The organism is Pseudomonas sp. SCA2728.1_7, assembly GCF_018138145.1.
Taxonomy (GTDB): domain Bacteria; phylum Pseudomonadota; class Gammaproteobacteria; order Pseudomonadales; family Pseudomonadaceae; genus Aquipseudomonas; species Aquipseudomonas koreensis_A.
This window is the reverse complement of record NZ_CP073104.1, coordinates 4,318,889-4,774,601: the sequence shown is the minus strand read 5'-3', so window position 1 is coordinate 4,774,601 and position 455,713 is coordinate 4,318,889. Positions and strand designations below refer to the sequence as shown.

At 59.7% G+C, this 455,713-nt stretch carries 418 protein-coding genes, 1 tRNA gene, 1 other RNA gene, 6 pseudogenes and 1 riboswitch (2 of these 427 cut by a window edge); of the genes and pseudogenes, 207 read left to right on the top strand and 219 right to left on the bottom strand.

The features are described from left to right. Nucleotides 1–757 carry the 5' portion of a tRNA (adenosine(37)-N6)-threonylcarbamoyltransferase complex transferase subunit TsaD gene (gene tsaD / locus KBP52_RS21275; RefSeq protein WP_007910097.1) on the bottom strand. 269 nt of this gene lie to the left of the window's left edge, so only the first 757 of its 1,026 coding nucleotides appear in the window; it begins with the start codon at nt 755–757; its stop codon lies beyond the left edge, outside the window. Between the two features lie 199 nt (nt 758–956). On the opposite strand from tsaD, the gene rpsU reads away from it, so the two are divergent. The 18 genes from rpsU (at nt 957) to KBP52_RS21185 (ending at nt 22,953) form a co-directional block, all read left to right on the top strand. Next, complete coding sequence (rpsU, locus tag KBP52_RS21270) at nt 957–1,172, top strand: 30S ribosomal protein S21 (protein ID WP_002551877.1); 216 nt, start codon at nt 957–959, stop codon at nt 1,170–1,172. Between the two features lie 486 nt (nt 1,173–1,658). Continuing rightward, nucleotides 1,659–3,623, top strand: a complete 1,965-nt coding sequence (gene dnaG, locus KBP52_RS21265) for a DNA primase (protein ID WP_077574774.1) — start codon at nt 1,659–1,661, stop codon at nt 3,621–3,623. A 67-nt stretch (nt 3,624–3,690) separates the two neighbouring features. After that, entirely contained in the window at nt 3,691–5,535 is a 1,845-nt protein-coding gene (gene rpoD, locus KBP52_RS21260; RefSeq protein ID WP_077574775.1) for an RNA polymerase sigma factor RpoD, read from the top strand. A 126-nt stretch (nt 5,536–5,661) separates the two neighbouring features. Next, nucleotides 5,662–9,408 carry an EAL domain-containing protein gene (locus tag KBP52_RS21255; protein ID WP_137217365.1) on the top strand — a complete coding sequence of 1,249 codons (3,747 nt, stop codon included), beginning with the start codon at nt 5,662–5,664 and terminating at the stop codon, nt 9,406–9,408. Nucleotides 9,409–9,423: 15 nt separating this feature from the next. After that, a tRNA-Ile gene (locus KBP52_RS21250) sits at nt 9,424–9,500 on the top strand. Nucleotides 9,501–9,867: 367 nt separating this feature from the next. Continuing rightward, nucleotides 9,868–10,176: a DUF3077 domain-containing protein gene (locus KBP52_RS21245; protein WP_212620916.1), complete on the top strand. Its 309-nt coding sequence runs from the start codon at nt 9,868–9,870 to the stop codon at nt 10,174–10,176. Between the two features lie 156 nt (nt 10,177–10,332). After that, on the top strand, nt 10,333–11,076 hold the full coding sequence (locus tag KBP52_RS21240; protein WP_212620915.1) for a HipA family kinase: 744 nt from the start codon (nt 10,333–10,335) through the stop codon (nt 11,074–11,076). Beyond that, nucleotides 11,073–11,882 carry a DUF3037 domain-containing protein gene (locus KBP52_RS21235; RefSeq protein ID WP_212620914.1) on the top strand — a complete coding sequence of 270 codons (810 nt, stop codon included), beginning with the start codon at nt 11,073–11,075 and terminating at the stop codon, nt 11,880–11,882. Before KBP52_RS21240 ends, KBP52_RS21235 begins: the two co-directional genes overlap by 4 nt. A gap of 145 nt (nt 11,883–12,027) precedes the next feature. After that, complete coding sequence (locus tag KBP52_RS21230; RefSeq protein WP_095122592.1) at nt 12,028–12,489, top strand: Lrp/AsnC family transcriptional regulator; 462 nt, start codon at nt 12,028–12,030, stop codon at nt 12,487–12,489. Nucleotides 12,490–12,712: 223 nt separating this feature from the next. After that, nucleotides 12,713–14,395 carry an NAD(P)/FAD-dependent oxidoreductase gene (locus tag KBP52_RS21225; RefSeq protein WP_212620913.1) on the top strand — a complete coding sequence of 561 codons (1,683 nt, stop codon included), beginning with the start codon at nt 12,713–12,715 and terminating at the stop codon, nt 14,393–14,395. Between the two features lie 12 nt (nt 14,396–14,407). Next, nucleotides 14,408–15,202: a carbon-nitrogen hydrolase family protein gene (locus KBP52_RS21220; protein ID WP_212620912.1), complete on the top strand. Its 795-nt coding sequence runs from the start codon at nt 14,408–14,410 to the stop codon at nt 15,200–15,202. A gap of 38 nt (nt 15,203–15,240) precedes the next feature. Beyond that, entirely contained in the window at nt 15,241–17,640 is a 2,400-nt protein-coding gene (pqqF, locus tag KBP52_RS21215) for a pyrroloquinoline quinone biosynthesis protein PqqF (protein ID WP_212620911.1), read from the top strand. Nucleotides 17,641–17,811: 171 nt separating this feature from the next. Beyond that, complete coding sequence (gene pqqA, locus KBP52_RS21210; RefSeq protein ID WP_003422658.1) at nt 17,812–17,886, top strand: pyrroloquinoline quinone precursor peptide PqqA; 75 nt, start codon at nt 17,812–17,814, stop codon at nt 17,884–17,886. A gap of 81 nt (nt 17,887–17,967) precedes the next feature. Then, a complete protein-coding gene (pqqB, locus tag KBP52_RS21205) occupies nt 17,968–18,879 on the top strand; it encodes a pyrroloquinoline quinone biosynthesis protein PqqB (RefSeq protein WP_077574781.1) in 912 nt (303 codons plus the stop codon). A 140-nt stretch (nt 18,880–19,019) separates the two neighbouring features. Continuing rightward, nucleotides 19,020–19,772, top strand: coding sequence for a pyrroloquinoline-quinone synthase PqqC (pqqC, locus tag KBP52_RS21200; RefSeq protein WP_077574782.1), 753 nt, complete (start codon nt 19,020–19,022; stop codon nt 19,770–19,772). Beyond that, nucleotides 19,769–20,044, top strand: coding sequence for a pyrroloquinoline quinone biosynthesis peptide chaperone PqqD (gene pqqD / locus KBP52_RS21195; RefSeq protein WP_007910068.1), 276 nt, complete (start codon nt 19,769–19,771; stop codon nt 20,042–20,044). Before pqqC ends, pqqD begins: the two co-directional genes overlap by 4 nt. After that, entirely contained in the window at nt 20,016–21,176 is a 1,161-nt protein-coding gene (gene pqqE / locus KBP52_RS21190; RefSeq protein WP_077574783.1) for a pyrroloquinoline quinone biosynthesis protein PqqE, read from the top strand. The genes pqqD and pqqE overlap by 29 nt, the downstream gene beginning before the upstream one ends. Continuing rightward, complete coding sequence (locus KBP52_RS21185) at nt 21,142–22,953, top strand: S9 family peptidase (protein ID WP_212620910.1); 1,812 nt, start codon at nt 21,142–21,144, stop codon at nt 22,951–22,953. Before pqqE ends, KBP52_RS21185 begins: the two co-directional genes overlap by 35 nt. Nucleotides 22,954–23,086: 133 nt before the next feature. Here KBP52_RS21185 and KBP52_RS21180 read toward each other — a convergent pair whose 3' ends face one another. The 4 genes from KBP52_RS21180 to KBP52_RS21165 all read right to left on the bottom strand — a co-directional run bounded on the left by KBP52_RS21180 (nt 23,087) and on the right by KBP52_RS21165 (nt 25,560). Further along, nucleotides 23,087–23,245: a YqaE/Pmp3 family membrane protein gene (locus tag KBP52_RS21180; protein ID WP_003228885.1), complete on the bottom strand. Its 159-nt coding sequence runs from the start codon at nt 23,243–23,245 to the stop codon at nt 23,087–23,089. A 109-nt stretch (nt 23,246–23,354) separates the two neighbouring features. Beyond that, a complete protein-coding gene (locus KBP52_RS21175) occupies nt 23,355–23,675 on the bottom strand; it encodes a DNA-binding transcriptional regulator (protein WP_077574785.1) in 321 nt (106 codons plus the stop codon). After that, nucleotides 23,668–24,024, bottom strand: a complete 357-nt coding sequence (locus KBP52_RS21170) for a type II toxin-antitoxin system RelE/ParE family toxin (protein ID WP_077574786.1) — start codon at nt 24,022–24,024, stop codon at nt 23,668–23,670. The genes KBP52_RS21175 and KBP52_RS21170 overlap by 8 nt, the downstream gene beginning before the upstream one ends. A gap of 252 nt (nt 24,025–24,276) precedes the next feature. After that, the gene (locus KBP52_RS21165; RefSeq protein WP_212620909.1) at nt 24,277–25,560 is read right to left on the bottom strand and encodes an aminotransferase class III-fold pyridoxal phosphate-dependent enzyme; all 1,284 of its coding nucleotides are present in this window, start codon (nt 25,558–25,560) and stop codon (nt 24,277–24,279) included. A gap of 169 nt (nt 25,561–25,729) precedes the next feature. On the opposite strand from KBP52_RS21165, the gene KBP52_RS21160 reads away from it, so the two are divergent. Beyond that, the gene (locus tag KBP52_RS21160) at nt 25,730–26,644 is read left to right on the top strand and encodes a LysR family transcriptional regulator (protein ID WP_077574788.1); all 915 of its coding nucleotides are present in this window, start codon (nt 25,730–25,732) and stop codon (nt 26,642–26,644) included. A 227-nt stretch (nt 26,645–26,871) separates the two neighbouring features. Here the strand turns inward: KBP52_RS21160 and KBP52_RS21155 are convergent, their stop codons facing one another. The 11 genes from KBP52_RS21155 to bioB form a co-directional block, all read right to left on the bottom strand. Continuing rightward, nucleotides 26,872–28,650 (bottom strand): acyl-CoA dehydrogenase C-terminal domain-containing protein, encoded by a 1,779-nt coding sequence (locus KBP52_RS21155; protein WP_212620908.1) that lies wholly within the window; start codon nt 28,648–28,650, stop codon nt 26,872–26,874. A gap of 212 nt (nt 28,651–28,862) precedes the next feature. After that, complete coding sequence (locus KBP52_RS21150) at nt 28,863–30,659, bottom strand: acyl-CoA dehydrogenase C-terminal domain-containing protein (protein ID WP_212620907.1); 1,797 nt, start codon at nt 30,657–30,659, stop codon at nt 28,863–28,865. 90 nt (nt 30,660–30,749) lie between these two features. Then, on the bottom strand, nt 30,750–32,039 hold the full coding sequence (locus tag KBP52_RS21145; protein WP_077574791.1) for a GGDEF domain-containing protein: 1,290 nt from the start codon (nt 32,037–32,039) through the stop codon (nt 30,750–30,752). A 198-nt stretch (nt 32,040–32,237) separates the two neighbouring features. Further along, the gene (locus KBP52_RS21140; RefSeq protein ID WP_077574792.1) at nt 32,238–34,340 is read right to left on the bottom strand and encodes a cytochrome c peroxidase; all 2,103 of its coding nucleotides are present in this window, start codon (nt 34,338–34,340) and stop codon (nt 32,238–32,240) included. Between the two features lie 274 nt (nt 34,341–34,614). Then, nucleotides 34,615–36,420, bottom strand: coding sequence for a phenylacyl-CoA dehydrogenase (locus KBP52_RS21135; protein ID WP_123594026.1), 1,806 nt, complete (start codon nt 36,418–36,420; stop codon nt 34,615–34,617). A 275-nt stretch (nt 36,421–36,695) separates the two neighbouring features. Next, a complete protein-coding gene (locus tag KBP52_RS21130; RefSeq protein ID WP_016983171.1) occupies nt 36,696–36,992 on the bottom strand; it encodes a hypothetical protein in 297 nt (98 codons plus the stop codon). A gap of 107 nt (nt 36,993–37,099) precedes the next feature. Next, entirely contained in the window at nt 37,100–37,780 is a 681-nt protein-coding gene (gene bioD, locus KBP52_RS21125; protein ID WP_108225152.1) for a dethiobiotin synthase, read from the bottom strand. Beyond that, a complete protein-coding gene (gene bioC / locus KBP52_RS21120) occupies nt 37,777–38,586 on the bottom strand; it encodes a malonyl-ACP O-methyltransferase BioC (protein ID WP_212620906.1) in 810 nt (269 codons plus the stop codon). Before bioC ends, bioD begins: the two co-directional genes overlap by 4 nt. After that, on the bottom strand, nt 38,579–39,310 hold the full coding sequence (locus KBP52_RS21115) for an alpha/beta fold hydrolase (protein WP_212620905.1): 732 nt from the start codon (nt 39,308–39,310) through the stop codon (nt 38,579–38,581). Before KBP52_RS21115 ends, bioC begins: the two co-directional genes overlap by 8 nt. Further along, complete coding sequence (gene bioF, locus KBP52_RS21110) at nt 39,303–40,481, bottom strand: 8-amino-7-oxononanoate synthase (protein WP_212620904.1); 1,179 nt, start codon at nt 40,479–40,481, stop codon at nt 39,303–39,305. Before bioF ends, KBP52_RS21115 begins: the two co-directional genes overlap by 8 nt. A 162-nt stretch (nt 40,482–40,643) precedes the next feature. Next, a complete protein-coding gene (bioB, locus tag KBP52_RS21105; protein ID WP_212620903.1) occupies nt 40,644–41,699 on the bottom strand; it encodes a biotin synthase BioB in 1,056 nt (351 codons plus the stop codon). 91 nt (nt 41,700–41,790) lie between these two features. Here bioB and KBP52_RS21100 point away from each other — a divergent pair, with 91 nt between their 5' ends. From KBP52_RS21100 to rarD, 5 genes are all read left to right on the top strand, one after another. Continuing rightward, entirely contained in the window at nt 41,791–42,525 is a 735-nt protein-coding gene (locus tag KBP52_RS21100) for a ComF family protein (protein WP_212620902.1), read from the top strand. Between the two features lie 185 nt (nt 42,526–42,710). Then, nucleotides 42,711–43,475 carry a TOBE domain-containing protein gene (locus tag KBP52_RS21095; RefSeq protein WP_212620901.1) on the top strand — a complete coding sequence of 255 codons (765 nt, stop codon included), beginning with the start codon at nt 42,711–42,713 and terminating at the stop codon, nt 43,473–43,475. A gap of 70 nt (nt 43,476–43,545) precedes the next feature. After that, entirely contained in the window at nt 43,546–45,447 is a 1,902-nt protein-coding gene (locus tag KBP52_RS21090; protein ID WP_093429938.1) for a PhoX family phosphatase, read from the top strand. Nucleotides 45,448–45,612: 165 nt separating this feature from the next. Continuing rightward, nucleotides 45,613–46,587: a serine/threonine protein kinase gene (locus tag KBP52_RS21085; protein WP_093429937.1), complete on the top strand. Its 975-nt coding sequence runs from the start codon at nt 45,613–45,615 to the stop codon at nt 46,585–46,587. A 206-nt stretch (nt 46,588–46,793) separates the two neighbouring features. Further along, entirely contained in the window at nt 46,794–47,681 is an 888-nt protein-coding gene (gene rarD, locus KBP52_RS21080; protein ID WP_150651671.1) for an EamA family transporter RarD, read from the top strand. Nucleotides 47,682–47,904: 223 nt separating this feature from the next. Here the strand turns inward: rarD and KBP52_RS21075 are convergent, their stop codons facing one another. Further along, complete coding sequence (locus KBP52_RS21075) at nt 47,905–48,423, bottom strand: glycine cleavage system protein R (protein ID WP_212620900.1); 519 nt, start codon at nt 48,421–48,423, stop codon at nt 47,905–47,907. 504 nt (nt 48,424–48,927) lie between these two features. On the opposite strand from KBP52_RS21075, the gene KBP52_RS21070 reads away from it, so the two are divergent. Beyond that, nucleotides 48,928–51,105 carry a malate synthase G gene (locus KBP52_RS21070; protein ID WP_212620899.1) on the top strand — a complete coding sequence of 726 codons (2,178 nt, stop codon included), beginning with the start codon at nt 48,928–48,930 and terminating at the stop codon, nt 51,103–51,105. 342 nt (nt 51,106–51,447) lie between these two features. Here the strand turns inward: KBP52_RS21070 and KBP52_RS21065 are convergent, their stop codons facing one another. Beyond that, nucleotides 51,448–51,894 carry a response regulator gene (locus tag KBP52_RS21065; RefSeq protein ID WP_212620898.1) on the bottom strand — a complete coding sequence of 149 codons (447 nt, stop codon included), beginning with the start codon at nt 51,892–51,894 and terminating at the stop codon, nt 51,448–51,450. A 258-nt stretch (nt 51,895–52,152) separates the two neighbouring features. On the opposite strand from KBP52_RS21065, the gene KBP52_RS21060 reads away from it, so the two are divergent. From KBP52_RS21060 to KBP52_RS21025, 8 genes are all read left to right on the top strand, one after another. After that, nucleotides 52,153–54,087, top strand: a complete 1,935-nt coding sequence (locus KBP52_RS21060; RefSeq protein WP_349251744.1) for a putative nucleotidyltransferase substrate binding domain-containing protein — start codon at nt 52,153–52,155, stop codon at nt 54,085–54,087. Beyond that, the gene (locus KBP52_RS21055; RefSeq protein ID WP_212620896.1) at nt 54,084–54,791 is read left to right on the top strand and encodes a 3'-5' exonuclease; all 708 of its coding nucleotides are present in this window, start codon (nt 54,084–54,086) and stop codon (nt 54,789–54,791) included. Before KBP52_RS21060 ends, KBP52_RS21055 begins: the two co-directional genes overlap by 4 nt. Before the next feature lie 336 nt (nt 54,792–55,127). After that, nucleotides 55,128–55,604, top strand: a complete 477-nt coding sequence (locus KBP52_RS21050) for an RNA polymerase sigma factor (protein WP_249122202.1) — start codon at nt 55,128–55,130, stop codon at nt 55,602–55,604. Then, on the top strand, nt 55,601–56,575 hold the full coding sequence (locus tag KBP52_RS21045; RefSeq protein WP_212620894.1) for a FecR family protein: 975 nt from the start codon (nt 55,601–55,603) through the stop codon (nt 56,573–56,575). Before KBP52_RS21050 ends, KBP52_RS21045 begins: the two co-directional genes overlap by 4 nt. Nucleotides 56,576–56,783: 208 nt before the next feature. Beyond that, nucleotides 56,784–59,210, top strand: coding sequence for a TonB-dependent siderophore receptor (locus KBP52_RS21040; protein WP_212620893.1), 2,427 nt, complete (start codon nt 56,784–56,786; stop codon nt 59,208–59,210). A 74-nt stretch (nt 59,211–59,284) separates the two neighbouring features. Beyond that, nucleotides 59,285–60,415 (top strand): PepSY domain-containing protein, encoded by a 1,131-nt coding sequence (locus KBP52_RS21035; protein ID WP_212620892.1) that lies wholly within the window; start codon nt 59,285–59,287, stop codon nt 60,413–60,415. Then, nucleotides 60,412–60,591, top strand: coding sequence for a hypothetical protein (locus KBP52_RS21030; RefSeq protein WP_212620891.1), 180 nt, complete (start codon nt 60,412–60,414; stop codon nt 60,589–60,591). The genes KBP52_RS21035 and KBP52_RS21030 overlap by 4 nt, the downstream gene beginning before the upstream one ends. Before the next feature lie 176 nt (nt 60,592–60,767). Beyond that, the gene (locus KBP52_RS21025; protein ID WP_212620890.1) at nt 60,768–61,397 is read left to right on the top strand and encodes a glutathione S-transferase; all 630 of its coding nucleotides are present in this window, start codon (nt 60,768–60,770) and stop codon (nt 61,395–61,397) included. 199 nt (nt 61,398–61,596) lie between these two features. On the opposite strand, the gene creD is transcribed toward KBP52_RS21025, so the two are convergent. The 4 genes from creD to KBP52_RS21005 all read right to left on the bottom strand — a co-directional run bounded on the left by creD (nt 61,597) and on the right by KBP52_RS21005 (nt 65,827). Further along, nucleotides 61,597–62,967: a cell envelope integrity protein CreD gene (gene creD / locus KBP52_RS21020; protein WP_212620889.1), complete on the bottom strand. Its 1,371-nt coding sequence runs from the start codon at nt 62,965–62,967 to the stop codon at nt 61,597–61,599. A gap of 184 nt (nt 62,968–63,151) precedes the next feature. After that, nucleotides 63,152–64,570: a two-component system sensor histidine kinase CreC gene (gene creC, locus KBP52_RS21015; protein ID WP_116028346.1), complete on the bottom strand. Its 1,419-nt coding sequence runs from the start codon at nt 64,568–64,570 to the stop codon at nt 63,152–63,154. Further along, entirely contained in the window at nt 64,570–65,250 is a 681-nt protein-coding gene (creB, locus tag KBP52_RS21010; protein WP_116028347.1) for a two-component system response regulator CreB, read from the bottom strand. The genes creC and creB overlap by 1 nt, the downstream gene beginning before the upstream one ends. Before the next feature lie 73 nt (nt 65,251–65,323). After that, a complete protein-coding gene (locus KBP52_RS21005; RefSeq protein ID WP_007909997.1) occupies nt 65,324–65,827 on the bottom strand; it encodes an ATP-dependent zinc protease in 504 nt (167 codons plus the stop codon). A 306-nt stretch (nt 65,828–66,133) separates the two neighbouring features. Between KBP52_RS21005 and KBP52_RS21000 the strand changes: the two genes are divergently transcribed. Continuing rightward, on the top strand, nt 66,134–67,021 hold the full coding sequence (locus tag KBP52_RS21000) for an acyltransferase (protein ID WP_212620888.1): 888 nt from the start codon (nt 66,134–66,136) through the stop codon (nt 67,019–67,021). A 1-nt stretch (nt 67,022) separates the two neighbouring features. On the opposite strand, the gene KBP52_RS20995 is transcribed toward KBP52_RS21000, so the two are convergent. After that, the gene (locus KBP52_RS20995; protein WP_077574816.1) at nt 67,023–67,580 is read right to left on the bottom strand and encodes a DUF2780 domain-containing protein; all 558 of its coding nucleotides are present in this window, start codon (nt 67,578–67,580) and stop codon (nt 67,023–67,025) included. 150 nt (nt 67,581–67,730) lie between these two features. Between KBP52_RS20995 and KBP52_RS20990 the strand changes: the two genes are divergently transcribed. The 3 genes from KBP52_RS20990 (at nt 67,731) to KBP52_RS20980 (ending at nt 69,500) form a co-directional block, all read left to right on the top strand. Then, complete coding sequence (locus tag KBP52_RS20990) at nt 67,731–68,366, top strand: sigma-70 family RNA polymerase sigma factor (RefSeq protein WP_212620887.1); 636 nt, start codon at nt 67,731–67,733, stop codon at nt 68,364–68,366. Continuing rightward, complete coding sequence (locus KBP52_RS20985) at nt 68,363–69,037, top strand: anti-sigma factor (protein ID WP_212620886.1); 675 nt, start codon at nt 68,363–68,365, stop codon at nt 69,035–69,037. The genes KBP52_RS20990 and KBP52_RS20985 overlap by 4 nt, the downstream gene beginning before the upstream one ends. Nucleotides 69,038–69,185: 148 nt before the next feature. Further along, the gene (locus tag KBP52_RS20980) at nt 69,186–69,500 is read left to right on the top strand and encodes a hypothetical protein (protein ID WP_077574819.1); all 315 of its coding nucleotides are present in this window, start codon (nt 69,186–69,188) and stop codon (nt 69,498–69,500) included. A 57-nt stretch (nt 69,501–69,557) separates the two neighbouring features. Here the strand turns inward: KBP52_RS20980 and fdhA are convergent, their stop codons facing one another. From fdhA to KBP52_RS20940, 8 genes are all read right to left on the bottom strand, one after another. Beyond that, complete coding sequence (gene fdhA, locus KBP52_RS20975) at nt 69,558–70,757, bottom strand: formaldehyde dehydrogenase, glutathione-independent (RefSeq protein ID WP_034155015.1); 1,200 nt, start codon at nt 70,755–70,757, stop codon at nt 69,558–69,560. A 176-nt stretch (nt 70,758–70,933) separates the two neighbouring features. Further along, nucleotides 70,934–71,791: a formyltetrahydrofolate deformylase gene (gene purU, locus KBP52_RS20970; RefSeq protein ID WP_212620885.1), complete on the bottom strand. Its 858-nt coding sequence runs from the start codon at nt 71,789–71,791 to the stop codon at nt 70,934–70,936. Between the two features lie 249 nt (nt 71,792–72,040). Next, entirely contained in the window at nt 72,041–72,673 is a 633-nt protein-coding gene (soxG, locus tag KBP52_RS20965; protein ID WP_034155013.1) for a sarcosine oxidase subunit gamma family protein, read from the bottom strand. 160 nt (nt 72,674–72,833) lie between these two features. Continuing rightward, nucleotides 72,834–75,851 (bottom strand): sarcosine oxidase subunit alpha, encoded by a 3,018-nt coding sequence (locus tag KBP52_RS20960; RefSeq protein ID WP_212620884.1) that lies wholly within the window; start codon nt 75,849–75,851, stop codon nt 72,834–72,836. Beyond that, entirely contained in the window at nt 75,848–76,177 is a 330-nt protein-coding gene (locus KBP52_RS20955; RefSeq protein ID WP_016986286.1) for a sarcosine oxidase subunit delta, read from the bottom strand. Before KBP52_RS20955 ends, KBP52_RS20960 begins: the two co-directional genes overlap by 4 nt. Nucleotides 76,178–76,191: 14 nt before the next feature. Next, nucleotides 76,192–77,442, bottom strand: coding sequence for a sarcosine oxidase subunit beta (locus tag KBP52_RS20950; protein WP_034155011.1), 1,251 nt, complete (start codon nt 77,440–77,442; stop codon nt 76,192–76,194). A 20-nt stretch (nt 77,443–77,462) separates the two neighbouring features. Further along, nucleotides 77,463–78,716, bottom strand: a complete 1,254-nt coding sequence (locus KBP52_RS20945; protein ID WP_007913117.1) for a serine hydroxymethyltransferase — start codon at nt 78,714–78,716, stop codon at nt 77,463–77,465. A gap of 273 nt (nt 78,717–78,989) precedes the next feature. Beyond that, on the bottom strand, nt 78,990–79,700 hold the full coding sequence (locus KBP52_RS20940) for a TraX family protein (protein WP_212620883.1): 711 nt from the start codon (nt 79,698–79,700) through the stop codon (nt 78,990–78,992). Nucleotides 79,701–79,826: 126 nt separating this feature from the next. Between KBP52_RS20940 and KBP52_RS20935 the strand changes: the two genes are divergently transcribed. Together KBP52_RS20935 and KBP52_RS20930 are read left to right on the top strand one after the other, a co-directional pair. Continuing rightward, nucleotides 79,827–80,867, top strand: coding sequence for a low specificity L-threonine aldolase (locus tag KBP52_RS20935; RefSeq protein ID WP_064119210.1), 1,041 nt, complete (start codon nt 79,827–79,829; stop codon nt 80,865–80,867). A gap of 217 nt (nt 80,868–81,084) precedes the next feature. Beyond that, complete coding sequence (locus KBP52_RS20930; protein WP_116028354.1) at nt 81,085–81,909, top strand: NAD(P)-dependent oxidoreductase; 825 nt, start codon at nt 81,085–81,087, stop codon at nt 81,907–81,909. 211 nt (nt 81,910–82,120) lie between these two features. On the opposite strand, the gene gbcB is transcribed toward KBP52_RS20930, so the two are convergent. Continuing rightward, nucleotides 82,121–83,221 carry a glycine-betaine demethylase subunit GbcB gene (gene gbcB, locus KBP52_RS20925; RefSeq protein WP_007911227.1) on the bottom strand — a complete coding sequence of 367 codons (1,101 nt, stop codon included), beginning with the start codon at nt 83,219–83,221 and terminating at the stop codon, nt 82,121–82,123. Between the two features lie 297 nt (nt 83,222–83,518). Here gbcB and gbcA point away from each other — a divergent pair, with 297 nt between their 5' ends. After that, complete coding sequence (gene gbcA, locus KBP52_RS20920) at nt 83,519–84,814, top strand: glycine-betaine demethylase subunit GbcA (RefSeq protein ID WP_064388154.1); 1,296 nt, start codon at nt 83,519–83,521, stop codon at nt 84,812–84,814. A gap of 962 nt (nt 84,815–85,776) precedes the next feature. Here gbcA and KBP52_RS20915 read toward each other — a convergent pair. From KBP52_RS20915 to KBP52_RS20890, 6 genes are all read right to left on the bottom strand, one after another. Beyond that, complete coding sequence (locus KBP52_RS20915; protein WP_077574827.1) at nt 85,777–86,547, bottom strand: electron transfer flavoprotein subunit beta; 771 nt, start codon at nt 86,545–86,547, stop codon at nt 85,777–85,779. 9 nt (nt 86,548–86,556) lie between these two features. Continuing rightward, entirely contained in the window at nt 86,557–87,777 is a 1,221-nt protein-coding gene (locus tag KBP52_RS20910; RefSeq protein ID WP_212620882.1) for an electron transfer flavoprotein subunit alpha/FixB family protein, read from the bottom strand. Beyond that, nucleotides 87,777–89,726: a dimethylglycine demethylation protein DgcB gene (gene dgcB / locus KBP52_RS20905; RefSeq protein ID WP_123594003.1), complete on the bottom strand. Its 1,950-nt coding sequence runs from the start codon at nt 89,724–89,726 to the stop codon at nt 87,777–87,779. The genes KBP52_RS20910 and dgcB overlap by 1 nt, the downstream gene beginning before the upstream one ends. 170 nt (nt 89,727–89,896) lie before the next feature. Next, nucleotides 89,897–91,957, bottom strand: coding sequence for a dimethylglycine demethylation protein DgcA (dgcA, locus tag KBP52_RS20900; RefSeq protein ID WP_212620881.1), 2,061 nt, complete (start codon nt 91,955–91,957; stop codon nt 89,897–89,899). A 15-nt stretch (nt 91,958–91,972) separates the two neighbouring features. Further along, nucleotides 91,973–92,503, bottom strand: a complete 531-nt coding sequence (locus tag KBP52_RS20895; protein ID WP_005792152.1) for a DUF5943 domain-containing protein — start codon at nt 92,501–92,503, stop codon at nt 91,973–91,975. A 107-nt stretch (nt 92,504–92,610) separates the two neighbouring features. Further along, nucleotides 92,611–93,588 (bottom strand): dipeptidase, encoded by a 978-nt coding sequence (locus tag KBP52_RS20890; protein ID WP_160059705.1) that lies wholly within the window; start codon nt 93,586–93,588, stop codon nt 92,611–92,613. Between the two features lie 234 nt (nt 93,589–93,822). Between KBP52_RS20890 and KBP52_RS20885 the strand changes: the two genes are divergently transcribed. After that, nucleotides 93,823–94,224: a lysozyme inhibitor LprI family protein gene (locus tag KBP52_RS20885; protein WP_212620880.1), complete on the top strand. Its 402-nt coding sequence runs from the start codon at nt 93,823–93,825 to the stop codon at nt 94,222–94,224. A 47-nt stretch (nt 94,225–94,271) separates the two neighbouring features. Continuing rightward, the gene (locus KBP52_RS20880; protein ID WP_116028358.1) at nt 94,272–94,688 is read left to right on the top strand and encodes a DUF3010 family protein; all 417 of its coding nucleotides are present in this window, start codon (nt 94,272–94,274) and stop codon (nt 94,686–94,688) included. Nucleotides 94,689–94,809: 121 nt separating this feature from the next. On the opposite strand, the gene KBP52_RS20875 is transcribed toward KBP52_RS20880, so the two are convergent. Continuing rightward, complete coding sequence (locus KBP52_RS20875; RefSeq protein WP_123454170.1) at nt 94,810–95,754, bottom strand: GlxA family transcriptional regulator; 945 nt, start codon at nt 95,752–95,754, stop codon at nt 94,810–94,812. A gap of 192 nt (nt 95,755–95,946) precedes the next feature. Between KBP52_RS20875 and KBP52_RS20870 the strand changes: the two genes are divergently transcribed. From KBP52_RS20870 to KBP52_RS20845, 6 genes and pseudogenes are all read left to right on the top strand, one after another. Further along, complete coding sequence (locus tag KBP52_RS20870; RefSeq protein WP_212620879.1) at nt 95,947–96,891, top strand: choline ABC transporter substrate-binding protein; 945 nt, start codon at nt 95,947–95,949, stop codon at nt 96,889–96,891. A gap of 109 nt (nt 96,892–97,000) precedes the next feature. After that, entirely contained in the window at nt 97,001–97,888 is an 888-nt protein-coding gene (locus KBP52_RS20865; protein ID WP_212620878.1) for a 3-keto-5-aminohexanoate cleavage protein, read from the top strand. A 141-nt stretch (nt 97,889–98,029) separates the two neighbouring features. Then, a complete protein-coding gene (locus KBP52_RS20860; RefSeq protein WP_077574834.1) occupies nt 98,030–98,995 on the top strand; it encodes an L-carnitine dehydrogenase in 966 nt (321 codons plus the stop codon). A gap of 340 nt (nt 98,996–99,335) precedes the next feature. Beyond that, nucleotides 99,336–99,812, top strand: a complete 477-nt coding sequence (locus KBP52_RS20855) for a thioesterase family protein (protein WP_212620877.1) — start codon at nt 99,336–99,338, stop codon at nt 99,810–99,812. A gap of 101 nt (nt 99,813–99,913) precedes the next feature. Continuing rightward, nucleotides 99,914–100,054 (top strand): annotated as a pseudogene (locus tag KBP52_RS20850) (TauD/TfdA family dioxygenase); the annotation flags it as partial. 402 nt (nt 100,055–100,456) lie between these two features. Continuing rightward, a complete protein-coding gene (locus tag KBP52_RS20845) occupies nt 100,457–100,720 on the top strand; it encodes a hypothetical protein (protein WP_016983943.1) in 264 nt (87 codons plus the stop codon). A gap of 88 nt (nt 100,721–100,808) precedes the next feature. On the opposite strand, the gene KBP52_RS20840 is transcribed toward KBP52_RS20845, so the two are convergent. Next, nucleotides 100,809–101,912 (bottom strand): GlxA family transcriptional regulator, encoded by a 1,104-nt coding sequence (locus KBP52_RS20840; RefSeq protein WP_007949927.1) that lies wholly within the window; start codon nt 101,910–101,912, stop codon nt 100,809–100,811. Between the two features lie 514 nt (nt 101,913–102,426). Further along, entirely contained in the window at nt 102,427–103,803 is a 1,377-nt protein-coding gene (locus KBP52_RS20835; RefSeq protein ID WP_123593997.1) for an L-serine ammonia-lyase, read from the bottom strand. Nucleotides 103,804–104,240: 437 nt separating this feature from the next. Between KBP52_RS20835 and KBP52_RS20830 the strand changes: the two genes are divergently transcribed. The 3 genes from KBP52_RS20830 (at nt 104,241) to choV (ending at nt 107,272) form a co-directional block, all read left to right on the top strand. Continuing rightward, nucleotides 104,241–105,185 carry a choline ABC transporter substrate-binding protein gene (locus tag KBP52_RS20830; RefSeq protein WP_038363126.1) on the top strand — a complete coding sequence of 315 codons (945 nt, stop codon included), beginning with the start codon at nt 104,241–104,243 and terminating at the stop codon, nt 105,183–105,185. A 66-nt stretch (nt 105,186–105,251) separates the two neighbouring features. Further along, nucleotides 105,252–106,097 (top strand): choline ABC transporter permease subunit, encoded by an 846-nt coding sequence (choW, locus tag KBP52_RS20825; RefSeq protein ID WP_016983941.1) that lies wholly within the window; start codon nt 105,252–105,254, stop codon nt 106,095–106,097. Then, nucleotides 106,094–107,272, top strand: a complete 1,179-nt coding sequence (choV, locus tag KBP52_RS20820; protein ID WP_034153601.1) for a choline ABC transporter ATP-binding protein — start codon at nt 106,094–106,096, stop codon at nt 107,270–107,272. Before choW ends, choV begins: the two co-directional genes overlap by 4 nt. A gap of 518 nt (nt 107,273–107,790) precedes the next feature. Here choV and betT read toward each other — a convergent pair. Then, the gene (betT, locus tag KBP52_RS20815; RefSeq protein WP_038363124.1) at nt 107,791–109,788 is read right to left on the bottom strand and encodes a choline BCCT transporter BetT; all 1,998 of its coding nucleotides are present in this window, start codon (nt 109,786–109,788) and stop codon (nt 107,791–107,793) included. A gap of 429 nt (nt 109,789–110,217) precedes the next feature. Between betT and betI the strand changes: the two genes are divergently transcribed. The 9 genes from betI (at nt 110,218) to yccS (ending at nt 124,079) form a co-directional block, all read left to right on the top strand. Continuing rightward, complete coding sequence (gene betI, locus KBP52_RS20810) at nt 110,218–110,811, top strand: transcriptional regulator BetI (protein ID WP_116028363.1); 594 nt, start codon at nt 110,218–110,220, stop codon at nt 110,809–110,811. 88 nt (nt 110,812–110,899) lie between these two features. Then, nucleotides 110,900–112,372 (top strand): betaine-aldehyde dehydrogenase, encoded by a 1,473-nt coding sequence (gene betB / locus KBP52_RS20805; RefSeq protein ID WP_077574839.1) that lies wholly within the window; start codon nt 110,900–110,902, stop codon nt 112,370–112,372. Between the two features lie 153 nt (nt 112,373–112,525). After that, the gene (gene betA, locus KBP52_RS20800; RefSeq protein WP_116028364.1) at nt 112,526–114,229 is read left to right on the top strand and encodes a choline dehydrogenase; all 1,704 of its coding nucleotides are present in this window, start codon (nt 112,526–112,528) and stop codon (nt 114,227–114,229) included. Nucleotides 114,230–114,511: 282 nt separating this feature from the next. Further along, the gene (locus tag KBP52_RS20795) at nt 114,512–115,954 is read left to right on the top strand and encodes a TldD/PmbA family protein (RefSeq protein WP_212620876.1); all 1,443 of its coding nucleotides are present in this window, start codon (nt 114,512–114,514) and stop codon (nt 115,952–115,954) included. Further along, nucleotides 115,954–117,291, top strand: coding sequence for a TldD/PmbA family protein (locus KBP52_RS20790; RefSeq protein ID WP_212620875.1), 1,338 nt, complete (start codon nt 115,954–115,956; stop codon nt 117,289–117,291). The genes KBP52_RS20795 and KBP52_RS20790 overlap by 1 nt, the downstream gene beginning before the upstream one ends. 150 nt (nt 117,292–117,441) lie before the next feature. Then, nucleotides 117,442–118,869: a multidrug transporter subunit MdtD gene (gene mdtD, locus KBP52_RS20785; RefSeq protein ID WP_212620874.1), complete on the top strand. Its 1,428-nt coding sequence runs from the start codon at nt 117,442–117,444 to the stop codon at nt 118,867–118,869. A gap of 80 nt (nt 118,870–118,949) precedes the next feature. Then, on the top strand, nt 118,950–120,335 hold the full coding sequence (gene dbpA, locus KBP52_RS20780; RefSeq protein WP_212620873.1) for an ATP-dependent RNA helicase DbpA: 1,386 nt from the start codon (nt 118,950–118,952) through the stop codon (nt 120,333–120,335). Nucleotides 120,336–120,477: 142 nt separating this feature from the next. Next, nucleotides 120,478–121,656: an NAD(P)/FAD-dependent oxidoreductase gene (locus tag KBP52_RS20775; RefSeq protein ID WP_212620872.1), complete on the top strand. Its 1,179-nt coding sequence runs from the start codon at nt 120,478–120,480 to the stop codon at nt 121,654–121,656. Nucleotides 121,657–121,886: 230 nt separating this feature from the next. Beyond that, the gene (gene yccS, locus KBP52_RS20770; protein ID WP_095121439.1) at nt 121,887–124,079 is read left to right on the top strand and encodes a YccS family putative transporter; all 2,193 of its coding nucleotides are present in this window, start codon (nt 121,887–121,889) and stop codon (nt 124,077–124,079) included. A 114-nt stretch (nt 124,080–124,193) separates the two neighbouring features. Here yccS and KBP52_RS20765 read toward each other — a convergent pair whose 3' ends face one another. Further along, complete coding sequence (locus tag KBP52_RS20765) at nt 124,194–124,931, bottom strand: transporter substrate-binding domain-containing protein (protein WP_116028367.1); 738 nt, start codon at nt 124,929–124,931, stop codon at nt 124,194–124,196. A gap of 255 nt (nt 124,932–125,186) precedes the next feature. On the opposite strand from KBP52_RS20765, the gene KBP52_RS20760 reads away from it, so the two are divergent. Then, on the top strand, nt 125,187–125,639 hold the full coding sequence (locus tag KBP52_RS20760; RefSeq protein WP_034153611.1) for a GNAT family N-acetyltransferase: 453 nt from the start codon (nt 125,187–125,189) through the stop codon (nt 125,637–125,639). 184 nt (nt 125,640–125,823) lie between these two features. On the opposite strand, the gene KBP52_RS20755 is transcribed toward KBP52_RS20760, so the two are convergent. From KBP52_RS20755 to KBP52_RS20745, 3 genes are read right to left on the bottom strand one after another with little or no spacing between them, the layout of a single operon-like run. Then, nucleotides 125,824–126,120, bottom strand: a complete 297-nt coding sequence (locus tag KBP52_RS20755; protein WP_007913779.1) for a winged helix-turn-helix domain-containing protein — start codon at nt 126,118–126,120, stop codon at nt 125,824–125,826. Nucleotides 126,121–126,144: 24 nt separating this feature from the next. Next, entirely contained in the window at nt 126,145–126,639 is a 495-nt protein-coding gene (locus tag KBP52_RS20750) for a M48 family metallopeptidase (protein WP_034153713.1), read from the bottom strand. 44 nt (nt 126,640–126,683) lie between these two features. Next, a complete protein-coding gene (locus KBP52_RS20745; protein WP_212620871.1) occupies nt 126,684–128,807 on the bottom strand; it encodes an EAL domain-containing protein in 2,124 nt (707 codons plus the stop codon). Nucleotides 128,808–129,128: 321 nt separating this feature from the next. On the opposite strand from KBP52_RS20745, the gene KBP52_RS20740 reads away from it, so the two are divergent. The 4 genes and pseudogenes from KBP52_RS20740 to KBP52_RS20725 all read left to right on the top strand — a co-directional run. Continuing rightward, nucleotides 129,129–129,797, top strand: a complete 669-nt coding sequence (locus KBP52_RS20740; protein WP_093429873.1) for a polysaccharide lyase family 7 protein — start codon at nt 129,129–129,131, stop codon at nt 129,795–129,797. A gap of 447 nt (nt 129,798–130,244) precedes the next feature. Beyond that, a complete protein-coding gene (locus KBP52_RS20735; protein ID WP_212620870.1) occupies nt 130,245–130,607 on the top strand; it encodes a DUF6124 family protein in 363 nt (120 codons plus the stop codon). 101 nt (nt 130,608–130,708) lie between these two features. Beyond that, nucleotides 130,709–130,960: a helix-turn-helix domain-containing protein gene (locus tag KBP52_RS20730; protein WP_007913766.1), complete on the top strand. Its 252-nt coding sequence runs from the start codon at nt 130,709–130,711 to the stop codon at nt 130,958–130,960. Then, nucleotides 130,957–131,136, top strand: a pseudogene (locus tag KBP52_RS20725) (HipA N-terminal domain-containing protein); the annotation flags it as partial. The gene KBP52_RS20730 and the pseudogene KBP52_RS20725, both read left to right, overlap by 4 nt. A gap of 42 nt (nt 131,137–131,178) precedes the next feature. Here the strand turns inward: KBP52_RS20725 and KBP52_RS20720 are convergent. The 8 genes from KBP52_RS20720 to tkt all read right to left on the bottom strand — a co-directional run bounded on the left by KBP52_RS20720 (nt 131,179) and on the right by tkt (nt 139,209). Beyond that, complete coding sequence (locus KBP52_RS20720; RefSeq protein ID WP_212620869.1) at nt 131,179–132,453, bottom strand: type II toxin-antitoxin system HipA family toxin; 1,275 nt, start codon at nt 132,451–132,453, stop codon at nt 131,179–131,181. After that, nucleotides 132,446–132,736, bottom strand: a complete 291-nt coding sequence (locus tag KBP52_RS20715; RefSeq protein WP_249122201.1) for a helix-turn-helix domain-containing protein — start codon at nt 132,734–132,736, stop codon at nt 132,446–132,448. Before KBP52_RS20715 ends, KBP52_RS20720 begins: the two co-directional genes overlap by 8 nt. Before the next feature lie 120 nt (nt 132,737–132,856). Then, a complete protein-coding gene (fba, locus tag KBP52_RS20710; RefSeq protein ID WP_008081027.1) occupies nt 132,857–133,921 on the bottom strand; it encodes a class II fructose-bisphosphate aldolase in 1,065 nt (354 codons plus the stop codon). Between the two features lie 263 nt (nt 133,922–134,184). After that, the gene (locus KBP52_RS20705) at nt 134,185–134,517 is read right to left on the bottom strand and encodes an MliC family protein (RefSeq protein WP_008081029.1); all 333 of its coding nucleotides are present in this window, start codon (nt 134,515–134,517) and stop codon (nt 134,185–134,187) included. A 57-nt stretch (nt 134,518–134,574) separates the two neighbouring features. Continuing rightward, nucleotides 134,575–134,796, bottom strand: a complete 222-nt coding sequence (locus KBP52_RS20700) for a hypothetical protein (RefSeq protein ID WP_007913756.1) — start codon at nt 134,794–134,796, stop codon at nt 134,575–134,577. Between the two features lie 34 nt (nt 134,797–134,830). Next, nucleotides 134,831–135,994, bottom strand: coding sequence for a phosphoglycerate kinase (locus tag KBP52_RS20695; protein WP_007913753.1), 1,164 nt, complete (start codon nt 135,992–135,994; stop codon nt 134,831–134,833). 12 nt (nt 135,995–136,006) lie between these two features. Next, the gene (epd, locus tag KBP52_RS20690; RefSeq protein ID WP_212620868.1) at nt 136,007–137,059 is read right to left on the bottom strand and encodes an erythrose-4-phosphate dehydrogenase; all 1,053 of its coding nucleotides are present in this window, start codon (nt 137,057–137,059) and stop codon (nt 136,007–136,009) included. Nucleotides 137,060–137,211: 152 nt separating this feature from the next. After that, the gene (gene tkt, locus KBP52_RS20685; protein ID WP_212620867.1) at nt 137,212–139,209 is read right to left on the bottom strand and encodes a transketolase; all 1,998 of its coding nucleotides are present in this window, start codon (nt 139,207–139,209) and stop codon (nt 137,212–137,214) included. 270 nt (nt 139,210–139,479) lie between these two features. On the opposite strand from tkt, the gene KBP52_RS20680 reads away from it, so the two are divergent. The 4 genes from KBP52_RS20680 (at nt 139,480) to KBP52_RS20665 (ending at nt 144,115) form a co-directional block, all read left to right on the top strand. Beyond that, nucleotides 139,480–140,475 (top strand): metalloregulator ArsR/SmtB family transcription factor, encoded by a 996-nt coding sequence (locus KBP52_RS20680; RefSeq protein ID WP_077574856.1) that lies wholly within the window; start codon nt 139,480–139,482, stop codon nt 140,473–140,475. A gap of 18 nt (nt 140,476–140,493) precedes the next feature. Further along, nucleotides 140,494–141,684, top strand: a complete 1,191-nt coding sequence (gene metK, locus KBP52_RS20675; RefSeq protein ID WP_016987231.1) for a methionine adenosyltransferase — start codon at nt 140,494–140,496, stop codon at nt 141,682–141,684. Nucleotides 141,685–141,945: 261 nt separating this feature from the next. Beyond that, nucleotides 141,946–143,622 carry an NAD-dependent DNA ligase LigB gene (gene ligB / locus KBP52_RS20670; RefSeq protein ID WP_212620866.1) on the top strand — a complete coding sequence of 559 codons (1,677 nt, stop codon included), beginning with the start codon at nt 141,946–141,948 and terminating at the stop codon, nt 143,620–143,622. A gap of 97 nt (nt 143,623–143,719) precedes the next feature. Beyond that, nucleotides 143,720–144,115: a DUF1090 domain-containing protein gene (locus KBP52_RS20665; protein ID WP_212620865.1), complete on the top strand. Its 396-nt coding sequence runs from the start codon at nt 143,720–143,722 to the stop codon at nt 144,113–144,115. 78 nt (nt 144,116–144,193) lie between these two features. On the opposite strand, the gene KBP52_RS20660 is transcribed toward KBP52_RS20665, so the two are convergent. Continuing rightward, nucleotides 144,194–144,643, bottom strand: a complete 450-nt coding sequence (locus KBP52_RS20660; RefSeq protein ID WP_212620864.1) for a cytochrome c — start codon at nt 144,641–144,643, stop codon at nt 144,194–144,196. Between the two features lie 128 nt (nt 144,644–144,771). Between KBP52_RS20660 and KBP52_RS20655 the strand changes: the two genes are divergently transcribed. After that, nucleotides 144,772–145,950, top strand: coding sequence for an MltA domain-containing protein (locus KBP52_RS20655; protein ID WP_212620863.1), 1,179 nt, complete (start codon nt 144,772–144,774; stop codon nt 145,948–145,950). Between the two features lie 126 nt (nt 145,951–146,076). On the opposite strand, the gene KBP52_RS20650 is transcribed toward KBP52_RS20655, so the two are convergent. Beyond that, entirely contained in the window at nt 146,077–146,460 is a 384-nt protein-coding gene (locus KBP52_RS20650) for an MAPEG family protein (RefSeq protein WP_077574861.1), read from the bottom strand. 39 nt (nt 146,461–146,499) lie between these two features. Beyond that, entirely contained in the window at nt 146,500–147,333 is an 834-nt protein-coding gene (locus KBP52_RS20645; RefSeq protein ID WP_212620862.1) for an EamA family transporter, read from the bottom strand. A 315-nt stretch (nt 147,334–147,648) separates the two neighbouring features. On the opposite strand from KBP52_RS20645, the gene KBP52_RS20640 reads away from it, so the two are divergent. Together KBP52_RS20640 and KBP52_RS20635 are read left to right on the top strand one after the other, a co-directional pair. Further along, nucleotides 147,649–148,818, top strand: coding sequence for an MFS transporter (locus KBP52_RS20640; RefSeq protein ID WP_077574863.1), 1,170 nt, complete (start codon nt 147,649–147,651; stop codon nt 148,816–148,818). Nucleotides 148,819–149,126: 308 nt separating this feature from the next. Next, entirely contained in the window at nt 149,127–150,392 is a 1,266-nt protein-coding gene (locus KBP52_RS20635; RefSeq protein ID WP_077574864.1) for a sodium:proton antiporter, read from the top strand. Here KBP52_RS20635 and KBP52_RS20630 read toward each other — a convergent pair whose 3' ends face one another. Both KBP52_RS20630 and KBP52_RS20625 read right to left on the bottom strand, forming a co-directional pair. After that, on the bottom strand, nt 150,393–151,280 hold the full coding sequence (locus tag KBP52_RS20630; RefSeq protein WP_212620861.1) for a formate/nitrite transporter family protein: 888 nt from the start codon (nt 151,278–151,280) through the stop codon (nt 150,393–150,395). A gap of 174 nt (nt 151,281–151,454) precedes the next feature. Next, nucleotides 151,455–151,862: a hotdog domain-containing protein gene (locus KBP52_RS20625; RefSeq protein ID WP_016984776.1), complete on the bottom strand. Its 408-nt coding sequence runs from the start codon at nt 151,860–151,862 to the stop codon at nt 151,455–151,457. 198 nt (nt 151,863–152,060) lie between these two features. Beyond that, a riboswitch (S-adenosyl-L-homocysteine riboswitch) is annotated at nt 152,061–152,160 on the top strand. A gap of 23 nt (nt 152,161–152,183) precedes the next feature. On the opposite strand from KBP52_RS20625, the gene ahcY reads away from it, so the two are divergent. From ahcY to KBP52_RS20605, 4 genes are all read left to right on the top strand, one after another. Further along, nucleotides 152,184–153,593, top strand: a complete 1,410-nt coding sequence (ahcY, locus tag KBP52_RS20620; protein ID WP_064388105.1) for an adenosylhomocysteinase — start codon at nt 152,184–152,186, stop codon at nt 153,591–153,593. Between the two features lie 156 nt (nt 153,594–153,749). Continuing rightward, complete coding sequence (gene metF / locus KBP52_RS20615) at nt 153,750–154,595, top strand: methylenetetrahydrofolate reductase [NAD(P)H] (RefSeq protein WP_007913720.1); 846 nt, start codon at nt 153,750–153,752, stop codon at nt 154,593–154,595. A gap of 170 nt (nt 154,596–154,765) precedes the next feature. Next, a complete protein-coding gene (locus tag KBP52_RS20610; RefSeq protein ID WP_116028383.1) occupies nt 154,766–155,578 on the top strand; it encodes a transporter substrate-binding domain-containing protein in 813 nt (270 codons plus the stop codon). A gap of 222 nt (nt 155,579–155,800) precedes the next feature. Beyond that, complete coding sequence (locus tag KBP52_RS20605) at nt 155,801–157,687, top strand: DEAD/DEAH box helicase (RefSeq protein WP_034153634.1); 1,887 nt, start codon at nt 155,801–155,803, stop codon at nt 157,685–157,687. Nucleotides 157,688–157,945: 258 nt separating this feature from the next. Here KBP52_RS20605 and KBP52_RS20600 read toward each other — a convergent pair whose 3' ends face one another. Then, entirely contained in the window at nt 157,946–158,524 is a 579-nt protein-coding gene (locus tag KBP52_RS20600) for a YceI family protein (protein ID WP_038358767.1), read from the bottom strand. A gap of 31 nt (nt 158,525–158,555) precedes the next feature. Next, nucleotides 158,556–159,107, bottom strand: coding sequence for a cytochrome b (locus tag KBP52_RS20595; protein WP_077574882.1), 552 nt, complete (start codon nt 159,105–159,107; stop codon nt 158,556–158,558). A gap of 322 nt (nt 159,108–159,429) precedes the next feature. On the opposite strand from KBP52_RS20595, the gene KBP52_RS20590 reads away from it, so the two are divergent. Beyond that, nucleotides 159,430–159,927, top strand: a complete 498-nt coding sequence (locus KBP52_RS20590; RefSeq protein WP_212620860.1) for a hypothetical protein — start codon at nt 159,430–159,432, stop codon at nt 159,925–159,927. A 373-nt stretch (nt 159,928–160,300) separates the two neighbouring features. Here the strand turns inward: KBP52_RS20590 and KBP52_RS20585 are convergent, their stop codons facing one another. Continuing rightward, nucleotides 160,301–162,064, bottom strand: coding sequence for a flavin monoamine oxidase family protein (locus tag KBP52_RS20585; protein WP_212620859.1), 1,764 nt, complete (start codon nt 162,062–162,064; stop codon nt 160,301–160,303). 223 nt (nt 162,065–162,287) lie between these two features. Here KBP52_RS20585 and KBP52_RS20580 point away from each other — a divergent pair, with 223 nt between their 5' ends. Both KBP52_RS20580 and KBP52_RS20575 read left to right on the top strand, forming a co-directional pair. Beyond that, complete coding sequence (locus KBP52_RS20580; RefSeq protein WP_212620858.1) at nt 162,288–163,694, top strand: adenosylmethionine--8-amino-7-oxononanoate transaminase; 1,407 nt, start codon at nt 162,288–162,290, stop codon at nt 163,692–163,694. A gap of 152 nt (nt 163,695–163,846) precedes the next feature. Further along, the gene (locus tag KBP52_RS20575; protein WP_212620857.1) at nt 163,847–164,566 is read left to right on the top strand and encodes a 16S rRNA (uracil(1498)-N(3))-methyltransferase; all 720 of its coding nucleotides are present in this window, start codon (nt 163,847–163,849) and stop codon (nt 164,564–164,566) included. Nucleotides 164,567–164,697: 131 nt separating this feature from the next. Here the strand turns inward: KBP52_RS20575 and KBP52_RS20570 are convergent, their stop codons facing one another. After that, on the bottom strand, nt 164,698–165,315 hold the full coding sequence (locus KBP52_RS20570; RefSeq protein ID WP_212620856.1) for a hemolysin III family protein: 618 nt from the start codon (nt 165,313–165,315) through the stop codon (nt 164,698–164,700). Between the two features lie 187 nt (nt 165,316–165,502). Between KBP52_RS20570 and KBP52_RS20565 the strand changes: the two genes are divergently transcribed. Further along, on the top strand, nt 165,503–166,423 hold the full coding sequence (locus tag KBP52_RS20565) for a LysR substrate-binding domain-containing protein (protein WP_116028388.1): 921 nt from the start codon (nt 165,503–165,505) through the stop codon (nt 166,421–166,423). 309 nt (nt 166,424–166,732) lie between these two features. On the opposite strand, the gene madM is transcribed toward KBP52_RS20565, so the two are convergent. The 16 genes from madM to pilG all read right to left on the bottom strand — a co-directional run bounded on the left by madM (nt 166,733) and on the right by pilG (nt 185,117). After that, the gene (madM, locus tag KBP52_RS20560) at nt 166,733–167,497 is read right to left on the bottom strand and encodes a malonate transporter subunit MadM (RefSeq protein WP_077574887.1); all 765 of its coding nucleotides are present in this window, start codon (nt 167,495–167,497) and stop codon (nt 166,733–166,735) included. 1 nt (nt 167,498) lies between these two features. Continuing rightward, nucleotides 167,499–167,915 carry a malonate transporter subunit MadL gene (madL, locus tag KBP52_RS20555; protein WP_038358777.1) on the bottom strand — a complete coding sequence of 139 codons (417 nt, stop codon included), beginning with the start codon at nt 167,913–167,915 and terminating at the stop codon, nt 167,499–167,501. 65 nt (nt 167,916–167,980) lie between these two features. Continuing rightward, nucleotides 167,981–168,901: a malonate decarboxylase subunit epsilon gene (gene mdcH, locus KBP52_RS20550; RefSeq protein ID WP_212620855.1), complete on the bottom strand. Its 921-nt coding sequence runs from the start codon at nt 168,899–168,901 to the stop codon at nt 167,981–167,983. Further along, nucleotides 168,898–169,518 carry a malonate decarboxylase holo-ACP synthase gene (locus KBP52_RS20545; protein ID WP_212620854.1) on the bottom strand — a complete coding sequence of 207 codons (621 nt, stop codon included), beginning with the start codon at nt 169,516–169,518 and terminating at the stop codon, nt 168,898–168,900. Before KBP52_RS20545 ends, mdcH begins: the two co-directional genes overlap by 4 nt. Further along, nucleotides 169,512–170,297, bottom strand: a complete 786-nt coding sequence (mdcE, locus tag KBP52_RS20540) for a biotin-independent malonate decarboxylase subunit gamma (protein WP_212620853.1) — start codon at nt 170,295–170,297, stop codon at nt 169,512–169,514. The genes KBP52_RS20545 and mdcE overlap by 7 nt, the downstream gene beginning before the upstream one ends. Beyond that, nucleotides 170,294–171,145, bottom strand: coding sequence for a biotin-independent malonate decarboxylase subunit beta (locus tag KBP52_RS20535; RefSeq protein WP_212620852.1), 852 nt, complete (start codon nt 171,143–171,145; stop codon nt 170,294–170,296). The genes mdcE and KBP52_RS20535 overlap by 4 nt, the downstream gene beginning before the upstream one ends. Beyond that, the gene (locus KBP52_RS20530; RefSeq protein ID WP_212620851.1) at nt 171,138–171,437 is read right to left on the bottom strand and encodes a malonate decarboxylase subunit delta; all 300 of its coding nucleotides are present in this window, start codon (nt 171,435–171,437) and stop codon (nt 171,138–171,140) included. Before KBP52_RS20530 ends, KBP52_RS20535 begins: the two co-directional genes overlap by 8 nt. Next, on the bottom strand, nt 171,437–172,309 hold the full coding sequence (locus KBP52_RS20525; protein WP_212620850.1) for a triphosphoribosyl-dephospho-CoA synthase: 873 nt from the start codon (nt 172,307–172,309) through the stop codon (nt 171,437–171,439). Before KBP52_RS20525 ends, KBP52_RS20530 begins: the two co-directional genes overlap by 1 nt. Continuing rightward, a complete protein-coding gene (gene mdcA, locus KBP52_RS20520; protein WP_093429846.1) occupies nt 172,309–173,979 on the bottom strand; it encodes a malonate decarboxylase subunit alpha in 1,671 nt (556 codons plus the stop codon). The genes KBP52_RS20525 and mdcA overlap by 1 nt, the downstream gene beginning before the upstream one ends. Nucleotides 173,980–174,300: 321 nt before the next feature. Next, nucleotides 174,301–174,666, bottom strand: a complete 366-nt coding sequence (locus tag KBP52_RS20515; protein WP_077574893.1) for a DUF6124 family protein — start codon at nt 174,664–174,666, stop codon at nt 174,301–174,303. Between the two features lie 505 nt (nt 174,667–175,171). Beyond that, nucleotides 175,172–175,642, bottom strand: coding sequence for a chemotaxis protein CheW (locus tag KBP52_RS20510; protein WP_116028395.1), 471 nt, complete (start codon nt 175,640–175,642; stop codon nt 175,172–175,174). Continuing rightward, complete coding sequence (locus KBP52_RS20505) at nt 175,635–181,532, bottom strand: Hpt domain-containing protein (RefSeq protein ID WP_212620849.1); 5,898 nt, start codon at nt 181,530–181,532, stop codon at nt 175,635–175,637. The genes KBP52_RS20510 and KBP52_RS20505 overlap by 8 nt, the downstream gene beginning before the upstream one ends. An 11-nt stretch (nt 181,533–181,543) precedes the next feature. Further along, complete coding sequence (locus KBP52_RS20500) at nt 181,544–183,592, bottom strand: methyl-accepting chemotaxis protein (protein ID WP_093429842.1); 2,049 nt, start codon at nt 183,590–183,592, stop codon at nt 181,544–181,546. A 144-nt stretch (nt 183,593–183,736) separates the two neighbouring features. Then, nucleotides 183,737–184,276: a chemotaxis protein CheW gene (locus tag KBP52_RS20495; RefSeq protein ID WP_007913675.1), complete on the bottom strand. Its 540-nt coding sequence runs from the start codon at nt 184,274–184,276 to the stop codon at nt 183,737–183,739. A gap of 10 nt (nt 184,277–184,286) precedes the next feature. Beyond that, a complete protein-coding gene (gene pilH / locus KBP52_RS20490; RefSeq protein WP_007913674.1) occupies nt 184,287–184,652 on the bottom strand; it encodes a twitching motility response regulator PilH in 366 nt (121 codons plus the stop codon). Between the two features lie 60 nt (nt 184,653–184,712). After that, nucleotides 184,713–185,117: a twitching motility response regulator PilG gene (pilG, locus tag KBP52_RS20485; protein ID WP_116028398.1), complete on the bottom strand. Its 405-nt coding sequence runs from the start codon at nt 185,115–185,117 to the stop codon at nt 184,713–184,715. A gap of 225 nt (nt 185,118–185,342) precedes the next feature. Between pilG and gshB the strand changes: the two genes are divergently transcribed. From gshB to KBP52_RS20450, 7 genes are all read left to right on the top strand, one after another. Next, nucleotides 185,343–186,314 (top strand): glutathione synthase, encoded by a 972-nt coding sequence (gene gshB / locus KBP52_RS20480; protein WP_212620848.1) that lies wholly within the window; start codon nt 185,343–185,345, stop codon nt 186,312–186,314. Between the two features lie 107 nt (nt 186,315–186,421). Then, a complete protein-coding gene (locus tag KBP52_RS20475) occupies nt 186,422–187,321 on the top strand; it encodes an energy transducer TonB (RefSeq protein ID WP_038358807.1) in 900 nt (299 codons plus the stop codon). A gap of 171 nt (nt 187,322–187,492) precedes the next feature. Then, on the top strand, nt 187,493–188,065 hold the full coding sequence (locus tag KBP52_RS20470) for a YqgE/AlgH family protein (protein ID WP_016985971.1): 573 nt from the start codon (nt 187,493–187,495) through the stop codon (nt 188,063–188,065). Continuing rightward, nucleotides 188,065–188,502: a Holliday junction resolvase RuvX gene (gene ruvX, locus KBP52_RS20465; RefSeq protein WP_008077844.1), complete on the top strand. Its 438-nt coding sequence runs from the start codon at nt 188,065–188,067 to the stop codon at nt 188,500–188,502. The genes KBP52_RS20470 and ruvX overlap by 1 nt, the downstream gene beginning before the upstream one ends. Nucleotides 188,503–188,582: 80 nt before the next feature. Next, complete coding sequence (gene pyrR, locus KBP52_RS20460) at nt 188,583–189,089, top strand: bifunctional pyr operon transcriptional regulator/uracil phosphoribosyltransferase PyrR (RefSeq protein ID WP_064116261.1); 507 nt, start codon at nt 188,583–188,585, stop codon at nt 189,087–189,089. Between the two features lie 27 nt (nt 189,090–189,116). Next, entirely contained in the window at nt 189,117–190,121 is a 1,005-nt protein-coding gene (locus KBP52_RS20455) for an aspartate carbamoyltransferase catalytic subunit (protein WP_007913665.1), read from the top strand. Then, complete coding sequence (locus tag KBP52_RS20450) at nt 190,118–191,389, top strand: dihydroorotase (protein ID WP_116028402.1); 1,272 nt, start codon at nt 190,118–190,120, stop codon at nt 191,387–191,389. The genes KBP52_RS20455 and KBP52_RS20450 overlap by 4 nt, the downstream gene beginning before the upstream one ends. A 93-nt stretch (nt 191,390–191,482) precedes the next feature. Here KBP52_RS20450 and KBP52_RS20445 read toward each other — a convergent pair whose 3' ends face one another. Next, complete coding sequence (locus KBP52_RS20445) at nt 191,483–191,914, bottom strand: TM2 domain-containing protein (RefSeq protein ID WP_038358817.1); 432 nt, start codon at nt 191,912–191,914, stop codon at nt 191,483–191,485. A gap of 248 nt (nt 191,915–192,162) precedes the next feature. Between KBP52_RS20445 and KBP52_RS20440 the strand changes: the two genes are divergently transcribed. Next, nucleotides 192,163–192,780 carry a C40 family peptidase gene (locus KBP52_RS20440; protein WP_016985978.1) on the top strand — a complete coding sequence of 206 codons (618 nt, stop codon included), beginning with the start codon at nt 192,163–192,165 and terminating at the stop codon, nt 192,778–192,780. A gap of 132 nt (nt 192,781–192,912) precedes the next feature. Here the strand turns inward: KBP52_RS20440 and KBP52_RS20435 are convergent, their stop codons facing one another. Next, nucleotides 192,913–193,947: a type IV pilus twitching motility protein PilT gene (locus KBP52_RS20435; protein WP_007913646.1), complete on the bottom strand. Its 1,035-nt coding sequence runs from the start codon at nt 193,945–193,947 to the stop codon at nt 192,913–192,915. A 56-nt stretch (nt 193,948–194,003) separates the two neighbouring features. Here KBP52_RS20435 and KBP52_RS20430 point away from each other — a divergent pair, with 56 nt between their 5' ends. The 11 genes from KBP52_RS20430 (at nt 194,004) to KBP52_RS20380 (ending at nt 202,032) form a co-directional block, all read left to right on the top strand. Further along, nucleotides 194,004–194,690, top strand: a complete 687-nt coding sequence (locus KBP52_RS20430; RefSeq protein WP_212620847.1) for a YggS family pyridoxal phosphate-dependent enzyme — start codon at nt 194,004–194,006, stop codon at nt 194,688–194,690. 23 nt (nt 194,691–194,713) lie between these two features. Beyond that, the gene (proC, locus tag KBP52_RS20425) at nt 194,714–195,532 is read left to right on the top strand and encodes a pyrroline-5-carboxylate reductase (RefSeq protein ID WP_116028404.1); all 819 of its coding nucleotides are present in this window, start codon (nt 194,714–194,716) and stop codon (nt 195,530–195,532) included. Between the two features lie 10 nt (nt 195,533–195,542). After that, nucleotides 195,543–196,133: a YggT family protein gene (locus KBP52_RS20420; RefSeq protein WP_127930110.1), complete on the top strand. Its 591-nt coding sequence runs from the start codon at nt 195,543–195,545 to the stop codon at nt 196,131–196,133. Next, the gene (locus KBP52_RS20415; RefSeq protein ID WP_007913642.1) at nt 196,130–196,426 is read left to right on the top strand and encodes a DUF167 domain-containing protein; all 297 of its coding nucleotides are present in this window, start codon (nt 196,130–196,132) and stop codon (nt 196,424–196,426) included. Before KBP52_RS20420 ends, KBP52_RS20415 begins: the two co-directional genes overlap by 4 nt. Nucleotides 196,427–196,962: 536 nt before the next feature. Beyond that, nucleotides 196,963–198,102, top strand: a complete 1,140-nt coding sequence (locus KBP52_RS20410; RefSeq protein ID WP_212620846.1) for a homoserine O-acetyltransferase — start codon at nt 196,963–196,965, stop codon at nt 198,100–198,102. A 7-nt stretch (nt 198,103–198,109) separates the two neighbouring features. Continuing rightward, nucleotides 198,110–198,730, top strand: a complete 621-nt coding sequence (gene metW, locus KBP52_RS20405; protein WP_007913638.1) for a methionine biosynthesis protein MetW — start codon at nt 198,110–198,112, stop codon at nt 198,728–198,730. A 26-nt stretch (nt 198,731–198,756) separates the two neighbouring features. After that, the gene (locus tag KBP52_RS20400; protein ID WP_123593597.1) at nt 198,757–199,191 is read left to right on the top strand and encodes a DUF4426 domain-containing protein; all 435 of its coding nucleotides are present in this window, start codon (nt 198,757–198,759) and stop codon (nt 199,189–199,191) included. Next, nucleotides 199,188–199,784 carry an RdgB/HAM1 family non-canonical purine NTP pyrophosphatase gene (rdgB, locus tag KBP52_RS20395; protein WP_077574903.1) on the top strand — a complete coding sequence of 199 codons (597 nt, stop codon included), beginning with the start codon at nt 199,188–199,190 and terminating at the stop codon, nt 199,782–199,784. The genes KBP52_RS20400 and rdgB overlap by 4 nt, the downstream gene beginning before the upstream one ends. After that, entirely contained in the window at nt 199,781–200,986 is a 1,206-nt protein-coding gene (hemW, locus tag KBP52_RS20390) for a radical SAM family heme chaperone HemW (protein ID WP_249122200.1), read from the top strand. Before rdgB ends, hemW begins: the two co-directional genes overlap by 4 nt. Before the next feature lie 35 nt (nt 200,987–201,021). Continuing rightward, nucleotides 201,022–201,345 carry a DUF3392 domain-containing protein gene (locus KBP52_RS20385; protein ID WP_034153666.1) on the top strand — a complete coding sequence of 108 codons (324 nt, stop codon included), beginning with the start codon at nt 201,022–201,024 and terminating at the stop codon, nt 201,343–201,345. 138 nt (nt 201,346–201,483) lie between these two features. Next, nucleotides 201,484–202,032 carry an RNA 2'-phosphotransferase gene (locus KBP52_RS20380; RefSeq protein WP_123593594.1) on the top strand — a complete coding sequence of 183 codons (549 nt, stop codon included), beginning with the start codon at nt 201,484–201,486 and terminating at the stop codon, nt 202,030–202,032. Between the two features lie 131 nt (nt 202,033–202,163). On the opposite strand, the gene trmB is transcribed toward KBP52_RS20380, so the two are convergent. The 4 genes from trmB to KBP52_RS20360 all read right to left on the bottom strand — a co-directional run bounded on the left by trmB (nt 202,164) and on the right by KBP52_RS20360 (nt 204,406). Next, nucleotides 202,164–202,889 (bottom strand): tRNA (guanosine(46)-N7)-methyltransferase TrmB, encoded by a 726-nt coding sequence (gene trmB / locus KBP52_RS20375; protein WP_212620845.1) that lies wholly within the window; start codon nt 202,887–202,889, stop codon nt 202,164–202,166. Between the two features lie 9 nt (nt 202,890–202,898). Then, nucleotides 202,899–203,693: a thiazole synthase gene (locus KBP52_RS20370; RefSeq protein WP_212620844.1), complete on the bottom strand. Its 795-nt coding sequence runs from the start codon at nt 203,691–203,693 to the stop codon at nt 202,899–202,901. A gap of 60 nt (nt 203,694–203,753) precedes the next feature. Beyond that, complete coding sequence (gene thiS / locus KBP52_RS20365; RefSeq protein WP_122604433.1) at nt 203,754–203,954, bottom strand: sulfur carrier protein ThiS; 201 nt, start codon at nt 203,952–203,954, stop codon at nt 203,754–203,756. Nucleotides 203,955–204,025: 71 nt separating this feature from the next. After that, nucleotides 204,026–204,406 carry a DUF423 domain-containing protein gene (locus KBP52_RS20360; protein ID WP_077574908.1) on the bottom strand — a complete coding sequence of 127 codons (381 nt, stop codon included), beginning with the start codon at nt 204,404–204,406 and terminating at the stop codon, nt 204,026–204,028. Between the two features lie 74 nt (nt 204,407–204,480). Here KBP52_RS20360 and mtgA point away from each other — a divergent pair, with 74 nt between their 5' ends. Continuing rightward, nucleotides 204,481–205,203 (top strand): monofunctional biosynthetic peptidoglycan transglycosylase, encoded by a 723-nt coding sequence (gene mtgA / locus KBP52_RS20355; RefSeq protein WP_007913618.1) that lies wholly within the window; start codon nt 204,481–204,483, stop codon nt 205,201–205,203. Nucleotides 205,204–205,385: 182 nt separating this feature from the next. Here the strand turns inward: mtgA and rpoH are convergent, their stop codons facing one another. The 4 genes from rpoH to ftsY form a co-directional block, all read right to left on the bottom strand. Then, nucleotides 205,386–206,240: an RNA polymerase sigma factor RpoH gene (rpoH, locus tag KBP52_RS20350; protein ID WP_007913617.1), complete on the bottom strand. Its 855-nt coding sequence runs from the start codon at nt 206,238–206,240 to the stop codon at nt 205,386–205,388. 115 nt (nt 206,241–206,355) lie between these two features. Further along, complete coding sequence (gene ftsX / locus KBP52_RS20345; RefSeq protein ID WP_077574909.1) at nt 206,356–207,381, bottom strand: permease-like cell division protein FtsX; 1,026 nt, start codon at nt 207,379–207,381, stop codon at nt 206,356–206,358. Next, complete coding sequence (gene ftsE, locus KBP52_RS20340) at nt 207,378–208,049, bottom strand: cell division ATP-binding protein FtsE (protein WP_008065082.1); 672 nt, start codon at nt 208,047–208,049, stop codon at nt 207,378–207,380. Before ftsE ends, ftsX begins: the two co-directional genes overlap by 4 nt. After that, a complete protein-coding gene (gene ftsY, locus KBP52_RS20335; RefSeq protein ID WP_212620843.1) occupies nt 208,046–209,596 on the bottom strand; it encodes a signal recognition particle-docking protein FtsY in 1,551 nt (516 codons plus the stop codon). The genes ftsE and ftsY overlap by 4 nt, the downstream gene beginning before the upstream one ends. On the opposite strand from ftsY, the gene KBP52_RS20330 reads away from it, so the two are divergent. The 6 genes from KBP52_RS20330 (at nt 209,595) to KBP52_RS20305 (ending at nt 215,298) form a co-directional block, all read left to right on the top strand. Further along, nucleotides 209,595–209,789 carry a hypothetical protein gene (locus KBP52_RS20330; protein WP_025112092.1) on the top strand — a complete coding sequence of 65 codons (195 nt, stop codon included), beginning with the start codon at nt 209,595–209,597 and terminating at the stop codon, nt 209,787–209,789. The genes ftsY and KBP52_RS20330 overlap by 2 nt on opposite strands. 152 nt (nt 209,790–209,941) lie before the next feature. Next, nucleotides 209,942–211,297, top strand: coding sequence for a pitrilysin family protein (locus KBP52_RS20325; protein ID WP_123593592.1), 1,356 nt, complete (start codon nt 209,942–209,944; stop codon nt 211,295–211,297). Next, nucleotides 211,290–212,777 carry a pitrilysin family protein gene (locus KBP52_RS20320; protein WP_212620842.1) on the top strand — a complete coding sequence of 496 codons (1,488 nt, stop codon included), beginning with the start codon at nt 211,290–211,292 and terminating at the stop codon, nt 212,775–212,777. The genes KBP52_RS20325 and KBP52_RS20320 overlap by 8 nt, the downstream gene beginning before the upstream one ends. Beyond that, complete coding sequence (gene rsmD / locus KBP52_RS20315) at nt 212,777–213,391, top strand: 16S rRNA (guanine(966)-N(2))-methyltransferase RsmD (RefSeq protein WP_116028413.1); 615 nt, start codon at nt 212,777–212,779, stop codon at nt 213,389–213,391. The genes KBP52_RS20320 and rsmD overlap by 1 nt, the downstream gene beginning before the upstream one ends. A 63-nt stretch (nt 213,392–213,454) precedes the next feature. After that, nucleotides 213,455–214,450: a hydrolase gene (locus KBP52_RS20310; protein ID WP_212620841.1), complete on the top strand. Its 996-nt coding sequence runs from the start codon at nt 213,455–213,457 to the stop codon at nt 214,448–214,450. Then, a complete protein-coding gene (locus KBP52_RS20305; protein ID WP_212620840.1) occupies nt 214,447–215,298 on the top strand; it encodes an AraC family transcriptional regulator in 852 nt (283 codons plus the stop codon). The genes KBP52_RS20310 and KBP52_RS20305 overlap by 4 nt, the downstream gene beginning before the upstream one ends. A gap of 98 nt (nt 215,299–215,396) precedes the next feature. On the opposite strand, the gene KBP52_RS20300 is transcribed toward KBP52_RS20305, so the two are convergent. Further along, nucleotides 215,397–216,251, bottom strand: coding sequence for a sulfurtransferase (locus KBP52_RS20300; RefSeq protein ID WP_212620839.1), 855 nt, complete (start codon nt 216,249–216,251; stop codon nt 215,397–215,399). A gap of 32 nt (nt 216,252–216,283) precedes the next feature. After that, complete coding sequence (locus tag KBP52_RS20295; protein WP_007913599.1) at nt 216,284–216,955, bottom strand: TetR/AcrR family transcriptional regulator; 672 nt, start codon at nt 216,953–216,955, stop codon at nt 216,284–216,286. Nucleotides 216,956–217,083: 128 nt separating this feature from the next. Between KBP52_RS20295 and KBP52_RS20290 the strand changes: the two genes are divergently transcribed. From KBP52_RS20290 to KBP52_RS20270, 5 genes are all read left to right on the top strand, one after another. Continuing rightward, complete coding sequence (locus KBP52_RS20290) at nt 217,084–218,532, top strand: coniferyl aldehyde dehydrogenase (protein ID WP_259698366.1); 1,449 nt, start codon at nt 217,084–217,086, stop codon at nt 218,530–218,532. A 29-nt stretch (nt 218,533–218,561) separates the two neighbouring features. Further along, the gene (locus KBP52_RS20285) at nt 218,562–219,107 is read left to right on the top strand and encodes a twin-arginine translocation pathway signal protein (RefSeq protein ID WP_212620838.1); all 546 of its coding nucleotides are present in this window, start codon (nt 218,562–218,564) and stop codon (nt 219,105–219,107) included. A 119-nt stretch (nt 219,108–219,226) separates the two neighbouring features. Next, nucleotides 219,227–220,822: a GMC family oxidoreductase gene (locus KBP52_RS20280; RefSeq protein WP_212620837.1), complete on the top strand. Its 1,596-nt coding sequence runs from the start codon at nt 219,227–219,229 to the stop codon at nt 220,820–220,822. 115 nt (nt 220,823–220,937) lie between these two features. Further along, nucleotides 220,938–221,417: a pantetheine-phosphate adenylyltransferase gene (gene coaD / locus KBP52_RS20275; protein WP_003229157.1), complete on the top strand. Its 480-nt coding sequence runs from the start codon at nt 220,938–220,940 to the stop codon at nt 221,415–221,417. A 141-nt stretch (nt 221,418–221,558) separates the two neighbouring features. Further along, entirely contained in the window at nt 221,559–221,810 is a 252-nt protein-coding gene (locus KBP52_RS20270) for a YfhL family 4Fe-4S dicluster ferredoxin (RefSeq protein WP_003195146.1), read from the top strand. Nucleotides 221,811–221,934: 124 nt separating this feature from the next. On the opposite strand, the gene KBP52_RS20265 is transcribed toward KBP52_RS20270, so the two are convergent. The 3 genes from KBP52_RS20265 to KBP52_RS20255 form a co-directional block, all read right to left on the bottom strand. Further along, the gene (locus KBP52_RS20265; protein WP_123593586.1) at nt 221,935–222,258 is read right to left on the bottom strand and encodes a multidrug transporter; all 324 of its coding nucleotides are present in this window, start codon (nt 222,256–222,258) and stop codon (nt 221,935–221,937) included. 69 nt (nt 222,259–222,327) lie between these two features. Beyond that, nucleotides 222,328–223,140, bottom strand: coding sequence for a bifunctional DNA-formamidopyrimidine glycosylase/DNA-(apurinic or apyrimidinic site) lyase (gene mutM, locus KBP52_RS20260; RefSeq protein ID WP_007913582.1), 813 nt, complete (start codon nt 223,138–223,140; stop codon nt 222,328–222,330). A 12-nt stretch (nt 223,141–223,152) separates the two neighbouring features. Then, nucleotides 223,153–223,965: an HDOD domain-containing protein gene (locus KBP52_RS20255; protein ID WP_177412531.1), complete on the bottom strand. Its 813-nt coding sequence runs from the start codon at nt 223,963–223,965 to the stop codon at nt 223,153–223,155. Between the two features lie 228 nt (nt 223,966–224,193). Between KBP52_RS20255 and KBP52_RS20250 the strand changes: the two genes are divergently transcribed. From KBP52_RS20250 to ilvD, 6 genes and pseudogenes are all read left to right on the top strand, one after another. Further along, a complete protein-coding gene (locus tag KBP52_RS20250) occupies nt 224,194–224,733 on the top strand; it encodes a type 1 glutamine amidotransferase domain-containing protein (RefSeq protein ID WP_212620836.1) in 540 nt (179 codons plus the stop codon). A 173-nt stretch (nt 224,734–224,906) separates the two neighbouring features. Beyond that, a complete protein-coding gene (locus tag KBP52_RS20245) occupies nt 224,907–226,103 on the top strand; it encodes a class I SAM-dependent rRNA methyltransferase (protein ID WP_212620835.1) in 1,197 nt (398 codons plus the stop codon). 437 nt (nt 226,104–226,540) lie between these two features. Beyond that, nucleotides 226,541–227,613, top strand: a pseudogene (locus KBP52_RS20240) (SagB family peptide dehydrogenase). Continuing rightward, complete coding sequence (locus tag KBP52_RS20235) at nt 227,610–228,587, top strand: diiron oxygenase (protein WP_077574925.1); 978 nt, start codon at nt 227,610–227,612, stop codon at nt 228,585–228,587. The pseudogene KBP52_RS20240 and the gene KBP52_RS20235 overlap by 4 nt, the downstream one beginning before the upstream one ends. Beyond that, nucleotides 228,580–229,812, top strand: a complete 1,233-nt coding sequence (locus KBP52_RS20230) for a multidrug effflux MFS transporter (protein WP_212620834.1) — start codon at nt 228,580–228,582, stop codon at nt 229,810–229,812. Before KBP52_RS20235 ends, KBP52_RS20230 begins: the two co-directional genes overlap by 8 nt. 268 nt (nt 229,813–230,080) lie before the next feature. Further along, entirely contained in the window at nt 230,081–231,922 is a 1,842-nt protein-coding gene (gene ilvD, locus KBP52_RS20225) for a dihydroxy-acid dehydratase (RefSeq protein WP_077574927.1), read from the top strand. Between the two features lie 169 nt (nt 231,923–232,091). Here ilvD and KBP52_RS20220 read toward each other — a convergent pair whose 3' ends face one another. Beyond that, nucleotides 232,092–233,150 carry a haloacid dehalogenase-like hydrolase gene (locus KBP52_RS20220; RefSeq protein ID WP_212620833.1) on the bottom strand — a complete coding sequence of 353 codons (1,059 nt, stop codon included), beginning with the start codon at nt 233,148–233,150 and terminating at the stop codon, nt 232,092–232,094. A 241-nt stretch (nt 233,151–233,391) separates the two neighbouring features. Here KBP52_RS20220 and KBP52_RS20215 point away from each other — a divergent pair, with 241 nt between their 5' ends. Then, on the top strand, nt 233,392–234,783 hold the full coding sequence (locus KBP52_RS20215) for an L-cystine transporter (protein WP_116028425.1): 1,392 nt from the start codon (nt 233,392–233,394) through the stop codon (nt 234,781–234,783). A 90-nt stretch (nt 234,784–234,873) separates the two neighbouring features. On the opposite strand, the gene KBP52_RS20210 is transcribed toward KBP52_RS20215, so the two are convergent. Then, nucleotides 234,874–235,386, bottom strand: coding sequence for a dihydrofolate reductase (locus KBP52_RS20210; protein WP_077575035.1), 513 nt, complete (start codon nt 235,384–235,386; stop codon nt 234,874–234,876). Nucleotides 235,387–235,471: 85 nt separating this feature from the next. On the opposite strand from KBP52_RS20210, the gene KBP52_RS20205 reads away from it, so the two are divergent. Both KBP52_RS20205 and KBP52_RS20200 read left to right on the top strand, forming a co-directional pair. Next, nucleotides 235,472–236,851, top strand: a complete 1,380-nt coding sequence (locus KBP52_RS20205; protein ID WP_212620832.1) for a DUF2868 domain-containing protein — start codon at nt 235,472–235,474, stop codon at nt 236,849–236,851. Next, the gene (locus tag KBP52_RS20200; protein WP_212620831.1) at nt 236,844–238,229 is read left to right on the top strand and encodes a GTPase/DUF3482 domain-containing protein; all 1,386 of its coding nucleotides are present in this window, start codon (nt 236,844–236,846) and stop codon (nt 238,227–238,229) included. Before KBP52_RS20205 ends, KBP52_RS20200 begins: the two co-directional genes overlap by 8 nt. A 187-nt stretch (nt 238,230–238,416) precedes the next feature. On the opposite strand, the gene KBP52_RS20195 is transcribed toward KBP52_RS20200, so the two are convergent. The 7 genes from KBP52_RS20195 to KBP52_RS20165 form a co-directional block, all read right to left on the bottom strand. Then, nucleotides 238,417–238,977 (bottom strand): phosphonate degradation HD-domain oxygenase, encoded by a 561-nt coding sequence (locus KBP52_RS20195; protein ID WP_212620830.1) that lies wholly within the window; start codon nt 238,975–238,977, stop codon nt 238,417–238,419. Further along, on the bottom strand, nt 238,977–240,110 hold the full coding sequence (locus tag KBP52_RS20190; protein WP_212620829.1) for a TIGR03364 family FAD-dependent oxidoreductase: 1,134 nt from the start codon (nt 240,108–240,110) through the stop codon (nt 238,977–238,979). Before KBP52_RS20190 ends, KBP52_RS20195 begins: the two co-directional genes overlap by 1 nt. Before the next feature lie 118 nt (nt 240,111–240,228). Continuing rightward, the gene (locus tag KBP52_RS20185) at nt 240,229–241,254 is read right to left on the bottom strand and encodes a putative 2-aminoethylphosphonate ABC transporter substrate-binding protein (RefSeq protein ID WP_034153698.1); all 1,026 of its coding nucleotides are present in this window, start codon (nt 241,252–241,254) and stop codon (nt 240,229–240,231) included. Between the two features lie 36 nt (nt 241,255–241,290). Beyond that, on the bottom strand, nt 241,291–243,015 hold the full coding sequence (locus tag KBP52_RS20180) for a putative 2-aminoethylphosphonate ABC transporter permease subunit (RefSeq protein WP_212620828.1): 1,725 nt from the start codon (nt 243,013–243,015) through the stop codon (nt 241,291–241,293). Continuing rightward, nucleotides 243,015–244,091, bottom strand: a complete 1,077-nt coding sequence (locus KBP52_RS20175; RefSeq protein WP_212620827.1) for a putative 2-aminoethylphosphonate ABC transporter ATP-binding protein — start codon at nt 244,089–244,091, stop codon at nt 243,015–243,017. The genes KBP52_RS20180 and KBP52_RS20175 overlap by 1 nt, the downstream gene beginning before the upstream one ends. Nucleotides 244,092–244,325: 234 nt before the next feature. Next, entirely contained in the window at nt 244,326–245,189 is an 864-nt protein-coding gene (locus tag KBP52_RS20170; RefSeq protein ID WP_077574935.1) for a LysR family transcriptional regulator, read from the bottom strand. Between the two features lie 13 nt (nt 245,190–245,202). Then, nucleotides 245,203–247,512, bottom strand: coding sequence for a heavy metal translocating P-type ATPase (locus KBP52_RS20165; protein ID WP_212620826.1), 2,310 nt, complete (start codon nt 247,510–247,512; stop codon nt 245,203–245,205). Between the two features lie 84 nt (nt 247,513–247,596). Between KBP52_RS20165 and cadR the strand changes: the two genes are divergently transcribed. Further along, nucleotides 247,597–248,046, top strand: a complete 450-nt coding sequence (cadR, locus tag KBP52_RS20160) for a Cd(II)/Pb(II)-responsive transcriptional regulator (protein ID WP_212620825.1) — start codon at nt 247,597–247,599, stop codon at nt 248,044–248,046. 125 nt (nt 248,047–248,171) lie between these two features. Here cadR and KBP52_RS20155 read toward each other — a convergent pair whose 3' ends face one another. The 3 genes from KBP52_RS20155 to KBP52_RS20145 form a co-directional block, all read right to left on the bottom strand. Then, nucleotides 248,172–249,143: a thymidylate synthase gene (locus tag KBP52_RS20155; protein ID WP_008088441.1), complete on the bottom strand. Its 972-nt coding sequence runs from the start codon at nt 249,141–249,143 to the stop codon at nt 248,172–248,174. A gap of 50 nt (nt 249,144–249,193) precedes the next feature. Continuing rightward, nucleotides 249,194–250,009 (bottom strand): prolipoprotein diacylglyceryl transferase, encoded by an 816-nt coding sequence (gene lgt, locus KBP52_RS20150; protein WP_007913003.1) that lies wholly within the window; start codon nt 250,007–250,009, stop codon nt 249,194–249,196. Nucleotides 250,010–250,088: 79 nt separating this feature from the next. Continuing rightward, nucleotides 250,089–250,871 (bottom strand): sulfite exporter TauE/SafE family protein, encoded by a 783-nt coding sequence (locus KBP52_RS20145; protein ID WP_077574938.1) that lies wholly within the window; start codon nt 250,869–250,871, stop codon nt 250,089–250,091. A 132-nt stretch (nt 250,872–251,003) separates the two neighbouring features. Here KBP52_RS20145 and KBP52_RS20140 point away from each other — a divergent pair, with 132 nt between their 5' ends. Next, complete coding sequence (locus KBP52_RS20140) at nt 251,004–251,750, top strand: NRDE family protein (protein ID WP_212620824.1); 747 nt, start codon at nt 251,004–251,006, stop codon at nt 251,748–251,750. A 271-nt stretch (nt 251,751–252,021) separates the two neighbouring features. Here the strand turns inward: KBP52_RS20140 and ptsP are convergent, their stop codons facing one another. After that, nucleotides 252,022–254,301 (bottom strand): phosphoenolpyruvate--protein phosphotransferase, encoded by a 2,280-nt coding sequence (ptsP, locus tag KBP52_RS20135; RefSeq protein WP_150706342.1) that lies wholly within the window; start codon nt 254,299–254,301, stop codon nt 252,022–252,024. Between the two features lie 22 nt (nt 254,302–254,323). Then, nucleotides 254,324–254,803: an RNA pyrophosphohydrolase gene (locus tag KBP52_RS20130; RefSeq protein WP_003229203.1), complete on the bottom strand. Its 480-nt coding sequence runs from the start codon at nt 254,801–254,803 to the stop codon at nt 254,324–254,326. Between the two features lie 143 nt (nt 254,804–254,946). On the opposite strand from KBP52_RS20130, the gene KBP52_RS20125 reads away from it, so the two are divergent. After that, a complete protein-coding gene (locus KBP52_RS20125; protein ID WP_123593572.1) occupies nt 254,947–255,603 on the top strand; it encodes an HAD family hydrolase in 657 nt (218 codons plus the stop codon). A 105-nt stretch (nt 255,604–255,708) separates the two neighbouring features. On the opposite strand, the gene KBP52_RS20120 is transcribed toward KBP52_RS20125, so the two are convergent. Next, complete coding sequence (locus tag KBP52_RS20120; protein WP_116028437.1) at nt 255,709–256,122, bottom strand: DUF2269 family protein; 414 nt, start codon at nt 256,120–256,122, stop codon at nt 255,709–255,711. Nucleotides 256,123–256,162: 40 nt separating this feature from the next. Next, nucleotides 256,163–257,677: a threonine ammonia-lyase, biosynthetic gene (gene ilvA / locus KBP52_RS20115; RefSeq protein ID WP_116028438.1), complete on the bottom strand. Its 1,515-nt coding sequence runs from the start codon at nt 257,675–257,677 to the stop codon at nt 256,163–256,165. 147 nt (nt 257,678–257,824) lie between these two features. Between ilvA and rpiA the strand changes: the two genes are divergently transcribed. After that, complete coding sequence (gene rpiA / locus KBP52_RS20110) at nt 257,825–258,499, top strand: ribose-5-phosphate isomerase RpiA (protein ID WP_007913886.1); 675 nt, start codon at nt 257,825–257,827, stop codon at nt 258,497–258,499. A gap of 148 nt (nt 258,500–258,647) precedes the next feature. Here rpiA and KBP52_RS20105 read toward each other — a convergent pair whose 3' ends face one another. The 4 genes from KBP52_RS20105 to KBP52_RS20090 all read right to left on the bottom strand — a co-directional run bounded on the left by KBP52_RS20105 (nt 258,648) and on the right by KBP52_RS20090 (nt 263,044). Beyond that, nucleotides 258,648–259,565, bottom strand: coding sequence for an SdiA-regulated domain-containing protein (locus KBP52_RS20105; RefSeq protein WP_212620823.1), 918 nt, complete (start codon nt 259,563–259,565; stop codon nt 258,648–258,650). 198 nt (nt 259,566–259,763) lie between these two features. After that, a complete protein-coding gene (locus KBP52_RS20100; RefSeq protein WP_212620822.1) occupies nt 259,764–260,684 on the bottom strand; it encodes an SdiA-regulated domain-containing protein in 921 nt (306 codons plus the stop codon). 258 nt (nt 260,685–260,942) lie between these two features. Further along, nucleotides 260,943–261,608, bottom strand: a complete 666-nt coding sequence (locus KBP52_RS20095; protein ID WP_212620821.1) for a fumarylacetoacetate hydrolase family protein — start codon at nt 261,606–261,608, stop codon at nt 260,943–260,945. Between the two features lie 41 nt (nt 261,609–261,649). Beyond that, entirely contained in the window at nt 261,650–263,044 is a 1,395-nt protein-coding gene (locus tag KBP52_RS20090; RefSeq protein WP_110718062.1) for an FAD-binding oxidoreductase, read from the bottom strand. A 204-nt stretch (nt 263,045–263,248) separates the two neighbouring features. Here KBP52_RS20090 and serA point away from each other — a divergent pair, with 204 nt between their 5' ends. Further along, nucleotides 263,249–264,478, top strand: coding sequence for a phosphoglycerate dehydrogenase (gene serA / locus KBP52_RS20085; protein ID WP_008085296.1), 1,230 nt, complete (start codon nt 263,249–263,251; stop codon nt 264,476–264,478). 62 nt (nt 264,479–264,540) lie between these two features. Here serA and KBP52_RS20080 read toward each other — a convergent pair whose 3' ends face one another. Continuing rightward, entirely contained in the window at nt 264,541–264,966 is a 426-nt protein-coding gene (locus KBP52_RS20080; protein ID WP_034151953.1) for a DUF4399 domain-containing protein, read from the bottom strand. 135 nt (nt 264,967–265,101) lie between these two features. Here KBP52_RS20080 and KBP52_RS20075 point away from each other — a divergent pair, with 135 nt between their 5' ends. Further along, nucleotides 265,102–265,665, top strand: a complete 564-nt coding sequence (locus KBP52_RS20075) for a transporter substrate-binding domain-containing protein (RefSeq protein ID WP_123593568.1) — start codon at nt 265,102–265,104, stop codon at nt 265,663–265,665. A 318-nt stretch (nt 265,666–265,983) separates the two neighbouring features. Here KBP52_RS20075 and KBP52_RS20070 read toward each other — a convergent pair whose 3' ends face one another. Beyond that, nucleotides 265,984–266,469, bottom strand: coding sequence for a DUF523 domain-containing protein (locus KBP52_RS20070; RefSeq protein ID WP_212620820.1), 486 nt, complete (start codon nt 266,467–266,469; stop codon nt 265,984–265,986). 1 nt (nt 266,470) lies between these two features. Continuing rightward, nucleotides 266,471–267,103 (bottom strand): 2OG-Fe(II) oxygenase, encoded by a 633-nt coding sequence (locus KBP52_RS20065; RefSeq protein WP_077574950.1) that lies wholly within the window; start codon nt 267,101–267,103, stop codon nt 266,471–266,473. A 108-nt stretch (nt 267,104–267,211) separates the two neighbouring features. Between KBP52_RS20065 and KBP52_RS20060 the strand changes: the two genes are divergently transcribed. Next, nucleotides 267,212–267,943: a DUF2059 domain-containing protein gene (locus KBP52_RS20060; RefSeq protein WP_077574951.1), complete on the top strand. Its 732-nt coding sequence runs from the start codon at nt 267,212–267,214 to the stop codon at nt 267,941–267,943. Nucleotides 267,944–268,047: 104 nt separating this feature from the next. Here KBP52_RS20060 and KBP52_RS20055 read toward each other — a convergent pair whose 3' ends face one another. Further along, nucleotides 268,048–268,995, bottom strand: a complete 948-nt coding sequence (locus KBP52_RS20055) for an alpha/beta hydrolase (protein ID WP_123593565.1) — start codon at nt 268,993–268,995, stop codon at nt 268,048–268,050. 99 nt (nt 268,996–269,094) lie between these two features. Between KBP52_RS20055 and KBP52_RS20050 the strand changes: the two genes are divergently transcribed. Both KBP52_RS20050 and KBP52_RS20045 read left to right on the top strand, forming a co-directional pair. Further along, nucleotides 269,095–269,673: a DUF6436 domain-containing protein gene (locus tag KBP52_RS20050; RefSeq protein WP_077574953.1), complete on the top strand. Its 579-nt coding sequence runs from the start codon at nt 269,095–269,097 to the stop codon at nt 269,671–269,673. Nucleotides 269,674–269,775: 102 nt separating this feature from the next. Then, on the top strand, nt 269,776–272,184 hold the full coding sequence (locus KBP52_RS20045) for a penicillin acylase family protein (protein ID WP_212620819.1): 2,409 nt from the start codon (nt 269,776–269,778) through the stop codon (nt 272,182–272,184). Nucleotides 272,185–272,364: 180 nt separating this feature from the next. Here the strand turns inward: KBP52_RS20045 and KBP52_RS20040 are convergent, their stop codons facing one another. After that, nucleotides 272,365–273,330, bottom strand: a complete 966-nt coding sequence (locus KBP52_RS20040) for an AraC family transcriptional regulator (RefSeq protein ID WP_212620818.1) — start codon at nt 273,328–273,330, stop codon at nt 272,365–272,367. 238 nt (nt 273,331–273,568) lie between these two features. On the opposite strand from KBP52_RS20040, the gene KBP52_RS20035 reads away from it, so the two are divergent. Beyond that, nucleotides 273,569–274,210 (top strand): HD domain-containing protein, encoded by a 642-nt coding sequence (locus KBP52_RS20035; RefSeq protein WP_212620817.1) that lies wholly within the window; start codon nt 273,569–273,571, stop codon nt 274,208–274,210. 140 nt (nt 274,211–274,350) lie between these two features. Here the strand turns inward: KBP52_RS20035 and KBP52_RS20030 are convergent, their stop codons facing one another. The 8 genes from KBP52_RS20030 to KBP52_RS19995 all read right to left on the bottom strand — a co-directional run bounded on the left by KBP52_RS20030 (nt 274,351) and on the right by KBP52_RS19995 (nt 283,166). Beyond that, nucleotides 274,351–275,241 carry an ABC transporter permease subunit gene (locus KBP52_RS20030; RefSeq protein WP_007913861.1) on the bottom strand — a complete coding sequence of 297 codons (891 nt, stop codon included), beginning with the start codon at nt 275,239–275,241 and terminating at the stop codon, nt 274,351–274,353. After that, nucleotides 275,238–276,119 carry an ABC transporter permease subunit gene (locus tag KBP52_RS20025; RefSeq protein ID WP_177412532.1) on the bottom strand — a complete coding sequence of 294 codons (882 nt, stop codon included), beginning with the start codon at nt 276,117–276,119 and terminating at the stop codon, nt 275,238–275,240. The genes KBP52_RS20030 and KBP52_RS20025 overlap by 4 nt, the downstream gene beginning before the upstream one ends. Nucleotides 276,120–276,154: 35 nt before the next feature. Further along, a complete protein-coding gene (potA, locus tag KBP52_RS20020) occupies nt 276,155–277,297 on the bottom strand; it encodes a polyamine ABC transporter ATP-binding protein (protein WP_007913856.1) in 1,143 nt (380 codons plus the stop codon). A 66-nt stretch (nt 277,298–277,363) separates the two neighbouring features. Beyond that, a complete protein-coding gene (locus KBP52_RS20015) occupies nt 277,364–278,461 on the bottom strand; it encodes a polyamine ABC transporter substrate-binding protein (RefSeq protein ID WP_212620816.1) in 1,098 nt (365 codons plus the stop codon). A gap of 188 nt (nt 278,462–278,649) precedes the next feature. Continuing rightward, nucleotides 278,650–279,762, bottom strand: coding sequence for a polyamine ABC transporter substrate-binding protein (locus tag KBP52_RS20010; protein ID WP_077574958.1), 1,113 nt, complete (start codon nt 279,760–279,762; stop codon nt 278,650–278,652). A gap of 172 nt (nt 279,763–279,934) precedes the next feature. Beyond that, nucleotides 279,935–281,299 (bottom strand): aspartate aminotransferase family protein, encoded by a 1,365-nt coding sequence (locus tag KBP52_RS20005; RefSeq protein ID WP_077574959.1) that lies wholly within the window; start codon nt 281,297–281,299, stop codon nt 279,935–279,937. A 57-nt stretch (nt 281,300–281,356) separates the two neighbouring features. Then, the gene (locus KBP52_RS20000; protein WP_034151968.1) at nt 281,357–282,715 is read right to left on the bottom strand and encodes a glutamine synthetase family protein; all 1,359 of its coding nucleotides are present in this window, start codon (nt 282,713–282,715) and stop codon (nt 281,357–281,359) included. 94 nt (nt 282,716–282,809) lie between these two features. Then, the gene (locus KBP52_RS19995) at nt 282,810–283,166 is read right to left on the bottom strand and encodes a glutamine amidotransferase (RefSeq protein ID WP_212620815.1); all 357 of its coding nucleotides are present in this window, start codon (nt 283,164–283,166) and stop codon (nt 282,810–282,812) included. Nucleotides 283,167–283,444: 278 nt separating this feature from the next. Here KBP52_RS19995 and KBP52_RS19990 point away from each other — a divergent pair, with 278 nt between their 5' ends. Both KBP52_RS19990 and KBP52_RS19985 read left to right on the top strand, forming a co-directional pair. Further along, the gene (locus KBP52_RS19990; protein WP_007913842.1) at nt 283,445–284,821 is read left to right on the top strand and encodes a glutamine synthetase family protein; all 1,377 of its coding nucleotides are present in this window, start codon (nt 283,445–283,447) and stop codon (nt 284,819–284,821) included. Nucleotides 284,822–285,095: 274 nt separating this feature from the next. After that, nucleotides 285,096–285,734, top strand: coding sequence for a TetR/AcrR family transcriptional regulator (locus tag KBP52_RS19985; protein ID WP_212620814.1), 639 nt, complete (start codon nt 285,096–285,098; stop codon nt 285,732–285,734). A gap of 153 nt (nt 285,735–285,887) precedes the next feature. Here KBP52_RS19985 and KBP52_RS19980 read toward each other — a convergent pair whose 3' ends face one another. The 8 genes from KBP52_RS19980 to KBP52_RS19945 form a co-directional block, all read right to left on the bottom strand. Next, on the bottom strand, nt 285,888–286,103 hold the full coding sequence (locus KBP52_RS19980) for a TOBE domain-containing protein (RefSeq protein WP_003229256.1): 216 nt from the start codon (nt 286,101–286,103) through the stop codon (nt 285,888–285,890). Between the two features lie 106 nt (nt 286,104–286,209). Beyond that, a complete protein-coding gene (gene ssuB / locus KBP52_RS19975; protein WP_007913838.1) occupies nt 286,210–287,016 on the bottom strand; it encodes an aliphatic sulfonates ABC transporter ATP-binding protein in 807 nt (268 codons plus the stop codon). Then, the gene (gene ssuC / locus KBP52_RS19970; RefSeq protein ID WP_003229260.1) at nt 287,013–287,795 is read right to left on the bottom strand and encodes an aliphatic sulfonate ABC transporter permease SsuC; all 783 of its coding nucleotides are present in this window, start codon (nt 287,793–287,795) and stop codon (nt 287,013–287,015) included. Before ssuC ends, ssuB begins: the two co-directional genes overlap by 4 nt. Nucleotides 287,796–287,803: 8 nt before the next feature. Then, nucleotides 287,804–288,952 carry an FMNH2-dependent alkanesulfonate monooxygenase gene (gene ssuD, locus KBP52_RS19965; protein WP_018928626.1) on the bottom strand — a complete coding sequence of 383 codons (1,149 nt, stop codon included), beginning with the start codon at nt 288,950–288,952 and terminating at the stop codon, nt 287,804–287,806. A gap of 25 nt (nt 288,953–288,977) precedes the next feature. Continuing rightward, entirely contained in the window at nt 288,978–289,943 is a 966-nt protein-coding gene (locus KBP52_RS19960; protein WP_137218529.1) for a sulfonate ABC transporter substrate-binding protein, read from the bottom strand. 89 nt (nt 289,944–290,032) lie between these two features. Next, complete coding sequence (ssuE, locus tag KBP52_RS19955; RefSeq protein ID WP_034151973.1) at nt 290,033–290,626, bottom strand: NADPH-dependent FMN reductase; 594 nt, start codon at nt 290,624–290,626, stop codon at nt 290,033–290,035. Between the two features lie 308 nt (nt 290,627–290,934). Further along, nucleotides 290,935–291,573: a peroxiredoxin gene (locus KBP52_RS19950; protein ID WP_122604481.1), complete on the bottom strand. Its 639-nt coding sequence runs from the start codon at nt 291,571–291,573 to the stop codon at nt 290,935–290,937. A 296-nt stretch (nt 291,574–291,869) separates the two neighbouring features. Beyond that, entirely contained in the window at nt 291,870–293,234 is a 1,365-nt protein-coding gene (locus tag KBP52_RS19945) for an OprD family porin (RefSeq protein ID WP_095049405.1), read from the bottom strand. 367 nt (nt 293,235–293,601) lie between these two features. Between KBP52_RS19945 and tauA the strand changes: the two genes are divergently transcribed. After that, the gene (gene tauA / locus KBP52_RS19940) at nt 293,602–294,588 is read left to right on the top strand and encodes a taurine ABC transporter substrate-binding protein (protein ID WP_212623150.1); all 987 of its coding nucleotides are present in this window, start codon (nt 293,602–293,604) and stop codon (nt 294,586–294,588) included. Between the two features lie 84 nt (nt 294,589–294,672). Here tauA and argA read toward each other — a convergent pair whose 3' ends face one another. Next, a complete protein-coding gene (gene argA, locus KBP52_RS19935; protein ID WP_034151976.1) occupies nt 294,673–295,971 on the bottom strand; it encodes an amino-acid N-acetyltransferase in 1,299 nt (432 codons plus the stop codon). 264 nt (nt 295,972–296,235) lie between these two features. Then, entirely contained in the window at nt 296,236–297,390 is a 1,155-nt protein-coding gene (gene argE, locus KBP52_RS19930) for an acetylornithine deacetylase (RefSeq protein WP_038359003.1), read from the bottom strand. Between the two features lie 155 nt (nt 297,391–297,545). Between argE and KBP52_RS19925 the strand changes: the two genes are divergently transcribed. Continuing rightward, a complete protein-coding gene (locus KBP52_RS19925) occupies nt 297,546–298,916 on the top strand; it encodes a CYTH domain-containing protein (protein WP_212620813.1) in 1,371 nt (456 codons plus the stop codon). 89 nt (nt 298,917–299,005) lie between these two features. Here KBP52_RS19925 and KBP52_RS19920 read toward each other — a convergent pair whose 3' ends face one another. Next, a complete protein-coding gene (locus KBP52_RS19920; RefSeq protein ID WP_027610503.1) occupies nt 299,006–299,470 on the bottom strand; it encodes an Lrp/AsnC family transcriptional regulator in 465 nt (154 codons plus the stop codon). Nucleotides 299,471–299,596: 126 nt separating this feature from the next. Between KBP52_RS19920 and KBP52_RS19915 the strand changes: the two genes are divergently transcribed. From KBP52_RS19915 to KBP52_RS19895, 5 genes are all read left to right on the top strand, one after another. Continuing rightward, nucleotides 299,597–299,935 (top strand): hypothetical protein, encoded by a 339-nt coding sequence (locus KBP52_RS19915; RefSeq protein ID WP_212620812.1) that lies wholly within the window; start codon nt 299,597–299,599, stop codon nt 299,933–299,935. A gap of 92 nt (nt 299,936–300,027) precedes the next feature. Beyond that, the gene (locus KBP52_RS19910) at nt 300,028–301,812 is read left to right on the top strand and encodes a GspE/PulE family protein (protein WP_212620811.1); all 1,785 of its coding nucleotides are present in this window, start codon (nt 300,028–300,030) and stop codon (nt 301,810–301,812) included. Nucleotides 301,813–301,892: 80 nt separating this feature from the next. Then, the gene (locus tag KBP52_RS19905) at nt 301,893–302,813 is read left to right on the top strand and encodes an SPFH domain-containing protein (protein ID WP_016983812.1); all 921 of its coding nucleotides are present in this window, start codon (nt 301,893–301,895) and stop codon (nt 302,811–302,813) included. 3 nt (nt 302,814–302,816) lie between these two features. Beyond that, a complete protein-coding gene (locus KBP52_RS19900; protein ID WP_077574968.1) occupies nt 302,817–303,260 on the top strand; it encodes an NfeD family protein in 444 nt (147 codons plus the stop codon). Between the two features lie 67 nt (nt 303,261–303,327). Next, nucleotides 303,328–303,648, top strand: a complete 321-nt coding sequence (locus tag KBP52_RS19895; RefSeq protein WP_212623149.1) for a DUF2388 domain-containing protein — start codon at nt 303,328–303,330, stop codon at nt 303,646–303,648. Nucleotides 303,649–303,824: 176 nt separating this feature from the next. On the opposite strand, the gene gcvP is transcribed toward KBP52_RS19895, so the two are convergent. From gcvP to KBP52_RS19845, 10 genes are all read right to left on the bottom strand, one after another. Beyond that, a complete protein-coding gene (gene gcvP, locus KBP52_RS19890) occupies nt 303,825–306,698 on the bottom strand; it encodes an aminomethyl-transferring glycine dehydrogenase (RefSeq protein WP_212620810.1) in 2,874 nt (957 codons plus the stop codon). A 250-nt stretch (nt 306,699–306,948) separates the two neighbouring features. Continuing rightward, entirely contained in the window at nt 306,949–307,332 is a 384-nt protein-coding gene (gene gcvH, locus KBP52_RS19885; RefSeq protein ID WP_122596654.1) for a glycine cleavage system protein GcvH, read from the bottom strand. A 49-nt stretch (nt 307,333–307,381) separates the two neighbouring features. Further along, entirely contained in the window at nt 307,382–308,464 is a 1,083-nt protein-coding gene (gcvT, locus tag KBP52_RS19880; RefSeq protein ID WP_077574971.1) for a glycine cleavage system aminomethyltransferase GcvT, read from the bottom strand. Between the two features lie 156 nt (nt 308,465–308,620). Beyond that, nucleotides 308,621–310,237: an iron ABC transporter permease gene (locus tag KBP52_RS19875; protein WP_212620809.1), complete on the bottom strand. Its 1,617-nt coding sequence runs from the start codon at nt 310,235–310,237 to the stop codon at nt 308,621–308,623. 362 nt (nt 310,238–310,599) lie between these two features. Then, nucleotides 310,600–311,604 carry an extracellular solute-binding protein gene (locus tag KBP52_RS19870; RefSeq protein ID WP_077574973.1) on the bottom strand — a complete coding sequence of 335 codons (1,005 nt, stop codon included), beginning with the start codon at nt 311,602–311,604 and terminating at the stop codon, nt 310,600–310,602. A 221-nt stretch (nt 311,605–311,825) separates the two neighbouring features. After that, a complete protein-coding gene (locus tag KBP52_RS19865; RefSeq protein WP_212623148.1) occupies nt 311,826–313,043 on the bottom strand; it encodes a 2-octaprenyl-3-methyl-6-methoxy-1,4-benzoquinol hydroxylase in 1,218 nt (405 codons plus the stop codon). 9 nt (nt 313,044–313,052) lie between these two features. Beyond that, entirely contained in the window at nt 313,053–313,538 is a 486-nt protein-coding gene (locus KBP52_RS19860) for a DUF4442 domain-containing protein (protein WP_123593551.1), read from the bottom strand. Further along, nucleotides 313,531–314,718: a 2-octaprenyl-6-methoxyphenyl hydroxylase gene (ubiH, locus tag KBP52_RS19855; RefSeq protein WP_077574976.1), complete on the bottom strand. Its 1,188-nt coding sequence runs from the start codon at nt 314,716–314,718 to the stop codon at nt 313,531–313,533. The genes KBP52_RS19860 and ubiH overlap by 8 nt, the downstream gene beginning before the upstream one ends. Then, nucleotides 314,715–316,049: a Xaa-Pro aminopeptidase gene (gene pepP / locus KBP52_RS19850; protein WP_116028461.1), complete on the bottom strand. Its 1,335-nt coding sequence runs from the start codon at nt 316,047–316,049 to the stop codon at nt 314,715–314,717. The genes ubiH and pepP overlap by 4 nt, the downstream gene beginning before the upstream one ends. Before the next feature lie 27 nt (nt 316,050–316,076). After that, on the bottom strand, nt 316,077–316,637 hold the full coding sequence (locus KBP52_RS19845) for a YecA family protein (protein ID WP_212620808.1): 561 nt from the start codon (nt 316,635–316,637) through the stop codon (nt 316,077–316,079). Nucleotides 316,638–316,767: 130 nt separating this feature from the next. On the opposite strand from KBP52_RS19845, the gene KBP52_RS19840 reads away from it, so the two are divergent. The 4 genes and pseudogenes from KBP52_RS19840 to KBP52_RS19825 all read left to right on the top strand — a co-directional run. Next, complete coding sequence (locus tag KBP52_RS19840) at nt 316,768–316,977, top strand: TIGR02449 family protein (protein ID WP_007911197.1); 210 nt, start codon at nt 316,768–316,770, stop codon at nt 316,975–316,977. Beyond that, nucleotides 316,974–317,291: a cell division protein ZapA gene (locus KBP52_RS19835; protein WP_034151990.1), complete on the top strand. Its 318-nt coding sequence runs from the start codon at nt 316,974–316,976 to the stop codon at nt 317,289–317,291. Before KBP52_RS19840 ends, KBP52_RS19835 begins: the two co-directional genes overlap by 4 nt. Before the next feature lie 30 nt (nt 317,292–317,321). Then, nucleotides 317,322–317,500, top strand: a non-coding RNA gene (gene ssrS / locus KBP52_RS19830) — 6S RNA. Between the two features lie 79 nt (nt 317,501–317,579). Next, a pseudogene (locus tag KBP52_RS19825) lies at nt 317,580–318,182 on the top strand (5-formyltetrahydrofolate cyclo-ligase); the annotation flags it as partial. Between the two features lie 39 nt (nt 318,183–318,221). Here the strand turns inward: KBP52_RS19825 and KBP52_RS19820 are convergent. After that, nucleotides 318,222–318,377 (bottom strand): hypothetical protein, encoded by a 156-nt coding sequence (locus KBP52_RS19820; RefSeq protein WP_007911192.1) that lies wholly within the window; start codon nt 318,375–318,377, stop codon nt 318,222–318,224. A gap of 198 nt (nt 318,378–318,575) precedes the next feature. Here KBP52_RS19820 and KBP52_RS19815 point away from each other — a divergent pair, with 198 nt between their 5' ends. After that, nucleotides 318,576–319,028, top strand: coding sequence for an EVE domain-containing protein (locus tag KBP52_RS19815; protein WP_123593548.1), 453 nt, complete (start codon nt 318,576–318,578; stop codon nt 319,026–319,028). A 115-nt stretch (nt 319,029–319,143) separates the two neighbouring features. Here KBP52_RS19815 and KBP52_RS19810 read toward each other — a convergent pair whose 3' ends face one another. Next, entirely contained in the window at nt 319,144–319,551 is a 408-nt protein-coding gene (locus KBP52_RS19810) for a flagellar basal body-associated protein FliL (protein WP_116028465.1), read from the bottom strand. A 150-nt stretch (nt 319,552–319,701) separates the two neighbouring features. Here KBP52_RS19810 and KBP52_RS19805 point away from each other — a divergent pair, with 150 nt between their 5' ends. Next, complete coding sequence (locus tag KBP52_RS19805; protein ID WP_212620807.1) at nt 319,702–320,679, top strand: NADPH:quinone oxidoreductase family protein; 978 nt, start codon at nt 319,702–319,704, stop codon at nt 320,677–320,679. Between the two features lie 54 nt (nt 320,680–320,733). On the opposite strand, the gene KBP52_RS19800 is transcribed toward KBP52_RS19805, so the two are convergent. Next, nucleotides 320,734–321,348 carry an energy transducer TonB gene (locus KBP52_RS19800; protein ID WP_116028467.1) on the bottom strand — a complete coding sequence of 205 codons (615 nt, stop codon included), beginning with the start codon at nt 321,346–321,348 and terminating at the stop codon, nt 320,734–320,736. A 188-nt stretch (nt 321,349–321,536) separates the two neighbouring features. Beyond that, entirely contained in the window at nt 321,537–322,154 is a 618-nt protein-coding gene (locus KBP52_RS19795) for a flagellar basal body-associated protein FliL (protein WP_212620806.1), read from the bottom strand. 224 nt (nt 322,155–322,378) lie between these two features. Between KBP52_RS19795 and glpT the strand changes: the two genes are divergently transcribed. Then, nucleotides 322,379–323,728 (top strand): glycerol-3-phosphate transporter, encoded by a 1,350-nt coding sequence (glpT, locus tag KBP52_RS19790; RefSeq protein ID WP_007911178.1) that lies wholly within the window; start codon nt 322,379–322,381, stop codon nt 323,726–323,728. Here glpT and KBP52_RS19785 read toward each other — a convergent pair. From KBP52_RS19785 to KBP52_RS19760, 6 genes are all read right to left on the bottom strand, one after another. Next, the gene (locus tag KBP52_RS19785) at nt 323,704–324,372 is read right to left on the bottom strand and encodes a gamma-glutamylcyclotransferase (RefSeq protein WP_077574984.1); all 669 of its coding nucleotides are present in this window, start codon (nt 324,370–324,372) and stop codon (nt 323,704–323,706) included. The genes glpT and KBP52_RS19785 overlap by 25 nt on opposite strands. A gap of 196 nt (nt 324,373–324,568) precedes the next feature. Next, nucleotides 324,569–325,537: a CDP-6-deoxy-delta-3,4-glucoseen reductase gene (locus KBP52_RS19780; protein WP_034151997.1), complete on the bottom strand. Its 969-nt coding sequence runs from the start codon at nt 325,535–325,537 to the stop codon at nt 324,569–324,571. Further along, entirely contained in the window at nt 325,537–327,003 is a 1,467-nt protein-coding gene (ubiD, locus tag KBP52_RS19775; RefSeq protein ID WP_034151998.1) for a 4-hydroxy-3-polyprenylbenzoate decarboxylase, read from the bottom strand. Before ubiD ends, KBP52_RS19780 begins: the two co-directional genes overlap by 1 nt. A gap of 237 nt (nt 327,004–327,240) precedes the next feature. Further along, a complete protein-coding gene (gene rho, locus KBP52_RS19770) occupies nt 327,241–328,500 on the bottom strand; it encodes a transcription termination factor Rho (RefSeq protein WP_077574986.1) in 1,260 nt (419 codons plus the stop codon). A gap of 250 nt (nt 328,501–328,750) precedes the next feature. Then, nucleotides 328,751–329,080: a thioredoxin TrxA gene (trxA, locus tag KBP52_RS19765; RefSeq protein WP_003206727.1), complete on the bottom strand. Its 330-nt coding sequence runs from the start codon at nt 329,078–329,080 to the stop codon at nt 328,751–328,753. Nucleotides 329,081–329,200: 120 nt separating this feature from the next. Next, nucleotides 329,201–329,908 (bottom strand): FadR/GntR family transcriptional regulator, encoded by a 708-nt coding sequence (locus KBP52_RS19760; RefSeq protein ID WP_212620805.1) that lies wholly within the window; start codon nt 329,906–329,908, stop codon nt 329,201–329,203. A 256-nt stretch (nt 329,909–330,164) separates the two neighbouring features. Between KBP52_RS19760 and KBP52_RS19755 the strand changes: the two genes are divergently transcribed. The 5 genes from KBP52_RS19755 to ppx all read left to right on the top strand — a co-directional run bounded on the left by KBP52_RS19755 (nt 330,165) and on the right by ppx (nt 334,721). Continuing rightward, complete coding sequence (locus tag KBP52_RS19755) at nt 330,165–330,950, top strand: transporter substrate-binding domain-containing protein (RefSeq protein ID WP_077574988.1); 786 nt, start codon at nt 330,165–330,167, stop codon at nt 330,948–330,950. A 21-nt stretch (nt 330,951–330,971) separates the two neighbouring features. Further along, nucleotides 330,972–331,640, top strand: coding sequence for an amino acid ABC transporter permease (locus tag KBP52_RS19750; RefSeq protein WP_077574989.1), 669 nt, complete (start codon nt 330,972–330,974; stop codon nt 331,638–331,640). Continuing rightward, nucleotides 331,637–332,287, top strand: a complete 651-nt coding sequence (locus tag KBP52_RS19745; protein ID WP_077574990.1) for an amino acid ABC transporter permease — start codon at nt 331,637–331,639, stop codon at nt 332,285–332,287. The genes KBP52_RS19750 and KBP52_RS19745 overlap by 4 nt, the downstream gene beginning before the upstream one ends. Then, complete coding sequence (locus KBP52_RS19740) at nt 332,274–333,011, top strand: amino acid ABC transporter ATP-binding protein (RefSeq protein ID WP_007911148.1); 738 nt, start codon at nt 332,274–332,276, stop codon at nt 333,009–333,011. The genes KBP52_RS19745 and KBP52_RS19740 overlap by 14 nt, the downstream gene beginning before the upstream one ends. Before the next feature lie 207 nt (nt 333,012–333,218). Next, nucleotides 333,219–334,721: an exopolyphosphatase gene (gene ppx, locus KBP52_RS19735; protein WP_008081406.1), complete on the top strand. Its 1,503-nt coding sequence runs from the start codon at nt 333,219–333,221 to the stop codon at nt 334,719–334,721. Nucleotides 334,722–335,008: 287 nt separating this feature from the next. Here the strand turns inward: ppx and ppk1 are convergent, their stop codons facing one another. Next, nucleotides 335,009–337,234 carry a polyphosphate kinase 1 gene (gene ppk1 / locus KBP52_RS19730; RefSeq protein WP_038359078.1) on the bottom strand — a complete coding sequence of 742 codons (2,226 nt, stop codon included), beginning with the start codon at nt 337,232–337,234 and terminating at the stop codon, nt 335,009–335,011. Between the two features lie 18 nt (nt 337,235–337,252). Continuing rightward, nucleotides 337,253–338,266, bottom strand: coding sequence for a porphobilinogen synthase (hemB, locus tag KBP52_RS19725; RefSeq protein ID WP_077574993.1), 1,014 nt, complete (start codon nt 338,264–338,266; stop codon nt 337,253–337,255). 207 nt (nt 338,267–338,473) lie between these two features. On the opposite strand from hemB, the gene KBP52_RS19720 reads away from it, so the two are divergent. Together KBP52_RS19720 and elbB are read left to right on the top strand one after the other, a co-directional pair. Next, complete coding sequence (locus KBP52_RS19720; protein ID WP_116028473.1) at nt 338,474–339,124, top strand: DedA family protein; 651 nt, start codon at nt 338,474–338,476, stop codon at nt 339,122–339,124. 278 nt (nt 339,125–339,402) lie between these two features. Further along, a complete protein-coding gene (elbB, locus tag KBP52_RS19715; RefSeq protein ID WP_212620804.1) occupies nt 339,403–340,071 on the top strand; it encodes an isoprenoid biosynthesis glyoxalase ElbB in 669 nt (222 codons plus the stop codon). A gap of 117 nt (nt 340,072–340,188) precedes the next feature. Here the strand turns inward: elbB and KBP52_RS19710 are convergent, their stop codons facing one another. Together KBP52_RS19710 and KBP52_RS19705 are read right to left on the bottom strand one after the other, a co-directional pair. Beyond that, nucleotides 340,189–340,644 (bottom strand): YaiI/YqxD family protein, encoded by a 456-nt coding sequence (locus KBP52_RS19710; RefSeq protein WP_007911138.1) that lies wholly within the window; start codon nt 340,642–340,644, stop codon nt 340,189–340,191. 121 nt (nt 340,645–340,765) lie between these two features. Then, nucleotides 340,766–342,661 (bottom strand): FTR1 family protein, encoded by a 1,896-nt coding sequence (locus tag KBP52_RS19705; protein ID WP_212620803.1) that lies wholly within the window; start codon nt 342,659–342,661, stop codon nt 340,766–340,768. 251 nt (nt 342,662–342,912) lie between these two features. Between KBP52_RS19705 and KBP52_RS19700 the strand changes: the two genes are divergently transcribed. The 5 genes from KBP52_RS19700 (at nt 342,913) to KBP52_RS19680 (ending at nt 347,679) form a co-directional block, all read left to right on the top strand. Continuing rightward, nucleotides 342,913–344,316, top strand: a complete 1,404-nt coding sequence (locus KBP52_RS19700; RefSeq protein WP_077575037.1) for a hypothetical protein — start codon at nt 342,913–342,915, stop codon at nt 344,314–344,316. 207 nt (nt 344,317–344,523) lie between these two features. Then, complete coding sequence (locus KBP52_RS19695) at nt 344,524–345,918, top strand: hypothetical protein (protein ID WP_212620802.1); 1,395 nt, start codon at nt 344,524–344,526, stop codon at nt 345,916–345,918. 15 nt (nt 345,919–345,933) lie between these two features. Continuing rightward, complete coding sequence (locus KBP52_RS19690; RefSeq protein WP_007911131.1) at nt 345,934–346,308, top strand: YcfL family protein; 375 nt, start codon at nt 345,934–345,936, stop codon at nt 346,306–346,308. 36 nt (nt 346,309–346,344) lie between these two features. Further along, the gene (lpoB, locus tag KBP52_RS19685) at nt 346,345–346,932 is read left to right on the top strand and encodes a penicillin-binding protein activator LpoB (RefSeq protein ID WP_016772610.1); all 588 of its coding nucleotides are present in this window, start codon (nt 346,345–346,347) and stop codon (nt 346,930–346,932) included. A 3-nt stretch (nt 346,933–346,935) separates the two neighbouring features. Further along, complete coding sequence (locus KBP52_RS19680; RefSeq protein WP_116028479.1) at nt 346,936–347,679, top strand: penicillin-binding protein activator LpoB; 744 nt, start codon at nt 346,936–346,938, stop codon at nt 347,677–347,679. 94 nt (nt 347,680–347,773) lie between these two features. Here KBP52_RS19680 and KBP52_RS19675 read toward each other — a convergent pair. The 4 genes from KBP52_RS19675 to abc-f form a co-directional block, all read right to left on the bottom strand. Then, nucleotides 347,774–348,996 (bottom strand): IS3 family transposase gene (locus KBP52_RS19675; RefSeq protein WP_212620801.1). Its coding sequence is split into 2 segments (ribosomal slippage): nt 347,774–348,645 and nt 348,645–348,996, totalling 1,224 coding nucleotides; the frame shifts between segments, so codons are not numbered across the junction. A gap of 106 nt (nt 348,997–349,102) precedes the next feature. Beyond that, entirely contained in the window at nt 349,103–349,735 is a 633-nt protein-coding gene (locus KBP52_RS19670) for a LysE family transporter (protein ID WP_137218505.1), read from the bottom strand. A gap of 195 nt (nt 349,736–349,930) precedes the next feature. Continuing rightward, nucleotides 349,931–350,512 carry a mechanosensitive ion channel family protein gene (locus KBP52_RS19665; protein ID WP_064116380.1) on the bottom strand — a complete coding sequence of 194 codons (582 nt, stop codon included), beginning with the start codon at nt 350,510–350,512 and terminating at the stop codon, nt 349,931–349,933. Further along, nucleotides 350,512–352,422, bottom strand: a complete 1,911-nt coding sequence (gene abc-f, locus KBP52_RS19660; protein WP_077574999.1) for a ribosomal protection-like ABC-F family protein — start codon at nt 352,420–352,422, stop codon at nt 350,512–350,514. The genes KBP52_RS19665 and abc-f overlap by 1 nt, the downstream gene beginning before the upstream one ends. A 50-nt stretch (nt 352,423–352,472) precedes the next feature. Here abc-f and KBP52_RS19655 point away from each other — a divergent pair, with 50 nt between their 5' ends. Continuing rightward, nucleotides 352,473–352,934, top strand: a complete 462-nt coding sequence (locus KBP52_RS19655) for a TIGR02444 family protein (protein ID WP_212620800.1) — start codon at nt 352,473–352,475, stop codon at nt 352,932–352,934. Here the strand turns inward: KBP52_RS19655 and KBP52_RS19650 are convergent. After that, nucleotides 352,931–354,196 (bottom strand): AlgP family protein, encoded by a 1,266-nt coding sequence (locus KBP52_RS19650; RefSeq protein ID WP_212620799.1) that lies wholly within the window; start codon nt 354,194–354,196, stop codon nt 352,931–352,933. The two genes, KBP52_RS19655 and KBP52_RS19650, sit on opposite strands and share 4 nt — an antisense overlap. Nucleotides 354,197–354,388: 192 nt before the next feature. Between KBP52_RS19650 and KBP52_RS19645 the strand changes: the two genes are divergently transcribed. Beyond that, nucleotides 354,389–355,054, top strand: coding sequence for an FKBP-type peptidyl-prolyl cis-trans isomerase (locus KBP52_RS19645; RefSeq protein ID WP_077575002.1), 666 nt, complete (start codon nt 354,389–354,391; stop codon nt 355,052–355,054). 58 nt (nt 355,055–355,112) lie between these two features. Here KBP52_RS19645 and KBP52_RS19640 read toward each other — a convergent pair whose 3' ends face one another. From KBP52_RS19640 to KBP52_RS19610, 7 genes are all read right to left on the bottom strand, one after another. Beyond that, nucleotides 355,113–355,571 (bottom strand): Rsd/AlgQ family anti-sigma factor, encoded by a 459-nt coding sequence (locus KBP52_RS19640; protein WP_038359126.1) that lies wholly within the window; start codon nt 355,569–355,571, stop codon nt 355,113–355,115. A 183-nt stretch (nt 355,572–355,754) separates the two neighbouring features. After that, entirely contained in the window at nt 355,755–356,306 is a 552-nt protein-coding gene (locus tag KBP52_RS19635) for a disulfide bond formation protein B (protein ID WP_077575003.1), read from the bottom strand. Between the two features lie 218 nt (nt 356,307–356,524). Then, on the bottom strand, nt 356,525–357,763 hold the full coding sequence (locus KBP52_RS19630; RefSeq protein WP_212620798.1) for a heme biosynthesis protein HemY: 1,239 nt from the start codon (nt 357,761–357,763) through the stop codon (nt 356,525–356,527). Next, nucleotides 357,760–358,902, bottom strand: coding sequence for a uroporphyrinogen-III C-methyltransferase (locus KBP52_RS19625; RefSeq protein ID WP_212620797.1), 1,143 nt, complete (start codon nt 358,900–358,902; stop codon nt 357,760–357,762). The genes KBP52_RS19630 and KBP52_RS19625 overlap by 4 nt, the downstream gene beginning before the upstream one ends. A gap of 16 nt (nt 358,903–358,918) precedes the next feature. Continuing rightward, nucleotides 358,919–359,680 carry a uroporphyrinogen-III synthase gene (locus KBP52_RS19620; protein ID WP_212620796.1) on the bottom strand — a complete coding sequence of 254 codons (762 nt, stop codon included), beginning with the start codon at nt 359,678–359,680 and terminating at the stop codon, nt 358,919–358,921. Beyond that, entirely contained in the window at nt 359,677–360,618 is a 942-nt protein-coding gene (hemC, locus tag KBP52_RS19615) for a hydroxymethylbilane synthase (protein WP_212620795.1), read from the bottom strand. The genes KBP52_RS19620 and hemC overlap by 4 nt, the downstream gene beginning before the upstream one ends. A 138-nt stretch (nt 360,619–360,756) precedes the next feature. Continuing rightward, entirely contained in the window at nt 360,757–361,503 is a 747-nt protein-coding gene (locus tag KBP52_RS19610; protein WP_077575008.1) for a LytTR family DNA-binding domain-containing protein, read from the bottom strand. Nucleotides 361,504–361,974: 471 nt separating this feature from the next. Here KBP52_RS19610 and argH point away from each other — a divergent pair, with 471 nt between their 5' ends. Next, nucleotides 361,975–363,369, top strand: a complete 1,395-nt coding sequence (argH, locus tag KBP52_RS19600) for an argininosuccinate lyase (protein WP_077575009.1) — start codon at nt 361,975–361,977, stop codon at nt 363,367–363,369. Nucleotides 363,370–363,476: 107 nt separating this feature from the next. Here argH and KBP52_RS19595 read toward each other — a convergent pair whose 3' ends face one another. Beyond that, the gene (locus KBP52_RS19595) at nt 363,477–364,136 is read right to left on the bottom strand and encodes a glutathione S-transferase (RefSeq protein ID WP_212620794.1); all 660 of its coding nucleotides are present in this window, start codon (nt 364,134–364,136) and stop codon (nt 363,477–363,479) included. A 123-nt stretch (nt 364,137–364,259) separates the two neighbouring features. Here KBP52_RS19595 and KBP52_RS19590 point away from each other — a divergent pair, with 123 nt between their 5' ends. From KBP52_RS19590 to KBP52_RS19580, 3 genes are all read left to right on the top strand, one after another. Continuing rightward, entirely contained in the window at nt 364,260–364,544 is a 285-nt protein-coding gene (locus KBP52_RS19590; protein WP_122596690.1) for a hypothetical protein, read from the top strand. A 254-nt stretch (nt 364,545–364,798) separates the two neighbouring features. Beyond that, complete coding sequence (locus KBP52_RS19585; protein ID WP_008084565.1) at nt 364,799–365,044, top strand: TIGR02647 family protein; 246 nt, start codon at nt 364,799–364,801, stop codon at nt 365,042–365,044. Nucleotides 365,045–365,227: 183 nt separating this feature from the next. Continuing rightward, nucleotides 365,228–368,071, top strand: a complete 2,844-nt coding sequence (locus KBP52_RS19580) for a class I adenylate cyclase (protein ID WP_212620793.1) — start codon at nt 365,228–365,230, stop codon at nt 368,069–368,071. Nucleotides 368,072–368,077: 6 nt separating this feature from the next. Here the strand turns inward: KBP52_RS19580 and rnk are convergent, their stop codons facing one another. The 3 genes from rnk to cyaY all read right to left on the bottom strand — a co-directional run bounded on the left by rnk (nt 368,078) and on the right by cyaY (nt 369,203). Then, nucleotides 368,078–368,497: a nucleoside diphosphate kinase regulator gene (rnk, locus tag KBP52_RS19575; protein ID WP_016985881.1), complete on the bottom strand. Its 420-nt coding sequence runs from the start codon at nt 368,495–368,497 to the stop codon at nt 368,078–368,080. Nucleotides 368,498–368,644: 147 nt separating this feature from the next. Then, entirely contained in the window at nt 368,645–368,866 is a 222-nt protein-coding gene (locus KBP52_RS19570; protein ID WP_137218495.1) for a DUF1289 domain-containing protein, read from the bottom strand. A 4-nt stretch (nt 368,867–368,870) separates the two neighbouring features. Next, complete coding sequence (gene cyaY, locus KBP52_RS19565; protein ID WP_077575013.1) at nt 368,871–369,203, bottom strand: iron donor protein CyaY; 333 nt, start codon at nt 369,201–369,203, stop codon at nt 368,871–368,873. 315 nt (nt 369,204–369,518) lie between these two features. Here cyaY and KBP52_RS19560 point away from each other — a divergent pair, with 315 nt between their 5' ends. From KBP52_RS19560 to KBP52_RS19535, 6 genes are read left to right on the top strand one after another with little or no spacing between them, the layout of a single operon-like run. Then, a complete protein-coding gene (locus KBP52_RS19560) occupies nt 369,519–369,692 on the top strand; it encodes a lipoprotein (RefSeq protein WP_042561715.1) in 174 nt (57 codons plus the stop codon). Between the two features lie 9 nt (nt 369,693–369,701). Then, entirely contained in the window at nt 369,702–370,949 is a 1,248-nt protein-coding gene (gene lysA / locus KBP52_RS19555; RefSeq protein WP_212620792.1) for a diaminopimelate decarboxylase, read from the top strand. A gap of 3 nt (nt 370,950–370,952) precedes the next feature. Then, a complete protein-coding gene (gene dapF / locus KBP52_RS19550; RefSeq protein ID WP_064389522.1) occupies nt 370,953–371,783 on the top strand; it encodes a diaminopimelate epimerase in 831 nt (276 codons plus the stop codon). A gap of 13 nt (nt 371,784–371,796) precedes the next feature. Then, nucleotides 371,797–372,522, top strand: coding sequence for a DUF484 family protein (locus KBP52_RS19545; protein WP_212620791.1), 726 nt, complete (start codon nt 371,797–371,799; stop codon nt 372,520–372,522). 2 nt (nt 372,523–372,524) lie between these two features. Continuing rightward, nucleotides 372,525–373,424, top strand: coding sequence for a tyrosine recombinase XerC (xerC, locus tag KBP52_RS19540; RefSeq protein WP_116028490.1), 900 nt, complete (start codon nt 372,525–372,527; stop codon nt 373,422–373,424). Continuing rightward, entirely contained in the window at nt 373,421–374,128 is a 708-nt protein-coding gene (locus KBP52_RS19535) for an HAD-IA family hydrolase (protein WP_212620790.1), read from the top strand. Before xerC ends, KBP52_RS19535 begins: the two co-directional genes overlap by 4 nt. A gap of 182 nt (nt 374,129–374,310) precedes the next feature. Here KBP52_RS19535 and sutA read toward each other — a convergent pair whose 3' ends face one another. The 4 genes from sutA to glnK form a co-directional block, all read right to left on the bottom strand. Further along, nucleotides 374,311–374,637 (bottom strand): transcriptional regulator SutA, encoded by a 327-nt coding sequence (sutA, locus tag KBP52_RS19530; protein ID WP_007920420.1) that lies wholly within the window; start codon nt 374,635–374,637, stop codon nt 374,311–374,313. Between the two features lie 102 nt (nt 374,638–374,739). Next, nucleotides 374,740–375,165, bottom strand: a complete 426-nt coding sequence (locus KBP52_RS19525) for a secondary thiamine-phosphate synthase enzyme YjbQ (protein WP_077575016.1) — start codon at nt 375,163–375,165, stop codon at nt 374,740–374,742. Nucleotides 375,166–375,379: 214 nt separating this feature from the next. Then, on the bottom strand, nt 375,380–376,717 hold the full coding sequence (locus KBP52_RS19520) for an ammonium transporter (protein WP_116028493.1): 1,338 nt from the start codon (nt 376,715–376,717) through the stop codon (nt 375,380–375,382). Nucleotides 376,718–376,755: 38 nt separating this feature from the next. Then, entirely contained in the window at nt 376,756–377,094 is a 339-nt protein-coding gene (gene glnK, locus KBP52_RS19515; protein WP_002555808.1) for a P-II family nitrogen regulator, read from the bottom strand. Between the two features lie 414 nt (nt 377,095–377,508). Between glnK and KBP52_RS19510 the strand changes: the two genes are divergently transcribed. From KBP52_RS19510 to KBP52_RS19465, 10 genes are all read left to right on the top strand, one after another. Continuing rightward, the gene (locus KBP52_RS19510) at nt 377,509–377,769 is read left to right on the top strand and encodes an accessory factor UbiK family protein (RefSeq protein WP_007920416.1); all 261 of its coding nucleotides are present in this window, start codon (nt 377,509–377,511) and stop codon (nt 377,767–377,769) included. A 359-nt stretch (nt 377,770–378,128) separates the two neighbouring features. Beyond that, nucleotides 378,129–378,647 carry a Bro-N domain-containing protein gene (locus tag KBP52_RS19505; protein WP_116028494.1) on the top strand — a complete coding sequence of 173 codons (519 nt, stop codon included), beginning with the start codon at nt 378,129–378,131 and terminating at the stop codon, nt 378,645–378,647. A 196-nt stretch (nt 378,648–378,843) separates the two neighbouring features. Further along, a complete protein-coding gene (locus KBP52_RS19500) occupies nt 378,844–379,389 on the top strand; it encodes an N-acetyltransferase (protein WP_311196406.1) in 546 nt (181 codons plus the stop codon). A gap of 595 nt (nt 379,390–379,984) precedes the next feature. Continuing rightward, nucleotides 379,985–381,478: a YifB family Mg chelatase-like AAA ATPase gene (locus KBP52_RS19495; RefSeq protein WP_077575019.1), complete on the top strand. Its 1,494-nt coding sequence runs from the start codon at nt 379,985–379,987 to the stop codon at nt 381,476–381,478. 358 nt (nt 381,479–381,836) lie between these two features. Continuing rightward, the gene (locus KBP52_RS19490) at nt 381,837–383,009 is read left to right on the top strand and encodes a hypothetical protein (RefSeq protein WP_212620789.1); all 1,173 of its coding nucleotides are present in this window, start codon (nt 381,837–381,839) and stop codon (nt 383,007–383,009) included. A 73-nt stretch (nt 383,010–383,082) separates the two neighbouring features. After that, complete coding sequence (locus KBP52_RS19485; protein WP_116028501.1) at nt 383,083–383,625, top strand: adenylyl-sulfate kinase; 543 nt, start codon at nt 383,083–383,085, stop codon at nt 383,623–383,625. Nucleotides 383,626–383,627: 2 nt separating this feature from the next. Next, nucleotides 383,628–384,377 carry a methyltransferase domain-containing protein gene (locus KBP52_RS19480; RefSeq protein ID WP_077575022.1) on the top strand — a complete coding sequence of 250 codons (750 nt, stop codon included), beginning with the start codon at nt 383,628–383,630 and terminating at the stop codon, nt 384,375–384,377. A 6-nt stretch (nt 384,378–384,383) separates the two neighbouring features. After that, nucleotides 384,384–386,699 (top strand): PEP-utilizing enzyme, encoded by a 2,316-nt coding sequence (locus tag KBP52_RS19475; RefSeq protein WP_212620788.1) that lies wholly within the window; start codon nt 384,384–384,386, stop codon nt 386,697–386,699. Further along, complete coding sequence (locus KBP52_RS19470; RefSeq protein WP_077575024.1) at nt 386,696–387,316, top strand: gamma-glutamyl-gamma-aminobutyrate hydrolase family protein; 621 nt, start codon at nt 386,696–386,698, stop codon at nt 387,314–387,316. Before KBP52_RS19475 ends, KBP52_RS19470 begins: the two co-directional genes overlap by 4 nt. Before the next feature lie 7 nt (nt 387,317–387,323). After that, nucleotides 387,324–388,037, top strand: a complete 714-nt coding sequence (locus KBP52_RS19465; protein WP_116028504.1) for a phosphocholine cytidylyltransferase family protein — start codon at nt 387,324–387,326, stop codon at nt 388,035–388,037. A 12-nt stretch (nt 388,038–388,049) separates the two neighbouring features. Here KBP52_RS19465 and KBP52_RS19460 read toward each other — a convergent pair whose 3' ends face one another. Both KBP52_RS19460 and KBP52_RS19455 read right to left on the bottom strand, forming a co-directional pair. After that, complete coding sequence (locus KBP52_RS19460) at nt 388,050–390,026, bottom strand: methyl-accepting chemotaxis protein (RefSeq protein WP_077575026.1); 1,977 nt, start codon at nt 390,024–390,026, stop codon at nt 388,050–388,052. A gap of 182 nt (nt 390,027–390,208) precedes the next feature. Then, nucleotides 390,209–391,129: a LysR substrate-binding domain-containing protein gene (locus KBP52_RS19455; protein ID WP_077575027.1), complete on the bottom strand. Its 921-nt coding sequence runs from the start codon at nt 391,127–391,129 to the stop codon at nt 390,209–390,211. Between the two features lie 158 nt (nt 391,130–391,287). Here KBP52_RS19455 and KBP52_RS19450 point away from each other — a divergent pair, with 158 nt between their 5' ends. Continuing rightward, nucleotides 391,288–392,685: a NorM family multidrug efflux MATE transporter gene (locus KBP52_RS19450; RefSeq protein ID WP_077575038.1), complete on the top strand. Its 1,398-nt coding sequence runs from the start codon at nt 391,288–391,290 to the stop codon at nt 392,683–392,685. A gap of 107 nt (nt 392,686–392,792) precedes the next feature. Here the strand turns inward: KBP52_RS19450 and KBP52_RS19445 are convergent, their stop codons facing one another. Further along, complete coding sequence (locus KBP52_RS19445; RefSeq protein WP_077575028.1) at nt 392,793–394,466, bottom strand: bifunctional diguanylate cyclase/phosphodiesterase; 1,674 nt, start codon at nt 394,464–394,466, stop codon at nt 392,793–392,795. A gap of 262 nt (nt 394,467–394,728) precedes the next feature. Between KBP52_RS19445 and rep the strand changes: the two genes are divergently transcribed. Together rep and KBP52_RS19435 are read left to right on the top strand one after the other, a co-directional pair. Continuing rightward, complete coding sequence (gene rep, locus KBP52_RS19440; RefSeq protein ID WP_053124992.1) at nt 394,729–396,738, top strand: DNA helicase Rep; 2,010 nt, start codon at nt 394,729–394,731, stop codon at nt 396,736–396,738. Between the two features lie 59 nt (nt 396,739–396,797). Beyond that, nucleotides 396,798–397,370: a xanthine phosphoribosyltransferase gene (locus KBP52_RS19435; RefSeq protein WP_064116416.1), complete on the top strand. Its 573-nt coding sequence runs from the start codon at nt 396,798–396,800 to the stop codon at nt 397,368–397,370. Nucleotides 397,371–397,498: 128 nt separating this feature from the next. Here the strand turns inward: KBP52_RS19435 and KBP52_RS19430 are convergent, their stop codons facing one another. The 6 genes from KBP52_RS19430 to dadA all read right to left on the bottom strand — a co-directional run bounded on the left by KBP52_RS19430 (nt 397,499) and on the right by dadA (nt 403,950). Then, nucleotides 397,499–399,421 carry an acetyl-CoA hydrolase/transferase family protein gene (locus tag KBP52_RS19430; protein WP_212620787.1) on the bottom strand — a complete coding sequence of 641 codons (1,923 nt, stop codon included), beginning with the start codon at nt 399,419–399,421 and terminating at the stop codon, nt 397,499–397,501. Nucleotides 399,422–399,917: 496 nt separating this feature from the next. Further along, on the bottom strand, nt 399,918–400,334 hold the full coding sequence (locus KBP52_RS19425) for a c-type cytochrome (protein ID WP_034152043.1): 417 nt from the start codon (nt 400,332–400,334) through the stop codon (nt 399,918–399,920). Nucleotides 400,335–400,515: 181 nt separating this feature from the next. Further along, the gene (locus KBP52_RS19420; RefSeq protein ID WP_008086779.1) at nt 400,516–401,064 is read right to left on the bottom strand and encodes a cupin domain-containing protein; all 549 of its coding nucleotides are present in this window, start codon (nt 401,062–401,064) and stop codon (nt 400,516–400,518) included. Between the two features lie 88 nt (nt 401,065–401,152). Further along, nucleotides 401,153–402,226 (bottom strand): alanine racemase, encoded by a 1,074-nt coding sequence (alr, locus tag KBP52_RS19415; RefSeq protein ID WP_123593531.1) that lies wholly within the window; start codon nt 402,224–402,226, stop codon nt 401,153–401,155. A gap of 94 nt (nt 402,227–402,320) precedes the next feature. Next, nucleotides 402,321–402,674: a RidA family protein gene (locus tag KBP52_RS19410; protein ID WP_123593530.1), complete on the bottom strand. Its 354-nt coding sequence runs from the start codon at nt 402,672–402,674 to the stop codon at nt 402,321–402,323. Next, nucleotides 402,646–403,950, bottom strand: coding sequence for a D-amino acid dehydrogenase (gene dadA / locus KBP52_RS19405; protein WP_034152046.1), 1,305 nt, complete (start codon nt 403,948–403,950; stop codon nt 402,646–402,648). The genes KBP52_RS19410 and dadA overlap by 29 nt, the downstream gene beginning before the upstream one ends. A 156-nt stretch (nt 403,951–404,106) precedes the next feature. Here dadA and KBP52_RS19400 point away from each other — a divergent pair, with 156 nt between their 5' ends. After that, nucleotides 404,107–404,595 (top strand): Lrp/AsnC ligand binding domain-containing protein, encoded by a 489-nt coding sequence (locus tag KBP52_RS19400; protein WP_003177284.1) that lies wholly within the window; start codon nt 404,107–404,109, stop codon nt 404,593–404,595. Between the two features lie 118 nt (nt 404,596–404,713). Here the strand turns inward: KBP52_RS19400 and KBP52_RS19395 are convergent, their stop codons facing one another. Beyond that, nucleotides 404,714–405,067, bottom strand: a complete 354-nt coding sequence (locus KBP52_RS19395) for a YkgJ family cysteine cluster protein (protein WP_038359217.1) — start codon at nt 405,065–405,067, stop codon at nt 404,714–404,716. 148 nt (nt 405,068–405,215) lie between these two features. Here KBP52_RS19395 and KBP52_RS19390 point away from each other — a divergent pair, with 148 nt between their 5' ends. Further along, nucleotides 405,216–406,526 (top strand): FAD-binding oxidoreductase, encoded by a 1,311-nt coding sequence (locus tag KBP52_RS19390; RefSeq protein ID WP_212620786.1) that lies wholly within the window; start codon nt 405,216–405,218, stop codon nt 406,524–406,526. A 116-nt stretch (nt 406,527–406,642) separates the two neighbouring features. Here the strand turns inward: KBP52_RS19390 and KBP52_RS19385 are convergent, their stop codons facing one another. Then, nucleotides 406,643–406,888, bottom strand: a complete 246-nt coding sequence (locus tag KBP52_RS19385) for a DUF1127 domain-containing protein (RefSeq protein ID WP_077575039.1) — start codon at nt 406,886–406,888, stop codon at nt 406,643–406,645. A gap of 179 nt (nt 406,889–407,067) precedes the next feature. Here KBP52_RS19385 and KBP52_RS19380 point away from each other — a divergent pair, with 179 nt between their 5' ends. Both KBP52_RS19380 and KBP52_RS19375 read left to right on the top strand, forming a co-directional pair. After that, nucleotides 407,068–408,489: a PLP-dependent aminotransferase family protein gene (locus KBP52_RS19380; protein ID WP_123593528.1), complete on the top strand. Its 1,422-nt coding sequence runs from the start codon at nt 407,068–407,070 to the stop codon at nt 408,487–408,489. Between the two features lie 60 nt (nt 408,490–408,549). Continuing rightward, nucleotides 408,550–410,118 (top strand): phospholipase D family protein, encoded by a 1,569-nt coding sequence (locus KBP52_RS19375; protein WP_212620785.1) that lies wholly within the window; start codon nt 408,550–408,552, stop codon nt 410,116–410,118. Between the two features lie 87 nt (nt 410,119–410,205). Here KBP52_RS19375 and KBP52_RS19370 read toward each other — a convergent pair whose 3' ends face one another. Next, on the bottom strand, nt 410,206–411,351 hold the full coding sequence (locus tag KBP52_RS19370; RefSeq protein WP_212620784.1) for an MFS transporter: 1,146 nt from the start codon (nt 411,349–411,351) through the stop codon (nt 410,206–410,208). Nucleotides 411,352–411,543: 192 nt separating this feature from the next. Then, nucleotides 411,544–413,037: an aldehyde dehydrogenase gene (locus KBP52_RS19365; RefSeq protein ID WP_212620783.1), complete on the bottom strand. Its 1,494-nt coding sequence runs from the start codon at nt 413,035–413,037 to the stop codon at nt 411,544–411,546. Nucleotides 413,038–413,276: 239 nt separating this feature from the next. On the opposite strand from KBP52_RS19365, the gene KBP52_RS19360 reads away from it, so the two are divergent. Then, on the top strand, nt 413,277–413,639 hold the full coding sequence (locus tag KBP52_RS19360) for a cupin domain-containing protein (protein WP_025112716.1): 363 nt from the start codon (nt 413,277–413,279) through the stop codon (nt 413,637–413,639). 180 nt (nt 413,640–413,819) lie between these two features. Here KBP52_RS19360 and rpmG read toward each other — a convergent pair whose 3' ends face one another. After that, nucleotides 413,820–413,975, bottom strand: a complete 156-nt coding sequence (gene rpmG, locus KBP52_RS19355; RefSeq protein WP_003177274.1) for a 50S ribosomal protein L33 — start codon at nt 413,973–413,975, stop codon at nt 413,820–413,822. A gap of 11 nt (nt 413,976–413,986) precedes the next feature. Next, nucleotides 413,987–414,220 (bottom strand): 50S ribosomal protein L28, encoded by a 234-nt coding sequence (rpmB, locus tag KBP52_RS19350; protein WP_007920377.1) that lies wholly within the window; start codon nt 414,218–414,220, stop codon nt 413,987–413,989. Nucleotides 414,221–414,668: 448 nt separating this feature from the next. Here rpmB and KBP52_RS19345 point away from each other — a divergent pair, with 448 nt between their 5' ends. After that, nucleotides 414,669–416,255 carry an ABC transporter substrate-binding protein gene (locus KBP52_RS19345; protein ID WP_212620782.1) on the top strand — a complete coding sequence of 529 codons (1,587 nt, stop codon included), beginning with the start codon at nt 414,669–414,671 and terminating at the stop codon, nt 416,253–416,255. A 134-nt stretch (nt 416,256–416,389) separates the two neighbouring features. On the opposite strand, the gene radC is transcribed toward KBP52_RS19345, so the two are convergent. Then, complete coding sequence (gene radC / locus KBP52_RS19340) at nt 416,390–417,064, bottom strand: DNA repair protein RadC (protein ID WP_077575044.1); 675 nt, start codon at nt 417,062–417,064, stop codon at nt 416,390–416,392. A 133-nt stretch (nt 417,065–417,197) separates the two neighbouring features. On the opposite strand from radC, the gene coaBC reads away from it, so the two are divergent. From coaBC to argB, 4 genes and pseudogenes are all read left to right on the top strand, one after another. After that, nucleotides 417,198–418,406 carry a bifunctional phosphopantothenoylcysteine decarboxylase/phosphopantothenate--cysteine ligase CoaBC gene (coaBC, locus tag KBP52_RS19335; protein ID WP_007920365.1) on the top strand — a complete coding sequence of 403 codons (1,209 nt, stop codon included), beginning with the start codon at nt 417,198–417,200 and terminating at the stop codon, nt 418,404–418,406. 5 nt (nt 418,407–418,411) lie between these two features. Continuing rightward, nucleotides 418,412–418,867, top strand: coding sequence for a dUTP diphosphatase (gene dut / locus KBP52_RS19330; RefSeq protein WP_007920363.1), 456 nt, complete (start codon nt 418,412–418,414; stop codon nt 418,865–418,867). A 297-nt stretch (nt 418,868–419,164) separates the two neighbouring features. After that, nucleotides 419,165–420,568, top strand: a pseudogene (locus KBP52_RS19325) (phosphomannomutase/phosphoglucomutase); the annotation flags it as partial. Nucleotides 420,569–420,585: 17 nt separating this feature from the next. Next, nucleotides 420,586–421,491 (top strand): acetylglutamate kinase, encoded by a 906-nt coding sequence (gene argB, locus KBP52_RS19320; protein ID WP_003229488.1) that lies wholly within the window; start codon nt 420,586–420,588, stop codon nt 421,489–421,491. Nucleotides 421,492–421,659: 168 nt separating this feature from the next. Here the strand turns inward: argB and pyrE are convergent, their stop codons facing one another. Then, on the bottom strand, nt 421,660–422,304 hold the full coding sequence (gene pyrE, locus KBP52_RS19315; RefSeq protein WP_008078597.1) for an orotate phosphoribosyltransferase: 645 nt from the start codon (nt 422,302–422,304) through the stop codon (nt 421,660–421,662). 82 nt (nt 422,305–422,386) lie between these two features. On the opposite strand from pyrE, the gene KBP52_RS19310 reads away from it, so the two are divergent. Further along, nucleotides 422,387–423,166, top strand: a complete 780-nt coding sequence (locus KBP52_RS19310; RefSeq protein ID WP_007920349.1) for an exodeoxyribonuclease III — start codon at nt 422,387–422,389, stop codon at nt 423,164–423,166. A 79-nt stretch (nt 423,167–423,245) separates the two neighbouring features. On the opposite strand, the gene gltS is transcribed toward KBP52_RS19310, so the two are convergent. The 3 genes from gltS to rph form a co-directional block, all read right to left on the bottom strand. Further along, on the bottom strand, nt 423,246–424,454 hold the full coding sequence (gene gltS / locus KBP52_RS19305; protein ID WP_212620780.1) for a sodium/glutamate symporter: 1,209 nt from the start codon (nt 424,452–424,454) through the stop codon (nt 423,246–423,248). 364 nt (nt 424,455–424,818) lie between these two features. Next, a complete protein-coding gene (locus KBP52_RS19300; RefSeq protein WP_007920344.1) occupies nt 424,819–425,187 on the bottom strand; it encodes a DUF4870 domain-containing protein in 369 nt (122 codons plus the stop codon). Between the two features lie 28 nt (nt 425,188–425,215). After that, nucleotides 425,216–425,938 carry a ribonuclease PH gene (rph, locus tag KBP52_RS19295; RefSeq protein ID WP_016985814.1) on the bottom strand — a complete coding sequence of 241 codons (723 nt, stop codon included), beginning with the start codon at nt 425,936–425,938 and terminating at the stop codon, nt 425,216–425,218. Between the two features lie 269 nt (nt 425,939–426,207). Here rph and KBP52_RS19290 point away from each other — a divergent pair, with 269 nt between their 5' ends. The 6 genes from KBP52_RS19290 to KBP52_RS19265 all read left to right on the top strand — a co-directional run bounded on the left by KBP52_RS19290 (nt 426,208) and on the right by KBP52_RS19265 (nt 431,514). Further along, nucleotides 426,208–427,071, top strand: coding sequence for a YicC/YloC family endoribonuclease (locus KBP52_RS19290; RefSeq protein WP_077575046.1), 864 nt, complete (start codon nt 426,208–426,210; stop codon nt 427,069–427,071). A 12-nt stretch (nt 427,072–427,083) separates the two neighbouring features. Continuing rightward, nucleotides 427,084–427,704 carry a guanylate kinase gene (gene gmk / locus KBP52_RS19285; protein WP_008078609.1) on the top strand — a complete coding sequence of 207 codons (621 nt, stop codon included), beginning with the start codon at nt 427,084–427,086 and terminating at the stop codon, nt 427,702–427,704. Between the two features lie 168 nt (nt 427,705–427,872). Then, a complete protein-coding gene (rpoZ, locus tag KBP52_RS19280; protein WP_016985812.1) occupies nt 427,873–428,136 on the top strand; it encodes a DNA-directed RNA polymerase subunit omega in 264 nt (87 codons plus the stop codon). Nucleotides 428,137–428,193: 57 nt separating this feature from the next. Next, entirely contained in the window at nt 428,194–430,299 is a 2,106-nt protein-coding gene (gene spoT / locus KBP52_RS19275) for a bifunctional GTP diphosphokinase/guanosine-3',5'-bis pyrophosphate 3'-pyrophosphohydrolase (protein ID WP_007920338.1), read from the top strand. 24 nt (nt 430,300–430,323) lie between these two features. Then, the gene (locus KBP52_RS19270; protein ID WP_003229509.1) at nt 430,324–430,704 is read left to right on the top strand and encodes a RidA family protein; all 381 of its coding nucleotides are present in this window, start codon (nt 430,324–430,326) and stop codon (nt 430,702–430,704) included. Nucleotides 430,705–430,773: 69 nt separating this feature from the next. Further along, entirely contained in the window at nt 430,774–431,514 is a 741-nt protein-coding gene (locus KBP52_RS19265) for a hypothetical protein (protein WP_123593522.1), read from the top strand. Nucleotides 431,515–431,653: 139 nt separating this feature from the next. On the opposite strand, the gene KBP52_RS19260 is transcribed toward KBP52_RS19265, so the two are convergent. Then, complete coding sequence (locus KBP52_RS19260) at nt 431,654–432,511, bottom strand: SDR family oxidoreductase (protein WP_077575048.1); 858 nt, start codon at nt 432,509–432,511, stop codon at nt 431,654–431,656. Nucleotides 432,512–432,699: 188 nt separating this feature from the next. Here KBP52_RS19260 and exbB point away from each other — a divergent pair, with 188 nt between their 5' ends. The 6 genes from exbB (at nt 432,700) to KBP52_RS19230 (ending at nt 439,602) form a co-directional block, all read left to right on the top strand. Then, nucleotides 432,700–433,653 carry a tonB-system energizer ExbB gene (exbB, locus tag KBP52_RS19255; protein WP_077575049.1) on the top strand — a complete coding sequence of 318 codons (954 nt, stop codon included), beginning with the start codon at nt 432,700–432,702 and terminating at the stop codon, nt 433,651–433,653. A gap of 6 nt (nt 433,654–433,659) precedes the next feature. Then, nucleotides 433,660–434,088 (top strand): TonB system transport protein ExbD, encoded by a 429-nt coding sequence (exbD, locus tag KBP52_RS19250; protein ID WP_053125060.1) that lies wholly within the window; start codon nt 433,660–433,662, stop codon nt 434,086–434,088. Further along, nucleotides 434,085–434,831 carry an energy transducer TonB gene (locus KBP52_RS19245; protein ID WP_077575050.1) on the top strand — a complete coding sequence of 249 codons (747 nt, stop codon included), beginning with the start codon at nt 434,085–434,087 and terminating at the stop codon, nt 434,829–434,831. Before exbD ends, KBP52_RS19245 begins: the two co-directional genes overlap by 4 nt. Nucleotides 434,832–435,107: 276 nt before the next feature. After that, nucleotides 435,108–436,037, top strand: coding sequence for a hydrogen peroxide-inducible genes activator (locus tag KBP52_RS19240; protein ID WP_007920331.1), 930 nt, complete (start codon nt 435,108–435,110; stop codon nt 436,035–436,037). Nucleotides 436,038–436,046: 9 nt separating this feature from the next. Then, a complete protein-coding gene (recG, locus tag KBP52_RS19235; RefSeq protein ID WP_095049320.1) occupies nt 436,047–438,122 on the top strand; it encodes an ATP-dependent DNA helicase RecG in 2,076 nt (691 codons plus the stop codon). Nucleotides 438,123–438,201: 79 nt separating this feature from the next. Beyond that, nucleotides 438,202–439,602 (top strand): aminoacyl-tRNA deacylase and HDOD domain-containing protein, encoded by a 1,401-nt coding sequence (locus tag KBP52_RS19230; protein WP_016985804.1) that lies wholly within the window; start codon nt 438,202–438,204, stop codon nt 439,600–439,602. Nucleotides 439,603–439,692: 90 nt separating this feature from the next. Here the strand turns inward: KBP52_RS19230 and KBP52_RS19225 are convergent, their stop codons facing one another. Further along, nucleotides 439,693–440,076 carry a helicase gene (locus KBP52_RS19225; protein WP_016985803.1) on the bottom strand — a complete coding sequence of 128 codons (384 nt, stop codon included), beginning with the start codon at nt 440,074–440,076 and terminating at the stop codon, nt 439,693–439,695. Between the two features lie 584 nt (nt 440,077–440,660). Here KBP52_RS19225 and KBP52_RS19220 point away from each other — a divergent pair. Continuing rightward, nucleotides 440,661–441,032, top strand: a complete 372-nt coding sequence (locus tag KBP52_RS19220) for a DUF6124 family protein (RefSeq protein ID WP_016985802.1) — start codon at nt 440,661–440,663, stop codon at nt 441,030–441,032. Nucleotides 441,033–441,145: 113 nt separating this feature from the next. On the opposite strand, the gene KBP52_RS19215 is transcribed toward KBP52_RS19220, so the two are convergent. The 15 genes and pseudogenes from KBP52_RS19215 to KBP52_RS19145 all read right to left on the bottom strand — a co-directional run. Beyond that, nucleotides 441,146–441,307, bottom strand: a complete 162-nt coding sequence (locus KBP52_RS19215) for a hypothetical protein (protein WP_186620174.1) — start codon at nt 441,305–441,307, stop codon at nt 441,146–441,148. A 280-nt stretch (nt 441,308–441,587) separates the two neighbouring features. After that, nucleotides 441,588–442,028, bottom strand: a complete 441-nt coding sequence (locus KBP52_RS19210) for a hypothetical protein (protein WP_163004676.1) — start codon at nt 442,026–442,028, stop codon at nt 441,588–441,590. 43 nt (nt 442,029–442,071) lie between these two features. After that, nucleotides 442,072–442,776 (bottom strand): lysozyme inhibitor LprI family protein, encoded by a 705-nt coding sequence (locus tag KBP52_RS19205; RefSeq protein WP_212623147.1) that lies wholly within the window; start codon nt 442,774–442,776, stop codon nt 442,072–442,074. A gap of 56 nt (nt 442,777–442,832) precedes the next feature. Beyond that, the gene (locus KBP52_RS19200) at nt 442,833–443,696 is read right to left on the bottom strand and encodes a tetratricopeptide repeat protein (protein WP_212620779.1); all 864 of its coding nucleotides are present in this window, start codon (nt 443,694–443,696) and stop codon (nt 442,833–442,835) included. A gap of 4 nt (nt 443,697–443,700) precedes the next feature. Continuing rightward, a complete protein-coding gene (locus KBP52_RS19195) occupies nt 443,701–444,156 on the bottom strand; it encodes a hypothetical protein (RefSeq protein ID WP_191636995.1) in 456 nt (151 codons plus the stop codon). An 88-nt stretch (nt 444,157–444,244) separates the two neighbouring features. Further along, complete coding sequence (locus KBP52_RS19190; protein ID WP_249122198.1) at nt 444,245–444,949, bottom strand: hypothetical protein; 705 nt, start codon at nt 444,947–444,949, stop codon at nt 444,245–444,247. A gap of 20 nt (nt 444,950–444,969) precedes the next feature. Further along, nucleotides 444,970–447,420 (bottom strand): alpha/beta fold hydrolase, encoded by a 2,451-nt coding sequence (locus KBP52_RS19185; protein ID WP_212620777.1) that lies wholly within the window; start codon nt 447,418–447,420, stop codon nt 444,970–444,972. A 9-nt stretch (nt 447,421–447,429) separates the two neighbouring features. Beyond that, entirely contained in the window at nt 447,430–448,824 is a 1,395-nt protein-coding gene (locus KBP52_RS19180) for a TIGR01777 family oxidoreductase (RefSeq protein ID WP_212620776.1), read from the bottom strand. Between the two features lie 138 nt (nt 448,825–448,962). Then, the gene (locus KBP52_RS19175; protein WP_212620775.1) at nt 448,963–450,327 is read right to left on the bottom strand and encodes a lysozyme inhibitor LprI family protein; all 1,365 of its coding nucleotides are present in this window, start codon (nt 450,325–450,327) and stop codon (nt 448,963–448,965) included. 20 nt (nt 450,328–450,347) lie between these two features. After that, on the bottom strand, nt 450,348–450,809 hold the full coding sequence (locus KBP52_RS19170) for a hypothetical protein (protein WP_212620774.1): 462 nt from the start codon (nt 450,807–450,809) through the stop codon (nt 450,348–450,350). A 37-nt stretch (nt 450,810–450,846) separates the two neighbouring features. After that, entirely contained in the window at nt 450,847–451,776 is a 930-nt protein-coding gene (locus KBP52_RS19165; protein ID WP_212620773.1) for a hypothetical protein, read from the bottom strand. 307 nt (nt 451,777–452,083) lie between these two features. Beyond that, nucleotides 452,084–452,860 carry a hypothetical protein gene (locus tag KBP52_RS19160; RefSeq protein ID WP_212620772.1) on the bottom strand — a complete coding sequence of 259 codons (777 nt, stop codon included), beginning with the start codon at nt 452,858–452,860 and terminating at the stop codon, nt 452,084–452,086. Between the two features lie 14 nt (nt 452,861–452,874). Next, nucleotides 452,875–453,381, bottom strand: coding sequence for a hypothetical protein (locus KBP52_RS19155; RefSeq protein WP_249122197.1), 507 nt, complete (start codon nt 453,379–453,381; stop codon nt 452,875–452,877). A gap of 2 nt (nt 453,382–453,383) precedes the next feature. Beyond that, nucleotides 453,384–455,141, bottom strand: coding sequence for a peptidoglycan-binding protein (locus KBP52_RS19150; protein ID WP_212620771.1), 1,758 nt, complete (start codon nt 455,139–455,141; stop codon nt 453,384–453,386). Nucleotides 455,142–455,599: 458 nt separating this feature from the next. Continuing rightward, nucleotides 455,600–455,713, bottom strand: a pseudogene (locus tag KBP52_RS19145) (type VI secretion system tip protein VgrG) (its annotated part continues 1,887 nt past the right edge of the window); the annotation flags it as partial.

Below are 455,713 nucleotides of genomic sequence, written 5' to 3'. Positions count from 1 at the left end.
TGGTCAAAGTCTCCACCACGGCCTGCTGGAACGCCAGCGCGATGTCGCAACGGGCTTGCTCGTTGTCGTCCCCGGCGCTGACGCACTGCTGCCAGGCGTTGAGCGCAGAGGTTTTCAGACCACTGAAGCTGAATTGCAGACCCGGGCGATCGCACATCGGACGCGGGAAGGTAAAACGTCCTGCGACGCCCTTCTCGGCCAGTTTGGCGATTTCCGGGCCACCCGGGTAATTGAGGCCCATCATCTTCGCGGTCTTGTCGAAGGCTTCGCCGGCGGCGTCGTCGAGCGTCTCGCCGAGCAGGCTGTATTGGCCGATGCCATCCACCTGAACCAGCTGCGTATGGCCGCCGGACACCAACAAAGCGACGAACGGGAATTCCGGTGGTTTCGGCTCCAGCATCGGCGCCAGCAAATGCCCCTCCATGTGATGCACGCCGAGCGCCGGAATGCCCCAGGCAAACGCCAGCGCCTGAGCGCAGGAAGCACCGACCAGCAGCGCGCCAACCAGCCCAGGACCCGCGGTATAGGCGATCGCATCGATCTCGGTCGGTACGCAGTCGGCCTCGGCCAACACCTGACGAATCAAGGGCAGCATGCGTTTGACGTGGTCACGCGAGGCCAGCTCCGGCACCACACCGCCATAAGCGCGGTGCAGGTCGATCTGGCTGAACAGCGCGTCGGCCAGCAGGCCCCGTTCACTGTCATATAATGCGACGCCGGTTTCGTCGCAGGAGGTTTCTAATCCCAGTACTAGCATGGGTTTGCGCCTTGTTTAGGCTGAATTCGAAGGCGCGCATAATAGTCGCCGCGTGATGCCCCGACCAGCGGTTTTCGATCAGAGGCTTTGCATTCCGAGCGATGAGGGGTTAACATCCGCAACCCTTAAAAACCGACGTCTTCAAGTGCTCTTTTGCCGCGAGGATGTTGACCCCGGTAATGAATGAAGGTAGCTCTGGATGCCAGCCGTCAAAGTTAAAGAGAACGAACCCTTCGACGTAGCTCTGCGTCGTTTCAAGCGCTCCTGCGAAAAAGCCGGTGTACTGGCTGAAGTTCGTAGCCGCGAATTTTACGAGAAGCCAACTTCTGAGCGTAAGCGCAAAGCAGCAGCCGCTGTTAAGCGTCACGCCAAGAAAGTTCAGCGCGAACAGCGCCGCGCCGTTCGTCTGTACTAATACACAGACGTTCGTTGCAAGCTTCTTTGCCTAAGCCCGGCTCTCAGCCGGGCTAATGGCATTTGCGTAAAACGCTTGATGCTTCAACGTCGAAGCCGCAGACGCGACCAAGACGAATCTGCTTTACACGTCAGACCTGGCTCTTTTGCCAGCGGTGCACGTCTTTTCTGACGAGCCTTTCAAGGCTACTGACGAGCACACCCACTGATTCCTCTTACGACGATCAGCCCAAGGCACCTGCATGCGTGCCCGCTTTATTGAGCTATCCGAGGTCCTTAACCGGCCGTCAGCGGATTCAGCGCAACACTTTCAAATAGTCGAAGACTGATGAGTACTAACGTCAGGGGATTTTCGGCAGATACACTTCCCGACAGCGATTACGCAGACGACACCGGTCGAGCCGCATATTTTGCGCGCTTCAAACAATGACCCGCGTCCGCCAGCCTTACGCATCGGACTTATTACAGCGCAGACGACGAGTACGCCATGGCCGGGCTGATTCCCCAGAGCTTCATTGACGACCTGCTGAACCGCACCGACATCGTCGATGTGGTCAGTTCGCGCGTGCAATTGAAGAAGGCCGGCAAGAACTACACCGCCTGTTGCCCGTTTCACAAAGAGAAAACCCCGTCTTTCAGCGTCAGCCCCGACAAGCAGTTTTATTACTGCTTCGGCTGCGGCGCCGGCGGCAATGCCCTCGGCTTTCTCATGGATCACGACAACCTGGATTTCCCCCAGGCCGTCGAGGATCTGGCGAAAGCTGCCGGTATGGAAATCCCTCGCGAAGAAAGCGGCCGACCGCACAAGCCGCGCCAACCGACCGATTCGCCGCTGTATCCGCTACTCACCGCTGCTGCCGACTTTTACCGGCAGGCGCTCAAGAGTCATCCATCGCGCAAAGCTGCAGTGGATTACCTCAAGGGCCGCGGCCTGACTGGCGAGATCGCCCGGGATTTCGGGCTCGGCTTCGCGCCACCCGGCTGGGACAACCTGTTCAAACACTTGAGCAGCGACACGCTGCAGCAGAAGGCCATGATCGACGCCGGCCTGCTGATCGAGAACGCCGAAACCGGCAAACGCTATGACCGCTTCCGCGATCGCGTGATGTTCCCGATCCGCGACACCCGTGGGCGCATCATCGCCTTCGGCGGCCGCGTACTCGGCGACGACAAGCCCAAGTACCTGAACTCACCGGAAACCCCGGTATTCCATAAAGGCCAGGAACTCTACGGCCTTTATGAAGCACGCAAGAACAACCGCAACCTCGACGAAATCATTGTCGTTGAGGGTTACATGGACGTCATCGCCCTAGCCCAACAAGGCCTGAAGAATGCCGTCGCGACGCTGGGTACAGCGACCAGCGAAGAACATTTGAAACGTCTGTTCCGCGTGGTACCGAACGTTTTGTTCTGCTTCGACGGCGACCAGGCTGGTCGCAATGCTGCGTGGCGTGCCCTTGAAGCAACGCTTTCAAGCCTGCAGGACGGGCGTCGTGCACGCTTCCTGTTTCTACCCGAAGGTGAAGACCCGGACACCCTGGTACGCGCTGAAGGCACTGACGCCTTCAAGGCACGAATCAATCAGCACGCTCAGCCGCTGGCGGACTATTTCTTCCAGCAACTGACCGAAGAAGCCGATCCGCGCTCGCTCGAAGGCAAGGCGCACATGGCCACCCTCGCTGCGCCACTGATCGACAAGGTGCCGGGCGCCAACCTGCGGATTCTGATGCGTCAACGCCTGACCGAAATTACTGGTCTGAGCAGTGAAACCGTCAGCCAGCTTGCACAAAGTGCGCCGCAGGAAGCACCGCCCGCCTACGATCCGGGCATCGATTACGACGCGATGCCGGACTACAGCGACTACCATCAGCCGCAGGCACAGGACATGTATGTGCCGCAGCAGGAGTGGACGCCAAAGAAACCCGGCGCTGGCGGCAAAAAATGGGACAAGAAACCCTGGGACAAGAATGGCAAACGTGGCGGTGATCGCGAACAACAGCGCCCGCGCACGCCGATCGGTGTCGAATCGCCTACCCTGACTGCCCTGCGCACCCTGCTCCACCACCCGCAACTGGCCGAGCGCGTCGAAGATGCCGGGCACATTGCGGACGAGAATCAGACCAACGCCCAGTTACTTGTGGCGCTGCTCGAAGCCGTACAGAAGAATCCCAAGCTAAACTCATTTCAGTTGATCGCGCGATGGCACGGCACTGAACAGGGTCGTTTGCTCAAGGCGCTGGCAGAAAAGGAGTGGCTGATTGACGGAGATAACCTTGAACAACAGTTTTTCGACACCATTACTAGCTTGTCAGCCCGCCAACGCGAGCGAAATCTGGAACAGTTGCTCAGGAAAGCGCGTCAAAGCGAACTGAGTATCGAAGAGAAAAATCAACTGCGCGACCTATTAAGTCGCAATGTTTCCGCATCAAACCCGACCTCAACTGGCGCGTGAGGTCATAGCTCAGGTATAATCCTCGGCTTGTTTTTTGCCCGCCAAGACCTTCAGTGGATAGGGTGTTATGTCCGGAAAAGCGCAACAGCAGTCTCGTATTATTGAGTTGATCAAACTGGGTCGTGAGCAGAAGTATCTGACTTACGCCGAGGTCAACGACCACCTGCCCGAGGATATTTCAGATCCTGAGCAGGTGGAAGACATCATCCGCATGATTAACGACATGGGGATCCCCGTACACGAGAGTGCTCCGGATGCGGACGCCCTTATGTTGGCCGACGCCGATACCGACGAGGCCGCTGCGGAAGAAGCAGCCGCTGCGTTGGCAGCGGTGGAGACCGATATCGGTCGCACCACTGACCCAGTGCGCATGTACATGCGTGAAATGGGTACGGTCGAGCTTCTGACTCGTGAAGGCGAAATCGAAATCGCCAAGCGTATCGAAGAGGGCATCCGTGAAGTGATGAGCGCAATCGCGCACTTCCCTGGCACGGTTGACCACATTCTCTCCGAGTACACTCGCGTCACCACCGAAGGTGGTCGCCTGTCCGACGTTCTGAGCGGTTATATCGACCCGGACGACGGCATTGCGCCGCCTGCCGAGGTGCCGCCGCCTGTCGAAGCGAAAGTGGCGAAAGCCGACGACGAAACCGACGACGATGAAGCCGAATCTTCCGATGACGAAGAAGAAGCCGAAAGCGGTCCGGATCCGGTCATCGCTGCCCAGCGCTTTGGCGCCGTGGCTGACCAGATGGAAATCACCCGCAAGGCTCTGAAAAAGCACGGTCGCAACAACAAGGCAGCGATTGCCGAGTTGCTCGCACTGGCCGAGCTGTTCATGCCGATCAAACTGGTACCGAAGCAATTCGAAGGCCTGGTCGAGCGTGTTCGCGGTGCCCTGGATCGTCTGCGTCAGCAAGAGCGCGCGATCATGCAACTGTGCGTACGTGATGCACGTATGCCACGCGCCGATTTCCTGCGTCAGTTCCCGAGCAACGAAGTCGACGAAAGCTGGTCCGACGCCCTGGCCAAAGGCAAGAGCAAGTACGCCGAAGCCATTGGTCGCGTACAGCCGGACATCATTCGTTGCCAGCAGAAACTGATCGCGCTGGAAACCGAGACCGGTCTGACCATCGCAGAAATCAAGGACATCAACCGTCGCATGTCGATCGGTGAGGCCAAGGCCCGCCGCGCGAAGAAAGAGATGGTTGAAGCCAACTTGCGTCTGGTGATCTCGATCGCCAAGAAGTACACCAACCGCGGCCTGCAATTCCTCGATCTGATCCAGGAAGGCAACATCGGCCTGATGAAAGCGGTGGACAAGTTCGAATACCGTCGTGGTTACAAGTTCTCGACTTATGCCACCTGGTGGATCCGTCAGGCGATCACTCGCTCGATCGCCGACCAGGCCCGCACCATCCGTATTCCGGTGCACATGATCGAGACGATCAACAAGCTCAACCGTATTTCCCGGCAGATGTTGCAGGAAATGGGTCGCGAACCGACCCCGGAAGAGCTGGGCGAACGCATGGAAATGCCTGAGGACAAGATCCGCAAGGTATTGAAGATCGCTAAAGAGCCGATCTCCATGGAAACCCCGATCGGTGATGACGAAGACTCCCATCTGGGTGACTTCATCGAAGACTCGACCATGCAGTCGCCAATCGATGTCGCCACTGTTGAGAGCCTGAAAGAAGCGACTCGCGAAGTACTGTCCGGCCTCACTGCCCGTGAAGCCAAGGTACTGCGCATGCGTTTCGGCATCGACATGAACACCGACCACACACTCGAAGAAGTGGGCAAACAGTTTGACGTAACGCGTGAGCGGATCCGTCAGATCGAAGCCAAGGCGCTGCGCAAGCTGCGCCACCCGACGCGAAGCGAGCATCTGCGCTCCTTCCTCGACGAGTGATACCAGAACCCCCGGCCCAGGCCGGGGGTTTTGTTTATATGGCAGATTAAATCCTTCGCAACGCCCCTCCCCCGCATACCCCGTCTACACTCGAAACAATCATCCCCGAGCCATAACGAGAGCGTTATGCCCAGATTGGCGTCCGTGCTTTTTTTGCTGTCACTGATGATCTGGACCGCAACGGCTGACGCGCTGACTCTGACCGATGAAGAACGTAGCTGGCTGGCGGCTCACCCGGACTTGCGCCTGGGTGTCGATGCGTCGTGGCCGCCCTTTGAATTTCGCGACGATCAGAACCGCTACCAGGGCCTGGCGGCGGACTATATCGACGTGATTCGCCAACGCCTGGCGATCAAGTTGACGCCGATCGAGCCCGTGAGCTGGACGGTGGTACTGGAACAGGTCAAATCGGGCAAGATCGACCTTCTGCCCGGCATCATGTCCACCCCTGAACGCCAGACCTACCTGTCGTTCACTCGCCCCTATCTTGATTTCCCGATCGTGATCCTCGCGCACATCGGCGGCGCGCAACCGCGCAAACTCGACGACCTGTACGGTTTGAAAATCGCCGTGGTGGAAAACTATGCGCCCCACGAACTGCTGCGCACCCACCACCCCGATCTGAATCTGGTCGCCATGCCCAATGTCAGTTCGGCGCTGCAGGCGTTGGCGACCGACGAAGTGGACGCTGTGGTCGGCGACCTCGCTTCGAGTGTCTGGAGCCTGCGCCAGCTCAAGCTCGACGGCCTGTACGTCAGCGGCGAAACCCCCTATCGCTACCAACTGGCAATGGCCGTGCCCCGCGACAACAAAGTACTGGTGGGAATTCTCGACAAAGTGCTCGCGGACATGAGCCCTGATGAAATCAGCAGCATTCAGGAGCACTGGGTCGGCAACGTCCTTGATCATCGGACATTCTGGTCGGATCTGTTGATCTACGGTTTGCCGGGGCTGTTGCTGTTGGTGACGATTCTTGCCGTGGTAATCCGCATCAACCGCCGCCTGAGTTCGGAAATCGCCCGACGCATCGACCTCGAACAGGAACTGCGCAGCAGCGAATATCACTATCGCGGCCTGGTCGAGAGCCTGTCGGCCATCGCCTGGGAAGCGCGGATAAGCGACTTCACCTACAGCTATGTCTCGCCCCACGCCGAAGACCTGCTCGGCTACCCACAATCCCATTGGCTGATCCCCGGCTTCTGGCACAACATCATTCACCCGGCAGATTTGACCCGTACGCAAAGCTACTGCAAGGAAGCCCTGCGCGAAGGCCGTGATCACATCGTCGACTATCGAGTGATCACCGCCGATGGTCGCTGCTTGTGGGTGCGCGACATCGTCAGCCTGATCGAACATGGTCATGAGCCGGTAATGCGCGGCCTGATGATCGACATCAGCGAAATCAAGCGCACTGAAGAGGCGTTGCAGCTCTCGGAGCAAAAGTTCGCCTCGGTCTTCCAGCAATGCCCGGACATTCTGGTGATTGCACGGCTGTCCGACGGTTGCCTGCTGGAGGTCAACGAAGCGTTTGAAGAACAGATCGGGCTGAAAGCCGAGGAAGTCCTTGGGCAGACGGCGACCGAGCTGAATATCTGGGGCATTCCCGGCGTCGGTCCGGGGCTGCTGCAACGTTTGCAGGCGGGCAGCATTCGCAACCTGGAGATGCCCTTTCGCCGCAACAACGGCCAACTGTTCACTGGCCTGATTTCCGCCGAGCCGTTCGATCTGGACACCACGCCAGCCTTGGTGGTCGTTGTACGTGACATCACCCAGCTCAAGGAAACCCAGCAGCAGCTGCAAACCTCCGAAGAGAAATTCGCCAAAGCCTTCCATGCCTCGCCGGATGGTTTGTTGTTGTCACGCCAGAGCGATGGCCTGCTATTGGAGGTCAACGAGGGTTTCAGCCGCATCACCGGTTTCAATAGCGCCATGTCGGTGGATCGTTCGGCGCTGGATCTAGGGATCTGGGTCAACCTCAACGAGCGCAAACAGATGCTCGATCTGTTGCATCGCGACGGCTTCGTTCGTGACTTCACCTGCCATATCCGCCGCAGTGACGGGCAGATTCGCCTCTGTGAAGTCTCCAGCCGTCCGCTGCCGATCGGTGAAGAAGACTGCATGCTGACCATCGCCCGCGACATCACCGAGCGTCATCTGATGCAGGAAAAACTGCAACAGGCCGCCACCGTATTCGAAAGTACTGCCGAAGGCGTGCTGATTACCGACACCCAACAGCACATCAGTGCGGTCAACCGCGCCTTCACCGAGATTACCGGTTACAGCGAAAGCGAAGCGCTCGGGCATACGCCGCGCCTGCTAGCCTCCGGCCTGCACGACAGCGCCTTTTACGCGGCAATGTGGCACCAGTTGACCGACGAAGGTCACTGGCAGGGCGAGATCTCCAACCGGCGCAAGAACGGCGAGTTGTACCCGAGCTGGCTGACCATCAGTGCCGTACGCAATCGCGACAAGTTCATTACCCACTTTGTCGCGGTGTTTGCCGACATCTCCAGCCTCAAGCATGCGCAAGCCAAACTCGACTATCAGGCGCACCACGACCCGCTCACTGGCCTGCCGAACCGCACGCTGTTCGAAAACCGCTTGCTGATGGCACTGAACAGTCAGCAGGAAAACGGCGGTCAAGGCGCCGTGCTGTTTCTCGATCTCGACCGTTTCAAACACATCAACGACAGCCTCGGTCACCCGGTCGGCGACCTGCTGCTCAAGGGCATCGCCGTGCGCCTGAAAGAGCAACTGCGCGACATCGATACCGTGGCGCGTCTGGGTGGTGACGAATTCATCATCCTGCTGCCCGGCCTGCAACAGGCCAGCGACGCCGACAACATCGCCACCAAACTGCTCAATTGTTTCGGTGCGCCGTTTCAGGCCGGCGAACATGAGTTCTTCATCAGCGCCAGTATTGGCACCAGCCTCTACCCACGGGACGGTTGTGACGTCGCCACCTTGGTGAAAAACGCCGACGCGGCCATGTACCGCTCCAAGGCCAAGGGCCGCAACCGCGTCGAGAGCTACACCCGCGACCTCACTGCCCAGGCCAGCGAGCGCATCGCGCTGGAGCACGAACTGCGCCGGGCCATCGAGCGCGATGAACTGTTTCTCTACTACCAGCCGAAAATCAGTCTGGAGGATCACAGCCTGGTCGGTGCCGAAGCGCTGATCCGCTGGCGCCATCCGACCTTCGGCGACGTGCCGCCTGAGCATTTCATTCCGCTCGCGGAAGAGAACGGCATGATCCTGCAGATCGGTGACTGGGTGCTGGAGACCGCGTGCCGGCAGATGTTCGAATGGAATCAGGTCTACGACAGCCTCGGCCCACTGTCGGTGAACCTCGCCGGCGCGCAACTGCGTCAGCCAAATCTACTCGGACGCATCGAACAACTGCTCAACGACAACGGCCTGCAGCCGGATTTACTGCAACTGGAAATTACCGAGAACTTCATCATGAGTCAGGCCGAAGAGGCGCTGGCCGTGTTGCACCAGCTCAAACACCTCGGCGTACAACTGGCGATCGATGATTTTGGTACCGGATATTCTTCGCTCAGTTACCTCAAACGGCTGCCACTGGATATCCTCAAGATCGACCAGTCATTCGTTCGCGGACTGCCCGACGATCCCCATGACGCGGCCATTGTCCGGGCCATTATCGCGCTGGGCCGGAGCATGCAATTCACGGTCATCGCCGAAGGTGTGGAAACCCAGGCGCAACAACAATTTCTCGCCGCCGAAGGCTGCGAACAGATCCAGGGCTACATCGTCAGCCTGCCGCTGCCACCGGAAGAATTCGCAGCAACGTTTCTTCGTGTAACCGTATCGGATTATTCGGATAGCACAGCCGAGAAACCGTCGCTATAATCCGCGACCTACTGAGGGCCTATAGCTCAGTTGGTTAGAGCAGAGGACTCATAATCCTTTGGTCCACGGTTCAAGTCCGTGTGGGCCCACCAAATTGAAAGCCGCGCTAAATGCGCGGCTTTTTCTTGGGTGATGGTTTGGTCTTTGCGAGTGCAATATTCGGAAGACTTCCCCGAGGACTGTAGGCAACTTCCGAAGCTATCGTTTGAGGCAGTTTGGCGCCTGTTGGTCTTTTCTTTGGCGGGATACTCTCAATACGTCGCTGCTCATCAGCGGCCGGGCTTGGAAACCCGTCGAAATCAGTAACCAGCAACAGCGCTTGCACTTGAGTCATGGCGGCTGTGCGTGGGACGTCTTCGGACGTGCCGGTTCCTGGTTTCCGGTTTTCCAACCTGCGCATAGCTGCCACCCATTCGATTGGAAACGAGAGTGGTAGCTCCTCACACCAGGAGTAAGACCATGACCGAATCAACTAAACCCCACCCTTCTGACCTGAAAACAATCGGCCTCACCCCCTTCATCTACTGCTCCAACCAACCCCTCTTCCATGTCAGCGCCGGCATCCCGATTGGCGATGCCCTGTCTCAAGCTTCGGACCTGCTGTTTCTGGTCAAAGCCTTCGCTGAAGACGCCGCCTACGACAAAAAAAACGACCGTCATGCCTGGGGCGCTTATTTCCTCGCGGCGATGAGCAAAGCGGTGATTGATGATGTGATGAAGGTCATCAACCATCAAAGCTTTACGACACGGAATCAAACGCAGGTTTAGCGCTACTTTCCTCGACACGCGCCCCGTTGAATCGGGGCGCCGATGCCACTACAACCTGATATCCAATGATATGTAGCCTGGAAATGATTACGAGGCATGGTGCATCGAGAAGTAGACCAGTATTGTCTGCCAAGCAGATTTATAAGGGAGCCATGAATGGCCGTCAGTAACTACATAGAAGCGGTGGAGATCATTCGTCGACTGGAAGGAGGGATCACACGCCCATTCCTGTGTCGTGCAAACAATGACAAGCACTATGTGGTCAAAGGCTTGGAACTACCGCCCGCCGAACGCATTGCCGAACTACTCTGCGCCCGTTTGGCTGCTCAGTTCGGCCTACCGATCCCCGAGCACGGCTGTATCTATGTCGATCCAGCCTTGTTGCGTTATAACCCGGAAGCTCGCAGTGATCTCGGACCAGGGGACAGCTACGCCCTTGCCTACGTCGCCGATGCTGCTGACCTGCTGTATTCACAAGCACTACAGGTTCCGAGCAGCCTTCAAAAAGCCGTCTTCGTTTTTGATTACTGGGTCGGTAACAGTGACCGCCAGTTGGGACCATTTGGTGGGCGTCCAAATCTGCTGATGTGCAGTACCAACAACCAGCTACAACTGATCGATCACAATCAGGCATTCAAATGGCCACTGGACGCTAAAAAGTTCGCTGAGAGCCATGTATTTGGTCCCGAGAATCGAGCATGGCAATTGGATCTGGTCGACAAAGTTGAATACGGTCAGCGTATGCATGACACTGCTGGACGGTTTAGTGACCTATGCTCAGACATTCCTGCCGAGTGGCGTGACTCCATCAGCGCAGCCGGACTTGAAAGGTTACTTGAGGAAATACTTAGCAACCTGATGCTTTGCCAATCGGACGAATTCTGGAGCGTCCTGAAATGAAATACACCTGTCTTTACAGCATCGTGCGCTTCGCGCCATTTGCGGAAACCGAAGAGTTTGCCAATGTCGGCATTGTTCTTTCGGCTCCCGCAATTGGCCGTATGGAGTACAGGCTCGCTCGTAAAAACCTGAAACGGGTCAATCATTTCTTTGAGTGCAGCAACCTTTTCGCTAAGGCTATGGAAATAGCCCAAACCGAATTGGACAGCATTCGCCTCATGACATCCGGCGCTCAAGAGTCGCAGATCGTTAACCACTTTCGATTCATGACAGAGCCGAAGGAATCGATGATCCGCTTCAGCCCCATGCGCTCGATTCTTGTGGAAAATCTCGACGACACCCTCACCACGCTGTTCAACCGCTACATTGATCGCCAAGGCATCGGCCGCGATCGTCGCGAGGAGGTGATGGTCAGAGAGATCCGGGAGATGTTTTCGCAGGCATCAATTCGTAGTTTCCGGGATGACACGCTGACCGGCGACCTGACCAAACTGCATCTTCCCTTGGTACATCGCAACAAGGTCGTGGCTGCTATCAAGCCTTTGGCTTTTGATCAATCAGAGCCCAGCGCAATACTCGATCACTGCGACCAGTGGCTGATGAAGTTCGTGCGAGCAGAGCAGGAAGGCATTATTCAGCTGAAAAATGTGCTTATTCCCGTCAGTACACCTGCAGAGACTGAGTCATCTCGCCATCGCAAAGCTATCGAGATTGCCAAGCAAAGCATTGAGGCACGCGGCCTACAATTGGTGGACTTTCAGGCCATACAGAAAATTGCCGACTTCGCACAGCGCTACGCTCAATAGTCGTTTTACTCTATATAAGAGCCGCGCGATTGCGCGGCTCTTTCGTTCTGCGTTCAACCGACATTACGAAAACCCACTTTCATATCGAATAGGTTGACGCTGTAACATGCTCCCCCAAAGATCTGCGCCCCATGGAGCCGCCCCCTTGCCCGACACCCGCCCGCCCGTGCTTGATGAAATCGACCGTCAACTAATCGCCGCCCTGCAGATCAACGCCCGTGAGAGCGTGGCCATGCTCGCCCGGCAATTGGGCATTGCGCGCACCACCGTGACGTCGCGTCTGGCGCGGCTGGAAAAGGCCAAAGTGATCACCGGCTATGGCGTACGCCTCGGCCAGCGAGTGGTCGACGGCGGCTTGCAAGCGTATGTCGGGATCAAGGTACAGCCACGCTCTGGCAAAGAGGTGCTACGCCGGTTGAGTGCAATGGCGCAGGTGCAGCAGTTGTGTGCGGTGAGTGGGGAGTTTGACTATGTCGCTTGGTTGCGTACGGATTCGCCGGAGCAACTGGATCAGTTGCTGGATCAGATTGGCGGGGTGGATGGGGTGGAGAAGACGACCACGTCGATTATTTTGAGTAGCAAGATTGATCGAGGGCAGCCGGTTTAAGGTTTTGATCGGGCTTCTCGGGCGAGTTTCAGGGCCTCTTCGCGAGCAGGCTCGCTCCCACATTCTGATCGGTGTGTAGTATCCGTTCGTCATATTGATCGCTAATTTGGCAAAACGACGACACTTTGCGTCTTATTAACGTGTTCTACGCTCCCTAGAATGGCTGGCATCTTTTCCTATACTCAGACGCGCATCCCGCGTCGGGTCGCCAGCAAGGTCAGCCATGAACAAGAACAATCGCCATCCTGCAGACGGTAAGAAACCAATCACCATTTTCGGTCCGGACTTTCCGTTTGCGTTCGACGACTGGATCGAACACCCGGCCGGACTCGGCAGCATTCCTGAGCACAATCATGGCGCTGAAGTGGCGATTGTCGGCGCGGGCATCGCTGGTCTGGTGGCGGCTTACGAGTTAATGAAACTCGGCCTGAAGCCTGTGGTTTATGAGGCATCGAAACTCGGTGGGCGTCTGCGTTCGCAGGCCTTCAACGGCACTGACGGCATCGTCGCTGAACTCGGTGGCATGCGTTTCCCGGTGTCTTCCACCGCGTTTTATCACTACGTCGACAAGCTTGGCCTTGAGACCAAACCTTTCCCGAACCCGCTGACGCCGGCCTCCGGCAGCACCGTGATCGACCTGGAAGGCAAAACCCATTACGCACAGAAACTGGCGGATCTTCCTGCGCTGTTTCAGGAAGTGGCTGACGCCTGGGCGGATGCACTGGAGGCCGGCTCGCAGTTCGCCGATATCCAGCAAGCCATTCGCGACCGCGATGTGCCGCGCCTGAAAGAGCTGTGGAACACGCTTGTGCCGTTGTGGGACGACCGCACCTTCTACGACTTCGTCGCCACCTCCGAAGCCTTCGCCAAACTGTCGTTCCATCACCGCGAAGTGTTCGGTCAGGTCGGTTTCGGCACCGGCGGCTGGGACTCGGATTTCCCTAACTCGATGCTGGAAATCTTTCGCGTGGTGATGACCAACTGCGACGATCACCAACACCTGGTGGTCGGCGGCGTCGAGCAAGTGCCGCAGGGCATCTGGCGGCATGTGCCGGAGCGCTGCGTGCACTGGCCCGAAGGCACCAGCCTGAAATCCCTGCACCGTGGCGCGCCGCGTTCCGGCGTGAAGAAAATCGCCCATGCACCAGATGGCCGTTTCGCCGTCACCGACAATAACGGCGATACCCGCGAATACGCCGCCGTGCTGACCACTTGCCAGAGCTGGCTGCTGACCACCCAGATCGAATGCGACGAAAGCCTGTTCTCGCAGAAAATGTGGATGGCCCTCGACCGCACGCGCTACATGCAGTCGTCGAAGACTTTCGTGATGGTCGACCGGCCGTTCTGGAAGGACAAGGACCCGGAAACCGGTCGCGACCTGATGAGCATGACCCTCACCGATCGCCTGACCCGGGGCACCTATCTGTTCGACAACGGCGACGACAAGCCGGGGGTGATCTGCCTGTCGTACTCGTGGATGAGTGACGCGCTGAAGATGCTCCCGCATCCGGTGGAAAAACGCGTTGAGCTGGCGTTGAACGCGTTGAAAAAGATCTATCCGAAAGTCGACATCGCCGCGCGTATCATCGGCGACCCGATCACCGTGTCGTGGGAAGCCGACCCGTACTTCCTCGGCGCCTTCAAAGGTGCTCTGCCCGGCCACTATCGCTACAACCAGCGCATGTACGCGCACTTCATGCAGGATGAGATGCCGGCCGAGCAGCGCGGAATTTTCATCGCCGGCGACGACGTTTCGTGGACTCCAGCATGGGTCGAAGGCGCCGTGCAGACGTCGCTCAACGCGGTGTGGGGGATCATGAAGCATTTCGGCGGTTCGACACATAAAGCGAACCCGGGCCCGGGTGATGTGTTCAAAGACATCGGCCCTATCGCCCTGCCCGAGTAAGAGGAATTCCTGATGCGTGTAGCCCTTTACCAATGTCCACCGCTGCCCCTGGACCCCGCCGCCAACCTGCAACGCCTGCATCAACTGGCGATGGAGGCCAAGGGTGCTGACCTTCTGGTGCTGCCGGAGATGTTCATGACCGGCTACAACATTGGCGCCGAAGCGGTCAGCACATTGGCCGAGGTCTACAACGGTGAATGGGCGCAGCAGATCGGGCGAATCGCCAAAGCCGCAGGTTTGGCGATTGCTTACGGCTATCCGGAGCGCACCGCCGACGGGCAGATCTACAACGCCGTGCAGTTGATCGATTCGCACGGCGAGCGCCTGTGCAATTACCGCAAGACGCATCTGTTTGGTGATCTTGACCGGTCGATGTTCAGCCCGGGCGATGATGATTTCCCCATCGTCGAACTCAACGGCTGGAAAATCGGCTTCCTGATCTGCTACGACCTCGAGTTTCCGGAAAACACCCGCCGTCTGGCACTCGCCGGCGCCGAGCTGATTCTGGTGCCGACGGCGAACATGATTCCGTTCGATTTCGTCGCCGATGTCACCGTGCGTTCCCGTGCTTTCGAAAACCAGTGCTACGTGGCCTACGCCAACTATTGCGGTAACGAAGGCGAGATCCACTACTGCGGGCAAAGCAGCCTCGCCGCACCGGATGGCAGCCGCATCGCTCAGGCCGGACTCGACGAAGCATTGATCATCGGAGAACTGGATCGGCAGTTAATGATCGATTCGCGCGCGGCCAATCGTTACCTCAGCGACCGCCGCCCGGAGCTTTACGGCGCGCTGAACCAGCGCTAATCCGCTAGCATTGGCACTTCACTGTTCTGGAAGTGCCCATGCCTGCGCCGACTCACCCCCGCCCCCACTCTGAAACCCTGGCCAATGGCTTGCGCGTGACCCTGCGTCATGTGCCTGACCTGAAGCGCTGCGCGGCTGCTTTGCGCGTGGCCGCCGGTAGCCATGACGTGCCGCTGGCGTGGCCGGGGCTGGCGCATTTTCTGGAACATTTGCTGTTTCTCGGCACCGAGCGTTTTCCGGCGGACGAAGGGCTGATGGCTTACGTGCAAGGTCACGGTGGCCAGGTGAATGCCAGCACCCGCGAACGCACCACTGATTTTTTCTTTGAGTTGCCGACACAAGCGTTCAGCGCTGGGCTGGAGCGCTTGTCAGACATGCTCGCCAAGCCGCGTATGAATCCGGACGATCAGCTGCGTGAACGCGAAGTGTTGCAGGCGGAATTTATCGCTTGGTCGCAGGATCCTGCGGCTCAGCAGCAGTTTGCGTTGTATGAAGGTTTACCGGCAGAGCATCCGTTGCGCGGGTTTCACGCGGGGAATCGGGACAGTCTCAGAGTGGAGGATCCGACGTTTCAGCAGGGGTTGAACGATTTCCACCAACAGTTTTATCAGACCGGGCAAATGACCTTGAGTCTGGCGGGGCCGCAAAGTCTTGAAGAACTAAAAGCGCTGGCTGAGCATTTCGCGTCTATGTTGCCGGTTGGGGATAAAGTTGCGCAGGTCATGCCCCTGCCGCTGGCGGTGAAAAGTTATCAACAGGTCGGCAAACAGCGCGGCAACCTGATGTTTGCGTTCGATGCCTTGCCTGAGTCTTCTGTCGAGGCTTTGGCGTTTCTTTGCCATTGGATGAACAGCGCCAAACCCGGCGGGTTACTGGCGCATTTGCAGCAGCAGAATCTGGCTGATGGTTTAAAAGCTGCGCCGGTCTATCACTTTGACCGCCAAGCGTTGCTGCATCTGGAGTTCATCGCAGCTCCCGAATCGTTAAACGCCATTGGCGCGCAGGTGCTGGATTGGCTGAGTTTCTTTGCTCAACAAGATTGGGCGCCACTGCGCAAAGAATACGCAGTTATGCTTCAGCGCCAGCAGCAAGTCAGCGGCGCGCTGCAGTTGGCGCGACTCGACAGTGAACAGTTGGAAAATGGCCTGTCCGAGGCAGGCGTTAAGGCCCTTGTTCACATCCTCGGCAAAATCGGCACTGTGGATAACTTCAGCGCTCACTGGCACCTGCCTGCCGCCAACCCATTCCTGCGCGCCAGCGAACCCTTGGCCAACGCCGGACTGATTCGCGGCCAGACCAGCGCCCACCGGGGGCTGCGCACATTCGCTCAGGATCGCTCACGCGGTCGTCGTGAGCGTTCACCGATGCAATTCAGCCAGGCGCTGCCAGACACTGGCGATGAGGGTGCGATCTATCTGCGCTGGCAAGTAGAGGCTGCCGCCAGTGCTGATCTGCTCTCAAGGTTGCAGCGCAGTCTTCGGCAAACTCAGCAGGACGCGCGCCAAGCCGGGGTCGATTTGTGTTTCAGCGCCTCTGGCAATCAATGGCTGCTGAAGCTCACAGGCCTGACAGAACCAATGCCTAGCGTCCTTGAGCACGCGCTGAAATCTCTGACGCAAATTGACGCCGATTCGCCGCGCAATGAGCCGGAAGCGCCGTTGATCCCCATCCGCCAACTGCTCAAAGCGCTGCCGGAACATGTGTTGGAATCAGCCAAAACCGGCGACGACGCCAAACACCTGTGGACAACTTCACGCTGGGACGGCCTCGCTCTGGATCTTGACCAGCAGACGCAATCCGCCATGGGCCCGGCCCTGAGCCGTATTCCCGGGATCCCGGACAATCAGTTACCTGCGCCGACAGCCGTGGCTGCGCACAAACATTGGAGCCACATCGACACCGCGTCCAGCGAGCATGCCTTGCTGCTGTGCTGCCCGACTGCCAGCCGCGACATTGCCGTTGAAGCCGCATGGCGACTCCTCGCGCAGGTGTGCCAAACGCCGTTCTATCAGCGTCTGCGGGGCGAATTGCAATTGGGCTATGCGGTATTCAGCGCACTGCGCCAGACTCACGGCCAAACGGCCATGCTGTTCGGCGTGCAATCCCCGAACACCCAACCCGTGGAACTGCTTGACCACATTCAACAGTTTTTCGAAAGCCTGCCAAGGCTGGTCGAAAAGATGGATGAGTCGAGCTTCGAGCAACAGCGCCAGAGCCTCGCCGATCAATTCGACGACACCAATCTGTCCAGCAAAGACGCCGCCGAACTGCTCTGGCAGGCAAAGCTCGCGGGCCACTCGTCGGATTATCTTGAGCAGTTGACCGCCGCCATCCTTCAACTGGATCGCCAGTCATTGCTCGCAGCTGCTCAGCGTTTGATCAACGCAGACCACGGCTGGCTCTGCCTCGCCAGCGATCAAGCGCCCGCAACCCCATGACGAGCGACAAATTGATCATTACCGAGGCTGCAAGGAGCTTTCTCAAAGATTCACGGGCATTTGTCTGGAAATTTTGAGTAACATAGCAGCCTAACTATTTGGAACATCTTTGCGCTGCCGTGGACTATACCTATGGACAGCGCTATCCCACCCACCCTGAGGAGACACACCATGTCCTGGACAAAACCGGCTTACACCGACCTGCGTATCGGCTTCGAAGTCACCATGTACTTCGCCAGCCGCTGAGTTCTGCTTACGTAGAATTGCAGTGCAACGCCTCGGCTCGCCGGGGCGTTTTATTTTCCGCGTTGAAATGATGGAGTGTTCATGTTCGTCCAGATTCTGGGTTCGGCCGCTGGCGGCGGTTTTCCGCAGTGGAACTGCAACTGCGTCAACTGCGCAGGCTTTCGCGACGGCAGCCTGAATGCCAAGGCCCGCACCCAATCGTCCATCGCGATTTCCGATGACGGCGTGAACTGGGTGTTGTGCAACGCCTCGCCGGACATCCGCGCGCAGCTGCAAAGCTTCGCCCCGATGCAACCGGGCCGCGCTCTGCGTGACACCGGCATCAGCGCGATCATCCTGATGGACAGCCAGATCGACCACACCACCGGTCTGCTCAGCCTGCGCGAAGGCTGCCCGCATCAGGTCTGGTGCACGGACATGGTTCACGAAGACCTCAGCACCGGTTTTCCGCTGTTCAAGATGCTCACCCACTGGAACGGCGGGCTGGACTGGAATCGCATCGAACTCGACCAGAGCTTCACCGTGGCCGCGTGCCCGAACCTGCGTTTCACCCCGCTGCCATTGCGCAGCGCCGCGCCGCCGTACTCGCCGCATCGCTTTGATCCGCACCCGGGCGACAACATCGGCTTGATCGTTGAAGACCTGAACACCGGCGGCAAGCTGTTCTACGCGCCGGGGCTGGGCAAGGTCGATGCGCCGTTGCTGGAGATCATGGCGGGCAGCGATTGCCTGTTGGTCGACGGCACGATGTGGGATGACGATGAGATGCAGCGCCGTGGCGTTGGCACTCGCACCGGTCGCGAGATGGGCCATCTGGCACAGAACGGGCCTGGCGGCATGCTCGAAGTGCTGGAGCAGTTGCCTGAGCAGCGCAAAGTGCTTATCCACATCAACAACACCAACCCGATTCTCGACGAAGATTCGCCGGAGCGTGCCGAGTTGGCGCGGCGGGATGTTGAAGTGGCGTATGACGGCATGAGTATTGTGTTGTAAGCATTTGAGACCGCTGCGCGGTCTATCGCGAGCAGGCTCACTCCTACATTGGAATGCGATCACCTGTAGGAGTGAGCCTGCTCGCGATAAGGCCGGCACAGACACCAGCTATTTCTAGGGTTGTTCCCCGGAGAACCGCAATGACCGACACCCCGCTGTCCCCCACCGAATTCGAAGCGGCCCTGCGCGCCAAAGGCGCCTTCTACCACATCCACCACCCGTATCACGTGGCGATGTACCAAGGCCGCGCCACTCGCGAGCAGATTCAGGGCTGGGTCGCCAACCGCTTCTACTATCAGGTGAACATCCCCCTGAAAGACGCGGCGATCCTCGCCAACTGCCCGGATCGGGAAATCCGTCGTGAGTGGATCCAGCGCCTGCTCGACCACGACGGCGCCCCCGGTGAAGACGGCGGGATCGAAGCCTGGCTGCGTCTCGGCCAAGCGGTCGGTCTCGACCCGGATCAACTGCGCTCCCAGGAACTGGTGCTGCCCGGCGTGCGTTTCGCCGTCGATGCCTACGTCAACTTCGCCCGTCGCGCCAGTTGGCAGGAAGCCGCCAGCAGTTCGTTGACCGAACTGTTCGCGCCGCAGATCCACCAATCGCGCCTCGACAGTTGGCCGCAGCATTACCCGTGGATCGACCCGGCCGGTTACGAATACTTCCGCACCCGCCTCGGTCAGGCACGGCGTGATGTCGAGCACGGTCTGGCGATTACGCTGGAGCACTACAAGACGCGCGAAGGTCAGGAGCGCATGCTGGAAATTCTCCAGTTCAAACTGGACATTCTTTGGAGCATGCTCGATGCCATGAGCATGGCCTACGAACTGAACCGCCCGCCGTACCACAGCGTCACCGAACAACGGGTCTGGCATAAAGGAATCACCTTATGAGTTTCGACCGCAGCAAAGTCCCGACCTGGCGTCCCGGCTACCGCTTCCAGTACGAACCGGCGCAAAAAGGCCATGTGCTGCTTTACCCGGAAGGCATGATCAAGCTCAACGACAGCGCCGCATTGATCGGTGGTTTGATCGACGGTGAGCGCGACGTTGCGGCGATTATTGCCAAACTCGATGAGCAGTTCCCCGGCGTGCCCGAGCTCGGTGACGACATCGAGCAATTCATGGAGGTTGCCCGTGCGCAGCACTGGATCGAACTTGCCTGATCTGCCGGCCAAGCCTGAAATCGGCCTGCCGCTGTGGCTGCTCGCCGAGCTGACCTACCGCTGCCCGCTGCAATGCCCGTACTGCTCCAATCCACTGGATTTCGCCGAGCAGGGCAAAGAGCTGAGCACCGAGCAGTGGATCAAGGTGTTCCGCGAAGCGCGGGAGATGGGCGCAGCGCAACTGGGCTTTTCCGGCGGCGAGCCGCTGGTGCGTCAGGATCTCGCCGAGCTGATTCATGAAGCGCGGCAATTGGGTTTCTACACCAACCTGATCACCTCCGGCATCGGTCTGACCGAGCAGAAAATCAGCGACTTCAAAAAGGCCGGCCTCGATCACATCCAGATCAGTTTTCAGGCCAGCGACGAGCAAGTGAACAACCTGCTCGCTGGCTCGAAAAAGGCTTTCGCGCAGAAGCTGGAGATGGCCCGCGCGGTGAAGGCCCACGGCTATCCGATGGTGCTGAACTTCGTCACCCATCGGCACAACATCGACAAGATCGACCGCATCATCGAGCTGTGCATCGCGCTGGAAGCCGACTTCGTCGAGCTCGCCACCTGCCAGTTCTACGGATGGGCGCAGCTCAATCGTGTCGGCCTGTTACCGACCAAAGAGCAACTGGTGCGTGCCGAACGCATCACCAACGAATACCGCGCAAAACTGGAAGCCGAAGGGCATCCGTGCAAGCTGATTTTCGTCACCCCGGATTACTACGAAGAACGCCCGAAAGCCTGCATGAACGGCTGGGGCAGCATCTTTCTGACGGTCACCCCGGACGGCACCGCCCTGCCCTGCCATGGCGCCCGGCAGATGCCGGTGCAATTTCCCAATGTGCGCGATCACAGCATGCAGCACATCTGGTACGACTCGTTCGGCTTCAACCGCTTTCGCGGTTACGACTGGATGCCCGAGCCATGCCGCTCGTGCGATGAGAAAGAAAAAGACTTCGGCGGCTGCCGCTGCCAGGCGTTCATGCTCACCGGCGACGCGAGCAATGCCGATCCGGTATGCAGCAAATCCGAACATCACGGCGTGATTCTCAAGGCCCGCGAAGAAGCCGAGACCGCCACCCAAACCATCGAACAACTGGCCTTCCGCAATGAACGAAACTCACGCCTCATCGCCAAAGGCTGAGCCTTTCAGCGCTTCGCAAGCCGTCGCTGCCGGCATGGACTTCGCCGAGCTGCAGCTCGGCGCCAATGGGCTGTTCTGGAATGAATATCGCCCCGAAGATGCCGCCTGCCGGATCTGGCATTGGCGCGATGGCGTGGCGAAATGTCTGACGCCGGATGGCTTCAGTGTGCGCAGTCGGGTGTACGAATATGGCGGTGGCGCGTTTTGTCTGACGCCGGACGGGGTGGTTTTCGTCGCTGAGGCGGATCAGCAGTTGTACCGCCAGAAGCTCGGTGGCGAGCCGGAAGCATTGACCTCGGGCGAGTGCCGTTATGGCGATCTGCATTTTACTTTCGGCCAGGTTCTGGCGGTTGAAGAACAGCAGGATCAGCATCGGCTCGTCGCCATCGATCTGGCTGACGGAACGCGGCATTTATTGGCTGAAGGCGCGGATTTTTATGCGGCGCCAATCCTTAGTGTGGATGGCCAGCGTTTGGCCTGGATCGAGTGGAGTCGCCCGCATCAGCCGTGGACGTCGACCCGGTTGATGGTGGCTGAGCGTTCGACTGACGGTGCATTTGGTTCGCCGCAATGCGTGGCTGGCGCCGAGCTTGAAGAGTCCATACAACAACCGCGATTCGATGCCGAAAATCGCCTTTATTGCCTGACCGATCGTGGTGGATTCTGGCAGCCGTGGGCTGAGACTTCCCACGGTTTGGAGCCATTACCTGCTGCGCAAGCCGATCACGCGCCGGCACCGTGGCAACTGGGCGGCTGCACTTGGTTGCCTGTTGAAAATTCGGTTTTAGCCAGTTGGAGTGAGGGCGGTTTCGGCCGTCTGACATTAGGCAATGACGACCTCACCGGTGACTACAGCCGTTTCCGGCATTTGGCTTTGGATGCGCAATTTATCTACTGCATCGCCGCCTCGCCGATCAGCCCTTCGGCGGTCATCGCTATTGATCGAACGAGCCGCGAAGTGAAAGTGCTGGCCGGTGGTGTTGCTCCCCTGCCCGCTGAACGCATCAGCCGTCCGCAAACCCTGCGCTACCCAAGCGGTTCGGGCCAAGCTCACGGGTTCTTCTATCCCGCCATGAGCGGCGAGACGAAACCACCGTTGGTGGTGTTCATCCATGGAGGCCCGACGTCGGCCTGCTACCCGATGCTTGATCCGCGCATTCAGTACTGGACGCAACGCGGCTTTGCCGTCGCCGATCTCAACTATCGCGGCAGCAGCGGTTATGGCCGGGAATATCGACAGGCCTTGCATCTGAGCTGGGGTGAAGTGGATGTCGAGGATGCTTGTGCGGTGGTCGCGTATCTCGCCGAACAAGGCTTGATCGACGGTGAACACGCATTCATTCGTGGCGGCAGCGCAGGCGGCTACACCACATTATGTGCGCTGGCGTTCAAACAGGTTTTCCGCGCCGGAGCGAGCTTGTACGGCGTCAGCGACCCGGTCGCGCTAGCTCGGGCAACGCACAAATTTGAAGGTGATTATCTGGACTGGCTGATCGGCGATCCCGAGCAAGACGCCGAACGCTACGCCGCCCGCACGCCGCTATTGCACGCAAACAAAATACGCGTGCCGGTGATCTTCTTTCAGGGAGAACTGGACGCCGTGGTTGTCCCGCAACAAACCCGCGACATGGTCACGGCGCTGGAGCAGAACGGCATCGCGGTCGAAGCGCATTACTACCCCGACGAACGCCACGGTTTCCGCCGCGCGGCCAATCAGGCGCATGCGCTGGAGCAGGAGTGGAGGTTCTATCGCCAGGTAATGGGATTGGCGGACTGATCACCGCACCCCGTTCAAAACCGAGTTGCCCCATTCGCGAGCAGGCTCGCTCCCACATTGGATCTGTGTCGTTCACAAATCCCCTGTGGGAGCGAGCCTGCTCGCGAAAGCTATCTATCAGGCGCTACGTTATTCAGCGCTTGGCGATGATATACACCGCATGCACGATCCCCGGAATATACCCGCACAACGTCAGCAGAATGTTCAACCAGAACGCCCCGCCAAACCCGACCTGCAGAAACACGCCCAGTGGTGGCAACAGAATAGCGATGATGATGCGAATGAAATCCATGGGGCAGCTCCTGTATGGGGGTTGGCTCACCTGAGCCATACAAGCTAATCGACCTGCGCCGCTCGTCAGGGTTCAGTGCTAATCACGGTGTCGGTATCAAACTGATAGCTCAGCCAAGAATTTGCAGTCCGTGCTTCTGCACGATGCTCAGTAACTTCAGCGCCATTCCGCTGGGGTGTTTGTCTCCCGACTCCCATTGTTTGACTGTCGACGCGCTCGTGTTCAAGTAGCGAGCGAATACCGGCTGGCTAACGTTATTGCGTTCGCGCAGAGCCTTGATCTGTTCCGCCGGGATCGCTTCAGGAACCGTTGCCAGACACGACTCATCAAACTCCCGCATTGTTGCCTTGCTGATTGCGCCGACAGCCAGTAGAGCGCCGGCTGATTCGTGTATCGATCCAAAAACTTCACTTTTGAATTTCTTACTCATGAAATATCTCCACAAACTCCTTCATTGCCAACAAATCCCGGATCTGCTCCTCGGTCAGCTGAGCATAGGCTTTGGCTAACTTTCGTAAATCCTTCAATTCAGATGTTGTGATGTTGCTCTGATCTTTCTTGGCGAACAGCACTTGATAGATCCAGTAACGCCCGCCCTTAGCCAAAACAATCGAACGATGACGGTTGGCGTTCAACCGCTTCTTCCAGACGCCACCACCAAGATCGTCAGCCTGACCTTCAAGCATCTCGCAAAATGCTTCCCGGAGCTCTGCGTCGCTGATCCAAGCCTTGCCGGCTCGTATCGCAAAACCCTTGGTTTTGAATAGCCTGAATGACATCGGTATCCCTTCCAAAAAACATACCACCCAGTGGTATAGATTACAAAGCCACCCGTCTCGAAAATATCGATCGGTCTGCCCCCGCATTCCCTGCAGGGACTTTCTAAAAAACCATTCGCACGACGAACTCTCAAGCTCTAAACACCATCTGCAAAACCCGGCCACAAAAAAACGCCCCACGCCAAAAGAATCAGGCGTGGGGCGTGCGTTATACCGCGAGACGGTTCTGGAAATCCGGTAGGAAACTTCAGCTCAGACGGCAATCCCTTTGCGGCATTGCAGTTGTGCGGTGCGCACTCGCGAAAAGGCGCGGCCCAGGCGCAGGAGCATTTCGTCGATGTTGGTTTTGCTCACGGTAAGGGCCGGGGTGAAGCGCAGGCAGTTGGCTTGCGGGGCGTTGAGCAGCAAACCTTCGTGCAGGGCGGCGTGGACCACGGCCTCTGCGGAATCGTCTGACAGGGTCAGTCCGTAGAACAGACCCTGGCCGCGCAGTTCGCCGTGGTCGTAGCGGTGTGCCAATCGGGCCAGGCCTTCGCGCAAATGCTGGCCGTTGTCGTTGATCTGCTGCAGGAAGCTACGGTCGTGCACGCTGTCGAGCACGACCAGACCGGCCGCCGTCATCAATGCATTGCCGTGATGCGTGCCGCCGAGTTCGCCGGCTTCGAAACAGCAGGCCTTGCCCCGCGCCAGCAGCGCCGCCAACGGCACACCGCCGCCAAGCCCTTTGCCGAGCACAACGATATCGGCGCGCACGCCGTAGGATTGTTCGGCGAGCAAGGTGCCGCAGCGACCGATGCCAGTTTGCACTTCGTCGAGGATCAGCAGAATGCCCAATTCGCGGCACAGTCGTTCGACACCTTTGAGGTAATGCTCGGTCGCCGGAACAACGCCAGCATCGCTCTGGATCGGCTCCAGCATGATCGCTACAGTTTGCGCGTCGACCGCCGCGTGCAGGGCCGACAAGTCGTTAAACGGCACCGGATCGAAACCCGGCAGCAACGGCGCAAAACGGTTGTGCAGGTTGCAACTGTCGGAGGCGGAAATCGTTGCCAGGCTGCGACCATGACAACCCTGCTTCGCAACGATGATCCGCGAGGCGCCGCCGCGATGCAGTTGGCCCCATTTGCGCGCGAGTTTGATCGCCGCTTCACAGGCTTCGCTGCCGCTGTTGAGCAGGTAGGCCTGATCGCTGGAGGTAGCGGCGCACAGACGCTCGGCAAGGCTGAGCATGCCGCGATTATGCAGATTGAAACCGGGATTGATCAGCGCCTGCGCCTGACTGCTGATAGCTTTCACCAGCGCCGAAGGACTGTGACCAAGGCTGTTGGCGCCACCGGCCTGGGAAAAGTCGAGATACGCGCGGTCGTTACTGTCCCATAGCCACGACCCCTGACCACGGACGAATACCTGTTGCGGCCGTTCGACGCTGGGCATCAGGCGCTCGGCGCTGAGATTTTCGTTATGGTCAGATGGATTGGCCTCAAAGGCGAGGTCATCAAGACTCGGCGTCTGACGCCGCAAACTGAACAGATTCATTGAAAAACACCTCGTTTCAGGTGTTTTGAACTGCCTATGCAAACACTGTCGAAGCGAACGCTATTCATCGCGCTTTCTGGCCCTGTAAGCCTTGTGAATGCGGTTAGACTAGGCTCACCGAGGCTTGCGGGCCATTTCGATTTACCAGCATTTTCGATAAGCATTACTTATGGATTTCAAACAACTGCGTTATTTCGTCGCGGTCTACGAAGAGGGCCATGTCGGGCGGGCGGCGGAACGCCTGTCGATCTCGCAACCGGCACTGTCACAGCAGATCCGCCAGCTCGAACAGAACCTCGACGTCACTCTGTTCGAACGCAGCAGCAAACGTCTGCTGCCGACCCTCGCCGCTCACACTTTGTACAACCATGCCCTGCCGCTGCTTGATGGTTTGCAACGGGCGCGCGAGGCGTTGGGGAATTTCAAAGGACAAGCCTTGCGCACGCTGGCGATCGGCGTGCTGCAAACGGTTCACACCAGTCTGGTGCCGCAAATGCTTGAGCGGGTGCGCAAGGCGCAGCCGCATCTGGTGGTGCAGATTTATGAATTGACCGGACTTGAGATCGAGCGGCGCCTGCTCAACGGTTCATTGGACATCGGCATTAGTTATCTGCCGCCGCGCCAACCGGGTCTGCACGGCGTAATGCTCTACGAAGATGAACTGACGCTGGTGATCCCGGCGGACCACCCATTGCGCGAATTCAAGAAAGTCTCGATGCGCCAGGCCGCCGAACTGCCCATGTTGCTGCTGGGTGAAGAGTTTCAGATCCGCCAGATCTGGCAGGCGCAACTGACCGCTCTGGGGCGACGTCCACAGGTGCAGGCAGAGCTGAACAATATGGTGGGGATTCTCGACAGTCTGCCGCATACCAAACTGGCGACGGTGCTGCCGGGGCGTTCACAGAAGGAATACGATGATCAGGATCTGCTCTGGAAACCGCTGAGTGAACCACGGGTGCCGCTGAAAGTGGGCTTGGTCTGTCGCGATGTGCAGCGCCAGCAGGCGCCTTTGGCGCTTTTGCAGACGTTGCTGGAAGAAGTGATGGAGCGCGAAGTGAAACCGGCGCTGGATCCGTTGGCCTGACTACTTTTCTGCAGGCAAAAGAAAACCCCGCCGAAGCGGGGCTTTGCAGACTGTTTCCCTGACATCCATTTCACTCCGCCACCCTGGCAGAATCCTACGTGTCCGTGTTGTTGCTTTGCGCTTCCTGCGCGACGTCCATGAAATGTAGATTAGCCGTGGATCCAATCCGCGCATATGGGAGAACAGCAGCACGTCATGTAAGAGAATGCTTACATGACGCTATCACATCAGAATTGCGCCGCATCCAGCAGGAACAGCGACTCGCTACCCGCCTTGACCGACGCGCTCAGCGAGTGAATGCGCGGCAGCAAACGGGCGAAATAGAAGCGCGCAGTGCCGAGCTTGCTGGCATAGAAATCGTCCTGCGCTTCTTTGCCCATTGAGGCTTTGGCCATCAATGCCCACATGTAGGCGTAGGAAACGTATCCAAATGCTTGCAGATATTCGACCGAAGCCGCGCCGATTTCGTTCGGGTTGGTTTTCGCCCGATCCAGCAGCCACGACGTCAGCTCGTCGAGGGTGCCGACGGCATCGTTCAGCGGCTTGGTGAATTCGCCCAGATCGGCGCTCGCGGTAGCGGTGAAGTGGCGGATCTCGTCGGCGAACAGTTTGTAGAACGCGCCGCCGCTGCCGACGATCTTGCGCCCGACCAGGTCCAATGCCTGAATACCGTTGGTGCCTTCGTAGATCTGGGTAATGCGCACGTCACGCACCAGTTGCTCCTGGCCCCACTCGCGGATGTAGCCGTGGCCGCCGAAAATCTGCTGGCCGTGCACGGTGGTTTCCAGACCCAGATCAGTGAGGAATGCCTTGGCCACCGGCGTCAGCAGTGCAACCAGATCTTCCGCACGTTTGCGGGTGGTGGCGTCTTCGCTGAACTTGGCGGTGTCGAGTTGCATTGCCACGTAGGTGGAGAATGCACGACCGCCCTCGTTCGAGGCTTTCATGGTCAGCAGCATGCGCCGCACGTCCGGGTGGACGATGATCGGGTCAGCGACTTTGTCTTTGTTTTGCGCGCCGGTTGGCGAACGGCTTTGCAGACGGTCGCAGGCGTATTCAACAGCGTTCTGATACGAACGCTCGCCAGTCGCCAGGCCTTGAATGCCAACACCGAGACGCTCGTAGTTCATCATGGTGAACATCGCGGCCAGGCCTTTGTTAGGCTCGCCGACCAGATAACCCACGGCTTCGTCGAAGTTCATCACACAGGTCGCGGAGGCCTGGATACCCATTTTGTGTTCGATCGAACCGCAGTTCGCCGGGTTGCGCGCGCCCAGACTACCGTCGGCATTGACCATGAACTTCGGCACGAGGAACAGCGAAATGCCCTTAGGACCGGCCGGGGCGTCCGGCAGCTTGGCCAGCACCAGGTGAATGATGTTTTCGGTGAGGTCGTGTTCGCCACCGGTGATGAAGATCTTGGTGCCGCTGACCTTGTAGGAACCGTCGGCCTGAGGCTCGGCCTTGGTGCGAATAATCCCCAGGTCGGTGCCAGCGTGCGGCTCGGTCAGGCACATCGAACCGGCCCAGACGCCGGCGTACATGTTCGGCAGGTAGGCTGCTTTCAGCTCTTCGCTGGCGTGGGCGTTGATCGACAGGCAGGCGCCGGCGGTCAGCATCGGGTACAGACCGAAGGACAGGCTGGCGGAGTTGACCATTTCTTCAACCTGCGCCGATACGGCTTTGGGCATGCCCATGCCGCCGTATTGCGGATCGCCACCGACGCCAACCCAGCCGCCTTCGGCATAAGTCTGATAAGCCTGTGGGAAACCTGCCGGTGTGGTGACGGCACCGTCGGCCCAATGGCAACCTTCTTCGTCAGCGGCGCGGCTCAGTGGCGCGATGCTTTTGCTGGTGACCTTGCCGGCCTCTTCGAGAATGGCTTCAACGGTTTCGGCGTCGACGGTCTCAGCCAGCGCTGGCAGTTCGGCCCAGAGTTTGGCGACCTCGAACACTTCATTGAGGACGAAGCGCATATCGCGCAGCGGCGCTTTGTAGTCAGCCATGGCAAACCTCGCAAGATCTAAACAGGTGATTCGTGGAATGGTGTTTTCGTTGAGCCGGAGTGTACCTCAACAACTTTTGCGACACATAGGGTCAACCGGTGACTGTTTTGTTATTTTTAGTCACCAAAAAAGATCGCAGCCTACGCCAGCGCCTACAGGTAAAACGCGATCCTATGTAGGAGCTGCCGAAGGCTGCGATCTTTTGATCTTCCTTAAAGCGCAAACAGTTCCGCAGGCAACTTCATCAAACAATCACTCCCCGCCTCGATCGCCATCCGATGCGCTGCCGTACGCGGCAACAAACGCTTGAAGTAAAACTCGCACGTCGCCAACTTCCCGCGCAGGTAATCCGCCTCACCCTCGCCCGCCTCCAGTTGCGCCTGCGCCACCAATGCCATACGCAACCACAGATAGCCGAGGATGATGTAACCGCTGTACATCAGATAATCCACCGACGCCGCGCCCACTTCATCCGGGTTCTTCATCGCCGCCATGCCGACCTTCATGGTCAGGTCGCCCCACTGCTGGTTCAGCTCATTGAGCTGCGCAACAAAACTGCCCAGTTGTGGATGCTCAGTGTTGGCCGCGCAGAACTTATGGACGATTTTGGTAAACCCGCGCAGCAACTTACCCTGACTGCCCAGCACCTTGCGACCCAGCAGATCCAGCGCCTGAATGCCGTTGGTACCTTCGTAGATCGGCGCGATCCGACAGTCGCGCACCAGTTGCTCCATGCCCCATTCACGAATGAAGCCGTGGCCGCCAAACACCTGCATGCCATGGTTAGTCACTTCCAGCCCGGTGTCGGTCATGAACGCTTTGCAGATCGGCGTGAGGAAGGCCAACAGATCTTCGGACTCCTGACGCGCGTCGGCATCGCTGCTCAGATGCGCGGTATCGAGCAATTGTGCAGTGAAGTAAGTCAGCGCGCGGTTGCCTTCGTTGAAGGCTTTCATGGTCAGCAACATGCGCCGCACATCCGGATGGACGATGATCGGATCCGCCGCTTTGTCCGGGGCTTTGGCACCGGTCAGCGAACGCATCTGCAAGCGGTCGCTGGCGTATTTGATCGCGCCCTGAAAACTCGCTTCGCCCAGACACAAACCCTGCATGCCGGTACCGAGGCGGGCATGGTTCATCATGGTGAACATGCAGTTGAGGCCCTTGTTCGGCTCGCCGATCAGGTAGCCCTTGGCGCCGTCGAAGTTGAGCACGCAGGTGGCGGAAGCCTTGATGCCCATCTTGTGCTCGATCGAACCGCAGGACACGCCGTTGCGCTCGCCCGCTTCGCCCGCCGTATCTGGCAAGAACTTCGGCACGATAAACAGCGAAATGCCTTTGGTCCCGGCCGGCGCGTCCGGCAGTTTGGCCAGCACCAGATGGATGATGTTGTCGCTCATGTCGTGCTCGCCGGCAGAGATGAAAATCTTGCTGCCGGTGACCGCATAACTGCCGTCAGCCTGAGGCACGGCGCGGGTCTTGATGATGCCCAGGTCGGTGCCGCAATGGGCTTCGGTCAGGCACATGGTGCCGGTCCATTGCCCGGCGGTGAGTTTGCTCAGGTAAGTCTCTTTCTGCTCGGCGCTGCCGTGGGCGTGGATCGCCGACATCGCGCCGTGGGTCAGCCCTGGGTACATGCCCCAGGACGTGTTGCTGGAGCCGACCATCTCGCTGATTACCAGCCCGAGCGAACTCGGCAGGCCTTGGCCGCCGTAGGTCGGGTCTGCGGCCAGACCGTGCCAGCCGCCCTCGACGTATTGTGCGAAGGCCTGCTTGAAGCCTGCGGGCGTTGTCACCACGCCGTTGTCGAAATGGCAGCCCTCTTCGTCACCGCTACGATTGAGCGGCGCCAGAACGTTCTCGCAGAACTTCGCGCCCTCTTCGAGGATCGCGCTGATCATGTCGGGGCTGGCGTCGTGGGCGCCGAGAGCGGCGTAATTGGCGTGGAAGTCGAAGACGTGATCGATCAGAAAGCGCATGTCGCGCAGGGGAGCTTTGTACTCAGGCATGGTGGCTTCTCCGTCAGCAGATTGCTCCAACCTACTGCTGGCCACCACGCCCGACAATCATTGTGCAGACGCTGAATGCGCCGTCATCACTCAACCTGCGGCCGTGTCCATGCGCACCGCGCCGCGGCGGTTCTGGCCGAATGCGACAACGCAGTTACGTCCTGCGCCTTTAGCCGCGTAGAGCGCTTCGTCGGCGGATTTCAGCACTTGTTCCGGATTGCGTTGTTCCACTCGTTCGGCGACGCCGATGCTCACCGTCACCGAAACGCTAGAGGCACCGGAACCGGCCCGGCGCTGACGACCTTGCTGGTCATCCTGCGGCCGGTTTTCCTGATTGCGCAGTTGAATGCTGTAGGAAGCAATCGACTCACGGATCACCTCAAGATGCGGCATGCACTCCTCAAGGGTTTTGCCTGCAAATACCAGGGCAAATTCCTCGCCACCATAGCGATAGGCCCTACCGCCACCGCTGATTTTCGACAGTTTGCTGGCGACCAGGCGCAGCACCTGGTCACCCACGTCGTGGCCGTGGGTGTCGTTGAATTTCTTGAAGTGATCGACGTCGCTCATCGCCAATACATAGTTGCGACCGAGGCGTTGCATACGTTCATTGAGCGCGCGACGGCCCGGCAGACCGGTCAGTTCGTCGCGGAAGGCCATTTGATAAGCCTCGTGCGCAACGGCGGCGGCAATCATCAACATCACTTGGCTGCACATGATGTTCAGGGTAAACGGCAGGATGAAGGTTTTCGGCAGCATCCAGAACACGCCGAGCAAACCGACCAGTTGCGCCGCGTGCAATGGGCGCGGATTGCGCCAGTATTGCCAGGCGAGCAACAGGAATGCCGAGATAAACACCGGATAGGACAGCTGGATCAGGCTCATCCACGCGCCGTGCAGCGCCGGCCAGCGGATCTCCGACAGCCAGATCAGCAACGCCTGCGGATAACTTTGCTCCAGGCCCAACGCCACACTGCCAAAAGCCAGCAACACGGCGAAGCGCGCAACCATGTCCTGGAACAGATGCGTGCGCTCCTGCCACGCCGCAAACAGCCCAAACAACAACGGCAGCAGCAAACAGACGAGGTGGAACACCACCGCAGCGTCTTCGCGGACCTTGCCGTTGTCGCGGTAATAATCGGTCTGGGTATCGAGCAAGAAGTAGGCGATGTACACCGTGAGCATCAGAAACAGTTCGCGCTGACGTCGGTAAACCGCGCAATACGCGCCGCCCAGCAACAGCACCAAGGTCGGCAACACGTTGAACAGCGAAGTGAAGAACACGCTGAGGTCTTTGACGTACGCAGCCGCCAACCCCGCTAGTAACAACAGCAGTGAAGGTAGGAAATGGCTGAAACGTACAGCGGAAGAACGCGGCAAGGGTAAAGCTCCGACCCGTCATATCAAAGAGATGGCATTGTGCCTGCAATGTGGCCAGTTAAGCACACACAATGTGATCCAGATCACACGCAGTCTCTTTAACGGCAGAAAACCTGACTATCTGAGCGATTTGCCAAGTTTTTTGCCCGATTTGCCGTGCTGGCCACCATCACTGATGGCCAGGCCTGAAAATATCCCTCACAGATCGTTGTAGAACGGCAACAACGGCCCTTCCGCCGAACTCCGTCCCTCGGCCCCGTATGGCTTGAGCGAGAACAAAGCGTCCGTCGCTTGCCGGGTGGTGACTTTCGGACTGGCCGGCCGCTGGGTCACGGCGTTTTCATCGCCGATCTCGCCTTGCGGAAGGACCAGCGAAGGATGATCGAACGGCGCTCGCTCCCAGGCCACGCGCGGATCGGTGAGGCCGACTTCCATGAATTTCACCAGTGCATCGATCTCATCCGGCGTCAGGTTGAGATTGGTCATGTCCGGATCGAGATTCGACGTATTGTGCTGATTCGCCGCCGGGTGCTCGAAGCCACTGGTGTTGTTGGCGTCTTCGCCACGGCGGTCGCCGCCACGGTTGTAGAATTCCATCACTTGTTTGAGCGTGGCGCGGCTGCCGTTGTGGAAGTACGGCCCGGTCAGCGCGATGTTGCGCAGGGTCGGGGTTTTGAAAGCACCATCGACCGAATCGCGGAAGCCAACGTTGGGTTTAAGCGTGGCGTCGCAAGGGATCGCTGCGCTGAGTGGCGCTTCAAAGGTGCACACGTCGACGTCCAGCGGATCGGGAATGCTGCCGCCTTGCAACAGCTTGTTGTACTGACGACTGAACGACCATGGGTTGCCCCAGGCATCCGAGCCACCGAGCGCCAGATCCTCGGAGGTCGGGCGCACGCCGGTGTTGTAGAAACCGTTGTCGTAGAGGGTGGTCAGGTTATCGGCCATAACCATGCGTTCGATGCGTTCACGCGGATGCATCAGCAGGCGGCTGGCCGCGTTGGTCAACTCCGGGCCGCCATGGCAGCTGACACATTTGCCTTTGCCGAGGAACAGGTTCATGCCTTGGACCTGCTGCGCGTTCATCGCGGTTGAATCGCCTTGCAGGTAAGCATCGATGGGGGCCTGATCGGAGACCAGCGTGGCTTCGTACATCTGAATCGCCAGACCGAAGAACAGTGGGAAGTTGGCCTCCATCTGCGTATACGGCGCACCGCCCACCAGCACATTCTGCGTGGCATTCCACAGGCGTGGCTGGAAGGCGTTCTTGATCAGCTCGCGATAGGTCGGACGTCGCGCGCCGGATACGGGGGCGAGCACGGAATCGTTGGAGGAAATCCGCTGTTGCTTGAGCATCAACTGATCGAGCATGCGCCGGCCAATGTCGGCGAAGGTGCGACCACCGCAGGACATTTCCACCGCGCTGCCGGGTGGGCCCACGGCTTGCGAAGCGGCAGACGCGTCATTGAGTGCGAGTCTGACTTTGGTCGCCACGGTGTTGCGTTCGCTGGTCACGTAAATGCCCGCATCCGGATCACGATTACCGAACGGGGAAAAACCGTTGAACACGTTGTTGGCCCGACCATCCCAGAAATTGCGCACGTTGAACGCGGCGTTGATCACCGACGGCGCATTACGCCCGGTGCTGCGGCGTACGTTGATGCCGCCGACCTGGAAGATGCCGTCAGGCTGCTGCGTGCATTTGTCGAAACGTGGCTGATTGGGTTTGACGAAGTTGGCGTCGAACACGCCTTGTGAGCCGACGACGTCGTCGCTCGAATAAACAATCGGCGAGTTGCGCTCCAAAGGGTTGCTCAGCACATGGGTCGGGAAATCGGTTTTCTTCAGCGTGTAGTTCGGCCCGCCCTTACCACCGGACAACGTCGCGTAGGACGCCACATCACCGGGGATATCTGACGCAATGAAAGGTTTGTTGAAGATCGAGGCGACGTTGGCGTTGGTGTGCGCCTGGCCGGGGTTGAGCTGGTTGGTGATGCGGTGATCGACGCCCGCGTGGTAGTGGCAGGACGCGCACGCCGTGGCGCCATCGCTGCCGACTTCCATGTCCCAGAACAACGCCTTGCCCAGCAGGATCGCGGCGGAGCGGTTGAGCACGTAGTCGGTCATCAGGTCGACCTTGCGTCCGCCCTCGGTTCCGGAGGGATCGGGCGGCACCATGCCACGCAAGGATTGCAGGCTTGGCACTTCCGGTACGGGCGGATCGACTTCGGCCGGTGTAGCGGCCATCGTGTTGAAAGTGGCGAGTGCAAAGGCTAACCAGACAAGTCGGCAGATGTTCATGTGCTTCACCCTGACGTTGTTGTTATGCGTTTTGCCGGGCGAGAGGCGTCGTGGAACAGCACAGGATTTCTCGTGAGCGCCGGTTAATCTGCGCAGTGCAATTAATTGGCCATCCTTTCGAGAAACATTTTGAATCAATAAACACGAGGGCTGCGCGCTGTCTGCTTACCGTTTCTGCTGGGGATTCCCCCCCAGAGTTGGGGACAAATTCAACGCGAAAAAAAAACCGCTGCCCCCGAAGGCGCAGCGGTTTTTCAAAAGACCGCGTTAAGGCTTAGTAGCCCAGTGCGAAGTCTTCTTCTTTCATGTCCATCAGGTTGTTGGCGCCCGACAGCATGGTGGCCACGTGCGTACGGGTACGCGGCAGGATGCGCTGGAAGTAGAAGCGCGCGGTTTGCAGCTTGGCGGTGTAGAACGCCGCGTCGCCGGTACCTTCTGCCAGCTTCTCTGCAGCCAGACGTGCCATGTCGGCCCAGAAGTAAGCCAGGCAGGCATAACCGGAGTACATCAGGTAATCCACGGAGGCCGCGCCAACTTCTTCGCGATCCTTCATGGCGGCCATACCAACCTTCATGGTCAGCTCGCCCCATTCTTTGTTGATCGCGGCCAGCGGTGCAACGAATTCTGCAACGGCTTCGTTGCCTTCGTTGTTCTGGCAGAACTTGTGGACGATCTTGGTGAAGCCTTTCAGAGCTTCGCCTTGAGTCATCAGCACTTTACGGCCCAGCAGGTCGAGTGCCTGGATGCCAGTGGTGCCTTCGTACAGCATCGAAATGCGGCTGTCGCGAACGTTCTGCTCCATGCCCCACTCAGCGATGAAGCCGTGGCCGCCGTAGATCTGTACGCCGTGGTTGGCGGATTCGAAACCGACTTCGGTCATGAACGCTTTGGCGATCGGGGTCATGAAGGCCAGCAGTGCGTCGGCTTTCTTTTTCTCTTCTTCATCGACGCCGTATTTGACGATGTCGACCTGTTTGGCAGTGAAGTAAACCATCGCACGGTTGCCTTCGGCGAACGCCTTCATGGTCAACAGCATGCGGCGTACATCCGGGTGCACGATGATCGGGTCAGCAGCTTTGTCCGGCGCTTTCGGGCCCGTCAGGGAGCGCATTTGCAGACGATCACGAGCGTATTTCAGGCCACCCTGGAAACCGATTTCGGCGTGGGCCAGACCTTGCAGTGCGGTACCCAGACGTGCGGTGTTCATAAAGGTGAACATGCAGTTCAGGCCTTTGTTCGCCGGGCCGATCAGGTAACCGGTGGCGCCGTCGAAGTTCATCACGCAGGTGGCGTTGCCGTGGATGCCCATCTTGTGTTCCAGCGAACCGCAGGTCACTGCGTTGCGTGCACCGACGCTGCCATCAGCATTCGGCATGAACTTTGGAACGATGAACAGCGAGATGCCTTTGGTCCCAGCCGGTGCGTCCGGCAGGCGGGCCAGCACGATGTGGACGATGTTGTCGGCCATGTCGTGTTCGCCGGCCGAGATGAAGATCTTGGTGCCAGAGACTTTGTAGGAACCATCAGCCTGAGGTTCGGCCTTGGTGCGCAGCATGCCCAGGTCGGTGCCGCAGTGCGGTTCGGTCAGGCACATGGTGCCGGTCCATTCGCCGGAAACCAATTTGGTCAGATAGGCTTCTTGCTGCTCAGGGGTGCCGTGCTCGGAGATGGTGTTCATCGCGCCGTGCGACAGGCCTGGGTACATGCCCCACGACCAGTTGGCTTCGCCAACCATTTCGCTGACTGCCAGACCCAGCGACTCAGGCAGGCCTTGGCCGCCATGCTCAACGTCGTGCGCCAGGCTTGGCCAGCCGCCTTCAACGAATTGCTTGTAGGCCTCTTTGAAGCCCGTCGGGGTTTTCACGCCAGACTCGCTCCAGGTGCAACCTTCGAGGTCGCCCACGCGGTTCAGCGGTGCCAGTACCTGCTCACAAAACTTGGCGCCTTCTTCGAGAATGGCGTCAACCATGTCCGGAGTTGCGTCTGCGCAAGCCGGAAGGCTCTGATAGTGCGCTTCGTAGCCGAGCAGTTCGTCACGAACGAAGCGAATATCACGCAAGGGGGCCTTGTAGTCAGGCATAGCGATAAACCTCTGCTGATGTAACCGGGAATGAACGACCGTGTTGATTTGTTGTGACGGTCAAACAGTTGTTTGAAACATACGTTTACGCCGAAATCTTGTCAAGCATCGATCTTTTGCCGTTCGTCATCGGACTTTTCAAACACCGCACACAGCGAACCGCCATGAGCTGGAACGAGCCATGGGCGCTGAAAAAAGATTAGTTGAGGGAGAAGGACTTACAACGAAAAACGCCGCGACAAGGCGCGGCGTTCAAGATGCAGATTACGAAAAAATCAGGCGAAGGTGTCGATGATCGTACCCAGCACTTCGTCGGAAGCTTTGGCGACTTTCACCCCCAGCTCCACTTGGAATTTACCTTGGGCCATCTGAACCATGTCGCTACCCAAGTCCATTTGCTGGCTGCGATCGACACCACGCAGACGATCGACCTGTGCCTCCGAAGACTGGCTGGTGACCGAACGTTCAATGGTGTTGTTGGCAATCTGGCTGGCAGCCTGATCGACGCGGTTCTGCCCGCTCTGAATCGAGCTCAGGCCTGCATAAAAAGCTGTGTTACCGGAGATTTCCATAACGGCTCTCATCCTTGGGAAGGATCAATGGCGCCATTGAAGCAGAGGCGCCAGAAAAACACCCGTCAAAAACACTAATGGCACAGTGCCTGCCCATAGAGAAAAGCTTAGTCGAGCAAATCCAGTTGCAAATGATCGGCCACCGCCTCTGCACTCAAGGCCTTGAGTTTAGGCACGCGCCCGAGGCACGGCGCCGGAATTCGCTCGGCCAACGTCGCGAGATTTTCTTCCAGCCGCGAAGTCTTCGGATCGATGATATTCGCCACCCATCCAGCCAATTGCAGGCCATCACGGGCAATCGCCTCGGCCGTCAGCAAAGCATGACTGATGCACCCCAATCGCACACCCACCACCAGAATGACCGGCAGCTTCAGCGCAATCGCCAGATCCGACAGATTATCCTGATCGGCCAACGGCACCCGCCAGCCGCCCGCGCCTTCGATCAGAGTGAAATCGGCATTCATCGCCAGAATCTCGCGCATCGGCGCCAGCAGCGATTGCACGGTCAAGGCCACACCCGCTTCACGCGCCGCCAGATGCGGAGCAATCGCCGGCTCGAACGCCACCGGATTGACCTGTTGATAAGTCAGCGGCAGCGAACATTCGGCCAACAGCGCCAATGCATCCGCATTGCGCAATCCCTTCGGCGTCACTTCGCACCCGGACGCCACCGGTTTGCCCGCCGCCGTACTTAGCCCTGCCGAACGAGCTGCATGCAGCAACCCGGCGGCAACGGTGGTCTTGCCGACATCGGTGTCCGTTCCGGTGATGAAATAGGCTGCGCTCATACGGGTTTCTCCAACACGGCGTAGACCACCTGATAAGTCGCCGGCAACCCCGACGCCTGACGGAACTGCTCGTAAGCTTCGACCAACCCGAGAATCCGCGCCCGCCCGGTCAAACCGCCCGGCCGGCCCGGATTCAGATTGTGCGCGCCCAATGCCTTCAATTCGTGGGTCAGACTGCGCACATCAGGGTAATGCAGCACGTGAGGCTGATTCTCCAGACTCAGCGTGCGCAAACCACTCACCGCACATAACTGCTCATAGCGGGCGAACTCGCGGAAGCGGTTGACGTGCACCAGCCCATCGACCTTCCGCCAGCTGTCGCGCAACTCAAACAACGTCCCTACACAAAGACTAGCAAACGCAAAAATCCCACCTGGTTTCAGCACGCGAAAGGCTTCGCTGAGCACCGCATCGAAGTCCGCACACCACTGCACGGCGAGGCTGGAGAAAATCAGATCGCAGGTTGAATCCTGCAACGGCAGACGCTCCGCATCGCCAGCAATGAAATACTCAGCGCCGCCCAGCGGGCGCGCGTGATCGAGCATGCCCTCGGCAATGTCCAGGGCCACACCGTGGCCCTCGGCAAACCGCGAAGCCAACGCGCGGGTGAAGTAACCCGTGCCACAACCCAGATCCAGCCAACGCGCCGGCACAAATTCCTGCGGCAAACGCTCAATCAACTGTGTACCGACATCACGTTGCAACTCGGCGACGCTGTCGTAACTGGCCGCCGCGCGGGAGAAAGAGGCTGCGACCTGGCGTTTGTCAGGCAAGCCGCCAGGCAGCACAAGAGACAAATCAGTCATCACCGCACTCATGTAAAAAAGCCTGGATAGCACCCGCCAGTCCGTGGGGGTCTTCCAGAAGAAACGCATGACAGGCCTGTTCGATCAGACCTATTTCGATATCCGGCAACAGGGCGAACAACGCCCCCGCCGCTTCCGCCGGGACCAGAGCGTCCTGTCCGGCGAACAGATGAAATTGCGGACCGCGAAATGCTTGCAGTGCTTCGCGGGTGTCCAGTTGCGCGAGCAATTCCAGTCCCGCCATCAGCGCCGCCGGCGCGGTGTTCGGCGCGCCGCCCAACAGCAATCTCGACAAGCCGCGCGGGTCTTGCGCGCCTTGAGCACAGAGCAGCGAGAAGCGTTTGAGAGTTGTGCGCGGATCGGCCTGGCAACCGGCAAGAAACGCGTCGAAAGTTTCGCCGGGCATCGCGTTCGGCCACTGCTCATGGGCAACGAAAGAAGGATTGCTCGCCAACGTCAGCAAACCGCAGCAACGCTCGCCACGCCGTGCCGCCAGCTCGGACGCGAGCATGCCGCCCAACGACCATCCACCCAGCCAGACGTCCTGAGGAATGCTTTCATCAAGTTCGTCGAGCCAGTCCTGCAGGTCGCTGGAATCCAGTTCCGGCAACGGCTCGATGTCGACTTTCAGATGCTCATCAATACCTTGCAATGCGGCGGCCAGCGGCTCCATCGGCGACACGCCGAGGCCCCAGCCGGGCAGCAGAATCAGGCGATCACGCATGGCTTGGCTCCGACGACAGTTGGGCAAAGCAATCGGCCAGTCCCTCTAACAATAGCTGCACCTGCGCCTCGCTGTGCGCGGCGGTCAGGGTTACGCGCAAGCGAGCGCTGCCGGCAGGCACGGTCGGCGGACGAATGGCGGTGACCATCAGTCCGCGCTCGCGCAGCATCTGCGACAGGCGCACCGCGCGCCCGGCATCGCCAATCATGATCGGCTGGATCGGCGTAAAGCTGTCCATCAGCTCCAGGCCGATCTGCTCGGCGCCCTGGCGGAACTGGCGAATCAACGTCTGCAGATGTTCACGACGCCAGTGTTCAGTGCGCAGCAGCTCCAGACTTTTCAGGGTCGCGCAGGCCAGCGCCGGTGGCTGGCTGGTGGTGTAGATGTACGGACGGGCGAACTGAATCAGGCTTTCGATCAGCTCTTCGCTGCCCGCGACGAATGCGCCAGCGGTGCCGAAGGCTTTACCGAGGGTGCCGACCAGCACCGGCACATCCTCCTGAGTCAAACCGAAATGCTCGACGATGCCGCCGCCATTCGCACCGAGCGGCCCAAAACCGTGAGCGTCATCAACCATCAACCATGCACCTTTGGCCTTGGCTTCACGAGCCAATGCCGGCAGGTCAGCGAGGTCGCCGTCCATGCTGAACACACCGTCGGTGACCACCAACGTGTTGCCGGTGGCTTTCTCCAGGCGTTTGGCCAGACTCACCGCGTCGTTGTGCAGATAGCGATTGAAACGCGCGCCGGACAACAGCCCCGCGTCCAATAACGAAGCGTGATTGAGGCGGTCTTCCAGCACTGTATCGCCCTGCCCCACCAGCGCGGTGACCGCGCCGAGATTGGCCATGTAACCGGTGGTGAACAGCAACGCACGCGGGCGACCGGTGAGGTCGGCCAATGCTTCTTCCAGTGCGTGATGCGGGCCGCTGTGGCCGATCACCAGATGCGATGCACCGCCACCGACGCCCCAGCGTTCAGCACCGGCGCGCCAGGCTTCGATGACCTGCGGATGATTGGCCAGACCGAGGTAATCGTTGTTGCAGAACGCGAGCAGCGGTTTGCCGTCGACCACCACTTCAGGCCCCTGCGGGGACTCGAGCAGCGGGCGCTGGCGATAGAGGTTTTCGGCACGACGGGCAGCAAGGCGTGCGGCGAGATCGAAAGACATGCAGGCCTCGACTTTCAAGTGACACAGATCCCTTGTGGGAGCGAGCCTGCTCGCGAATAGGCCTTCACATCCAACATCAATGTCGACTGAGGCACCGCTTTCGCGAGCAGGCTCGCTCCCACAAGGGGTTTTGCATTCCTTCAGAGGAATTTGCGCACGTTTTTACACCGCGGCGTTATAGAACTGCTCGCTGCTCTTCTGCTCAACCAATGCCTGCTCGATCGCGGCCTGGTGAACCTCATCGGAATGTTCTTCACGAGCTTCCGGCTGAATGCCCAGACGCGCAAACAGTTGCATGTCCTTGTCCGCCTGTGGGTTGGCGGTGGTCAGCAGCTTGTCGCCGTAGAAAATCGAGTTGGCACCGGCAAAAAACGCCAGAGCCTGCATCTGCTCATTCATCGCTTCGCGGCCGGCGGACAGGCGCACGTGGGATTGCGGCATGAGGATGCGAGCCACGGCGAGCATGCGGATGAAGTCGAACGGGTCGACGTCTTCGGCGTTTTCCAAAGGCGTACCCGCGACCTTCACCAGCATGTTGATCGGCACCGATTCCGGATGCTCCGGCAGGTTGGCCAGTTGGATCAGCAGGTTGGCGCGGTCATCCAGCGACTCGCCCATGCCGAGAATGCCGCCGGAGCAGATTTTCATCCCCGACTCACGCACATAGGCCAGGGTTTGCAGGCGCTCGCTGTAAGTACGGGTGGTGATGATGCTGCCGTAAAACTCGGGCGAGGTGTCGAGGTTGTGGTTGTAGTAATCGAGGCCGGCCTTGGCCAGCGCTTCGGTCTGATCCTGATCGAGACGACCGAGGGTCATGCAGGTTTCCAGGCCCATGGCTTTCACGCCTTCAACCATCTTCAGCACGTACGGCATGTCTTTGGCCGACGGGTGCTTCCACGCCGCGCCCATGCAGAACCGTGTCGAGCCGATAGCCTTGGCGCGGGCAGCCTCTTCGAGGACTTTCTGCACTTCCATCAGCTTTTCTTTTTCCAGGCCGGTGTTGTAGTGACCGGACTGCGGGCAGTACTTGCAGTCTTCCGGGCAGGCGCCGGTCTTGATCGACAGCAGGGTCGACACCTGAACGCGGTTGGCGTTGAAATGTGTGCGGTGCACCGTTTGCGCCTGGAACAGCAAGTCGTTGAAAGGCTGTACGAAGAGTGCTTTGACTTCGGCCAGAGACCAGTCGTGACGCAGGGTGGCGGTGGTGCTCGCGCTCATGGGTAATTCCTTGGTTATGCTTGGCTGGCGGCTGCGGGAACGGAATACCCACAGGCGCGACACGGATGTTCGGCATATTTAAGGAAGAGTCATGCGCTGTCAACCACGATACGAAGGACAGGTTTACATCTGTTTAAATAATGTACAGACCTGCTTGCTTTGCGATGAGCCGGCAGACGCAGAAATGCCAATCTGTGTGGCCTGCGAAACCGAACTGCCGTGGCTTGGCGAGCAATGCAGCACCTGCGCTTTGCCTTTGGCCGCGACGGGCCTGACCTGCGGAGAGTGCCTGCTAGAGCCGCCAGCCTTCGAACAGGTCGTTGTGCCGTGGACGTATGGCTTCCCGGTGGACAGCTTGATTACGCGCTTTAAACACAACGCAAAATGGCCGTTTGGCCACCTGCTCGCCGACGTTCTCGGGCAATACCTGCAACATCGCTTCGATGAGGGTTTGCCAAGACCCGATGCGTTGTTGCCGGTGCCGCTGGCGGGTAAGCGTCTGCGCCAACGGGGGTTCAACCAGGCGTCGATGTTGGCGCGTTGGTTGAGTCAGTCGCTGGATCTGCCGTGCGAAGAACAGGTTCTGCGGCGAGTCAAGGAGACCGACGCACAGCAGGATCTCGACGCCAAGGCGCGTAAACGCAATCTGCGTAATGCTTTCAACCTCATGCCGGATGCGCAGGTGAAAGGCCGGCATCTGGCGCTGGTTGATGATGTGCTGACCACTGGCGCCACTGCGCAGGCGCTTGCGCGTCTATTGATGGACGCTGGCGCCGCCCGGGTCGATGTCTATTGTCTGGCGCGCACGCCAAAACCCGGAAGCTGAAGCCAACACACCCCCCCCTGTAGGAGTGAGCCTGCTCGCGATAGCGTCATCATTGCCAACATTTATGCTGACTGATCCACCGCAATCGCGAGCAGGCTCACTCCTACAAGGGATCTCGGCTCGACTTGACTCTCGCGTCGCTAGCGGCCAACTTCCACGCCACCGCCACAAAAAAGCATCCATCCATGTCCATGCCTTCCCTGTTGTCCCAGCACATCGTCCGCCGTCCGCAGCGCATCGCTTTGCTGCAACACATCGCCGAACAGGGCTCGATCACCCGCGCGGCGAAAAGCGCTGGCCTGAGCTACAAAGCCGCGTGGGATGCCATCGATGAGTTGAACAACCTCGCGCAAAAACCATTGGTCGAGCGCGCCGTCGGTGGCAAGGGCGGTGGCGGCGCGAAACTCTCCAGCGAAGGCGAGCGCGTTTTGCGTCTGTACCAAAAATTGCAGGCCTTGCAGGCGCAGGTGCTGGAGGCAGCGGAAGATGCCAGCGACCTCGACCTGCTCGGTCGCTTGATGCTCAGAACCAGCGCGCGCAATCAGTTGCACGGCAAAGTCGTGGCAATCGCAGCGCAGGGCCGCAATGACCTGATACGCCTCGAACTGGCCGAAGGGTTGTGCCTCGACGCCCAGATTACCCACGACAGCACCGTGCACCTGGAGCTGCAAGCCGGCACCGAAGTGGTCGCGTTGATCAAGGCCGGCTGGCTGGAATTGCTGAGCAGCGAGCAATCTGCAACGTCTGGTCACAATCTTCTCAAAGGCACCATCGAAGCGATTCTCGACGCCGAGGACGGCCCGAGTGAAGTGCGGATTACCCTGCCCAACGGCCATACCCTCTGCGCTCTGGCTGAGCCACTCGATTTGCGCACTCGCGGGCTGACGGTCGAACAACCGGTGCAGGTGCAGTTTTCGCCGTCCAATGTGCTGATCGGCACGCCGCTGTAATCCGGCGCTGCAACGAAAGCGTCATCGACGCTCATTAAGGTAGCTGCCAAAACCAAGCAGGGAGCCTGATGTGAGCCTATTAGAAGAAAACCAATCCACTGACCTGGAAAAAATGGTCGGCCTCAGCCGTCGCGGTTTCATCGGCGCAGGCGCACTGTGCGGCGCGGCAATGTTCCTCGGCGGTAGTCTGTTGAGCCGCAGCGCACTGGCCACCGGCGTCAGCGCCGGCAACAGTCGCTTGCTCGGTTTCGAGAGCATTCCCGCTGCGACCACCGACGTCATCACGCTGCCCAAGGGCTACAAGTCTTCGGTGTTGATCAGTTGGGGCCAGCCATTGCAGAAAAACGGTCCGGCCTTCGACCCGAGCGGCAACGGCACCGCCGCCGCACAGGAAGTGCAGTTCGGCGACAACAACGACGGCATGAGCCTGTTCGCCTTCCCCGACGACCGCAACCGCGCGTTGATGGCGATCAACAACGAATACACCAACTACCGCTACCTCTACCCGCACGGCGGCATGCCGCAATCGGCCGAAGACGTGCGCAAGGCACTGGCCTGCGAAGGCGTGTCGGTGATTGAAGTGCAGCGCAAAAACGGTCAGTGGCAGTTCGTTCAGGGTTCGCGCTACAACCGCCGCATTCACGGCAACTCGCCGCTGCGCATCAGCGGCCCTGCGGCCGGTCATGACCTGATGAAAACCGCTGCCGACAAACATGGCAAGAAAGTCCTCGGCACGTTCCAGAACTGCGCCAACGGTAAAACGCCGTGGGGTACCTATCTGACCTGTGAAGAAAACTTCACCGACTGCTTCGGCAGCAGCAACGCCCAGCAGCAGTTCGACCCGGCGCAAAAGCGCTACGGCGTCTCGGTTGCCAGCCGCGAAATCAACTGGCACCCGTACGACCCGCGCTTCGACATGGCGAAAAACCCCAACGAACTCAACCGTCACGGCTGGGTGGTCGAGATCGATCCGTTCGATCCGCAATCGACCCCGGTCAAACGCACCGCGCTGGGCCGCTTCAAGCATGAAAACGCCGCCCTGGCCGAGACCGACGACGGTCGCGCCGTGGTGTACATGGGCGACGACGAGCGTGGCGAATTCATCTACAAATTCGTCAGCCGCGACCGCATCAACCACCGCAACGCCAAGGCTAACCGCGACATCCTCGACCACGGCACCCTGTACGTGGCGAAATTCGACAACGGCGACAGCAACCCCGATCACCCGAAAGGCCAGGGCCAGTGGATCGAGCTGACCCACGGCAAAAACGGCATCGACGCCAGCAGCGGTTTCGCCGATCAGGCCGAAGTGCTGATCCACGCACGCCTCGCCGCCAGTGTCGTCGGCGCGACGCGCATGGACCGCCCGGAATGGATCGTCGTCAGTCCGAAGGACGGCCAGGTCTATTGCACCCTGACCAACAATGCCAAGCGCGGCGAGGACGGCCAGCCGGTGGGCGGGCCGAACCCGCGCGAGAAGAACGTTTACGGGCAGATCCTGCGCTGGCGCACCGACCGCGACGATCACGCTTCGAAGACATTTGCCTGGGATCTGTTTGTGGTCGCCGGCAACCCGGGTGTGCATGCCGGGACACCGAAGGGTGGCTCGAAGAACATCACCCCGCAGAACATGTTCAACAGCCCGGATGGCTTGGGCTTCGACAAGGCCGGGCGTCTGTGGATTCTCACCGATGGTGATTCGAGCAACGCCGGGGATTTTGCCGGGATGGGCAATAACCAGATGCTCTGTGCAGATCCGAAGACCGGTGAAATTCGTCGGTTCATGGTCGGGCCGATTGGTTGCGAGGTGACGGGGATCAGCTTCTCGCCGGATCAGAAAACCCTGTTTGTCGGGATTCAGCATCCGGGTGAGAACGGCGGTTCGACCTTCCCTGAGCATTTGCCGAATGGCAAGCCGCGGTCTTCGGTGATGGCGATTACTCGGGAGGATGGCGGGATCGTCGGCGCCTGATACACCGCTTTCGCGAGCAGGCTCGCTCCCACAGGGATCGCATTCCAAATGTGGGAGCTGGCTTGCCAGCGATGGCGTCAGCACAGACACCAACCACCTCTCCCGCTGCCATCTGCGCTACCATGCTGGGCCGGACGCGGCAGCCTGCTGCGCGCAGGAGTCAGCATGGCCCACCCGTTTGAAACCCTCACCCCCGACCTCGTCCTTGATGCCGTTGAAAGCATCGGTTTCCTCAGTGATGCGCGCATTCTGGCGCTCAACAGCTACGAAAACCGTGTCTATCAGGTCGGCATCGAAGACTCCGAACCGCTGATCGCCAAGTTCTACCGTCCGCAACGCTGGACCAACGAAGCCATCCTCGAAGAGCACCAATTCACCTTCGAGCTGGCCAACGTCGACATCCCGGTGGTGGCGCCGCTGATCCACAACGGCGAAACACTGCACGAGCATGCCGGTTTCCGCTTCACGCTGTTCCCGCGTCGTGGCGGTCGTGCGCCGGAGCCGGGCAATCTTGATCAGCTGTATCGTCTCGGCCAGTTGCTCGGGCGGATTCACGCGGTCGGCGCGACCAAGCCGTTCGAACACCGTGAAGCCCTCGCCGTGCAGAACTTCGGCCATGCCTCGCTGAACACTTTGCTCGAAGGCAATTTCATTCCGAAAAGCCTGCTGCCGGCCTACGAGTCCGTCGCCCGCGACCTGCTTAAACGCGTGGAAGATGCTTACGCCAACACACCGCACCAGAACATCCGCATGCACGGCGACTGCCACCCCGGCAACATGATGTGCCGCGACGAAATGTTCCACATCGTCGACCTCGACGACTGCCGCATGGGCCCGGCGGTGCAGGACATCTGGATGATGCTCGCCGGCGACCGCCAGGAATGTCTCGGGCAGTTGTCGGAATTGATGGACGGCTACAACGAGTTTCACGACTTCGACCCGCGCGAACTGGCGCTGATCGAGCCGCTGCGCGCCTTGCGCCTGATGCACTACAGCGCCTGGCTGGCGCGGCGTTGGGATGATCCGGCGTTCCCGCACAGCTTTCCGTGGTTCGGCACCGAACGTTATTGGGGCGATCAGGTGCTGGCGTTGCGTGAGCAACTGTCCGCGCTGAATGAAGAGCCACTGAAACTTTTCTGATCACCACCTCCCCCTTGTAGGAGTGAGCCTGCTCGCGATAGCGCTTTGTCAGTCGACGTAAATGTTAAATGTCAGACCGCGATCGCGAGCAGGCTCACTCCGACATTTGCTCGGTGTTCACAATTTCCCGACCATTGTGCTACGGCACTCGCCGGCAAACCTCCTTACAATCCCTCCTTTGTTAGCTGCCTAAGCAAGGATTCTGCATGCAAGCCGCCAACCCGCGTCGCGGGTACATTCTGGGCCTGAGTGCCTACATCATCTGGGGCCTGTTCCCGATCTACTTCAAAGCCATCGCCGAAGTGCCGGCCGTCGAGATCATCATCCATCGGGTGTTGTGGTCGGCGCTGTTCGGCGCGCTGTTGCTGATGGTGTGGAAACACCCGGGCTGGTGGCGCGAGTTGCTCGACAACCCCAAACGCCTGGCGATTCTGGCCCTGAGCGGCACACTGATCGCGGCCAACTGGCTGACCTACGTATGGTCGGTGAACAACGGACGCATGCTGGAAGCAAGCCTCGGTTACTACATCAACCCGTTGGTCAACGTGCTGTTGGGCATGTTGATTCTCGGCGAACGCCTGCGGCGGATGCAGTGGCTTGCGGTCGGTCTGGCGGCGGTCGGTGTCGCGCAACAGGTGTGGCAGGTCGGCAGTCTGCCGTGGGTGTCGCTGGTGCTGGCGCTGACGTTCGGCTTCTACGGTCTGATCCGCAAACAGGCGCCGGTCAAGGCGTTGCCGGGGCTGGTGGTGGAGACCTGGATGCTGGTGCCGATCGCGATTGCCTGGCTGCTTTTCAACCAGACCGCGACCAGCGCTCAACCGGAGTTCTGGACCACTTCCCAAGCCTGGTGGCTGGTGGCAGCCGGGCCGGTGACGTTGATCCCACTGGTGTGCTTCAACGCCGCCACGCGTCACTTGCCGTACACCACGATAGGCTTCCTGCAATACCTGGCGCCGACCCTGGTGCTGTTGCAAGCGGTGCTGTTGTTCGGAGAGCACTTGTCGTCGAGCACGTTAGTCGCGTTTATCTTCATCTGGGCCGGTCTGGCCGTTTACAGCGTCGATGCGGTGATCAGTTTGCGTCGGCGCAGCTGATCAAAAAACGCACAAACCCTCGCAGGCTACGGTTCTCGTGGCCTGCAACGTTCCTTCCCAAGGTTATCCACAGCGTGATCCCCGCCGTTTGTGTGCAAGTCACTGAATGTTGGCGGTTTTTTGATCAGTTCCGCGCAAGCCCCGGCCGGCTTGACGCTGCGCCCGGTCTCTACAGGTTATCCACAGGCAGGTGCACGTTTAAACTGGATAACCCGGCCAGCGCTTAAACGTCTGTGCGTAACACCAGTTCGACCATCAGATCGTCGGCCAGGGTTTCCAAGCGCGACTGCAAGACGTCGAGCGACAAGGTCAGCGGCACCGCGAGAATCGCCTCGGCGTGGAACAGTGGTTCACTACTCATCGGCGCTGGGCGCACTTCGGTTACCAGCCGCTCAAGATTGACGCCCTGCTCGCTCAAAAGCCGTGTGATGTCGCGGACGATGCCGGGCCGATCATTGCCCACCAACTCCATGGAGATCGGCTTCCACGTGCAGGATTGCTCGATGCCACTCTCGGCAATCAATACGCGGATGCCATGCGTCGACAGTGCTTGTAAGGAATCGACTAATTCGTCGTAAGCCTCCGCCGGCACGCCCACCTGAAGAATCCCGGCGAACTGCCCGGCCATCCGCGACATGCGGCTTTCCAGCCAGTTACCGCCGTGCTCGGCGATGCATTGGGCGATGCGCTCGACCTGTCCGGGCTTGTCCGGGGCGAAAACAGTGAGTACGAGATGGTCCATGGCGTCGCCCTCTTGTCATGACTTTTGTTATAGAAGGGGAAGTATAGGCAAGGGTCGAATTTGCGTTGAGGCGAGCGACGCTTTCGCGAGCAGGCTCGCTCCCACATAAACCGCTGCCATAGCAGCCAATTACTATTTATGTGTACAACTTTTTATATTTAGCTGGAACAATCCATCTGTTTTTTGAGAACATCCCGTTCCGCGATGTGACCGCAATGCGACATGAGGTCGCAGAACGACGTAATTAGTCTGATTTTCACAAGCGCAACTCATCATGTAGTATGCCGCAGCGCGCACTACATAACGCTGGATCGATGTCTGCCCAAGGCCTGTTCGCAACCCTGAAAGCCCCGTCAGCAAGGCCCCAAGCCTTTGATTGGTCCCAGCCCAGCCGCCCGCAATGGCATGTACTGGTCGGCAGGATTGTGGTTTAAATGGCCAGAGGCTTCATTGTCAAAATTGAAGAGCTGAAAAGCGAAATAGCTGAGCAGAGTGAGGCAAGCAATGACTGAACACGTTCAAGTCGGTGGCCTGCAGGTCGCCAAAGTCCTGTTCGACTTCGTGAACAACGAAGCCATTCCCGGTACCGGCCTCACCGCCGAAAAATTCTGGGAAGGTGCCGACAAGGTCATTCATGACCTGGCGCCGAAGAACAAAGCCCTACTCGCCAAACGCGATGACTTCCAGGCTCGTATCGATGCCTGGCACCAGGAACGCAACGGTCAGGCGCACGACGCCGTGGCCTATAAAGCCTTCCTGCAAGAAATCGGTTATCTGCTGCCAGAAGCGGCTGATTTCCAGGCAACGACACAAAACGTCGATGATGAAATCGCCCGTACCGCCGGCCCGCAACTTGTTGTGCCGGTGATGAACGCCCGCTTCGCTCTCAATGCCTCGAACGCCCGCTGGGGTTCGTTGTACGACGCCCTCTACGGCACCGACGCGATCAGCGAAGACGGTGGCGCAGAAAAAGGCAAAGGCTACAACAAGGTGCGTGGCGACAAAGTCATCGCCTTCGCCCGTGCGTTCCTCGATGAAGCTGCGCCATTGGCTGCTGGCTCCCATGTCGATTCGACCGCCTACAAAATCGCTGACGGCAAACTGCTGGTCACCCTCAAGGGCGGCAGCAACACTGGCCTGCGCGATGACGCACAACTGATCGGTTTCCAGGGCGACGCCAACGCGCCAATCGCGATCCTGCTGAAACACAACGGTCTGCATTTCGAAATCCAGGTCGACGCCACCACCCCGGTTGGCCAGACCGATGCCGCCGGCGTCAAAGACATCCTGATGGAAGCGGCGCTGACCACCATCATGGACTGCGAAGACTCCGTGGCCGCTGTCGATGCCGACGACAAAGTGGTGATCTACCGCAACTGGCTCGGCCTGATGAAGGGCGACCTGGCGGAATCCGTGTCCAAGGGCGGTCAGACCTTCACCCGCACCATGAACCCGGATCGCACCTACACCGCGCCGAATGGCGGTGAAGTGACTTTGCACGGTCGTTCGCTGTTGTTCGTGCGTAACGTGGGTCACCTGATGACCATCGACGCGATCCTCGACAAAGACGGTAACGAAGTGCCGGAAGGCATTCTCGACGGTCTGGTCACTTGCCTCGCGGCGATGCACAACCTCAACGGCAACACCTCGCGCCGCAACACCCGCACCGGTTCGGTCTACATCGTTAAGCCGAAGATGCACGGTCCGGAAGAAGCGGCGTTCACCAACGAGCTGTTCGGCCGCATCGAAGACGTGCTGGGCCTTACGCGCAACACCCTGAAAGTCGGGATCATGGACGAGGAGCGCCGCACCACGGTCAACCTCAAGGCCTGCATCAAGGCAGCCAGCGAGCGCGTGGTGTTCATCAACACCGGTTTCCTCGACCGCACCGGCGACGAAATCCACACCTCCATGGAAGCCGGCCCGGTTGTGCGCAAGGCTGACATGAAGGCTGAGAAGTGGATCGGCGCCTACGAGAACTGGAACGTCGATATCGGTCTGAGCACCGGCCTGCAGGGTCGTGCGCAAATCGGTAAAGGCATGTGGGCAATGCCGGATCTGATGGCGGCGATGCTTGAGCAGAAAATCGCTCACCCGCTGGCCGGCGCCAACACCGCTTGGGTTCCATCGCCGACCGCTGCTGCGCTGCACGCGCTGCACTACCACAAGGTCGACGTGTTCGCCCGTCAGGCCGAACTGGCCAAACGTGCTCGTGCTTCGGTGGACGACATCCTGACCATCCCGCTGGCGGTCAACCCGAACTGGACGCCAGAGCAGATCAAGAACGAACTGGACAACAATGCCCAGGGCATTCTCGGTTACGTAGTGCGCTGGATCGACCAGGGTGTCGGCTGTTCGAAAGTGCCGGACATCAATGACGTCGGCCTGATGGAAGACCGTGCCACGCTGCGTATCTCCAGCCAGCACATCGCCAATTGGCTGCGCCACGGCGTGGTCACCGAAGCGCAAGTGATGGAAAGCCTCAAGCGCATGGCACCGGTGGTGGATCGTCAGAACGCCAACGACCCGCTGTACCGTCCGCTGGCACCGAACTTCGACAGCAACATCGCCTTCCAGGCGGCGGTCGAACTGGTGATCGAAGGCACCAAACAGCCGAACGGCTACACCGAGCCGGTATTGCACCGTCGTCGTCGCGAGTTCAAGGCTGCGAACGGCCTGTAAATTTGCGCTGATGTGAAAAAGCCCTGGTCGAGAGATCAGGGCTTTTTTGTTTGTGCGGTGTGGGCTGGTATTTGTGGTGGGCTTGAGATCGATCCCCCTCACCCCAGCCCTCTCCCCCAAGGGGTAGAGGCGGGAAAGGGAGCCGATCTATATGCTTTTCAAAATCTGGGCTCGGCTCAGGAACTGCCAAGGGTAGAGGAGTAAGGGGGCCGATCTTTGTGTTTTTCAAAACCGGAGTTCGACTGAGGAATTTCAGGTCGGTGTACCTCGAATATTCACCGCGGTCAGTCCCCTCTCCCTCTGGGCGGTCCGACGTTTCGGGAGGGCTAGGGTGAGGGGCTTCTAAGGCTCAATCCCCAATTCATGTTTCACCAACGCCAACAACTTGCCCGTATCAATCGGCTTGAGCAAAAAATCCACCACGCTCAAATGCATCGCCGCAATCGCGTCCTTCACATCGGCATCGCCGGAAACAATGATGATCGGCAACTCTGCCCGCTCCGATTCGCGCACTTGGCGAATCAGCTCAAGCCCATCGACATTGCCCATGCGCAGATCCGTGATCACCAGCCCAATCGAGGGTTTTTCCGAAAGCATCTTCAGCGCCGTTTCGCCACTGGCTGCGGTCAGGCAACGAATGCCGTCCAACGCGAGAATCTCCGACAACAGCTCCCGGGCGTCCTTGTCGTCATCAACGATCAATACACGCTGAGGTGGAAGATCAGGTTCGAGCATGACTGCACTGAGCGCTTCTCGCTCGGCATCGCTCAAAATATCGTGGTCGGACATGGCATTCTCTAAGTATTCAAAACAGTCCCTTGGCAAGTGGTCAGACATCGCGGGGCAGAGCTTCAATGTGCACTTCGTCGGATTTTTTTCCAAGGGGGCAAACAAGGGAATTTCCGACTGTTTGTGTAGGGCATCTCCGAAACCGCGCCAATGGTGGCAAAACCTAGACTTACGTCCAATGGGCACCCTGTCCGTAGGGGTCGACCATGGCCGTAACGATCCGACAACAACAATTCGAAAAAGACTGCGGTAATGGTTATGAGTAAAGCGGACGCCTTCACCCAGGCAGGGAAAACCGCGGTATTGCAGAACATTCAGGGTACCCTGCAATTCCTTCAGCGCTTCCCGCCCTTCAATCAGATGGAACACGCCCACCTGGCTTATCTGGTGGAGCAATGTCAGCTGCGTTTCTACGGCCAGGGCGAGAGCATCATCAAACCCGCCGACGGCCCGGTCGAACACTTCTATATCGTCAAGCAAGGTCGGGTGGTCGGCGAACGTCAGCACATCACCAAGCCCGGCACCGAAACCACGTTTGAAATCACCACCGGCGAATGTTTTCCGCTGGCCGCACTGCTCGGCGAACGCGCGACGCGCACCGAACACCTGGCCGGCGAGGACACCTTCTGCCTGCAATTGAACAAACTGGCCTTCATCAAACTGTTTGCCCTTTCCAACGCCTTCCGTGATTTCGCCTTGCGCGGGGTCAGCAGCCTGCTTGATCAGGTCAATCAGCAAGTGCAGCAGAAAGCCGTGGAAACCCTCGGCACCCAGTATTCGCTGAACACCCGACTGGGCGAACTGGCGATGCGTCACCCGGTAACCTGCAGCCCCGACACGCCACTGCGTGAAGCGGTGAAGCTGATGCACGAACAGCAGGTCGGCAGCATCGTTGCGGTGGATGAACACAAGGCACCGCTGGGGATTTTCACCCTGCGCGATTTGCGCCATGTCGTGGCCGAAGGCATCGGCGATTTCAGTGAGGCCATCGAGCGCCACATGACGCCTTCGCCCTTTTATCTGTCGCCGGATCACAGTGCTTTCGATGCGGCGATTGCCATGACCGAACGGCACATCGCCCACGTCTGCCTGGTCAAGGATCAGCGTCTGTGCGGCGTAGTCTCCGAGCGCGATCTGTTTTCCCTGCAACGGGTCGATCTGGTGCATCTGGCGCGGACGATTCGCAGCGCCCAGCGCGTCGAACAACTGGTCAGCCTGCGCGGCGAGATCGGCCAACTGGTCGAACGCATGCTCGCTCATGGCGCGTCGTCGACGCAGATCACCCACATCATCACCCTGCTCAACGACCACACCGTGTGCCGCGTGATCGAGCTCACCCTCGCGGAAAAAGGCGATCCCGGCGTGCCGTTCAGCTGGCTGTGTTTCGGCAGCGAAGGCCGCCGCGAGCAGACGCTGCACACCGATCAGGACAACGGCATTTTGTTCGATGCGAGAGACGCAGCACATGCGGCGGAAATTCGCGGAAAGCTGCTGCCGGTCGCCCAGCAGATCAACCAGAGTCTGGCGCTGTGCGGTTTCACTCTGTGCAAGGGCAACGTCATGGCCGGCAACCCCGAGCTGTGTTTGTCGCGGGCAGAATGGGCACGGCGCTTTGCGGCTTTTATTCGTGAGGCGACGCCGGAGAATCTGTTGGGTTCGAGTATCTACTTTGATCTGCGCGTGGTCTGGGGCGATGAAAAAGGCTGCGATCAATTGCGCCAAGGCATTCTCGATCAGGTCGGCGACAACCGTTTGTTCCAGCGCATGATGGCCGAGAACGCCCTGCGCAATCGTCCGCCAGTTGGGCGTTTCCGCGAGTTTGTGCTGGCGCGCAAGAATGGCGAGAAAGCCACGCTGGACCTCAAGGTGCAGGGGCTGACGCCGTTCGTGGATGGCGCACGATTGCTGGCGCTGGCCAACGGCATCGACGCCAACAACACCCTCGAACGTTTCCGTCAGTTGGTCGAGAAAGAAGTCATCGAGCGACTGGATGGCGCGGCGTATGAAGAGGCGTATCACTTCATTCAGCAAACGCGCATGCAGCAGCATCAACTGCAGACGCGGGAGAACCTGCCCTATTCCAACCGCGTCGACCCGGACAGCCTCAATCACCTCGACCGGCGCATCCTGCGAGAATCCCTGCGCCAGGCCCAGCGCCTGCAAAGCAGCCTGACGTTGCGGTATCAGCTATGAGCCTGTTTTCGTGGCTGCGTCCGGCGAGTGCGGTGGTGCCGGTGGATTTTCAGCAGCGTCTGGCGCAGTTGCCGACGATTACCGAACTGCGCGAATGCACGTTGCGCGAACAACGTTGGGTGGTGCTGGATCTTGAAACTACCGGGCTGAATCTGAGCAAAGACCGTGTGCTGTCGATTGGCGCGGTGGTGATCGAGGACGGCGCGATCGACTTCAGCCAGCAGTTCGAACGCACGCTGCAATGTCGCGAATTGAAGCTCAGCCCCAGCGTGTTGATTCACGGATTGGGGCCGAATGCGATTGCCGCCGGCAGTGAGCCGGCCGAGGCGCTGCTGGAGTTATTGGAGTTTATCGGTGAAAGCCCGGTATTGGCGTTTCATGCGCCGTTTGATCAGCACATGCTCGGGCGCGCGTTGAAGGAGCATTTGGGGCACAAGTTGCAGCAGGTGTTTCTTGATGTCGCCGACATTGCACCGCTGGTGTGTCCGCAGGCGAATATTCGTGAGGCCGGGCTGGATGAGTGGATCGACTGGTTCAAGCTTGAGGTGTTCGAGCGGCATAACGCGAGCGCCGATGCGCTGGCGACGGCGGAACTGGCGTTGATTCTGTTCAGCCGGGCGCGGGGACAGCAGATTCATAGTCCGTTGAATTTGCAGCAGCGGTTGAGTCAGTGGAAGCGTAGGCAGCAGGTGCCTTCGTTTTAAATCAAAAGCCCCTCACCCCAGCCCTCTCCCAGAGGGAGAGGGAGCCGACCGAAGTGTCTGACGCTTTATATCGACCTGAAAGATCGAGTCGATTATGGATTCACCAAAGATCGCTCAGGTCGGAGTACCTCCAGAATATCCCCCGATCGGTCCCCTCTCCCTTTGGGAGAGGGCTAGGGTGAGGGTCTGCCTTTAACCGCCCACCTGACCAGTGGCCAATTGCTAACCATTCCCACCTCTGCCACAATCGCGAACAATTCGCGTTAGTTAACATTTCCCAATCGGTGATGTCCGGTGTCGTCAGTCCCAAGCCCTAACAGTGAGCTCGTCGGTGCGATGTATCGCGACCATCGCGGTTGGCTGCTGGCTTGGCTGCGGCGCAATGTAGCGTGCCCAGAGCGCGCCGAAGACCTGAGCCAAGATACCTTTGTGCGCCTGCTCGGTCGCGACGACATGCTGACACCGCGCGAGCCGCGCGCTTTTCTGGTGGCGATCGCCAAAGGTCTGCTGTTTGACTACTTCCGCCGCGCGGCCCTGGAACAGGCCTACCTCACCGAGTTGATGCTGATCCCCGAAGGCGAACAACCGTCGGTGGAAGAACAGCAAATGATCCTCGAAGACCTCAAAGCCATCGACCGCTTGCTCGGCAAGCTGTCGACCAAGGCCCGCGCCGCGTTCCTTTATAACCGCCTCGATGGCCTCAGCCATGCCGAGATCGCCGACAAGCTCAGCGTCTCGGTGCCGCGCGTTCGGCAATATCTGGCGCAAGGCATTCGGCAGTGCTACATCGCCCTGTACGGGGAACCGACATGAGTCCGGCCAGTTCCAGACCGGTGCCGGCCCATGTGCTGGACGCAGCGATTGCCTGGCAACTGACCCTCGACTCGAGCAGTCCGCTGGAGCGCGAAGAGTTCGCCAAATGGCACGCGGCCCATGAAGAGCACGCCCGTGCCTGGCGGCAGTTGGGCACGCTTGATCAGCGTTTCAGCGTGGCCAAGGGCCCGGCCCGCAGCGCCTTGCTGCAATCGCGCGAAGGTATTCGGCGGCGTGTACGCAAGCTCGGCAGTGGGCTGGCCAGCGTTGTGGTGCTTGTCGGTCTGGGGCTGTTTGCCAGCGAACGGTTTATACCGCTGGATTACTGGCTCGCCGATCAACGCACTGCTACGGGCGAACAGCGCACCGTGCGCCTGGCTGACGGCACTGTGCTGAATCTCAATACCCACAGTGCGGTGGACGTGCGTTTTGATGAAAAACGCCGATTGATCGTCCTGCAGGAAGGCGAAATTCTCGTCGAAACCGGTCATGGCGATGCGCGCCCGTTCATCGTCGAAACCCGCGAAGGCAGCATGCGCGCCTTGGGTACGCGGTTTCTGGTCAAGCGTGAAGACGAAGGCACGCGTCTGAGCGTGTTGCAGTCGGCGGTCGCGGCGCACCCGCTATCCAGCCCTGAAGAGCAAATCCTCCATGAAGGCCAGCAAGTGCTGCTGCGCAGTGACGGGTTGGGCTCGATTGTCGCGCTCAATCCCGGCGCAGATGCCTGGACCCGAGGCATGTTGGTGGTGGATAACGCGCGACTCGGCGATCTGGTGCATGAGCTCGGGCGTTATCGTCGTGGGCATCTGGGCGTGGCGCCGGAAGTCGCGGATTTACGCATCACCGGCAGCTTCCCGCTGCATGACACCGATAAAGCCTTGAGCGCATTGCTGCCGACTTTGCCGGTGCAGATCGAGCGGCATACGCCGTATTGGGTCACAGTCGCGAAGGCTGATATCAAGCCTGAGTGAGGTGGCGGCTGAGCTATTGCTATCGCGAGCAGGCTCACTCCTACAGTTGAAATACGTTCCCCTGTAGGAGTGAGCCTGCTCGCGATGGCGTCATCCGCTACAACGCTATTTTCCCTAAATCGAAATTATTTTCATCCAGCCCTATCACTTTCTGCTTTTCATCCGGCACACAGGCAATTGAGAAATATTTCCATTCAGGAGCCGCCGTATGTCCCGTTCGCTAGACACCTTGTTGCGCCCCAGTCTGCTGGCCGTCGCCATCGCGCTCAGCGCACCGCTGATCAGCAGTCCGTTGCTCGCCGCTGAACAAGCGTCCAGCGTGCGCGCCTACAACCTGCCGGCGGCGCCACTGTCGACCACCCTGAACCAGATCGCCAGCCAGGGCGGCATCGCGCTGTCGCTGAATCCGTCGCTGGCGGCGGGCAAGACTTCGGCACCGGTCAACGGCCAGTACGATGCGGCAGGCGCTCTGCGCGCGGCGCTGCGTGGCACCGGTCTGCAACTGGAGCAAAGCAGCACCGGCACCTACAGTCTGGTCGCCGTGCCTGAAGGGACGTTGGCCCTGCCGGAAACTTCCGTCATCGGCGTAGAAAACCTGGAAAGCGCCTGGGGCCCGGTCGAAGGCTACACCGCCACCCGCACCGCCGCCGGCAGCAAGACCGACACCGCGCTGGTCGAAGCACCGCGTTCAATCTCCGTCGCCACTCGCCAGCAAATGGACGACCGCAGCGTGCACAGCCTCGATGATGCCGTGCGCTACATGCCAGGCATCACCGCCAGCAGCTACGGCAGCGACACCCGCGCCGACTGGCTGCGTGTGCGCGGTTTCGAACCGACCCAGTTCCTCGACGGCCTGCCGCTGCCAAAAGGCGTGTACGCCAACCCGAAACAGGAAACCTGGAACCTCGACCGCCTCGCCCTGCTGCGCGGCCCAGCCTCTTCGGTTTACGGCCAGACCCCGCCGGGCGGCCTGCTGGACATGGTCAGCCGTCGCCCAAGTGCTGAAGCCAGCAACGAAATCCAACTGCAATACGGCAGTGACAACCATCGCCAGATCAACTTCGCCAGCACCGGCAAGATCGATGACGCCGGTCAGTTTCTCTACGGCCTCAGCGGTGTGGTGCGCGACAGCGGCACCCAGGTCGATCACGTCGACAACAAGCGCTACAACATCGCGCCGAGCCTGACCTGGAACATCAACGACGACACCAAGCTCACCCTGCTGAGCCAGTTCACCCGCGACGATACCGGCATCACCAGCCAGTTCCTGCCGGTGCAGGGCACCAAGATCAAGTCACCGCTCGGCGATATTTCCCACCACAAGAACCTGGGTGATCCGGACTGGGAATATTACGATCGCACCTACTACGCGCTGGGCTATGCCTTCGAACATCGTCTGAACGATGTCTGGCAGTTCAAGCAGAACCTGCGCTACACCAAGTCGAATCTGTCGTTCCAGTCGCTGACCCCGGGGTCCTACCCATTCACCGAAGTGGATGATCAAGGCAATGTCGGGCGCACCAGCACCAGCGTCGAAGAAGACATCAGTCAGTTCGCCGTGGACAACAACTTCCAGGCCGACTTCGCCACCGGCGACATCCGCCACACTCTGCTGCTGGGCCTTGATCACCAGCGCAGCAACACCAACTACACCTCTATCTTCGGTGATGGCCTGCCCACCAACGTCATCACGCCGATCTACGGTCAGCCGATCGTGCGCCCGGCACGCTCGACGGCGTTTTACGATTACGACCAGAAGACCTACCAGACCGGCCTGTACATCCAGGACCAGATGGCCCTCGACCAGTGGCGCCTGACCCTCGGCGGCCGTGAGGACTGGGTGCACACCAGCACCAAATTCCTCAACAAGGGTGATGCCACCAACACCCAGCGCGACAAGGCCTTCAGTGGCAACGCAGCGCTCAGCTACGTGTTCGACAACGGTTTCGTGCCGTACCTGTCGTACGCCGAATCCTTCCAGCCGACCACGGGCGCCGACGCTACTTCGACCGGCTCGCTCAAACCGACCGAAGGCAAGCAGTGGGAACTGGGCATCAAGTACCAGCCACCGGGCAGCAAAACCCTGCTGACCGCTGCCGTATACGACCTCACTCAGAAGAACGTTTCGGTCAACACCTTCGTCAACAACGTGTCGATCACCAGCCAGACCGGCGAAGTGAAAGTCAAAGGCCTGGAGCTGGAAGCGGTTTCCGACGTCACCGACAACCTGAAAGTCATCGCTGCCTACACCCTGGCCAAATCGGAAGTGCAGAATGGCGTCGACAAAGGCAATCGCCTGCAACTGATGCCGAACCAGCAAGCGTCGCTGTGGACCGATTACACCTGGCACGCCGGCGTGCTCGACGGCTTCGGCATTGGCGGTGGCGTGCGTTACACCGGCAACACCTACGGCGACAAGGCCAACACCTGGCTGGGCAAGGCGGATGCCTACACCGTGTTCGACGCTTCGGTGCATTACGACCTCGGTCGTCTGGACAACAGCCTCAAAGGCGCGTCGCTGGCGGTCAACGCGACCAACCTGTTCGACAAGGAATACATTTCCACCTGCGACAGCTTCTACTGCTACTACGGCGACACGCGCAGTGTCGTCGCCAGCGCCACTTACAAGTGGTAAGCGATTGAGCTGAAACAGGCCCTGTGACCAGGCCGTCCCTCGTGGACGGCTTTGGTGTTTTTGAAGGTCATGAAATGAAAAGTAAAACAATTCGTCGCTGGTCGTTCATCCACACCTGGACCAGCCTGATTTGCACCGTGTTTTTGTTGCTGCTGGCACTGACCGGTTTGCCACTGATTTTCCATCACGAGATCGAGCACCTGCTCGGCGACGCACCCGAAGTGCGCGAGATGCCGGCCGACACGCCGCGCCTGAATCTGGCGCAACTGGTCGAGGCTGCCGAAAAGCATCGCCCCGACGAAGTCGTGCAGTACTTCGGTTTCGATGACGATGAGCCGAATGCCGTTCTGACGATCATGGCGAAAACCGCCGGCACCGAGCCGAATTCGTCGCACACCTTCATGCTCGATGCGCGTACCGGTGAAGCACTGGAAACGCCGTCGGCCAACGGCGGCTTGATGCTGTTCATCCTGCGCCTGCACGTCGACATGTTTGCCGGATTGCCGGGTAAATTGCTGCTGGCGTTCATGGGCATGTTGTTTGTCGTGGCCATCGTGTCTGGAACGGTGCTGTACCTGCCGTTCATGCGCCGCTTGAAGTTCGGCACGGTGCGTCAGGACAAATCAACCCGCTTGCGCTGGCTCGACCTGCATAACCTGATCGGCGTTGTCACCCTGACCTGGGCGCTGGTGGTCGGCGTGACTGGCGTGATCAGCGCTTGCGCAGACCTGTTGATCGCCGCTTGGCGCAACGATGCACTGACTGCGCTGATCGAACCCTACCGCGATGCGCCACCGCTGACCCACCTGGCGCCGGCCACGGGTTTGCTCGATATCGCCGCCGAAGTGGCACCGGACATGAAAGCGGATTTCATTGCCTTCCCCGGCACACGGTTTTCCAGCGAACACCACTACTCGGTGTTCATGAAGGGCGGTACGCACCTGACCTCGCATCTGCTGACGCCGGTGCTGATCGATGCCACCACGCTGCAGGTCACCGCCGTGGCCGAACGGCCGTGGTACATGGACGCCATGGGCGTGTCGCAACCGCTGCACTTCGGTGACTACGGCGGCATGCCAATGAAAATCCTCTGGGCCACGCTTGATGTGCTGACCATCATCGTGCTCGGCAGTGGCGTGTATCTGTGGGTGGTGCGGCGCAAAGCGGCCAAGCCTGTGCTGGAAACGGCGGAGGCGTCTGCATGAAGCCACGTCAGTCGAATTTCTGGAAGGTATTCAGCACGCCGATCGTGATTGCGTTGCTCAGTGCTGCAGGGTTGTTTGCGGCGTTGCTTGGGGATGGGATTTGGGATGCGCTGAGCTGGATCGGGCTGGGTGTGCCGGCATTTCTGGCCATAAGAGGATTGCTGCAACGAAGCTGAAAAACCTTTGTAGGAGTGAGCCTGCTCGCGATAGCGGTGGATCAGTCAACATAGTTGTTGAATGTTATTACGCTATCGCGAGCAGGCTCACTCCTACATTTGGATCGGCGCAAGGCTTGAGCTCGTGCACTGACAGGCTATGCTGCTCCCTCATCGTACTGATCGAGACCCTGCCAATGTCCGCCCCCAGCATGACCCTGTACCACAACACGCTCTCCCCGTTCGTGCGCAAAGTGATGGTGTTGCTGCACGAAACCGGCCAGCAGGATCGCGTCGCCCTGCAAGACTGCGTACTCAGCCCGGTCAGCCCGAGCGCCGAGCTCAATGTCGACAACCCGCTGGGCAAGATCCCTGCCCTGCGCCTGGCCGATGGCAATGTCATCCATGACAGCCGCGTCATCCTCGATTACCTCGACCAGCAGCACGTCGGCAACCCGCTGATCCCGCGCGAAGGTTCGGCGCGCTGGCGGCGTCTGACCCTGGCCTCGATGGCCGACGGGATCATGGATGCGTCGGTGATGGTGCGTTATGAAATGGTCCTGCGTGCTCCGGAAAAGCATTGGGACGAATGGCTCGAGGCCCAGCGCGACAAGATCCGCCGCGCCCTCGCTGTACTGGAAAAGGATGCGATTGCCGAGCTGACCAGCCATTTCGATGTGGCAGCGATCAGCGTGGCATGTGCGCTGGGTTACCTCGACCTGCGTTTCCCTGATCTGGGTTGGCGTGAGGCCAACCCGCAATTGGCCAACTGGTTCTTTGAAGTGAGTCAGCGACCGTCCATGATCGCCACGATGCCCAAGCCTTAAATCGGCGGCGCCTGTTCCGGCCTCTTCGCGAGCAGGCTCGCTCCCACATTGGTTTTGGGTGTGGCAGAGAACTCTGTTTCAGCACAAATCCTGTGGGAGCGAGCCTGCTCGCGAATGCACCACCTCGGTTCCGGCGGCAGCGCTGCAAAAATCAGTGTCACCAAAACCTCCACCTCTCGCTGATCTTCACGCAACCCGCTCATTGCATCGCCCCCACATCAAACTCCAACGGCTTGGCCGGCTTCTGCCCGATCCCGTACCAATCCAGTTTGCGCGTCAGCACCATAAACACGCCGAGCAAGCCAAACAGCAACAGCGAGCCCATCAACAACGCGTAATCCTCGGCGCTCAGCAAGCCATAGAGCAGGCCGTACAGGGCCGCCAATCCCGCCGAAAAACTCAAACCATGGCGCACACTGCGCAACACGTGGCAGACATAAAACCCGATCAACAGCACACAAGCACTGGCCGATAACAAATACGCCGGGGCAAAACCAATGTGCTCCGACAACGACAGCAACAACAGATAAAAGAACGCCAGCGCCACGCCTACCAATGCGTATTGCACCGGGTGCACGGCCAGGCTCTTGAGTACTTCGAACAGAAAGAAACCGGCGAACGTCAGGACGATGAACAGCAGCGCATATTTGATCGCCCGATCGCTCTTCAGGTACTGATCCACCGGATCGATGAAGCTCACGCCAAAGCTGCGGCCGTTGAATGCCTCGCAATCATTGCTGCTCACGCAGCGGCTCATAGCGTCTTGCAGGTTGGTGGAGAAGAACGTGGTCTGCCAATCGGCGCTGAAACCCTGATCGTTGATCTCGCGTTTGCCCGGCAGGAAGTTGCCGACAAAACTCGGGTGTGGCCAGTTGGCCGTGAGGCTGACACTGCTGGTCTTGCCCACCGGCAGCACTTGCAACGAGCCGGTGCCCTGCAGGCGCAAATCGAAGCCAAAGCCAAGTTCCGTGGCTTTGCTGGTGTCGAGCAGCGGCAACGTCACTCGCACGCCTTCACCGAGCCAGCCGACTTGAGTGCCTGGCACGAAGTCCAGACGCTGACCATCGAGTTCCAGTTTCAGCGCATTTTCGATACCGCGAATGTCGCTGATACCGACAGCGAGAAACGGTGCATCGAACTGGTAGTCACTGAAATCTTCTTTGATGCCCAACTGCGCTGGCAACGAGAAATGGCCGTTGATACGGTTATCGGCGTGGAACAGCCGCGCCTCATAAATACCCCGCGCACGCAGTTCGGTCTGCACTTGGCCGTCGAGTTCGAAACGCTCCGGCAGGAAGTACAAACGACCGCGCTCTTCGCTCGGCTCGTCGTAACGCTGGTTGGTCTTGTCGTTGGTTTTCCAGTTGTGAATCACTTTGCGATACGGCACCACCATCAACGGCCCACTCAGTTGCTGGCTGGAGCTGGAACTGCGGGCGATGTCTTCGAGCACGCCATCACGCAACTGTTGGCGCTCGTCGATAACGCCGTCGATCATCAGCAGCGGGATCAGCAACAGCAGGATCAGCACGGCGATAGCGCCGAGCTTTATCGTCAGATTCTTGTTCATGGGACTCTCCCTGTTTGGATGGGAAAGTCTGGTGGTGCTGTATGAGGGGAATGTGGGGGGAATATGGAGATTGTGTGGGGAATTCACCGGCCCTATCGCGAGCAGGCTCGCTCCCACATTGGATCTGTGCCGTTCACAAATCCCCTGTGGGAGCGAGCCTGCTCGCGATAGCCGCGCCTCGGTATCAAGACAGGCGCAATGTCACTTCCACACCGTTCTCGACATTGCGAATCTGCATAGATCCACCATGCAACTTGACCACTTCTTCAACGAAGTTAAGCCCCAACCCCGTGCTTTTTCGCCCACTGTCCGGGCGCGGCAACGAGTAGAAGCGCTCGGTCAGACGCGGCAAAGCGTAGTCCGGAATCGGCGCCGTTTCATTGAACATTCGAAATTCGATCTGCTCGCCAACCCGCTCGGCACTGAACCGCAGCAGCCCCTCAACCGGGGTGAAATCCAGCGCATTCTCCAGCAGATTACCCAACGCCTGACGCAGCAAAAACGGCTCGCCAATCAACAGCAGATCCGCCGCAATGGTCTGTTCGATGCGCAATTGCTTGCCTTCAATCCGCGCCGCCTGACCTTGCAGTAACTCATCGACCAAGACCGTTAACGGCACCGCGACCCGTTCCTCCAGGCCCTGACGTTGCTCCACCTGCGCCAGATTCAGCAGTCGTTCGATCAACTGCTGCATCCGTGCACTTTCGCTGTCGATGTTGCCGACAAAGCGCAGCCGCTGAACCGGTGACATGTCCCCTTGCAGCAACTCCGCGGCGCCACGAATTGCCGCCAGCGGACTTTTCAGTTCATGGGTCAGCGTGTGCACGTAGCGCTCGACGTAAGCCTTGCCTTCCAGCTGCGTGCGCATCTGCTCCACAGCGTTAGCCAGTTGTTCCAGCTCGCCACCGCGATAGTGCGGCACTTCCACCCGCCGGCCTTCGCTCACCGCTTGGGCATAACCGGTCAAACGGTGCAGCGCGCGGCTCAACCACCACGACAGCAACGCGCCAAACAACAGACCTAAACCAATCAAACCCGCGCCGTAAAACAGCAGACGCCGTTCGGTACGATCCACATAGGGCTGCAATGAACTGTTGGGTTTGGCCACAGTGACCACGCCGATAATCTGCCCGTTATCGCGAATTGGCGCGCCGACGTGCATCACTGACGAACTCGCGTCATCCGCATCGCTGCGGCTCGAACGGGCGCCGTACTCACCGCGCAGGGTCAGGTAGACGTCGTTCCAGCGCGAGTAATCCTGACCGACCGCAACGCCACTGGAGTCGAGCACGACTATTCCTTTGGCATCGGTGACGTAGATGCGATGGTTGACCTGATTTTTCGGCAAACCCCAAATGGTCGCTTGCGGCTGGCGCTCGCCATAGGCGCGCAGCAACTCAGGCCAGCGGTTCTCACTGAGCGTGCCGGCCTTGAAATCATCGCGCAGGATTTCCGCCATCAGGTTGGCGGTATCGACCAGGGTTTCTTCGGTGGACTGACGCACGCCGGGGCGGATTTCTTCCATCACCGTGTTGAGCACGAAATACCCGGTGAGGCCGACAAACAGCACATACACCAGAAAGATCCGCAGCCCCAGCGACATCAGCTGTGCCCCGGGCTGTAGCTGTAACCGAGGCCGCGATGGGTCTGGATCGGCTCGGCATCGGCGCGGACCAGACGCAATTTGGCGCGCACGCTTTTGATATGGCTGTCGATGCTGCGTTCATAACCGGCGTCGGCCGCTACGCCCAACGCATCAAGCAGTTGTTCGCGACTGAACACCCGCTCGGGTTGTTCGAGCAGGCATTGCAGCAGGCGGAATTCGTGGCGAGTCAGGTTCAGGGTCTGGCCGCGATAAAGGATTTGAATCCGCTCCGGATCGATACGAAACAGCGCTGAACTGGCTTCAATCACAGGACGCGGTGCCATGCGTTTGAGGATGGCCTTGACCCGCGCCGCGACTTCACGCGGGCTGAATGGCTTGACCACGTAGTCGTCGGCGCCAATTTCCAGACCCACCACGCGATCAATCTCGGCATCCCGGGCGCTGAGAAACAGCACCGGCACTTCGCTGAAGCGCCGCAGTTGTTTGCAGGTTTCGAAACCGCTGATGTCCGGCAGGCCGATGTCGAGGATGATCAGATCGGCCGGCGTTTGCCGCTGATGCTCCAGCGCAGCAGCGCCGAGGCTCAGCCACGTCGTGCTGAAGCCCTCGCCTTGCAGGGCAAAAATCAGCGTGTCGGCAATCGCCGCTTCGTCTTCGACAATCAGGATATGAGGCATGGCGTCCGAGCCCTTGGGTTAAGTGCGCGAACGGTGCCCCAAGCCTGACGTTACGTCAATGAGACCACTTGGCTCAGCAGTCCGGCTTATCGGCCGTGAAGCGCCTTGCCGGGTTCACTGCCGCGCCGAATTCGCGCAAGGCCTTGGCACCGATCAGCAGCGGATAGTTGAAGTTGCTGCGGTCGGTCAGGTTGACCTCGACGGTACGCTTGACGTTACCCAGACACAGCTCCAGATCGACCACCGGGCGTTTGGCGACTTCGGTGCTTTCGCCCTCGTCCTCTTCATCCGAACGGCTCTTGATCTTGCTGATGCGCGCGACCTTGTGTTCGTAGACCTTGTTACTGGCGTCCTTGGTGCCGAGGCGGAACCGTACCCATTCATCGCCATCGCGGGTGAAGGTTTCGATGTCCTTGGCCGACAGCGAGGCGGTCAGCGCGCCAGTGTCCATCTTGGCCTTGAGCACTTCACCGCCGATTTCCGGCAGCGCGATGTATTCATAGCGCCCGTACAGGGTCGGCTCGGCGGCCATGACTGGCAGGGCGACGAGGGCAAACAGTGCAAGGAGGGATTTCACGTAAGGGGCTTCCTTGGAAATTGAGGGCGGCAGACTGGGATTTTAGACACCCATTGAGTCATTCGTTCGCCTTGAAATCGCTTTCGCGAGCAGGCTCGCTCCCACAGGGTTTTGTGCTGAGCAGACATTTTTAATGCACCTGAATCCAGTGTGGGAGCGAGCCTGCTCGCGAAGAGGCCAGCATATTCAACACAACGCTTGAGCAAAGCATACCGGCCCAAAAGTGAAACATTCGTCACCACCGATTTGGCCTGCCGCGCGAAGCTGCTTATCATGGCGCGCCCATCCGTTTGCAAAGAGTTGCTTATGCGCCGCCTGCTCACCGGCTGTTTCGTCACCCTGCTGCTGTTGCTCAACACCCTGATCCTGATCGGGCCGTTGCTGGTCTTCGCCCTGCTCAAACTGATCGCACCAGGTCGCTGGCGCGATTACGCGTCGGGGGCGGTGATGTGGATCGCCGAGACCTGGGCGGAAATCGACAAGCTGATTTTCCGCCTGTGCATTCCCACCCAATGGGACATTCGCGGTGGCGAAGATTTGCGCGGTGACACTTCGTATCTGGTGGTCAGCAACCACCAGTCGTGGGTCGATATTCCGGCGCTGATTCAGACGCTGAACCGGCGCACGCCATTCTTCAAATTCTTCCTCAAGAAAGAACTGATCTGGGTGCCGTTTCTGGGGCTGGCGTGGTGGGCGCTGGATTACCCGTTCATGAAGCGCTACACCAAGGCCTTTCTGGCGAAGCACCCGGAGCTGGCCGGCAAGGATCTGGAAATCACCAAGCAGGCCTGCGAGCTGTTCAAGCGTCAGCCGGTGACCGTGGTCAATTATCTGGAAGGCACGCGCTACACCGCTGCGAAAAGCGCGCAGCAGCAATCACCGTTCAACCACCTGCTCAAGCCCAAGGCCGGCGGCGTGGCGTTTGTCCTGGCGGCGATGGGTGAACAACTGGATGCGATTCTCGATGTGACGGTGGTTTATCCACAGGCGAAAATCCCCGGGTTCTGGGATTTGATCAGCGGCAACGTGCCGCGCGTGATCATCGACATCAAGACCCGCGAACTCGACCCGGCGCTGTGGCAAGGTGATTACGAGAATGATCCGGCGTTTCGCGAGAAGGTCCAGAGCTGGGTCAACCAGCTCTGGAACGAGAAGGATCAGCGCATCGCCGAACTGCGCAGCGAGCGCGGCTGAATCAGCTACCGGTGCCGGCGCCCCAGATGCTGCCCAGGCTTTGCAGCAGCGGGCCGCCGACGCCTTGATCACCCAGATACTTGAGCAGCACCGGAGCAAACTGGCCAACCATGCCGCTGTCCATGCCCAGCGCACCGAAGGCGTTGTTCAGGTCATTGGTGTCCTTGACGTTACCCAGTGCGTTTTCCAGACCGGCGGACTTGCCGGACTGACCGAGCAATCCGCTCAACGCCGCCAGATTGCCGCTACCGCCCGACAGTTTGTCGATGCCCGGCACTTCTTTGGCCAACTGTGAATAATCGGTGCTGCTCAACTGGTTCTTGGCCAGGCCCAGCATGGCGCTGGTGCCGCCGACGGCTTGCTGCGGCGTCACACCCAGACCGGTGACGGCTTGCAGCAGACCGGCGGTTTCCGAGGTCGGAGCCGCAGCGGTGGCCGCGTTGCCGCCCTGCATGCTGGCAGCAGCCTTGGTCACGTCGTCGAGGCTGAAACCAGCAAATACCGGGCTGGCCGCAAGGGTCATCAGTGAAGCCAAGGCAATACCGCGTGAAATCTTCATTCAGACATCCTCTTGCGCTGTGAAAACCACCCGTTGAACGGGCAGTGAAACTGCCGGTTTGACCGGGTATCCGCCGGCATGTTCCGGCGCGGCGCATCCATTTTCATCCGGCTCACGTATATAAAACGTGAAATCCCGGACACCTTCGCGATGAATGGCACAACCGCTGTCGCTGAACTAGCCTGTGAACAGTCCGAGTCTCGCCCTCGTCGCCCGACCTTTGCCTGGAGAGTCGTCATTCCCATCGCCGACACCGATCAGCTGCGACAGCTGTTGGCCCAGTGTTCACTGGGTGATCGTCGCGCCTTCGAAACGCTCTATCGCAGCGTCGGCCCGCGCCTGCATGGCGTCGCCCTGCGCTTCATGGGTCGCGCGGATCTCGCCGAAGAAGTGCTGCAGGAAAGTTTCGTGCGCATCTGGAACAACGCCTCGCGCTACGAAGCGCATCTGTCGGCACCGCTGACCTGGATGATCAACATCACCCGCAATCAGGCCATCGATCAGTTGCGCAAACATCGTGACCGGCCATTGACCGATCTGGAACAGGACGCGCTGCCGGACGAAAGCCCCTCGGCTCACGAGCAACTAAACAGCGCACGCGAGGCTCAGACGTTGAACCGCTGTCTGGACACCCTTGAAAGCATGCAGCGCCAATCGATCACCGTGGCCTACTTTCAGGGATTGTCGTGCACGGAACTCGCCGAACACCTGGCCACGCCACTGGGAACGGTGAAATCGTGGATCCGCCGTGGCCTGGAACGTCTGCGTCGGTGCCTTGAATCATGAACTACCAGACCCCTGCCCTGCGCCGCGCGCTGGCTGCCGATTATGCGATTGGCCTGATGCCTGCGCCTGCGCGGCAGCGGTTTGAACAGTTGCTGCTGGATGACGCGGCATTAAGGGCTGAACTTGCGCAATGGCAGGAAAGCCTGAGCTCTTTAACTGAATCGCTGCCGGAACATCCAGTGCCTGACCGCGTCTGGCAAGGCATCACCGCGCGAATCGAACCGCAAGTGCTGCATGTGCCTGAGAAACGGCCGTTCTGGAACTGGCTGCGCGTCACCGCTGCACTGTGTTCGATCGTGGTGTTGGTCTTCCTCGGCTCGCTGTACAACCGCGACGACGCCCGCTACCACGCCACCCTGCTGACCGCCGATGCGCAACCGGCGCTGAAGGTCGAGGCGCATGCGGATTATCTGCAGGTCGAGCCGTTGACGCTGGCGGCGGTTGATGCGGATCGTAGCCTGGAACTGTGGGCGATTCCGGCTGACGGCAAACCGATCTCGCTTGGGGTCATTCCGGCGGGGGGCAAAGGCAAGGTTGAGTTGAACGAGGCGCAGAAAGCCTTGATCGGTAAACCGATTGCGCTGGCGGTCAGTCTTGAGCCTAAAGGTGGTTCGCCGACCGGGCAGCCGACTGGACCGGTTCTTTATCAGGGTGCTTTGGCAGCCCTCTAATTGCCAGGCTGCGATCTTTTAGGCCCTTTAGTTGCGCACCAGGCGAATCGATATTTCAAAACGAACTATAAACCTGTCAGATCTGACAGTAGGCGACAATCATCATCCACGCGAACATTGCGGCTCCCACTTATGTAACGGAGTACAAATGATGAAGCTGAAAGTTATCACGGGTGTCCTGATGAGTCTGGCCATGATGAGTACCACCTATGCCGCTACTTGCCCGACAATCTCGGTGACCCACCCTACAAATGCCGAGGATCTCACCTTCACGTCCGCACGCATCAAGGACAAAAACACGGCCAATTCGGTGGTCATCTGCCGGTATGAAGGCAAAAACGACGTTGACGTCTCGGCTGGTTACCGGAACGGCACCCCGGTCAAAGCCACCGGAAGCGGCTGGGAAGGTGATGACTGTAAAACGTCTGACGGTGACGCCAGCAAATGCGCGTTCGCAGAATAGAAAAAGTAAGGAACAAAAAGGGCAACCCGCCGGGTTGCCCTTTTTAAAGCTAGAAACTCACGCCGCACTAAACAACTTATGCGGATCAATCACAAACTTCTTCGGCACGCCCGCATCGAACTCGCCATACCCTTCCGGCGCCTGATCCAGACTGATCACCTGCACCCCCACCACTTCGGCGATGTTGATGCGATCCCACATGATCGCCTGCATCAGTTGGCGGTTGTACTTCATCACCGGGGTCTGGCCGGTGTGGAAGCTGTGGGACTTGGCCCAGCCCAGACCGAAGCGAATGCTCAGGCTGCCCATTTTCGCGGCGGCATCCACGGCGCCCGGATCTTCAGTGACGTACAGGCCCGGGATACCGATCTTGCCGGCAACGCGTACTACGCCCATCAACGAGTTGAGCACGGTGGCCGGCGCTTCGGCTTTGACGCCGTCGTGGCCGTGGCCGCGTGCTTCGAAGCCGACGCAGTCCACCGCGCAATCCACTTCCGGCTCGCCCAGCAGTGCAGCGATCTGTTCGTGCAGCGGCGTGTCCTTGGACAGGTCGACGATTTCAAAACCCTGAGATTTGGCGTGAGCCAAGCGGATGGTGTTGACGTCGCCCACGATCACCACAGCCGCACCGAGCAAACGTGCGGAAGCGGCAGCGGCCAGACCGACCGGGCCGGCGCCCGCAATGTAAACGGTGCTGCCCGGACCAACGCCGGCAGTGACGGCGCCGTGGTAGCCGGTTGGGAGGATGTCGGAGAGGCAGGTCAGGTCGCGGATTTTCTCCATGGCCTTGTCGCGGTCCGGCAGTTTCAGCAGGTTGAAGTCGGCGTACGGCACCAGCACGTATTCGGCTTGGCCGCCGGTCCAGTCCCCCATGTCGACGTAGCCGTAAGCGCCACCGGCACGGGCCGGGTTGACGGTCAGGCAGACGCCGGTGTGTTGCTCTTTGCAGGAACGGCAGCGCCCGCACGCGACGTTGAACGGTACGGAGACCAGGTCGCCGATTTTCAGGTTTTCGACGTCGGAGCCTTTTTCGATCACCTCGCCGGTGATCTCGTGACCCAGCACCAGACCGGTCTGCGCCGTGGTACGGCCGCGCACCATGTGCTGGTCGGAGCCGCAGATATTGGTGGAAACCACTTTGAGAATGACCCCGTGCTCGATCTTGCGACCGCGCGGGTCCTGCATTTTCGGATAGTCGATTTTCTGTACTTCGACCTTGCCAGCGCCGAGATACACCACACCACGATTGCCAGACATGCTTTCACCTCGCTGTTGTTTTTATGGAACCGCGTTGCCCAGGCAGGCAGCGCGTTAAGTGCTCGGGTTATTGCTTGTTGGTTTTGCGTTGTTTGTTATGGCCCCTTCGCGAGCAGGCTCACTCCTACATTGGAATGCGTACCCCTTGTAGGAGCGAGCCTGCTCGCGATAGCTATCTAAAGAACGACCGTGCGATTGGCGTTGAGGAAAACCCTTCGCTCAATGTGATACCCAACCGCTCGCGCCAACGTCAGGCCTTCGATATCGCGCCCCTTGGCAATCAGGTCCTCAGGGTAATGACTGTGATCCACCGCCTCGACGCCCTGGGCAATGATCGGCCCTTCATCGAGGTCGTTATTGATGTAATGCGCCGTCGCGCCCACCAGTTTCACGCCTTTGTTGTAAGCCTGGTGGTACGGTTTGGCGCCCTTGAAACCCGGCAGCAACGAGTGATGGATGTTGATCGCCTTGCCATCGAGCTTGCGGCACAGCTCCGGCGACAGCACCTGCATGTAGCGGGCGAGGATCACCAGTTCGGCGCCGGACTCTTCGATCACCTGCCACACCTGACGCTCCTGCGACGGTTTGTCGTTGGGGTCGAGGGGGAAATGGTAGTAGGGAATCTGGTGCCAGTCGGCCAGCGGTTTCAAATCCGGATGGTTGGAGACCACCGCCGCCACGTCCATCGACAACTGGCCGATGCGCTGGCGGTAGAGCAAGTCGTTGAGGCAGTGATCGGCCTTGGAGACCATGATCACCACTTTTGGCCGGTAGTTCGGCGCAGTCAGCTCGAAGATCATGCCGAAGGCCTGACCACGTTCGGCGAGGCCGGCGCGGAAGGCTTGTTCGTCAAAACCGTCGGGCTGGCGGAATTCCACGCGAATGAAAAAACGCCCGGAGAGGCGGTCATCAAACGAATGGTGCTCGGTGACGTAGCAGCTCTGCTCGAACAGAAAACGCGTGACCGCGTCCACCGTGCCGAGGACGCTGGGGCAGTCGGCGGTCAGAATCCATGTGTCTGGGGCGCGGCTCATGGTGCGGTGACTCCTGTTCTTTGTGCGGGGTGTCAGGTTTTTCCCTCACCCTAGCCCTCTCCCAGAAGGAGAGGGGACTGACCGAGGTGTTCTTTCGTGTTACGTCGACCTGAAATACCGAGCCGAATTCAAGCTCTGGAAAATCTATCGCCAGCCAGACTCGGCTGTTGAAATCGCCCGAGATCAGCTCCCTTTCCCCCTCTCCCCCCTGGGGGAGAGGGCTGGGGTGAGGGGGTAGCTCTTGATCTTTCAGGCCTGAACGCTCAACCCGTACTCAGCCGAAGCATCCTGCAACCACAACCACCAGTAATCCGAGAAGCTTCGACGAATCAGCAGTTCCCAGGTGTCTTCAGCGGTGTGGCGAATCATCAGCTGCGACTTGGCGAACACCGTGCCGACCGCTTTACCCACCGGAAAATTATTCGGGTGCACGTCGTAGCTGGTCGACTTCATCAGCACCTGGCGCACGTTCGGCCCGCTCAGTTCGAGCACTTGCTGGCCGCCGCTGACGTTGACGATCGCGATGTGCAGATCGCCCAGCGCTTCACGCAGTTTCTGTTCGGCGGCGAATTCTTCACCGCTTGGCACGATCAGCAGCCACTCATCCGGGCCCATCCATTGCAGGCTGGTTTCACCTTTGACGATGACGCTGAGGGCGCCGGGCAGTTCGATGCCCAGCGCTTTATGTACGCCAGCGGCAAACGCGGCATCGTGGCCATCACCACGAATGGTCAGGTGACCGAGGAGTTTCTTTTCACGCACGATCACGCCGGCGTTCTTGCGACCCTTGCCGACCAGGCTGGCGAGGTCGGCATGGTGCAGCGACGACTCGGCACGGGCCCCGGTGGTCGGGCGTTGTTGGTAAACATTGGCTGTGGTCATAAAGCACCTTTGCTGAATTCTGACTTGAGCCCTGTGTAGGCAGATCTACCGCTATCGCGAGCAGGCTCACTCCTACAAGGGGTACGCGATCACCTGTAGGAGTGAGCCTGCTCGCGATGAAGTCAACGCGGTGCAACTGCACTCCCCAGGCGCCGAACCATCAAATATTCTGGCGATCCCCCTTCGGATCGAAGAACACCGAAGAAACAATCTCCGCCTCGATCACGCTGCCATCGGCCAACGGTGCAAACACCCGCTCACCGAGGCGCTTCAGACCGCCCTTGACCACACCCATGGCAAACGAATAACCGAGGGAGTTGTGCGCGTAGCTGGAGGTCACGTGGCCGACCATGGTCATCGGAATCGCCTGCTTGGTGTTGAACACCAACTGCGCACCTTCCGGCAGCCACACGTTCGGATCGATCGGCTTCAACCCGACCAGTTGCTTACGCTGATCTTTCACGCAGTCTTCACGGTTCATGCCACGCTGGCCGATCCACGAGAACGGTTTGGTGCGACCGACGCACCAGCCCATATTCAGATCGTCCGGAGTCATCGAGCCGTCAGTGTCTTGGCCAACGATGATGAAACCCTTCTCGGCACGCAGGACGTGCATGGTTTCAGTGCCGTACGGGGTCAGGTTGTACTGCTTGCCGGCCTCGACGATTTTCTCCAGCACGCCCATCGCATAGTCGGCCTGCACGTTGACTTCGTACGACAGTTCACCGGTGAACGAGATACGGAACACCCGCGCCGGCACACCGCCGACCAGACCTTCTTTCCAGGTCATGAACGGGAAGGCTTCGTTGCTCAGATCAATGTCGGTCACGGCGCTGAGCAGCTTGCGGCTGTTCGGTCCGGACAGGGTCATGGTCGCCCAGTGGTCGGTCACGGAAGTGAAGTAAACCTTCATGTCCGGCCATTCGGTCTGGTGGTACAGCTCCAGCCATTGCAGCACGCGAGCCGCGCCGCCGGTGGTGGTGGTCATGACGAAATGGTTGTCGGCCAGACAAGCCGTGACACCGTCGTCGAAGACCATGCCGTCTTCTTTGCACATCAGACCGTAGCGAGCCTTGCCCACGTCGAGTTTGGTCCAGGCGTTGGTGTACACGCGGTTGAGGAAGTCGCGGGCATCCGGGCCTTGGATGTCGATCTTGCCGAGGGTCGAGGCATCGAGCAGGCCAACGCTGTCGCGCACGGCTTTGCATTCGCGCTTCACAGCGGCATGCAGGTCTTCACCGTTTTTCGGGAAGTACCATGGACGTTTCCACTGACCGACGTCTTCAAACTCGGCGCCATTCTTCACATGCCAGGCATGCAGCGCGGTGTGACGCACCGGTTCGAAGATGTGCCCACAGTGACGACCGGCCACCGCACCGAAAGTTACCGGCGTGTAGTTCGGGCGGAACATCGTGGTGCCCATCTGCGGGATGGTCACGTTCAGCGAGCGAGCGGCGATGGCCAGACCGTTGACGTTGCCGAGCTTGCCCTGATCGGTGCCGAAGCCCAGCGCGGTGTAGCGTTTGACGTGCTCGACCGACTCGAAACCTTCGCGGGTTGCCAGCTCGATCGCCGCAGCGGTCACGTCGTTTTGCAGGTCGACGAATTGCTTCGGCGCCCGTGCGGTGTTCTTTTCATGCGGCACCTGGAACAGCGCCAGCGTCGGTTCTTCGTGACGGCTCAGGGCTTTCGGCAGCACGCCTTCGACGGTCTGGAAACCGGCTTCAGCGGCCGCGCGCACGCCACCTTCGAAACCGTCAGCCAGCGAATCGCCGAGACCGTAGACGCCGTTGATGCCACCGACGCACACGCGCTTCTGCGGTGCTTCGCCCGGCACGAAACCGAGGATGTCTTCACGCCAGGTCGGCTTGCCACCGAGGTGCGAAGCCAAGTGGACGACAGGGCTGTAACCACCGGAACTGGCAATCACGTCGCAGTCGAGCCATTCGCCCGGGCTGGTCACGGCATGAGCCTTCACATCAATCGCGGCAACGCGGGCAGCGGTCACGCGCTTGCTGCCACGGGCTTCGATCACAGCGCTGCCAGTGAGAATGCGGATGCCTTTGGCGCGGGCTTCTTCGACCAGTGCGCCACGCGGATTGCTGCGCGCATCGGCGATGGCCACCACTTGCAGGCTGGCGTCGAGCCAATCCAGTGCCACGCGATAGGCATGATCGTTATTGGTCGACAGAACGAGCTTCTTGCCCGGCGCTACGCCGTAGCGACGTACGTAAGTCGACACCGCACCGGCGAGCATATTGCCCGGCACGTCGTTGTTGCCGTAAACCAGCGGTCGCTCGCAAGCACCGGTCGCCAGCACCACACGCTTGGCGCGAACCCGGTGAATGCGCTGACGCACCTGGCCAATCGGGGCGCGGTCACCGAGGTGATCGGTAAGGCGTTCGTGAATGGTCAGGAAGTTGTGGTCGTGGTAACCGTTGACCGTGGCGCGCGGCAACAGCAGCACGTCCGGGGTGTTCTTCAGTTCAGTGATGACACTGGCAACCCAATCCATCGCCGGTTTGCCGTCGAGGCTTTCACGCGAGTCGAGCAGGCTGCCGCCGAACTCTTCCTGCTCATCGGCAAGAATAACTCGGGCACCGCTGCGCGCAGCGGCCAGGGCAGCGGCGAGACCGGCCGGGCCAGCGCCGACGATCAGCACGTCGCAGTGCTGGTTCATGTAGTCGTAGGTGTCCGGATCGTTCTCGGTCGGCGAACGGCCGAGACCGGCAGCCTTGCGAATGTACTTCTCGTAGGTCATCCAGAACGATTGCGGGTACATGAAGGTTTTGTAGTAGAAACCCGGCGGCATCAGCTTGCCGCCGACCTTGCCAAGAATGCCCATCATGTCGTTGTTGACGCTCGGCCAGCCGTTGGTACTGGTCGCGACCAGCCCTTGATACAACGCCTGTTGCGTGGCGCGCACGTTGGGGATCTGCGTAGCTTCGGTGGCACCGATCTGCAGCACCGCGTTCGGCTCTTCGGCACCGGCGGCGAAGATCCCGCGAGGACGCGAATACTTGAAGCTGCGGCCGATGATGTCGACGCCGTTGGCGATCAGCGCGGCGGCCAGCGAGTCACCCTCGAAGCCTTTGTAGCTCTGACCGTTGAAGGTGAAGCTCAGCACTTTGTTGCGGTCGATCCGTCCACCGTTGGACAGGCGATTGGTCTGGCTCATACCTTCTCTCCCAGCGCCGTCGTGGCTGTTTTCGCCGTATCAGCCTTGTCGGTGAATTGCGGCTTGGTGCCGATCTTGTAGGTTTCGAGAATCTCGTAGGTCACGGTGTCGCGGGTGACGTTGAAGTACTGGCGGCAACCGGCGACGTGATCCCACAGTTCGTGGTGCAGACCGCGCGGGTTGTCGCGGAAGAACATGTAGTCGCCCCACTCCTCGTCGGTGCAGGCGCCGGGATCCAGTGGACGCGGAATGTGCGCCTGGCCGGATGCGTGGAATTCCTCTTCGGAGCGCAGTTCGCCGCAGTGAGGACAGAAGATATGCAACATGGGGATTTCTCCTGTTAGTGGGCGACGGCAGCAGCGCCGTGTTCGTCGATGAGTGCGCCGTTGTGGAAACGGTCGATGGAAAACGGTGCGGCCAATGGGTGCATTTCACCCTTGGCCAGACTCGCGGCAAACACGTTGCCCGAGCCAGGTGTGGCTTTGAAACCGCCGGTGCCCCAACCGCAGTTGAAGAACATGTTCGGTACCGGGGTTTTCGAAATGATCGGGCAAGCGTCCGGGGTGGTGTCGACGATGCCGCCCCACTGACGGTTCATGCGTACGCGGGACAACACCGGGAACATCTCGACGATGGCCTGAATGGTGTGTTCGATCACCGGGTACGAACCGCGCTGGCCGTAGCCGTTGTAGCCGTCGATACCGGCACCGATCACCAGGTCGCCCTTGTCGGACTGGCTGATGTAACCGTGCACGGCGTTGGACATGATCACGCTGTCGATAATCGGTTTGATCGGCTCGGACACCAGCGCCTGCAGCGGGTGGGATTCGATCGGCAGACGGAAACCGGCGAGTTTGGCCATGTGCCCGGAGTTACCGGCCGTGACCACGCCGACGCGCTTGGCGCCGATGAAACCCTTGTTGGTTTCAACACCGATGCATACGCCGTTTTCCTTACGGAAACCGATGACTTCGGTCTGCTGGATCAAGTCCACGCCCAAGGCATCGGCGGCACGGGCAAAGCCCCACGCCACGGCATCGTGACGGGCGACGCCGCCGCGACGCTGCACGGTCGCGCCCAACACTGGGTAGCGGGTGTTTTTCGAGCAGTCGAGGTACGGAATCTCGTCAGCGACTTGCTTGGCGTTGAGCAGCTCGCCATCGACGCCGTTGAGGCGGTTGGCGCTGACCCGACGCTCGGAATCACGGATGTCCTGCAGGGTGTGACACAGGTTGTAGACGCCACGCTGGGAGAACATCACGTTGTAGTTGAGATCCTGGGACAGGCCTTCCCACAATTTCATCGCGTGTTCGTAGAGGTGCGCCGACTCGTCCCACAGGTAGTTGGAGCGCACGATGGTGGTGTTGCGCGCGGTGTTACCGCCGCCCAGCCAGCCTTTCTCGACCACGGCCACATTGGTGATGCCGTGCTCTTTGGCCAGATAGTAAGCCGTCGCCAGACCGTGCCCGCCGCCGCCGACGATAACCACGTCGTAGACCTTCTTCGGCGTCGGCGTGCGCCACATGCGCTGCCAGTTTTCGTGGTGGCTGAGGGAGTGTTTGAAGAGGCCGAAGCCCGAATAGCGTTGCATAGTCAGTTACTCCAGAACACTCAGCGATAAACCGGGAAGTCTGCGCACAGGGCCGACACTTGCTGGGCAACATTGGCCTCGACATCGGCATCGCCAAGGTTGTCGAGGATGTCGCAGATCCAGCCGGCCAACACTTCGCACTGGGTCACTTTGAAGCCGCGAGTAGTGACCGCAGGGGTGCCGATGCGCAGGCCCGAGGTGACGAACGGCGATTGCGGGTCGTTCGGCACGGCGTTCTTGTTGACGGTAATGTGCGCGCGGCCAAGGGCGGCGTCGGCGTCTTTGCCGGTCAGGCCCTGACGGATCAGGCTGACCAGGAACAAGTGGTTGTCGGTGCCGCCGGACACTACATCGTAGCCACGTTTGATAAACACGCTGGCCATCGCCTGAGCGTTGTCGATCACTTGTTGCTGATACGCCTTGAAGCCTGGCTCCAGCGCTTCCTTGAAGCACACGGCTTTACCGGCGATGACGTGCATCAGCGGGCCGCCCTGAGCGCCGGGGAACACGGCAGCGTTGAGCTTCTTCTCGATCTCTTCGTTGGACTTGGCCAGGATCAAGCCGCCACGTGGACCGCGCAGGGTTTTGTGCGTGGTGGTGGTAACGACGTCGGCGTACGGCAGCGGGTTCGGGTACAGACCGGCGGCGACCAGACCGGCGACGTGGGCCATGTCGACGAACAACAGCGCACCGACCTTGTCAGCGATCTGACGGAAGCGCGGGAAGTCCAGAGTCTTCGAGTATGCGGAGAAACCGGCGACGATCATTTTCGGCTTGGATTCAACGGCCAGACGCTCGACTTCGTCGTAATCGATCAGCCCGGTGTCAGTGTTGATGCCGTACTGCACCGCGTTGTAGAGCTTGCCTGAGGACGACACTTTGGCGCCGTGGGTCAGGTGACCGCCGTGGGCCAGGCTCATGCCGAGGATGGTGTCGCCCGGCTGGATCAGCGCCAGGTACACGGCGCTGTTGGCGGAGGAACCGGAGTGCGGCTGGACGTTGGCGTAATCGGCGCCGAACAGTTGCTTGGCGCGTTCGATGGCCAGCGCTTCGACTTTATCGACGTGCTCGCAGCCACCGTAGTAGCGCTTGCCCGGATAGCCTTCGGCGTATTTGTTGGTGAGGCCGCTGCCTTGCGCTTGCATCACGCGTTTGCTGGTGTAGTTCTCCGACGCGATCAGCTCGATGTGATCTTCCTGACGTTGCTCCTCGGCATTCATCGCCGCCAGCAGTGCATCGTCGTAACCCTGGATCTGGTCTTGCTTGCTGAACATCGCGTCTCTCCCAGCGGCATCTGTGCGCCATTCGTCTCGGTAAGGCACTGGCAATGAAGGCAGTGCCCTTTGATGCCGATGGTATGACCGGCGCAGACAGCTCAAATGCCTGCGCGCGCCACGCAAAGGTGCGTTTACGACATGGCCTGAAATGGCTTGTTGAATCTGCACAGATCCCCTGTAGGAGTGAGCCTGCTCGCGATGGCGGTGGGTCAGCTAAGCAAATGTTGGCTGATACGCCGCCATCGCGAGCAGGCTCACTCCTACAGGGGGTTATGCGATCAACTGGCGAACCGTGAGCAGGAGGAGAAAATGCGCGGGATAGAGGGCATAGGCCCAGCGCCGCATCGGTGGCGGCTGAAGATGTCGCGCATGTCGCAACAGGAACATTCCGAGCATGGGCGCAAACAGACAGGTGGCAATGCCAAGAATGGCGACGCTGCTACCGAACCTTGCCGAGTCGTAAAGCACTTGCCACTGATTCGCTGCGAGGCATATCAAACCCGGCAGCAAGCTGAAGTACCAAGGGCGGCGAAACACCAACAGCATCGCCAGCGGCAGCAACACCCCGAAGAAACCAAACATAAGCCGCTCCGGGAAAACTATCGCCAGCACCAGCGCAGCAACGCCCAGCAATCGCGACATGATCGAGGGATCCTGCCACCCCCGCGCCACTAGCAAACCCAACGCCAACGTCGGCATCACGTTCAACGTGTCCGGCTCTGGAATGTACAACCGGTAAGGAATTTCACTCACCGCACTGAACAGCAACAACCAGCCCAGATACCGCCATTCCATCCTCCGCGAACCATCGCGCGAAAGATTCGCCGCCATCGCCAGACAAAACCACGGAAACGCCAGCCGCCCCGGCACGTACAGCCAATCGGCGGAGAACCCGACATATCGCAGGTGATCGAGCAACATGCTCAGCAGCGCCAGCCACTTGAGCAGATCCAGCGCGCCGTCGCGTTTTCTCAGGTGCATAATCGGCCTGCGTCCATGTAATGTTCTGCCAGCGACATCCCGTGTGCTCCCCGGAAGATCTTCGGTAAAGTGCGCATCATCATTGACCACGAGCCTTCACAAGAGTCTCGACCACGGAAGCCGGCCATGACCGACAAGAGCCAACAATTCGCCAGCGACAACTACTCCGGTATCTGCCCTGAAGCCTGGGCTGCGATGGAGCAGGCCAACCACGGCCACCAACGCGCGTATGGCGACGATGAATGGACCGCTCGCGCGTCCGATCATTTCCGCAAACTGTTCGAAACCGACTGCGAAGTGTTCTTCGCCTTCAACGGCACCGCCGCCAACTCGCTGGCCCTGTCGTCGCTGTGTCAGAGTTACCACAGCGTGATCTGCTCGGAAACCGCTCACGTCGAAACCGACGAATGCGGCGCACCGGAATTCTTCTCCAACGGTTCGAAACTGCTGATCGCTGGCACCGAAAACGGCAAGATCACCCCGCAATCGATCCGCGAAGTCGCGCTCAAGCGTCAGGACATTCACTACCCGAAACCGCGCGTGGTCACCCTGACCCAGGCCACCGAAGTCGGCAGCGTCTACACCCCGGAAGAAGTCCGCGCCATCAGCGCCACCTGCAAAGAGCTGGGCCTGCACCTGCACATGGACGGCGCACGCTTCTCCAACGCCTGCGCCTTCCTCGGTTGCTCGCCGGCAGATCTGACCTGGAAGGCCGGTGTCGACGTGCTGTGCTTCGGCGGCACGAAAAATGGCATGGCCGTGGGTGAAGCGATCCTGTTCTTCAACCACAAGCTGGCGGAAGACTTCGACTATCGCTGCAAACAGGCCGGGCAACTGGCGTCGAAAATGCGCTTCCTCTCGGCACCGTGGGTCGGCATCCTCGAAACCGACGCCTGGCTGAAATATGCGCGCCACGCCAACCACTGCGCGCAATTGCTGGCAGAACTGGTCAGCGACATTCCCGGCGTCGAACTGATGTTCCCGGTACAGGCCAATGGCGTGTTCCTGCAACTGTCGGAACCGGCGATTGCCGCGCTGACCGCAAAAAACTGGCGCTTCTACACCTTCATCGGCAAGGGCGGCGCACGCTTCATGTGCTCCTGGGACACCGAAGAAGAACGCGTCCGCGAACTGGCTCGCGACATCCGCGAAGTCATGTCCGCCTGATAGACCCCCTCCCCTGTGGGAGCGAGCCTGCTCGCGAAGAGGCCGTGTCAAACAACACAGATGTTGAATGACACACCGCTTTCGTCGGAACGCCGCCCGGAGCTGGCTCGCTCCCACAAAAACTCGCCCACTCAGCCCTCCTCGTTCGCACCTGAAGACTTGGTCTACATTGTCTGTCGAGCCATCCGCTGACATAACAATAAGCAGGAGCACCGGCATGTCGTTACAAGGCAAAACCCTGTTCATCACCGGCGCCAGCCGTGGCATTGGTCGTGAAATTGCGCTGCGGGCCGCCAGGGACGGGGCCAACATCGTGATTGCGGCGAAGAGCGCCGAACCCCACGCCAAGTTACCCGGGACCATTCACAGCGTCGCGGCGGAAGTCGAGGCGGCGGGCGGCAAGGCTCTGGCCCTGCAAGTGGATGTGCGTGATGAAGAGGCTGTGCGCAAAGCGCTTGCGCAGGCCAATGAGCACTTCGGCGGCATCGATGCACTGGTGAACAACGCCGGGGCGATCAAGCTCACGGGTGTGCAACACATCGAACTCAAGCGTTTCGACCTGATGCACCAGATCAACACCCGCGCGGTGCTGCTGTGCAGTCAGGCTGCCCTGCCCTATCTGAAGAAATCCGCCGGGCACATTCTCAATCTGTCGCCGCCGCTGAATCTGGCGAACAAGTGGTTTGCGCAGTTCAGTCCGTACACCGTGACCAAGTACGGCATGAGCATGCTGACGCTGGGGATGAGCGAGGAATTTGCCAGTTACGGGATCAGCGTCAATTCACTGTGGCCGCAGACGATGATTGCCACGGCGGCGATTGAGTTTCAGTTGGGCAGCCGGGAGTCGTTCAAGCAGGCGCGGACCCCGGCGATCATGGCGGATGCGGCGCATGTGATTTTGGGTAGCCGCGAGCGGCAGATCACTGGGCGGTTGTTGATTGATGAGGAGATTTTGCGGGAGAGCGGTGTGGCGGAGTTTGATCATTATCGGTTTGATCGGGAAAGCGAGGCGGCGTTGATGCCGGATTTGTTTGTTGACTGAAAAAGCCCCCTCACCCTAACCCTCTCCCGGAGGGAGAGGGGACTGATTGGGGGATATTTGAGAATTACGCCGACGTGAAACTGCTTTGCCGAATCCATAATCGATAAGGTCGTTCAGGTCGATGCAGAACGCCAGACACCTCCGTCGGCCCCCTCTCCCTCTGGGAGAGGGCTGGGGTGAGGGGCAAGCCGTACGCAAAAATCCCCCCCACTCAAAAATCGATGCGCACATCCCCCTTCGGCACACTGCAGCACGACAAGATAAACCCTTCAGCCTCATCGTCCTCGGTAATCCCGCCGTTGTGCTCCATCTCCACCTCGCCACCCAGCTTGAGCACCTTGCACGTCCCGCAAATCCCCATGCCGCACGCCTTCGGAATCATCAACCCCAGCTTGGCCGCCGCCGCGTGCACGGTCTCGCCCGGTGCCACACGAATGCTCTTGCCGGACGAAGTGAATTCGACCTGATGCAGATCCGCCGCATCGATTTCCGGCGCATCCGCAGCCTGCTCGGCCTGTTCCACCGCATCGGCACGGGCCTCGGGCGGCGTGGCACCGAACGATTCCTCGTGATAACGCGACATGTCGTAACCAGCCACTTCCAGCAGGCGCTTGACCGCATTCATATACGGCGTCGGCCCGCAGCAGAACACCTCGCGCTCGAGGAAGTCCGGCACCATCAGTTCGAGCATCTTGTGGTTCAGATAACCGCGATAACCGGCCCACGGTTCACCCAAGCCGTGCTTCTCGCAAATCAGGTGCAGGCTGAAGTTGTCGATCCGCGACGCCATGTGCTCCAGCTCGCGGTGGTAAATGATGTCTTTCGGTGAGCGCGCGCTGTGGATAAAGGTCATGTCGACGTTGGCGTTGGTGTCGTAAAACCAGCGCGCCATCGACATGCACGGCGTGATACCAACGCCGCCGCTCAGGTAGAGCACTTTCGGGCTCGGGAAGTCGATGGCATTGAACAGCCCGACCGGCCCGTGCACCGCCAGTTCTTGGCCTTCATGCAGCGTATCGTGCAGCCAGTTGGACACCTTGCCACCCGGCACCCGTTTGATCGTCACCGAAAAACTGTACGGCACCGACGGCGAACTGGAAATCGTGTACGAGCGCATGATCGGCTGGCCTTCGATTTCCAGCTCCAGGGTGACGAACTGCCCGGGTTTGAAGAAGAACAGGATCGGCTGGTCAGCCATAAAGCAGAAGGTGCGCACGTCCCAGGTTTCCTGGATGACTTTGACGCAACGGACGATGTGTCGGCCATTGGCCCAGGTCTGGGTGGTGACCGGATTCAGGAAGCTGTTGGACATGCTGTTCTCCACGGCCGACTGTCGGCCTCATGTCGGCGATTCTGCGTATAGCGCGAACCGCCCGTTTACCTATCCGCGACATCGGCATACTTATCGCGACCAGCCCCCAACCACCGGGTGTTGCGCGTCGGGAACAGATTGCACCATGTCGCCCATGGATAAGGTTGCGCCCTGCGCCGGGCCCACACTCGCCCCAACACCAAGACAGCTTCTTTACACCTTGCGTAGCAACCGTTAGCAGCACACCTGATCAGCCACTTTTCGCCGGCCACGCAGATGGCCATGAGGATCACATCGATGGACGTCACCGCAAAAATCAGCCTGGGCGATCCGCTGGAACCCGCACGCAAGGCCACCGCACAAATGCTCCAGGAGCGCGAGCGGACGTTTTCGCTGCCGCAACCGTTCTACAGCGATGAGCGGTTGTTCGATATCGACATGCAGGAGATCTTCCAGAAAGAGTGGTTGATCGCCGGCATGACCTGCGAGATCCCGGCCAAGGGCAACTACTTGACGCTGCAGATCGGCAAGAACCCGATCATCGTCATTCGTGGCGCCGAGGGCGTGGTCCATGCGTTCCACAACGTCTGCCGCCACCGTGGCTCGCGTCTGTGCACCAGTGAAAAAGGCAAGGTCGCCAAACTGGTCTGCCACTACCACCAGTGGACGTACGAGCTGGACGGGCGCCTGCTGTTCGCCGGCACCGAAATGGGCGCCGACTTCGACATGAAGCAGTACGGCCTCAAACCGGTGAACGTGAAGACTGCCGGCGGTTACATCTTCATCAGCCTGGCCGAGAACCCGCCGGCCATCGATGACTTCCTGTCGACACTGAACCATTACATGGAACCGTACGACATGGAGAACACCAAGGTGGCGATCACCACCACCTTGATGGAAAAAGCCAACTGGAAACTGGTGCTGGAAAACAACCGCGAGTGCTACCACTGCAACGCGTCGCACCCGGAACTGTTGAAAACCCTGCTGGAATGGGACGACGTCACCGACCCGCGCGCCGATCAGGCGTTCAAGGATCACGTTGCTGCGTCCGCTGCTGCCTGGGAAGCCGAGAAGATTCCTTACGCCCACGCCAGCTTCGGCCTGCGTAACCGCATCGTGCGCATGCCGCTGCTCAAGGGCACCGTGTCGATGACCCTCGACGGCAAACAGGGCTGCGCGAAACTGATGGGGCGGATCAAGAACCCGGATCTGGGTTCGATGCGCATCCTGCACCTGCCGCACTCGTGGAACCACTGCATGGGCGACCACATCATCGTCTTCACGGTGTGGCCGATCAGCGCGCAGGAAACCATGGTCACCACCAAGTGGATCGTGCACAAGGATGCGGTTGAGGGCGTCGATTACGACGTCGAGCGCATGCGTCAGGTGTGGGACGCGACCAATGATCAGGACCGCCGACTGGCGGAAGAGAATCAGCGCGGGATCAACTCGACGGCGTATCAGCCTGGGCCTTATTCGAAGACCTATGAATTTGGCGTGGTCAACTTTGTCGATTGGTACAGCGAGCGTCTGCTGAGCAACCTCGGCGCCGAGCCTGCGCCGTACCTCAAAGGCGTCCCCGTTCAGGGCTAAAAGCAAAGGCATCGTCGGATCGCCGCCCGGAGCAGGCTTACTCCTACATTTGGAATGCGTTCCCCTGTAGGAGTGAGCCTGCTCGCGATAGCTATTTCACATTCACCACAGCCCTACACCTTGATTGCACAATTTCTGATCAATCACCCCACACCCTATACCCACCAAGCCTCCCAGCCTTCCGCAAACAAGTTATCCACACACCCACCCACAGCAAATGGGGGTAACTGTGGATGAACGAAAAAATAACTGACTGATTTGTGAAGAAAAATCGTGACTTATCCAGAAGCACGGTTTGCAAGGCGCATTGGTTGATTTTTGATCATATTCTTGTAACCCACGTTCTGTATGGCCTGTAGAGGATGGCAAACACGTTATCCACAGAAGCGCCAACAGAGTTCGGGGGTAACTTTGCATCTTCTGTGGAAAAGCGCTGAAGGCTGTGAAAAATCAGGCGCTACGGGTGATTTAATCGGTCAAAAGCGTAGATTGATCAGTTATTGATCAAATCTCTAGAAGCCACGTCTTATATAGCTCTCAGCGGATAGCGAACATCTTATCCACAGAAGCGCCAACAGAGATTGGGGGCAACTTATAAAGTTATCCCGCGGAAAAATCCCGTAAAAACCGTTAGTTAGGTTGATCGTTTTTTAATCGGGTGGCTGCAGGGCTTGATTGGCGTGGGGTCTGGAGAGGGGCGAACATGTTATCCACAGATCCGCCAACAGGGATTGTGGGTAAGCAGTTGCCCTCATCGGAACGCCGCCCGCCCAGCCCTCTCCCGGAGGGAGAGGGCTGGGGTGAGGGAGCCGCTTATGCGAGGTACGCCGACCTGAACGTTCAGTGTGATCTCAGGCTTGGCCAAACCAAGGTCACCGCGCAATCGCAGGTCGATGTAATTAGCCAATACCACTCGGTCGGTCCCCTCTCCCTCCGGGAGAGGGCTAGGGTGAGGGGGCTTTTCAGCGAACAACACCCTCTTCAATCAGCAACTTGAGAATCGCTTCAGCACCGGCCTGTGCGGTGACTCCCTTGAGCACCTGCCCCCCGCCACCACTGGCCTTGGCCGTCGCGGCCTTCATCCGGTCCGCCCCGCTTTTGGCCTTGATCACCTTCAAGCGTTTCGGCCGTGGCTTGGCCGCTTGCAAAGTGGCAACCGCGAGCAACTCATCGTCCACCACTTCGACGTCTTCAGCCTGCAAAACACCCCGGCGCGCCGGCCCGTAGGCACTCTGCCGAGGTTTCGGCGCAGCGTTATCCACAGTCGCGAGAAACGGCAGCTTGACCTTCAACCGTCGCCGCTGTCCACGCGGCAAGGCTTGCAGCACCAGCGCCGAACCGTCATTGATCGACTCGACCTGCGCCAGCCCAACCACCAGCGGCCAACCCAAACCTTCCGCCAACAAGAACGGCAGCATCCCCGAACCCTCGCCGGTTTCCGCCTGGCTGCCGGTCAGCACAACTTGCGCACCGGCATCGCGCAGATACGCGGTCAGCGCCGGCAGCGCATCGGCGCCAGCCGGTTGCTCCAGCACATGCATCTGTTCCAGACCCATGCCCAAGTAGGCGCGCAACGCCGGTTCCGCGACGTCGCCGGCATGCAGCACTTGCAGGTTATCCCCAGCCAATTGCAAACCGAGTTCCACCGCGCGGGCATCCTGGTCGGCGCGGCGTGGCCTGCCGGAAGTCGGGTGGGCGCCGATTGAAACCAGACTGATAACTTTCGTGTTCATAGCGTTTCCTTAAGCCGCATCGCGCTTGGCTTCGTTGCGGTAAGCCGCGACCGCTTCGATCAACGCCTGCAGAATCTCTGCGCTCTCGCCGATCACCGACAAATCGGCACGCTTGATCATGTCGCAGCCTGGATCAAGGTTGATTGCCACCACCTTGTCGCAAGCACCAATGCCTTGCAGGTGCTGGATCGCGCCGGAGATACCCACAGCCACATAGACCCGCGCGGTGACCCAGGTGCCGGACGCGCCGACCTGACGATCACGGGCCATGAAGCCATCGTCGACGGCGACCCGCGAAGCGCCTTCGGTAGCGCCGAGTGCCGCCGCCGTTTCGTGGAACAGCTGCCAGTCCTTGACGCCGTTGCCGCCGGAGAAAATGAACTCCGCTTCGGCCATCGGAATCGCCGCCGGGTCGACCGCCACCGCGCCGAGATCTTCGATCCGCGACAAGCTGCGCGCGACACTTGTGGATAACTCCACCGGCAACGCTTCATGACGGGTTTCGCTGACCGGCTCGGCGCATTCGGCGGCAGCCAGAATCAACCTTGCAACGGGACGGGCGAGGTCTTGCAGCCCAGCACCAGCGCGGCCGATGCACTCCTGATCCTTGACCTGCCAGACCCGCGTGGCCGGGCGCTCGCCCAGTGCCGCCGCAAAGCGTCGACCGAGTTCGCCGCCACCGCTGCGGCTGTCCGGTAGCAGCCAGTGACGCGGGTTGAACTGGTTATCCACAGCGCGCAAACCTTGCACTCGTTGCTCCGGTGCATAACCGCTGAATTCCTCGCCTTCCAGCACCAGCAAGCGATCGACGCCTGCGGTGGCGAAAGCGTTTTCCTTGTGCTCGCCAAAGACCACCGCCAACACCGCACCGTCCTGGCCGGCGAGTTGATGGGCGAGGCCAAGCAAATCACGGTCGTGACTGCTCAAGCGGCCACCGACCATGTCCGGTACCACGCTGATATAGAACGCCGGGGCCGGTACCTGATGCAGCGGCAATTGCACTTCAACCGCGGCCGAACGTTTGACCGCCCCGCCCTGTTGCGCGCCGCTGCGGTCGATCCGCTTGATGCCGTTGGGGCCGGTAAAACCGATGCCGTGCAGGTTCTTGCGGATGATGCCGTTGGGACCCATCCAGCTGTGTTGCGCCGGTTGCATGGCCGCGTGCAGCGGGTGCAGGCGGTTACGCGCAATCCATTCGGCGCGGGGGTCGCGGCGGATAATGTCGCTCATCAGTGGGCCTCCGCAGGTTCACGTTTGGCCGGGGTGGCAGGCTTGCTCGGCGCGGCGTCTTCGAGCAGCGCGTCGGCCACCAGTTCGGCGATGTCCTTGATCAGCGGACGCGGTTCGACCACGCCTTCGAGCATCGCCGTGCATTGTGGACAACCCACCGCCACCAATTCGGCGCCGGTCTCGCGGATGTCGTCCATGCGCATGTCGGGAATCCGCTGCTTGCCCGGAATGTCGGTGATCGGCGCCCCGCCACCGCCACCGCAGCAGCGCGAGCGGAAGCCGGAACGTTGCATCTCTTTGACTTCGATACCGAGCGCACGCAGCACTTCGCGCGGCGCTTCGTATTCGCCGTTGTAGCGGCCGAGGTAGCACGGGTCGTGATAAGTCACGCTGTTGCCTTTGTGCTGACCGAGGTTCAGCGCGCCGGCCTGAATGATTTCTGCCATGTAGGTGCTGTGGTGCTGCACCAGGTAGTTGCCGTCGAACGCGCCGTACTCGTTTTTCAGCACATGGAAACTGTGCGGATCACAGGTGACGATGCGGTTGAAACTGTATTTGGCCAGGGTCTGGATGTTGCGTTTGGCAAGCAACTGAAAGGTTGCTTCATCGCCGAGACGCCGGGCTACATCGCCGCTGTCGCGCTCTTCGAGACCGAGCACTGCAAAATCGATCTTTGCCGCTTTCAGCACTTTGACGAACGCGCGCAAGGTGCGCTGGTTGCGCATGTCGAAGGCGCCGTCGCCGACCCAGAACAGCACGTCGGTGGATTTCTTTTCGCTGAGCAGATTGAGGTTCAAATCCGCCGCCCAGTTCATCCGCCCGCCCGGTGCAAAACCGCCAGGGTTGTCGGTGGCGATGAGGTTTTCGAGGACTTCGGCGCCCTTGTTCGGCGTCGCGCCTTTTTCCAGGGTCAGGTGACGGCGCATGTCGACGATGGCGTCGACGTGCTCAATCATCATCGGGCACTCCTCGACGCAGGCGCGGCAGGTGGTGCACGACCACAGGGTTTCCGCATCGACCAGACCATTGACGATCGGTTGATGTGGATTGCCCGAGTGTTCGCCGATCGGTTTGCCGGGATAAGGACTGCCGGCGAACTTCGCGTCGGTGCCACCGGCGAGGCCGACGACCATGTCCTGAATCAGTTTTTTCGGGTTCAGCGGCTGGCCGGCGGCGAAAGCCGGGCACGCCGCTTCGCATTTGCCGCACTGCACGCAGGCATCGAAACCGAGCAACTGGTTCCAGGTGAAATCCTTGGGTTTTTCCACACCCAGTGGCGCGCTCGGATCGTTCAAATCCAACGGCTTCAAACCCGTGGAACGACCACCACCAAAACGCTCGGCGCGACGGTGCCAAGCCAGGTGCAAGGCACCGGCGAAGGCGTGTTTCATCGGCCCGCCCCAGGTCATGCCGAAAAACAGTTCCGACACACCCCATAGCACACCGATGCCCAAGATCGCCGCGAGCACCCAGCCACCGAAGTTCTCCGGCAGAATCCCGGCCACCGGCAAGGTCAGCAGAAAGAACGACGCCGAGAACGCCAACAGGCTTTTCGGCAGGCGCATCCACGGGCCTTTCGACAACCGCGCCGGCGGGTTGCGCCGACGCAGGTAAACGAAAATCGCACCAACAAACATCACTGCCGTCATCAGCAGCAAGGCGTAACCGAGAATGCGGCTGTGCAGGCCGAAACCGTGGACCAGCAGCGCCAGTACAATCGACGCCACCGCACCGCCCGCTGTAGCGACGTGGGTGTTGGCGATGTATTTGTCCCGCGCCACCACGTGGTGCAAGTCGACCATGTAACGCTTGGGCATGGCCAACAGGCCGCCGATCAGATCGACCTTCGAGGCCCGGCCCCGGCGCCACATGGCCACCCGCCGCAGCGCGCCGAGGACACCAAGGCCCAGAGCGGCGAACAACAGGATTGGAAGAAGGGTGTTCAACATAGGTGAAGCTCCCAAAGACCGCAGGGTCTTGCAGGCCAAACTACCTGGATGCCTTGCCCGATTCCTGTAGGAGTGAGCCTGCTCGCGATTCAGTCTCCACGGTGTATCAGACAGACCGCGTTATCGTTCATCGCGAGCAGGCTCACTCCTACAAGGGGATCCACAAGCCGTTAGAAATCCTTGCAGAGCCGCAGGGCGTCATAGATCGCGGCGTGCGTGTTGCGCTGCGCCACGCAGTCGCCGATGCGGAACAGCAAGTAGCCGTCGCCCGCCTCGCTCAGCGAAGGTTGCGGCTGGATCGCGAACAACGCTTCGACGTCGATCTGGCCCTTGTTGCGCGAACCTTCTTTGAGCGCGTAGTAGATTTCCTCATCCGGCCGCACGCCGTTTTCCACCACCACCTGATCGACCACCCGCTCCTCCTTGGCGCCGGTGTATTCGTTCTCCAGCACCGCGACCAGTTTGTCGCCTTCGCGGTAGACCTTCTCCAGCATCATGTCGCCGGTCATGATCACTTCTTTCGGGTACATGCTGCGGTAGTAGGTCGGGAACGACGTACCGCCGATGGCCACACCCGGTTTGATGTCGTCGGTGACGATCTCGACCTGGCTGCCTTTGTCGGCGAGGAAATCGGCAACCGACATCCCGGTGAACTCGCAAATCGTGTCGTAGACCAGCACGTTCTTGCCCGGCGCGACCTTGCCGTCGAGCACGTCCCAACTGCTGACCACCAGCCCTTCGGCGGCGCCCCAGTGTTCGTTCTGCTCCAGATACGGATGCCCGCCGACCGCCAGCACCACTACATCCGGACGCAAGTCCATGATGGTCTCGGCATCGGCCGCCGTGCCCAGGCGCAGATCGACTTTCAGCCGCGCCAGTTCCAACTGGAACCAGCGGGTGATGCCGGCGATCTGATCGCGCTGCGGCGATTTCGACGCGGTGGTGATCTGCCCGCCGATGAATTCCTTCTTCTCGAAAAGGGTCACGTCGTGGCCACGCTCGGCAGCAACACGGGCCGCTTCCATCCCGGCCGGGCCGGCACCGACCACAACGACTTTGCGTTTCGGTCCGGTGGATTTCTCGATGATGTGCGGCACGCCCATGTACTCACGGGACGTCGCGGCGTTCTGGATGCACAGCACGTCGAGGCCTTGATACTGGCGGTCGATGCAATAGTTGGCGCCGACGCACTGTTTGATCTGGTCGATCTGGCCCATCTTGATCTTGGCGATCAGGTGCGGGTCAGCGATGTGCGCGCGGGTCATGCCGACCATGTCGACGTAACCGCCCTCAAGAATGCGCGTGGCCTGGTTCGGGTCCTTGATGTTCTGGGCGTGTAGCACCGGCACCTTGACCACTTCCTTGATCCCGGCGGCCAGATGCAGGAACGGCTCCGGTGGATAACTCATGTTCGGAATCACGTTGGCCAGGGTGTTGTGAGTGTCACAACCCGAGCCGACCACACCGATAAAGTCGAGCATGCCGGTGTCGTCGTAATACTTGGCGATCTGCTTCATGTCCTCGTGGGACAAGCCGTCCGGGTGGAACTCGTCACCGCACAGACGCATGCCCACGCAGAAGTCGTCACCGACCTCGGCGCGCACGGCTTTCAGTACTTCCAGACCGAACTTCATCCGGCCTTCGAAGGTGCCGCCCCACTCATCGGTACGCTTGTTGACGCGCGGGCTCCAGAACTGGTCGATCATGTGCTGGTGCACCGCCGACAGTTCAACGCCGTCAAGACCACCGGCCTTGGCCCGGCGCGCGGCCTGGGCATAGTTGCCGATCACCCGCCAGATTTCTTCCGGTTCAATGGTTTTGCAAGTTGCGCGGTGCACTGGCTCACGGATGCCCGACGGCGACATCAGGGTCGGCCAGTTGAAGCCGTCCCAACGCGAACGGCGGCCCATGTGGGTAATCTGAATCATGATCTTGGCGCCATGCTTGTGCATGGCGTCGGCCAGATTCTGGAAATGCGGAATGATCCGGTCGGTGGACAAGTTCACCGAGCTCCACCATTCCTGCGGGCTGTCGATAGCGACCACGGAGGAGCCGCCGCAGATTGCCAGGCCGATGCCGCCCTTGGCTTTCTCTTCGTAATACTTGACGTAGCGGTCGGTGGTCATGCCACCGTCCGTTGCGTAGACCTCGGCGTGCGCGGTGCTGAGCACGCGGTTGCGGATGGTCAGTTTGCCGATCTGGATCGGCTGGAACATTGCTTCGAAAGCCATGGCGGGTTCCTCGACTTACAACGGCTTGACGGTGAACAGGCCGTCGTCGTGGCCTTCTTCGGAGCCACCGTAGACTTGCTCGGCAACCGTGCGAATCTTGCTGCCGCGCGCCTCAAGAATCTGATCCATGGCCCCGGCAAACCAACCGGTGAACATGTAATCGACCTTGCGCCCGACCTTGCCGTAGACGTAGACGAACGCCGAGTGTTCGAGCTTGACGCTGGCGGTGCCTTTGTCGAGGTCAATGTCCTGGATCTTGAACAGGCCCCAGCCGCGTTGCGACAGGCGCTTCATGTAGTGCTCGAACACCGCGACGCCTTCCAGGCCGTGGCATTCAGCTTCCTTTTCGCACCAGTGCCAGGCGGATTTGTAGCCGGCCTTGTAGAGGATCTCGGCGTAGGCGTCAGCGCCCAAAACCTCTTCGATGCCCATGTGGTTGTTGACGAAGAAGTGACGCGGTACGTAGAGCATTGGCAGGGCGTCGGAGGTCCAGACACCGGTCTCGCTGTCGACTTCGATTGGCAATTGCGGGGCGATCTTGGCCATGGAAACTTAACTCCAGAAAAAATAGTGGATTCAGTGGTGACCGCTGCCCTCACCCCAGCCCTCTCCCACAGGAGAGGGGGCAGATCGGCGGCGGTCTTGAGTCAGCGTTACTCGCCCCAGACGTCTTTCAGGACGTTGACCCAGTTTTCGCCCATGATCTTGCGCACGACGCGCTCGGGATGGCCGCGCTTGAGCAGGGTTTCGGTCAGGTTCGGGAACTCGCCGACGGTGCGGATGCCCAGCGGGTTGATGATCTTGCCGAAGCTGGTCAGACGGCGGGCGTAGCCCTTGTCGTGGGTCAGGTATTCGAAGAAGTCCTGGCCGTGACCCTGGGTGAAGTCGGTGCCGATGCCGATGGCGTCTTCGCCGACGATGTTCATGGTGTATTCGATCGCTTCGGCGTAGTCGTCGATGGTCGAATCGATGCCCTTGGCGAGGAACGGCGCAAACATGGTCACGCCGACAAAACCGCCGTGGTCGGCAATGAACTTCAGCTCTTCATCGGACTTGTTGCGCGGGTGCTCTTTGAGACCCGACGGCAGGCAGTGGGAATAGCAGACCGGTTTTTTCGATTCGAGGATGACTTCTTCGGACGTCTTCGAGCCGACGTGGGACAGGTCGCACATGACGCCGACGCGGTTCATCTCGGCGACGATTTCGCGACCGAAGCCCGACAGGCCGCCGTCACGCTCGTAGCAACCGGTGCCGACCAGGTTTTGGGTGTTGTAGCACATCTGCACGATGCCGACGCCGAGCTGCTTGAACACTTCGACATAGCCGATCTGGTCTTCAAAGGCGTGAGCATTCTGGAAGCCGAAGAGGATGCCGGTCTTGCCTTGTTCCTTGGCGCGACGAATGTCGGCGGTGGTGCGCACTGGCATCACCAGGTCGCTGTTTTCGCGGATCAGCTTCTGGCTGGCAGCAATATTGTTCACGGTCGCCTGAAAGCCTTCCCACACCGACACAGTGCAGTTGGCTGCCGTCAGACCGCCCTTGCGCATGTCTTCGAACAGCTCGCGGTTCCATTTGGCAATGATCAGACCGTCGATAACGATGCTGTCGGCGTGTAATTCGGCTGGGCTCATCAGGCGTCCCCTTATTGGCGATTCATGCGCCGAATCGTCTGCCGGCGCTTTGGGGCCAGCATATGCCTCGGTGCCGGGGCGACCGGGTGCAAAAACGACAGGGGAATTGCCGAAAGCGTCAATCCGCGACAAAGGGTCGCCAGACGCTCCGATCAGCTACCTGTTCAAGCCCGCAAGCTTGAGCCAGAATCTGCGGCATCTTGGAAACACCACTGGATTAGAGCGGCGACAACAATGAAATCGATCTTCCTGGCTTTGGCTTTGCTTGCGACCGGCGTACACGCCGCTGAGGAATCCGACAACAACCCCTGCGACGCCGTCGAAAACGACGTCCAGACCCTGGAATGCTCGACTTACAGCCGCACCACCGCCGAAGACCTGCTCAAGGACAACTACGCCAGCCTGACCGAACGCATGCAGACCGCGTATGGCAAGAACCCGACGCAATTGGCGGACATTACCGCCAAGATCAAGACGGCTCAGCAGCAGTGGTTGAAGACGCGGGACGCGGATTGCGCGGTGGAAGCATTCCCGGCCACTGCTGGCAGTAAGGCGTTCACGATTGCGCAGAATGATTGCGTGGCGCGGATGAGTGATGAACGGTCGGAGTTTTTGGAGTCGATTGGGCAGGAGTGAGTGTCTGAGCTGTAAGCTGCCCTTCTATAGCCAATCTAGGTAAGCACATGAACATCTGCGGCATCGAAATCAAAGGCAGCGAAGCGATCATCGCCGTGGCCGCCCTCGACGGTTCGACCCTGAGCCACATTCCCCTTGCCACCAAGAAGATCGCCCTCGAAGACGATGACGAAGCGGCAAACGTTAAGCTCTTTGCGGCGCAGGTGGCGTCGTTTGTGCGGGAGAATTCGGTTGACCGGATTGCGATCAAGAAGCGCAGCAAGAAGGGTGAGTTTGCCGGTGGCCCGACGACGTTCAAGATTGAGGGGATTTTGCAGTTGCTGGATGGTTGTGAGGTGACGTTGTTGTCGCCGCAGACGATCAATGCGCAGGCGAAGAAGCACAATTTCGAGCTGCCGGGGACGTTGAACAAGTATCAGCATGAGGCTTATAAAGCGGCGTGTTCGGCGTTGCTGAAGAAGTAACCCGATCAAACTGTAGGAGTGAGCCTGCTCGCGATGACGAAGTGTCAGTCGACATCAGTGTTGTCTGACTTACCGCTATCGCGAGCAGGCTCACTCCTACAGGGGTTTTGGGTGCATCCATTCAGGCTTGGGCGGTACGCCGGTCTTCGCGGGGACAGCGGGCGAACTTCGCGCGGTAGCTGCGGGTAAAGTACGACGGTGATTCAAACCCGCAGGCGATGCTGACTTCGAGCACGCTCATGTCGGTCTGGCGCAGCAGCTGCCGGGCTTTTTCCAGTCGCAAGCGCAGATAGAAATTGCTCGGCGTATCGTTCAGGTGCAGCCGAAACAATCGCTCCAGTTGCCGTCGCGTCACTTTGATCGATTCCGCCAGTTGCAGCGTGGTCAGCGGCGGTTCGCTGTGCTGCTCCATCTCGCCGATCACTTGCACCAATTTCTTGTTGTTGATGCCGTAACGCGTGGCGACTTCCATGCGCTGGTGGTCTTTGCGTGGACGAATGCGCCCCAGCACAAACTGCTCGCTGACCTGAATCGCCAGTTGCGGGCCGTGGGCCTGGGCGATCAGATCGAGCATTAAATCGATGGACGCGGTGCCGCCCGCCGAGGTGATGCGCCGACGGTCGATCTCGAACAGCTCCTGAGTGACGCTGAGCTGTGGATAAGATTCCTTGAAAGCGTCGATGGCTTCCCAGTGCAAGGTCAGGCGATGGCCATCGAGCAGGCCCGCTTCAGCGAGGACAAAGCTGCCGGTGTCGATGGCGCCGAGGGTCACGCCTTCGTTATCCAGCCGCCGTAACCAGTGTTCAAGGGTTGGCGTGGCGAACTTCAACGGCTCAAACCCGGCCACCACCAACAACGTTGCGCCTTTCTTCAACGGCTCCAGCGCCGCGTCGGCGTTGACCGACATGCCGTTGCTCGCCAGCACCGCGCCGCCGTCGGCACTCAACACATGCCAGCGATACAACTCGCCACGGAAGCGGTTGGCCACGCGCAGCGGTTCGATCGCGGAGATAAAGCCAATTGCGGAGAACCCCGGCATCAGCAAAAAGTAGAAGTCCTGGGACATGGGCGCCCTCGGTCGGCGGGTAGCGTGGGATGTTGATACGCCGATTGTCGTCGGCGTTCAAGGGCACAGGTCGCTACAGTGCAAATGCCAGTCGCCGCAGTGCGCTTTCATGGGCGTATAGCTGCGTAACTTTGCATCACCGGCACGACAGATGCCGGAACTCACAATAAACGACCTGCCGAGGAACCCGACATGAAACGACTGATCAGCAGCTGTGTTCTCGCACTCAGCGGTACCGCTTTCTTCAGCGCCAGCGTCATGGCGGCCGAACCCGCCTCGTGCCAGAACGTGCGCATGGGCGTGGTCAACTGGACCGACGTGATCGCCACCAGTGCCATGACCCAGGTCCTGCTCGACGGCCTCGGCTACAACACCAAACAAACCAGCGCCTCCCAGCAAATCATCTTCGCCGGGATCCGCGATCAGCGCCTGGACCTGTTCCTCGGTTACTGGAACCCGCTGATGACCCAGACCATCACGCCGTTTGTCGACGCCAATCAGGTCAAAGTCCTCGAAGCGCCAAGCCTGAAAGATGCCCGTGCGACCCTCGCCGTGCCGACTTATCTGGCCGACAAGGGCCTGAAGACCTTCGCCGACATCGCCAGGTTTGAAAAAGAACTGGGCGGCAAGATCTACGGCATCGAGCCAGGCTCGGGCGCCAACACGCAGATCAAGGCGATGATTGCCAAGAACCAGTTCGGCCTCGGCAAGTTCCAACTGGTCGAGTCCAGTGAGGCCGGCATGCTCGCCGCCGTCGACCGCGCCGTACGCCGCAAAGAGGCCGTGGTGTTCTTCGGCTGGGCGCCGCACCCGATGAACGTCAACGTGCAGATGACTTATCTCACTGGCAGTGAAGACGCCCTCGGACCGAATGAAGGCATGGCCACGGTGTGGACCGTCACCTCGCCGAAATACGCCGAGCAGTGCCCGAACATCGGTCGCCTGCTGACCAACCTGACGTTCACCGCCGAAGACGAAAGCCGGATGATGCAGCCGCTGCTCGACCACAAGGACGCCTTTGAATCCGCCAGGCAATGGCTCAAGGATCACCCTGAAGACAAGCAGCGCTGGCTGGAAGGTGTGACCACGTTCGATGGCAAACCGGCCGCTGAAAACCTGCAGTTGACCAGCAAATAACCCTCTATTGAAAAGCCCCTCTCCCAGATTGGGAGAGAGGACTGACCGACGCTTCGCAGCCCCGAAAAAGGCTGCGGACAGACCCATCACGCCTGAAGGAAACCGCACCATGAACCACGACGTCATCATCACCTGCGCACTCACCGGTGCTGGCGACACGACCGCCAAGAGCCTGCATGTGCCGGTCACCCCGAAACAGATCGCAGCAGCCGCCGTTGAAGCGGCCAAGGCTGGCGCCACCGTCGTGCACTGCCACGTGCGTGATCCGCAGACCGGCAAGTTCAGCCGTGACGTGGCGCTGTACCGCGAAGTGATGGAGCGCATCCGCGAGGCGGACGTCGACATCATCGTCAACCTCACCGCCGGCATGGGCGGCGACCTGGAAATCGGCGCTGGCGAGAACCCGATGGAGTTCGGCCCGAACACTGATCTGGTCGGCCCGCTGACCCGTCTCGCCCACGTTGAAGAGTTGCTACCGGAAATCTGCACCCTCGATTGCGGCACGCTGAACTTCGGCGATGGCGACACCATTTACGTCTCCACCCCGGCGCAACTGCGTGCCGGTGCCAAGCGCATCACCGAGCTGGGCGTGAAGGCCGAGCTGGAGATTTTCGACACTGGGCACCTGTGGTTTGCCAAGCAGATGATCAAGGAAGGTTTGCTCGATAACCCGTTGTTCCAGCTGTGTCTGGGGATTCCATGGGGTGCGCCGGCAGACACCACCACGATGAAAGCCATGGTCGATAACTTGCCGGCCGATGCGGTGTGGGCCGGGTTTGGCATTGGCCGCATGCAGATGCCGATGGCCGCGCAAGCGGTATTGCTCGGCGGCAACGTACGGGTCGGGCTGGAAGACAACCTGTGGCTGGACAAAGGCGTGCTGGCGACCAATGGCCAATTAGTGGAGCGCGCCAGCGAAATCCTCAGCCGCCTCGGCGCCCGCGTGCTCACGCCTGCCGAAGGCCGCAAAAAAATGGGCCTGACCCAGCGCGGCTAAACGACCACTCATTTCCCCCTGTGGGAGCGAGCCTGCTCGCGAAGAGGCCGGTACATCCGAAGCATCTTCAGCAGCAGAGCCACCGCATTCGCGAGCAGGCTCGCTCCCACAGTTCTTTCCAGCCGAATTCAGGAAATCACCATGAGCTTTATCACCGAAATCAAAACCTTCGCCGCGCTGGGCAGCGGTGTCATCGGCAGTGGCTGGGTCGCCCGCGCCCTCGCCCATGGCCTGGATGTGATCGCCTGGGACCCGGCACCCGGCGCCGAAGCGGCACTGCGCAAACGCGTGGCCAACGCCTGGGGTGCGCTGGAGAAAAACGGTCTGGCGCCGGGTGCTTCGCAGGATCGTCTGCGCTTTGTCGCGACCATCGAGGAGTGCGTACGCGATGCCGACTTCATTCAGGAAAGCGCCCCGGAACGTCTGGAACTGAAACTCGATCTGCACAGCAAAATCAGCGCCGCGGCCAAGCCGAATGCGTTGATCGGCTCGAGCACTTCGGGCCTGTTGCCGAGTGAGTTCTACGAGAGCTCGACGCACCCGGAGCGCTGCGTGGTAGGCCACCCGTTCAACCCGGTCTATCTGCTGCCGTTGGTCGAAGTCGTGGGCGGCAAGAACACTGCGCCGGAAGCCGTGCAAGCGGCGATGAAAGTCTACGAATCCCTCGGCATGCGCCCGTTGCATGTGCGCAAGGAAGTGCCCGGATTTATCGCCGACCGCTTGCTTGAAGCGTTGTGGCGAGAGGCGCTGCACCTGGTCAATGACGGTGTCGCGACCACTGGCGAGATCGACGATGCGATCCGTTTTGGCGCTGGTTTGCGCTGGTCGTTCATGGGTACGTTCCTGACTTACACCCTGGCCGGTGGTGATGCGGGCATGCGCCACTTCATGTCGCAATTCGGCCCGGCGTTGCAGTTGCCGTGGACCTATCTGCCGGCGCCGGAGCTGACTGACAAGTTGATTGATGATGTGGTCGATGGCACCAGTGATCAGCTTGGTCGTCACAGTATTTCGGCGCTGGAGCGCTATCGTGATGATTGCTTGCTGGCGGTTCTGGAGGCGGTGAAGACCACCAAGGAAAAGCATGGGATGAGTTTCAGCGAGTGATGTGTCTGGCATGACATCGCTGCCCTCACCCTAACCCTCTCCCGGAGGGAGAGGGGACTGACCGCGTTGATTGTTCGAGTGACGCCGACTTGCACCACCGAGCCGAACTCGAGTTTTGAAAGGCCTCCGATCTGCTCCCTTTCCCCCTCTGCCCCCTGAGGGAGAGGGGACTGACCGTGTTGATTGTTCGAGTTACGCCGACTTGCACCACCGAGCCGAACTCAAGTTTTGAATAGCATAAAGATCGGCTCCCTTTCCCCCTCGCCCCCTTGGGGGAGAGGGCTGGGGTGAGGGGGTAGCTCTTGATCTTAAAAACCGCCCAATACCCGGAACCCAAGCCATGCCGCACGTCACCACCTACCAAACTCGAATCATCCCCGACTGGGTCGACTACAACGGCCACCTGCGCGACGCCTTCTACCTGCTGATTTTCAGCTACGCCACCGACGCCCTGATGGACCGCCTCGGTATGGACAGCAGCAACCGCGAAGCCAGCGGCCACTCCCTGTTCACCCTCGAACTGCACCTCAACTACCTGCACGAAGTGAAGCTCGACACCGAGGTCGAAGTACGCACGCAAATCATCGGCCACGACAGCAAACGCCTGCACCTCTATCACAGCCTGCACAAGGTCGGTGAGGAGCAGGAACTGGCCGGCAACGAACAGATGCTGTTGCACGTCGACCTCGCCGGCCCGCGTTCGGCACCGTTCAGCGCGGACACCCTGAGCCGCCTGCAAAGCATCGTCGCCGAGCAAAACGACCTGCCCGCTCCCGCTTACATCGGCCGCGTGATCGCGCTGCCACCTGCAAGGTAAATCCATCGATCGCAAGGAGCCCGCCAGGTACACCGCTGCCGCTGTTGCCGACTTCCGTACTTGTCCGTTGATCAGCGCGCTTGGTGGCGTGAAGAGCCAGGGGGGAGTTGTGGTGTTTTGATAACCGCCGCACCTTGCATGCGCGCAATGCCTTTGATCCAGCCACGGGGGCGCGGCATTTCCAGGGCTGCTATATCGACAGAGATGAATTGTTGTCGCGGATTCTGGTGTTGCAGCGTTAGACCGCGTCAGCGTTCTTCGTCGGAACGCCGCCCGGAGACAGGCTCGCTCCCACATTTAATCGCATTCCCATGAATGAACGCGTTCACCTGTGGGAGCGAGCCTGCTCGCGAAGGCGTCAGCGGGAACAACAAATCACTCACTGATTCACAGCAAAAAAAAGCCCCGATACCAGCCGTGACAGGATCGGGGCAGAGGGTACTGTTGAGGAGCTGCCGTGCGAGGGTGACCAAACCTTCGTGTTGCAAGCTGAGTTCAGTGTGCCCACTCCGTTGAGCGGCAAGTTAGCCGAAAACGACCTGTTCATAGCCGTCGCAGCCACTGCGACAAAACGCCCTTGCCGTGCCCCGACGTGGCTACCAGAATCGAGCCACGACCTCCGTTATTGAAGAAGGATGCGCGTCATGATGTATGCCGATTTGATCGATCAGGAAGATTTGTTGGGCCAGCTCAAGGCGTTGGGCATTCAAGTACCCAGTGGCACTACCGCCGATCAGGCTTGCGAGTGTGCGGTGCGCGGTCTGGATAATGTTCGCGCGTTTGAACTGCGCAAGATGGTCAAGGACATGTACACCAGCGGCGCCAGCATTCAGCCGGCGGTGCGTCAGGCGATCGACAAACAGTTGTTGCCGGCACTGGCGGACTACCAGCAAAGCCATAGCGCCTGATAAATCCATTCGCGAGCAGGCTCGCTCCCACATTGGAATGCATTCCTACTGTGGGAGCGAGCCTGCTCGCGAAGAACGATGACTCGGTCTACAGCCTTACGCTGGCAAACGTCGACTCATTGCGCGCCTGACTCAACGCCGACATCGGCCCCGACAGCGGCGACATCACGATTGCCTGCGGCAGCGGCAGCATCGCCACTTGCTGGGTGGTGTTGGAGCCTACGCGCTCGTCACGCGGCGGAATGCCGAAGTACTCGCGGTAGCACTTGGAGAAGTGCGGCGTCGAAACGAAACCACACACCGACGCCACTTCGATGATCGACATCGGCGTTTGCTTGAGCAGTTGCCGGGCGCGGATCAGGCGCAGCTTCAAGTAGTAACGCGATGGCGAGCAGTGCAGGTATTTCTGGAACAGGCGCTCCAGCTGTCGACGCGACACAGCGACGTACACCGCCAGCTCATCCAGGTCGATCGGCTCTTCCAGATTGGCTTCCATCAGCGCAACGATTTCCTGCAGTTTCGGCTGGTTGGTGCCGAGCATGTGCTTGAGCGGCACACGCTGGTGATCCTGTTCATTGCGGATGCGTTCGTAGACGAACATTTCCGAGATCGCGGCGGACAGTTCACGGCCGTGATCGCGGCTGATCAGGTGCAGCATCATGTCCAGCGGCGCGGTGCCACCGGAGCTGGTGAAACGGTTACGGTCGAGGGTGAACAAGCGAGTGCTCATGGCCACGCGCGGGAAAGCTTCCTGCATTGCCGCCAGACATTCCCAGTGCACGCTGCAATCGAAACCGTCGAGCAACCCGGCGCAAGCCAGCGCCCAACTGCCGGTGCACACGGCGCCGAGACGCTTGGACTGACGCGCCTGGCTTTGCAGCCACGAGACGTGTTCACGGGTGACAGTGCGCTGGATGCCGATACCGCCGCAGACAATCACAGTGTCCAGCGGCGGCGCTTTGTGCATGGAGGCGTCGGGAGTGATTTGCAGACCGTCACTGGCCCACACCTGGCCGCCATCGACGGTGAGGGTGCTCCAGCGATACAGCTCGCGACCGGACAATTGGTTGGCCATGCGCAGGGGCTCTACTGCGGAGGCCAGAGAAATCAGCGTGAAATTGTCCAGCAGCAGAAAGCCGATGGATTGAGGCGCACGGTTCTGGGGTTGGGCCCCGGAGTTGAACGACGTCATCGCGGTATCTCCTCACACAAAGCGGGTGATGGCCTCAGGCGGAGGCTCTTGTTATTGCCAGCGTTCTCGCGTGGGAGACGGGCTTTGTTATGACAGAGCAAATGCCATGCCTAAAATTGGATGGCCGTTCAATAACTCCTGAAAACGACGTCGCGACGTGTCTATACGAGACGTCCGACGAAAGGTACTTCGAAGTGCCATCAGCGTGGGTGAAAGCCCTGCCCCGCAGCGTGTGAGCAAATCGGTAGCACTTGTGGGAACTGGCCTGCGCGCAGTTTGTGGGGAGTGTCACCGCAAGCACGGGTGACGGACGGTAGAAGGGCTGAGCGCGTGTAACAGGTGGGAAAGACTCTTATCTGTTTGCGACGCGCTAAAAGGTGGCGCGATTTATCGTCTGTGTTCACTTGATGAGCAATTTTGACTGGTCTAGCGCTATCGCGAGCAGGCTCACTCCTACATTTGGAATGCGTTCCCCTGTAGGAGTGAGCCTGCTCGCGATGGAGGCGACTCGGTCTCAGCACTCAACCGCGCTGACCGCCAATCCACCACGCGATGTCTCTTTATATTTGTCATGCATATCAGCGCCGGTATCACGCATGGTGCGAATCACCCGGTCCAGCGAGATAAAATGCTGACCATCACCACGCAACGCCATCTGCGCCGCGTTGATCGCTTTCACCGCCGCAATCGCATTGCGCTCGATGCACGGCACTTGCACCAGGCCGCCGACCGGATCGCAGGTCAGCCCAAGGTTATGTTCCAGGCCAATTTCCGCCGCGTTGCACAACTGCTCCGGCGTAGCGCCAAGAATCTCCGCCAGCCCCGCCGCCGCCATTGCGCAGGCCGAACCGACCTCACCCTGACAGCCAACCTCAGCGCCCGAGATCGAAGCATTCTTCTTGCACAGAATCCCCACCGCCGCTGCACCGAGGAAGTAATCGACCACGTTGGCGTCAGTCACCGCTTCACTGAACTTCATAAAGTAGTGCAACACCGCCGGAATGATCCCCGCCGCGCCATTGGTCGGCGCCGTGACCATGCGCCCGCCCGCCGCATTCTCTTCATTAACTGCCAGGGCGAACAGGTTGACCCACTCCATCGCGCTGAGCGTCGAGCCGATCACATTGGGCTTGCCCAATTCCTGAAGACTGCGATGCAACTTCGCCGCACGCCGCCGCACATTCAAACCGCCCGGCAGGATGCCTTCGTGCTTGAGCCCCTGCTCGACGCAGTCCTGCATCGCCCGCCACAGCTTCATCAGCCCGGCGCGGATTTCTTCTTCACTGCGCCAGACCTTTTCGTTGGCCATCATCAATTCGGCAACGCGCAGGTTGTTGTTCTTGCACAACTCCAGCAGCTCGACCGCACTGGAAAAGTCATAAGGCAATTCAGTGCGATCCAGATCGACCACACCGCTGGAGGCCTGCGCCTGATCCACGACAAAACCGCCACCCACCGAATAGTAGGTGTCGCGATGCAGCTCGCCGTGATCGCCCTCGGCAACAATCGTCATCGCATTGGGGTGGAACGGCAGGTTCTCGTCGATCAGGCGCATGTCCCGCGCCCAGACAAACGGCACCGACAAGCGACCATCCAATAACAGTGTGTGAGTTTCACGCAGCGCCTGGATACGCGGACCGATCTGCGACGGGTCGATTGCGTCCGGCCACTCGCCCATCAAGCCCATGATCACCGCGTTGTCGCTGCCGTGACCGATACCGGTCGCCGACAGCGAACCGTATAGCTGCACTTCGATCCGCCCCACCTGTTCCAGTTGATGCTTGCCCCTTAACGACTCGACGAACAATGCCGCCGCGCGCATCGGCCCGACGGTGTGGGAACTGGAAGGGCCGATGCCGATTTTGAACAGGTCGAAAACGCTGATAGCCATTGCTGCAGAGCTCCTGAGGATGCCGGTCCGGGGCGCAAAAGCGCCCGCTGGCGGAGCTGCTACGCTCAAGCTGCGATCCGCCGGAATGCCCGCATCATCAGGCTTTTGTCGGAGCGCACGGCGTCTGACACCGACGCACTCATGTCCACCAGCGCCGCGCCGTTTTCGCCCCGGTTTTTCGCCGTTTTTGTGCGGTTCAGATGGCCATTCGGGGCTGAAAAAAGCTGTAAACGACGTCACTGACACTGGATGCGACCATCCCTGTACTGGATACGACCCCCCCTGTAGGCGTCAGATTTTCACTGGTACATGATCGTTATGACTCGATTGCAAGGCGCCGTGGTAGAGCTGTCTCCAGAACGCCATCCAACCGCAACCTATAAGTGCGGTGGTCCACAGTCGGAACACTGCCAAAAAAAACACCAAGGAGTCCATCCATGAAAGGTTCCCCGTCGTTGTTGTTGGCCGCCATGCTGAGTCTGCCGTTACTGGCGCAAGCTGCAGAACCGGCGCAGTGCAGTACCGTTAACTTCTCCGATGTCGGCTGGACCGACATCACCGCCACCACCGCTACCACTTCTGTTGTGCTCAACGCCCTCGGCTACAAGACCAAGACCACCATGATTTCCGTGCCCGTCACCTACAAGTCGCTGGCCGACGGCAAGAACATGGACGTATTCCTCGGCAACTGGATGCCGACCATGGAAAACGACATCAAGGCCTACCGCGACGCCGGCACCGTGGAAACCGTGCGCACCAACCTCAAGGGCGCCAAGTACACCCTCGCCGTGCCGCAAGCCCTGTATGACAAAGGTCTGCATGACTTCGCCGACATCGCCAAATTCAAGAAAGAACTCGACGGCAAGATCTACGGCATCGAGCCTGGCAACGACGGCAACCGTCTGATCCAGAGCATGATCGACAAGGACGCTTTCGGCCTGAAGACCGCCGGTTTCAAAGTGGTTGAGTCTTCGGAAGCGGGCATGCTCTCGCAAGTGGATCGCGCGCAAAAACGCGACACAGCGGTGGTCTTCCTCGGCTGGGCGCCGCACCCGATGAACAAGCGCTTCAAGATTCAATACCTGACCGGTGGCGATGATTTCTTCGGCCCCGATTTCGGTGCGGCGACCGTGGCGACCAACACCCGCAAGGGTTACGCCACGGAATGCAGCAACGTCGGTCAGTTGCTGAAGAACCTGGAGTTCACCGTCGACATGGAAAGCGAACTGATGGGCAACATCCTCGACGACAAGATGAAGCCTGACGCGGCCGCCAAGGCCTGGCTGAAAAAGAATCCACAAGTGCTCGATACCTGGCTCGCTGGCGTGACCACCATTGACGGTAAACCTGGCCTGGAGGCCGTGAAAGCCAAGCTTCAGTAATCGCTTATGCCGGACGGCTGCGGCCGTCCGGGCTGTTTATTTCCTTGCATGCGGACGTTCACTACCATGCTGATTGATCAGAAAATACCTTTAGGCCAGTACATCGCGGGCTTCGTTGAATGGTTGACGCAACACGGCGCCAACACCTTCGACGCAATCGCCGTGACACTGGAAACGATGATCCACGGCGTGACGTTTGCGCTGACCTGGTTCAACCCACTGGTCTTGATTGGCCTGATCGCCCTGCTCGCGCACCTGATCCAGCGCAAATGGGGATTGACCGCTTTCGTGATCGCCTCCTTCCTGCTGATCCTCAATCTGGGGTACTGGCAGGAAACTATGGAAACCCTCGCCCAGGTCATGTTCGCGACCCTGGTCTGCGTGGTCATCGGCGTGCCGTTGGGCATCGTCGCCGCGCATAAACCGATGTTCTACACTGTCATGCGTCCGGTACTCGATCTGATGCAGACCGTACCGACCTTCGTTTACCTCATTCCTACCCTGACCCTCTTCGGGCTGGGTGTGGTCCCGGGCCTGATCTCCACGGTGGTGTTCGCCATCGCTGCGCCGATCCGCCTGACCTACCTGGGCATCCGCGATGTCCCGCAAGAACTGATGGACGCCGGCAAGGCCTTCGGCTGCTCGCGTCGCCAACTGCTCTCACGGATTGAACTGCCTCACGCCATGCCGAGCATCGCGGCCGGCATCACCCAGTGCATCATGCTGTCGTTGTCGATGGTGGTGATCGCGGCACTGGTGGGCGCCGACGGACTCGGCAAACCGGTGGTCAACGCACTGAACACTGCTGATATCGCCCTGGGCTTCGAAGCGGGCCTGGCGATCGTACTGCTGGCGATCATGCTCGACCGTATCTGCAAACAACCCGACGCTAAAGTAGGGGGTGACGCATGAGCATAATTCGCTTCGAAGACGTCGACGTAATCTTCTCCAAGGATCCGCGCGAGGCGCTCAAGCTGCTGGATCAGGGCATGACCCGCAACGAGATCCTGAAAAAGACCGGACAGATAGTCGGTGTGGAGAAAGCCACGCTGGATATCAACAAAGGCGAAATCTGCGTGCTGATGGGACTGTCCGGTTCCGGCAAGTCGAGCCTGCTGCGCTGCATCAACGGCCTCAACACCGTGAGCCGCGGCAAACTGTTCGTCGAGCATGAAAACCGCCAGATCGACATCGCCTCCTGCACCCCCGCCGAGCTGAAAATGATGCGCACCAAACGCATCGCCATGGTGTTCCAGAAGTTCGCCCTGATGCCGTGGCTGACAGTGCGCGAGAACATCAGTTTCGGTCTGGAAATGCAGGGTCGCCCAGAGAAGGAACGCAAAAAACTGGTCGATGAAAAACTCGAACTGGTTGGCCTGACCCAATGGCGCAACAAGAAGCCTGACGAACTCTCCGGCGGCATGCAGCAGCGTGTCGGTCTGGCGCGGGCACTGGCGATGGACGCTGACATTCTATTGATGGACGAACCGTTTTCGGCTCTCGACCCGCTGATCCGTCAGGGCCTGCAGGATGAACTGCTGGAACTGCAACGCAAGCTGAGCAAAACCATCGTGTTCGTGAGCCATGACCTCGACGAGGCGCTGAAACTCGGTAGCCGCATCGCGATCATGAAAGACGGCCGGATCATCCAGTACAGCGTGCCGGAAGAGATCGTGCTGAACCCGGCGGACGATTATGTGCGTACGTTCGTGGCGCACACCAATCCGCTCAACGTGCTCTGCGGCCGCAGCCTGATGCGCACACTGGACAAGTGCAAACGTATCAACGGTTCGGTGTGTCTGGATCCGGGCGGTGATTCGTGGCTGGACCTGGCCGAAGGCAACACCATCAAGGGTGCGCGGCAGAATGGTTCGGTGCTGAACCTGCAGAACTGGGCACCGGGGCAAGCGGTTGAGGGCCTGGAACGCAAGCCGACGCTGGTGGATTCGAACATCGGCATGCGCGATGCGTTGCAGATTCGTTATCAGACCGGCAACAAGCTGGTGCTGCACGATGACAATCATGTGGTGGGGATCTTGGGCGACAGTGAGCTGTATCACGCGTTGCTCGGCAAGAACCTCGGTTAAGGCGGGATAAAAAAAGGGATCGCGGTGAGCGATCCCTTTTTTATTGGGTCAGGGAAAAGCCCCTCACCCTAGCCCTCCCGAAACGTCGGACCGCCCAAAGGGAGAGGGGACTGACCGAGTTGTATTTTCGAACTACGCCGACCTGAATGACCGAGTGGAACTCAGATTTGGAGAAGCTCGCAACCTGCTGCAGCCAATCCATAATCGACTCGATCTTTCAAGTCGGCGTATAGCGCAAGACACCTCGGTCAGCTCCCTCTCCCTACGGGCGGTCCGACGTTTCGGGAGGGTTGGGGCGAGGGGCTTTTGACTGGCATTGAAATATCGAGTCGAACTCAGGCTTTGAAAAGCCCCCGATCTGCTCCCTTTCCCCCTCTCCCTTGGGGAGAGGGTTGGGGTGAGGGGGCTTTTGACTGGCATTGAAATATCGAGTCGAACTCAGGTCTTGAAAAGCCCCCGATCTGCTCCCTTTCCCCCTCTCCCTTGGGGAGAGGGCTGGGGTGAGGGGGCTTTTGACTTTAGCTGTACACCCGGCCAAGGAGCTGCCGATGGCTTTCAAACTGATCGAGCACATCGCGTGTGATCTGATCCTGCGTGAAGCCCATCAGGTCGTAATCCTGGCTGCCGTTGTGCAGATACACTTCAGCGCGGTAGTAACGCTGGCGCGCTTCATCGGACTGCGCCGATTCGGTCGGGGTCGCCAGATAGCCGTCCAGGCTGACTTCGTAAACGAAAGGGTTGCCCTCTTCCATCTCGACGCGCACGCCCATGCAACGCTTGGATTTACCCAACAGCGTCTGCACTTCCAGCCCCTGCGCACGCATCTGCGCGGTCGCATCTTCCAGCGCCGGGCTGACCTGCTTGTCCATGAAGCGCTGCACTACCGATTGGCTCGGTTGCAGATCCAGCTGCGTCAGACGCTCGCTGAAACCACGACGACCGCGCTCCGCCAGTTGCGCCTGCTCCTGTTCGATCTGCACGTCCTGACGCATGGCCTTATGCAGGCCGAACATGAAGAACACCAGCACCACCGAGAACGGCAGACCGGCCAGCACCACCATGGTTTGCATGGCTTCGAAGTTACCGGCAAACAGCAGACCGATGGTCACCAGAGTGATCACCACCGACCAGAAGATCCGCAGCCAGTGCGGCGCATCTTCGTCGACGTTGCCGCCCTTGCAGGACAGATTCGCCATCATCACCGCGCCGGAGTCGGCCGGGGTCAGGAACAGCACGAAGCCGACAAAGATCGACACACCGATGACGACTTTCGACGCCGGGTAGTGTTCAAGCAATTGATAGATCGCCATCGACGGCTGTTCCAGCGCCGTCTTGCCGAGTTCCACCGCGCCATGGTTCATCACCAGATCCAGCGCCGAGTTACCGAAGATCGACAGCCAGGCCAGGGTGAAGCCCAGCGGAATCAGCAGCACGCCAGCGACCAGTTCACGCACGGTACGACCACGGGAGATACGCGCGATGAACATGCCTACGAATGGCGCCCAGGAAATCCACCAGGCCCAGTAGAACAGGGTCCACAGGCCCATCCAGCGTTCGGACTTGGCGTTGTCGCCTTCGTACACATAAAGGTCGAAGGTTTTCAGCACGATGCCATTGAGGTAATCACCGATGTTCTGCACGAAGCCGTTGAGCAGGTGCAGGGTCGGACCGAACAGCAGCACGAAAATCAGCAGACCGCTGAACAGCACGATGTTCAGGTTGGACAGACGGCGGATGCCGTTTTCCACGCCGGACACGGCAGCGATGGTCGCCACGGTGCTCATCACGATGATCACGATCAACAGGTTAGTGTTGCTGTGCTCCATGCCGAACAGGTTTTCCAGGCCCGACGACACTTGCAGCGAACCAATCCCCAGGTTGGTCACCAGACCCAGCAGGGTCACGAACATGCCGAAGCCGTCCACCGCGTGTCCGGCCGCGCCTTTGACCCAACGCTCGCCGACCAGCGGATACAGCGCCGAACGCAGGGCCAGCGGCTGGTTATGACGGTAAGCAAAGTACGCCACGGCCAGACCGACCAGTGCGTAGATTGCCCAGCCGTGCAGGCCCCAGTGCAGGAACGTCAGCTGTACAGCCTGACGCGCGGCCAGGTTGCTGGCCGATGCGCCTTCCGGCGGATTGAAGTAGTGATCCAGTGGCTCGGATGCGCCGAAGTACAGCAGCGAAATACCGATACCCGACGAGAACAGCATCCCCGCCCAGGCGCCGTAACTGAAATCCGGGGTGTCATCCTTGCTGCCCAGTTTGAGTTTGCCGTACGAGGAAAACGCCAGACCGACGACAAATACCAGGTAGGCGGCGATCACCACCATGTAGTACCAGCCGAAGCTGCGCGACAACCAGGCCTGAGCGATACCCAACAGTCTGCCGGCCTCTTGCGGGGCGATAATCAGAATGGCGGTCAACAACAGAATCAGCGCGGTAGAGGTGTAAAACACCCAACCGTTGACCGTCACCTTCTCGGGCGGGGTCTTTATAAGCGAGGCAGAACTCATGGCACAAATGCTCCAGGCAGTGCGAGAGAAGAACACAAGGCAACACGGAACCCGACCAATCGGTTAGTTGGCAGCCGACCGGCGGGTGATATAAAGACACCCCGAAAAAAGCCCGAACCTGCCGAAATGGCGCTGCGAATCGCTTTCGTGGCCGAAGGTGGACGGACGTTCATCCGAAACCTGGCCCTGAGCGTCTTGCCCTTTCAACACGTCCATCGAATCGCGAACCGCGCCATGCCCCACGCAGGTTTCGAGCTTTTTCGGATGTCGGTTTTATCGCCACTTACACGTAGGAAAAATCTGTAGGCAGCGACGATTTGTCGCAGATCTTATTCTTTGTTGATTGAACGTTCAATCAAAACAAAATAGACTGGCCGTCAATCCGATAGGCGTCATTCGCCACTCGGAAGGCCTAAGGAGATGTGCAAGATGCCCAAGGTCGGTATGCAACCCATCCGCCGCCAACAACTGATCGAAGCCACATTGCAGGCGGTCGATCAGGTCGGAATGGGGGACGCCAGCATTGCGCTGATCGCCCGTTTGGCCGGTGTCTCGAATGGCATCATCAGTCATTACTTTCAGGACAAGAACGGCCTGATTGCCGCCACGATGCGGTATCTGATGAACGTCCTCAGCGAGAACGTCACCGCGCGCCGGCAGGCGCTGGCAGATGACAGCCCACGGGCGCATCTGCAGGTGATCATCGAAGGCAACTTCGACGCCAGCCAGGTCAATGGCCCGGCAATGAAAACCTGGCTGGCCTTCTGGGCCACCAGCATGCACCAGCCGTCTTTGCACAGGTTGCAGCGGATCAACGATCACCGTCTGTATTCCAACCTGTGCTGCGAGTTCCGCCGTGTGTTGCCGCTCGAAGATGCGCGCAGCGCAGCGCGGGGGCTGGCAGCGTTGATCGACGGCTTGTGGTTGCGCGGCGCTTTGTCGGGAGACGCTTTCGACACGGCGCAGGCGCAACAGATCGCTTACGAATACATGGATTTCCAATTGGCCAAGAAGGTGAGCTAGAGCACACAGAAAACGCTCGGCCCCTGAACGCCACCGCAGCCTCACCGCGGTGGTCAACGCCAACCACCAATGCACTTGCGAGGACACTATGGCCCGTTTCGAACTGCAAAAACTTTACATCGATGGCGCGTACTCCGACGCCGGCAGCGATGCCACCTTCGAAGCCATCAACCCGGCTAACGGTGAAGTCCTCGCACTGGTGCAACGTGCGACCAAGGAAGACGTCGAGCGCGCCGTGGTCAGCGCTGAAAAGGGCCAGAAAATCTGGGCCGCGATGACCGCCATGGAGCGTTCGCGCATCCTGCGTCGTGCCGTCGACATCCTGCGCGAGCGCAACGATGAACTGGCCGCGCTGGAAACCCTGGACACCGGTAAATCCTTCTCCGAAACCAAATACGTCGACATCGTTACCGGTGCTGACGTGCTGGAATACTACGCAGGCCTGGTGCCAGCGATCGAAGGCGAGCAGATTCCTCTGCGCGACACTTCGTTCGTCTACACCCGTCGCGAGCCACTGGGCGTGGTTGCCGGTATCGGCGCGTGGAACTACCCGATCCAGATCGCCCTGTGGAAATCCGCACCAGCCCTGGCGGCCGGTAACGCGATGATCTTCAAGCCAAGCGAAGTCACCTCGCTGACCACCCTGAAACTGGCCGAGATCTACACCGAAGCCGGCGTTCCAAATGGCGTGTTCAACGTACTGACCGGCAGCGGCCGTGAAGTCGGTACTTGGCTGACCGAGCACCCGCGCATCGAAAAAATCTCCTTCACCGGCGGCACCGACACCGGCAAGAAAGTCATGGCCAGCGCTTCGGCTTCGTCGCTGAAAGACGTGACCATGGAACTGGGCGGCAAGTCCCCACTGATCATCTGCGACGACGCCGATCTGGATCGCGCTGCCGACACCGCGATGATGGCCAACTTCTACAGCTCGGGTCAGGTCTGCACCAACGGCACTCGCGTGTTCGTACCGGCGCACCTGAAAGCCGCTTTCGAAGCCAAGATCGTTGAGCGCGTTGCACGCATCCGCGTCGGCAACCCGGAAGACGAGAACACCAACTTCGGCCCACTGGTCAGCTTCGCGCACATGGAAAGCGTGCTGGGCTACATCGCCAAAGGTAAAGAACAAGGCGCTCGCGTGCTGTGCGGCGGCGACCGTCTGACCGATGGCGAATTCGCCAAAGGCGCATTCGTTGCTCCGACCGTGTTCACCGATTGCACCGACGACATGACCATCGTCCGTGAAGAAATCTTTGGCCCGGTCATGGCGATCCTCTCCTACGAAACCGAAGAAGAAGTGATCCGCCGTGCCAACGACACCGACTTCGGCCTGGCCGCCGGTATCGTCACCAAAGACCTGAACCGCGCCCACCGCGTGATTCATCAACTGGAAGCCGGTATCTGCTGGATCAACGCCTGGGGCGAGTCCGACGCAAAAATGCCGGTTGGCGGTTACAAGCAGTCGGGTGTTGGCCGTGAGAACGGCATCAGCTCGCTGAACAACTTCACCCGCATCAAATCGGTACAGGTCGAGTTGGGCGATTACGTCTCGGTGTTCTAAGAGCCGAGTCTTGTATTGCTCGTGAGGCCGTCTTCGCGAGCAGGCTCGCTCCCACAGGAGATCCCATTCCAATGTGGGAGCGAGCCTACTTGCGATTCGAGTGCAAAGCACTCGTCAGGCCCGACCTGACCACATCTAAAGAGGGTGCATTCAATGTCCCAAGAATTCGATTACATCATCATCGGTGCCGGCTCGGCCGGTAACACCCTGGCGACCCGTCTGACTGAAGACGCCGGCGTCACCGTTCTGCTGCTCGAAGCCGGCGGCCCTGACTACCGTCTCGACTTCCGCACGCAAATGCCGGCTGCCCTGGCATTCCCGCTGCAAGGTCGTCGCTACAACTGGGCCTACGAAACCGATCCAGAGCCACACATGGACGGTCGCCGGATGGAATGCGGTCGCGGCAAAGGCCTCGGCGGTTCTTCGCTGATCAACGGCATGTGCTACATCCGCGGTAACGCGATGGACTACGACGGCTGGGCAAAACTGCCAGGCCTGGAAAACTGGTCGTACCTCGACTGCCTGCCGTACTTCCGCAAAGCCGAAACCCGCGACATCGGCCCGAACGACTACCACGGTGGCGAAGGCCCGGTCAGCGTGACCACGCCGAAGGCTGGGAACAACCCGCTGTTCCACGCCATGGTTGAAGCTGGCGTACAGGCCGGTTATCCGCGCACCGAAGACTTGAACGGCTACCAGCAGGAAGGCTTCGGCCCGATGGACCGTACCGTCACGCCGAACGGCCGTCGTGCTTCCACCGCCCGTGGTTATCTCGACGTCGCCAAGAAGCGCTCGACCCTGACCATCGTCACCCACGCCCTGACCGACAAGATTCTGTTTGAAGGCAAGCGTGCGGTTGGCGTGCGTTACCTGGTCGGCGACGCTGAAGAGCGCGTTGAAGCCAAAGCCCGTAAAGAAGTCCTGCTGTGCTCCGGCGCCATCGCTTCGCCGCAGATTCTGCAGCGTTCCGGTGTCGGCCCTGCCGAGCTGCTGAAGTCGCTCGACATTCCAGTGGTTCACGACCTGCCGGGCGTCGGTGAAAACCTGCAGGATCACCTTGAGCTGTACCTGCAATACGCTTGCACCCAACCGGTTTCGCTGTACCCGTCGCTGCTCTGGTACAACCAGCCAGCCATCGGTGCCGAGTGGCTGTTCAACGGCACCGGTATCGGCGCCAGCAACCAGTTCGAAGCCGGCGGTTTCATCCGTTCGCGTCCGGAATTCGAATGGCCGAACATCCAGTACCACTTCCTGCCGGTAGCGATTAACTACAACGGCAGCAACGGTGTGAAAGAGCACGGTTTCCAGGCGCACATGGGTTCCATGCGCTCGCCAAGCCGTGGTCGCATCCAGGCCAAGTCGAAAGACCCGCGCCAGCACCCGAGCATCCTGTTCAACTACATGGCCACCGAACAAGACTGGCAGGAATTCCGCGACGGCATCCGCCTGACCCGTGAAATCATGCAGCAGCCGGCACTCGACGCCTTCCGTGGCCGCGAAATCAGCCCGGGCATCGAAGTGCAAACCGATGAGCAGCTGGACAAGTTCATCCGCGAGCACGCCGAAACTGCGTTCCACCCGTCCTGCTCGTGCAAGATGGGCACCGACGAGATGGCTGTGGTTGATGGCGAAGGTCGCGTGCACGGCATGCAGAGCCTGCGTGTGGTCGATGCTTCGATCATGCCGATCATCACCACCGGCAACCTCAACGCGCCGACGATCATGATCGCCGAGAAAATCGCCGACAAGATCCGTGGTCGCCAGCCGCTGCCGCGTAGCACCGCTGCTTACTATGTGGCGGGCGATGCGCCGGTGAAGGGCAAGCCGATGCGTGATATTACGCCTGCTGCTCAGTAATTCAGTTACACCGTATCAAGGCTGATCGCGAGCAGGCTCACTCCTACAAGGATCTCCAGTGAACACACATCCATGTGAACACTGGAGATTAACTGTAGGAGTGAGCCTGCTCGCGATGAGGCCCCACAATTCAGCACAAATCCCTCTGCTTCAAGTAAATCCCCCTACACCCCCTCTTCACTTGATCCTACCCCCACGCAGGCCTACTCTAGACCTCGCGCAACCGTTTCACCCCCTCCCCGCCGCTGCTCTACCGCTTCCCCCTGACAAGGAGGTTCCCGAATGTTCGATTTCCACCCCCAGCTCAAGCAGCGCTTCGCTGCCTTGCGCACGGGCGCTGAGTTTTTTTCCCTGCGATACGTACGCGAATCCGGTCAGTACCTGTCGGTGCGTAAAAACGTCGCCGAACCGCCGAGCCTGAGCCGCGACGAAGGCGCGATGCTTACCGTGCGCGTCAACGGCGTTGAGGCCTACGCGGCAACCAACGACCTCTCGCAACAAGGTCTGCAGGCCGCCCTCGAGCGCGCCGAGCAGCAAGCGCGCCGGCTCAAGCCGCACGCCTTGCTCGACCTGCGCGATCAGCCAGTGTCCAGCGATCGCGCTGATTACTTTTCGGCCAATCTCGAACAAGCCTTCCCGTCCCTGAGCGAATGCTTCGAGCTGCTCGGCGCGGAATCCGCCTCGGTGCCAAAGGATGAGCGCCTGGTGAACTGGCAGGTGAGCATTGGCATTACCCACGTCGAACAGATCTACCTGAGCAGCGCCGGGGCTGAATTGCGCCAGGCCCAGCGTTTCGTCTACCCGGGCCTCGACGTTACCGCCTACGATGGCAACGACAGCCAGACCCGTAGCCTCGGTCGCGAGAACTTCGGCCAACAGGGCGGCGCGGACGTGATCAGCCGCTGCGGCCTGATCGGCGCCGGCCCGCAAGTCGCCGACCAGGCATTGCAACTGCTGCTCGCGCCGAACACCCCGCAAGGCCCGCGCGATCTGCTGCTGATGCCGGATCAAATGATGCTGCAGATCCACGAATCCATTGGTCACCCGTTGGAACTCGACCGCATCCTCGGTGATGAACGCAATTACGCCGGCACCAGTTTCGTCAAAGCCAGCGACTTCGGCAGCCTGCAATACGGCTCCAAGCTGCTCAACGTGACCTTCGATCCGGGCATTCCCGAAGAACTGGCCAGCTATGGCCACGATGACGACGGCAGCAAGGCCAGCAAACAATTCCTGATCCGCGATGGTTTGCTGCTGCGCCCACTGGGCGGTGCACTGTCGCAGTTCCGCGCTGGTCTCGATGGCGTTGCCAACAGCCGCGCCTGCGGCTGGAACCGGCCGCCGATCGACCGCATGGCCAACCTCAATATCGAACCGGGCGATCAGCCACTGAACAAACTGATCGAAGGCATCGAGAACGGCATCCTGATGAGCACCAACCGTTCTTGGTCGATCGACGATGCGCGCAACAAATTCCAGTTCGGCTGTGAATGGGGCCAGTTGATCGAAAACGGTGAACTCAAAGGCGTGGTAAAAAACCCGAACTACCGGGCGATTTCCGCGCACTTCTGGAAAAGCCTGCGCGCCGTCGGCGACGCCAACACCGTCAAGGTGCTGGGCACGCCGAACTGCGGCAAGGGCGAACCGAACCAGGTGATCCGCGTCGGCCACGCTTCGCCGGCCTGCGTATTCAGCAACGTTGATGTGTTTGGGGGAGACGCCTGATGAGCATTTCGAAGAGTCAGTCCGACGCCTTCAAGGTCATGGTCGAGTGGCTGCGCGACAGCGTGCGCGAGCCAGAACAGTTCACCCTCAGCTATGCCGCCGAGTCCTCGGCGTTTGTGCGTTTCAATCACGCCAAAGTGCGTCAGGCCGGCCAAGTGCAGCAGGCCAATATCGTTCTGAAACTGATCAACGACGGGCGTCATGCCGACCTGCAAGTCACCCTCTCCGGTGATCAGGAAGGCGATCTGCGACGCCTCGCCGAAGGTCTGCAACAACTGCGTGAAACCCTGCCGTTGCTGCCGCAGGATCCGTATCTGTTGCTCAACCACAACGGCTGGCAGAGCCAGAACGTGCAGGAACATCCGCTGCCGGATACCGAACAGGTGGTCGATGAAATCTGTGCTGCCGCTGAAGGTCTGGACTTGGTTGGCTTCTATGCCGCCGGCCCGATCAGCCGTGGCTTCGCCAGTTCAGCGGGGGCGTTTGGCTGGCATCAGGCCAACAGCTTCAACTTCGATTTCAGCCTGTTCCACGACAACGGTGAAGCGGTTAAGGCCAGCTACGCCGGGCATGACTGGAGCAGCGAAGGTTTCGCCAAGCGCTTCGGCCAGGCACGTGAGCAACTGGAGTTTCTCGGCCGCCCACTGCGCACCTTGGCGCCGGGGCAGTACCGCGCGTACCTGGCACCGGCGGCGCTGGAAGAAATCATGGGCATGTTGAGCTGGGGCGGTTTTTCGGCGCAGTCGATTGCCAGCAAGAGCAGCCCGTTGCAGAAGCTGTATGTCGGCGATCAGGCGTTCAGCCCACTGCTGTCGCTGGACGAGAAAGTCAGCGAATCGTTGAGCCCGGCGTTTTCCGGCGAAGGTTATCCGCGCAGTGATTTGCGTTTAATCGTCGAAGGCAAGGCTGGCGATCAACTGGTCGGCTCACGCAGTGCGGCCGAATATGGGCTGACCGCCAACGGCGCCGGCGGCGGTGAAATGCCCAGTGCATTGAACATGGCGGCGGGCGATCTGTCGCAAGCAGAGATCCTCAAGCAGTTGGGTACCGGGCTGTACATCAGCAACCTGTGGTACCTGAACTACTCGGATCAACCGGCCGCGCGCATGACTGGCATGACCCGCTTCGCGACTTTCTGGGTCGAGAACGGCGAGATCCAGGCGCCGGTCAGCACCATGCGCTTTGACGACAGCGCTTACAGCTTGCTCGGTTCGCAGCTGGAAGCGTTGACCACCGAGCGTGAGTTGCTGCTGTCGGCGAGTACGTATAGCCAGCGCAATACGTCGTCGGCGTTGCTGCCGGGGGCGCTGGTCAGCCGACTCACGCTGACTCTGTAAACGTAAAACCTGTGGGAGCGAGCCTGCTCGCGAAGAGGCCATGTCATCCAACATTGATGGCGACTGACCTACCGCTTTCGCGAGCAGGCTCGCTCCCACACTGACCGTGCTCGACCTTGGATTTGTATTAACTCCAACAACAGAGGTTCCATGCCCAACCGCCCGCCTCTCGACGCCATCACCGCCCGCTGGTTGCCGTGGGTCGTCGCTATCGCTTTCTTCATGCAGTCCCTCGACGGGACCATTCTTAACACTGCCCTGCCCGCCATGGCTCGCGATCTCGCCGAAGATCCGTTGCGCATGCAAGGCGTGGTCATCTCTTACATGCTCACCGTGGCGCTGCTGATCCCCGCCTCAGGCTGGATCGCCGACCGTTTCGGCACCAAGAAAATCTTCTTCGGCGCGATCCTGCTGTTCAGCTTCGGCTCATTGCTTTGTGCACTGTCGAGCAGTCTGAGCATGCTGGTCGGCGCCCGCGTCATTCAGGGCCTGGGCGGTGCACTGATGCTGCCGGTCGGACGGCTGGTGGTCCTGCGCGCCTATCCGCGATCGGAACTGGTGCGGATCATGGGCTTCATCACCATCCCCGGCCTGCTCGGCCCGTTGATCGGCCCGACCATGGGCGGCTGGATGGTCGAATACCTGACGTGGCACTGGATCTTCCTGATCAACCTGCCGGTCGGCGTGATCGGTTGCTACGCGGTGTGGAAATTCATTCCCGACCTGCGCGGCACCGAGCGCACACGTTTCGATAGTCTGGGTTTCCTGCTGTTCGGCGCGGCAATGATCCTGATCACCATCGCCATGGAAGGCCTCGGCGAATTGCACCTGCCGCACCTGCGGGTAATGTTGCTGCTGTTCGGTGGCATGGCTTGTCTGGCGGCGTACTGGTTGCGCGCCGGGCACATCGAAAACCCGTTGTTCGCACCGTCGCTGTTCAAGACCCGCACCTTTGCCGTCGGAATTCTCGGCAACCTCTTCGCGCGTTTGGGCAGCGGTGCTCTGCCGTTTCTGGTGCCGTTGCTGCTGCAGGTGGCGCTGGGTTATTCACCGTCGCAAGCGGGGATGAGCATGCTGCCACTGGCTGCTGCGGCGATGATTGCCAAGTGGGTGGCACGGCCGCTGATTGAGCGGCTCGGTTATCGCATCGTGCTGACCGGCAACACGCTGGCGCTGGGGATTATGTTGGCGAGCATGGGCCTGGTCAGCGAGCAGACGCCGTACTGGCTACTGCTGTGTCTGCTGGCAGTGCTAGGGGCGATCAACTCGCTGCAATTCACCGCGATGAACACCGTAACGCTGATCGACCTCGACGATGCGAGCGCCAGCAGTGGCAACAGCTTGCTCTCGGTGGTGGCGCAGTTGTCATTGAGTCTGGGCGTTGCCTGCGCCGGTGCGTTGCTTGGCGGGTTTACCGCAGAGATCGGTAACGATGGCGTGGAAACCGTACTCGGCGCGTTCCAGCTGACCTTCGTCACCGTCGGCATCATGGCGATGCTCGCTGCGACGATCTTCTCGCAACTGTCGAAACAAGACGGTCGGCGTGCCAAACGCCCGGAAGAACACATCGAACATTAACCACTGTTCGTCCAGAACTTTCGAAGAAAGTGGCACGGGGCTGCTACACTGCGCGACATTTTGTTTTGCAGGCCAGTCCCGTGACCACCATCGCCACCGCTTTTAATACTCTGCCGCTGTCCGCCGCCATGCTGGCTAACCTCGAATCCCTCGGTTATGCCCAGATGACGCCGATCCAGGCGCAGAGCTTGCCGGTGATCCTCAAAGGGATGGACCTGATCGCCCAGGCCAAGACCGGCAGCGGCAAGACTGCCGCATTCGGCATCGGCCTGCTCAACCCGATCAACCCGCGCTACTTCGGTTGCCAGGCACTGGTAATTTGCCCGACGCGCGAGCTGGCCGACCAGGTCGCCAAGGAAATCCGTCGTCTGGCCCGTGCCGAAGACAACATCAAAGTCCTGACCCTGTGCGGCGGCGTGTCCTTCGGCCCGCAGATCGCTTCGCTGGAGCACGGCGCGCACATCATCGTCGGCACCCCGGGCCGCATCCAGCAGCACCTGCGCAAGGGTTCGCTGGTCCTCGATGGCCTGAACACGCTGATCCTCGACGAAGCCGATCGCATGCTCGACATGGGTTTCTACGACGCCATCGAAGACATCATCATCAAGACCCCGGAGCGTCGTCAGACCCTGCTGTTCTCCGCGACTTACCCGGTGGGCATCAAGCAACTGGCGTCGAAGTTCATGCGTGATCCGCAAACGGTGAAAGCCGAAGCGTTCCACGATGACACGCAGATCGAGCAGCGCTTCTACGAGATCTCCCCGGAAGATCGTATGAGCGTGGTGACCAAAGTCCTGCACCACTTCCGCCCGGCGTCGTGCGTGGCGTTCTGCTTCACCAAGCAGCAAGTGCAGGAAACCGTTGATCACCTGACCGCCAAAGGCATTTCCGCCGTCGGCCTGCACGGCGACCTGGAACAGCGTGATCGCGATCAAGTGCTGGCAATGTTCGCCAACCGCAGTACTTCGGTACTGGTTGCCACCGACGTCGCCGCACGCGGTCTGGACATCGATGCGCTGGACATGGTGATCAACGTCGAACTGGCGCGCGATTCGGAAATCCACATTCACCGCGTTGGCCGTACCGGTCGTGCTGGCGAGAAAGGCATCGCGATCAGCCTAGTTGCACCGGGCGAAGCGCACCGTGCACAGGCCATCGAACAGCTGCAAAAAACGCCGCTGAACTGGGATCAGGTCGATAACCTCAAATCCCAAGGCCTCGCCCCATTGCAGCCGCCGATGACCACGCTGTGCATTGGTGCCGGTCGTAAAGACAAGGTTCGTCCGGGCGACATTCTTGGCGCGCTGACTGGCGATGCCGGGATTCCCGGTGCACAGGTTGGCAAGATCGCGATCTTTGACTTCCAGGCTTATGTAGCCGTGGACCGCACCGTGGCCATGCAGGCCTTGCAGCGTTTGAACGACGGCAAGATCAAGGGCCGTTCGCTGCGCGTCCGTATTTTGTAAGAACAACGTAACTCCCCTGTAGGAGTGAGCCTGCTCGCGATAGCAATCTGTCAGCCAACCTCTATGTTGAATGACACACCGCCATCGCGAGCAGGCTCACTCCTACAGTTCGTTTTGTGGTGACATTTCAGAGGACACCGTTTTGCGCTCTACCGAAGTCGTGATCATTGGCGCTGGCGCCGCTGGGTTGATGTGTGCACTGACCGCCGCCGGGCGTGGGCGTCAGGTATTGCTGCTCGACCACGCGAACAAGGCCGGCAAGAAAATCCTGATGTCGGGCGGTGGCCGCTGCAATTTCACCAACATGTACACCGAGCCGAGCAATTTTCTCTCGCAGAACCCGCATTTCTGCAAATCCGCGCTGGCGCGTTACTCGCAGTGGGATTTCATCGGCATGGTCGGCAAACACGCCGTGCCCTACCACGAGAAGAAACTCGGCCAGTTGTTCTGCGATAACAAATCCAGCGACATCCTCGAAATGCTCCTCACCGAGTGCGATCAGGCCGGCGTCGAGCTGCATCTGGACACGTCGATCCAGACGATCGAGAAGGTCGAAAGCGGTTACCTGCTCGACACCACCCTCGGTCAGGTTCAATGCCAGTCGCTGGTGATCGCCACTGGTGGTCTGTCGATCCCGACGTTGGGCGCCACCGGGTTCGGTTATCAGGTTGCCAAGCAGTTCGGCCACGAGCTGCTGCCGACTCGCGCCGGGCTGGTGCCGTTCACCATCACCGATCAGCTCAAGGAACTCTGCACCGAGTTGTCCGGGACCTCAGTGGATTGTCTGGTCAGCTGCAACGACCAGAGCTTTCGCGAGAACATTCTGTTCACTCACCGTGGCCTTAGCGGCCCGGCGATTTTGCAGATTTCGTCGTTCTGGGAATCCGGCGATACAGTGGAGATCAACCTGCTGCCGGATCATGACGCGGCGAGCTGGTTGCAAGAGCAAGTGGCCGAGCGCCCGAACAGCGAGTTGAAAACCCTGCTCGGTGAAATCTTCACCAAGAAGATGGCCAATTTGCTGGCGGACAACTGGTTCGTGTCCAAACCGATGAAGCAATACACCCACGCTGAGCTGGCGGAAATCGCCGAGAAGCTGGGCAGCTGGAAAGTCGTGCCGGCGGGGACTGAAGGTTATCGCACGGCCGAGGTCACACTGGGTGGCGTCGACACTCGCGAAGTTTCCTCCAAGACCATGGAATCGCTGAAAAGCCCCGGCCTGTACTTCATCGGTGAAGTGCTCGACGTCACTGGCCACTTGGGCGGTTTCAACTTCCAGTGGGCCTGGGCCTCGGGCTACGCTGCCGCGCAGTACGCCTAACTCAGAGCCAAATACAAAATTCTGTAGGAGTGAGCCTGCTCGCGATAGCGGTGTGTCTGTCACCGAATTTATTGGCTGACAGGCCGCTATCGCGAGCAGGCTCACTCCTACAGTTGTTATGTGTGATGCAGTAAGGAACACTTTTTGCTGTCAGATGTGATCGGCGCCATTGCGTCGGCGTCATTACTGGCTCAATTTAGCGGCATCGCCTCGGAAGGCCTTCGCACTTCATGTCCTCGACCTCGTTTCGTCAGTCTTTGCGGCGCCTGTGGGCGCTGGATAAATTCAGCTACAGCGTGCGGGTGTTCATCGCCCTGACCGGCAGCATGGCGCTGTGTTGGTATCAGGATGAAATGGGCCTGCTGATCCCGTTGTTCCTGGGGATTATCGCCAGCGCCCTGGCCGAGACCGACGACAGTTGGCAGGGCCGCCTCAATGCACTCGCGGTGACGCTGGTCTGTTTCAGCATCGCCGCGCTGTCGGTGGAATTGCTCTTCCCCTACCCCATCGTGTTTGCCATTGCTTTGGCGCTGGCCAGTTTCGGCCTGACCATGCTCGGCGCCCTCGGCGAGCGTTATGGGGCGATTGCTTCGGCGACGTTGATTCTGTCGGTGTACACGATGATCGGCGTTGATCAGCGCGGCGGTGCGGTCACCGATTTCTGGCACGAACCGATGCTGCTGGTCGCCGGTGCGGCGTGGTACGGCTTGCTCTCGGTGGTGTGGCAGGCGCTGTTTTCCAACCAGCCGGTGCAGCAGAGCCTGGCGCGGCTGTTCCGCGAACTGGGGTTTTACCTGAAGCTGAAATCCTCGCTGTTCGAGCCGATCCGGCAGATGGACGTCGAAGCCCGGCGCCTGGAACTGGCCCAGCAAAACGGCCGCGTGGTGGCGGCGCTGAACAGTGCCAAGGAAATCATCCTGCACCGCGTCGGCAATGGCCGCCCCGGCTCGAAAGTCAGCCGTTACCTGAAGCTGTACTTCCTCGCTCAGGACATCCACGAACGCGCCAGTTCTTCGCACTATCCGTACAACGCGCTGGCCGAAGCGTTCTTCCACAGTGACGTGCTGTTCCGCTGCCAGCGCCTGTTGCGCCAGCAAGGCAAGGCCTGCCGCGCGCTGGCCGAATCGATCCAGATGCGCCAGCCATTTATTTATGACGCGAGTTTCGCCGAAGCCCTGAGCGACCTCGACGCCTCCCTCGAACATTTGCGCATCCAGAGCAACCCGGCGTGGCGCGGATTGCTGCGCTCGCTACGTGCCTTGGCAGCGAACCTTGGCACCCTCGACCGCTTGCTCAGCGACGCGAGCAACCCCGACGCCTTGGCCGATGCGACCGACAGCAGCCTGCTCGACCGCTCGCCGCGCAATCTCAAGGATGTGTGGATTCGCCTGCGCACGCAGCTGACGCCGACCTCTTTGTTGTTCCGTCATGCCCTGCGCCTGCCACTGGCGCTGAGTATCGGCTACGGCATGGTGCATTTGATTCACCCGTCGCAGGGTTACTGGATCATCCTCACCACCCTGTTCGTCTGCCAGCCAAACTACGGCGCGACCCGGCGCAAACTCGGTCAGCGAATTTTCGGCACCGCCATCGGCCTGACCGTGGCGTGGGCGCTGTTCGATCTGTTCCCGAGCCCGTTGGTGCAGTCGTGTTTCGCCATCGCCGCCGGCGTGGTGTTCTTTACCAACCGCACCACCCGCTACACCCTGGCGACGGCGGCGATCACCATCATGGTGCTGTTCTGCTTCAACCAGGTCGGCGACGGCTACGGGCTGTTCCTGCCACGCCTGTTCGATACGCTGCTGGGCAGCCTGATTGCTGGCCTGACGGTGTTCCTGTTCCTGCCGGACTGGCAGGGTCGACGCCTGAACAAAGTGCTGGCCAACACCCTGACCTGCAACAGCATCTACCTGCGCCAGATCATGCAGCAATACGCCGCTGGCAAGAGCGACGACCTCGCCTATCGTCTGGCACGGCGCAATGCGCACAACGCCGATGCGGCGCTGTCGACGACGCTGGCGAACATGCTCATGGAGCCGGGGCATTTCCGCAAGGAAGCGGATGTCGGTTTCCGCTTTCTGGTGTTGTCGCACACCTTGTTGAGTTATCTGTCAGGGCTCGGCGCGCATCGCGAGACGCAGTTGCCGGCGGATGTGCGTGAGCATTTGATTGATGGCGCCGGGGTGAAACTGGCAACGAGCATCGATGAAATCGCCCAAGGGCTGGCGAACAAGCAGCCGGTGGCGATTCAGAGTGATGAAGAAGAAGCGCTGGCCAATGAGCTGGAGCAGATGGCTGATGAGATCGATGAAGGGCAGCGGTTGGTGCAGACGCAACTCGCGTTGATTTGCCGGCAGTTGGGGCCGTTGCGGACGTTGGCGGCGCATCTTATCAAGGACACCAGTGAGGTTAGTGCTGGCTGACAGGATGCCTTCGCGAGCAGGCTCGCTCCCACAGGGGCACCGCATTCCAAATTGTGGGAGCGAGCCTGCTCGCGAAGAGGCCATCAGCAACAACACAACTCTGGGATCAGAAACTCACATCCCATGCTGCCTCAACAACTTGTCATAACTCCCATCCGCCTTCATCGCCGCAATCGCCTTATCAAACCCCGCAACAATCTGCTCATGCTGCGGATTCTTCAGGCTCACCAGAATGTGCAGGCTGTTCTCACTCAACGGCTTGGGTAAAAACTCCACCGAATTGCGCACCTTGGCGGATTCCCGCGCCAGGTAATACTTGGCCACATACTCATCTTCCAGCGTCAGCTTGACCCGATCCGCTGCGAGCATGCGCACGGCCATGGCGAAGTTATGCACAGGGACTTTCTGCAACGCCGTGTCGGCATCGAACGGCGCCGAATAGGCGTAACCGCGCACCACAGCGATCGGATAGGTGTGCAGTTGCTGCAGATTTGAATACTCGAGCGGCGTGTCTTTGCGCTTGAGAAAGCGGATGCGATTGAGCAGGTATTCACCGGAAAACTGGCCGAGCTTGGTCCGTTCGTCGTTGTACCAAGCGTTGACCAATACATCGTAGCGGCCCTCGCCAACGCCAAGCAGCGCCCGCGCCCACGGCACCTGTTCGTAACCGCTGGCATAACCGGCCCGGGCCAGCGCAGTGCTGACGATGTCGGTGGCCAAGCCGCCGTTGACCAGCGTGTCGTCGGTAAAGGGTGGCCAGATATCAAACACCAGCCGCAGCTTGTCCGCTGCGGCGGTCGGGGCCAGCAAGAGCAATCCGGTCAAAGCAAAGGCTCGATGCAAACGCGGCATGCTTGAAAATCCTTAGCGGGCGAGTTGCCCAGCATGTTTTCAGTCAAAACCCCAAGGCCCCTTACCGGCAAAACCCAGGCCCTAACATTAGCTCATTGCAGCCAGTGCACAGGGCTCTCCTGCAGATTACACAAAGTCGCCGGGGCTGCGAGAAAGGAATGATGGCATTTTGACCTTTGTCACAGACTCTTACGCCATCAAGACATCTTTGCCGCAGGCGCTTAGTATCGGGCGACACGTTCAAGGAATCGGCAAATGACAATCGAATGGGTCTGCAAACATCACAGTGATCTGGGCAAGGAGCAGCTGTACGCGCTGTTGAAACTGCGCTCGGACGTGTTCGTGGTCGAACAGAAATGCGCCTATCCGGACCTCGACGGTCAGGATCTGGAAGGCGATACCTATCACCTGATGGGTTGGGAAGATGACCAGTTGATGGCGTACCTGCGCCTGCTGGATCCGGAATCCCAGGGTGGTGATGTGGTGATCGGCCGCGTGATTACCGCACCGCAAGGGCGCGGCAAAGGGCTGGGGCACGAAATGATGGAGCAGGCGTTGAAACAGGCGGAGAAGCATTGGCCACAAGTGCCGATCTATCTGTCAGCGCAGGCGCATTTGCAGGGGTATTACGGTCGGTACGGGTTTGTAGTGGCGGGTGAGGAGTATCTGGAGGATGACATTCCACACATTGGGATGCGTCGCGCCTGAACAGCCCTCACCCTAGCCCTCTCCCAGAGGGAGAGGGGACTGACCTTATCGTCTTGCGTCAGACATCGACCTGAAAAACCGAGTCGATTATGGATTCACAGCAATTCGCTCAAGTCGGCGAACTTCTCCAATATCCTCCAATCGGCTCCCTCTCCCTCTGGGAGAGGGCTGGGGTGAGGGGCTTTCAGGGATACTCAAGCACAGCCTTGATCTGCCGCAAATTACGCTCGATCCACCCGCGATCAATCGCCCCCCACTCGCGAATCCGATAGCGCCCCGCATGGTTGCGTGCGCCCTCTTCCTGCTCGAACTCACAAACGATATCCAGATCCGCCAACGCCGCGATCGTGTCCTGCGCCGTGCGCCGGGGCATGCCGGTCACTTCGGTCAGCGTCGGCACACTCGGCGCCAGACCGCTGTCGATCAGGTACGCCACATACAAGCGGCGGTAGAAACTGCTTTTGGTCTTGCTGACGTCCATCCACACCTTCCTGGTTGCGTACTGTTAAGCCTGCATATCCCGCCATGTCAGGTACACGCGCAGATCAAACTCGACCTGGTGATACCCCGGCAGCATGTGCTCGCACAATTTATAGAACGCCTTGTTGTGATCCGACTCCTTGAAGTGCGCCAGTTCATGCACCACGATCATTTTCAGAAAGTCCGGCGCGGCGTCCTTGAACAACGAGGCGATACGAATCTCTTTCTTGGCCTTGAGCTTGCCGCCCTGCACCCGTGAAACCGTGGTGTGCAGACCGAGGGCGCGGTGGGTCAGGTCGAGGCGGTTGTCGAACAGCACCTTGTCGATGGCCGGCGCGTTGCGCAGGTATTCCTGCTTCAAGTCCAGCGCGTAGCTGTACAAGGCCTTGTCGCTCTGCACGTCGTGGCGCCCCGAATAGCGTTGATTCAGGTATTCACCCAGACGCCCTTCGGCGATCAGTTGGCGCACCTGATCCTGCAATTGCGCGGGATAGGCCTGGAGGTACTTCAACACAGTCATGGACGAGCGACACGGTTCGAAAAAGGTGCGCCAGTGTAGCGAATTCAAACGGGCAGCGCGCTCCAGTCAAACGGCTCGGCGAAGCTCGCAGCGTCCTCGGCGATCAATGGCCGCGCCACGAGGAAGCCTTGCACGTACTCGCAGCCGTGGGCTTGCAGCCATTGGTATTGCTCGATGGTTTCAACGCCCTCGGCGATCACCAGCAAACCGTATTGCTTGCACAGACTGATCACCGTGCTGACCAGTGAGGCGTCGCGTTTCGAGTCCGGCAATCGCGCAATGAGATGGCGATCAAGCTTCAGGGTATCCAGTTCCAGATCACGCAGATGCGCCAGCGAACACGGCCCGGAACCGAAGTCATCCAGCGCCACGCGCACCCCAAGATTGCGCAGCAAACGCAACTGCTTACGGGTTTCGTCGGGGTTTTGCATCAACGCTTCTTCAGTGACTTCGACCTCCAGCTGCCGGGGTTGCAAGGAATGTCGCTCCATCACCTGACGCAACTCGGTGACCAGATTCGGCAGGCTGAACTGGGTGTTGCTCAAACTCACGCCCAGCACCAGATCTTCGGCAAACAGGGTTTCCCAGGCTTTGCGCTGGCCGGCGCCACGATGATAGATCCAGCTGCCGAGGCGACTGATCAACCGCGCCTCTTCCAGCAACGGCAGAAACAGCCCCGGCGGCACATCGCCCACGCTCGGGTGCTGCCAGCGCAATAACGCTTCGAAGCCACGAATCTGGCCAGTGTCGATGGCCACTTGCGGCTGATACACCAAGTTGAAATCGCGGTTTTCGATGGCTGCACGCACGCTCTCCTCGAGCATCAACCGCGAGCGCGCCCGGCCATTCATTTCATGATCGTAGAAACGATATTGCTGGCGCCCGGCGCGCTTGGCTTCGTACATAGCGATGTCGGAGGCGCGCAGCAATCCGTCGAGATTCGAGCCGCAGTCCGGATAGGTGGCGATACCGATGCTGGCGCCGAGGGCGATGTCCAACCCTTCGATCTGCTGACAGATCGACACCCGCTCAATGAGCTTTTCGGCGATCTTCGCCGCTTGCTCGGGGAATTCCAGATCGAGCAGCGCGGTAAATTCATCACCGCCCATGCGCGCGAGAATATCGAACGGTCGCAGGCAGGCTTTTAACTGCTCGGAGACCCAGCGCAGTACACGATCGCCGGCATCGTGACCGAGTGAATCGTTGACCCGTTTGAAGCCATCAAGGTCCAGATACAGCAAGACCCAACTGCTGTCGCTGCGCTCACCACGCAACAGCAGGTTTTCAACAGTCTGGTAAAAGCCGCGCCGGTTAAGCAACCCGGTCAGTGGATCGGTCACCGCTTGAAATTCCAGTTGCTGGTGCAAGTGGCGCACCACCGACATGTCCAGCACAGTCACCACCATCGCGTGTTGCTCAGCAGGCAACGCCGCACAGGACAGCGCCACCGGCACCTGCTGGCCGGGCGCGGTACGCAGCAAGGCATCGTGCAGCCTTAGCGTCTCGCCACGTTTGTAGCCGGCATAAAACTCGGAATCGGCCCACAGCGGAATGTGCGGCTTCTGTAGAAAATCGAGAAACTCCTTACCTTCGAGCTCCTTCACCGGCGCATTCAGCAACCGCGAAATCGCCGGATTGGCAAAGCGGATCAAACCGTCCTCGCCCACTACCAATATCCCCTCGGCGGCGTTATCCAGCACCGAGGCATTGAAGGCGCGCGCCACTTCCAGGTCATGACTCAGGCGCTGCAATGCGCGGCGATTGCGCTGGTGTTCCAGCAACGCCTGCACCTTGGGCTTGAGGATCTGCGGGTCGAACGGTTTGAACAGGTAATCCACCGCGCCACTGGCATAGCCCTTGATCACGGCGTCCTGGGATTGCTCGTTGGCGGTCAGAAAGATGATCGGCGTCAGGCGCGTGCGTTGGCTGCCACGCATCAACCGCGCCACTTCAAAGCCGTCCATGCCCGGCATCTGCACATCCAGCAGCACTAGGTCGACGTCATGCGAGAGCAAAATATTGAGCGCTTCGAAGCCGGAGGCTGCGGTGAGGACGTGCCAATCCTGACGCTGCAGCAACGCGCGCATGCTGATCAGATTTTCAGGGTAATCATCAACGATCAAAAGGACAGAGCTGCCTTCACCTGGCGGGGGTTGCGCGCATTCCATGCTGCTTCTCTTGTCGGGACTTTCGGTCGGTTTCCGGTAAAAACCGCACACATACTGAGGCTTCACTCTAGTACTGGATCCAAGAAAGCAGAAGCTGTCATCAGGCCATCATTTAACCAAAGCGTGAATTTGCCGACTAACGGTCACCGCTGAAGCCCCCGGAAACCGGCAGAGATGGCATTTCGACAGGATGTTGACGTCAATCATCTGCCAAACGGGCATTAACAAAAAATCCCTCTACGCTTATAAAGGCCGCCCCAAAACGTGCGGGCTAGAGCTTCTGGCACGTGCGTGCAGTGAAACTTGAGTGGAAGAACCGACATGATCGATCTCGCAACCTGGAACCTCAGCGTTCCCGTTGGCAGCCCGCCATACACCGTCGAAACCTCCAAACTGGTGAACGGCTTCAAAGATCAGTACTTCCATTCCGACACCGGCACCTTGTTCTTCTGGTCACCGGTTACCGGGTCAAAAACCGAAAACGCCATTTATCCGCGCACTGAACTGCGCGAGACCTACAGCAACGGCACGCTGCGCAATTGGTATTACCCGGACGCCGACAATTCGTTGCGCGCGACCGTCACGGTGAACAAAGTCCCTAGCTCCGGCAAGATCGTCATTGGCCAGATTCACGCCTACGAAAGCCAGAAGCCGATGGTCAAACTTGAATATCAGTACAAGACCAAAACTGAAACCGGCAACCTGGTGATCAAGGTGCGCATGCACCCGGACGAGGATGAGAGCCGGGTTATCACCCTGGCGACCGGGATCAAACTGGATCGCGAATTCAACTACCTTATTCACCTGAGCCCTGGCGGTGCATTGGGCGTGAGCGCGGCGGGTTATCAGTGGGATTCACAGATCAGCGCGACGTGGCGCAACAAGCCGCTGTATTTCAAGGCTGGGGTTTATGTGCAGGACAACACCGGGTACACCAGCGAGGGTGGCCAAGTGACCTTCTCCAAACTCGACATCGATCACGACAAATAACCCAATCCCGACGGTAGGAGCTGCCGAAGGCTGCGATCTTTTGATCTTGTTTTTGATTCTAAAAAGACAAAATCAAAAGATCGCAGCCTTCGGCAGCTCCTACCTTTAAACAGCGCTGTTTAGATCTGTCAGCAGTTACTTCCGGGTGCCTACAACAGCTTGCGTCGTTGCCTACGGGTACGCCAGAATCCGCCGGCTTGTGCGCCTGGCGGGCCATCGGTAACTTGATTCGCGTCACTGATTTCCAGTGATCGGGTTTAGTAGCCCGTGGTTACGCGATGCGCATTGGCACCATTCAGTCGGGCATAACCCGCGCTTGATGGTAGCTGTTCGCAGGGCGCCTTCGGGTGCGCCGGTCGCGTCTCCCCGGTCTACTAACCTGCGTTCAGCTGCCACCCCTTCGTTTAGTAGCGATCCGGTGTCGGCTCCATTTACCGGAGACGAAACATGATCAAATCAACGCCGCACCCGCCAGAAACAGATCCCGCATCCCCTTACGATTCCCTCGATTCCAAAAAACTCAACGACGCTGCCGAGCGCGCCCTCGACCATTACCTCAAACCCTCCGCCTTCATCATGGCCTGCACGCATAAACCCGAACCCATGTACCTCGCCAACCCGAAGTACAACACCGAATCCCTGCTGGCCAACGCCAGCGAAACCCTGGGTTCAGCCAGCGAAATGCTCAACAACTTCGCCGCCATGCTCGACACCTCACACCGCAAGACTGCGCTGGGAATTGCGCAGGTCGTCATGCTCGGTGAACTGGCGGTGAATCAGGCACTGGATCATGTCGAACTAAAGGAATAACCGCCCACAAAAAAACCCGCCTCATGGCGGGTTTCTTAAGCCAAATGGACTAAATGTTCCGCATACGCAACATCGACATCAAAATGTGCCGGTAACGCAACATGGATTACTCTCTTTTAATTACCCGTCTCGGCATTCAATTACGTGAAAAACGTATAAATCGTGGCCTGACGCAGGCGCAGCTTGCCGATCTGGCGGGACTGACACGATACAAAGTCATCGCGGTAGAGAAAGGCACCCTTTCTGTCGGCATGATCGCTTACGCGCGCGTTTTGGCTGCTTTGGACTGCGAACTCTCGGTGGTTCCAGCAACGATGCCAACCCTTGAAGAGCTTGGAGATTTATTCGAATGAAAATGTCCTCTCTTCAAGTCAGTACCCATGAAGGTAATAGCGGCAGACTGTTCAGCGATGCCGAGGATTTCACTTTCCGTTATCACGAAGATGCATCGCCACCAATGGCGATCAGCCTCTCGATGCCTGTGCGACATGACGAATTTCGTCGGCGTGAGTTGCACCCTGTATTTCAGCCTCGCGGCGGGTTCCTGAATAGCAATAAGCGCTAAAGGTAGCTAAACGTTGCTATCTCCCAATACAGGCTTACGCTTCAATCCCGACCCAACCGAGTCATTCAAGGCGACTGTACGTCCGACATCCCATTCGCGTTGCATCCCCACAAACAATTCAGCATCCACTCGGGACCGATGGGCAGCCAGTGCCTGGCTCATTGCCTCAGCTATCCGGTCGATGATCAATGCCGGCCTATCCACCGCGCAGTGTTTGCGACCGAACTCAATCAGTTGCTGGCGATCCGGGTAGTCTTTGGTTTTATTCATTTTGATTGCCAGGGTACGGTCAACCAGTGACCGCCCGGACTTCGGGTTGTAGTTTTCATAGACCGTGGTGGTCGTAACATCGTAAATCGGGGCCAACTGCACGGTTTCTGGAGCCGCGGGCTGCGTGTATATCACGCCGAAGTTCTTCAAATGTGCATCGCCATTGCGCACCATCACCGAAAGGCAGACTGACGAAAAGTATCGCTCCAGCTCCCGAATCGGATCGGCATGGCGACATACCTGGCGGATGACAGCCGCGAGGGTTTCATAGCTCTGCGAATACTTGTAATTGTCGTGAGGATCTTTGTTAAGACCCAACAGTACCGCCATGTCTTCGAAACCGAGACGGCCGGACGACGTTAGGTCAAACCGCTCCATGACAAATAGCTCACCGCTCTCGGAAAGCCAGAACGGTGGCGTTTCCAATCCTGCCAGCCTCGCCGCCTCCAGACACAGAAACTCGTTCTGGGCCAAGTGCTCATACTCCTCGGCTCCTGATTTGACGATAAGATCGGAGCTGAGCATTGTTTTTCGGCTACCGGTGAGTTTGTCCAGGTCAGGCACCAGTACCTTGGGCTGCACTCCGGAAATACCCGACTCGAAGTAGGTTTCAACCAGAAAGTTGAAAACACCCTGAGAGGCGTCGGCAGACAGAATGTCGTGCAGACCGACCTGTGCGCGCACAGCGGTAGAGGGCTCAGTCGGGTTTTCATAAGTAAGGCGCCCAATCTGATTACCGCCAATGACCGATAGCAGGCGCATTTCATCGACCTGCATATGCTTGGCCATCCGGCGCTTGATCTGATCGGCCAGAAAACCTTCGGGCACATTCATATCAAATATTGGGTGCAGTACATTGCTCACTGCGGGCGTCGGGTCATAGGGCATGACCAACGAGACTTCCCGAGACGCTTCTGCCGTCTGGTAGGCAAACGAGAACTGCGAACCTTTTGATAGCTCGCCCGCGCAGCCTTGCGGCGTCATGACGTTGAGTCGTTTGACCTTATTCATCATGCTCTACCAGATCGGCGAGCGACTTGAGATCGATTCGGTTGTCGACGATTTCAAGCGCCATGCCCAACGCGGCAATCACCCGGAACACGGTATAAAAAGCGACGTTTTCACCGGCCTCAAGATCGATGATGGTTTTGCGACTGCATTTGGCCTTATGCGCCAGCATTAGCTGACTGTAGCCCTTGGCTTTTCGCAGCTGACGAATGCGTTCGGCGAAAATCGCAGGATTATTCAGGATCAAAATGTCACCTATATGGGACTTTAAGCTGATAAAAATCATTAAAGTTCACTATAGGTGACATTTCAAGTACGGAACTCCAAGTATCGCTACCAAAAATTTCACCCACAAAAAACCCGCCTCACTGGCGGGTCTCTTATCGAAGCAGTTTAACGCTCAGGCTTAGTTAACCTTGGCGTTCAACTCACCCTTCAGATAACGCTGGTACATCGCTTCCAGCGAGATCGGTTTGATCTTCGAAGCATTACCGGCAGTACCAAACGCTTCATAACGAGCGATACACACATCACGCATCGCAGTCACGGTCGCGCCGAAGAATTTACGTGGGTCGAATTCGCTCGGGTTAGTGGCCATCAGGCGACGCATCGCACCGGTGGACGCCAGACGCAGGTCGGTGTCGATGTTGACCTTGCGCACGCCGTGCTTGATGCCTTCGACGATTTCTTCAACCGGTACGCCGTAGGTTTCTTTGATGTCGCCGCCGTACTGGTTGATGATCGCCAGCCATTCTTGTGGCACCGACGAGGAACCGTGCATCACCAGGTGGGTGTTCGGGATGCGTTTGTGGATTTCCTTGATGCGGTCGATCGCCAGCACGTCGCCGGTCGGTGGCTTGGTGAACTTGTAGGCGCCGTGGCTGGTGCCGATGGCGATGGCCAGGGCATCGACTTGGGTGCGTTTGACGAAGTCAGCGGCTTCTTCCGGGTCGGTCAGCATTTGGCTGTGATCCAGAACGCCTTCGGCGCCGATGCCGTCTTCTTCACCGGCCATGCCGGTTTCCAGCGAACCCAGGCAGCCCAGCTCGCCTTCTACCGAGACGCCGCAGGCGTGCGCCATGGCCACGGTTTGCTGGGTAACGCGGACGTTGTAGTCGTAGTCGGTCGGCGTCTTGCCGTCTTCGCCGAGGGAGCCGTCCATCATCACCGAGCTGAAGCCCAGTTGAATCGAGCGCTGGCAGACGTCAGGGCTGGTGCCGTGGTCCTGGTGCATGCACACCGGGATGTGCGGGAATTCTTCGATCGCGGCGAGGATCAGGTGACGCAGGAAAGGCGCGCCGGCGTATTTACGGGCGCCGGCCGAAGCCTGGACGATCACCGGGGAGTCAGTCTTGTCAGCGGCTTCCATGATGGCGCGCATCTGCTCAAGGTTGTTGACGTTGAAGGCTGGAACGCCGTAGCCGAATTCGGCTGCGTGGTCCAACATCTGGCGCATGCTGATAAGTGCCATTGTGTGTGTCTCTCCCGGTTGAGGGTCGTTAATCGTGCCAGCCTGCCGGAGCGGCGGCGGCTATTCAAGTGATTGCAGATCGGGGGTTGAGGCCCGGTCTGGTGATTCGGTGTTACCAAAGTCTTGTTAACAACAAAGAACCCCTGTGGGAGCGAGCCTGCTCGCGAAAACGGTCTGACAGACACTGCATCAGCGACGGCAAGATTGCCTTCGCGAGCAGGCTCGCTCCCACATTAGGATCTCCGTACATCAATTCAATCGTGCTACTCGGCTTTGCAGCCGCGGCCGATCAGGTCATTGGTGGCGACCCAGTACACCAGGCCTTCCTCTCCCTTGACGTGAAACGCCAACATGCCGTCGCTGTACAGCGTGCCCGAGGCGCCCGGCTCTTCTTTCAGGCGATAGACCTGATCACCGCCACCCAGTCGCACATCGACTTCCTTCTGGCCGGCATCTGCGTAACGCCACAGCACTTTGGCCTGGCTGTCGCAGGTCCAGGTCGTCCAGTTATCCGCCGGAGCAGACGACTGAAACAGGTTCAACTGCGCGCAACCGCCCAACAATGCCAACGCCGCAATGGCGATCAAGCCTTTCATCCGTGTTCCTCGACTGACGGCACACGCCGCCAGCCCTGAGTTAAAGAGTCAGACCCGTCAAGGACAACCATGTTCCTTGGCCGGGGTTTGCGTCTCGTATTTGTCCAGACCGTCCGGCCCCGAGCGCTTGTTCAGCACCGGGTTGGTTTCGGCCTGCCAGTCGGCCTGATAGCAGCCCTTCTGCGACTCGCTCGGCGCCGGCGTGGCTTCGGCCTTCGGGTTACTCCCGCAGGCCGCCAGCGTACCGGTCAGCAACAACAGCGCTAACGACTTGACCATGTAAACACTCCTTTGCCTGGCCAAACGGGCGGCCTCAGGCCTTGGCCCGGCTTTCCAGGACTTCAACGGCTGGCAGCACTTTGCCCTCGACGAATTCGAGGAACGCGCCACCGCCGGTGGAAATGTAGGAGATTTGCTCAGCCACGCCATATTTATCGATCGCAGCCAGAGTGTCGCCACCGCCAGCAATGGAGAACGCCGAGCTTTCAGCGATGGCTTGCGCCAACACTTTAGTGCCGTTACCGAACTGGTCGAATTCGAACACGCCGACCGGACCGTTCCACAGAATGGTTTTCGACGATTTCAGCAGTTCGGCGAAATTGGCTGCGGTTTGCGGGCCGATGTCCAGAATCATGTCATCAGCGGCGACGTCAGCGATCAGCTTGACGGTGGCCTCAGCGGTTTCGGCGAATTCTTTGGCGACTACTACGTCAACCGGCAGTGGCACGCTGACTTTGGCAGCGATGGCACGCGCGGTGTCGAGCAGATCCGGTTCGTACAGCGACTTGCCAACCGGGTGGCCGGCCGCCGCGAGGAAGGTGTTGGCGATGCCGCCGCCGACGATCAGTTGATCGCAGATCTGGCTCAGGCTGTTGAGCACGTCGAGTTTGGTCGACACCTTGGAGCCGGCAACGATAGCCGCCATTGGCTGAGCCGGTGCGCCCAGGGCTTTGCCCAGTGCGTCCAGTTCAGCGGCCAGCAGCGGGCCAGCAGCAGCGACTTTGGCGAACTTGGCCACGCCGTGGGTCGAACCCTCAGCGCGGTGAGCGGTGCCGAAAGCGTCCATCACAAACACGTCGCACAGGGCGGCGTATTGCTGGGCCAGTTCGTCAGCGTTCTTTTTCTCGCCTTTGTTGAAGCGCACGTTTTCGAACAGCACGATGTCGCCGGCCTTGACGTCAACGCCACCGAGGTAATCAGCCACCAGTGGCACTTCGCGGCCCAAGGCCTTGCTCAGGTAGTCAGCGACAGGCTTGAGGCTGTTCTCGGCGGAAAACTCGCCTTCGGTCGGACGGCCAAGGTGCGAGCAGACCATCACCGCCGCGCCTTTTTCCAGGGCCAGCTTGATGGTCGGCAGCGAAGCCAGGATACGCGCATCGCTGGTGACAACACCGTCCTTGACTGGGACGTTGAGGTCTTCGCGGATCAATACGCGCTTACCTTGCAGATCGAGGTCGGACATCTTCAACACGGTCATGGGTCGCACTTCCTACGGTTTTTTTGAAGTTGCTGTTTGCAGATAGTGTTCTGCAACGTCCAGCATTCGGTTGGCAAAACCCCACTCGTTGTCGAACCAGGCCAGGATGTTCACCAGTTTGGGGCCGGAAACACGGGTCTGACTGGCATCGACAATGGCCGAATGTGGGTCATGGTTGAAATCACAACTGGCGTGCGGCAGCTCGGTATAAGCGAGCAGACCTTTGAGCGGGCCATGGGTGGCGGCCTCGCGCAGGATCCGGTTGACCTCATTGGCGTCAGTCGCGGTGGCGGTCTGCATCGTGATGTCGAGGCAGGACACGTTGACCGTCGGCACGCGTACGGCTTTGGCCTGAATTCGCCCGGCAAGTTCCGGCAGCAGGCGCTCGATACCACGCGCCAGACCAGTGGACACCGGGATCACCGACTGGAACGCCGAACGGGTGCGGCGCAGGTCTTCGTGGTGATAGGCGTCGATCACTGGCTGATCGTTCATCGCCGAGTGAATGGTGGTGATCGACACATAATCGAGGCCGATCGCCTTGTCGAGCAGACGCAACAGCGGCACGCCGCAGTTGGTGGTGCAGGAGGCGTTGGACACCAGCAGTTCGTCGCCGGTCAGGCAATCCTGATTGACGCCGTAGACGATGGTGGCGTCGACATCTGCCTCGCTGGCCATCGGCTGCGAGAACAACACGCGTGGCGCGCCAGCGTCGAGAAAGCGCTGGCCGTCGGCACGGGTGTTATAGGCACCGGAGCATTCCAGCACCAGATCGACGCCGAGTGACGCCCAATCGATGCCTTCGGGGGTGGCACTGCGCAGGACCTTCACGCAGTCGCCATTAATATGCAGACAATCGCCGTCTACTCGCACTTCGCCCGGAAAACGGCCATGGGTGGAGTCGAAGCGTGTCAGGTATTCGATGCTGGCCATGTCCGCCAGATCGTTGATCGCGACAATTTCAAACCCGGCTTCTTCGCCTCGCTCAAACAACGCACGCAAGACGCAACGACCAATCCGGCCGTAGCCGTTGAGTGCAACTTTGTAGAGACGCGGTTGAGGCATGGGGTTCTCGATTACCGTGGTGAATCACAAAGCTCTTTATTGTCTGAACCGACGCTATCGCGAGCAGGCTCACTCCTACACGGGCAACGTAAAACCCTGTAGGAGTGAGCCTGCTCGCGATGGCGTCAGCCCGGACAACACAACTGTCGGACTTAGTCTTCCAGCAGTTCTTCAGCCTGACCCAGGATGTTTTCCAGGGTGAAGCCGAACTCTTCGAACAGTGCCGAAGCCGGAGCCGATTCGCCGTAAGTGGTCATGCCGATCACGCGACCTTCCAGACCCACGTACTTGAACCAGAAGTCGGCGTGAGCCGCTTCGATGGCGATACGTGCGCTGACCTGCAACGGCAGCACGGCTTGCTTGTAGCCGGCGTCCTGAGCATCGAACACGCTGGTGCACGGCATGGAAACCACACGCACCTTGCGGCCTTGCTCGGTCAGTTTGTCGTAAGCCTGAACCGCCAGACCCACTTCCGAACCGGTCGAAATCAGGATCAGCTCAGGCTCGCCTGCGCAGTCCTTCAACACGTAACCGCCACGGCTGATGTCGGCAATCTGGCCGGCATCGCGTTCCTGATGCTGCAGGTTCTGACGCGAGAAGATCAGCGCCGATGGGCCGTCCTTGCGCTCCAGAGCGTTTTTCCAGGCCACGGCCGATTCAACGGCATCGGCTGGACGCCAGGTGTCGAGGTTCGGTGTGGTACGCAGGCTGGTCAATTGCTCGATCGGCTGGTGCGTCGGGCCGTCTTCGCCCAGACCGATGGAGTCGTGGGTGTAGACGTGGATGACTTGCTTCTTCATCAGCGCCGACATGCGTACGGCGTTGCGCGCATATTCCATGAACATCAGGAAGGTCGCGCCGTAAGGCACCAGGCCGCCGTGCAGGGTCACGCCGTTCATGATCGCGGTCATGCCGAATTCGCGCACGCCGTAATACATGTAGTTGCCGCTGGCATCTTCAGCGCTGACGCCTTTGCAACCTTTCCACAGGGTCAGGTTGGAACCGGCCAGGTCAGCGGAGCCGCCAAGCAGTTCCGGCAACAGCGGGCCGAAGGCGTTCAGGGTGTTCTGGCTGGCTTTACGGCTGGCAATGGTTTCGCCTTTGGCCGCAACTTCAGCGATGTAAGCCGAAGCTTTTTCCGAGAAGTCAGCTGGCAGCTCACCGCTCAGACGACGCACCAGTTCGTTGGCTTCGGTCGGGAATGCAGCGGAGTAGGCAGCGAAACGCTGATCCCACTCGGCTTCAGCCGCGCGACCTTTTTCCTTGGCATCCCACTCGGAATAGATGTCAGCCGGGATTTCGAACGGGCCGTGGTTCCAGTTCAGCGCCTTGCGGGTCAGCGCGATTTCCGCGTCGCCCAGTGGAGCGCCGTGGCAGTCTTCTTTGCCCTGCTTGTTCGGCGAGCCGAAACCGATGGTGGTCTTGCAGCAGATCAGGGTCGGCAGCGGGCTCTTGCGCGCGGTTTCGATGGCAGTCTTGATCTCTTCCGGGTCGTGACCGTCAACGTTGCGGATCACTTGCCAGTTGTAGGCTTCGAAACGCTTCGGGGTGTCATCGGTGAACCAGCCTTCGACTTCGCCGTCGATGGAGATGCCGTTGTCATCGTAGAAAGCGATCAGCTTGCCCAGACCCAGCGTACCGGCCAAGGAAGCAACTTCGTGGGAAATGCCTTCCATCATGCAGCCATCGCCCAGGAACACGTAGGTGTGGTGGTCGACGATATTGTGGCTCGGACGGTTGAACTGCGCTGCCAGAACTTTTTCAGCCAAGGCGAAACCGACGGCGTTGGCCAGACCCTGACCCAGTGGGCCGGTGGTGGTTTCAACGCCCGGGGTGTAACCGAATTCCGGGTGACCCGGGGTGCGGCTGTGCAGTTGACGGAACTGCTTGAGGTCTTCGATCGACAGGTCGTAACCGGTCAGGTGCAGCAGCGAGTAGATCAACATCGAGCCATGGCCGTTGGACAGCACGAAGCGGTCACGGTCGGCGAACGATGGATTGCTCGGGTTGTGCTTGAGGTAGTCGCGCCAAAGCACTTCGGCAATATCTGCCATACCCATTGGGGCACCGGGATGGCCGCTGTTGGCTTTTTGCACGGCATCCATGCTGAGGGCACGAATGGCGTTGGCACGCTCACGACGGCTAGGCATCGCTGATCTCCTGGGTTCTGGTAAGTCGAAACGGAAAAAAGGAGGGCATTTTCCCTCACCGGAGCGCCTCGGGGCAATGACAGATAGTCATCGAGGGGCGTTTTTCCAATGGATAGCGGCGCTTTCTGTTGGTGAAACCTTTCCGCTACTCGTTTGTAGAGTTAACCGGTGAGTGAGAAGTGCAATAAAAAGCGCCATTGATCGAGCAATATCAAAACTTTTTGATATTGGCCTTGCGATGAATTCCCCCCATCACTAGACTGCGGCCCTATGAATTTACGCGTGCCTTCCATTCGCCATGACGATTGCGACGAGCTGGCGGCCCTGTGCAAGGCCGGCGGCGATCCGTTGCGGCTGAATGTCTTGCGCGCGCTGGCCAACGATTCGTTCGGTGTTCTCGAGCTGGCGCAGATTTTCGGCATCGGTCAGTCCGGCATGAGTCATCACCTCAAGGTACTGGCACAAGCCGACCTGGTGGCGACGCGCCGCGAAGGCAACGCGATTTTCTATCGCCGCGCCCTGCCCCACACCGAACTGCTCGGCGGCAAGTTGCACGCGGCATTGTTAGAAGAAGTCGACAATCTGGATCTGCCTGACGACGTGCAAGCGCGCATCGAGCAGGTTCACGGCCAACGTGCCGCGGCCAGTCAGGACTTTTTCGCCCGGGTGGCGGAGAAATTCCGTGCCCAGCAAGACTTGATCGCAGGCCTGCCGCAGTACCGTGACAGCGTGCTGGCCCTGCTCGACAAACTGAACTTCGATGGTGCTGCCACGGCCATTGAAGTCGGCCCCGGCGATGGTGCTTTTCTGCCGGAACTGGCCCGCCGCTTCGGCACCGTAACCGCGCTGGACAACAGCCCGGCGATGCTCGAACTGGCGCGTCAGGTATGCGAACGTGAACAGCTGGCTAACGTCAGCCTGCAATTGGCCGATGCATTGAATGGCACCAGCCTCAAGGCCGATTGCGTGGTGTTGAACATGGTGTTGCACCATTTCGCCGCGCCGGCCGATGCGCTCAAGCACATGGCCGACCTGCTGCAACCGGGCGGTAGCCTGCTCGTGACAGAGTTATGTAGCCACAACCAGAGTTGGGCCAGGGAGGCCTGCGGTGATCTGTGGTTGGGGTTTGAACAGGACGATTTGGCCCGTTGGGCCACCGCTGCGGGACTCGTTCCCGGGGAAAGCCTCTATGTAGGCTTACGTAATGGTTTCCAGATCCAGGTTCGCCATTTTCAGCGACCGACTGGCGACACTCACCATCGGTAAATTCAGGAAAACATCGAGATGAGCGAATACTCCCTCTTCACCTCCGAGTCCGTGTCCGAAGGGCATCCGGACAAAATCGCCGACCAGATTTCCGATGCGGTGCTGGACGCCATCATTACCCAGGACAAACACGCACGCGTTGCCGTGGAAACTCTGGTCAAGACTGGCGTGGCCATCGTTGCCGGTGAAGTGACCACCAGCGCCTGGGTCGATCTGGAAGAGATCGTGCGTAACGTGATTCTCGACATCGGCTATAACAGCTCCGACGTCGGCTTCGACGGCGCGACCTGCGGCGTGATGAACATCATTGGCAAGCAATCCCCGGACATCAACCAGGGTGTTGACCGTGCCAAGCCTGAAGATCAGGGCGCCGGCGACCAGGGCCTGATGTTCGGCTACGCCAGCAACGAAACCGACGTTTTGATGCCAGCACCGATTACCTTCTCGCACCAGTTGGTACAGCGCCAGGCCGAAGCCCGTAAATCGGGTCTGCTGCCTTGGCTGCGTCCGGACGCCAAGTCGCAAGTGACTTGCCGTTACGAAGGCGGCAAGGTTGTCGGTATCGACGCTGTAGTTCTGTCGACCCAGCACAACCCTGAAGTGTCGTACAAAGACCTGCGCGAAGGCGTGATGGAGCTGATCGTCAAGCACGTGCTGCCTGCCGAACTGCTGAGCAAAGACACCCAGTTCCACATCAACCCGACCGGCCAGTTCATCATTGGCGGCCCGGTAGGTGACTGCGGCCTGACCGGTCGCAAGATCATCGTCGACAGCTACGGCGGCATGGCCCGTCACGGCGGCGGCGCGTTCTCCGGTAAAGATCCATCGAAGGTTGACCGCTCGGCTGCCTACGCTGGCCGTTATGTCGCCAAGAACATCGTCGCGGCCGGCCTGGCCGAGCGTTGCGAGATTCAGGTTTCCTACGCGATCGGTGTGGCTCAGCCTACGTCGATCTCGTTGAACACCTTCGGCACCGGCAAGATCAGTGATGACAAGATCGTCAAACTGGTGCGTGAAGTGTTCGACCTGCGTCCATACGCAATCACCACCATGCTCGATCTGCTGCACCCGATGTACCAGGAAACTGCAGCGTACGGCCACTTCGGTCGCACGCCAGAGACCAAGACCGTTGGCGAAGACACCTTCACCACGTTCACCTGGGAAAAAACCGACCGCGCCGACGCCCTGCGTTCTGCTGCTGGTCTGTAAGACTTTCCCCGCGGTACAAAAAAGCCCCGCACGGTTAGCGCCGTTCGGGGCTTTTTCATGCCTGAAACCGGGAGTTCAACTCAGAACGTTCAGGTCGATGCATATCCAGCAAACCACTCGGTCAGTCCCCTCTCCCTCCGGGAGAGGGTTAGGGTGAGGGGCTGTTTTCACTGCACAGAAACAAGCCGTAAAACACCCATCCGGCGGAGTAGATATCTTCGCCTAACCTTCAAACATTCCCCTTGAGCAAGGACGCTCACGATGCTTGCCACGCTGCGCCTGTTATTTATTTTCCTGCTGATGCCCGCAACATTCAGCGCGCAAGCCACCTGCCCAAACTGGCCCGCTGCACACGCCCAACGCGAAATCGGCGCCCTGCAAAAACAGATCGACCATTGGGACGACACTTATCACCGCGAAGGCCGCTCGCTGATTGCCGACGAACTTTACGATCAGTCGCGTCTGCGCTTGAGCCAGTGGCGGCAGTGCTTCGATTTGCCGTCCGCGCCCGAGCCTTTGCGCACGGCCTCGGGCTCAATCGCACACCCCATCGCCCATACCGGTCTGGATAAGGTGCATGACGCAGCCGCCGTGGAAACGTGGCTGCGCGACCGCCAGGATGTCTGGGTACAACCTAAAATCGATGGCGTCGCAGTGACACTGATTTACCGCGCGGGCGTTTTGCATCAGGCCATCAGTCGCGGTGACGGGGTGCGTGGCCAAGACTGGACGCCGTCAGCACAGAAGATCGGCGCTATCCCTCAACGCCTGTCACAACCATTGGATCTGCTGGTGCAAGGTGAACTCTACTGGCGCTTGAATGAACACGTGCAAGCCCGCTCCGGCAGCGTCAACGCCCGTGCCACCGTTGCCGGACTGATGAACCGCAAATCCTTCACTGCAGAACAAGCCGCCGGGATCGGGCTGTTCGCTTGGGACTGGCCACAAGGGCCTGTGGATTTGCCCGAACGGATTTCACGATTGGCAGCGCTGGGCTTTGCCACAACTGAACCGTACAGCCAGCCCGCCAGTGATTTCGCAGAGGCACAGAAATGGCGCGAGCACTGGTATCGCTCGCCTCTGCCATTTGCCACCGACGGTGTGGTGTTGCGCCAGAGTCTGCGCCCGCCTGCTGAGCGCTGGCAGGCTCGCGCACCGTACTGGGCGGTCGCCTGGAAGTACCCGTTTGCTCAGGCATTGGCTGAAGTCCGCAAGGTCAATTTCAAGATCGGTCGCACCGGCCGCATCACACCGGTGATCGAGCTGATCCCGGTCACACTCGATGACCGCGAAATCAAACGAGTCAGCGCCAGTTCGTTGAAGCGCTGGCAAGAGCTGGACATTCGCCCCGGCGATCAGGTTGCGATCAGCCTCGCCGGCCTGACCATTCCTCGGCTCGACAGTGTTGTACTGCGCACCACCGAACGCACAGATATCGATATCCCCAACGCCGATGACTTCCACGCCCTGAGCTGCTGGCAACCGACCCACGGTTGTGAAAGCCAGTTTCTCGCCCGTTTGACCTGGCTCAGCGGTAAAAACGGGCTGGCGATGCAACATGTCGGTCGTGGCACTTGGGAGAAACTTTTCGAAACAGGCCGCGTGAACAACCTGCTGGATTGGTTGACCCTCGACGCGCCAGAGCTTGCTAACATTGCCGGCTTCGGCGAACGCAGCAGCGAACGCCTGATGAACAGTTTTCACAGCGCGCGCCAACGGCCCTTCGCCCAATGGCTCAAAGCCCTGGGCTTGCCGCCAACCGGTCAGGCACAACTGCCTGATTCGTGGCAGGCGCTGGCACAACGTGACACCGAACAATGGCAGGCCGAAGCCGGTATCGGCCCGGGACGTGCGGCGCAACTGAGCGCATTCTTTCGCGATCCGCAGGTACTGGCTTTGAGCGAAACCTTACATGCCGCCGGAATCGACGGTTTCTGACTACGCAATCCCGGCGCGCCGGGAACCCATCGGCCACCTAGGCGCTCCAACTGCGCAGTGCCTGACCGACCCGATTGCCTTTGCACATGGAGCTTTTATGAAATTTCTCGCACCGCTCGCCATGCTCACTCTTTGCGGCATGCTGGCCGCCCCCGTCATGGCCGACGAAGACGCCCCGGGCTTGACCGGTTGCGCTGCCAAGAAGCAGGGCATCATGAATCAGATCGAACAGGCCAAGTCGCGCGGTAACGCCGATCAGCAGGCAGGCCTGGAAACGGCCTTGCGTGAAGTGACCGAACACTGCACCGACGCCGGCCTGAAGAAAGAACGCGAAAACAAGGTGCTCGAAGCCAAGCACGAAGTGAGCAAGCGTCAGGCTGATCTCGACAAGGCCATGAAGAAAGGCGACCCGGAAAAGATCAACAAGCGCAAAGACAAACTGGCCGAGTCGCGCAAAGAACTGCAGGATGCGCTGGACGAAATCGATAAGTAAAAATCAAAAGATCGCAGCCTGCGGCAGCTCCTGCATTGATCAGGGTAGGAGCTGCCGCAGGCTGCGATCTTTTAACTATCAATGATCGCGAAACTGTTTATGGCAAGCGCTGCAGGCATCCTCAACTTTCTGCACCGCCGGCCCAAGGTTGCTGGCCTTGTATGGCTGAACCTGACTGGCGATCACCAATTCACCGGTGGCCGCTTCAAGGGTGCGGGTCATTTCCTGAAACTGCGCCTGCTTCTGCCAGACATCGTCCTTGGCGCTGGTGTGATCTTCTTCGCGAACCTGCGGAAAATGCTTCCACGGTTCATGGGACAGCGCATCGAGCTTGACCGCGCCTTCGGCGAACTTCGGCCCGTCGAACGGAATGCGTCCACGCAACATGCCGCCCAGGTCTTCGCCGGTCTTGAGCATCTGTTTGAAAATGGCCTTGCGCTGGCCCAGCGGAGAATTCGGATCGACACCGCCACAGGCGGACAAGGTCAGACAGGCCAGCAATACAACAGCAATGCGTTTAAGAGTCATGGTGGCTTCAGGTCACGGAATTCGGCGGCCAGTATCCTCGCGTCACCACCAAACACCAATAGCCCTATTAAAAATACGGGTTGTTCGAGCGCATGGAGCACTCAGACAACCGGCACAGGAATCACTCCATGAACAGCCGTCTCAAGGCCTGGTTTCACCCGCTCATAGCCACCCTTCCAGTGTTGGCAATTCTCGCCGGCTGCACCGGTGGCGAAACCGCCAAGCCAAAAACCCACGCGCTGGCCACTTATTCCAGCGCGACCTGGGAAGCCTTGCCGGCGGTATCCGATAGCGATCTGGTCGCCGGTTTCGGTTCGTGGCGCAGCGCGTGCGCCCGACTCAAGGCAGATGCGGTCTGGAGCACTACCTGCGCAGCAGCGGCCAATGTTCCGCAGAGCGCCTCCGAGATTCGTGCGTTTCTCAAACAGAATCTCGATGTCTACGGCCTACGCGCTGAAAACGACAACCCCAACGGTTTGATCACCGGCTACTACGAGCCGGTCTACCCCGGCAGCCTGACGCCCACCGACGCGGCCAACGTGCCGGTGTATGGCGTGCCGGAAGACATGATCATCGTCTCGCTCGACAGCATCTATCCCGAACTCAAAGGCAAACGCCTGCGCGGTCGCCTCGAAGGCCGCGTGCTGAAGCCATACGACGATGCCGCGACCATCGAATCCAAAGGTGTGAAAGCCCCGGTGGTTGCCTACCTGACTGACCCGATGAATCTGCAATTTCTACAGATACAGGGTTCCGGACGGATTCAGACCGAGGACGGCAAACAACTGCGCATTGCCTACGCCGATCAGAACGGCCATCCATACCGGCCGATTGGCCGCTGGCTGGTCGAACAAGGTGAGCTGAAGAAAGAAGACGTGACCATGAACGCGATCAGCAATTGGGCCAAAGCCAATCCGTCGCGCATCCCCGAACTGTTGGGTAGCAACCCGAGTTATGTGTTCTTCACCCGCAACCCGGACAGCAATGAAGGCCCGCGCGGTTCGCTGAACGTACCGTTGACTGCCGGCTACAGCGCGGCGGTGGATCGCAAGGTGATTCCGTTGGGCAGTCTGTTGTGGCTGTCGACCACAAAACCGGATGGCACGGCACTGGTGCGCCCGGTGGCGGCGCAGGACACCGGCGGCGCGATTGCCGGCGAGGTGCGTGCGGATCTGTTTTGGGGCACCGGGGAGGCGGCCGGGCAACTGGCCGGGGACATGAAACAGCAAGGGCAGATCTGGATGCTCTGGCCAAAAGGCGCGGCGTTGCCGCAAGTGCCACAGGTGGCCGATACAGAGAAGAAGTAAGCCTTGGAATCTGCTGAGGTAATCAGATAGCTATCGCGAGCAGGCTCACTCCTACAGGGGAACGCATTCCAAAATGTAGGAGTGAGCCTGCTCGCGATGAGGCCATCAGCAACACCAGTAAAATAATCAGACCGACACAAAGAAGAACGAAGCAATCAGCCCCATCCCCACAAACCAGACCAGTGAACGCAGGATCGCCCAGTCCGCCAGGTAGCAGATGATGTACAGCAGGCGACTGGTAATAAACATCACCGCCAGCACATTGACCGTCACCAACTGCGCGGTTCCCACCAGGTGCGCGACGATCACCGCCGCTGCAAACGCCGGCATCACTTCAAAGCTGTTCAGTTGCGCCGCGTGCGCCCGACGGGCCACACCGTTGAGGCTTTCAAGAAAGTCACGCGGATCGTGGTTGTCACTCAACCGGTAGCCGCCCACGGCTTTCGCCACGCCAGTGCAGACATACGGCAGAAAAATCGCAATCAACACACACCACAGAGCCACCGTCATAACGCCGTCCTTTTTTCGAGTTATAGAATTCGCGGGCCGTTAGAACTTCATCACCAGCATGCCGATCAGTACCAACCCACAGGCTAAGAGCCGCGGACGGCCGAAAGGTTCTTTCAAGTAGCGCATGCCGAACAGCACCACCAGAATCACGCTGATCTCACGCAATGCCGCCGCCTCGGCAATCGAGCCCAATTGCATCGCCCATAGCACCAGAGCGTAGCTGGCCAATACGCAGACGCCCACCGCCAACCCCAGCTTCCATTGCTCACGCCAGAACAACATGAACGCCGGACGCTTGGCGACCCACGCCAACAGCGGAAACGGCCAGGCGCTGAGCAGCGTGACCCAGACCAGATAATCCAAAGGATGCGACCAACGCCGCAACGCCTGGCCATCGATGTAGGTATAGCAACCGATGCACAGGCCAATCAGCGCCACCACCGGCAGCATCGACCACGGCAAATGCTTGCCGCCACCGCCCTGCCACAGCAGACAAATCATGCCGAACGGGATCAGCATGATGCCGAAGATTTGCTGCGTGGTGAGCACTTCACCGGCGAAGATCAGGGTCAGCGCCAGCACTACCAGCGGCGACAAACCACGCATCAGTGGATAGACCAACCCGAGATCGCCGACCCGATACGCCTGAATCAGCAGGTAGCGATACAGCAATTCAAACGCTGCCGACGCCAGAATCCACGGCCAGATTTCCATGGGCGGCAAGCTCACGAATGGCAACGCGATAGCGACGACCAGCAGCGCCACGGTGTCCATGCACGCCACCACCAGCAACCGCTCGGCGCTGAACTTGATTAACGTATTCCACGTCGCATGCAACAGCGCCGCCATCAATACCAACCCCGTCGCCAGCACGTCTTACCCCTTATTTTTATGAGTCCCCATGTAGAAGCTGCCGCAGGCTGCGATCTTTTGATTTTTAACAGCAAGATCAAAAGATCGTCCGAACGCGGCCCGAGCCTGCGGCAGCTCCTACAGTGAATCGTCGAATAGTCAGATTATTGATTCGCGATGTGTCAGCAGCTGTTTATACTGCAAGTGACCACGCCGCACTCAGTTGCGCACAGAAAAACACCAATAATTCCTGCCTGCACCGCCCTCCATAGAGAGCGGTCGTCGGCCTGCGTATGCCTGATCAAAGCGTCAAGACTACCGACAGAGACCTTGCGCATGCCACTCGCCTTGCTTGCCCTCGCTGTTGCCGCGTTCGGCATCGGCACCACTGAATTCGTCATCATGGGCCTGCTGCCCGATGTTGCCCGCGATCTTTCTGTGAGCATTCCCCACGCGGGTCTGCTGATCACCGGTTACGCGCTGGGCGTGGTGTTCGGCGCACCGATCCTGGCGATCGGCACCGCGAACATGCCGCGCAAAGCGACCTTGTTGGGGATGACGCTGATGTTCATCCTCGGCAACGTGCTCTGCGCACTGGCGCCGAACTACGCGACGCTGATGGCCGCCCGCGTGGTCACGGCGCTGTGTCACGGAGCATTTTTCGGAATCGGTTCGGTAGTTGCCGCCGGACTGGTCGCGCCGAACAAACGCGCGCAGGCGATTGCGATGATGTTCACCGGCCTGACCTTGGCCAATGTTCTCGGCGTGCCGCTGGGAACAGCGTTGGGTCAGTACGCCGGTTGGCGCTCGACCTTCTGGGCGGTCTCGGTGATTGGTGTGATCGCCGCTCTCGCGCAGTGGTTGTGGTTGCCGAAACACATCCCCATGGACAAGGCCAACCTCGCCAGCGAGTTCAAAGTGCTGGGTAAGGTCAACGTGCTGCTGGCGCTGGGCATGAGTGTTTTGGCGTCGACCAGCCTGTTCAGCGTTTTCACTTATATCGCGCCGATCCTGCAAGACATCACCGGCGTCAGCCCACACGGGGTAACGGTGATGCTGCTGTTGTTCGGCGTCGGCCTGACCGGCGGCAGCATGCTCGGCGGACGCCTGGCTGATAGCCGTTTGTTGCCGTCGCTGGTCGGTGTGGCCCTGGCCGTGGTGGTGATTCTGGCGGCGTTCAGCCAGACCAGTCACTCGGTGGTGCCGGCGGCGATCACGCTGGTGCTGTGGGGGATTTTCGCCTTTGCGCTGTGCCCGATTCTGCAACTGCTGATCATCGATCAGGCCCATGAAGCGCCGAACCTCGGCTCGACCTTGAATCAAAGCGCTTTCAACCTCGGTAATGCGGCGGGTGCGTGGATCGGCGGGCTGGTAGTTGCCAGTGGCGCGGATCTGGCGGACTTGCCGTGGACCGGTGCGCTGGTCGGTGTGTTGACGGTGCTGACGGCGCTTTTGTTTATTTATCTGCAACGTCGTGAGGCGGCTGCGGTCAATGTGTCCGGCTAATCGGGTTTAGCCTGCAAGAGCCCTCACCCTAGCCCTCTCCCAGTGGGAGAGGGGACTGAATGGGGGATATTTGAGAGATACGCCGACGTGAAACCGCTTTGCTGAATCCATAAGCGATAAGGTCTTCCAGGTCGATGTCTGACGCCAGACACCTCGGTTTGCCCCCTCTCCCTCTGGGAGAGGGCTGGGGTGAGGGGCTCTTGATCTCCCCATCATTTGAACTGTGCCCTCAATCGCCCTCAACCCATCCAACCCCTGCGCCAAAGATTCGGTGCGCTATCTTCCACACCTCATCCAAAGGACCCCGGATGCTTGAACTTGTCGCCGCTTTCATCTGCCTCACCACCCTCCTGACCTTCGTCAACTTCCGCTTCATCGGTCTGCCGCCGACCATCGGCGTGATGGTTACCGCACTGTTGTTCTCGCTGATCCTGCAAGGCCTGAGCGTGCTCGGCTACCCCGGTCTCGAAGAACGCGTGCAGCAACTGATCGGTCAGATCGACTTCGGCGATCTGCTGATGAACTGGATGCTGTCGTTCCTGCTGTTCGCCGGCGCCTTGCACGTCAACCTGAATGACTTGCGCAGCTACCGCTGGCCCATCGGCCTGTTGGCGACTTTCGGCGTGTTGATTGCCACTGCGGTGATCGGCAGCCTCGCCTATTACATTTTTGCCCTGTTCGGCTGGCACGTGAGCTTCTTGTATTGCCTGCTGTTCGGCGCGCTGATTTCGCCAACCGACCCGATCGCGGTGCTCGGCGTGCTGCGTACCGCCAACGCCTCGAAGCCGCTGAAAACCACCATCGTTGGCGAATCGCTGTTCAACGACGGCACAGCTGTTGTGGTGTTCACCGTATTGCTGGGCATCGCCCAACTCGGCGAAACCCCGACCGTCAGCGCCACCGCGATGTTGTTCGTTCATGAAGCCATCGGCGGTGTGCTGTTCGGCGGGCTGATCGGTTATCTGGTCTATCGAATGATCAAGAGCGTCGAGCAGCATCAGATCACCGTGATGCTGACGCTGGCGCTGGTCATTGGCGGTTCGGCGATGGCCACGGAGATTCACGTTTCCGCGCCGATCGCGATGGTAGTGGCCGGTCTGATCATCGGCAACCTCGGGCGCAATCTGGCGATGAACGACATGACCCGCCGCTATCTCGACGGCTTTTGGGAGTTGCTCGATGACATGCTCAACGCGCTGCTGTTCGCGCTGATCGGCATGGAGCTGTTGCTGCTGCCGTTCAATTGGCTGCACGTGGCGGCAGCGAGTGTATTGGCGGTGGCCATTCTGCTCTCGCGCCTGCTCACGGTGGCCCCGGCGATTCTGCTGCTGCGCCGCTGGCGGACAGTGCCCGCCGGCACGATCCGGATTCTGACCTGGGGCGGTTTGCGCGGCGGTGTCTCGGTGGCACTGGCGCTGGCCCTGCCGCTGGGCCCGGAGCGTGATCTGTTGCTGAGCATCACTTACATTGTGGTGCTGTCGTCGATCCTGTTGCAGGGGCTGACCATCGGCAAACTGGTCAAGCACGCGACGCGCAACGAGCCCGCGACCACCAGCGAACCCGCTCACCACTGATCATTTTTTGATCTGCTGCGGATCCGGTTTCTCGGCCTGATCCGCAGACTCCTTCGGCGCCCCGCTCTCGCTTCGAATCTGCGCATGGCTGATCAGCGCAAAGATAAAGCTGCCACCAATGATGTTGCCCGCCAGCGTCGGCCCCGCGAAGACCATCCAGAAATCACTCCACGGCAACTCGCCGGCAAACACCAGATATGACACCTCCGCCGAACCCACCACGATATGGGTGAAATCGCCGAGCGCCATCAAATAGGTGATGAGGATGATGATCCACATCTTCGCGCTCTCCATGGACGGGATCATCCAGACCATGGTGGCAATCATCCAGCCGGAAACGATGCCTTTGGCGAACATCTGGCTGGCGTGGTTCTCCATGACCTTGCGGCCTATTTCGAGGAAGGCATGATCCGTCTTGCTGTCGAAGATCGGCAGCTCGAGCATCACGTACGCGACCAGAATCGTGCCACACAGGTTGCCAACGAGCACCACCGTCCACAGGCGGATCAGCCGTCCGAAGTTTTGCAGGGTCGGCTTGGTCATGACCGGCAGCACTGCCGTCAGGGTGTTTTCGGTGAACAGTTGCTGGCGGGCGAGGATCACCGCGAGGAAACCGGCGCAGTAGCCGAAACTGGCGATCACTTTGAATTCGTCACCGTCGGGCAGGCGCGAGTTGAGCAGGCCCATGCCCATCAGCGACAGGCCCATGGTCAACCCGGCCGCCAATGCCGACCACCAGAGTGCGGCGATGCTGCGCTCCAGTTCCTGATCGCCTTGAGAGCGGATGATTTCGTGCAGAACGGCCGCGCGAGGCGGCTGGTTTTTCTCGACTTCGTGCTGCTCTTTGGCCGAGAGGTCGGGGGTTTTGCCGTCGGTAGGGGTGGTCATGGCGTGGGAACCGTGGGGGTGGTGTTTACCTACGACCCCGGCGGTTCATGGCTGTTCAGTGGCCAGATGATTCTTCGCTGACTTTGAAACCGTCATCGCGAGCAGGCTCACTCCTACATGGACTGCGCTGTACCTGTAGGAGTGAGCCTGCTCGCGATGAAGCCGACGCTGATGTCACTTGGTAACTAACTCATCTTCCTGAAACTGGTCTTTCACATATTTGATTTCAGTGCGCCCATGCGGTGCTGGCAAGCCGTCTTCGCCCAGATTCACAAACACCATCTTCTCGACGGTCAGAATGCTCTTGCGGGTGATCTTGTTGCGCACTTCGCAGGTCAGGGTGATCGAGGTGCGGCCGAACTCGGTGGCGGTGATGCCCAGTTCGATGATGTCGCCCTGGCGCGAGGCGCTGACGAAGTTGATTTCGGAAATGTACTTGGTCACCACGCGCTGATTGCCCAACTGGACGATCGCGTAAATCGCCGCTTCTTCGTCGATCCAGCGCAACAGGCTGCCACCGAACAGAGTGCCGTTGGGGTTGAGGTCTTCGGGTTTTACCCATTTGCGGGTGTGGAAATTCATCTTCACTCCTGAGTGTCTTGCCGAACGATGGACGGTATCTTGGCAGACTGAGCGGTCAGGCTCCATGCGGCTTCGACTATGGTCGTCATTAACGATCTTCATCTGGCCGACAGAAACCCTTTGGAAGATCAGTCTAGACGGCTATAATCGCCCCCGTTTCAAAACGGTAACGTTCACTTGCTACCGTTTTCCCGCCACCTGTCCGAGGGGCGCTGCAGCAGGTTCAACCTGTCAGGCTCGGATGGGGCGTTGACCGGCCTTAGGCTGGACACTAAACGCACAACGGCGCCCATTCGCATACATTACGAATGGAGGCTCTTCATGAGCGCTGTTATCACGCCTGCAGATTTTAACGATTACAAAGTTGCCGACATGTCCCTGGCTGCCTGGGGCCGTCGCGAAACCATCATCGCCGAATCGGAAATGCCGGCTCTGATGGGTCTGCGTCGCAAGTACTCCGGCGAACAGCCGTTGAAAGGCGCCAAGATCCTCGGCTGCATCCACATGACCATTCAGACTGCCGTGCTGATCGAAACCCTGGTTGCCCTGGGTGCCGAAGTACGCTGGTCGTCGTGCAACATTTTCTCGACTCAGGATCAGGCTGCTGCCGCTATCGCTGCTGCCGGTATCCCGGTTTTCGCCTGGAAAGGCGAAACTGAAGAAGAGTACGAGTGGTGCCTGGAACAAACCATCCTGAAAGATGGCCAGCCATGGGACGCCAACATGATCCTCGACGACGGCGGCGACCTGACTCAGCTGCTGCACGACAAGTACCCACAAGTACTGGATCGCGTTCACGGCGTGACCGAAGAAACCACCACCGGCGTACACCGTCTGCTGGACATGCTGGCCAAGGGCGAGCTGAAAATCCCGGCCATCAACGTCAACGACTCGGTGACCAAGTCCAAGAACGACAACAAGTACGGCTGCCGTCACAGCCTGAACGACGCGATCAAGCGCGGTACCGACCACCTGCTGTCCGGCAAGCAAGCGCTGGTCATCGGTTACGGTGACGTGGGCAAGGGTTCGGCTCAGTCGCTGCGTCAGGAAGGCATGATCGTTAAAGTCTCCGAAGTTGACCCGATCTGCGCCATGCAAGCGTGCATGGACGGTTTCGAACTGGTTTCGCCGTTCATCGACGGTATCAACGACGGTTCCGAAGCAAGCATCGACAAAGCGCTGCTGGGCAAGATCGACCTGATCGTGACCACCACCGGTAACGTCAATGTTTGCGACGCGAACATGCTCAAAGCCCTGAAGAAGCGCGCCGTGGTCTGCAACATCGGTCACTTCGACAACGAAATCGACACCGCTTTCATGCGCAAGAACTGGGCATGGGAAGAAGTGAAGCCACAGGTACACAAGATCCACCGTACCGGCCCGGGCGCTTTCGATGCGCAGAACGACGACTACCTGATCCTGCTGGCCGAAGGCCGTCTGGTTAACCTGGGTAACGCCACTGGCCACCCAAGCCGCATCATGGACGGTTCGTTCGCCAACCAGGTTCTGGCGCAGATCTTCCTGTTCGGCCAGAAGTACGCCGACCTGTCGCCCGCCCAGAAAGCCGAGCGCCTGACCGTTGAAGTACTGCCGAAGAAACTCGACGAAGAAGTGGCCCTGGAAATGGTTCGCGGCTTCGGCGGCGTGGTCACGCAACTGACCAAGCAACAGGCTGACTACATCGGCGTGACCGTCGAAGGCCCGTTCAAGCCGCACGCTTACCGCTACTAACAGGCGCTCGCTCGCTCTCCCTGTGGGAGCGAGCCTGCTCGCGAAGGCGTCTCAACATTCAACATCCGTGTTGTCTGACCCAGCGCTTTCGCGAGCAGGCTCGCTCCCACACGGGATTGCAGCGCCTCGAAGGTTCTTGTTTCCAAGGGTATGACCATGTCCCAAGACCGTCGCTACAGCTTCGAGTTCTTCCCGACCAAGACCGATGCTGGGCATGAAAAACTGCTCGCCACTGCCCGTCAGCTGGCCACTTACAATCCCGACTTCTTTTCCTGCACCTATGGCGCTGGTGGTTCGACCCGTGATCGCACCCTCAACACCGTTCTGCAACTGGAAAGCGAAGTCAAAATCCCGGCCGCTCCGCACTTGTCGTGCGTCGGCGACAGCAAGGACGACCTGCGCGGCCTGCTGAACGAGTACAAGGCCGCCGGCATCAAGCGCATCGTCGCTCTGCGCGGTGACCTGCCGTCCGGCATGGGCATGACCAGCGGTGAGCTGCGTCACGCCAATGAACTGGTGGAATTCATTCGTGAAGAAACCGGTGACCATTTCCACATCGAAGTTGCCGCTTACCCGGAGATGCATCCGCAAGCACGCAACTACGAAGACGATCTGGCCAACTTCGTGCGCAAGGCTCGCGCCGGCGCCGACAGCGCGATCACCCAGTACTTCTTCAACGCCGACAGCTACTTCTACTTCGTCGACCGTTTGCAGGCGCAGGGTGTCGATCTGCCGATCGTGCCGGGGATCATGCCGATCACCAACTACAGCAAACTCGCGCGCTTCTCCGATGCCTGCGGTGCGGAAATCCCGCGCTGGATTCGCAAGCAACTGGAAGCCTACGGCGATGACACGCAAAGCATTCAGCGCTTTGGTGAGCAAGTCGTCAGCGAGATGTGCGAGCGCCTGTTGCAGGGCGGCGCACCGGGGCTGCACTTCTATTCCATGAACCAGGCTGAACCTAGTCTGGCGATCTGGAATAACCTGAAGTTGCCTCGTTGAAGCAGCTACAAGCTTCAAGCTGAAAGCGACAAGCAAGATCAAAAGATCGCAGCCTTCGGCAGCTCCTACAAGGGTTGTTGAGGCTGCGATTTTTTGCGTTTAAAGGCCCGAAACAGAGCTTGTGCAGGCACTTTCTGGCTCTTTCGCGTTTCTCGTCGTAATCTCAAGCCATGCCTTTGATCACGCAGTTATTCGCCGTGCTGGTTTTTGCTTGCCTGAGCTTCGCCGCTCGAGGCGAAAAGCTGCGTATTGTCACCGAGCCATGGGCGCCTTATGTGTATGAGGAAGGCGGCAAGAACCTCGGGCTGGACTATGAAACCACGGCCATCGTCTTCAAGCGTCTGGGCATTGAAGTCGAATGGCAATTCCTGCCGTGGAAGCGCTGCCTGTCGATGCTTGAGACCGGTCAGGCCGACGGCGCGCTGGATATCTTTCACAGCGACGAGCGCGACGCCACCCTGCTCTACCCGAGCGAACCGCTGTCGGACGTCGAGTTCGTGATGTTCTACGCCAATGACCGGCCGCACCCGTTCAGCAAACTGGAAGAGCTCAAAGGCCTGACCATCGGCACTTCGCCGGGTTATCTGTACAGCCCCGATTTCCGCGAATCAACGTTGTTTAGCCGTGAACCGGCACCGACCCACGAAGCCAACTTCGGCAAACTGGTGCGCGGTCGCATCGACTTGCTGATTACTGATCGCCGCGTTGGCCAGCACTTGCTCGATGAGCTGAATATTCGCGATCAAATCACTGAAAACCCTACCGTCATTAGCCGTCAAAGCCAGTTTCTCGCGGTTCGGCGCAATGCCGGCATGGATTTGCTGGTGCAGCGGTTTGGCGCCGAACTCAAGCGCTTCAAGCGCGAACCGGCCTACGCCGAGCTGAGCGCACGCTACGGCGCTGCGCCCGCCGGCAGCCCTTCACTGAACTCAGTCACGGCCAACCGCAAAACCGTTGAGCAGCAGGAAAGCAGCGCGCAGTGATTGCTCTGTTATACTCCGGCGTTCCCGCCAGGCTCACGCCCGGACGCCCGGAACCGTAACAGGCCTCTCGACCCGCTACAGCGCAGCTTTGCAGCCCGCGCGAGCGCTCCAGACGTGCCTTCGGAACCGCAGCAGGACCGGACGGGATTGCGTCCTCTTAAACGCCATTCGCGCCAGGCAAGACTCCCATTGGGCCAAGCCCTAACTAAAACAGGATTACTCATGTCCTTTGCTTCCCTCGGTCTCTCCGAGGCTTTAGTCCGCGCCATCGAAGATGCGGGCTATACCGAGCCTACTCCGGTGCAACAGCGGGCCATTCCCGCCGTGTTGCAAGGTCGCGACCTGATGGTTGCGGCACAGACAGGTACCGGTAAAACCGGCGGTTTCGCCCTTCCGATCCTGGAGCGGTTGTTCCCCAATGGTCACCCGGACAAATCCCAGCGTCATGGCCCGCGCCAACCGCGCGTACTGGTCCTGACCCCGACCCGCGAACTCGCGGCCCAGGTTCACGAGAGCTTCAAGATCTACGCCCGTGACCTGAAATTCGTCAGCGCCTGCATCTTCGGCGGCGTCGGCATGAACCCACAGGTTCAGGCCATGTCCCGTGGCGTCGACGTGCTCGTCGCCTGCCCGGGTCGTTTGCTCGACCTCTGCGGCCAGGGCAGCGTTGACCTGTCCCACGTGGAAATCCTCGTCCTCGACGAAGCCGACCGCATGCTCGACATGGGTTTTGTGCACGACGTGAAGAAAGTCCTCGCGCGCCTGCCGTCCAAGCGTCAGAACCTGCTCTTCTCGGCAACCTTCTCCAAAGACATCACCGACCTCGCCGGCAAGCTGCTGCACAACCCGGAACGCATCGAAGTGACGCCGCCGAACACCACGGTCGAGCGCATCGAACAACGCGTCTTCCGTCTGCCGGCCAGCCACAAGCGTGCGCTGCTGGCGCACCTGATCACCGCCGGCGCGTGGGAACAGGTGCTGGTCTTCACCCGCACCAAGCACGGCGCCAACCGTCTGGCCGAGTACCTGGACAAGCACGGCCTGCCGGCTGTGGCGATCCACGGTAACAAGAGCCAGAACGCGCGCACCAAAGCGCTGGCCGACTTCAAGGCCAACCAGGTACGCATCCTGGTCGCCACCGACATCGCCGCACGCGGTCTGGACATCGATCAGTTGCCACACGTGGTCAACTTCGAACTGCCGAACGTCGATGAAGATTACGTTCACCGTATCGGCCGTACTGGCCGTGCCGGTCGTTCGGGCGAGGCGATTTCGCTGGTTGCCCCGGACGAAGAAAAACTGCTGAAAAGCATCGAACGCATGACCAAGCAGAAAATCGCCGACGGCGACCTGATGGGCTTCGATTCGAGCACCATTGAAGCCGAGAAGCCGGAAGTGCGTGAGCGTCCGGACGTGCGTAACCCGCGCAATCCACGTGGCCCACGCGGCGACGGGCCGAATGGCGGCGGCGGTGGCGGCGGTCGTAAAGACAAAGGCAAGGACAAAGGCAAAGAGAAGCCGGCCGGTGAACGTGGCGAGCGCCCTGCCCGTCAGCAGAAACCACGCGAAGGCACCCCAGCCCGCGAACAGCGTCCGAGCCAACCGCCACGTGCGGCGGCTGATCGTGCACCGGACGAGTTCCTCGACGACGATGTGGATAACTTCGGTAACCGCGTTGACTACGTGCCCAAGCCTGCCCCGGCTGGCGGTCGCGGCCGTCGTCCAGGCGCACCGGCTCAAGGTGCTGGCGCAGGTTCGGGCGCACCACGCGGCGGTCAGTCGCAGGGTCGTCAGAACGGTCCGCGCAACAGCAACGGCTCGAGCACCGGCACCCCGCCCGCCAAACGCAGCGGCGGCCCGCGCAACGGCGCACCGCGTGATGGTCAGTCGGGTCGTCGCGACGACTCCGCCTCGTCCTCGCGCAACCGTCGTCCGGCCCGTGACGATCAGCCACGCAGCGAGCCAGCCGTGCAGAACCCGCGCAGCAACGGCCCGAAGATCATGCACAAAGAGTCGAAGGCAGACCGCTTCCCGACGCCTGAGCAGCTCGATCAACTGCCAAGCCGCCCGCGTGGCGAAAAACCAGCGCTGCTGACCCGCAATCGCTGAGTTGACGCTGCAATGAAAAATGCCCCGCCTCCGCAAGAGCCGGGGCATTTTTTATGGCGCCACAAATCCCCCTTAATCACCGCAAACTCCCTGTGGGAGCGAGCCTGCTCGCGAAAGCGGTCATTCAGCCAACATCATTGCTGACTGACCCGCCGCCTTCGCGAGCGGGCTCGCTCCCACAGGGGATGTGTGTGACGGACAATAAAAAACGCCCCCGGCCTTTCGACCGGGGGCGTTTTTGTGTGTCGGGTGCGAAAGTTATTTAACTTTCACGCCTTCCAGCGAGATGTCCAGATCCGCGGTTTGCGAGGTAGGACCTGGGCCCTTGATCCCGAAATCGTTCAGGTTCAGGGTGGTCTTGGCATTGAAGCCAGCACGCTCGCCGCCCCATGGATCCTTGCCTTCGCCATTGAACGTGGCCTTGAAGGTCACAGGCTTGGTCACGCCGTGCAGGGTCAGGTCGCCGGTCACGTCAGCCGTCTTTTCACCGGTCGATTTAACGGCGGTGGAGACGAACTTGGCATCAGCAAACTTGCCCACGTCGAGGAAGTCTTTGCTGGCGATGTGCTTGTCACGTTCAGCGTGGTTCGACCACAGGCTGGCGGTTTTCACATCAACCGAGATCTTGCTGGCTTCAGGCTTGGCCGAATCCCACGAGAAAGTACCGTCGAAATCTTTGAAGGTACCGTGGATGAAGCTGTAACCCAGGTGGCTGATTTTCCAGTCAACGAAGGCGTGCTGGCCTTCCTTGTCGATTTTGTAGTCCGCAGCCATGGCCTGACCAGCCGAGAGCAGTGCAGAACCGATTGCCAGAGCGGCCAGAGTCTTTTTCAACATGCTTTCTTTTCCTTTGAGTCGAGGTTGAATTTCAGGCTTTGCGACCGAGCATTCGCGTCAGGGTCGCATCACGATCGATAAAGTGGTGCTTCAATGCTGCCAACGCATGGAGACCGGAAAAAATTACCAGTGCCCACGCCAGCCAGAGATGAATCACCCCAGCGGTATCTGCCTGATCCGGTAGCCCGGAAACCAGTGCAGGAACTTCAAACAGGCCAAACACCGGGATCCCGACACCGTCTGCGGTGGAAATCAGGTAACCGGCAAGCATCACAGCGAACAGCGCCAGATACAGAAACCCGTGGCCGAACTTGGCGCCGATACGGGTCATGCGACTGTAGCTTTGCAGCGTCGGCGGCGGCGGGCTGATAAAGCGCCACAGCACCCGCAACACCATCACACCCAGCAACACCAGTCCGATGCTCTTGTGCAGATCCGGCGCCTCTTTGCGCCAGCTGCTGTAGTAATCCAGCCCGACCATCCACAAGCCCAGCGCGAACAGCCCGAAGACCACCAGCGCCACGCCCCAGTGCATGAAGATGCTGACCCAACCATAGCGCGAAGAAGAGTTACGTAGCTGCATTGCCCAAATCCTGTGAGAACTGCGAACCAAGACTAGCGAGTTATCTATCGAATTAAAGCGGAAAATTTCGCTTTGAAATATCGAGAAATACGATCAAGAGTCTGGAAGTGGCGTGTTAAGGAAAGATTAAAGGCGACTTGTCCGCACAGCGCTCGGGCCATGCTGCTCGATTCTCGCTGGCAATCCGACGCTCCCCGAAGCAGGTGGCGATCACAGAAAGGTCGTCGCCAGAGAAATTCTCAATCGATAACTATGTATCGCTAGTTGTAAGTCTGCACCTGCTCAAATGATGACTCAATCATTCTTTGAGAAGGTCAACAATATGGCTCTTCGTTACAGCCCCTTTCAAGCAAGTGGTACTTCCGAGTTACCGCCCAACCAGACCCTGACCCCAGGCCAATATCTGCAATCCGAAAACGGGCGATTTCGCCTGATATTGCAGAGCGATGGCAACCTGGTGATGAAAGAAGGCGAAGCAGTAGTCTGGATTGCCGATAACAAGCAGCCTTACAGTTTGACTTTGCATCCAAAAAAGATGCGTGAGCCACTGCAGTTTGTCATCAGCAATAACGGTTTTCTCTACGACCCTTCCCGACGGCGCCTATGGATTGCTGAAAGCACTCACAGCCTCGACAAATCGCTCTGGTACAACACGTACATGACGCTCCAGGACGATGGCAACCTGGTCATCTACGATCAGTGCAACGGGAATCTGCGCTGGGCTCGCTCCGGATTTGTACCCGGACGAATTCGAAAACCCAAGCAAAGATGGCTCAGGAAGTTGCCGAGCGGCACGGAGTTCTTCAAATGGGACTTTTAACAGGCCTGAATGTTTGTGATTGATTAGTTTTTGAAAACTGCTGGAGGCTGTAAACAATCAGCACTATAGGGATCTATCTTGCATTGATGAGCAAGTTCAGCGCCGTAACCCCCAGGAAAGAAACGCCCATTGGCACAACCAGAAAGTGTCATCAACAGAAGTATTGCCATTAGCCTTTTCATCAAGCACCTCCAATTTTTTCAAGCATAAAGTTGGAGATCAGGCACCCGCTATCGTTTCGTTCTGATTGTTTTGTGGGAAGTGTCCTGCGCAAAGGTAAGCCTTGAGACTGCACCGGCAAGGATTGAAGTGCGCGCTTTTGGCAAAAAAAAACGCGGCCCGTGGTATGGCCGCGTTTTTTATTGAAGAAGGCTTACTGCGCCTTGGTCTCAGTGGTGGCTGCCGGCTTGGCCGCCGGCTTCTTCGCCGGTTCGGCCTTCTTCGCTGCCGGTTTTGCCGCAGGCTTTTTAGCCTCAGTCTTAGCTGCAGGCTTCTTCGCCGCAGGCTTGGCTGCTGCTTTCTTCGCCGGTTCGGCTTTCACCGGGGCCGCTGGCTTCGGCGCTTCCACCGGGGCTGGCGCAGGGGCCGGCGCAGGCGCTGGTGCTACCGGGGCTGGAGCCGGCTCTGGCGCCTTCACAGGTTCTGGCTTCTTCTCGTCATCCGAACCGCCGAACAGATTAGTGAAGAAGTTGCCCTTCTTCGCCGCCACGGCACCCGCCGCGCCCGCCGCTGCTGCAGCCGGCACCACTTTGGCTGGCTCGAACGATTTGCCCGCCGCCAGATCTTCAACCTGACTGGCCGCACGTTGACCGGTGCGCAATGCACCTTCCAGGGTGCCCGGGTACAGGGTGTCGGTGTGTTCGCCAGCGAACGTCACGCGTTGCAGCGGACGTTCCCACAGGCGCCAGAACTTGCTGATCTGGCCCGGGCCATAAGCCAGGTAAGCGCCGCCCATCGACGGGTCGGTGCTGTAGCGACGGATTTCATAACCGGTGAACGAGCCACGGGCCTGTGGATAAAACGCGTGCAGACGAATCAGCACCTGATCGACCATCTGCTTGTCGCCGAACGCCTGCATCACGCGAGCGTTGTCGCCGGACAGGTTGATCACCACATTGGCGCCGCCCTTCAGCGCAGGTTCGATCCAGAGCATGCCGAGACCGGTGTTGCTGTAGATCTCGCCGGACATGCGCGCCTTGCTTTCCCACACCGGCGTCTTGAACTTCAGCATGATCTGGTCGCGCCAGCCGTAGTTGGTGCCCTTGATCGCAGCCAGATGCTGGGCATCCAGTGCCGGGGTCAGGGCAATTTTGTTCAGTGCGCGCAATGGCACGGCCAGTACGACGTAATCAGCCTGGTAGCCAACACTGCCGACCTTGACGGTCACGCCGTCCTTGTCCTGAACGATCGCCGACACCGGCGAGTTGGTCTTGATGGTTTTGATCTGTTTGACGAACGCCTGCGCCAGCACCTGGCTGCCGCCGACCAGACGCGAAGCGCGCAGGTCGCGGTCGGAGATGCCGCGATACACGCGGTTCTGCTGAGCGAAGTACAGCAGCGACAGACGCGAAGGCTCGTCGTAGTGCGTGCGGATGTCCTGGTTGATCAGCTGACGCGCGGTGGCCGGCAGGTTCTGCTTGTCGAGCCAGCTCGATACGGTGATCTGGTCCAGCGCGTGCAGGGTGCTGGTCGCCGCCGGGTTTTGCGGATCGTCGATCGAACGTGCCAGATCGTCGAGGGTTTTCTGATAGCGCTTCAGAGCATCGGCGGTGGCCGGCTGCTTGGTCGCCAGATCGGCAGCAGAGAAGTACTCGCCGTCGATCAGGTAGCCCGGGGTCCGCACGAATTCCGGCGCAGGCGTGGTACCGAGTTTGAAGGTCGAGACGTACTTGTTCAGCACTGGCTGCGTCTTGTCGTTGCCGATCCACTCGCTGGTGGCCATACCGGAGCGACCGCCCAGGCTCGGCTTGGCTTCCAGCAGGGTGACCTGCCAGCCTTTGTTTTGCAGTTCGTAAGCGGCGGTCAGGCCCGACAGGCCGCCGCCGATCACGATTGCAGTTTTATCCTTGGCCAGCGCTGTAACGCTGAACAGCCCCAACATCACCAGCGCACAGGCGCGCAGCCAACCGACAGACATTCAGCGAACTCCGGAAATACACGTAGGAAAAAGCACTTTTGCGGGTCAGACGACCCAAAGAACCGCGAAGAATACGTTAGCCATCAAAACGCCGCCAGCGACGTCTATCGGCTCATACAAAGTAGCTCAATCGACACAATGGGTTGTCCCCGCGCGACGCATTGCATAGGCTTGCGCGATTGTTTGCCCGCGCCTGACGCGAGCCGCCTCGAGGAGACTGTAAATGGGCCTGAATAATCAGTGGATGCAACGCGACCTCGCGGTGTTGTGGCATCCCTGCACCCAGATGAAAGACCACGAACAGCTGCCGCTGATCCCGATCAAGCGCGGCGAAGGTGTCTGGCTCGAAGACTTCGAAGGCAAGCGCTACCTCGACGCCGTCAGCTCGTGGTGGGTCAACGTTTTCGGCCATGCCAACCCGCGGATCAACCAGCGCATCAAGGATCAGGTCGATCAACTGGAGCATGTGATTCTGGCCGGCTTCAGCCATCAACCGGTGATCGAGTTGTCCGAGCGTCTGGTGAAGATGACGCCGGAAGGCCTGAATCGGGTGTTCTACGCCGATAACGGTTCGTCCTGCATCGAAGTCGCGCTGAAAATGAGCTTTCACTATTGGCTCAACCGCGGCCAACCGAACAAGAAGCGCTTCGTCACCCTGACCAACAGCTACCACGGCGAAACCATGGCGGCGATGGCGGTCGGCGACGTGCCGCTGTTCACCGAAACCTACAAAGCCCTGCTGATGGACACCATCAAGGTGCCGAGCCCGGATTGCTACGGGCGCCCCGAAGGCATGAGCTGGGAAGAGCATTCGCGCAACATGTTCGCCGCCATGGAACAGACCTTGGCTGATAATCATGACAGCGTCGCGGCAGTGATCGTCGAGCCGCTGATTCAGGGCGCCGGCGGCATGCGCATGTATCACCCGGTGTATCTGAAGTTGCTGCGCGAGGCCTGCGACCGTTACGGCGTGCATCTGATCCTCGACGAAATCGCCGTTGGTTTCGGTCGCACCGGAACCATGTTTGCCTGTGAACAGGCTGGCATTCGCCCGGACTTCCTCTGCCTGTCGAAAGCCCTCACTGGCGGCTACCTGCCGCTGGCCGCGTGCCTGACCACAGACGAGGTCTACAGCGCGTTCTACGATGACTATCCGACCCTGCGCGCGTTCCTCCATTCGCACAGCTACACCGGCAACCCGCTGGCGTGCGCGGCGGCACTGGCAACGCTGGATATCTTCGAGCACGACAACGTCATCGAGAACAACAAGGCGCTGGCCCAGCGCATGGCCTCGGCGACGGCGCATCTGGTCGATCATCCGAATGTGTCGGAAGTGCGCCAGACCGGCATGGTCCTGGCCATCGAGATGGTCAAGGATAAAGCCACCAAACAGGCCTACCCTTGGCAGGAGCGTCGTGGTTTGAAGGTGTTCCAGCATGCGCTGGAGCGTGGCGCGCTGCTGCGCCCGCTCGGTAGCGTCGTGTATTTCCTGCCACCGTACGTGATCACCCCGGAGCAGATCGACTTCCTCGCCGAAGTGGCTAGCGAAGGCATCGACATTGCCACCCGTGACAGCGTAAGCGTGGCCGTGCCGAAAGACTTCCATCCTGGTTTCCGCGATCCGGGCTGATTCGGCTTGCTTGAGATTTGCGGTGTTTTAATGACCGCGTTCGCGAGCAGGCTCGCTCCCACAGGGGAATGCATTCCAAATGTGGGAGCGAGCTTGCTCGCGAATGAAGTCGACACCGATCCACCTGATTCACATCTTTCCAGAGACCCGAAATGAGACTGTCCCGCTTCTTTATCGACGCCCCGCTGAGCACCGGCGAACACGAATTGCCGGAGGCCCAGGCGCATTACATCAGCCGCGTGCTGCGCATGGCCGAGGGCGATGCGGTGCAGCTGTTCGACGGTTCCGGCAATGAATTTCGCGGTTCCCTGCTGGAAGTCGGCAAGAAGCGCGTGACCGTGCAGATCGACGAGCAATTCGCCGGTCAGGCCGAATCGCCGCTGCACATTCACCTCGGCCAGGGCCTGTCCCGAGGCGAGCGCATGGATTGGGCGATTCAGAAAGCCACCGAGCTGGGCGTGAATGAAATTACGCCGATCTTCAGCGACCGCTGCGAAGTCCGTCTCAAGGACGAACGCGCCGACAAACGCCTGCTGCACTGGCGTCAGGTGGCGATCAGCGCGTGCGAGCAATGTGGGCGCTCGCGGGTGCCGGTGATTCATCCGCCAGTGTTGTTGGCGGACTGGATCAAACAGACCGAAGCCGAGTTGAAGCTGGTGCTGCACCCGGTGGCCGAGCCGTTGGTGAGTCATGCCAAACCCGCGACTTTGGCCTTCCTGATCGGGCCTGAAGGTGGGCTGACTGACGCCGAAGTCGAGCAAGCCAAAGGCAACGGCTTCCACGCCGCCCGCCTCGGCCCACGGGTGTTGCGCACCGAAACGGCGCCGGTGGTTGCACTGGCTGTGGCTCAACAGCTTTGGGGTGATTTCTAAATCCACAATTGGAATACGTTCCCCTGTAGGAGTGAGCCTGCTCGCGATAGCGGTCTATCAGTCAAAAACACTGTTGACTGACCGGACGCAATCGCGAGCAGGCTCACTCCTACAGGGGGATGGTGGCGTCTCTAGAGGACATAAAACAGAATCGCGACAAAGTGCAGCAAACTCCCGGCAATCACGAACAAATGCCAGATCCCGTGCGCATGCCGCAACCGGTGATCAAGGGCAAAAAAGATAATCCCCACCGTGTACAAACCCCCGCCCGACGCCAGCCAGGCAAACCCTGTCGTACCCAGCGCCGCAATCAAAGGCTTCACCGCCACCAACACAATCCAGCCCATCACCGCATAAATCACGATCGACAGAATCCGCGCCTCCGAACGCGGTTTGATCTCTTGCAGAATGCCGATCAACGCCAGCCCCCAGACAATCCCGAACAGCGTCCAGCCCCACGGCCCGCGCAGGGTCACCAGACAGAACGGTGTATAGCTGCCGGCAATCAACAGGTAGATCGAAAAGTGATCAACCTTCTTCATGATCGCTTTCTTGCGCCCGCGCACGCTGTGGTACACGGTGGATGCGCTGTAGAGCACCAGCAAGGTGAACGCGTAAATCGCCACACTGACAATCTTCCACGGGCTGCCGTCAAGGCAGGCGATCACCAACATCCAGACGCCGCCGACAAAAGCCGCCACTGCCCCGACCAGATGGGTCCAGGCGTTCAATCGTTCTCCGTGATACATGTATCGCTTACCTCATATTCATTACCGCAGCGCGCAAGGCTCGGGCCTTGAGCGTAAAAGCGCAATCAAAAGATCGTAGCCTTCGGCAGCTCCTACCTTCGAACGCATTCCAATGCAGGAGCTGCCGAAGGCTGCGATCTTTTGATCTTCAAGGCACAATCGACGCATTCCAAAAAGAGTCCGCGCCATGCTGATCGACGAAGAATTGACCCTGAAAAAACTCGAGGTGTTCCTCGCTTTCATGCGCACCGGCAACCTCGCCCGTGCTGCTGCCGAGCTGCAGACCAGCAATGTCAGCGTGCACCGCGCGATTCACTCGCTGGAAAGCGCCCTGCGCTGCCCACTGTTCAAGCACGAAGGCCGCAACCTGACGCCGCTGGAAAGCGCTTATGTGCTCGAAGAGCGCGCACAGAAGCTGATCAACGACGTCGTCGAAAGCGTACGCCTGACCCGCGAAGCCGCCGGGTTCTCGGCTGAACGCTTCAAACTTGGCTCGCTGTATTCGCTGACGGTGAAAACCGTACCGCAACTGATCATGGGCCTGAAGATCCGCCGCAGCGAACTCAACATCGACCTGATCCTCGGCTCGAATATCGACCTGCTGTACAAGCTGAAAAACATGGAAGTCGACGCGATTCTGGTGTCGCTGGACGACAGCATCAACGACCCGGATTGCGAGCAGATTGCGCTGTTCTCCGACGACATCTTCCTCGCCACCCCGGCGGATTCGAAGTTTGCTCAGCGAAGTGAAGTGGATCTGGCTGAGGTGCGCGATGAAACATTTATCACCCTGACCCAGGGCTTTGCTACGCATCAGGACGGTAACCGGGTGTTCAAGCAGGCGGGGTTCGAGCCGAAAGTGGCGATGCAGGTGAATGACATTTTCACGCTGTTGAGCATGGTCAGCTCGGGGGTGGGTTATGCGTTGCTGCCGGGGCGGATTGCGGCGGTGTATGAGAATCGGGTGAAGCTGATCCCGTTGCAGGAGAAGTATCGGTTGCAGCAGCACATTGGGGTGGTGTTTTTGAAGGCCAAGGAGAGGGATCCGAATTTGCTGGCGTTGTTGGCGGAGTGTCGGATGTATGCCAATCGCCAGACTGGGGTTTAGATCAAGATCAAGATCAACAGCTACCCCCTCACCCCAGCCCTCTCCCCCAAGGGGTAGAGGGGGAAAGGGAGCAGATCGCCATGGATTTCGAGTCCTGAGTTCGACTCAGGACTTTCAGGTCGGCGTACCTCCAACATCCACCTCGGTCAGTCCCCTCTCCCTCAAAGGGTAGAGGGGAAAGGGAGCAGATCGGGAGCTTTTCAGAACCTAAGTTCGACTCAGGAATTTCAGGTCGATGTATAACGCCAAAACACCGCGGTCGATCCCCTCTCCCTCCGGGAGAGGGCTAGGGTGAGGGGCTCTTGATCTTCAGCCCACAATCCCGCGAACAATGAAAAACAACAGCGATGGCCCAAGCAAGCACCCAAGCCCGGTATGGAACGTCGCCGTCAACGCCCCATAAGGCACCAACCGCCGATCCGTCGCCGCCAACCCAGCAGTCACGCCGCTGACAGTCCCGGCCAGCCCACCAAATACCATCGCCGAACGCGGGTTATCCAGGCCCATCCAGCGCGCCGCGACCGGCGTGCCGACCATCACAAGAATCGCCTTGATCAACCCGGTGGCAATCGACAACGCCATCACATCCGACGTCGCGCCAATCGCTGCACCGGTCACCGGCCCGACAATGTAGGTCACCGCGCCCGCGCCGATGGTGGTCATGCTCACCGCATCGCGATAACCGAACGCCCAGGCCATGCACGCGCCGACAATAAACGGCAGAATCGTGCCCAGCAGCAGCGCAACCACACCAATCATCCCGGCCTTCTTCGCCTCGGTCGCCTGCACTTCAAACGCCGTGGCCACAATCGCAAAGTCACGCAGCATCGCCCCGCCCATCAGGCCGATACCGGAGAACAACGTCAGATCCGCCAAGCCTTTCTGGCCACCGGTCATGGTGCCGCCGACCCACGCCAGTACCAGCCCGATGACGATGGCAATCGCCGAGCCGTGAATGCGCCCGAATGTCAGGCGCTTGGAGAGCACCACTGACACCCACATGATCACGCCGACGAAGGCGAATGCGGTAACCAGCCCGTTGTGTTCCAGACCTTTCTCGATGAGATCCCACATATCAGCGGCCTCCTACTGGGGTGCCGACCGGGGAGATTTCCGCCGGTTCGTCGGGCAATGGCTCGCCTTTATGCGTGCGGCTAATCAAGGCAATCGTGCAACCACAGACCACCACCGAACCAATCGCCGCCAGCACCGCCACAGGCCCGCCGTGCAGCGCAGTGACAACGTTCTGTTGCGCCGCCATCGCCACCACCACCGGAATGTACATCGCGCCCCAGAAGCCGACGCCCATCTCGCATTCCTTGGTCATGCCGCCGCGCTTCTGCATCCACAACCGCGCGCAGATCAGCAGGATCATGGCGATGCCGACCCCGCCGACATTGGATTTGACGCCCAACAACACGCCGAGCATGTCACCCATGATCACCCCTGCCAGCGTACAGATCGCGAGCAGCGCCACACCGTAAATAATCATTGTTGTAGTCCTCAAAGTGCATCGTCGAATGTTGTTTTTGTTGTTCGAAGCTTGAGTCGGCGGTTTTAGAGTTGGCGGCCACCCTCCTCACGCAACAGCGCTTGCAGGGTGTCGAGACGAGCACTGTCGAAGGCAGTGACCGTGCCCTGTTCGAACACCCGGCGCGCCAGCCCGGTCAGCACCGCACCGGGCGGCAGTTCGATCTGTAAACGTACGCCGCGCTCGTAGGCGCTTTGTACGGTGCCGCGCCAATCCACCACGCGGCACATGTTGAAGGCGAGGTCGTCGCGCAGCGCTTCGACGTTGGTCACAGGGCGCGCGCGGCTACCGCTCAGGTAAGCGATTTTCGCGGTTTTCAGCTCGACCTTGGCGAAGGCTTCGGCGAGGGTTTGCGCCGGTTTTTCCAGCAATGGGCAGTGCGACGGCACGCTCACTGCCAAACGTTTTGCCAGACCGGCGCCACGACTGCGCGCCAGTTCGGCCACCGCTTGCATCGCCTCGTCACTGCCGGCAATCACAACCTGATTGTCGGCGTTGATGTTGGCGAGATACACCGGCGAATCTTCGCTATGTACCTGCGCCAGCAGCGTTTCGACTGTGGATAATTGCAGGCCGATGATCGCGGTCATGCCGTAGCCTTGTGGATAAGCTTGCTGCATCAACTCACCGCGCAGGCTGACGAGATGCAGTGCATCGCTGAAGCTCAAAGCGCCGGCAACCACCGCTGCCGGGTAAGCGCCGATGGACAGGCCGGCGACGTAATCCGCCGTGAGTCCGTCCTGCAACAGCTGCCGTGAAGCAGCAACTCCAGCGATTAGCAGGCAGAGCTGAACCGCCCTTGTCGTGCGCAATGCTTGAGCAGAATCCAGCAACAAAACATCTTCGCCAAGCACATCACTGGCTTCGACCAAGGTTTCGCGAGGCAAGCGCTGAAGCATGCCCGCTTGCTGCGCGCCCTGGCCGGGGAGTACCAACAAGCTGCTCACGCTGCCTGCTCCTGAGGGTTCCACGGATCAATCACCAGACAGGCCTGATGAGCATTTTTCAGCAGCACGCGCGCCGAGCCGCTGGCCCATTCACGCAACGCCACAGCACCGAACGGCGTCTGCAATTGCAGGTCGACCCGGCACACGGCCTGATCGAAAAGCTCGACCAGTTTGCGTGCCTGATTGCGGGTGATCAGTTGCGGCGTACGCAGGATCAGATCGAGATCGCTGGCCGCGTGCATCGCGATAAAACCACTGGCCAATTCAAACCCGACACTGCCACTGACACCCCAGACCCAACCGCAATCGTCGAGCATTGGCCGCAGTTGTTTGAGCGCGTGCATGACCGGCAAATCACGCTCGCAATCGATATGACAAAGCGCCTCGGGACTGACCCGACAGGCAATAGAATCGACCGGCATAAACGCCGCCAACCGCTGCTCGCGCAACACTCCTCGTACGCCCACTGCGATAAAACCCTCTTCGCTCAACGCCCGCCGCACCACCACCGGTTGCCCGGCGGCCAGCGACTCGACTGCCCACTGCGGCGCATCCGCCGGCAACTGCGCCGGGGTCATGCCCCATAGCAGGTCGTGGGCCAGAGGCGTGCTCACCACTGCGCACTCAGCAGTTCGCGAACCTTGCTGGAGGCCGCACGATTTTTCGCGCCGAGGCGATTGCTCAAGTCAGTGCTGGAGACATCGCTGATGGCTTGCTTAAGGCATTCATTCACCCTTAAGAGATCATCCGCGGTCGGCTGTTCAATCTGCTCCACCGACAGGGTTTCCCAGAGCAATCCGAGACTCGCATAACTGTCGATGTCATAAGCCATCGGCGGCACACTGGCGGCCAGCGCTTCCAATTCTTCAACACTACGCAACGTCACCCGCGCCGCCGACGCCTTGCCCATCGCGTGCACCATCACACCCGGATCACGCAGCGCAATCAAACGATTGGCCTGATAACCATGCGCCAGAAACGCCCCGGACATCGCCTTACCGACCAACAACGCAATCACCGGATGCCCGGCCAAACGCGCACGGGCATAACTGTCCGCCGCACCGGCCAGCGCCTGATGAATGCCGAGGGCTTCTTCGCGCCGACCATAAGCCTGGCTCGGCACATCGACGATGGCGATGATCGGACGTTTCTGCGCTTTATCGCGATCAACGCTGATCGCATCATCCACAGCCTTGGCCAGACCCCAACCTTCGAGCAAGCCGACTTCGCCATTGCGAGCGCGAGGAAAACGATTGTCCGGGTCAGCGACCACAGCGATAAAACGCCCCAGCTCACTGTCAGCAACCCTCAACGATGGCGGCAGCCCTTCGACCGCGACAGCGCCCGCGCTCAAGGCGTTGAACCAGTTCAAACCACGCAGCGAATAACCGCTCATGAGCGCTCTCCTTGATACAGATCGCGAACCACCGACGGTTCGATTTGCGGGTCAGTGTTCAGACTGCTCAGGCGTTGCAGGAACCAGTCGGCGCGCTGGCTACGCGGTTGCGCTGGCAAACCTTGCTGCAGTAATTCACCGACCTGCTGACGAATCTTCGCCACGTCATCAGCGACATAACGATCCACCAGACCACTGGCAAACCGCTGCTCGCCGCCAGTCAGGCTCCAGATGAATGGCCGGTCGCGAGAATCGTATTCTTCGATCCCCGCCTCCTGTTCAATCACCTGCGGGCCGTTCAAACCGAGTCGTGCTTCCTGAGTCACCAGCAAATAGCTGCACAGCGCCGCCGCAATCGACATGCCGCCAAAGCAACCAACGCTACCCGCCACCACGCCAACCACCGGTTGGTACTGCTGCAAATCGACAATCGCCGCATGAATATCAGCAATCGCCGCCAGCCCGAGATTGGCCTCCTGCAAGCGCACGCCGCCGGTTTCCAGCAGCAACACCGCGCGCGTCGGGATGCCTTTGCGATTGTCTTCAGCGGCCAGTTCCAGCGCGCCGGCAATCTTCGCCCCGCCGACTTCGCCAAGGCTGCCGCCCTGAAACGCGCCTTCAATCGCGGCAACAACCACCGGCAAACCGTCGAGACTACCCTTGGCAATCACCACGCCGTCATCGGCTTGCGGTACCACGCCCTGACGTTCGAGCCACGGCGACATCACCCGTTGAAACGGATCGAGCAATTCGCGAAAGCTGCCGGCATCGAGCAAGGCTTTCGCCCGTTGTCGCGCGCCGAGTTCGACGAAGCTGTGTTTGTTCAAAAGCGCTGCGCTGTCAGTCATGGCCGATCTCCTCGAAACCTTGTTCCAGACGCAAACGCACCACCCCCGGCGTCGCGTCGAAATCGTGGATATCGATGGCCATCGCCGGCGGCGTGGTGCCGTCGAACATCCGCGCAAACAGATGCTGCCAGCGCAGCTGCGCGCCGTTGACCGAGGTCTGCACATTGATCGTCAGCTTGCCGGCCAGGCCCGGTTCGATCAGCACTTCCAGATCACCCGAGCCGACACAACCGACCAGCGCACGACCGCGTGGCGGCTGCCCGGCGGGGAATTCAAACGATAGGGTTTCCATCAAAACGCTCCCTGAGAGATACCGTCGCGCTCGATGCGATCAAGCAGCAGCGTGGCGGCGAGCAAGTCGGCGGCGCCACCGGGCGAGGCATTCAATGCGATGAGTTGTTGATCCAGTTCGTGCAGGCGTCGACGCCCGCTGAGGCTGGCGCTGCCACCGGCGTCGAGCACCGCTTGCGCGCCGTGTTGCATGGCTTGCAAACCCTCTTCGCCCGCGCGGTAGAGCACGCAGGTGTCGGCCAGGTCAGTCATGATCGCGAGCAAGGCGTCGAGCCTGGCGTTCTGTTCGCCGTGGCCGTTGCCGCGGCTGCGTTTGAGTTGTGGCAGGCCGCGTTGCAACACCGAGGGGAAGCCGAGCTGCGCCTCTTCTCGGGCACCGCGTGCGCCGTAACGCAGGGCGACTTGGGCGCCGTGGCTCAGTGGTTTTGGTGCGTAGCGGTCATCTAGTAAGGCTAGGCGCGCGGCGCGCAGAGATACCGCGTTGGCGCTGGAAGATTGCGGTTCCAGTGCAGCGGCCGTCACCAATAATCCCAGCGCCCAAATGGCGCCGCGATGGGTGTTCACGCCGTTGGTGGTCGAAAGCATGGCTTGCTCGCCTTCACGACCGATGCGGCCAATCGCTTCGCGCAACGTTGAATCGACTTCACCGATTGCAACCGCCGCTTCAGCCATCTCCTTGAACGCCGGCCACAACGACAGCGCCGAAGCGTGCATCAGGCCCAGGTGCAGATCGGTGTGCGCGCCGTTGCCGCGACGGTCGACCAACGCCGGTTTCGGCGACAGATCGGCTTCGTCGATCAACGCGTCCACCGCCAGATCGGCCAATCGATCAGCCAGAGAAAGCGGTTTCGCTTGCAGGTTAAATGCGTGCATTACCAGCTCCTGAATTTGGCGGGCGGGTTGTACAGGCCGCCGGACCACTCGACCAGATCGGCCACGCTCTTCGCCGCGAGCAATTCGCGAGTGGCGTCGGTGCGGCGGATGCCGAGGTCTTCGGGCAAGGCGATCAGGCCTTCGCGGCGCATACGTTCGGTGTCTTTCGGGTTGTGGCGCAGGCCGATGGCGGTGACTCCCGCGACCGCAGCGATCATCGCCTGGCGCTCTTCCAGCGAGCGCGCCTTGTACAGGTAGGCGATGCCTTCTTCGGTGAGCAGGTGGGTGACGTCGTCGCCGTAGATCATGATCGGCGCCAGCGGCATGCCGCTTTTCTTCGCCACTTCGACCGCGTCGAGGGTTTCGACAAAGGTCGGTTTGCCGCCCTCCTGGAAGGTCTCGACCATTTGCACCACGAGTTTCTTGCCGCGTTCGAGCATCGGTTGCTGCGAGTCGTCATGACGCATATCGAGCCACGCTGGGGTGCCGTGACGGCGACCGCGCGGGTCATGGCCCATGTTCGGCGCGCCGCCGAAACCGGCGAGGCGGCCACGGGTCACGGTCGAGGAATGGCCGTCGCCATCGACCTGCAAAGTCGCGCCGATAAACAGGTCCACCGCGTATTGCCCGGCGAGCTGGCAGAACATCCGGTTGGAACGCAGCGAACCGTCGCGGCCGGTGAAGAACACGTCCGGGCGCGCGGCGATGTAGTTTTCCATACCCAGTTCGGTGCCGAAGCAATGCACGCTTTCGACCCAGCCGCTCTCGATCGCCGGGATCAAAGTCGGGTGCGGGTTGAGCGTCCAGTTGCGGCAGATCTTGCCTTTGAGGCCGAGGGATTCGCCGTAGGTCGGCAGGATCAGTTCGATGGCGGCGGTGTTGAAACCGATGCCGTGGTTGAGCGATTGCACGTTGTGTTTTTCGTAGATGCCACGGATCGCCATCATCGCCATCAACACGTGCACCGGTTTGATGTGGCGTGGGTCGCGGGTGAACAGCGGTTCGATGTAGAACGGCTTGTCGGCCACCACGACGAAATCGACCCACGACGCCGGGATGTCGACGCGCGGCAGTTCGCTGACGTCGTCGACCAATTGGTTGACCTGGACGATGACGATGCCGTCGCTGAATGCGGCGGGTTCGATCAATGCCGGGGTGTCTTCGGTACTGGGGCCGGTGTAGATGTTGCCGGCGCGGTCGGCCATGAAACCGGCCGAGAGCACGACGTTGGGGATCAGGTCCACCACCAGCCGCGCGTAGAGTTCGATGTAGGTATGAATCGCGCCGATTTCCAGCAGGCCGTCTTCGAGCAACTGGCTGATGCGCAGGCTCTGGGTGCCGGCGAAGGAGAAATCGAGCTTGCGGGCGATGCCGCGCTCGAACAGGTCGAGGTGCTCGGAGCGACCGACGCTGGGCATGATCATGTGCAGGTCGTGGAGCTTTTCCGGGTCGGCTTTGGCCAGCGAACGGGAGAGGAAATCCGCCTGCTTCTGGTTGTTGCCCTCCAGCACCACACGGTCGCCGGGATGGATCAGCGCTTCGAGCGCGGCGACGATCTTGTCGGTGGGCAACACCACACCGTCGGCCAGCCCGCGCACCTTGTCGAGGCGGCGCTGCTTCTCATCGCGCCGCCGCGTCCAGCGCGAGTCGGGGGAAATTGTTGTTGTCATGCTCACTCCACGGGGTTCGCTGTCGTGGAGCTAAGGTAGGCGTGTGGGGTGGGGGCATCAATCAAGCGCGGTGGTGAATCGTTACGCTCAGGGTAACGATCAAGAGCACCCTCACCCTAGCCCTCTCCCGGAGGGAGAGGGGACTAATTGGGGGATATTCGGGAATTGCGCCGACCTGATCGCGCTTTACCGAATCCATAATCGACTCGCTTTACCAAACCCATAATCGACTCGTTTTTTCAGATCGATGTATAGCGCAAGACACCTCGGTCGGCCCCCTCTCCCTCCGGGAGAGGGCTGGGGTGAGGGTCAGCTTTTAAGTCACTCCGTCGGCACCAACCTATCCAACAAACGATTGACGGCCATCTCCGCCACCATCACCACCTGCGCAATTCCTTGCACAGTCTTGCGGTGCGTACCTTCCACCATTGCCGCATGGTTGTTGAGCATTACCGTAGCCGAGCCGAGGGTTTCACTGGCGTCGGCCAGCAGGGATTCGGTGTCGGCATTGGGATTGGCCATGTACAGCGTGTTGGGGGTGTAAGGCGTGGCCATCAGGTCGGCGTTGGTCGGGCCGAGGTAATGGTCGAGGGCGCGTTCGGCGGCTTCGTGGAATTTCTTCGAATCGGGGGATTCGTAGGGGGATGCGGGATCTGCGAGCGGGGGGTTAGGCGTAGGTTTAATCATCTTCAGGTTCCGAAATAAAGCTGGAACCACTTCTCTGCTAAAAGAAGGGGTGGCAGCTGAACGCAGGTTAGCAGACCGGGGAACCTAAGGAAGCCGGCGCGCCGAAGCGCCCTGCGCACAGCCGCCATCGAATGCAGGCGCTGAGCCTGACGATGATGTATGTGCACCCTTAGATTAACCACAGGCTGCTAAACCCGATCACTGGAAATCAGTGACGGAATCAAGTTACGCAGCATGCCCAAGGCGCACAAGCCGGCGGATTCTGGTGCATGCGTAGGCAGCGGCGCAAGGATTTGTAGGCTAGGGAGCCGTAACACCGGGTGTCTTTAAACAGATGTGCCTGGATGCGTTTATTGCACTGCGGGGATTGAGGATTTGTCTGTCGGATTTTGGTGGATGCCGCAGGCGCTATCGCGAGCAGGCTCACTCCTACAGGGGAATGCATTCCAACTGTAGGAGTGAGCCTGCTCGCGATGAGGCCAGTCAGGCCAATGAAAATTCTGAATCAGTGGATCTGCCCAGCATCCACCAACAACTTCTCCAACCCAAGCAAATCCGGCACCTTCGCCACTTGCTCCCCGACCTGCACCGCCGCCAGCTCCAGCGCACACAACGGCACGTCGACATAACTCAACTGACTATCAAGCTTGTACGACCGCGGAATCCCCTGCACCAGCAGCGCAATGAACTTCAACTCCGGCAACCCACCGAGCGCATTCAAAATCACAATCCGCGCCCGCTCGCCAATGACGATTTTCTGCCCGCACGCCGACTCGAAACTCAGCAACGGAATCTGCCGCTCACGCCACGTAACCTTGCCGAGATACCACGGCGGCGTATCCAGATCGAAGGCACTGGCCTGATAGTCGATCAACTCAGCGACAGCGACGTTAGGCAGGATCAAATTGCGATCCGCCAACGGCAGCAGCAACCCGGTCAGCTGACTGCTGCGCTGATTATGCCGGCGCTCATGCATGTTTCTTGCTCCAGTGGGCAATGCTTTCAAGCAGCACCGACTCTTGATACGGCTTGCCGAGGTAGTCGTTGACGCCGATGGCCATCGCGCGGTCGCGGTGTTTCTGCCCGGTGCGCGAGGTGATCATGATGATCGGCAGGTGTTGCAGACGTTCGTCGTTGCGCACCTGGGTGGCGACTTCGAAGCCGTCCATGCGCGGCATTTCGATGTCGAGCAGCATCAGGTCAGGCATGTGTTCTTCCAGCAGCAGCATGGCATCGACACCGTCCTTGGCGGTCAGCACGTTCATGCCGTGGCGTTCGAGCAAACGGCTGGTGACCTTGCGCACGGTGACCGAGTCGTCGACCACCATCACCAGCAGCGGTTTGTGCGGTTCGCTGTCGATCTCCGGCAGCGTCGGCGTCTGCGCAACCCGCGCTTGCATCGCGCGGATCGGCGCGAGCAAATCGAGAATCAGCACCACCCGGCCATCGCCGAGAATCGTCGCCCCGGACACGCCCTGCACCGCCGCGAATTGCGCACCGAGGCTTTTGACCACGATCTCGCGGGTACCGGCCATGGTATCGACCAGCACCGCGATGCGCCGGTCGTTGTAGTGCACCAGCAGCACCGGCAATGGCAGGTTCTGGCCGAGCAGTTTCGGCCGTGGCGCGGTTTTCAGCAGTTCACCGAGATAGCACAGTTCGTAGGTCTGGCCGCCGTACTGATAGCGTGGCGGATCAACGCGGAAGTGCGCTTCCAGATCATTCGGCAACACGCGAACAATGCCTTCGATGGTGTTCAGCGGAATCGCGTATTGATCCTCGCTACACTGCACCATCAGCGCACGGTTGACCGACACGGTGAACGGCAGTCGAATGCGAAAATGCACGCCCTGCCCCGGTACCGAGTCGATGCTCATGCTGCCGCCGAGTTGCCGCACCTCTTCATGCACCACGTCCATGCCGACGCCGCGCCCGGAAATCTGGGTGATCTTTTCCGCTGTGGAAAAGCCCGGCTGAAGGATGAACTGCAACACGTCGCGGTCGCTGATCTCCGCTTCCGGCGCGAGCATGCCACGCTTGATCGCCTTGCGCCGCACCGCTTCCAGCGGCACCCCGGCGCCGTCATCGCGAATGTCGAAAACGATGTCGCCGCCCTCGCGCGACAGGTCGAGGCTGATCTGTCCTTGCGCCGGTTTACCCGCCGCCAGCCGCACCTCGGCGGACTCCAGACCGTGGTCGACGGCGTTGCGCAGCATGTGTTCCAGCGGCGCAGCCATGCGTTCCAGCACGTTGCGATCCATCTCGCCTTCAGCGTTGCCGACGACAAATGCGACGTCTTTGTTCAGCTCTTCAGCGACTTGGCGAACGATGCGTTTCAGGCGCGGCAACATGCGCTCGAACGGCACCATGCGCGTGCGCATCAGGCCTTCCTGCAATTCGGTGTTGATGCGGCCTTGTTGCTGCAACAGGTTCTCGGCGTCGTGATTGCGGCGGTCGAGGGTTTCCTTGAGATCGAGCAGGTCGGAGGCCGATTCGAACAGCGCCCGCGACAGTTGCTGCAACTGCGAATGGCGGTCCATTTCCAGCGGATCGAATTCTTCATAGCCGAGGCGTTCGGCGTCGACTTGCTGACGGCTGAGAATCCGCCCCTGGGTTTCAGTGTCGAGGCGGCGCAATTGATCGCGCATGCGTTCGATGGTGGTTTCCATCTCGTTCAGGGCGATCTGCGCATCGTTGACCTGCTGTTCGATACGGCCACGGAAGATTGAAGTTTCGCCAGCCAAATTGACCAGCTCATCGAGCAATTCGGCGGAGACTTTGACCATGTCCGCGCCAGCCTCGGCAGCCGGCGGTGCCGCGTCAGTCTTGACAGGCACAGGCAGCACTGGCGGCGTTTCTACCGTCACCGGATGACTGAAATTCTGGATCGCGTTGATCAACCGATCCGCCGGCGGGCACGGTTGCCCGGCGCGCACGCCATCAAGCATCTGCGCCAAACGATCATGCCCACGCTGCACCAGCGCAAACAGCTCCGCCGATGGCTGCAACGCGCCGCTGGAAAGACTTTCGTAAAGGTATTCCAGCTCATGCGCGAGGTCGCCGATCGGGCCGATCTCGACCATCCGCGCGCCACCCTTGAGCGTGTGCAGATCGCGCAGCAGGGTTTCCACTTCCTGACGATTGCCGGGCTCGGCCTGCCAGCGCAGCAGCGCGGCGCCGGAGTTTTCGATGATGTCGAAACCTTCTTCGAGGAAGATCTCCAGCAGCTCGGGATCATGGCCAGCGCTGTCGTGCTCGGCTATTGCTGGCGGCGCTTCAGCAACGCTGTGGCCCTGACGTACCTGACGAATCGTGTCGATCAGATCCTGCGCCGGGGTCAGCGGCTGATGATTTTGTAGTTGATCAAGCAACAGCGCCAAGCGGTCATGGCTCTTGAGCAGCAAGCGCCCCAGGCTTTCGCTGTAGTGATAGCGACGATCGACCAGACCTTCGTAAAGGCTTTCCAGCTCTTGAGCCAGATCGCCGATGGCCTCGACTTCGGCCATCCGCGCGCCGCCCTTGAGCGTATGCAGATCACGTTGCAACGAGGACAGCGGCGCGGCGTTGTCGGGATCGCTCAGCCAGCGCTGCAGGGCTTGGCCGGAGCTGTCGAGAATGTCGATCGCCTCTTCGAGGAAGATCTCGACAATCTCGTCATCGGGTTCAAGCGCCGTTGCCTTTTGCTGCAACTCAGCGGTGGCGCTGCCCAGTTCACGGATGCTCAAAGTGCGGCTGCCATCGCTGCGAATCAGGCCCATGGAAGAAGGATCGAGGCTCTGATCGAGCAGATCATGCAGCGCCCGAATCCGAGCCGGTTGCGGCGTGACTTCCTGACCGGCGGCCAGTTCGTCGAGCATGTTGATCAGTGCTTCGTGGGCGTTCTGCGCTTCCTGGAAAAACCGTTCGCTGACCGCCAGACTGCTTTCTTCCACCGCGCCATACAGGTCGAGCAAGGCTTCACAGAGCACGTCGACCGGCAGCAGATCGGCCATGTGTGCGCCTTCGCCAAGCGTCGTCAATTCATCCAGCAAGGCGCTGAGTTCCTGACGTTCGCCGGGGTGTTGCTGCCAGCGCTGCAAGAGGTTTTCGGCGTCGAGGAGGATGTCCATGCCCTGGGCGAGGAAGTTGTTGATCAGTTGCGGATCGCGCTTGATCCGCAGGCCGGTGTTCGGCGCATCGAGGATCGACGCCAGACGCTCGGCAAGCAGGATTTCCGAGCGTTTGATCAGCGACTGCGCACCGACAATCGGCGCCAGCGGATCATGCTTGAGCTGACGCAGGCCGACGCGGAACAGGCCCTCGGCTTCGAGCAGCAACTCCACTTCGTCGAGGTCCAGCGGCAACTGGTGCGCCTTGAACTCGCGGGCCAGTTGATCGAGCGGCGCAGCGAGTTCGGCAATCGGCAATACGCCGGCCATCGAGGCACTGCCCTTGAGCGTATGCAGTGCGCGCTGCAACTCGTCGCTGGCCTGCAACGGCACATGCTCGGCGGCCTGATCGAGGAAACGGTTGAGGCTGGCGAGGTGGGTTTCCGCTTCGTTGCGGAAGATCTCCAGCAACAACGGATCGAGCGCGGCAACGTCGTCGAGGTCTTCGGCGGCCAGCGGCTCGTCACCTTTGGCCAAAGCGTGGGCGCGGGCGGCGAGTTGATCGACATCGCTGCGCTGACGTTGGCTGTTAGTGGCGAATTCATTGATCAGTTCCGGCAGCAACAGCACCGTGTCGGTGAGCAGTTGTGGCACCACCGCGCCCGGTTCGACGCTTTGTTCGAGTACACGGTTAAGCAGGTTCTCCACGGCCCACGCCAACTCACCGAGGATCAGCGCGCGGACCATGCGCCCGCTGCCCTTCAAGGTGTGGAAGGCACGGCGCAGTTCGGTCAGCGCATCGCGGTCCTGCGGATTGGCGGTCCAGCGCGGCAGATATTCGTGGAGGACTTCGAGGACTTCGTCGGTCTCTTCGAGGAACACTTCGCGCAATTCGTCGTCGACCGGTTCTTCATCGGCCGGTGGCGGCATCAGGCTGCCCGGGGTGATCAGGGCCGGTGGATTCAGCGCCGAAACCGGGCTCGCCAGTACCTCAGCCAACGATTGGACAATATCGGGGTCGTCCAGCGCCTGCATGTCCTGCATCACCAGCGCTTCGCTGGGGCTGAGCACGTCTTCGAGCACCGGCACATGCGGCTCATTTGGAAAGAAACCCAGACTGGCGAGGGACTTCTGCGCGACGTCCAGCAATTGTTCGCCCGGGGCCTGAGGGTCATCGCTCAAGCGTTCGAGGTAATACTCGAGGCTGCTGATGACGTCGGCCAGATGATCGAGTTGTTCCCAACCCGGCTCATGCGGATCGAGCAGCAAATGTTCGCGGATAAAACCGTTGCACGCTTCGACCAGACTCGCCGCCCGGCTGAGCGGAATCATCGCCAGCGCACCGCGCACCTGAGTCAGCAGCGCCGGCAACGGTTGCAGGTGCTGGCGATCCCAATCGGCGTCGATGTAGTCGACGATCATGTCCTTGGCCTGTTGCAGGCAGATGCGCGCTTCCTTGATCACGATCTGATGGATCTGCGTCAGGTCGGTGGTCGGCAAACGCGCGTCTTCCAGGCTTTCCGGCTCTACGGTGCCGACCATCCCGGCCAGCGTCGCTTCGACGTAGAGCAGCGCGCCGGCAACGTCCATCAGGATCGCATCGTTCGGTTCGCGCTGGCCTTGGGCAAGGCTGAGCACCACGGCCAATTGATCGATGATGACTTTGCGCGGCTGGCCGAAACCGAGCACGGCGAGGGTGTCGGCGATCTGCCGCAACGGCGCCAGCAGGCTTTCCAGATCCGAAGTGTGCTGGCGGTCGCTGCGCACGAACAGGTCGAGGCGTTCCTTGACCCGCACCAGCTCTTCGCACAATGCCGCCAGCACCGAGCGCATCGCATCGCGGTCGGGGCCGGCCAGGCGCGCGCGTTCTTCGTCGACCATCGCGCTGTCGGGCAACGCGTCGTCCAGGGAGTAGCGATCTTTCATGGTCAGCATCTGCCCGGTGGGATGTTCGGCTTTGGCAATATAGAACAACAGGCTTTTCAGCAGCTCCGCAGGTGGCGGCTGGTTGAGGCCGGCCATGCCCTGATCGAGCAGGCGTTTGAGTTCTTTGTCGGCATCCTTGAACAGGCTGCGCAGCGCCGGACTGTTGGCGATGACGCCTTCGCGCATGCCTTCGACCAGCGCCGAGGCGACTTGCCACAACGGGCTCAGGGGTGAATCGCCGCTCAGCGCTTCGAGGCGGGTGAAGACCTTGGCCAGATAACCGAGGTGGGTCTGGTCATCCTGCTCGCGCAGCAAACCGACCAAGGCCATTTGCAGCATCTGACGCAATTTGCGCAGCACGTTCGCCAGCTCTGCCGGCTCGAGCAGCGCCAGTGCTTCGGCGCTCAGGGGCGGGAAGTCGGGCAACTGCGGGCTGAACAGGCTGGTTTCAGACAACAGGCTTTCGCCACGGGCGCTGCGCAGATCGTTGAGCAGCGGCAGCACCACCAGCGGCAGATCACGCCGGGCGCTCTGCACGCGGTCGAGGTATATCGGCAATTGCCCGAGCGCTTGCAACAACAGGTGCAGGGCTTCGTCGCGGTGGCTGACGCGTTCGTGTTGCAGGGCTTCAACCAGATGCTCCATTTCTTCGGCGAGCAAGGCTGCGCCGTAGAACTCGACCATCTGCAGGCTGCCATGGACCTGATGGATGTAATCCAGGCACTCGTCCAGCCCGGGAAAAGCCTGCGGATCATCGAGCACGGCTTCAATCGCCTGATGCGCCAGCTTCAGCGTTTCGGCAATTTCGCCTTTGACCCATTCCAGGGCCACATAGTCGTGCCGATCACCCATAACCACTCCACTCACGCTTTATCTGTCGCCGCCGGCAAGGTGAAGCCGGACACCGAACGCCGTAACTGACTGGCCATTTTCGTCAGGTTGCCGATGCTCTCGGCCGTGGCCGTGGAGCCGGACGAAGTCTGCGAGGTGATCTGCTGGATCACGTTCATCGTCAGGGAAATCTGCCCGGCCGACGTCGTCTGCTGCTGCGCCGCGTTGGAGATGCTTTGAATCAGCGCCGCGAGGGTTTTCGACACGCCTTCGATTTCTTCCAGGGCCACACCGGCATCCTGCGCCAGTCGCGCGCCGCGCACCACTTCGGTGGTGGTTTGCTCCATGGAAATTACGGCTTCGTTGGTGTCGGTCTGAATCGCCCGCACCAGGGTTTCGATCTGCCGGGTAGCGGCGGACGAGCGTTCGGCCAGCCGCTGCACTTCATCGGCGACCACGGCAAAACCGCGCCCGGCATCACCGGCCATCGACGCCTGAATGGCCGCGTTGAGGGCGAGGATGTTGGTCTGGTCGGCGATGTCGTCGATCAGGCTGACGATGTCGCCGATTTCCTGCGACGACTCGCCCAGACGCTTGATGCGTTTGGCGGTGTCCTGGATCTGTTCGCGAATGTTGTCCATGCCGTGGATGGTGTTGTGCACCACCTCGTTGCCCTTGTTGGCGATCTCCACGGAGCGCTCGGCGACCGCTGAAGACTCGGCGGCGTTGGCCGAAACCTGATCGATGGACTCGGCCATGTCGCTGATCGCCGTCGAGGCTTCGGAAATCTGCTGGGCCTGATGTTCCGAGGCCTGCGCCAGGTGCATGGCGGTGGCCTGGGTTTCCTGCACCGCAGCGGCGACCTGGCCGGCGGTGAGGTTGATCGTCGCGACGAGATCGCGCAGTTGGTCGACGGAATAGTTGATCGAGTCAGCAATGGTGCCGGTGAAGTCTTCGGTCACCGAGGCGGTCACGGTGAGGTCGCCATCAGCGAGGTCTTCGATTTCGTCGAGCAGACGCATGATCGCGTTCTGGTTGCGCTCGTTCTTCTCGGCAGTTTCACGCAGTTGCCGGTTGGTTTCACGAACCATGACCATGCCGATCAGGATGATCGAGGCCAGCGCCAGCAAACCGAGGACGTAACCGCCGATGGTGTCGGTGTTGCGCCCACCGGCAAGGTTCTCAAAGCGAGTGGCCAGGTGCGAGGCTTCGTCGAGCAGGGTTTGCGAGAGGCTGAAGATATTGCTCGCCGATTCACGAACCTTGAACAGCTCCGGCGAGGTCTCGAGGATTTCATCGACGGAGCCGGAGACAAACTGGAACAGCTCGGAAATCTCACTCAAACGGGCACGGGCGTCGCGGTCTTCGACCTGGCTGATTTTCAGGGTCGGGTTGCCTTGCAGCATGCCGTTGAGCACTTGGCCGAAACGGGTGGCGTCGCGGCCGAAGGCATCGGCGGCTTGCTGCGAGTTTTCGTCGCCGGCGAGTACGGTATTGACCGCGCCAAGGATGCGCTCGGCCAGCAACGATTGACGCTGAGCCATCGCCACTTGCGCCGCCGGGGCGCCGCGTTGCAGGAGGATTTCGACAACTTTTTCGTATTCGATCTGCAACTGCGGCACGGTTTCGGCCAGGGTCGCGGCGACCTGATGCAGCGACAGCACGGTCTGTTCGCTGGAAAGAATCGCGTCGGTGTTTTTCAGCAGGCGTTCCCAATCCAGCTGCACAGCGCGCATTTCCGGGCGCACGGTGGCCGGGGCTGGCGGCAGGCCGGTGGCCGGGTCGCCCTTTTTCAGGTAACCCCAGCGCTGGGCGAAATCGTTGCGCGCATCGCTGAGCAGCTTGAACGCGGCAGCCTTGCCGGCGGCGGCTTCGGTGGCGTTCTTGGCGATGCGCTGCGAGAGCACGCGCAGTTCACCGGCGTGGCCGATGTACTGTTTGTCGTAGTTCGCCTGGGTATTGAGGTACGCGAAGTTGGCGAACAGCAGCATGATGAACACGATCAGTGCGATGAACAGCACGATGATCTGCGAGCGACTGCGCGAGCCTTCCGCCGGCTTGCCTGTTTTTGCTTTTGTCATCGGTCCTCGCCTGTTTGAAGCTCACCGGTAGAACCTGTAGGAGTGAGCCTGCTCGCGATTGAACGATAACGCGGTGTACTTGATACACCGCGGTGCCTGAATCGCGAGCAGGCTCACTCCTACAAGGGATCTTTGTTGTAACGGCTATATCGCGACGCTCATGAACACCGGGGACTTGGCCAGCGCAAACAGGCTGAACACCCGCCAGTTCTGCTCGCGCCGAAAATAGCCTTTGACGAACTCGGCCTTGGAGCCCTGGCGCTTGCTGATCGAGATCGGTTCGAAGCTGTCCTGCTCGAAATGCTGCAGACCAATCACCTCATCGACCATCAACCCGGCAAACACATCGCCATGCTCGACCACCAATACCCGCCGTTGTTTACGCAGCGGCGACAGTTCATGGCCGAAAAATCCGCACAAATCCATGATCGGCAACAGCCGCCCGCGCAGGTTAGCCACGCCTTTGACCCACGGCTTGACCCCGGGCAACTGGGTGAAGCGCGGTTCGTGGAGCACTTCGCTGACTTCGCCCATCGGCGCCACATACCAATGCTCGCCGAGGCGAAAGCCGATGCCGCTCCAGCGATCCTGGCGCGCTGGTTGCGACGGCAAATCCGCCGCCAGCAAGCGGCAACGCTGGTCGATTTGCCAGAGCAGTTCGAACGCGGTCAGCGATTCGCTCATGGTCGCGCGATCAGCCTTTGAGCACGTTGTTCAGGGTCTTGATCAGGGTGTCTTCGTCGACCGGTTTGGTCAGGTAGTCCTTGGCGCCCTGACGGGTGCCCCAGACCTTGTCGGTTTCCTGATCCTTGGTGGTGATGATGATCACCGGGATGTGGCTGGTGTCGGCGTCTTTGGTCAACTGGCGGGTGGCCTGAAAACCATTGAGACCGGGCATGACGATGTCCATCAATACCGCGTCGGGTTTTTCCTGACGGGCCAGGGCCACGCCGTCGGCGCCGTTTTCGGCCTTCAGCACTTCATGGCCGTGCTTTTCGAGCATGCCGGTCAGTTTGTACATTTCAGTCGGCGAATCATCGACGATCAGGATACGTGCCATGGTTTTCCCCATTTTTCTTGTCGACCCCCGGCCCGCTGGCCGAGCGTCACTGTACGTGTCTTACTGCGGCAAAACGGCGGCGAAGCCCGGAACATGGGCCTGGATCGCGCTGAGCAGCTCTTCCTTGCTGAACGGTTTGGTCAAAAATTGATCGGAACCGACAATCCGCCCCTTGGCCTTGTCGAACAGCCCGTCACGCGATGACAGCATGATCACCGGCGTCGCCTTGAACGCACTGTTGTTCTTGATTAAAGCGCAGGTCTGATAACCATCCAGACGCGGCATCATGATGTCGACAAAAATGATCCCGGGATGGTTATCGGCGATCTTGGCCAAGGCGTCGAAACCGTCGATCGCCGTGATCACTTCGCAACCGACATTCTTCAACAATGTTTCGGCGGTGCGACGAATCGTTTTCGAGTCGTCGATCACCATGACCTTCAAGGCGCTGGACTGCTGTTCCATAAGAGGGCTCTACCGTCGCCTTTGCGAATCAAATTGTCCGTTTTGCGATGACTGATGGCTGGAAACCCTTGATGCTCAAGGGCCAGCACCGCTTGGCAGTCTTTTTAGCACAGTCTCCAGATGCAATCTATCGACGGGTTTTTCCTTGACCGAAAACCCGCCCGGCGCCACTCTGGCGGCACTTTTTCAATACCGATCCGGTAGCCAATTTTCGAGGAAAACCCAATGAGCGTTCGCGTCGGGATTGTCATGGACCCTATCGCCAGCATCTCCTATAAAAAGGATAGCTCGCTGGCCATGCTGCTGGCCGCGCAGAAGCGTGGCTGGGAACTGTTCTATATGGAACAGCGCGACCTGTATCAGGGTGAAGGTCAGGCTCGGGCGCGCATGAAGCCGCTGAAAGTCTTCGCCAACCCGGAAAAATGGTTCGAACTGGACGACGAGCAGGACAACCTGCTGAGCGATCTGGACGTGATTCTGATGCGCAAGGATCCGCCGTTCGACATGGAGTTCGTCTACTCCACCTACCTGCTCGAACAGGCCGAAACCGCTGGCGTGCTGGTGGTAAACAAGCCGCAGAGCCTGCGCGACTGCAATGAAAAGCTGTTCGCCACGCTGTTTCCGCAGTGCACACCGCCAACCATCGTCAGCCGCCGCGCTGACGTGCTGCGTGAATTCGCCGCCAAGCACGGCGACGTGATCCTCAAGCCGCTGGACGGCATGGGCGGCACGTCGATCTTCCGTCACCGCGCAGGCGATCCGAACCTGTCGGTGATCCTCGAAACCCTGACCGCCCTCGGTGGCCAGCAGATCATGGGCCAGGCTTACCTGCCGGCAATCAAGGACGGCGACAAACGCATCCTGATGATCGACGGCGAGCCGGTGGATTACTGCCTGGCGCGAATTCCGGCGCAGGGCGAAACCCGTGGCAACCTGGCGGCCGGTGGCCGTGGCGAAGCGCGTCCGCTGACTGAAAAGGATCGCTGGATCGCTGCCCAAGTGGGCCCGACCTTGCGTGAGAAAGGCCTGCTGTTCGTCGGTCTCGACGTGATCGGTGAAAGCCTCACTGAAATCAACGTCACCAGCCCGACCTGCATCCGTGAAATCGACAACGCCTTCGGCACCGACATTGGCGGCATGTTGATGGATGCAATCGCCAAGAAGCTGCAAGCCGCCGGCAAATTGCCACAAGCTTGATGCACGTCACATGCAGTCTGTCGCTTGAAGCGTGAAGCCCAAGGCGTGAAACCAACATTGCGTTATCATGCGCAGCCTCTGAAAAACGCGATGTTGGTTTTCTTGTCATGACCCTCCCGTCCGATCTGCCCGCAGAACTCGCCCACCGTGGCGTGCGCCCGGCCGATCGCCTCGGTTTTACCCTGTTTCTCGCAGCGCTGATCCATTTGGCGCTGCTGCTCGGCGTCGGCTTCACGATGGTCGAGCCCAAGCAAATCAGCAAAACCCTGGAAATCACCCTCGCTACCTTCAAGAGCGAAAAGAAGCCGGAGAAGGCTGACTTTCTCGCCCAAGAGCATCAGGAAGGCAGCGGCACGCTGGACAAGAAGGCGATCCCCAAAACCACTGAGGTGGCGCCGTTCCAGGACAATCAGGTCAAAAAAGTCACCCCGCCACCGGCCGCCAAACCGGAAGTGCAGGAGGCCGCGCCGAAGGCTGCGGTGACCACCGTCGCGCCAAAGCCGAAAAAAGCACCGACCAAGAAAGAAGAAAGCAAGACCGAGGTCAAACCGACGGTTGATGCGCCGGAATTCGACAGCTCGCAGCTGTCCAGCGACATCGCCAGCCTCGAAGCCGAACTGGCCAAGGAACAACAGCTGTACGCCAAGCGCCCGCGTATTCACCGCTTGAGCGCGGCATCGACCATGCGCGACAAGGGTGCCTGGTACAAGGACGACTGGCGCAAGAAGGTTGAGCGCATCGGTAACCTCAATTACCCCGAGGAAGCGCGGCGCAAGCAGATCTACGGCAATTTGCGCCTGATGGTCTCGATCAACCGCGATGGTTCGCTGTATGAAGTGCTGGTGCTGGAATCCTCCGGCCAGCCGCTGCTGGATCAGGCGGCGCAGCGCATCGTCCGGTTGGCAGCACCGTTTGCCCCGTTTACCGGGGACTTGTCGGATATCGACCGTCTGGAAATCATTCGTACCTGGAAATTCGCCCGGGGCGACAAACTCTCGAGCAACTGACACACCACAACCCCTTGTAGGAGTGAGCCTGCTCGCGATAGCGGTGTATCAGTCAACAATTTCGATTCTGGCACACCGCTATCGCGAGCAGGCTCACTCCTACAATGGATCTGTGTTGTTGTCAGCATCTCCAGCTTGTCAGTTCGCCCCCCGAACGCCACACTAGCGCACATGAAAAACGTCAGCCCCAGCTACCTCAAGCATCAATTCCTGATCGCCATGCCTCACATGGCCGACCCGAACTTTGCCCACACCTTGACCTACATCGTCGAGCACACGGCCAATGGCGCTATGGGGATTGTGGTCAATCGACCGCAAGAGCTGAATCTGGCCGACATCCTTGAGCAGCTGCGCCCGGACATCGACCCGCCAGCACTGTGCCAACACGTACCGATCTTTATCGGCGGCCCGGTGCAGACCGATCGCGGTTTCGTGTTGCACCCGGCGGGCAAGACCTTTCAGGCCACCGCGCAACTGGACGGCGATCTGGCCCTGTCGACCTCGCAGGACGTGCTGTTCGCCATCGCGGACGGCGTCGGCCCGGCGAAAAGCCTGATTGCCCTCGGTTACGCCGGTTGGGAAGCCGGGCAACTGGAAGCCGAGTTGGCGGACAACGCCTGGCTGAACTGCCCATACGACGCCGACATCCTGTTCAACACCAGCAGCGAACTGCGCCTCGAAGCAGCGGCCAGGCACTTGGGGATCAACCTCAGCCTGCTGACCAGCCAGGCAGGTCACGCCTGATGGCCCTGCGCCTGATTCTCGGCTTCGACTACGGCACCAAACAGATCGGCGTCGCGGTCGGCCAGGTGATTACCGGCCAGGCCCGCGAGCTGTGCACCTTGAAGGCACAGAACGGCGTTCCCGACTGGAACCAGGTCGAAGCCCTTATAAAGGAATGGAAGCCCGACGCCGTGGTCGTCGGCCTGCCGCTGAACATGGACGGCACGCCGAGCGAAATGTGCCTGCGCGCAGAGAAATTCGCCCGCCGCCTCAATGGCCGCTTCAATGTGCCCTTCTATACCCACGACGAACGCCTGACCACCTTCGAGGCCAAAGGCGAGCGTCTGGTGCGTGGCGGCCAAAAGGGCAGTTACCGCGACAACCCGGTGGACGCCATCGCCGCCGCTCTGCTGTTGCAGGGCTGGCTCGATGAAAACACTGCATTGTTTGAATCCTGACAAGCGCTTCGGCGCTTTTCTTTTGAGTGAAAAACCGAGTTGCGTCCAAGGACCTGACTCGCCCCCAACAAGGAGCAACCATGAGCCTGCCAAATCCCGCCGATCTGATCAGCCAGATGGCGACCCGCCTCAAGGCGCACCTTGCCCAGCGTGACATCACTGAACCGCGTTACATCGGCATTCGCACTGGCGGCATCTGGGTCGCGCAGGCCTTGCTCAAGGAACTGGGCAGCGACGCGCCACTGGGCACGCTCGACGTGTCTTTCTACCGCGACGACTTCAGCCAGAACGGCCTGCACCCGCAAGTGCGCCCGTCCGCCCTGCCCTTCGAAATCGAAGGCCAGCATCTGGTGCTGATCGACGACGTACTGATGAGCGGCCGCACCATCCGCGCCGCCATGAACGAATTGTTCGACTACGGCCGCCCGGCCAGCGTGACCCTGGTCTGCCTGCTCGATCTGGACGCCGGCGAGCTGCCAATCCGCCCGAATGTGGTGGGCGCGACGCTGTCGCTGGCCGCTCACGAACGGGTCAAGCTGTCCGGCCCCGAGCCGCTGACGCTGGAACTGCAAGACTTCAACCTTTAATCCGCCCTATTGAGAGTCCCCTTCGCGATGACGCCTCTAGATACCAAGCGCCCGCTGCAGCTCAATGATCAGGGCCAGCTGCGCCACTTCCTCTCGCTCGACGGCCTGCGCCGCGAGTTGCTGACGGAAATCCTCGACACTGCCGACTCGTTCCTCGAAGTCGGTGCCCGGGCGGTGAAGAAAGTCCCGTTGCTGCGCGGCAAGACCGTGTGCAACGTGTTCTTCGAAAACTCCACGCGCACCCGCACCACCTTCGAACTGGCCGCCCAGCGACTGTCGGCAGACGTGATCACCCTGAACGTGTCGACCTCGTCGGCCAGCAAGGGCGAAACGCTGCTCGACACCTTGCGCAACCTCGAAGCCATGGCCGCCGACATGTTCGTCGTACGCCACGGTGATTCCGGTGCCGCGCACTTCATCGCCGAGCATGTTTGCCCGCAAGTGGCGATCATCAACGGCGGCGACGGCCGTCACGCGCACCCGACGCAGGGCATGCTCGACATGCTCACCATCCGTCGGCACAAGGGCGGCTTTGAAAACCTCTCGGTGGCCATCGTCGGCGACATCCTGCACTCGCGGGTGGCGCGCTCGAACATGCTTGCGCTGAAAACCCTCGGTTGCCCGGACATCCGCGTGATCGCGCCGAAAACCCTGCTGCCGATCGGCATCGAGCAATACGGCGTGAAGGTTTACACCGACATGACCGAAGGCCTGAAAGACGTCGACGTGGTGATCATGCTGCGCCTGCAGCGTGAACGCATGACCGGCGGCCTGCTGCCGAGCGAAGGCGAGTTCTACCGCCTGTTCGGCCTGACCACCGCGCGCCTGGCCGGGGCCAAACCCGATTGCATCGTCATGCACCCGGGGCCGATCAACCGGGGGGTGGAGATCGAGTCAGCAGTGGCCGACGGCCCGCACTCGGTGATCCTCAATCAGGTGACCTACGGCATTGCCATTCGTATGGCCGTGCTGTCCATGGCCATGAGCGGGCAAACGGCCCAGCGCCAATTCGAGCAGGAGAACGCCCAGTGAAGCTCAGCATTCTCGGCGCACGCGTCATCGATCCAAGCAGCGGCCTGGATCAAATCACCGACATTCACGTTGAAGCCTGCAAGATCGTCGCCCTCGGCGCGGCCCCAGCGGGTTTCACGGCAGTTGAAACCATTGATGCCCAAGGCCTCGTTGCCGCTCCGGGCCTCGTTGATCTGAACGTAGCCCTGCGCGAGCCGGGTTACAGCCGCAAAGGCTCGATCATCAGCGAAACCCGCGCCGCGGCTGCCGGCGGTGTGACCAGCCTGTGCTGCCCGCCGAAAACCAAACCGGTGCTCGACACCTCCGCTGTGGCTGAGCTGATCCTTGATCGCGCTCGTGAGGCCGGCAACACCAAAGTCTTCCCGATTGGCGCGCTGAGCAAAGGTCTGGATGGCGAGCAACTGGCTGAGCTGGTTGCGCTGCGCGACGCCGGTTGTGTGGCGTTCGGCAACGGTCTCGAAAGCTTCCGCAACACCCGCACCCTGTGCCGGGCGCTGGAATATGCGGCGACTTTCGACCTGACGGTGATTTTCAATTCGCAGGATCACGATCTGGCCGAAGGTGGTTTGGCTCATGAAGGCGCGGTGGCCAGTTTCCTCGGTCTGCCGGGGATTCCGGAAACCGCTGAGACCGTGGCCTTGGCCCGGGATCTGTTGCTGGTCGAGCAGACTGGCGTGCGTGCGCACTTCAGCCAGTTGACCAGCGCTCGCGGCGTTGCCCTGATCGCTCAGGCGCAGGCGCGTGGTTTGAAAGTGACGGCGGATGTCGCGCTGTATCAGCTGATTCTGACCGACGAAGCGCTGATCGACTTCAGCAGCCTGTATCACGTGCAACCACCGCTGCGTACGCGTGCTGACCGCGATGGTTTACGTGCAGCGGTGAAGTCCGGTGTGGTCTCGGCGATCTCCAGCCATCACCAGCCGCACGAACGTGACGCCAAACTGGCACCGTTCGGCGCGACCGAGCCGGGCATCAGCAGTGTTGAGCTGTTGCTGCCATTGGCGATGACGCTGGTGGAGGATGGGTTGCTTGATTTGCCGACCTTGCTGGCGCGCCTGAGCGCTGGCCCGGCTGAAGCGCTGCGTCTACCGGCTGGCAAACTGGCGGTGGGTGGTGCGGCGGATATCGTGCTGTTCGATCCGCAGGCATCGACGGTGGCTGGTGAGAACTGGTTGTCGAAGGGTGAGAACTGCCCGTTCATTGGGCACACTTTGCCGGGTGTGGTTCGCTACACGCTGGTGGATGGGCGGATCAGCCACCAGGCTTGATAACGGGTTGAGCCGATCGCGAGCAGGCTCACTCCTACAGGGGATTTGTGTTGTTCACAGATCCAGTGTGGGAGCGAGTCTGCTCGCGAAGACTTACTGGAAGGCGCCTCTGCCTTCGGCGTTACGCACCGACACCTGATCATTCAGCGTCCAGAAGTCATACAGCACACCCAGAAAGAACAACCCGCCCGTCAGCAGATAGATCAGGCCGCTGATCCACTTGCCCTGATACATCCGGTGCACGCCCAATGCTCCGAGGAACGTCAGCAGAATCCACGCCACGTTGTACTCGATCGGCCCGGCGGTAAAACGCAGATCCGCTTCGCGATCCATTGCCGGGATCAGAAACAGGTCGATCAGCCAGCCAATGCCGAGCAAACCGAAGGTGAAGAACCAGATCGTCCCGGTCACCGGTTTACCGTAGTAGAAACGGTGGGCGCCGGTAAAACCGAAAATCCACAGCAGATAGCCGATGATTTTGCTGTGCGTATCTTGCTGCTGAACAACTTGTTGATAGGGGTTCATGAAGACCTCGATTCACGCGATAGATAAATATTCTTGAATTCTTTGTGACTTTTTTACAGGTAGCCGACGTACGGCAAATGTTACCGTTGCTACCGTCAAAGCCTTATAGCACCTGACTTCTGTCCGACAATTGCGTCCATTTGCCGCTTATTTGGTTCCGTTGGCCGCCAACTGAATCGACCAACGGACTCGGAATGAAAAAAAACTCTGTTATAAAGTTGCGCGCTATCACTGAAGAGCCACGCCTAATGCGACCATTTTTCAAGACATGGCTGACCATCTGCCTATTAATGCCACTGGCCGCCCACGCCACCAATCGTGAGCAACGTCTTCCTAACGTTAACGGCTTTACCCCTAAATCCCATGCTTCGGCTCCATCGAGCAAAAGCAGCAAAAGCAAAACCACCACGCTGAGCAGCAAGAGCCACAGCAAGCTGGTGCCACCGATGGCGAGCAAGGAAAGCAGCAACGTGCTGAGCCGTGCGGTAAACGTCCTCGGTACACCTTATCGTTGGGGCGGCAGCAGCCCAAGTAAAGGTTTCGATTGCAGCGGTCTGGTGAAATACGCGTTCAACGACGCCACGTTCGACCTGCCACGCACCTCGAACGCCATGGCCAGCGGTCACGGCGAGAAAGTCGAACGCAAGGATCTGAAGCCGGGCGATCTGATTTTCTTCAACATCAAGAGCCGTCGGGTCAACCACGTTGCCATCTACCTGGGCAACGACCGCTTCATCCACGCGCCTCGTCGTGGCAAAGCGGTGAGCATCGATACGCTGAACAAGCCGTACTGGCAGCAGCATTACGTAGTGGCCAAGCGTGTGTTGCCGAAAGAACAGAGCCAGATGCGCGTGGTTCAGCGCTGAGCTGACTGATCCGGAATCTGCTCAAGCAGTACTGGCCCCTTCGCGAGCAGGCTCGCTCCCACATTGGAATGCATTTCCATGTGGGAGCGAGCCTGCTCGCGAAGAGGCCGGTAATAGCGACACACCCCCCCCTCAAAAGTTATCCGGCGTACGCGCCTTCTCCCGCGCATGCTCGCGGCTGATCAAGCCCTTGGCCACCAGATCCTTCAGGCACATGTCCAGTGTCTGCATGCCCAACGACCCACCGGTCTGAATCGCCGAATACATCTGCGCGACCTTGTCCTCACGGATCAGGTTACGGATCGCCGACGTGCCCAGCATGATCTCGTGCGCCGCCACCCGCCCGCCGCCGATCTTCTTGATCAGCGTCTGCGAGACCACCGCCAGCAACGACTCCGACAGCATCGAGCGCACCATCGACTTCTCGTCACCGGGGAACACGTCGACCACCCGGTCGATGGTTTTCGCCGCTGAGGTGGTGTGCAGCGTGCCGAACACCAGATGCCCGGTTTCGGCTGCGGTCAGCGCCAGGCGAATGGTTTCCAGGTCACGCATCTCGCCGACCAGAATCACGTCCGGGTCTTCACGCAACGCCGAACGCAAAGCCGTGGCGAAACTGCGGGTATCACGATGGACTTCGCGTTGATTGATCAGGCATTTGCGCGATTCGTGAACGAATTCGATCGGGTCTTCAATGGTCAGGATATGGTGATGACGGTGGGTGTTGAGGTAATCGATCATCGCCGCCAGCGTGGTCGACTTGCCGGAACCGGTCGGCCCGGTGACCAGCACCAGCCCGCGCGGCGCATCGGTGATCTTGCGGAAGACGTCGCCCATGGCGAGGTCTTCCATGCTCAGCACTTTCGACGGAATGGTACGGAATACGGCGCCGGCGCCACGGTTCTGGTTAAAGGCGTTAACCCGGAAACGCGCCACACCCGGCACTTCAAAGGAAAAGTCGGTTTCCAGATGTTTCTCGAAGTCGACCCGCTGGGTGTCGTTCATGATGTCGTAGATCAGCTCATGCACTTGCTTGTGATCCAGCGCCGGCAGATTGATCCGCCGCACATCGCCATCGACACGGATCATCGGCGGCAGACCGGCCGACAGGTGCAGGTCGGAAGCGCCTTGTTTGGCGCTGAAGGCCAGCAGTTCAGTGATATCCATAGCGCTCCTCAATTCCAGTAGAATGCCGCGAACCTTCAGACCGCCGGCGCCTCTTGATGTCCACGATAGCAGACAACATTCTCCAGGTTGGTTCGCGCATCCAGACCGCGACCCAAGCCGCACACCGTCCTGAAAACAGCGTCCAGTTGCTCGCCGTGAGCAAGACCAAACCCGCCGCAGCCCTGCGCGAAGCGTATGCCGCCGGCCTGCGTGACTTTGGCGAGAACTACCTGCAGGAAGCCTTGGGCAAACAGCTCGAACTGGCGGATCTGCCCTTGATCTGGCACTTCATCGGCCCCATTCAATCGAACAAGACTCGCGCCATCGCCGAGCATTTCGACTGGGTGCATTCCGTGGATCGCCTGAAAATCGCTCAACGCCTGTCCGAACAGCGCCCGGCTGAACTGCCGCCGCTGAACATCTGCATTCAGGTCAACGTCAGCGGCGAAGCCAGTAAATCCGGCTGCACTCCGGCTGACCTGCCGGCATTGGCCGAGGCTATCAACGGCCTGCCCCGGTTGAAACTGCGTGGGCTGATGGCAATTCCCGAGCCGACTGAAGATCGCGCCGAGCAAGACGCGGCGTTCGCCGCCGTGCAGAAGCTGCAAGCGAGCCTAGATCTGCCGCTCGACACACTTTCCATGGGCATGAGCCACGACCTCGAGTCGGCCATCGCCCAAGGCGCCACTTGGGTTCGTATCGGTACGGCCCTGTTTGGCGCCCGCGACTATTCCCAATCTTGAACGTTTCCAGATAAGGACCACACATGAGCAACACACGTATTGCGTTTATCGGTGCGGGCAACATGGCGGCCAGTCTGATCGGCGGCCTGCGCGCCAAAGGTCTGGAAGCTGCACACATCCGTGCCAGCGACCCGGGTGAAGAAACTCGCGCCAAGGTCAGCGCCGAGCACGGCATCGAAACGTTTGCCGACAACGCCCAAGCCATCGACGGCGTCGATGTGATCGTGCTGGCGGTCAAGCCGCAAGCCATGAAGGCTGTGTGCGAGGCGATTCGCCCGAGCCTGACACCCAATCAACTAGTGGTGTCGATTGCCGCTGGCATCACTTGCGCGAGCATGACCGCGTGGCTTGGCGAGCAGCCGATCGTGCGCTGCATGCCAAACACCCCGGCGCTGCTGCGCCAAGGCGTCAGCGGTTTGTACGCGACCAGCGAAGTGACCGCCGAGCAACGTCAGCAAGCTGAAGAGCTGCTGTCCGCCGTCGGTATCGCCCTGTGGCTGAAAGAAGAACAACAACTCGACGCCGTGACCGCTGTGTCCGGCTCCGGCCCGGCGTACTTCTTCCTGCTGATCGAAGCCATGACCGCCGCCGGCGTCAAACTCGGCCTGCCGAAAGACATCGCAGAACAACTGACCCTGCAGACCGCACTGGGCGCCGCGCATATGGCCGTCTCCAGCGACGTTGACGCTGCCGAACTACGGCGCCGTGTGACCTCGCCAAACGGCACAACCGAAGCCGCGATCAAATCATTCCAGGCCAATGGCTTCGAAGCCCTGGTCGAAACCGCACTCGGCGCCGCCGCGCACCGCTCGGCCGAAATGGCCGAACAACTGGGCAAATAAGGAGCCTTACATGATTGGATTGAACACTGCAGCGGTTTACGTGCTGCAAACCCTCGGCAGTCTGTATTTGCTGATCGTGCTGCTGCGCTTCGTGCTGCAACTGGTACGGGCGAACTTCTACAACCCGCTGTGCCAGTTCATCGTCAAAGCGACCCAGCCACTGCTCAAACCACTGCGCCGGATCATTCCGAGCATGTTCGGTCTGGACATGTCGTCGCTGGTGCTGGCGATTCTGGTGCAACTGGCGCTGATGGCGCTGACCCTGCTGCTGACTTACGGCACCACCGGTAACCCGCTGCAACTGGTGATCTGGTCGCTGATCGGGGTGACCGCGCTGTTCCTGAAGATCTTCTTCTTCGCCTTGATCATTAGCGTGATTCTGTCGTGGGTTGCACCGGGCAGCCACAACCCGGGCGCTGAACTGGTCAACCAGATCTGCGAGCCGGCCCTGGCACCGTTCCGCCGCTTTCTGCCGAATCTCGGCGGCCTGGACCTGTCGCCGATCTTCGCCTTCCTCGCGCTGAAGCTGATCGACATGCTGGTGATCAACAATCTGGCGGCGATGACGATGATGCCGGAAATCCTCCGTCTGCTGATGTGAGCTGGTTTCGATGGGACGGTGACGACTTGATCCTCGAGTGTCACCTGCAACCAGCAGCCCGCAGCGATGACTTCGCCGGGCTGCACGGCGATCGTTTGAAGATCCGCCTGACCGCGCCGCCGGTCGAGGGCAAGGCCAATGCGTATCTGATGGGCTTTCTGGCCAAGGCGTTTGGGGTGTCCAAAAGCCAGGTCAGTTTGCTCAGCGGCGAGTTGAACCGGCAGAAGCGCGTGAAGATTTGTTCGCCGAAGAAGTTGCCGGATTTGCCGGGGTTGGTTGGGCGCTTGTCTTGAGTTTTGCGGCGTCTGTGCCCCTCACCCCAGCCCTCTCCCCCTGGAGAGGGAGCCGATCTATGGTGTTTTCAAAACTTGAGTTCGACTCGATATCCCACGTCGGCGTATCTCGAACATCCACCCCAGTCAGTCCCCTCTTCCTCCGGGAGAGGGAGCCGATTTGGGTGGTTTTCAAAACCTGAGTTCAACTCGATAGATCAGGTCGGCGTAGCTCAAAAGAACACCCCGGTCAGTCCCCTCTTCCTCCGGGAGAGGGAGCCGATTTGGGTGGTTTTCAAAACTTGAGTTCGACTCGATATCCCACGTCGGCGTATCTCGAACATCCACCCCAGTCAGTCCCCTCTTCCTTCGGGAGAGGGAGCCGATTTGGGTGGTTTTCAAAACCTGAGTTCAACTCGATAGATCAGGTCGGCGTAGCTCAAAAGAACACCTCGGTCAGTCCCCTCTACCTCTGGGAGAGGGCTAGGGTGAGGGCCGCTTGCCGCTAACCCCCCCGGTCTTTAGACTTACGCCTCATTTCAACGAGAGCAGGGTCGATGCCAACTGCCTTTCCCCCCGATTCTGTTGGTCTGGTGACGCCGCAAACCGCGCACTTCAGCGAACCGCTGGCGCTGGCCTGTGGCCGTTCGCTGGCCGCCTATGACCTGATCTACGAAACCTACGGCACGCTGAACGTACAAGCGAGCAACGCCGTACTGATTTGCCACGCCTTGTCCGGCCATCATCACGCGGCCGGCTATCACAGCGTCGACGACCGTAAACCCGGTTGGTGGGACAGCTGCATCGGCCCCGGCAAGCCGATCGACACCAATAAATTCTTCGTGGTCAGCCTGAACAACCTCGGCGGCTGCAACGGTTCCACCGGCCCGAGCAGCGTCAACCCGGAGACCGGCAAACCGTTCGGCGCCGACTTCCCGGTGCTCACCGTGGAAGACTGGGTGCACAGCCAGGCGCGTCTCGCTGACCTGCTCGGCATCGGCCAGTGGGCGGCGGTGATCGGCGGCAGCCTCGGCGGCATGCAGGCGCTGCAATGGACCATCACTTATCCGGATCGCGTGCGGCACTGCCTGGCCATCGCCTCGGCACCGAAGCTGTCGGCGCAGAACATCGCCTTCAACGAAGTCGCACGTCAGGCGATCCTCACCGACCCGGAGTTCCACGGCGGTTCGTTCCAGGAAGCCGGCGTGATCCCCAAGCGCGGCCTGATGCTGGCACGGATGGTTGGCCACATCACTTACCTGTCCGACGATTCGATGGGCGAGAAATTCGGCCGTGGCCTGAAGAGCGAAAAGCTCAACTACGACTTCCACAGTGTCGAGTTCCAGGTCGAAAGCTACCTGCGTTATCAGGGCGAAGAGTTCTCCGGACGCTTCGACGCCAACACCTATCTGTTGATGACCAAAGCGCTGGACTACTTCGATCCGGCGGCGAACTTCGACGATAACCTGGCGAAAACCTTCGAGAACGCCACGGCCAGGTTCTGCGTGATGTCGTTCACCACCGACTGGCGCTTCTCCCCGGCCCGTTCGCGAGAACTGGTGGACGCGCTGATGGCGGCGCGCAAAGACGTCAGTTATCTGGAAATCGACGCACCGCAGGGCCACGACGCCTTTCTGATTCCGATCCCTCGCTACTTGCAGGCGTTCGGCAATTACATGAACCGCATCACGTTGTGAGAAAGCCATGAGAGCTGATCTGGAAATCATCCAGGAATGGATCCCCGCCGGCAGCCGCGTCCTCGACCTCGGTTGCGGTGACGGCGAGTTGCTGACCTGGCTGCGCGACAACAAGAATGTCACCGGTTATGGCCTGGAAAACGACGCCGACAACATCGCCCAGTGCGTGGCCAAAGGCGTCAACGTCATTGAGCAGGATCTGGACAAGGGACTGGGCAACTTCGCCAGCAACAGTTTCGACATCGTCGTCATGACCCAGGCCCTGCAAGCCGTGCACTACCCGGACAAGATCCTCGACGAAATGCTCCGCGTCGGCCGTCAATGCATCATCACTTTCCCGAACTTCGGTCACTGGCGCTGCCGCTGGTACCTGGCGAGCAAGGGTCGCATGCCGGTCTCCGAGTTTCTGCCGTACACCTGGTACAACACCCCGAACATCCACTTCTGCACCTTCGAAGACTTTGAAGAACTTTGCCGCGAACGTGATGCGAAGGTCATTGATCGGCTTGCCGTGGATCAACAGCACCGTCACGGGTGGGCCAGTAAGCTATGGCCTAATCTGTTAGGTGAGATCGGTATCTACCGCGTCAGCAGCCCGCAGCTTGCAGACCACAAAGTCGCGGTCTGAATCCCGTCATTTCGAGGAGCACGATCATGGGTCGTTTAGCGTTGTTGTTATTGACCGCCTGCCTGAGCGCCAGCGCTCTGGCGGCGGATGTCATCAAGGGTGAGCGCAAGGAAACCTTTGGCGACGTCACGGTGCACTACAACACCTTCAACTCGACGTTCCTGCAACCGGACATCGCCAAGGCCGCCGAGCTGATCCGCAGCAAGAATCAGGGCGTGATCAACGTCTCGGTGATCAAGGACGGCAAACCGCTGATCGCCAACGTCACCGGCACGGTCAAAGACCTGACCAGCCAGAGCGTGCCGCTGAATTTCCGCCAGATCACCGAACAAGGTGCGATCTACTACATCGCCCAGTACCCGGTGGAACAGCAGGAAACCCGCACCTTTGAAATCAAGGTGCAGAACGGCGACAAGATCAACACCATCAATTTCAACCAAGAACTCTTTCCCGGCGAATGATGAACATCAAGCAGCTCGTACTGGCCAGCCATAACGCCGGCAAACTCAAAGAACTCCAGGCCATGCTCGGCGACTCGGTGCAACTGCGCTCGATTGGCGAGTGGAGCAAGGTCGAGCCGGAGGAAACCGGCCTGTCGTTCGTCGAGAACGCTATTCTCAAGGCACGTAATGCCGCACGTATTTCCGGGTTGCCGGCGCTGGCCGACGATTCCGGTCTGGCAGTGGATTTCCTTGGCGGCGCGCCGGGCATCTATTCGGCGCGCTATGCCGACGGCAAGGGCGATGCGGCGAACAACGCCAAACTGCTCGACGCGCTGAAGGATGTACCGGAAGCCGAGCGCGGCGCACAATTCGTTTGCGTGCTGGCGCTGGTGCGTCACGCCGATGATCCGTTGCCGATCCTCTGCGAAGGCCTGTGGCACGGACGGATTCTGACCGCCGCCAGCGGCGAGCACGGCTTCGGCTATGACCCACTGTTTTGGGTGCCGGAACGTGAGGTGTCCAGCGCCGAACTGAGCCCGGCCGACAAGAACCAGATCAGCCACCGCGCCCGTGCAATGGATCTGCTGCGCCAGCGTCTGGGCTTGAAATGACCCGTGACTCTTCTGCGCCGTCGCTGATTATCGGCGGCGCCGCTTCTTCGCCTCGGGCGCCGTTGCCAACGCTGCCGCCCTTGGCGCTGTACATCCACATCCCATGGTGTGTGCGCAAATGCCCGTATTGCGATTTCAACTCGCACACTGCCAGCCCGGTTTTGCCGGAGCAGGAATACGTCGACGCGTTGCTGGCCGATCTCGATCAGGACCTGCACGCTGTTTATGGGCGTGAAATCAGCTCGATCTTCTTTGGTGGCGGCACGCCAAGCCTGTTCAGCGCCGAAGCGCTTGGGCGACTGCTGGAAGGCGTCGAGCAGCGCATTCCGTTTGCCGCCGACATCGAAATTACCCTGGAAGCCAACCCGGGCACCTTCGAGCAAGAGAAGTTCGTCGCGTATCGCAAGCTGGGGATCAATCGCCTGTCGATCGGCATCCAGAGCTTCCAGCAGGAAAAGCTCAAAGCGCTGGGCCGCATTCACAACGGTGACGAAGCGGTGCGTGCTGCCGGGATGGCGCGGCAGGCCGGGTTCGATAACTTCAACCTCGACTTGATGCATGGCTTGCCGGATCAGTCGCTGGACGATGCCTTGAGCGATCTGCGCCAGGCCATCGCACTGAATCCGACGCATATTTCCTGGTATCAGCTGACACTGGAGCCGAACACGGTGTTCTGGAACCAGCCGCCGGTGCTGCCGGAAGACGACACGCTGTGGGACATTCAGGAAGCCGGGCAGGCATTGTTGGCCGAGCACGGTTACGCGCAATACGAAGTGTCGGCTTATGCACAGGCCGGGCGCCCGGCGCGGCATAACCTCAATTACTGGAGTTTTGGCGACTTCATCGGCATCGGCGCGGGTGCGCATGGCAAGCTCAGCCACCCGGACGGGCGCATCGTGCGTACCTGGAAGACCCGTTTGCCGAAGGACTATCTCAACCCGGCAAAAAGCTTTCAGGCCGGCGAGAAAGCGCTGACCAATGACGAGATGCCGTTCGAGTTTCTGATGAACGCCTTGCGCCTGACCGCAGGCGTCGAATCGCGCCTGTATCCGGAGCGCACTGGTCTGTCGCTGGAAAGCCTCGCTGAAGGCCGGGCCGCGGCAGAACAAAGCGGTCTGTTGCAGGTCGAACCGTCACGTCTGGCGGCCACCGAGCGCGGACAGCTGTTTCTCAATGACTTGCTGCAACAATTTCTGAACTGAGCCCAACCCTCAACTTCAGCCCCAAGGAAAAACCCATGGATTTGATACTCGACCTGCTCGCCACCGTCTCCCGCTGGAGCCGCAGCAACCTCTCGGAAATCGCCCTGGCCTTGGTGGGCTGCCTGCTGGTGCTGTTCGGCGCCGACTTCAAAGGCTGGGTCGAGCAACGCCTGGGCAGCATCGCCGGCGCCCTGCGCATACCGCTGATGTCGCTGCTGTGCGTGATCGGCAGCGGCGCGGCGCTGATCTACGCCACGCCTTGGGTGATCAAGGGTTTGAGCCAGTTCAACAACTACAGCCTGGCGCCGGTGCTGCTGGTGGTTCTCGTCCTGATCGGCGTAGTTGCCGATCGTCGCTGATCCCGCAAACACCCCAAAACGACTGTGGGAGCGAGCCTGCTCGCGAAGGCGTCATTTCAGCCAACATCACTGCTGAATGACCTATCGCTTTCGCGAGCAGGCTCGCTCCCACAGTTGATCGCAATGACAGGGAAGCTCATGAGTAAAAAACTGCTGGATGAGACGAGCAAATTTCTTAGCTACGTATTGCGCCACGAGCCTCAGGCGATTGGGCTGACGCTGGATTCGGAGGGTTGGGCAGATATCGAAGCACTGATCAGCGGCGCTGCGCGTGATGGTCGAAGCCTGGATCGCTCACTGATTGAAAACGTCGTAGCGAGCAGCGACAAAAAACGCTTTTCGATCTCGGAAGACGGCCAGTCCATTCGCGCCGTTCAGGGCCATTCGACGAAAAGCGTAGCGCTTCAACTGGAGGAAAAGCAGCCACCGCAAACGCTGTATCACGGTACGGCGACGCGCTTCATGGACTCTATCAGCCAGCAAGGCTTGATCCCGGGATCGCGTCACCACGTGCATCTATCGGAAGAATCCGCCACCGCCTCAGCCGTCGGGCAACGCTACGGAACCGTGGTAATCCTGAAAGTCGCCGCACAGCAAATGCAGGAGCAAGGCTTCAAGTTTTATCAGGCTGAAAATGGCGTCTGGCTGACAGAGCAAGTGCCAGTGCGCTTCATTTCCACCCTGTAACTTCTGACGAAACCGAAAACAACTGTAGGAGTGAGCCTGCTCGCGATAGCGGTGTGTCAGTCGGCATAAGTACTGACTGATCCACCGCTATCGCGAGCAGGCTCACTCCTACATTGGGTATTGCGTGATGCTTAGGACTGTTTTTCGAACTTCAGATCCCACACGCCATGGCCCAGTCGTTCGCCGCGGCGTTCGAACTTGGTGATTGGGCGTTCGGTCGGGCGTGGCACGCACTTGCCGTCTTCGGCGAGGTTGCGGTAGCCCGGGGCGACGTTCATCACTTCCAGCATGTATTCGGCGTACGGTTCCCAGTCGGTGGCCATGTGCAGAATGCCGCCGACCTTCAACTTGCTGCGCACCAGTTCAGCGAACGAGGCCTGAACGATACGACGCTTGTGGTGACGACTCTTGTGCCACGGATCCGGGAAAAACAGCATCAGGCGATCGAGGCTGTTGTCGGCGATGCAGCGGTTGAGCACTTCGATCGCATCGCAATCGTAGACCCGCAGGTTGGTCAGGCCTTGGGTCAGCACGCCATTGAGCAGCGCGCCAACACCCGGACGGTGAACTTCAACACCGATGAAATCCTGCTCCGGCGCCGCCGCGGCCATTTCCAGCAGCGAGTGGCCCATGCCGAAACCGATCTCCAGCGAGCGCGGCGCTGAACGGCCGAAAATCTGATCGTAATCCACCGGCGCGTCGGCCAGCGGCAGCACGTACAGCGGCGCGCCCTGATCCAGACCGCGTTGCTGGCCTTCGGTCATGCGCCCGGCGCGCATCACGAAACTCTTGATGCGGCGGTGTTGGCGCTCGTCGCCTTCTTCCGTCTGGATAGGCGTGTCGTTCGATTCAGTCATCAATGGCTCTTACTTGATCAGACCATCCAGCGGCGAAGAGGCGCTGGCATAGAGTTTTTTCGGCATACGGCCAGCGAGGTAGGCCAAGCGGCCTGCAACGATGGCGTGTTTCATGGCTTCAGCCATCATCACCGGTTGCTGGGCGTGGGCGATGGCCGAGTTCATCAGCACCGCATCGCAACCCAGTTCCATGGCGATGGTCGCGTCGGACGCAGTGCCGACACCGGCATCGACCAAGACAGGAATCTTGGCTTCTTCAAGGATGATCTGCAGGTTGTACGGGTTGCAGATCCCCAGACCGGAACCGATCAGACCGGCCAGCGGCATCACCGCGATGCAGCCGATTTCTGCCAGTTGCCGGGCGATGATCGGGTCATCGCTGGTGTAGACCATCACGTCGAAACCTTCTTTGACCAGCGTTTCGGCGGCCTTGAGGGTTTCGATGACGTTCGGGAACAGGGTTTTCTGGTCGGCCAGAACTTCCAGCTTCACCAGGTTGTGGCCATCGAGCAGCTCACGGGCCAGGCGGCAGGTGCGCACAGCTTCGATGGCGTCATAGCAACCGGCGGTGTTCGGCAGGAAGGTGTAGCGCTCCGGCGACAGCACGTCGAGCAGGTTCGTCTCGCCTTCGATCTGGCCCAGGTTGGTACGGCGCACGGCGAAGGTGACGATCTCGGCACCCGAGGCTTCGATGGCCTGACGGGTTTCGTCCATGTCACGGTACTTGCCGGTACCGACCAGCAAACGCGACTGGTAAGTACGACCGGCCAGAACAAAAGGCTTGTCGCTACGAACGATGCTCATGGGAAATCCTCTTTAGGAGTGAGGGTCTTGCAGAATTCTGTGCCCTTGCGGGCCGGGCGATCAGCCGCCGCCGATGGCGTGCACCACTTCAACGTTGTCGCCGTCGTTGAGGGTGGTGTCGGCATGCTGGCTGCGCGGGACGATATCCAGATTGAGTTCGACTGCCACCCGGCGTCCAGTCAGCTCCAGACGGGTGATCAGGGCCGCAACGGTCTCGCCGTCGGGCAGTTCAAGGGATTCACCGTTCAACTGAATGCGCATGCGTAACGCCGCCATCATTTTTAGGGGCTGGCATTCTAGCCCGATCATGACCTAAAGGTCAGTACCAAGCGTCAAGCAGTTGGTTGCAAGCGCCAGGCGGCGAGCCCCAGGCAAACCCATCCGGCCAGAAATGCCAGACCACCGAACGGGGTGATGATGCCGAGCTTGCTGATGCCGGTCATGGTCAGCACGTACAGGCTGCCGGAGAACAACAGAATGCCGACGGTGAACGACACGCCGGCCCAAGCAACCAGCCGACCCTGAATCTGCGTGGCCAACAGCGCCACACCAAACAGCGCCAAGGTGTGCACCAGTTGATAGGTCACGCCGGTGTGGAAAATCGCCAGGTACTCGGGTGTCAGGCGATTTTTCAGGCCATGGGCGGCAAATGCGCCCAAAGCGACTCCGGTGAAACCGAAAAAAGCAGCCAGCATCAAAAAGCCACGCAGCATTGGGAACTCCAGTCAGACGCGATCGGCAGGGTCTGTATAATGGCCCGCTCCACCGGTTCGGCCAAGCCATCTCTATGCTGCGTACTATTTTCCGTCGTCTCACGAAGGCCCTGCTCTGGTTCGCCGGTGGCAGCGTTTTGCTGGTGCTGGTGTTTCGCTTCGTGCCGCCGCCGGGTACCGCGCTGATGGTCGAGCGCAAGGTTGAATCCTGGGTCGATGGTGAACCGATTGACCTGCAACGCACGTGGAAGCCTTGGGATGAGATCTCCGACGATCTTAAAGTCGCGGTCATGGCCGGTGAGGATCAGAAGTTTCCCGAGCATTGGGGTTTTGATTTCAGCGCAATCCAAGCTGCACTGGCGCACAACGAGCTCGGCGGCTCGATTCGCGGGGCCAGCACCTTGAGCCAGCAAGTGTCGAAAAACCTGTTTCTGTGGGCCGGTCGCAGCTACCTGCGTAAAGGCCTGGAAGCCTGGTTTACCGCGCTGATCGAAGTATTCTGGCCCAAGCAGCGGATTCTTGAGGTGTACCTGAACAGCGTCGAGTGGGATGACGGGGTGTTTGGCGCCGAAGCCGCAGCCCGCCATCACTTTGGCGTTAGCGCGAAATCGTTGTCACGGCAGCAGGCGAGTTATCTGGCTGCCGTTCTACCCAATCCGCGTGTCTGGAGTGCCAGCCATCCGACCGCTTATGTGTCGCGTCGGGCCGGGTGGATTCGGCAGCAGATGAGTCAGTTGGGTGGGGATAGCTATCTGTTGGGGCTCAATGATTCACGGCGGGCACCGTGGTCTCGATGACACCGAGGATCGAAATGTAGGAGTGAGCCTGCTCGCGATAGCGGTGCATCAGTGACGGCAATGCTGACTGTCACACCGCTATCGCGAGCAGGCTCACTCCTACAATGTTTTGTGTTGAAGCAGAAATGAAAACGCCCCGATCATCGCTGATCGGGGCGTTTTTTTTATTGCCGAGGCGCCGGTTACGCGGCGATCGACAACTTGAGCTTGTTCATCGCGCTCTTCTCGAGCTGACGGATTCGCTCGGCCGACACGTTGTACTTCTGCGCCAGGTCGTGCAGCGTGGCTTTCTCTTCTGCCAGCCAGCGCTGGTAGAGGATGTCACGGCTGCGCTCGTCCAGCACTTCCAGCGCTTCGTGCAGGTTGCTGTTGGAGTTGTCGCTCCAGTCGGCATCTTCCAGTTGACGCGCCGGGTCGTACCGGTGGTCTTCCAGATAGTTGGCCGGCGACTGGAAAGCACTGTCGTCGTCCGCTTCCGCGGCCGGGTCGAAGGCCATGTCATGGCCGGTCAGGCGACTTTCCATCTCGCGCACTTCCCGCGGTTCAACGCCGAGGCTTTCCGCCACACGGTGGACTTCCTCGTTGTTCAGCCACGCCAGACGTTTCTTCTGGCTGCGCAGGTTGAAGAACAGCTTGCGCTGGGCCTTGGTGGTCGCGACTTTCACAATGCGCCAGTTGCGCAGAATGAACTCGTGAATTTCCGCCTTGATCCAGTGCACGGCGAACGACACCAGACGCACACCCATTTCCGGGTTGAAGCGCTTCACGGCCTTCATCAGGCCGACGTTACCTTCCTGGATCAGGTCAGCCTGAGCCAGACCGTAGCCGGAATAGCTACGGGCAATGTGTACGACAAAACGCAGGTGGGCGAGCACCATCTGCCGAGCCGCCCCCAAATCCTGCTCATAGTAGAGACTCTCGGCCAGTTCACGCTCCTGCTCCGGCGTCAGCAATGGAATGCTGTTGACGGTGTGCACGTAAGCTTCCAGGTTCGCACCCGGAACCAACGCATACGCAGGTTGCAAAGAATTGGTCATACGAAAAAACCTCCCACTTACATACTCGTGCCTCTCGGCACTGCGAAAAATTGACCGGGAATTCAAGTGCAAGTTCCCAAAAAAACCGCGAGGTCAATCACGCGCAAAAAAGATTCTACTTCGGCGCCAACTCCCTGAGATGGCGTGCGACTGCAATCCATGCACCGATATAACCCAACAGCACCGCGCCAAGCAAGAGCGACAGACCGTCGGCAACTGGCACTCCGGCCAGCGCGAAATCACTGCCGTACAAGCCGGCCAGTCCAACCACCGCATCGTTCAGCCAGTTCAGGCCGAACGCCAATACACCCCAGGACAACAGTCCCGCACCGAAGCCATACAACGCGCCCATATAAAGGAAGGGACGACGCACATAGCTGTCAGTGCCGCCGACGAGTTTAATCACTTCTATCTCGGTGCGGCGGTTTTCAATATGAAGACGAATGGTATTGCCTATCACCAAAAGTAATGCGGAAACCAAAAGCACCGTCAGACCGAAGACAAAACGATCGCCAAGCTTGAGGATGGCGGCCAGACGCTCGACCCAGACTAGATCAAGTTGCGCCTGTTGTACCTTGGGCAACTCGGAAAGTTTTTGTCTTAATGCTTCCAGCGTTGGCTTGTCGACTTCGTTCGGGGTGACCAGCACCACGCCCGGCAACGGGTTCTCCGGCAGCTCACGCAGGGCTTCGCCCAGTCCGGACTGTTGCTGGAACTCCTCCAGCGCCTGATCGCGACCGACATATTCAGCATCAGCTACGCCGGGCATGCCTTTGATCTGTTCACGCAACGACTCGCCTTGCTCAGGGCTGGCGTCGAGTTGCAGGTACAGTGAAATCTGCGCCGCCCGCTGCCACGAACCGCCAAGACGTTCGACGTTGTTAAGCAACAGCGAAAGCCCCATCGGCAGACTCAGCGCGACCGCCATGACCATGCAGGTGAAGAAGCTGCCAATCGGCTGTTTGCCCAAACGACGCAGGCTGTCGAGCAGGCTGGCGCGATGGCTTTCGACCCAGGCACGGAACAACGTGGCAAAGTCCGGGCCGTCGTCTTCGTCGTGCTTTTTCTTCTTTGGCGGCTGCGGATCGGCGGCCTTCGGGGCCACGCGTTCGGAAACCTTCGGACTGCGTGTGGCACTCATTCGCCGGCCTCCCCGTCGCCAATCAATCGGCCGCGTTGCAGGGTCAGCATGCGGTGACGCATGCGTGCGATCAGCGCCAGGTCGTGACTGGCGATCAGCACGCTGGTGCCCAGACGATTGATGTCTTCGAACACGCCCATGATTTCCGCCGCCAGACGCGGGTCGAGGTTACCGGTCGGTTCGTCCGCCAGCAGCAAGGCCGGACGGTGAACGATGGCGCGAGCAATACCGACACGCTGCTGCTGACCGGTGGACAGGTCGCCCGGATACAGATCGGTTTTATCCGAAAGTGCCACGCGCTCCAGCGCCGAATCGACACGCTTGGCGATTTCGGCTTTGGACAGCCCGAGAATCTGCAGCGGCAAGGCGACGTTGTTGAACACCGTACGATCGAACAGCAACTGGTGATTCTGGAACACCACGCCGATCTGCCGACGCAGGAACGGAATCTGCGCGTTGCTGATAGTGCTCAGGTCTTGCCCGGCCAGCAGCAGTTTGCCGCTGGTCGGACGTTCCATCGCCAGCAACAGGCGCAACAACGTGGATTTACCGGCACCGGAGTGGCCGGTGACAAACAAGAACTCGCCACGACGGACTCGAAAGCTCAGCTCATGCAAGCCGACGTGACCGTTCGGGTAGCGCTTACCGACCTGTTCGAAACGAATCATGAACGCTCCCGCTCGGCAAACAGTGCCTGGACAAAGGGTTCGGCTTCAAAGGTACGCAAGTCGTCGATGCCTTCACCGACGCCAATGTAGCGGATCGGCAGGCCAAACTGCTTGGCCAGGGCGAAAATCACCCCGCCCTTGGCGGTACCGTCGAGTTTGGTCAGCGCCAGACCGGTCAGTTCGACGGTCTGGTTGAATTGCTTGGCCTGGTTGATGGCGTTCTGGCCAGTACCGGCGTCGAGCACCAGCAGCACTTCGTGCGGGGCGTCGGCGTCGAGCTTGCCGATGACCCGGCGAACCTTTTTCAGTTCTTCCATCAGGTTGTCTTTGGTGTGCAGACGACCGGCGGTGTCAGCGATCAATACGTCGATGCCACGGGCCTTGGCGGCCTGCACGGCGTCGAAGATCACCGAAGCCGAGTCGGCGCCGGTGTGCTGAGCGATCACCGGGATCTTGTTGCGCTCGCCCCAGACCTGCAATTGCTCCACAGCGGCGGCGCGGAAGGTGTCACCGGCGGCGAGCATGACTTTCTTGCCTTCCAGTTGCAGCTTCTTCGCCAGTTTGCCAATGGTGGTGGTTTTGCCGGCGCCGTTGACGCCAACCACCAGAATCACGAATGGCTTGTTCTGCGAAACGATCTTCAGCGGTTGTTCCACCGGTTTGAGCATCGCGGCCAGTTCGGCCTGCAGGGATTTGTACAGCGCGTCGGCATCGGCCAGCTCTTTGCGGGCGACCTTCTGGGTCAGGCGCTGGATGATCTGCGTGGTGGCTTCGACACCGACGTCGGCGGTGAGCAGACGGGTTTCGAGGTCATCAAGCAGATCGTCGTCGATGGTTTTACGGCCGAGGAACAGGCTGGCCATGCCCTCGCCGATGCTGGCGCTGGTTTTCGACAGGCCTTGCTTGAGACGGGCGAAGAAACCGGCTTTGGTTTCTTCGGTGCGCGGGGCTTCGACGGGGGCCTCGGCAATCACTTCAACTGGAGTAACAGGAGCAGCGACAACCGGTGCAGGTGCAGGTGCAGGTGCAGGCTCGGGTTGTTGAATGACCGGGGCAACGGGGGCGACAACCACCGGAGCAACAGACTCAGGAACAACAAGTTCAGCAACCACAGGCTCTGCAACAACCGGCGCAGGCTCGACAACCGGTTCAACCACAGGCACCGGCGCCACCTCGGACACAAACGCAGCAGGCGCAGGAATCACTGGCGTAACGTGCGGCGCAGCCTCTTCAACCAACGCCACCGGCTCTTCCGCCACTGGCAAAGTCAGCCACGGCTCGGCCGCCGGGGTCAGCGGCAGTTCAGCCGCCACAGGCGCTTCGGGCTCGGGTTCTGGCTCAACCGGCTGCAGCACCGGCTCGGCAATCGGCAGCACAATCGGTGCCGGCTCTTCTTCTATGACTGGAGCCGGCGCAGGGGCTGGCTCAGGAATCACCGGCGGCTGTTCGACGACGGGTTCCTGCGGTTTCTTACGCAGCCATCCGAACAGGCTTTTCTTCTCGCCAGCCGCAGCTGGGGTCTTCTTGTCGTCGTTGGAACCAAACATGGAGGACGGCTATCTCACGGTAGCGACGCGCCATAAGGGCGCCCCGGCAAATAAATATTCGATGCAGAACAGACTGTGTTTCATCCAGCTTGTTCACGCGCAACATTTTGTCGAGGCGCCACAGGCACCTCAAAGGTCGATTAATACGAAGGACTGGAACGGCATCGTCGGCGAAAACGCAGAGTTTAGCTGACAAACTCAAAGCTTCTTCCGGGAACCCATACAACCTATCGACCGATCAGTGGCTTGATAGGCGTGGCCGCCAGTAAAACGGATCAGTATCCTAGCACCCTCTCGCCCGCTGACGCTAAGACCAAGCGGGCAGCCCAACAGGTTAAAAAACGAATGAATGCTCTAGCCCGCCGCGCCGCAGGCCTGCTGCTCAGCACAGTCTGCCTGCCCCTTTCGGCCTTGGCGGCCGACCCGCAACCGACCCACGAATTCACCCTCGACAACGGCCTCAAGGTCGTCGTGCGCGAAGACCATCGCGCGCCGGTGGTGGTCTCGCAGGTCTGGTACAAGGTTGGTTCCAGCTACGAAACCCCGGGCCAGACCGGTCTGTCCCACGCGCTTGAGCACATGATGTTCAAGGGCAGCGAGAAAGTCGGCCCCGGCGAAGCGTCATTGATCCTTCGCGATCTGGGCGCCGAAGAGAACGCCTTCACCAGCGACGACTTCACCGCTTATTACCAAGTGCTGGCGCGCGACCGTCTGGGCGTAGCCTTTGAACTGGAAGCCGACCGCATGGCCAATCTGCGCCTGCCGGCCGACGAGTTCGCCAAGGAAATCGAAGTCATCAAGGAAGAGCGCCGCTTGCGCACCGATGACAAGCCAATGTCCAAAGCCTACGAGCGCTACAAGGCCATGGCTTACCCGGCCAGCGGCTACCACACGCCGACCATTGGCTGGATGGCCGACCTCGACCGCATGAAGGTCGAAGAACTGCGCCACTGGTACCAATCCTGGTACGTGCCGAACAACGCCACGCTGGTCGTAGTCGGTGACGTTACTCCGGACGAAGTGAAAACCCTCGCCCAGCGCTATTTCGGCCCGATCGCCAAGCGCGACGTGCCACCGGCGAAAAAACCACTGGAATTGGCCGAACCCGGCGAACGCCAGATCACCCTGCATGTGCAAACGCAGCTGCCTAGCTTGATGCTCGGCTTCAACGTACCGAGCATTGCCACCGCTGAAGACAAGCGCTCGGTCAACGCTCTGCGTCTGATCTCGGCGCTGCTCGACGGTGGTTACAGCGGGCGCATCCCGACGCAACTGGAGCGCGGCGAAGAGCTGGTCTCTGGCGGTTCGTCGAGCTACGACGCTTACACCCGTGGCGACAGCCTGTTCACCCTGTCGGCAACCCCGAACACGCAGAAGAAAAAGACCATGGCGCAAGCGGAGGCTGGTCTGTGGAAACTGCTGGAACAGCTGAAAACCACCGCGCCGTCCACCGCAGAACTGGAGCGCGTGCGTGCGCAAGTGATTGCCGGTCTGGTCTTCGAGCGTGATTCGATCACCAGCCAGGCCACGGCGATTGGCCAACTGGAAACCGTCGGTCTGTCGTGGAAGCTGATGGACACCGAACTCGCCGATCTGGAAAGTGTGACCCCGCAAGACATCCAGAACGCCGCCAAGCTGTATTTCACCCGCGAACGTCTCAGCGTCGCCCACGTCCTGCCACTGGAGACGACTCATGAGTAAGCGCAAATCCCCACGCCTGCTGCTTGGCCTGATCGCCGTAGCGGTGATCGGCTCTGCCGCGCTGTACCTGACGCCAGGCGCTGACAGCAATGCCAGCGAAGCCTTGGACAACGCCAAGTCCAGCCAGAAGCTGCAATCACTCACCGAACTCGACGGCAAGGCCCCGGCCAGCCGCAAGCTCGACGTACAGACCTGGAACACCGCCGAGGGCGCCAAGGTGTTGTTCGTCGAAGCCCACGAGCTGCCGATGTTCGACATGCGCCTGATCTTCGCCGCCGGCAGCAGCCAGGACGGCAGCGCGTCGGGGCTGGCGGTGCTGACCAACGCGATGCTCAACGAAGGTGTCGCCGGCAAAGACGTCGGCGCCATCGCTCAGGGCTTTGAAGGCCTGGGTGCGGATTTCGGCAACGGTGCGTTCAAGGACATGGCGCTGGCCTCGCTGCGCAGCCTGAGTGCTGCCGACAAGCGCGAGCCTGCTTTGAAGCTGTTCTCGGAAGTCATCGGCAAACCGACCTTCCCGGCCGACTCGTTCGCGCGCATCAAGAACCAGATGCTCGCCGGTTTCGAATACCAGAAACAGAACCCCGGCAAACTCGCCAGCCTTGAGCTGATGAAGCGTCTGTACGGCGATCACCCGTACGCGCATTCGAGCGACGGCAATCCGCAAAGCGTGCCGAAGATCACCCTCGCGCAATTGCGTGAATTCCACGCCAAGGCCTACGCGGCCGGCAACGTGGTGATCGCGCTGGTCGGCGACCTGTCTCGCACCGAAGCCGAGGCGATTGCCAATCAGGTCTCCTCGGCCCTGCCGAAAGGCCCGGCGCTGGCGAAGATCGCTCAGCCGCAGGAACCGAAAGCCAGCACTGGCCATATCGAATTCCCGTCGAAGCAGACCAACCTGATGCTCGCGCAACTGGGCATCGACCGTGATGACCCGGATTACGCGGCGCTGTCGATGGGCAACCAGATCCTCGGTGGCGGCGGTTTCGGCACGCGCCTGATGAGCGAAGTGCGTGAGAAACGTGGCCTGACCTACGGCGTGTACTCGGCCTTCAGCCCGATGCAGGCACGCGGCCCGTTCATGATCAACCTGCAGACCCGCGCGGAGATGAGCGAAGGCACCCTGAAACTGGTGCAGGACGTGCTCGCCGACTACCTGAAAACCGGGCCGACGCAGAAGGAGCTCGACGACGCTAAACGCGAATTGGCCGGCAGCTTCCCGCTGTCCACCGCGAGTAATGCCGATATCGTCGGCCAACTCGGCGCGATGGGCTTCTATAATCTGCCGCTGAGCTATCTGGACGACTTCATGCGTCAGTCGCAGAGCCTGACCGTGGAGCAAGTCCGCGACGCCCTGAACAAACACTTGAGCACGGACAAAATGGTCATCGTCACCGCTGGCCCGACCGTGCCGCAAAAGCCGTTACCGGCCCCATCTGATAAACCTGCCGAGCAACCGCTCGGGGTTCCGGAGCATTAATGGCGACTCGTACCCCTAAAAAGCCTGCGCATAACGTCCACAACGGCGTGAACCAGTTGCGCATCATTGGCGGCCAATGGCGCAGCCGCAAGCTGAGCTTCCCCGACGCGCCGGGCCTGCGCCCGACGCCGGATCGCGTGCGTGAAACCCTGTTCAACTGGCTCGCACCGTACGTTGAAGGGGCCAAGGTGCTTGATCCGTTCGCCGGCAGCGGCGCGCTGTTTCTCGAAGCGTTGTCGCGTGGCGCCGCCATGGGTCAAGCGCTGGACGCCAGCAACATTGCGGTGTCCAGCCTGAAAGAACACCTCGGCACCCTGCGCTGCACCAACGGTCAGGTACAAACGGCTGATGCCCTGCGTTATCTGGAAACCCAGACCGCCAGTGCGTTCGACCTGGTGTTCCTCGACCCGCCGTTCAACCAGAACCTGCTGCCAACCGTTTGCACCTTGCTCGAAGAGCGTCAGTGGCTGGCGCCCGACTCGTGGATCTACACTGAAAGCGAAACGGCGCCATCGACGCTGGGCCTGCCGGGCAACTGGCGCCTGCACCGCGAACAGAAATCCGGCCGGGTTTACTACGCGCTGTGGCAACGTACGGCAGAGATCGCCGGTTAACCGACCGGCCTGAATATGCGGCGCCCCTTCCAACAGGGTCGCCGCTCTGCATCGAGAACCATCGTGCCCCCTTCGTCAGAACGCTTCACCCCCGCCTTCGGCCTCGGCAATCCGCACCTGCAAACCTTGTGGGGACCGCTGTGGCGCAAAACCGTGCATATCGAGCGTGAACGCGAACGCCTGTGGCTTGAGGATGGCGACTTCCTCGACCTCGACTGGCACGGCCCGCACACCGCCGATGCGCCCCTGGTGCTGGTGCTGCATGGGCTGACCGGCTCTTCCAATTCGCCTTATGTAGCGGGTATCCAAAAGGCCTTGGCCGATCAAGGCTGGGCCAGTGTCGCGCTGAACTGGCGCGGCTGCTCGGGCGAGCCGAATCTGCTCCCGCGCAGCTACCATTCCGGTGCCAGCGAGGACCTCGCCGAAACCATCAAGCACCTGCGCGCGAAACGACCGCTGGCACCGTTGTATGCCGTCGGCTATTCGTTGGGCGGCAACGTGCTGCTCAAACATCTCGGGGAAACCGGTAGCGCCAGTGGCGTACTCGGCGCGGTGGCGGTGTCCGTGCCGTTTCGCCTTGATCAATGCGCCGACCGCATCGGCCAGGGATTTTCCAAGGTCTATCAGGCGCACTTCATGCGCGAGATGGTCGCCTACATCAAGAACAAGCAACGGCAGTTTCAGCATGACGGTCGCGAAGACGGACTCGCCGCGCTGGCAGCCCTTGGTTCGCTGGAAAACATGCGCACCTTCTGGGATTTCGATGGCCGGGTAACCGCGCCATTGCACGGTTTCAATGATGCCGAGGATTACTATCGCCGCGCTTCGAGCCGTTACTTCCTCGGCGAAATCCGCACGCCGACCCTGATCATTCAGGCGGCGGACGATCCGTTCGTGTTCCCGCACAGCTTGCCGCAGGCCAGTGAGCTGTCGGCCTCGACAGCCTTCGAACTGCAGGCACGTGGCGGACATGTCGGCTTCATCGACGGCTCCATTCGTCAGCCCGGCTACTATCTGGAACGACGCATCCCGCAGTGGCTGGCTCGCGTGCCCGCATGAGCGATCAGGGCGAGTCGATCCGTTTCTGGCAAACCGCGCCGCTGGCCGGGGTCGAGTTGCTGTCGGCGCGTTACATCGAGCAGCGCTTTGCACCGCATGTGCACGACGGATTCGTGATCGGCATGATCATGGCCGGCGCCCAGCGTTATCGCTATCGCGGCGCCGAACATCTGGCCGGCAGCGGCACACTGGTGTTGATCAATCCGGACGAGCTGCACACCGGGCACAAGGGCACCGAGGACGGCTGGCTGTATCGGGCGTTTTATCCCGATACCGCGCAAATCGTTTCGCTGCTGGATGAGCTTGAACTGTCTACCAGCAACCTGCCGGCGTTTGGCGCCACGCTGTACCGCGATGCGGATCTGGTCAACGGCTTTGCCCAGTTGCACCGTTTGCTGGAAAGCCCGGCCACCGCGCTGCAACAGCAAACGCTGTGGCGCGAGATGATGTTGCTGCTGTTGCAGCGCCATGCAGCGGTGCCGGTGCCCGGTCGGGCTGGCAAGGAACACCGCGCGGTGCTGTTGGGCAAAGAACTGCTGCACGCACAACTGGCAGCGCCACCGTCACTGGAAGAGCTGGCAGCGGCGGTCAATCTGTCGCCGTTCCATTTCGCCCGGGTGTTCCGCCGCGCCACCGGCATGCCGCCGCACAGCTGGCTGATGCAGCAACGCATCGCTCAGGCGCGCGCACTTCTGCAACACGGCTGCCTGCCCGTGGAGGTCGCCACACAATTGGGTTTTGCCGACCAGAGCCACTTGAGTCGGCAGTTCAAGCAGGCTTATGGCGTCGGACCCGCCGCGTACCGCAGCGCCCGACAATTTCCTTCAGACAACGCCGTTCCCTTGTAGGAGTGAGCCTGCTCGCGATAGCGGTGTGTCAGTAAAGGTAAAGGTGACTGACACACCGCTATCGCGAGCAGGCTCACTCCTACAGGGATGTGTGGTGACTATTCGCCAGTGGCGATGCCGCGAGCCGGTTCGTTGATCCATTCGCTCCACGACCCGGCATACAACGATCCGAGCGGATAACCCGCCAGACACAATGCAAACAGGTTGTGACACGCCGTCACGCCAGAACCGCAATAAGCAACCAGATCCGCTGGCGAACGCTCGCCGAGCTTCGCAGCAAAACGCTGCTTGAGCTGATCCGCCGGCAGGAATCGCCCATCGCTGCCGAGGTTGTCGGTGAATGCCGCGCATTGCGCGCCAGGAATGTGCCCGGCAATCGGATCGATCGGCTCAACTTCACCCTTGAATCGCGGCAAAGCCCGAGCATCAATCAAGGTCAACGCAGGTTGGCCAAGACGCTTTTGCAATTTTTCGGCGCTGATCAGCAGGCTCAGATCCGCCTGACCACTGAAACTACCGCGACTGACCGTCGGCGCATCCAGGCTCAGCGGCAGCCCCGCCGCATGCCACGCCTTGAGCCCGCCATCGAGAATGAACACGCCATCGCGCTTGCCCAGCCACGCCAGCAACCACCACGCCCGCGCCGCGTAGGCACCGGGACCGTCATCGTACAAAACCACGTCGCTGTCAGCGTTGATGCCCCACGCTTGCAGCCGCTCGATCAACGCCGCCGGCTCGGGCAACGGGTGACGGCCAGTCACGCCTTTGACCACTTTACCGCTGAGGTCTCGCTCAAGATCGGCGAAGCTCGCCCCGGCAATGTGCCCTTCTGCATAGCTGCGCTGACCGTAGTCCGGGTCTTCGAGGGCAAAACGACAATCGAGAATCACCAGCCCCGGCTGCGCCTTGCGGGCATCCAGTGCTTCGGGGCTGATCAGTTGCGCAATCGGCATAACGGGCTCCTGGGGGATTTCAACAGAACGGTTTATTTCACGTCTTCAAGGGCCTGGGCCAGCGGCACGTAGAACTCCTCGAACAACGCATTGACCTCGTCTCGCGCCTGCTCGGTGACAAATCCAGCTTCCAGCACCAGCACCTGATACACGCCACGTTTAATGGCTTGTTCACTGAGGTGGTTGGAGTTTTCGCGGGTGGTGCACAGGAAGCGCACCCACGACGTCAGGATGATCCAGGCATTGAGGGTCAGGGATTCGATCTGCACGCGATCCATGTCGAGGATCCCGGCAGCGACGAAACCTTCGTAGATCGCCGCGCCCTGAATCACGCAGCGCTGGGAAAAGCGCCGATAACGGGCGGCCAGTTCCGGATCGCTGTCGAGCAGATGCTCCAGATCGCGGTGCAGAAAACGGTAGCGCCACATCGCCGAGAGCAGTTCCTTGAGATAGAAACGCTTGTCCTCGACCGTCGCCGCGCGCCCCTGCGGTGGGCGCAGGAAGCTGTCCACGAGGCTTTCGTACTCACTGAACAAGACGGCGATGATCGCCTGCTTGTTGGGGAAGTGGTAGTACAGATTGCCCGGAGAAATCTCCATGTGGGCGGCAATGTGATTGGTGCTGATGCTGCGCTCGCCCTGCTGATTGAACAGCTCAAGGCTGTTCAGCACGATACGCTCGCTGGTTTTTATTCGTGGGGCCATGGCTTGAGCTTTAATTCAGAGTGCGTTGGGGGGCATCTTACGACCTAACCGGAAATGGATAAAACAATGCTGTGCAAGGAAGTCATTTGACTTTCTAGAGCATAGACTCTAAAAAGTTCATCACTACAATAAATCCGGAGCAGACCATGACTGCCGACATTGCTTACCTGCAAACGCTGCAACAACCGCTGGCCGAGCTGGACCGGTTGTTCGAGGCGCAGCGGGCCGCGTATGCCGCCAATCCGATGCCACCCGCCGCCCAGCGTCAGCAATGGCTCAAGGCACTGAGTGATTTGCTCAGCAACGAGCGTCAGGCATTGATCGCGGCGATCAGCTCCGATTTCAGTCACCGCAGCGCCGATGAAACCCTCCTCGCCGAGCTGATGCCGAGCCTGCACGGCATTCACTACGCCAGCCGCCATCTCAAAGGCTGGATGAAAGCTTCGCGGCGCAAGGTCGGCATGGCGTTCCAGCCTGCTTCGGCAAAAGTGGTCTATCAGCCACTCGGCGTGGTTGGCGTCATCGTGCCGTGGAATTACCCGTTGTATCTGGCGGTTGGCCCGCTGGTCGGCGCCTTGGCGGCGGGCAACCGGGTGATGCTCAAACTCAGCGAATCGACCCCGGCCACCGGCTTGCTGATGAAAGAGTTGCTGGCGCGAATTTTCCCCGAAGACCTGGTCTGCGTGGTGCTCGGTGAAGCCGACATCGGCGTGGCGTTTTCCCGTTTGCGCTTCGATCACTTGCTGTTCACCGGCGCCACCAGCATCGGCAAACACGTGATGCGTGCCGCCGCCGAAAACCTCACCCCGGTGACACTGGAACTGGGCGGCAAATCGCCGGCCATCGTCTCCCGCGACGTACCGCTCAAGGATGCCGCCGAGCGCATCGCCTTCGGCAAAACCCTCAACGCCGGGCAGACCTGCGTCGCCCCGGATTACGTGCTGGTCCCGGAAGACCGGGTCGGTGGCTTCGTCGAAGCCTATCGCCAGGCGGTGCAGGGTTTTTACCCGACACTGACCGACAATCCGGACTACACGGCGATCATCAACGAACGCCAATTGGCGCGGCTCAACGGCTACGTCAGCGACGCGACCAGCAAGGGCGCGCTGTTGATTCCGCTGTTCGAACAGGGCCAGGGCCGACGCATGCCGCACAGTGTGCTGCTGAATGTCAGCGACGAGATGACCGTGATGCAGGACGAAATCTTCGGCCCGCTGCTGCCGATCGTGCCGTATCAGGATCTCGAGCAGGCATTTGCTTACATCAATCAGCGGCCACGTCCTCTGGCTCTTTACTACTTTGGCTACGACAAACGCGAACAGAACCGGGTGCTGCACCAAACCCATTCCGGCGGCGTGTGCCTGAACGACACGTTGCTGCATGTCGCTCAGGACGATATGCCGTTCGGCGGTATCGGCGCTTCGGGCATGGGCCACTACCACGGTCACGAAGGCTTCCTGACCTTCAGCAAAGCCAAAGGCGTGCTGATCAAACAGCGGTTCAACGCCGCCCGACTGATTTACCCGCCTTACGGCACATCGATTCAGAAACTGATCCAGAAGCTGTTCATTCGCTAAACCTTCGTCACCGCCGGGTAATAAAAATAATGCACCCAAGCCTGACCGAAACACCCGCACTGTCGCGCCGTGGCCTGCTGAAGTTCAGCCTCGGCGCCACGGCGTTTCTCGCCACCGCCGGACTCGGCGCCAGCCTCAGCGGCTGCTCGTCGAGCGTCGCGGCCAACGGTTTTGTCTCGTTGCGTGACGGCGATCTGCTGTTTCTGCGCGCACTGATTCCGGTGATGCTCGACGGCGCCGTGGTGGCCGAAAAGATGCCGGCCGCTGTCGATGGCACGCTCAAGTCGCTGGACTACAGCCTTAATCACCTGTCGCCGGAAATGCTCAAACTCACCCGGCAGCTGTTCGACGTCCTCGGCATGGCGGTGACGCGCGGGCCACTCACCGGGATCTGGGGCAGTTGGGAAAATGCCAGTGCCGAAGCCATGCGGCATTTTCTTGATCGTTGGGAAAACAGCTCGTTGAGCCTGCTGCGCATGGGGCATAGCTCGCTGCAGCAGATGGTGATGATGGCCTGGTATACCCGCGCAGAATCGTGGGCGCATTGCGGCTATCCCGGCCCGCCTTCGGTCTGAGACCGAGTCGCACCTATCGCGAGCAGGCTCACTCCTACAGGGGGTCGCATTCCAAATGTAGGAGTGAGCCTGCTCGCGATGAGGCCCGCCAGAACAACAAAAACAAGAGAACCTGACCGATGCCCGTACCCGACCCGTTCCGCGAAGGCCTCGCCCGAGGCTGGAAAACCTACAACGGCGCACAGTTGAGCGACGACCTCACCCTTGAGGCCGACGTGGCGATCATCGGCAGCGGCGCCGGTGGCGGCACCACGGCGGAAATCCTCAGCGCTGCCGGCTACAAAGTCCTGCTGATCGAAGAAGGCCCACTGAAAACCAGCTCCGATTTCAAAATGCTTGAAGACCAGGCCTATAGCAGCCTCTATCAGGAAGGCATCGGCCGCATGAGCAAGGACGGCGCGATCACCATCCTGCAGGGGCGCGCGGTCGGTGGTACCACGCTGATCAACTGGACATCGAGTTTCCGCACCCCGGAGCCGACCCTCGAGCACTGGGCCAAAGAACACAACGTCAAAGGCCATAGCCCCGCCGAGATGGCGCCGTGGTTCGAGAAAATGGAACAACGCCTCGGCGTCGCGCCGTGGATGGTCCCGCCCAATGCCAACAACGATGTGATCCGCAAAGGCTGCGAACACCTCGGTTACAGCTGGCACGTGATCCCGCGCAATGTGCGCGGCTGCTGGAACCTCGGCTATTGCGGCATGGGCTGCCCGACCAACGCCAAGCAATCGATGATGGTCACGACCATTCCGGCGACCCTGGAAAAGGGCGGCGAGCTGCTTTATCTCGCTCGCGCGGAGAAACTGCTGATCAACGGCGACAAAGTCACTGGCCTGCAATGCGTGGCGATGGATGAGCGCTGCGTCGAACCGACCGGGCGCACGATCAGCGTCAAGGCGCGGCATTACGTATTGGCCGGCGGTGGTATCAACAGCCCGGCGCTGTTGCTGCGTTCGGACGCTCCGGACCCGCATAAAACCCTGGGGAAACGTACCTTCCTGCACCCGGTGAACATGTCCGCCGCGCGCTTCGACGAAGTCATCAACCCGTTTTACGGGGCGCCGCAGTCAATCTATTCCGACCATTTCCAGTGGAAGGACGGCACCACCGGGCCGATGGCCTTCAAACTTGAAGTACCACCGCTGCACCCGGCACTGGCGGCCACCCTGCTCGGCGGCTTTGGCGAGGAAAGCGCGCAACACATGGCTGACCTGCCACACACCCACGCCATGCTGGCCTTGCTGCGTGATGGATTTCACCCGGACAGCACGGGCGGTGCAGTCGAATTACGTGGCGATGGTTCGCCGGTGCTCGACTATCAGGTTTCGCCCTACGCCTGGGAAGGCCTGCGCCGGGCCTTTCAGGTCATGGCCGAAATCCAGTTCGCCGGCGGTGCGAAATCGGTAATGCCGATGCACGCCGACGCCCGTTACGTAAAAACTTTGGCCGAAGCGCGCACGCTGATCGACGGTTTGAGCCTTGAGCTGTACCGCACTCGGTTGGGCAGCGCGCATGTCATGGGCGGCTGCGCGATGGGCGAAGACCCGAAAAGCGCGGTCACCGACAGTCTCGGACGGCATCATCAACTGGCTAATCTGTCGATCCACGACGGCTCGCTGTTCCCCACCAGCATTGGCGCCAACCCGCAGCTGTCGGTGTATGGCCTCACTGCGCAACTGGCGACATCCCTCGTCGATCGGCTGAGAAACCCGTGAAAAAACCGATTATTGCCATCGTCTATAGTGCTTTCTTACCCAACAGGCGACTTGGCCGACCGGGACGGCTGCGATACCATCCGACTCCCCAACGGACTCCCGCCAGGACGACGCGATGAACCGAGTGTTGTACCCAGGTACCTTCGACCCTATTACCAAGGGCCATGGCGATCTGGTCGAACGCGCCTCGCGCCTGTTCGACCACGTGATCATTGCGGTCGCTGCCAGCCCGAAGAAAAACCCGCTGTTCCCGCTGGAACAACGGGTCGAACTGGCTCGCGAGGTCACCAAACACCTGCCGAACGTGGAAGTGGTCGGCTTCTCGACACTGCTGGCGCATTTCGCCAAAGAGCAGAACGCCAACGTGTTCCTGCGTGGTTTGCGTGCGGTGTCGGACTTCGAATACGAATTCCAGCTGGCCAACATGAACCGCCAGTTGGCCCCGGATGTGGAGAGTCTGTTTCTCACCCCGTCCGAGCGTTATTCGTTCATTTCCTCGACGCTGGTACGGGAAATTGCTGCGCTGGGCGGCGATATCAGCAAGTTCGTCCACCCGGCCGTGGCTGACGCGCTGACCCTACGCTTTAAAAAGTAGGAGCTGCCGAAGGCTCGGGCTGCGATCCTGGCTGTTGATTACAGCCCTTGATCGCAGCAGCGTGCACTGCGCGCGCCAATGCGGCACAATTGCGCGCATTGATTTATAGCGCCCGGGCCTGCCGCCCCGGCTGGAGTTAGCATGTCCCTGATCATCACCGACGATTGCATCAACTGCGACGTCTGCGAACCCGAGTGCCCGAACGCCGCCATCTCCCAGGGCGAAGAGATCTACGTGATCGACCCCAACCTGTGCACCCAGTGCGTCGGCCACTACGACGAACCACAGTGCCAACAGGTCTGCCCGGTGGATTGCATTCCGCTGGACGAGGCGCATCCGGAGACTGAAGAACAGTTGATGGAGAAGTACCGCAAGATTACCGGCAAGGCCTGATTTTTCAGCGCCTGTACCGACGCCATCGCGAGCAGGCTCACTCCTACATTGGAACGCATTTCAATTGTAGGAGTGAGCCTGCTCGCGATGAGGCCGTCAGCCTCACAGTTAAACCCTGATCAGCTCACTCGCGCTGCTCAAACCCTTCCCCGATACACCCCAGGCACCGCACAAAAGCGGCCTTCGCCGGATCGACCACCAACGCCTGCCCGGCATCGCCAATCCCGCCACCCAGTGCGGTAAACGGCAACGACACGACAAACGCCCCCGCACCGATCACCGTCGCCACCACCAATAAAGGTCGGGCAATCAGCAAGTCGCCGATCATCGCGTAGGCCGGTGGATTCTGGATGGTGTAGCGCGGGTCACCGCTGCCGTTTTCCGTGGCCTGAACAGCCAGACTGGAACACAGCAGCAGCGCAGCAAAGAGGGCTTGCAAGGATTTCATGGCACGATCCTTCGGGCTGAACAGTGAGACAACTCACTATAGACCGTAGGACTTTTTCAGCTTTTTGCCTCAGCTCTGGCAGCGCGGGCAGAACACACTGGCACGCTGGCCCAGCTTCACTTCCCGCAGCCCGGTGCCACAGACCTTGCAGTGTTCGCCGCCACGGCCATAGACAAACAGCTCCTGCTGGAAATAACCCGGCTGACCGTCACCGCCGATGAAATCACGCAACGTCGTACCGCCTCGCTCAATGGCAGCGGCAAGAATGCGTTTGATCTCGATCGCCAGTTTCAGGTATCGCCCCCGGGAAATCCCTCCCGCCTCGCGACGCGGGTCGATCCCGGCAGCAAACAGCGCTTCGGTCGCGTAGATATTGCCGACGCCCACGACCACTGCGTTGTCCATGATGAACGGCTTGACCGCCATCGAACGCCCGCGCGACAGCTGGAACAAGCGCTCGCCATCGAACAGATCGGTCAGTGGTTCCGGGCCGAGACGAATCAGCAGTTCATGATTGAGTGGATCATTGCTCCACAACATCGCGCCGAACCGTCGCGGATCGGTGTAGCGCAGGGCCAGCCCCGATTCCAGCTCGATATCGACATGTTCATGCTTGAGCGCCGGCAAGCCGACCTCGACCAGACGCAAGTTGCCCGACATGCCCAAATGACTGATCAACGTGCCGACTTCGGCGTTGATCAACAGGTACTTGGCACGACGCTCGACCAGCACGATGCGCTGCCCCGACAGGCGCACATCGAGGTCTTCCGGGATCGGCCAGCGCAGGCGCCGATCACGCACGATCACCCGACTGACGCGCTGGCCTTCCAGATGCGGAGCAATCCCGCGACGGGTGGTTTCGACTTCCGGCAGTTCAGGCATAGCGTCCTCGAATCAATGCGCGCCGAGGTCGCGGATCGTTTGTTTGAGGGTTTCGAAGTCGTAATCCGACAGCCCTACATAGTCGAGTACCAACGGCCCGACGGCGTTCCATTCGAAATCTTCGGTCTGGTTGCCCAGCACGCGATACGAAGCGCAAATGTGTTCGGCCATTTTCAGGATCGCCAGCAGGTTTTTCATCTGGCTGTTGCGCGAAGACTCATCGCTGAAAATTGCCAAGGCGTTGTGGTGATTGGCGATCGCCGCACTGACGTGTTCCGGCAAGCGCCAGGACTTGGCGGTGTAGTAGCCGACCACGGCGTGGTTGGTGTTGAACTCGCTGTTCTCAGTGTCCACTACGCGACATTCGGCGCCGGCATTGGCGTAGGCCTTTTCCAGAACCGTCATGTAATTGGGGAACCGCTGCAACATCAACGGCACGCCGCAATCGTGGAACAGACCCAAGGCGTAAGCCTCGTCGCCGGCTTGAGTACCGATACGTTTGGCCAGCGTCAGACAGGTCATCGCCACGTCCTGGGCGGTGTCCCAGAAACGGTTGAGGGTGACGATGGTGTCGTCGTTCATCTCGCCCTTGATCGACTGCGCGTTGATCAGGTTGATGATCGATCGGCTGCCCAGCAGGTTCACTGCGCGCTGAATCGAGGTGATCTTGTTGCTCAGACCGTAATACGGCGAGTTGACGATTTTCAGCAGCGAGCCGGACAACCCTGGATCCTGGGCGATCAGTTTGGCGATCACCTCCAGGTCGGGGTCGGGCATGTACTGCTCCATTTGCAGATCCACCATGATCTGCGGTTGCGCAGGCACACTGATGCCTTGCAGCGATTGTTGAATCTGTTCGGTGGTCAGCTCTTGGGACATAAGTACACACTCTGGGACAGGCGGCGATTCTAACCTCTAAAAACCGCGCGACGACACACCAGTGGGCAATTGTCAGGAACTTTCATTCAGGCCACGGCTTCGGAATCTGTAATGCCCAACGGATCACTCCGATCCCTTGCGGCGGCAAACTCCCACAGACTCAGGAGCTTATCGATGGCCACTTCCCTCAACGGCAAGCGCGTCGCTTTTTTGGTAACAGACGGTTTCGAGCAGGTCGAACTGACCGGTCCCAAGCAAGCGTTGGAGCAAGCCGGCGCCCAAGTCGACATCCTTTCCACCGAGGCCGGCAAGGTCAAAGGCTGGAATCACGACAAGCCGGCGGATGATTTCAAGGTCGATCAGACCTTCCAGAGCGCCAGCAGCGAACAGTACGACGCGATCGTCCTGCCGGGCGGCGTGCAGAACTCCGACACCATTCGCATCGACCAGGACGCCCAGCATCTGGTCAAGACTGGCGCGTCTGCCGGAAAACCGATTGCAGTGATCTGCCATGGCGGCTGGTTGTTGATCTCGGCGGGGCTGGTCAACGGCAAAACCATGACCAGTTACAAGACGCTCAAGGATGACCTGGTAAATGCCGGGGCCAATTGGGTCGACAAGGAAGTGGTCAAGGACGGTCACCTGATCAGCAGCCGTCAGCCGGATGATATTCCGGCGTTCAACAAAGAGCTGATCGACGCACTGTTGGCGTAGCATTGGGGACCGCATTCGCGAGCAGGCTCGCTCCCACATTGGTCTTGTGTCGGTCACAAGCCCTTTGTGGGAGCGAGCCTGCTCGCGAAGGGGCCATCAGCGTTTCATCGCTCATCAAACCCGACACAAGTCGCAACACGCTATACTCCCGCTCTTTTTTCCGGAGCGACGTCATGTCCCTGCCTAGCTTGCGCCTCAAAGCCAACGCCGACCGTCGCCTGCGCGCCGGTCACCTGTGGGTCTACAGCAACGAAATCGATGTAGCCGCCACCCCTTTGCACGGCTTCCAGGCCGGCGATCAAGCCATCCTCGAAGCTGCCGGCGGCAAACCGCTGGGCATCGTGGCGGTGAGCCCGAACAACCTGATCTGCGCTCGCCTGCTGTCGCGCGACATCAAGCTGTCGCTGGACAAGTCGCTGCTGGTGCATCGCCTGAACGTCGCTTTGTCGCTGCGCGAGCGTCTGTTCGACAAGCCGTTCTATCGTCTGGTCTACGGCGATTCCGACTTGCTGCCAGGCCTGGTCGTTGACCGTTTCGGCGACATCCTTGTGGTGCAGATCGCCTCGGCGACCATGGAAGCACATAAAGTTGACGTGATCGCGGCATTGACCCAAGTGCTCAAGCCAAGCGGCATTCTGTTCAAGAACGACTCCGCGGCCCGTGATGCTGAAGGCCTCAACCGCTACGTCGAAACCGTGTTCGGCCTGGTGCCGGAGTGGGTGGCGCTGGAAGAGAACGGCGTGAAGTTCGAAGCCCCGGTCATTCAGGGTCAGAAAACCGGCTGGTTCTACGACCACCGCATGAACCGCGCCCGCCTGGCCCCTTACGCCAAAGGCAAACGCGTCCTTGACCTCTATAGCTACATTGGTGGTTGGGGCGTACAGGCTGCCGCATTCGGCGCCAGCGAAGTGTTCTGCGTCGATGCCTCGGCTTTCGCCCTCGATGGCGTTGAGCGCAACGCAGCGCTGAACGGCTTCGCCGACAAGATGACCTGCATCGAAGGCGACGTTTTCGAAGCGCTGAAAGAATTGAAAGCCAGCGAAGAACGCTTCGACGTGATCGTTGCCGATCCGCCGGCATTCATCAAACGCAAGAAAGACATGAAAAACGGCGAAGGCGCCTACCGCCGCCTGAACGAGCAAGCCATGCGCCTGCTCAACAAGGACGGCATCCTGGTTAGCGCATCATGCTCGATGCACCTGCCGGAAGATGACCTGCAGAACATCCTGCTGACCAGCGCCCGTCACCTGGATCGCAACATCCAGTTGCTCGAGCGTGGCGGTCAGGGCCCGGATCACCCCGTGCACCCGGCCATCGCCGAAACGCGCTACATCAAGAGCATCACCTGCCGCCTGCTGCCCAACAGCTGATACACGCGGATAAGAGGGGAGCCAGCAGGCTCCCTTTTTTTTGCACGCTGCCCTGCCTCTTCGTTATCCCCCAACACTTCCTACAATTATTTTCGCGTTAACGTGCAGGATATTTCCTTACGTCTTTTAATTGCTGAAACTTTCCCTACAAGTTTATTTCCGACTAAAGACTGCTCCGACAAAAATACTGGAAATTTCCTACCTAATATCCTCTTGCCAATAATCCATTACAAACTATTATGAAGTTGTCACCACGAGGTGACTTCAACCATCAATGAACAAGGAGTTCACATCATGAAAAGTATTTCTCTGGAAAGTAAAAAAATCGCGAACCTGGCTTTTCTGGTTGCCCCTAAAGCCCGCTAAGTAAGTCAGGACGCTGGGAAGTGCCGGCATCCCGGCGTCCTTTTGACTTTTTCCAGAGTGAACTGACAGATATGTACATCAACCCTTACTTATTTATATTGCCGCGCTCACCCGGGCAAATTGTGTGGAACTATAAAAACCATACTCAGCATGAACTCGATCTGAATTATGCCAATCGACTTGCACAACTAATCCACAACCCGAAACTTTTCGACACCCACAACATAATAGACACACAACTATTAAGCGCGGGCATTCTAACCATTTCAAAAATAGACAGTCCGCAATGGGGTTGGGATGAACTGTCGAAGATTTATCACATCGGCACGCAAAACATTCCCTGCGAACAGACCCCACAGAATATTCACGAGTGGTCCAGACAATATCTGGCGCACTGCAACGAGGTACTGGCCACCCCTCAGCCCACTACAGCCCGCCCGACGCCCGCACCCGAGCAGCGTATCGCCCTGCCCGCGCCGTGCGCATTGAATGACAACAGCCTTGGAAATGTTCTGCTCCAGCGCAAAACCTGCCGCAGCTACACAGGCGCAGCAATAACGCTGAATGACGTCGGTACCCTGCTCTACCTTTCCCTCGGTTATCTCCACGAACGTGACAATGATCGCGACGACAGTATCGCCGTCGGACTCAGCGCTCGTCGCAGCAGTCCTTCCGCCGGCGGCCTGAACGCTTGCGAAGGCTTCCTGCTGGTGCAGAACGTCGACGGCCTGGATCCCGGCATCTATGTCTATCATCCGGCCGACCATACCTTGAGCCGGGTCAGTCCATTACCTGAACCAGCGCTGGGCCACCTGCTCGGCGGTCAGCATTTCATCAACAACCTGCCGCTGGGGTTGTTCATCACCCCCGTTTTGACCGGCTCTGGTGGAAGTACGAACACTCGCGCGCCTATCGCATGGCCTTCGTCGAGGCCGGTCACCTGTCGCAAACCTTCCAGTTGGTCGCCACAGCACTGGGCCTCAATACCTGGCTGACCGGCGCGTTTGCCGACCAGCAGGTCGAAGCACTCCTCAATATCGAAGGCAGCGCTGAACAACCGCTGTTTTTTGTTGGCTGCGGAGAAAGCGACGGGCAAGTGATGTGTCACGAAATGCGCGAACTGTTGCACGAGAGGTCAGCATGACCCAGTCGATTACCGACGCAGATCAAGCACCGGTGTCCTGGGCGCTCAAATTCACCCTGGGAGACTGGGACAGCCGTGCCTCCGTGCGCAGCAGTACCCATGATTATCAATTGCCCGACGATGTGCCGCTGCAACTGCAAACCCGCCATTGGTTTCCACCGGCGTTTCTGCCTTATCTGGCACATCCGGCCATTCAGGCGGCGGGGCGCGATGTATTGCACCGGCTGTCAGCCAACCACCTGGTGCACTTTCTCGATTACACCACCCTGCTCGAACACCGCATCGTCAATCGTGCCGTGGAAGTCATCGTGCACCGCGAACTGCCCATTTATGTGCCTCTGCCGATGAAGCACGCGGCGCTGCAGCTCTACACCGACGAGGGTTACCACGCGCTGTTCTCCAATCGGCTCGCTGAGCAGATCGCCAATTTCTATGGAATCACCGGACGGCCGGCGACTCCGCAGCGCATCACCCGCCTGAATGCGCTGATTGCCCGCACGCCAGAAAAGAGCCGGGCACTGGCATGGTTTCTGCTGGGTTTCGTCTCGGAAACCATCATTGCCCGGGAGCTGCTGGACGTCTGCCGAGACAGTCTGGTGTCCAGCGTCAACGACATGCTGCGTGACCATCTGGCCGACGAAGCCCGCCACAGTCGCTACTTCGCCGAAGCGTTCCATTACTTCTGGCTGTCGATGAACAGCCGCCAGCGCACCTTTGCGAGCAGAACACTGCTGGAAATCATCGGGATTTTTTTCGAGGCGGACGAACGCTGGCTACAACAGAGCTTGCGTGGAGCCGGCATTGCTGACAGCGACGTGATGGAAATTGTCGGCAGCATGGCAACGGTGCACGCCAATCGTGCGCGTGCACGATCAGGTTCCATCGCTACGCTGGATGCACTGCGCAAGGCCGGTTTTTTTGCCCTTCCCCATAACCAGAAACTTTTCGCCAAGGCAGGACTGATCGATGGATAAAGGAAAATCCGTGGCAACCACTCGACAGCGCCGCGCCGCTGTCAGCCTGTTACTGGCCATGGTGCTGTTGGGCGTGTTTCCACTGGATGTGCTACTTCCTTCCTTTCCGGCACTGGCGACGCACTTTCGCCATTCACCGGCAGACATCGCACTGTCAATCAGTCTGTTCGCCGTGGGGATCGCATTTGCTCAGGTCCTGATCGGCCCACTCTCGGACGTGATCGGGCGCAAGGGCTTGTTACTCGCCGGCATGAGCGTATCGATGCTTGGCGCGCTCGGTTGCGTGATGACCTCCGATTACTCGCTGTTCCTGGTCTTTCGAGTGATGCAGGCCTTGGGCTGTGGATGTTTCGTGCTGTCCCAGGCGCTGGTGCAGGATCTGTTCGAAGGTGAGGAACGCGATCGTTTGCGGATTCTGATGGTCACCGCCACCGGGATTTTCATCTCGGTATCGCCGCTGGCCGGCACCTTTCTCCAGGCCACACTCGGCTGGCGCGGCAGCTTCTGGGTATTTACCGCGCTGTCCGCCATGGTGCTGATCAAGGCCTGGCTGTTTTTACCGAACAGCCGACCGGCTAACAGTGGCGTGCGGCTCGGTTTCATTCAGTCCTACCGCCGCGTGCTGGGGGACTTCGAGTTTGTCGGCTACTGGCTGATTTCAGCGTTTGCCTTCGCCTGCCACTTCTCCTTCATCGTGATTTCGCCGTTGATCTTCATGGATCAATTGCAGCTCGCGCCGTATGACTTTTCACTGATCCTGCTGGTTTACGGCGCTGCCTACGTTGTCGGTGGCATCCTTGCCGCCGTACTCAATCGACGCATCACGCCGGTTCAGCAAATCCTCACCGGACTGAGCCTGATACTGCTGTCGGGGCTGGCGATGCTGTACCTGGCGGCCAATCATGCGCTGGCGCCGGCCACTGTGTTGATTCCGATGCTGATCTGCACGGCGGGCACCACCATCGCCCGTCCCGCTGCCACCTCTCGGGCCATGGGCCTGTTTCCTGAAAACGCCGGCACCTCGGCCTCGGCGGGCAGCACGATCATCTTTATTTGTGGCGGGCTTATCAGCGCATTGATCAGCCTCAGTCCGACCAATCTGCAATCAACGCTGGGCTACAGCTTTGTGCTATTGAGCGCGACAGCGCTGGTGCTCAACAACAGGCTCAGCCGCCGCGCAAGAAACGTAGAGGCCAATGTCGTTGCACAGACCGGCGGTGATTAAACCCGCCGGTCGTCATCCCACACACGCCGTCTGCACTGGAACAATGCTTTGCGCCATTCCCTCCAGACGCCAGCGGTGTAGAATCGGCTGATTCATCGCCATTCATCCCCCGGCGGGTTTATGAGCTCAGGCTGAGACCAGCGGCGATCCCGCAACGTCATCGGCAACTTCACGGACACACGGTCATTTCTGAGTGTTCCAGACGTCAATAGAAGCTCACTCCCCTTTTGCACCTGATTAGTAAGTGATTAGCCGCCCGGAGTGCTCCATGCCAGATTACCGCTCGAAAACATCCACCCACGGCCGCAACATGGCCGGTGCCCGCGCATTGTGGCGCGCCACGGGGATGAAAGATGACGACTTCAAAAAGCCGATCATCGCGATTGCCAACTCGTTCACCCAGTTCGTACCGGGTCACGTGCACCTGAAGGATCTGGGCCAACTGGTCGCCCGCGAAATCGAACGCGCTGGCGGTGTAGCGAAAGAATTCAACACCATCGCCGTGGATGACGGCATCGCCATGGGTCACGACGGCATGCTGTATTCGCTGCCGAGCCGCGAAATCATCGCCGACTCCGTCGAGTACATGGTCAACGCCCACTGCGCCGACGCCATCGTCTGCATCTCCAACTGCGACAAGATCACCCCGGGCATGTTGATGGCTGCCTTGCGCCTGAACATTCCGGTGATCTTCGTTTCCGGCGGCCCGATGGAAGCCGGCAAGACCAAACTCGCGTCCCACGGTCTCGACCTCGTCGATGCCATGGTAATCGCCGCCGACGAAAGCGCTTCTGACGAGAAAGTCGCTGAGTACGAGCGCAGTGCCTGCCCGACGTGCGGTTCGTGCTCCGGCATGTTCACCGCCAACTCGATGAACTGCCTGACCGAAGCATTGGGCCTGGCATTGCCGGGCAACGGTTCGACCCTCGCCACCCACAGCGACCGCGAACAGCTGTTCCTGCAGGCCGGCCGTACCATCGTCGAACTGTGCAAACGCTACTACGGCGAGAACGACGAATCGGTATTGCCGCGCAACATTGCCAACTTCAAGGCGTTCGAGAACGCGATGATGCTCGACATCGCCATGGGCGGTTCGACCAACACCATCCTGCACTTGCTCGCTGCTGCCCAAGAGGCGGAAATCGATTTCGACCTGCGCGACATCGATCGTCTTTCGCGCACCGTTCCGCAGCTGTGCAAAGTCGCGCCGAACATCCAGAAGTACCACATGGAAGACGTACACCGCGCCGGCGGCATCTTCAGCATCCTCGGTTCGCTGGCCCGTGGCGGCTTGCTGCACACCGACCTGCCGACCGTGCACAGCCGCAGCATGGAAGAAGCCATCGCCAAATGGGACATTACCCAGACCACCGATGAAGCGGTGCATCACTTCTTCAAGGCCGGCCCTGCCGGTATCCCGACGCAGACGGCGTTCAGCCAGTCGACGCGCTGGGAAACTTTGGATGACGACCGTGAAAACGGCTGCATCCGCAGCTTCGAGCACGCCTATTCGCAAGAAGGTGGCCTGGCCGTGCTGTACGGCAACATCGCCCTCGATGGCTGCGTGGTGAAAACCGCCGGTGTTGACGAGTCGATTCACGTTTTCGAAGGCAACGCGAAGATCTTCGAAAGCCAGGACAGCGCCGTACGCGGCATCCTCGCTGACGAAGTGAAGGCTGGCGACATCGTCATCATTCGCTACGAAGGCCCGAAAGGCGGCCCGGGCATGCAGGAAATGCTCTACCCGACTTCGTACCTGAAATCCAAAGGCCTGGGCAAAGCCTGTGCGTTGCTCACCGACGGGCGTTTCTCTGGCGGTACTTCGGGTCTGTCCATCGGCCACGCTTCGCCAGAAGCCGCCGCCGGTGGCGCTATCGGTCTGGTGCAGGACGGCGACAAAGTGCTGATCGACATTCCGAACCGCTCGATCAACCTGTTGGTCAGCGACGAAGAACTGGCTGCACGCCGTGCCGAGCAGGACAAGAAAGGCTGGAAACCGGTTGAAGTGCGTCCACGTAAAGTGACCACCGCACTGAAGGCCTACGCCCTGCTGGCGACCAGTGCCGACAAGGGTGCTGTGCGTAACAAAGCGATGCTCGACGGGCTGTAAGCGTCAAATCGCCGAGACAAAATGCCCCGCCAATGTGCGGGGCATTTTTTTGTCGGGCTAAAGTTGTTGGTGAGCATGAGGGCCCCATCGCGAGCAGGCTCACTCCTACAGGTGAACGCATTCCAATTGTAGGAGTGAGCCTGCTCGCGATGGGAGCGACCCGGTCTTACTAAATCTCTTCAGGCTTGACGATCACCCAGTTCTTGTCCGCCGTCACCGGCAAACCTTCCTTGGCCTGCGCCGCCGCATGCTTGGCCATCATGCCGTTCAACTGCGTCATGTACTTGTCCTTGCGGTTGATCCACAAGTGAATCCCGCCCTTGGCCACGTCAACATCGTGGAACAGCATGTAACCGTCACTGGTCGGGGTATCGCCGCCAACCAGTACCGGTTTTTTCCACTCGTCGATGTAGGTGAGAATCGCCGCGTGCTTGCCGGCCATCCACGTCGCTGGGGTCCACAGGTACGGCGTCAACTCCAGGCCAAGGTTGGCCTTCTCGTCATACTTCCCAGCAGTGATCTGCTTGCGTGCAGTGGTCAGTTCGTTGGTTTCGCGGTTCTTCAGCAGCGTGGTCACGCCAATGACGTTCTGCGGTTTGACGTTGTAGCCATACTTCGGATCCGCCGCGACCATGCGCACCAGCTCTTCCGAGGCTGCGGTCATCACGTAGACCTCGATGCCGTTCTCCATCAGCTTGTTGTACAGCTCTTGCTGGCCGGTGAAGATTTTCGGCGGATTGACGTCGAGTTTCTTCACCACATCGCCTTCGTAATAGGTCGCGGGCACCGGTTTGCCCGAAGCCATCAGCTCGTCGACGTAGCCTTTGAGTTCCTTGAGGGTGAAGCCGGAGAACACCTGCGCCACCCATGGGTAGCAGACCATGTCGTCGACTTCGCAAAGACGATAGTAGTAACTGAACAGGCTTTCCTTATGGTCGGCGGTGTCCTTGAACGGCATCAGTTTCAGGGAAGGATCGAGTTTGTCGCGGGTGATCAGGCCCTTGTTTTCCATGAACGGTAACAACGACTCTTCGAGGTCGTAGCGGTAACTGGTGTTGTCCATGTCGAACACCGCGTAGTTACCCTTGTTGGCGTTGGCCGCGATCATCGCGTCCAGCGCTTTGGCCTGATCGGCCGGCCAGTGTTTCAGGTCGGTGGCGAAAGCCTGAGTGGCCAGACCCATGCCCACAGCCAGTGCGACAGCCAGAAATTTCGGTGCGAACTTCATAAGCCTCTTCTCCCTGATTCAAAGAGATCGACGCTAACAAATAAGTGTGACAGTCCTCGTCTGTCAGCGACCGCCCACGTCCCTATTGCGCCAGATGCATTGCCGAGAGCAACACAGCCTTATTCCAAAAACGACGGACGACCTGCGATTTTGGTATTAATTCATTGCAAATCAAACTGTTAGGCTTGCCGGTTCGCAGTTGCCCAAGAACGCGACTGGCACAAGTCTTATCGGAGTTTTCATGAATCTGCCGCTGATCCTCAATCTGCTGGTGTTCCTCGCCCTGCTCTTCGGTCTGGCACAAACCCGCCACACCACGTGGAGCCTGGCGAAAAAAGTCCTGCTCGCGCTGGCGATGGGCGTCGCGTTCGGCGTGGCCCTGCACACCGTTTACGGTGCCGGCAACCCGGTGCTGAAAGCCTCGATCGGCTGGTTCGATCTGGTCGGCAACGGCTACGTGCAGTTGCTGCAAATGATCGTTATCCCGCTGGTGTTCGCCTCGATCCTCAGCGCCGTGGCGCGCCTGCACAATGCTTCGTCGCTGGGCAAGATCAGTTTCCTGACCATCGGCACCCTGCTGTTCACCACCGCGATTGCCGCGCTGATCGGCATCGGCCTGACCAACCTGTTCGGCCTCACCGCTGAAGGTCTGGTCGCCGGTACCCAGGAAATGGCCCGTCTGCAAACCATTCAGACTGACTACGCCGGCAAGGTTGCCGACCTGAATGTGCCGCAACTGCTGCTGTCGTTCATCCCGCAGAACCCGTTCGCCGATCTGGCACGGGCCAAGCCGACCTCGATCATCAGCGTAGTGATTTTCGCCGCATTCCTCGGGGTTGCCGCGCTGCAACTGCTCAAGGATGACGTCGAAAAAGGTCAAAAAGTGATCAACGCCATCGACACCCTGCAAGCCTGGGTGATGCGTCTGGTACGTCTGGTGATGAAGCTGACCCCTTACGGCGTGTTGGCGCTGATGACCAAAGTGGTCGCCGGTTCCAACCTGCAGGACATCATCAAGCTCGGCAGTTTTGTCGTCGTGTCGTACCTCGGTCTGGGCCTGATGTTTGTCGTGCACGGTTTGCTGGTGTCGGCGGCCGGGATCAACCCGCTGCGTTTCTTCCGCAAGATCTGGCCGGTGCTGACGTTCGCGTTCACCAGCCGTTCCAGTGCCGCGAGCATTCCGCTGAGCATTGAAGCGCAGACGCGTCGTCTGGGCATTCCGCAATCGGTGGCGAGTTTTGCCGCGTCGTTCGGTGCGACCATCGGCCAGAACGGCTGCGCGGGTCTGTATCCGGCGATGTTGGCAGTGATGGTTGCGCCGACCGTGGGCATCAACCCGCTGGATCCGCTGTGGATCGCGACGCTGGTGGCGATTGTGACGTTGAGCTCGGCGGGCGTGGCCGGGGTCGGTGGCGGCGCGACGTTCGCGGCGCTGATCGTGCTGCCGGCGATGGGTTTGCCGGTGTCACTGGTGGCGTTGCTGATTTCGGTTGAGCCGCTGATCGATATGGGCCGTACGGCGTTGAACGTGAGTGGTTCGATTACCGCTGGTGCGATTACCAGTCAGGTGATGCAGCAGACCGATAAAGAGCTGCTGGATGCTGATGAGCATGCGGAGTTGGCTCAGGCTTAAGTAGCGCCTGACAGACCGCTATCGCGAGCAGGCTCACTCCTACAATTGGAATGCGTTCCCCCTGTAGGAGTGAGCCTGCTCGCGATGCTTTTAGGCTTTTTCCCAAATCTCAAAGTTGTACGCGGGTTTGTCGCCCTCAGCCGGATTCGGCACATTCGACACCAGCTTCCACTGCTCCAAATCAAACTCCGGAAACCACGCATCCCCTTCCGGGCTCAACGCCACGCGCGTCAGATACAGACGATCCGCCTGCGCCAGCCCTTGCGCATACAACTGCGCACCGCCAATCAGCATCAGCTCATCGACGCCTTGGGCTTTCGCCCACTCTTCGGCGCGAACCACGGCAGCTTCCAGCGACGGATACACCTCGGCACCTTCGAGCACCAGACCGGCCTGACGACTGACCACAATGTTCAAGCGCCCCGGCAATGGCCGACCGAGCGAATCCCAGGTCTTGCGACCCATGATGATAGGCTTGCCCAAGGTCGTGGCCTTGAAGTATTTGAAGTCCCCCGGCAGGTGCCAGGGCATGCTGTTGTCGACGCCGATCACGCGGTTTTCACCGAGGGCTGCGATCAGGCTGAGGGGGAGTGATTTAGTCATGCCGGCGAGGATACCAGAGCCGCGCTTACCCCGATAAGCGCCACAGCGGTTATGCTCAGCGCTCATTTAAGCGACGGGACGCCGCGTGACTGAACTGACTCCACTGCAAAACCTCTGGCTGACCGAGACCGTGCGCCTGCGCGAAGAACACGCAGGCCCCCTGGAAGATCTGGAAGCCAACCGACTGGCGCGCACGGCCGGCGGCGATCTGCCGAGCCGCATTCAGCGCCGGGCGTTATGGCTGGCCGAACGTGACGGACTGACGGCTGCCCTCAAACACTGGCTGCAAGGCGCGCGTCTGGCACTGCTATTGATGGTGGTGCTGGCCTGCGTCACTGGCGCAGGCATGGCATTTTCTGCGCTGGGCGACGGTACGCGAGCGGTGAACATTTTCTGGGCGCTGGGCACTTTGCTCGGGGTCAATCTGATCCTGTTGCTGAGCTGGGCATTCGGCCTGCTATTCGCTGGCGAACACGCGGCAGCGCTTGGCAGGTTGTGGCTGTGGCTCAGCGAGAAATTTGCCCGGGACGCCAAAGCCGCGCAATTACCCCCCGCATTACTGGTCCTGCTGCAACGCCACAAACTCAATCGCTGGGCGATTGGCTCACTGGTCAATGGCCTGTGGCTGCTGATCATGTTCAGCGCGCTGAGCATGCTGATATTGATGATGGCCACTCGGCAATATGACTTCATCTGGGAAAGCACGCTGCTGGGCGCTGACTTCTTCGCGGCACTGACTGATGCGTTGACGGTCGTTCCCCATGCGCTGGGCTGGAGTGCGCCGAGCGTGGACATGATCCGCGTGACACTGGATACCGATTACAACCGCGTTCTGGTTCGCCAGATGTGGGCGATATGGCTGGTCGGCGCGGTGCTGATCTACGGCGTGCTACCCCGCCTGCTGCTGATGCTGTTCTGCCGTTGGCGCTGGAAGCATGGACGTGATCGATTGCGTCTGGAGCTGAACCTGCCCGGCTACGCGCAACTGCGCGAACGCTTGATGCCGACCAGCGAACGCCTTGGCGTCAACGATCCTGAGCCGGCGCAACTGCACCGTGTCGAAAGCGGCGTTGGCGAACTGGTTAGCGAAGGCGCGTTGTTGGTCGCGATTGAACTCGATGAGCAGCGCCCATGGCCGCCCGCGCTGCCGAAAACCGTCAGCAACGCCGGCATCCTCGACAGCCGCGAATCGCGGCACAAACTCCTCGAACAACTCAGCCGTTTTCCACCGGCACGTCTGGCCATTGCCTGCGACCCGCGACGCTCGCCGGATCGCGGCAGCCTCGCCTTGATCGCCGAACTGGCGCGCAGCGCTGGCGAAACCCGCGTGTGGTTGCTGCAAGCGCCGCCCGGCGAAGCGCTGGATGCCGAGCGTCTCGGCGACTGGCACGTGGCGCTGCAACAGCTTGATCTGAAGTTTGCCGATTGCGCGCCGTTGAACTGGTTGGAGACGGGTCATGACTGATGCCAGGAAAGCGCCGCTGAAACTCGCGGTGGTCGGCCACACCAACGTCGGCAAGACCTCACTGCTGCGCACGCTGACCCGCGACGTGGGTTTTGGCGAAGTGTCCCATCGCCCGAGCACTACCCGGCATGTCGAGGGCGCGCGGTTGTCGGTGGACGGCGAACCGTTGCTCGACCTCTACGACACGCCCGGCCTGGAAGACGCCATCGCCCTGCTGGATTTTCTCGAACGCCTGGAACGCCCCGGTGAACGCCTCGACGGCCCGGCGCGACTAGCGCGGTTTCTCGACGGCAGCGAGGCGCGCCAGCGCTTTGAGCAGGAAGCCAAAGTGCTGCGACAACTGCTCGCCTCGGACGCCGGTTTGTATGTGATCGATGCGCGCGAACCGGTGCTGGCCAAGTACCGCGATGAGCTCGAAGTGTTGGCCAGTTGCGGCAAACCGCTGCTGCCGGTGCTGAATTTCGTCAGCAGTGCCAATCATCGTGAGCCGGATTGGCGCGAGGCACTGGCACGGCTCGGGCTGCATGCGCTGGTGCGTTTCGACAGCGTCGCGCCGCCCGAGGATGGCGAGCGCCGGCTGTATGAAAGCCTTGCGCTACTGCTGGAAAATGCTCGTCCGCAATTGGAACGATTGATTGCTGATCAACAGGCCCAGCGCCTCGCCCGCCAGCAAAGTGCGGCGCGGTTGATTGCTGAATTGCTGATCGACTGCGCGGCTTGTCGGCGCAGTGTGGTCAGCGAAGCTGCGCAGGAACAGCAAGCGATCAGTGAACTGCGCAAGGCTGTGCGCCAGCGTGAGCAGAAGTGTGTTGAGGCGCTGCTCAAGCTGTATGCGTTTCGCCCGCAGGATGCGGCGGCGAGTGATTTGCCATTGCTCGATGGGCGTTGGGGTGATGACCTGTTCAACCCGGAAACCCTCAAGCAACTCGGTGTGCGCGTGGGCGGCGGTATTGCTGCCGGTGCGGCGGCGGGGGCTGGTGTGGATCTGCTGGTTGGCGGGATTACCCTCGGCGCGGCGGCATTGGCGGGGGCGATTGCCGGGGGGGCGCTGCAGACGGCGCGCAGTTATGGCAGTCGCTTGCTGGGCAAGATCAAAGGGCAGCGCGAGTTGACGGTGGATGACGGAGTGCTGCGGCTGTTGGCGTTGCGTCAGCGGCAGTTGGTGTTGGCGCTGGATCAGCGCGGGCATGCGGCGATGGATGCGGTTCAGGTGGCCACGCCCCAAGACAAGACCTGGCGTGAGGGCAAGTTGCCGGAAGCGCTGAACAAGGCGCGGGCGCATCCGCAGTGGTCGTCGTTGAATCCCCATGCAAAGTTGAATCAGGGGGAAAGGCAGGAGCAGATTGAGGCGTTGGTTGATCGGGTGCTTGAGCTTTAGATCGCTACCCCCTCACCCCAGCCCTCCCGAAACGTCGGACCGCCCCCAAGGGGTAGAGGGGGAAGGGAGCAGATCTCCAGGCTTTTCAAACCTGAGTTCGACTGGATATCTCAGGTCGATGTATGGCCCCAAAACAACACGGTCAGCTCCCTCTCCCTCCGGGAGAGGGCTGGGGTGAGGGCGACAATCACTCAGCCAACAACAAAACCTCAGCCTTGCGCTTGAGCACCGCCAGATCCATCACCGGCACCGCCCTCTCCTTGGCCAACTCATCCCACTGCCGCATCCGCAAGCTGACCGCACACAACGGATCGCGCTCAAACACATTCGCCTCCGCCTCGCTCATCACCCCACCCTGATACCCCAGCGTCCGCCGACTCGCCTCACTCAGCCGATCAAAATACCCCGGCTCACGCAACGTCAGATACCGCTTGGCCTGCACGTGATATTCCACCAGCCTCGCCATACGTTCGCTGAAACCGGCCTCACGCAAATAGTCCGCACCCAGCCGTTCATGACTGACCACGCCAAAGCCGCCCATGTTCTCAGCGCCCTCGGCACACAGATGACCGATGTCATGAAAGAACGCCGCCAGCACCACTTCATCATCAAAGCCCTCGGCGATAGCCAGTTCAGCAGCCTGGGACATGTGCTCGATCTGCGACACCGGCTCGCCGATGTAATCGCTGGTGCCAAAGCGCTCGTACAGTCCGAATACCCGTGCGACGACTTGCTCGTGACCCGTCATCAAATGTCCTCCAGCAACTGCGCAATGTTGCGCTCGGCCATGGCCGGGCCGACGCTCATGCCGACGCCGGTGTGCATCAGCGCCACACTCAACCCGGGTGCCGGGCGCAAGAACGAAAACGGCCCCGGCCCCCGGGAACCATAGACGCCCTGCCAGCGCTCGACCACTTGCACCTTGCAGCCCAGCGTCTGCTCGGCCAGTTCGAGCATCCAGTTATCCACTTGCTCAGCGTTGAACGGTGAAGGGTCGCTGCCGTAATGGTGCGAGTCGCCGATGATCAATTCGCCGTACGGCGTGGGGCTGATCAGCAGGTGGATACCGTTGTCGTGCAGGTGCGGTTGCTCACGGATGATTTGCGCCTGCACCGCCGCCGCTTCCGGCAGATCGGCGAAGGCGCCGTAGTGCACGCAGCTCAGGCCGGTGAGCAAGGCGTGTTGCAGATTCAGCTCGGTCGCAGGTTTGGCGCGGAGCATTTGCAGGCGGCAGATTTGCGGATCGAGGGCGGCGATCGGCTCGGCGAGCAAGGTCTGATAATCGTGGCCGGAGCAGACGATGATCTGCTTCGCCGTGAAGCTGCCGACGGTGCTGTGCAGACGTCCGGGTTCGACGTCGCGCACCAGCGTCGAGAAGTGGAACTCGACGCCGAGGTCGCGGCGCAGGTAATCGATCAGCGCTGGGATTGCTTCACGCGAGTACAGCTGTTGATCGTCGATACCGTGGAGGGCGGCGCGGTGGTGACTGAACTGGCCGTTGTAGAGGTCGCGCAGCGCGGCGCCGCGCAGCAATTGAATATTGTAACCGTGTTCCACGGCGCGACCGTTGCAGAAGGTCTCGAGCAGGTGTTCTTCGGCTTCGGTGCGGGCAAACAAGTAGGAGCCGTTGCGTTTGATTTGCAGCCCGGCGAGTTGCGCCCAGTCGCCCCATATTTCGCGGCTGGCCTTGGCCAGTTCGAGCATTGGGCCCGGCGGTTGGCCGGTGACCAGGGCCTGGCCGAAGTTGCGCACCGAGGCGCCCAGCGGCGTGGCGGTGCGTTCGAAGACGGCGACCTTGAGGCCGCGTTTGGCAGCGGCGTAGGCGTGGGACAGGCCGAGGATGCCAGCGCCGACGATGAGCAGGTCTTGGTGTTGTGTCATCTGGATGATGTCCTGAATGAAAGACCGCAATCGCGAGCAGGCTCGCTCCTACAGTTGGAATGCGTTCCCCTGTAGGAGTGAGCCTGCTCGCGATGAGGCCCTGTCAGCTTGCGAAGATTTACTTGGCAGCCACTTTCTCGGACTTGCCGTCATAACGCTTGCGCCACTCGGTCAGGATCTCGTCGCGATTCTTCGAGGCCCAGGCGAAGTCGTTCTTGATCAAACGCTGCTCGTAATCCGCCGGCAATTCGGTCTGCGGCTTGGCGATCCCCGGCTGCGCAAGAACAGCGAAGTTCTCCTTGTACAAATCCATCGCCTCAGCGCTGGCAGAGAAGTCAGCCAGTTTCTTCGCCGCCTCTTCATGCGGCGTGCCTTTGATCACGGCAGTCGCTTCGATCTCCCAGCCCAGGCCTTCCTTCGGCAAGATGATGTCCAGCGGCGCGCCCTGACGCTTCAGCTGTACCGCCGGGTATTCAAAGGAAATCCCGATCGGGAACTCGCCCGCCGCTGCTAACTTGCAAGGCTTGGAACCGGAGTGAACGTACTGGCCGATGTTCTGGTGCAGACCGTCCATGTAGGCCCAGCCCTGCTTCTCGCCAAAGGTTTGCAGCCAGGCGCTGACGTCGAGGAAACCGGTGCCGGACGACGCCGGATTCGGCATGACGATCTTGCCCTTGTACTCAGGCTTGGTCAGATCCTGCCAGCTCACCGGTTTGCTCAAACCCTGCTTCTCGGCTTCGACGGTGTTGAAGCAAATGGTCGCGGCCCACACATCCATGCCGACCCAGGCTGGCGGGTTGGCGGCGTCGCGGTAGTTCGCGCCAATCTTGCCGAGGTCCTTCGGCGCGTAGCTTTGCAGCATGCCTTGCTGATCGAGGATCGCCAGGCTCGAAGCCGCCAGACCCCACACCGCGTCAGCCTGCGGACGGGCCTTTTCGGCGAGCAGTTTGGCGGTGATGATCCCGGTGGAATCACGCACCCATTTGATCTCGACGTCCGGGTTGGCCTTTTCGAAGGCTTCTTTGTAGGACTTCAGTTGCTCGGCTTCGAGGGCGGTGTACACCGTCAACTCGGTTTTTGCCGCAAAGGCATTCAGGCTGAAAGTAGCGAGCACAGCAGCGGCCAGGGCCATAGGCTTGAACATGATCGTTTTCCTGTAATGAGTTGAACGGGGTTGGAATCAGTGACCGGGCGCGGTTTGCCGCCAGGCTTGAGAACGGCGCAGCAAGCCGCGCGAAGCCCACGCCAGCAGCAAGGACACGCCCGCCGAAGTGAACAGAATCAGGGTCGACATCGCCGCCGCGCCGCCGACGTTGCCGGCGTCATCCATGTTCAGCACCGCGACCGCCGCAAGGATGGTGTCGGGGCTGTAGAGGAAGATCGCCGCCGACACCGTGGTCATCGCCGAGACAAACAGGTAGCGCACGATGTCGAGCAGCGCCGGCAGGCAGATCGGCACGGTGACGCGCAGGTAATGCCGGTACAGCGGCGCTTTGAGCGACAGCGCGGCGGCTTCGAACTCGGCGTCGAGCTGGCGCAACGCGGTGGTCGCGGTCATTTGTGCGGTGGTCAGGTAGTGCGCGATGGTGCAGACGATCAACAGCGTCATCGTTCCGTAGAGCACATGCAGCGGGTTACCCGTGAGGTTGAAGAAGAAGACGTAACCCAGACCAAGCACCAGCCCCGGCACCGCCATCGGCACAAAACTGAGCATGCGCAACGCCAGGTTGAGGCCGCGCTGATCGCGGGTTTTCTCCATGAGATAAGCGCCGGTGAAAATCAGCACACTGCCGATCAGCGCCGTGCCCAAGGCCATTTTCAAACTGTTGCTGTAGGCCAGCCAGCCACCGCCGGCGGTTTCGTTGAACTGATAGTGATTGAGCGACAGCGACAGGTTGTACGGCCAGAACTTCACCAGCGACGAGAACACCGCCATGCCGAACACCAGAATCAACGCCGCGCTGATCAACAAGACAATCGCCAGATAGCAGCCATCGCGCAGTGTCGACGGCGCCGGTTTGAACACTTGAGCACGCCCGCTCATGGAGTCGCCGTGACGCCGACGCAGCCAGGCATCGACGCCGAAGCTGAACAGCGCCGGCAGCAACAGCACCATGCCGATCAACGCGCCGCGACCGAATTGTTGCTGACCGACCACGGCTTTGTAGGCCTCCAGCGCCAGCACTTGGTAGTCGCCACCAACCACCACTGGCACACCGAAATCGGTGATGGTCAGGGTGAACACCAGACAGAACGCGGCGAACACAGCCTGACGCGTCGCCGGCCAGGTGATGCTGCGAAACGCCTTGGCCGGACTCGCGCCCATGCTCGACGCAGCGTCGAACAATCGCGCATCAGCCAGCGACAACGCCGAGAGCAAAATCATCAGCGCATGCGGGAAGGTGTAGATCACCTCGCCCAGCACAATCCCCCAGAACCCGTAGATGTTGTCCGAGAGCAGCCCGCGCAACATGCCCTGATTGCCGAACAGATAGACCAACGCAATCCCCGGCAGCATCGACGGCGCCATCAGCGGCAACAGAGAAATTCCGCGCCAGATGCCTTTCGCCGGAATCAGCGTGCGTTGCAGCGCGTAGGCAAACAGGTAGGCCAGCGGTACGACGATGGCCGCGACGCTGAGGGAAACTTTCAGGCTGTTGCCGAGCAGCCAGTGGAAATTCTCGCTGGTCACCAGTTCCTTCGCCGCGACCCAGCCACCGCCCTGCCCGGCCTCACTGCTGAAACCGCGCCAGAAGATCGCCAACAACGGCAGCAACACCGCGACGCCGAGCAACAGCAGCAAGAGGACTTTGCCGCCAACGACAAAAATGCGGTCGCCGATCTCGGCTTTCGAAGACTGTCGCACCTGCTTGTGCGGTAGCGGCAGCGCGAGGTTGCTGTTCATCAGGCAAACACCTGCAGGCTGCGCGGCGGCAAGGCGACCATGATCTGCTGGGCGCCGAGGCGCGGCATGGCTTCCGGGGCGAGTTCAGCGAGCAGTGCGTGGCCCGGCAGTTGATCGAGTTCGAAACTCATGCGGCAGCGATTGCCGAGAAAGGTGATCTCGCGGACTTTGGCCGGGAACAGGTTTTCTTCGTGCACCGGTGGATTGACGTTGATCGCTTCCGGGCGGCAAAACAAACGGCCCGAGGCGCGCTGAATGCTGCCATCGCTGAGGCGCAGGTTCATCCCGCCGACCTGCGCGTGAGTGTCGCTGCTGCGTTGGAACGGCAACCAGTTGCCCTGACCGACAAACTCGGCCACGAACGGTGTGGCCGGGCGGTTGTAGATTTCCTGCGGCGTGGCGTACTGCTCGACGCGGCCGTTGTTCATCACCGCGATGCGGTCGGCCATCAACATGGCTTCGTCCTGATTGTGCGTGACCATCAGCGTGGTGATGCCGAGGTTGCGTTGCAGTTGGCGCAGCTCGGTGCACAGATGCTCGCGGACGCGGGCGTCGAGGGCCGACATCGGTTCGTCGAGCAACAACAGCGATGGTGCCGGCGCCAAAGCACGGGCCAGCGCGACACGCTGTTGCTGGCCGCCGGACAATTGGCCCGGGTACTTTTTCTCGCTGCCGGTGAGGCCGACCAGTTCCAGCATCTGTCCGACACGGTGGCGCACTTCGTCGCGGCCGCTGCCGGCGAGGCCGTAGGCAATGTTCGCTTCGACCGTCAGATTGGGGAACAGCGCGTAAGACTGGAACAGAATGCCGTAGTCGCGGGCTTGCGGGGCGAGGTGTGAGACATCGCGATCGCCGAGGTACAGCTCGCCGCTGTCCTGCTTCTCCAGACCGGCGATGCAACGCAGCAACGTGGTCTTGCCGCAGCCCGAGGGGCCGAGCAGGCACACCAGTTCACCAGCGGCGACGTCGAGAGAAACGTTATCCAGTGCGGTGAACGCGCCGAAGCGTTTCTGCACGCCGCGCACTTTCATCGGCGCACCGGGGTTGGTCAGGGCAGTTGCGATGGCAGGATTCATGGACAGACCTCATCAAGCAGATGGGGCCAATCCTAGAGTTGTAATGCGTCCGTCATGTGGCAACGAGGCAAAAACTGCTGATAGTGGTATTCGGGGATTTTGGTTCAAGTGATGGGGTGACTGATCTGGCGCCTTCGCGAGCAGGCTCGCTCCCACAGGGGATAGTGTTCGCAGCGCAGATCCAATGTGGGAGCGAGCCTGCTCGCGAAGAGGCCAGCTCGCATACTGAAGATCTCAGGCCGGGGACATTTCCTGGGCCAAACCGAGAAACGCCGCCGGCAACCGCGCGCCTTTGCGCTCTTTCAGGCAATACAGATACTCCGGAATCTGCGGCGCATTCTCGATCGTCAGCACGCGCAACTGCGGATCATGCGGCACTTCCTGCCGCGCAATGATGCTGATGCCAATATTGCGCAACACCGCCTCACGAATCGACTCACGACTGCCAATCTCCAGCAACGGCCCGAAACTCACCCCAGCATTGGCCAGCAACTCTTCAGTCAACCGCCGCGTGGTCGAACCCGACTCGCGCATCAACAACGTATGCCCGGCCAGCGCGCTCAAAGCGACATGCTCCTGCGCCGCCAACGGATGATTGCGATGCACCGCCAGCACCAGCGGATCAGTGCCGAGCACCCGGCGGATCAATCGCGCGTCATCGAGTAATTGCGACGACGCGGCGATGTCCACCCGGTAATCTTCCAGCGCTTCGAGCACCTGCTGCGAGTTGCCGATTTCCACCGACACTTCCACTTGCGGCAGACGCTCGCGAAAGGTTTTCACCAGATCGAGGATGTAATACGGCGCGGTCGCTGCGATGCGCAATGTGCCCTGCACCTGACCGCTGTTGCGCAGGAAAAACTCAATGTCGGCTTCCTGCTGCAACAGGGTCTTGACCATCGGCAGCAGCCGCGCGCCTTCGTCGCTGACACTGAGGCGTCGACCGCCGCGATAAAACAGCTCCACCGAATACTGACTTTCCAGATTGCGGATCTGCGTGGTCACGGTCGGTTGGCTGAGGCCGAGTTTTTTCGCCGCCAGCGTGATGCTGCCCAGGCGGGCGACCATGTAAAACGCTTTCAGCTCGGCACTCAGCACAACCTTTCCTCATTTATTTGCGCAGCAGGCGCAAACCGTTGAACACCACCAGCAGGCTCACGCCCATGTCGGCGAACACCGCCATCCACATGGTGGCGAGCCCGGCGAAGGTTACCGCAAGAAAGATAGCCTTGATCACCAGGGCCAGCGCGATGTTCTGTTTCAGGATGCTGGCGGTGTTGCGCGACAGGCTGATGAACGCCGGGATCTTGCGCAGATCATCGTCCATCAGGGCGACATCGGCGGTTTCGATCGCCGTATCGGTGCCGGCAGCGGCCATGGCGAAACCGATCTCGGCGCGAGCCAGTGCCGGCGCGTCGTTAATGCCGTCGCCGACCATGCCGACGCGATGGCCCTGCTTGTACAGATCTTCAATGGCTTGCAGTTTGTCGGTCGGCAGCAAGTCGCCACGGGCCTCGTCGATGCCAACCTGCGCGGCAATCGCTTGGGCGGTGTGAACGTTGTCGCCGGTGAGCATCAGGGTTTTCACCCCGAGTTCATGCAACTGGCGGATCGCTTCGCGGCTGGTTTCCTTGACCGTGTCAGCCACGGCGAACAGCGCCAGCGGGCCGGAGCTGTCGAGCAGCAGCACTACGGACTTACCTTGTTTTTCCAGCGCGAAGAGTTTTTCTTCCAGTGCTGGCGAGCACAAACCGAGTTCTTCGACCAGACGATGGTTGCCCAAGTGGTAAGTCTGGCCGTTGATTTCGCCTTTGACGCCACGCCCGCCCAACGCTTCGAAGTTATCCACAATCAGCGCTTGGAAGTTTTTATCCACAGCGGCGTTGGCGATGGCTAGCGACACCGGGTGATCCGAGCGACCGGCCAACGCCGCAGCGATTGCCGGTGCCGTGGCGTCGGCCGTCACGTCGAGAGACAGGTAATCGGTCTGCACCGGTTTGCCGTGGGTGATCGTGCCGGTTTTATCCAGCGCCAGATAATCGAGCTTGAAACCGCCCTCCAGGTACACGCCGCCCTTGACCAGAATGCCTTTGCGCGCCGCGGCGGCGAGGCCGCTGACGATGGTTACCGGCGTCGAAATCACCAGTGCACACGGGCACGCGACCACCAACAGCACCAGCGCGCGGTAGATCCAGTCGAACCACACGGCGCCCATGAACAGCGGCGGAATGATCGCCACGGCCAAGGCAAACACGAACACTACGGGCGTGTAGATTTTCGAGAACTGATCGACGAAGCGCTGGGTCGGCGCACGCGCGCCTTGGGCCTGTTCGACGGCATGGATGATGCGCGCCAGCGTCGAGTTGTTCGCTGCTGCGCTGACCGCGTATTCCAGCGAACCGGCCTGATTGATGGTACCGGCGAAGACTTTGTCGCCGACGGTTTTCTCCACAGGCAAGCTCTCTCCGGTGATCGGCGCTTGATCAATGGTCGAGTTGCCGCTGACCACTTCGCCGTCCAGCGCAATGCGCTCGCCGGGCTTCACTCGCACGCGGGCGCCGAGTTCGACACTTTTCACGTCCTGCTCAATCCAGCTGCCGTCAGCCTGCAACACCGTGGCTCGTTCCGGCGTCATCTGCATCAGACCGCTGATCGCGTTGCGCGCACGGTCCAGCGAGCGCGCTTCGATCAGCTCAGCAACGGTGAACAGGAACATCACCATCGCCGCTTCCGGCCACTGGCCGATGAGGATGGCACCGGTGACGGCGATGCTCATCAGCGCGTTGATGTTGAGGTTGCGGTTCTTCAGGGCGATCCAGCCCTTTTTGTAAGTGGTCAGGCCACCGCTGAGAATCGACACCAGCGCGATGATCGCCACCACCCAGGTGGGTGCCGCATTGGTGAAATGAATGACTTCAGCGGCGAGCGCGCCGACACCGGACAACGCCAGCGGCCACCAGTGTTTTTTCACCGGCGCCGGGGCCGGCGAGTCGACGCCCGCCTCCAGTGGCTCGGCGTGCATACCGAGGGATTTGATCGCTTCGGTGATCGGCTCGGTACCCGGCAGATTGTGGGTCACGCCGAGTACGCGATTGATCAGGTTGAATTCCAGCTGCTGCACGCCGGCGAGTTTGCCGAGCTTGTTCTGGATCAGCGTCTGCTCGGTCGGGCAATCCATCGCCTCGATGCGGAAACTGCTCAGCCGCGCATCGGCGGTAGTCTTTTCGCTCAGTTGCACCAACGCAGGCGCGGCGGCTGTCGACGAGCAGCAGGAGTCTTCGTGCGCGTGAACCGGTGCCGGCGCTGCAACTTTCGACCCGCAGCAAGAATCGCCGCCCTGTGAATGCTTATGCACAGGCTGCAATTTATGACTGTGATCGTGGCCGTCGCCGGGCTTGTGGGTGTGCTGGGAATCGCTCATTGGTCGCGTCCATGAAGGTGCCTGTTGCCAAGTAAAGACCCTGTAGCCACTATAGGGTCAAGCACCCTTTTGGAGATTGTCGTCATGAAGATCGGAGAACTGGCCAAACTCACCGACTGCGCCGTGGAAACCATCCGCTACTACGAGCGCGAAAACCTCCTGCCGGAACCGGCCCGCAGTGACGGCAACTACCGCGTCTACACCCAGGGGCACGCCGAACGCCTGACCTTCATCCGCAACTGCCGCACCCTCGACATGACCCTCGAAGAAATCCGCAGTCTGCTGGCCATGCGTGACAGCCCGCAGGATCAGTGCGAAAGCGTCAATACGCTGATCGATGAGCATATCCAGCATGTGAAGGCGCGGATTGATGGGTTGCTGGCGTTGCAGACACAACTGCTCGACCTGCGCCAACGTTGTGGCGAAGGGCCGATGGCCGATCAATGCGGGATTTTGCAGCGGCTGGAAGTGAGTGGCGGGGTTGTCGCGACGGAAGTGGAGCACTCCCATGTAGGCCGCAGCCACGGCCATTAAGACTCACGCAAAACCAAATGTGGGAGCGAGCCTGCTCGCGAAAGCGGTGTATCAGTCGACATCTCTATGACTGACACGCCCTCTTCGCGAGCAGGCTCGCTCCCACAGGGGTTTTATGCAACGGCTTAAACCGCCATTGGCGCGGTCATTGGTGCGTGGTGTTCGTAGCCTTCCAGCGAGAAGTCGCTCGGCTCGACCAGTTCCAGCCATTCCGGCTGGTACACGCCAGTCTTGGCAAACTCCGGTACACGATCGGAGATTTTCAGTTTTGGCATGGCGAACGGCTCGCGCTTGAGCTGTTCGTTGAGCATGTCCAGGTGGTTTTCGTAGACGTGTGCGTCACCGATGAAATAGGTGAACCAGCGTGGCGTGTAGCCGGTCAGGCGACCAATCAGGCTCAGCAGCGCAGCACCTTCGGTGAGGTTGAACGGCGTGCCCAGACCCAGATCGTTGGAACGGATGTAGAGGGTCAGAGAAATCTCTTTGGTCTCGACATTCGGGTGGAACTGGTACAGCAGATGGCATGGCGGCAGGGCCATTTCATCCAGCTGAGCGACGTTCCAGCCGTGGAACAGAATACGGCGGCTGCCCGGATCCTTGATGATCGTGTCGACGCACTGACGCACCTGGTCGATGGCTTTGTACAACACCACGTAGGCCTGGCCGTCTTCTTCGCCCTGGGCGATCTGCTTGTAGCCGTTGCTCAAGGTTTGTTCGATGGCGGCGGTGTTGCTCAGCGGGATCTGCTTGTACGCCGGCCATTTGCGCCATTGCACGCCGTAGATTTCGCCGAGGTCGTCGTCGCCCTGACGGAACGGGTTGGCCAGCCACTGTGCGTTTTCGTTGGCGTTCTGGTCCCAGACCTTGCAGCCCAGCGCCCGGAATTCAGCGGCATTGTTGACGCCACGGAGAAAACCGCACATCTCGCCGATGGCCGATTTGAAGGCCATTTTGCGCGTGGTGATCGCCGGAAAACCTTCCTGCAGATCGAAACGCAGCATCGCACCCGGGAAGCTGATGGTATTGATGCCGGTGCGGTTGGCTTGCTTGGTGCCGTTCTGAATGACGTGCGAGACCAGTTCGAGATATTGCTTCATGAGTTACCTGTGTCCTTTGAGCCCCGGCGTCGCGCGCCGGGGTTCGTAGTTTAAGCCGTCGGTGCGAGCGGTGCTGCCGGCGCGCGACGATAGGCCAGCCAGATCAGGAACAGCCCGCCGACGATCATCGGCACGCAGAGTACCTGGCCCATGGTCAGCCAGTTCCAGGCCAGATAGCCCAGTTGTGCATCCGGCACGCGGACGAATTCGACGATGAACCGGAAGATGCCGTAGAACAGCGCGAACATGCCCGAGACGGCCATGGTCGGACGCGGCTTGCGCGAGAAAATCCACAGGATCAGGAACAGCGCCACGCCTTCCAGCGCGAACTGATACAACTGCGACGGGTGGCGCGGCAGCTGCGCCGGATCGCTGAACGGCGGGAAAACCATGGCCCACGGCACGTCGGTGGCTTTGCCCCACAATTCGGCGTTGATGAAGTTACCGATGCGCCCGGCGCCCAGACCAATCGGCACCATCGGTGCGACGAAGTCCATCAACTGGAAGAACGACTTGCCGTTGCGCTTGCCGAACCACAACGCGGCCAGCATCACGCCGATGAAGCCGCCGTGGAACGACATGCCGCCCTTCCACACTTCGAAAATCAGCGTCGGGTTGGCCAGGTAAGCGCTCAGATCGTAGAACAGTACATAGCCCAGGCGCCCGCCGACGATCACGCCCATCGACATCCAGAAGACCATGTCGGAGAGTTTCTCCTTGGTCCAGGTCGGGTCGAAACGGTTGAGCCGGCGCGACGCCAGCAGCCACGCACCGCCGATGCCGATCAGGTACATCAGACCGTACCAGTGGATTTTCAGCGGACCGATGGCCAGGGCCACCGGGTCGATCTGCGGGTAAGGCAGCATTGCGACTCCTCGTTAGAGTTGAAACCAAAATTCCCGGGCGACGCTGCCACCTCAGGATTAAGCCAGGATTGCGACGCGGTTAAAGCAGAAAGCTCACACCCACGCTGAACAGCAAAGCGGCGAACAGCCGTTTCAGCAAGCGCGGCGACAACCGATGCGCCAAACGCGCGCCGATACGGGCGAAGACCATGCTGGTCAGGGCGATGCCCAACAACGCCGGCAAATAGACAAAACCGAGACTATGGGCTGGCAACAACGGATCGTGCCAGCCCAGAATCATGAAACTTAATGCACTGACCAAGGCAATCGGCAGACCGCAGGCCGATGACGTCGCCACCGCTTGCTGCATCGGCACGCTGCGCCAGGTCAGGAACGGCACGGTCAGCGAGCCGCCGCCCACACCAAAAATCGCCGAGGCCCAACCGATGAAGCTGCCGGCCACGGTCAGACCGAGTTTACCCGGCACCGTTCGACTGGCCTTGGGTTTGATGTCCAGCGCCAGTTGCACCGAGATGATCAAGGCGAACACGCCGATGATCTTTTGCAGGTGCGGGCCGGAGATTGCTTCCGCCGTCAGCGCACCGAAACCTGCACCGAGCAGAATGCCGACGGCCATCCACATGAAGATCGGCCAGCGCACCGCGCCGCGTCGATGATGCTCACGCACGGCGTTGACCGAGGTGAAGATGATCGTCGCCAGCGACGTCCCGACCGCCAGATGGGTGAGAATCGACTGATCAAAGCCCTGCAAGGTGAAACTGAACACCAGCACCGGCACGATGATGATCCCGCCGCCGACGCCAAACAGCCCGGCCAGCACGCCCGCACAGGCGCCCAGCGCCAGATAGAGCAGAAATTCCATGACCGTCTCCCCAGACCGCATCCGCAAAACCGGAGCGGCATGGTAACGGATGCACACCCTTCTGCTCCACTTACGATGGATGCACGGACGCCGGATGCGTAGAGTGAGCAAAAAACACACAAGGACCACCTTATGTGCCTGATTGTTTTCGCCTGGCGCCCGGGCCATGCCCAGCCGCTGATCGTCGCGGCCAACCGTGACGAATTCTACGCCCGGCCGAGTCTGCCGCTGGCGCAATGGCCAGAGGCGCCGCATGTGCATGCCGGGCGCGACCTTGAAGCCGGCGGAACCTGGCTGGGAATTGGCGCTAACGGACGCTTTGCCGCGCTGACCAATATCCGTGATCCGCAGCAGCCGCCGGCACGCAAGTCGCGGGGGGAGTTGGTGGCGCGGTTTCTCACCGGTGATTCGTCGATTGATGATTATTTGAGCGATGTGGTCGGGCGTTCGGCGGAATATGCCGGGTTTAATCTGCTGCTCGGCAACAGTCATGAGCTTTGGCACTTCAATGCGCGGATGTCGGAGCCGGTGATGCTGGAATCGGGCGTCTATGGGTTGTCGAATGCCGGGCTGGACACGCCATGGCCGAAGTTGCTCAAGGCCAAGGCAGCGTTGAGTGGGGTGCTGGATGATCCGCAGCCTGAACGGTTGTTGGGGTTGTTGAGTGATGCGCAGACGGCACCATCTGCCGAATTGCCAGATACCGGGGTGGGTCTGGCGACGGAGTCATTGTTGTCGAGTGTGTTTATTGCCAGTCAGAGTTACGGGACGCGGGCGAGTACGGCGTTGATCGTTCAGGCGGATGGGTCGCGGCGCATGGTTGAGCGGAGTTTTGGGCCGTATGGCGGGCATTTGGGCGAAGTGGAAATAACAGCTTAAAAGCTTACCCTCACCCCAGCCCTCTCCCGGAGGGAGAGGGAGCCGACCGAGGTGTCTTGAGCCATACATCGACCTGAAAGACCGAGTTGATTATGGATTCAGCAGCACCGTCAGTCGCTGTGAGACTAATACGGCTTCAACCCAGCACCTTCGTCGGTGTGGGTCGATTATGGATTCGGCACAGCACTTTCAGGTCGGCGTAAGCCTGCAGCATCCCCCAATCAGTCCCCTCTCCCTCTGGGAGAGGGCTAGGGTGAGGGGCTTTTGATCTTCAGAGCGCTTTGACCACCGCCGGCGGATGCATCTTCGACAACCCAAGGTTCTTCAGCGCCAATTGCAGCGAGCTGTGGATAACTTGCGGGTTATCAATGGTCATCAACTCGGCCAGCAATTCCTTGGCCTTGCTCAGATTGACCTGACGCAACATCCACTTCACCTTCGGCAAGTTGGTGGCGTTCATCGACAGGCTGTCGAAACCCATCGCCATCAACAGCACTGCCGCCGCCGGATCACCGGCCATTTCGCCGCAGATACTCACCGGTTTGCCTTCGGCATGGGCATCGCGCACCACGGTCTGCAAAGCTTGCAGCACCGCCGGATGCAGGTAATCGTAAAGATCAGCCACTCGCGGGTTGTTGCGGTCGACCGCCAGCAAATACTGGGTCAAGTCGTTGGAGCCGACGGACAGGAAGTCGACCATCCGCGCCAGTTCCTTGGTCTGATACACCGCCGCCGGAATCTCGATCATCACGCCAATCGGCGGCATCGGCACGTCGGTGCCTTCGTCGCGTACTTCGCCCCAGGCGCGGTGGATCAGGTGCAGGGCTTCTTCGAGCTCGTGGGTGCCGGAGATCATCGGCAGCAGAATCCGCAGGTTGTTCAGGCCTTCGCTGGCCTTGAGCATCGCGCGGGTCTGCACCAGGAAGATTTCCGGATGGTCGAGGGTGACGCGAATGCCGCGCCAGCCGAGGAACGGGTTGTCTTCCTTGATCGGGAAGTACGACAGCGACTTGTCACCGCCGATGTCGAGGCTGCGCATGGTCACCGGTTGCGGGTGGAACGCGGCGAGCTGCTCGCGGTAGATCGCCAGTTGTTCCTTCTCGCTCGGGAAGCGCTGGTTGATCATGAACGGCACTTCGGTGCGGTACAGGCCGACACCTTCGGCGCCGCGCTTCTGCGCCCGCGCCACATCGGCCAGCAGGCCGGTGTTGACCCACAGCGGCATGCGGTGGCCATCAAGGGTCACGCACGGCAGGTCGCGCAGGGTGTCGAGGCCCAGCGCCAGTTGTTTCTCTTCTTCGACGACTTCGGCGAACTGCTTGCGCAGCACTTCGCTCGGGTTGGTGTAGACCTCGCCGCGGGTGCCGTCGACGATCATTTCGATGCCGTCGACCTTGGCGTACGGCAGGTCGACCAGACCCATCACCGTCGGAATGCCCATCGCCCGGGCCAGGATCGCGACGTGCGAGTTACCCGAACCGAGCACAGAAACCAGACCGACCAGCGTGCCTTCCGGCACCTCGCCGAGCATTGCCGGCGTCAGTTCTTCGCTGACCAGAATGGTTTTTTCCGGATAGACCAGATTCTGCTGGCGCTCTTCCTGCAAATAGGCGAGCAGACGGCGGCCAAGGTCTTTGACGTCCGACGCACGCTCACGCAGGTAGGCGTCGTCCATCAATTCGAAACGGTTGACGTGTTCCGTGACCACCTGACGCAACGCGCCCTGGGCCCATTGGCCGGTCTTGATCACCGTGGTGATTTCGCTGCCCAGCGAGGCATCGTCGAGCATCATCAGGTAGACGTCGAACAGTGCGCGCTCTTCCGGGCGCAACTGCGTCGCCAGTTTGGCGGACAACGTGCGCATGTCGGCGCGCACGCCTTCGATGGCGGTCTTGAACAGCGCCAGCTCGGCGTCGATGTCAGTGATGGTCTTGTCTGGCACCACGTCGAGATCGGCCGGCGGCAGCATGACCACCGCGGTACCGACCGCCGCACCCGGCGAACCGGGCACGCCGACGAACTTGGCCTCCTGAATACCCTTGCCCTGACGGCCCAGACCACGGATCGAACCGGTGGCCTCGGCGTGGGCGATAACCCCGGCGAGCTGCGCGCTCATGGTCACGAGGAAGGCTTCTTCACCTTCGTCGAACTGACGGCGTTCTTTTTGCTGGATGACCAACACGCCGACGACGCGGCGGTGGTGAATGATCGGTGCACCGAGGAACGAGGCATAACGCTCTTCACCGGTTTCGGCGAAGTAACGGTAGCGCGGGTGAACCGAGGCGTTTTCGAGGTTCAGGGGTTCTTCACGCGTGCCGACCAGACCGACCAGACCTTCGTTGGGTGCCATGCTGACCTTGCCGATCGAGCGCTTGTTCAAGCCTTCGGTGGCCATCAGGACGAAACGGTTGGTCTCGGGATCAAGCAGGTAGACCGAGCAGACCTGGCTGCCCATGGCCTCTTTGACGCGCAACACAATAATCCCCAACGCCGCCTTGAGATCCTTGGCGGAGTTAACTTCCTGGACGATCTTGCGCAGCGTATTGAGCATGGCTCGGGGTCGAACTCCGTCGTCAGTCGCGCGCTAAAAGGCGCGGGGCAAGCTCTTTGAGGGCGCGGCGATACACCTCGCGCTTGAATGTCACCACCTGGCCCAACGGATACCAATAGCTGACCCAGCGCCAGCCATCGAACTCCGGTTTACCGGTCAAATCCATCCGCACCCGCTGCTCGTTGGAGATCAGGCGCAGGAGAAACCATTTCTGTTTCTGGCCGATGCACAGCGGTTGGCTGTGCGTACGCACCAGACGTTGCGGCAAACGATAGCGCAACCAGCCCCGAGTACAGGCCAGTATTTCAACATCTTCACGTTCCAGGCCAACTTCTTCGTTCAGCTCGCGGTACAAGGCGTCTTCCGGCGTCTCTTCAGGGTTGATTCCCCCTTGCGGAAACTGCCAGGCATCTTGATTGATACGGCGAGCCCATAGCACCTGGCCGGCGTCATTCGTCAGAATGATCCCGACATTGGGGCGGAAACCATCGGGGTCGATCACGGGCACAACCTCGCAAACGCATGTCGCCGCATTGTTCCACAAAGGTTGATAAGGCGGCAACGAAGCTTCCTACCTTATGTGCACTCTTGTGAAAAGACCGTATTCTTGTCGCCTTTTTACAGACTTATCAGCGGGTAACTGCAATGCGCCTGGCACTCTTCGATTTGGACAACACCCTTCTGGGCGGCGACAGCGATCACGCCTGGGGCGACTATCTGTGTGAACGCGGCTTCCTCGACCCGATTGCGTACAAGGCGCGCAACGACGAGTTCTATCAGGATTACCTGGCCGGCAAACTGGATAACGCCGCGTACCTGAACTTCTGCCTGGAGATCCTCGGCCGCACCGACATGGCCGTGCTCGATCAGTGGCACAACGATTACATGCGCGACTGCATCGAGCCAATCGTGCTGCCGCAGGCGCTGGAATTGCTGAAAAAGCACCGCGATGCTGGCGACAAACTGGTGATCATCACCGCGACCAACCGCTTCGTTACCGCACCGATTGCCGTGCGTCTGGGCGTTGAAACCCTGATTGCCACTGAATGCGAAATGGTCGATGGCCGTTACAGCGGGCGCAGCACTGACATTCCGTGCTTCCGCGAAGGCAAGGTGACGCGCCTGAACCGCTGGCTGGAAGAGACCGGGTACTCGCTGGACGACAGCTATTTCTATAGCGATTCGATGAATGACTTGCCGTTGCTGGAGCAGGTGGCGAATCCGGTGGCTGTCGATCCGGATCCGAATCTGCGGGCTGAGGCCGAGAAGCGTGGCTGGCCGGTGATTTCGTTGCGCGGCTGATACCGCCTTCGCGAGCAGGCTCGCTCCCACATTGGATCTGTGTAGGTTACAAATCCCCTGTGGGAGCGAGCCTGCTCGCGAATCGGGCCGACACGGTCCCAAGCCTTAAACAGGCTTGGCCCCCATCAACCCGGCAATGGCGAGAAATCCGATGCCGCTGACAATTGCCAGCGCCAGCGTGAATTTCCCGTTACCTACCCCGCCAGTCCACAGCCGATTAAGCCGCACCAACAGCCACACTGCACTCAACGTGGCCACGGCATAAATCACGCTGGAACCCAGAATCCAGAATTGCCCCAGTGGCCAGCCGATCAGGTGCACCAACCACCAGCCGGTGAAAGGCATGCTGAGCATACCGATCAGCATCAAACACCAGACAAACAGCCAGGGACGCTGCATCGTGCTGGCCGGCCCTTCGCTGCGATTACGCCAGGTCAGAGCGGCGAGCCCCAGCCCGCTCGCGAGTATGACCACGGTCGCCGCGACGTGAAGGACTTTCAGGGTGGTCAGGGTTTCCATGAATTTCTCTTCCTTGGGCCATGCCCCTTAGCGTAGCCGCTCAGCCAAGAAACAGCTGATAGGCCGGGTTTTCGCTTTCATCCCAATACGGGTAACCGATTTCCTCAAGGGCCGCCGGCACCAGATGGCGCTCATCGTGCGGCACTTGCAGGCCCGCGACCACGCGGCCATCGGCCGCGCCATGGTTGCGGTAATGAAACATCGAAATGTTCCAGCGCCCACCGAGCTTATTAAGGAAGTTGAACAGCGCGCCCGGACGCTCCGGGAACTCGAAGCGGAACACCACTTCATCAATGACGTGCGCCGCATGCCCGCCGACCATGTGGCGAATGTGCAGCTTGGCCAGTTCGTTGTCGGTCAGGTCAATGACCGGGAAACCCTGCTCGGTCAGGCTCGCCAGCAGCGCACTGCGCGGGTCGTTTTCCGGGTGGGTCTGCACGCCAACGAAGATGTGCGCTTCGCTGCCGGTGTTATAGCGATAGTTGAATTCGGTGATCTGGCGCTTGCCGACGGCCTCGCAGAACGCTTTGAAGCTGCCGGCCTTCTCAGGGATGGTCACGGCGATGATCGCTTCGCGGCCTTCACCCAGTTCGGCGCGTTCGGCGACATGGCGCAGGCGGTCGAAGTTGACGTTGGCACCGGAGTCGATGGCCACGAAAGTCTGGCCACTGACGCCGCGCAACTCGACGTATTTCTTGATCCCGGCCACGCCTAAAGCACCAGCAGGTTCGGTGATCGAGCGGGTATCGTCGTAGATATCCTTGATTGCTGCACAGATCTCGTCGGTGCTGACGGTGATCACTTCATCGACGTAGTCTTTGCAGATGTCGAAGGTATGCTGGCCGATCTGCGCCACTGCCACGCCGTCGGCGAAGATGCCCACGGTCGGCAGCACCACGCGCTCACCGGCAGCCATCGCCGCTTGCAGACAGTTGGAATCGTCCGGCTCGACGCCGATGACTTTGATGTCCGGGCGCAGGTATTTCACGTACGCAGCAATACCGGCGATCAGACCGCCGCCACCGACCGGAACGAAAATCGCGTCCAGCGGCTGCGGGTGCTGGCGCAGAATTTCCATCGCCACGGTGCCCTGCCCGGCAATGGTGTGCGGATCGTCGTACGGGTGGATGTAGACGTAGCCTTTTTCATCGACCAGTTTCAGCGAGTAGGCCAGGGCTTCCGGGAACGAATCACCGTGCAGCACCACTTTGCCGCCGCGCGAACGCACGCCTTCGACTTTGATTTCCGGAGTGGTCTTGGGCATGACGATGGTGGCTTTGACGCCCAGCACTTTCGCCGCCAGGGCCAGACCCTGTGCATGGTTGCCCGCCGACGCGGTGACCACGCCACGGGCGCGCTCTTCATCGCTCAGTTGCGTCAGCTTGTTGTAGGCGCCGCGAATCTTGAACGAGAACACTGGCTGCAAGTCTTCGCGCTTGAGCCAAATGTCATTGCCCAGCCGCTCGGAGAGCTGGCGAGCGTTCTGCAGCGGGGTTTCTACGGCAACGTCATAAACGCGCGAGGTGAGGATCTTTTTGACGTACTGTTCGAGCATCGGAAAGCATCACTGAGCGGTTGAGCGGGACCGAGGAGTCTAACCCGGCTTTTGCCCGCACGACCACACGAATCCAGAGGTTTTAGCCACGCTTGCGGCTATAATGCCGGCCTTTCCGTTCTCACCTTGCCCGCTTCCGGAGCCCGCATGACCCAGGATCAACTCAAACAGGCAGTGGCTCAGGCCGCCGTCGACTTCATCCTTCCGAAACTCGACGACAAGAGCATCGTCGGGGTCGGCACCGGCTCCACCGCCAACTGCTTCATCGATGCCCTGGCCCAGCACAAGGGTGCGTTCGATGGCGCCGTCGCCAGCTCCGAAGCCACCGCCGCACGCCTGAAGGGCCACGGGATTCCGGTGTATGAACTGAACACCGTCAGCGACCTGGAGTTCTACGTCGATGGCGCCGACGAAAGCGACGCGCACCTGAACCTGATCAAGGGCGGCGGTGCGGCACTGACTCGCGAGAAGATTGTCGCGGCGGTGGCCAAGACCTTCATCTGCATCGCCGACGCCAGCAAACTGGTGCCAGTGCTTGGCGAGTTCCCACTGCCAGTCGAAGTGATCCCGATGGCCCGCAGCCACGTCGCCCGTCAGCTGGTGAAACTGGGCGGCGACCCGGTTTACCGCGAAGGCGTGCTGACCGACAACGGCAACATCATCCTGGATGTGTTCAACCTGCAGATCACCAACCCGGTGGAGCTGGAAGCGCAGATCAATGCGATTGTCGGCGTGGTCACCAATGGCTTGTTCGCGGCGCGCCCGGCGGATCTGTTGTTGCTGGGGACCAGCGAAGGCGTGAAAACCCTCAAGGCTGAGTAAACCCAGACTGTCCGAAATTAATGGGCAGACGAAATACCCCTGTAGGAGTGAGCCTGCTCGCGATAGCGGTGGATCAGTTGATATTAATGTCGACTGACACATCGCTATCGCGAGCAGGCTCACTCCTACAATGGTTTTGTGGTGTTGGTTAGTTCGGGGTTGGCTTTTTGAAGACGTAAAACAGGTTCGGCTCACTCACCAGATACAACGTCCCGTCATCATCCATGGCAATTCCTTCCGCCTGCGGTACGGTTTTCTTCAAACCTTGTCGGCCGCCACTGATGGACATTGTGCTCAATGGGCGCCCGTCGACATCCAGTTCCAGAATCAATCTCGACTCATCCGACAACGCCAGTAAATGCCCGCTGCGCTCGTCGTACTGCAAACTCGACAGATCGCGCACGAACATCCCGGCATCGCGCTTGGGATCGTTGATCACATGCACCGCGTAGGACTTCTCCGGATTGAAGTGCGGAAAGCCGTGCACTTCGTAGATCAGCATCGGGTTGCGTTCTTTCGCGACAAACAGGCGCTTGCCCACCGAGTCGTACGCCAGGCCTTCAAAACCTTTGTTACTGGCCATATGCACGCCAAGAGTCATCTGCTCGGCGTCCGCCGCGTCGAGGAACGTGGTGTCTGCTTCCAGGTGAATCTTGATCAGCCGCTGCTGACGTTCATCAGTGATCACATAGGTGTCGGCGCTGATGTACTCGACCGCTTCCGGATCGCCAAAACCAATCAGCGCGATGCGCCGCAGGATCTTGCCTTCGAGCGACAGTTCGACCAGCTCGGAATTCTTGTTGGTCACGGTGAACAGGCTTTTGCGCACCGGATCGAAGGTCAGCGCCGAGACATCGTCGTCCAGCCCGTCAATCACCCGCGCTTCAATTTCGACGCGATACTGGTCCAGCCCGATCGACTCGCTACTCTGCGGTTGCCACAGGGTGTGCAAGTTGAACCAGGCGCGCTCGAACAGGCGCATGTATTGACCGATAGCGATTAACGCGATCAAGACAATCACCGACAGGATGATAATCAGAGGTTTGGGACGGGCAAGTCGACGCATTCGGGTGAGCTCGGGATCAAGACAGGCGGATGAAATATCACGCCCGTCTGAACTGAAGCTTAATGGCCACTTGCCTCAAACCACAAGCCAACCCCTGTAGGAGCTGCCGCAGGCTGCGATCTTTTGATCTTGCTGTTCATAAGATCAAAAGATCGCAGCCTTCGGCAGCTCCTACATTGGAATCGGTAAAGGCTGCTATTACTGTTTTTCGAAGCGATAGAACAGGTTCGGCTCGCTGACCATGTACAGCGTACCCGCTTCGTCCATGGTCACGCCTTCTGCGCGGGGAATGGTGTTTTTCAAGCCATTGAAACCGCCGAGCAGGGTCATGAAGCTGACTTGCTCGCCCTTCTCGTCCAGCTCCAGCAGCAGGTGCGAATCGGCTGACAGTACCAGCGTGTGCTGGGTGCGCGGGTCAATCGCCAAGGCCGAGAGGTTGCGAATATCCAGTTCGTCACTGGCAAGTTTCTGCTTGTCACCCTTGAGGGTCTGGCTGCCATCGCTTTTCCAGGTAAACAACGCCGGCGGGCGCTCCTCGCCCAACAGCAATTGCTGGTTGTGCGCATCCCAGGTGATAGCTTCGAAGGCCTTGTTCTGGTCTTTCGACGGACCGAGATCGTATTTCGGGAAGTCGGCGATATTCAGTTCACGGGTATCAGCGTCGACCTTGACGATCGACAGCATGTGCTGGCGCTCGTCGACGATGGCCATCAGGCCGTTTTCCATCATCGTCAGGCCTTCCGGATTGCTCCAGCCCACCAGCGGCATCTTGCGCAGTACATCGCCCTGTAAAGTCAGTTCAGCGAGAAACGGGTTCTTGCCCATCACCGAGAACAGCGTTTTGGTCTGCGGGTTGTACGCCAGATCCGAAGCCTCGTCCTTCTCCATCCCCTTGAGCGGCTTGGCATCGATCACCACGCGATAGTCCGGCAGCCAGATGCTTTCCTTCTGCTCGGCCTGGCTTTCGAAGCGTTCCTGCAGCCACAGCACACCGCGATCATCCCAATGCATGGCAAACGCCACGGCATAAGCGGCAGCAACCACCAGCAAAAGCCAGACATACCAACGCAGGGCGAAACGTGAACGGCGAGTGGGTTTGAGCTGAGTTTGAGATGACATCGAGGGACGCGTTCCGAAAATTCAGGCTATGGGTAATAGCACAAAGAGGCCGGCTCAGACGCCAGAATGAGAGGAATTATCCGTACAGGATGTGAAAAAAACGGCAAATGGCGGGATTGCCCTGCGCCATTGTGGGAGAGATCACAAAACCCTGTAGGAGTGAGCCTGCTCGCGATAGCGTCAGGTCAGTCGAAACAATCGTTGACTGACAGACCGCTATCGCGAGCAGGCTCACTCCTACAAGGGGACCGCGTTAAATCAGCGCACGCTGCTGGTGAAGCTGATCGCACCGACCAGTTCGAGGACGATGTCGTCACCAACGTTCAGCGGGCCGACGCCGACTGGCGTGCCAGTGAGGATCACGTCACCGGCCTGCAGCGAGAAGCAGCCGGCCATGTGCTGGATCATCGGCACGATCGGGTTGAGCATCGCGCTGCTGTTGCCGTCCTGACGCACTTCGCCATTGATGGTCAGGCGGATGCCGATGTCGGTCAGGTCAGCAAAGGTGCTGCCGACCACGAACGGGGCGATCACTGCCGCGCCGTCGAACGACTTGGCGATTTCCCACGGCAGGCCCTTGGCTTTCAGCTCGGCCTGCTTGTCGCGCAGGGTCAGGTCCAGCGCCGGGGCGAAACCGGAGATTGCGTCGAGGACTTCTTCGCGGCTCGGTTTGGTCGACAACGGCTTGCCGATCAACACGGCGATTTCCGCTTCGTAATGCACCGAACCGCGCTCGGTCGGAATGGCGAAACCGCCCTCCAACTCGACCACGCAACTGCCCGGTTTGATGAACAGCAACGGTTCGGTAGGTACCGGGTTGTCCAGTTCCTTGGCGTGTTCGGCGTAATTACGGCCAATGCACACGACTTTCCCGATCGGGAAGTGGATGCGCGTGCCGTCGACGTACTGGTGCTGATAGCTCATTTACCGACTCCTGCCTTCATTGATTCATCAAAGATTGCCGATCAAACCGCGAAAATCTTGCCCGGGTTCATGATGCCGTTCGGGTCGAACACCGCTTTCACCGCTTTCATGTACTCGATCTCAACCGGCGAGCGGCTGTAGGTCAAGTAATCGCGCTTGGTCATGCCGACGCCGTGCTCGGCGGAGATCGAACCGTTGTACTTCTCGACGGTTTCGAACACCCACTTGTTGACGGTCGCGCACTTGGCGAAGAACTCGTCCTTGCTCAGGTTATCCGGCTTGAGGATGTTCAAGTGCAGGTTGCCGTCGCCGATGTGGCCGAACCAGACGATTTCGAAGTCCGGATAGTGTTCACCGACGATCGCGTCGATTTCCTTCAGGAACGCTGGCACTTTCGACACGGTGACCGAGATGTCGTTTTTGTACGGCGTCCAGTGCGAGATGGTTTCGGAGATGTACTCGCGCAGTTTCCACAGGTTCTGCAGCTGGGTTTCGCTCTGGCTCATCACGCCGTCCAGCACCCAGCCCTGCTCGACGCAATGCTCGAAGGTTTCCAGTGCGCTGTTGGCCACTTCTTCGGTGGTCGCTTCGAATTCCAGCAACGCGTAGAACGGGCAATCGGTCTCGAACGGAGCCGGCACGTCACCACGGCCCATGACCTTGGCCAGGGCTTTGTCGGAGAAGAATTCAAACGCGGTCAGGTCGAGCTTGCCCTGGAAAGCGTGCAGCACCGGCATGATCGAGTCGAAATCGGCGGTGCCGAGAACCATCGCGGTGAGGTTTTTCGGCGCGCGATCGAGGCGCATGGTCGCTTCGACGACGAAACCGAGGGTGCCTTCAGCGCCAATGAACAGCTGACGCAGGTCGTAACCGGTGGCGTTCTTGATCAGGTCTTTGTTCAGCTCCAGCACATCGCCCTTGCCGGTGACGACTTTCATGCCGGCCACCCAGTTGCGGGTCATGCCGTAGCGAATCACCTTGATCCCGCCGGCATTGGTGCCGATATTGCCGCCAATCTGGCTGGAACCTGCCGAGGCGAAGTCGACCGGGTAATACAGGCCTTTTTCTTCGGCGACGTTCTGCAAATGCTCGGTGACCACGCCCGGCTGACAAACGGCAGTGCGGTCGGTGAGGTTCACGTCGAGAATCTGATTCATGTAGTCGAACGAGACGACCACTTCGCCGTTGGCGGCCACTGCGGCGGCAGACAACCCGGTGCGCCCGCCCGATGGCACCAGCGCAACCTTGTGCGCGTTGGCCCAACGGACCACCGCCTGCACCTGCTCAATGGTCTTGGGAAACACGATGGCGCTGGGCGCCGGGGCGAAGTGCTTGGTCCAATCCTTGCCGTACGCATTCAGGGAGTCGGCGTCGGTCAGGACCTTGCCAGGCTCGACCAGGGTCTTCAGTTCATCAATCAGGGCAGGATTGGTCATCGACAGAACTCTCGAACAATTCATGGTCATCCTGAGAACGCTTCACGTCGCAGGAATGAGTGTTTAGCGGGGAGGCTATGCTAGCATATCGACCCCGCAGGACAGTGCCCAAGGCCAGATCCGCGGAGACGACTTTCTTGTCGTCCGGGTCAGCGTCTGTTGACCATTTCCTGCCATTTTTCTCCGGGATACAGGTTTACGCAGATGAGCAAGACTTCTCTCGATAAGAGCAAGATCAAGTTCCTTCTTCTCGAAGGCGTCCACCAATCGGCTGTCGACGTCCTCAAGGCGGCGGGCTACACCAGCATCGAATACCTGACAGGTTCCTTGCCGGAAGCCCAGCTCAAGGAAAAGATCGCTGACGCTCACTTCATCGGCATTCGTTCGCGCACCCAACTGACCGAAGAGATCTTCGATCACGCGAAGAAGCTGGTTGCGGTCGGCTGTTTCTGCATCGGCACCAACCAGGTTGACCTGAGTGCTGCCCGCGAGCGCGGTATCGCCGTGTTCAACGCGCCGTACTCCAACACCCGCTCCGTTGCCGAGCTGGTGCTGGCCGAAGCGATCCTGCTGCTGCGCGGCATCCCGGAGAAAAACGCTTCCTGCCACCGTGGCGGCTGGATCAAGTCCGCAGCCAACTCCTTCGAGATCCGTGGCAAGAAACTCGGCATCGTCGGCTACGGCTCGATCGGTACCCAGTTGTCGGTTCTGGCGGAAGGTCTGGGCATGCAGGTGTACTTCTACGACACCGTGACCAAGCTGCCGCTGGGCAACGCGACTCAGATCGGTAGCCTGACCGAACTGCTGGGCATGTCCGACATCGTCACCCTGCACGTTCCGGAAACCGCTGCGACCCAGTGGATGATCGGCGAGAAGGAAATCCGCGCCATCAAAAAGGGCGGCATCCTGATCAACGCTGCTCGTGGCACCGTGGTTGAACTGGACGCTCTGGCGGACGCGATCAAGGACAAGCACCTGATCGGCGCGGCCATCGACGTATTCCCGGTGGAGCCACGCTCCAACGACGAAGAGTTCGAAAGCCCGCTGCGTGGCCTCGACAACGTGATCCTGACCCCGCACATCGGTGGTTCGACCGCCGAAGCGCAAGCCAACATCGGTCTGGAAGTGGCAGAAAAACTGGTCAAGTACAGCGACAACGGTACCTCCGTTTCGTCGGTGAACTTCCCGGAAGTGGCCCTGCCGGCTCACCCTGGCAAGCACCGCCTGCTGCACATCCACGAGAACATCCCGGGTGTGATGAGCGAGATCAACAAGGTCTTCGCCGAAAACGGCATCAACATCTCCGGTCAGTTCCTGCAGACCAACGAGAAGGTTGGCTACGTGGTGATCGATGTCGACGCCGAGTACTCGGATCTGGCGCAAGAGAAGCTGCAGCACATCAACGGCACTATCCGTAGCCGTGTGTTGTTCTGATCAAGCGTTGAACGACAAAAAAGGGAGCCTTCGGGCTCCCTTTTTCATGCACGGCGAAAAGGTTATTCGACGTTGACGGTGATTTTCTTCGAAACGATTGGTGGATCGAACGGCATGTGGCCGCTGTCGCCCAGTTCCAGCTGCAAGGTGTGCTTGCCCGGAGCCAGTTTGATGGTCGCTTCGGTCTGCGCCTTGCCGAAATGCATGTGGTTGGCATCGTTGGGAATCGGCTGACCGGCCGCTGGCAGCTTGTCGACGTCGATCAGCAAGTGATGGTGACCGGTATTCTTGGTGACATCACCGGCCGGTGCCAGCGCGACGTCCTTGGTGCCGAACTTGACCTTGAACTCTTGGGAAACCTTCGCCCCGTCTTCGGGAGAAACGATGAACACTTCGGCGCCTTTCGGGGCCGGTGTCGCCGCACTGGCCAGCACCGAAACGCCCATCAGCACACCCGCGAACGCTGCACGTGACATAAAGCTTTTCATTTTCTTCTCCAGTTTTTCCGTAAAATCCGCACGGTCATGACAACTTCATGACCATTCGTTGTCGAAGGCACTCGACAACCATAGCAAAGCGAGCCTGAATCAGAGCGTCGCGATAATGATTTCAAAGGAGTGACCATGCGTTTTCTGCCTGGCCTGATCTGCCTGCTACCCCTTTTGAGCCCTTTGGCTCATGCCGAACTGATTGATGACGTCAACGACCGTGGCGAGCTGCGCATAGCCCTTGAGGCTAATACACCGCCGTTCAATTACAAGGAAGGCGACACACTCACGGGGTTCGAGGTCGAGCTTGGGCAACTGCTGGCCAACGAGCTGGATGTGCGCGCCGACTTCATCGTCACCGACGAAGCCGACCTGCTCCAGGGCGTTGAAAGCGGCAAGTACGACGTCGCGCTCAACCACATAGCACTGACACCCGAACTCAAGGATCGTTTCGACTTCAGCGAGCCTTACGGCAAGGTCGATTCGCAGTTGCTGGCAAAGAAGGATGAGCAACCACGGCCGATGGTGCTGGTGCAGGCATTGACGGAAGAGAAGCCGAAAGCGGCGGAGCCGGTGGATCTGGCGATTCCGTTTCAGAAGGGTAATCCGGCGTTTCATGCCAGTCTGGCGAGCGCGATGCAGCGGATCAAGGCGGATGGACGTTTGGCAGCGCTGACCGAGAAGTGGTTGAAGCCTTAAAAGCCCCTCACCCTAGCCCTCTCCCGGAGGGAGAGGGGACTGAATGGGGGATGCTTCAGAGATACGCCGACTTGGGATGGCTATACCGAATCCGAAATCGACTGACCATGGCTTCGTCGACGCCATAATCGATCGGTCATGGCTGTGTCGAATCCTTAATCGATCAGTCATGGCTGTGTCGAATCCATAATCGATCAGTTATGGCCTGTGTCGAATCCATAGTCGAAAAGGTCTTTCAGGTCGATGGACAGCGCCGGACAACTCGGTCGGCCCCCTCTCCCTCCGGGAGAGGGCTGGGGTGAGGGCAACGATTCCGGATCAGTCCAAAGCAGCAAGGGCCAGCGCGGCCTGCGGCAATTCCAGTTCACTGAAAACCTGCACACCATGGCGCTTGAGCAACGCCGCCGTCACGCCTTCGCCACTGACTTTGACCCCACTGAACGTCCCGTCGTAAGTCAGCAAATTCCCGCAAGAAGGACTGTTGGCCTTAAGCACCGCCACGCGGATGCCATATTTCTGCACCAGCGCCAGCGCCTGCCGCGCACCATCGAGAAACTGCGCACTGACATCCTCGCCCTCAGTGGTGATCACCGCCGCGACGCCATCGAGCACTTCACCACCCTGCCCGCCCGGAATCTCCGCCGCCGCCCGTGGCGTCGGCAAACCGCCCGCAACCTCCGGACACAACGGCACCACCCGCCCTTCGGCAATCCACTGTTCAAGCAAATCAAACGGCCCGCTCGCGCCACCGTCGTAACGCACGCGATGGCCCAGCAGGCAGCGGCTGACCAGAATCTTGTCCATGTCAGAACGGCTCGTTGCCACGGCGGCGAAACCAACCGGTCAGCGACAAGCGCTCGCGGTTCGCCGGCAACACTTCATGCGGCACTTCGCCGGAGAGAAACACCACCAGACACCCGCCCGTAGGCTGAACGTCGTGCACGCGTTCATCGTTCAGGTACATGCGCAACTGACCGCCATCCTCCGGCAGCCAAGCGTCATTGAGATAGACCACCACCGAAACCATGCGCTTGTCATCGTCGCGAAAACGGTCGACGTGCTTGCGATAAAACGCACCCGGCGGATACAACGCGAAATGGCATTCAAAGTCTTCAAGGCCGAGGAACAAGCCACGGTTGAGTGCCTCGCGCAGGCTCTCCATCAGGTTCAGATAACGGTCGCTGGCCTCGGCCTGACCGGGATCGATCCACTGAATGTGGTCGCCACGAATCCCCTCGCGGATCTCCGAAAAAGGCCCACGCCCCACCGCCGCCGGGGCCAACTCGCCTTCGGCCTCACGTTTACGGCACTCGGCCGCCAGCTCGCGGGTCAAACCGGCGGGCAGGAAAATGTTCTGCTGCGACCAGCCGTGTTCGGCCAGGTCATCGACAATGCGTAACAGCAGTGGGTGTTCAGAGGATATTTGCATGGCGCGCATAGTATGTCGGCGGCAAGAAATCCGACAGAGCCACGCGGCGGCTTGCTACGAATTCTCGACAAGTACCGGCACCGCACGGAGAATAGTCCGCTGCTGACAGGAGTCCCTATGCGCCGTTTGCTTTTTTCACTGTTGATGTTCTGCGTTTTGCCCGCCTGGGCGGACGGCCACGATCAGTTGTACAAGGTCGCCGGCTGGCCAGATCAACGTGCGCATTTCAACGACGCCCTGACGGCCGCACAGCAGCGCTATCAGAACAGCCTGCCGCCCGCGGTGTTCCAGGCCTTGGTCAACAACAGCAACCAGCGCTTTGCCCCGCAGGCTGTGGATCAACGTGCCGAAGCGCAACTGCGACAGAAGCTCGCCGACCCGAAACCGGCACTGACCTTCTTTCAATCGCCGCTGGGCAAGAAAATTGTCGCGGCTGAATTGCTCGCAACCCGTCGCGATCAATTGGCGAAAAACGCCAAAGGCCTGCCGAAGATGCAGGTCAGCGACAGTCGTCTGCTGATCATCGGTCACCTCGCCCAAGCCTTGCCTGCCCGTGAAGCCGGCGCCGAAGTCAGCCTGGCGATTGCCGGCGTGGCAGCGGACAGTTTGAGTTCGATGATTCCGGGGCTGCTCGGTGGCGGTCAGGCGCAAGGCATGCTCAATGGTCAGCGCCAGCGTTTGATGGATCAGATTGGCGCGGACATGAACAACACGCTGCTTTACGTCTATCGCGATCTGTCGGATGAAGAGCTGGAAGAGTTTGCGACGTTTGCCGAGTCGACTGAGGGCAAGGCGTATTACCAGGCGGCGCTGGCGGCGATTCGCGCAGGGTTGGCGGTCGGGCAATGATCTTCGTCGTCTCTTAGACCGCTATCGCGAGCAGGCTCACTCCTACAGGGGTACGCATTCCAAATGTAGGAGTGAGCCTGCTCGCGATAGGGCCCTCACCAACGCTAAAGATTTCGGCCCCTGATCCGCTTGCTCAGAAACTCGAAATACTCCTCACGCATCTCCACCGTCTCATTCGCCAGATGATGCCGCGCCTCGGCCAGCAGCAGAATCTGCGGTCGATCAAACTTCCATTTCAATACCTGCAAATTGTGCTGCCAGTCCACGGTCATGTCCGCCTGCCCCTGAATGATCAGCGGTCGCCGCGGACTTTTTTTCGCGTGCTCGACGCGAATGATCCAACGCGACAACGCCCCCACCCATTTCGTCGGCAAGCGTCGCGGCTGCAACGGGTCAGCCTGGAGAAACGGCAGGAAATCCGGATCGTTGGAATTCTCGCTGAAGCGCCGCGCAACACCTCTGACAAAAGGCCTGAGCAAGTAATAGCTCAGCTGCGACCAGCCCCACGCCCGTGGACGCACCAGCGGCGCCATCAAAATAACCTGGCCCTGTGCGGGGCTGTTTTCGCTATGGTTGAGCAGGTGATCAACCACAATCGCCCCGCCGGTGCTCTGCCCAAACAAATGCCACGGCTGCGGCAACGCGATCGACTGCGCCTCGGCGAACAAGGCTTGCAGGACGTCCTGATATTCAGAGAAATCGCGAATGCTCGCGCGCGGCCCGCTCGACAAGCCATGGCCCGGCAAGTCGCAGGCGATCACCGCGAAGTCCTGATCCAGCGCCCACTCGATCACATGCCGATACAGCCCGGTGTGATCGTAGTATCCATGCAGCAGAAACAGTGTCGCCTTGACCTTCTCCGGCCACCAGCAATGGCTGACCAGCTCATAACCGTCGACTTCGAAACGGCCCATGCCACGCCAGACATCGCGATGGGGAAAATCGGTTTTATAAAACTGCTGGTACGCCTTCGCCTCGTCCGACAACGGCTGCCACTCGGCCAAAGGCTTGAGGCTGGCGCGGATTTGATCGGGGTCGAAAGTGGCAGGCATGCGGGAATTCCAAAGCGGTAAACAGACTTTATAGGCCTGCGATATTCATCTGTAGTGACAGACATGGCAAGCTAGCCGACCTTTCGAGGATCGAAAACCATGCGTTCGCCCTACCGCACCGCACTGTTTGCCAGCCTGCTCGCGCTGATTTGCGCCGGGGTGCTGTGGGCGGCGTACGACTGGTTTCAAGGGCGTTATCTGCGCGCATTCAGCGAACACACGGCGGTGTTCTCCGGTGATCCGTTGCGCCTGCCGGACAATCTCGCCGGTCCCGGCAAGATTCGTCTGGTGCATTTCTGGGACCCGGCCTGCCCGTGCAATGTCGGCAACCAACAACACCTGACCGAGATGGTCGAGCAGTTCGGCGCCAAAGGCGTGGAGTTCTTCGCCGTGCAAAAAACTGGCAGCCACGGGCAGTTGCCCGCGACCCTCAGCAGCCTGAAAACCATCACGATATTGCCCGGTTCCGAACAGGTGCCCGCCAGCCCGGCCGTGGCGATCTGGGATCGCAGCGGCAAACTGGCGTACTTCGGCCCGTACAGCGAAGGCCTGACCTGCAACTCCAGCAACAGCTTTATCGAACCGATTTTGAATGCCCTGACAGAAGATCGCCCGGTCAATGCCACGCACACCCTGGCGGTCGGTTGCTACTGCCCGTGGCCGGTGGAGGCGCAGTAAGGCATTCCGGACTTTTCAAGGACAGCGCTGCACGGCACAGAAGGTCTGTGCTAATTGTTTGCAGCCCGACGGGCGGCAATCCCGCCTGCACAAGGAGTCACCATGAAGCGCGTGTTCACCGTACTTGGCTTGCTCATCGTTGTCCTGCTCGCCGGCGTCGGCTGGTATGTCTACAGCAAACAACCGACGCGCCAGGGCCAGGTCGAACTGCGCAACCTGCAAGGTTCGGTGACCGTGCGCTACGACGAGCGCGGCGTGCCGCACATCCGTGCCGAGAACGAAACCGACCTCTACCGCGCCCTCGGCTATGTGCATGCCCAGGATCGCCTGTTCCAGATGGAAGCCATGCGCCGCCTCGCCCGTGGTGAGCTGGCCGAAGTGCTCGGGCCGAAGCTGCTCGACACCGACAAACTGTTCCGCAGCCTGCGCATCCGCGAGCGCGCCGCCAGTTACGTCGCCAGTCTCGATAAACAGTCGCCGGCATGGAAGGGCCTGCAAGCCTATCTGGATGGCATTAATCAATATCAGGATAGCCACGCCGCGCCGATCGAGTTCGACGTGCTGGGCATCCCCAAGCGGCCGTTCACGGCGGAAGACAGCATCAGCGTCGCCGGCTACATGGCCTACAGCTTTGCGGCGGCGTTTCGCACCGAACCGCTGCTGACTTATGTGCGCGATCAACTGGGTGCCGATTACCTCAAGGTCTTCGATCTCGACTGGCAGCCCAAAGGTGTGCTGGTCAACGGTCACGCCAAACCGACGCCGGCCCTCGCTGCCGGCGACTGGAAAGACCTCAATACCCTCGCCCGCCTCAGCGAACAAGCGCTGGTCGACAATGGTTTGCCGCAGTTCGAAGGCAGCAACGCCTGGGTCATCGCCGGCAGCCGCAGCCAGAGCGGCAAACCGCTGCTGGCCGGCGACCCGCACATCCGCTTCTCGGTGCCGTCGGTGTGGTACGAAGCGCAACTGTCGGCGCCGGGCTTCGAGTTGTACGGCCATCATCAGGCGCTGGTGCCGTTCGCCTTCCTCGGCCACAACCTCGATTTCGGCTGGAGCCTGACCATGTTCCAGAACGACGATCTGGATCTGATCGCCGAGAAGGTCAACCCGGATAACCCGAATCAGGTCTGGTATCGCGGCCAGTGGACCGACATGGTCGTCACGCAGCAGCAGATCAATGTGAAAGGCCAGACGCCGGTAACTCTCACCCTGCGTCAATCGCCCCACGGCCCGATCGTCAACGATGCGCTGGGGACTGCTGCCGGGAAAACGCCGATTGCGATGTGGTGGGCTTTCCTCGAAACGCCAAATCCGATCCTCGAAGGCTTCTACCAGCTCAACCGCGCCGACACCTTGGCCAAGGCCCGCGCCGCAGCGGCGAAAGTGCAGGCACCGGGGCTGAACCTGGTTTACGCCAACGCCAAGGGCGATATCGCCTGGTGGGCATCGGCGTTGCTGCCCAAGCGTCCGGCCGGGGTGCGGCCGGAATTCATTCTCGACGGCAGCAGCAATCAGGCGGACAAGGACGGCTTCTACCCGTTCAGCGCCAACCCGCAGGAAGAAAACCCGGCGCGCGGCTACATCGTCTCGGCCAACTTCCAGCCGCTGTCGCCCACCGGCATGGAGATTCCCGGTTACTACAACCTTGCCGATCGCGGGCAGCAACTCAATCGTCAGCTCAGCGACAAGAGCGTGAAGTGGACCAATGAGGCCAACCAGAAACTGCAACTGGGCACGGCGACCGGTTATGGCCCGCGCTTGCTCGCACCGTTGCTGCCGGTGTTGCGTGAGGTGGTGAGCGATCCGGCGCAACTGAAACTGGTCGAGCAACTGGCGCAGTGGCCGGGCGACTATCCGCTGGATTCGGTCAGTGCAACGGTGTTCAACCAGTTCCTCTACGACCTCGCCGATGCCGCGATGCGTGATGAGTTGGGCAATGATTTTTTCGACACCTTGCTGTCGACGCGAGTGATTGATGCGGCGCTGCCGAAGCTGGCGGCGAATGCCGATTCACCGTGGTGGGATAACCGCGGCACACCGAACAAGGAGACCCGTGCCGATGTCGTGCGCACGGCGTGGCAGGCGAGCATGCAGCACTTGAAGCTGACCCTCGGCGATAACTCCGCCGAGTGGAAATGGGGCACGGCACACACGCTGACTCACGGGCATCCGCTGGGACAGCAGAAGCCGCTGGACCGGATATTCAACGTTGGGCCGTTTGCGGCGCCGGGCAGTCATGAAGTGCCGAACAATCTGTCGGCGAAGATCGGCCCGGCGCCATGGCCGGTGACTTATGGGCCGTCGACGCGGCGCTTGGTGGATTTTGCCGATCCGGCGCATGGCTTGACGATCAACCCGGTTGGGCAGAGTGGTGTGCCGTTTGATAGCCACTATGACGATCAGGCTGAGGCGTATGTCGACGGGATGTATGTGCAGGCGCATTTCAGTGAGGAAGAGGTGACGGCGAATACGCGCAGTACGTTGAAGTTGTTGCCGATGCGGGCACCTTAAAAGCCCCTCACCCTAGCCCTCTCCCAGAGGGAGAGGGGACTGATTGGGGGATGCTCAAGGCTTACAGCGACCTGATCCTGCTTTGCCGAATCCATAATCGCTAAGGTCTTTCAGGTCGATGTAAAACACCAGACACTGCGGTCGGCTCCCTCTCCCTCCCGGAGAGGGCTGGGGTGAGGGTCACAGCTTCAACGCAAAATTCAGCCAAAACTGCTGCGGCGTCACCCCCAACCGCCGGTTGAACACCCCGCGCATATGCTGCGCATCCCGAAACCCGCACTGATAGGCCACGGTCTTCAACGGCGCCATGGTGCTCTCCAGCATCACCCGCGCCGCATCCACCCGCGCCCTTTCGACAAACTCCGCCGGCGTAACTTTCGCCTCCCGAGCAAACACCCGCGAGAAATTACGCGCACTCATGTTCGCTGCACTGGCCAGATCGGCAATCGTCAGATCGCCCGTGAGATTGGCCAGCACATACAACTGCACCATCGCCACCGCCGACGTCGGTTCCGCATGCGGCGTGAGGAACGGGCTGAACTGCGACTGCCCACCAGAGCGCTGAGTAAACACCACCAGCCGCTTGGCCACGCTCAGCGCCACTTCAGCACCGTGATCACGCGCCAGCAGATACAACGACAGATCGATCCCCGCCGTGACCCCGGCCGAGGTGTAGAGCGCGCCGTCCTCGACATACAAACGATCCGCGTCGACCTGCGTCGTCGGACACAACCGCGCCAACGCCTCGGCATCGTTCCAATGCGTGGTGACGGTGCGCCCTTCCAGCAATCCGGCCCGCGCAAGCATGAACGCACCATTGCAGATTGAACCGAAGCGCTGCGCCCGTGCGCAGGCCTCGCGCAGCCACTCGTTGAACGTCGCGCCAAAATCCATGAACGGCAGTTGCGGCCCACCGGCAACCAGCAGCAGGCCATAGGCGTCGAGTGCTTCGCTGAAATGCCGATGGGCATTCAGGGTCAAGCCGTTGGAACAGGCCATTGGGCCGTGCTCGACGCCAATTACCTCAAGCCGATAGTGATCCTCGGGCGGCAGGAAGCGGTTGGCCTCGGCGAACACATCCATCGGGCCGCTGACGTCCAGCGACTGCACGCCTGCGAACACCACGATGGCGATGGTTTTGTTCATGGCTGTGGATTCCCTTTCAAGAGCAAAAGATCGCAGCCTGCGGCAGCTCCCACAGGGGAATGCGGGGTTCTGCAGGAGCTGCCGCAGGCTCGGGCCGCGATCGGACGATCTTTTAGCTTGGCACGATTTGCAGGTGGATTGGCAAGGATCGCAGCCATGCATCGATTGTTCGCTTTCAGCGCCGGGAACAGACTTTCCCCATCAGCGCCACAACGGCGTTTCAGTGAGGAAACCTGCCATGAGCACGACCATCGCCGGCATCAAAATCCCCGACAGCACCCTCGCCCGGGCCACCACCGAGTACATCCGCGACATCGAGTCCGACCTGCTCTACCACCACTCGCGCCGGGTATTTCTGTTCGGTGCATTGAGCGGCGAGCGCCAGCAACTGGCCTACAACCCGGAGTTGCTCTACGTCGGCGCGATGTTCCATGACCTCGGCCTGGTCGAAGGTCACCACAGCGATGACGAGCGTTTCGAAGTAGACGGTGCCAACGCAGCAGCAGCGTTTCTCAAGCCGTACGGGCTCAGCGATGACGATATCGAACAGGTGTGGCTGTCGATTGCCTTGCACACCACGCCGGGCGTGCCCAAGCATCTGCGCCCGACCGTGGCGCTGGCGACCGCAGGCGTGGAGATGGATGTGCTAGGCATGGATTACGCGGCGTTCAGCACCCTACAGCGTGAGGCGGTGGTGCATGCGCACCCGCGTGGAGAAGGTTTCAAGGAGTGCATCATCTGCGCGTTTGCCGATGGCTTGCGCCATCGTCCGCAGACGACGTTTGGTAATGTGAAGACCGATGTGCTGAAGGATCAGGAGCCGGGGTTCAAGCCGATGAACTTTGTTGAAGTCATCCGCAACTCTCCCTGGACTGCGTAAAACCCATGTAGGAGTGAGCCTGCTCGCGATGGCGTCCTGTCAGTTGGAAATTTCCTGACTGACACTCCGCTATCGCGAGCAGGCTCACTCCTACAGTTTGAATTGGGTTGGTCTCGAGAGTGAGGCCAACCCATTAGTGCTTACGCAGCCTCCGGGCTTGGCGCCCGACGCACGTCCGGCTGCTTCCACGAATCGGCTGCGCTTTCTTCGATAGCTTGCTGAATCGCCTTCTTGCGCGCTTCTTCGGCACGGCGGCTGAAGAACCAGACCATGAAGGTCACGATCGACACGGCCAGCAGAATCAGACTGGCCACGGCGTTGATCTCAGGCTTCACGCCCAGACGCACCGCCGAGAACACTTCCATCGGCAGAGTCGTCGAACCCGGCCCGGACACAAAGCTCGCCAACACCAGGTCATCCAGCGACAGCGCGAACGACATCATGCCGCCCGCCGCCAGGGATGGCGCGATCATCGGGATGGTGATCAGGAAGAACACCTTCCACGGCCGTGCACCGAGGTCCATGGCCGCTTCTTCGATCGACAGGTCCAGCTCACGCAGACGCGCCGACACCACCACCGCGACATACGCCGCACAGAACGTGGTGTGAGCGATCCAGATGGTGACGATGCCACGTTCCTGCGGCCAGCCAATCATCTGCGCCATGGCCACGAACAGCAGCAACAGCGACAGACCGGTGATCACTTCCGGCATCACCAGCGGCGCGGTGACCAGACCGCCGAACAGCGTACGGCCCTTGAAGCGGGTGATGCGGGTCAGCACGAACGCCGCCAGCGTGCCCAGCGCCACCGCGGCAACCGCGGTGTAGCAGGCGATTTCCAGCGAGCGCAGCACCGAGCCCATCAGTTGCGTGTTGTCGAGCAGGCCGACGTACCACTTGATCGACCAGCCGCCCCACACCGTCACCAGTTTCGAGGCGTTGAACGAGTAGATCACCAGGATCAGCATCGGCAGGTAGATGAACAACAAACCGATGACCAGCATCAGGCTGGAGAAACGGATGCGCTTCATTCTTTACCCTCCATTTCCTTGGCCTGACTGCGGTTGAACAGAATGATCGGCACAATCAGGATCGCCAGCATCACCACCGCCAGCGCGGACGCCACCGGCCAGTCACGGTTGTTGAAGAACTCTTGCCAGAGCACTTTACCGATCATCAGGGTTTCCGGACCACCAAGCAGTTCCGGGATCACGAACTCACCAACCACCGGGATGAATACCAGCATGCAGCCGGCAATAATGCCGTTCTTGGACAGTGGAATGGTGATTTTCCAGAAGCTGTTGAAGGTGCTCGAACCGAGGTCGGAAGCTGCTTCCAGCAAGCTTTGATCGTGCTTCACCAAGTTGGCGTACAGCGGCAGGATCATGAACGGCAGATACGAGTAAACGACGCCGATGTACACCGCGAGGTTGGTGTTGAGGATCTGCAGCGGCTCGTCGATGAAACCCATGCTCATCAGGAAACCGTTGAGCAAGCCGTTGTTGCTGAGAATGCCCATCCACGCATACACGCGGATCAGGATCGCGGTCCAGGTCGGCATCATGATCAGCAGCACCAGCACCGTTTGCAGCTCTTTACGGGCAGTGGCGATGGCGTAGGCCATCGGGTAGCCGATGACCAGACAAAGGATGGTGCTGATCAGCGCCATCTTCAGCGAGCCGAGGTAAGCGGCGATGTACAACTCGTCGCCCGCCAGCATCGCGTAGTTGCCCAGGTTCAGCAGCAGTTGCAGCTTCTGCTCGGCGTACGTGTAGATCTCGGTGTACGGCGGGATCGCCACGTCGGCTTCGGCGAAACTGATCTTCAGAACGATGAAGAACGGCAACATGAAAAACAGAAACAGCCAGATGAACGGAACCCCGATGACCAACTGCCGGCCATTGGGGATTATTCGGTTGATGCGGCGTTTGAATTTGCGCATGTTCATGAGCGGAGTACCACGCCGCTGTCATCTTCCCACCACACGTAAACCTGATCGCCCCAGGTCGGACGCGCGCCGCGACGTTCGGCGTTGGCGACAAACGACTGCACCAGTTTGCCGCTCGGCAACTCAACGTAGAACACCGAGTGCCCGCCGAGGTAGGCGATGTCGTGGACCTTGCCGCTCGACCAGTTGTATTCGCAGGTCGGTTGATCGGCGGTGACCAGCAGCTTCTCCGGACGGATCGCGTAAGTCACCGATTTGTCCTGCACCGAGGTGCTGATGCCGTGGCCGACGTAGATCTGCCGATCAAGGTCTTTGCAGGTAATGGTTGCGTGGCCTTCGGCGTCGTCGATCACTTCGCCTTCGAAGATGTTGACGTTACCGATGAATTCGCAGACCAGGCGGCTGGTCGGGGTTTCGTAGATATCGATCGGGCTGCCGATCTGGGCGATCCAGCCCAAATGCATGATCGCGATGCGCTCGGCCATGGTCATGGCCTCTTCCTGGTCGTGGGTCACCATCACGCAGGTCACGCCGACGCGCTCGATGATTTCCACCAACTCAAGTTGCATCTGCGAACGCAGTTTCTTGTCCAGTGCGCCCATCGGCTCATCGAGCAGCAGCAGCTTCGGCCGCTTGGCCAGCGAACGGGCCAGCGCCACACGCTGACGCTGACCGCCCGACAATTGATGCGGCTTGCGCTTGGCGTACTGGCTCATCTGTACGAGCTTGAGCATTTCGGCCACGCGGGCATCGACTTCAGCCGCCGGGATCTTGTCCTGCTTGAGGCCGAAGGCAATGTTCTGCGCCACGGTCATGTGCGGGAACAAGGCGTACGACTGGAACATCATGTTGATTGGACGTTCGTACGGCGGCATGTCGGTGATGTCGACGCCGTCGAGGAAAATGCGCCCCTCCGTGGGCCGTTCGAACCCTGCCAGCATCCGCAGCAGAGTGGATTTGCCCGATCCCGAACCGCCGAGCAGGGCAAAGATCTCGCCCTTTTTGATTTCCAGGGACACATCGTCCACGGCAATCGTCTCGTCGAACTTCTTCGTGACCCGGTCGATTTTGACCAACACCTGTTTCGGTGTCTGGTCGCCCTCGAGGGCTTTCTTATAGGCGCCGGAGGCAACTGCCATTTACGAAACTCCCAGAAAAAAACAATGCAGTTCGCCCCGCAAGGCGAACCCAGGATAGTGTGTGCCTTACATCCCCGACTTGACCTTGGTCCAGCTGCGGGTCATCAGACGCTGAATGTTCGGTGGCAACTCGGTCGATACGTAGGCCTTGTCGATAACGGCCTGCGGCGGATACACCGACGCATCGGTGCGGATGGATTGTTCCATCAGCTTGTCCGAACCCGGGTTGGGGTTGGCATAACCGACGTAATCACTGACCTGAGCGATCACCTCAGGTTTCAGCAGATAGTTGATGAAGGCATGAGCCTGCTTCACGTTCGACGAATCCTTGGGGATTGCCAACATGTCGAACCACAACGCGCCGCCCTCTTTCGGTACCGAGTAGGCGATGTTCACGCCTTTCTTGGCTTCTTCGGCGCGGTGCTTGGCCTGGAAGATATCGCCGGAGAAACCGATGGCTACGCAGATGTCGCCGTTGGCCAGATCACCGATGTATTTCGAGGAGTGGAAGTAGGTCACGTAAGGACGCACCGCGAGCAACTTGTCGGTGGCTTTCTCGTAGTCCTTCGGATTGGTGCTGTTGGCATTCAGGCCCAGATAGTTGAGCACGGTCGGCATCATTTCATCCGCCGAATCGAGGAACGCCACGCCACAGCTTTGCAGCTTCTTGATGTTCTCAGGCTCGAACAGAACGCCCCACGAATCAATCTTGTCGACACCGAGTACAGCTTTTACTTTATCGACGTTGTAACCGATGCCGTTGGTGCCCCAGAGGTAAGGAACAGCGTACAGGTTACCCGGATCGTTCTGTTCCAGACGCTTGAGCAGCGCCGGGTCGAGATTGGAATAATTCGGCAACTGCGACTTGTCGAGCTTCTGGAACGCGCCTGCCTTGATCTGCTTGCCAAGGAAGTGGTTCGACGGCACGACCACGTCGTAGCCGGTACGCCCGGCTAGCAACTTGCCTTCCAGTGTTTCATTGGAATCGAACACGTCGTAGACCGGTTTGATCCCGGTCTCTTTCTGGAAGTCGGCCAGGGTGGTCTCGCCGATGTAATCGGACCAGTTATAAATATGCACCGTACCGGCGGCCTGGGCTCCGACAGCAATCGTCAGGCCGGCAGTGGCCAGCAGGGCTTTGCGCAAAGAAGAAAAAATAGGCAAGTGGAGGTCCTCTAAATTAGTTGGGCCCAAGTTGCCCCGCGCTGCATGACAGCCGTGGCTGCCCGGCAACAAAACCGGCGCGCAACTTACCCTCGAAAAACCGTTCCTGCAAAACTTCCTGTCATTTAATTGATCCGCTGGCCGCCCGCGCGGGGCATGACGGCCAGCGGTTACTGCTTCAAACCGGCTTATTTACCCGATTTGATCTTGGTCCAGCTGCGGGTCAGGATGCGCTGGGTCGCGGCCGGCAAGTCGGCAATCGCGTACAGCTTGGCCAGCACGTCAGCCGGTGGATAGACGCCCGGGTCGCTGGTGATGTCTTTATCAACCAGTGGCGTGGCAGCGGCGTTACCGTTCGGGAAGCGTACGGCGTTGGTGATTTCAGCCATGATTTCCGGCTTCTGCAGGAAGGTCATGAACTTGTAGGCGCCTTCGACGTTTTCGGCATCTTTAGGGATGGCGACCATGTCGTAGAAGCTGCCGGCACCTTCTTTCGGAATGTTGTAGCTGACTTTCACCTTGTCACCGGCTTCAGCCGCGCGGGACTTGGCCTGGTAGATGTCACCCGAGTAGCCGATCGCTACGCAGATGTTGCCGTTGGCCAGGTCGGAGATGTACTTGGACGAGTGGAAGTAGGCGATCGAAGGACGCACCTTCATGATCAGCGCTTCAGCCTTGTCGATGTCTTCTTTCTTCTGGCTGTCGGTCGGCAGGCCCAGGTAGTGCAGCGCCACCGGAATCATCTCGGTTGGCGAGTCGAGCAGGCTGATGCCGCAGGATTTCAGCTTGGCCGCGTTTTCCGGCTTGAAGATCAGATCCCACGAATCGACCGGCGCATCGGCGCCCAGTGCAGCCTTGACCTTTTCGGCGTTGTAGCCGATGCCGATCGAGCCCCACATGTACGGGAAGGCGTGCTCGTTGCCCGGGTCGCTGACCGACACGGCTTTGAGCAAATCAGTGTTGAGGTTCTTCCAGTTAGGCAGCTTGGACTTGTCCAGCTTCTGGTACACGCCAGCCTTGATCTGCTTGGCGAGGAAGTTGTTCGACGGCACGACGATGTCGTAGCCGGACTTGCCTGCGAGCAGTTTGGCTTCGAGGGTTTCGTTGCTGTCGAAGACGTCGTAGACGACTTTGATGCCCGACTCGTCTTCAAACTTCTTGATGGTGTCCGGGGCGATGTAGTCGGACCAGTTGTAGACGTGCAACACCTTGTCGTCCGCCTGAGCCGCAGCCGCCATGATTCCCATCAGGGACATGGCGAGCAGAGTCTTGCCAGCGAGCTTTTTGCCTAATGCCTTCATGCGTTAATGCTCCAAATTTTTCTTTTTTGAACCACTTTGTTCAGCGGCCGAACCCGGACAACTGGAACCGCGGCTAGTCTGGCAAGATCCGAGGCGGTCTTTCAAGAAAAGACCAGCCTTTCTGACAGCTTTGAGCGCGAGCGCCACGGCTCCCCCGCTCAAAGCCTAGCACTTAGCCCTGCAACGCACTGAGGGTCAGGTCCAGACACTTGCGTGCCTTTGTAACCAGCTCATCGATCTCCGCTTTGCTGATCACCAGCGGCGGCGCGATGATCATGGTGTCGCCCACAGCGCGCATGATCAGGCCGTTGTCGAAGCAGAACTGGCGGCAGATCATGCCGACGCCCTTGCCTTCATAACGCTTGCGCGTGGCCTTGTCCTGCACCAGCTCGATCGCGCCCAACAGACCGACCCCGCGAACTTCACCCACCAACGGGTGATCGTTCAGTTCCCGCAGACGTTTCTGCAAATACGGTGCCGTTTCGTTGTGCGCGTTCTCGATAATTTTTTCATCGCGCAGGATGCGGATGTTTTCCAGGCCCACCGCCGCCGCCACCGGGTGACCGGAGTAAGTGAAGCCATGGTTGAAATCGCCGCCTTCGTTGAGCACCGCAACAACGGAGTCACGAACGATCAGGCCACCCATCGGGATGTAGCCTGAGGTCAGGCCTTTGGCGATGGTCATCATGTCCGGCTTGAGATCGTAGAAATCACTGCCGAACCACTCACCGGTACGGCCGAAACCGCAAATCACTTCGTCCGCCACGAACAGGATGTCGTACTTGGCGAGGATTTCCTTGATGCGCGGCCAGTAGCTGTCGGGCGGAATGATCACGCCGCCGGCGCCTTGGATCGGCTCGGCAATAAAGGCTCCGACGTTGTCGACGCCGACTTCGAGAATCTTCTCTTCCAGCTGATTGGCCGCCCAGATACCGAACTCTTCCGGGGACATCTCGCCACCTTCAGCGAACCAGTACGGCTGGGCGATGTGGACGATGCCCGGGATCGGCAAGTCGCCTTGTTCGTGCATATACGTCATGCCACCGAGGCTCGCGCCGGCCACGGTCGAACCGTGATAACCGTTCTTGCGGCTGATGATGACTTTCTTGTTCGGCTGACCCTTGATCGCCCAATAGTGGCGGACCATGCGCAGCATGGTGTCGTTGCCTTCGGAGCCGGAACCGGTGAAGAACACGTGGTTCATGCCTTCCGGCGCCACGTCGGCAATGGCCTTGGCCAGCTCCAGCGCCGGCGGGTGCGCGGTCTGGAAGAACAGGTTGTAGTACGGCAGTTCGCGCATCTGTTTGGCGGCCGCATCGGCCAGCTCATCGCGACCGTAACCGATGGCCACGCACCACAGCCCGGCCATGCCGTCGAGAATCTTGTTGCCTTCGCTGTCCCACAGGTAAACGCCCTTGGCGTTGGTGATGATCCGCGGGCCCTTCTCTTTCAACTGCTTGAAGTCGCTGAACGGGGCCAGGTGGTGATCATTGCTGAGTGCTTGCCACTCGCGGGTTTGCGGGTTGTTGCTGGTCATGCCAATTCTCCTTGTTATCGGTGAAGGACGCGGCTGCTGCCAGCCGCGCCCGGCGTATCAGACGGCGAAGAGCAGGTACTCACGCTCCCAGGAACTGATCACGCGCTTGAAGTTTTCATGCTCGGCCCGTTTTACCGCGACGTAGCCAGTGATGAAGGTTTTGCCCAGGTACTTCTCGATGGTCGCGCTGTTTTCCATACGCTCCAGCGCGTCTTCGATGGTCAGCGGCAGGCGCAGGTTGCGGCGCTCGTAACCACGGCCCACCACTGGTGCGCTCGGATTGAGGCCTTCGACCATGCCGATGTAACCGCAGAGCAGGCTCGCGGCGATCGCCAGGTACGGGTTGGCGTCGGCGCCCGGCAAGCGGTTTTCCACGCGACGGTTCTGCGGACCGGCATCCGGAACGCGCAGGCCCACGGTGCGGTTCTCTTCGCCCCACTCGACGTTGACCGGTGCCGAGGTGTCCGGCAGGAAGCGGCGGAACGAGTTGACGTTCGGCGCGAACAGCGGCAACAGCTCAGGAATCAGTTTCTGCAAGCCACCGATGTGGTGCAGGAACAGCTGGCTCATGGTGCCGTCTTCATTGGAGAAGACGTTCTTGCCGGTCTCGATGTCGATGATGCTCTGGTGCAAGTGCATCGCACTGCCCGGCTCGCCGGTCATCGGTTTGGCCATAAAGGTCGCGGCCACATCGTGCTTGAGCGCGGCTTCACGCATGGTGCGTTTGAACACCAGAATCTGGTCGGCCAGCGACAGTGCATCGCCGTGACGGAAGTTGATTTCCATCTGCGCCGTGCCGTCTTCGTGGATCAGCGTGTCGAGGTCCAGCTCCTGCAGTTCGCACCAATCGTAGACGTCTTCGAACAGCGGATCGAATTCGTTCGCCGCTTCAATGGAGAACGACTGACGACCGATTTCCGGACGACCCGAACGGCCAATCGGCGGCTGCAACGGATAGTCAGGGTCGTCGCTGCGCTTGGTCAGGTAAAACTCCATTTCCGGCGCCACGATCGGCTGCCAGCCCTTGTCGGCATAGAGTTTCAACACTTTCTTGAGGACGTTGCGTGGCGACAGCTCGATCGGGTTGCCTTGCTTGTCGTAGGTGTCGTGGATCACTTGAGCAGTTGGCTCGATGGCCCACGGCACCAGGTACACGGCGTTCTGGTCGGGGCGGCAGATCATGTCGATGTCGGCCGGGTCGAGCAGTTCGTAATAGATGTCGTCTTCGACGTAGTCGCCGGTCACGGTCTGCAACAGCACGCTTTCTGGCAGGCGCATGCCTTTTTCGGCAATGAACTTGTTGGTCGGCGAGATCTTGCCCCGGGTGATACCGGTCAAGTCGGCGATCATGCATTCGACTTCTGTGATCTTGTGGTCTTTCAACCAATCGGTGAGCTGGTCGAGGTTGTTACTCATAAATGCCTCTGGGCTGAGTCTCCTGACATGATGTCAGGCAAAGTTTGACGCTATGGGCGTCGCGTTAAAGGGGGCTTGCTCGCGCAGTGCCGGCTTATGCCTGGCACCGCGCATAGACAATGAAAGAAGAGCTTACCTGCCCTTTACGCTGGCGTTGCATTTCCTGTGCACAGTCCAGGCGTGCAGAATCATGAGCACGGCTGAGGAAGCAGCACAGGCTTTGAGGGTGAAAGCGATCTATATTGGAAGGGGACGCCATAAACAGGATGCTTTTCCGTACGTCCAGAATATCGGACGCTGACGCTTGAACGGCCATGGACGGGAACATCGTCGGCAAGCGGCAAGCCTTGCTGGCTGCGCTACTGACGGATTTGTCGCCACTGATGTGATGAGCATGCAGACCGGACTGTTGCGAGCAGTCGGTGATGCCGATTAACGGCAGGCGAGACATGAAGCACCCCGGTATTATTGCTGTTATGGGTTTGATCGGAGCTTAGCCTTGTTCATTTTTTTACACAACACCCCCGTAAAAAATACAACACGGCCTGCTCAAGCCCGCGGGTGCACAGTCTTCCAAGGACAAAAAAAAGCCCGAAAGTGCCCCATAAATGCCCTCACAGCGCTTTTTTAGGGCAAAAAAGGCCTCGCTTGACTTCGGCAGGCCGTTCGGGTTGACTGAAACCAGAAAAGATCAATGATTGATATTTTTAACAACAAAGGTGTTGCATCATGTCGGTACCCCCGCGTGCCGTTCAGCTTAACGAAGCGAACGCGTTCCTTAAGGAACATCCTGAGGTTCTGTACGTTGACCTTCTGATTGCGGATATGAATGGTGTGGTGCGCGGCAAGCGCATTGAACGCACCAGCCTCCACAAGGTTTACGAGAAAGGCATCAACCTGCCGGCCTCTCTATTTGCTCTGGATATCAACGGTTCAACGGTGGAAAGCACCGGCCTGGGCCTGGACATCGGCGACGCCGATCGTATCTGCTATCCGATCCCCGATACCCTGTGCAACGAGCCATGGCAGAAGCGCCCGACCGCGCAACTGTTGATGACCATGCACGAACTCGAAGGTGACCCATTCTTCGCCGATCCGCGCGAAGTGCTCCGTCAAGTTGTTGCAAAGTTTGACGAGCTGGGCCTGACCATCTGCGCCGCATTCGAACTCGAGTTCTACCTGATCGATCAGGAAAACGTGAACGGTCGTCCACAGCCGCCACGCTCGCCGATCTCCGGCAAACGCCCGCACTCGACGCAGGTCTACCTGATCGACGACCTCGACGAATACGTCGACTGCCTCCAGGACATTCTGGAAGGTGCCAAAGAGCAAGGCATCCCGGCCGACGCCATCGTCAAGGAAAGTGCCCCGGCGCAGTTCGAAGTGAACCTGCACCACGTCGCCGACCCGATCAAGGCGTGCGACTACGCGGTACTGCTCAAGCGTCTGATCAAGAACATCGCCTACGACCATGAAATGGACACCACCTTCATGGCCAAGCCGTACCCGGGCCAGGCAGGTAATGGTCTGCACGTACACATTTCGATTCTGGATAAAGAAGGCAAAAACATTTTTGCCAGCGAGGATCCCGAGCAGAACGCCGCGCTGCGTCACGCGATCGGCGGTGTGCTCGAGACCCTGCCCGCGCAGATGGCTTTCCTCTGCCCGAACGTCAACTCCTACCGTCGTTTCGGCGCACAGTTCTACGTGCCGAACTCGCCGTGCTGGGGCCTGGACAACCGCACCGTAGCGATTCGCGTACCGACCGGCTCGTCCGATGCCGTACGTATCGAACACCGCGTGGCCGGCGCCGATGCCAACCCGTACCTGCTGATGGCTTCGGTTCTGGCCGGCGTGCACCACGGTCTGACCAACAAGATCGAACCGGGCGCGCCTGTCGAAGGCAACAGCTACGAGCAGAACGAGCAAAGCCTGCCGAACAACTTGCGCGATGCCCTGCGCGAGCTGGACGACAGCGAGGTGATGGCCAAGTACATCGATCCGAAGTACATCGATATCTTCGTCGCCTGCAAGGAAAGTGAGCTGGAGGAGTTCGAACACTCCATCTCCGACCTTGAGTACAACTGGTATCTGCATACCGTTTAAGCGGATTGCGAACCAGATAAAAACGCCGTCGGCTGTCATAGCCCACGGCGTTTTTTATGGCCGAACACAAATTCCTGGGGTTGGGGTGAATGGCCGCCTGCGGCGGTTCGCGAGCAGGCTCGCTCCCACAAGGTGCTGTGTGTACAAATACCCAAGTTCACTGGAGATCAAATGTGGGAGCGAGCCGGCTCCGGGCGGCGTTCCGACGAAGGCGTACTGGCAGACAACACAAGAGCCGGCTCGTACAATGCCCGCTGCCCCGCAGGAGACTTCCATGACGCGACCCGCCCCCGTCCGCAAACCCCGTGCCCGCAGCCAGGCGCGCATCGACTCGATACTCGACGCCGCGCGCACATTGCTGGCCGCCGAGGGTGTGGCGAGTCTGTCGATCTACAGCGTCGCCGAGCGCGCGCAGATTCCGCCCTCCTCCGTGTACCACTTCTTCGCCAGCGTCCCGGCACTGCTCGAAGCGCTGACGGCGGATGTGCACGCGGCGTTTCGCGCCTGCCTGCAAGCGCCGATTGATCATGAAGCGCTGCGTGACTGGCGTGATCTGTCGCGACTGGTCGAGCAACGGATGCTGGAGATCTACGACGAAGACGCGGCGGCGCGTCAGTTGATCCTCGCGCAGCATGGTCTGACCGAAGTGACTCAGGCTGACCGCCAGCACGATATTGAGTTGGGCGACCTGATGCACAAGCTGTTCGATCATCACTTCGAGTTGCCGAGGCTGCCGAAGGATGTCGATGTGTTTGCCTTGGCGATGGAGTTGGGTGACCGGGTGTATGCGCGCTCGGTGCAACAGCATGGGCAGATTACGCCGCGCATGGCCGAGGAAGGGATGCGCGTGTTTGATGCTTATATCGGCCTGTATCTACCGCCGTATCTACCCAAAAGATCTCTAGTGATCTGACTGACCTCTTCGCGAGCAGGCTCGCTCCCACATTTGGAATGCGATCCCCTGTGGGAGCGAGCCTGCTCGCGAAGGCCGCACCGCAGCTTTCAGATCAGGCACAAAAAACCCCGAAGGGCTCACGCCCTCCGGGGTTGTTTTTTACTCACCGGCTTACAACTTGGCGATCGACACCTCGGTGGATTTCACAAAGGCGATCACTTCGCTGCCGACCACCAGTTCCAGCTCCTTGACCGAGCGGGTGGTGATCACCGAAGTGACGATGCCCGAAGCGGTCTGCACGTCGATTTCCGACAGCACGTCGCCGAGGACGATTTCCTTGATCGAGCCTTTGAACTGGTTACGGACGTTGATGGCTTTGATAGTCATGATATTTCTCCTGAGGTCGAAATAAGCGGCAAGTGGCAAGCTTCAAGCGGCAAGCAAAAGCACAGCGCTTCTACTTGTAGCTTGCAGCTTGAAGCTCGCAGCTGCTTCATTGCGCCCAACGCAGTTGCGTAGGCAGTGGTGAAACAGGTTCCGGCGCCGGCGGTTCGCCGGGCAGGGAGAGAACACGGTTAAGCACTTCGGTTTCCAGCGCTGCCAGTCGGTGCGAACCACGCACTCGCGGCCGCGGCAGCTCCACATGCAGGTCGAGGCCGACTTCGCCGTCCTCGATCAGAATCACCCGGTCGGCAATCGCCACCGCTTCGCTGACGTCGTGGGTCACCAGCAGCACGGTGAAGCCGTGTTGCTGCCAGAGACGCTCGATCAGTTGCTGCATTTCAATGCGGGTCAGCGCATCCAGCGCGCCGAGCGGTTCGTCGAGCAACAGCAGGCGCGGTTGATGGATCAGCGCCCGCGCCAGTGCAACGCGCTGCTTCTGTCCGCCAGACAACGCCGCCGGCCACTCATTGGCGCGATCGGCCAGACCCACCGCGTCCAGTGCTTCGAGAGCTTTCGGACGCCAGTTGCCTTTAAGGCCCAAGCCGACGTTGTCGATGATCTTTTTCCACGGCAGCAGACGCGCTTCCTGGAACATCAATCGGGTGTCTTCCCGCGCATCGCTGAGCGGCGCAGAACCAGCCAGCAAGTCGCCGCCAGTCGGTTGATCAAGCCCAGCGAGCAAACGCAGCAAGGTACTTTTGCCACAGCCGCTGCGCCCGACAACGGCGACAAATTGCCCCGCCGGAATGTGCAGATCGATGTCACGCAGCACCTGCCGCGCGCCGAAGGTTTTCTGCAGGTTGCGCACCGCCAGCGGAATCCCGCGCAGCAGGCGTGGAGGTTGTTGAGCAGTCATGCCGCACCTCCTTTGGCAACCTGATAGGCCGGGTGCCAACGCAACCACACACGTTCAAGTCCACGGGCCGCGAGGTCAGCGAGTTTGCCGAGCACCGCGTAAAGCAGGATCGCCAGCACCACCACGTCGGTCTGCAAAAACTCGCGGGCGTTCATCGCCAGATAGCCGATGCCGGAGCTGGCGGAAATGGTTTCGGCGACGATCAGCGTCAGCCACATAAAGCCCAGGGCGAAGCGCACACCGACCAGAATCGAAGGCAGTGCACCCGGCAGAATCACCTGCCAGAACAAGCTGAAACCGGAGAGGCCATAACTGCGCGCCATCTCCACCAGCGCCGGGTCGACGTTACGGATGCCGTGATAGGTGTTGAGGTAAATCGGGAACAGCGTGCCCAACGCCACCAGAAAAATCTTCGCCGACTCGTCGATGCCGAACCACAGGATCACCAGCGGAATCAGCGCCAAGTGCGGCACGTTGCGGATCATCTGCACCGAGCTGTCGAGCAGGCGTTCGCCCCATTTCGACAGGCCGGTGATGAAACCCAGGACCAGACCGATGCTACCGCCGATGGTAAAACCGAGTGCCGCGCGCCAGCCGCTGATCGCCAAGTGCGTCCAGATTTCGCCGCTGCGTACCAGGCTCACGCCGGCTTCGATCACCGCCACCGGTGCCGGCAGAATCCGTGTCGACAACCAACCGGCCGACACCGACAACTGCCACACCGCCAGCAACAACACCGGCAACGCCCAGGGCGCGAGGCTGTGGATGATTTTCTTCATGGCGCGCCTCAGCTCTGCGACGCGGCTTTGGGAAGAATGTCGTTGGCGACCATCTCGCCGAACGGGCTGACATAACCGGCGCTTTTCGGCAGTTCCGGACGCTCGATGTCGAGGTGCGGGAACAGCAGTTCAGCGACGCGATACGACTCTTCGAGGTGTGGATAACCGGAGAAAATGAAGGTGTCGATGCCCAGATCCGCATATTCCTTCACGCGAGCGGCCACGGTCGGGCCATCGCCGACCAGCGCCGTACCGGCACCACCGCGCACCAGGCCAACGCCGGCCCAGAGGTTCGGGCTGACTTCGAGGTTGTCGCGGCTACCGCCATGCAGCGCAGCCATGCGTTGCTGGCCGACCGAATCGAAACGCGCCAGAGAAGCTTGAGCGCGAGCGATGGTGTCGTCGTCCAGGTGCGAGATCAGCCGATCCGCCGCTTGCCACGCTTCAGCGTTGGTTTCACGGACGATCACGTGCAGACGAATGCCGAAGCGTACGGTGCGGCCGAGCTTGGCGGCCTTGGCGCGAACTTGTGCAATCTTCTCGGCCACCGCTGCTGGCGGCTCGCCCCAGGTCAGGACCATTTCCACTTGTTCAGCAGCCAAGTCCTGCGCCGCTTCCGACGAGCCACCGAAGTACAGCGGCGGCCGTGGTTGCTGGATCGGCGGGTAGAGCAACTTGGCGCCTTTCACGCTGATGTGCTGACCGTCGTAATCGACGGTTTCGCCTTCGAGCACACGACGCCAGATGCGGGTGAATTCCACCGAGGCCTGATAGCGTTCTTCGTGGCTGAGAAACAGACCGTCGCCAGCCAATTCTTCCGGGTCACCGCCAGTCACGAGGTTGAACAGCGCACGGCCGCCGGACAGACGATCCAGCGTGGCTGCCTGCCGCGCTGCCACCGTCGGGGAAATGATCCCGGGGCGCAGGGCAACGAGGAACTTCAGACGCTGGGTCACCGGGATCAGCGACGCCGCCACCAACCACGAGTCTTCGCAAGAGCGGCCGGTGGGGATCAGCACACCGCCGAAGCCCAGACGATCCGCCGCTTGCGCGACCTGTTGCAGATAACCGTGGTCGACGGCGCGAGCGCCTTCGGCGGTGCCAAGGTAATGGCCGTCGCCGTGGGTAGGCAGGAACCAGAAGATATTGAGGCTCATGGAGTGGTCTCCTTAGGAATTCGAATTACTGCGCTTTAGCCACAGCGGCCGGTGGTGTCCAGATCACATCCTTGATGCTCAGCGGCTTGGGAATCAGCTTGAGCTGGTAGAACGTGTCAGCGATTTTCTGCTGCGCGGCGACCACTTCCGGGGTCAGGAACAGCGCGCCGTAGCCCTGGCGTTTCACCGAGGTCAGAGTGATGTCCGCCGGCAGGCCGAGCAGTGGCGCAACTTGTTGGGTCACGTCTTCAGGGTTGGCTTTCGACCACTCGCCAACGGCGCGCACTTCCTCGACGAGGGTCTTGATCACCTGAGGATTTTTCTCGGCGTAAGGCTTGGTCGCGAGGTAGAACTGGTGGTTGTCGACGATGCCTTTGCCGTCGCGCAGGGTGTGCGCTTGCAGTTGTTTCTCGGCGGCAGCCTGGTACGGATCCCAGATGACCCAGGCGTCGACGCTGCCACGTTCGAACGCAGCGCGAGCATCCGCCGGCGGCAGGAATACGGTTTGAATATCGGTGTACTTGAGACCGGCGTCTTCCAGCGCACGCACCAGCAGGTAGTGGACGTTGGAGCCTTTGTTCAGCGCGACTTTCTTGCCTTTGAGATCGGCCACCGATTTGATCGGCGAGTCTTTCGGCACAAGGATCGCTTCGCTGTTCGGCGCTGGTGGTTCATAAGCGACGTAAAGCAAATCGGCGCCGGCAGCCTGAGCAAAAACTGGCGGGGTTTCGCCGGTGACACCGAAGTCGATCGAGCCGACGTTCAGGCCTTCCAGCAGCTGCGGGCCGCCGGGGAATTCAGTCCATTGCACGTCGACGCCTTGGGCGGCCAGACGTTTTTCCAAAGTGCCCTTGGCCTTGAGCAGCACCAACGTGCCGTACTTCTGATAACCGATCCGAAGAGTCTCGGCTTGAGCTTGAGTGATGGCGCCGAAGGTGACAGCCGCAGCAAACAGAGCGACCAGACCACGACGCAAAAATACAGTGCGCATAGCGCTCTCCTTTTTGCTGTTGGGTTTTGGCTGCACCTGCTTGCCCGTTGGCGGGCGAGTAAGGCCAGTACTTCAAATTTCGATGAGGCTTAAATGCTCCAGCGAGCACTCAACAAACGTTCGTTCAACAGGCCCGGTTCCAACGGCTTTGGCCGGCGCGCCATGGCGCCGACAAACTGATCCAGCGCTTCATGCAGTCGCTGCTCCAGCGCCGGTGCCAGTTGTGCTGCGGCACTGCCTTCGCCGTAAGCGATCTGGCTGTCCTCGGCGAAAATCCCCTGGAGCATTTCCTGGGCTTTCAATGCCGACAACACGGGCTTGAGGGCGTAATCGACCACCAGCATGTGGGCGATGCTGCCGCCAGTGGCCATCGGCAAGACAATCTTGTGGTTCAAGGCGCGCTCGGGCAGCAGGTCCAGCAGGGTCTTCAGAGCGCCGGAGAACGACGCTTTGTAAACCGGTGTGGCGATCAGCAGGCCATCGGCGTTTTCAATCTGTTGCAGCAGGTCGAGCACCTTCGGGCTGTCGAAGCGGGCATGGAGCAAATCCTCGGCCGGGAAGTCCCGCACCTGATAACTCACCACTTCCACCCCTTGCTGCTGCAACCAACGTTGCGAGCGTTCCAGCAGCACTCCGGAACGGGAGCGCAGGCTGGGGCTGCCACCGAGTGAGACGACCAGCATTGAGACAATTCCTTAAGCGTTGCAGGCGATTCGCGGGTTGCGATCTCGCTTCGATGGAGTGACCTTACCAGCTGATTTATATATCCATAAATCATATTTATTCATTTGGTTATGCGTTTTGGAGATATGAGATTCACTTTGTTCCGGGCGAAAAAAAAGGCCGTCGAAACGGCCTGAAATCCCCTGCTTAGTGGTTCCGTGGTGACTGGACTAACGCCATCGCGAGCAGGCTCACTCCTACATTTGGAATGCGTTTCCCTGTAGGAGTGAGCCTGCTCGCGATGGCGGTGGTGACTACACCGCAGATCTCACTTGTTCGGCTGTGGCGTCAGGCGCAGGTACGGTTTCACCGCGCGATAGCCTTTCGGAAAGCGCTTTTTGATTTCGTCTTCATCCTTGAGCGAAGGCACGATCACCACCTCTTCACCGTCCTGCCAGTTGGCCGGGGTGGCCACCTTGTAGTTGTCGGTGAGCTGCAGCGAATCGATCACCCGCAGAATCTCGTGGAAGTTGCGCCCGGTGCTCGCCGGGTAAGTGATGGTCAGGCGAATCTTCTTGTTCGGATCGATCACGAACAGCGAACGCACGGTCAGCGTGTCGTTGGCGTTCGGGTGGATCAGATCGTAGAGGTCGGAAACTTTGCGATCGGCATCGGCCAGGATAGGAAAGTTGACGATGGTGTTCTGGGTTTCGTTGATGTCTTCGATCCACTTGTGGTGTGAGTCCACCGGGTCGACCGACAGCGCAATGGCTTTGACACCGCGCTTGCTGAACTCATCCTTGAGCTTGGCGGTGAAGCCCAGCTCCGTGGTGCACACCGGGGTGAAGTCCGCCGGGTGGGAGAACAGCACGCCCCAGCTATCGCCCAGCCATTCGTGAAAACGAATCTTGCCGGCGCTGGAATCCTGTTCGAAATCGGGGGCGATGTCGCCGAGTCTGAGGCTCATGATGCTGCTCCTGATGAGTTGTTCGAGACCTCAACTGTAGCCCGGGATTCACCATCGTGAAAAAGAATAAATAACTAGATATCTATATCATTAACGAATATTAAACATCTGTTCACTGGACGCTGAACGGCATCCCGACGAACATCGGTCGCAAGGTTCGAGAAGGCCTTGAGTTGCAGTAAAGAGGGAAATTCGGGGAAGGCTTACGGGGGTGGGCCTGACTCGAAAACGCAAAAGCCCCGTCCGGCGCGATGCCGGACGGGGCTTTTTTTACATCAACGAATCGAAACGCGCTATTACAGCAGCGGGATCGAGTAGCTGACGATCAGGCGGTTTTCATCCTGGTCACGCTGACCTGGGATGTCGTTGCGCCAGGTAGCGTTTTTCCACATCAGGCCAACGTTTTTCAGCGGGCCTTCAGGTACGACGTAACCAACGGTGAAGTCGCGCTCCCACTCGGAACGGCCGCTGCCGTTCTCAACGCGGTTGGCACCCACGGTGTCGATATTGTCGCCGCGCAGGTAAACCACACCAGCCGTCAGACCTGGAACGCCGACTTTGGCGAAGTCATACGAGTAGCGTGCTTGCCAGGTACGTTCGCCAGCACGGCCGAACTTCTGGATTTGCATGTCGGTGATGGTGTAGTTCGACGAACCGTCGCCCTGGTTCAACCAAGGGAAGTCGCTGCTGCCGTTGGAAACCTGGTAGCCGCCGCCGAAAGTGTGGCCAGCAACGGTGTACAGGAACAGGCCGCTGTACAGGTTGTTGTCAACCGGGCCTTTACCACTGACGTTACCAACGTAGTTACCGTTGCTGAAGTAAGTGGTGGTGTTGCCGTTGTTGCCATCATCGGTGCTGTGGAAGTAGCGCAAGTCAGACTTCAGCACGCCCGGGCCGATTGCCCAGTTGTGGACCAGACCCAGGAAGTGTTGCTTGTAGAAGTCTTCCAAGTTGCCGTAGTAGTACTGGGCAGTCAGGTCTTTGGTGATCTTGTAGTCACCACCGGCGTAGTAGAACTTGTTGCTGTTGGCGATACGCGCGTTGGCGCCACCAATGGACAGGTTCTCGTTGTTGCTGGAGTTACGACCTTTCACAGCTTCGATCTGACCGCCGACCAGGGTCAGGTCCTTGATGTCGCTGGAAGTGATCTGGCCACCCTGCCAGGTTTGTGGCACCAGACGACCATCGTTGGTCACGATCACTGGCAGTTTTGGCTGCAGGGTGCCCAATTTCAGTTCGGTCTGGGAGATCTTGGCTTTGGCAGTCAGGCCCAGGCTGGAGAAGTTATCAACAGCATCACCGTTGTGCTCGCTTGGGAACACGGTGCCGCCGTAGGAGGTGCCGGTAGCGCCGTTAGTGCCGCCGCCCGAATCCAGACGCACGCCCAGCAGGCCGATGGCGTCGATACCGAAACCTACGGTGCCTTGGGTGTAACCGGAGATGAAGCGAAGATCGAACGCTTGGCCCCACTCTTCGTTCTTGCTCTGAACACCGGCAGTCTTGCTGGCGGCGCTGCCGGCAGCGCTGTCACGGTTGTCGTTGTTGATGTAGAAGTTACGCAGCCCCAAAGTAGCTTTGCTGTCTTCGATGAAACCGGCGGCGCCTGCCTGCTGCGCCATAACCCCTACGGCCACAGCCAGGGCCAAGGTGGACTTGTTCATGTAAAGCTCCTCTCGTTTCTAATTCTTGTGTTCCTGGCCCGGGGTCTGATGCCCTGGGTCCTAAGATGCGCGATTAGCGCCAGACCGTGACTGACAAGTCAATCGTAACCTTGTATGTCTACGACCAAGGTCTAATCGCAGTGATTTGGTCCGTGCAGAGTAAAGATTTCCTGATAAACCCAAAAAGAATTTATTCATTCTTTTTCATATCATTTCGGAATATGGCCAGTATCGTGCCACCTCCGCCGGGAAACAGCGTATCGGCGACTAAGCTCATTCCTAAATGGTATTTGTTAGCCTTTTTTTATATCAATTAGCTTTGGCGCAACCGCAATTCGTCAAACCCTATCGAAAAGGCGACGCCATGATGGCCAAACGCGCACTATCTAGTCAATTTGTTACAGTTTGTGTATCAGCACTGATTTCTTTTTCCGCCCATGCCGCCAACCTCACCGTCGGCTATCAAACCGGTATCGACCCGAGCAAAGTCCCGCAAGCCGACGGCGTCTACGAGAAAACCATCGGCGAGAAAATCGACTGGCGTCGCTTCAACAGTGGCCCGGAAGTTGTGACAGCCATTGCTTCGGGTGACGTGCAGATCGGCAACCTCGGTTCCAGCCCGTTAGCCGCTGCCGCTTCGCGCAATCTGCCGATTGTGGCGTTCATCGTTTCGGCGCAGATCAATGCCGCCGAAGCGCTGGTGGTGCGTAATGGCAGCGGTATCAACACCCCCCAGGACCTGGTCGGCAAAACCATCGCCACACCTTTCGTTTCGACCTCACACTACAGCCTGCTCGGCGCCCTCAAGCACTGGGGCCTGGACGCCTCGAAAGTCAAAGTGGTGAACCTGCAACCGGCAGAGATCGCAGCGGCGTGGAAGCGTGGCGATATCGATGGCGCATTTGTCTGGTCGCCGGCGCTGGGGGAAATCCGCAAGACCGGCAAGACCCTGACCGATGCCGCACAGGTCGGTCAGTGGGGTGCGCCAACCTTCGAAGTCTGGGTCGCGCGCAAGGATTTTGCCGAGAAGCATCCAGACGTAGTAGCGAAGTTCGCCAAGGTCACGCTGGATTCATTTGCCGATTACGCGGCGCATAAAGACAGCTGGACGGCTGACTCGGTGCCGGTACAGAAAATCGCCAAACTGACCGGTGCCAATGCCGCTGATGTACCGGATTTGCTTGCAGGTTCGGCGTTCCCGGATGCCAAGGCGCAACAAACCACGGCGCTGCTGGAGGGCGGCACGGCGAAGGCGATTGGCGAGACGGCGAAGTTTTTGAAGGAACAGGGCAAGGTTGAGACGGTGCTGCCGGACTACTCGCCGTACGTCAGCGCGAAGTTTGTGGCGCAATAAAAGCTTCGCGAGCAGGCTCGCTCCCACACTTTGGAATGCATTTTCCTGTGGGAGCGAGCCTGCTCGCGAATGGAGCGACGAGGTTTATAGGGGCTTTTCGAAGATTTTAGAATTACGTTGAAAGTTGTACAGCGACGCCCGCGCCGCTGGCAGGCGTTCAACGCTGCTCGGTTCGAAACCACGCTCGCGGAACCAGTGCGCAGTACGCGTAGTGAGGACGAACAAGGTTTTCAAACCCTGAGCTCGTGCGCGGGTTTCGATGCGCTCCAACAGTTCATCACCGCGACCGCCATGGCGATACTCCGGGTTTACCGCCAGGCACGCCAGTTCACCGGCATCGGAATCAGCAATCTGATACAGCGCTGCACAGGCGATGATCATGCCTTCACGCTCGACCACGCTGAACTGCTCGATCTCGCGCTCCAGCACTTCGCGCGAACGCCGCACCAGAATCCCCTGCTCTTCCAGCGGACTGATCAAGTCGAGCAAGCCGCCGACGTCTTCAATCGCCGCTTCGCGCACCAGTTCGAATTGCTCCTGCGCGACCAGCGTACCGCCACCGTCACGGGTGAACAGCTCGGTCAGCAGCGCGCCGTCTTCGGCATAACTGACGATATGACTGCGCGCCACGCCGCCACGGCAAGCCTCGGCGGCGGCATCGAGCAATTCCGCCTGATAGTTGCTGCCAAGGCGCTGCAAATGTGCCGGCACTTGCTGTGGACGCAACTCACGCACCAGCTTGCCGTTCTCATCGATCAGGCCGAGGTCGGCGCCGAACAGCAGCAGTTTGTCTGCGCCCAGGTCGATGGCGGCGCGGGTGGCGACGTCTTCACAGGCGAGGTTGAAAATTTCCCCGGTCGGCGAGTAGCCCAGCGGCGACAGCAGCACGATCGAACGCTCATCGAGCAGGCGATTGATGCCCTTGCGGTCGACCCGGCGCACTTCGCCGGTGTGGTGATAGTCGACGCCTTCGAGCACGCCGATCGGTCGTGCGGTGACGAGGTTGCCGCTGGCCACGCGCAAACGCGAGCCCTGCATCGGCGACGAAGCCATGTCCATCGACAAACGCGCTTCGATTGCGATCCGCAATTGGCCGACCGCGTCGATTACACATTCCAGCGTTGCCGCATCGGTGATGCGCATGCCGTGGTGGTAATGCGGGGTCAGGCCACGCGCGGCGAGGCGGGTTTCGATTTGCGGGCGCGAACCGTGTACCAACACCAGACGCACGCCAAGGCTGTGCAGCAGGACGATGTCGTGAACGATGTTGCCGAAATTCGGATGCTCGACGCCGTCGCCGGGCAGCATGACGACGAAGGTGCAGTCGCGGTGGGCATTGATGTAAGGGGACGCGTGACGAAGCCAATTGACGTATTCGGGCATGAACCTGGGCCTGTAATAAATAGCAGCCTAAAAAGGGGCGAAACGGAAAACGCACAGCGGGCTGATGGTTATCGTCGGAACAGGCTTGGCGACACGCGCGCTCTCCTCATGAATACGGGTTGGGATGCTGGCAATTTACAGCGTTTGATCAGGCAAAACACAATCCCTGTAGGAGCGAGCCTGCTCGCGAAAGCGCTGTATCTGTCGACATCGAGGTGTCTGAACTGGCGCTTTCGCGAGCAGGCTCGCTCCCACAGGGATGAATCATCGTTCGTCAGCAGTCAGGCAGTAATGTTCAATCAGTTGCCGTAATAGATGCACGGTAGGCTGCAAACGTGACATTTCAAGGTACTCGCCGGGCTGATGCGCACAGGCAATGTCGCCGGGGCCGAGCACGATGGTTTCGCAGCCAAGGCGCTGAAGATAAGGCGCTTCGGTACCAAACGCTACTGCTTCGGCGCTATGACCGGTGAGCTTTTCGGCGATGCGCACCAGTTCGGCGTCTTCCGACTGTTCAAACGATGGCACTTCCGGGAACAACGGCTTGTAATCGATCTTCACCTGATGCCGCTCGGCGACCGGGTTGAGCTTGCGCAGAATCTCCGCGCGCAGGACTTTCGGGTCCATGCCGGGCAGTGGTCGCAAATCGAATTCCAGCGAACACTGACCACAAATACGGTTGGGATTATCGCCACCATGAATGCAGCCAAAGTTCATCGTCGGCTGCGGCACGCTGAACTGCGGGTTATTGAATTCTCGTTGCCACAACAGGCGCAGGCCGCGCAGTTCGCCGATCGCATCGTGCATCGCTTCAAGGGCGCTGTGGCCCAGGCGCGGATCCGACGAATGGCCGCTCTGCCCGAGGATGTCGATGCGCTCCATCATGATGCCTTTGTGCATGCGGATCGGTTTGAGTCCGGTCGGCTCGCCGATCACCGCTGCGCGGCCCAGCGGACGCCCGGCCTCGGCCAGCGCGCGGGCGCCGGACATCGAACTTTCTTCATCGCAGGTAGCGAGGATCAGCAGCGGTTGCTTGAACGGCTGATCGAGCAGCGGCAACACCGCTTCGATGATCAGCGCGAAGAAACCTTTCATGTCGCAACTGCCCAACCCGACCCAGCGGCCATCGACTTCAGTGAGCTTCAGCGGATCGGTCTGCCACAACGCATCGTCGTATGGCACCGTGTCGCTGTGCCCGGCCAGCACCAGCCCGCCGGGGCCGCTGCCGAAACTGGCGAGCAGGTTGAACTTGCCGGGGCTGACCTGCTGGATATCGCAGCTGAAACCGAGGTCACCCAGCCAGCCGGCGAGCAAATCGATCACCGCGCGGTTGGACTGATCGAGGTTCGGTTGGGTACAGCTGACCGATGGCGCGGCGATCAGCGCAGCGAACTGGTCTTGCATGGACGGCAAAGGCATCGCTGACTCCAACTCCCGATTTGAGGTCCATCATAGAACCATCCGGCGTCAGGAATAAACCGCCGCAGGGCGTAGGACGAATCAGTCCTGTACACTGCACGGCCTTGGCAGCCACATATTCCCCGGCTGCGCTCCCGATCCTGGATTTTCCGGCCATGCAGAAAGAAACCGAAATCAAACTCCGCGTCAGCCGCGAAACCCTCGCCGCCCTGCGCGAGCACCCGTTACTGAAAAAACGCAACAAAAGTGGCTGGGAACGCCGTGAGTTGATGAACCAGTACTTCGACACCCCCGAGCGCGATCTGGCCCAGGCCAAAGTTGCCCTGCGCCTGCGCAAGGACGGTGACGAAGTGATTCAGACCCTCAAGACCCGTGGCCAGAGCGTTGCCGGTCTGTCCGAGCGTAATGAATACGACTGGAAGTTGCCCAAAGCCAAGCTCGACGTGAAGAAACTCGACGGCGAATGCTGGCCCGAGTCACTGGCCGAGCTGGACAAGAAAACCCTCAAGCCGATCTTCACCACCGATTTCGTCCGCGAACGTGCGGAAATCGCCTGGGGCCGTGGCAAATCCAAAGTGGTTATCGAAGCCGCGCTGGACCTCGGTCACGTGGTAGTCGGCAAGCAGAAAGAAGAAATCTGCGAGCTGGAACTGGAACTGCGCGAAGGCGAGCCTGCCGCGCTGCTGGAACTGGCTGCCGAACTGGCGGAAACCCTGGCGCTGATGCCGTGCGACATCAGCAAGGCCGAACGCGGTTATCGTCTGTACGACGCCAACAGCTACTCGCTGAGCCTGCCGGCACCGGAGCTGACCGCGGAAACCCAACTCGACGACGCCTTCGCCGCGCTGAGCTGGCACTTGCTCGGCAGCAGCCAGCGTCTGGCTGAACAATATCGCTTCAACGGCCACTGGCGCCTGTTGCTCGACTGGGTCGAGAACCTTGCAGAAATGCGCGCCCTGCTCAGCAGCCTCGGCCAGGCCGCGCCGCGTCAGTCGACTCACGACTTGCGCGTTGCCCTGGATGCGTTGCTGGAAGACTGGCGCCCACTGGTCCAGGCCGGTATCGAAGACGAAGACGTGCGCAAAGCCGCGCCGGAGCAGTTCCTCGAAGAACTCGAAGACCCGCGCTGGGGCTCGTTCTCGCTGAACACTTCGCGTTGGTTGCTGGCTCGCACCTGGACCGCCGAGCGCAATGTGCGTGGCAATCGTCAGGGCGGTGCGCAGTTGCACAGCTGGCTGCCGCGTACCTTGGGCGAAGAAGCCACGGCCCTGCAATTGCAGCGTTATCAGCAGCAGCCGGAAGATCTGGCTGAGCAACTGCCGCGTATCGAGCGCATTCAGGTCTGGCTGCACCACGCCCGTAACGTGCTGGAAATCCCGGAAATGGATCGCTTGTACGGCGAACTGAACAAACTGGCGCAACTGGCCAACGAGCCGACGATCACTGACGAACTGCTCGATGCACGCAAGCAGCAGGCGATTGCGGTTTACCAGAATCGCGCGTGGAAAATGCTCCTGCGCATGTAATACCGCTTTCGCGAGCAGGCTCGCTCCCACATTGGAATGCAATCCCCTGTGGGAGCGAGCCTGCTCGCGAAGAGGCCAGCCGCCTTACCTCAAACCGGCAGGCTGGTGGTGGATTTGATCTCCGACAGCGCCACAATCGAATTCACTTCCTGAATCCCCGGCACCAGCGACAGTTTCTCGAAAAAGAACCGCTCATACGCCTCGATGTCCGCCGCGACAATCCGCAGCAAAAAATCCACCGCGCCCATCAGCACATAACACTCCAGCACTTCCGGAAAGCCGCGAATCGCCTCGGTGAACTCGGTGAAGTTCGAACGCCCGTGCGCGTTGAGTTTGATCTCGGCAAAGATCTGCGTGTTCAGGCCGATCTTCTTGCGATCGAGCAAGGTCACCTGGCCACGAATGATGCCCTCCTCCTTCATCCGCTGAATCCGCCGCCAGCACGGCGACTGGGACAAGCCCACCTGCTCGGCGATCTGCGCGCTGGACAGTGAAGCGTCCTCTTGCAGCAAGGCGAGAATCCTGCGGTCGTAGCTGTCCAGCTCACTGTGCATAGAAAAACCTCGATTACGTATTTCCGCGAATTGATCTTTTCGATCAACCGTCATTAACGCCGATCATAGCCAAGAAATACCCCGCGACGAATGTAAAAATTCCTCCAGAAATTTTGGAGACTCGCCATGCCGCACCTCGAAGCCGTCACCACCCCGCCAACCCGCGCCGATGTCTGGAACGTCAGCAACGTCCATTGCCTGGCGCAGTATCAGATCCTCGCAGAGGCTGAGCCGGACTTGCTGGTGCGGGTGCTCAACCTGTTCGCGTTGCAGTTCCTCACACCCGAGCAGGTCAACGTGCAGCGCATGGACGATCTGCTGTCGATCGACCTGGTCATGGGCGGATTGAGCTGGCATCGCGCGCAAGTGATCGCGGAAAAACTTCGTAACCTGATCAGCGTCTGCACGGTCAATCTGCAAAACGCCGACAGCGCTTGGGATGCGCCTGCGCAAGCGGCCGGCTGACAGATCCGGCAACGGCTTCGTCGGGTAGTGGCCCAACGGTCTGCGGGGCCACGACTATCCTTTTGCGCACTGTCGCTCAAAAGGAAGCCCGCATGTCCGTTCAACTCGCCACTCAGGACCGCTGGCTGGAACTCAACGAGGTGCTGCGTGAACTGGTCGCCCAAGGCTTTATCGGCCAGGACGCGGCGGAGCAGGCGCTGAACGCCCGTCGCCGTCACCCCGCCCACGGCCAGATGCATCCGCTGGAATTCATCGCCAGTCAGCAACTCGACGACCTTAGCCGTCCAGGCAAACACCTCGACCTGGAGAGCCTGACCCTGTGGCTGGCGCAGCAGGCCGGCCAGCCGTATTTGCGTATCGATCCGCTAAAGATCAACGTCGCCGCGATCACGCCATTGATGTCCTACGCCTTCGCACAACGGCACAAGATTCTCGCCGTGGCGGTCGACCGGGATTCGGTCACCGTGGCCAGCGCCCAGCCTTATGTCACCGGCTGGGAGGCCGATCTCACCCATGTATTGAAGCTGCCAATCAAACGGGTGGTGGCCAACCCGGCGGACATCCAGCGCTTCAGTGTCGAGTTTTTCCGCCTGGCGAAATCGGTCAGCGGCGCCAGCAATGCCGACGCTCAGAGCGGTAACCTCGGCAATTTCGAACAACTGCTCAACCTCGGCGCCAGCGACCAGGAGCCGGACGCCAACGACGCGCACATCGTCAACATCGTTGACTGGCTGTTTCAGTACGCCTTTCAGCAGCGGGCCAGTGATATCCATATCGAACCGCGCCGCGAGCAAGGCACCGTGCGCTTTCGCATCGACGGCGTGCTGCACAACGTTTATCAATTCCCGCCGCAGGTGACCATGGCAATTGTCAGTCGCCTTAAAAGCCTCGGGCGGATGAACGTCGCCGAGAAGCGCAAACCCCAGGACGGCCGGGTCAAGACCAAGACCCCGGACGGCGGTGAAGTCGAGCTGCGCCTTTCGACCCTGCCTACAGCGTTCGGCGAAAAAATGGTCATGCGGATTTTCGACCCGGAAGTGCTGCTCAAGGATTTCGACCAGTTGGGTTTCAGCGCCGATGACCTGCGCCGCTGGCAGGACATGACCCGCCAGCCCAACGGCATCATTCTGGTCACCGGGCCGACCGGCTCGGGCAAGACCACCACGCTGTACACCACGCTGAAAAAACTGGCGACGCCGGAGGTCAACCTCTGCACCATCGAAGACCCGATCGAGATGGTCGAGCCGGCGTTCAACCAGATGCAGGTGCAGCACAACATCGACCTGAGCTTCGCCGCCGGCGTGCGCGCACTGATGCGGCAAGACCCGGACATCATCATGATCGGCGAGATCCGCGACCTGGAAACCGCTGAAATGGCGATTCAGGCGGCGCTCACCGGACACTTGGTGCTGTCGACATTGCACACCAACGACGCCCCCAGCGCGATCAGTCGTCTGCTCGAACTCGGCGTGCCGCACTACCTGATCAAAGCCACCGTGCTCGGGGTCATGGCCCAGCGTTTGGTGCGCACCTTGTGTCCGCATTGCAAGGCGCCGCTGACGCTCGAAGAAGAAGACTGGCAAACCCTGACCCGCCCGTGGCAAGCGCCGTTGCCGAGCAACGCGCAACGCGCCATCGGTTGCGTGGAATGCCGCGACACCGGCTATCGCGGCCGCGCCGGGGTCTACGAAATCATGCAACTGAGCGACAGCCTCAAGGCTTTCATTACCCCGGATACCGACCTCACCGCCATTCGGCGCCAGGCCTTCAAGGAAGGCATGCGTAGCCTGCGTCTGTCCGGCGCGCAGAAAGTTGCGGCAGGGCTGACCACGGTTGAAGAGGTGTTGCGCGTGACGCCGCAGAGTGAGCTCAAATGAGCAAATTGCCATCAATCAGTTCTTAACCCCGGGCCACGCCGTTACACTTGCGCCACTGATCTATCCAACAAGGAATCGTTATGCAGACCGGAAGTGTACTTTTACTGTTTGTGGCCCTGGCCGTCGCCATCCTGTTCATGGGCTTCAAAGTCGTGCCGCAAGGGTTCGAGTGGACGGTCGAGCGCTTCGGGCGCTACACCAACACCCTCAAGCCTGGGCTGAACATCATCATTCCGGTGATGGACCGGATCGGGCGCAAGATCAACGTGATGGAAAGCGTGCTGGATATCCCGCCGCAGGAAGTCATCACCGCCGACAACGCCACGGTGCAGATCGATGCGGTGTGCTTTTTCCAGGTAGTGAACACCGCCCAGGCCGCGTACGAGGTGAACAACCTTGAGCACGCCATTCGTAATCTGCTGCAAACCAACATCCGCACCGTGCTCGGCTCGATGGAACTCGATGCGATGCTCAGCCAGCGTGACAACATCAACGAACGTCTGCTGCGCACCGTCGACGAAGCCACCGCGCCGTGGGGCATCAAGATCACCCGGATCGAAATCAAGGACATCAGCCCGCCTGCCGATCTGATGGCGGCGATGTCCGGGCAGATGAAAGCCGAGCGGATCAAACGCGCGCAAATCCTCGAAGCCGAAGGCCTGCGCGCCTCGGCGATCCTTACCGCCGAGGGCAAGAAGCAGGCACAGATTCTCGAAGCCGAAGGTAGTCGTCAGGCCGCATTCCTCGAGTCGGAAGCCCGTGAGCGTCAGGCCGAAGCCGAAGCTCAGGCGACCAAAGTGGTGTCCGAGGCCATCGCTGGCGGTAACGTTCAGGCGGTCAACTATTTCGTTGCACAGAAATACATCGACGCGCTGGGCAAACTGGCGTCGGCCAACAACAGCAAAGTGATCCTGATGCCGCTGGAAGCCAGTTCGATGATCGGCGCCGTGGGCGGGATCGGCGAAATCGTCAAGGCGACCTTCGACGGCAAGAAGGCCTGAGTCATGCCCACCGAACTGTTCACCTTCTGGAGCTGGCTGGGGCTGGGCACCGTGTTGCTGATCCTCGAAGTGTTCGGGGCGGGCGGCTACCTGTTGTGGATCGGCATGGCAGCGGCCGCTGTCGGCGTCACTACGTTCGTGTTGCCAACCCTGCCGTGGGAGATTCAACTGCTGCTGTTTGCCGTGTTTTCGATTCTCACGGCGCTGTATTGGTGGCGCCGTCAGCGCACGGCAGTGCGCAGCAGCGATCAACCACTGCTGAACCTGCGCGGTCAGGAATTGATCGGCAAAGTGTTCGTGGTCAGTGAGGCGATTGTCGACGGTCGCGGCAAGATCAAGGTGGCCGATGGCGTGTGGATCGCTCGCGGGCCGGACACAGCGCTCGGCGAACGCGTGCGCGTGACCGGGCAGCAGGGTGCGGTTTTGCTAGTGGAACACGCCGAATAGCCGGGTACGGAACCGGATCGGGGAAATGGCGATCCAACGCCTCAGTTAACCCCCCAGGAGTCATCTCATCATGCGTCTCAAACTTGCTGCTGCCACACTGGCCTTGCTGTCCCTTCCCGTTGGTTCGGCCATGGCGGACAGCTTTTGGCGTAACGTCATTTCGTCCGGTGCGACTACCGGTTCGACTTACCTGACCTTCAAGGATCACAAACTGATCGTCGCCGCTCAGGACGATGCCGGCAGTTTCGTTGCCAGCGACGGCGGCATTCGTGGGCCGTATCTGGAAGCAGCGATGCAGAAAGTCCGCGCCGACAATCCGGGCCTGCAGGCGACAGACATGGAACTGGCGAATGCGATTCTGGCGAAGAACGCCGTGGCTTCCGAGTAACAAAAAATGCCGCTCAAATGAGCGGCATTTTTTTGCCCGGATTTCAGGATCACCACAATCCCTTGTAGGAGTGAGCCTGCTCGCGATAGCGGTGTATCAGCAAATTCTCCGGTGACTGATTCACCGCTATCGCGAGCAGGCTCACTCCTACAGGAGACAGTGTGCCACCAGAGAGTTCAGCGGTAATCATCCACCGGGACGCAGGCGCAGAACAGGTTGCGATCGCCGTAGACATTGTCGACCCGATTCACCGCCGGCCAATACTTGTGCGCCTTGGTGTGCGCATCCGGGGTAATGCCCTGCTCGATGCTGTAGGGCCGCTCCCAAACTCCGGTGACATCCGCCAGGGTATGCGGCGCTCGTTTCAACGGGTTGTCCTCGGCCGGCCAGTTGCCGTTCTGCACCTCAGTGATTTCTGCGCGAATGCTCAACATTGCACCGATAAAGCGGTCCAGTTCAGCCTTGGATTCACTCTCGGTCGGCTCGACCATCAAGGTTCCCGGCACCGGGAAGGACATGGTCGGCGCATGGAAACCGTAATCCATCAGACGCTTGGCGACGTCCTCCTCACTGATCCCGGTCTGCGCCTTCAATGGCCGCAAATCCAGAATGCATTCATGAGCCACGCGCCCATTGCGCCCGGTATACAACACCGGGAACGCACCGGATAAATGTTGCGCCAGGTAATTCGCTGCCAGAATCGCCACCTCGCTGGCATCCGCCAACTGTGGGCCCATCATGGCGATGTACATCCAACTGATCGGCAGAATACTTGCACTGCCCCATGGCGCCGCGCTGACGGCGCCGTTCTGCGCCAACGGCCCATCGATTGGCACCACCGGGTGATTGGCGACGAACGGCGCCAGATGCGCACGAATGCCGATCGGGCCCATGCCCGGCCCACCGCCGCCATGGGGAATGCAGAAAGTCTTGTGCAGGTTCATATGGGACACGTCGGCGCCGATGTCCGCCGGCCGCGCCAGCCCGACCTGCGCGTTGAGGTTGGCGCCGTCCATGTACACCTGACCGCCATGCTTGTGGATAACCTCGCAGATCTCGCTGATGCCCTCCTCGTACACACCGTGAGTCGACGGATAGGTTGCCATCAGGCACGACAACTTATCCCCAGCCTCGGCGGCTTTCGCTTTCAAATCCGGCAGATCGACGTTGCCCGCCTCGTCGCATTCGACGATCACCACGCGCATTCCGGCCATCTGCGCCGAGGCCGGGTTGGTGCCGTGGGCCGAGGACGGAATCAGGCAGATATCCCGCGCACCCTGCTGACGGCTCTCATGATATTTGCGGATCGCCAGCAGCCCGGCGTACTCGCCTTGGGCGCCGGAGTTGGGCTGCATGCAGATCGCATCGAACCCGGTGATTGCGCACAGCCAGCGCTCCAGCTCCTCGATCATCAATGTGTAACCGACGGCCTGCTCGCGGGGCACAAACGGATGCAGATTGGCGAATTGCGGCCAGGTAATCGGGATCATTTCGCTGGTGGCGTTGAGTTTCATGGTGCAGGAGCCCAGCGGGATCATCGACTGGTTGAGCGCCAGATCCTTGTTTTCCAGTTGTTTGAGATAGCGCAGCATCTCGGTTTCGCTGTGATGAGCGTTGAACACCGGGTGGCGCAGGTACGGGGTTTTGCGCTGAAGGTTGTCGGGGATGCCCGAGCTCAGGGCTTCAGCGTCAAGTTCATCGACATTCAACCCATGATCGGCGCCGAGCAGCACATCGAACAGCTTGGCCACGGTGCTCTCATCGCACGTCTCATCGAGACTCAGCCCCACTCGACCGCGCCCGAGTATTCTCAGATTGATCTGTGCGGCTTGAGCGCTTTCGATAATCGCGGTTTGCGCACCGCCGACGTCCAGCGTCAGGGTGTCGAAGAACTGCGCATTGACCCGACTGATGCCTTTGCGCTCAAGCCCGGCCGCCAGAATGCAGGTCAACCGATGCGTGCGCTGGGCGATGCGTTTCAAACCTTCCGGGCCGTGATACACCGCGTAGAAACTGGCGATGTTGGCCAGCAGCACCTGCGCGGTGCAGATGTTCGAATTGGCCTTCTCACGGCGGATATGTTGCTCGCGGGTTTGCAACGCCATGCGCAGCGCCACGTTGCCCCGGGCATCTTTCGACACACCGATGATCCGCCCCGGAATCGCCCGTTTGTATTCCTCGCGACTGGCAAAGAACGCCGCGTGCGGACCGCCATAACCCATCGGCACGCCAAAGCGCTGGGACGAGCCGAACACCACATCGGCGCCCAGTTCGCCCGGCGGTGTCAGCAACAGCAAGCTCAACAAATCGGTCGCCACACACGCCAGGGCCTGCTGCGCATGCAAGTGATCGATCAACGGCCGCAGATCACGGATCTCGCCGTGAGTGTCGGGATACTGCAGCAGCGCGCCAAACACCTGATGCTGTTTCAAGTTATCCACAGCGTCGATGATCAGCTCGAAACCGAAGCCTTCGGCGCGGGTCTGCACCACGGAAATGGTTTGCGGATGACAGTTCTCATCGACGAAGAACAGGTTGCTCTTCGACTTCGCCACACGCTTGGCCAGCGCCATGGCTTCCGCCGCTGCCGTGGCTTCATCGAGCAGTGAGGCGTTGGCCAATTCGAGCCCGGTGAGGTCGATGGTCAACTGCTGAAAATTCAGCAGCGCTTCGAGCCGGCCCTGGGCGATCTCCGGTTGATACGGCGTGTACGCGGTGTACCAGCCGGGATTTTCCAGGACGTTGCGCAGGATGACGGTCGGCGTCAGTGTGCCGTGATAGCCCATGCCGATCAGGCTGGTCCAGACCTGATTCTGTTCGGCATAACCGCGCAGTTTGGCCAGCGCTGCTTGTTCATCCAGCGCCGGTGGCAGGTCGAGCGCGCGATTGAAGCGAATGCCTGGCGGCACCGTTTGCTCGATCAGTTCGATTCGACTACCGAGGCCGAGACTGTCGAGCATCGCCTGTTGTTCGGCGATGTCGGGACCGAGGTGGCGGCGCAGAAAAGCGTCGGGATCGCGTAACTGGCTCAGGGACGGCAACTGGGACATGACGGGCTCTCTCTTGGCTGGCGCTCGGCGTCAATGCAACACGGTCAAACCAGCATAGCAGCCCACATGGCAACCCATTTTCAGTGCACCGCGTCCCCCTGTAGGAGTGAGCCTGCTCGCGATAGCGGTGTGTCAGTCAGCATTAATGTGTCTGAAAGAGCGCTATCGCGAGCAGGCTCACTCCTACAGGGGATTTGTATCGCCCATGAAAAAGCCCCGACGAGTCGGGGCTTTGGGTATTGCTTAACGCTTACTCTCCGATGGCGGCCTTGTACGCCGCTGCATCCAGCAGCTTGTCCAGCTCAGCCTTGTCGCTTGGCTTGAGCTTGAAGATCCACGCGCCATACGGGTCGGAGTTCAGCAGCTCAGGCGAGCCGCCCAGCTCTTCGTTGATTGCGATCACTTCACCGCTGATCGGCGAATAGATGTCGGAAGCAGCTTTCACCGATTCAACGACGCCAGCCTGATCTTCAGCGGCGAACACCTTGCCCACTTCAGTCAGCTCGACGAACACCACATCGCCCAGCGCTTCCTGCGCGTGATCGCTGATGCCCACGGTGACGGTGCCGTCGGCTTCCAGACGTGCCCATTCATGACTTTCGGCAAAACGCAGTTCAGCGGGGATATTGCTCATCTTCGGTGTCCTCGGAATTGGGTCAGCGGTCATGCCCGCCGGAAAAAGGTTAGATCAAAGTTTTGCCGTGGCGTACGAAGGTCGGTTTGACCACTCGCACCGGGTACCACTTGCCACGGATTTCCACTTCGGCGCGGTCGGCGGTTGCCATCGGAACACGCGCCAGGGCAATCGATTTGCTTAGCGTAGGAGAGAAACTACCACTGGTGATCTCCCCTTCGCCAACATCGGCGATGCGAACCACTTGATGAGCGCGCAAAACGCCGCGTTCTTCCAGCACCAGGCCGACCAGTTTGTGCGCAACGCCGGCGGCTTTTTCCGCTTCCAGCGCAGTGCGACCGATGAACTGGCGCGAGGCCGGTTCCCAGGCAATGCTCCAGGCCATGTTCGACGCCAGCGGCGAAACGTCCTGATGAATGTCCTGACCGTAGAGGTTCATTCCGGCCTCAACGCGCAGAGTGTCGCGGGCGCCGAGGCCGATCGGGGAAATACCGGCGCCGACCAGATCGTTGAAGAACCCCGGCGCCTGACTGGCCGGCAGGCAGATTTCCAGACCATCTTCACCGGTATAACCGGTACGGGCGATAAACCAGTCACCGTCGGTGTAGCCTTCGAATGGCTTGAGGTGCTGGATCAGCGTGGCGCGCGACTGGGTCACCAGTTCGGCAATCTTGTGCCGGGCCTGTGGACCTTGAATGGCGAGCATCGCCAGTTCGGCGCGCTCGTGCAGCTGCACGTCGTAATCGCCGCGCTGCGCGTTCATCCAGGCCAGATCCTGATCGCGGGTGGAAGCGTTGAACACCAGTCGATAAGCGTCGTCGAGGCGGTAGACGATCATGTCGTCGACGATGCCGCCGCGCTCGTTGAGCATGGTGCTGTACAACGCACGGCCAGGGCGATGCAGGCGGTCGACATCATTGGCCAGCAAATGCTGCAACCAGGCTTTGGCCTGGGGGCCGGTGACATCGATCACGGTCATGTGGGATACATCGAACACCCCGCAATCGCGGCGCACTTCGTGGTGTTCCTCGACCTGCGAGCCGTAATGCAGAGGCATGTCCCAACCGCCAAAATCGACCATCTTCGCGCCGAGGGCGAGATGCAGGTCATACAGAGGCGTACGCTGTCCCATGGGTTTCTCCTTCCGGGCGTGGCGAAGGTGCGGACAGTCGCTGCACAGCGTGAAAGCCTTGTAATAGAAGGCTTTCAGCCAATTTCAGCGAAAAGATCTGTCAGACGAACCGCACCGAATGCCGCGCATTGTAGCCGCATGATTCAGGACTCACTACTAAGTGTTTCGATGGGCAGAGCGGCGAATCAGGCCGATGACCGGTAACAATCCGACCAGAACCAGGGTCAGCGCTGGCAACGACGCACGCGCCCATTCGCCTTCGCTGGTCATTTCAAAGATGCGTACGGCCAGCGTGTCCCAGCCAAATGGGCGCATCAGCAGGGTCGCGGGCATTTCCTTGAGCACATCGACGAACACCAGCAACGCCGCGCTCAACGTGCCGGGCAGTAACAACGGCAGATACACTTTGAAAAACAGTCGCGGCCCACTGACACCCAGGCTACGTGCCGCTTCGGGCAAAGATGGCCGTATACGCGCCAGACTGCTTTCCAGCGGGCCGTAAGCGACCGCGATGAAACGCACCAGATAAGCCATCAACAGTGCCGCCAGGCTGCCAAGCAGTAACGGTTTGCCTGCGCCACCGAGCCATCCGGAGAGCGGGATGACCAATTCTCGATCCAAGTAACTGAAGGCCAGCATGATCGACACCGCCAGCACCGAACCCGGCAAGGCGTAGCCAAGGTTGGCCAGACCAACACCAGAGTTGATCGCCTGCGTCGGCGCCAGCCTCCGGGCAAACGCAAGCAGTAGGGCAACACTGACCGTAATCAGCGCCGCCATGCCGCCCAGATACAGGGTGTGCAGGATCAGCCCGGCGTAGCGCTCATCGAGATCGAAACGCCCGCGCTGCCAGAACCAGACGATCAGTTGCAGCATCGGAATGACGAAAGCGCAGGCGAACACCAATCCACACCAACTCATCGCCGCGAGGGCCTTGAATCCGCGCAAGTGATACAAGGCTTTGACCCGTGGCCGCTCGTTGCTTGCCCGGTTGGCACCGCGCGCACGGCGTTCACCGTAGAGCACCAACATCACCACCAGCAGCAACAGGCTGGCCAGTTGCGCGGCGCTCGGCAGGCTGAAGAAGCCGTACCAGGTTTTGTAGATGGCGGTGGTGAAGGTGTCGAAGTTGAACACCGACACTGCACCGAAATCGGCCAGGGTTTCCATCAGCGCCAGCGCCACGCCCGAACCGATGGCCGGACGCGCCATCGGCAACGCCACCCGCCAGAAGGCTTGCCACGGCGACTGGCCAAGTACCCGTGCGGCTTCCATCAGGCCTTTGCCCTGGGCGAGGAACGCGGTGCGCGCCAGCAGGTAAACGTAGGGATAAAAGACCAGCACCAGCACGATGATCACCCCGCCGGTGGAGCGCACCCGTGGCAGGCGCAGACCGGTGCCGAACCATTCGCGCAGCAGGGTCTGTACGGGGCCGGCGAAGTCGAGCAGGCCGACGAAGACGAACGCCAGTACGTAGGCCGGAATGGCGAAAGGCAGCATCAGCGCCCAGTCGAGCCAGCGCCGCCCGGGGAACTCGCAAAGGCTGGTGAGCCAGGCGAGGCTGACGCCGAGCAGCGTCACACCGACACCGACGCCAACGACCAGCGTCAGAGTATTGCCCAGCAGGCGTGGCATCTGGGTTTCCCACAGGTGCGACCAGATTTGCTGGTCGATGGTCTGCCAGGAGAGCAGCAGAACGCTCAGGGGCAACAGCACCAGCGCGGCGATGGCGAAGACGATGGGGTACCAGCGGCGTTGGGCAGGGTGGGCCACTTTTGGGTCTCTGGGGGATTGGGGTGTTCTTGGGTTGAGTATTTCAGGTTGGGATTGTTGCCCTCACCCTAGCCCTCTCCCGGAGGGAGAGGGGACTGACCGCGTAGTTTATGAGAATTACGCCGACCTGAGATATCGAGTCGAACTCAGGATTTGAATTCAACATAGATCGACTCCCTCTCCCAGAGGAAGAGGGGACTGACCGAGGTGCTCATGCAAGCTACATCGACCTGAGATATCGAGTCGAACTCAGGTTTCGAAAACACTACAAGTCGGCTCCCTCTCCCTCCGGGCGGTCCGACGTTTCGGGAGGGCTGGGGTGAGGGCAGCGATCTAAAGTGAGCAGCGTTATCGGAACAGACTCAATTCCAACCCGCCCGATCCATCATCCGGATCGCCTCAGCCTGACGCTTGCCCGCCACTTCCACCGGTAAAGTATCGGCAATGAACTTGCCCCACGCCGCCACTTCTTCCGAAGGTGCTACCGCCGGGTTGGCCGGGAATTCCTGGTTCACGTCAGCAAAGATCTTCTGCGCCTCAGGTGTAGTCATCCACTCAACCAAAGCCTTCGCCGCTTCCGGGTGCGGTGCATGCTTGGTCAGGCCAATGCCCGACAGATTGACATGCACACCCCGATCGGCCTGATTCGGCCAGAACAGTTTTACCGGCAACTCCGGCTTCTGCTTGTGCAGGCGACCGTAGTAGTACGTGTTGACGATGCCAACGTCGCACTGCCCGGCATTGATCGCTTCGAGCACCGCGACGTCATCGGAGAACACATCGGTGGAGAGGTTGTTGACCCAGCCCTTGAGGATCTTCTCGGTCTTTTCGGCACCGTGGACTTCGATCATGGTCGCGGTCAGCGACTGGTTGTAGACCTTTTTCGCCGTTCGCAGGCACAGGCGCCCTTCCCAGTTCTTGTCGGCCAGTGCTTCGTAGGTGGTCAGTTCGCCCGGTTTCACCCGTTCGGTGGAGTAGGCGATGGTCCGCGCGCGCAGGCTCAGACCGGTCCAGGCATGGCTGGACGAGCGATATTGCAGCGGGATGTTGGCGTCGATGGTTTTCGAAGTGAACGGCTGGAGGATGCCCATCTGCTCGGCCTGCCAGAGGTTGCCGGCATCAACGGTGAGCAGCAGGTCGGCGGTAGCATTTTCACCCTCGGCCTTGATGCGCTGCATCAGCGGCGCTTCCTTGTCGGTGATGAACTTGATCTTCACCCCGGTCTTGGCGGTGTAGGCATCGAAGACCGGTTTGATCAGTTCATCGATGCGCGACGAGTAAACCACCACCTCATCAGCGGCCTGGGCCGTTGTGCTACCGATCAGGGTCAGGGCCAGTGCGGTCAGAAGACGCTTGGGTGCCAACATGGGAGTGGTCTCTCGGTCGGAAAATGTGGGCCAAATGATAAGGACTCACATTTACCACCTCAATCGAACTCTTTTTGAAGGAGTTACCAGATGTTGCACAGTTTGAAAATTGTGGTGCCTGGACGGGCGCCATCGCGAGCAGGCTCACTCCTACATTTGAAATGCGATCCCCTGTAGGAGTGAGCCTGCTCGCGATGAGGCCATCAGCAGCAACGAAAAGATCAAGGCTTGGCGAGGGCCGGAAGATCACCGGTCAATCCGAGTGCTTCACGCACAAAAAGCGCCTTCGCTTCGGGCATCTGCTCCACCAGCTTCAACCCGGCATTCCTCAACCAACGCACCGGCAACGGATCCGCCTGAAACAACCGCTCAAACCCTTCCATCGCCGCCATCAACGCCAAGTTATGCGGCATGCGCCGACGCTCGTAACGGCTCAACACCTTCACATCGGCCAAACGCTCACCGCGCTCCGCCGCCTGCAACAGCACTTCCGCCAACACCGCCGCATCGAGGAAACCCAGGTTTACGCCCTGCCCCGCCAACGGGTGAATGGTGTGCGCCGCATCGCCGATCAGCGCCAGCCCTTCGGCCACGTAACGCTTGGCATGACGCTGACGCAGCGGCACGCACAGGCGTGGATCGGCACTGATCACTTCGCCGAGTCGCCCTTCAAAGGCACGCTCCAGCTCACGGCAGAAATCCGCTTCGTCCAGCGCCATCAAGCGCTCGGCCTCACTCGGGGTGGTCGACCAGACGATCGAACACCAATCCTGCTGACCATCACGCTCCAGCGGCAAAAACGCCAGCGGCCCGTGATCGGTAAAGCGCTGCCACGCGGTCATCTGGTGCGATTTGCTGCTGCGCACGCTGGTAACGATGGCGTGATGCAGGTAATCCCACTCACGCGTCGCCACACCGGTCAGACGGCGCACTGCCGAGTTGGCACCGTCAGCGGCAATCACCAGCGGCGCGCGCAACTGCCGACAGTCAGCCAACGTCAGCAGCCAGTCATCGCCGGAGCGGCGCATCTGCTCCAGCCGCGCATTGGCCAGCATGCCCAGATCGCAATCGTGCAGACGGTCGAGCAAGGCGTCCTGCACCACACGGTTTTCGACGATATGCCCCAGCACCTCGGCGTGCACACTGCTCGCCGAGAAATGAATCTGCCCGGTGCCGCTGCCGTCCCAGACGTGCATGTCGGTGTATGGACTGCTGCGGCGTTTGGCGATGCCTTCCCACACGCCGAGGCGTTCAAGAATGCGCTGGCTGGCTGCCGACAAGGCACTCACTCGCGGCTCAAAAGCGGCTTCGGCGTCGAAGGGTTTGACGCTCAACGGGCTGCCGTCGAGCAGCAGGACTTCGAGGCCGCTGTCCTGCAACGCCAACGCCAAAGCGCTGCCGACCATTCCGGCTCCGACAATCAGCAGATCTGCGCGCATTTCCATGCTTTAAGCCTGTCTCGCTTGCGGCTTGAGCCGCACGTAAAGGGTTTTTCCGACCCGCGCCACCAGATTGCCGGCGCCGTCATGAATGTCGACCTGCAACTGCGGCAGGTATTTCTCGCCATCGGCGGTCTGCCGGCGGATTTCGGCGAGCAAGGTCTCGTCGATAGTGAAGCGGGCGAACACCGGGCCTTTGCCCGGTGCGATGAAATCGATGTCGGCAGCCTTGTCCCAGACGATGTAGCGCGAACCGAGGTTTTCCATGAGCATCAGCATGAAAAACGGATCGACCATTGAATACAGACTGCCGCCAAACTGCGTGCCGACGTAGTTGCGGTTGTACCAGCCCAGGCCCATCGACACCTGCACATCGCGAAAGTCATCGCTGATGTGCCGAACCCGAACACCGGCGCCGAGGTACGGCGGGTAGAACGTCATCACCCAGCGCATCAATCGTGCTTTACCGAATTTGCCGCTTAACCACTTAAGCATCCGGTCGTGTTCCCAAACCCATGGCCTGACGGGCAAACCAGCGCTTGGCCGGTGGCAGCAGATCAAGGCCGAGCAGGCCGATGTTGCGCCCCAGCGAAACCAGCGGTTGCGTGCTGCCGAACAGGCGCGTGACCTGATCGGAGAAACCGACGGTGAGATCCTGATCGAGACGCTGACGCTCGCGATACGTCTGCAACGTGGCGAGGTCGCCGAGCGGTTTATCGCTGGCCAACAGCGCAGCCGCCAAGGCATCGGCATCACGCAGCGACAGATTGAAACCCTGCCCGGCAATCGGGTGCAGGCTGTGCGCCGCATTGCCGAGCACGGCCAGATGCGAGCGCACTTGTTCTTCGGCCTCGACCAGCGTCAGCGGATACAAATGCCGTGCGCCGACCTGTTTCAGCGTGCCGAGGCGGTAGCCGAACACGCCCTGCAATTCGCTGAGGAAATCGCGCTCGCTCAGATCGGCCAAGCGCTGCGCGTCCATACCCAAACGGGTCCAGACCAAAGCGCAGCGGTTTTCCGGCAGTGGCAGCAGCGCCATCGGCCCTTCGTCGGTGAAGCGCTCGAAGGCCATGCCGTTGTGCGCTTCGCTCGGGGTGATGTTGGCGATCAGCGCGCTCTGGTTGTACGGACGCTTGCGCACGTTGATGCCCAACTGCTCGCGCAGCCCGGAGCGACCGCCATCGGCGAGTACCGCGAGGTCGCATTCAAGGGTGGTTTCATCATTGAGGGTCAGGCGATAGCCGTCGGGCAGCGGTTCCATGCGCGTGACTTCCGCCGGGCAGCGCCAGCTGATCACGTCTTTGTCGACGTGCTGCCACAGGCACTGACCGAGCCAGGCGTTTTCCACCACGTAACCGAGTGCCGGCACGCCCTCTTCCATCGCCGACAAGCGCGCGGTGGAGAAGCGGCCACGGTCGGAAACGTGAATCTGTTTGATCGGCTCGGCACGGCGGGAGATTTCCTGCCACACGCCCAAGCGTTGATAGATCTGTCGCGAGCCGAAGGACAACGCCGAGGAACGTGCGTCGTAGCTCGGCTGCCAACTGTCACCGGGAGCGAACGGTTCGATCAGCACGATCTTCCAGCCACGCGCCTTGGCTCCGGCCTGCAAGGCCAACGCCAGACTGGCGCCGACCAGACCGCCACCGATGATTGCCAGATTGACTCGACTCATGCCGCGTGGGTCCTTGCTTGCGCCATCAGCGCTTCGATTTCTGCGACGGTTTTCGGCACGCCGCTGGTGAGGATTTCACAGCCCGTTTTGGTCACCACCACGTCGTCCTCGATGCGCACGCCAATGCCGCGCCATTTCTTCGCGACGTTCTGATTGTCCGGGGCGATATAAATGCCCGGCTCCACGGTCAGCGCCATGCCGACTTCCAGCACGCGCCATTCGCCGCCGACCTTGTACTCGCCGACGTCATGCACATCCATACCCAGCCAGTGGCCGGCGCGGTGCATGTAAAACGCTTTATAGGCTTCGCTGGCGATCAATTCGTCGACTTCGCCTTGCAGCAATCCGAGTTTCACCAAGCCTGTGGTGATCACCCGAACCGTGGCTTCATGTGCCTGATTCCAATGCTTGTTCGGGGCGATTTCGGCGAATGCGGCTTCCTGCGAGGCCAATACCAATTCGTAGATCGCTTTCTGCTCCGGCGAAAACTTGCCGTTGACCGGCCAGGTGCGGGTGATGTCGCTGGCGTAGCAATCAATCTCGCAGCCAGCGTCGATCAGCACCAGATCACCGTCCTTGAGCAGCGCGTCATTCTGCTGGTAATGCAGGATGCAGCTGTTGCGCCCGGCGGCGACGATCGAGCCGTAGGCCGGCATCTTCGCTCCGCCCTTGCGGAATTCGTAATCGAGCTCGGCTTCGAGGCTGTACTCGTAAAGCCCGGCCCGACTGGCCTGCATCGCGCGAATATGCGCCTGCGCCGAAATCCGTGCGGCTTCGCGCATCACCTTCACTTCTGCCGCCGATTTATACAGGCGCATGTCGTGCAGCAGATGATCCAGGGCAACGAATTCGTTCGGCGGCTGGGCACCGAGGTGCGCCTTGGAGCGGATCACGTTGATCCAGTCCATCAGGTGACGATCGAATTCGGGGTTGCTGCCCATCGCCGAATACACCCGGTCACGGCCTTCGATCAGGCCCGGGAGAATGTCGTCGATGTCGGTAATCGGAAAGGCGTCGTCGGCACCGAAGTCGCGGATCGCGCCTTCCTGGCCTGCGCGCAAGCCGTCCCACAACTCGCGTTCGGCGTTGCGTTCACGACAGAACAGCACGTACTCGCCATGCTCACGGCCGGGCATAAGGACGATGACAGCCTGCGGCTCGGGAAAACCACTGAGGTACTGGAAGTCGCTGTCCTGCCGATAGACGTGCTCGACGTCGCGGTTGCGAATGGCCACCGCGGCGGCGGGCAGGATCGCGATGCTGTTGGGTTCCATCTGCGCCATCAGGGCCTTGCGGCGACGGCTGTATTCCGCTTTCGGGATATGGGTCATGGGCAGATGGCTTTCCCTGGCACGCGATTAATGCAGCGACGGCTTGGCGGCTGGCGGCACGTTGGCTTTCTTGGTTTCCGAGAACAGCAGCAGCGGCGCAACTCGCAGGTATTCCATGACTTCCATGTAGTCGGTCTCGCCGTCTTCGGATTCTTCCAGGGCATCTTGCACCTGAGAAATGGCGGCCAGATCCTGCAGCACTTCGGTGGCTTCAGTGCTGAGCATGCTGCTGTCGCGGCAGTTCAGGCCGAAACCGCTGAGGAAGCCCTGGCACCACTCGCCCAGTGCAGCGGCGCGGTCGGCCAGTGGCGCGTCATCGGTCGGCAGCAGCAGAACGACAGTGACATCGTCGCCGGTCAGCTCGCCTTTGACCATCTCTTGCAGGCCGATCAGGGCGTTGCGGACGGTGTCCTGGATGTCGCCTTCGAGCAGTTCGGCGGCGTCGATCAGCCAGCCTTCGTTATCGAAGCCGGCACCGGCGCAACTGCGCCCGAGCAGCACGCCGTGCAGTTCGGCAGGCGAAACGTTGTGGCCGCTGGAGGTCAGCAGGGTGGCAAAGGCTTTGTAAGGGGAATTCGCAATGGTCATGGGCAGCTAGGCGCCAGACGGCGCTATGTCTAGAATGAAGGCCTTGTATCCTACATCGACAGACTCGCCAAGACTATTAAAGGCTGTCCGCCAGCTATCCCATCAGACAGACTCCGACCCAGTGGACACAATGGAAGACACCGACCTGCAAGCGCTGATGGCCAGACTCGAACTGCTGATTGGCCGAGTCGAGCAACTAAAGAGTCAAAACGCACTCTTACTAGCTCAGGAAAAAACCTGGCGCGAGGAACGCGCTCACCTCATTGAAAAAAACGAAATCGCCCGGCGTAAGGTCGAATCGATGATTTCGCGCCTCAAGGCCCTGGAGCAAGACTCATGAGTTCAAGCAATAGCGTCACCGTGCAGATCCTCGACAAAGAGTATTCGATCATCTGCCCGCAGGAAGAACGCAGCAATCTGGTCAGCGCCGCGCGCTACCTCGATGGCAAGATGCGCGAAATCCGCAGCAGCGGCAAAGTCATCGGTGCCGATCGCATTGCTGTGATGGCCGCGCTGAACATCACCCATGACCTCTTGCACAAAGAAGAGCGCCCGGATATCCAGGCCAGCGGCTCGACCCGCGAACAGGTGCGTGACTTGCTCGATCGTGTCGATCTGGTGCTGGCCGACGATCAGAACACCACCAAGGGCTGATTCGACTGGCCGCTTGCGGTATACTCGCGGCACTCCCTGGGGTGCTTGCCAGTTGACGATGTCCCTGAGCCGATTCGCACTACCCTGGAAGTTGCACGTTGGGCTGGTGTGCATGTCCGCTAGACGGAAAGCCTTAAAGTCTACTGCATCTTCCACCTTGAACTTTCGGGTTCAAGGGCTAAGTTGACAGCGGTTCATCCGGGGAGCCTGATTCGAATCCGATGTCGGTGAAAACCGCCATCGGATTTTTTATGCGTACGTTTTCGTCCAACCTGCCGAAGCCGAACCATGACCGAACCCGCGCTACTGCCCCGCCCGCAACTCCGCCGCCTGCTGCGCAAGGCGCGCCGTTCGCTGAGCAAAAGCGAACAACGCGAGGCTGCCAAAGGCCTGTACCGGCAATTGGCGCAAGACCCGCATTTTCGCCGGGCCAGACATATCTCTCTATATTTACCCACCGACGGTGAAATCGATCCGCGCCTGCTGTTGCGTGAAGCACAGCGTCGGGGCAAGGCGACGTACCTGCCGGTGCTCAGCGCCTGGCCGCGAACCAAGATGGTTTTCCAGCGGATTCGTCCCGGCGAGAAACTCAAACCCAATCGCTTCCGCATTCTCGAGCCGCGCGCCAATCTGGCGCAGCAACGCAAGGTCTGGGCACTGGATCTGGTGTTGTTGCCGTTGGTAGGGTTTGACGATGTCGGCGGACGCCTGGGGATGGGTGGCGGTTTCTATGATCGCAGTCTGGCGTATCTGGCTCGACGCAAAAACTGGCGCAAGCCGACGTTGCTGGGGCTGGCCCATGAGTGTCAGAAGGTCGAGCGATTGGCGCAGGCGAGCTGGGATGTACCGTTACAAGGCACGGTCAGCGACAAGGCGTGGTATTTCGCAGGATAGGACGCCGCGCAGATCAGCGGCGTCGGGAAAGCAGTTTCAGCGCTTGAAGGCTGTCGACTGTTGTACTTGCTGTGCAACTTCAATCGGCGCGTCGGCCTTGTTCGCCCACAGGCTTTGCGCGTAACCGGTGGTCACGACGCCCAGGCCAAACAAAATTACCAAAGTCCATAGTAAATCCGGTTTGCGTTTCATCGATTGCCCCCCTCAAGGCACATCATCACGATGACAGCAGCGGTTTCCGTTTGTAGGCCGTGCAGCAGCGTCAAGCTTTAAAGGCCGGCATTTTGCGACAACGTGAACCTGCGCGCAAACGCTGACGTCAACCGACTGTCGGTTTGTCATAAAATTGCCCGACAACCTGCCCAATGACCGTTTCAGGAGCAAAAAACCATGGCCTATTGGCTGATGAAGTCCGAGCCCGACGAACTCTCGATCAAAGGTCTGGAAAAACTCGGCAAAGCGCGCTGGGACGGGGTTCGCAACTATCAGGCACGCAACTTCCTGCGCGCGATGGCGGTGGGCGATGAGTTCTTTTTCTATCATTCCAGCTGCCCGGAGCCAGGGATTGCCGGGATCGGCAAAATAATCGAAGCGGCGTACCCGGATCCCACCGCACTGGAGCCGGAGAGTCATTACTTCGATCCGAAGGCTACGCAGGAGAAGAACGCGTGGAGTGCGATTGACGTTGAACACGTCGAGACGTTTACCCGGGTGTTGAAGCTGGATTATCTGAAGCAGCAGACGGCGCTGGCGGAGATGCCGTTGGTACAGAAGGGATCAAGATTGTCGGTGATGCCGGTGACGCCGGAGCAGTGGGCTGCGGTGATTGCGCTCAAGCCTTGAAGAATATGTTGCCTGAAACATCGCCATCGCGAGCAGGCTCACTCCTACAGGGGAACGCATTCCAACTGTAGGAGTGAGCCTGCTCGCGATGGGGCCAGCCCGGACAACGAATGGCTTATTGAATGATCAGGTTGTTGAACAACAGATCTTCAACCACCGGTTTGCCGGTCTCATCATTCATCACTTGCTGGGTCTGCTTCAACGCTTCCTGACGCAGCTTTTCCTTGCCTTCGATGCTGGCCATCGCATCAGAGGTCTGCTGAGTGAACAGCGCCACCAGTTGATTGCGAATCAGCGGCTCGTTGGCCTTGACCAGTTTGCTCGCCTCTTCGCCGGTCACGCGCAATGCCACATCGGCCTTGTAGACCTTGAGCTTCGGCGTACCGTCCAGCCCGTAGTTCCCCACGAACGGTGGACTCAGGGTGATGTAGCTTACCTTCGGCGCCTCGCCTTCTTTGGCTTCTTCGGCCAGCGCTGCCACAGGCAGAGACAGGGCCAGCAACAACATGATCCACGCTTTCACAATTCGCTCCTTATCCGGTTTGCGGCCTAGCATAACGACCCGCCGCGCAAGCACAAGCTTATGGCTGACTATCAGGGCCGGGCATGCTCGTTGACCCGTTGACTGACACACCTACACTTATCGGCCATCACTCCCAAAGGAATAGCCCTGATGAAAGCCGTGCTGTGCAAAGCCTTCGGCCCTGCCGAATCGCTGGTGCTGGAAGAGGTCGCCAGCCCCGCCCCGAAGAAGAATGAAATCCTGCTGGACGTGCACGCCGCCGGGGTCAACTTCCCGGATACGCTGATCATCGAGGGCAAGTATCAGTTCAAGCCGCCCTTCCCGTTCTCGCCGGGTGGTGAAGCGGCCGGTGTGGTGCGTGAAGTCGGGGAAAAGGTCAGCCACCTCAAGGTTGGCGATCGGGTCATGGCCCTGACCGGTTGGGGCAGCTTCGCCGAACAAGTCGCCGTGCCGGGCTACAACGTCTTGCCGATTCCGCCGTCGATGGATTTCAACATCGCCGCCGCCTTCAGCATGACCTACGGCACCTCGATGCATGCACTCAAGCAGCGCGCCAACCTGCAACCGGGGGAAACCCTGCTTGTACTCGGTGCTTCCGGCGGGGTCGGCCTGGCTGCCGTCGAAATCGGCAAAGCCATGGGCGCCCGGGTGATTGCTGCCGCCAGCAGTGCCGAGAAACTCGCAGTAGCCAAGGCAGCCGGCGCCGACGAGTTGATCAACTACAGCGAAACCAGCCTCAAAGACGAAATCAAACGCCTCACCGATGGCCAGGGTGCCGATGTGATTCACGACCCGGTTGGCGGTGACCTGTTCGATCAAGCCATCCGCGCTATCGCCTGGAACGGTCGCTTGCTGGTAGTCGGCTTCGCCAGCGGCCGGATCCCCGAACTGCCGGTCAACCTCGCCCTGCTCAAAGGCGCGGCTGTACTGGGTGTGTTTTGGGGGTCTTTTGCCCAGCGTCAGCCACAAGACAACGCGGCGAACTTTCAGCAGTTATTCGGCTGGTTTGCCGAGGGCAAGTTGAAACCGCTGGTGTCGCAGGTCTATCCGCTGAGCAATGCGGCGCAGGCGATCAATGATCTTGGCCAGCGCAAGGCGGTGGGCAAGGTGGTGGTGCAGGTGCGCTGAGTAACCTTTCGATAAAGGCCAGAATGTCCGGCTCGGTCATACTGGCTTTTGTTATCAGAGCAACTCACGAATCTCCGTGGGCAACAGGCTTATGAATTTGCGCGTGGGGCTCTCTCGACAAGCCCTGACGATCTTCTCAACCTGCCGATTCATCCTGGCGATCATCGCCAGACGCTGCTCATCCGGAAGCTGGGTTTTATGGAAGACGTTCGATAGATAGGCGCGGGTTTGTGCGAACGCCGCCGAATCGATCCATGAATACTCGGCAATGTTGGCGAGGTTCTCGTTGACCGTTCGGCATCGCAAGACTTTCAGTTGCCGGTTGACGTGAATGGGTTGATCCAGATCGAGCCGAAAGACTATCGGCGCGACGACTTCCTGCTTTTCGGGTTTGTCCTCCTCTACAGCCCAAGGCTTGAAACGCCACTGCACCAGCGCAACTCTGACCGCTTCAGCCAGATCGGGGTGGTCGCTTTTCAGAATGCTGATTTCGCTGACTGAGCCATCCGCCCTGACGATGAAACGAGCCTTAACCTCTCCCGTAATCCCTGCCCTGGACAATGCCAGTGGATAAATTGGTCGGGGGTTGTCTTCGGGAATCAACAGCGCCCCCGCCGCTTGCACGACACCGCCGACCAGCAACAAAAGCAACGCCACAATCCACCGCATGATCCGCTCCCTAAGCACCCGAATGCCGATCCCGGCAACAGCACAAAGGTTACGGAGCTATGACGTTTAACTGAATGGCGCAACTTCTGCTTTGGACGCAGGACGTTTCCCAAGACACAACGGTAAATCGGGCGAACGCACCACGCGAATGCTTAAAGGTAACTTTTCTGACGGACCCTATTACCGTTTCAGCCTGCAATATCGCCTGGCATCAGTTGTTCCTGAACCTTCTCGCTTCGCGACTGGATCAACTGCCCCCTGTCGTCGAAGCGCAAAACAATCAGCCAGTCGTAGATATCCACCGGCCATTTCGGCTGACCGATCAGTGCCGGGCCATCGCCGCCGAAAGCGGCAATCAGCTTATTGATGTGGCCGTGATGCCAGGCGATCAGCACGGTTTTCGCCTGATTATTCTTGCGCAGCGAGCTGACCAGTTTGTCGACGTCGTTATTGGCGTAGGGCTGCTCGATCGGCAGTTGCAGGCGCTGGGACAGTGGAATCAGCGTCTGTCGCGGGCGGATGCTTTCCGGGCTGTCGGCGGTAGCGATCAGACGTTGGGGTGTGAGTGTCTGGTCGTCCAACTGCAAAGAGGTGAAATAGTCCGCGTAAGCTGCGGCGCGCTGTTCGCCCCGGGCATTGAGTTCTCGGCCGACATCAGGCTTTTCCGCATGGCGGACGATCAATACGGTGACATTGCGCAGGCCTGGTGCTGCAGAACCTTGGGCGAAGCTCAGTGCCAACACTGAAACAGTCACCGCTGCGACCATCAACAGTCTGGGCAATAGCCTGCGAACTTTCGGGGTCATCGTTTATCTCGAGATATCAGTCGATCTGTAGATCGCGAGTCTAAGACACAACGTCCCGACCGCCACAAAAACGCCCTGTTCTTACAGCTGAGCGACAGGTTCGTAAAGGAACACGCGACTTCCAACATTTTCCGCTATTTGCTCGATGCGAACCGGTGCTATTTTCGGTAACGAAACTGTAACATTCGCATCCGCAGTCAAAACAAGAAATCTGGAGCTCTTGAATGTTTGCTTTCTTTCGTCCTGCCGCACATCAGGCTCCATTGCCTGAAGAAAAAATAGACAGCACGTACCGACGCCTGCGCTGGCAGATCTTCGCCGGTATTTTCTTTGGCTATGCGGGTTACTACCTGCTGCGCAAAAACTTCTCGCTGGCCATGCCGTACCTGATCGACGAAGGCTACAGCCGCGGTGATCTGGGTCTGGCGATGTCGGCGATCGCCATTGCCTACGGCTTATCGAAATTCCTCATGGGCCTGGTGTCCGACCGCTCCAACCCACGCTACTTCCTACCGTTCGGCCTGTTGGTCTCGGCCGGGGTGATGTTCATTTTCGGTTTCGCACCTTGGGCAACATCCAGCGTGACCATGATGTTCATCCTGCTGTTCATCAACGGCTGGGCCCAGGGCATGGGTTGGCCGCCAAGTGGCCGGACCATGGTGCACTGGTGGTCACAGAAGGAACGCGGCGGCGTGGTGTCCGTGTGGAACGTGGCGCATAACGTTGGCGGCGGTCTGATCGGCCCGTTGTTCCTGCTCGGCATGGGCCTGTTCAACGACTGGCACGCGGCGTTCTACGTACCGGCAGCGGTGGCGCTGGGCGTGGCCGTGTTTGCGTTCATCACCATGCGCGACACCCCGCAATCGGTTGGCCTGCCGCCGATCGAGAAGTACAAGAACGATTACCCGGAAGGCTACGACGCCAGCCACGAAGACGAATTCAGCGCGAAAGAGATCTTCGTCAAATACGTGCTGCGCAACAAAATGCTCTGGTACATCGCCATGGCCAACGTCTTCGTCTACCTGCTGCGCTACGGCGTGCTGGACTGGGCACCGACCTACCTGAAAGAAGCCAAGGGTTTCACCGTCGACAAAACCTCGTGGGCCTATTTCTTCTATGAGTGGGCGGGTATCCCGGGCACGCTGCTGTGCGGCTGGATGTCGGACAAGATCTTCCGTGGCAACCGTGGCCTGACCGGCATGGTGTTCATGGCACTGGTGACTGTCGCAACGCTGGTTTACTGGCTGAACCCGGCCGGTAACCCGACCGTCGACATGATCGCGCTGTTCTCCATCGGTTTCCTGATCTATGGCCCGGTGATGCTGATCGGCCTGCAGGCGCTGGAACTGGCACCGAAGAAAGCCGCTGGCACTGCCGCAGGCTTCACTGGCCTGTTCGGTTATCTCGGTGGTTCGGTCGCGGCCAGTGCCGCGATGGGCTACACCGTTGACCACTTCGGCTGGGACGGTGGTTTTGTCCTGCTGGTGGGCGCTTGCCTGCTGTCGATGGCCTTCCTCGCCCCGACCCTGTGGCACAAGCAAGTCGCCAGTCAGAGCCGTGAAGCGGTCGCCTGATCGCTTTGTGATTTACAGCGCTTGAGCCGCGCCTCCAGGTTTCGATCTGGCATGGCGTGGCTGCGCAGGGCGTGGGCGGTCTGCTCGACATAATCGCGAGTCGTGCCGTAACGCCCGCTGGCGCTTTCGAACACCTGACTCAGCACATGATCCGGCAGGTTGCCGGCATAGCTGGGCAGGTGTCGCTCCAACACAAATCCCAATGCCTGCACCTGGCTACCGTCGGCAAGACGGCAATTGAGCCAGTGTGGCCGATAGGATGGCACCGGCATCTCGCGCTTCCACAGCGCGTACAGCGCCGCATCGAGATTGTCTTCCGGCAAGCGATAGGCGAAGCCGCTGCACGAACCGCCGCGATCCAGACCAAATACCAGACCCGGCATTTCCGGCGTACCGCGGTGCTCGTGCGACCACAGGTACAAGCCGCGATGGTAGCCATGCACGCGTCCACGTACGCGCTCCACTGCCGTACATTCCGGCCGCCAGATCAGCGAACCATACGCGAACAGCCACACCGGCCCGCCCTTGTGGCGCGCCATGGTCGATTGCATGGAAGCGAGAAGTTGTTCGTGCGTCAGCTGCGGCCCAAGATCGAGCCGCGGAGGGTAATTCAAATTCAGAAAAGCGTTTTCAATGGCGCTCATGGCGAATAGCGTTCAGCTCCCCGCGGGTAAAGAATTACTTAATAGAACGCACCGCTGTAACAATAAGGCACATATGTTTTAAGGCAATTTGAGTGCCATGGCACAGTTCTTAATTGATTGCCTGATTGATATATAACCTAGCGGTATTTATGCAATTACATAAATACCGATCGGCTATATAGCGAGTTATAAAGAATCAGGAGCGTGGGGCGTAAGCGAATACGTCGGCACGCATTTGATGGGCATCCATCCCGGCTTCGACCAATGCGTCCAGCGTGCCGTAGACCATGGCTGGCGAGCCGCTGGCGTAGACGTGCAACGGTTTCAGGTCGGGGAAGTCTTCACAGACCGCCTCGTGCAGCATGCCGCAGCGCCCTTCCCAACCGCATTGATCGCTGACGACTTTGTGCAGGAACAGGTTGGGCAGTTTCAGCCATTCGTCCCAATGTTCGATCTCATAGAAATCTTCCGGACGGCGCACGCCCCAGTACAGATGCACCGGGTGTTTGAAGCCGTTGGCGCGGCAGTGTTCGATCAGGGCGTGAATCTGGCCCATGCCGGTACCGGCGGCGACCAGCACCAGCGGCCCGTCGGGCAGCTCGGCCAGATGCGTATCGCCGAACGGCAGCTCGACACGCACCATCGCGTTGCGTTGCAGCTGTTCGATCAGGCTCAGTGCACTGGCTTCGCGCGCCAGCACATGGATTTCCAGGTCACGCCCGCCGTGGGGTGCCGAGGCCATGGAGAACGCCGACTTCTCGCCGTTCTCACGTTCGATCATCAAGTACTGCCCGGCGTGATAGCGCGGCGGCTTGCCGGCCGGCGCCCGCAGGCGCACACGCCAGGTGTCGCCACCGACATCGCGGCATTCGATGACCTGACATGACAGGCTGCGCACCGGCAGTTCTCCCAGCGCGAGCACGCCATCCCACAGCAGGATGCAGTCTTCCAGCGGCTCGGCGATGCAAGTGTAGAACTCGCCGTGATCATGCACCTTGCCGTCCTGCGCGACGCTACCTTCAACCAGCAGCGCCGCACACACATGACAATTGCCATTGCGGCAGCTTTGCGGGCATTCGTAGCCCAGGCGCCGCGCGCCATCGAGAATCCGCTCACCGGGCTGTATCTCGAGCACTGCTCCGGAGGGCTGCAGGGTTACACGCATCAATCTATTCCTAACTGATTCCAGATGGCATCGATCCGTTGGGTGACGGCGTCGTCCTTGACGATCACGCGGCCCCACTCCCGAGTGGTTTCGCCCGGCCACTTGTGGGTGGCATCGAGGCCCATTTTCGAACCCAGGCCGGAGATCGGCGAGGCGAAGTCGAGGTAGTCGATCGGCGTGTTATCGATCATCACCGTGTCGCGCTTGGGGTCCATGCGCGTGGTGATGGCCCAGATCACGTCGTTCCAGTCGCGGGCGTTGATATCGTCGTCAGTGACGATAACGAACTTGGTGTACATGAACTGTCGCAAAAACGACCAGACACCGAGCATCACGCGCTTGGCATGCCCCGGATACGACTTCTTCATGGTCACGATGGCCATGCGGTACGAGCAGCCTTCCGGCGGCAGGTAGAAGTCGGTGATTTCCGGGAACTGCTTCTGCAGGATCGGCACAAACACTTCGTTGAGCGCCACGCCGAGAATCGCCGGCTCATCCGGCGGACGGCCGGTGTAGGTGCTGTGATAGATCGGTTTGATCCGGTGGGTGATGCGCTCGACGGTGAACACCGGGAAGCTGTCGACTTCGTTGTAGTAACCGGTGTGGTCACCGTACGGGCCTTCATCAGCCATTTCGCCGGGATGGATCACGCCTTCGAGGATGATCTCGGCAGTGGCCGGCACTTGCAGGTCGTTGCCACGGCACTTGACCAGTTCGGTGCGGTTACCGCGCAAGAGACCTGCAAAAGCGTATTCGGACAGGCTGTCTGGCACCGGGGTTACCGCGCCGAGGATGGTCGCGGGGTCGGCACCCAATGCCACGGACACCGGGAACGGCTGGCCCGGATGCTTCTCGCACCATTCGCGATAGTCCAGCGCGCCGCCACGGTGGCTGAGCCAGCGCATGATCACCTTGTTGCGGCCGATCACTTGCTGACGGTAGATGCCGAGGTTCTGGCGCTCTTTGTTCGGGCCTTTGGTGACGGTCAGGCCCCAGGTGATCAGCGGGCCGACGTCGCCAGGCCAGCAGGTCTGCACCGGCAGCATCGCCAAATCAACGTCGTCGCCTTCGATGACCACTTCCTGGCACACCGCGTCTTTGACGACTTTCGGCGCCATCGAGATGATCTTGCGGAAGATCGGCAGCTTCGACCACGCGTCTTTCAAGCCCTTCGGCGGCTCGGGTTCCTTGAGGAAGGCCAGCAGCTTGCCGATTTCGCGCAGCTCGCTGACCGACTCGGCGCCCATGCCCATGGCTACCCGCTCAGGGGTGCCGAACAGGTTGCCAAGCACCGGAATGTCGTAACCGGTGGGCTTTTCGAACAACAGCGCCGGGCCCTTGGCCCGCAGCGTGCGGTCGCATACCTCGGTCATCTCCAGCACCGGCGAGACGGGAATCTGGATGCGTTTCAACTCTCCGCGCTGCTCAAGCTGCTGCACGAAATCCCGAAGATCCTTGAATTTCATTGACGATGGCACCCTCAAAATAGGCGTACATCCTACCTGCTCTGACGGGCAAACAGCAGCCCGTCAGTGCCCTTAATCCGTCGATATCACGGTGACCACCAATCAGCTACATAAGGTTTCTTGCCCCTGCGGGTAGCTGTTGTTCAAACAAGAGGACTGACACATCGGCAAAGTCATGCCCCCAGAAAGCAAAAAAAAACGCCCCCTTTCGGGAGCGTTCTTTTAAACAGCTGCGTATTACTTGCGCTTCATCGACAAGAAGAACTCGTCGTTGGTCTTGGTCGCTTTCAGCTTGTCGACCAGGAACTCGATGGCAGCGACTTCGTCCATCGGGTGCAGCAGCTTGCGCAGGATCCACATACGCTGCAGTTCGTCGTCGGCGGTCAGCAACTCTTCGCGGCGGGTGCCGGAGCGGTTGATGTTGATCGCCGGGAACACGCGCTTCTCGGCGATCTTGCGATCCAGAGGCAGCTCCATGTTGCCGGTACCCTTGAACTCTTCGTAGATCACTTCGTCCATTTTCGAGCCGGTTTCAACCAGCGCGGTGGCGATAATGGTCAGCGAGCCGCCTTCTTCGATGTTACGCGCAGCACCGAAGAAACGCTTTGGCTTCTCGAGGGCGTGGGCATCGACACCACCGGTCAATACCTTGCCGGAGCTCGGGATCACGGTGTTGTAGGCACGGGCCAGACGGGTGATGGAGTCGAGCAGGATCACCACGTCTTTCTTGTGTTCGACCAGGCGCTTGGCCTTCTCGATCACCATTTCGGCAACCTGCACGTGACGGGTCGGCGGCTCGTCGAAGGTCGAGGCAACCACTTCGCCGCGCACGGTGCGCTGCATTTCGGTTACTTCTTCCGGACGTTCGTCGATCAGCAGCACGATCAGGTGAACTTCAGGGTTGTTACGGGCGATGTTCGCTGCGATGTTCTGCAGCATGATCGTTTTACCGGCTTTCGGCGGCGCGACAATCAGACCACGCTGGCCTTTGCCGATCGGGGCGCACAGGTCAATCACGCGACCAGTCAAGTCTTCGGTGGAACCGTTACCGGCTTCCATCTTCATGCGCACGGTCGGGAACAGCGGGGTCAGGTTCTCGAAGAGAATCTTGTTTTTCGCGTTCTCCGGACGATCGAAGTTGATCGTGTCGACCTTGAGCAGGGCGAAATACCGCTCGCCTTCCTTCGGAGGGCGGATCTTGCCAACGATGGTGTCACCGGTACGCAAGTTGAAGCGGCGGATCTGGCTTGGCGAGACGTAGATATCGTCCGGGCCGGCCAGGTAGGAAGCGTCAGCGGAGCGCAGGAAGCCGAAGCCGTCCTGGAGAATCTCCAGCACGCCATCACCGGAGATTTCCTCGCCGCCTTTCGAGTGCTTTTTCAGCAGGGAGAAAATCACGTCCTGCTTGCGCGAACGGGCCATATTTTCTATGCCCATCTGTTCGGCCAATTCGAGCAGTTCGGTAATCGGCTTTTGCTTGAGTTCAGTCAGATTCATATAGGAATGACGTAATCATTTATGGAGGGGGGGGAAATTAAGCTTTTGGCTTAATGAGGCCGCGCCGCGGAGAAGGCGACAGGATCGCGAACTAATTCGAAAAGGAGTGCGTCGGCGACGGCTAGCAGGGGGCAGTGGAGAAACCAGTGCGGGGCCGAATGTACCACCTGAGTTTCGGAGCGTCTAGCCCTGAATACGCAAAAAGCCCCGCTAATTGCGGGGCTTTTTTTCAGGCACTTTACAGCGACGCTTAGATGTTGGCGTCGAGGAAAGCCGCCAGTTGCGACTTCGACAGGGCGCCGACTTTGGTCGCTTCAACGTTGCCGTTCTTGAACAGCATCAGGGTCGGGATACCACGCACGCCGTGCTTGGCCGGGGTTTCCTGGTTTTCGTCGATGTTCAGTTTGGCAACGGTCAGCTTGCCTTTGTAAGTCTCGGCAATCTCGTCCAGAACCGGAGCGATCATTTTGCAAGGACCGCACCATTCAGCCCAGTAATCGACCAGGACAGCGCCTTCGGCCTTGAGTACGTCGGCTTCGAAGCTAGCGTCGCTAACGTGTTTGATAAGATCGCTGCTCATGGAATTCTCCAGGTTGTAAGCAAAAAAACGTGGCCCATCATAGCCGCCCTTCCCCTGTTCAGGAAGCCGCAGTTGATTGAGTCTTGCTATGGCACTCGATGAGTTTGGGTATAGCTCAAGTCACGCGGTGGCGGGGGCAATGAAGGAAATTCCAGTGCGCAGGGCCGCGTTGCGCACGTGCTCCTGCATGGCTTTTTGCGCAGCGCCGGACGCCCGGCGCGTGAGGGCACGAAGAATCTTGCGGTGTTCCTGCCAGGTTTCCATGGCGCGTTCGGCGCGGATGAACGGTAGTTTCTGGCTTTCCAGGAACATCTCGGCGCTGGCGGTGAGGATGTTCAGCATCGCCTGATTGCCGCTGGCCAGAAGGATGCGCCGGTGGAATTCGAAGTCGAGTTTCGCCGCTGCCTCAAAATCACCGACCTTCAATTGCTCGCGCATGGCTGCAACGTTGTCTTCCAGCGCATCCAGATCGAACGTGCTCAAGGTCACCGCCGCCAGCCCCGCCGCAAATCCTTCCAGCGCATAGCGCAGTTGAAAGATATCCAGTGGCGACGCCTGCGCCGCGAACGACCAGCCCGGTGCGTTTTCGCCACGCGACAATTCCACTGGTGACTGCACGAACACGCCTTTGCCCGGCTGAATACTGACCACGCCCAGCGCACTTAACGATGACAGTGCCTCGCGCAACGACGCCCGGCTCACGCCCAGTTGCAACGCTAGATCCCGCTGCGACGGCAAGGCGTCGCCCGCACCGAAACCCTGCTCGGTGATCAGTTTGCGGATCGCTTGCAGCGCCACTTCAGGTACCGCACGGGAAATCGAGTTCATGGTTTTTCAGACGCGCCAGGCCAATGTGCGGCTAGTTGTAAAGCTATTCGTCGAGTCCGGCAAGTCGTGCCCCAGCGGGGTTCGGTGCTCCACGCCGATGCGCGATAGCGGTGCGAAAAACAACCTGACTGTTCAGACCAGTAAGACCGAACAAAGCCGCTGAAACCGCGGCCTGCCACGACGAAAGCCACGTATTGGCACGGCACATGCTCTGTCCGAACGCAGAAATCACTTCCCGCCGATCCGGAGATTGTCCATGACCAAGCGTTACAGCGCCCTCCTCGCCGCTCTGTTTGCCTCTTTGTTGCTCAGCCAGGCTCCCGCTCACGCCGACGGTCTGGACGACGTGGTCAAGCGCGGCACGCTGAAAGTCGCCGTGCCCCAGGACTTCCCGCCGTTCGGCTCGGTCGGCCCGGACATGAAACCTCGTGGTCTGGACATCGACACGGCGAAACTGCTGGCTGATCAACTCAAGGTCAAACTCGAACTGACCCCGGTCAACAGCACTAACCGCATTCCGTTCCTGACCACCGGCAAGGTTGATCTGGTGATCTCCAGCCTCGGCAAAAATCCTGAGCGCGAGAAGGTCATCGACTTCTCCCGCGCTTACGCACCGTTCTACCTCGCCGTGTTCGGCCCGCCAGACGCCGCCATCGCCAGCCTCGACGATCTCAAAGGCAAAACCATCAGCGTCACCCGTGGCGCTATCGAAGACATCGAGCTGACCAAGGTCGCCCCCGAAGGCGTGACCATCAAACGCTTCGAAGACAACAACTCGACCATCGCCGCCTACCTCGCAGGACAAGTTGACCTGATCGCCAGCGGCAACGTGGTGATGGTCGCAATCAGCGAAAAGAACCCGAAACGTGTACCGGCGTTGAAAGTGAAACTGAAGGATTCGCCGGTCTACGTTGGCGTGAACAAGAACGAAGCGGCGCTGCTGGCCAAGGTCAACGACATCCTGACCACCGCCAAGGCTGACGGCGCACTGGAAAAGAATTCGCAGACCTGGCTGAAAGAGCCGCTGCCGGCCGATCTCTGATCGACTGAGCGGGAGACCTTCATGGCTTATCAGTTCGATTTCATGCCGGTGGTGGAAAACACCGACCTGCTGCTGCGCGGCGCGCTGTTCACCCTTGAGCTGACGGCCATCGGCGCGTTGCTCGGGGTCGGCGTGGGGATTGTCGGGGCGCTGGTGCGGGCGTGGAACATCCGCCCGTTCTCGACAATCTTCGGCGTCTACGTCGAGTTGATCCGCAACACGCCGTTTCTGGTGCAGTTGTTCTTCATCTTCTTCGGTTTGCCGTCGCTGGGCGTGCAGATTTCCGAGTGGCAGGCGGCGGTGCTGGCGATGGTAATCAACCTCGGCGCCTATTCGACCGAGATCATTCGCGCCGGCATTCAGGCGATTCCGCGCGGGCAACTGGAAGCCGCAGCGGCGCTGGCGATGACGCGCTTCGAAGCGTTCCGTCATGTGGTGCTGCTGCCGGCGCTGGGCAAGGTCTGGCCGGCGCTGAGCAGCCAGATCATCATCGTCATGCTTGGCTCGGCGGTGTGTTCGCAGATCGCCACCGAAGAGCTGAGCTTCGCCGCCAATTTCATTCAGTCACGCAACTTCCGCGCCTTTGAAACCTACGCGCTGACCACGCTGATCTATCTGTGCATGGCGCTGCTGATTCGCCAACTGCTGAACTGGATCGGCCGGCGCTACATCAGCAGGAGCCGCGCATGAGCGATTTCACCTTCTGGGACATCCTGCGCAACCTGCTCGTCGGCCTGCAATGGACGCTGGCGCTGTCGCTGGTGGCGTTTATCGGCGGCGGGATTGTCGGGCTGCTGATCCTGATCATGCGCATCTCGAAAAACTCTCTGCCAAGCAGCATCGCCCGCACATGGATCGAGCTGTTCCAGGGCACGCCATTGTTGATGCAGCTGTTTCTGGTGTTCTTCGGCGTGGCGCTGGCCGGGATCGAAATCTCGCCGTGGATGGCCGCAGCGATTGCCCTGACCTTGTTCACCAGCGCCTATCTGGCGGAGATCTGGCGCGGCTGCGTCGAATCGATTTCCAATGGCCAGTGGGAAGCCTCGGCGAGTCTGGCGCTCAATCCGCTGGAACAGCTGCGCTACGTGATCCTGCCGCAGGCGCTGCGCATTGCCGTGGCGCCGACCGTGGGTTTCTCGGTGCAAGTGGTCAAAGGCACCGCGGTGACCTCGATCATCGGTTTCACCGAGCTGACCAAGACCGGCGGCATGCTCGCCAACGCCACGTTTGAACCGTTCATGGTCTACGGCCTCGTCGCCCTCGGCTACTTCCTGCTCTGCTACCCCTTGTCCCTCAGTGCGCGCTACCTGGAAAGGAGACTGCATGCCTCTGCTTAGAATTTCCGCCCTGCATAAATACTACGGCGATCACCACGTGCTCAAAGGCATCGACCTCAGCGTCGAGGAAGGCCAGGTCGTGGCGATCATAGGCCGCAGCGGCTCGGGCAAATCCACCCTGCTGCGCACGCTCAATGGCCTGGAGTCGATCAACGATGGCGTCATCGAAGTCGATGGCGAATACCTCGACGCCGCCCGCGCCGATCTGCGCAGCCTGCGGCAGAAGGTCGGCATGGTGTTTCAGCAGTTCAATCTGTTCCCGCACCTGACCGTGGGCGAAAACGTCATGCTCGCGCCGCAAGTGGTGCAGAAAGTGCCGAAAGCCAAGGCTGCGGAACTGGCGCGAGAGATGCTCGAACGTGTGGGGCTTGGGGAAAAATTCGATGCCTTCCCGGATCGACTCTCAGGCGGCCAGCAACAGCGTGTGGCGATTGCCCGGGCATTGGCGATGTCGCCGAAGGTTTTGCTGTGCGACGAGATCACCTCGGCGCTCGACCCGGAACTGGTCAACGAAGTGCTCAGCGTGGTTCGGCAACTGGCCAAGGAAGGCATGACGCTGATCATGGTCACCCATGAAATGCGCTTCGCCCGCGAGGTCGGGGATAAATTGGTGTTCATGCACCATGGCAAGGTGCATGAGGTGGGTGATCCGAAGGTGTTGTTTGCCAATCCGCAGACGGCGGAGCTGGCGAACTTTATTGGCACAGTTGAAGCAACAGCCTGAGAGAAAAACAGGGGCTTTCAGGCCCTCATCGCGAGCAGGCTCACTCCTACATGGGAATGCGTTCACCTGTAGGAGTGAGCCTGCTCGCGATTGACCGCGCAGCGGTCACCGACTTTCTGCGCTGAATCAACGGTTTGAACCATGCGCGTTGGCGCCAGCCGTTGATCGTGGCACGATGTCGGGGTTATCGACCGAGACCCCCTGACCATGCCGCAATCCCAAGCCAAGAATCTGTCCCTGATCGCCGCAATCGACCTGGGCTCGAACAGCTTTCACATGGTCGTGGCCAAGGCCCAGAACGGCGAGATCCGCATTCTCGAGCGGCTCGGCGAAAAGGTTCAGCTGGCCGCCGGCATCGACGATGAGCGCAAGCTCAACGAAGAATCGATGCAACGTGGCCTCGATTGCCTCAAGCGTTTTGCCCAACTGATCAACGGTATGCCGCTGGGCGCCGTGCGCATCGTTGGCACCAACGCTTTGCGTGAAGCGCGCAACCGCCTCGAATTCATCCACCGCGCCGAAGAAATCCTCGGCCACCCGGTGGAAGTCATCTCCGGCCGTGAAGAAGCGCGTCTGATCTATCTGGGCGTGTCGCACACCCTCGCCGACACTCCGGGCAAACGTCTGGTCGCCGACATCGGCGGCGGCAGTACCGAGTTCATCATCGGCCAGCGCTTCGAGCCGCTGCTGCGCGAAAGCCTGCAGATGGGCTGCGTCAGCTTCACCCAGCGCTACTTCAAGGACGGCAAGATCACCCCGGCCCGCTACGCCCAGGCATACACGGCGGCGCGGCTGGAGATCATGAGCATCGAACACGCCCTGCACCGTCTGACCTGGGATGAAGCCATCGGCTCCTCGGGCACCATCCGCGCCATCGGCCTGGCGCTGAAGGCCGGCGGCCATGGCACTGGCGAAGTGAATGCCGAAGGTCTGGCGTGGCTAAAGCGTCGGCTATTCAAGCTTGGCGACGTCGACAAGATCGATTTCGAAGGCATCAAGCCGGATCGCCGGACCATTTTCCCGGCGGGCCTGGCGATTCTCGAAGCGATTTTCGACGCCCTCGAACTGCAACGCATGGATCACTGCGACGGCGCACTGCGTGAAGGCGTGCTCTACGACCTGCTCGGCCGTCATCATCACGAAGACGTGCGCGAACGCACCCTGACCTCGCTGATGGAGCGCTACCACGTCGACCTGGAGCAGGCGGCGCGAGTTGAGCGCAAAGCCTTGCACGCGTTCGATCAGGTCGCGGTGGACTGGGAGCTGGATGACGGCATCTGGCGCGAACTCCTCGGCTGGGCGGCGAAAGTGCACGAAGTCGGCCTCGATATTGCGCACTATCACTACCACAAGCACGGTGCCTACCTGATCGAACACTCGGACCTCGCCGGCTTCTCCCGCGAAGACCAGCAAATGCTTGCGCTGTTGGTGCGCGGCCATCGCCGCAACATTCCCAAGGACAAGTTTGCCGATTTCGGCGACGACGGCGACAAGCTGATCCGCCTGTGCGTGCTGCTGCGCTTTGCGATCCTGTTCCACCACATTCGTGGCACGCAGACGATGCCGCAGGTGGTGTTGCACGCCAAGGGCAACACCCTGGATGTGGAATTCCCGGAGAACTGGCTGGATGAGAATCAGCTGACTCAGGCAGATTTCGGGCTTGAGGCAGATTGGCTGACGCGGGTGGGGATTGTGCTGACTGTTCACTGAAACACCGCAAATCTCCCCCGCAGGAGCTGCCGAAGGTGGGTGGATGACAGGTGCAAAAAAGGCGATCCGCAGGGATCGCCTTTTTTATTGGGTTCGGCTTGAGACAGGAGGTGGATCTTCCCCTCACCCCAGCCCTCTCCCGGAGGGAGAGGGAGCCGATTTGTGGGCTTTTCAAATCCTGAGTTCGACTCGGTATTGCAAGTCGGCGTAACCCTGACATCCACCTCGATCAGTCCCCTCTCCCTCTGGGAGAGGGTTAGGGTGAGGGGCATTTGACCTTCAAGGCCTCAGCTGCTTACCGGAAGGATGGGGCTACCCAACCGTTCCAGCAACGTCGCCTGCGCGCTGCGCGGATTCTGGTTGCCGGTCGGCGTATTGCGGATGTAACGGCCATCCGACTGCAGGCTCCAGCTGTGGGTGTTGTCGGTCAGGTACAGCTCCAGCTCTTTCTTCACGCGAGTCAGCAGCTTTTTGCCTTCGACCGGGAAGCAAGTCTCGACGCGCTTGTCGAGGTTGCGCTCCATCCAGTCGGCGCTGGAGAGGAACATCTGCTCGTCGCCGCCATTGAGGAAGTAGAAAACACGTGTGTGCTCAAGGAAGCGGCCAATGATCGAGCGCACATGGATGTTGTGCGAAACCCCGGCAATTCCCGGGCGCAGACAGCACATGCCGCGCACCACCAGATCGATGCGCACGCCGGACTGGCTGGCCTTGTACAGCGCGCGGATGATCTTCGGATCGGTCAGCGAGTTGAACTTGGCGATGATGTGCGCCGGTTTGCCTTCGACGGCGAACTGGGTCTCGCGGGCAATCATGTCGAGCATGCCCTTCTTCAGGGTAAACGGCGCATGCAGCAGCTTTTTCATGCGCAGGGTTTTACCCATGCCGATCAACTGGCTGAACAGTTTGCCGACGTCTTCGCACAAGGCATCGTCGGAGGTCAGCAGGCTGTAGTCGGTGTAGAGCTTGGCGTTACCGGCGTGGTAGTTACCGGTGCCGAGGTGCGCGTAACGGACGATTTCACCGGCCTCACGCCGCAGGATCAGCATCATTTTGGCGTGGGTCTTGAAGCCGACCACGCCGTAGATCACCACCGCACCCGCAGCTTGCAGACGGCTGGCCAGTTGCAGGTTGGACTCTTCGTCGAACCTTGCACGCAGCTCGATGACCGCCGTCACTTCCTTGCCGTTACGCGCGGCATCCACCAGCGCATCGACGATCTCGGAGTTGGCCCCAGAGCGGTACAGGGTCTGACGCACAGCGAGAACGTGCGGGTCTTTCGCCGCTTGACGCAGCAGGTCGACCACCGGGGTGAACGACTCGAACGGGTGCAGCAACAGGATGTCCTGCTTGCTGACCACGCTGAAGATGTTTTCGCTGTTCTGCAGCAGTTTCGGGATCTGCGGGGTGAACGGCGTGTATTGCAGCTCCGGATGGCTGTCCAGTCCGGTGATGCTGAACAGCCGCGTCAGGTTGACCGGGCCGTTGACCTGATACAACTCGCTCTCGCTCAGGTTGAACTGCTTGAGCAGGTAGTCCGAAAGATGTTTCGGGCAAGTGTCAGCGACTTCCAGACGCACCGCATCGCCGTAACGACGTGAGAACAACTCGCCACGCAGGGCGCGGGCGAGGTCTTCGACGTCTTCGGAATCGAGCGCCAGGTCGGCATTTCGGGTCAGACGGAACTGGTAGCAGCCTTTAACCTTCATGCCCTGGAACAGGTCATCGGCGTGGGCGTGGATCATCGACGACAGGAAAACATAGTTGTCGCCCGGGCCGCCGACTTCTTCCGGCACCTTGATGATCCGTGGCAGCAAGCGCGGCGCCGGGATGATCGCCAGACCGGAGTCGCGACCGAAGGCGTCGATACCTTCGAGCTCGACGATAAAGTTCAGGCTCTTGTTCACCAGCAACGGGAACGGGTGCGTCGGGTCAAGGCCGATCGGGGTGATGATCGGTGCGATCTCGTCGCGGAAATAGCGGCGCACCCAGGTTTTGATCTTGACCGTCCAGTGGCGGCGACGGATGAAGCGCACCTGATGCTTTTCCAGCTCCGGCAACAGAATGTCGTTGAGGATCGCGTACTGACGGTCAACGTGACCGTGAACCAGCTCGCTGATCCGCGCCAGCGCCTGATGCGGTTGCAAGCCATCAGCTCCGGCCTGCTCACGGGCGAAGGTGATCTGCTTCTTCAGACCGGCGACGCGGATTTCAAAAAATTCATCGAGGTTGCTGGAGAAGATCAGCAGGAACTTCAAGCGTTCCAGCAACGGATAGGACTCGTCCAGCGCCTGTTCCAGCACGCGGATATTGAATTGCAGTTGCGAAAGCTCACGGTGGATGTACAGGCTGCTGTCATCCAGGCCCGGTATCGCAATCACTGGCGCCGCCGCGACAGGTTCGGCGACTGGCGCGGGTGGCGCAGGCTCCAGCTCCGGCGGAGTTTCGGTGATTTGCTCGACCACCGGCTGAGCTTCTTTTACTGCAACTTCCGTGAGTCCTTCGGTATTCATTGAATGTTCCTGGGAGGGCTATTTCTGCTCTCGTAACAATTGAGCGGCGCGGACAGCAAAGTAAGTCAGGATGCCATCAGCGCCGGCACGTTTAAAGGCGGTCAGTGATTCGACAATCACCGCCTCGCTCAACCAGCCATTCTGGATTGCCGCCATGTGCATGGCGTATTCGCCGCTAACCTGGTAGACGAAGGTCGGCACTTTGAAGGCATCTTTTACCCGGAAAAGAATGTCCAGATACGGCATGCCCGGTTTGACCATGACCATGTCCGCGCCTTCAGACAAGTCCGCACCGACTTCGTGCAGCGCTTCGTCGCTGTTGGCCGGATCCATCTGATAAGAGGCTTTGTTCGCCTTGCCGAGGTTCGATGCCGAGCCGACCGCATCGCGAAACGGGCCGTAATAGGCGCTGGCGTACTTGGCCGAATAAGCCATGATCCGCACGTTGACGTGGCCGGCGATTTCCAGCGCTTCGCGGATCGCCTGAATGCGACCGTCCATCATGTCCGACGGCGCCACCACCTGCGCGCCGGCTTCGGCATGGGACAGCGCCTGACGCACCAGTGCATCAACAGTGATGTCGTTCTGTACGTAGCCTTCTTCGTCGAGGATGCCGTCCTGCCCGTGGGTGGTGAACGGATCGAGCGCCACGTCAGTGATCACGCCGAGCTCAGGGAAACGCTCACGCAGCGCACGGGTGGCGCGCTGGGCGATGCCTTGAGGATTCCAGGCTTCGGCGGCGTCGAGGGATTTAAGTTCAGGAGGGGTGACCGGAAACAGCGCCAGCGCCGGAATCCCCAGTTCGACCCATTTCGCCGCTTCTTCGAGCAGCAGATCGATAGTCAGCCGCTCTACCCCGGGCATCGACGCCACGGCTTCGCGACGGTTTTCACCGTCAAGCACGAACACCGGCAGGATCAGGTCATCGACCGTCAGCACATTTTCCCGCACCAGCCGACGCGAAAAATCATCACGACGATTGCGGCGCAGGCGCGTGGCAGGGAACAGACGGTTGGCTGGGGTAAAGCTCACGGCGGACTCCTGAGCCCGCGCAAACGGGCGAGCGTGACAGTTATAGACGGCCATTATGACGAACAGATGACAGTTATGTGTGCCCCGTGACATGTAGCCGCATTCCATTGTCAGTGTAGGAATTGTTCACGTCGAGACACATTTGGACACTTTCATGAATGTGTCCGAAGGGTTAGGCTGCGCGTTCATTTCGCCAGCACCCAGACAATGCTCCAACAATTTCTGCATGACTTTGGCTACTTTGCCTTGTTCCTCGGCACGTTCTTCGAAGGCGAAACCATCCTGGTGCTCGCGGGCTTCCTCGCGTTCCGTGGATACATGGACATCAACCTGGTGGTGGTCGTGGCGTTCTGCGGCAGCTATGCCGGCGATCAGCTGTGGTACTTCCTGGGCCGCAAGCACGGGCGCAAATTGCTCGCGCGCAAACCGCGCTGGCAACTGATGGGCGACCGCGCGCTGGAGCACATTCGCAAGCATCCGGACATCTGGGTGCTGAGTTTCCGTTTTGTTTACGGTCTGCGCACGGTGATGCCGGTGGCGATCGGCCTGTCGGGGTATCCGCCGGGACGTTATCTGCTGCTCAACGGCATTGGCGCGGCGATCTGGGCGACCGCGCTGGCTGCCGCCGCTTACCACTTCGGCGCGGTGCTGGAAGGCATGCTCGGCAGCATCAAGAAGTACGAGTTGTGGGTACTCGGTGCGCTGCTGATTCTTGGCGTTGGCCTGTGGTTGCGCCGCCGCTTCAAGAATGCGCGGCTGGCCAAGCAGGTGTACGCCGACGAGCAAGCCGCGAAAGCTGCACTGCTGAATCAGGCCGAAGAATCCAAGCCTGCCGAACCGAAGACGCCAGCCGAGTAACGCGCTGGCGACTTGCTACAGCCCGCCGGCACTGAGCGGGCTGGCCGCCTCTTTCAGTCATTTATCCCCTCTGCGCTAGCGGACTCCCGCTCGTCAGCGGCGTTCTCACGCCAAAAATCACCCGCTCGCCACGCAACAGACATCCCAAATAATGAACACCCCGCCGTTGTTGCGATCCATGTAGAAAGCGTTCCATGCAAGTGCCGCCACCACTTGAGCCTATGGCAACGCGCGACAATTTAGTGGACATTTAGCGCCATGAATCTGGAGAGAAACCCATGAGCAAAAAAGTTGCAGTGATCCTGTCCGGCAGTGGCGTGTACGACGGCGCCGAGATCCATGAAAGCGTCATCACCCTGCTGCGCCTCGACCAACGCGGCGCGCAGGTGCAGTGCTTCGCCCCGAACATCGCGCAATTGCACGTGATCAACCACCTGACCGGCGAAGAAATGCCCGAGTCGCGTAACGTCCTGGTGGAATCGGCGCGCATTGCCCGCGGCAACATCAAGGACATCCGCGAGGCCGACGTCGACGACTTCGATGCGCTGATCGTGCCGGGTGGTTTCGGTGCGGCGAAGAACCTGTCCAACTTCGCCGTCGAAGGCGCTGGCTGCACTGTCCAGCCTGAAGTGCTGGCGCTGGCCGAGGCATTTGCCGAAGCGGGCAAACCGGTCGGTCTGATGTGCATCTCGCCGGCACTGGCGGCGAAGATCTACGGCCCGGGCGTAACCTGCACCATCGGCAACGATACCGACACCGCCACGGCAATGAACAAGATGGGCGCCACCCATGAAGACTGTGCGGTGACGGAAATCATCGAAGACAAGGCGCGCAAACTGGTGACGACCCCGGCTTACATGCTGGCGCAGAACATCAGTGAGGCGGCTTCGGGGATCAACAAACTGGTCGACCGCGTGCTCGAGCTGACCCACGAAAACGACGCCTGATACGGTCTACTGTAGGAGTGAGCCTGCTCGCGATGGCGGTGTATCAGGCACATATCTGTTGAATGACCGACCGCTATCGCGAGCAGGCTCACTCCTACAAGGGGATTTGTGCCGGGCTTAAGGCTTGCGGGTCAGGCGTGTGAGGATCCGGTCCAGCGCATTGGCGAACGCCTGCTTCTCGCGATCGCCAAACGGCGCCGGTCCGCCGCTCATCTGGCCTTGCTCGCGCAGATCGGTGAACAGGTTGCGCACGGCCAGGCGCTCGCCCATGTTCTGCGCATCAAACTCTTTGCCGCGCGGATCCAGCGCCGCGACGCCCTTCTTCACCAAACGATCGGCCAGCGGGATATCGCTGCAAATCACCAGCTCACCGGGCACTGCGTGCTCGACCAGATAATCGTCCGCCGCATCCGGCCCGCTCGGCACCACGATCAGTTTGACGATGGCCAGCCCCGGTTTGATCTGCGGCTGCCCGGCCACCAGCACCACTTCGAACTGGCGCTTGAGCGCAAACTTCACTACCAGATCCTTCGCCGCCCGTGGGCAGGCGTCGGCATCGATCCATACACGCATTTTTCTAACCTCCAAAAACAATTCGCGAGCAGGTCGAATCGTCGCACCGTCACTCCCACAGGTTACGCGTAAACCCTGTGGGAGCGAGCCTGCTCGCGAATGTGAGCCCCAGCGAATGCTGTTAAGCGACTACCCGCCGCTTCTCCGCCACCCAACTACGCCCATACAACACAACAATCGCCAGAATCGCCACCGCCTGCGCCGTCAACGAATACGCATCGGCATGAATTCCCAGCCAGTCGAATTCAAAGAACGCCACCGGCCGCGTGCCGAAGATCCCGGCTTCCTGCAACGCCTTCACGCCATGTCCGGCAAACACCACCGACAACGCGCACAACAGCGCCGCGTTGATGCTGAAGAACAGCGTCAGCGGCAGTTTCGCCGAACCGCGCAGGATCACCCACGCCAGACCGACCAGCAGCACCAGTGCCGTCGCGCCACCGGCGAGCACCGCGTCATGCCCGGCCGGGCCGGCCTGCAACCACAGGGTTTCGTAGAACAGGATCACTTCGAACAACTCGCGATACACCGAGAAGAACGCCAGAATCGCGAAGCCGAAACGCCCGCCACCGCCGACCAGACTGCTCTTGATGTAATCCTGCCAGGCCGCGGCGTGGCGACGGTCATGCATCCACACGCCGAGCCACAAGACCATGACACTGGCGAACAGCGCCGTCGCGCCTTCGAGCAGTTCACGCTGCGAACCACTGACGTCGATCACATACGCCGCCAGCGCCCAGGTGCCGAGGCCGGCCAGCAGCGCCAGGCCCCAACCGACGTTGACGCTGCGCACCGCCGATTGCTGGCCGGTGTTGCGCAGGAAGGCGAGTATCGCCGCCAGCACCAGAATCGCTTCCAGCCCTTCGCGCAACAGAATCAGCAAGCCGGAGATGTAGCTCAGCGACCAGCTCAAGCCATCACTGCCGAGCAGCCCGGCGGACTCTTTCAACTTCGCCTTGGCCGCGTCCAGACGCTGCTCGGCCTGCTCGACAGGCAAGCCGTCCTGCAACGACTGTCGATACGCCATCAGCGACTTTTCAGTGTCCTTGCGCACGTTGGCGTCGACGTTATCCAGCGAGCTCTCGACCAGTTCGAAGCCTTCCAGATACGCCGCGACCGACAGGTCGTAAGCCTGATCGTGCTCACCGGCGCGGTACGCAGCAAGACTCTTGTCCAGCGTTGCCGCGGTGTAGTCGAGCAACTGCGCCGGACCACGCTTGACCTGTGGCGGCTGCGCGCGTTGTGCGCGGAACGTCGCCGCCGCTTGCGGGCCATCGGCAGCCTGCACTTCGGCCGGGGTCTGGCGTGCCAGATCGGCGATGTTGTAGCTCTTCTCGGACCTGGCCGCCGCCGGATCAGCGCTGAAGCCGGCGATGTAAGTCGCCAGATCCCAGCGCTGACGATCGTCAAGCTGATCGGCAAACGCCGGCATGTCGGTGCCTTCGACGCCTTGGCCGAGGGTGTTGTAGATCGCGTACAGGCTCAGGTGATCCAGCCGCGCCGCATCCCTCAGATTGGCCGGGGCCGGGGTCATGCCGAGTCCCGCCGGGCCGTCACCGGCGCCGCTGTCGCCGTGGCACACCGAGCAATTCTGCGCATAGAGCGGAGCGCCTCGGGTGGGATCGGGGGTGATGATCGGTGCCTGACTGACTTCATAGGCTACCGCCAGTTGCGCGCCCAGTTGCCGCGCCTGCCGAGCGACTTCGGCGCCATCCTGTTTCGCGCTGATCGCCGCGTGCAGGGCTTCAACGCCCTGCTCCAGCGCAGCCTTTTCCGATTTGGCCGGCATACCGGCGATCAAGCCTTGCAGCGCCCGAGTGAACTCCAGTTGCTCGCGGTATTCGGAATCATCGACAACCTTGCCCGCCGCTACCGTCGGCGGGTAATCCGCACTGATGTAATCGAGCAGGTGCAGCGCTTGCGGCGCGCCTTCCACGGTATCGGCCAGCAGATTGAAGCTGCTCAGGGCAAACAACGGGAACACCAGCCAGGCCAGGAAACGGGACGAGGCAGTCATGAAGAATTCTCAAATGGAAATGCGAAGTTACATATTGTTCACTTCGAACGCATTTCCCTCAAGCTTTGTCGGTGTTTCGCTTTGATTGGGCGGATGTACCCGGCAGACGAACTCCGCAAAATCGCCGAGGTTGCCTCAGGAACAGAGTCTTTGATCTGCGCACATCGGCCCCCAACTCGCAGCCACTGGCCAGCATCCGTCACTATACTGCGCGCGCCTTCAACATTCCGGCTCAAGGAAACACACCGTTTATGCGGATCATCCCGTTGTTCGTCCTGCTCGCCACTGCGCTTTTTTTAAACGGCTGCGCGGCTTACCGTAATTACGATCAGGAAATGCAGCAAACCACCGACGAGATGACCAAGGGCAACCTCACCGGCGCACTGGCACTGGTCGAGATGCATAACCCGTGGGAAGACAAGGATCTGCTGTATTACCTGGAAACAGGCGCCATCCTCAGTGCTGGCAGCGCTCTGCCCGAAAGTCAGCAAGCGTGGCGCAGTGCTGACCGGATGATCTTCCAGCGCGAAGAGGCCAACCCATCCGGCGCCATGAAGCTGCTGTCCCGGTTCGGCAATGAAATGGGCACCATGCTCGTCAACGACAAGCTGCTGCGCTACGAAGGCTATGACTACGAGAAGGTCATGCTGACCACGCAAATGGCCCTCAATCAGTTATCCGTCAACGATTTCGATGGTGCTCGCGCCGATATCAAGAAGACCCATGAACGCGAAGGACTGATCGCCCGGCAACGCGAATTGCAATACGAAGCGGCGGAGGCAGAGGCCAAGTCCCAAGGCATCACCCTGCGCTACAAAGATCTGCAAGGTTATCCGGTGGCCATACTCGATGCGCCACAAGTGCTGGAACTGAAGAACGGCTATCAAAGTGCGTTCAGCCACTATCTGGCCGGGTTCACTTATGAAGCCTTGGGTGAGCGCGACCTCGCGGCGCCCGGTTATCGCCAAGCCATCGAACTGCGCCCGGACATGCCGTTTCTGCAGAACGCTTTGCGTAACCTCGACAAGCGTGCAGCCAAGGCCGATGAAAGTGACGTTCTGATCATTGTGCAAAGCGGTCTGGCACCGGCGCGCAGCTCGGTTCAAGTGCCGATTCCGGTGCGCCTGAACGAAAACCTGGTCATTGTCGCGCCGATATCCTTTCCGGTGATGATTCCGGACGCCGTCACCCCGACCTTCAATCACCTGAAGGTTGATGGCCGTAAGCAGCCGTTGACGGTCATCAACAGCGTGACCGATATGGCCATGCGAACACTGCGCGATGACATGCCTGAAATCATCTCGCGCGCGATGTTCCGCGCCAATATGGCCGCGATCGGCCAGGCACAGGAAAACGAGCGCAACCCGGTCAAGGCCTCGCTGGTGGTGACAAACAAGGATCCTTTCGAGGAGGCCGATACACGCACCTGGCGCGCCCTGCCTGACAAGACGCTCGTCACTCGTCTGCGCCTGAAAAAGGGCCTGCACACGGTCGACGTGCCCATCTACCCGCCGGGCTATCCCCTGACCTTACGCGTCGATCAGGATCATCAAATACTCAATCTGCGCGTGTTCCGGGATCAGACCTATTACGTCGGATCGGCCTTCGTTGCTCCTGCGACGCCTTTACCAGAGAAAGCAAGCCCTTCGAAATAAGTAATGGCACCTAACTAACCAGTGCAATTAAAAAGCTATTACATAGCCATCACCGCCTGCTTATAATGCCGCGCCCGCGTTATTGCGATCGGGCATTAAAGCTCCTCAGGTTATGAGGAATTGGCAGGAGGCCAACGCCACTGTCGATGGGTCACACCAGCCCGACCAGCACCCGCGGCTGTATTACTCCAGGGAAGAAGTACCCCCATGGCATTCCGCGCCCCCACTCTGATCGCGCTCAGCGCCGTCACTCTGCTGTCCGGCTGTACGGCGTTTCGCAACTACGACTCCGAACTGGCACAGACCAACCAGCAACTGGCCAACGGCAACGTTGACGCCGCGCTGACCCTGCTGGAAAAGAACAACACCGGCCCAGACAAAGACCTGCTCTATTACTTCGAGAAAGGTGAGTTGCTGCGCGCCAAGGGCGATCTCTCCGGCAGTCAGAATGCCTGGACCAGTGCCGATGTGGTGGTCGGTCAGTGGGAAGACTCGGTCAAGCTCGACACCGGTAAATACCTGGCTCAGTTCGGCAGCTTCATCGTCAATGACAAAGTGCGTCGCTACGAAGGCTACGACTACGAAAAAGTCATGCTGACCACCCAGATGGCCCTGAACCTGCTGGCGGTCAATGACTTCGACGGCGCACGTACTGCGATCAAAAAGACTCACGAACGTGAAGCGGTGATCGCCGACCTGCGCGACAAGGAATACCTCAAGAGCGAGGAAGAAGCCGAGAAAGAAGGCATCAAGACTCAGTACAAGGATCTGCAAGGCTATCCGGTCGCCAGTCTTGACGCGCCGGAAGTGGTTGGCCTGAAAAACAGCTACCAGAGTGCGTTCAGCCATTACCTGTCCGGTTTCGTCTACGAAGCCTTGGGCGAAAAAGGCCTGGCTGCACCGGGCTACCGCAAGGCCGCCGAGCTGCGTCCGAACACGCCGTTGCTGGAGCAGGCGCTGGTCAATCTCGACAAGCCGAGCAAGTCCGACGACAGCGACATTCTGATCGTGGTGCAAAGCGGTCTGGCGCCAGCCCGCGACTCAATCCGGGTGCCGCTGCCATTGCCGATTTCCAACAATGTGGTGATCACGCCGCTGTCGTTCCCGATCATCAAACCTGACACCTCCACGGCGACTTTCGCGCAAATCGGCGTCGATGGTAAGCAGGTCGATCTGACCGCGCTCAACAGCACCACCGCGATGTCCCGCCGCGCCCTGCGCGACGACATGCCGGGGATCATCGTGCGCACCACCGTGCGGGCGATCACCAAGGGTGTTGCGCAGAAGCAGATCAACGAAACCAACCCTCTGGCCGGTCTCGCCGTCGGTATCTCTTCAGCTGTGCTCGAAGGTGCCGATACCCGTACGTGGCGCACCCTGCCGGACTACACCCAAGTGGTGCGTCTGCGTCTGAAAAAGGGTGAGCATCAGGTTACCCTGCCGAGCGCCGTGGGCGGTTCGGTGGTCAAGGTCACTGTCGATCAGCGATATCAAGTGATCACCCTGCGCGCCGTGGGCAACCAGGTGTTCGCCGGTGGCCTCGCCGCACACGTCATCCCGAGCGCCAGCGCGACCAACGTCGCCAGCCTCAAACAACCTTAAGAACGGAGTCTTTGCATGCGCTTCAAACTCATCGCCGTCGCCGCCCTCGCCTTGCTGGCGAGCGGCTGCGCCACCCCGCCACCGCCAGAGCCGGGCAGCGCCGCGAGCAAAGTCGTGGCCATGGGTCCGCAGAAACACATCGTCGTCGGCGCCATGCGCGTCGCCCGCGAAAACGGCTTCATGACGGTCAATGTGCAGTTGAGCAACACCCTCAACAGCAACAAGATTTTCTACTACCGCTTCGCCTGGCTCGGCGCGGAAGGCTTCCCGATTGCCGAAGAAGAAGTGTGGAAAAGCCAAATGATGTACGGCGCCCAGACCAGCTTCATTCAAGGCATCGCCCCGACCCCGAAAGCCGTGGACTTCCGTCTGGAAATCAAGACGCCGTAAGCCTGTCACCCTATTCCTGTTTTAGAGAGCATTCCCATGTTTGCACGCTTTTCCTGCATCGCCGTTATCGCCCTGCTGGCCTCCGGTTGCGCCAACACTTCGCCGACCCTGGGCAGCAAGAACATCAGCTACGGCGACACCAAAGCGGTTGAAACCGTGACCAACGAATTCGGTTCGACCGACCTGCAAATGATCGCCGAGTCGATGACCCGCTCGCTGGCCCAGTCCGGCATTCTGCAGGGCCGTCCGGTGGTTCAGGTCTACGACGTGAAGAACAAGACCAGCGAGTACATCGACACCCGCGAAATCACCACCAGCATCAAGACTCAGCTGATGAAGACCGGTGTAGCGCGTTTCGCCAGCGACAACAACGCCATGCAGAGCCAGGTTGACCAGCTCAAGCTGCAAAACCAGAGCGGTCTGTACAAGAAGAGCACCGTGGCCAAGACCGGCAACATGGTTGCCGCCAAGTACCGCATCGAAGGATCGATCAGCTCGATCGTCAAGCGCAGCAGCGACTACAAGGACGTCTTTTACAAATTCAGCCTGCAACTGATCGACGTTGAAAGCGGTCTGGCCGAGTGGATGGACGAAAAAGAGATCCGCAAAACCACGGAGCGTTAATTGATGCGCGCATGGATTGGCATGATGGCCGTGGCTTGCGCGTTCAGCGTGCAAGCGGCCCCGAAAGTCGCGGTGACGGATCTGGCGTACCAGGAACGTGTGGAGCAATACATCCACATCGTTTCGGCCCAGAGCAATCATCGCGAGGGTTACTACAGCTCCAGCGGCTCGTCGAGCTACAACGAGATCGAAGCGAGCACCAGCTACATCGAGCAAGGCGAGTTGCGTAAATTCACCGGCGACATCAAGGGTGAAATCCTGCGCACCGGCATGTTCCAGCTGGTGCAGGGCACGCCGTACACCGCGTCGTCCAAGGGTGACGTCTACGACGTGATCAAGCGCATCAAGGCCGGCAACTTCAAAGGCGCCGACTATGTGCTGTTTGGTACGGTGTCGGACATCGACTTCACTCAGGACGTCAACGAGCTGGCGAACACCGACAGCTATTCGGCGGTACTGGGCCTGACGTTGGTGGCGGACTTCAGCCTGATCAACACCAAGACCTTCGAGATCACCTCGGCCTTCACGGCGATGGGCGAAGCGCAGGACACCAAACTGGTGAACCACCGCGACATCAAGATCTCGCTGAACCGCCCACGGGTGGTGCGTGACGTGTCCAAGGCCTTGGGTGAAGACGTGGCCGGGCAACTGAGCATGCAGCTCGGTGGTGGCGGTTACGAGCAGCCGCGCGAAGCACCGCAGCGCAACAATCTGCCGCGTGATACTGCGCCGGTGATCCTGCGCTGATGACTGGCCCCTGATCTTTCCCATGCTCCGCGTGGGAATGCATCCCGGGACGCTCTGCGTCCCGTGTCTAGTCCTGAAATAGGTTTACACCTATTCACCCTAACGCCCGATGCACCGCATCGGGCGTTTTGTATTTTAAGGAAAGGTGCGGCCGCTCTTGGTTGTAGATCGTAATAGCCTCCCGCACCATCTGTTCAGCCTGTTCTAGATTTTCTGGCCTGTAGAGCAGCAGCTCTGTTTTCAGAATGCCGTTAACCCGCTCTGCGAGAGCGTTTTGGTAGCAATCGTAGCCATCGGTCATTGAGCAAGTGACGTCATGTTTGGCGTGCAGCTTCTGGTAAAGATCAGAGCAGTACTGTGCGCCTCGATCCGAGTGATGCACCAGTCGTTGCTTTGTTCGGCGCTCTTTTAGCGCCTTTCGGAAGGCTTGAGCCACGGATTTGGCGTGCAGGCTGTCATGTACGTGAAAGCCGACAATTTTTCTCGAGTAAGCATCTGTCACCAAACTCAAGTAAACAGATCCTTCTCGTGTGGGGATGTAGGTGATATCTGCTACCCAGACTTGTTCTGGGCCGGTCGCAATCACTTGATGCGGGCCAGGTTTCAGGAGGTTGGGATGGCAGCGAAAACGATGATGGCTGTCAGTCGTCTTGTGATAGGCCCGTTTTCTACGTACCAGTTGTCGATGATCGCGCAAAACATCGAATAGACGATCCCTTCCAACATGCAGTTCTTGTCTCTCGCGTTTGGCATGCATCATCGAATGTAACTTACGAGTACCGATGCAGGGCTGACGTAAGCGGATCTCATGCACAAACTTGATGAGCTTCTGGTCTTGCTCAAGCCTGGATCGGTAAGCCCGATCTCGCTTGTAATAGGCTTGGCGACTTATTCCCATAAACTGGCAAGCCCTGCTGACACTCAGGGTTTGGGTTTGCGCAACGACTTGCCTGGCCGCTTTTTTACAACGGATACGCCATAGTCATTCTTCAGAACATCGACCACGTCTTCAAAAAATTTGGCTTTCTGATTGGCCAGCGCCAATTGTTCTTCAAGCTCTTTGATTCTCTGCTCAGGCGTCAGCGGCAAAGTTGGCTCGTCCATCGGTCGAGTCCTCTGAGAGCGAATGGAGGCGCCTTGGCTCCAATCCTGCCGACCATGCTTGCGTAACCAAACCAGAACCGTCGACCGGCCTTGAATCCCATAGCGCCGTTGAGCCTCTTTATAACTCAACTCGCCTTTTTCGACCTGATCGACAACCGACAATTTAAAAGTCAGTGTGTAATCGCGCTGACTCCGCTTTTCGCCCGTCTCCATTGCACCCTCCTGATAAGAAGCCAGAAGGTGTAAACCTTATTTAGGACGAGGCACCGGCCACAAAAAAGGCGACCTGCAAAGGTCGCCTTTTTTGTGGCTGCAATGTTTACGCCGCCGCTTTACGCAACGTCGCCATAAACGCCGCCGCACCAATGAACAGCCCGGCAAATGTACGGTTCATGCGCTTCTGCTGCTGCGGTGTGCGCAACAGACGCAGCACCTTCGACGCCAGGCCGGTGTAGCCCGCCATCACTATCAGGTCGACGCAGACCATGGTCACACCGATCACCACATACTGAATCAGCAACGGTGCATGCGGGTTGATGAACTGCGGCAGCACCGCCAGCATGAACACCAGGGCCTTGGGGTTGCTGATGTTCACCAGAAAGCCACGGAACACCAGCGCCAGTGGCTTGCCGATCGGCCGTATCGCAGCGTCATCGCTCATGTCCATGGGCAGCGCGCGCCATTGCTTGATGGCCAGATACACCAGATAAGCCACACCAAACCACTTGATCGCGTGGAAGGCCGTGGCCGAAGCGGTCAGGATCGCGCCGACACCGGCGCCGACAATCGCAATCTGCACCGCCAGACCGATTTGCAGGCCAAGGGCGTTCCAGTAACCGCGCCAGAAACCGTATTGCAGACCGCTGGACATCGACGCAATGGCGCCAGCACCCGGGGACAGACTGATCACCCAGCAGGCGGCAAAAAATGCCAGCCATGTTTGAAGCTCCATCGCACACCTCGACTCATGCTCGTGACAAATGCCTAAGCTAATGCGGGTTTGAATGGATGACTACCGATTTTTTGCTGAATGTTGCGGGTGCTGCTGAGGGCCCCTTCGCGAGCAAGCTCGCTCCCACAGGGGGAATGCATTCCAAATGTGGGAGCGAGCCTGCTCGCGAAGGCGTCAGAACAGACGCCGCAGAATCTACTTCTCGAACCCGCTCGACGGAAACACATCAGTCCCGCGCCAACGCCGCACCGAGCGCTGGAAGAACAGACTGTTGGGCACTTGCACCATGGCGCTGCCAGTCCCCAGCTCTTCAGCCTCGATCAACGTGGTGTAAAGCAGATTGATCGCCACCACCCGGCCTTTTACGCCGGGCTTGTCAGTGGTGTCCACCAGCTCAACGATATCGCCCAGCCGAAACGGCCCGACCGTGAAGATCAGAATCGCGCAGAGCAAATTCGACAGCACGCTCCACATCGCAAAGAACGCCACCGCCGCCACCGCAACGAACCCCGACAGCGCCGTCCACAGCACCGTGGCCGAGACACCGAGACGTTCCAGTACGAAGATCAGCGCACTGCCCATGATCAGCCAGCGCAACACGCCACGCAGCGGCATCAGCAGTTGCGGCGGGAACGGATAGCGCTCACCCAACCGGGTCAGGCCTTTGGCAACGAAGCGCTGGGTAAGGTAGCCGGCCAGCAGGATCAGCAGAATCTGCACCGCAAACCAGATCGGCTCGATCCACTCCGCCGGCAGCGGCAGCTTGAACGCTTCCATCAGGACAGCGCCTCCAGCTCCGCTTGCATGCTTTCCAGCGTCTCGAGGGCTTCCATCCACGCCTCTTCCAGTTCGCCTTCGCGAACCTTCAGCTTGGCCTGTTCGGCGAGCAGATCACGCAACTCGTTCTTGCGCGCCGGCTCGTAGATGTCGCTGTCGCCGAGGCTGGCATCGACCTTGGCGAGTTTCTCGTGGAGCTTGCCCAGTTCGGCTTCGAGCTTGTCGGCTTCACGCTTGTGCGGGGCCAGTTGCTGACGCAACGCAGCCGCCGCCTGACGCTGAGCCTTCTTGTCGGTCTTGTCCGGGTTCACCGGCGTATTGCTGACCGGGGCATTGCGCTGACGGTATTCCACCAGCCAGCGGGCGTAGTCTTCGAGGTCGCCATCGAACTCTTCGACCTTGCCGTCAGCGACCAGATAGAAGTTGTCGGTGGTGCTCTTGAGCAAGTGCCGATCGTGAGACACCACCAGCACCGCGCCGCTGAATTCCTGCAGCGCCATGGTCAGCGCCAGGCGCATTTCCAGATCGAGGTGGTTGGTCGGTTCGTCGAGCAGCAACAGGTTCGGGCGCTCCCAGGCGATCAGCGCCAAAGCCAGACGCGCTTTTTCGCCACCGGAGAAATTCAGTACTGGCTCGTCGATGCGTGCACCCCGGAAGTCGAAACCACCGAGGAAATCACGCAGGGTCTGCTCGCGCTCGGTCGGCGCCAGACGCTGCATGTGCAACAACGGGCTGGCCTTGGAATCCAGCGAATCGAGCTGATGCTGAGCGAAGTAGCCGACCACGGTGTTCTCGCCACGGGTCAGGCGCCCGGCGATCGGTGACAATTCGCCGGCGAGGTTCTTGATCAGGGTCGATTTACCCGCGCCGTTCGGCCCGAGCAGGCCAATCCGCGCCCCCGGGGTCAGTTGCAGCTTGACCTTCTCGAGGATGGTTTTGTCGCCGTAACCCAGGCTGGCATCGGACAGGTCGATCAGCGGGCTGGAGATCTTGGTCGACTCGCGGAAGACGAAATCGAACGGCGAATCAACGTGGGCCGCCGACAGCTCTTCCATCCGCTCCAGGGCTTTGATCCGGCTCTGCGCCTGACGGGCCTTGGTCGCTTGCGCCTTGAAGCGCGCGATGTAGCTCTCCATGTGCGCACGTTGCGCCTGCTGCTTCTCGTAGGCCTGTTGCTGCTGGGCCAGACGTTCGGCACGGGCGCGTTCGAATGCGCTATAGCCGCCGCGATACAGGGTGATTTTGCGCTGATCGACGTGGGCGACGTGATCGACGACTTCGTCGAGGAAATCGCGGTCGTGGGAAATCAGCAGCAAGGTGCCCGGGTAGCTTTTCAGCCACTCTTCGAGCCAGATGATTGCGTCGAGATCCAGGTGGTTGGTCGGCTCGTCGAGCAACAACAGATCCGACGGGCACATCAATGCCTGCGCCAGATTCAGACGCATCCGCCAGCCACCGGAAAAATCGCCTACCTGACGATCCATCTGCTCGTTGGTGAAACCGAGACCGGCGAGCAACTTGCGCGCTCGCGCATCAGCGGTGTAACCGTCGGCGCTGTCGAGTTCCGAGTGCAGACGGGCCTGAGCGGCACCGTCGTGCGCCGCTTCGGCGGCGGCGAGGTCACGTTGCACCTCGCGTAGACGCAGGTCGCCATCGAGCACATAGTCGACGGCAAGGCGTTCGAGCGTCTCGATTTCCTGGCGCATGTGGGCGATGCGCCAGTCAGCCGGCAGGAAGCAATCCCCCGAGTCCGGGTGCAGCTCCCCCCGGATCAAGGCGAACAGGCTCGATTTGCCGGCGCCGTTGGCACCGATGAGGCCGGCTTTGTGGCCGGCGTGCAGGGTCAGCTCGGCGTCTTCTAGCAGACGTTGCGGGCCACGCTGTAAAGTCAGGTTCTGAAGTCGGATCATAATGGCGGCGGAGTCTACCAGCTTCGCTCACAACTGGCGCGAGTAGCACGATGTCCTCTGACCTGTGGAGCTTTTCCCTTGCCACCTACGCCCGACCGGGCGTGGAAGACGCCTGCCTGCAACTGCAAACGGCGGGCGCGAATGTATGCCTTCTGCTGTGCGGTTTATGGCTGGAGCAGCGCGCAGTGACCTGTGATCAACAACGCGTACGACTGCTTCAGGCGCTGACCGAGCCTTGGGATGTCGAGGTGGTGCAGCCGCTGCGAACCCTGCGTATGCAATGGAAAGCGCGGGCGGTGGATGACGCGGTGTTGAAAGGCATGCGCGAGCAGATCAAATCACTCGAGCTGGAAGCTGAGCGAGCGTTGCTGTCACGGCTTGAGGGTGTGGCGCAGGAGTGGACGCGAAACGATGCAGGTTCAATAACCTGGCTTGAGGGATTGGCCGGCGCGGCGGCCAGCCCGAACCGCGACGCGCTGCAAGTGCTGCGCATCGCGGCAACCGGCGCTTAGGAAGCGCTGGTCGGGTTGTTGCTGGTGCTCGACACAGCGGCTGGCGATGGCGCAGTCGATGGCGTCGAGGTAGTTGCGGCTGGAGCAGGTGCCGATGGCGCAGCCGACGCTGCCGGTGCGGCAGGCTTAGCGGCAGGCGCGGTAGCCGGTTTAGCGGTAGCTGGTTTAGCGGCAGCTGGCTTTTTAACGGCTGGTTTTGCAGCGGGCTTGGCGGCTGGTTTTGCAGCAACAGGCTTGGCAACAGTCGCTGGTTTTGCAGCAACAGGCTTGGCAACAGTCGCTGGTTTTGCAGCAACAGGCTTGGCAACAGTCGCTGGTTTGGCAGCAGTGGCCGGTTTAGCGGCTGGCTTGGCTGCCGGTTTGGCGGCGGCATTCACGGCTGGTTTGGCAGCAACTTTTGCTGGTGCTTTTGCAGCAGGTTTAGCGGCAGTCTTGGCAGCTGGTTTTGCAGTAGCAGTTTTAGCGGCAGGTTTTGCGGCAGCTTTGGCAGCAGGTTTAGCGGCCGGTTTAGCAGCGGCGGTTTTCGCTGGAGCAGCTTTTGCTGCAGCTGGTTTGGCGGCTGGTTTAGCAGCGGCGGCACGGGTAGCCGGCTTGGCAGCGGCAGTACGCGCAGCAGGTTTTGCCGCCGTGGTTTTAGCCGCTGGTTTTGCAGCGCTCGCTGCAGCCGGTTTTTTCACTGCAGGTTTTGCCGCAGCTTTGGCAGCTGGTTTTGCAGCGGCTTTCACCGGTGCTTTTGCAGCAGGCGCGGTAGTTTTAGCAGCAGTTTTTGCCGCAGGCTTGGCCGCTGCGGTTTTCGCTGGAGCTTTTGCAGCAGCCGGTTTGGCAGCTGCTTTCTTCGCCGGTGCCGCTGCCGGTTTGGCTGCACGCGAGGACAACACTTTACCCACGGCTTCTTGAACGCGACCAACACCTTGGGCCAGTTTCAGGCTTTCCTGGGCATCGCGTTTGAGTTGCAGAATGTAGCTGCGGGTGTCGGACTGACGATCCTTCAAGGCATCGAGCAGGTCTTCCAGTTCTTTCACTGCGCCCTTGGCTTTGGTCTGTGCCTTGGCTTTGCCGGCGGCAGCTGCGTCCTGCAATTTGGTGCGGGACTTGTGCAGTTTTTCTTGCGCCTTGCCGCGTTGCTTTTCCAGTTTGGCGAGCAGTTTTTCAGCATCAGCCAAGGCTTGGGAGCAAGCGTTTTCCAGATGCTCGAGCAAGCTGCCCGAGAGTTGTTGGAGTAAGTGCAACGGAGTATTTACAGGCTTCTTGGTGGCCGACATGGTTTACCTCCTGGCTGACGTGAGTGCGGCTCATACTAGACCTCTGCAGTTACCGCCGCTAGGGCATCTTGACAGTATCGATTGCGTTGCGTTGCACCGAATCGAAAATGTTCTGCGCGAAGGCAAAAGCAGTTCACCGTTGCAGACGTTCGCGCTGGCATAATCCACCGCATCTCAGGACGGAGTGTGCCCATGTCGCGCTACTTTTTTTTATCCCTCTGGATGGTTTTTTCGGCCGCTCACGCTGACGAAAAAACCACCGCGAATGACGCTCACGATCTGGCCTACAGCCTCGGTGCCAGCCTTGGTGAACGGCTGCGTCAGGAAGTCCCGCAATTGCAGATTCAGGCGCTGGTCGATGGCTTGCAGCAAGCCTATCAAGGCAAGCCGCTGGCATTGAGCGAGGCCCGCATCGAACAGATTCTGGCCGATCATGAAGCGCAAAATGCCGAGCACTCTGCACAGCCTTCAAGTGATGCGGCGATGGAAAACGAGCAGCGTTTTCTCACCGCAGAAAAAGCCAAACCGGGCGTGAAGGAACTGGCCGACGGCATCCTGCTCACCGAACTGACACCGGGCACTGGCACCAAGGCCGGACCTGACGGAAAAGTGCAGGTGCTGTATGTCGGTCGACTACCCGACGGCACCGTGTTCGATCAGAACACTCAGCCACAATGGTTCAATCTCGACAGCGTGATTGCCGGCTGGCGCACCGCGCTGCAGAACATGCCGGTGGGTGCGAAATGGCGCTTGGTGATTCCATCGGATCAAGCTTATGGCGCCGACGGTGCCGGCGACCTGATCGCCCCGTTCACACCATTGGTGTTCGAAGTGGAATTGCGCGGCGCGACGAGTTGAGCAGGCAATAAAAAACGGTGCGCTTGGGGCGCACCGTTTTTTTTGATCAGGGTTCGGATCAGGCCTGAACCGGATCTTCTTCCTTGTGTGCTGTGTGCAGCACTTCAATCAGGCAGTCTTCGAGTTCGAAGCGCTCGTGCAGCAGGCCACCGAGTTCCTTGAACTTCTCGGCTACGCACTTGCCTTCATCGCAAAGATCGTTGAAGGCGAGCAGCTTCTCGGTGATGACGTCGATGCGCGGATAGATCGTCTCGGCAAGTTCGAGGCCGCGCTTGTCGTTGAACGCTTTGGCTTCGCCAGTCAGCTGTTCGTAGATTTCGAAGTGCCCGGCCGAGACGTAATCGACCAGCACGCCGCAGAACTCCTGCAAGGGCTTGCGGCTCTCGGCCAGCGACTCCGGCTGCGCACCGAGTTTATCGTAGGCACCGATCAGCTCTTCACGCTCTTGCAACCAGCGGTCGATCAGCAGATGAACTCCACCCCAACGTTCCTGAGCATTCTGACAACTTTCGAGCATGGCGATCTCTCTTCCCTTGTGGGTCATGCTGCTCTACACCCGCGCCCCTCTTTTGATTTTGGCTTGGGGGACGGCCGGGCAGAGCGTCATCGAGCAACATAAATCCAATGACACGTGCGGGCCAGATTATGCCCGCACGCCTATGGCTTCAAGGTACGCAGGAGATAAAGTTCATACAAGTGTTTAATCCCGCAGCAGCGCCGGGTGCGACGCTTCGCCGCTGAGCGGGCGTTGCAGAGCACTCCAGACCAGCCGCAACATCTGATACACCGCGAGAATCGAGACGGCGACAAAGAACAACAGGCTCCACTCCGGGATGCTCAGGTCGAACAGGGTCCAGGAAATTTCCGCACAATCGGCACCGCCGCTAAACATACTTTGCAGCGCACAGATCCACGGCAGACCACTGAACAATGCCTCGGGGGCTGGCGAGCAATTGAGCAGATGCAGCAGCGGATCACTCTGGATCAGCACCTGCCGCCAGGCAGCCGTAGTGCCACCAAGGCTCGCGCCCAGCGTCATCAGCCAGTAGAACCACAAACCGACACGCATGGGGCCGTGCACCGCCGCCACACCGCTGGATACGCACAGCAGCGTAAGGAACAGGCGCTGCACCAGACACAGGCTGCATGGGATCAGACCGACAGCATATTCAAGATAATAGGAAGCTCCCAGAGCAAAGGCCCCCGCAGTGAAAGCCATGAAGAACAAGGAGCGTGAGCAGGCCAACGACATGGCTTTTCCGTACCAATAGAGACAGACGGTTACGGTAGAGGAAAGCGTGTCAGCCTTTCAAGGCAAGGCCCTGCCGACAGTTCACCAGAGGTGTAGGGAAAACCCGACAGGTTCGAGAGGAATAGATGTAACCCGCTGTAGGAATTTGCCCTGGACACTCACCGAAGTTGAAATTCCAGCCACAAAAGACACGCGAGGGAGCGAACTCCCCCACCACTTCAGACGTGAGCAGGAACCGGCAACGGCGCGGCCAGCAGGCGTTCGTCGAGCAGACCGAGGCCTTCCTGAAACAACTGATTGCTGCGTTCGGTATCGCCCAACTGTGCGAGCAGACGCGCCAGCTCCGCACAGGCTTCCGGATTGCGCTGCACACGCAGGCTGCTTTCCAGATAATCCCGCGCCTTGCCCCACAGACTGGTTTGCAGACACAGCCGGCCGAGGGTCAACAGCAAGCTCGGATCGCTCGGATGATCTTTCAGCCAGCCTTCGGCGGTTTGCAACTGACGGGCCGGATCGCTGCCGCGCACCAGACCGTAGAGGCGGGCCAGATGGCTGTCGTACTTGCGCTTGAGGGCAGTGCGCAGCACTTCTTCCGCTTCGACCTGAGCGCCCAACTGACGCAACTGTTCGGCGTACGCCAACACCAGCGGCGGCTCTAGCCGCTGCGCCGAGGTGAGTTGCTGCCAGGCGCGCGTGAGCGACTGCAGACCAACTGTCCCGTCCTCTTCACGCTGGGCGGCCAGCGAAAGGTTCTCACCCCAGGCGCGGCGTTCAAGTTCAGCCAGTTCGGCGGGTGGCAGGACTTTGTCCTTGCGCAACTCCGGCAGCAAGCGAATCACCGCCGACCATTCGCCGCGCTGCTGATACAAGCGCTGCAACTGCCGCAGTGTCTGCGCATTGCGGGGATGGCGATCATGCATCGCTTGCAGGGTCACCAAGGCACCGTCGGTATCGCCACGGTCGGTCTGCAACTGCGCATGGCTCAGAGCGATTGCCAATTCCGCTTGCGGCTGACGCTCCAGTGCGCGCTCCAGCAAACGATCACACTCTTCGTAATTGCCTTGCTCATTGGCCGCGCGGGCAGCGCCGAGGTAATACAGCAATGGCTGACGCTCGGCCTCAGCCGCTCGATAAAGATGACGCTGAGCGCTGGCCCAGCGACCTTCGGCCAGATCCAGTTGGCCGTGCTCGATCGCCACTTGCACGCGGCGACTGCGGTTGCGGCGTGACCATGGGTTGACCACACCACTGGAGGTCATGACCAATTCAACCAGCGCCTTGATCCCCCAGATCAGCAGCCACAACACTGCGATCACCGCCAGTGTCGCCCACAGGCTCGACTCGTAGCGGAAGCTCTTGTAGGCCACCAGCACGTAACCGGAATGCTCGGCGATCGCCAGCCCCAGCGCCGCCGTCGCCGCGATTACCAGAAACACGATCACATACAGGCGTTTCATGGCGTGGTCTCCTGCGCGGTGTTGGCGGCAGGTTTGGCGAAGGGTTTCACCGACTCTTCGGCATTTACATTGCGTCGCTCAAGATAGGCTTGCACCGCGCTCAGCGTACCGGCGAGATCCGGGGTCGTGACCGTAACCGGCTCCTTGCTCAACTCGCCGACCTGTTCGAGCATCACTTTGCTTTGCGGATTGTCCGGGTTGAAATTGCCCTTGAGCACATCACGCGCTTCGGCCAGTGCCTGGGTGTAGACCGGCGCCTGCCCGTTGAGCGCAGCCCACTGCGCCTGCTCCAGCGCCAGGCTCAGGGCCAGACGTACTTGGCTCAGACTCTGTCCGGCCAGCAGCGGCCGCACATTCTTGTCGGCATTGAAATCGATACGGATGTAACGCGAGACCTTATCCCACCACTGCGCCCAACGACTGGCGCCGTCACCGTCGGCGGTCAGGCCCAGCAGCGATTCGCCGCGATCCTTGTACTCCGGCGCCAGCTCGGTGAGGTCGATGACCTGATCACGCAATGCGCCGAGGCGCAGGAACAGACCGGTGCGATCCGGTTGCGCCGTGCTGCGCAGCGCCACCAGGGTTTTCGCCACTTGCTCGCGAGCGGCGAAGGAACCGGGATCGTTTTGCTCACGAAGAATTTCGTCCGCGCCCTGCACCAGCGCCTGAGCGCTGCTGATGTCCTGCAACGCCGAAAGACGCAGGCTGGCCAGACGCAGCAAGTGCTCGGCCTCGGCCAGACGCCAGTCCTTGCGGCTGGCGCCGAGGACGGTTTCCAGACGTTGATTGAGGCGTTGTTGATCACCCTGAATCTGCGTCACCAGTCGTTGGCGCTCGGCAAGTTCGTCAGCACCCGGCAACTGCGCGAGACGCTCGGTCAGACGCTGCTCATTAAGTTTCAGGCTCTGCGCCTGATCGTTCAAAGCCTGCACTTCACCGGACTGTTGCTGAGTATTGGTCTGCAGGTGACGGACCTGCCAGACACCCCAGCCACCGATCGCGACGCCGGCAGCGCCGAGCAACAGGGCGACGATGGCCAGTCCATTGCCTCGGCGCGGCTCTGTGGCCGGCGGTGGAGTTTCAACCTGGGTTTCAATCACAGGCTGGACGTCATCTTTTGGCAAGGCTGTTTCGCTCACGTATCCATCCTTTGCATTAGAAAACGGGTTCGGGATGCTCCCGTAACGCCGTCAGCAAAGCCGCGGCACTCGCACCGCGGCAATCCACAACTGTTTGAGCCCCGGCGGCACGTGCCAGCTCGGCGACCCTTGGGCTTGGTACAAACAACGGCAACGGCGCGATTGTCGGCCAGGCATCGCCGGCCATTTGGCGCAGGTGCTCGAAACCCTGTCCACTGCTGACCACCAGCCCGTTCAAGCGTTCCGCTGCGATCCGCCGTGGCAGCTCATCCGGGGCATAGGCTGGCAAGTCGCGTCGATACAATTCCAGATACTCGACACTAGCACCTAGCTCGCGCAGGCGCTCGGCGAGTAGTTCGCGCCCGCCCTCACCGCGCAGGATCAATACCTGCGCGCCGGGCTGACTGACTGCCTCACGCAGACGCGGTAATTGCAGTAACGCTTCGCTGTCATCGCCGTCAGCCGGAAAGCTGACGTCGAGGCCGTGATCGTGAAGAATCTGCGCAGTCGCGGCTCCAACACTGAACCAAGGCATCGTCAGCGACGACGAGCCGTCTAGCAGATCCACTGCAATACGTGCCGCCGGTTTGCTGACCACAATCACCGCGTTGCAACGCGGCAACTGCGCGATCGCCCGACGAATTTTGTCAGAGACCGGCAGCGGGACAATGTCCAGAAGCGGCAAACAGCTACTGAAAACCCCCTGCACGGCCAACGTCTGCGCCAGCGCCGTGCAGTCTTCCGCAGGGCGCGTCAGCAGCAGGCGCCAGCCAGTCACTCGTGACCTGCCTCGCCATAGACTGCTTTGAGAATGTCATCCGCACCCTGGCGCAGCAGGTCTTCGGCAACTTGCACACCCAGCGCTTCGGCCTCGGCGCGCGGTGCCCGGGCTTCGGCGCTGAGCAGTTTGCCACCGCTCGGCTCACCGACCAGGCCGCGCAGCCACAACTGCTCGCCTTCGAGCACGGCGTAGCAGGCGATCGGCACTTGGCAGCCGCCATTCAAATGTTTGTTGAGGGCACGTTCTGCGGTCACACGCGAAGTGGTATCGGCGTGATGCAGCGGTGCGAGCAAGGCGTGGATTTCAGTGTCGGCGCTGCGGCATTCGATGCCGACCGCGCCCTGGCCACCGGCCGGCAGGCTGTCATCGACACTGATCGCGGAGGTGATGCGGTCTTCGAAACCAAGACGGATCAGACCGGCCGCCGCGAGGATGATTGCGTCGTACTCGCCGGCATCGAGCTTGGCCAGGCGCGTGTTGACGTTGCCACGCAGGAAGCGGATTTTCAGGTCCGGGCGGCGAGTCAGCAATTGCGCCTGACGACGCAGGCTCGAGGTGCCGACGATCGCGCCGGCAGGCAACGCATCGAGGCTGGCATAGGTATTGGAAACGAAGGCATCACGCGGATCTTCGCGCTCGCAAATGCAGAACAGACCGAGGCCTTCAGGGAAATCCATCGGCACGTCTTTCATCGAGTGGACGGCGATGTCGGCTTCGTTTTCCAGCAGCGCGGTTTCCAGTTCTTTGACGAACAGGCCCTTGCCGCCGATTTTCGACAGGGGCGAATCGAGCAGCTTGTCGCCGCGACTGACCATGGGCACCAGCGTCACCAGCAAACCCGGATGGGCCGCTTGCAGACGGGCTTTGACGTATTCGGCCTGCCAGAGGGCCAGCGCACTTTTACGGGTGGCGATGCGGATTTCGCGAGAGGACATGGATCAATCCGTACTGAATAGATACGGCGGATAATAACAGCTCAGCCAAATCCACTTTGACTTGAATCAGAGTCGGCGCGGCCTCCCTGGCCTGCAGTGCCCGGTAATAAGGAGCTGGAGCCACCCGGAATGACCGGGTTACAAGCCCTGCATCATTTTGCGCACACCGGCTACATGCCGACGGCTGACGATCAGCGCATCACCATTGAGACCTTTGAGGAACAGCTGGAAATGCCCCAGCGGCGTGCGCTGCAGACGTTCGATACGCTCACGGGCGACCAGCGCGTTGCGATGGATACGCACGAAGCGCTCGCCGAATTCGTCCTCGAGAGCTTTGAGTGGTTCGTCCAGCAGCACCTCGCCCGCCTCGTGACGCAACGTCACGTATTTGTGGTCGGCGATAAAGTAGACCACCTGATCCAGCGGGATCAGTTCAATGCCTTTGCGGGTGCGGGCGCTGATATGGCTGCGCGGGCCGGAGCCACTCTCGGCAGCGGGACGGGTCAGGGCCGAGAGTTGCGCCCGATTGGGACGTTCAGCCCGTTTCAGGGCGTCATGCAGATGTTCGGTTCGCACAGGTTTCACCACATAGCCCACGGCGCTGGCCTGCAGGGCTTCCACGGCAAATTCATCGGGGCTGGTGCAAAACACCACGGCCGGCGGCGTTTCGCGTTCGCACAGACGGGCAGCAACCTGCAGGCCATCCAGGCCCGGCATACGAATATCGAGCAGCACGATATCCGGCTTGTGGCTGTCGATCAGTGCCAACGCCTCTTCGCCATTCGTGGCGCTGGGCTCCAGAACTGTGTAGCCCTCGAGCTCGCTCACCATTCGGCTGAGGCGCTCGCGAGCAAGTGGTTCGTCATCAACGATCAGGACATTCATATTGCGCTGGATTCCTGCGTGAGTCTCGCACAAGGATAGCGTAGACAGGTGAAGTGACGTCCGTCACCGCGATCCACGCTAAGACTAGCCCGAGCGCCAAAAAGTGCCGTACGTCGGCCAGCAATATTTGCCAGTGTCCGGGTCGTACTGCTCAAAGCCCGCTGTTTCTGCGTTTTTCACGGGGATTGTCGAAGGACAATTACACCCATCCCCTCTTCTTATAGTCGGCGGCCAGATCTTTGCCCGATCCAAGTCTCACCGACCCTTATGTCCAACTGTAGACGCTTGCCGGGCCGATATTGCTCAATCGAAAAATATCGTTGCGCAAAACCTCCGGGGCCAGCGTCAACTATGGCGCACACAATGAGAAAAAAACGTATCGACCAGTGTCAGCGACAGGATTGGCAACCCTGTTATTATCCGCGCCAGCGTTTCACGCCTTTTTTTCTTCAAGCCGATACGAGCGAATTCATGAGCACTGACAAGACCAATCAGTCCTGGGGCGGCCGCTTCAGTGAACCCGTCGACGCCTTCGTCGCCCGCTTCACCGCCTCCGTCACTTTCGACCAGCGCCTGTATCGCCACGACATCATGGGCTCGATCGCCCACGCCACCATGCTGGCCAAGGTCGGCGTGCTGACCGATGCCGAGCGCGACAGCATCATCGATGGCCTGAAGACCATTCAGGGCGAAATCGAGGCCGGTCAGTTCGACTGGCGCATCGACCTCGAAGACGTGCACATGAACATCGAAGCACGCCTGACCGATCGCATCGGCGTCACCGGCAAAAAGCTGCACACCGGACGCAGCCGTAACGACCAGGTCGCGACCGACATCCGCTTGTGGCTGCGTGACGAAATCGACCTGATCCTCGCCGAGATCACCCGCCTGCAAAAAGGCCTGCTGGAGCAAGCCGAGCGCGAAGCGGCGAGCATCATGCCCGGCTTCACTCACTTGCAGACCGCGCAGCCGGTGACCTTCGGGCACCACATGCTGGCCTGGTTCGAAATGCTCAGCCGCGATTACGAGCGTCTGGTCGACTGCCGCAAGCGCACCAACCGCATGCCACTGGGTAGCGCCGCGCTGGCTGGCACCACCTACCCGATCGACCGTGAATACACCGCGCAACTGCTGGGTTTCGACGCCGTCGGCGGCAACTCGCTGGATAACGTGTCCGATCGTGACTTCGCCATCGAATTCTGCTCGGCCGCGAGCATCGCGATGATGCACTTGTCGCGCTTCTCCGAAGAGCTGGTGTTGTGGACCAGCGCGCAATTCCAGTTCATCGATCTGCCGGACCGCTTCTGCACCGGCAGCTCGATCATGCCGCAAAAGAAAAACCCCGACGTACCGGAACTGGTGCGGGGCAAGACCGGCCGCGTATTCGGTGCACTGATGGGCCTGCTGACCTTGATGAAGGGCCAACCGCTGGCCTACAACAAAGACAACCAGGAAGACAAAGAGCCGCTGTTCGACGCCGCCGACACCCTGCGCGACTCGCTGCGGGCCTTTGCCGACATGATCCCGGCGATCAAACCGAAGCACGCGATCATGCGTGAAGCGGCGCTGCGTGGTTTCTCCACCGCGACCGATCTGGCGGATTATCTGGTGCGCCGTGGCCTGCCGTTCCGTGATTGCCACGAGATCGTTGGCCATGCCGTGAAATACGGTGTCGACACTGGCAAGGATCTGGCCGAGATGAGCCTGGAAGAATTGCGCCAGTTCAGCGATCAGATCGAGCAGGACGTGTTTGCCGTGCTGACCCTGGAAGGCTCGGTGAATGCCCGTGACCATATCGGCGGCACTGCGCCGGCGCAGGTCAAGGCTGCTGTGGTACGCGGTCAGACGCTGATCGCTAGCCGCTAAAAGCCAAAAGCCAAAAGCTTCGCGAGCAGGCTCACTCCTACATTGGAATGCGTTCCCCTGTAGGAGTGAGCCTGCTCGCGATAGCTGCTTTCAACGCACCACAAACCTCACTTCTTGGCAGCGATCATTGCCAAAAACGCAGGCATCGCCGCGTCCTTGTCCGCCGCAATCTTCTGCACATGCGGATTCTGCTCCAGCCGTTCCAGCAGCGCCTTCGCCTGTGGCAACTCCGCCAGCAAATCAATCCCGAACAGCTTCTGCCCGACCGCACAGGCCAGCGGCACGCTGTAGAGGAAATACAAATCGGCAATGCTCAGACTGTCGCCCGCCACGTACGGGGCGAATTTGCCGTGCCGGCCCAGCGCCGCAAAACCCAGCAGCAATTCGGTCTTGGTCTTTTCCTTGATCGCGTCCGGCAGGGTCATGCCGAAGAACGCTTCGCCATAGCAGGCGCGTCCCGGCAGCTCGATGTACAGCTCGATTTCCTTGGCAATCGCCAGCACCTGCGCGCGCTCGAACGGATCGCTCGGCAACAGCGGTGTGCCTTTCTGGGTTTGTTCGAGGTATTCGAGGATGATCGCGGTTTCGTTGATAAAGCCGGCGTCCACACCGAGCACCGGGACTTTGCCGCGCGGGCTGATGGCCAGTGATTCAGGGGTAGGCGTCGGGTAGAACGTGACCTCTTCGAACGGCAGGCCTTTTTCCAGCAGCGCCAGCTTGACCATGTTGTAGTAGTTGCTGACTGAGAATCCGTAGAGCTTGAACATCACATAGCCTCCAGGCCGTGCGGGGTGGGCAGGGCCTGTTTATAGATCGTGCAAGCGAATCGCGCCAGCAGCATCACCCCGCTGAATGCGGGTAAACTGGCGCCTTTCCATGAGGAGCCTGCCATGAGCGAGCCGACAGACATCGACAACGACGAAGAAGAGTTCACCGAGGCTACGTTGATCGAAGCCATCGAGAACCAGATCGAAAGCGACAACCCGCCAGCGGCCAAAGCGACTTTCAACAAGCTGACACTGGTCGGAACTGAGCGTGAAGAGATCCTCAACCTGATGGCGCATGTACTGGCCTACGAGATTGACGCGATGCTTGATGAAGACCGCGCATTTGATACTGAATGGTACGAAGCGGCGCTGCGCGCCTTGCCGGAACTGCCACCGGAAAAGCAGTAACCCCGATCCTGTAGGAGTGAGCCTGCTCGCGATAGCGTTCTGTCAGTGAAGAATATGCTGACAGGCACTCCGCTAATCGCGAGCAGGCTCACTCCTACAATGTTTGTAACGTATCCATCCAGCCAACTCCCCGGCCCCGACTACACTGGAATCCGCCTCAAGACAAAATCCCTGATCTGAGCACTGGACATGCCGCAAAAGCGGGTTCACCTTAGGGACGCTGTCGTCCAATTCCTAGAAAGTCTGGAGTCCTTATGTCGCTTACCCCTGAGTTGGTTGCCGAACTGGAAGTCCTCGCACTCTTTCCCCTGGACAGTTCCCAGGAAGGTTTGAAAATTCATCAGACCGCTGCCCCGAAACATATTTCTGCCGCCAAACGCCTCTTTGAAAAAGATCTGACCGATCAGCCCGATGGCGGGTATCTGACCAGCCTCGGTCGCGATGCCGCACAAAATGTGCAAACCGTGCTGACCATTCTGAGAGAGCAAGAAACCGCCTGATCCCCCCTGACTTTGCCCACGGGAACTCCTGCCACGGGATTTCCGCGGGCCTGCCCGGTCGCCCGCGATAGAAATCTGACGTCAAAAAACAAATTCAGCTTAAAAGTCCCGCTGCGCTAAGGCTAAACTGCCTGACATTCCGAGACCCTCTACATCCGAGCCTTCGAGCCGGTTTGAGCTGACATGACGCGCACCCACGAAATCCGCCCCGACCTGGACGAAGGCATCGACCGCAAGGTCCTCAACCAGCTGCGCGCGCGTTTTCTCAAACTCAATGAAGGTCGCCTCGGCCGCGCCCTCGAAGGCCTGTCGACACGTCAACAGAGCGTGTTGACGTTGTTGCCGCTGTTCTTTCATGTCAACCATCCGCTGCTGCCGGGTTATGTCTCGGGCAGTACACCGGCCGGCCTGTCGAATTACGAGCCGGATGCCAACACCCTCGCCGAAGCCCAGCGCCTGACCCGTTCGTTCTCCTACAAGCCGCGCCACGGCAGTAATCCACCGCGCCCGATTCATGGCCTGTTCCTGATGGGCAGCCTCGGCACGCTGGCGCAGGCCGATCAGAGCGACATGGACGTGTGGGTCTGCCACGCGCCGGATCTGAGCGAAAGCGAACTCGCCGAGCTCAGCAAGAAATGTCAGTTGCTGGAAGCCTGGGCCGCGAGTCAGGGCGCCGAGGCGCATTTTTTCCTGATCGACCCGGTGCGCTTCGTCAAAGGCGAACGCGACACCCAGCTCAGCTCGGAAAACTGCGGGTCCACGCAACACTATCTGCTACTCGACGAGTTCTACCGCACCGCGATCTGGCTGGCCGGACGCACGCCGATCTGGTGGCTGGTGCCGGTTTACGAAGAAACCGCCTACGACCTTTACACCCACACCCTGCTGTCCAAGCGCTTTATCCGCGCCGACGAAACCCTCGACCTTGGCCATCTGGCGACGATTCCGCCGGGCGAGTTCATTGGTGCCGGATTGTGGCAGTTGTTCAAAGGCATCGAGTCGCCCTACAAGTCGGTACTGAAACTGCTGCTGACCGAGGTCTACGCCAGCGAACACCCGCAAGTGCAATGCCTGAGCCTGCGCTTCAAGAAAGCCGTGTTCGCCAACCAGCTGGATCTGGATGAACTGGATCCGTACATGGTGGTGTACCGGCGTATCGAGGAATACCTCACCGCGCGTAACGAGCCGGAGCGGCTGGAACTGGTGCGCCGCGCGCTGTACCTGAAGGTCAACCGCAAGCTCACCGGCAACAGCCGCACCCAGAGCTGGCAACGCACGTTGCTGGAACGGCTTGCCAGCGAGTGGCATTGGGATCAGCGACAACTGACCCTGCTGGATAGCCGCAGCCAGTGGAAAGTCCGTCAGGTCAGCGCCGAGCGCCGCGCGCTGGTCAATGAGCTGAACTACAGCTATCGCTTCCTCACCCAGTTTGCCCGCACCGAGCAGACCGTCAGCCTGATCAACAAGCGTGACCTCAATGTGCTCGGCCGCCGGCTCTATGCCGCCTTCGAACGCAAGGCCGACAAGGTCGAGTTCATCAACCCCGGCATCGCCCCGGATCTGGCCGAAGACACCCTGACGCTGGTGCAGTCGCGTAACAAAAAGGAACCGGGACAAACCCAGTGGGGCCTGTACAACGGCAGCCTCACGGCGCTGGAGTGGGAACACTTCGCGCCGATCAAGCGCAGCCGCGAATTGCTTGAATTGCTGACCTGGTGCCACCGCAACGGCGTGATCGACAGCAGCACGCGTCTGGCCCTGCATCCCGGCACCAGCGACCTGAGCGAGTTCGAACTGTTCAACCTGCTCGGCAGCCTGCAACAGTGCATCGCCCTGCCCTTGCCCACCGTCGCGGAAGAACCGTTGCTGCGCGCCGCGGTGCCGAGCGAAGTGCTGATTCTGGTCAACGTCGGCGTCGACCCGCTCAAGCATCACCGCGACCTCAATATCCTGATGACCACCGAGCGTACCGACTCGCTGAGTTACGCCGGGGTACGCGAAAACCTCGTGCTGACGCTGGATCAGGTCACGCTCAATAGCTGGAACGAAGTACTGGTCAGCCGCTTCGACGGCCCGCATGCCCTGCTCGATTGCCTGCGCGACTACCTTAACAATCTGCCGCGCGGGGCCTTGCAGCCGTCGTTGAAGGTGCGTTGCTTCTGCCACAACCGCGCGCAGTTCATTGCCCGCCGGGTAGAAGAAATCATCGACACCGCGCAGAACCTGCTGCTCAGCGAGTTGAATCACCGCTATCTGATTCAGGTGCAGCAGCATTACCACGTACTGGAATTGGTGCCGGGCCAGGTCAACCACGTCGCCCTCGCCACCCTGCCGGCCCTGCTCGATTATCTTGGCGAGGAACAGCCGCGCTACAGCCCGCTGCATCTGGACCCGATGGCGTTGGAGGAGCACGACCTCGCATTGATCCTGCCGATGGGTCAGCCGGAATGCATCCAGGTGTTCTACCGGATCACCGAGCAGCAGGCCGAGCTGTATGTGCTGGATGAGTTCAATGCGCTGTGGCAGCAACATTTGCCCTATCACGACGAGCAGAGTCTGCTGGTACCGCTGCAGCGTTTCTTGCAGTCGATTCTGTTCCGTCGCGAAGCCGTGCTGTCGATGGACGCCGGCCCCGATGCCCGTCTCGAAACTTTGTATTACCAGTTATTGCCTTCGGGTCCGGGGCGCGCGCGCCGGGTCGAAGCGCGGCCGGCACCGCAGACGCCAGTGAACAAGCCGTTCTACGACGTACAGGCGATCGTCGGCAAAGCCGCACCGGGCGAAGTGCAGGTCACCCTGTATTGCAATCAACGGGAATTCAGCGAACTGGAACATGGCGACCAGCTGTTCAGCGTGGTCGCCCGGGAGATCGTCGAGCAGCGCCGCGAGAGCGAACGCTATCGTTGCTACATCACCGACCTCGACCTTTCGGGCCTGCTCGGTGACGGGCAGAGTTCAAGCAATCTGTATCTGCGCTACAAGGCTGACCTGGAGCGCGCCCTGAACGAGGCACTCGAACAGGTCTGAGGCGGGTTACTCGGGAAACGCGCCACCGTTGGCCGGTTGCGATTCGACTTCCAGCAAAGTCAGTTTGAGGGTCTTGCCACCGGGTGCCGGCCAGTCAATGTGCTGACCGACCTTCAGGCCCAGCAACGCGCTGCCGACCGGGGCCAGGATCGAGATCTTGCCTTCATCGGCGTTGGCATCCTTCGGATAGACCAGCGTCAGGTGGTAATCCTTGCCACTGCCTTCTTCGCGGCAATGCACACGGGAATTCATCGTCACGACATCGGCGGGCACTTCATCGTGGCCGACCACGGTATCGGCGCGGTCCAGCTCGGTTTGCAGCGCAATCACGCCCGGCGCAGCCTGGTCTTTATCGTTCAGGCTGTCGATCAAGCGCTCCAGACGTTGCACGTCCAGACGGGTAAGGGTGATGGAAGGTGCGGTCATGATCCGGGCAGACTCCTTTCTTCTGCACACAAAAAAAGCAAAACCCCGCCAAAAAAGACGGGGTTTTCACCAGGCCTCGATGGGTTGAGGCGTGTTCGGACACTATCACAGCTCAAAAAATATACAAGTCACCCACCCGGCCAGCCCCTACGTTGAGGAATTGCGGCGGTCTGCGGCTTGGGCACAGATGACCCGGCGGCGTTGATCGTCCGCCGAACGCCATTCGCGAATGTCTTCGACATGGCGGAAGCAGCCGAGGCAGACCTTTTGCTCATCTAGCCGACACACGCCACTGCATGGCGAAGGCACGGCCGGGCTGATGTTGCTGTAAAGCGGCTTCGGTGGACGAACAGGAGCGGTGTCGGTCACGGAATCACAGACCTTCGAAGTCGAATTCAGCGCCAGCCTGTTGCTTGACGATGCGCTCGAGCATTTCGCCCAGTTGCTCTTCGCTCTTGTCGCACATCCAGCGCTCGCTTTCTTCGTCGTAGTCGAAGTGGAAACCACCGGACACCGCCGCCAGCCACAGCTGACGCAGCGGCTCCTGGCGGCTGAAGATCAGCTGCGAGCCGTTTTCGAACTTGACGGTAAGCACACCGGCCGAGCTCTCCAGGTCGATATCCAGATCACTTTCGTCAAAGATGTCTTCCAGTTTTTCCTGGGTTTCATCGACCAGATCGTGAAAACGGGCTTCGGACAAACTCATTGCGGCAACCTCAAAAAATGTCTGATCAGGCACAAGCGCCGAAAGATACGGACGCTGCCGGCCGATTGCAAAGATTAACGACCAAGCACCTGCCGGCCCAGCAACACCGAACCCTGTGGGAGCGAGCCTGCTCGCGAATGACCGGCACATTCAACATTATTGTTGCCTGACACACCGCAATCGCGAGCAGGCTCGCTCCCACAAGGATCCAGGTGTATCCAGAGAGCCCCGCCGGACGGGAACCCCATCGCATAGGCAAGCCGCCGGGTGGCCGGTATACTCCGGCGCAATTAACGCATTTTCAAGGATTTCGCCATGAAGCGCCTGATCTCTTCCCTTGCTGCGCTCGTCGCGGTTGCCTGCCTTGTTTCGGCCTGCGGTCAAAAAGGCCCGCTGTACCTGCCCGATGATGATCAGGACCCGGCCGAGCAAGCCCAGTCTTCGCAAAAGCAGCCTGCTTCGAAAGCACACAAGCACGACGTTTACTAAGGGATCGCCATGGACGCTTTTAACTACCGTGGCGGGGAGCTGTTCGCGGAAGGGGTGGCGCTGTCAGCCATCGCCGACCGTTTCGGCACGCCCACCTATGTTTACTCGCGCGCACACATCGAAGCCCAGTATCTGGCTTACGCCGATGCACTGGCCGGCGTGCCGCACCTGGTCTGCTTTGCCGTCAAAGCGAACTCCAACCTCGGCGTACTGAATGTCCTGGCCCGCCTCGGCGCCGGTTTCGACATCGTTTCCCGTGGCGAGCTGGAACGCGTTCTCGCCGCTGGTGGCAGCCCGGACAAGATCGTCTTCTCCGGTGTCGGCAAGACCCGTGACGACATGCGTCGCGCCCTCGAAGTCGGCGTGCACTGCTTCAACGTCGAATCCACCGACGAGTTGGAACGCCTGCAAGTGGTCGCCGCCGAGCTGGGCGTTCGTGCACCGGTATCGCTGCGGGTTAACCCGGACGTCGATGCCGGCACCCACCCGTACATTTCCACCGGTCTCAAAGAGAACAAGTTCGGCATCGCCATTGCCGACGCCGAAGACGTGTACGTGCGTGCCGCGCATCTGCCGAACCTGGAAGTAGTTGGCGTCGACTGCCACATCGGTTCGCAACTGACCACGCTGCCACCGTTCCTCGACGCGCTCGACCGCCTTCTGGATCTGGTCGACCGTCTCGGCGATTGCGGCATTCACCTGCGCCACATCGATCTCGGTGGTGGTTTGGGCGTGCGTTATCGCGATGAAGAGCCGCCATTGGCCGCCGACTACATCAAAGCCGTGCGCGAGCGTCTCAACGGTCGTGATCTGGCGCTGGTGTTCGAGCCAGGCCGTTTCATCGTTGCCAACGCCGGCGTGCTGCTGACTCAGATCGAGTACCTCAAGCACACCGAACACAAGGATTTCGCCATCGTCGACGCGGCGATGAACGACCTGATCCGCCCGGCGCTGTATCAGGCGTGGATGGACGTTACCGCGGTCAAACCGCGTGACACCGCTGCGCGCAAATACGACATCGTTGGCCCGATCTGCGAAACCGGTGACTTCCTCGCCAAGGATCGTAAACTGGCGCTGGAAGAAGGCGACCTGCTGGCCGTGCATTCGGCCGGTGCCTACGGTTTTGTGATGAGCTCCAACTACAACACCCGTGGCCGTGCCGCTGAAGTGTTGGTAGACGGTGATCAGGTTTTTGAAGTGCGCCGCCGCGAAACCGTGGCTGAGCTGTTTGCCGGCGAAAGCCTGCTGCCGGAGTAACCCATGCTGCTGCGTTTTACTAAAATGCACGGCTTGGGCAATGACTTCATGGTTCTCGACCTGGTCAGCCAGCACGCGCATATTCAGCCAAAGCACGCCAAGCAATGGGGCGACCGCCACACCGGCATCGGTTTCGACCAGTTGCTGATCGTTGAGGCGCCGAGCAACCCGGACGTGGATTTCCGTTATCGGATCTTCAATTCCGATGGCTCGGAAGTCGAGCAATGCGGCAACGGCGCGCGCTGCTTCGCCCGCTTCGTGCTCGACAAGCGTCTGACCGCGAAACGGCAGATCCGCGTCGAGACCAAGGGCGGCATCATCGAGCTGGACGTGCGTAACGACGGCCAGATCGGCGTAAACATGGGCGCCCCGCGTCTGGTGCCAGCGGATATTCCGTTCGACGCGCCAGCGCAAGCCATCAGCTATCAGCTGGAAGTCGACGGCACCACCGTCGAACTGGCCGCCGTGTCGATGGGCAACCCTCACGCAGTGCTGCGCGTGCAGGACATCAACAGCGCACCGGTGCATGAACTGGGGCCGAAAATCGAACACCATCCGCGCTTCCCGGCGCGAGTGAATGTCGGTTTTCTCCAGGTCATCGACCGCAACCGCGCGCAGCTGCGCGTGTGGGAACGTGGCGCCGGGGAAACCCAGGCCTGCGGCACCGGCGCGTGCGCAGCGGCTGTCGCTGCGATCAGCCAGGGGTGGATGGATTCGCCGCTATTGATCGACCTGCCCGGCGGGCGTCTGTCCATTGAATGGGCAGGCCCTGGCCAACCGGTGCTGATGACCGGTCCGGCAGTGCGTGTATACGAAGGACAAGTACGTCTTTGAGTGAGCAGAAACCATGACCGATAAGCCTCAGGTACCCGCCCGACAGTCCGACGAATCAGCGTCCGAGAGCCTGGAGGCGGCAGCGGTTGCCGCATACCTCGAGGCACATCCGGACTTCTTCGTCGAGCACGAAGAACTGCTGCCCGCCTTGCGCATTCCTCACCAGCGTGGCGATACCGTTTCGCTGGTCGAGCGGCAGATGACCATTCTGCGCGATCGCAACATCGAGATGCGCCACCGCCTCTCGCAGTTGATGGACGTCGCCCGCGACAACGATCGCCTGTTCGACAAGACCCGTCGCCTGATCCTCGCCCTGATGGACGCCGCCAGCCTGGAAGACGTGGTGATCAGCGTCGAAGACAGTCTGCGTCAAGACTTTCAGGTGCCTTTTGTCAGCCTGATCCTGCTCGGTGACAACCCGGCACCGGTCGGTCGCTGGGTCAGCCACGCGGACGCCCAAGTCGCCATCGGCGGCTTGCTCACCGAAGGCAAAAGCGTCAGCGGCAGCCTGCGCGAGCACGAACTGGACTTCCTCTTCGGCGAAGAACAGCGCAAGCAGATCGGCTCTACCGCCGTGGTTGCGGTCAGCCATCAAGGCATCCACGGCATTCTGGCAATCGCCAGCCGTGATCCGCAGCACTACAAGAGTTCGGTCGGCACGCTATTCCTCAGCTACATCGCCGAAGTCATGGGCCGCGTGCTGCCACGGGTCAACAGCTCCCTGCGCTCGGTACGCTGAACATGGAACGGCAACTGGACGCTTACTGCGAACACCTGCGCAGTGAGCGACAGGTGTCGCCGCACACGCTGTCGGCCTACCGCCGCGACCTCGACAAAGTCCTCGGCTGGTGCGTCAAACAGAACATCGGCAGCTGGGCCGCGCTGGATATTCAGCGCCTGCGCAGCCTGATCGCCCGTTTGCATGCGCAAGGTCAATCCTCGCGCAGCCTCGCCCGGCTGCTGTCGGCGGTTCGTGGGCTCTACCACTATCTGAATCGCGAAGGCCTTTGTGACCATGATCCGGCGACCGGTCTGGCGCCGCCGAAAGGCGAACGTCGCCTGCCGAAAACCCTCGACACCGATCGTGCGCTGCAACTGCTTGAAGGTGCGGTCGAGGACGATTTTCTCGCGCGGCGTGATCAGGCAATTCTTGAGCTTTTCTATTCTTCAGGCTTGCGCCTTTCCGAGCTGACCGGGCTTAATCTCGATCAACTCGATCTCGCCGATGGCATGGTTCAGGTGCTCGGCAAGGGCAGCAAAACCCGTCTGTTGCCGGTAGGTAAAAAGGCCCGCGAAGCGATTGAACAATGGCTGCCACTGCGGGCCATGACCCACCCGGCGGACGATGCCGTGTTCGTCAGCCAGCAAGGTCGGCGCCTCGGCCCGAGAGCGATTCAGGTACGGGTCAAACTGGCCGGCGAGCGCGAGCTGGGGCAGAACCTGCACCCGCACATGTTGCGGCACTCCTTCGCCAGCCACTTGCTGGAATCCTCGCAGGATCTGCGCGCGGTGCAGGAATTGCTCGGCCACTCCGACATCAAGACCACGCAGATCTACACCCACCTGGACTTCCAGCACCTGGCGGCGGTCTACGACAGTGCCCACCCACGGGCCAAACGCATGAAAGGCGATGATTCATGAGCATCCAGTTGATCACCTTCGACCTCGACGACACCCTGTGGGACACCGCCCCGGTGATCGTCAGCGCCGAAGCGGTATTGCGCGAATGGCTGAGCGAACATGCGCCGAACCTGGGCGCCGTGCCAGTGGAGCATTTGTGGGCGATTCGTGAGCGTGTACTGGCTAACGAGCCGGGCCTCAAGCATCGGATCAGCGCGCTGCGTCGGCGGGTGTTGTTTCATGCAATGGAAGACGCCGGGTACGCCCATGGCGAAGCATCCGACTTGGCCGACAAGGGATTTGAAGTGTTCCTGCATGCGCGGCATCAGATCGAAGTGTTCCCTGAAGTCGAACCGGTGCTGGAGATTCTCGCCAATCACTATGCGCTTGGCGTGGTCACCAATGGCAATGCCGATGTGCGTCGGCTGGGTCTGGCGGACTACTTCAAGTTTGCGTTGTGCGCCGAAGATATCGGCATCGCCAAACCGGATGCGCGCCTGTTCCACGAGGCGTTGCAGCGCGGCGGCGCCACGGCCGAAACCGCCGTACATATCGGCGATCATCCGGGTGATGACATTGCCGGCGCGCAGCAGGCCGGGTTGCGGGCGATCTGGTTCAACCCGGCGGGTAAGGTCTGGGAAGCGGATCGTTTGCCGGATGCTGAAATCCGTAGCCTCACGGATCTGCCAGCCGTACTCGCACGCTGGAATGCCACCTCGAACTGACACAGTTCCCCTGTAGGAGTGAGCCTGCTCGCGATAGCGGAATGTCAGATACATCTATGTTGACTGACACACCGCTATCGCGAGCAGGCTCACTCCTACAGGGGGATCATTGCGCGTCCGGATACCGGGCATGAAAAAGCCCGCAGCGACGGCGGGCTTTTTCAGCAAGCAAGCGGCACGCCTCAGATAGGGCGGCTACCGTACTTGTTGTCTGGCTTCTTCGGAGGATCGGCGACCACATTGGCCTCCACTTCCTGAACCTTGCCGCCGCGCGACAGGAACTCTTCCATGGCCTTGGCCAGGGCGTCGCGTTCCTTGTTCTTGGCTTCAATGCTCGGCAACTCATCTACCGACACCGCAGCCTTGGCTTTGCCTTTGGCAGCCGGGGCCGGCGTATCGTCGCCACCATCGTCGTCAGCAACGTCTTCCGCTGCTGCTTCCAAGCCTTCCTCGGCCTCGTCTTCGTCGCCTACTTCGAGGTCGTCGTTTTCCAGATCATCGTCGCTCATGTTCTACCTCATGACTTGCGAAAAGCAGATTAGTTATAGACCAGCTTTGGCAACTGTCGAAAGTCGCCGTTAAAAAATCAGTAACCATTGGTGACCAACGGTTTATGCCCCTTCACCGTGCAAGGTGGCGAGGACTTTTCGGGCACCGCCATGATCACGGTGCTCGCCCAGATAAACGCCTTGCCAAGTCCCCAGTGCCAGACGACCTGCCGAAACCGGCAGACTGATCTGGCAGCCAAGCACGCTGGCCTTGAAGTGCGCCGGGAGGTCGTCCAGGCCTTCGTCGTTATGCTCATAGCCGTCTGCTCCTTGTGGGATCAGACGATTGAAAAATCGTTCGAAGTCGCGACGTACCGCCGGATCGGCGTTCTCGTTGATGGTCAACGACGCCGAGGTATGCTGCAGCCACAAATGCAACAGACCGACCCGGCACTCCCTGAGTTCAGGCAGGCCAGCGAGTAACTCGTCCGTTACCAGATGAAAGCCCCGGGGCCGTGCCCGCAGGGTTATCAGAGTCTGTTGCCACATACAGTTCTCCGCACGTTCGGGGCGCATTCTAGCGCGCTCTGGGAAAAAACAAAGGCCCTAATATTCCTGCAATGATGTAAGCCATTGGCCGCAGAAAAACGCTCGTCGTAAACACGACCAAAGCCGTACGAAAAATCCTTTCAGCTGTTCTCTCTGCGACAAATTCCAGACAAAAAAATGCCCGGCGAACCGGGCAAGTTTTTAATGCGCGTACTTACAGGTTGTAGCCGCGTTCGTTGTGTTGTGCCAGATCGAGGCCGACCGACTCTTCTTCCTCGGTCACACGCAGACCCATGACGGCGTCGAGGACCTTGAGGATGATAAAGGTGACGATCGCGGTGTAGATCACCGTGAAGCCCACGCCTTTGACCTGAATCCACACTTGCGCACCGATATCGGTGACGGTGCCGAAGCCACCCAGAGCAGGAGCTGCGAACACACCGGTGAGGATCGCGCCGAGGATACCGCCGATACCGTGCACGCCGAAGGCATCCAGGGAATCGTCATAACCCAGTTTGCGTTTCAGCGTGGTGGCGCAGAAGAAGCACACCACACCTGCAGCCAGACCGATGACCAGTGCGCCCATCGGGCCCACGGTGCCGGCAGCCGGAGTGATCGCGACCAGACCGGCCACCACACCCGAGGCGATGCCCAGCGCGCTTGGCTTGCCGTGGGTGACCCACTCGGCAAACATCCAGCCCAGCGCGGCGGCGGCGGTAGCGATCTGAGTGACCAGCATCGCCATGCCGGCGGTACCGTTGGCCGCCGCAGCGGAACCGGCGTTGAAGCCGAACCAGCCGACCCACAGCATCGCCGCGCCCATCAGGGTGTAACCGAGGTTGTGCGGCGCCATCGGAGTGGTCGGGAAGCCTTTGCGCTTGCCCAATACCAGGCAGGCAATCAGACCGGCCACACCGGCGTTGATGTGCACCACGGTGCCGCCCGCAAAGTCGAGCACGCCCCAGTCCCACATCAGGCCGCCGTTGCCGGACCAGACCATGTGCGCGATCGGTGCATAAACCAGGGTGAACCAGACGCCCATGAAGATCAGCATCGCGGAGAACTTCATCCGCTCGGCGAACGCACCGACGATCAGCGCCGGGGTGATGATCGCGAAGGTCATCTGGAAGGTGATGAACACCGCCTCAGGGAACAGCGCCGCTGGGCCGGTCAGGCTCGAAGGCGTGACACCGGCGAGGAACGCCTTGCCCATGCCGCCGAAGAACGAGTTGAAGTTGACGACGCCCTGCTCCATGCCGGTGGTGTCGAACGCAATGCTGTAGCCATAAATGACCCACAGGATGCTGATCAGACCGGTAATGGCGAAGCACTGCATCATCACGGAAAGAATGTTTTTCGAGCGAACCATGCCGCCGTAGAACAGCGCCAGGCCGGGGATGGTCATGAACAGCACGAGGGCTGTCGAGGTGAGCATCCAGGCGGTGTCGCCGGAATTGAGGACCGGGGCCGCCACTTCGTCTGCCGCCATAGCAAGGCCGGGCATTACGATAGACAACAGGGCTCCTAGCCCTGCGAATTTACGCAGAGTCATATTGTTTTCTCCTGGGGCGTTGGGGTTTGTGGCGGCGGTTAAATCGCGTCGGTATCGGTTTCGCCGGTACGGATGCGGATCGCCTGTTCCAGATTGACCACGAAGATCTTGCCGTCACCGATCTTGCCGGTGTTGGCCGCTTTGGTGATCGCCTCGATCACCCGATCCAGATCCTTGTCGTCGATGGCCACGTCGATTTTCACCTTGGGCAGAAAATCGACCACATATTCCGCGCCGCGATACAGCTCGGTGTGACCCTTCTGCCGGCCGAAGCCTTTGACTTCAGTAACGGTAATGCCCTGCACGCCGATTTCGGACAGCGACTCGCGCACGTCGTCCAACTTGAACGGCTTGATGATGGCAGTGACTAGCTTCATGAAAACTCTCTCCCGAATTGGTGGACTTGCCCCAGGAAAACAAACCCGACTCAAGTCTAAGCGCAGTGCCTGGCTTTGTAACGCATCGTCGGCCGTACCTGCCCGACTGACGCCAGCTAACCGCTGCCGACGAAACTCCCCGCTCCGTCTGCCGCACTGCATTCGTCACAGCGACTGCATCAGTGCATGGGTCGAAGGTGACTAAGCAGAAACCTTGCCATCTCGCCAAAATCCCCTGATTTCAATCCCTTGGCCGCTGCCGCAAGCCATCCCGTGCAAAACGCCATCCGGATACGCACAACAACGGTGCGTCGCCATCCGTCCGCCTGCGCGAAAAGCGTGCATCCCTGACCACGAGATTGACTATAGACACTGCGTGATACACTGCCGGCCATTGTTTCCAGGACATCCACCATGCTCGCGCCCAAAGACTTCCTCGACGCCCTGAGCGGCACCGCCTCCCGCCTGTTCAGCGGCGACACCCCGCTGCCGAAAGCCGAAATCGAAAGCCAGTTCAAGATGCTGCTGCAGAGTGCGTTCAGCAAACTCGACCTGGTCAGCCGTGAAGAATTTGATAGCCAGATGGTTGTGTTGGCGCGCACTCGTGCCCGACTTGAGAGTCTCGAAGCCAAGGTTGCCGAGATGGAAGCCAAGCTGACGCCGCCCGCTGAATAATCCGCTCCCCCTGTAAGAGCTGCCGAAGGCTGCGATCTTTTGATCTCCACCCCTTCAATCTTCTCGGCAACTTCCTACAACTTGCACCACCGCCGTCCGATTGCGCCGAAAAGCCCAGGTTTCTAAGCTCATCCGATGCTGAATGTTCAGCACCGGGTTTGGCGACCCGAACAGCTTAAGGCGCACGACAACCATGATGGCGGCTACATTTACCGCCACATCGTTTCATGGCGGTTGTGCGTGGGAGACCTTCGGGTCTGCCGGGTTCCTTTTGCTCCGGTTCGCCAACCCGCGTACAACTGCCACCCAATCGTTTGGCGACGATTGAGGGCAGCCCCTTAAGCAAGAGGAACTGCACAATGAATCAAGAAGAGACTTATCTGACCCCGCACATCTTCACCCGCCACAAACTCCCCCTCCACGCCCTCCTCATCCAGAACCAACCCTGGTTCTGCGCCCGAGACCTGAGTCGCCTGCTACACATCTACCTCAACGAACGCATGCTGCGAAAACTCGACCCCGACCAATACCAAACCCACAAAACCTTGATCCACAACCAGATCGAAAACACCCTGCTGATCAGCGAATCCGGCATCTACGCCCTCCTCGTCTACCACTACTGCCCCGAATACCGAGCCCTGCGCGAATGGCTCACCCACCAGGTCATCCCCACCCTGCGCGACGCCCAACACCCCAGCACAAGCGAACGCCCACACCTCAGCTTGCTCAACTGGCCGGACATGACGTTGAGTTTGTTGCATTGGAATAATCAGCCGTGGATACGGTTGCAAGATGTGCCACACATGGTGACGGAGCGAGAACAGGCAAACCGCACGGTTGTGAACTCATGGTGGAGAAAGGCTCTGCAATTGATCTGAATTTTTGCGCTGCAACCTCACCAAAGGTCATTTCAGCGATACCACTGAAATGACCTTTTTTGTGTCTTCGTTATCTCCACCCCTCCTACTCCGAAATCCTCCACTCACAGAAGTAACGTCCTACAAAACGCGTCCGCCACGTCTGATTTCGCTGCCCCCTCTCTGCTGGCTATCTTCTGCGACCAGATCCAAACAGATGAAAACAATGAGAAGAAAAGGCAAAGCAACGGATCTTCGTAACCAGACATTCAGATCAAACTCGCGAAAGATCGCCTACAAATTCTTTCTCAAGGACATTGCCCCGAGAATCCCAAATATTGATGCAGCAGCGGTCAAGTTTGAGCCAATTACCCCAGCAGCGATAAAGCAATACTTTCTCTGGGAGGGGCCAACAGTTTTCCCTTGGGATGACGTTGCAGACTGGAAAAGTAAAGATGCGAAAGGTCTGGATTTGGCGATATGGTACAAACAGACTCTTTGCGGCATGTGCTATGCGACCCCGCGCGCAAGCTCTATCTGCTTAAAGATTGTTCTGTTGGAAGGGCATCCGGATAGGGCGCACCCGCTTCGCGGCAGGATCGCGCCAATTGCTCTGCTTGTCGCAGATCACTATGCGCGAGCGCTAGGATGCAAAGAAATCGAGATTCAGGATCCTGATCCGAATGTTGTTTTTTACTACCGGAAACTGGGGTTCGAATTCGACCACACCAACCGGCTTGTCATTTCTGTGAACGGTCAATAACATCGAAATCAACAACCCAATCGCACGAGGTGCGTATGAGCCCAAAAAAGCGAAAGGCAAAGCTTCTTCAGATTGTTGAACTACATCTCGAAGCACTCCGGTTGGCTGGGGATATGTCAGCCAACCAACGGCGATTTATTGAAGTTGCTGTTACGTGTGGGCCAGAGCTTGAGCCAAGCGGCCCGCTGGCCGGTAAAAGATCCTGAGTCAAAAATAAAAAGGCGTCCATAGGACGCCTTTTTTGTGTTTGGAGGAGTAGTCGCAGCGATTCTTTAGCTCCTGGCTTTGCAACCATGGGTTCAGAATCCGACGAGCTGGCCCGTCGTCACTACTTCAGAGAAACCAGCTTTCTCTGCTGCCAAAAATGCGGGGGAGCTTTTACTGGTGCCCAGTCCCGACGAATGCGCAGTTGCAGTCCTCGAGCGGGAGGATCCGTCAATGCCGGGCGAGAGTCAACGCTCCAATTCAGGCAAGCAGTGACAGCCCATCGGGTCTTGATACGTCTTGTAAACCTCTATTTCAGCACTGAAACCCGGCTCAACTACCCTTCAAAAACCCGCAGGAAGCGGCCCCCGATTCAGCTCAAGGAACGACCATGTCTCTCTCCATCGTCCACAGTCGCGCCCAGATTGGCGTGGAAGCCCCCGCTGTCACCGTCGAAGTTCATCTGGCCAATGGTCTGCCGTCGCTGACCATGGTCGGTCTGCCCGAGGCGGCGGTGAAGGAGAGCAAGGATCGGGTGCGCAGCGCGATCATCAATTCCGGGCTGCAGTTTCCGGCGCGGCGGATCACCTTGAATCTGGCACCGGCGGATCTGCCCAAGGATGGTGGGCGGTTTGATCTGGCAATTGCCTTGGGGATTCTGTCGGCGAGTGTGCAGGTGCCGTGTCTGACGCTGGATGATGTGGAATGTCTGGGTGAGTTGGCGTTGTCCGGCGCAGTAAGGGCGGTGCGCGGGGTGTTGCCGGCAGCGTTGGCGGCGCGCAAGGCGGGGCGTGCGCTGGTGGTGCCGCGCGCGAATGCCGAGGAGGCGTGTCTGGCCTCGGGGTTGAAGGTGTTTGCGGTAGATCATTTGCTGGAGGCGGTGGCGCATTTCAATGGGCATACGCCGGTTGAGCCCTATGTATCTGACGGGTTGATGCATGCCAGCAAGCCCTATCCGGACTTGAATGAAGTGCAGGGCCAACTGGCGGCGAAACGGGCGTTGCTGATTGCTGCTGCGGGGGCGCATAACCTGTTGTTCAGCGGGCCTCCGGGAACCGGTAAAACATTGTTGGCCAGCCGATTGCCGGGCCTGCTTCCGCCGCTGACCGAAAGTGAAGCGCTGGAGGTCGCGGCGATTCAGTCAGTTGCCAGTGGCGCGCCACTGACCCATTGGCCGCAGCGTCCCTTCCGGCAACCGCACCATTCGGCATCCGGGCCGGCACTGGTCGGTGGCAGCTCAAAACCGCAACCCGGCGAAATCACCCTGGCCCATCATGGTGTGTTGTTTCTCGACGAACTGCCGGAGTTTGATCGCAAGGTCCTGGAGGTCCTGCGCGAGCCTTTGGAGTCCGGGCATATCGTCATCGCCCGGGCCAAGGATCGCGTGCGTTTTCCCGCGCGCTTTCAGTTGGTGGCCGCGATGAACCCGTGCCCCTGTGGATATCTTGGCGAACCCAGTGGCAAGTGTTCGTGCACGCCGGACATGGTCCAACGCTATCGCAACAAGTTGTCAGGGCCGCTACTGGACCGAATCGATTTGCACTTGACGGTAGCGCGGGAGGCGACAGCGCTGAACCCTGCGGTAAAGCCAGGAGAAGACAGCGCCAGTGCGGCCGCGTTGGTAGCCGAGGCTCGCGAGCGACAACAGAAACGCCAGGGATGTGCCAATGCGTTTCTTGATCTGCCAGGCCTGCGTCGTCACTGCAAGTTATCCACAGCCGATGAGACCTGGCTGGAGTCAGCCTGTGAACGGCTGACCCTGTCACTGCGCTCAGCGCACAGGTTGCTCAAGGTCGCCAGGACATTGGCCGATCTGAGCCAGGAAAAGGACATCACGCGCGAACACTTGGCGGAGGCTTTGCAGTATCGCCCGGCAACACAATGAAAATGACAACGCTCCTCGCAACGGACTGCCCCGAAAATAACCATCGAGCGCTGATGGCCATTGACCGACATGTGATATAACGACAGCGCTCTTTTTTACGACTTATCCGTCTATCGTCAAGACATCGAGCATTTTTCAGCGTGGAAATGGAGGCGGGATATCATGGACAAGATTTCTACTGTTCACCGGGCAAAGCCGCTCGATCAACCAGCGTATTCATAACCCAGGCCAAACCTGGCCTGGGTGCGTGTATCTGGTCATTAGCTTAAATCCAGACAACTAAAAAAGCCCTCGCCCGACGTTATTACTCCGTTTGACATTGGCCTTATTTAAACAACTAAAAAAGCAAAACTTCATTATGAAAACAGTTTATTTGCTCAGCAACGTGGCGGACGGTGGCAAAACATATCTCGAGTATCTGATCCCGGCGCTCAACTCGCTTCGAGAAAAATATAACTGTGTCGTCCTCAACACTGATCGCACCGGCTCAAGCCGGGAGGAAGTCGAAGCCGTCCTCGATTACCCGGTAAAGCAGGTTGGCAATGACTTCATTGCGAGCCTGAAATCGCAGGTTGTCATCTCAAATGATGCCTACGCCGGGCGTCTGCTGGACCATTCAAATTTTGGCATCTTCATCAGCCACGGCAATGTCGGGATGCCGACCAAAGACAAGTATTACTACGCTGAGCTGACCTCTTACTGGGATGCGATCATCTCCTCTTCCCGGTCGGGCTTTGATTTGATGACGGCCGGGCTGCAGGCATACCGTCGCGACAGAAAGGCCCTGAAAACAATGTTGATCGATGGGCTGGCCTTGCGTTCGGACATGCGCATCACCAGCCCGGTCGCTACGCTGCCGGTGAAGATTCCCGGCATCTTTGAATCATCACCGCCTGCGAAAAAAACCTCGGACGACTATGTCGTAGGGCTTCTGCCGACCCAAGTGGGTATCTGCCCGAACGGGGCGACACTGTATGAAAACCTGCAGACCGTCATCAATGCAGTCAAGTCGCAAATTCCCCACGCAACCTTCATCTTGCGTCCGTATATGGCCGAACTTTCCCATCCGACCGTGAAGGATCTGTGCGAGCAACTGTCTGCCCATGACTGGATAACCATCGACAAGGCAGGGACCAGCAGCACAGTTTTCTACGCACAATGCGACACGGTCATCACCGATGCATCCACCGGTGGCGTTTCGTTCATGCTCAACACCTGCAAGCTGCCGATTTATTACGTGCCCTTTACCGAAGAGAGCAATCTCACGGTCGACGCCTGGCTAAAGCAAATGGACAACCTGTTGCCAATTGCCAGAAGCAGCAATGAGCTCAGAGACATGGCACTAGGGTTCAGCCTGCTGAAACCGGAAGATAGCTATTACATATACAACAAGTTCTACCAGGCACAATACCGCGACTTGCCCCTGCCTCAGGAAGTGTTCCACGACCTGATTGAATACCGGCACGAGTCGAAGTATTGCCCGCTCTCGATTGACTCTTTCGGGGACATTAACGAGCGGGACAAACAGTAAAATAACGCAGGCCTGACCTCATGCGAGGAAACAGCCTGCCGATACACTCGAATCGAACACAAGTCAGAACACTATGAAATGTGATGCGGGTGGACAGGTAATCTGGATTACGGGCCTTTCAGGAGCGGGCAAATCAACGCTGGCCGGTGAATTGGTTGCCAGACTGCGTGCTGAAAGACGATCGGTGGTCATGCTCGATGGCGATGAATTGCGCGAAGTATTCGGCGCAGCCGCTGCCAACTCACAGAACCATGGCCGCGAAGGTCGCCTGGCCCTCGCTCTGCAATACGCTCGTCTGTGCAAAATGATCGCTGCACAGGGACAAACCGTGGTGATCGCCACGATCTCGCTGTTTCGCGAGGTTCACGAGTGGAACCGCGCCCACCTGCCCAAATATTTCGAGATTTATCTGAAGGTGCCCGTCGAGGAGTTGCGTCGTCGCGACCCCAAGGACATCTATCGCCGTTTCGATGCAGGCGAACTGCACAACGTTGCCGGGCTCGACCTGGCCATTGATGAACCGCTGGCCGCCGACTGCCTGGTTGAGTTCGATCGCGAACGCTCCAGCCAACACCTGGCCGATGATTTGCTCCCTAAAATTCTTCGAAGGAACTGACTATGAAAACCGAATGGGACTACACCACTCTGGCCGATGCCTATTTGAAGCGCCCTGACTACGCCGACGCGGCCATCGACGCCATGCTGTCGATTGCCGGTGCCGAGCAAGGCGACAAGTTCTGCGACGTCGGCGCGGGTGTTGCGCACTTGACGCTGATGCTGGCCGCCCGCGGCCTGGATGTCACAGCGGTAGAACCCAACGACGCGATGCGCGGTAATGGCATCAAGCGCACCGCCGAACTGCCGAACGTCAAATGGCACGAAGGCACCGGTGAAGCTACCGGCCAGTCGACGCAAGCGTTCGACATGGTCACCTTCGGCAGCTCCTTCAACGTCTGCGATCGTCAGCAGGCCCTCAAGGAAACCGCGCGTATTCTCAAGCCGCGCGGCTGGTTTGCCTGCATGTGGAACCACCGCAATCTGGAAGACCCGATCCAGGCGCGCATCGAAGCGATCATCAAAGAGCGCGTGGCCGGTTATGGCTACGGCACCCGTCGCGAAGACCAGACTGCCGTGATCGACGCCAGCGAACTGTTCGGCCCGGTCGTGCATCTGGATGCCCGCGTGATTCACGAGCAGTCGATCGAAGAATGCCTCGAAGCCTGGCGCTCGCACGCCACGCTGGAGCGTCAGGCTGGCGCCAGCTTCCATGAAGTGATCGCGGCCATCGACGACTACCTGAAAAGCCTGCAGACGCCGTCGATCCAGATTCCGTACTCGACCAACATCTGGGTTGCTCAACTGAGATAACCGCTGATGGCCCTGCATTTCTCAACCAAGGCCGGCACCCTGACCAGCCTGCAAGGGCGGCTCGCCTCGGCGCACATTGCGCCGTTGCTGGCGTTCACTGTGGCGGACTGGCAACTGGATCAGCGCGCCTGCGTTGAGAACATCCAGCGTCGGCTGCCGAGCGCTCCGTGGATCGTACGCTCCAGTTGCGGACGCGAGGACAGTGCGCAGGCGTCATTCGCCGGCGCCTTCCTGTCGGTGCCGAATGTCGATGAGGCTGGACTGGTCTCGGCGATCGAACACGTCATCGCCAGTTACGGCGATGTGCACCTGACTGACGAGATCCTGATTCAGCCAATGCTCGGCAATGTGCTGCGCTCCGGCGTGGCCTTCTCTCACGACCCCAACACCTGCGCACCGTATCGCGTGGTGAACTGGTCGGAGGGCGATGACACCGCCGCCGTCACTGGCGGCATGGGTGGGCGGCTCTGGCAGCAGGCGGCGCACAGTGCAGTGGCAGCGCCCGCGTCGCTCGCACCGGTGGTGGCCTTGCTCGAGGAATTGCTCAGCCTGTTTGGTGATCGGCCGGTCGACTGCGAGTTCGCAGTCACCCGCGATGCTGAAGGCGAGACACTCTGGCTGCTGCAAGCCCGGCCACTGATTCTGCCGACGGCGCCTGAGTCTGCGGCCACCCAGTTCGCCCGCCTGCAAAGCATTCAGAGCAAAGTCGAACGCGGCATGCGTCCGCATCCATTTCTGATCGGTCAGCGCACGGTGTACGGCGTAATGCCCGACTGGAACCCGGCCGAGATCATCGGTATCCGGCCCAAACCGCTGGCGCTTTCGCTGTATCGGGATCTGGTCACTGACTCGATCTGGGCCTACCAGCGCCACAACTATGGCTACCGTAACTTGCGCAGCTTCCCGCTGATGCCGCATTTTTTCGGTCTGCCGTATATCGACGTGCGTCTGTCGTTCAACTCGTTCATTCCGGCCGATCTTGATGAAGGACTGGCGGGGCGCTTGGTCGATTACTACATCGATCGCTTGCTGGCGGAACCGACGCTGCACGACAAGGTAGAGTTCGAGATCGTTTTCTCCTGCTACACCCTCGACTTGTCGCAGCAACTGGAGCGTTTGCGCAGTGCCGGTTTTCTTGAGCATGAACTGGACGCCATCAGCACCAGTCTGCGCAAGCTGACCAACCGCATCGTGCACCCCAAGGACGGTTTGTGGCGCAGCGATGCCAACAAGCTCGAGGTGCTCAACGCTCGTCGCGAAGAGCTGCTGGCCTCCAATGCCGATCCACTCGAACGCATCTACTGGCTGCTGGAGGATGCCAAGCGTTACGGCACGCTGCCCTTCGCCGGGCTGGCCCGCGCCGGGTTTGTTGCCGTGCAGATGCTGCGATCGCTGGTCAGCGTCGGCGTGTTTTCGCAGGCGGATTACGATGCGTTCATGGCCGGGGTTTCCACGGTCAGCGGGCAGTTGGCCCGTGACCGCGCCACCCTCGACAAAACCACGTTCCTCGCCCGTTACGGGCATTTGCGACCGGGCACTTACGACATCCTCTCGCCGCGTTACGACGAGGCGCCGGAGCTGTATTTCGACTGGACGCAAAGCCCCGCCGCGCCGGAACCGCTGCGACCGTTTTCCCTGACGCTGCCGCAGATGCGCGAAATCGTCAAACAGCTCGAGGCCCATGGCCTGCAGCCTGATCCGGTGGGGCTGCTGGACTTCCTGCAGAACGGCATCGAGCTGCGCGAGCTGGCCAAGTTTCACTTCACGCGTAACCTCTCCGATGCCTTGGCGCTGATCGCGCAGGTCGGTGCGCAGTACGGCATTGATCGTGAGGATCTGGCCTATTGCGACATCAGCGCCTTCCAGGAGCTGCATGTCGCCGCAGCAGATCCGAAGGAAGTGCTGATGCGCAGCATCGAACAGGGCAAGGCGCGTTATGCCGAAACGCTCAAGGTGTCGCTACCGCCGGTGATCACCTGCCCAGAAGATGTCTGGTGTTTCGAGTGGCCGGAAACGGCGCCCAACTTCATCACGCAAAAACGCGTGACCGCGCCGGTGGTGCTGTGTGATGACCGGGAAAAACTCGCCGGGGCGATCGTCTGCATTCCCAATGCCGATCCGGGATTTGACTGGCTGTTCGCCTACCCGATTGCCGGGCTGATCACCGCGTGGGGCGGGGCCAATTCGCACATGGCGATCCGTGCCGGTGAACTTGGTTTGCCGGCGGTGATTGGCGCCGGCGAAGTGCTCTACCGTCGCTGGTCGACGGCGGACTTTCTGCACCTCGATTGTCCGGGGCGCCGAGTAGAGCTGATGTCATGAAAGTGGTCGCGATCAGCCAGCGTGTCGACACACACCCTGAGCGCGGCGAAAACCGTGATGCGCTGGATCAGCGCCTGATCGCGTTTGTGCTGGCGGCAGGTTTTATCCCTGTGCCAGTGCCCAACGGCTGGAAATCACCCGATGACCTCGACCGCTGGCTGGCGGCGGTAAACCCGCAAGCCATCGTGCTGTCGGGCGGCAATGACATCGGTCAGTGCCCGGCTCGCGACCTCACCGAAAGCAGGCTGCTGGACCACGCACAGGCGCGCCATCTGCCGTTGCTGGGGATTTGCCGGGGTATGCAGATGCTTGCGCACTGGTCGGGTGTCTCGTTGAAACCGGTCACCGGCCATGTACGCACCCGGCATCAGTTATCCGGGCAGATCGCCGCCGAGGTCAACAGCTATCACTCCCTCGCCCTCGCCGATTGCCCGCCCGGGTTCGAGGTGCTGGCGCGCAGCGAGGACGGCGAAATCGAAGCGATCCGCCACCTGCAACGACCGTGGCAGGGCTGGATGTGGCACCCGGAGCGTGAAAACGATTTCGCGTCGCACGACCTTCAGCGTCTGCAGCAACTGTTTGGCGAAACCGAATCCACTGAAGAACTCACGGGATAGACCTGTTGTGAAAGCCATTATTCTGGCTGCCGGACGTGGCAGCCGCATGAAAAGCCTCACCGATGAACGTCCAAAATGTCTGGTCGAATTGCGCGGTAAACCGCTGCTGGAATGGCAGCTGGAGTCATTGCGGGCAGCGGGTATCAGCGACATCGCGGTGGTGACCGGCTACAAGCGCGAGCTGCTGGCGGGGCGTGGTCTGAGCGAGTTTCACAACCCGCGCTGGGCCGAAACCAACATGGTTTCGTCACTGGCCTGCGCCGAGTCCTGGCTTCAGGGCGAGCCGTGCATCGTCAGCTATTCGGATATTTTCTACAGCCCTGTTGCCGTGCAGTCGTTGATCAACTGCGAAGCAACGCTGGCCGTAACCTACGATCCCAACTGGTTGCAACTGTGGACCGAGCGCTTCGGCGACCCATTGCTGGATGCCGAAACCTTTCGCCTGAGCGCCACGCACACATTGGCCGAAATCGGCAACAAGCCGCAATCGGTGGACGATGTTCAGGGGCAGTACATGGGGCTTTTGCGCTTCACGCCCGAAGGCTGGGCGGAAGTCGTACGGCTGCGTGCCGAACTGTCGCCGCAGCAACGTGACAGCATGCACATGACCAACACCCTGCAACGCGTTATCGATGCCGGTCGTGTACAGATTGAAGCCGTCGCCTACACCGGCGAATGGGGAGAGGTCGACTCCAGTGAAGACCTCTCGGTGTATCAATAAGGCGCCGGCGTCTTAACGGAACCGGTCAACCTCCTGACGCAGTTCGGCCGCCAGGCTTTCCAGTTCCTTGGCGGTCACGGCCAGATTCGACACCACTTCACGCTGCTCACTGTTAGCCATGGCAATGCTTTGCAGGTTGCTGCTCAGCAAGGTCGCTGTGCTGCTCTGCTCCTGAGTCGCCGTGGTAATCGCGGCAAACTGCTGACCCGCCGAACGGCTCTGTTCGTCGATGCGCGCCAGCGCCGAGGCGACATTGGCGTTACGCGACAGACCTTCCTGCATCAGCACATTGCCCTGTTCCATGGTGCTGATCGCGTTGCCGGTTTCCTGCTGGATGCTGTGGATCATGCTGGAAATTTCATCCGTGGCCTGGCGAGTTCGCGAGGCGAGGCTGCGCACTTCATCCGCAACCACGGCAAAGCCGCGTCCTTGTTCGCCGGCACGGGCGGCTTCAATAGCGGCGTTGAGTGCCAGCAAGTTGGTTTGTTCGGCAATCGAAGTAATCACGCCGACGATGCCGCCAATTTCCTGCGAACGCTGACCGAGGGTGTTGATCACGGTGGCGGTGCTGTTCAGAGCACCAGCGATTTGCTCAAGCGAGGACGACGCTTCTTCCATCGAGCTGCGACCGATCTGGGTTTGCTGAGCGTTTTCCTGCGCCAGACGCTGGGTCGCGCCCATGTTGTCGGCAATGTTCAGCGAGGTTGCGCTGAACTCTTCCACCGCACCGGCCATGCTGGTGATTTCACCGGACTGCTGCTCCATGCCCTCATAGGCACCGCCGGACAAACCGGACAACGCCTGCGCACGGCTGTTAACTTCTTGCGAGGCACGACGGATGTGCTCAACCATGGTCGATAAAGCCTGACTCATCTGATTGAACGCGCGAGACAGCTGACCGATTTCGTCGTTGCTCGAGACGTTCAGACGCACGCTCAGATCACCGGCGCCCAAGGCCTCGGCCTGACGTACCAGATCGCTCAGTGGTGCCAGTTTGCTGCGCAGCAACCAGACTACGGAACCGACCGCCAACAACATCGCCAACAGGCTGCCGATCGCCAATTGCGTACCGACGCTCCAGGTCACCGCGCGAATCTCGGCTTTCGGCATGCTCGCCACCACCGACCACGGCCCGCCGTCGAAAGGCACGGCAACGCTGTAGAAATCCTCGGATTTGTCGTCCCAGAACTGACCTTTGCCCGGTGTTTTCGCCAGACCATTGATCACCGGAATCGCCTGATCCAGTGCCTGCACACCCGCCGGGGCGACCAGCCATTTGTTTTGCTCGTCGAGCAGCGCCAGGGAACCGGTCTGGCCGATGCGGAAGCGCTTCAGGTTATCGAACTGGGCATTTTGCGCGTCGGTGTAATCGAAGCCGACGAACAGCACTGCAATCACCTTGCCGCTGCCGTCACGCACTGGCGTGTACTGAGTCATGTAGGAACGATCGAACAGCAAGGCGCGACCGACATACCCCTGTCCTGCCATCAGCTTCGCGTAGGCCGGGTGTGCGTGGTCGAGCAAGGTGCCGATGGCGCGAGTGCCGTCCTGTTTGGTCAGCGAGGTGCTGACCCGTACGAAGTCTTCGCCGCTGCGCACGAACAGTGTGGCAACACCGGCGGTCATTTGCTTGAACTCGTCGACTTCCTTGAAGTTGTTGTTCAAGACTTCGCTGCCCAGGTGCAAGCCCGGGGTCTGGGTGCCTGCCACCGTCACCGGTTCACTCGGGTGAATGCTCAGACCCGCGCTGAAGCGCTTCTCGAACAACCCGCTCAGGCGCTGGGTGCTTTCACGCAGCGTGCCGTGAAAGGTACTCAGTTGGTCGGCCAGCAGCCGCGCCTCACTGGCCAGATGCTCTTCACGGGTGGCGAGGTTGGCGGAATCCAGCGAACGCAAGGCGAACACCGTACTGCCACTGATGACTATCGCCAGTATCACGGCGAGGGCGAGGCCTAACTGTGAGGCGATCCGAGCGCGAGGTTGAGACATGACAGCTCCTGGCCGAACTTTCCGATCCTCCTTGATCGCAGCTCGGATAATTTTTAATAGTGGGGGTGAATCGTGGATACCGGCACGACGGTTCCACATGCACGTATTCGGCGGTAAAGCCGAATACTTGAGCGAGCAGCAGGGTTATGGCACAAGGCCGGCATTGTGGCGGCTCGAACGTTTCAGCTCAAGCGTCTTACATCCGGCAGTTCCATGGCGCGGACTTCGCCTTGCAGAAAGTCGCTGAGGCGGCGCAAACGTTCACCTCCCGGGCGGGTTTTTGGCCACACCAGGTAATAATTCAGTCCGCTGGCGACGGCCGTCGGCCACGGCAGGCTCAGTCTTCCCTGCGCCACATCCTCGGCGACCATCAACAGATCACCCATCGATACACCGTAACCGCGTGCCGCCGCGATCATGCCCAGTTCGAGGGTATCGAATACCTGTCCGCCCTTGAGCGACACCTGATCGGACAGCCCCATGTGCTCCAGCCAACTGCGCCAGTCGCGACGGTCGGGTGTCGGGTGAAGTAACTCAGTACAGGCCAGCCGAGCCAGATCCCACGGCTGATCATTCAGCAGGTTAGGCGCCCCCACCGGAATCAGCTCTTCAGGAAACAGCAGGCTGGCCTCCCAGTCCGGCGGAAAATGCCCGTCACTCAACAACACAGCACAGTCGAAAGGCTCATCGTTGAAGTCCACCGAATCGACATCCATCCAGGCGCTGGTCAGTTGCACTTCGTTGCCCGGCTGCAAGTGGCGGAAGCGACTGAGCCGCGCCAGCAGCCAGCGCATGGTCAGGGTCGACGGCGCCTTCATGCGCAGAATGTCATCTTCGGCGCGCAAGGTATTGCAGGCACGCTCCAGCGCACCGAAGCCTTCGCGGATTCCCGGCAACAGCAAACGCGCCGCTTCGGTCAGTTGCAGATTGCGCCCGCTGCGATGAAACAGCCGACAGGCGAAGTGATCTTCGAGGGTTCGAATATGCCGGCTCACCGCACTCTGGGTAATCGACAACTCTTCAGCCGCACGGGTGAACGAGCTATGTCGCGCCGCCGCTTCAAATGCGCGCAGGGCATACAAGGGAGGAAGACGACGGGACATACAGAAAGCTCCTATAGCGGGATGCAGCCGGACTGACAGAATCTGATCAGGATGAGTTTTACTCATGCAATCCATCCTTTTTATCCCTTTGTGCAACGCGTGCCAAGCGCCGAGAATCAACGCTCTCCTGTTCCCTCTGAAATCGAGTGGTGATGACCATGCAGCATCCTGTGCGTACCGAACTCTGGGCCATCCTGCGGCTGGCAGGGCCGTTGATTGCTTCACAGTTGGCGCACATGTTGATGGTGCTGACTGACACTTTAATGATGGCGCGCCTCAGTCCGGAAGCGTTGGCTGGCGGCGGACTGGGTGCGGCGACTTATTCGTTCGTGTCGATTTTCTGCATCGGCGTGATTGCGGCGGTCGGCACGCTGGTGGCGATTCGCAAAGGTGCCGGCGACATCATTGGCGCCGCACGGCTGACCCAGGCCGGGTTGTGGCTGGCGTGGCTGATGGCGCTGGGCGCCGGGCTGCTGTTGTGGAACCTGAAACCGGTGTTGCTGTTGTTCGGCCAGACCGAAACCAACGTCAACGCTGCCGGGCAATTTCTGATTGCCCTGCCCTTCGCCCTGCCCGGTTACTTGAGCTTCATGGCCCTGCGCGGTTTCACCAGTGCAATCGGCCGGGCAACCCCGGTGATGGTCATCAGCCTTGCCGGCACGGTGGCGAATTTCCTGCTCAATTACGCGCTGATCACCGGCATGTTCGGTCTGCCGAAAATGGGCCTGACGGGGATCGGCCTGGTCACGGCAATCGTTGCCAACTGCATGGCGTTGGCATTGGCCTGGCACATCCGTCGGCATCCGGCGTATGACGCTTATCCATTGCGTGCAGGCTTGTCGCGACCCAACCGGCAATATCTCAAAGAATTGTGGCGTCTCGGCCTGCCAATCGGCGGCACCTACGCGGTGGAGGTCGGTTTGTTCGCCTTCGCGGCGCTGTGCATGGGCACCATGGGCAGCACGCAGTTGGGCGCGCACCAGATTGCCCTGCAGATTGTTTCGGTGGCATTCATGGTGCCGGCGGGCATGTCGTATGCGATCACCATGCGTGTCGGCCAGCATTACGGTGCCGGGCAATTGAGCGATGCACGGATGTCCGGGCGGGTCGGGATCGTCTTTGGCGCCGTGGTCATGCTGGGTTTCGCCATGGTGTTCTGGTTGCTGCCGAACCAGTTGGTCGGGTTGTTTCTCGATCACAACGATCCGGCGTTTGCCGAGGTGATTCGTCTGGCGGTGAGCCTGTTGGCGGTGGCGGCGTGGTTCGAGCTGTTCGACGGCACGCAGACGATTGCCATGGGCTGCATTCGAGGGCTCAAGGATGCCAAGACCACGTTTCTGGTCGGGCTCGGCTGCTATTGGCTGATCGGTGCACCGGCCGCGTGGTGGATGGCGTTCCACCTCAACTGGGGGCCGACGGGCGTCTGGTGGGGGTTGGCGCTGGGGTTGGCGTGTGCGGCGGTGAGTTTGACGCTGGCGTTCGAGTGGAAGATGAAGCGGATGATTCGGCTGGAGCCTGCGTCATCAAGTCAGTTCACTGTCCCGCAGACCGACTGAGATCCCTTGTAGGAGTGAGCCTGCTCGCGATAGCGGTGTGTCAGACAACTCATCATTTCTGACACACCGCTATCGCGAGCAGGCTCACTCCTACATTGGTTATGAGTTCAGCTCACGATTTCAAGGGCAGACTGCTGGCTTGAGCCAAACGTCAGATATTCAACCAGTTCCGCCAACGGCAACGGCCGGCTGATCAGATAACCCTGCACCTGATCGCAACCAAATCCGCGCAGCAGCTCCAGTTGTTCCGGCGTCTCGACCCCTTCCGCGACCACTTCCAGATGCAGGTTGTGCGCGAGATTGATCATCGCGTGCACCAGTTTGCGGTTCTCTTCGCGCTGCTCCATGCCGCCGACGAAGCTCTTGTCGATCTTCAGCAAGGTGATTGGCAGGCTGTTGAGGTGCACGAACGAGGAAAACCCGGTGCCGAAGTCATCCAGCGAGAAACGCACACCGAGACGGCCGAGGGCGTCCATGGTCTGCTTGACCAGATCACTGCGGCGCATCACCGCGGTTTCGGTCAGTTCAAACTCCAGCCATTGCGCTTCAACACCGCGCTCAGCAATCAAGCGACTAAGCGTCGGCAACAACTGACTGTCCTGAAACTGGCGGAACGACAGGTTGATCGCCATGTGCAGCGCCGGCAACCCGCGCTCGCGCAGCGCCTGCATGTCACGCAGGGCCCGGGAAATCACCCAGTAACCCAACGGCACGATCAAACCACTCTGCTCGGCCAGTGGCACGAATTCACTCGGTGGCAGCAGGCCGCGTTCGCCGTGACGCCAGCGTACCAGCGCTTCGAGACCGACGATCTGACCGTCCGCAAGATTCAGGCGGGGCTGGTAATGCAGCTCCAGCTCATCGCGACGCAAGGCCCGGCGCAGTTCGCTTTCCAGATCGGCCATGCTCCGCGCATTGCGGTTGATGCGTTCGTTGAAGATATGAAAGGTACAGCCCTGGGTGCTCTTCGCTTGCTGCATGGCGATGTGCGCGTGCCACATCAGCGGATCGGCGCCGCCCTGCGCACGGGCATGGGCGATGCCGAGGCTGGAGCCGATCAACAGGCTTTCGCCGTCGACCCAGTAAGGTTCGGCGAGCGCTTCGGTGATGCGTTCAGCCATCCATTCGGCGCGCTGCGGCGCCCGGCGAGTGTCGATCAGCAGGGCAAATTCATCGCTGCCCAGCCGCGCCAGTTGATCACCGGCCTCCAGCTGGCTTTTCAGCCGTGCGACCACTTGCAGGATCAAGCGATCGCCGGCCTGATGACCAAGCGCGTCGTTGGCGTGGCGGAAGTTGTCGAGATCGAGATGCCCGAGGGCCAGGCCGCGTCCGTCGTTTTCCGCGAGACGGGCGGCGAGCAAGGTCTGGAAACCCTGACGGTTGGCGATGCCGGTCAGCGGGTCCTGTTCGGCCAGGCGTTGCAGGGTATTTTCAAGAACGCCGCGTTCGCGCACATGGCGCAGGCAACGGCGTAGCATGCCGGCGTCGAGAGCGTCGAACACCAGCCAGTCACTGACGCCAACCGGCGCGGTGTCCGGTTCATGTTCCAGCAGCAAGACCGTCGGCAGGCTGCAACGGCCCGGTGCCGGTTGCAATGCCGGAAGGGTCAACAACACCGCATTGCGGTTGTCTTCGAACAAACTGCTGACCGAATCCCAGCTCGGCGCGCTGATCAGCACCGCCGCGCTCCCCATCGGAGCCAGACACTCGCGCAATAACGCTGTCCACGCTGGCTCTTCGGCCAGTAGCAGCAAACGCAAGGGTTCGACAGGCGTAGACAAGCTAGCTCCCTAGACTCTGCAATGATGTGGGCGGGGCATTATGCCGTTGCGCCGTTCAATGACCAAATGACAACGGTTATCAAAACGTTATTTAGTGTCACGAATGAGAACATTAGCCGCAAAATCACCGCGCATCCTCCGCGAAAGTAACAAAACCGGCAAATTTGAATCGCGTGGTACGTCACAAGTCGGACAGAGCAGCACAAATCGCTGAGCCTGTTAAAATGCCGGCCCATTTCGTCAACGACTCCCGAATTTTCGTATGTCCCGACTCAATCCCCGGCAGCAAGAAGCCGTGAACTACGTCGGCGGCCCTCTATTGGTGCTCGCCGGTGCTGGCTCCGGCAAGACCAGCGTGATCACGCGCAAGATCGCGCACCTGATCCAGAACTGCGGCATCCGCGCCCAGTACATCGTCGCCATGACCTTTACCAACAAGGCCGCGCGCGAGATGAAAGAGCGGGTCGGCACCCTGTTGCGGGCCGGCGAAGGGCGTGGCCTGACCGTCTGCACGTTCCACAACCTCGGTCTGAACATCATCCGCAAGGAACACGTGCGCCTGGGCTACAAACCCGGTTTCTCGATCTTCGACGAGACCGACGTCAAGTCCCTGATGACCGACATCATGCAGAAGGAATACGCGGGCGAAGACGGCGTCGACGAGATCAAGAACATGATCGGCGCCTGGAAAAACGACCTGATCCTGCCGCCTCAGGCGCTGGAGAACGCGCGCAATCCCAAGGAACAGACTGCCGCCATCGTCTACACCCACTATCAGCGCACGCTCAAGGCGTTCAACGCGGTGGACTTCGACGACCTGATCCTGCTGCCGGTAAAACTCTTCGAAGAACACGCCGACATTCTCGAAAAGTGGCAGAACAAGGTGCGCTACCTGCTGGTCGATGAATATCAGGACACCAACGCCAGCCAATATTTGCTGGTGAAAATGCTCATCGGCAAGCGCAACCAGTTCACTGTGGTAGGCGACGACGACCAGTCGATTTACGCCTGGCGCGGCGCGCGGCCGGAAAACCTGATGCTGCTCAAGGACGACTATCCATCGCTGAAAGTGGTGATGCTCGAGCAGAACTACCGTTCGACCAGTCGCATCCTGCGCTGCGCCAACGTGCTGATCTCGAACAACCCGCACGAATTCGAAAAGCAGCTGTGGAGTGAAATGGGCCACGGCGACGAGATCCGTGTGATCCGCTGCCGCAACGAGGACGCCGAAGCCGAGCGCGTGGCCATGGAAATCCTCAGCCTGCACTTGCGCACCGACCGCCCGTACAGCGATTTCGCGATCCTTTATCGCGGTAACTATCAGGCCAAGCTGATCGAACTGAAGCTGCAGCACCATCAGGTGCCGTACCGCCTGAGCGGCGGTAACAGCTTCTTCGGCCGTCAGGAAGTGAAAGACCTGATGGCCTACTTCCGCCTGATCGTCAACCCGGATGACGACAACGCCTTCCTGCGGGTGATCAACGTGCCGCGCCGGGAAATCGGCTCGACCACCCTGGAAAAACTCGGCAACTACGCCACCGAGCGCAAAATCTCGATGTACGCCGCGACCGACGAAATCGGTCTGGGCGAGCATCTGGACAGCCGCTTCACCGATCGCCTGTCGCGCTTCAAGCGTTTCATGGACAAGGTGCGCGAGCAGTGCGCCGGCGAGGACCCGATCTCGGCGCTGCGCAGCATGGTCATGGACATCGACTACGAGAACTGGCTGCGCACCAACAGCTCCAGCGACAAGGCTGCCGATTACCGGATGAGTAACGTCTGGTTCCTGATCGAGGCGTTGAAAAACACCCTCGAGAAGGACGAAGAAGGCGAAATGACCGTCGAGGACGCCATCGGCAAACTGGTCCTGCGCGACATGCTCGAGCGTCAGCAGGAAGAAGAGGACGGCGCCGAAGGCGTGCAGATGATGACCCTGCATGCGTCCAAGGGTCTGGAATTCCCATACGTGTTCATCATGGGCATGGAAGAGGAAATCCTCCCGCACCGCTCCAGCATCGAAGCCGATACCATCGAAGAAGAACGCCGACTGGCTTATGTGGGCATCACCCGCGCGCGCCAGACCCTGGCCTTCACCTTTGCCGCCAAGCGCAAGCAGTACGGCGAGATCATCGACTGCGCGCCGAGCCGCTTCCTCGATGAACTGCCGCCGGACGATCTGGCCTGGGAAGGCAACGACGACACACCAACCGAAGTCAAAGTCGTGCGGGGCAATAGCGCATTGGCTGATATACGCGCGATGTTAAAGCGCTAGAATTGACCACTTTTTTTACTAGACCTTCGGCGCACAAAGCGCCAAAAGAGGACAGCTTCATGGAAGCATTGCAGCAGAAAATCCGCGAACAAGGCATTGTGCTTTCCGACCAGGTCCTGAAGGTCGACGCCTTCCTGAACCACCAGATCGACCCGGCCCTGATGAAGCTGATCGGCGACGAATTCGCCACGCTGTTCAAGGACTCGGGCATCACCAAGATCGTCACCATCGAAGCCTCAGGGATAGCCCCGGCGATCATGACCGGTCTGAACCTCGGCGTGCCGGTGATCTTCGCCCGCAAGCAACAGTCCCTGACCCTGACTGAAAACCTGCTGTCGGCGACCGTTTACTCGTTCACCAAAAAGACCGAAAGCACCGTGGCCATCTCGCCGCGTCACCTGACCAGCAGCGACCGCGTGCTGATCATCGACGACTTCCTGGCCAACGGTAAGGCGTCGCAAGCGCTGATCTCGATCATCAAGCAGGCCGGCGCGACCGTTGCCGGTCTGGGCATCGTCATCGAGAAGTCGTTCCAGGGCGGCCGCGCCGAGCTGGACTCGCAGGGCTACCGCGTTGAATCGCTGGCCCGCGTGAAATCGCTGACGGGTGGCGTGGTCACCTTCATCGAATAAAGCCACACCGCAGCCCCCCTGTAGGAGTGAGCCTGCTCGCGATAGCGTAGTGTCAGCTGATATTTTCGTCGGCTGATACACCGCTATCGCGAGCAGGCTCACTCCTACAGTTGTTTTGGGTCAGGCAGTTACTGCGCGGTGGCCTTGAGGCCGGTGAGCAGTAAACGCTGGAAGAGGTCTTCTTTCAGGCCTTCCGGGTTTGTGAGTCGCATGCGTTCGAGGTGTTCGGGGTAGAGCGATGCCTCGGGGGCGTCGAGGGCGGCTTTGCCGAGTTCGAGTATTTCGGTGAGTTTGAATTTGCTCTTCAGCCAGTTCAGCGCCCGCAACAGATCCCGTTCGATCGCGGTGAAATCACAGCCCAGCGGATATTCCGGAAAGAGGTTTTTGTGCCGTGCGGCGATCGCCTGCAAGCGCTGCGGCGTGTTCTCGGTGAAGCGTGGATCGAGACGGAAATCCTTTGGCAGTTTGCCGACTTTTTGCGCTTGCTCGATCAGGCCCTGCTGGAAGCGCGAGTCACTGATGTTCAGCAGCGATTCGATCACTACGGCGTCGGATTTACCGCGCAGGTCGGCAATGCCGTATTCGGTCACGACGATGTCACGCAGGTGCCGTGGGATCGTGCAGTGGCCGTATTCCCAGACGATGTTGGAACTGACGTCGCCACCGGATTCACGCCAGCTGCGCAGGATCAGAATCGAACGGGCATCGTGCAACGCGTGACCCTGCGCGACGAAGTTGTACTGCCCGCCGACTCCGCTGAGTACTCGCCCATCCTCCAATTGATCCGCCACACCCGCACCGAGCAAGGTCATGGTGAACACGGTGTTGATGAACCGCGCATCCAGGCGCTGCAAGCGCTTGAGTTCTTCCTGCCCGTAGAGCTCGTTGATGTAGCTGATGCGGGTCATGTTGAATTCGAGGCGCTTGCTTTGCGGCAGCTCGCGCAGACGTTCATAGAAGCTGCGCGGGCCGAGGAAGAAACCTCCGTGCACCGAGATGCCGTCAGTCTGTGCCGCTTCGTCGAGGGTGCCGGCGTTGGCCTGTTCCTGCGTCGGCACATCCGGGTAGACCTTACGCCGGATGATCCCGGCATCCGCCAGCACCAGCAGGCCGTTGACGAACATTTCGCTGCAGCCGTACAGGCCTTTGGCGAACGGTCCGGTGCCGCCCTCGCGCTCAATCAACCGCGCCCATTGGCTGAGATTGATGTCATGGAGCAAGGCCTTATAACCGGCGTTATCCGCCTGACGCGCCAGCAATGCGGCGGTCAACGCGTCGCCCATCGAGCCGATGCCGATCTGCAACGTACCCCCGTCGCGCACCAGCGTACTCGCGTGCAAGCCAATGAAATGATCCTGAAAACCGACGGGCATGTTCGGCGTGGAAAACAGCGTGCTGTTGTCCTTGGCGTCGATCAGCAGGTCGAAGGTATCGATGTCGACTTCGGCATCGCCGGGCATATACGGCAGATCGGTGTGGACCTGGCCGACCAGCAAAATGGTTTCCCCGGCGTCGCGGCGCTTGGCGATCATCGGCAACAGGTCGAGGGTGATGTCCGGGTTGCAGCTCAGGCTCAGGCGATCCGGATGTTCGCTGCTGCTGGCGAGCAATTGCGCCACCAGGTTCAAGCCGGCGGCGTTGATGTCGCGGGCGGCGTGGCTGTAGTTGCTGCTGACGTAATCCTGCTGGGCCGGGGCGCTGTTGAGCAGGCTGCCGGGCTGCATGAAGAACTGTTCGATGCGGATGTTGGCGGGCAGGCTGTCGCGGTGCAGGTCGGCGAGGAAATCGAATTCCGGGTAATCACCGAAGACGCGCTCGACGAAGGGTTCGATAAAGCGTTTCTGCAAGCCATCACCCAACGCCGGGCGGCCGAGGCACAGCGCGGTGTAGATCGTCAGTTGCCGCTCGGGCAGGCCTTTGATCCGCCGGTACAGCGCGTTGACGAAGTGATTGGGTTTGCCCAACCCCAGCGGCATGCCCATGTGGATATGCGCCGGCAAGCGCGCCAGCACGTCATCCACTGCCTGTTCGATCGAACACAACTGCACCATCTGAAGCCTCCTGCCCGTTCCGTGAATAGGGGTAGACCGAGATTGCCTTGAGTTTGCTGCAATGAACAGCTTCAGAGTGAGTGTGCGCTGTTCTTGAAATGTTTTTCCGACTCGAAATTGTTGCCCTCACCCTAGCCCTCTCCCAGAGGTAGAGGGGACTGATTGGGGGATATTGGAAAGGTACGCCGACGTGAACCTGCTTTGCCGAATCCATAATCGACTTGATGTTTCAGGTCGATGCCGGACGAAAGACATCACGGTCGGCTCCCTCTCCCTCCGGGAGGGAGAGGGGACTGAATGGGGGATATTTGGGGAGGTACGCCGACTTGAAATAGCTTTGCTGAATCCTTAATCGCTAAGGTCTTTCAGGTCGATGTTGGACGCCAGACACCTCGATCGGCCCCCTCTCCCTCTGGGAGAGGGCTGGGGTGAGGGGCTTGAATCGCAGGCACAAAAAAACCGTCCGAAGACGGTTTTTTTTCGTCAGAAGCGCGCCTTACTTCAGGCCGGACATCTTCTGGATCGCGCCCTTCAACTCGTCATCCGAGCAATCGGCGCAGGTGCCTTTCGGTGGCATCGAGTTGATACCGGTGATGGCCTTGGCCAGGATGCCGTCGAGACCGCCCTGGTGATCGGCGCGTTCTTTCCAGGCTGCCGCGTCACCGATTTTCGGCGCGCCCAACAGGCCCGTACCGTGGCAAGCGTTGCAATGTTTGGCAATCACTTCATCCGGAGTTTTCGCCCCGCCACCGCCGCCTGCGGAAGCAGCCACTTCCATCCCCTTGCATTCCTGCCCTTGAACACACACCTGGCCGACCGGCTCGAGGCGTTTGGCAATGTCGTCATTCGTCGCAGCTTGAGCGCTGACAGCCCAGAGGGCCAGTACGGTTGCTGGTGCAGCCAGCATTTTCATAATTAGGTTCACGCGTTCACCCTCAATGGTGGCTATTCACGCCTGCGGCCACGGTTCGCAGGCGGGCGGAAGTATAGCGGGTAGCCCGTCACACTGAAACAACCCCATAGTCGAAGGGGTTATACCGCACGGTAGAAAAACTCTCCGGGTGCCTTTGCCATCATGGCTTGGCACCTCTTTGTTAAAAATTCGCCGGCGTGGCTGCGCTGATTAGTCGCGCAGGCAAGTCGAACGGATTACGGAAACGATGCGGCTTGGTACTTTCAAAGTAGTAGCTGTCGCCGGCTTCGAGAATAAAAGTTTCCAGACCCACCACCAATTCCAGACGACCCTCCACCAAAATCCCGGTTTCCTCGCCTTCATGGGTGAGCATTTCTTCGCCGGTGTCGGCGCCCGGCGGGTAGATTTCGTTGAGGAAGGCGATGGCGCGGCTGGGGTGCGCGCGGCCGACCAGTTTCATGGTCACGGCGCCGTCGGAGATGTCGATCAGCTCGTTGGCCTTGTAGACGATCTGGGTCGGAACTTCCTGCAGGATTTCTTCGGAAAAGAACTCGACCATGGACATGGGGATGCCGCCCAGTACCTTCCTCAGCGAACTGATCGAAGGACTGACGCTGTTCTTTTCGATCATCGAAATGGTGCTGTTGGTGACGCCCGCGCGTTTGGCGAGTTCACGCTGGGAAAGCCCTTTGAGCTTGCGGATCGATTGCAGTCGTTCACCGACGTCCAAGGCGGGAGCCTCCTGATGTTGTAAGAATATTGAGCGTTATCATGGCGACAGCGTTCAGTATTTACAACACTTGGCCCCCGCAGCGGCGTCAACCCTCGGAATAGAGCCTTGGCACTCGACGCAGGTTACAGAAGATCTGGTACGGAATGGTGTCGGCCCACTGCGCCACTTCGCTGGCGAGGATGTTTTTGCCCCACAGTTCGACGCTCGAACCGAGGCCTGCTTCAGGCACATCGGTGAGATCGATGCAGAGCATGTCCATCGACACGCGACCGAGAATGCGACTGCGTTTACCCGCCACCAAAACCGGCGTACCGGTCGGCGCCTGACGCGGGTAGCCGTCGGCGTAACCCATGGCGACCACGCCGATGCGCATAGGCTTGTCGGTGATGAATTTGGCGCCGTAGCCGATCGGCTCGCCAGCCGGCAGTTCGCGTACGCAGATGACTTTCGATTCCAGGGTCATCACCGGTTGCAGGCGATCAGCCACGGCGTTGGCTTCTTCGAACGGCGTGGCGCCGTAGAGCATGATGCCCGGACGCACCCAGTCGCTGTGAATCTGCGGCCAACCGAGCACCGCGGGCGAGTTGCGCAGGCTGACTTCAGCAGCCAAACCCTGACGCGCCGCTTCAAACACCGCGACTTGCTCGGTACTGCTCTGCGCATGCAGCTCATCGGCGCGAGCGAAGTGGCTCATCAAGACGATCTTCGCCACTTTGCCGCTGGCCAGCAGACGCTGGTAAGCCGCCGGATAATCCTTTGGATGCAGACCCACGCGGTGCATGCCCGAATCGAGCTTCAGCCACACGGTGATCGGTTTGCTCAGTGCCGCCTGCTCGATCGCTTCGAGCTGCCACAGCGAATGCACCACGGTCCAGAAATCGTGCTCGACGATCAACGCCAGCTCATCGGCCTCAAAGATCCCTTCCAGCAACAACACTGGCGCACGAATACCCGCGGCGCGCAGCTCCAGCGCCTCCTCGATACAGGCGACGGCAAAGCCATCGGCCTCGGCTTCCAGCGCCTGGGCGCAACGCACTGCGCCATGGCCGTAGGCGTCCGCCTTGATCACCGCAAGCGCCTTGGCGCCGGTGACTTCGCGGGCAATTCGGTAGTTGTGGCGCAGGGCTTCTAGGTCGATCAGGGCACGGGCAGGACGCATGGCGGCAGACTTCTAGGCGGTCATGGGAAGAAAAACCGGCGCCGACTGACGACGTGAACCGCCAACAGCGCCGGGAGAGGGATCTTTACAACGGTTACGGCAGCGCGGCGACGATAGAGATTTCTACCAGAATGCTCGGCTTGGCCATTTTCGCTTCGACGGTGGCGCGGGCCGGAGCAGCACCTTTTGGCAGCCACTGGTCCCACACCGAGTTCATCCCGGCGAAGTTCGCCTCGATGTCGTTCAGGTAGATCGTCGCCGAGAGCAGATGCTGTTTGTCGGTGCCGGCCAGATCAAGCAAACGCTCGATATTGGCCAGTACGTCGCGGGTCTGCTGTTCAACCCCGGCGTCAAAGTCGTCACCGACCTGCCCGGCCAGATACACGGTGCCGTTGTGGCTGACGATCTGACTCATGCGCTCATTGGTGAGCTGGCGCTGGATTGACATGTTTTGCGGACTCCTGGGTTTTGTTGCCGTAACGGGAAATATCGAGGCCTTCGGCGCTGATCTGCGGCTTTTTCTTCGCCATCAGGTCGGCCAGCAAACGGCCGGAACCGCACGCCATAGTCCAACCAAGCGTGCCGTGACCGGTGTTGAGGAACAGATTCTTGAACGGTGTGGCGCCAACGATCGGCGTGCCGTCCGGGGTGGTCGGACGCAGACCGGTCCAAAAACTTGCCTCAGCCAGATTACCGCCCTGAGGATAAAGGTCGTTGACGATCATCTCCAGGGTTTCGCGCCGGCGCGGGTTCAGCGACAGGTCAAAACCGGCAATCTCGGCCATGCCGCCGACGCGGATGCGGTTGTCGAAACGGGTGATCGCGACCTTGTAGGTCTCGTCGAGAATAGTCGAAGTCGGCGCCATCGCCGGGTTGGTAATCGGCACGGTCAGCGAGTAACCCTTGAGCGGATACACCGGGGCTTTGATGCCCAGCGGTTTGAGCAGTTGCGGCGAGTAGCTGCCGAGGGCCAGCACGTAGCGGTCGGCGGTTTCCAGCTTGCCGTCGATCCACACACCGTTGATGCGATCACCGGCGTAGTCGAGTTTCTGGATGTCCTGACCGAAACGGAATTCCACACCCAGCTTCACGGCCATTTCGGCGAGACGCGTGGTGAACATCTGGCAGTCGCCCGTCTGGTCGTTCGGCAGGCGCAGGGCACCGGCGAGAATGTCGGTGACGCCCGCCAGGGCTGGTTCGACGCGGGCAATGCCGGCGCGGTCGAGGACTTCAAACGGCACGCCGGATTCTTTCAGCACAGCGATGTCTTTGGCGGCACCATCAAGCTGCGCCTGGGTGCGGAACAGCTGAGTCGTGCCGAGGCTGCGGCCTTCGTAGGCGATGCCGGTTTCGGCGCGCAATTCGTCGAGGCAGTCGCGGCTGTACTCGGACAGACGCACCATGCGCTCCTTGTTCACCGCGTAACGGCTGGCGGTGCAATTGCGCAGCATCTGCGCCATCCACAGGTACTGGTCGATGTCGGCGGTGGCCTTGATCGCGAGAGGGGCGTGGCGTTGCAGCAGCCACTTGATCGCCTTGAGCGGCACGCCCGGCGCGGCCCACGGCGAGGCGTAGCCCGGCGACACCTGGCCGGCGTTGGCGAAACTGGTCTCCATGGCCGCAGCAGGCTGCCGGTCGACCACCACCACTTCAAACCCGGCACGGGCCAGATAGTAAGCACTGGCGGTACCGATGACGCCGCTACCCAAGACCATTACGCGCATTTTTGTATCCCTCATCGCGGCAGGGCCGCGTACGTCTGTTGTTAGAGCAATGATGCGCGCAGTGTAAAAAAGAAATGCCAGTGCTTTTCACTATATAAGCGCCTATATTTGGCGACAATTCTCGGCAAAAACCCTTTTCACGGAGGCGCATCCCCTATGCGTACCAACACTCAGACCAAACGTGAGCTGGACAAGATCGACCGCAACATCTTGCGGATCCTGCAGGCGGACGGACGGATTTCCTTTACCGAACTCGGCGAAAAGGTCGGCCTCTCCACCACGCCGTGCACCGAGCGGGTGCGGCGTCTGGAGCGCGAAGGGATCATCATGGGCTACAACGCCCGGCTGAATCCGCAGCACTTGAAGGGTAGCTTGCTGGTGTTCGTCGAGATCAGCCTCGACTACAAATCCGGCGACACGTTCGAGGAGTTCCGCCGCGCGGTGCTGAAACTGCCGCATGTGCTGGAGTGCCACCTGGTGTCAGGGGATTTCGACTACCTGGTAAAGGCACGGATTTCCGAGATGGCCTCGTACCGCAAGCTGCTGGGCGACATTCTGCTGAAGCTGCCGCATGTGCGGGAGTCGAAGAGTTATATCGTGATGGAAGAGGTCAAGGAGAGCTTGAGCCTGCCGATCCCGGATTGAGATTGGTGGTGCCTGACCCGGCCCCATCGCGAGCAGGCTCACTCCTACATTTGGAATGCGTACCCTTGTAGGAGTGAGCCTGCTCGCGATGGCGTCGACTCAGTTCCGAATGACCCCTTCAAACCAACACCTGCCGATTCGCCGCCATGTACTCGAATATCTGCTTCTCCACGCGCGGATGAATCAGCTCCACCGGCCGCCGCTCATTCGGGCAAGGCAAGGTTTTGGTCGTGCCGAACAACCGGCAAATCAACGGCCGCTCCTCATACACCGTGCAGCCATTCGGCCCCAGGTGCACACAGTTCAACTCCTCCATCGCCGCATCCTGCTCGGCGCGGGTCTTGCGCGGCAGGCGCGCCATTTCTTCCGGCGAAGTGGTCACCGGCCCGCAGCAGTCGTGGCAGCCAGGCACGCACTCGAACGAGGGGATCTGCTGACGCAAGGTGCGGACTGTCTGGCTGTTGCAGCTCATCGAAACGATAACCAAGGTGAAATAGGCGGCAATTGTGCCGCAAAAGCCGTGATCCAGACACCGCAGGCCGACCAGTGTTGCCCCCGTTCGGGCGTGCGGCTTATGCTCCGTCAAATTTTCTCGACACCTTAGCCGTTGGATGACGCCCATGACTGCCCGCGCCTTCACCTCCGCGAGCCAACCCCACGTTGCCTCTTACTACGCCGCCAGCAGCCTGCCGCAGCCCGATCACCCGGTATTGCAAGGTGATGTGCTGGCCGACGTCTGCGTGGTCGGCGGTGGCTTTTCCGGGTTGAACACGGCGCTGGAACTGGCTGAGCGCGGCCTCAGCGTGGTGTTGCTCGAGGCGCGCAAGATCGGCTGGGGCGCCAGCGGCCGCAACGGCGGGCAGCTTATTCGCGGGGTCGGTCACGGCCTCGATCAGTTCGCCAATGTCATCGGCAGCGATGGCGTGCGCGAGATGAAACTCATGGGCCTGGAAGCGGTGGAAATCGTCCGCCAGCGCGTCGAGCGTTTTCAAATTGCCTGCGACCTGACCTGGGGCTACTGCGATCTCGCCAACAAGCCGTTCGACATCGAAAGCTTTGCCGAAGACGCCGAAGAACTGCGCGGCCTCGGTTATCGCTACGAAACCCGTTTGCTGCAAGCCAACGAGATGCACACCGTAGTCGGTTCCAAGCGCTATGTCGGCGGTTTGATCGACATGGGCTCAGGGCATTTGCATCCGCTCAATCTCGCATTGGGCGAAGCAGCGGCGGCGCAGCAACTGGGCGTCAAACTGTTTGAACACTCGGCAGTGACGCGTATCGATTACGGCCCTGAAGTCAAAATACATACAGCTCAAGGTTCGGTGCGCGCCAAGACCCTCGTGCTCGGCTGCAACGCGTATCTCAGTGATCTGAATCCGCAACTCAGCGGCAAGGTCCTGCCCGCCGGCAGCTACATCATCGCCACCGAACCTTTGAGCGAAGAACAGGCGCACAGCCTGCTGCCGCAGAACATGGCGGTCTGCGACCAGCGTGTCGCGCTGGATTACTACCGGCTCTCGGCGGATCGTCGTTTGCTGTTCGGCGGTGCCTGCCATTATTCGGGGCGCGATCCAAAGGATATCGGCGCCTACATGCAGCCGAAGATGCTCGAAGTGTTCCCGCAACTCGCTGGCGTGAAGATCGACTATCAGTGGGGCGGCATGATCGGTATCGGCGCGAACCGCTTGCCGCAGATTGGCCGGCTCGCGGATCAGCCGAATGTGTATTACGCCCAGGCGTACTCCGGGCACGGGGTGAATGCCACGCACCTGGCGGGCAAGTTATTGGCCGAAGCGATCAGCGGGCAGCACAGTGGGGGCTTTGACCTGTTTGCCAAGGTGCCGCACATCACTTTCCCGGGCGGCAAGCATTTGCGTTCGCCGTTGTTGGCGTTGGGGATGTTGTGGCATCGCCTCAAAGAGTTGGTCTGATGGTTTTGCAGTGAATTGAAGGCCCAATCGCGAGCAGGCTCACTCCTACAGTTGAAATGCGTTCCCCTGTAGGAGTGAGCCTGCTCGCGATGAGGCCCAAAACGACCATACAGATCTCAGATCCGCCAGAACGGCTTCAACCCCTCCTCCAGCGCCTGCTCACGGGTCAGCCCGATGTCCTTGAGCTGGTCCGCCGTCAGCGCCAGCAACGCCTTGCGCGTGTGCAGACGATGCCACAACAGACGCCAGCGATTCAGGCCGGACGGTGGCTTGCGCATGATCTCATTGCGCGCACTGTCCTTCTGCCCTGCCGCCAGTTCCTGACTGTGTAACGTCAGCCGCACATCGCTCAAGCCGTTCATTTTGGTTGCTCCTGTTTACTTGGGTAGCCAGAGATTCCATGATGCGCGGGCGAGCAAAACCATTACAGATTCAAAGCAACTGTATTAACTCCATACAGATTCGTCGTTTTACAGACTGAATTGTCGATTTTTGCCACGTCTGTACTGGTTTATCGAATCACCTGCACCGAGGCAGCGCCATGACCCTTTATGTAAACCTCGCCGAATTGCTCGGCACACGCATCGAAAACGGCTTCTATCGACCCGGCGATCGGTTGCCGTCGGTACGTGCGTTGAGCGTCGAACACGGGGTCAGTCTGAGCACGGTGCAGCAGGCTTATCGCGTGCTTGAAGACAGTGGCTTGGCCACGCCGAAACCCAAATCCGGCTACTTCGTACCGGTGGGCCGTGAACTGCCGGAGTTGCCCGCCGTCGGCCGTCCGGCGCAACGTCCCGTGGAGATTTCGCAATGGGATCAGGTGCTGGAATTGATTCGCGCGGTGCCGCGCAAGGACGTCGTGCAACTGGGTCGCGGCATGCCGGACATCAGCTCGCCAACCATGAAACCGTTGCTGCGCGGTCTGGCGCGGATCAGCCGCCGCCAGGACATGCCCGGTCTGTATTACGACAACATCCACGGCACCCTCGAATTGCGCGAGCAGATCGCTCGATTGATGCTCGACTCCGGCTGCCAGTTGAGCGCCAGCGACCTTGTCATCACCACCGGTTGTCATGAGGCGCTGTCGACCAGCATCCACGCGATCTGCGAGCCGGGCGACATCGTCGCGGTCGATTCGCCGAGCTTCCACGGCGCCATGCAAACGCTCAAAGGCCTGGGCATGAAAGCCCTGGAAATCCCCACCGACCCACTCACCGGGATCAGTCTCGAAGCGCTGGAACTGGCGCTCGAACAATGGCCAATCAAAGTCATCCAGCTCACCCCCAACTGCAACAACCCGCTCGGCTACATCATGCCGGAGTCGCGCAAACGCGCCCTGCTTACCCTCGCCCAGCGCTTCGACGTGGCGATCATCGAGGACGATGTGTATGGCGAGCTGGCCTACACCTACCCGCGTCCGCGCACGATCAAATCCTTCGACGAAGACGGCCGCGTGCTGCTTTGCAGTTCGTTTTCCAAGACCTTGGCGCCGGGCCTGCGCATTGGCTGGGTCGCGCCGGGCCGCTACCTTGAGCGCGTGCTGCACATGAAATACATCAGCACCGGATCGACCGCACCGCAGCCGCAGATCGCCATCGCCGAATTCCTCAAGGCCGGTCATTTCGAACCGCACTTGCGGCGCATGCGCACGCAATACCAACGCAGTCGCGACCTGATGATCGACTGGGTTACCCGCTATTTCCCGGCAGGCACCCGCGCCAGTCGGCCGCAAGGCAGTTTCATGTTGTGGGTCGAATTGCCGGAAGGTTTCGACACCTTGAAACTCAATCGTGAGTTGCACGACCAAGGCGTACAGATTGCCGTCGGCAGCATTTTTTCCGCCTCGGGCAAGTACCGCAATTGCCTGCGGATGAACTACGCTGCCAAACCGACCGCGCAGATCGAAGAGGCGGTGCGCAAGGTCGGCGAGACAGCGGTCAGATTGCTGGCCGAAGCCGACTGACCTTTTTCCAGAGAACCGCGTCCATATGCCGACCCTAGCCGCCATTCGGAATGACCCTACGTGAGCTTCAGACAGCCCCTGTTCGCTTTGCTGTTACTCGCCTCGTTCCTGAGTGGCTGTGTCAGCCTTGATGTTCCGCGCGAGCCCAGCCAGGCGTTGCCGGCGTCCGGCTCCAGCTTCGGCCGTTCGATTCAGGCCCAAGCGGCGCCCTATCAGGGGCGCTCGGGTTTCCGTCTGCTGTCCAACAGCAGCGAGGCGTTCACCGCCCGCGCCGAACTGATCCGCAACGCCCAGTCCAGCCTCGATCTGCAGTACTACATCGTCCATGACGGCATCAGTACGCGAATGCTGGTGGAGGAACTGCTCAAGGCTGCCGACCGTGGCGTGCGCGTGCGCATCCTCCTCGATGACACCACCAGCGATGGCCTCGACCAGATCATCGCCACACTCGCGGCGCATCCGCAGATTCAGATTCGCCTGTTCAATCCACTGCACCTGGGCCGCAGCACTGGCGTCACCCGCGCGGCGGGGCGCTTGTTCAATCTGTCACTGCAGCACCGGCGCATGCACAACAAGCTGTGGCTGGCGGATAACAGCGTGGCCATCGTCGGCGGGCGCAATCTGGGTGACGAGTATTTCGACGCCGAGCCGAACCTGAATTTCACCGACATCGACATGCTCAGCGTCGGGCCGGTGGCCGAGCAGCTCGGGCACAGTTTCGACCAGTACTGGAACAGCGCGCTGAGCAAACCGATCGACGAGTTCCTTACCAGCCAACCGACCGCCAAGGATCTGGAGAACACCCGCACACGCCTGGAAGAATCGCTGGAAGACACCCGTAAGCAGAATCATGCGCTGTATCAGCAGTTGATGACGTTCAAGACCGAACCGCGCATGGACATCTGGCGCAAAGAGCTGATCTGGGCATGGAATCAGGCGTTGTGGGATGCGCCGAGCAAGGTCTTGGCCAAGGGCGAACCGGATCCGCAATTGCTGCTGACCACGCAACTGGCACCCGAGCTCAGAGGCGTGAGCAAAGAGCTGATCATGATTTCGGCGTACTTCGTGCCGGGCCAGCCGGGGCTGGTTTACCTGACCGGTCGCGCCGATGCCGGCGTCTCGGTGAGCCTGCTGACCAACGCGCTGGAGGCCACCGATGTGCCAGCGGTGCATGGCGGCTACGCGCCGTATCGCAAGGCGTTGCTGGAGCATGGCGTGAAGTTGTATGAACTGCGCCGTCAGCCTGGGGATAACTACGGCAGTGGTCCGCATGTGTTTTACAGCAAGTCGTTTCGCGGCTCGGATTCAAGTCTGCACAGCAAAGCGATGATCTTTGATCGGCAGAAATCGTTTATCGGCTCGTTCAACTTTGATCCGCGTTCGGTGCTGTGGAACACCGAAGTCGGGGTGTTGGTCGACAGCCCGGAACTGGCCGGGCATGTGCGCGAACTGGCGCTGCAAGGCATGGCGCCAGCGCTGAGTTATGAGGCGAAGTTACAGGATGGCCAGATTGTTTGGGTCACCGAAGACAACGGCCAGATGCACACCCTTACCAAGGAGCCGGGGAGTTGGTGGCGGCGGTTCAACGCGTGGTTCAGCACCACTGTCGGCCTTGAACGAATGCTTTGAAAAGCAAAAGATCGCAGCCTTCGGCAGCGCCTACAGTTGAAATGCATTCCTCCTGTAGGCGCTGCCGAAGGCTGCGATCTTTTGATGTTAGGCAGGCTCGGTCACTGGGCCAAACGCACCCTGACGCAAAAGAAGCAGAACCAACCCAAACGCTCCAATCGCCATCAACAACGGCAACGCATGTCCGCTGATCCACTGGCTGCCCGCCCCGGCCGCGAGCGGCCCGACCAGACAACCGACACCCCACAACTGCGCAATGTGCGCATTCGCCCGCACCAGCGCATCGTCGCGATAACGCTCGCCGATCAGAATCAGCGACAGCGTAAACAAACCACCGGCACTCGCCCCGAACAATACCCACAACGGCCAGATCAGCAGCGTGTCGAGCAACATTGGAATCGCCAGACTCGACAGCATCAACACCACGGCGCAGCCGGCAAATAGCGTACGCCGCGACAGGTAATCGGCCAACGCGCCAATCGGCAATTGCAGCAACGCATCGCCCACCACCACCGTGCTGACCATCGCCAGCGCGATTTCAGCGGTGAAGCCCTGTTGCAGGCAATACACCGGCAGCAACGTCAGGATCATCGCCTCGAACGCGGCGAACAATGACACCGCCCAGGCAATTGCCGGCAGCTCGCGCGCGAATCCCCACAGATCGCGGAACGTCACGCTGCTCGCTTCACTGCTTGGCGCACCGCTGCGACCCAGCAACAGCAGCGGCGAAACCAGCAGCAGGCCGACGCCGACCCAGAAACCGTAATCATGCTCGGTGCCCAACGCGCCTAACAGCAACGGCCCCGACAGTTGGCTCAACGCATAGCTGCTGCCATACAGCGCCACCAGGCGACCGCGCCAGTGCTCGACCACCAGCTGATTGATCCAGCTCTCGCCGAGGATGAACACGATGGTCAGGATCACCCCGATCATCAGCCGCAGCACCAGCCAGACCGGATAGCTCGGCAACAGCGCCAGCAGACCGATCGACAGCGCCCCGGCCCACAGGCACAGGCGCATCAGATTGGCCGTGCCGAAGTGCGCGGCCAGATGACTGGAAATCTTCGCGCCCAACAACACGCCAATCGCTGGCATCGCTGCCATTACACCGATGGCGAAGGAACCGTAACCCCAGCCTTCCAGGCGCAACGACACCAACGGCATACTGACCCCCAGGGCCAGACCGACACTCAAGACAGACGCCAACACGGCGAAATACGTCGCCCACCGCATGTTCCACGCTCCTGTGGATAATTATTTTTTGGAGGCCACATCAAACAAATGTGGGAGCGAGCCTGCTCGCGAAAGCGGTTTCACATTCAGCACAGGGGCTGACTGGGACACCGCCTTCGCGAGCAGGCTCGCTCCCACAGGGGATCTGCTTCGTCTGGAGGATTGCTCTGTGAACAGATCCTCCCTAACGGCTTACAGCTTGATCCACGTTGCCTTCAGCTCGGTGTATTTGTCGAACGCATGCAGCGACTTGTCGCGGCCGTTGCCCGACTGTTTGAAGCCGCCGAACGGCGCAGTCATGTCGCCGCCATCGTACTGATTGACCCAGACGCTGCCGGCACGCAGGGCCTTGGCGGTCAGGTGCGCCTTGGAGATGTCCTGGGTCCAGACCGCAGCGGCCAGGCCGTACGGCGTGTCGTTGGCGATCTGGATCGCTTCTTCAGCGGTATCGAAAGCGATGACCGACAGCACTGGGCCGAAGATCTCTTCCTGAGCGATTTTCATCGCGTTGCTCACGCCGTCGAAAATCGTTGGCTCAACGTAGGTGCCACCGGTTTCCTGCAGAATGCGTTTGCCGCCAGCCACCAGTTTGGCGCCATCGGTATGGCCGGATTCGATGTACGACAGCACAGTGTTCATCTGCTGCGTGTCGACCAGTGCACCAACGTTGGTCGCCGGGTCCAGCGGGTTGCCCGGCTTCCAGGCTTTCAACGCCTCGATCACCATCGGCAGGAATGTGTCCTTGATCGAACGCTCGACCAGCAGACGCGAGCCGGCGGTGCACACTTCGCCCTGGTTGAAGGCGATGGCGCTGGCGGCGGATTCGGCAGCGGCTTGCAAGTCCGGCGCATCGGCAAAGACGATGTTCGGGCTCTTGCCACCGGCCTCCAGCCAGACGCGTTTCATGTTCGATTCGCCGGAGTAGATCATCAGTTGCTTGGCGATCTTGGTCGAACCGGTGAACACCAGCGTGTCGACATCGTTGTGCAGCGCCAGCGCCTTGCCAACGGTGTGGCCGTAGCCCGGCAGCACGTTGAGCACGCCTTTCGGAATGCCGGCTTCAACCGCCAGTGCGGCGATGCGGATAGCGGTCAGCGGGGATTTTTCCGATGGCTTGAGGATCACCGAGTTACCGGTCGACAGCGCCGGACCGAGTTTCCAGCAGGCCATCATCAACGGGAAGTTCCACGGCACGATGGCGCCGACCACGCCTACCGGCTCGCGAGTCACCAGACCCAACTGGTCGTGGGGCGTAGCGGCCACTTCGTCGTAGATCTTGTCGATCGCTTCACCGCTCCAGCTCAGTGCTTGCGCCGCGCCCGGGACGTCGATGTACAGCGAATCGCTGATCGGCTTGCCCATGTCGAGGGTTTCAAGCAGGGCCAGCTCTTCGGCATGCTGCTTCAGCAGGCCGGCAAAACGGATCATGGTGGCCTTGCGTTTGGTCGGCGCCAGGCGCGACCAGACGCCGGAATTGAAGGTGGCGCGAGCGTTTTCCACGGCGCGCTGGGCGTCGGCGGCGTCACAGCTGGCGATCTTGCCAAGCAGACGGCCATCGACCGGGCTGATGCACTCGAAGGTTTCGCCGGAGACGGCGTCGGTGTATTCGCCATTGAGGTAGGCGCGGCCTTCGATTTTCAGGTCGCGGGCGTGTTGTTCCCAGTCGGCACGAGTCAGGGTGGTCATTTCGAGTGTCCTCCGCTTGTTGAATACGAGCGCCGCGCGATCTTCGCCAGCGTCCTCAGGAATTCTGCCCGGCCAGCCGGTTTTTCGGCCAGAGGCACCCGCCACCCTAAACCAGCGGCCGGGGTTGTTTCAATATATTTGACATAAGGTGGCCATACGGCCTTGCGGTGTTGATTTTAATCAACATAGACTTTGGCCCTTTCCAGCCAATCGCGCCGTATTCACGGGAGATAACAACAATGAACATCCAGAACGTCGTCGACATCAGCCTGACCAGTAGCGAAGCCGAACGCTATCGCCCGGACCCGGCGAAGGTGCTGAAGGGAGATCCTGAGCAAGCGGTGTTCCATCAGTACGAAAGCCCTTGTGGGCAGATGGGCGTTGGCGTGTGGGAAGGTGCGGTCGGGCAGTGGACGGTGAATTACACCGAGCATGAGTACTGCGAAATCCTGCAGGGGGTTTCGGTGCTGCGTGACAGCGATGGTAACGCCAAGACCTTGCGTGTTGGCGACCGGTTTGTGATTCCGGCGGGGTTTCGTGGGACTTGGGAGGTGCTGGAGGCTTGCCGCAAGGTCTATGTGATCTTTGAACAGAAAGCTTGAGAGTTTTCGCTGGCTGATCGGGCCCTTTCGCGAGCAGGCTCACTCCTACAGGTGACCGCATTCCAATGTAGGAGTGAGCCTGCTCGCGAAGGGGCCAGAACAGGAAACACCAAATCCGAGGCAACAAAAAAGGCCCGTATCGTGAGATACGGGCCTTTTTTGTAAGTCGGGAAAAATCAATTACTTGATTTTGCCTTCCTTGTAGATCACGTGCTTGCGAACAACCGGATCATATTTCTTGATCTCGATTTTGTCCGGGGTAGTACGCTTGTTCTTGTCGGTAGTGTAGAAGTGACCAGTACCGGCGCTCGAGATCAAACGAATCAATTCACGCATGATTAGCTCCCTTAAATCTTGCCATCGCGGCGAAGTTCGGCGAGCACGACAGTGATGCCACGCTTGTCGATGATACGCATGCCTTTGGCAGATACGCGCAGACGCACAAAACGTTTCTCTTCTTCAACCCAGAAGCGGTGATGCTGCAGGTTCGGCAGGAAACGACGACGGGTTTTGTTGTTTGCGTGGGAAATGTTATTCCCAGTCACCGGACCCTTACCGGTAACTTGACATACTCTCGACATGCCTCAGCCCTCTAAAACCACATGCCCAACCCGGCATGGGTTGGCCGCTTAATCTCTCAGTCATTTGGCGCCAGGCGCCGCGTTTCTTTAGAGGTCTTACCGGCTACACCTACAGTGAAGGAACCGGGCCCCTAGAAAAGAGCGCTGCTTTATACCAGAAAGACTTCGGAGCAACAACATTCGGTGTGCAAACAATCCACAAAAAGGCGCTTTTTCAGCCTGCGAACGCCTTGGATAAAGGCTGGCATCGATTTTTACCACTCGTCGCAGAAAACCACCCTTGCGGGTGTTTCAGACTTTTGGCCGCGCCCCGCAGCCTGAAAAACGGCCATTACTGTGCCCCGAAAATGCAAAAAGGGGATAGTCATTTGTAATCCAGACCTCTAGGGTAGGCCTTTTCCAGACTGCACTTGCAGATGGGCCTTCGATCTGTAAAAGGAAACCGACCATGCGCCTCGCTGCCCTACCCCTGTTGCTCGCCCCGCTCCTGCTGAGCCCCCTGGCCCAGGCCGCCGCGCTGAGCGTCTGCACCGAGGCCAGCCCTGAAGGGTTCGACGTGGTGCAGTACAACTCGCTGACCACCACCAACGCCTCGGCCGACGTGCTGATGAACCGTCTGGTGGATTTCGACACCGCCAGCGGCAAAGTCGTGCCAAGCCTGGCCGACAGCTGGGAAGTCAGCACCGACGGCCTGACTTACGTGTTCAAGCTGCATCCGCAGGTGAAGTTTCACACGACTGAATACTTCAAGCCGAACCGTGAGCTGACCGCCGAAGACGTCAAATTCAGCTTCGACCGCATGCTCGACCCGGCCAACCCGTGGCACAAGGTTGCTCAAAGCGGCTTCCCCCATGCGCAGTCGATGCAGTTACCTGCACTGATCAAGAAAATCGACGCACTTGATCCGCTGACCGTGCGCTTCACCCTCGATCACCCGGACTCTACGTTCCTGGCGACTCTGAGCATGGGCTTCGCTTCGATCTACTCCGCCGAATACGCCGACAAACTGATGAAGGCCGGCACGACGGACAAGCTCAACAGCCAGCCGATCGGCACCGGCCCGTTCGTCTTCAACCGTTTCCAGAAAGACGCAGCGATCCGTTACAAGGCCAACCCGGATTACTTCGGTGGCAAGCCTGCGGTGGATCCGTTGATCTTCGCCATCACCCCGGACGCTAACGTGCGCCTGCAAAAACTGCGGCGCAATGAATGCCAGATCGCCCTGTCGCCAAAACCGTTGGACGTACAGGCCGCGCTGAAAGAACCGACACTGAAAGTCGAAAAGACTGACGCGTTCATGACCGCGTTCGTCGGTATCAACAGTCAGCATCCACCGTTGGACAAGCCGGAAGTGCGTCAGGCAATCAACCTCGCGTTCGACAAGGCCAACTACATCAAAGCCGTGTTCGAAGACACTGCCGAAGCCGCGAACGGCCCTTACCCGCCGAACACCTGGAGTTACGCGAAGAACCTGCCGGGTTACCCGCACGATGTCGCCAAAGCCAAGGCATTGCTGGCCAAGGCCGGGTTGAAGGACGGTTTCCAGACCACCATCTGGACGCGTCCTTCCGGCAGCCTGCTGAATCCGAACCCAAGCCTGGGCGCACAGATGTTGCAGTCAGATCTGGCGGAAATCGGCATTCAGGCGGAAATCCGCGTGATCGAGTGGGGCGAACTGATTCGCCGCGCCAAGGCCGGCGAGCATGACCTGCTGTTCATGGGCTGGGCCGGCGATAACGGCGACCCGGATAACTTCCTCACGCCGCAGTTTTCCTGCGCAGCGGTCAAGTCCGGCACCAACTTTGCGCGGTACTGCAACGCTGATCTGGACAAGTTGATCAGTGCGGGCAAGACCACTAGCGAGCAAGGTGTGCGCACCAAGCTGTATGAGCAGGCGCAGACGCAGATCCAGCAACAGGCGTTGTGGCTGCCGTTGGCGCACCCGACGGCCTATGCGCTCACACGCAAGGACGTACAGGGTTATTCGGTTAGCCCGTTTGGCCGGCAGGACTATTCCAAGGTCAACCTGAAATAACCTGCCCAGCACACCACCTGTAGGAGTGAGCCTGCTCGCGATGGCGTCATTTCAGTCAACCCATTCGGTGACTGGAAAATTGCTATCGCGAGCAGGCTCACTCCTACAGGGGTTTAGCGTTTTTCCCCTGAGCGTTACATCCAGCCACACTCCGCCATTGATAACGGCTCACCATCGCCAACGATGAAGTGATCCAGCACCCGCACGTCAATCAACTCCAGCGCCTTTTGCAGTCGCTTGGTCAGTAATCGATCAGCCTGACTGGGGTCGGTATTCCCCGATGGATGGTTGTGGCACAGGATCAGCGCCGCCGCGTTATTGGCCAAACATCGCTTAACCACCTCGCGGGGATGCACGCTGGTGTTGTCGATCGAGCCGCGAAACAGGATCTCGAAATTCAGTACTTGATGTTTGGAGTCGAGAAACAGGCAACCAAACACCTCATGCGGTTCGTGACGCAGCATCGATTTCAGATAATCGCGAACGACCTGAGGGTTTTCCAGGGCTGGTTTCTGCCGTGATTTCTCAGCCAGATGCCGCCTGTTCATTTCCTGAGCCGCTTGCAGTTGCGCAAACTTCGCCGGCCCGAGTCCCAATTGTTTGCTGAATGCGTGCTGATCGGCCTCAAGCAGCAAACGCAGGCTGCCGAATTGAGTCAACAGATTGCGCGCCAGGTCCACAGCGCTTATTCCGGGCAATCCGGTACGCAGAAAAATCGCCAATAACTCAGCGTCCGAAAGGCTCGCTGCCCCGTGTTCCAATAACCTTTCCCGCGGGCGTTCCGCCGCAGGCCAATCGCGAATACTCATACACATTCCCTGTCTGTGGGCGCCGCTGTTCCGTAGCGGTCGCTGTGATATCGTAGCCCATCTTTTTTGCGGTCGATTCAACCCTGGGGAGGGGCATCGCATCGCAGTCATCAACGAAATGAAAGGCAGACCTATGCAGCGGCTGTATCGGAAACGCATCGTTCTGGGCGTCGGCGGCGGCATCGCGGCCTACAAGAGCGCCGATCTGGTTCGTCGCCTGATCGACCAGGGCGCCGAAGTGCGCGTGGTCATGACCCACGGTGGCGCCGAGTTCATCACCCCGCTGACCATGCAGGCCTTGTCCGGCCACCCGGTACACCTCGACCTGCTCGACCCGGCCGCTGAAGCCGCGATGGGCCACATCGAGCTGGCCAAGTGGGCCGATCTGGTGCTGATCGCCCCGGCTACCGCCGACCTGATCGCCCGCCTGGCCCAAGGCATCGCCAACGATTTGCTGACCACCCTGGTGCTGGCCACCGACGCTGTCGTCGCCGTTGCTCCAGCGATGAATCAGGCGATGTGGCGCGATCCGGCGACCCAGGCCAACCTGCAACTCTTGGAAAGCCGTGGCCTGAAGACCTTCGGCCCGGCCTCGGGCAGCCAGGCCTGTGGCGACGTCGGCATGGGCCGGATGATGGAAGCCACCGATCTGGCGCAATGCGCAGCGGACTGCTTCCAGCGTCAGGCGCTGACCGGCAAGCACGTGGTGATCACCGCTGGCCCGACCCAGGAAAACATCGACCCGGTGCGCTACATCACCAACCACAGCTCCGGCAAAATGGGCTTTGCCCTCGCCGAAGCCGCGGTTGAAGCCGGCGCCCGCGTCACGCTGATCAGCGGCCCGGTGCACCTGCCGACGCCGGATCGCGTCACCCGTATCGACGTGGTCAGCGCCCGCGACATGCTCGCGGCTTGCGAATCGGCGATCCCGTGCGATGTGTTTATCGCCTCGGCTGCCGTTGCGGACTACCGTCCGGAAGTCGTCGCCCCGCAAAAACTCAAGAAAGATCCTACGAGCGGTGACGGCTTCGTCCTGCAAATGGTGCGTAACCCGGACATCCTCGCCACCATCGCGACCCGTCCCGACCGTCCGTTCAGTGTCGGCTTTGCCGCCGAGACCGAACACCTGCTCGACTACGCTGCACGCAAGCTGAAGGACAAGAATCTCGATTTGATCGTCGCCAACGACGTCGCCAACCCGAGCATCGGTTTCAACAGCGAAGAAAACGCCTGCAGCGTGATTGACCGTGCGCTGCACGCCACGGTTTTCGCCCAGACCAGCAAGAGCAAGATCGCTCGCCAACTGGTCACTTTTATCGCCGAACGTCTGAACCAGGTTTAATTTACATGCACGCTTTGCAAGCCAAGATCCTCGACCCACGCATCGGCAGCGAATTCCCGCTGCCGCAATACGCCACCCCGGGCTCCGCCGGCCTCGACCTGCGCGCCATGCTGGATCAGGACATTGTGATCAAGCCGGGTGAAACTGTGCTGATCCCCACCGGTCTGTCGGTTTACATCGGCGACCCGAACCTCGCCGCGCTGATCCTGCCGCGCTCGGGCATGGGCCATAAGCACGGCATCGTGCTGGGCAACCTCGTCGGCCTGATCGATTCGGATTACCAGGGCCCGCTGATGGTGTCCTGCTGGAACCGTGGCCAGACCGACTTCACCATGACCGTCGGTGAACGTCTGGCGCAACTGGTGCTGGTACCGGTGGTGCAGGCGCATTTCGAAATGGTTGAAGAGTTCGTCGAAACCGAACGCGGTACCGGCGGGTTTGGTCATACCGGCACCAAGTAACCGGCGTCATCGTCTGTAGGGGCTGCCGAAGGCTGCGATCTTTTGATTTGGTTTTCTACGATCAAGACCAAAGATCGCAGCCTGCGGCAGCTCCTACAGGGGGAAATTTCAGGCAGATCGGCTGAAAGGTTTACCGCCGTAAATCAAGGTTTTGCCGGCCGAAAGCCACGCCAGCCGAGGCGTCATGGCCCTTTCATACCACGAACTCTCTGTGGAAAACGCCGTCATACCCTTCAGTTTGAGCCTGCCGTCGAACGATTCGTCGGTCTGTCCCGCCACTTTCGAGATGGAGCATTTCCGTAGATGAGCACCCCAGCCAAGATTGCCCCGAAGCTGCCCGACAGCATTTTCCGCGCCTATGACATTCGCGGCACCGTGCCGGAATTCCTCAATGCCGAAACCGCTTACTGGATCGGCCGCGCCATTGGTTCGCAGAGCCTGGCCCAAGGTGAACCAAATGTTTCCGTCGGTCGCGACGGTCGCTTGTCCGGCCCGGAGCTGGTGGCCGAGCTGATTCGCGGTATCGCCGAAAGCGGCTGCCATGTCAGCGACGTTGGCCTGGTGCCGACGCCGGCGCTGTACTACGCCGCCAACGTGCTGGCCGGCAAGTCGGGCGTGATGCTCACCGGCAGCCACAACCCGTCGAACTACAACGGCTTCAAGATCGTCATCGCCGGCGACACCCTCGCCAACGAACAGATTCAGGTGCTGCATGAGCGCATCAAGACCAACAACTTGAGCAGCGGCACCGGCAGCGTCACCCAGGTCGAAATCCTCGACCGCTACAACACCGAAATCGTCCAGGACATCAAACTGGCCCGGCGCATGAAGGTCGTGGTCGACTGCGGCAACGGCGCGGCCGGCGTGATTGCCCCGCAACTGATCGAAGCGCTGAACTGCGAAGTGATTCCGCTGTTCTGCGAAGTCGACGGCAACTTCCCGAACCATCATCCGGATCCGGGCAAGCCTGAGAACCTCGTCGACCTGATCGCCAAGGTCAAGGAAACCAACGCCGACATCGGCCTGGCCTTCGACGGCGACGGCGACCGTGTCGGCGTGGTGACCAACACCGGCAGCATTGTCTACCCGGATCGCCTGCTGATGCTGTTCGCCCGTGACGTGGTGGCGCGCAACCCGGACGCCGAGATCATTTTCGACGTCAAATGCACCCGTCGTTTGGTGCCGCTGATCAAGGAATACGGCGGTCGTCCGCTAATGTGGAAGACCGGTCATTCGTTGATCAAAAAGAAAATGAAACAATCCGGTGCACTATTGGCCGGCGAAATGAGCGGGCACATCTTCTTCAAGGAGCGCTGGTTCGGTTTCGACGACGGTATCTACAGCGCCGCACGGTTGCTGGAGATCCTCAGCAAGGAAAAATCCACCGCGGAAGAGCTGTTTGCGACCTTCCCGAACGATATTTCTACGCCGGAAATCAATATCCATGTGACCGAAGAGAGCAAATTCAGCATCATTGATGCTCTGCACGACGCACAGTGGGGCGCAGGCGCTGACCTGACCACCATCGACGGCGTGCGAGTCGATTACGCCAAAGGCTGGGGCCTGGTGCGCGCGTCCAACACCACACCGGTGCTGGTGCTGCGTTTCGAGGCCGATGACGAGGCTGAATTGCAACGCATCAAGGATGTGTTCCACACCCAACTGAAACGCGTTGCACCTGATCTCCAACTACCGTTCTGATCCACCCGGAGCCCTGAATGACCCTCGAACGCGAAGCCGCCGCCCATACCGCCCAGGTCCTGTCCGAAGCGTTGCCTTACATCCGACGCTATGTCGGCAAGACCCTGGTGATCAAATACGGCGGCAACGCGATGGAAAGCGAGGAGCTGAAAACCGGCTTCGCCCGCGACATCGTGCTGATGAAAGCCGTTGGCATCAACCCGGTGGTCGTGCACGGCGGCGGCCCGCAGATCGGTGATCTGCTCAAGCGCCTGTCGATCGAAAGCCACTTCGTCGATGGCATGCGCGTCACCGACGCGGCGACCATGGACGTGGTGGAAATGGTCTTGGGCGGTCAGGTCAACAAAAGCATCGTCAACCTGATCAACCGTCACGGCGGTAGCGCCATCGGCCTGACCGGTAAAGACGCCGGGCTGATTCGCGCAAAGAAACTGACCGTCACCCGTCAGACCCCGGAGATGACCCAGCCTGAAATCATCGACATCGGTCAGGTGGGCGAAGTGGTCGGGATCAACACCGAACTGCTGAACCTGCTGGTAAAAGGCAATTTCATCCCGGTGATTGCGCCGATTGGCGTCGGTGAAAACGGCGAGTCGTACAACATCAACGCTGATCTGGTGGCCGGCAAAGTCGCCGAAGCACTGAAAGCCGAAAAGCTGATGCTGCTGACCAACATCGCCGGCCTGATGGACAAGTCGGGCACCGTGCTGACCGGCCTGAGCACCCAGCAGGTCGACGATCTGATCGCCGACGGCACCATCTACGGCGGCATGCTGCCGAAGATCCGCTGCGCACTGGAAGCGGTTCAGGGCGGTGTGGGCAGCTCGCTGATCATCGACGGTCGCGTGCCGAACGCGATCCTGCTGGAAATCTTCACCGACACCGGTGTGGGTACGCTGATCAGCAATCGCAAGCGTCCTTAAGCTTTAGTGCAAACAAAAAGACCCCGCTCAGCCTGGCTGAGCGGGGTCTTTTTTTGCACCGCAATCCCTGTGGGAGCGAGCCTGCTCGCGAAAGCGGCCTCTGCATCACATCAATGCTGAATGTGAAGACCTCTTCGCGAGCAGGCTCGCTCCCACAGTGCTCTGCGGTTAAACGCCGAACTGGGCGCGGTAGGCTTCCACGGCTGGCAGGTGTTGCTTGAGCTGCGGATCGTCGGCGAGGAATTCCAGCACCTGATTCAACGAAACAATGCTGATCACCGGAATGCCGAAGTCGCGCTCGACTTCCTGGATTGCCGACAACTCACCGTTGCCACGCTCCTGACGGTTCAGGGCGATCAGCACACCGGCAGCCTTGGCGCCGTCCTGCGAGGCGATGATCTGCATCACTTCGCGGATTGCTGTACCGGCGGTAATCACGTCATCAATGATCAGTACGTCACCGGTCAACGGCGCGCCGACCAGACTGCCGCCTTCGCCGTGGGCCTTGGCTTCCTTGCGGTTGAAGCACCACGGCAGATCACGGTCGTGGTGCTCGGCCAGCGCCACGGCAGTGGTCGCCGCCAACGGGATGCCTTTGTAGGCCGGGCCGAACAGAACGTCGAAGGGAATGCCGCTTTCGGCAATGGCTGCCGCGTAGAAACGCCCCAGTTGCGCCAGGGCCGAACCCGAGTTGAACAGGCCGGCGTTGAAGAAGTAAGGACTGGTGCGCCCGGACTTCAGGGTGAACTCACCGAAGCGCAAAACGCCGCGATCGATGGCAAAACGAATGAAATCGCGCTGATACGCTTGCATGAAAAAAACCCCAAATACCACGGATTTAGCTAATTAGCTTGACGCCGTGTATCATACACGCACGCGATTTTTGGGGCCATTTATGCGGATCATCAGTGTGAACGTCAATGGTATTCAGGCTGCAGTCGAGCGTGGTTTGCTCAGTTGGCTGCAAGCACAGAATGCCGACGTCATCTGCCTGCAGGACACCCGTGCCTCCGCCTTTGAACTGGATGACCCAGCCTTCCAACTGGATGGCTACTTCCTTTATGCCTGCGATGCTGAAGTCCCCGCCCAAGGTGGCGTGGCTTTGTACTCGCGGTTGCAACCGAAGGCTGTCATCAGCGGTCTCGGTTTCGAGACGGCCGACCGCTACGGGCGCTACCTGCAAGCAGATTTCGACAAAGTCAGTATTGCCACCTTGCTGCTCCCTTCGGGGATGAACGGCGATGAGGACTTGAACCAGAAGTTCAAGCTCATGGACGACTTCGGCAAGTACCTGGACAAACAGCGACGCAAACGTCGCGAGTACATTTATTGTGGCTCGCTGTACGTGGCGCAGCAGAAGCTCGACATCAAAAACTGGCGCGACAGCCAGCAATCCCCGGGCTTCCTGGCGCCAGAACGCGCCTGGATGGACGAGATTGTCGGCAACATGGGTTATGTCGATGCCCTGCGCGAAGTCAGTCGTGAAGGCGACCAGTACAGCTGGTGGCCGGATAACGAACAGGCCGAGATGCTCAATCTGGGCTGGCGCTTCGATTACCAGATCCTGACTCCAGGCCTGCGACGCTTCGTACGCAGCGCACGCCTGCCACGTCAGCCGCGGTTCTCGCAGCACGCACCACTGATCGTCGACTACGACTGGACGCTGACCATCTAAGCGCCGTTCGCAGTACAAAAAATGCCCGTATCGCAAGATACGGGCATTTTTTGTGCCTGCGCTCAAGACGGAATCGAATTCAGACGGCGGCGAAGAACGGCAACATCAAGTACAGCTTGATCACGACGACATTGATAATGTCGATGAAGAACGCCCCGACCATCGGCACCACCAGAAACGCGATCTGCGAGGGGCCGTAGCGCTGCGTCACGGCCTGCATGTTGGCAATGGCAGTCGGCGTGGCACCCAGGCCAAAACCGCAATGCCCTGCCGCTAGCACGGCCGCATCGTAGTTGCGGCCCATCACCCGGAATGTAACGAAGATCGCGAACAGCGCCATGACCAGCGCCTGCACAGCCAGAATGATGAAGATCGGCAACGCCAGCGCCGCCAGATCCCACAACTTGAGCGACATCAGGGCGATCGCCAGAAACAGCGACAGGCTGACATTGCCCAGTACCGAGACCTCACGCTCAAACACCTGATACAAGCCCAACGCTGAAAGACCGTTGCGCAACACCACGCCTACAAACAGGACGCAAACAAACGTCGGCAACTCGAATGCAGTCCCGTGCAGCAGCCCATTCAACAGATTGCCCGCCAGCAGGCTGACTGCAATCAGCGCCAGGGTTTCGACAAACGAAAAGGGCGTGATCGAGCGCTCCTTGTTCGGCTGCTCGAAACCTTTTGGCAATCGTGGCGCGTCCTGCTGATTGCAACCCGGCACTTCCACACGCTTGATGAGCAACCGCGCCACCGGCCCGCCGATCAAACCACCCAGCACCAGACCAAACGTCGCGGAAGCCATCGCCAGTTCGGACGCTGAGGCCAGACCGTACTTCTCACCGAATACCGTGCCCCACGCTGCACCCGTGCCGTGACCGCCCGCCAGGGTAATCGAGCCGGTCAGCAGTCCCATCAATGGATCGAGCCCGAGCATTTTTGCCAACCCGATCCCCATCGCATTCTGCACCACCAACAGCCCGGTGACCGCCAGTAGAAATATCCCCACTATCCGGCCACCTTTCTTCAGACTGGCGAAGTCTGCGCTTAAACCGATGGTGGCAAAAAAGGCCAGCATCAAAGGTGTCTGCAGGGAAGTATCGAAACGAACTTCAACATCGAACGTTCGCAGCAGCAACAACAGCAAGGCAACTACCAGCCCACCCGCTACAGGTTCAGGGATATTGTAACTGCGCATGAAACCAACACGCCTAACTAGCCCGCGCCCTAGCAGAAGTACTAAGGACGCGGCCACAAGTGTTCCGTAAAAATCGAGCTGAATCATTGGGATTATTCTTGGCTATATATTCAGAGGCGCGCTTTTTACCTGCACCCGCCTCATGAACCGGCTGATTGTCTCAACACTGATTACTGTGGAATTCAAGAGCCTTCGTTGGCTTGAATATATCTTAATATTTCAGAAGAAATATTAGCCCGGCAACTTTAACAATCGCCATCTGTGATTCCAATGATATGAACCAGAACCAAGCCACTGCAGTTGTGACAAAAAGTGTAATTACGCCATTGATATAAAATGTTACTTGCCACTCATCGCAACAAGATTATTCCTACACACCAAAGAGATTACTTTAGTTGCGCAAATAAAAATGCCCTGACATCTCAGGGCATTTTTTAAACTGGGCGAGCTTTTATTTGATCAACCGCCAGGTAAACGGATATCGGTACGGGAAGCCTTCATTAGCCTTCACCCCCGCAATGATCGTCAAAACCAGTGCGCCGATAGCCAGTATTCCCAACAGAAAGAAACCGATGATCAACACCATCAACAGAAAGCAGATCAACGATGCGATGGCGACGGTAATCTGAAAATTCAGCGCCTCTTTACCTTGAGCATCGATGAACGGGTCCGTTTCGCGCTTCATCTGCCAGAGGATCAACGGTCCGATCAGATTGCCGAACGGAATCCAGATCCCCAGCAAGGCGGACAAGTGACAAAACATCGCCCATTGGCGAACCTCTTGGCTCGGTTTGGGCAGCAACTCTTGCTCGTCACTCATCGCGTCCTCCTTGCGGTTATCAACCTGCTCAGTCGGCCAGTGCAGCCTTTTGCAGTTCGAAGATTTCGTTCATGCCCTGCTTGGCCAGCTCCAGCATGGCGTTCAAGTCTTCAGGCTGGAACGGCGCGCCTTCGGCGGTGCCCTGCACTTCGATGAAACCACCGGTGCTGGTCATCACTACGTTGAGGTCAGTCTCGGCAGCGGAATCTTCAAGATAGTCCAGATCCAGCACGGCCTCGCCCTGATACATGCCTACCGACACGGCACCAATCATCTGCTTGAGCGGATCGCCGCCCTTCAGGCCACCACGCTTCTTGATCACTTTCAATGCATCAACCAGCGCAACCATGGCGCCGGTGATCGAAGCGGTGCGAGTACCACCGTCAGCCTGGATCACGTCGCAGTCGACGTACAGGGTCACGTCGCCTAGCTTGGACATGTCCAGCGCCGCGCGCAGGGAACGACCGATCAGACGCTGGATTTCCAGGGTGCGACCGCCCTGCTTGCCACGGCTCGCTTCACGCTGGTTACGCTCGCCGGTAGCACGCGGCAGCATGCCGTATTCGGCAGTCAACCAGCCTTGGCCCTGGCCTTTGAGGAAGCGCGGCACGCCGTTTTCGACGCTGACGGTGCAGATGACTTTGGTATCACCGAATTCGACCAGTACGGATCCCTCGGCGTGTTTGGTGTAGTTGCGGGTAATGCGGATCGAGCGGAGCTGATCGGCAGCGCGACCACTTGGACGTTTCATAGGGAATACCTGTACTGGGGACGGAAAACTGCCGAGCATTATAGAGCGCTGCACCGCGCCTGGGCACTCGTTAAAAAATCCGGGCGACGATCAAAGCCCCTGAAACACCGATTACCGACGGGCTGCAGCCCTTTGTCACACCGTGTGTTTGGGCGCATTCGCCGCACTGCGCTACAATCCTGCGCCTTTGCTGCCAGTCGGCTTAAATTCATTGATATCGAGCCTGCGGAACATCCTGCTGCGCCGATCTGCATTGCGAGGTCACCGCCATGGTGCACAGCATGACCGCCTTCGCCCGCGTCGAGAAAGCCGGCGCACAGGGCACCCTGAGCTGGGAACTGCGCTCGGTCAACAGCCGCTACCTTGAACCGCACCTGCGTTTGCCGGAGTCGTTTCGCGACCTCGAAGGCGCGGTGCGTGAAGCGCTGCGTCAGGGTCTGTCGCGGGGCAAACTCGAATGCACCCTGCGGTTCACCGAAGAAAGCACCGGCAAAACCCTGCAAGTCGATCGCGAGCGCGCCGCGCAACTGGTCGCTGCGGCCGAGACCGTTGCCGGTCTGATCAAGAATCCTGCCGCACTCAATCCCCTGGAAGTGCTGGCCTGGCCCGGCGTACTGGTGGGCGATGCGGCCGACCCGCAGGCATTGAACGCCGACGCACTGGCCCTGTTCAATCAAGGCCTGAAAGAGTTGAAGGCTGGCCGCGAGCGCGAAGGCGCGGAGCTGGCACGCCTGATCAACGAGCGCCTGACTTCCATTGAAGAAGACGTCGTCACCCTGCGTGAACTGGTCCCGCAGATGCTCGCCACCCAACGCCAGAAAGTCCTCGATCGCTTCACCGACATGAAGGCCGAACTGGACCCTCAGCGCCTCGAACAGGAAATGGTCATCCTCGCGCAAAAGAGCGACGTGGCCGAAGAACTGGATCGCCTGAGCACCCACATTATCGAAGTACGCCGGGTGCTCAAATCCGGCGGCGCGGCCGGACGCCGCCTCGATTTCCTGATGCAGGAACTCAACCGCGAAGCCAACACACTGGGCTCCAAGGCCTTCGACCCGCGCAGCACTCAAGCCGCCGTCAACCTCAAGGTGTTGATCGAGCAGATGCGTGAACAAGTGCAGAATATTGAGTAAGGCAACCCCGACATGACCCACAGCACCGGCACCCTGTACATCATTTCCGCGCCATCTGGCGCGGGCAAGAGCAGCCTGGTCAAGGCGTTGACCGACGCCATACCGGAAATTCGCGTTTCGGTTTCCCACACCACCCGCGCCATGCGCCCGGGCGAAGTGGACGGCGTGAACTATCACTTCGTGACCCGCGAAGAGTTCGTGAAGATGGGCGAGCATGGCGACTTCCTCGAACGCGCCGAAGTCTTCGGCAACTTCTACGGCACTTCGCAAAGCCGCCTGCAGCAGACGCTGGACGAAGGTCACGACCTGATTCTGGAAATCGACTGGCAGGGCGCCGAGCAAGTGCGCAAGCTGATGCCGCAAGCACGCTCAATCTTTATCCTGCCGCCGTCGCTGCAGGCCCTGCACCAGCGCCTGACCAACCGCGGCCAGGACAGCGACGAGATCATAGACGGGCGGATGCGCGAAGCGGTCAGCGAGATGAGTCACTATGTCGAGTACGACTACCTGATCATCAACGACGATTTTGCTCACGCACTGGACGATCTGAAGGCGATTTTCCGCGCCAATCAGCTGCAGCAGAAACGCCAGCAGGTACGTTTCGGCAAATTGCTGGCTGAGTTGCTGGGTTAAAACAGCACTTCCCAAAACAGCTGCAAGCGCTTTACATTGGTGCTTGCAGCGCGTTGAAGGGCTTGGTCAAAAAATCAGCGCTTCCCTAATCGCTGGTGATTTTTTAAACTGTTGAGTCCGCTCGCCCAACCGGGCAGCGCGCATATTGCATTCGCTCCGAGGAATACCATGGCCCGCGTAACCGTTGAAGACTGCCTGAACCACGTGGAAAACCGTTTTGAGCTGGTCATGCTCTCTACCAAACGTGCCCGTCAACTGGCCACCGGCGGCAAAGAGCCACTGGTTCAGTGGGAAAACGACAAGCCTACCGTTGTAGCGCTGCGTGAAATCGCTGAAGGCCTGATGAGCTACGAGTTCATCGCCGAGCAGGAAATCGTCCAGGATGAGCCGCTGTTCGCAGCGTTCGAGGACGAGTCCAACGAGGCCGTCTAAGCCTATGCCTGGTCGACGTAGCACGGCGCGGGATCACAGCTTACGGCAGGAATTATCATGCCGAGCATAGACGCCCTCGCCGATCGCTTATCGACCTACCTCGGCAATGACCAGGTCAACCTGGTCCGCCGAGCGTATTTCTACGCCGAACAAGCCCATGACGGTCAGCGCCGTCGCAGCGGCGAGGCGTACGTCACGCATCCTCTTGCCGTGGCCAATATTCTTGCCGACATGCACATGGACCATCAGAGCCTGATGGCCGCGATGCTGCATGACGTGATCGAAGACACCGGTATCGCCAAAGAAGCGCTGCAAGCGCAGTTCGGTGAAACCGTGGCCGAACTGGTCGACGGGGTCAGCAAACTGACCCAGATGAATTTCGAGACCAAGGCCGAAGCCCAAGCCGAAAACTTCCAGAAAATGGCCATGGCCATGGCGCGCGACATTCGCGTGATCCTGGTCAAACTCGCCGACCGCCTGCATAACATGCGCACGCTGGAAGTGCTGTCCGGTGAAAAGCGCCGACGCATCGCCAAGGAAACCCTCGAAATCTACGCGCCCATCGCCAATCGGCTGGGCATGCATGCGATCCGCATCGAATTCGAAGACCTCGGTTTCAAGGCCATGCACCCGATGCGTTCCGCGCGGATCTACCAGGCGGTCAAACGCGCCCGGGGCAACCGCAAGGAAATCGTCAACAAGATCGAAGAATCCCTTGGCCATTGCCTCGCCATCGACGGTATCCAGGGCGAAGTCAGCGGTCGCCAGAAACACCTCTACGGCATCTACAAGAAAATGCGCGGCAAGCGTCGGGCCTTCAACGAGATCATGGACGTCTACGCGTTCCGGATCATCGTCGACAAGGTCGATACCTGCTACCGCGTACTCGGCGCTGTACATAATTTGTACAAGCCGTTGCCGGGGCGCTTCAAGGATTACATCGCGATCCCCAAGGCCAACGGCTATCAGTCGCTGCACACCACGCTGTTCGGCATGCACGGTGTACCGATCGAGATCCAGATCCGTACCCGTGAAATGGAAGAGATGGCCAACAACGGCATCGCCGCGCATTGGCTGTACAAATCCAGCGGCGACGAGCAGCCGAAAGGCACTCACGCCCGCGCCCGCCAGTGGGTCAAAGGCGTGCTGGAAATGCAGCAACGTGCCGGCAACTCGCTGGAATTCATCGAGAGCGTGAAGATCGACCTGTTCCCGGACGAGGTCTACGTGTTCACGCCCAAAGGCCGGATCATGGAGCTGCCGAAAGGCTCCACGGCGGTCGACTTTGCCTACGCGGTACACACCGACGTCGGCAACAGCTGCATCGCCTGCCGGATCAACCGCCGTCTTGCACCGCTGTCCGAACCGCTGCAGAGCGGCTCCACGGTCGAGATCGTCAGCGCCCCCGGCGCACGACCGAATCCGGCGTGGCTCAATTTCGTCGTCACCGGCAAGGCGCGCACGCACATCCGCCATGCGCTGAAATTGCAACGTCGCTCCGAGTCCATCAGCCTCGGCGAACGCCTGTTGAACAAGGTGCTCAACGGTTTCGACAGTTCGCTGGAGAAGATCCCGGCCGAACGCGTCAAGGCGATGCTCACCGAGTACCGCCTCGAACTGATCGAAGACTTGCTCGAAGACATCGGCCTGGGCAACCGCATGGCCTATGTGGTTGCCCGCCGCCTGCTCGGCGAAGGCGAACAGTTGCCAAGCCCGGAAGGTCCGCTGGCGATTCGCGGCACCGAAGGTCTGGTGCTCAGCTACGCCAAGTGCTGCACGCCGATCCCGGGCGACCCGATTGTCGGGCACCTGTCAGCGGGCAAAGGCATGGTCGTGCACCTCGACAACTGCCGCAACATCAGCGAAATCCGGCACAACCCGGAAAAATGCATCCAGCTCTCGTGGGCCAAGGATGTCACCGGCGAATTCAACGTCGAACTGCGCGTCGAGCTGGAACACCAGCGCGGCCTGATCGCCCTGCTGGCCAGCAGCGTCAACGCAGCCGACGGCAATATCGAGAAAATCAGCATGGACGAACGCGATGGTCGCATCAGCGTGGTCCAGTTGGTGGTCAGCGTCCACGACCGTGTGCACCTGGCCCGCGTGATCAAGAAGCTGCGCGCCTTGACCGGGGTGATTCGCATCACCCGCATGCGTGCATAACCTGCCTATTACAAGGAGTCATTCATGACCAAAACCGTAATCACCAGCGACAAGGCCCCGGCCGCCATCGGTACTTACTCCCAGGCGATCAAGGCAGGCAACACCGTATACATGTCGGGTCAGATTCCTCTGGACCCAAAAACCATGGAACTGGTTGAAGGCTTCGAAGCCCAGACCGTCCAGGTGTTCGAGAACCTGAAGGCCGTGGCCGAAGCCGCTGGCGGTTCGTTCAAGGACATCGTCAAACTGAACATCTTCCTCACCGATCTGAGCCACTTCGCCAAGGTCAACGAGATCATGGGCAAGTATTTCGACCAGCCATACCCGGCCCGCGCCGCCATTGGCGTGGCTGCCCTGCCAAAGGGTTCGCAGGTTGAAATGGATGCCATTCTGGTCATCGAGTGATGCGCACGGCGCGGCCTTCAAACGCCGCGCCGACTGCTCTGCAAGAAAAGGTTTTGAAAGGATTCCACCATGCGCAAAGCGCTAGCTCTCCCGCTGCTCGCCATTTTCCTCGGCGGCTGCGCCAGCAACCCTGCCGACCGTGACATCAGCGGCACCTGGATCAATCAGGTGGCGATCGATGCCGCAGCCAAGGGCGGCCCCCTGCGCGAAGCGCTTCAGGCCTACGGCCCGAACCTTGAGTGGGACGTCAACACCAAGGCCAGTCAGGCCCGCTACACCAACGGTTTTGAGAACGTCGAAGGACGGCTGCTGGGCGAGAAATCCGGCGCCTGGAAAGTCGACTTCTATGGCAGTTCTGCTAGCGAGCTGAAACGCGACGGCGGACAACTGCAGCAAGCCGCCAGCGAGAACGAACCCGAGCAGGTGTTCGACCGTGCACAGATTCCGGTGCCGGAAGGCGCACCGATTGGCGCCAGTTTCGAACGCGCGCTGTATTCGGCCTACATGGGCGGCAGCTGGACAATCGCCAGTGGTCAGGGCGAAGGCAGCACCGTGCAGTTCCAGGCGGATGGCCAGGTTTCCGGTTTGCCGGGGGCCGACCGTTATGCCCTGTGCTTGGCGGGCGATTGCGCGTCGATGAGCAGTACCAACGACAACATGTGGTTGCAACTCAACGGTCAGGGCAACGCCTACATCTTTGCGCGCAAGGGCAAGGAACTGGAGATTTTCCAGGCCGTGAACACCGCGCTGGCGGACGAAATGCCGCAGTACACGCCGGGCGAGCGCAAGTGGTTGCTGGAGAAGCAGTAACCCGCTTCTGAGTTCGCAGAACCCCCCTGTAGGAGTGAGCCTGCTCGCGATAGCGGTTTAACAGTCAGCACAAGTGTTGAATGTTAGGACCTCATCGCGAGCAGGCTCACTCCTACAGTTGTTTTGCGTTGTCAGGAAGTCAGCATTTACCTTCGAGGATCGCGGCGTAGCCTTCGCGGTAACTCGGGTACGTTGGCGTCCAGCCCAACGCCTTCGCCCGGGCATTGCTGCAGCGTTTGCTGCCGGTGCGCCGCACGCTGGCATCTTCCGACCATTCGGTAACGCCCAGATACTCACGCAACCAGCCCACGACTTCCGCCAATGGCGCTGGCGCATCGTCGACACCGATGTAGAAATCCTCCAGCTTCACGCCCTGCCGAGCCTTTTCCAGCAGAAACGCCAATAACCCTGCTGCGTCATCGGCATGAATTCGATTGCCATACAGCGGCGGATCAACCGCCACGCGATAACCGCGACGCACTTGAGTCAGCAGCCATTCGCGGCCCGGCCCGTAGATCCCGGTCAAACGCAGAATGCTCGCAGGAATGCCACTCTTAAGCGCGACCTGCTCAGCCTCAAGCATCAATCGCCCGGAATAACCGGCAGCGATGGTCTCTGAGTTCTCATCGACCCACTCACCCTCCTGCTGCCCATACACACTGCTGCTGGAAACGAAAATAAGCCGCTCAGGCACCTGCCCATAGTCATCCAGCCAGCTCAGCACATTCTGCAAACCCTGCACATAAGCCGCGCGATAACCGGCTTCATCGTGATCGGTGGCCGCAGCGCAATACACCAGATAGTCCACGGCCCCCACCGGCCATGTCGCCGGGCAGTCTTCGTTGAACAGGTCGCCGGCAACGCCAATCACACCATCAGGCAGCTTTGAAACATCCCGGCGCAGGCCATGAACTTCCCAGCCAGCCGCCAGCAATTGCTTGGCCAGACGACTGCCGACATCACCACAACCGGCAATCAAAACAGAAGGCGCGGACATCAAAAAACTCCTATCGGAAAGACACAGACTAGCCTCGGGACAGGACGAGCGGCTAGCAATGCAGGAAAAAAAGATACTCTATTACTTTTGTTAACAAGAATTACTTGCAATAATGCACGCCACTTTTGTTCTCGGCCTCACGAGGCCTGGTAGAGCATCACCGTTTTTCTATCTCAGGTCCGGCCAGCATGACACGTAATCAAATCCCCGCTTCGCCAACCAATCGACCTCGCGCCTGGAGCGCAGTGGCGGCTCTGCTGCTCAGCCTGATGCTGGCACCGACCGCCGCTTTCGCCGACGCTCAAGCGCCAGCAACGCCAGCTGCCACCGAGCAAAGCGCACCAGCCGCCGCTCCGGCTGCCCCGGCCGCTACCGATCCGGTGCAAGCGGTTGACGCTGCCGACGTTCCTGAAGTTCTCGAAGCCGACAACAGCCTGGGCATGGCCCACGACCTGTCGCCGTGGGGCATGTACCAGAACGCCGACATCATCGTGAAAATCGTGATGATCGGTCTGGCCATCGCTTCCATCATTACCTGGACCATCTGGATCGCCAAAGGCTTCGAGCTGATGGGCGCCAAGCGTCGTCTGCGTGGCGAAATCGCCGCCCTGAAGAAAGCCACCACCCTTAAAGAAGCCAGTACCACTGCCGGCAAGGAAGGCACCCTCGCCAACCTGCTGGTGCACGACGCCCTCGAAGAGATGCGCCTGTCGGTCAACAGCCGCGAGAAAGAAGGCATCAAGGAACGCGTCAGCTTCCGTCTCGAGCGTCTGGTTGCAGCCTGCGGTCGCAACATGAGCAGCGGCACCGGCGTCCTCGCCACCATCGGTTCCACCGCGCCGTTCGTCGGCCTGTTCGGTACCGTGTGGGGCATCATGAACTCCTTTATCGGCATCGCCAAAACCCAGACCACCAACCTTGCTGTCGTAGCGCCAGGTATTGCTGAAGCATTGCTGGCCACCGCACTGGGTCTGGTTGCCGCGATCCCGGCCGTGGTGATCTACAACGTCTTCGCCCGCTCCATCGCCGGTTACAAGGCGCAGGTTTCCGACGCCTCGGCAGAAGTGCTGCTGCTGGTCAGCCGCGACCTCGATCACCAGCCTGAGCGCAGCTCGCAGCCGCACATGGTCAAAGTGGGGTAATCGGCCATGGGCCTGCATTTGAAAGAAGGCGCAGACGACGATCTGGCCGAGAACCACGAAATCAACGTCACGCCGTTCATCGACGTGATGCTGGTGCTGTTGATCATCTTCATGGTGGCCGCGCCATTGGCCACCGTGGACATCAAAGTCGACCTGCCTGCCTCGACCGCCAAACCGGCGCCGCGGCCAGAGAAACCGGTGTTCCTCAGCGTCAAGGCTGACCAGCGCCTGTTCCTCGGCGAAGACGAAGTGAAGCCCGAAGCACTGGGCGCCACCCTCGACGCCAGAACCAAGGGCAAGAAAGACACCACCATCTTCTTCCAGGCCGATAAAGGCGTGGATTACGGCGACCTGATGAGCGTGATGGATAACCTACGCTCTGCCGGTTACCTGAAGGTCGGCCTGGTCGGACTTGAGACGGCAGCCAAGAAATGATCACGTCGCGCCATAAGCTGACGCGTTACAGCGGTAGCCTGGCCGTGGTGCTGGGCGTTCATGCGCTGGCCATCGCGCTGGCGCTGAACTGGACCGCCCGCCCGCCCATCGAATTGCCGCCGCAGGCAATGATGGTCGAGCTGGCCCCGGTTCCGGCCCCGCCACCGCCTGCTCCGCCGAAAGTCGTCACACCGCCGCAGCCACCGGCTCCGGTGGAAGAGTTGCCGATTCCGAAGCTGGCCGAAGCACCGAAAGCTGAAATCGCGGTGCAGAAACCCAAGCCGAAGCCCAAGCCGAAACCGCCGAAGCCGGTCGAGAAGAAGCTGCCTGATCCACCGAAGGAAAAACCTTCCGAGGAGAAGCCGGCCGACACGCAACCGACTCAGGCGCCGACGGAGAAATCCGCCCAGCCTGCACCGGGTCCGTCGCCGGCTCAGATGGCTGCCAAGGCCAGTTGGCAAGGCACCCTGCTCGCGCATTTGGCCAAGTACAAAAAGTACCCGGCCAGTGCTCAGGCACGCGGTAAAGAAGGCTTGAACCGTCTGCGCTTCGTGGTGGATGCCGAAGGTAATGTGCTGTCGTTCGAACTGGTGGGCCGCTCCGGCAACGCCGATCTGGACCGGGCCACCCTGGAAATGATCCGCCGCGCACAACCGCTGCCCAAGCCACCGGCCGACATGCTCAACAACGGCTCGATCGAAATTGTTGCGCCGTTTGTTTACTCGCTCGAACGCCGTCGCTAAGGCAACGCAAAACCTGTAGGAGTGAGCCTGCTCGCGATAGCGTTGTGTCAGACGATGATTTTCTGACTGACACGCCGCAATCGCGAGCAGGCTCACTCCTACAAGGGCTCTCCGTTAGCCGGAAGATCCAGCCAAAAAGGCACCGGAAGGTGCCTTTTGCGTATCTGCGCGCGGCAAACCCACATTGCCCGGTGTCGCATTCCACACTCAGTCTGATAACGTGCGTCTATCGATTGCAGCCGGTATGCTTGGCCCGCATCTTCATGGACGCTTGCTATGACCCTCACAGAATTACGCTACATCGTCACCCTCGCCCAAGAGCAGCATTTCGGCCACGCCGCCGAACGTTGCCACGTCAGCCAGCCGACCCTGTCGGTGGGCGTGAAAAAGCTTGAAGACGAACTCGGTGTGCTGATTTTCGAGCGCAGCAAAAGTGCCGTGCGCCTGACCCCGGTCGGCGAAGGCATCGTCGCCCAGGCGCAGAAAGTCCTCGAGCAAGCGCAAGGCATCCGCGAACTGGCCCAGGCTGGCAAGAACCAGTTGACCGCCCCATTGAAAGTCGGCGCGATCTACACCGTCGGCCCGTACCTGTTCCCGCATCTGATTCCGCAACTGCACCGGGTCGCCCCGCAGATGCCGTTGTACATTGAAGAAAACTTCACCCACGTGCTGCGCGACAAACTGCGCAACGGCGAGCTCGACGCGATCATCATCGCCCTGCCGTTCAACGAAGCCGACGTGCTGACCCTGCCGCTCTACGACGAGCCGTTCTACGTCTTGATGCCGGCCCAGCACCCGTGGACCCAGAAAGAAACCATCGACGCCGGCCTGCTCAACGACAAGAGCCTGCTGCTTCTCGGTGAGGGCCACTGCTTCCGCGATCAGGTTCTTGAAGCCTGCCCGACCCTGACCAAGGGCAACGACGGTGCCAAACACACCACCGTCGAATCCAGCTCGCTGGAAACCATTCGGCACATGGTCGCGTCCGGTCTGGGCATCTCGATCCTGCCGTTGTCGGCGGTCGACAGCCATCACTACGCCCCCGGCGTGATCGAAGTGCGGCCACTGTCGCCACCGGTGCCGTTCCGCACCGTGGCTATCGCCTGGCGCGCGAGTTTCCCGCGGCCGAAAGCCATCGAGATTCTCGCCGACTCCATTCGCCTGTGTTCGGTGGCCAAGCCAGCGGCACCGGTTACGGCCGGTTAAGCGAGCGTCATGACGGAGCTGTCGCAAGTGTCGGTGACGGCACTCAAGGGTGTCGGCGAAGCCATGGCCGAGAAATTGGCCAAGGTCGGTCTGGAGAATCTCCAGGACGTGCTGTTTCACCTGCCGCTGCGCTATCAGGATCGCACCCGCGTGGTGCCGATCGGTGCGCTGCGGCCGGGGCAGGATGCCGTGGTCGAAGGCACCGTCAGCGGCGCCGACGTGGTCATGGGTCGACGCCGCAGCCTCGTCGTGCGCTTGCAGGATGGCACCGGCGGACTAAGTCTGCGCTTCTACCATTTCAGCAACGCGCAGAAAGAAGGCCTCAAGCGTGGCACGCGGGTTCGCTGCTACGGCGAAGCCCGGCCCGGTGCGTCAGGACTGGAGATCTACCACCCGGAATACCGCGCCATCACCGGCGACGAACCGCCGCCAGTCGATGAAACCCTGACCCCGGTCTACCCGCTCACCGAAGGCCTGACCCAAGCGCGTCTGCGCCAGTTGTGTCTGCAGACGCTGACGATGCTCAAGCCAGACACCTTGCCCGACTGGCTGCCAACCGAACTGGCCCGCGACTATCAATTGGCGCCGCTGGCCGATGCGATCCGCTACCTGCACAACCCGCCCGCCGATGCCGACGTCGACGAACTCGCCCTCGGCCATCACTGGGCCCAGCATCGCCTCGCCTTCGAAGAACTGCTGACGCACCAACTTTCACAGCAACGTCTGCGCGAAAGCATGCGTTCGCTGCGCGCACCAGCGATGCCGAAAGCGACCAAGCTGCCGCCGAAATACCTGGCCAACCTTGGATTCAACCCGACCGGCGCGCAACAGCGTGTCGGCAACGAAATCGCCTACGACCTCAGCCAGCACGAACCAATGCTGCGGCTGATTCAAGGTGACGTGGGCGCTGGCAAAACCGTGGTCGCCGCCCTCGCCGCCCTGCAAGCGCTGGAGGCCGGTTATCAGGTTGCGCTGATGGCGCCGACCGAGATCCTCGCCGAACAGCACTTCATCACCTTCAAGCGCTGGCTCGAACCGCTGGGCATTGAAGTCGCGTGGCTGGCCGGCAAGCTCAAGGGCAAGAACCGCGTCGCCGCGCTGGAACAGATTGCCAGCGGCACACCGATGGTGGTCGGCACTCACGCGCTGTTCCAGGACGAAGTGCAGTTCAAGAATCTGGCGCTGGTGATCATCGACGAGCAGCACCGCTTCGGCGTGCAGCAGCGTCTGGCGCTGCGGCAGAAAGGCGTCGGCGGGCGCATGTGCCCGCATCAACTGATCATGACCGCCACGCCGATTCCACGGACGCTGGCGATGAGCGCCTACGCCGACCTCGACACCTCGATCCTCGACGAACTGCCGCCCGGGCGTACCCCGGTCAATACCGTGCTGGTCACCGACACCCGCCGCGTCGAAGTCATCGAACGCGTGCGCGGTGCCTGCGCTGAGGGCCGTCAGGCCTATTGGGTGTGCACGCTGATCGAAGAGTCGGAAGAGCTGACCTGTCAGGCCGCCGAAACCACGTTTGAAGACCTCACCCTCGCCCTCGGCGAACTGAAAGTCGGACTGATTCACGGGCGCATGAAACCCGTCGAGAAGGCCGCCGTCATGGCCGAATTCAAGGCTGGTAACCTGCAACTGCTGGTCGCCACCACCGTGATCGAAGTCGGCGTCGACGTGCCCAATGCCAGCCTGATGATCATCGAAAACCCCGAGCGTCTTGGCCTCGCGCAACTGCACCAATTGCGTGGTCGGGTCGGCCGGGGCAGCGCGGCCAGCCATTGCGTGCTGCTTTACCATCCGCCGCTGTCGCAGATCGGTCGTCAGCGCCTGGGCATCATGCGCGAGACCAACGACGGCTTCGTCATCGCCGAAAAAGACCTCGAACTGCGCGGCCCCGGGGAAATGCTCGGCACCCGCCAGACCGGTCTGCTGCAATTCAAAGTCGCCGACCTGATGCGCGACGCCGACCTGCTGCCCGCCGTGCGCGACGCCGCGCAAGCCTTGCTGGAACGCTGGCCAACCCACGTCAGCCCATTACTCGATCGCTGGTTGCGTCACGGGCAGCAATACGGCCAAGTGTGAGCACCGTCGCAGTTTCTGACAGATCGTTCTGATCAAGCTGGTTATACTCCTGCCATTGTTTCAAAAACGGATACAGATCATGACCGAAGCCGCTCTCGCCCCCGAATCCCCGCACGCGCCGTCTGTCATTCGGCTGCTGCTAGGCAAGTTGGGCATCGCCTACGAAGAAGTGCTCGACCACCACGGCCTCAATGCATCGCGCAAGGTACAAGCCGTGTTGCTGGACGACGCCGTCGGCGCGCTGATGGTGCTGTTTCCGCAGAGCCAATTGCTCGATCTCAATCGCCTCGCCGAACTGACGGGCCGTCGCCTCACCGCCGTATCCACCGAGCGCCTGGAAAAGATGCTCGGCAAACACAGCCTGAGCCTGCTGCCGGGCCTGCCAGCGCTGACCAGCTCGCCGTGCCTCTACGAAGAAAGCCTGCTGCGCGAACCGAAGTTGCTGATCAACTCCGGCGAGCCGGGCCTGCTGCTGGAAATCGCCAGCGAAGATTTCAAGACCATGCTGACCAAGGCCAGCGCCGCCAACTTCGGCGAAGCCCTGAGCAGCATCCGCCCGAACCTCGACCGCCCGGACGATGACCGCGAGGAAATCACCCAGGCCGTGCAAGCGTTCACCGCGCGGCGCATCCAGCAGCGTCTGGAAGCGACCATCGAGATTCCGCCGCTGGCCGAAACCGCGCAAAAAATCATCAAGCTGCGCGTCGACCCCAACGCCACCATCGACGACATCACCGGCGTGGTCGAAACCGACCCGGCGCTGGCCGCGCAAGTGGTGAGCTGGGCGGCGTCGCCGTACTACGCCTCGCCGGGCAAGATTCGCTCGGTGGAAGACGCGATCGTTCGCGTGCTCGGTTTCGATCTGGTGATCAATCTGGCGCTGGGCCTTGCCCTCGGCAAGACCCTGAGCCTGCCCAAAGACCACCCGCAACACACCACGCCGTACTGGCAGCAGTCGATCTACACCGCCGCCGTCATCGAAGGCCTGACCCGCGCCATGCCGCGCGCCCAGCGCCCGGAAGCCGGCCTGACGTATCTGGCCGGTCTGCTGCACAACTTCGGTTACCTGCTGCTGGCCCACGTGTTCCCGCCGCACTTCTCGCTGATCTGCCGTCACCTGGAGGTCAACCCGCACCTGTGCCACAGCTACATCGAGCAACACCTGCTCGGTATCAGCCGTGAACAGATCGGCTCGTGGCTGATGCGCTACTGGGACATGCCCGATGAGCTGGCCACCGCCCTACGCTTCCAGCACGACCCAAGCTACGACGGCGCCTACGCCGAATACCCGAACCTCGTCTGCCTGGCCGTACGCCTGCTGCGTAGCCGGGGGATTGGCTCCGGCCCGGACGAAGACATTCCGGATGCGCTGCTTGAACGTGTGGGTTTGACTCGCGACAAGGCCAACGACGTCGTCAGCAAAGTCCTCGAAGCCGAAGTCCTGCTGCGTGAACTGGCCTCGCAGTTCAGCCAGGCCTAAAACGAAACAGGCCCGCTCCCCAAGGATCACCAAAATCCCTGTGGGAGCGAGCCTGCTCGCGAAGAATCCAACTCGGTCTAACTGACCACCTCAAGCCTTAGGCTTAGCCTTCCTCGGCACCAAATACTTCATCAACCCCTGAAACCACATCACCAGCGCCGGATTGCCCTTGAGCTGGATCGACTTGTCCTGAATCCCCTGCATAAACGCCAACTGCTTGTTCTTCGCCTGCATCGTCGCAAAACCATAACCGGCATCTTTAAACGCAATCGCAAACGCCGGCTCAGCCACCACGCCAGACTTGCTGGTGATGCGCTGATCCTTGACCACGAAATGCCGCGCCACTTTCCCGTCCAGCGTCTGCAGCTGAAACACCAGATCCTTGTCACCCAACTGCTGCTGGAACGCAGGATTTGTCCGGCTGGCCTTACCCATCAACAAACCCATCATCCACAGAAGAAAACGAAATTTCATGCGCACAGCCTCAAAAGGAAAATGAACGGCCGAGGCAGTGTAAGGGATTCGGACGATAACGCCAGTATCTGACGCTGTTGGAAGAGGATGCAGACCATTTCCCGCACGATGACCGCCAAGTCACGGTTCAGCGCTCGCCCCCTGATCGTTCCCCCGCTCCGCGTAGGAATGCATCCCGAGCCGCTCCGCGTCTCACTACTCACCTTTCCTACACCTGTTGAAACACATCCCTGTAGGAGCCGGCGAAGCCTGCGATCTTTTGATCTTCCGCCCCGCGAATCTATGGGAAATTTCCTGCAAAGTGCGGTGCTGTCCATGAACTAGGCGAGTTGGCTGGCTATCGATAGGCTCTGTGTGTCGCCGCAGATTGGCGATACGGACGTGCAAGTCCGGTTGGAGTACACATTGGTTATGGCAATTCGCCGAGCGTTTTCCTATGCTCGCGGATCGTTATGGCGGCTGTGTATGGGAGGCCTTCGGGTCTGCCGGGTTACTCCACCGGTCTTGCACACCTATGCACAGCTGCCACCACTTTCGAAGTGCGAGCGAAACGGTGTCGGCTCCTTAAACTGGAGTAAGACCGAATGATCAAACCAACACCCAATCCCCCAGAAAACCCGGATATTTCGCCCTACGAATCTCTGGAATCAAAGAAATTCCACGAAGCCGCCGAACGCGCCCTCGACCACCATTTCAAACCAGCCGTCGAACCACACCCCAAACGCGAGAACGGCCTCTTCAAACTCTCCCCCGGCACCGACGCCGAAGCCCTCATGGCCAACGCCTCCGAAGACCTCCTGTCCATCAGCGTCATCGCCTGCGACCTCGCCGACGACCTCCACGGCTCCCGCCGTTCGGTGGCACTGGCCCTGAGCAGAATGGCGGACGGGGTGAGATTGATGGTGGAAGGGACGCTCGACCAGATTGAAGTGCGAAGCGTGGCGGCCAAGCCGTAGCGAAGTCTGTGGATGAAAAAAGGGGACGTTAAGTCCCCTTTCTGCAACTACCTATAAAAACCCAGACACAAAAAAGCTGCCAATCACGGCAGCTTTTTTTGAATCCGAAACCTTCAGCCGGCCAGTCGACCGACTGGCTCAAAATCAGAACCTTTGGCCAACGCAACATCCAGAAAGCGGCTGCGCTTACCAGAGCGCTTGGCCAAAACTTCACGAGCTTCAGCCTGGAACCGAGCAGCCATCACAGGCTTTGGTTCATGTTTGGACTTTTTCATGGAAACCTCTCGGGTCTCGAAATTTGACTGGTTCGCCCTGTCTTCCGGCGCCACCCGCCCCCTTGATTCTTGGACATAGATAATCAATGGCAATTTTGAAGGTCGAGAGAGTAGCGATATTTGAAAGCTCTTGAATAGCCGCCGGAAACACTCCGACATTGATTATCTGATCGAAGCAAACCGCAGGCTCTATCCCTGTCGCTGACTCATCACACATCGGCGAGACGGGATTGACTACCCATAAAGGGACGTTAAGTCCCCTTCCTGAATATTCTCTGCCTCACCACTGGCAACCTGTTTCAGGTTTCGAATCCACGTTGTAATCGTTTTCAAACGAATACTTCTTTGCGGATTTGTAATTCGTATACGACATCGCATCAACCCGGCCACCCTGAGTGACCATCTGATACTCACCTGTCAGTGCACCATCAACTACTTCAACCCAAGTTGTCGTGTACTGGTAGGGCCGGCCATACACGAGTTCTTCTTGTTCAGTACTGCGATGAACCAGCCCAATAGCCTTTTTTGACTTGCTGTATTTGACGCCAGCACCGCTCCACTTGGCGACAGAGTCGTAATAGGTTCGGAATTCAAAATTTATGGGTTTGCCTTCGTAGGAGCGGAAGCAAAAAACCTCGGTCGTGACCTCGCTATGAGCCGCCAGAGGAACGAAAACGAGCAACGCGGAAAACAATGCAGACGAAAATTTCAAACCGAACATTCCTTTAGCGGTTTCAGGGGTATCAGCAAATTACTCTGGCCTGTTATGCCCCAGGCTCAAGCGCGCCGCACTTCAGCTCTTTGATTTGCTCACGCTGAATCGGAACCACACATGCAAGGCGCTTCTCTCCGAGCCCACGAAGCTCCGTCAAACTGAGCGTCACGTGCAACCCATCCTCGGCAAACACATGATCCTCAAACCCGGCATCGGCATAATCCGTCCAAAATGCCTTGCCCTCGAAACGGCAGAACCGCTTGGAGGACAGCACCCTCCAACCGCCGTTGGGCGCCAGTATTTGGACCGTCAGACATGGGCTGCCAAAGGTGCTGACATAACGTGCCACGACATCGCCGAAGCGCTGGGAGCCGGACAGGTACACCTTGTTGAGATCAACCACATTACCCGGCTCATCAGCGACGATCGTGTCCAGATAAGCCGCACGCTCCAGACTCATTCTGGCCATGCAGTTGTTGATCGTCGTGACATGCGCTGCCACCCCAGGCTCGATTTCCGTGGCTTCAAGCGGGCATGTGGTGTCGCGTAGCTTGATCCAGGCGCGCTGGGATTCTCTGGCCATGGCGACCAGCGCCTTACCCTGCTCAGGGTCACGCCGTTGTTGAGTCTCAAACCGTCCCAGCAGTTTCTTGTAGCTGGCATTGAGTTGCGTGTCGGCTTCTTTGCGAGCTGCCTCCACACACCGATCGACCTGAGCACTCACGGTGATTTCTTTGCAGTCGTCCTCGGCCATCGCAAAAGAGGCAAACAGGCATCCAAAGGACAACGCGATAAAACGCACAAACCTGTTCAATTTTTCATTCCCTGAATGGCGGATCGCTCAACGACACGTTGAGGTATTTTCTGCGTCTTGCCATCGGCGCTCATCGCGTCGCGGTACTGGCTGTAATAGCGCTGCGCTTCATCTTTGCGATCAAGGCGCCAGAGCGAGTCGGCTATGTTCAACATCAGTACCGTGCGTTTACCAACGGCCTCAACGCCGCGATAAAACTTCAGCGCCAGCTCATCTCTACCGCCCTCGGCCAAGTAGAAAGCCAGGTCGTTGAAAGCTTGAACATTGCGCGCCGGTGGGTGACAAGCCATATATGACTCTGGACTTATAGTGCGAAGATTGAATGCGAGTTCTTCCACGCGAGATTGCGGCATCTCAATATTTGAGACCTGCTTCAATAAGTCCTTTGGAGACGGCGTCTGCATGACGAGGTCAGGCGCATCCTCTTCCCCGGAAGTCCACCGATTGCCCTTCCACTTGCCGTAGCAAAACCTGGCTGCCGGCTGACTGAGCACGCAACCGGTCTCCATTGAAATGACCCCGCAACCAGTTTCCTCTGTCGGGATTTCTTCACCCTCCTGGCCAATGACAACGCCATACAGAGTCTGAAGGAGGAGCAATGTTTTCTTGTCGGGACTTAACCAAGCCTCATGCGTCTCAGTACCCACCGCGGGTACATAGAGGGGAAACGTTTTTCCATTGGCGGTAAACGAGGCAACCGCCGACTCCGCAGCAGGCCTGCCCCATGTCTTGTCCTTCAGCGTCACTAAGTGCCCGCCAACCCCCACGATCTGAATATTTTCAGACAAGGCATTGGCTGAAGCTGACAGGCTCATGACAATCATCAACCACTTAAGACTGCCCGCGAGAAGACGGTTCATCCACTCACTCCTCATCCATCGGCGACGATTCAACGTCGGTCATGCTCAGCAGCCGGAATTCGTTGCTCACAAACTCGTAGTAACGATCCCGGTTGCCGCTCTCCAAAGCATTCCCCTGCGCATCTTCTTCGCCGTCGAGCGTGATGCCGGACACGATAATCAAACTGCTGTCGGGCTGGAAAACCATGCCGAACGTGCTGCCGTCGTAAGCATTCGGTAGACCGCCAACGACTTCCCCAGTCTGAGCGTCCATCACTTCGCCGCAAATGGCGCTGCCGCCACAGCCGAGCCTGTGCAGGATGTAATGGCCGGCGAAGTTGACCTTGCCTTTCAGGGCTTGCACCCGTGCCTGATCCATCATTGGGCTGCTGTTTTCTTGCGGCACCAGCTTATGGTTGGGGCCGGTGAAAACTGGCGTGACGGTGTAATCCTTGAAGGTTGGATCGGCAGCGAATGCCATGGACGCGGCAACCAATAACAGGCTGCCGAGAAGAACCGAAAATCCTTTCACGCTGTAGCTCCGTCGACGTAATGCATTTTGGGGATGTTCATTCGAAGGCAATGCCGCGCACCGCTTTCTTGATTTGCTCGAACCCTTCGTTGCTGATCGCCAGCGGGGCGGATGAACCTGATTCCGCCGAGCCGATCAGTACGTCTTTGCCCCTCAGCAGGCAAAAAGCGATGCGGGTAATGCGCCGTCGTGATTTATCGTGGAAACCGAAGATGAAACCCGAAGAGTTCTCCCCACCCCATTGTTCGAAGGTGTAGGTGTTCGCACGACCCGCCAGAGAGTTGGGCACCCAGCCCTTATCGGTAAGGGTCGCCGGGCACCTGCGGTCGTTGTCGTCACGCAGGACTTGCACCGCAAATGCATCGTCTACCGGGGGTTTCCAATCGGTGAGAAGCGAAAAGTACTCCAAGTTTTCACACATCAAACCAAACCACGGCTGGCTCAGGTCACCGTGTTTCTCGAAGTGCCAGTCGGCACCACTCGACGTCTGCGCTTGCCACAAGCTGGGGGCGCTTGACGGTTTGGGCAGTTGTTTGGCTGCGATAAATACCGAATAGAAATCGTCGAACTTCAGCCATTGGTTCTGCAGCAGCGGCATGGAGAACCGACACGAACCCATGTCTACAACTGTCTCGGTCGGGCCTTGCGCAACTGGCGACTGGCCGGGCTCGTTACCGACCAACACAGCACTTGCGGCAGTCACATAACCCACCTGTAAAAACGCGACCAGACCAAAGATCAATTCGCGGAGGTATCGTAGTTTCACTTCGCATCCTTCGAATTGATCAATTCCAACTCACCATCCCGATACAACACCTCACACCCCACCCACGCCGGATCCACCTGCGGTATCACTGCCGACGGCTTGCGCAGCTCCCGCAGCAACGTCGAGCCATGCGACAAGCGCCCACCCATCCGCGCAATTACTGCCCGCGCTGTTTGGTAATGCGCGTGCCGCCCCGGATCGAGGGTGTCTTCGAGCAAGATGTCCTCGCCGAGGATGCCTTGCACCTGCCCCGGATAAATCATGAACCCGGTGGCCTGCTCCGCACCTTCGCGACCGTCCTGCCAGAAGCTGCCGTCGCGGGTGCGCACGTCCGGATGCGGCGCAAACCAGTGTTCGCGATCCGCCAGCGGCATGGCGTGGTGCAGGCGGAAGAAGATTCGCATGAGATTGTCGCGATACCACTCGCGCACTTGCAGGTAGTAACCGCGCAGGCCCGGCAGGCCGGTCGAATGCGCGAGGCGGATCAGCCCTGACCATTGCGGGAATGCTTGTAACGGCAGCTCAGTCGCCGTAGGTCGAGGCGTAGCGGGATCGGTTTCCCATGGCAGACGATGCGGACTGTTTTCAAGGTTGTCGTAAGCCGTCGGCGGGCGTCCGAGCCAATCGCCGCCGCTGCTGGCCAGCGCTGTAGCGATGCAAAGATTGCCTTGCACCACGAACACGTAAAACCGGGTGAACCAGTCCGCCAATTGCTGACCATCGGCAGCTTGGGCGACGAGTTCGGCCAGTTCCCGATCAAAGCGCTGCAAGCCGTTTTCAAGGTTCAGCAAATGGCCGCGAGCCTTGCGTTGCATACGCAAAAACAGCGGCAACGAACGCAGCATCTTCAGCGGTTGCCATGGCAAATGCGGAGTCGCGCCACCGACTTCACCGGCGTAGTTCGCGGCGCTGATGCCCCAGTCGGCCAGCCGGGCAAGAAACAGATCATTGTTGATATAGGACGCGCCGCCGAACACTGCGGTGAACGGCTCGTTGTCCTGCAACACCCGCGCATCCCAACGCGCCATGATCGCCGGAATACTCGCGGCTGCTCGGCGCTGGGCGTATTCCACCAGCACGCTCGGTTGCGGCGGCAGGATCTCGGCGATGTTCGCGGCGGTCAGGTGCCGGCGCCAGCCGTAGTCGCTGATCGGCCGGTATTGCAGCAGCCACAATTGCGCGCCGTCCCAGGCCCATTCGACGTCGCCGGGCACGTAGTGGAACACGCGCAGTACGTCTTGCAGAAAGCGCCAGAGCAGGTCTTCGGTCAAGCCATGGGATGGCGTGAACGTGCCGCTTCGCCAAGCATCGCCAACCCGCGAAAGCGTTGCTCGCGAAGGGCTGACGTGACCGTCGGCCAGCGATTCGAGATGGCCTTCAACCCATTCGAGTTCTACCGAGAGATGTCGCACGAACGCGATCCCGGACACTACCGGCGTGATGAAGCGTTGCACCACCACTTCCTCAACGCCTTCGGCCGTCAGTTCGGCGATGCGTGTTGGCACGTTGGCAGTCGGCTCGCGCAGATAGGTTGTGCTCAAACCGGCATTCGCCGAATCGGCCTGATCCTCGCCATAACTGGAGGAGCGCACCGCCCAGGTCACATCAGGTTGGGCGGCGAGAAATGCCGGCAGACGCGGATCGGTGTAATCGTTGAGGGTCAGCGCTGCCGGTACCGCTTTCCGGGCCAGTTCAGCCAGACGCAAACGCCCGCCCTTGGTGTGCGCAACAAACCCGCGCTCGCCCGACTCCAGCCACTGCGCGAACTGCGCGGGCGAGTCGATCCACGGGTAATGACCCCAACCGGGTTTCAGGCTGATGGTCAGATCAGCGCGGGCTAGAATCGCCGACCACGCTGCCGCTTGCTCGATGCCGAGCACCGCGTCCTGATCACCCCAAACCAGCTCGACCGGATCGGTGATCCACTCCAGCAGTGGCAACGCGGTATCGGCGCGAATCAGATCCCAGTGCGGCACGAACGCACGGCAGCGCGCATAGCCGGCGCCCATGCGCTGGTACTGCGCGGGCGTCCAGGTCTGGTTGGAAAACTTGCGCGCGAACAGCTTGGGCTTGTTCGACAGCAGCCAGTGGATGGTCTTGCGGATCGGCAGCGGTGACATCAGCGCCGGCAATCGACGCTGCCACAAAAATGCCCCAACCGGCGCCAACAGAACACTGCGCGAAAAGTGCCCGGGCCGCCGTTGCAGCGCATGCAGCACCAGCAATGCATTGACCCCGACCGCCATGATCGCGCTGCCCTTCTGCGTCATCGCCAGCAAGGTCTGCGCGTAGTCCGCCAGATCCTCGCAAGGCGGCTGCGGATTCGCGCCGAAGCCCGGCAACTCCAGCGGCACCACGTCGTAGCGCTGGAAGTGCGGCAGTGCGTCATCCCACCAATCGGCGGCGCTGCCATTGCCGGCCAGCAGGTACATCAACGGCTTGCTCATGGACGATCCTCAGGTCAGATCGCGCAGAGCGGCGTCGAGGGTTTGGTAGCGGAATGTGTAGCCCGCCTCGGTCAAACGCTGCGGCACCACGCGCTGACCGTCGAAAAACAACTGCGCCATCTCCCCCGCCATAGCGCGCACCGGCGCAGCGGGAATGTGCAACCACACCGGACGCTTGAGGACCTTGCCGGCCTGCTCGGCGAACGCGGCCTGACTGACCGTTTCCGGCGCGACCATGTTGTAGGTGCCACGCAGAGTGTCGTCGTTGAAAGCCCGCGCGATCACCTGAAGCACATCGTCGCGATGCACCCAGCTCATGATCTGCTGACCGTCACCCATGCGCCCGCCGAAGCCCAGGCGGAACGGCAGCAGCAGTGGCGTCAACGCACCGCCCGAGCCAAAGACCACGCCAAGACGCAGCACCACCTGACGCACGCCAAACTCGGTGGCCGGTTGCGCGGCGGCTTCCCAACGCGCACAGAGTTCGGCCATGAAGCCGTCACCCTTGCTCGCCCGTTCATCGAGGCTTTCGCTGGCATCGCGCGCGCCGTAGAAACCGATGGCCGAGGCTTGAATCCACAGCGTTGGTTTGTGCTTGGTGTTTTTCAGCCAGGTTATCAACGCTTCGGTGGTGCCGACTCGACTGGCGAGTAGTTGCGCCTGACGCTTGGGAGTCCAGCGCGGGCCGGCGACGGGTGCGCCGGCGAGATTGATGATTACGTCGAAGGCTTCGTCGTGGCTGAGTTCGCTGAGCGAATGCACGCAGCGGACGCGACCGTTGAATAGATTGGCCGCGCTCAACGGATCGCGCGTGAGGGCGCTGACCGAATGGCCGGCGTCTAGCAGTTGGTTGACCAAGGCTTCGCCGATGAACCCGGTGGCGCCAGTGATCAGCACACGCTTGAAAGCGCCGCCGGCAAACGGGCTGGATTGGCTCGGTGCCTTTACTGAAGAAGCCTTCCGGCGGTCATGCCGATACAGCCAGAACAACGGAGGCAACAACACCAGCAACGCAAAACCGTCGAGCCACAGGTGCGACCAGACCTGTTGTTGCGCCGAGAGCCACATGTCCTGCGGCGCCCATAACAGGATGCCGGCGCTCAACCAGCCCCAGACTGCCGGGGCTTTCAAGCGATTGCCCAAGTGCACCAGCGCGAGCATGTACAGCGAATAACTTTGCAGCGTCGCGCCGAACAGCGCGAGCCACCAGACTTGTTGTTCGTGGCCGGCGGTGGGAACCGCATCAGCGCCCCAGAATGCGAGTTCGAGGGTGTGCAGGTAGCCGTCGAGTAAACCGGAATGCCCGGCCCAGGTCAGGGTGAGGCCGGCGAGAATGTGCACGATTGCGGCGGCGTATAGCCAGAGCACTAGCGCGGGGCGAAGCGAGGTCGAGGGGGCTGGCATTCCGTGTCCTGAGCGCATTCCTTGGGGGTGGGGAGTTTAAAGGAAAATCGCAGTCGTCAGATGCTCAAAAACTAAACGTTTTACCGGACGTATTCAGACTCAACGACTGCGAAAACGCATCAGACATGACCCGGCATTTCAGATGCAGTGACTGGCCTTGATCGGTGCTGCGCCTGACGATCCCAATCGCCCCACGTTGAAGATGCCCAACTGATTACCTTTGTCAGCCGCCATCTGATAACAGGCTAACGCCCGCGACATATCCTTCGCTCCAAACTCGCCACCTTCAAAGGTCGAGGCCAGATAATTCATCGCATCAGCCGAGCCCATGGAAATAGCACGAATAACCTGCTCTTTTGCCTGCTCGGGATGGAGGCAAGGGCCGTTATAGTCAGTGGAGTTTCCTGAACAAAGAAACGTGGCATAGGCCAGCGCGCCACTTGGTATTTTCGAGGCCGCTTTGAACAGCGCCTCAACCTTCGGGGTTTCCAACTGAGACGCCATTTGCGAAAGGCTCAGGCTTGCCGCCGACAGGCTCGCCTGTGCGTCACCCGACTCTGCAGCACACACAAAATTTTCCAGCGACGCTTCAATCAACTCCACGGTCAGCGGGTATTGCTCAAGAAACCCTAGCCCGCCCAACGCTTCGGCACGCTGATAACAGAAGTTCTCGGCGCGGCTCATTCCCGGGTTCTCTGTTGCGACAAGATCCTTCTCGCTGATCGACCAATCCTCAATCCCCTCAAGCACCCAACATGCCTGACGAGAGAAGTTGAAGATTTTGACATTGCTGTTGCCTGCCCTTTTATCCACAACGTTGACGTGACTGTCATCGACCTCCTCGATCTCGACTCCAGGCGTTTTGCCGGGCGTGATTGCAGCCATCAGCGGATAGGCGAAAGTAGCTCCACTGACACCCGAGGTTGAAGGCTCAAAGGTACTTCGATCCTTTCCCGCCACCGGTTTCAACACCAGCGACTTGACCGTCATTGCAGTGAGACGGCGTTGTGATTCGCTGTTGGCGGAAAACGCAGTCAGGAAAGGCGCGAACTCCTCCGAGGGGCAAGCGTCGCTGGTGGAAGCCGCCGAAGCGTTCTTGTCGGATGCAAGAGCAGGGACAATCTTGTCTAGGTACGCCGAACGCTCACGACTCATTCTGGCGATGCACGAGTTAACGGCGAACACATGCGCCGGCATCCCCGTCTCGATTTCGAATGCCTCCAAAGGGCAGTTCGCATCGCGCAACTTCAACCACGCACGTTGCGACTCTTTAACCTTCGCCGCGTACTCCGCGCCCAAGGCCGGATCTGCTCGATAGTCAGATTCAAGCCGCGTCATTAACTGCTTGTAGCTGACATTCAACTGCGCATCGGCAGCCTTCTTCGCCGCCTCCGAGCACGGCACCATTTCCAGGCTTGAGGTGACATTACGGCAGTCGTCCTGCGCATAGACAGATGAAAGCGGCAGCAGTACGGCCAGCAGGGTTAAAACAAAACGGTTCACGGTGTTCATCCTTGAGTCATTCAGGTTTTGCGTTTGGTGAATCGGGTGATGCATTGCTTGGGCATGTTCATTTCCCAGTAGGTGCTGAGCAACGCTTTACGCTTTTTGTCGACGCGCAGGTTAACGAAGCCATCGCCGCAGTCCGGCTGCAACTCTTCGAAGGTGCCGGTTTTGACTTGGTAAATGAACACCCGGTAGTAGTGGTAAGTGCCCATGCCGTCATCGAGTTGCCAGACCGCGAAATCCTGGGCGCCGTCGAAATTGAAATCGTCGAACTGCAGATAGAGTTCGTTTTCGGCTTCAAAATCGATTGTTCGCGACTCGCTGTGCGTTTCGCTTTTAACCGCGATGTTCAGCTTGGAGCCTTCGAGAACCAGCTTCGCGTCGACGCCTGTGGTTGGGCTGAACGTGGTGGTTTCGGCCAACGCCGGGATCGTCCACGTCAGGCCGAGCAGAGATACCGCTAGAGTTTTGAATTGCATGTGCTCGCTTACTCCTCCCCGTGAAACGCGGCTCGTCTCAATTGCAGTTTTCTCGAGATTCCGCTGACTGTGGAATACGTTCACCCTTTCCGCTCTCTGTCATTTTAGCGATGTATTCCTTATAAAGCGGACATGCGTCGGACTTCATTCCGATATCCCAATAAGCATCTGCCAAATTCAATGTTGCAACGACTCTCTCCGGAAACTTTTTATGAATCTCCCTCAAAAGCAAAGCAGCTAAAATATTGTTTTTGCTACGGTACAAATAATAAGCATAGTCATTTAGAGGCCCGACATTATCTTTGGAAATTATCAAAGTTAGCTCATACACCAGCTCTTGAGGAATACTCTTCCTTACCTTGTTCCCGCTATCATCGAGCCCATAAAATAATTCTCCTTTTTCGCCCTGAGGAAGCTTACCAAGAATATATTTGAAGTCTTTCCTGATTTCTGCAAGCTGATCCTCATTACTCAAATAGATAAAATTGGGACCATTTTCGGAGAACTGAGAAAATAGGGTGCAACACGCCACACGCTGAACATTAAACTTCTGCGGAAATAGTGCTTCAACTGGTACCCTCTCAACACCCAAGGTATATTTTTCATCTCTACCAGGTTCCGCCCAAGTAGATTTTTTATAGAGAACCCAGTCTTTCCGAGCAGAATTCCATTTAAAACTATACTGCGCAAGATCAGTATTACGAGTATAAAAATCCAGCAACAACGAAAACTCACCTGGTAGATAACCTACAGATAACCCACCGTCTCCAAGTTCAAAAACCCCCGAAACTGACTTGTTACCCCCACCAATATCTATAGTAATTCGCGAAATTGTACCGTCATCCTCAAGTGATCTAACACCATACGGATCGCAGATTCCATCCCCATTCAGGTCAGCCTCGCAGCTAGAGCTCGCATTGACCACTGACGCCAGGAGCGCTAAAACTAAAAAAGCTACCACCCTCATTCTAAGGTCCCCTCAAGTGCAACTATGCGTGCTTCGGCGTATTGTTTAGCCGCTGAAAATAAAAATGGACAACAAAGAGGACAGATTTATTTGGGCTCAACGATAAAACAAACGGATAAATAAATCCGTCCCCTTTACCAGCTCCCTTTACCACCTGACTTAAATTGCCAATGTGGTGACGTATGCGCTGGATCATCTGGAAGACTAGATGGCGGTGAAGCAGGAAGTAAAACCGCAAGAAGATACACGGGACGGATTCAGCTAAAAATGAACCGCCCCGTTTTCTCTATTGCCGCGCACACAACTTTTAATGTTTTTTATCCTGCAAGCTAAAGTATTTTTTAATGCTCGCCGCATCTTTATAAGCACAGATCACTTTATTTCCCGTAACCAGATCTGCCCCCTCCATACAATTATCTAGAGCTGGGTCAGGCAAATCGCCACTAAAATGAAGCAAGGATACACTTCCACCATCTCTCCTTATTGGGAACTCCATTACCGAATAAGCAAAACCGTCAAATGCCGAGTTCGACAACTTTCTTTTTGTCAACACAAACATAGACTTTCCGGCTCTCGCAGGGGACTTCCACTCGTAGAAAAATACAGAAGCGATCTGATCCCCCTCAACCTTCCAAACATAGTTTAGAGAGGGTTTACCGGAGCTCAATGATGAGTAATATATCTCAGCATCGGCAACATGCTCTTCTTTAGCTATCGCCTTCAGACTATTTTTCAAAAAAAATACAGCGATCTTTTCTTCGCCCAAAGAGGCTACCACCGTAGGATGGAATTCACCTATTGTGGGTGCGGCATCCGCAAACACATTGGACGCTACGAAACCAAAAACTACAAACGGAATAAAATGCCGATTAAATAGAGTTAAACATTTTTTCAACTTTATATATCCTTTTGAGGAAAAAATTGAACAGACCACGTTTTTCTGGCAATTACTAAAACCGTGGTCTTTCCCCATTTCACCCCGCAAACTAGAACCTGTTTGAATCCGAATATACGGAACAGATCTATTTATACGCCGCACCAAAGTCAAAGCCGCTGAGCGCAACACCGCAAATAAACCCGTCACCTTTTCTCAATTAACTATTCTGATTTACCTTCATATTTTTTGGTTTCCGAATTAAATGTCCACGCATGAGGCGTAGTTAACGCTTGCTTCCCTTTATAGCGAATATTCCCATCGCCATCTCTTTGATAGGAGTAGACCTGAATGTCTTTAAACCCGCCCGCAGCCACAGGAGACTTCTCTAAGACCTCAACTCTAGCAAAATAATCACCTCCAACGAATTTCAAATAACCCTTACACTGAATTAGAAATCCATAAGTCATTTCCTTGCTAGAACCTTCGCTATCATAGGAAGAAAATATAAAGTCCTTAACACCATCACCATTGAGATCGCCGTTATAAACCACCTCCCCCTCTTGGACGGAAAATTTTTCGCCATTTACTCTCGACAATACATCTATATTTTCTCCACCATCAGACCATTGTGAAATAAAATGCTTCGCTCCTCCCGGAGCATCACATACATCAATAGTGGCAGCGCTAACTACAGGAGAAAATATTAGAAAAGCAAAAAAATATCTCACAATTAAACTTCCAATACAAAGGTATTCCTACCTGTCCTGACGGAGCCCTGAGGCTGATTCGCACCAAAGTTGATGCTCGTGGTGATCGTAGAGTTAATTACAGCCGCAGCCGCTAACAACTTCGCTGTTAAAGCTGTTTCATGTGCATCCCCCCAACTAGACACCGCACCCGACCAGTTAACTCCGGCAGTACCGTTTATTGCCTGCTGTATGACAGGGGTGATTTTTTCAAAGTCATCATGTACGACATGAGATGGCCGAAATACATGCCACCGAAGAAGAATAGCCACAGACTTCTCCGAAGTAAAGACTTTGCCTAAGGTACTATTTACAGTAGTGGCTCCGACATGAAAAGTGACTTCTTTTTTTAAGATATCCGTCACTCGAACTTTAGCCATCGACCACATCGCAGTCTTGTAATCCTGTAGAGTCCGGCCCGACATGCTCATCCTGTAGAACCAATGCCAAGTCTTTAAATAGTGCGCCTCTTCTTTCGTTTTCGCTAACTCATCAAATTCGGTATCTGCATGAGCATCTTGACCTTTGACAAAGGTGTCATTCGTCAACTTAACCCAACCGGAATAAGTCTTCACTTCATCAGAATACAAACTCGAGCTACCCCAATCATGTATTGGATAAAGACCAAAATTACCGAATGCCTTATTGAAAGCTTCATTACTTTTATTTTTCAGATAAGCAATAAACCCTACAAGCTCTCCCTTGCCATACTTTCCACTTTTAAACAAACCCATAGTCCAGTGACATGGCCCTGCGGAGATCAACGCATTATCCCACGCATTCAATACATCAAAACGCCCAAAGCATTCAGCTTCTGCTACAACTCGGACGGTACGGTATGTTGATAACGCGGCTGTATTAAGTTGCGTTGAATTGACTTCAGCACCAGTAATATTTTTAACCGACATTTCTGCTTCAGGAGACCAACTATGCGCCTTTGTAGCATTAGGTCCACCAAACCCACTTGATTCGTAATACCCTACAGATTGATAGTCTGATTGATTCTTCCCTGCCGGAAATTCAAAATAATCAGTAAAATCCCTCACTAATACTCGCGGAGCTCCAACAGTAAAGTCTTTATCGGCCCAAATATTACAACCAGCCGCAGCCAAATTAGTTCTAGCACCCTGGGCCAGGGTCCAAGCTTCGAAAACAACAGGACATCTGTAATCATTATCAAGCCAATGTTCTATAGCTGCCCTTGTCTTCTCATTCACCACTCCGCTTATTGGCCCATCGTACTTCTCGGAATTATCTACAGACTGAAGACTGTCAACGTAATAACTTGCTGGAGAGATTGTAGAGCCGGTTACACTAGGAGCCTTCCCCGCCTGCGCCACAATCGCTGCAGAACTATCAAAATACACATCTAAATTGTTTATTTTTACTGGAGATCCTGCCTGATCCAGTAACAGTTGCCCCTGCTTTTCCGGTCTTACACAGGCGACCTTATTCATAGATGCATATATTTGAAACTCTCTAACAGCCCAACCAGTGCGCGCACCAAATCCGCCGTCCGGCTTTCCAACTATCGAGAAACCTAGTGCAACTAGATCCTCTTGAAGTTTTCTAACATGCTCAGGAACAGCGAGCGCTGCACTACTCCCTAAAAACGCTGCTGTTGTTTCGGCATTAAGCACAGTTAAAACGGGATTGTCATTCCCCCCCCATCGTGGAGGCTTATTTTGCGCAGGTTTTCCATCGTGATCTCCACGGCGGAGGTCAAAATTACCATAGGTCATTCCTTGCTCCCTCAAGCAATGTGCTGTTCTTGGAGCCGCTTGATATCAGCAGCCAATAGATAATCTTTGTCTGTTATTTCGCAAGAGCGATGGAAACAACGAGTGGCATATTTAGTTTTCGGGCCGTTCTCACCATCTATCTTCCCATTATAAAACCCAAGATTCTTTAACCTAGACTGGAGTCCCTTAATGTCCGAAGCGTCGGATTGCGCACTTAAGTCAAGCTCCCAAATCCACGGCTGAGAATCTGTTCCAAATGGATAAAACGTAAGTTTCCCTTTTTTTGCGGCTGGAGGAACTGGTTGATCTATAAAACCATCCGCAGTGGTTGTGCCTTTATAGGTCACTCCATCAACCTCCAACACATACGGTTGGCCTCCGATTCCCTTTTTCTCATAGGGACGCTTCATCTGAATTCGGAAGCTCTTTTTCTCGGATGCTGGCGGAGGAGGTGGCGGCGCATTCAATAACGCCTGATCCATCAAACTCCCCGCCTTATCCTTATCCGCCGCCCCCGGCAGCACCGGCGGCTTAATCCCGATCCCGGTCCCCGACCCAGCCGACCCGCCAGC

Excerpts from the sequence above, each read along its gene's own strand:
- rpsU (WP_002551877.1), top strand. The coding sequence starts at position 957 with ATGCCAGCCGTCAAAGTTAAAGAGAACGAACCCTTCGACGTAGCTCTG.
- dnaG (WP_077574774.1), top strand. The coding sequence starts at position 1,659 with ATGGCCGGGCTGATTCCCCAGAGCTTCATTGACGACCTGCTGAACCGC.
- rpoD (WP_077574775.1), top strand. The coding sequence starts at position 3,691 with ATGTCCGGAAAAGCGCAACAGCAGTCTCGTATTATTGAGTTGATCAAA.
- KBP52_RS21255 (WP_137217365.1), top strand. The coding sequence starts at position 5,662 with ATGCCCAGATTGGCGTCCGTGCTTTTTTTGCTGTCACTGATGATCTGG.
- KBP52_RS21245 (WP_212620916.1), top strand. The coding sequence starts at position 9,868 with ATGACCGAATCAACTAAACCCCACCCTTCTGACCTGAAAACAATCGGC.
- KBP52_RS21240 (WP_212620915.1), top strand. The coding sequence starts at position 10,333 with ATGGCCGTCAGTAACTACATAGAAGCGGTGGAGATCATTCGTCGACTG.
- KBP52_RS21235 (WP_212620914.1), top strand. The coding sequence starts at position 11,073 with ATGAAATACACCTGTCTTTACAGCATCGTGCGCTTCGCGCCATTTGCG.
- KBP52_RS21225 (WP_212620913.1), top strand. The coding sequence starts at position 12,713 with ATGAACAAGAACAATCGCCATCCTGCAGACGGTAAGAAACCAATCACC.
- KBP52_RS21220 (WP_212620912.1), top strand. The coding sequence starts at position 14,408 with ATGCGTGTAGCCCTTTACCAATGTCCACCGCTGCCCCTGGACCCCGCC.
- pqqF (WP_212620911.1), top strand. The coding sequence starts at position 15,241 with ATGCCTGCGCCGACTCACCCCCGCCCCCACTCTGAAACCCTGGCCAAT.
- pqqB (WP_077574781.1), top strand. The coding sequence starts at position 17,968 with ATGTTCGTCCAGATTCTGGGTTCGGCCGCTGGCGGCGGTTTTCCGCAG.
- pqqC (WP_077574782.1), top strand. The coding sequence starts at position 19,020 with ATGACCGACACCCCGCTGTCCCCCACCGAATTCGAAGCGGCCCTGCGC.
- pqqD (WP_007910068.1), top strand. The coding sequence starts at position 19,769 with ATGAGTTTCGACCGCAGCAAAGTCCCGACCTGGCGTCCCGGCTACCGC.
- KBP52_RS21185 (WP_212620910.1), top strand. The coding sequence starts at position 21,142 with ATGAACGAAACTCACGCCTCATCGCCAAAGGCTGAGCCTTTCAGCGCT.
- KBP52_RS21180 (WP_003228885.1), bottom strand. The coding sequence starts at position 23,245 with ATGGATTTCATTCGCATCATCATCGCTATTCTGTTGCCACCACTGGGC.
- KBP52_RS21175 (WP_077574785.1), bottom strand. The coding sequence starts at position 23,675 with ATGAGTAAGAAATTCAAAAGTGAAGTTTTTGGATCGATACACGAATCA.
- KBP52_RS21170 (WP_077574786.1), bottom strand. The coding sequence starts at position 24,024 with ATGTCATTCAGGCTATTCAAAACCAAGGGTTTTGCGATACGAGCCGGC.
- KBP52_RS21165 (WP_212620909.1), bottom strand. The coding sequence starts at position 25,560 with ATGAATCTGTTCAGTTTGCGGCGTCAGACGCCGAGTCTTGATGACCTC.
- KBP52_RS21160 (WP_077574788.1), top strand. The coding sequence starts at position 25,730 with ATGGATTTCAAACAACTGCGTTATTTCGTCGCGGTCTACGAAGAGGGC.
- KBP52_RS21155 (WP_212620908.1), bottom strand. The coding sequence starts at position 28,650 with ATGGCTGACTACAAAGCGCCGCTGCGCGATATGCGCTTCGTCCTCAAT.
- KBP52_RS21150 (WP_212620907.1), bottom strand. The coding sequence starts at position 30,659 with ATGCCTGAGTACAAAGCTCCCCTGCGCGACATGCGCTTTCTGATCGAT.
- KBP52_RS21140 (WP_077574792.1), bottom strand. The coding sequence starts at position 34,340 with ATGAACATCTGCCGACTTGTCTGGTTAGCCTTTGCACTCGCCACTTTC.
- KBP52_RS21135 (WP_123594026.1), bottom strand. The coding sequence starts at position 36,420 with ATGCCTGACTACAAGGCCCCCTTGCGTGATATTCGCTTCGTTCGTGAC.
- KBP52_RS21130 (WP_016983171.1), bottom strand. The coding sequence starts at position 36,992 with ATGGAAATCTCCGGTAACACAGCTTTTTATGCAGGCCTGAGCTCGATT.
- bioD (WP_108225152.1), bottom strand. The coding sequence starts at position 37,780 with ATGAGCGCAGCCTATTTCATCACCGGAACGGACACCGATGTCGGCAAG.
- bioC (WP_212620906.1), bottom strand. The coding sequence starts at position 38,586 with ATGACTGATTTGTCTCTTGTGCTGCCTGGCGGCTTGCCTGACAAACGC.
- KBP52_RS21115 (WP_212620905.1), bottom strand. The coding sequence starts at position 39,310 with ATGCGTGATCGCCTGATTCTGCTGCCCGGCTGGGGCCTCGGCGTGTCG.
- bioF (WP_212620904.1), bottom strand. The coding sequence starts at position 40,481 with ATGTCTTTCGATCTCGCCGCACGCCTTGCTGCCCGTCGTGCCGAAAAC.
- bioB (WP_212620903.1), bottom strand. The coding sequence starts at position 41,699 with ATGAGCGCGAGCACCACCGCCACCCTGCGTCACGACTGGTCTCTGGCC.
- KBP52_RS21100 (WP_212620902.1), top strand. The coding sequence starts at position 41,791 with ATGCGCTGTCAACCACGATACGAAGGACAGGTTTACATCTGTTTAAAT.
- KBP52_RS21095 (WP_212620901.1), top strand. The coding sequence starts at position 42,711 with ATGTCCATGCCTTCCCTGTTGTCCCAGCACATCGTCCGCCGTCCGCAG.
- KBP52_RS21085 (WP_093429937.1), top strand. The coding sequence starts at position 45,613 with ATGGCCCACCCGTTTGAAACCCTCACCCCCGACCTCGTCCTTGATGCC.
- rarD (WP_150651671.1), top strand. The coding sequence starts at position 46,794 with ATGCAAGCCGCCAACCCGCGTCGCGGGTACATTCTGGGCCTGAGTGCC.
- KBP52_RS21075 (WP_212620900.1), bottom strand. The coding sequence starts at position 48,423 with ATGGACCATCTCGTACTCACTGTTTTCGCCCCGGACAAGCCCGGACAG.
- KBP52_RS21070 (WP_212620899.1), top strand. The coding sequence starts at position 48,928 with ATGACTGAACACGTTCAAGTCGGTGGCCTGCAGGTCGCCAAAGTCCTG.
- KBP52_RS21065 (WP_212620898.1), bottom strand. The coding sequence starts at position 51,894 with ATGTCCGACCACGATATTTTGAGCGATGCCGAGCGAGAAGCGCTCAGT.
- KBP52_RS21060 (WP_349251744.1), top strand. The coding sequence starts at position 52,153 with ATGAGTAAAGCGGACGCCTTCACCCAGGCAGGGAAAACCGCGGTATTG.
- KBP52_RS21055 (WP_212620896.1), top strand. The coding sequence starts at position 54,084 with ATGAGCCTGTTTTCGTGGCTGCGTCCGGCGAGTGCGGTGGTGCCGGTG.
- KBP52_RS21050 (WP_249122202.1), top strand. The coding sequence starts at position 55,128 with ATGTATCGCGACCATCGCGGTTGGCTGCTGGCTTGGCTGCGGCGCAAT.
- KBP52_RS21045 (WP_212620894.1), top strand. The coding sequence starts at position 55,601 with ATGAGTCCGGCCAGTTCCAGACCGGTGCCGGCCCATGTGCTGGACGCA.
- KBP52_RS21040 (WP_212620893.1), top strand. The coding sequence starts at position 56,784 with ATGTCCCGTTCGCTAGACACCTTGTTGCGCCCCAGTCTGCTGGCCGTC.
- KBP52_RS21035 (WP_212620892.1), top strand. The coding sequence starts at position 59,285 with ATGAAAAGTAAAACAATTCGTCGCTGGTCGTTCATCCACACCTGGACC.
- KBP52_RS21030 (WP_212620891.1), top strand. The coding sequence starts at position 60,412 with ATGAAGCCACGTCAGTCGAATTTCTGGAAGGTATTCAGCACGCCGATC.
- KBP52_RS21025 (WP_212620890.1), top strand. The coding sequence starts at position 60,768 with ATGTCCGCCCCCAGCATGACCCTGTACCACAACACGCTCTCCCCGTTC.
- creD (WP_212620889.1), bottom strand. The coding sequence starts at position 62,967 with ATGAACAAGAATCTGACGATAAAGCTCGGCGCTATCGCCGTGCTGATC.
- creC (WP_116028346.1), bottom strand. The coding sequence starts at position 64,570 with ATGTCGCTGGGGCTGCGGATCTTTCTGGTGTATGTGCTGTTTGTCGGC.
- creB (WP_116028347.1), bottom strand. The coding sequence starts at position 65,250 with ATGCCTCATATCCTGATTGTCGAAGACGAAGCGGCGATTGCCGACACG.
- KBP52_RS21000 (WP_212620888.1), top strand. The coding sequence starts at position 66,134 with ATGCGCCGCCTGCTCACCGGCTGTTTCGTCACCCTGCTGCTGTTGCTC.
- KBP52_RS20995 (WP_077574816.1), bottom strand. The coding sequence starts at position 67,580 with ATGAAGATTTCACGCGGTATTGCCTTGGCTTCACTGATGACCCTTGCG.
- KBP52_RS20990 (WP_212620887.1), top strand. The coding sequence starts at position 67,731 with ATGAATGGCACAACCGCTGTCGCTGAACTAGCCTGTGAACAGTCCGAG.
- KBP52_RS20985 (WP_212620886.1), top strand. The coding sequence starts at position 68,363 with ATGAACTACCAGACCCCTGCCCTGCGCCGCGCGCTGGCTGCCGATTAT.
- KBP52_RS20980 (WP_077574819.1), top strand. The coding sequence starts at position 69,186 with ATGATGAAGCTGAAAGTTATCACGGGTGTCCTGATGAGTCTGGCCATG.
- fdhA (WP_034155015.1), bottom strand. The coding sequence starts at position 70,757 with ATGTCTGGCAATCGTGGTGTGGTGTATCTCGGCGCTGGCAAGGTCGAA.
- purU (WP_212620885.1), bottom strand. The coding sequence starts at position 71,791 with ATGAGCCGCGCCCCAGACACATGGATTCTGACCGCCGACTGCCCCAGC.
- soxG (WP_034155013.1), bottom strand. The coding sequence starts at position 72,673 with ATGACCACAGCCAATGTTTACCAACAACGCCCGACCACCGGGGCCCGT.
- KBP52_RS20960 (WP_212620884.1), bottom strand. The coding sequence starts at position 75,851 with ATGAGCCAGACCAATCGCCTGTCCAACGGTGGACGGATCGACCGCAAC.
- KBP52_RS20955 (WP_016986286.1), bottom strand. The coding sequence starts at position 76,177 with ATGTTGCATATCTTCTGTCCTCACTGCGGCGAACTGCGCTCCGAAGAG.
- KBP52_RS20950 (WP_034155011.1), bottom strand. The coding sequence starts at position 77,442 with ATGCAACGCTATTCGGGCTTCGGCCTCTTCAAACACTCCCTCAGCCAC.
- KBP52_RS20945 (WP_007913117.1), bottom strand. The coding sequence starts at position 78,716 with ATGTTCAGCAAGCAAGACCAGATCCAGGGTTACGACGATGCACTGCTG.
- KBP52_RS20940 (WP_212620883.1), bottom strand. The coding sequence starts at position 79,700 with ATGCACCTGAGAAAACGCGACGGCGCGCTGGATCTGCTCAAGTGGCTG.
- KBP52_RS20935 (WP_064119210.1), top strand. The coding sequence starts at position 79,827 with ATGACCGACAAGAGCCAACAATTCGCCAGCGACAACTACTCCGGTATC.
- KBP52_RS20930 (WP_116028354.1), top strand. The coding sequence starts at position 81,085 with ATGTCGTTACAAGGCAAAACCCTGTTCATCACCGGCGCCAGCCGTGGC.
- gbcB (WP_007911227.1), bottom strand. The coding sequence starts at position 83,221 with ATGTCCAACAGCTTCCTGAATCCGGTCACCACCCAGACCTGGGCCAAT.
- gbcA (WP_064388154.1), top strand. The coding sequence starts at position 83,519 with ATGGACGTCACCGCAAAAATCAGCCTGGGCGATCCGCTGGAACCCGCA.
- KBP52_RS20915 (WP_077574827.1), bottom strand. The coding sequence starts at position 86,547 with ATGAACACGAAAGTTATCAGTCTGGTTTCAATCGGCGCCCACCCGACT.
- KBP52_RS20910 (WP_212620882.1), bottom strand. The coding sequence starts at position 87,777 with ATGAGCGACATTATCCGCCGCGACCCCCGCGCCGAATGGATTGCGCGT.
- dgcB (WP_123594003.1), bottom strand. The coding sequence starts at position 89,726 with ATGTTGAACACCCTTCTTCCAATCCTGTTGTTCGCCGCTCTGGGCCTT.
- dgcA (WP_212620881.1), bottom strand. The coding sequence starts at position 91,957 with ATGGCTTTCGAAGCAATGTTCCAGCCGATCCAGATCGGCAAACTGACC.
- KBP52_RS20895 (WP_005792152.1), bottom strand. The coding sequence starts at position 92,503 with ATGGCCAAGATCGCCCCGCAATTGCCAATCGAAGTCGACAGCGAGACC.
- KBP52_RS20890 (WP_160059705.1), bottom strand. The coding sequence starts at position 93,588 with ATGAGCCCAGCCGAATTACACGCCGACAGCATCGTTATCGACGGTCTG.
- KBP52_RS20885 (WP_212620880.1), top strand. The coding sequence starts at position 93,823 with ATGAAATCGATCTTCCTGGCTTTGGCTTTGCTTGCGACCGGCGTACAC.
- KBP52_RS20880 (WP_116028358.1), top strand. The coding sequence starts at position 94,272 with ATGAACATCTGCGGCATCGAAATCAAAGGCAGCGAAGCGATCATCGCC.
- KBP52_RS20875 (WP_123454170.1), bottom strand. The coding sequence starts at position 95,754 with ATGTCCCAGGACTTCTACTTTTTGCTGATGCCGGGGTTCTCCGCAATT.
- KBP52_RS20870 (WP_212620879.1), top strand. The coding sequence starts at position 95,947 with ATGAAACGACTGATCAGCAGCTGTGTTCTCGCACTCAGCGGTACCGCT.
- KBP52_RS20865 (WP_212620878.1), top strand. The coding sequence starts at position 97,001 with ATGAACCACGACGTCATCATCACCTGCGCACTCACCGGTGCTGGCGAC.
- KBP52_RS20860 (WP_077574834.1), top strand. The coding sequence starts at position 98,030 with ATGAGCTTTATCACCGAAATCAAAACCTTCGCCGCGCTGGGCAGCGGT.
- KBP52_RS20855 (WP_212620877.1), top strand. The coding sequence starts at position 99,336 with ATGCCGCACGTCACCACCTACCAAACTCGAATCATCCCCGACTGGGTC.
- KBP52_RS20845 (WP_016983943.1), top strand. The coding sequence starts at position 100,457 with ATGATGTATGCCGATTTGATCGATCAGGAAGATTTGTTGGGCCAGCTC.
- KBP52_RS20840 (WP_007949927.1), bottom strand. The coding sequence starts at position 101,912 with ATGACGTCGTTCAACTCCGGGGCCCAACCCCAGAACCGTGCGCCTCAA.
- KBP52_RS20835 (WP_123593997.1), bottom strand. The coding sequence starts at position 103,803 with ATGGCTATCAGCGTTTTCGACCTGTTCAAAATCGGCATCGGCCCTTCC.
- KBP52_RS20830 (WP_038363126.1), top strand. The coding sequence starts at position 104,241 with ATGAAAGGTTCCCCGTCGTTGTTGTTGGCCGCCATGCTGAGTCTGCCG.
- choW (WP_016983941.1), top strand. The coding sequence starts at position 105,252 with ATGCTGATTGATCAGAAAATACCTTTAGGCCAGTACATCGCGGGCTTC.
- choV (WP_034153601.1), top strand. The coding sequence starts at position 106,094 with ATGAGCATAATTCGCTTCGAAGACGTCGACGTAATCTTCTCCAAGGAT.
- betT (WP_038363124.1), bottom strand. The coding sequence starts at position 109,788 with ATGAGTTCTGCCTCGCTTATAAAGACCCCGCCCGAGAAGGTGACGGTC.
- betI (WP_116028363.1), top strand. The coding sequence starts at position 110,218 with ATGCCCAAGGTCGGTATGCAACCCATCCGCCGCCAACAACTGATCGAA.
- betB (WP_077574839.1), top strand. The coding sequence starts at position 110,900 with ATGGCCCGTTTCGAACTGCAAAAACTTTACATCGATGGCGCGTACTCC.
- betA (WP_116028364.1), top strand. The coding sequence starts at position 112,526 with ATGTCCCAAGAATTCGATTACATCATCATCGGTGCCGGCTCGGCCGGT.
- KBP52_RS20795 (WP_212620876.1), top strand. The coding sequence starts at position 114,512 with ATGTTCGATTTCCACCCCCAGCTCAAGCAGCGCTTCGCTGCCTTGCGC.
- KBP52_RS20790 (WP_212620875.1), top strand. The coding sequence starts at position 115,954 with ATGAGCATTTCGAAGAGTCAGTCCGACGCCTTCAAGGTCATGGTCGAG.
- mdtD (WP_212620874.1), top strand. The coding sequence starts at position 117,442 with ATGCCCAACCGCCCGCCTCTCGACGCCATCACCGCCCGCTGGTTGCCG.
- yccS (WP_095121439.1), top strand. The coding sequence starts at position 121,887 with ATGTCCTCGACCTCGTTTCGTCAGTCTTTGCGGCGCCTGTGGGCGCTG.
- KBP52_RS20765 (WP_116028367.1), bottom strand. The coding sequence starts at position 124,931 with ATGCCGCGTTTGCATCGAGCCTTTGCTTTGACCGGATTGCTCTTGCTG.
- KBP52_RS20760 (WP_034153611.1), top strand. The coding sequence starts at position 125,187 with ATGACAATCGAATGGGTCTGCAAACATCACAGTGATCTGGGCAAGGAG.
- KBP52_RS20755 (WP_007913779.1), bottom strand. The coding sequence starts at position 126,120 with ATGGACGTCAGCAAGACCAAAAGCAGTTTCTACCGCCGCTTGTATGTG.
- KBP52_RS20750 (WP_034153713.1), bottom strand. The coding sequence starts at position 126,639 with ATGACTGTGTTGAAGTACCTCCAGGCCTATCCCGCGCAATTGCAGGAT.
- KBP52_RS20745 (WP_212620871.1), bottom strand. The coding sequence starts at position 128,807 with ATGGAATGCGCGCAACCCCCGCCAGGTGAAGGCAGCTCTGTCCTTTTG.
- KBP52_RS20740 (WP_093429873.1), top strand. The coding sequence starts at position 129,129 with ATGATCGATCTCGCAACCTGGAACCTCAGCGTTCCCGTTGGCAGCCCG.
- KBP52_RS20735 (WP_212620870.1), top strand. The coding sequence starts at position 130,245 with ATGATCAAATCAACGCCGCACCCGCCAGAAACAGATCCCGCATCCCCT.
- KBP52_RS20730 (WP_007913766.1), top strand. The coding sequence starts at position 130,709 with ATGGATTACTCTCTTTTAATTACCCGTCTCGGCATTCAATTACGTGAA.
- KBP52_RS20720 (WP_212620869.1), bottom strand. The coding sequence starts at position 132,453 with ATGAATAAGGTCAAACGACTCAACGTCATGACGCCGCAAGGCTGCGCG.
- KBP52_RS20715 (WP_249122201.1), bottom strand. The coding sequence starts at position 132,736 with ATGATTTTTATCAGCTTAAAGTCCCATATAGGTGACATTTTGATCCTG.
- fba (WP_008081027.1), bottom strand. The coding sequence starts at position 133,921 with ATGGCACTTATCAGCATGCGCCAGATGTTGGACCACGCAGCCGAATTC.
- KBP52_RS20705 (WP_008081029.1), bottom strand. The coding sequence starts at position 134,517 with ATGAAAGGCTTGATCGCCATTGCGGCGTTGGCATTGTTGGGCGGTTGC.
- KBP52_RS20700 (WP_007913756.1), bottom strand. The coding sequence starts at position 134,796 with ATGGTCAAGTCGTTAGCGCTGTTGTTGCTGACCGGTACGCTGGCGGCC.
- KBP52_RS20695 (WP_007913753.1), bottom strand. The coding sequence starts at position 135,994 with ATGACCGTGTTGAAGATGTCCGACCTCGATCTGCAAGGTAAGCGCGTA.
- epd (WP_212620868.1), bottom strand. The coding sequence starts at position 137,059 with ATGCCTCAACCGCGTCTCTACAAAGTTGCACTCAACGGCTACGGCCGG.
- tkt (WP_212620867.1), bottom strand. The coding sequence starts at position 139,209 with ATGCCTAGCCGTCGTGAGCGTGCCAACGCCATTCGTGCCCTCAGCATG.
- KBP52_RS20680 (WP_077574856.1), top strand. The coding sequence starts at position 139,480 with ATGAATTTACGCGTGCCTTCCATTCGCCATGACGATTGCGACGAGCTG.
- metK (WP_016987231.1), top strand. The coding sequence starts at position 140,494 with ATGAGCGAATACTCCCTCTTCACCTCCGAGTCCGTGTCCGAAGGGCAT.
- ligB (WP_212620866.1), top strand. The coding sequence starts at position 141,946 with ATGCTTGCCACGCTGCGCCTGTTATTTATTTTCCTGCTGATGCCCGCA.
- KBP52_RS20665 (WP_212620865.1), top strand. The coding sequence starts at position 143,720 with ATGAAATTTCTCGCACCGCTCGCCATGCTCACTCTTTGCGGCATGCTG.
- KBP52_RS20660 (WP_212620864.1), bottom strand. The coding sequence starts at position 144,643 with ATGACTCTTAAACGCATTGCTGTTGTATTGCTGGCCTGTCTGACCTTG.
- KBP52_RS20655 (WP_212620863.1), top strand. The coding sequence starts at position 144,772 with ATGAACAGCCGTCTCAAGGCCTGGTTTCACCCGCTCATAGCCACCCTT.
- KBP52_RS20650 (WP_077574861.1), bottom strand. The coding sequence starts at position 146,460 with ATGACGGTGGCTCTGTGGTGTGTGTTGATTGCGATTTTTCTGCCGTAT.
- KBP52_RS20640 (WP_077574863.1), top strand. The coding sequence starts at position 147,649 with ATGCCACTCGCCTTGCTTGCCCTCGCTGTTGCCGCGTTCGGCATCGGC.
- KBP52_RS20635 (WP_077574864.1), top strand. The coding sequence starts at position 149,127 with ATGCTTGAACTTGTCGCCGCTTTCATCTGCCTCACCACCCTCCTGACC.
- KBP52_RS20630 (WP_212620861.1), bottom strand. The coding sequence starts at position 151,280 with ATGACCACCCCTACCGACGGCAAAACCCCCGACCTCTCGGCCAAAGAG.
- KBP52_RS20625 (WP_016984776.1), bottom strand. The coding sequence starts at position 151,862 with ATGAATTTCCACACCCGCAAATGGGTAAAACCCGAAGACCTCAACCCC.
- ahcY (WP_064388105.1), top strand. The coding sequence starts at position 152,184 with ATGAGCGCTGTTATCACGCCTGCAGATTTTAACGATTACAAAGTTGCC.
- metF (WP_007913720.1), top strand. The coding sequence starts at position 153,750 with ATGTCCCAAGACCGTCGCTACAGCTTCGAGTTCTTCCCGACCAAGACC.
- KBP52_RS20610 (WP_116028383.1), top strand. The coding sequence starts at position 154,766 with ATGCCTTTGATCACGCAGTTATTCGCCGTGCTGGTTTTTGCTTGCCTG.
- KBP52_RS20605 (WP_034153634.1), top strand. The coding sequence starts at position 155,801 with ATGTCCTTTGCTTCCCTCGGTCTCTCCGAGGCTTTAGTCCGCGCCATC.
- KBP52_RS20600 (WP_038358767.1), bottom strand. The coding sequence starts at position 158,524 with ATGTTGAAAAAGACTCTGGCCGCTCTGGCAATCGGTTCTGCACTGCTC.
- KBP52_RS20595 (WP_077574882.1), bottom strand. The coding sequence starts at position 159,107 with ATGCAGCTACGTAACTCTTCTTCGCGCTATGGTTGGGTCAGCATCTTC.
- KBP52_RS20590 (WP_212620860.1), top strand. The coding sequence starts at position 159,430 with ATGGCTCTTCGTTACAGCCCCTTTCAAGCAAGTGGTACTTCCGAGTTA.
- KBP52_RS20585 (WP_212620859.1), bottom strand. The coding sequence starts at position 162,064 with ATGTCTGTCGGTTGGCTGCGCGCCTGTGCGCTGGTGATGTTGGGGCTG.
- KBP52_RS20580 (WP_212620858.1), top strand. The coding sequence starts at position 162,288 with ATGGGCCTGAATAATCAGTGGATGCAACGCGACCTCGCGGTGTTGTGG.
- KBP52_RS20575 (WP_212620857.1), top strand. The coding sequence starts at position 163,847 with ATGAGACTGTCCCGCTTCTTTATCGACGCCCCGCTGAGCACCGGCGAA.
- KBP52_RS20570 (WP_212620856.1), bottom strand. The coding sequence starts at position 165,315 with ATGTATCACGGAGAACGATTGAACGCCTGGACCCATCTGGTCGGGGCA.
- KBP52_RS20565 (WP_116028388.1), top strand. The coding sequence starts at position 165,503 with ATGCTGATCGACGAAGAATTGACCCTGAAAAAACTCGAGGTGTTCCTC.
- madM (WP_077574887.1), bottom strand. The coding sequence starts at position 167,497 with ATGTGGGATCTCATCGAGAAAGGTCTGGAACACAACGGGCTGGTTACC.
- madL (WP_038358777.1), bottom strand. The coding sequence starts at position 167,915 with ATGATTATTTACGGTGTGGCGCTGCTCGCGATCTGTACGCTGGCAGGG.
- mdcE (WP_212620853.1), bottom strand. The coding sequence starts at position 170,297 with ATGAGCGGTTATTCGCTGCGTGGTTTGAACTGGTTCAACGCCTTGAGC.
- KBP52_RS20535 (WP_212620852.1), bottom strand. The coding sequence starts at position 171,145 with ATGACTGACAGCGCAGCGCTTTTGAACAAACACAGCTTCGTCGAACTC.
- KBP52_RS20530 (WP_212620851.1), bottom strand. The coding sequence starts at position 171,437 with ATGGAAACCCTATCGTTTGAATTCCCCGCCGGGCAGCCGCCACGCGGT.
- KBP52_RS20525 (WP_212620850.1), bottom strand. The coding sequence starts at position 172,309 with ATGCACGCATTTAACCTGCAAGCGAAACCGCTTTCTCTGGCTGATCGA.
- mdcA (WP_093429846.1), bottom strand. The coding sequence starts at position 173,979 with ATGACAACAACAATTTCCCCCGACTCGCGCTGGACGCGGCGGCGCGAT.
- KBP52_RS20515 (WP_077574893.1), bottom strand. The coding sequence starts at position 174,666 with ATGATTAAACCTACGCCTAACCCCCCGCTCGCAGATCCCGCATCCCCC.
- KBP52_RS20510 (WP_116028395.1), bottom strand. The coding sequence starts at position 175,642 with ATGCATGAGCGCCGGCATAATCAGCGCAGCAGTCAGCTGACCGGGTTG.
- KBP52_RS20505 (WP_212620849.1), bottom strand. The coding sequence starts at position 181,532 with ATGGGTGATCGGCACGACTATGTGGCCCTGGAATGGGTCAAAGGCGAA.
- KBP52_RS20500 (WP_093429842.1), bottom strand. The coding sequence starts at position 183,592 with ATGACAAAAGCAAAAACAGGCAAGCCGGCGGAAGGCTCGCGCAGTCGC.
- KBP52_RS20495 (WP_007913675.1), bottom strand. The coding sequence starts at position 184,276 with ATGAGCGAATCGCTGACCGCGTTCGAACTGCTCTGGCAAATCGACCAG.
- pilH (WP_007913674.1), bottom strand. The coding sequence starts at position 184,652 with ATGGCACGTATCCTGATCGTCGATGATTCGCCGACTGAAATGTACAAA.
- pilG (WP_116028398.1), bottom strand. The coding sequence starts at position 185,117 with ATGGAACAGCAGTCCAGCGCCTTGAAGGTCATGGTGATCGACGACTCG.
- gshB (WP_212620848.1), top strand. The coding sequence starts at position 185,343 with ATGAGCGTTCGCGTCGGGATTGTCATGGACCCTATCGCCAGCATCTCC.
- KBP52_RS20475 (WP_038358807.1), top strand. The coding sequence starts at position 186,422 with ATGACCCTCCCGTCCGATCTGCCCGCAGAACTCGCCCACCGTGGCGTG.
- KBP52_RS20470 (WP_016985971.1), top strand. The coding sequence starts at position 187,493 with ATGAAAAACGTCAGCCCCAGCTACCTCAAGCATCAATTCCTGATCGCC.
- ruvX (WP_008077844.1), top strand. The coding sequence starts at position 188,065 with ATGGCCCTGCGCCTGATTCTCGGCTTCGACTACGGCACCAAACAGATC.
- pyrR (WP_064116261.1), top strand. The coding sequence starts at position 188,583 with ATGAGCCTGCCAAATCCCGCCGATCTGATCAGCCAGATGGCGACCCGC.
- KBP52_RS20455 (WP_007913665.1), top strand. The coding sequence starts at position 189,117 with ATGACGCCTCTAGATACCAAGCGCCCGCTGCAGCTCAATGATCAGGGC.
- KBP52_RS20445 (WP_038358817.1), bottom strand. The coding sequence starts at position 191,914 with ATGAACCCCTATCAACAAGTTGTTCAGCAGCAAGATACGCACAGCAAA.
- KBP52_RS20440 (WP_016985978.1), top strand. The coding sequence starts at position 192,163 with ATGCGACCATTTTTCAAGACATGGCTGACCATCTGCCTATTAATGCCA.
- KBP52_RS20435 (WP_007913646.1), bottom strand. The coding sequence starts at position 193,947 with ATGGATATCACTGAACTGCTGGCCTTCAGCGCCAAACAAGGCGCTTCC.
- KBP52_RS20430 (WP_212620847.1), top strand. The coding sequence starts at position 194,004 with ATGTCCACGATAGCAGACAACATTCTCCAGGTTGGTTCGCGCATCCAG.
- proC (WP_116028404.1), top strand. The coding sequence starts at position 194,714 with ATGAGCAACACACGTATTGCGTTTATCGGTGCGGGCAACATGGCGGCC.
- KBP52_RS20420 (WP_127930110.1), top strand. The coding sequence starts at position 195,543 with ATGATTGGATTGAACACTGCAGCGGTTTACGTGCTGCAAACCCTCGGC.
- KBP52_RS20410 (WP_212620846.1), top strand. The coding sequence starts at position 196,963 with ATGCCAACTGCCTTTCCCCCCGATTCTGTTGGTCTGGTGACGCCGCAA.
- metW (WP_007913638.1), top strand. The coding sequence starts at position 198,110 with ATGAGAGCTGATCTGGAAATCATCCAGGAATGGATCCCCGCCGGCAGC.
- KBP52_RS20400 (WP_123593597.1), top strand. The coding sequence starts at position 198,757 with ATGGGTCGTTTAGCGTTGTTGTTATTGACCGCCTGCCTGAGCGCCAGC.
- rdgB (WP_077574903.1), top strand. The coding sequence starts at position 199,188 with ATGATGAACATCAAGCAGCTCGTACTGGCCAGCCATAACGCCGGCAAA.
- hemW (WP_249122200.1), top strand. The coding sequence starts at position 199,781 with ATGACCCGTGACTCTTCTGCGCCGTCGCTGATTATCGGCGGCGCCGCT.
- KBP52_RS20385 (WP_034153666.1), top strand. The coding sequence starts at position 201,022 with ATGGATTTGATACTCGACCTGCTCGCCACCGTCTCCCGCTGGAGCCGC.
- KBP52_RS20380 (WP_123593594.1), top strand. The coding sequence starts at position 201,484 with ATGAGTAAAAAACTGCTGGATGAGACGAGCAAATTTCTTAGCTACGTA.
- trmB (WP_212620845.1), bottom strand. The coding sequence starts at position 202,889 with ATGACTGAATCGAACGACACGCCTATCCAGACGGAAGAAGGCGACGAG.
- KBP52_RS20370 (WP_212620844.1), bottom strand. The coding sequence starts at position 203,693 with ATGAGCATCGTTCGTAGCGACAAGCCTTTTGTTCTGGCCGGTCGTACT.
- thiS (WP_122604433.1), bottom strand. The coding sequence starts at position 203,954 with ATGCGCATTCAGTTGAACGGTGAATCCCTTGAACTGCCCGACGGCGAG.
- KBP52_RS20360 (WP_077574908.1), bottom strand. The coding sequence starts at position 204,406 with ATGCTGCGTGGCTTTTTGATGCTGGCTGCTTTTTTCGGTTTCACCGGA.
- mtgA (WP_007913618.1), top strand. The coding sequence starts at position 204,481 with ATGCTGCGTACTATTTTCCGTCGTCTCACGAAGGCCCTGCTCTGGTTC.
- rpoH (WP_007913617.1), bottom strand. The coding sequence starts at position 206,240 with ATGACCAATTCTTTGCAACCTGCGTATGCGTTGGTTCCGGGTGCGAAC.
- ftsX (WP_077574909.1), bottom strand. The coding sequence starts at position 207,381 with ATGAGTGCCACACGCAGTCCGAAGGTTTCCGAACGCGTGGCCCCGAAG.
- ftsE (WP_008065082.1), bottom strand. The coding sequence starts at position 208,049 with ATGATTCGTTTCGAACAGGTCGGTAAGCGCTACCCGAACGGTCACGTC.
- KBP52_RS20330 (WP_025112092.1), top strand. The coding sequence starts at position 209,595 with ATGGAGGACGGCTATCTCACGGTAGCGACGCGCCATAAGGGCGCCCCG.
- ftsY (WP_212620843.1), bottom strand. The coding sequence starts at position 209,596 with ATGTTTGGTTCCAACGACGACAAGAAGACCCCAGCTGCGGCTGGCGAG.
- KBP52_RS20325 (WP_123593592.1), top strand. The coding sequence starts at position 209,942 with ATGAATGCTCTAGCCCGCCGCGCCGCAGGCCTGCTGCTCAGCACAGTC.
- KBP52_RS20320 (WP_212620842.1), top strand. The coding sequence starts at position 211,290 with ATGAGTAAGCGCAAATCCCCACGCCTGCTGCTTGGCCTGATCGCCGTA.
- rsmD (WP_116028413.1), top strand. The coding sequence starts at position 212,777 with ATGGCGACTCGTACCCCTAAAAAGCCTGCGCATAACGTCCACAACGGC.
- KBP52_RS20305 (WP_212620840.1), top strand. The coding sequence starts at position 214,447 with ATGAGCGATCAGGGCGAGTCGATCCGTTTCTGGCAAACCGCGCCGCTG.
- KBP52_RS20300 (WP_212620839.1), bottom strand. The coding sequence starts at position 216,251 with ATGCCGATTGCGCAACTGATCAGCCCCGAAGCACTGGATGCCCGCAAG.
- KBP52_RS20295 (WP_007913599.1), bottom strand. The coding sequence starts at position 216,955 with ATGGCCCCACGAATAAAAACCAGCGAGCGTATCGTGCTGAACAGCCTT.
- KBP52_RS20285 (WP_212620838.1), top strand. The coding sequence starts at position 218,562 with ATGCACCCAAGCCTGACCGAAACACCCGCACTGTCGCGCCGTGGCCTG.
- KBP52_RS20280 (WP_212620837.1), top strand. The coding sequence starts at position 219,227 with ATGCCCGTACCCGACCCGTTCCGCGAAGGCCTCGCCCGAGGCTGGAAA.
- coaD (WP_003229157.1), top strand. The coding sequence starts at position 220,938 with ATGAACCGAGTGTTGTACCCAGGTACCTTCGACCCTATTACCAAGGGC.
- KBP52_RS20270 (WP_003195146.1), top strand. The coding sequence starts at position 221,559 with ATGTCCCTGATCATCACCGACGATTGCATCAACTGCGACGTCTGCGAA.
- KBP52_RS20265 (WP_123593586.1), bottom strand. The coding sequence starts at position 222,258 with ATGAAATCCTTGCAAGCCCTCTTTGCTGCGCTGCTGCTGTGTTCCAGT.
- mutM (WP_007913582.1), bottom strand. The coding sequence starts at position 223,140 with ATGCCTGAACTGCCGGAAGTCGAAACCACCCGTCGCGGGATTGCTCCG.
- KBP52_RS20250 (WP_212620836.1), top strand. The coding sequence starts at position 224,194 with ATGGCCACTTCCCTCAACGGCAAGCGCGTCGCTTTTTTGGTAACAGAC.
- KBP52_RS20245 (WP_212620835.1), top strand. The coding sequence starts at position 224,907 with ATGTCCCTGCCTAGCTTGCGCCTCAAAGCCAACGCCGACCGTCGCCTG.
- KBP52_RS20235 (WP_077574925.1), top strand. The coding sequence starts at position 227,610 with ATGACCCAGTCGATTACCGACGCAGATCAAGCACCGGTGTCCTGGGCG.
- KBP52_RS20230 (WP_212620834.1), top strand. The coding sequence starts at position 228,580 with ATGGATAAAGGAAAATCCGTGGCAACCACTCGACAGCGCCGCGCCGCT.
- ilvD (WP_077574927.1), top strand. The coding sequence starts at position 230,081 with ATGCCAGATTACCGCTCGAAAACATCCACCCACGGCCGCAACATGGCC.
- KBP52_RS20220 (WP_212620833.1), bottom strand. The coding sequence starts at position 233,150 with ATGAAGTTCGCACCGAAATTTCTGGCTGTCGCACTGGCTGTGGGCATG.
- KBP52_RS20215 (WP_116028425.1), top strand. The coding sequence starts at position 233,392 with ATGAATCTGCCGCTGATCCTCAATCTGCTGGTGTTCCTCGCCCTGCTC.
- KBP52_RS20210 (WP_077575035.1), bottom strand. The coding sequence starts at position 235,386 with ATGACTAAATCACTCCCCCTCAGCCTGATCGCAGCCCTCGGTGAAAAC.
- KBP52_RS20200 (WP_212620831.1), top strand. The coding sequence starts at position 236,844 with ATGACTGATGCCAGGAAAGCGCCGCTGAAACTCGCGGTGGTCGGCCAC.
- KBP52_RS20195 (WP_212620830.1), bottom strand. The coding sequence starts at position 238,977 with ATGACGGGTCACGAGCAAGTCGTCGCACGGGTATTCGGACTGTACGAG.
- KBP52_RS20190 (WP_212620829.1), bottom strand. The coding sequence starts at position 240,110 with ATGACACAACACCAAGACCTGCTCATCGTCGGCGCTGGCATCCTCGGC.
- KBP52_RS20185 (WP_034153698.1), bottom strand. The coding sequence starts at position 241,254 with ATGTTCAAGCCTATGGCCCTGGCCGCTGCTGTGCTCGCTACTTTCAGC.
- KBP52_RS20180 (WP_212620828.1), bottom strand. The coding sequence starts at position 243,015 with ATGAACAGCAACCTCGCGCTGCCGCTACCGCACAAGCAGGTGCGACAG.
- KBP52_RS20175 (WP_212620827.1), bottom strand. The coding sequence starts at position 244,091 with ATGAATCCTGCCATCGCAACTGCCCTGACCAACCCCGGTGCGCCGATG.
- KBP52_RS20165 (WP_212620826.1), bottom strand. The coding sequence starts at position 247,512 with ATGAGCGATTCCCAGCACACCCACAAGCCCGGCGACGGCCACGATCAC.
- cadR (WP_212620825.1), top strand. The coding sequence starts at position 247,597 with ATGAAGATCGGAGAACTGGCCAAACTCACCGACTGCGCCGTGGAAACC.
- KBP52_RS20155 (WP_008088441.1), bottom strand. The coding sequence starts at position 249,143 with ATGAAGCAATATCTCGAACTGGTCTCGCACGTCATTCAGAACGGCACC.
- lgt (WP_007913003.1), bottom strand. The coding sequence starts at position 250,009 with ATGCTGCCTTACCCGCAGATCGACCCGGTGGCCCTGGCCATCGGTCCG.
- KBP52_RS20145 (WP_077574938.1), bottom strand. The coding sequence starts at position 250,871 with ATGGAATTTCTGCTCTATCTGGCGCTGGGCGCCTGTGCGGGCGTGCTG.
- KBP52_RS20140 (WP_212620824.1), top strand. The coding sequence starts at position 251,004 with ATGTGCCTGATTGTTTTCGCCTGGCGCCCGGGCCATGCCCAGCCGCTG.
- ptsP (WP_150706342.1), bottom strand. The coding sequence starts at position 254,301 with ATGCTCAATACGCTGCGCAAGATCGTCCAGGAAGTTAACTCCGCCAAG.
- KBP52_RS20125 (WP_123593572.1), top strand. The coding sequence starts at position 254,947 with ATGCGCCTGGCACTCTTCGATTTGGACAACACCCTTCTGGGCGGCGAC.
- KBP52_RS20120 (WP_116028437.1), bottom strand. The coding sequence starts at position 256,122 with ATGGAAACCCTGACCACCCTGAAAGTCCTTCACGTCGCGGCGACCGTG.
- ilvA (WP_116028438.1), bottom strand. The coding sequence starts at position 257,677 with ATGCTCGAACAGTACGTCAAAAAGATCCTCACCTCGCGCGTTTATGAC.
- rpiA (WP_007913886.1), top strand. The coding sequence starts at position 257,825 with ATGACCCAGGATCAACTCAAACAGGCAGTGGCTCAGGCCGCCGTCGAC.
- KBP52_RS20105 (WP_212620823.1), bottom strand. The coding sequence starts at position 259,565 with ATGCGTCGACTTGCCCGTCCCAAACCTCTGATTATCATCCTGTCGGTG.
- KBP52_RS20100 (WP_212620822.1), bottom strand. The coding sequence starts at position 260,684 with ATGTCATCTCAAACTCAGCTCAAACCCACTCGCCGTTCACGTTTCGCC.
- KBP52_RS20095 (WP_212620821.1), bottom strand. The coding sequence starts at position 261,608 with ATGAGCTATCAGCACCAGTACGTCGACGGCACGCGCATCCACTTCCCG.
- KBP52_RS20090 (WP_110718062.1), bottom strand. The coding sequence starts at position 263,044 with ATGACCAATCCTGCCCTGATTGATGAACTGAAGACCCTGGTCGAGCCT.
- serA (WP_008085296.1), top strand. The coding sequence starts at position 263,249 with ATGAGCAAGACTTCTCTCGATAAGAGCAAGATCAAGTTCCTTCTTCTC.
- KBP52_RS20080 (WP_034151953.1), bottom strand. The coding sequence starts at position 264,966 with ATGAAAAGCTTTATGTCACGTGCAGCGTTCGCGGGTGTGCTGATGGGC.
- KBP52_RS20075 (WP_123593568.1), top strand. The coding sequence starts at position 265,102 with ATGCGTTTTCTGCCTGGCCTGATCTGCCTGCTACCCCTTTTGAGCCCT.
- KBP52_RS20070 (WP_212620820.1), bottom strand. The coding sequence starts at position 266,469 with ATGGACAAGATTCTGGTCAGCCGCTGCCTGCTGGGCCATCGCGTGCGT.
- KBP52_RS20065 (WP_077574950.1), bottom strand. The coding sequence starts at position 267,103 with ATGCGCGCCATGCAAATATCCTCTGAACACCCACTGCTGTTACGCATT.
- KBP52_RS20060 (WP_077574951.1), top strand. The coding sequence starts at position 267,212 with ATGCGCCGTTTGCTTTTTTCACTGTTGATGTTCTGCGTTTTGCCCGCC.
- KBP52_RS20055 (WP_123593565.1), bottom strand. The coding sequence starts at position 268,995 with ATGCCTGCCACTTTCGACCCCGATCAAATCCGCGCCAGCCTCAAGCCT.
- KBP52_RS20050 (WP_077574953.1), top strand. The coding sequence starts at position 269,095 with ATGCGTTCGCCCTACCGCACCGCACTGTTTGCCAGCCTGCTCGCGCTG.
- KBP52_RS20045 (WP_212620819.1), top strand. The coding sequence starts at position 269,776 with ATGAAGCGCGTGTTCACCGTACTTGGCTTGCTCATCGTTGTCCTGCTC.
- KBP52_RS20040 (WP_212620818.1), bottom strand. The coding sequence starts at position 273,330 with ATGAACAAAACCATCGCCATCGTGGTGTTCGCAGGCGTGCAGTCGCTG.
- KBP52_RS20035 (WP_212620817.1), top strand. The coding sequence starts at position 273,569 with ATGAGCACGACCATCGCCGGCATCAAAATCCCCGACAGCACCCTCGCC.
- KBP52_RS20030 (WP_007913861.1), bottom strand. The coding sequence starts at position 275,241 with ATGAAGCGCATCCGTTTCTCCAGCCTGATGCTGGTCATCGGTTTGTTG.
- potA (WP_007913856.1), bottom strand. The coding sequence starts at position 277,297 with ATGGCAGTTGCCTCCGGCGCCTATAAGAAAGCCCTCGAGGGCGACCAG.
- KBP52_RS20010 (WP_077574958.1), bottom strand. The coding sequence starts at position 279,762 with ATGAAGGCATTAGGCAAAAAGCTCGCTGGCAAGACTCTGCTCGCCATG.
- KBP52_RS20005 (WP_077574959.1), bottom strand. The coding sequence starts at position 281,299 with ATGACCAGCAACAACCCGCAAACCCGCGAGTGGCAAGCACTCAGCAAT.
- KBP52_RS20000 (WP_034151968.1), bottom strand. The coding sequence starts at position 282,715 with ATGAGTAACAACCTCGACCAGCTCACCGATTGGTTGAAAGACCACAAG.
- KBP52_RS19995 (WP_212620815.1), bottom strand. The coding sequence starts at position 283,166 with ATGTCTCGCCTGCCGTTAATCGGCATCACCGACTGCTCGCAACAGTCC.
- KBP52_RS19990 (WP_007913842.1), top strand. The coding sequence starts at position 283,445 with ATGTCGGTACCCCCGCGTGCCGTTCAGCTTAACGAAGCGAACGCGTTC.
- KBP52_RS19985 (WP_212620814.1), top strand. The coding sequence starts at position 285,096 with ATGACGCGACCCGCCCCCGTCCGCAAACCCCGTGCCCGCAGCCAGGCG.
- KBP52_RS19980 (WP_003229256.1), bottom strand. The coding sequence starts at position 286,103 with ATGACTATCAAAGCCATCAACGTCCGTAACCAGTTCAAAGGCTCGATC.
- ssuB (WP_007913838.1), bottom strand. The coding sequence starts at position 287,016 with ATGACTGCTCAACAACCTCCACGCCTGCTGCGCGGGATTCCGCTGGCG.
- ssuC (WP_003229260.1), bottom strand. The coding sequence starts at position 287,795 with ATGAAGAAAATCATCCACAGCCTCGCGCCCTGGGCGTTGCCGGTGTTG.
- ssuD (WP_018928626.1), bottom strand. The coding sequence starts at position 288,952 with ATGAGCCTCAATATCTTCTGGTTCCTGCCTACCCACGGCGACGGCCAT.
- KBP52_RS19960 (WP_137218529.1), bottom strand. The coding sequence starts at position 289,943 with ATGCGCACTGTATTTTTGCGTCGTGGTCTGGTCGCTCTGTTTGCTGCG.
- ssuE (WP_034151973.1), bottom strand. The coding sequence starts at position 290,626 with ATGCTGGTCGTCTCACTCGGTGGCAGCCCCAGCCTGCGCTCCCGTTCC.
- KBP52_RS19950 (WP_122604481.1), bottom strand. The coding sequence starts at position 291,573 with ATGAGCCTCAGACTCGGCGACATCGCCCCCGATTTCGAACAGGATTCC.
- KBP52_RS19945 (WP_095049405.1), bottom strand. The coding sequence starts at position 293,234 with ATGAACAAGTCCACCTTGGCCCTGGCTGTGGCCGTAGGGGTTATGGCG.
- tauA (WP_212623150.1), top strand. The coding sequence starts at position 293,602 with ATGGCCAAACGCGCACTATCTAGTCAATTTGTTACAGTTTGTGTATCA.
- argA (WP_034151976.1), bottom strand. The coding sequence starts at position 295,971 with ATGCCCGAATACGTCAATTGGCTTCGTCACGCGTCCCCTTACATCAAT.
- argE (WP_038359003.1), bottom strand. The coding sequence starts at position 297,390 with ATGCCTTTGCCGTCCATGCAAGACCAGTTCGCTGCGCTGATCGCCGCG.
- KBP52_RS19925 (WP_212620813.1), top strand. The coding sequence starts at position 297,546 with ATGCAGAAAGAAACCGAAATCAAACTCCGCGTCAGCCGCGAAACCCTC.
- KBP52_RS19920 (WP_027610503.1), bottom strand. The coding sequence starts at position 299,470 with ATGCACAGTGAGCTGGACAGCTACGACCGCAGGATTCTCGCCTTGCTG.
- KBP52_RS19915 (WP_212620812.1), top strand. The coding sequence starts at position 299,597 with ATGCCGCACCTCGAAGCCGTCACCACCCCGCCAACCCGCGCCGATGTC.
- KBP52_RS19910 (WP_212620811.1), top strand. The coding sequence starts at position 300,028 with ATGTCCGTTCAACTCGCCACTCAGGACCGCTGGCTGGAACTCAACGAG.
- KBP52_RS19905 (WP_016983812.1), top strand. The coding sequence starts at position 301,893 with ATGCAGACCGGAAGTGTACTTTTACTGTTTGTGGCCCTGGCCGTCGCC.
- KBP52_RS19900 (WP_077574968.1), top strand. The coding sequence starts at position 302,817 with ATGCCCACCGAACTGTTCACCTTCTGGAGCTGGCTGGGGCTGGGCACC.
- gcvP (WP_212620810.1), bottom strand. The coding sequence starts at position 306,698 with ATGTCCCAGTTGCCGTCCCTGAGCCAGTTACGCGATCCCGACGCTTTT.
- gcvH (WP_122596654.1), bottom strand. The coding sequence starts at position 307,332 with ATGAGCAATATCCCCGCTGAACTGCGTTTTGCCGAAAGTCATGAATGG.
- gcvT (WP_077574971.1), bottom strand. The coding sequence starts at position 308,464 with ATGGGACAGCGTACGCCTCTGTATGACCTGCATCTCGCCCTCGGCGCG.
- KBP52_RS19870 (WP_077574973.1), bottom strand. The coding sequence starts at position 311,604 with ATGTTGGCACCCAAGCGTCTTCTGACCGCACTGGCCCTGACCCTGATC.
- KBP52_RS19865 (WP_212623148.1), bottom strand. The coding sequence starts at position 313,043 with ATGCGCGCAGATCTGCTGATTGTCGGAGCCGGAATGGTCGGCAGCGCT.
- KBP52_RS19860 (WP_123593551.1), bottom strand. The coding sequence starts at position 313,538 with ATGCTTAAGTGGTTAAGCGGCAAATTCGGTAAAGCACGATTGATGCGC.
- ubiH (WP_077574976.1), bottom strand. The coding sequence starts at position 314,718 with ATGAGTCGAGTCAATCTGGCAATCATCGGTGGCGGTCTGGTCGGCGCC.
- pepP (WP_116028461.1), bottom strand. The coding sequence starts at position 316,049 with ATGACCCATATCCCGAAAGCGGAATACAGCCGTCGCCGCAAGGCCCTG.
- KBP52_RS19845 (WP_212620808.1), bottom strand. The coding sequence starts at position 316,637 with ATGACCATTGCGAATTCCCCTTACAAAGCCTTTGCCACCCTGCTGACC.
- KBP52_RS19840 (WP_007911197.1), top strand. The coding sequence starts at position 316,768 with ATGGAAGACACCGACCTGCAAGCGCTGATGGCCAGACTCGAACTGCTG.
- KBP52_RS19835 (WP_034151990.1), top strand. The coding sequence starts at position 316,974 with ATGAGTTCAAGCAATAGCGTCACCGTGCAGATCCTCGACAAAGAGTAT.
- KBP52_RS19820 (WP_007911192.1), bottom strand. The coding sequence starts at position 318,377 with ATGAAACGCAAACCGGATTTACTATGGACTTTGGTAATTTTGTTTGGC.
- KBP52_RS19815 (WP_123593548.1), top strand. The coding sequence starts at position 318,576 with ATGGCCTATTGGCTGATGAAGTCCGAGCCCGACGAACTCTCGATCAAA.
- KBP52_RS19805 (WP_212620807.1), top strand. The coding sequence starts at position 319,702 with ATGAAAGCCGTGCTGTGCAAAGCCTTCGGCCCTGCCGAATCGCTGGTG.
- KBP52_RS19800 (WP_116028467.1), bottom strand. The coding sequence starts at position 321,348 with ATGCGGTGGATTGTGGCGTTGCTTTTGTTGCTGGTCGGCGGTGTCGTG.
- KBP52_RS19795 (WP_212620806.1), bottom strand. The coding sequence starts at position 322,154 with ATGACCCCGAAAGTTCGCAGGCTATTGCCCAGACTGTTGATGGTCGCA.
- glpT (WP_007911178.1), top strand. The coding sequence starts at position 322,379 with ATGTTTGCTTTCTTTCGTCCTGCCGCACATCAGGCTCCATTGCCTGAA.
- KBP52_RS19785 (WP_077574984.1), bottom strand. The coding sequence starts at position 324,372 with ATGAGCGCCATTGAAAACGCTTTTCTGAATTTGAATTACCCTCCGCGG.
- KBP52_RS19780 (WP_034151997.1), bottom strand. The coding sequence starts at position 325,537 with ATGCGTGTAACCCTGCAGCCCTCCGGAGCAGTGCTCGAGATACAGCCC.
- ubiD (WP_034151998.1), bottom strand. The coding sequence starts at position 327,003 with ATGAAATTCAAGGATCTTCGGGATTTCGTGCAGCAGCTTGAGCAGCGC.
- rho (WP_077574986.1), bottom strand. The coding sequence starts at position 328,500 with ATGAATCTGACTGAACTCAAGCAAAAGCCGATTACCGAACTGCTCGAA.
- trxA (WP_003206727.1), bottom strand. The coding sequence starts at position 329,080 with ATGAGCAGCGATCTTATCAAACACGTTAGCGACGCTAGCTTCGAAGCC.
- KBP52_RS19760 (WP_212620805.1), bottom strand. The coding sequence starts at position 329,908 with ATGAACTCGATTTCCCGTGCGGTACCTGAAGTGGCGCTGCAAGCGATC.
- KBP52_RS19755 (WP_077574988.1), top strand. The coding sequence starts at position 330,165 with ATGACCAAGCGTTACAGCGCCCTCCTCGCCGCTCTGTTTGCCTCTTTG.
- KBP52_RS19750 (WP_077574989.1), top strand. The coding sequence starts at position 330,972 with ATGGCTTATCAGTTCGATTTCATGCCGGTGGTGGAAAACACCGACCTG.
- KBP52_RS19745 (WP_077574990.1), top strand. The coding sequence starts at position 331,637 with ATGAGCGATTTCACCTTCTGGGACATCCTGCGCAACCTGCTCGTCGGC.
- KBP52_RS19740 (WP_007911148.1), top strand. The coding sequence starts at position 332,274 with ATGCCTCTGCTTAGAATTTCCGCCCTGCATAAATACTACGGCGATCAC.
- ppx (WP_008081406.1), top strand. The coding sequence starts at position 333,219 with ATGCCGCAATCCCAAGCCAAGAATCTGTCCCTGATCGCCGCAATCGAC.
- ppk1 (WP_038359078.1), bottom strand. The coding sequence starts at position 337,234 with ATGAATACCGAAGGACTCACGGAAGTTGCAGTAAAAGAAGCTCAGCCG.
- KBP52_RS19720 (WP_116028473.1), top strand. The coding sequence starts at position 338,474 with ATGCTCCAACAATTTCTGCATGACTTTGGCTACTTTGCCTTGTTCCTC.
- elbB (WP_212620804.1), top strand. The coding sequence starts at position 339,403 with ATGAGCAAAAAAGTTGCAGTGATCCTGTCCGGCAGTGGCGTGTACGAC.
- KBP52_RS19710 (WP_007911138.1), bottom strand. The coding sequence starts at position 340,644 with ATGCGTGTATGGATCGATGCCGACGCCTGCCCACGGGCGGCGAAGGAT.
- KBP52_RS19705 (WP_212620803.1), bottom strand. The coding sequence starts at position 342,661 with ATGACTGCCTCGTCCCGTTTCCTGGCCTGGCTGGTGTTCCCGTTGTTT.
- KBP52_RS19700 (WP_077575037.1), top strand. The coding sequence starts at position 342,913 with ATGCGGATCATCCCGTTGTTCGTCCTGCTCGCCACTGCGCTTTTTTTA.
- KBP52_RS19695 (WP_212620802.1), top strand. The coding sequence starts at position 344,524 with ATGGCATTCCGCGCCCCCACTCTGATCGCGCTCAGCGCCGTCACTCTG.
- KBP52_RS19690 (WP_007911131.1), top strand. The coding sequence starts at position 345,934 with ATGCGCTTCAAACTCATCGCCGTCGCCGCCCTCGCCTTGCTGGCGAGC.
- lpoB (WP_016772610.1), top strand. The coding sequence starts at position 346,345 with ATGTTTGCACGCTTTTCCTGCATCGCCGTTATCGCCCTGCTGGCCTCC.
- KBP52_RS19680 (WP_116028479.1), top strand. The coding sequence starts at position 346,936 with ATGCGCGCATGGATTGGCATGATGGCCGTGGCTTGCGCGTTCAGCGTG.
- KBP52_RS19670 (WP_137218505.1), bottom strand. The coding sequence starts at position 349,735 with ATGGAGCTTCAAACATGGCTGGCATTTTTTGCCGCCTGCTGGGTGATC.
- KBP52_RS19665 (WP_064116380.1), bottom strand. The coding sequence starts at position 350,512 with ATGGAAGCGTTCAAGCTGCCGCTGCCGGCGGAGTGGATCGAGCCGATC.
- abc-f (WP_077574999.1), bottom strand. The coding sequence starts at position 352,422 with ATGATCCGACTTCAGAACCTGACTTTACAGCGTGGCCCGCAACGTCTG.
- KBP52_RS19655 (WP_212620800.1), top strand. The coding sequence starts at position 352,473 with ATGTCCTCTGACCTGTGGAGCTTTTCCCTTGCCACCTACGCCCGACCG.
- KBP52_RS19650 (WP_212620799.1), bottom strand. The coding sequence starts at position 354,196 with ATGTCGGCCACCAAGAAGCCTGTAAATACTCCGTTGCACTTACTCCAA.
- KBP52_RS19645 (WP_077575002.1), top strand. The coding sequence starts at position 354,389 with ATGTCGCGCTACTTTTTTTTATCCCTCTGGATGGTTTTTTCGGCCGCT.
- KBP52_RS19640 (WP_038359126.1), bottom strand. The coding sequence starts at position 355,571 with ATGCTCGAAAGTTGTCAGAATGCTCAGGAACGTTGGGGTGGAGTTCAT.
- KBP52_RS19635 (WP_077575003.1), bottom strand. The coding sequence starts at position 356,306 with ATGTCGTTGGCCTGCTCACGCTCCTTGTTCTTCATGGCTTTCACTGCG.
- KBP52_RS19630 (WP_212620798.1), bottom strand. The coding sequence starts at position 357,763 with ATGAAACGCCTGTATGTGATCGTGTTTCTGGTAATCGCGGCGACGGCG.
- hemC (WP_212620795.1), bottom strand. The coding sequence starts at position 360,618 with ATGTCCTCTCGCGAAATCCGCATCGCCACCCGTAAAAGTGCGCTGGCC.
- KBP52_RS19610 (WP_077575008.1), bottom strand. The coding sequence starts at position 361,503 with ATGAATGTCCTGATCGTTGATGACGAACCACTTGCTCGCGAGCGCCTC.
- argH (WP_077575009.1), top strand. The coding sequence starts at position 361,975 with ATGAGCACTGACAAGACCAATCAGTCCTGGGGCGGCCGCTTCAGTGAA.
- KBP52_RS19595 (WP_212620794.1), bottom strand. The coding sequence starts at position 364,136 with ATGTTCAAGCTCTACGGATTCTCAGTCAGCAACTACTACAACATGGTC.
- KBP52_RS19590 (WP_122596690.1), top strand. The coding sequence starts at position 364,260 with ATGAGCGAGCCGACAGACATCGACAACGACGAAGAAGAGTTCACCGAG.
- KBP52_RS19585 (WP_008084565.1), top strand. The coding sequence starts at position 364,799 with ATGTCGCTTACCCCTGAGTTGGTTGCCGAACTGGAAGTCCTCGCACTC.
- KBP52_RS19580 (WP_212620793.1), top strand. The coding sequence starts at position 365,228 with ATGACGCGCACCCACGAAATCCGCCCCGACCTGGACGAAGGCATCGAC.
- rnk (WP_016985881.1), bottom strand. The coding sequence starts at position 368,497 with ATGACCGCACCTTCCATCACCCTTACCCGTCTGGACGTGCAACGTCTG.
- cyaY (WP_077575013.1), bottom strand. The coding sequence starts at position 369,203 with ATGAGTTTGTCCGAAGCCCGTTTTCACGATCTGGTCGATGAAACCCAG.
- KBP52_RS19560 (WP_042561715.1), top strand. The coding sequence starts at position 369,519 with ATGAAGCGCCTGATCTCTTCCCTTGCTGCGCTCGTCGCGGTTGCCTGC.
- lysA (WP_212620792.1), top strand. The coding sequence starts at position 369,702 with ATGGACGCTTTTAACTACCGTGGCGGGGAGCTGTTCGCGGAAGGGGTG.
- dapF (WP_064389522.1), top strand. The coding sequence starts at position 370,953 with ATGCTGCTGCGTTTTACTAAAATGCACGGCTTGGGCAATGACTTCATG.
- KBP52_RS19545 (WP_212620791.1), top strand. The coding sequence starts at position 371,797 with ATGACCGATAAGCCTCAGGTACCCGCCCGACAGTCCGACGAATCAGCG.
- xerC (WP_116028490.1), top strand. The coding sequence starts at position 372,525 with ATGGAACGGCAACTGGACGCTTACTGCGAACACCTGCGCAGTGAGCGA.
- KBP52_RS19535 (WP_212620790.1), top strand. The coding sequence starts at position 373,421 with ATGAGCATCCAGTTGATCACCTTCGACCTCGACGACACCCTGTGGGAC.
- sutA (WP_007920420.1), bottom strand. The coding sequence starts at position 374,637 with ATGAGCGACGATGATCTGGAAAACGACGACCTCGAAGTAGGCGACGAA.
- KBP52_RS19525 (WP_077575016.1), bottom strand. The coding sequence starts at position 375,165 with ATGTGGCAACAGACTCTGATAACCCTGCGGGCACGGCCCCGGGGCTTT.
- KBP52_RS19520 (WP_116028493.1), bottom strand. The coding sequence starts at position 376,717 with ATGACTCTGCGTAAATTCGCAGGGCTAGGAGCCCTGTTGTCTATCGTA.
- glnK (WP_002555808.1), bottom strand. The coding sequence starts at position 377,094 with ATGAAGCTAGTCACTGCCATCATCAAGCCGTTCAAGTTGGACGACGTG.
- KBP52_RS19510 (WP_007920416.1), top strand. The coding sequence starts at position 377,509 with ATGCTCGCGCCCAAAGACTTCCTCGACGCCCTGAGCGGCACCGCCTCC.
- KBP52_RS19505 (WP_116028494.1), top strand. The coding sequence starts at position 378,129 with ATGAATCAAGAAGAGACTTATCTGACCCCGCACATCTTCACCCGCCAC.
- KBP52_RS19500 (WP_311196406.1), top strand. The coding sequence starts at position 378,844 with ATGAAAACAATGAGAAGAAAAGGCAAAGCAACGGATCTTCGTAACCAG.
- KBP52_RS19495 (WP_077575019.1), top strand. The coding sequence starts at position 379,985 with ATGTCTCTCTCCATCGTCCACAGTCGCGCCCAGATTGGCGTGGAAGCC.
- KBP52_RS19490 (WP_212620789.1), top strand. The coding sequence starts at position 381,837 with ATGAAAACAGTTTATTTGCTCAGCAACGTGGCGGACGGTGGCAAAACA.
- KBP52_RS19485 (WP_116028501.1), top strand. The coding sequence starts at position 383,083 with ATGAAATGTGATGCGGGTGGACAGGTAATCTGGATTACGGGCCTTTCA.
- KBP52_RS19480 (WP_077575022.1), top strand. The coding sequence starts at position 383,628 with ATGAAAACCGAATGGGACTACACCACTCTGGCCGATGCCTATTTGAAG.
- KBP52_RS19475 (WP_212620788.1), top strand. The coding sequence starts at position 384,384 with ATGGCCCTGCATTTCTCAACCAAGGCCGGCACCCTGACCAGCCTGCAA.
- KBP52_RS19470 (WP_077575024.1), top strand. The coding sequence starts at position 386,696 with ATGAAAGTGGTCGCGATCAGCCAGCGTGTCGACACACACCCTGAGCGC.
- KBP52_RS19460 (WP_077575026.1), bottom strand. The coding sequence starts at position 390,026 with ATGTCTCAACCTCGCGCTCGGATCGCCTCACAGTTAGGCCTCGCCCTC.
- KBP52_RS19455 (WP_077575027.1), bottom strand. The coding sequence starts at position 391,129 with ATGTCCCGTCGTCTTCCTCCCTTGTATGCCCTGCGCGCATTTGAAGCG.
- KBP52_RS19450 (WP_077575038.1), top strand. The coding sequence starts at position 391,288 with ATGCAGCATCCTGTGCGTACCGAACTCTGGGCCATCCTGCGGCTGGCA.
- rep (WP_053124992.1), top strand. The coding sequence starts at position 394,729 with ATGTCCCGACTCAATCCCCGGCAGCAAGAAGCCGTGAACTACGTCGGC.
- KBP52_RS19435 (WP_064116416.1), top strand. The coding sequence starts at position 396,798 with ATGGAAGCATTGCAGCAGAAAATCCGCGAACAAGGCATTGTGCTTTCC.
- KBP52_RS19430 (WP_212620787.1), bottom strand. The coding sequence starts at position 399,421 with ATGGTGCAGTTGTGTTCGATCGAACAGGCAGTGGATGACGTGCTGGCG.
- KBP52_RS19425 (WP_034152043.1), bottom strand. The coding sequence starts at position 400,334 with ATGAAAATGCTGGCTGCACCAGCAACCGTACTGGCCCTCTGGGCTGTC.
- alr (WP_123593531.1), bottom strand. The coding sequence starts at position 402,226 with ATGCGTCCTGCCCGTGCCCTGATCGACCTAGAAGCCCTGCGCCACAAC.
- KBP52_RS19410 (WP_123593530.1), bottom strand. The coding sequence starts at position 402,674 with ATGTCAATCCAGCGCCAGCTCACCAATGAGCGCATGAGTCAGATCGTC.
- dadA (WP_034152046.1), bottom strand. The coding sequence starts at position 403,950 with ATGCGCGTAATGGTCTTGGGTAGCGGCGTCATCGGTACCGCCAGTGCT.
- KBP52_RS19400 (WP_003177284.1), top strand. The coding sequence starts at position 404,107 with ATGCGTACCAACACTCAGACCAAACGTGAGCTGGACAAGATCGACCGC.
- KBP52_RS19395 (WP_038359217.1), bottom strand. The coding sequence starts at position 405,067 with ATGAGCTGCAACAGCCAGACAGTCCGCACCTTGCGTCAGCAGATCCCC.
- KBP52_RS19390 (WP_212620786.1), top strand. The coding sequence starts at position 405,216 with ATGACTGCCCGCGCCTTCACCTCCGCGAGCCAACCCCACGTTGCCTCT.
- KBP52_RS19385 (WP_077575039.1), bottom strand. The coding sequence starts at position 406,888 with ATGAACGGCTTGAGCGATGTGCGGCTGACGTTACACAGTCAGGAACTG.
- KBP52_RS19380 (WP_123593528.1), top strand. The coding sequence starts at position 407,068 with ATGACCCTTTATGTAAACCTCGCCGAATTGCTCGGCACACGCATCGAA.
- KBP52_RS19370 (WP_212620784.1), bottom strand. The coding sequence starts at position 411,351 with ATGCGGTGGGCGACGTATTTCGCCGTGTTGGCGTCTGTCTTGAGTGTC.
- KBP52_RS19365 (WP_212620783.1), bottom strand. The coding sequence starts at position 413,037 with ATGACCACCCTGACTCGTGCCGACTGGGAACAACACGCCCGCGACCTG.
- KBP52_RS19360 (WP_025112716.1), top strand. The coding sequence starts at position 413,277 with ATGAACATCCAGAACGTCGTCGACATCAGCCTGACCAGTAGCGAAGCC.
- rpmG (WP_003177274.1), bottom strand. The coding sequence starts at position 413,975 with ATGCGTGAATTGATTCGTTTGATCTCGAGCGCCGGTACTGGTCACTTC.
- rpmB (WP_007920377.1), bottom strand. The coding sequence starts at position 414,220 with ATGTCGAGAGTATGTCAAGTTACCGGTAAGGGTCCGGTGACTGGGAAT.
- KBP52_RS19345 (WP_212620782.1), top strand. The coding sequence starts at position 414,669 with ATGCGCCTCGCTGCCCTACCCCTGTTGCTCGCCCCGCTCCTGCTGAGC.
- radC (WP_077575044.1), bottom strand. The coding sequence starts at position 417,064 with ATGAGTATTCGCGATTGGCCTGCGGCGGAACGCCCGCGGGAAAGGTTA.
- coaBC (WP_007920365.1), top strand. The coding sequence starts at position 417,198 with ATGCAGCGGCTGTATCGGAAACGCATCGTTCTGGGCGTCGGCGGCGGC.
- dut (WP_007920363.1), top strand. The coding sequence starts at position 418,412 with ATGCACGCTTTGCAAGCCAAGATCCTCGACCCACGCATCGGCAGCGAA.
- argB (WP_003229488.1), top strand. The coding sequence starts at position 420,586 with ATGACCCTCGAACGCGAAGCCGCCGCCCATACCGCCCAGGTCCTGTCC.
- pyrE (WP_008078597.1), bottom strand. The coding sequence starts at position 422,304 with ATGCAAGCGTATCAGCGCGATTTCATTCGTTTTGCCATCGATCGCGGC.
- KBP52_RS19310 (WP_007920349.1), top strand. The coding sequence starts at position 422,387 with ATGCGGATCATCAGTGTGAACGTCAATGGTATTCAGGCTGCAGTCGAG.
- gltS (WP_212620780.1), bottom strand. The coding sequence starts at position 424,454 with ATGATTCAGCTCGATTTTTACGGAACACTTGTGGCCGCGTCCTTAGTA.
- KBP52_RS19300 (WP_007920344.1), bottom strand. The coding sequence starts at position 425,187 with ATGAGTGACGAGCAAGAGTTGCTGCCCAAACCGAGCCAAGAGGTTCGC.
- rph (WP_016985814.1), bottom strand. The coding sequence starts at position 425,938 with ATGAAACGTCCAAGTGGTCGCGCTGCCGATCAGCTCCGCTCGATCCGC.
- KBP52_RS19290 (WP_077575046.1), top strand. The coding sequence starts at position 426,208 with ATGGTGCACAGCATGACCGCCTTCGCCCGCGTCGAGAAAGCCGGCGCA.
- gmk (WP_008078609.1), top strand. The coding sequence starts at position 427,084 with ATGACCCACAGCACCGGCACCCTGTACATCATTTCCGCGCCATCTGGC.
- rpoZ (WP_016985812.1), top strand. The coding sequence starts at position 427,873 with ATGGCCCGCGTAACCGTTGAAGACTGCCTGAACCACGTGGAAAACCGT.
- spoT (WP_007920338.1), top strand. The coding sequence starts at position 428,194 with ATGCCGAGCATAGACGCCCTCGCCGATCGCTTATCGACCTACCTCGGC.
- KBP52_RS19270 (WP_003229509.1), top strand. The coding sequence starts at position 430,324 with ATGACCAAAACCGTAATCACCAGCGACAAGGCCCCGGCCGCCATCGGT.
- KBP52_RS19265 (WP_123593522.1), top strand. The coding sequence starts at position 430,774 with ATGCGCAAAGCGCTAGCTCTCCCGCTGCTCGCCATTTTCCTCGGCGGC.
- KBP52_RS19260 (WP_077575048.1), bottom strand. The coding sequence starts at position 432,511 with ATGTCCGCGCCTTCTGTTTTGATTGCCGGTTGTGGTGATGTCGGCAGT.
- exbB (WP_077575049.1), top strand. The coding sequence starts at position 432,700 with ATGACACGTAATCAAATCCCCGCTTCGCCAACCAATCGACCTCGCGCC.
- exbD (WP_053125060.1), top strand. The coding sequence starts at position 433,660 with ATGGGCCTGCATTTGAAAGAAGGCGCAGACGACGATCTGGCCGAGAAC.
- KBP52_RS19245 (WP_077575050.1), top strand. The coding sequence starts at position 434,085 with ATGATCACGTCGCGCCATAAGCTGACGCGTTACAGCGGTAGCCTGGCC.
- KBP52_RS19240 (WP_007920331.1), top strand. The coding sequence starts at position 435,108 with ATGACCCTCACAGAATTACGCTACATCGTCACCCTCGCCCAAGAGCAG.
- recG (WP_095049320.1), top strand. The coding sequence starts at position 436,047 with ATGACGGAGCTGTCGCAAGTGTCGGTGACGGCACTCAAGGGTGTCGGC.
- KBP52_RS19230 (WP_016985804.1), top strand. The coding sequence starts at position 438,202 with ATGACCGAAGCCGCTCTCGCCCCCGAATCCCCGCACGCGCCGTCTGTC.
- KBP52_RS19225 (WP_016985803.1), bottom strand. The coding sequence starts at position 440,076 with ATGAAATTTCGTTTTCTTCTGTGGATGATGGGTTTGTTGATGGGTAAG.
- KBP52_RS19220 (WP_016985802.1), top strand. The coding sequence starts at position 440,661 with ATGATCAAACCAACACCCAATCCCCCAGAAAACCCGGATATTTCGCCC.
- KBP52_RS19215 (WP_186620174.1), bottom strand. The coding sequence starts at position 441,307 with ATGAAAAAGTCCAAACATGAACCAAAGCCTGTGATGGCTGCTCGGTTC.
- KBP52_RS19210 (WP_163004676.1), bottom strand. The coding sequence starts at position 442,028 with ATGTTCGGTTTGAAATTTTCGTCTGCATTGTTTTCCGCGTTGCTCGTT.
- KBP52_RS19205 (WP_212623147.1), bottom strand. The coding sequence starts at position 442,776 with ATGGCCGAGGACGACTGCAAAGAAATCACCGTGAGTGCTCAGGTCGAT.
- KBP52_RS19200 (WP_212620779.1), bottom strand. The coding sequence starts at position 443,696 with ATGAACCGTCTTCTCGCGGGCAGTCTTAAGTGGTTGATGATTGTCATG.
- KBP52_RS19195 (WP_191636995.1), bottom strand. The coding sequence starts at position 444,156 with ATGGCATTCGCTGCCGATCCAACCTTCAAGGATTACACCGTCACGCCA.
- KBP52_RS19185 (WP_212620777.1), bottom strand. The coding sequence starts at position 447,420 with ATGAGCAAGCCGTTGATGTACCTGCTGGCCGGCAATGGCAGCGCCGCC.
- KBP52_RS19180 (WP_212620776.1), bottom strand. The coding sequence starts at position 448,824 with ATGCCAGCCCCCTCGACCTCGCTTCGCCCCGCGCTAGTGCTCTGGCTA.
- KBP52_RS19170 (WP_212620774.1), bottom strand. The coding sequence starts at position 450,809 with ATGCAATTCAAAACTCTAGCGGTATCTCTGCTCGGCCTGACGTGGACG.
- KBP52_RS19165 (WP_212620773.1), bottom strand. The coding sequence starts at position 451,776 with ATGAGGGTGGTAGCTTTTTTAGTTTTAGCGCTCCTGGCGTCAGTGGTC.
- KBP52_RS19150 (WP_212620771.1), bottom strand. The coding sequence starts at position 455,141 with ATGACCTATGGTAATTTTGACCTCCGCCGTGGAGATCACGATGGAAAA.